Source organism: Pseudomonas sp. FP2309, from assembly GCF_030687575.1.
Classification (GTDB): Bacteria; Pseudomonadota; Gammaproteobacteria; order Pseudomonadales; family Pseudomonadaceae; genus Aquipseudomonas.
The window spans coordinates 4,727,501-5,183,588 of record NZ_CP117439.1 but is presented as its reverse complement, the minus strand read 5'-3'; the positions used below and the strand labels follow the sequence as shown (position 1 = coordinate 5,183,588).

Below are 456,088 nucleotides of genomic sequence, written 5' to 3'. Positions count from 1 at the left end.
CTGGCGTCGGCAGTGGAACCACTGCGCATGGCGAACCAGCTGTCCGGCCGCGAGTTGTATCGCTGGACCACCCTGAGCGTGGATGGCAACCAAGTCTGGGCCAGCGACGGTCTGCAAATCACTCCCGATGCTTCCATGCACAAAGCTCCGGCCCTGGACACCGTGATTGTGTGCGGCGGCGTGGGTATCCAGCGCACCGTGACCCGTGAGCACGTGTCATGGCTGCAAAGCCAGGCGCGCCAGTCCCGTCGTCTTGGCGCCGTGTGCACCGGCAGTTGGGCTCTGGCCTGCGCCGGCCTGCTCGATGGCTTCGATTGCAGCGTGCACTGGGAATGCCTGGCCTCGATGCAGGAAGCCTTCCCGCGTGTGGCCATGAGCACACGCCTGTTCACCCTCGACCGCAACCGCTTTACCAGCTCGGGCGGCACCGCGCCGCTGGACATGATGCTGCACCTGATCAGCCGCGATCACGGCCGTGAGCTGTCGGCCGCCATCTCCGAGATGTTTGTGTACGAGCGCATCCGCAACGAACAGGACCACCAGCGCGTGCCGCTCAAACACATGCTCGGCACCAATCAGCCGAAGCTGCAGGAGATCGTGGCGCTGATGGAAGCCAACCTGGAAGAACCGATCGACCTGGATGAATTGGCAGTGTACGTCGCCGTGTCGCGCCGCCAGCTGGAGCGCCTGTTCCAGAAATACCTGCACTGCTCACCATCGCGCTACTACCTCAAGCTGCGCCTGATTCGTGCACGGCAACTGCTCAAGCAAACGCCGATGTCGATCATTGAAGTGGCGTCGGTGTGCGGGTTTGTCTCCACGCCGCACTTCTCCAAGTGCTACCGCGAGTACTTCGGCATCCCGCCACGGGATGAGCGCGTAGGTTCCAACACCACCCAGCAAGTGGCGATGATGCCGATTCCGCAGGCTCTGGTGCTGGCGCCGTTGGCCGGGCCGATGTCGGCGTTGAGCCAGGCGCGCAACGAGTCGACGTTTGCCAGCGTCAGGCTTTAAACCGCATTGACTGCATCGGGGGCAAGCCCCCGATAGCGGTCTATCAGGCGCCCGAGTTCTGCTTGAACTGCATCAGCGCCGGCAACAGCTGCTTGTCGATTGCCTGACGCACCGCCGGCAAAATCGTCGCGCTGCCGCTGTACATTTTTTCCACCATGCCTTTGAGCGCCTTGGCCCGTGCTTCGCTCAAGCCGCGCACGGCGCACTCGCAGGCCTGTTCGGCGCTGGCGCCGCTGGACACTTCAAAACCCAACGAGCGCAGTTGGTCCAACAGGTCATTCTGGTCAATCAAATCCGCATGCATCATGACGTTTATCCTGGTGAGGGGAGCGGGGTCTGACCTGGATTCTGGTAGCCGCTCAGGCACGCGGCAAGGGCAGAATGCACGAATGCCTCAGATGGCTATGAGCGTGTCGTTTTCGGGCCATGCACCGTCCTCGGTTATCGGCACACTGAACTCAGCCACACAGCTTGATGGTTTGGTCACCCTCGGGATGTACAGCTCACACAAGGCACCTCTGCCTCGATCCAGTCACGGCTGGATCGGGGCTTTTTTCGCTTATTTTTTGACCGGCAAACCGATCACGCGGCCAAGCAGGGCGGGTCTGGGCAGGTTCACCTGTGCGGCGCTGATCGCTGCGATTTTTTCCAGCGTAGCCGCAGCGAACGGTGCCGCATGCGGGCCCGCCAGGTCGACATGCAACAGCATCTGCTCATTGCCGGCCAGTTCCTTCTCGTCACCTGCCAGGTGCAGGCTGTGATAAAGGTGCAGGCGCTTGGCGTCGTGGGCGATCAGTTGGGTGTGCACCTCAACCTCGGCGCCCAGCTTCACTTCGTGCAGGTAGTTCAGGTGCAGCTCCAGGGTGAACAGCGAGTGGCCACTGGCTTCGCGGTTGTCGCTGTCCAGGCCCAGGGTGTCCATCAGCGCGTCGGTCGCGTAGCTGAAAATCAGCAAATAGAACGCGTCGCGCAGATGGCCGTTGTAGTCGACCCAGGCGGGCTGGACTTGGGTGGTGTAGGTGGTCAATGCAGGCATGTTGGGTATCCGTTATTCGGCGAAGGTCATGCCGTGTCTGGCCTTGGTGGTTTTCACCGCCTCCAGCACCGCCAACAGGCAATCATCACGGTAGCGCTCCAGCGCCGAAATGCTGTGTGTGCCCAACTGATCACGGGTGCCGTCGACCACATCATCGATCAGTTTGTCGGTCAGTTCCGGTGCCGGCAGGTAGGTCCACGGCAACTGCAGCGCGGGGCCGAACTGTGCCATGAAGTGCCGCATACCCGCATCACCGCCCGCCAGGGTGTAGGTGAGGAAAGTGCCCATGAACGACCAGCGCAACCCGGCGCCAAAGCGAATCGCATCATCGATTTCACCGGTGGTGGCCACGCCGTCATTCACCAGGTGCAGCGCCTCGCGCCATAGCGCTTCGAGCAGGCGATCGGCGATAAACCCAGGGACTTCCTTGCGCACATGCAACGCACGCATGCCGAGGGATTCATACACCTTGATTGCGGCCTGGATCGCCTCGGGCGCGGTTTTCTTACCGCCCACCACTTCCACCAACGGCAGCAGGTACACCGGGTTGAACGGGTGCCCAACCACGCAGCGCTCCGGGTGGGTGGAGCCCTCGTAGAACTCACTCGGCAGCAGGCCCGAAGTGCTCGAACCGATCAATGCATTCGGCTTGGCCGCTGCGCTGATCTTGCTGTGCAGTTCAAGTTTCAGATCCAGGCGTTCCGGGGCGCTTTCCTGGATGAAGTCGGCGTCTTTCACGCAGGCTTCGATGGTGCTGACAAAGCGTAGGCGGTCCTGGGACGCGCCCGGCGCCAGGCCCTGTTTCTCCAGGGCACCCCAGGCGTTGGCGACGCGTTTGCGCAGCGCCGCTTCAGCGCCGGGCGCCGGGTCCCAGGCGACCACATCCAGGCCGTGGGCGAGGGCGCGGGATACCCAGCCGCTGCCGATGACGCCGCTGCCGAGGGCGGCGAAGGTTTTGATTTCGGTGATAAAGCTCATGGGCGACGTTCCTAAGGGGGAGGTGTTTTTTCTGCAGGAGTCAGGTGGTGTTTCAGGCAATCAGCCGCGCTGGGTCAGGCCCATCTTGATTCGCCCTTCGGCGGGGGTCATGACCCGTGCGCCCAGGCGGCTGAGGATTTCGCTGGCGCGTTCCACCAGTTGACCGTTGGTGGCGAGCACGCCTTTGTCCAGCCACAGGTTGTCCTCCAGACCGACCCGCACGTTGCCGCCCAGCAGCACCGCTTGCGCCGCCATCGGCATTTGCATGCGGCCGATGCCAAAACCAGCCCACACTGCGTCGGCAGGCAGATTGTCGACCATGGCTTTCATGGTGGTGGTGTCGGCCGGCGCGCCCCACGGGATGCCCAGGCACAGCTGGAACAGCGGGTTGTCGAGCAGACCTTCCTTGATCATTTGCTTGGCGAACCACAGGTGGCCGGTGTCGAAAATTTCCAGCTCGGCCTTCACGCCCAGTTCCTGGATGCGCCTGGCGCCGGCCCGCAACTGCGCCGGTGTGGACACGTAAATGGTGTCGCCATCGCCGAAGTTCAGAGTGCCGCAGTCCAGGGTGCAGATTTCCGGCAGCAGTTCTTCGACGTGGGCCAGGCGGGTCAACGGGCCGACGAGGTCGGTGTTGGGGCCGAATTCCATGGGGTTCTCGCCGCCGCCGATCTCCAGGTCACCGCCCATGCCGGCGGTGAGGTTGACGATGATGTCGACGTCGGCCTCGCGGATGCGCTCCATCACTTCGCGGTACAGGGCCACGTCGCGGCTGAATTTGCCGGTGTGCGGGTCACGCACGTGGCAGTGCACCACCGTGGCCCCGGCCTTGGCCGCTTCAACGGCCGCCGCCGCGATCTGTTTGGGGGTGACCGGCACGTGCGGGCTTCTGGCGGTGGTGTCGCCAGCACCGGTGAGTGCGCAGGTGATGATGACGTCGTGGTTCATGGGACAGGTTCCTTACAGGCGTAGTGATGCCGTCCGCAGCCGCTGTCGGCTGCGAAGCGGTGAATGAACAGGGGTTATTTGGCGGTGAGTTGCAGGTTGGCGGCCGCGGGTTTGCCGTCGAAGGTAGTCACCCCTTCCAGCCAGCGTGCCTGGTCTTGCGGGTGATCCTTGAGCCACTGTTTGGCCGATTCCAGAGCGTCCTTGTGATCGAGCAGCGGTTGCATCATCCGGCTCTCGTCGGCGGCGGTGAACGTCAGGTTGGTCAGCAGTTTGTGCACGTTGGGGCACTGTTCGGCGTAGTTTGGCGCGGTGACGCTCCACACCGTGGCCATGCCTTCGTTCGGGCCCAGGGCATCGTCGCTGCCGCTGAGGTAGGTCATGGCGATGTTGACGTTCATCGGGTGCGGCGCCCAGCCGAAGAACACCACGGCTTCCTTGCGCCGCACGGCGCGATCGACGGCGGCCAGCATGCCGGCTTCGCTGGACTCCACCAGTTGGAACTTGCCCAGGCCGAACTGGTTCTTGGCGATCATCGCCTTGATTTGCGTATTGGCACCCGAGCCTGGCTCGATGCCATAGATCTTGCCGCCCAGTTCTTTTTCAAACTTGGCGATGTCGGCGAAGGTTTTCAGGCCCTTGTCCGCCAGGTAGGTGGGCACGGCGAGGGTGGCGCGGGCGTCTTCCAGGCTTGGTTTGTCGAGGACCTTGACTTGCCCGGCGTCGACGAACGGCGTGATGGTCTGGGTCATCAGCGGGTTCCAGTAGCCCAGGAACATATCCAGGCGCGCGTCGCGGATGCCGGCGAAGATGATCTGCTGGGAGGCGCTGGTTTGTTTGGTCTTGTAGCCGAGGCCGTCGAGCAACACTTGGGTCATGGCGCTGGTGGCGATGACATCGGTCCAGTTCACCACGCCCATGCGCACGTTCTGGCAGGAGGCCGCGTCGGCCGCCAGGACGTTAGTGCTCAAGATGGCGCTGGCGCTGAGTACGAGCACGCAGCGGTTGATCAGTCGGTTCATGGTGGATCCCTCGGCAGGTCGTTATTGTGGGGTCCGGCGTCTTTGTGCGCCGTGAGGCCAAGTTACGCAAGCCGGCGGGCGACAAAACGCACGGCGGCGACCCGCTCTTGCACTGGCGCGACCTGCCCCCTTGAATCCGCTTCTGAACGGGAGTATCACAGTGCCACGCTGCCCGTGCGACGAGAGCGCCACCATGTCCCAGGATTTCTACTTTTTGCTGATGCCGGGCTTCTCGGCCATCGGCTTTATTTCCGCGCTGGAGCCGCTGCGGGTGGCCAATCGCTTCCGTGGCGAACTGTATCGCTGGCACGTGCTGAGTGCCGATGGCGGGGCGGTACTGGCGAGCAATGGCATGTCGGTCAATGCCGACGCCGCGCTGGAACCCTTGAAAAAGGGCGCGACCTTACTGGTGGTGGCCGGTTTCGAACCGTTGCAGTGCGCCACTCCCGCCCTGGAACACTGGTTGCGTCGCCTCGACCATGAAGGCGTGACGCTCGGCGCCATAGACACCGGCGCCTGCGTGCTGGCGCAAGCCGGGCTGCTCGACGGCCACCGCCTGACCCTGCACTGGGAAGCCATCGACGCCTTCAAAGAGTCCTATCCTCACCTCACCGTGACCCAGGAACTGTTCGAGATCGACCGCCGCCGCATCACCTGCGCCGGTGGCACCGCGTCCATCGACCTGATGCTCGACCTGATCGCCCAGGCCCACGGCCCGGAGCTGGCGATTCAGGTGTCCGAGCAGTTCGTGCTTGGCCGCATTCGCCCGCGCAAAGACCACCAGCGCATGCAGATCGCCACACGCTACGGCATCAACAACAAGAAGCTGGTGCAGGTAATCGGCGAGATGGAACAGCACACCGAACCGCCACTGAGCACGTTGGCCCTGGCCGAGGCGATCAAGGTCACCCGGCGCCAGTTGGAGCGCCTGTTTCGCCTGCACTTGAACGACACACCGAGCAACTTCTACCTCGGCCTGCGCCTGGAAAAAGCCCGGCAACTGCTCAGGCAGAGCGACCTGAGTGTGCTGGAGGTGAGTATTGCCTGCGGGTTTGAATCGCCGTCGTACTTTACCCGCAGCTATCGCACGCGGTTTGCCAAGTGTCCGCGCGAGGATCGGCGACGGGAGGTGGTTTGACGGGCAATTATAGTTAATTATACTCACGACTATAATTTATAGTGCTTTCCATAATTGAGTATAAATCCATGTCCAAGCAGAGCGGCTTCGTATTCCGCCGGCCCATCCTGGCAAAAAGCATTGCCGACGGCCTGGTGGGGGCGGGCATCCAGGATTTTACCTCCGGCCTGTTTCTCGCGGCGCCGAGGCGTACGGGCAAAAGTACGTTTTTGCGTGAAGACCTGATCCCGGAGTGTCAGCTTCGAGGCTGGCTGAGCGTGTATGTCGACCTGTGGGCTGACAAAGAGCAGGACCCAGCCGAGTTGATCGCCAGCGCGATTGCCGCAGCGCTGGTGCCCTATGAAAAGGGCATTCGCAAGCTGGCAAAGAACATCGGGATCGATAAATTAAGCTTCCTGCGGACCCTGTCCTGGGACTTCAGCAAGCCGCAATTGCCGGTGGGCGCGACATTGACCCAGGCCTTGGAGCTGCTGCACCGCGCGGCGGAAAAACCGGTGGTCCTGGTGATTGACGAAGCGCAGCACGCCTTGACCAGCGAGGCCGGCATCAACGCGATGTTCGCCCTGAAGGCCGCCCGCGATCAGCTCAATCAAGGGCGCGACGAGGACGGCAGCGGGTTGCATCTGGTGTTCACCGGCTCCAATCGCGACAAGCTTGCCCACTTGGTCCTGGGCAAAAGCCAGCCGTTCTTTGGCTCCAGCATCACGCCATTTCCACTGTTGGGCCGCGAGTTTACCCAGGCCTACACCGCGCACCTCAATGCGCATTTGGCGCAGACCAACCAATTCAACGCGGCTGATATCGATGAGGCGTTCGAGCTGGTAGGGCGTCGCCCCGAGATGCTGCGCACCATCATTGGTGAAGTGGCGTTGGAGTTGGGGGAGGCCGGCAACCTTGGCCAACTGCTGCACAGTCGCGCCGAGTTGCTGCGTGCCGGTGTGTGGACCGAGTTCGAAAGCGCCTGGAACGCGTTGACCATCCCACAGCGCGCGGTGTTGCAGGTGATGGTGGAGCGTTCGCAACACAACGAACCGTTCGCGCCGTTCACCGACGCTACCCTCACGGCGGTCGGCAAGGCCTTGGAGGACATGGGCAGCGACGTGGTGCCGGGCACCCAGACCATTCAGGCGTGCATCGATGCGCTGCGCGACAAGGAACTGGTGTGGAAGTCGAGCCGGGGCGGGTATGCCCTGGAAGACAAGTCATTTGGGGATTGGCTGCTGCACAAGCGCTGAAGGGCGCCGCAGATCGGCTGTGGCGGTGCTTATTTTTTGAGCAGTGCCGAACAGGCGGCTTTGTAAGCCTCGTGCTGGTATTTGTTCAGGGTCGCGGGCAGATCGAAGGCGTGTTTTTTGTACTGCGCATTGAGGGTCTGCGGCGACAGCAAGGTCACTTCAACGCCATCTAGAAGCTGAAACACCCCTTCAATCTTGAACGTGGTCGGGCCACCGGCGAACTCGCCTTTCTTGCTGCGCTTTTTGATGGCGATGCGGGTGATGGCGTTGGCCTGCACAAAGGCCTTCACCTGGGCGGCGAAGGCTTTGACGTTGGCCGCTTCATCGTCGTCGCCCAGGGCGATTTTCTTGGTGGCCAGGGCGACGTGCGTCAGCGCCTGGTTGTCCAGGGAGGCGACGGCGATGATGGCTTCGCTGCCTTTGATTTCGATGCCGCAGATAGTCATGAATGGCCTTGGTTCAGGTTAAAAGTGACGGGATTGTCGCTTATTCCTGACCAATCGACTCCAAAAACTCCGACCGCTCGTCACTCATCCGCGCCAGGCAATCATTTTGCGCAATCGCGTAGGCCTTGGTGCCGGTGACCGCCGGGAAGGTGTCCACCGCGCAATCGGCGTCACGCAGTTTTTCCCATTTCTGCTGGGCGTCCTTCAGACGAGCGGTAATGTCCGCCAGCTTGGTTTTGTCGTGCCCATAGGTCGAACCCATGCGTTCGAGCAACGCTTGATAGTTATCCTTGAGCAATTGCTCGGCGGTGGTTTTGTTGTAGGTGGCGCATTCCAGGGTTTGTTTGTCGTTTTCGATGCCATCGCACGGGGTGCTGTCGGTGTCTTCAGCCGCGTGGACGCCGGTTGCGATGAGTGCCAAAGCCAGGAAAATCGATTTCATTGCGCCTTCTCATATCAGGTGATGGCCGAATTCTGGCTCAAGCGTAAGACAAAGAACAGTCGCCAGTCAGACCAGTCTTAACACCCTTTGTCGCGGATTGACGCTTTCGGCAATTCCCCTGTCGTTTTTGCACCCGGCTCTGTCGGCCCCTGGGCATATGCTGGCCCCAAAGCGCCGGCAGACGATTCGGCGCATGAATCGCCAATAAGGGGACGCCTGATGAGCCCAGCCGAGTTGCACGCCGACAGCATCGTTATCGACGGGCTGATTATTGCCAAGTGGAATCGCGAGCTGTTCGAGGACATGCGCAAAGGTGGCCTGACTGCCGCCAACTGCACCGTGTCGGTGTGGGAAGGGTTCCAGGCCACGATCAATAACATCGTTGCCAGCCAGACCTTGATCCGTGAAAACAGCGACCTGGTGATCCCGGTCAAAACCACCGCCGACATCCATCGCGCCAAGGCGCAGGGCAAGACCGGCATCATCTTCGGCTTCCAGAACGCCCATGCCTTCGAAGACCAGCTCGGCTACGTCGAGATCTTCAAGCAGCTCGGCGTCGGTGTGGTGCAGATGTGCTACAACACCCAGAACCTGGTCGGCACTGGCTGCTATGAGCGTGACGGCGGCCTGTCGGGCTTTGGCCGCGAGATCGTCGGCGAGATGAACCGCGTCGGCATCATGTGCGACCTGTCCCACGTCGGCTCCAAGACCAGCGAAGAAGTCATCCTCGAATCGAAAAAGCCGGTGTGCTACTCCCATTGCCTGCCGTCCGGCCTGAAAGAACACCCGCGCAACAAGTCCGATGAAGAACTCAAGTTCATTGCCGACCATGGCGGGTTTGTCGGTGTGACCATGTTCGCGCCGTTCCTGGCCAAGGGCATTGACTCGACTATCGACGACTACGCCGAAGCCATCGAATACACCATGAACATCGTCGGCGAAGACGCCATTGGTATCGGCACCGACTTCACTCAGGGTCATGGCCAGGATTTCTTCGAAATGCTGACCCATGACAAGGGCTATGCCCGCCGTCTGACCAGCTTCGGCAAGATCATCAACCCGCTGGGCATCCGCACCGTGGGCGAGTTCCCCAACCTCACCGAGACCCTGCTCAAGCGCGGCCACAGCGAACGCGTGGTGCGCAAGATCATGGGCGAGAACTGGGTCAACGTCCTCAAAGACGTCTGGGGCGAATAAGCCGGCGCAACCGCATCTTTTCCCCCGGCCGTCCGTGCCGGGGCATACCTGAGAATTTTCTGGAGTTAAGTTTCCATGGCCAAGATCGCCCCGCAATTGCCAATCGAAGTCGACAGCGAAACCGGTGTCTGGACCTCCGACGCCCTGCCGATGCTGTACGTGCCGCGCCATTTCTTCGTCAACAACCACATGGGCATCGAAGAAGTACTGGGCGTCGACGCCTATGCCGAGATCCTCTACAAGGCCGGCTACAAATCCGCCTGGCACTGGTGTGAAAAAGAAGCCGAGTGCCACGGCCTGGAAGGCGTCGCGGTGTTCGAACACTACATGAAGCGCCTGTCGCAACGCGGCTGGGGCCTGTTCAAGATCCAGGACATCGACCTCGACAAAGGCACCGCCAGCGTCACGCTTGAGCACTCGGCATTCGTCTATGTGTACGGCAAGGTCGGGCGCAAGGTCGACTACATGTTCACCGGCTGGTTTGCCGGTGCCATGGACCAGATCCTGGAAGCCCGTGGCAGCAAGATCCGCACCGTCGCCGAACAAGTCTACGGAGGCTCCGAAGAGGGCTTTGATTCTGGTTTGTTCACCGTCAAGCCGTTGTAAGCCGAGGACCGTGCCATGGCTTTCGAAGCAATGTTCCAGCCGATTCAGATCGGCAAACTGACTATCCGCAACCGCGTACTCAGTACTGCCCACGCCGAGGTGTATGCCACCGACGGCGGCATGACCACTGACCGCTATGTGAAGTACTACGAAGAGAAAGCCAAGGGCGGCATTGGCCTGGCGATCTGCGGCGGCTCCTCGGTGGTGGCCATCGACAGCCCGCAGGAATGGTGGAGTTCGGTGAACCTGTCCACCGACCGCATCATCCCGCACTTCCAGAACCTGGCCGACGCCATGCACAAGCATGGCGCCAAGATCATGATCCAGATTACCCACATGGGCCGCCGCTCGCGTTGGGACGGCTTCAACTGGCCGACCCTGATGTCGCCCTCCGGCGTGCGTGAGCCGGTGCACCGTGCCACGTGCAAGACCATTGAGCCTGAAGAGATCTGGCGCGTGATCGGCAACTACGCCCAGGCTGCGCGCCGGGCCAAGGCCGGTGGCCTGGACGGCGTGGAACTGTCGGCGGTGCACCAGCACATGATCGACCAGTTCTGGAGCCCGCGGGTCAACAAGCGTACTGACGAATGGGGCGGCAGCTTCGAGGGCCGCATGAAGTTCGGCCTGGAAGTGCTCAAGGCCGTGCGCGCCGAAGTGGGTGATGACTTCTGCGTGGGCATGCGCCTGTGCGGTGACGAGTTCCACCCGGACGGCCTGTCCCACGAGGACATGAAGCAGATCGCCAAGTACTACGACGACACCGGCATGCTCGACTTCATCGGCGTGGTGGGTTCAGGCTGCGACACGCACAACACCCTGGCCAACGTGATCCCGAACATGAGCTACCCGCCGGAGCCGTTCCTGCACCTGGCGGCCGGTATCAAGGAAGTGGTCAAGGTCCCGGTGCTGCACGCGCAGAACATCAAGGACCCGAACCAGGCCACGCGTATTCTGGAAGGCGGCTATGTGGACATGGTCGGCATGACCCGTGCCCACATCGCTGACCCGCACCTGATCGCCAAGATCAAGATGGGCCAGATCGACCAGATCAAGCAATGCGTCGGCGCCAACTACTGCATCGACCGTCAGTACCAGGGGCTGGATGTGCTGTGCATCCAGAACGCGGCCACCTCCCGTGAATACATGGGCGTGCCGCACATCATCGAAAAATCCACCGGGCCCAAACGCAAAGTCGTGGTGGTCGGTGCCGGCCCTGCGGGGATGGAAGCCGCGCGCGTGGCGGCCGAACGCGGCCACGACGTGACCCTGCTGGAGAAAAAAGAATTTATCGGCGGGCAAATCACCACCGCGTCCAAAGCGCCGCAGCGCGACCAGATCGCCGGCATCACCCGCTGGTTCCAACTGGAGCTGGCGCGGTTGAAAGTCGACCTGCGCCTGGGCGTGGCGGCCGATGCCGAAACCATCCTGGACCTGCGTCCTGACGTGGTCGTGCTGGCGGTCGGCGGGCATCCGTTTATCGAGCAGAACGAACACTGGGGCGCCGCTGAAGGCCTGGTGGTCAGTAGTTGGGATGTGCTCGACGGCAAAGTCGCGCCGGGCAAGAACGTGCTGGTCTACGACACCATCTGCGAATTCACCGGCATGTCGGTGGCCGACTTCCTGGCCGACAAAGGCTGCCAGGTGGAAATCGTCACCGATGACATCAAGCCGGGCGTTGCGATCGGCGGTACGTCGTTCCCGACGTACTACCGCAGCATGTACCCCAAAGAAGTGATCATGACCGGCGACATGATGCTGGAGAAGGTCTACCGCGAGGGCGACAAGCTGGTGGCGGTGCTGGAGAACGAATACACCGGCGCCAAGGAAGAGCGTGTGGTGGACCAGGTGGTGGTCGAGAACGGTGTGCGTCCGGACGAGGCCATTTACTACGGGCTCAAGGAAGGTTCGCGCAACAAGGGCCAGATCGACGTCGAAGCGCTGTTCGCGATCAAGCCGCAGCCGTGCTTGAGCGAAGCGGGCGAGGGCTACTTGCTGTTCCGCATCGGTGACTGTGTGGCGCAGCGTAATACCCACGCTGCCATCTATGACGCCCTGCGCCTTTGCAAGGATTTTTAAGAACAGTCGCGAGCGACAAGCTTCAAGCAGCAAGAAAGAGCAATGGGTGACCGGCTTTGACTTGCCGCTTGTAGCTTAAAACTTGCCGCTTGAGGTCGCCTCAATGTTGAACACCTTGCTGCCTATTCTCTTGTTTGCCGCCTTGGGGCTCGCTGTCCTCGGCGCGCTGCGTCGCGTCAACATGTGGCGCCGTGGCCGCGCGTCCAAAGTCGATCTGCTGGGCGGCCTGCTGGCCATGCCCAAGCGCTACATGGTCGATTTGCACCACGTGGTCGCCCGCGACAAATACATTGCCAACACCCATGTCGCCACGGCGCTGGGCTTTGTGCTGTCTGCATTGCTGGCGATTCTGGTGCACGGCTTTGGCCTGCAGAACCGGATCCTCGGCTATGCCTTGCTGCTGGCGTCGGTGCTGATGTTTGTCGGTGCCACCTTTGTCTACCTGCGTCGGCGCAACCCTCCTTCGCGCCTGTCCAAGGGCCCCTGGATGCGCCTGCCGAAAAGCCTGATGGCGTTCTCGGTGAGTTTTTTCCTGGTGACGTTGCCGGTGGCCGGGCTTCTGCCGGCGGACTTCGGCGGCTGGCTGCTGGCCGCGCTGTTGAGCGTAGGCGTGCTGTGGGGCGTGTCCGAAATGTTCTTCGGCATGACCTGGGGCGGCCCGATGAAACACGCCTTCGCCGGCGCCCTGCACCTGGCCTGGCACCGCCGCGCCGAACGCTTCGGCGGTGGCCGTTCCACCGGCTTGAAGCCGCTGGACCTGACCGACAAAAGCGCGCCCCTGGGCGTGGAAAAACCCAAGGATTTCACCTGGAACCAACTGCTCGGCTTCGACGCCTGCGTGCAGTGCGGCAAGTGCGAAGCGGCGTGCCCTGCGTTTGCTGCCGGGCAGCCGTTGAACCCGAAAAAACTGATTCAGGACATGGTCGTCGGCCTGGCGGGCGGCACCGATGCCAAGTTCGCCGGTAGTCCTTACCCTGGCAAAGCCATTGGCGAACACGGCGGCAACCCGCACCAGCCTATCGTTAACGGCCTGGTGGACGCGGAGACCCTGTGGTCGTGCACCACCTGCCGCGCCTGTGTGGAAGAGTGCCCGATGATGATCGAGCACGTGGACGCCATCGTCGACATGCGCCGCCACCTCACCCTGGAAAAAGGTGCCACGCCGAACAAGGGCGCCGAAGTCCTCGAAAACCTGATCGCCACCGACAACCCGGGTGGTTTCGCACCGGGCGGTCGCCTCAACTGGGCGGCGGACCTGAACTTGCCGTTGCTCAGCGACACAGGCAGTACCGACGTGCTGTTCTGGGTTGGCGACGGCGCGTTCGACATGCGCAACCAGCGCACCCTGCGCGCGTTCGTCAAAGTGCTGAAGGCGGCCAAGGTCGACTTCGCCGTACTCGGTCTCGAAGAGCGCGACAGCGGCGACGTGGCGCGGCGCCTGGGCGATGAAGCGACGTTCCAGCTGCTGGCCACGCGCAATATCCAGACCCTGGCCAAGTACAGCTTCAAACGCATCGTCACCTGCGATCCGCACAGTTTCCATGTGTTGAAAAACGAGTACGGCGCCTTCAACGGCAACTACCGTGTGCAGCACCACAGCACCTTCATGGCCGAGCTGATTGGCGACGGCGCCCTGAACCTGGGCCAGCACAAAGGCAACAGCGTGACCTATCACGACCCGTGCTATCTGGGCCGCTACAACGGCGAGTACGAAGCGCCGCGCCAAGTGCTGCGCGCGCTGGGCATCGAGGTCAAGGAGATGCAACGCTCGGGCTTCCGTTCGCGCTGTTGCGGCGGCGGCGGCGGTGCGCCGATCACCGACATCCCCGGCAAACAGCGGATCCCGGACATGCGCATGGATGACATTCGCGAAACCGGCGCCGAGCTGGTGGCCGTGGGCTGCCCCCAATGCACCGCGATGCTTGAAGGTGTGGTCGAGCCCCGGCCGTTGATCAAGGACATTGCCGAGTTGGTGGCCGACGCATTGCTCGAAGAGGCCGCGCCGGTCAAAACCCCGATCACACGCCCTGCCCAACAAACGCCTGCGGAGGTGCACTGATGAGCGACATTATCCGCCGCGACCCCCGTGCCGAATGGATCGCCCGTAACCGCCTGCACCCACTGCATGCGGCCATGCAACCGGTGCAACACAGCTGGATGGGGCCTCACGGCGTTGTCCGCAAAAACGTCCATGGCGTCGGTTTTATCGGCCCCAACGGCATCAAGCGTATCGACCGCAGCGGCGCCCAGCAGGGCGGCGCGGCCAAGCGCAGCGCGGCGGTGCAGGTGCAGTTGCCGCTGCATCAGGTGCCGGCGCCGGCGTTCTATATCAACGTGGTGCCCGACATGGTCGGCGGCCGCTTGAGCAGTCACGACCGTGACCTGCTCGGCCTGGCGCGGCAGCTGGCCGGCGACGACGGTGCGGTGCTGGCGGTGGTGTTCGGCGAACACAAAGAGAGCGCGTTTGCCACCGCCGGTGTCGACCGCTTGCTGGTGCTGGATGGCGCCGAGTTCGAGGGTTATTCACCAGAGCAACGTGTGCACGGCCTGCGGGCTGTGGATAACCAATTCAACCCGCGCCACTGGTTGCTGCCTGACAGCCGCAGTGGCGGTGGTGAGCTGGGGCGGCGTTTTGCCGCCAGCCTTAAGGAGCGTCCGGCCACGCGGGTGTGGCAGATCAAGGGCGATGAATGCATCGGCCGCGCCGGTGCGGGTCAGGAAGATTTGGCGCGGCCGTTGCCGCGCCTGATCCTCGCCGCGGTGGAATGTGCCGAACCGGTCAGCGACACGCGCCATGAAGTCTTGCCCGTGGAGTTATCCACAGGCCTGGCGCGCAGCCTGCCGCGTATCGAAGACCTCGGCGCGGTGGCGGTGGACCCGGCAGCGATTCCGATGGCCGAGGCGGAGTTTATTTTCTCCGGCGGCAACGGCGTGAAGGACTGGGCGCTGTTCCACCAGACCGCCGCCGCACTGGGCGCCACCGAAGGCGCGTCGCGGGTGGCGGTGGACGATGGTTTTATGGCGCGTGATCGCCAGGTCGGTGCCAGCGGCACCTGGGTGACCGCACGGGTGTATGTGGCCGTGGGGATTTCCGGGGCGATCCAGCACCTGCAAGGCATCGGTGCCTGCGACAAGGTGGTGGCGATCAACCTGGATCCGGGTTGCGACATGATCAAGCGTGCCGACCTGTCGGTGATCGGCGAAAGCGCCGCGATACTGCAAGCCTTGATCGATGCGGTCGAGGCCTACCGCAACGGCGCCAAGCGCGATGCGGCTTAAGCAAAGGATATGGCCATGACGACCAATGTAATCAGCCTCGTGTCCATCGGCGCCCACCCCACCTCCGGTCGCCCACGGCGCGCCGAGCAAGATGCGCGCGCGGTGGAACTGGGCCTGCAAATGGCTGGGGATAAGTTGCAGGTGCTGCACGCCGGCAACATCGCCGAGCCCACGTTGCGCAGCTACCTGGGCATGGGGCTGCCGCAACTGCATGTACTCGAACAACCGACCGGCGCCGATGCGCTGCCGGTGCTCAGTGACTACCTGCGCGACGCCGGTGCCCATGTGGTGCTCACCGGCAGTCAGGCGGAAACCGGCGAAGGTTCGGGCATGCTGCCGTTCCTGCTGGCCGAGCAACTGGGTTGGCCGCTGATTGTGGGCCTGGCCCAGGTGGAATCCATCGAGGCGGGCGTGGCCCATGTGCTGCAAGCCTTGCCGCGCGGTCAGCGGCGGCGCCTGAAGGTGCGTCTGCCGTTCGTGGCCACGGTGGATAACGCGGCGCCCAAGCCTCGGCAAAGCGCCTACGGCCCGGCGCAACGCGGTGAACTGGCGGCCCATGAAGTTGAAGTTGAACAAGACGAGTTATTCACAGCTGCGGTGCTGCAACCGGCCAAGCCCCGACCCAAGCGCCTCAAGGTGATCAAGGCCAAGAGCGGCGCCGACCGCATGAAAGCGGCCACGGCCAAAGCCAGTGGCGGCGGCGGGCAAGTGCTCAAGGGCCTCAGCCCGCAGGCGGGTGCCGAGGCGATCCTCAAGCTGCTGGTGGAAGAGGGTGTGGTGCGCTGATTTATCGTCGCCGGCCCCGCTGAGCCGAACGCCTGGAGGGGGCGGTGATGGCGGGGCTTGTTGAGGTGTAGCCGCTCACCGCAACGACCAGATCTCCTCCCCCAAAACCATTTTCAGTAAACAGGCTTCCCTCGAGGGCGCAGCCACAGGCTTACCCACAATCCCTGTTGACCCGTCTGTGGATAACCTGTTCGCGGTTGTCCACAACCCTTGCAGCTAAAGCCCTGCAGCCCTCTGTACGAAAAACAACCAAGCTAAATAACGGTTTTTGCTCGGGTTTTTCCGTTTATCCAGCCCGTCGGCCGCACCGACTTGCCCCCAAAGTCTGTTGGCGCTTCTGTGGATAAGATGTTTGCTGTCGCTTGCAGGCCTTATAAATAAAGGCGCTCAGAGTGTTGGTTAAAGTTTGATCAAATGCCTGCTTTTAACGACTTGATGGTGCGCAAAGCCTCGGTTTATGACGCTTTCAGCAGGTTTTCCACAGTGCCGTTGAAGTTGCCCCCAAAGTCTGTTGGTGCTTCTGTGGATAAGGTGTTCGCGCACAGCTGTAAGCCACGTCAACCGTGGGTTACGTGGGTTTGTTCAATAATTGATCAATCGTGCCGGAAACCGTGCAACTTGAATAAGTCACGGATTTTCTTCAGTTAATTTTGGGGGCGGGAAGCAGTTGCCCACAATTGCTGTGGGTGGCTCTGTGGATAAGTTGTTGGGCAACGGCTGGAGGGCAGGGTGATACAGGGTTGTCCGGGCTCTGGCTGTTTTTTGTACAGCCAAAACCCTGACAGTCGTAGCGTTACTCGTGAGCGGCGACGCCTTTGAGGTAAGGCGCGGGCGCTGCACCCAGGTTGCTGAGCATGCGCTCGCTGTACCAATCCACGAAGTTCACCACGCCGAACTCATACGTCTTGGAGTACGGGCCAGGTTGGTAGGCGGTGGAGTTGATGCCGCGCTGGTTCTCTTCGGCCAGGCGACGGTCCTGGTCGTTGGTGGCATCCCACACCTGGCGCATACGCTCCACGTCGTAGTCCACGCCTTCAACCGCGTCCTTGTGTACCAGCCACTTGGTGGTGACCATGGTTTCCTGGGCGCTGATCGGCCACACGGTGAACACAATGATGTGATCGCCCATGCAGTGGTTCCACGAGTGCGGCAGGTGCAGGATGCGCATCGAGCCCAGGTCCGGGTTCTTGATACGGCCCATGAGCTTGGCGCAACCTTGTTTGCCGTCCAGGGTCATCGACACAGTGCCTTTGAGCAGCGGCATGCGCACGATACGGTTACGCAGGCCGAAGCTGGCGTGGGCGTAAGGGATTTTTTCGGCATCCCAGGCAGCGGCGGAGGCGGCAACGTGGTCCTTGAACGCCTGATCGGCGCGTGGGTCGGTGACGTCGTCCCATTCCAGCAGGGTCTTCAACAGCTCCGGGTGCGACGCGTTGCAGTGGTAGCACTCACGGTTGTTTTCCAGCACCAGCTTCCAGTTGGCTTTTTCCATCAAGGTGGTTTGTACCGCCACCTTGGTGTTCTCCATGTCGTAGGGTTCCATGTAATGGTTCAGCGTCGACAGGAAATCGTCGATGGCCGGCGGGTTCTCGGCCAGGCTGATAAAGATGTAGCCGCCGGCGGTCTTCACGTTCACCGGCTTGAGGCCATACTGCTTCATGTCGAAGTCAGCGCCCATTTCGGTGCCGGCAAACAGCAGACGGCCGTCGAGCTCGTAGGTCCACTGGTGGTAGTGGCACACCAGCTTGGCGACTTTGCCTTTGTCGCTGGTGCACAAGCGCGAGCCACGGTGGCGGCACACGTTATGGAACGCATGCACCACGCCTTCGGCGCCACGGATCACGATGATCGGGTTCTTGCCCACTTGCAGGGTCAGGTAGTTGCCCTTGGTGGGGATCTCGCAGGTCATGCCGGCGATCAACCACTCTTTCTGGAAGATCTCCTGCATGTCGATATCAAACAGCCGTTCATCAGAGTAGAACGGCTGGGGCAGCGAAAAGGTGCGCTCGCGCTCTTGCAGCATTTGCGCGGTGGCCTTGCGTGCGGGTTCCAGCGGATCGCCCAAGCTTAAGGTTGCGGTGACGTCCATCGTATGTGTCCTCATGGCCATTCTGTGTGGCCGGCGAATAGTGGCTACGGTTGGTGCTATGCAAGGCGTAAAGAAAGCGTCTTTGTATGGAGCGAGTGTGGGGCCGACGGTGCGACGAACCTTATCCATGGGCGACATGGCCCAATCTGTTCCCGACGCGCAACCCCCTGTCGTTGGGGGCTGGTCGCGGTAAGTATGTGAATGTCGCAGATAGGTAAGTGGGTGGTTCTCGCGTTACGCAGAATCGCCACCATAAAGCCGAACATCGGCAGTGGAGAATCAGCATGTCCAATAGTTTCCTGAATCCAGTCACGACCCAGACCTGGGCCAATGGTCGGCACATCGTCCGTTGCGTCAAAGTCATCCAGGAAACCTGGGACGTGCGCACCTTTTGCTTCATGGCTGACCAGCCGATCCTGTTCTTTTTCAAGCCCGGGCAATTTGTCACCCTGGAGCTGGAAATCGAAGGCCAGCCGATCATGCGCTCGTACACCATTTCCAGCTCGCCTTCGGTGCCTTACAGCTTTTCTGTGACGATCAAGCGTGTGCCCGGCGGCAAAGTTTCCAACTGGCTGCACGACACTCTGCACGAAGGCCAGGAGTTGGCGGTGCACGGGCCGGTCGGGTTGTTCAACGCCATCGACTTCCCCAGCCCAAAGGTCCTGTACCTCAGCGGCGGCGTCGGCATCACGCCGGTGATGTCCATGGCGCGTTGGTTCTACGACACCAACGCCAATGTCGACATGACGTTTGTCCACAGCGCCCGCTCGCCCAAAGACATCATCTACCACCGCGAACTGGAGCATATGGCGTCGCGGATCGACAACTTCAGCCTGCACCTGATCTGCGAGAAGCATGGTCTGGGCGAGCCGTGGGCGGGGTATCGCGGTTACCTGAATCACAAGATGCTCGAATTGATGGTGCCCGACTTCCTTGAGCGCGAAGTGTTCTGCTGCGGTCCGACGCCGTACATGAGTGCAGTGAAGCGTCTGCTGGAAGCAGCGGGTTTCGATATGGCGCGCTATCACGAGGAGTCCTTCGGCGCCACGCCGCCGGAAGCGCGGGCCGACGCGGTGGAGCAAGCCGAGCAAGCGGCGGATGCGCCGGAAGTCGACCTGGCGGACCTGCATCAGGTGGAGTTCATTGCATCGGGCAAGAGCATTCGCGTGGCACCAGGCGAAACCGTGCATGCGGCGGCGGCCAAGCTGGGGCTGATGATTCCCAAAGCCTGCGGCATGGGCATCTGCGGGACGTGCAAGGTGATGAAGCTGGGCGGGGAGGTGGAAATGGAGCACAACGGCGGGATCACCGAGGAAGACGAAGCCGAGGGCTACATCCTGTCGTGCTGCAGCGTGCCGAAGGGTGATGTGCGTATCGAATTCTGACCACCGCTCGAAGCATCCATGTCCGAGTGCGATGCGACGCAGAGCGTCGCGGGCTGTATTCCCAGGCGGAGCGCGGGAACAATCTGTAGCCCACCGCTCGTTCCCATGCTCCGCGTGGGAATGCCTCCTGGGACGCTCCGCGTCCGGCTATCGGTGGCAATCGGCCATGTCCGAGTGCGGTGCGACGCAGAGCGTCGCTGGCTGTATTCCCACGCGGAGCGCGGGAACAATCTGTAGCCCACCGCTCGTTCCCATGCTCTGCGTGGGAACGCCTCCTGGGACGCTCCGCGTCCGGCGATCTTGGCAAGCATCCATTTCCATGTCCGGTGCAACGCAGAGCGTCGCGGGCTGTATTCCCACGCGGAGCGCGGGAACAATCTGTAGCCCACCGCTCGTTCCCATGCTCCGCGTGGGAATGCCTCCTGGGACGCTCCGCGTCCGGCGATCTTGGCAAGCATCCATTTCCATGTCCGGTGCAACGCAGAGCGTCGCGGGCTGTATTCCCACGCGGAGCATGGGAACAATCTGTAGCCCGCCACTCGTTCCCACGCTCCGCGTGGGAATGCCTCCTGGGACGCTCCGCGTCCGGCGATCTTGGCAAGCGTCCATGTCCGTGTCCGAGTGCGGTGCGACGCAGAGCGTCGCTGGCTGTATTCCCACGCGGAGCGCGGGAACAATCTGTAGCCCACCGCTCGTTCCCATGCTCCGCGTGGGAATGCCTCCTGGGACGCTCCGCGTCCGGCGATCGGTGGCAAGCGTCCATGTCCGTGTACGATGCAACGCAGAGCGTCGCGGGCTGTATTCCCACGCGGAGCATGGGAACAATCTGTAGGTCCGCCGCTCGTTCCCACGCTCCGCGTGGGAATGCCTCTTGGGACGCTCCGCGTCCCGCCTCGGTGCAAGCGCGCATCAGAACCAGGGCTGAATCTCTATAAGCCCCTTCATTCCTGCATAGTTGCGCGCACTTGAGTACCGCCAGTGCTCGGCGAGATCTACATACCCTCGCTTGACCGGGTTGTGATGGATGTAATCAAGCTTTTGCCGCATGACGGCCTCGCTGTAGACCAGTTCGGCATGTGACCCTTCCTGCCAAAGTTGATAGGCACGATCTTTCTTGTGTGCGCGTTTGCTGAAACGCAAACGCTGCAAAACACGCTCTGCGCCCCTGGTCTGTAGGTCGTCAATGATGGTGCGGGCGGTGAAGGATTTGAATTGGCTGACACACTTGCCCAGGTCAGGTGCCTGGGCAACGAAATGCAAGTGGTTTTCGAGGATGACGTAGCCATAAAGGTTTAAGTCTGTGTGGCGTTGTTGATAACGCCAGCACTCCAGGAGATGTCCCACGATGTAATCGCGGGTAAACAGCGGGAGCCATTCCAGAACGGTACAGGTCAGAAAGTGCGGCTTTTCGGGCTCTGTGATGGCGTAGCGGCTTCTGCCCATGGGTAGGTCCCTGAATCGGGGGGAGGCTTGGACGCGGAGCGTCCTGGGAATGATCGGCGTCGGAGGTCATGAGTCTCCGAGGCGAGCGTTAACGGTTACTGGACGTAACTATGCACAACGAAGTGCTGGCCTGGTGCTGTCAGTTCAGAGGCTTTGTCGTAGATTCGCAGCGTCCTCGATGGCTGCGGATAGTGTCGTCGCTTTGCAGGGTGGTGCCGTTGCTTTGATATTCCATGGGTTTGGCTCTCTTCTGGATTTCCGTTTCCAGCCGACTGGTTCGGCAGGCGGTTATCCCGAAAGAAGGCCACTGCAGCGGCCTTTTCCTTTCGGGCTCCAAGAGGCTAGTCAATGAAAACACAGTGCGCTGCTGGCAGAAATATCAAATGACAGACTCGGCAATCCGCCAGTGTTCGCCAGGTTCAAGCGCCCATCACTTCCCGAATATCAGCCGCTAATTCTCTTACCCGCTCTTCCTCGGTATCCCACGCACACATAAACCGTGCCCCACCCTTACCGATGAAGGTGTAGAAGCGCCAGCCTTTGGCCGTCAGCGCCGCGATGGCCGGTTCCGACAGTTGCAGGAATACGCCGTTGGCCTGCACCGGGAACATCAATTCCACGCCGGGAATATCCGCCACCAGGCTGCTCAGCAGCTGTGCGCAGTGGTTGGCGTGGCGGGCGTGCTTGAGCCAGGCGTCGTTTTCCAGCAGGCCCACCCACGGAGCCGACAAAAAGCGCATTTTCGAGGCCAGCTGGCCAGCCTGTTTGCAGCGGTAATCGAAGTCTTCGGCCAGTTTATGGTTGAAGAACAGAATCGCCTCACCCACCGCCATGCCGTTCTTGGTGCCGCCAAAGCACAACACGTCGACACCGGCTTTCCAGGTCAGGTCGGCCGGCGAGCAGCCGAGGAACGCGCAGGCGTTGGAGAAGCGCGCGCCGTCCATGTGCAGGTTCAGGCCCAGTTCTTTGCAGGTGGCGCTGATCGCACGGATTTCTTCCGGGGTGTACACGCTGCCGACTTCAGTGGCCTGGGTCAGGGTCACTACGCGCGGCTTGGGGTAGTGGATGTCCTGGCGCTTGAGCGCGATCTCACGGATTGATTCGGGGGTCAGCTTGCCGTTTTCGGTGCGGGCGGTGAGCAGCTTGGAACCGTTGGAGAAAAACTCCGGCGCGCCGCATTCGTCGGTTTCAACGTGAGCGGTCTCCGAGCAAATCACGCTATGGTAGCTCTGGCACAAAGACGACAGCGCCAGTGAGTTGGCCGCCGTGCCGTTGAAGGCGAAGAACACTTCGCAGTCGGTTTCGAACAGGTTGCGGAAACCGTCGGCGGCGCGGTGGGTCCATTCGTCATCGCCATAGGCGCGCTGGTGGCCCTGGTTGGCTTGTTCCATGGCGGCCCAGGCTTCCGGACAGATGCCCGAATAGTTGTCGCTGGCGAATTGTTGGCTCTTGTCAGTCATGGCCCATTCCTGTGGTCGATGTTGGTGCGCACTTTAACCAAGATTGTGAGGGGCGCGCACGCGCTGTAAATGCAAAGTCAGTGGGGAATTATGCACGGTACTGCAACGATGCCTGTCGGACGCGTCCGTGATGGCGCGCTGGATCTGCTCAAGTGGCTGGCGTTGCTGAGCATGCTGCTGGACCACCTGCGCTATGTCGGCTTGAGCCTGGATGGCCTGTACGTACCGGGGCGCCTGGCGTTCCCATGGTTTTGCCTGGCGATTGCGGCAAACCTGCACCGCGCCAGGCACGCGGCCGTCAGCGGGCACTGGCGTTACCTGGGCTGGCTGCTGCTGTTCAGCGTGATCAGCGAAGTGCCGTATCGGTTGTTTATCGAGGATGCCGATACGTTGAATGTATTGCCAACCTTGGCGCTGGGGCTGCTGGTTGCGCGAGGCTGGCAGCAAAAAGCGTTGATTGATCGGGGATTGGCGTTAATCGCCGTAGTGACGGGCGCCGTATTTTCGGCCCAACTGATGTTCGGATTTTTCGGTGTATTGCTGCCGTTGGCCCTGCTGCTGGTGTTCAGTCGGCCGTGGTATTTCAGTGTGTTGCCTGGAGGGGTCTGTGTGGCCGCCAACCAATGGCAAATCCTGCTCAATAGCGGCACGCCTGTAGCGCTGTTGGGGTTGGGCGCGTGCCTGATCGCGCCATTGGCGGGATTGGTCTTATTGCGACACGCCAAAAATGTCTCGCCACCGCCGATGCGCCGCTGGGCGTATGCCTTATACCCACTGCATTTCATCCTGCTGCTGCTGGTCCGCCGAATCATCGCCTGACCCCGGCCACATTTATTTCGCATCTCTCAACCAATGTCGTAAACGCACCTTTGCGTGGCGTGCGCAGGCATTTGATCTACCAGCGCCAGCCCTACCATCGCATCAAAGGGCCCTGCGACGGGCCTCAACAATACGAAAGGCTGGGAGAGACGCGATGTTCAGCAAGAAAGACCAGATCCAGGGTTATGACGATGCACTGCTGGCGGCGATGAATGCCGAGGAGCAGCGTCAGGAAGATCATATCGAGCTGATCGCGTCAGAGAACTACACCAGCAAACGTGTGATGGAAGCGCAAGGCAGCGGCCTCACCAACAAATACGCCGAAGGTTACCCAGGCAAGCGCTACTACGGCGGTTGCGAGCACGTGGACAAGGTTGAAGCCCTGGCCATCGAACGCGCCAAGCAGCTGTTCGGCGCCGATTACGCCAACGTGCAACCGCACTCCGGTTCGTCCGCCAACAGCGCGGTGTACCTGGCGCTGATCAACGCAGGCGACACCATCCTGGGCATGAGCCTGGCCCACGGCGGTCACCTGACCCACGGCGCCAAAGTGTCGTCCTCGGGCAAGCTGTACAACGCGGTGCAATACGGCATCAACACCGACACCGGCCTGATCGACTACGACGAGGTCGAGCGCCTGGCCGTTGAGCACAAGCCGAAGATGGTTGTGGCCGGTTTTTCCGCCTACTCCAAGACCCTGGATTTTCCGCGTTTTCGCGCAATCGCAGACAAGGTGGGCGCGCTGCTGTTCGTCGACATGGCCCACGTCGCCGGTCTGGTGGCTGCCGGTCTGTACCCGAACCCGCTGCCGTACGCCGATGTGGTCACCACCACCACCCACAAGACCCTGCGCGGTCCACGTGGCGGGCTGATCCTGGCCAAGGCCAACGAAGCCATTGAAAAGAAACTCAACGCCGCCGTATTCCCTGGCGCCCAGGGCGGCCCGCTGATGCACGTCATCGCCGGCAAGGCGGTGTGCTTCAAGGAAGCGCTGGAGCCGGGTTTCAAGGCGTATCAGCAACAGGTGATCGATAACGCCCAGGCGATGGCCAGCGTATTTATCAAACGCGGCTACGATGTAGTGTCCGGCGGCACCGATAACCACCTGTTCCTGGTCAGCCTGATCCGTCAGGGCCTGACCGGCAAAGAGGCGGACGCTGCGCTGGGGCGCGCCCACATCACCGTCAACAAGAACGCCGTGCCGAATGACCCGCAGTCGCCATTCGTGACCTCGGGCCTGCGCATCGGCACCCCAGCGGTGACCACGCGTGGTTTCAAAGTACCGCAGTGCATCGAACTGGCCGGCTGGATCTGCGACATCCTCGACAACCTCGGCGACGCCGATGTGGAGGCCAACGTCGCCAAGCATGTGTCTGCCCTGTGCGCTGATTTCCCGGTTTATCGCTGAGTGCGGTTTTTGGAGTAATGACTATGCAACGCTACTCGGGCTTCGGCCTCTTCAAGCACTCCCTCAGCCATCACGAAAACTGGCAGAAGATGTGGCGCACGCCGACCCCGAAAAAGGTCTACGACGTGGTCATCGTCGGCGGTGGCGGGCATGGTCTGGCGACGGCTTACTACTTGGCCAAAGAACATGGCATCACCAATGTGGCCGTGGTCGAGAAGGGCTGGCTGGGCGGCGGTAACACCGCGCGCAACACCACCATCGTGCGATCCAACTACCTGTGGGATGAGTCGGCGCACCTGTATGAACACGCGATGAAGCTGTGGGAAGGCCTGTCCCAGGACCTCAACTACAACGTGATGTTCTCCCAGCGTGGCGTGTACAACCTGTGCCACACCCTGCAAGACATCCGTGATTCCGAGCGTCGCGTGAGTGCCAACCGCCTCAACGGCGTGGATGGCGAGCTGCTCAACGCCAAGCAAGTGGCCGACGAGATTCCGTACCTGGACTGCTCGAAGAACACCCGCTACCCGGTGCTCGGCGCCACCGTGCAACGTCGCGGCGGCGTGGCCCGTCACGATGCCGTGGCCTGGGGCTTTGCCCGCGCCGCCGACGCCCTCGGTGTGGACTTGATCCAGCAGACCGAAGTGATCGGCTTCCGCAAGGAAAACGGCGTGTGCATCGGCGTGGAAACCAACAAAGGCTTCATCGGCGCCAAACGCGTCGGTGTGGTCACGGCCGGTAACTCCGGGCACATGGCATCGCTGGCGGGCTTCCGCCTGCCGATCGAATCCCACCCGCTGCAAGCGTTGGTCTCTGAACCGATCAAGCCGATTATCGACAGCGTGATCATGTCCAACGCCGTGCACGGTTACATCAGCCAGTCCGACAAGGGCGACTTGGTGATCGGCGCCGGTATCGACGGCTACAACGGCTACGGCCAGCGCGGTTCGTACCCGGTGATCGAGCACACCATCCAGGCCATCGTCGAGATGTTCCCCGTGCTGTCGCGCGTGCGCATGAACCGTCAGTGGGGCGGCATCGTCGACACCACGCCGGACGCGTGCCCGATCATCTCCAAGACCCCGGTGCCGAACATGTTCTTCAACTGCGGTTGGGGTACCGGTGGCTTCAAGGCCACCCCAGGTTCAGGCAACGTATTTGCCGCGAGCCTCGCCAAGGGTGAAATGCACCCATTGGCTGCACCTTTCTCCATCGACCGTTTCCACAACGGTGCGTTGATCGACGAACACGGCGCTGCGGCTGTCGCCCACTAACAGGAGAAATTCCTATGTTGCATATCTTCTGTCCTCACTGTGGCGAACTGCGCTCCGAAGAGGAATTCCACGCGTCCGGCCAAGCGCATATCCCGCGCCCGCTGGACCCGAATGCCTGCACCGACGAGCAGTGGGGCGACTACATGTTTTTCCGCGATAACCCGCGCGGCCTGCATCACGAGCTGTGGATTCATGCCGCCGGTTGCCGTCAGTATTTCAACGCCACCCGCGACACTGTGACCTACGAAATTCTTGAAACCTACAAGATCGGTGAGAAGCCTCAGTTCACCGCCAAGGCCTCTGGAGAGAAGGTATGAGCCAGATCAATCGCCTGTCCAACGGTGGCCGGATCGACCGTAATAAAGTCCTGACCTTCAGCTTCAACGGCCAGAGCTACAAGGGTTTTGAAGGCGACACCCTGGCCGCAGCCCTGCTGGCCAACGGCGTCGACATCATTGGCCGCAGCTTCAAATATTCGCGCCCACGCGGCATCTTCGCCGCCGGTGCCGAAGAGCCGAACGCTGTGCTGCAGATCGGCGCCACCGAAGCCACCCAGATCCCCAACGTGCGCGCCACGCAACAGGCGCTGTACCAAGGCCTGGTCGCCACCAGCACCAATGGCTGGCCGAGCGTCAACAACGACATGATGGGGATTCTCGGCAAGGTCGGCGGCAAGCTTATGCCGCCGGGCTTCTACTACAAAACTTTCATGTACCCGCAATCGTTCTGGATGACGTACGAGAAGTACATCCGTAAGGCCGCAGGCCTGGGCCGCTCGCCGACCGAGAACGACCCGGACACCTATGACAACTTCAACCGTCACTGCGACGTGCTGGTGGTGGGCGCAGGCCCTGCCGGCCTGGCGGCGGCATTGGCGGCTGCGCGCAGCGGAGCCCGTGTGATCATCGCCGATGAGCAGGAAGAGTTCGGCGGTTCGCTGCTCGATTCCCGCGAAAGCCTCGACGGCAAACCGGCGACCGAGTGGGTCGCCAGCGTCATCGCCGAATTGAAAAGCCTGCCGGACGTGGTGCTGCTGCCTCGCGCCACCGTTAACGGCTATCACGACCATAACTTCCTGACCATTCACGAGCGTCTCACCGATCACCTCGGTGACCGTGCGCCGATCGGTGTGGTGCGTCAGCGTATCCACCGTGTGCGCGCCAAGCGTGTGGTGCTGGCCACCGGTGCGTGCGAGCGTCCGCTGGTGTACGGCAACAACGATGTGCCGGGCAACATGCTGGCCGGTGCGGTTTCCACCTACGTGCGCCGTTATGGCGTGGCGCCGGGCAAGAAGCTGGTGCTGTCGACCAACAACGACCACGCCTACCGCGTTGCGCTGGACTGGTTCGATGCCGGTCTGCAGGTGGTGGCCGTGGCCGACGTACGTCACAACCCGCGCGGCGCGCTGGTGGAAGAAGCCCGTGCCAAAGGCATTCGTATCCTCACTGGCAGCGCCGTGGTCGAGGCCCGTGGCAGCAAGCACGTGACGGCCGCCCGCGTGGCCGCGATCGATGTCAAAGCGCACAAAGTCACCAGCCCCGGCGAATGGCTGGACTGCGACCTCGTGGCCAGTTCCGGCGGCTACAGCCCGGTGGTCCACTTGGCCTCGCACTTGGGTGGCAAGCCGATCTGGCGTGAAGACATCCTCGGTTTCGTGCCGGGTGAAGCACCACAGAAACGCGTGTGCGTCGGGGGTATCAACGGTGTCTACGGCCTTGGCGATTCCCTGGCCGATGGTTTCGAAGGCGGCGTGCGCGCAGCCAGCGAAGCCGGTTTTGCCCCCGTGGAAGGCACCTTGCCAAAGGCCTTGAGCCGTCTGGAAGAGCCTACGCTGGCGATCTACCAGGTGCCGCACGACAAGCCGACTGCACGGGCGCCGAAGCAATTCGTCGACCTGCAGAACGACGTCACCGCTGCCGCCATCGAACTGGCGACCCGCGAAGGTTTCGAGTCGGTTGAACACGTCAAACGCTACACCGCGCTGGGTTTTGGTACCGACCAGGGCAAGCTGGGCAACGTCAACGGCCTGGCCATTGCCGCCCGCTCGCTGAACGTGACCATCCCGCAGATGGGCACCACCATGTTCCGTCCCAACTACACGCCGGTGACCTTCGGTGCGGTGGCGGGCCGTCACTGTGGGCACATCTTCGAACCGGTACGCTACACCGCGCTGCACGCCTGGCACGTCAAGAACGGCGCCGAGTTTGAAGACGTCGGCCAGTGGAAACGTCCGTGGTACTTCCCTCGTAACGGTGAAGACCTGCACGCCGCCGTCAAACGCGAGTGCCTGGCGGTGCGTGACAGCGTCGGCCTGCTGGATGCGTCCACCCTCGGCAAGATCGACATTCAAGGCCCGGATGCCCGCGAGTTCCTCAACCGCATCTACACCAACGCCTGGACCAAGCTCGATGTGGGCAAGGCGCGTTACGGCCTGATGTGCAAGGAAGACGGCATGGTCTTCGACGACGGCGTAACCGCCTGTCTGGCCGATAACCACTTCCTGATGACCACCACCACCGGCGGCGCGGCTCGCGTTCTGCAGTGGCTGGAAATCTACCAACAGACCGAATGGCCAGACCTCAAGGTGTACTTCACCTCGGTCACCGACCACTGGGCCACCATGACCCTGTCCGGCCCCAACAGCCGCAAGCTGCTGGCGGAAGTCACCGACATCGACCTGGACAAGGACGGCTTCCCGTTCATGACCTGGAAAGAAGGCCTGGTGGGCGGGGTGCCGGCGCGGGTGTTCCGGATTTCGTTTACCGGTGAGCTGTCGTACGAAGTCAACGTGCAGGCCGATTACGCCATGGGCGTGCTGGAAAAAATCGTCGAGGCCGGCAAGCAGTACAACCTGACCCCGTACGGCACCGAAACCATGCACGTGCTGCGGGCCGAGAAGGGCTTCATCATCGTCGGTCAGGACACCGACGGCTCGATGACCCCGGACGACCTGAACATGGGCTGGTGCGTAGGCCGTACCAAGCCGTTCTCATGGATCGGCTGGCGCGGGATGAACCGTGAAGATTGCGTGCGCGAAGAGCGTAAGCAACTGGTGGGCCTCAAGCCGGTCGATCCAAACGTATGGCTGCCCGAGGGCGCGCAGTTGGTGTTCGATCCGAAGCAAACGATCCCGATGAAGATGGTCGGTCACGTCACCTCAAGTTATGCGCACAACTCCCTGGGCTACTCGTTTGCCATGGGCGTGGTTAAAGGCGGCTTGAAGCGCATCGGCGAGCGGGTGTTCTCACCGCAGGCCGACGGCAGTGTGATCGAGGCCGAGATTGTGTCTTCGGTGTTCTTCGATCCAAAGGGTGATCGCCAGAACATCTGATGGACCGAGTCGCCTGCATCCGGGGCTTGCCCCCGATGCAGGCCAGAACAGTCACCCCAGAATTCAGAACAGGTGCTCCATGACAGCAGCCAACGTATACCAACAACGCCCAACCACAGGGGCCAAGGCCGAGTCGTCGCTGCATCATGCCGACCTCGCCAGCCTGGTCGGCAAGGGTCGCAAGAACGCCGGCGTCACCGTGCGTGAAAAGAAACTCCTCGGCCACCTGACCATTCGTGGCGATGGCCACGATGCAGCGTTCGCCGCCGGCGTGCACAAGGCCCTGGGCATCGAGCTGCCTGGCGCTCTGACCGTCATCGTCAAGGGTGAAACCAGCCTGCAATGGCTCGGCCCGGATGAGTGGCTGTTAATCGTGCCGAGTGGTGAAGAGTTCGCCGCCGAGCAGAACCTGCGTGCCGCTCTGGGTGACTTGCACATCCAGATCGTCAACGTCAGTGGCGGCCAGCAGATCCTCGAACTCAGCGGCCCGAACGTGCGTGACGTGCTGATGAAGTCCACCAGCTACGACGTCCACCCCAACAACTTCCCGGTGGGCAAGGCGGTGGGCACGGTGTTCGCCAAATCGCAACTGGTGATCCGCCACACCGCCGAAGACACGTGGGAGCTGTTGATCCGTCGCAGCTTCTCGGATTACTGGTGGTTGTGGTTGCAGGACGCTTCGGCCGAGTTCGGTCTGAGTGTCGTCGCACAATGATCGTTCCCACGCTCGGCGTGGGAATGCATTCCGGGACGCTCGGCGTCCCAAGAGCGGACGCAGAGCGTCCATGGCGGCATGCCCACGCAGAGCGTGGGAACGATCAGCCTGAGGAGTGACCCATGAGCCGCGCACCTGATACATGGATTTTGACTGCCGACTGCCCCAGCGTGCTCGGCACGGTGGATGCGGTCACCCGCTACCTGTTCGAGCAGGGTTGCTACGTCACCGAACACCATTCGTTCGACGACCGCCTCTCCGGCCGGTTTTTCATTCGGGTGGAATTCCGTCAGCCCGATGGCTTTGACGAACAGGCTTTCCGCGATGGCCTGGCCGCGCGCGGCGAGGCCTTTGGGATGATCTTCGAGCTGACGGCGCCGAACTACCGGCCAAAAGTGGTGATCATGGTCTCCAAGGCCGATCACTGCCTGAATGACCTGCTGTACCGTCAGCGCATCGGCCAGCTATCGATGGACGTGGTCGCGGTGGTGTCCAACCACCCCGATCTGAAACCTTTGGCCGACTGGCACCAGATTCCCTACTACCATTTCCCCCTCGACCCTAACGACAAACCGTCCCAGGAGCGTCAAGTGTGGCAAGTGGTGGAAGACACCGGCGCGGAACTGGTGATCCTTGCGCGTTACATGCAAGTGCTGTCGCCGGAGCTGTGCCGCAAGCTCGACGGCAAGGCCATCAATATTCACCACTCGTTGCTGCCGGGTTTCAAGGGCGCCAAGCCCTATCACCAGGCCTACAACAAGGGGGTGAAACTGGTGGGCGCCACGGCGCACTACATCAACAACGACTTGGATGAAGGCCCGATCATCGCCCAAGGCGTGGAAGTGGTGGATCACAGCCACTATCCCGAGGACTTGATTGCCAAGGGGCGGGATATCGAAGGGCTGACATTGGCGCGTGCGGTTGGGTATCACATTGAGCGGCGGGTGTTTCTGAACGCCAATCGCACCGTCGTTCTTTAGATCGCTATCGCCGGCAATCCAGCCCCCACATGTGCAATGCATGGCTCTGTGGGAACCGGACGGCCCGCGATGAGGCGATCAGCAGCAACACAAGAAACAGCATCTGTACCCGAGCACTTAACGCGCTGCCTGCCTGGGCGACGCGGTTCCATAAAAACAACAGCGAGGTGAAAGCATGTCTGGTAATCGTGGTGTCGTGTATCTCGGCAACGGCAAGGTCGAAGTACAGAAAATCGACTATCCCAAAATGCAGGACCCCCGTGGCAGGAAGATCGAGCACGGCGTCATCCTGCGCGTGGTCTCCACCAACATCTGCGGCTCCGACCAACACATGGTGCGCGGCCGCACCACTGCCCAGACCGGCCTGGTGCTCGGTCACGAGATCACTGGTGAAGTGATCGAGAAGGGCAGCGACGTCGAAAACCTGAAGATCGGCGATCTGGTGTCTGTTCCCTTCAACGTCGCGTGCGGCCGCTGCCGTTCGTGCAAAGAGCAACACACCGGCGTATGTCTCACCGTCAACCCGGCCCGTGCCGGTGGCGCCTACGGCTATGTCGACATGGGCGACTGGACCGGCGGCCAGGCCGAATACGTGCTGGTACCGTACGCCGACTTCAACCTGCTCAAACTGCCGGACCGCGACAAGGCCATGGAGAAAATCCGTGACCTGACCTGCCTCTCCGACATTCTCCCAACCGGTTACCACGGCGCCGTCACCGCCGGCGTTGGCCCTGGCAGCACCGTGTACATCGCAGGTGCCGGCCCAGTCGGCCTGGCCGCTGCCGCGTCAGCACGTTTGCTGGGCGCAGCCGTGGTGATCATCGGCGACGTCAACTCCATCCGCTTGGCCCACGCCAAGGCGCAAGGGTTTGAAATCGTCGACCTTTCCACCGACACTCCGCTGCACGAACAAATCGCCGCACTGCTCGGCGAGCCGGAAGTGGATTGCGCGGTTGACTGCGTAGGGTTTGAAGCACGCGGCCACGGCCACGATGGCGTCAAGGCCGAAGCGCCGGCCACCGTGCTCAACTCGCTGATGGGTGTTGTGCGCGTCGCCGGCAAAATCGGTATCCCCGGCCTGTACGTGACCGAAGACCCAGGTGCCGTCGATGCGGCGGCAAAAATGGGCAGCCTGAGCATCCGTTTCGGCCTGGGCTGGGCCAAATCCCACAGCTTCCACACCGGGCAGACCCCAGTGATGAAGTACAACCGCCAACTGATGCAGGCGATCATGTGGGACCGTATCAACATTGCCGAAATCGTCGGTGTGCAGGTCATCAGCCTGGACGACGCGCCACGTGGCTATGGCGAGTTCGATGCGGGCGTGCCGAAGAAGTTTGTAATTGATCCGCATAAGTTGTTCAGCGCGGCGTAAGCGCCGGGCAAATGAAAAGGGCGACCTGCGGGTCGTCCTTTTATTGGTCGTTTATTAGAAACCAACTGATGATCAAACCTGCAACGGCGAGGACGGTGACGATTGTCGGTATGACCATCCAGTACTTAAGGTGCCGGGGAATTTTTTCAACGTCCTCAACCAGTACCAAATGCCTCCATTGACATATCTTTGGAATCAGAATAATGAGCGCCATGGCAAATACGCGTGCCGGTCTGCCTTCAAAAGGTCCCCGTCGCACAATATTTCTATTCACGGCGATAAAGGTGCTGTACTTCACATAATGTTCTGCTGCGTCGAGCTTTTTGAACATGGCAGAAAATACGATCGGAAAGCTCAGTAGCAAGAGAAGGCTTGAGCCCAACACAAAATATTCCGAGTACATTCAATCCTCCGCCGTCTTGTAGAGAAATTTACCTGCAAATTCCCCTGTAGCGCTTCCAACCTTGCCTAAGGATAGTCTGAAGTAGGCCGCTATTTTTCGACTGCTGAGCCATAGGCGCTTTCAAAAAACGGCAGCCGTTCAAAACCGATCACGTCTGCCGCCTATTCCATCCATTTTTTCCGCTGAACGCTCCTCGCAGCAGCTATTTCCCTCATTACGGACGCACCTCTCCTGCGCTGGAGAGCAAATATCGACGCGCCATCCAAAGGTTCGACAGGGCGAACAGCGTCACCATCTGAGAAGTGTTTTTCACCAAGCCTCGGAAACGCACTTTCGTATAACCAAACTGACGCTTGATCACTCGAAATGGATGCTCAACCTTGGCGCGAACCTGGGCCTTGGCTTTCTCGATCTTGCGCATCGCTTTGTACAGCGCGCTGCGTTTACCGTGTTTTTTGTAGGTACTGCGCCGGGCTGCAATCTGCCAGATGACGTGGCGTCCCGCATGCTCTTCGCGCTTCTCGACACCGGTATAGCCTGCATCGGCGCAGACCACGTTCTCAGCACCGTGTAGCAGTTTGTCGACTTGGGTTATGTCCGCGACGTTGGCCGCAGTGACCACCACGCTGTGCACCAGCCCTGACTCATCGTCGACACCAATGTGAGCTTTGGCACCGAAGTAATACTGGTTACCTTTCTTGGTTTGATGCATCTCAGGGTCGCGTTTGCCGTCCTTGTTCTTGGTCGAACTGGGCGCATGAATCAGCGTGGCATCGACGATGGTGCCTTGTCGCAGCGACAAGCCACGGTCGCCCAGATAGCCATTGATCACGCCGAGAATACCAGCGGCCAACTCGTGCTTTTCCAGCAGGCGACGGAAGTTGAGGATGGTAGTTTCATCTGGGATCCGCTCCAGGCTCAGACCTGAAAACTGGCGCAAGATCGTCGTCTCGTACAGCGCTTCTTCCATCGCAGGATCGCTGTAACCGAACCAGTTCTGCATGAGATGAACCCGCAGCATCGCCATCAAAGGATAGGCCGGACGCCCCCCTTCGCCCGTCGGGTAATGAGGTTCGATCAGGGCAATCAAACCCTTCCAGGGTACGACACGATCCATCTCGATCAGGAACAATTCCTTGCGGGTCTGCTTGCGCTTACCGGCGTACTCGGCATCGGCGAAGGTCATTTGCTTCATTGAAAAGCTCGGCGATTGGTGTCCGGAGATTTTGCCAAATCAGGAAGTCTTTTTCAGGATTTCCCTAAGGCTAATCCACCTGCGGCACCGCCTACGAGTGCACATGCCAATGCGCCAGCGCCCGCTGTCGGGATGCCAAACACAATCATGCAGGCGGAGATACCGATGGGGATCCCAATCGATCCACCCACGGATGCACCACCAGCGCTAAACACCAACTTGGAACCTTCAACGTACTTTGCCTGAGTACATGCTTGCTCGCGTCCGGTAGAGCATGCCTCGGCTATCTCCAGCGTGGTCGCCCCAATATCCAGAGCAATCCCAATATAAGTGCCTTTCTTCAACATTTCTGAAGCCTTGACTACTCGTTTGACTGTCTCTTCATATCCTTGTATCCCCATGTATGGTACCGGGCCGAAGCCCCGGTCACCGTGCTCAACTCGGATGGATGTGGTTCGCGTGGCCGGTGATGTCGCTATTCGTAGTTGGATGAAGGCGACTAAGGGGCGCCCTTGTTTTGTCGCAGGTTAGACTTCTATAAAAAGCCAACTGATAAACATAGTCAGGGCTGATAGATGGGTTATGAGTGATGGCGTGACCATCCAGTATTTGAGGCGCCTTGGAATCTTTTCAACGTCCTTCGTGAATGCCAGATGTCTCCATTGAAATAAACTTGGCATAAGAATGACCATGGCCATGACATATAAGCGCACGTGCCTGCCTTCAAAGGGAAGACTGCACAGAGTCTGTCGAACCCCAACAATGTATGCGCTGTATTGCAGATGGTGTTCGGCTGCGTCGAGTTTATCGAACATGACATAAAAGTTGAGCGGGAGGCTGAGTAGCATGATGGCGCCTGAAAACATGCCGATAGATAACGGATCCATTTATTTTCCCCAACTTTTGTACAGAAATGTGCCCGCTTCTTTACCCAGGTTGCTCCCGGCCGAGCCTATGGCAAGTCCTCCGGCCGCGCCCCCTATGATTGCGCAGGCCAAGACCCCAGCGCCTGCTGTAGGTATGCCAAAAACAAGTGCGCAGGCACCGATCCCGATAGCCGCCCCGATCTTTCCTCCTGCGTATGCACTGCCAACGCCAAACACCAATTTGCCTCCTTCAACATACTTTGCCTGAGTACATGCTTGCTCGCGTCCGGTAGAGCATGCCTCGGCTATCTCCAGCGTGGTCGCCCCAATATCCAGAGCAATCCCAATATAAGTGCCTTTTTTCAACATTTCTGAAGCCTTGGCTACTCGTTTGACTGTCTCTTCGTACCCTCGAATTTCCCCATGTTGCCAATAGCTTTTAGTGAAAATCCCCAGCATCTTTTTAATCGAACCGTCGTTTCTCAGGCCCGTTCCCAACCGTGCCAATCCCGAAAGTTGACCATCCAGTCTCGCGAACAACGCGCTGCGTTTCACCAGAAACTCATCCCTTGCCGCCGTAGTCCCCTTGCGTAAGTACTGCTTATGCAGCTCGTCAATTTCCTTGAGCGTCTGCTCGATCTGCGCCAAGTGCTTGCTCCATGCGCTGCTGGCGCTGCCGATCCCAAGGGAGGCATGGGACATGATGGCTTGCATCTGATCGTAATTTTTGATCAAGAATTGATCAGCCGCGGAATGCGCCAGCAATGCCTGTTTTATGTTCTGTGCCGAGCGCATCAATCGTGCTTCCTCTGCGGTGCACGACGCTGTGTGCGCATCAGGAATGATCACCAACTGCCCCGGCAATACCACGACATTGCGAATGTGCTGGTTGAGGATGTCGAACTTGGTTTGGCGGGTTGGATTGAGCGAAAGGCTCAGTTTGAGCATCGGATAAAGCTGCGGCCGCTCGTTGATAAATGCATAGGCTCCCTGCATCGCGTACACCTCCAGAAACTGTGGCGCACGACTATATGAAGGCGCCGCAGGGGGCGTAAGCAGCGGTCAGGGGTGTTTGGAGTGTTTGGGAAATGGACTACGCAAGTACAGGGCGATGCCTACGCTTGTAGCTGTCGGGGGATCACATCCAGGCAATCACACCCGTCACGCAATGAAGTGGCGCAGAGCAGAGTAAGTCCTGGAGGGCGATGGTTCCGGGCCGAAGCTCTAGTCATGATGCTCAACTCGGGTGTGTGTGGGCGGTAAGATCGGTATTCCCAGTCAGGTGGAGCCTACTAAGGAACGTACTTGTTTTATCGCGGATTAAACTTCTATAAAAAGCCAACTGATAAACATGCCGATAAATGATATGCAGGTAATGAGGGGTGGTATGACCATCCAGTACTTGAGAGGCTTGGGTATTTTTTTAACGTCTTCAATAAGTACCAAACCTCTCCATTGAAGTACTTTTGGGATGAGAATAATAGTTGCCATGGCGAATACGCGTTGGGGCCGTCCTTCAAAGTCTGCATGGCGAAAGATATGTTTGTGCGCGACAAGATAGCTGCTGTATCGCACATAGTGTTCCGCAGCATCGAGCTTTTTGTACATGGCGCAAAAGATCAGTACGAAGCACAGTAGCATTAGAACGACCGAGCCAATGCCCAAATAGACCAAGACCATTTAGTTCCTCACAGTCTTATAGAGAAATTTGCCTGTGTTTTCCGCTAGTCCAATTCCCAGTGCACCGCCAGCAAGTCCGCCTGCTGTACCGCCGGCAATGGCACATGCTAAGGCTCCGGCGCCTGCCGTAGGTATTCCAAAAAAAATCATGCAGGCGCCGATGCCGACGGAAGCACCCAGTTTCCCTCCCAAGTAGGAGCCACCCACGCCAGCCACCAGCTTGCCTCCTTCAACGTACTTTGCCTGGGTACATGCTTGCTTGCGTCCGGTAGAACATGCCTCCTCTATCTCAAGCGCAGTCGCTCCGATATCCAGCGCGACACCGATGTAAGTCCCTTTTTTCAGTATCTGCGAAGCTTTGGCGATACGCTCGACTGTCTCTTCGTACCCTCGAATTTCCCCATGTTGCCAATAGCTTCTAGTGGAAATCCCCAGCATCTTTTTAATCGAACCGTCGGTTCTCAGGCCCGTTCCCAGCCGTGCCAATCCCGAAAGTTGACCATCCAGTCTCGCGAACAACGCGCTGCGTTTCACCAGAAACTCATCCCTTGCCGCCGTAGTCCCCTTGCGTAAGTACTGCTTATGCAGCTCGTCAATTTCCTTGAGCGTCTGCTCGATCTGCGCCAAGTGCTTGCTCCATGCGCTGCTGGCGCTGCCGATCCCAAGGGAGGCATGGGACATGATGGCTTGCATCTGATCGTAATTTTTGATCAAGAATTGATCAGCCGCGGAATGCGCCAGCAATGCCTGTTTTATGTTCTGTGCCGAGCGCATCAATCGTGCTTCCTCTGCGGTGCACGACGCTGTGTGCGCATCAGGAATGATCACCAACTGCCCCGGCAATACCACGACATTGCGGATGTGTTGGTTGAGAATATCGAACTTGGTTTGACTATGAGGGTTGAGCGAAAGGCTTAGTTTGAGCATCGGATAAAGCTGCGGCCGCTCGTTGATAAATGCATAGGCTCCCTGCATCGCGTACACCTCCAGAAACTGTGGCGCACGACTATATGAAGGCGCCGCAGGGGGCGTAAGCAGCGGTCAGGGGGGTTTGGAGTGTTTGGGAAATGGACTACGCAAGTACAGGGCGATGCCTACGCTTGTAGCTGTCGGCGGATCACATCCAGGCAATCACACCGCTCACATATTGGAGTCGCCCTGCGCAGGTCAATCCTGGACGCAGGGGATTAGTGGTGTTTGGGGAACGGGCGTCAGCGCGTGGCCAGCGCGCCTTGGTACACCGTCGGCCCCGTCGGCTGTTTGCTCACCGACCCGCCTTTGGCCTCCGAACTCACCATCAATTCCACCGGTTTGCTGATGGACGCCTGCTGGCGCGGGTTCAAACCGATGATGCCCTGGCCGTCTTCGGGCAAAAGCCCCAACGACACCGGCTTGCCGCCTTCGGGTATGGCCCACAGTTCCAGGCTTTGATCCGGTGCGGGTGTCGCGGTGGCGATGGGTTCAATTTGCAGGTAGTCCTTGTGCGCCATGACTTGCGCAGCCGGTTGCTGGGTCGTGGTCACCAGCGTGGCGGCGGACTCGACGTTGTCCTGGGTGTAGAACGCGCCGCCGAGACCGGCGATCACCGCTACAAAGACGCCGACAAACAGGCGCGGACGATTCCAGAAGGGAGGTTTTTGCTCAATCACTTGGGGGCGTGTGGCGCTCATAAAGCAGTTCCTGACAAGTTTTGGAGTCATTCCATGGACTCTGATCCTGCCATTGGGTTCCTGCGACGATCCGGAACAATGCACGGGATACCCAGTCCAACGCCTGCTCTCGCCCCTATATCCAGAGGTTGTTCCAATGAAGATTTCACGCGGTTTCGCCCTTTCCTGCCTCATGACCCTGGCGGCCGGCCCGGTGTTTGCCGCAGGGTTCAGCCTCGGCGATGCGGCCAATGCCATCTCCGGCATGCAGGGCGGCACCAACAAGGCCGCGGCCGCCGCACCGTCGTCCGAGACGGCCGGGCTGCTGGGCGCGCTGACCTCGCAACTCAACATCACCCCTGAACAGGCCGTTGGCGGTACCGGCGCGATGCTGGGCCTGGCGAAGAACAAACTCAGCGGCAACGACTATTCGCAACTGGGCAACAGCGTGCCGGGCCTCGACCAACTGTCGGGTAACAACGCATTGGGCAGCCTCGGCGCCTTGAGCGGGTTGCTTGGCCAGACCGGCGGCAGCAAGACCAGCGGCCTGGAGGGCCTGCTCGGCAACGTGAAAGACACCAATGACCTGAACACCGCGTTCAGCGCCTTGGGCATGGACAGCGGCATGATCGGTCAATTTGCCCCGGTGATCCTGCAGTACCTGGGCAGCCAGGGTGCCAACAGTTCGGTGTTGGGCAAACTGGCCCAAGCCTGGGGTACCGGCAGCTAAAGCGTCTCTGCGCGCAACTGCTCGATGCGCGCGTCTTTCTCGTTCCAGAGCTGGTTGACCCAGTTCTGGACGGTCTGGCGAAACGCCGGGTCGTTCTCGTAATCTCCTTGCCACAACGCCGGGTCCAGCTCACGGGTCCGGATGTCGATGATCACCTTCGGCACCGCGCCGCTGATCAAGTCCCAGAACCCCGGAATCTTCTGCTGCGGGTAAACCACGGTCACATCCAGAATCGCATCCAACTGCTCGCCCATCGCCGCCAGCACAAACGCCACGCCGCCCGCCTTGGGCTTGAGCAGCCGCCTGAATGGCGATGCTTGCTGCGTGTGCTTGGCTTCGCTGAACCGTGTCCCTTCCAGGTAATTGACCACCGTCACCGGCTGGCGCTTGAACAGCTCGCACGCCTGCTTGGTGATTTTCAGATCCTGCCCCGCCAACTCCGGGTGCCTGGCCAGGAACGCCTTGGTGTAGCGCTTCATGAACGGGTAATCCAGTGCCCACCACGCCAAGCCCAGGAACGGCACCCAGATCAGCTCTTTTTTCAGGAAGAATTTGAAGAACGGCGTGCGTCGGTTGAGGGCCTGGATCAGCGCCGGGATATCCACCCAGGATTGGTGGTTGCTGATGACCAGGTAGGAGGTGTCGCCTCGCAGGTCCTCGCCGCCGCGAATATCCCACTGGGTGGGAATGCACAGGGCGAAGATCAGTTTGTCGATCTCGGCCCAGGTTTCGGCGATCCACATCACCGCCCCTGACATGTAGTCGCGAAAGCGACCCGGCGCCACCAGCTTGAGCAGGGCGAACACCATCAAGGGGCCGATCAGGATCAGCGTATTGAGTAACAGCAGCAGGGTGACCAGACAGCCGGTGAGCAGGCGGCGCATAAGCAACTCTTGGAATCGTGTGGGCGGGCCATGATAAGAGAGCTGGGTCCAGAGGCCAAATCGCAAAGCGCCGGACGAATGTTTCACAATGTGCCGGTTATGCTGGGGCACTAACTTAGTACCGTGGTTGCGGTCTAGAATTCGCCTACTTAATTCAAGGAACCCTCCTACGTGAAATCTATCCTTGCCCTGCTCGCTCTCGCTGCGCTGCCTGTCATGGCCGCCGAACCGACCCTCTACGGTCGCTACGAATACATCCAGTTGCCGGAGATCGGCGAAACCTTCAAGGCCAAGATGGACACCGGCGCGCTGACCGCTTCGCTGTCGGCCCGCGATATCGAAACCTTCACCCGTGATGGCGACGACTGGGTGCGTTTCCGTCTCGGCGGCAAGGACGCCTCCAACAAGGTCTACGAACACAAAGTCTCGCGCATCAGCAAGATCAAGAGCCGCGCCGACGAAGACGACGAAAAAGACGAAGCCACCGTGGCCAAGCGCCCGGTGATCGACCTGGAAATGTGCCTCGGCGACGTCAAACGCACCGTAGAGGTCAACCTCACCGACCGCAGCGGCTTCAACTACCCGCTGCTGATCGGCGCCAAGGCCCTGCGTGAGTTCGGCGCTGCGGTAAACCCGGCCCGTCGGTACACTGCCGACAAACCGGACTGCTGACAGACCCCAAATGCCCCACATCCTGATTGTCGAAGACGAAGCGGCGATAGCCGATACGCTGATATTCGCCCTGCAAGGCGAAGGCTTCAGCACCACCTGGCTGAGTCTGGGCCAGGAGGCCCTGGCCCATCAGCGCCAGAGCCCGGCCGACCTGATCATCCTCGACATCGGCCTGCCCGACATCAGCGGTTTTGAAACCTGCAAGCAATTGCGCCGTTTCAGCGAGGTGCCGGTGATGTTTCTCAGCGCCCGGGATGGCGAGATTGATCGGGTGGTGGGGCTGGAGATCGGTGCCGACGATTATGTGGTCAAGCCGTTCAGCCCCCGGGAAGTGGCGGCGCGGGTCAAGGCCATCCTCAAGCGCGTAGGCCCCGGTGTGGTGACGGCAGTGTTCCAGGTGGACCTGGAACGCATGCAGATCACCTACCGCAGCCAACCGTTGAGCCTCACGCGCCATGAGTTCCGCCTGCTGCAAAGCCTGCTGGAACAACCCGAGCGTGTGTTCAGCCGCGAGCAATTACTGGATGCGGTGGGCGTGCCGGCGGACGCCGGGTACGAGCGCAATATCGACAGCCATATCAAAAGCCTGCGTAGCAAACTGCGCGCTGTGGCGGCGGACGCCGAGCCGATCCAGACCCATCGCGGCCTCGGTTACAGCTACAGCCCGAGCAGCAGCTGATGCGCCTGGGGCTGCGGATTTTCCTGGTGTATGCGCTGTTTATCGGCCTCACCGGTTACTTTGTGCTCAGCACGGTGATGAAGGAAATCCGCCCCGGTGTGCGTCAGTCCACCGAAGAAACCCTGGTGGACACCGCCAACCTGCTGGCCGAGATCCTGCGTGACGACGTAAAGCATCACACCCTGGGCCAAAGCCACTGGCCGCAGGTGCTCAAGGCGTATGGCAATCGCCAGCCGGGCGCGACCATCTGGGGCCTGCCGAAAAACCAGGTCAACCACCGTATCTACGTGACCGACGCCAAAGGCATCGTGTTGCTCGACTCCAGCGGCGAAGCGGTGGGGCAGGACTACTCCAAATGGAACGATGTATACCTGACCCTGCGCGGCGAGTACGGCGCGCGCTCCACCCGCAGCAACGCGCAGGACGCCACCTCGTCGGTGATGCACGTGGGCGCGCCGATCCGCGACAACGGCCAGATCATCGGCGTGGTCACCGTGGCCAAGCCCAACAGCTCGCTGCAGCCTTATGTCGACCGCACCGAGCGGCGCCTGCTGTGGTACGGCGCGGGGTTGGTGGTCCTCGGCTTGCTGCTGGGGGCGTTGTTGTCATGGTGGCTGAGCGTCGCATTAAGGCGGCTGACGGCTTATGCCGAGGCGGTCAGCGAAGGCCGTCGTGCCGAATTGCCCCATTACCGTGGCGGCGAGCTCAAGCAACTGTCCACCGCCGTGGAGCACATGCGCACGCAGCTGGAGGGCAAGGCGTACGTCGAACATTACGTGCACACCCTGACCCATGAATTGAAAAGCCCGCTGGCGGCGATTCGCGGGGCGGCGGAGCTGTTGCAGGGCGACATGACCCGCGAGCAGCAGCAGCGTTTTGTCGGCAATATCGACAGCGAAAGCGCGCGCCTGCAGCAGTTGATTGAACGCCTGCTGAACCTGGCCCAGGTGGAGCAACGCCAGGGCCTGGAAGAACAGACGAGCATCGCGCTGGGCGCGCTGGTCGACGAGGTGCTCAACGCCCAATGTGCACGCATTGAAGGCGCCGGCCTGCATGTCGAGCAGGCCATTGGCACGGATGTGAAGGTGTTCGGCGAGCCGTTCCTGTTGCGCCAGGCCCTGGGTAACCTGCTGGAAAACGCCCTGGACTTCACGCCACCCGGCGGCGTGTTGAGGTTCAGCGCTCACACGCAGCACAACGATGTGCAGGTGAGCCTGTTCAACGAGGCGGCGGCGATTCCCGATTACGCCCTGCCGCGCTTGAGCGAGCGTTTTTATTCACTGCCACGCCCGGCGAGCGGGCGCAAAAGCACCGGCCTTGGCCTCAACTTTGTCGAGGAAGTGATGAAACTGCACGGCGGCGCGTTGCAGATCGGCAACGTACCGGGCGGCGTGCAGGTGGTGCTGCATCTCCACACAGTCTCCACATTCCCCACATAAACCCCCCACATGCGCGGCCCACTCTCTCTGCATCAAAACAGGGAGAGACCCATGAACCGCAGCCTGCTTTTCAAACTTGGCGCGATTGCGCTGCTGATCCTGCTGTTGCTGATTCCGTTGCTGATGATCAACGGCATCATCACCGACCGCCAGCAACTGCGCGACGGTGTGCTGATGGACATCGCGCGCAGCTCCAGTTACGCCCAGCGCCTCACCGGGCCGGTGATGGTGGTGCCGTATCGCAAGACCGTGCGCGAGTGGAAGCTCAATGAAAAGCTCAACAAGCGCTACGAAGAAACCCGTGAAGTGCGCGGCCGTCTGTATTTCCTGCCGGAGCGCTTTGAGCTCGACGGCAAGGTCCAGACCGAACTGCGTGCACGGGGCATTTACCAGGCCCGTCTGTTTCACGCCGACAACCGCATCAGCGGGCGTTTTGTGCTGCCCGAACAATGGGGCATCACCGACAACTACGCCGATTACCGCTTTGAACCGGCCTTTCTGGCGGTGGGCATCAGTGATATCCGCGGCATCGAAAACGCCCTGAAGCTCGAACTGGGCAGCCAGCGTCTGGAGTTCTCGCCGGGCAGCCAGGTGGGCTGGCTGGGCGAGGGTGTACACGTCGAGTTGCCTGCGCAGGACAACAAGAAACCCGCGGCCATGGACTTCGCCTTTGACCTGCGCCTGCAAGGTACCGAGCAACTGCAGGTGGTGCCGGTGGGCAAGACCAGCCAAGTGTCCCTGGCGTCCAACTGGCCGCACCCCAGCTTCGTCGGCAACTTCCTGCCGGCGCAGCGCGAGGTCACCGACACGGGCTTCACCGCCCGCTGGCAGACCTCGTTTTTCTCCACCAACCTGGAAGAAGCCCTGCGCGGCTGCCTGTCCGAAAGCAGCTGTGAAGACTTCAACAGCCGCAGCTTTGGCGTGAACTTCATCGACCCGGTGGACCAGTACCTCAAGAGTGACCGCGCGATCAAATACGCGCTGCTGTTCATCGCCCTGACCTTTGCCGGTTTCTTCCTGTTCGAAGTGCTCAAGAGCCTGGCGGTTCACCCGATTCAATACGCTCTGGTGGGGGTCGCGCTGGCGTTTTTCTACCTGCTGCTGTTGTCGTTGTCCGAGCACCTGGGCTTTGCGTTGGCCTACCTGATATCGGCCAGTGCCTGCGTGCTGTTGATTGGCTTTTACGTGTGCCATGTGCTGCGCAGCGTGGCCCACGGCCTGGGCTTTTCGATAGGGTTGGCGGCGCTGTATGGCTTGTTGTACGGGTTGTTGAGTGCCGAGGATTACGCCCTGCTGATGGGCTCGCTGCTGCTGTTCGGCCTGCTGGGCACGGTGATGGTGCTGACGCGTAAGTTGGATTGGTATGGGGTGGGCAAGCGCAAAGGGACTGAGCCGTTGGTGTTCGATCTGGAGGCGGTGCAATGATTGGGTTGCGTGAGGATCGGCAGGAGCGGGCGCGATTGGTGGGCAATATCAACGCGCTATTTCCGGTGTGGCAAAGGGCTGTTGTGATGAACGGAGCCGGTTATGACGAGCCCGCTCGCCACACAGAGTCCATTCACCACAACAAGTGGGCTCATTACAGGCCAGCTACGCCATCGCTCAGGCCGGTGGCTGGGTCTGCTGCATCGAAGGCCGCTGGCTGACCTCGGCGTACCAGGCGGCAAGCTGGGGGTTGGCCAGGCGCCAGTGCATGTCCGGGTGGCGAAAGTCCAGGTAACCCAGGGCGCAGGCCACGCTGATGGCGGCGATGTCGAAGTGGCTAGTCAGCTCGGCAATTGCGTCCTGCTCCAGCTCGGCAAGGGTGCGGTTGATCTTGTTGCGCTGTTCGTCGAGCCACGGGGCCCAGTGTTTTTCCAACGGGCGCAGGGCGGTTTCGTAACGCACCAGCACGGCGGCATCCAGAATGCCGTCGGCCATCGAGGCCAGGGTCAGGCGCCGCCAGCGCGCCGAGCCGTCGCGCGGGATCAGCGGGTTGCCGACATGCTGGTGGTCGAAGTAATCGAGGATCACCCGGCTGTCGTGCAGCACGCTGCCGTCGGGCAGGCGCAGGGCGGGGATCTTGCCTACGGGGTTGTCTTGCACCAGCTGCGCATCGGGGTTTACCGGGGTCGGCATGCAGCCGTGCAGGGTCACGCGGTCGTGCTGGCCGGTTTCAAGCAACAGCACGCGGACTTTGCGCACAAAGGGCGATGCGGGGTTGTGAAACAGGGTCATGCTGGGAGCAGACATGGGCATTCCTCCAAAGGGGCTGCGCTAATCTATCTCACCGCTTGAGCAAGGCCCAAGCGCCGATGACGGCGGGGATGCCCAAACCGAGCCAACTGAGCGAATCCCACAGCCCGTCCCCCAACAGCGCCGCAAACAATCCGGTGGCACTCAGCAGGCCAATGCCCAGCGGCAGGCCAAACACCTTCCAGAAATTCGATTGACGCGGCCTCATGCCCTGGCCGCCTTACGTCGTACGATCCACAGGTAAACCCCGCTGCCGAGCACGATGATGGTCAGCACATCCAACACGGCCCAGAGGATCTTCATCGGCATGCCGCCGTAGTCACCGAAGTGCAGCGGCTGGGACATGCCCATGGCGTCCATGTACCACGGCCGTTCGGCGATGGCGGTGACGGCCAGGGTGCCGGCGTCGATCAGCACCGGAGTGAGCAGGTGCGAGGTCAGGTGGGTGCTGCCTTTCATGAACACCGCATAGTGGTGTTCGCTGGAAAAGCGTGTTCCGGGGAAGGCGATAAAGTCTGGCTGCATACCGGGCGCAGCCTTGGCCGCGATGTGCAGCAACTCGGTGGCCGGTGCGAGCCGGATCAAGGGCGGGGCGTTTTTGTAGGGTTCGATCAGGGCGCTGAGGCTGTCCTGGCGCCACGCGGCGATGATCAGGTCGGCGCAGGCGCTGATCACGCCTGTCACGCCCACTACCAACGCCCAGGTCAGGGTGACCACACCGATCAGGTTATGCAGGTCGAGCCAGCGCAGGCGGGTGGACTTGTCCTGGCGCACCGTGGCGAACTTCAACCGGCGCATGAACGGCAGGTACAACACCGTGCCGGAGACAATCGCGAGCACAAACAGGATGCCCATGAACGCCAGCAGCAACTTGCCCGGCAACCCGGCAAACATATCCACATGCAGGCGCAGCAGGAACAGGGTGAAACCGCCATTGGCCGACGGCATTTGCACCGCTTCGCCGGTGCGCGCATCGAGCATGAAGGTATGGGACGAATTGGGCTCGGTGCCGGCGGTGGCCGCCATGATTGCGATCACGCCGTTCTTGTCGTCCTCGTCCCAGGCCAGGTACTGCATGGCATCGCCGGGGCGATGGGCCCGGGCTTTGGCGACCAGTTGCTCCAGGTTGAGCTGCGGCGTATCGGCGGGCATCTGCGCCAGCGTCGGCTCGTTACCCAGCAGATGGTCGATCTCGTGGTGAAACACCAGTGGCAGGCCGGTGAGGGCGAGCAGCAGCAGGAACACCGTGCAGATCAGGCTGGTCCAGGTGTGGATAAAGGACCAGCGGCGGATGGTTTTGCTTTTCATGTTCTCGCCTTCAGACACACCAAAGCCGCCCCATCGGGCGGCCTGGTGGTTAACTCAGCCGGTTACCACTGATACGTGGCGCTGGCGACGACGCTGCGTTGGTCACCGAAGTAGCAGTAATTGCCATCGCAGGTGGACAGGTAATCCTTGTTGAACAGGTTCGTGGCGTTCACTTTCACGGATGCACCCTTGAGGCTGTTGTCCAGGCGGCCGAGGTCATAGTGCACGGCACCGTCGAACACGGTGTAGGCGTTGGCCTTGCCCAGCCAGGTGTTGGCCTGGTCGCCGTAGGTGTTGCCGGTATAGCGGGCGCCGAAGCCGATGCCAAAGCCGTCGAGCACGCCGGTGTGCCAGGTGTAGTCGGTCCACAGGGAGGCTTGCTGGTTAGGCATCAGTTGCAGGCGGTTGCCCTTGTAGATGCCTTTTTGTACCTCGGATTTGGCCAGGGTGTAGGCGGCGATGACCTTGAGGTTGTCGGTCACGTCGGATACCGCTTCCAGTTCCAGGCCTTTAACTTTTACTTCGCCGGTCTGGCTGTTGATTTGCTGGCCCCCTGGGCCGAGAGTGGTCACCTGCACGTTCTTCTGGGTCAGGTCGTAGACCGCCGCGCTCAGCAGCGTATTGGATCCGGGTGGCTGGTACTTGACGCCCATTTCCCATTGCTTGCCTTCGGTCGGTTTAAACGTGGTGAGCGCGTTTGTATCGGCATTGCTCGCTGGTTGGAACGACTCGGCATAGGACAAGTAAGGCACGAAGCCCGAGTCGAACACATAGCTGAGCGCCGCGTTGCCGCTGAAGTGTTTGATGCGGTCAGTGTTGGTCGCATCGCTGTCGTTGAAGTAGGTAGTGCCCTGATGCACCCAGTCTTCACGACCACCCAGCGTCAAGCGCCAATTGTCCAGGGCCATCTGGTCTTGGACGTAGAGGCCGGTTTGTACGGTTTTCTGGTTGTAGTCGTAAAAAGGTCGGACATTGGTCGGGCGCAGGGTGGGCTGGGTATTGATCGGGTTGAAGATATTGGTGCCTGAAGCCGTGCCGAATATTGCCCGATAGGACGTATCGGTACGTTGGTGATCCAGGCCGAGCAACAGCGTGTGGATGATGTCGCCGGTGGCAAAGTCAGCCTGGAAGTTGTTGTCCACGGCGAATTGGCTGATGTCCTCGTCAACGTTGGTGGTCGAGCGACTGATGTTGCCCGCCGCGTCCGCTGGTGAGAACGCGTAGGAGCCTACGGTCAACTGCTGGAACGACAGATCCGACTTGGTGTAGCGCAAGTTTTGCTTGAACTGCCACGTATCGTTGAAGCGATGCTCAAAAGCATAGCCCAGCGCGTAGTAGGTACGGTCGTAGTATTCGTAGTCCGGGTCGCCCAGGTTCTTGTGATGGGATACCTCGCCCAGGGGCGATTTGATCTTGGTGCCCTGGATCGGCAGGAACTGGCTGGTGGTACCGGTATCGTCGCGGGTGAACTGCGATAGAAAGGTCAGCTTGGTGTCCGGGTCGATGTTCCAGGTCAGGCTGGGGGCGATGTTGTAGCGCTTGTTGTCGATGTGGTCGACCTGGGTGCCGGCATCGCGCACCACGCCGCTGAGGCCGTAGAGGAACTGGCCTTCATCGTCGATTTTGCCGGTGCTGGCGAAGTTGATCTGGCGGTAGTTGTCACTGCCGTATTGCACCTGGACGGCACTGCTCTGTTCTTCACTGGGACGGCGGCTGACCATGTCCAGCAGGCCGCCCGGTGGTGTCTGACCGTACACCGACGAGGCCGGGCCACGCAGCAGGGCGAGGCGGTCGAGGTTCCAGGTTTCGGCTTTCGGGTTGGCATACACGCCGCGCGGCAGTGGCAGGCCATCGAGGAACTGGGTCGGTTCGAAACCGCGCACGCGCATCCAGTCGTAACGGGTGTCGCTGCCATAGCTGGCGGAGACGATGCCGGGCATGTACTTCACCGCGTCATCCAGGTTCTGCACGTTGCGGTCCTGCATCTGCTCGCGGGTAGCGACGGAAATCGAGCGCGGTGCTTCCACCAGCGCGGTGTCGGTCTTGGTGCCGGCGGCGGTGCGTTTGGCCAGGTAGCCGTCCACCGGACCCCAGGCGCTTTCGGTGTCGCCCTGACCAATGATATTGGTCTGCGGCAGGGCGACGACACCCTCAGGAATCGCCACCAGGGTAAACGTCCCGGCGCTGCTCTGTTCCAGTTGCAACCCGGTGCCACGCAGTGCCTCACGCAAGGCGCCCTGCGCATCGAACTGGCCTTGCACCGGTGCCGAGGTCTTGCCCGACGCCAGCGCCGGGTTGAGGGTCAATGCCAGGCCGGCCTGGCTGGCGATCTGGTTCAGGGTGCTCGCCAGGGGGGCCGCCGGCAGGTTGTAGGCGCGCACGCTGGACGCCTGCTCTGCGGCGAACAGCGAGGTGCTGGCCAACGGGGCGCTGAAGGCAATGGCCACGGCTAACAGGCTGGGGCGCAACAAAGTGTCTAGCGAACGGGACATGGGGCGGCTCCTGAATGGAAATATTTCTCAATTGCCTAGGTGCCGAACGAGAATCGAAAAGTGATAGGGCCAGGTGAAAATATTTTTGTGGTGTGTTTCTGATCGTTCCCACGCTCGCGTGGGAACGCCTCTTGTGACGCTCTGCGTCACGCTTTGGACGCAGAGCGTCCCGTGCTGCATTCCCACGCGGAGCGTTGGAACGATCAAACAAAAGTGATAGGGCGGGGTGAAAATATTTTGTGGTGTGTTTCTGATCGTTCCCACGCTCTGCGCGGGAATGCCTCTTGTGACGCTCTGCGTCACGCTTTGGACGCAGAGCGTCCCGTGCTGCATTCCCACGCGGAGCGTTGGAACGATCAAACAAAAGTGATAGGGCGGGGTGAACATATTGTTGTGGTGTGTTTCTGATCGTTCCCACGCTCTGCGTGGGAATGCCTCTTGTGACGCTCTGCGTCACGCTTTGGACGCAGAGCGTCCCGTGCTGCGTTGCCACGCGGAGCGTTGGAACGATCAAACACCTGGAACCTTAAGGCTTGGCAATCACGGTCACCCACCACGGCGTGTGCTGCTCGATCTGCACCGGCAGGGTCGGCAGCAACGCGTTAAGCGCCAGGCTGGTGTCGTGCAGCGGGAAGCTGCCGGTGATGCGCAGGTCGGCCACGTCTTTATCCACACCCAGGTAACCGGTGCGGTAACGGCCAAGTTCCTTGATGACGTCTCCCAGGCGGGCGTTGTCGACCACCAGCATGCCGCGCGTCCAGGCGTCGGTGGCGGGGGTGACGGCAAGCGCAGGGCCAAGGCCATCGCTGCGCATCAGCACTTGCTGGCCTTGCTTGAAAATCTGTTCCTGATGCACTGCCTGCGGTTGTGCCGCCACCGCCGATTGCAGGACGCTCAAGCGCGTGGCGTCGTCTTCGCGCTTGACGATGAACCGTGTGCCCAGCGCCCGCAGGCTGCCGTCGCGGGTTTGTACATAGAACGGGCGCGCATCGTTGTGGCCGGTTTCGACGAGGATTTCGCCTTCCTGCAACACGATCAGCCGGCGTTTTTCATCGAAACGCACGTCGATGGCGCTGTGGGTGTTGAGGTTGATCTGTGTGCCATCCGCCAGGTTCAGCGTGCGTTGCTCGCCGGTGGCGGTGCGCTGATCGGCCAGCCAATAGTGGATCGGCAGGTAGCGTTCGCCGGCAAACAACGCCAAGCCGCACACCAGCGCGATACTCGCCAGGCCGCTGCCGAGCTTGCGCACGCGCTGGCGAATGCCTTCGCGCGACTGCAACAACGCCACGCGCGCCGGGCCCGAGGCCACGCTGAAGCGCTGGTCGAGCATGCCCAGCTGGCGCCAGGCGCGGGCGTGTTCCTCGTGACTGGCCAGCCATTTGCTGAACTCTTCGCGTTCCACCGCGCTGCCATCTCCCGAATCGAGGGATAACTGCCAGGCAATCGCGGCGTCCAGCACGCGGGCCGAGACCGGCTTGGCACCGATCACGCTCATGAAGGCTCGCCATACAGCGCGATGTAGCACTGGCGAATGCCCTGGGCCAGATACTGGCGCACACGGGGCACCGACACGCCCAGGCGCTCGGCGATTTCGGCGTGGCCCAGGCCGTCGAGGCGGTTGTAGAGGAAGGCGGCGCGGGCCTTGCTCGACAGCTTGCCGAGCAGACGGTCGATGGCCTTGAGGTCTTCGAGGATCAGTTGCTGTTGTTCCGGGGAGGGGTGTTCGCTTTCCGGGATCAGCATCAGCTCAGTGAGGTAGGCCTGTTCCAGGGCCGCGCGGCGGAAGTAGTCGAACAATAATCCCTTGGCGATCGCCACCAGAAACGCCCGTGGCTCACGGGGCGCGCGCAGCTCGTCGCGGCCCAGCAAACGCATGAACGTGTCCTGGCTCAGGTCTTCGGCGCGGCTCGGGCAGGCCACGTTGCGCCGTAGCCAGGCCAACAGCCAGCCGCGATGGTCGCGATACAACGCGCCAACAAGCTCACTGTGTGGGTTCTGGACCGACGACAAGGCATCACCGAATAAACAGGAAGTGTAAACTAACGAGAATTATTCGCGATTGTGTCAGAGGCGTCGGGTGCGCGCAATTGGCGTCTGTCGGGTTGAAGGCTTAATGACATCTGCTTGAACGATCGGCTCTCCCTGATGACGACAGGGTTCTGTCGGTGAGGGGGGAGAAGGGAAGGGGCAAGCCTGCGCACCACAGCAACCGGCCCCCCTCAATAAAGCCAATGGACTGCGCTCCTTAGAAAGACGGCGCCTGTTTGCGCCGTTTCCACTGGCTCAAGCGGGCTTGCAGCGCGTGAGGCGTGTCTATGTGTTGCGAACGCGCGCGGCTGAACAGGATAAGCATCAGCTCTGCCGTCGCCAGGGCATCGGCGCTGGCGTGGTGGCGCTCACCCACTTGCAGGTGGAAGTGATTGATCCAGTCATCCAGCCCGGCTTCGCGAATGTGCGCTTCAGGACAGAGCAGCGGGGCAAGGTCGGCCACGTCCAGGAACGGGTGGGTCAGGCGATAACCCAGGCTGTCCTTGAGTGCGCGGCCCAGCATGTGTTGGTCGAACGGTGCATGAAAGGCCAGCAATGGGCTGTCGCCGACAAACGTCATGAAGTCCAACAGCGCTTCGACCGGGTCGCTGCCGGCCGCAATCGCGCTGGGCCCCAGGCCGTGGATCAGCACGCTGGGGCTGAGCTTGGTGGCGCTGCGTTGCAGGGTGCGTTCGAACAGCTGGGAAAAATCCACCGCGCCGTCTTCGATCACTACCGCGCCGATCGACAGCACCTGATCGCGGTTGAGGTTCAGGCCGCTGGTTTCCAGGTCCACCACCACCCAGCGTTGGCTGCGCAGCGTGTTGTCGCCCAAGGCCGCAGGCTTGATCAGTTGCTCCAGGCGCCGCTGTTGCGCCGCGTCCAGGCCGGGCTTGGATGCACGCAACCAACCGAACAGGCTCACAGTTGGTACCGCAGGGTCAGGCTGCTTTGCAGGCGTTGGGCCTGGCGCAGGGATTCGCGCAGGATGCGTCGGTCCAAATGGTTGAGGCTGTCGGGGTCGACGCGGTTGGAATACGGCTGGTTCTCGCGGGTTTGCAACTGGTGCTGCTGCATGCGCGTCTGCTGGATAAAGTGGTACGCCTCTTCATAGGCCGCGCCGTCCAGCGGTTCGATCACTTCCTTGACCACCAACTGGCGCAGGCGCTCCAGCGTGTTATTGGCGTGGATACCATTGGCCAGGGCCAGCAGGCGTGCGCCGTCGACAAACGGGGTAAGGCCCTGCACTTTAAGGTCCAGGGTGGCTTTTTCACCGCCTTTGCGCGTCAGCACAAATTCGCGGAAACGCCCCACCGGCGGGCGCTGGCGCAAGGCGTTCTCGGCAAGCATGCGCTGGAACAATCGGTTGTCCGCCACTTGATCCAGAATGCCTTGGCGCAATTGCTCGCAGCCCTGCTCGTCACCCCACACCACGCGCAGGTCGAAATAGATGCTCGAACCCAGCAGGTTCTCCGGCGTCGCCTCGCGAATGAACGCCGCAAAGCGCCGCGCCCATTCCGCCCGCGACAGGCACAGCTCGGGGTTGCCGGCCATGATGTTGCCTTTGCACAGGCTGAACCCGCACAAGGCCAGACTCTGGTTGATCTGCTGCGCCAGGGGCAGCAGACGCGCGCGGATCTCGGCGGCTTCAACGGCGTCCCTGGCGTCGAACAGAATGCCGTTGTCCTGATCGGTGTAGAGGGTCTGTTCGCGACGGCCTTCGCTGCCGAAACACAACCAGCTGAACGCCACGCCGGGGTCGCCTTTTTCGGCGAGGCTCAGTTCGATTACCCGGCACACGGTGTGGTCGTTGAGCAGCGTAATAATGTGGGTGATCTGGGTGGACGACGCGCCATGGGCCAGCATGCGTTCGACCAACTGGCCGATCTCGCCGCGAAGCGCCACCAGGTTTTCCACCCGCGGCGCGTTGCGGATGGTGCGGGCCAGGTGCACCAGATCCACACGTTGCAGGGAAAACAAGTCGCGCTCGGACACCACGCCGCACAGGCGCTGGTCCTTGACCAGGCACACGTGGGCGATATGCCGTTCGGTCATGGCGATGGCGGCGTCGAAAGCGCTGTGGTCCGGGGTCAGAAAAAACGGCGCTTGGGTCATGTGCGCGGCGATGCCCTGGCTGAAATCGCTCACGCCATCGGCCACTACATGCCGCAGGTCACGCAGGGTGAAGATCCCCAGGGGCGCCTTGTGGCTGTCGACGATCACAATGCTGCCCACCTGTTGCTCATGCATCAGCGTCACCGCTTCGCGCAATGGCGTATCCGGGCTGCAGGTGACCGGGTGGCGCATGGCCAATTCGCCCAGGCGCGTATTCAACGAATATTGGGTGCCGAGGGTCTCCACGGCTTTTTGCTGCACTTGTTGGTTAACCTGGTCCAGCAGGCTGCTGACGCCGCGCAGGGAAAAGTCGCGAAACGGGCTGGAGAGGGCGAACAGTTTGATAAAGGCCGGTTTGTTCAGTTGCAGGCAGAAGGTATCTTCGGCGGCCTTGTGCTCGGTGCGGGTGGCGCGTTCACCGAGCAGCGCGGCGAGAGGGAAGCACTCTCCGGTGGTGATTTCGAAAGTGGTTTCTGCCGAGTCCGGCCGTTCGCCAACGACGCGCCCTTGCTTGACGATATAAAAGTGCTCCACCGGGCCGCCTGACGGTTTGAGAATGCTCTCGCCGGGGCCGAAGAAGCGTAATTGGCACTGCTCGACCAGAAACGCCAGGTGGGCGTTTTCCATTTGGTTGAACGGCGGGAAGCGTTGCAGGAACTGCAACGTGCCATGGATGTTCTGCAATACCGCAGTTTTCCCCGCCTCGGCGAAGGCATCAGCTTTACTCATAACAGTGACCGCAGTGTTTTTGTCGTTATCGTCCTGCATGGTCGACTCCTACGCGTTGGGTGCCCATTGGACGTAAGTCTAGGTCGATGAAAATGGCCTCAGACTAGGGAAAAACCTTACATGAATATCGTCCAAACCCCGTAGAACGCCCACTAGGCAAACTTTCCGACGAAGTGCACATTGATCGCCGTTTCACAGATGTCTGACGAGTGTGCTGGGAGAGTGATGAGAACCGCCGAGAGCCGTATGTCCGACCACGATATTTTGAGTGACGCCGAGCGCGAGGCGCTGAGCGCTGTGATGCTGGAACCTGATTTACCGCCGCAACGGGTGCTGATCGTCGATGACGATAAAGACGCACGGGAACTGCTGGCGGAGATCCTGGGGCTGGACGGTATTCGCTGCATGACCGCCGACAGTGGGGAGAGGGCTTGGGAGCTGTTGAACTCCAGCAGCTCGATTGGTTTGTTGATCACCGACTTGCGCATGCAGCCGAGCAGCGGTTTGGAGCTGATCCGCAAGGTGCGCGAATCCATCCGTGCAGCGTTGCCGATCATCATCATGTCGGGCGATGCCGAAGCGCCGGATGTGATTGATGCGATGCATTTGAGCGTGGTGGACTTTTTGCTCAAACCGATCGATAGCGTGAAGCTGGCGAAGCTGGTCAAGAAGGAGTTGGGGATGGATTCCTGATCGTTGCGGCGTAGCTACAGGTCACCGATGGAAACAGGACGGGACACCTCAACGAAAAAAGCCCTGATCTCACGATCAGGGCTTTTTCATTTACAGGCCGTTTTTAGCCTTGAACTCGCGACGCCTGCGGTGCAAGACCGGCTCGGTGTAGCCGTTGGGCTGTTTGGTGCCTTCAATCACCAGCTCCACCGCTGCCTGGAACGCGATGTTGCTGTCGAAATCCGGTGCCAATGGGCGGTACAACGCATCCCCGGCATTCTGACGGTCCACCACCGGCGCCATGCGCTTGAGGCTTTCCATCACCTGTTCTTGAGTGACGATGCCGTGGCGCAACCAATTGGCAATGTGCTGGCTGGAGATGCGCAGGGTGGCGCGGTCTTCCATCAGGCCGACGTCGTTGATGTCCGGCACTTTCGAGCACCCCACACCCTGGTCGATCCAGCGGACCACATAGCCGAGGATGCCCTGGGCATTGTTGTCCAGTTCGTTGCGGATCTCTTCTTCGGACCAATCGGTGTTGCTGGCCAGAGGAATGGTCAGGATGTCGTCGACCGAGGCGCGTTCGCGCTTGGCCAGTTCGGCCTGGCGCGCGAACACGTCGACCTTGTGATAGTGCAGCGCATGCAGCGCGGCGGCGGTGGGCGACGGCACCCAGGCGGTGTTGGCGCCGGCCAGTGGGTGGGCGATTTTCTGCTCGAGCATCGCCGCCATCAGGTCGGGCATTGCCCACATGCCTTTACCGATCTGTGCACGGCCTTGCAGGCCGGTGCTCAAACCAATATCGACGTTCCAGTTTTCGTAGGCGCCGATCCATTTTTCCGCCTTCATCGCGGCCTTGCGCACCATCGCGCCGGCTTCCATGGAGGTGTGGATCTCATCGCCGGTGCGGTCGAGGAAGCCGGTGTTGATAAACACCACGCGTTCGCTGGCGGCCTTGATGCAGGCCTTGAGGTTGACCGTGGTGCGGCGTTCCTCGTCCATGATCCCGACTTTGAGGGTGTTGCGCGGCAGATTCAGCACGTCTTCGATGCGGCCGAACAGCTCGTTGGTGAACGCGGCTTCTTCAGGGCCGTGCATCTTCGGCTTCACGATGTACACCGAACCGGTGCGGCTGTTCTTGCGGCTGCTGTTGCCGTTGAGGCTGTGGATCGCCGCCAGGCTGGTGAGCAGGCCGTCAAGGATGCCTTCGGGTACTTCGTTGCCGTCTTTGTCGAGAATCGCATCGATGGTCATCAGGTGACCAACGTTGCGTACGAACAACAGCGAACGACCGTGCAGGGTGACGTCCTGACCATTCACGCCGGTGTAGACGCGGTCCGGGTTCATGGTGCGGGTGAAGGTCTTGCCGCCCTTGGCCACTTCTTCAGCCAGGTCGCCCTTCATCAGGCCGAGCCAATTGCGGTAGATCACCACTTTGTCATCGGCATCGACAGCGGCGACGGAGTCTTCGCAGTCCATGATGGTGGTCAGCGCGGCTTCCATCAGCACATCTTTGACGCCAGCGGCGTCGGTCTGGCCGACCGGGGTGTTGGCGTCGATCTGGATCTCGAAGTGCAGGCCGTTGTGTTTGAGCAGGATCGCGATCGGCTCGGCGGCCGGGCCCTGGAAACCGATCAACTGGGCATCGTCACGCAGGCCGCTGTTGCTGCCGCCTTTGAGGCTGACGATCAGCTTGCCGTCGACGATCTTGTAACCGGTGGACTCGACGTGGCTGCCGGCGCTGAGCGGAGCGGCTTCGTCAAGGAAGGCACGGGCGAAGGCGATGACCTTGTCGCCACGCACTTTGTTGTAGCCGCGGCCCTTTTCGGCGCCGTCGGCTTCGCTGATGGCATCGGTGCCATACAGTGCGTCATACAGCGAGCCCCAACGCGCATTGGAGGCGTTGAGGGCGAAGCGGGCGTTCATCACCGGCACCACCAACTGCGGGCCGGCCATGCGGGCAATCTCGTCATCGACGTTTTGAGTCGAGGCCTGGAAGTCTGCGGCTTCTGGCAGCAGGTATCCGATGTCTTGCAGGAAGGCTTTGTAGGCCACCGGGTCATGGGCCTGGCCCGCGTGGGTCTGGTGCCAGGTATCGATCCGCGCCTGGAAATCGTCGCGTTTGGCGAGCAGGGCTTTGTTCTTCGGGGCCAGGTCGTGGATGACCTTGTCGGCGCCGGCCCAGAACTGGTCGGCAGTGATGCCGGTACCGGGAATGGCTTCGTTGTTCACGAAGTCGAACAGGACTTTGGCGACCTGCAGGCCACCGACTTGAACGTGTTCAGTCATCTCTTGCCTCACTCTGCGGAGCTTATGCGCTGATTCAGATTTTCATTATGTAGTGCACGGTTGGGCATACTACATGATGCCTGGTGGTTGTGAAAATTAGACTAAATACGTCGTTTAGCGACCCACTTTGGTCGTACGGTCACAGCGGAGAACGGGATGTTCTCAAAAAACTATTGGATTGTTCCAGATAAAAATAAAAATGGTACACGATTTGTTTTCGAGGGCCCTCGGGTCCACCTTGTAGATTGAATTCCAGAGGGCTTCGCCATGGACCATCTTGTACTCACAATTATCGCCGCCGACAAACCCGGCCTGGTTGAACGCATCGCGCAGAACATCGCCGCTCACGGCGGTAACTGGCTGGAAAGCCGCATGGCCCATATGGCCGGGCAGTTTGCCGGGATCCTGCGGGTCAGCGTGCCGACGGAGAATCGTCAGGCATTGGTAGGGGCGCTGGAAGACTTATCCACACACGGCATTCGGGTGCTGGTGGGTGAGGGCAGCAGCGGGCAGGCGTCGACCTCCAAATCCATCGTAATGACGCTGGTGGGCAATGACCGCGCGGGCATCGTGCGGGAAATCACCGCGCTGTTGAGCAAGCAGGGGGTCAACCTGGAGCGCCTGAGCACCGATGTGCGGCCGGCGCCGATGAGCGGTGATCCGCTGTTCAATGCCGAGGCCTTATTGCAGGTGCCGGCAACCTTGTCCCTGGATAAGTTGCAGGAAGCCCTGGAAACCCTGGCCGACGATTTGATGGTGGAGCTGCGCAACGAGGAGTGATTTGCCCACAGGGTTATGCATGGAAATCTTGCATGGGCCTGTGGATAACCTGTAGAGACCCGGCGCAGGGCCACGCCAGCCGTGGCTTTGCACGAACTGAGCAAAAAACGAGCAGTTTCAAAGGCTTGTGCACAAATGGCGGGGATCAGGTTGTGGATAACCTTGGGGTGAATGTCTGCAAGCCACGCGCGCCGTGGCTTGCAGAGGTTTGTGCGTTATTTGATCAGCGTTTTCGCACGGTCAGCCAGGCGTCCACGCTGTAGACCGCCAGCCCGACCCAGATAAACGCGAAGGCCAGCAACGTGCTCGGCGCCAGGTGTTCACCGAACAGCAGCACGGCTTCGAGCAACACCAGGGTCGGCGCCACGTACTGCAAAAAGCCCAGGGCTGTGTAGGGCAAATGCCGCGCGGCGGCGTTGAAGCATACCAACGGGATCAGCGTGACCGGGCCTGCGGCCACCAACCACCAGGCTTCGGTGGTGCTCCAGAATTCAAGCTGGGCACTGTGGGCGCTTGGGTTGAACAGCAACCACGCCACGGCAATCGGCACCAGCATCCAGGTTTCCACCACCAGCCCGGGCAGTGCCTTGACCGGCGCCTGCTTGCGAATCAAACCGTAGAAACCAAAGGTCAGCGCCAACACCAGCGACACCCACGGCAAGCTGCCCACCTGCCACACCTGTTGCGCCACGCCCACCGCAGCCAGCCCGACGGCGACCCATTGCAGGCGGCGCAGGCGTTCGCCGAGCAGCAGCATGCCCAGCAGTACGTTTACCAGCGGGTTGATGTAATAACCCAGGCTCGCTTCGAGCATGCGCCCGCTGTTCACCGACCACACATAGGTCAGCCAGTTACCCGCAATCAATGAGCCACTCAAGGCCAGAATCGCCAGGCGCCTGGGGTTGTCACGCAGCTCACGGAACCAGCCGGGGTGTTTCCATACCATCAACAGCAGCGCGCCGAACAACGCCGACCACAGCACGCGGTGCACGATGATTTCGGCGGCGGGTACGCTGGCGATGGCTTTGAAGTAGAGCGGGAACAGACCCCAGATGACGTAGGCGCTCAGGCCCATGATGTACCCCTTGCGGGGGTTGGCGGCGTGCATTGCAGAATCCTTGCTTAGGCAGCTAACAAAGCGCGATTGTAAGGATATTTGTCACGCAATGGGACCTGCTTTATGGGGACGGCAGCGAGCCTGCTCCCCATAAAACCAATGCGGTCAGAAGAGTTTCAGCGGTTCTTCGTTGAGCGCCGACAGTTGCTCGCGCAACGCCAACACCTGGTCGCCCCAATAGCGCTCGCTGCCGAACCACGGGAAGCTGTGGGGGAACGCCGGGTCGTCCCAGCGCCGGGCCAGCCAGGCGCTGTAGTGCATCAGGCGCAGGGCGCGCAGCGGTTCGATCAAGGCCAGTTCGCGCGGGTCAAAGTCGTGGAACTCTTGATAGCCGTCCATCAATTCCGACAGCTGGCCCAGGCATTCCTGACGGTCGCCGGCGAGCATCATCCACAGGTCCTGTACGGCGGGGCCCATGCGGCAGTCATCCAGGTCGACGATATGAAACATCTCGTCGCGGCACATCATGTTGCCAGGGTGGCAATCGCCATGCATGCGGATGTTCTTGTGCGGTGTGGCCTTGTACACCTCTTCGACGCGCTTGAGCAGGTCGCGGGCCACCGACTCGTAGGCCGGCAGCAGGCTCTTGGGAATAAAGTTGCCTTCGAGCAGGGTGTTCAGGGAGTCGTGACCGAAGTTCTTCACGCCCAAGGCTTCGCGGTGTTCGAACGCACGGGTGGAACCCACCGCATGCAAGCGGCCGAGCAATTGCCCGAGGCGATACAGTTGGTCGAGATTGCCCGGCTCCGGCGCGCGGCCGCCACGACGGGGAAACAGGGTGAAGCGAAAGCCTGCGTGTTCGAACAGGCTTTCGCCGTTGTGGATAAGGGGTGCGACTACCGGCACGTCGCATTCGGCCAGTTCGAAGGTGAAGCGGTGTTCTTCAAGAATCGCTTCGTTGGTCCAGCGCTGGGGACGATAGAACTTGGCGATCAGCGGTTCACCGTCTTCGATGCCCACCTGATACACGCGGTTTTCGTAGCTGTTGAGCGCCAGCACGCGAGCATCGCTGAGGAACCCGATGCTTTCGACGGCGTCGAGTACCAGATCAGGGGTAAGTGTTTCAAACGGATGGGCCATGCGAACTCCTGCGCGCAGCAGGGCGCCGCGTCCGGCCGGGTATGGTAACGCACACGGCTTGCGATAGGGGGGCGACTTGAGTATCACCATCGGGGTAAGCCCCTCCCACATGGGTGGGCGGGTCTTGCCCCGATGGCGGTCAGTCAGGCGCCCACAATCCCGCCATCATCGCGCCGAATCGCCATCACCGAGGAGCGCGGTTTGCCATTGGGCAGGTGCTCCGGCCAGGTCGAACCACCGGTTTCGCCGGGGTGTTGAATCCCCACAAACAGCGTTTTTTGATCCGGCGAGAAGCTGATCCCTGTCACCTCACAGGCCACTGGTCCCACCATGAATCGACGAATTTCCCCGGTGACCGGGTCGGCGCACAGCATCTGGTTATTGCCCATGCCGGCGAAGTCGCCTGCGTTGCTGTAGTCGCCGTCAGTGAGAATCCACAGGCGCCCGGCCTTGTCGAAACCCAGGCCGTCGGGGCTGTTGAACATGTTCTGCGGGTTGATGTTGGACGAGCCGCCCTTGGGCTTGCCGGCGTGAATGCCGGGGTTGCCGGCCACCACAAACAGGTCCCAACTGAAGTCGGCGGCGCCGTGGTCATCGGCATTGGCCTTCCAGCGCAGGATCTGGCCGTAGACGTTCTTCTCCCGTGGGTTGGGGCCGCCCACCGGTTGGCCGTCTTCGCCGCGTTTGGCGTTGTTGGTCAGGGTGCAGTAGACCTGGCCGTCGGTGGGGCTGACCACGATCCATTCCGGGCGGTCCATGCGTGTGGCCTTGACCACGCTGGCGGCCAGGCGCGCGTGGATCAACACTTCGGCCTGGCTGGCGAAACCGCTGGCGGCATCGATGCCGTTTTTGCCATGGGTCAACTCCACCCACTGGCCTTTGCCCTTCGGATGATCGGCGTCGCCGTCGCCCGCGTCGAAGATCGCCACATATAAGGTGCCGTGGTCGAGCAGGTCTTTGTTGGCCTTGGGGTTTTTGTGGTTGATCTTGTCGCGGCTGACGAACTTGTAGATGAACTCGCCGCGTTCGTCATCGCCCATGTACACCACGGCGCGGCCATCACGGGTTTCGGCAAGCGCCGCGTTCTCGTGTTTGAAACGGCCCAGGGCGGTGCGTTTGACCGGGGTGGATTGCGGGTCGAACGGGTCGATTTCCACTACCCAGCCATGTCGATTGAGTTCGTTCGGGTTCTTGGCCATGTCGAAACGCGGGTCGTGCAGGTGCCAGTTGATGTCCTTGCTGGCCGCCACCACGCCGTAGCGTTTTTGCCCGGCATCGAAGGTTTGCTGTGGGTTGCTGCTGCCGAAGCAGTCGGTGAAGTTCTCTTCACATGTCAGATAAGTGCCCCACGGCGTCTTGCCATTGGCGCAGTTCTGGAACGTGCCGAGGGCTTTTTTGCCGGACGTGTCGGCGCTGGTTTTCAGCCAGTCGTGACCGGCGGCGGGGCCGCTCAGGCGGATCGGCGAGTTGCCGTGAATGCGCCGGTTGTAGCGCGAGTCCTGGACGAACTGCCAGGTGTCGCCCTTGCGCCGGATTTCGATCACCGACACGCCTTCGCTGGCCTGGGCCTTGCGCACATCTTCGGCTGATTGCGGTGCGCCGCCGTGGGCGTAGAGGTAGCGGTAGTTGGTGTATTCGTTGTTGATCGCCATCAGCGCGCGGTTGTCGTCACCGGGGAAGGCAAACAGGCTCATGCCGTCGTTGTTGTCGCCGAACTGCTGCTCCTGGGCCTTGGCCGTGCCGTTGCCGGACGGGTCGAAGGCCGGCGCGTTCTTGTGCAGTGGCTGGCCCCAACTGATCAGCACCGAGGCGCTGTAGCCTGGCGGCAGGGTGATGGTGTCGCTGGTGGCGGCGGCGATGCTGGTGAAACCCAGCAGCGGGCTGGCGGACGCGGCATTTACGGCCAGGGCGCTGCGGCTGAGCAGGTTGCCGCCCAGGAACATCGCCGCGCCGCACAGTGCACCGGCGCCGATAAAGCGACGGCGGGTCAGGCCGACCATTTGTTCGAGGTCGGTGGCTTGGTTCTCTTCTAATAGGTTCATCTCAGGCTCCTTGAGTGCTTTTTGCCAACACCTTAAGCAGCCGTTGTGACGAAACTGTTGCAGTTTGAAGGCTCAGGCGCCGAGGCAGCCAATCAGACGGGCGTGCCGAGCAGCACATGGCTGGGTGCGAATTGCACCCGGATTGCCTGGCCCTCGGCGGTACCCAGGGCCGTGAGCGCCTCGGGCTGCGCCAGCGCGTATAGAACCAGACCGTTGGGCAGGTTGATGCGCACTTCGCTGGGACCATCGTCCGCATCGAAAATCGCCGCGACGGTGCCGCTCAAGCAATTGTGTCCAAGTGTTGCAGTTGCCAGCGGCGCGAGCAGTTCCAGCCAGCCGGCCTTGATCAAGGCGACCACTTCCACGCCCGGCTCCAGCTCCAGCCGTTGCGTGCTGTCGTGGGTGATTTGCGCGGTGAGCACCAGCCCGTCCGCCAGTTGCAGATGGATCAAGTCGTTGCGGCCATGGCGTTCAATCGCGCTGACCTGGCCATGCAACTGGTTGCGTGCGCTGGTACGCAGCATCAAGCGGCCGAGCAGGTGGAAGTCACTGGTGGCGTCGTCCGAGCCCAGCACTTGTGCTTGCAGCACTTGCAGGCGTTGGTAAAGGCGCAGCACTCGTTCACCTTCGGCGGTGAGCCTGGCACCGCCACCGCCTTTGCCGCCGACACTGCGTTCCACCAGGGGTTTTTGCGCGAGGTTGTTCAGCTCATCGATGGCGTCCCAGGCGGCCTTGTAACTCAGGCCGGCGCTTTTGGCGGCGCGCGTGATGGAGCCCTGCTCGCAGATATGGGCGAGCAAGGCGATGCGCTGGGGGCGGCGCACTATATGTTGGCTCAGAGAGGTCGGGAGTGACATGGGCATACGCTGTGTGGGAATGAGCGGACGTTGCGGCTGCGAGGCACCGGAGTCAAGTGCCGGGCTTGGGCGTGCGGGCCACGCAGTACACGTCCACTTGCCGCGCGCCGGCGTTGATCAACAGCCGCGCCAGGCTGTGGGCGGTGGCCCCGGTGGTGAGTACGTCGTCCACCAAGGCCACGTGACGCCCTTGCACTTGCGCGTCGGCGGTCAGGGCAAACGCGCCGAGCAAGTTGTGCTTGCGGGTCTTGGCGTCGAGGGCTTGTTGCGCCAGGGTTTCGCGGGGACGTAACAGCACGTGCTCATCACAGGGGATGTTCAGGTCGGTGCTGAGCCAGCGTGCCAGCATCAGCGCCTGGTTGTAGCCGCGTTCGCGCAGACGCTTGGCGGCCATGGGCACCGGCAGCAGGGCGTCCGGGCGGGTAAGTGCCGTGTTATCAAAACGATGTTGCAGGTGGTGCCCCAGTAGGCGCCCCAGCATGCGTCCCAGGGGCCAGCGTGCCTGGTGCTTGAAGCGGCTGATCAGGCTGTCGACGGGAAAACTGTAGGTCCAGGGCGCGATCACCTGGGTAAACGCCGGCGGCTGCCGCTGGCACTGGCCGCAGATCAGGCCGTCCAGCGGTAAGGGCAGGGCGCAGACTTCGCAGTGTTCCATCAGCCAGGGCAATTCGGTTTCGCAGGCATTGCACACCGAATCGTCGGTTTCCGTGGGTTCATCGCAGATCAAGCAGGTCTGAGTGTTTTTTGACCAGATGTAAACTTCGTGTTTGTGCCTTGGTTGACAGTGCATGAATCTTCCTTAAATATGCCGAGCATCCGTGTCGCGCCTGTGGGTATTGCCCTTCCCGCAGCGCATGTCAAAGCATAATCAAGGAATCGCCCATGAGCGCCAGCACCACTGCCACCCTGCGTCACGATTGGTCCCTGGCCGAAGTCAAAGCACTGTTCGTGCAGCCGTTCAATGACCTGTTGTTCCAGGCGCAGACCGTGCACCGCGCGCATTTCGATGCCAACCGCGTGCAGGTGTCGACCCTGCTGTCGATCAAGACCGGCGCCTGCCCGGAAGATTGCAAATATTGTCCGCAGTCGGGCCACTACAACACGGGCCTGGAAAAAGAAAAACTGATGGAAGTGCAGAAGGTCCTCGAAGAGGCCGCTCGCGCCAAAGCCATTGGCTCCACGCGCTTCTGCATGGGCGCGGCGTGGAAGCACCCGTCGGCCAAAGACATGCCCTACGTGCTGGAGATGGTCAAAGGCGTGAAGGCCATGGGTCTGGAAACCTGCATGACCCTGGGGCGTCTCGACCAGGATCAGACCGACGCCCTGGCCCAGGCCGGCCTCGACTACTACAACCACAACCTCGACACCTCGCCGGAGTTCTACGGCAGCATCATCACCACCCGTACCTACAGCGAGCGCCTGCAAACCCTGGCCTATGTGCGTGATTCGGGGATGAAGATCTGCTCCGGCGGCATCCTCGGCATGGGCGAATCCCTCGATGACCGCGCCAACCTGCTGATCCAACTGGCCAACCTGCCGGAGCACCCCGAGTCGGTGCCGATCAACATGCTGGTGAAGGTGGCCGGTACGCCGCTGGAAAACGCCGAAGACATCGACCCGTTTGACTTTATCCGCATGCTGGCGGTGGCGCGCATCCTGATGCCGCAGTCCCACGTGCGCCTGTCGGCCGGTCGTGAAGCGATGAATGAGCAGATGCAGGCCCTGGCGTTTTTTGCCGGCGCCAACTCGATCTTCTACGGCGACAAACTGCTGACTACCGCCAACCCGCAGGCCGACAAGGACATGCAGCTGTTTTCGCGCCTGGGCATCCTGCCGGAAGCCCGTGAAGAGCACGCCGATGAAGTGCATCAGGCGGCGATCGAGCAGGCGCTGGTGGAGCACAAGAGCAGCGAGCAGTTCTATAACGCGGCGGTGTGACTGAAATGAGCTCCAGCTGTGGGAGGGGCGTGTTCGCGAGATAAGGTATATCGGCATCCGATGTGCTGACTGATCCACCGCATTCGCGAGCGCGCCGCACCTGCATTTTTGACCGCGTCCAACTTGAGCTACCGAGGCCTGCATGTCTTTTGATCTCGCCGCGCGCCTCGCTGCCCGCCGTGCCGAACACCTTTACCGCAAGCGCCCGCTGCTCCAGAGCCCCCAAGGCCCGGAAGTGGTGGTCGACGGCCAACCGCTGTTGGCGTTCTGCAATAACGATTACCTGGGCCTGGCCAACCACCCGCAGGTGATCGAAGCCTGGCGCGCCGGTGCGGCCCGCTGGGGCGTGGGCGGCGGCGCATCGCACCTGGTGGTCGGCCACGCCACGCCGCACCATGAGCTGGAAGAAGCCCTGGCCGACCTGACCGGTCGCCCGCGTGCCTTGTTGTTTACCACCGGCTACATGGCCAACCTCGGCGCGGTCACAGCGTTGGTGGGGCAGGGGGACACGGTGCTGGAAGACCGTCTTAACCATGCCTCCTTGCTGGACGCGGGCTTGCTGTCCGGGGCGCGGTTCAATCGCTACCTGCATAACGACGCGGCCAGCCTGGCCAAGCGCCTGGAAAAAGCCATGGGCAACACGTTGGTGGTCACCGATGGCGTGTTCAGCATGGACGGCGACCTCGCCGACCTGCCCGCGCTGGCCCGTGAAACCAAGGCCAAAGGCGCCTGGTTGATGGTCGATGACGCCCATGGTTTTGGTCCGTTGGGCGCCAGCGGGGGCGGGATCGTCGAGCATTTCGGTTTGAGCCAGGAGGACGTGCCGGTATTGGTCGGCACCCTGGGCAAAGCGTTTGGTACTGCCGGCGCGTTTGTGGCGGGCAGTGAAGACCTGATCGAAAGCCTGATCCAGTTCGCCCGCCCGTATATCTACACCACCAGTCAGCCGCCGGCCCTGGCTTGCGCCACGCTCAAAAGCCTGGCGCTGCTGCGCACCGAGCATTGGCGGCGTGAACATCTCAGTGGGCTGATCCGCCAGTTCCGGCGGGGGGCCGAGCAGTTGGGGCTGGACTTGATGGACAGCTTTACGCCGATCCAGCCGATCCTGATCGGCGACAGCGCCAAGGCGGTGCGTTTGTCCCAGCGACTGCGGGAGCGCGGTGTGATGGTGACAGCGATCCGCCCGCCCACCGTGCCCGCCGGCAGCGCACGTTTGCGCGTGACGTTGACGGCCGCCCACAGCGCGGCGCAGGTGCAGCTACTGTTAAACGCGCTGGAAGCCTGTTTTCGCCTGGAGCCCGACCATGCGTGACCGACTGATATTGCTGCCCGGCTGGGGCCTGGGTGTATCGCCGCTGGAACCACTGTCGGCGGCGTTGCGGGGCTTGGATGAGCGCTTGCAGGTGCAGATCGAGCCGTTGCCCGTACTGGATTCCAGCGACCTGAATGAGTGGCTCGACGAGCTTGACGCCACGCTGCCGGACAACGCCTGGCTGGGTGGCTGGTCCCTGGGCGGGATGCTGGCCTCGGAGTTGGCCGCGCGGCGCGGGGAGCGTTGCTGTGGCCTGCTGACCCTGGCGAGCAACCCGTGTTTCGTGGCCCATGACGCCTGGCCGAGCGCGATGCCCGCCGACACCTTTGATGCGTTTCTCGCCGGTTGCAATGCCGACTCCCACGTCACTCTCAAGCGCTTTGGGCTGTTGTGCGCCAAGGGCGGCGCAGACCCGCGCGGGCTCTCGCGGTTGTTGGTCAGCGGCGCGCCCCATACCGCGCCCGGCCTATTGATGAGCGGCCTTGAACTGCTCGCGCAATTGGACACCCGCGACGCCTTGCTGGCTTATCGCGGCCCGCAGTTGCACCTGTTCGCGGGGATGGACGGGTTGGTGCCCGCCGAAGCCGCCGCTGACCTGCTGGCACTGTTGCCTGATGTTGAAATCGGCCTGATCGAACAGGCCGGTCACGCGTTTCTTCTGGAAGACCCCCACGGTGTGGCGGGGGCCATCCAGGCTTTTTTGCATGAGTGTGCCGATGACTGATTTATCCCATCCCGCCTTGCCGGGCGGCTTGCCGGACAAGCGCCACGTGGCTGCGTCCTTCTCGCGCGCGGCGGCCAGTTACGACAGCGTGGCCCAATTGCAGCGGGCAGTGGGGCACGAACTGTTGTCGCGCCTGCCATCTGCCTGCGCGCCACACCGCTGGCTGGATATGGGCTGCGGCACGGGGTATTTCAGCCGTGCGTTGGCTGCACGCTGGCCGGCGAGCCAAGGCGTGGCACTGGATATTGCCGAGGGCATGCTCAACCACGCGCGACCTTCAGGCGGTGCGCGGCACTTCATTGCCGGCGATGCGGAACGTTTGCCGCTGAAAGCGGATGGCTTTGAGCTGCTCTTCTCCAGCCTGGCGGTGCAATGGTGTTCGAACTTCGAGGCCGTGCTCAGCGAGGCTTATCGAGTGCTGCAACCAGGCGGCGTATTGGCTTTCGCCAGTTTGTGCGTGGGCACCCTGGATGAGCTGCGTGAGAGCTGGCGCGCCGTGGACGGCCTGGTGCACGTCAACCGCTTTCGCACCTTCGAGGCTTACCAGCAACTGTGCGCGGCCAGCGGTTTGCGTGTGGTCAGCCTGGAACGCCGGCCCCATGTGTTGCATTACCCGGATGTGCGCAGCCTGACCCATGAATTGAAAGCCCTGGGTGCGCACAATCTCAATCCTGGACGCCCCGGTGGGTTGACCGGCCGTGCGCGAGTTGCCGCCTTGCTGCAAGCCTATGAGCAGTTCCGCCAGGTCCAAGGCCTGCCGGCGACTTACCAGGTGGTGTACGCCGTACTGGAGAAACCGCTATGAGCGCCGCTTATTTCATCACCGGCACTGACACCGATGTCGGCAAAACCACAGTCGCTGCGGGCCTGTTGCATGCGGCGCGCCAGGCCGGCAAAAGCACGGCGGCCGGCAAACCGGTGGCGTCCGGTTGCACGGTCACGCCCAAGGGGTTGCGCAACGCCGATGCCCTGGCGCTGCTGGCGCAGTGCTCATTGCCGTTGAGTTACGCCGAGGTCAACCCGGTGGCGTTCGAGCCGGCCATCGCCCCGCATTTGGCGGCGCGGGAGGCGGGCGTGTCGCTGACGGTGCAGTCGTTGCTTAAACCCATGCAACAGATTCTGGCGCGCCGGGCGGATTTCACCCTGATTGAGGGCGCGGGCGGTTGGCGCGTGCCCTTGGCCGATCAGGCCAACCTGTCGGATCTGGCCATGGCGCTCAAATTGCCGGTGATCCTGGTGGTCGGCGTGCGCCTGGGGTGTATCAGTCATGCGTTGCTCACCGCTGAAGCCATCGCACGGGACGGTTTGCAGTTGGCGGGATGGGTGGCCAATATCATCGACCCCAAGACCTCCCGTCTGGAGGAAAACCTGGCAACCCTCGCCGAACGGTTGCCCGCACCCTGTCTGGGACGTGTTCCCAAACTCAAGCACGCCGGGGCTGAAGCCGTGGCGCCGTACTTGCTGCTGGACCTGCTTGACTGATTTTGGCTATCGCCAAGGCATTGTGCCATTAGTGTTTTTGACGGGCCTTTTGCCACGATCTCTGTTTCAATCACAGCTCACGATTCTCTAAAGGCAGGCTTAGCCATGGAAATCTCTGGAAGCAGCGCGTTTTATTCGGGCCTGAATACCATTCAGTCCGGGCAAAGCCGTGTCGACCAGGCCGCCGGCAAGATCGCCAGTGCCGCCACCAGCCAACCTTCGGATGCGCAGAATGATCGCCTGCAGGCGGTCAATCGCGGTCAGCCGACCAACTCCGCCAGCAATATGGTGGAACTGGCCGAAGGCAAATTTCAGGTCGAACTGGGCGTTAAAGTCGCCAAGGCGTCGGATGAAATGCTGGGCACCCTGATCGATACCTACGCTTAACCCTTTCTGCTGATTCCCGGCTTCGTCCTGAAGCCGGTCGCGCCTGCGCAAACCTACATTTTCTGTTTACCCCTTGTGGCTCCACGCCGCAGGCCTCGTCGCGCCTGCCATTGACGCGCGTCATGACAAACGGCATCCGGACGACGCTTGACATCCCCAGGTCGTAAACGTATGTTTCAAACACCTGTTTGACCGCCACAATAAATTCCACGCGGTTGTTCATCCCAGCTACATCAGCAGAGGTTTATCGCTATGCCTGACTACAAGGCCCCCTTGCGTGATATTCGCTTCGTTCGTGACGAACTGCTCGGTTATGACGCGCACTATCAGAGCCTGCCTGCTTGCCAGGACGCCACCCCGGATATGGTTGACGCCATCCTCGAGGAGGGCGCCAAGTTTTGTGAGCAAGTGCTGGCACCGTTGAACCGTGTGGGCGACATCGAAGGGTGCACCTGGAGTGAGTCAGGCGTTAAGACCCCGACGGGTTTCAAAGAGGCCTACAAGCAATTCGTCGAAGGCGGCTGGCCGAGCCTGGCCCACGACGTGGAGCACGGTGGCCAAGGCCTGCCGGAATCCCTGGGCCTGGCCGTGAGCGAAATGGTCGGCGAAGCCAACTGGTCTTGGGGCATGTACCCAGGCCTGTCCCACGGCGCGATGAACACCATCTCCGAGCACGGCACCCCGGAGCAGCAGGCCGCTTACCTGACCAAGCTGGTGTCGGGCGAGTGGACCGGCACCATGTGCCTGACCGAGCCGCACTGTGGCACCGACCTGGGCATGCTGCGCACCAAGGCCGAGCCTCAGGCCGATGGTTCCTACAAAGTATCCGGCACCAAAATCTTTATCTCGGCCGGTGAGCACGACATGGCTGACAACATCGTCCACATCGTGCTGGCCCGCCTGCCGGACGCGCCGGCCGGCACCAAAGGTATCTCGCTGTTTATCGTGCCCAAGTTCATCCCGAACGCAGACGGTTCGATCGGTGCGCGCAACGCGGTGAACTGCGGTTCCCTGGAACACAAGATGGGGATCCACGGCAACGCCACCTGCGTGATGAACTTCGACGCGGCCACCGGTTACCTGATCGGCCCGGCGAACAAAGGCCTGAACTGCATGTTCACCTTTATGAACACCGCTCGCCTGGGCACCGCATTGCAAGGCCTGGCCCACGCCGAGATCGGCTTCCAGGGCGGTTTGAAATACGCTCGCGATCGCCTGCAAATGCGCTCCCTGACTGGCCCGAAAGCGCCGGAAAAAGCGGCTGACCCAATCATCGTGCACCCTGACGTGCGCCGTATGCTGCTGACCATGAAAGCCTTCGCCGAAGGCAACCGTGCGATGGTGTACTTCACCGCCAAGCAAGTGGACATCGTCAAGTACGGCACCGACGACGAGGCCAAGAAGCAAGCAGACGGTCTGCTGGCATTCATGACCCCGATCGCCAAGGCGTTCATGACCGAAGTCGGTTTTGAGTCCGCCAACCATGGCGTGCAGATCTACGGCGGCCACGGTTTCATCGCCGAGTGGGGCATGGAGCAAAACGTTCGCGACAGCCGCATTTCGATGCTGTACGAAGGCACCACCGGCATCCAGGCGCTGGACCTGCTCGGCCGTAAAGTGCTGATGACCCAGGGCGAAGCGCTCAAGGGCTTCACCAAGATCGTGCACAAGTTCTGCCAGGCCAACGAAGGCAACGAAGCCGTCAAGGAATTCGTCGCACCGTTGGCGGCACTGAACAAAGAATGGGGCGAGTTGACCATGAAGGTCGGCATGGCCGCGATGAAGGACCGCGAAGAAGTCGGTGCCGCCTCGGTGGATTACCTGATGTACTCCGGTTACGCGTGCCTGGCTTACTTCTGGGCCGACATGGCACGCCTGGCAGCCGAAAAACTGGCAGCCGGCACAGGCGAAGAAGCGTTCTACACCGCCAAGCTGCAGACCGCGCGCTTCTACTTCCAGCGCATCCTGCCGCGTACCCGTACCCACGTGGCAACCATGCTGTCGGGCGCCAATAACCTGATGGACATGAAAGAAGAAGACTTCGGCCTGGCTTACTAAGCCTTACCGGGTTCTCACTGAAACCGCCGCTCTCTTTCGGGAGCGGCGGTTTTTTGTGGGCGTCAGCCTGGCACTCAAGGTGTCGGCGTATAGGGCGTGCCGTCGCAATACACGTTGCCCGGCAATACGCCCCTGACCGCTATGGCCACCGTTGAAGATCGAAGCAGTTGACCGGTGTTATTTGGCATCCAATAGCTGAAATACATCACGCCCCTGCCGATCACTCCCATGCTGGTCGAATAGGGCACATTCACGGTAAGACCCAGGGTTGGCGCGTCGGCTGACAATACGACAGCGACCGTCACAGGTGGAACGATGAGGTTTGAACCATCGTCCTGCCGGCTCAATGCGCAGCTCAGCGTCAGCGTTTTACCGGCAATCAGAAGCACCGAAGGGGGGATAAACACCGTAATGAAACGATTTGTATAGGCCGTGTCCAAGGGTTGCGGCGAGCTGCAGTTGAGGTTGCCCTCCGCGTTCAGGTTCTGCACCCGCGGCGGCGGGAGCGTCATCAGGGCCGTCAGGTTGAAGATCAGGGCTCTGACAGGACCGTTGAAGACTACCCCGCCGCTGGTGATTCTGAACCCCACCTGAGCTGGCGTATCCGTGGTGGGGGCAGTCGGAAGTACAGCCTGTATTTGCGCCGTGTTGACGATAAACCTTAACGGTAGCGGTTGCCCCGCATAAGTCAGCGGTGCCGTTACGGCTGCGCCCGAGAGGGTCACGGTCACCGTGTCGCCGATTTGCAAATTGTCGACGTTGTCCAGCCACACCTCCATCCCTCCCAATCCGCTTTTTAGGATATCGGCCTGGGTCACGGTATTGTCCGGCGCGATCGCCTGTGTCACCCGTGGGATAGAGATGTTCGCCGGGGTGATCCGTACGGCCACTTTGACCTCAAGAATCAACGAGTCCCGGTCGCGGCAGCCCGCCTGGTCGATGATGCGGTAAGTCAATTGCCGCAAACCATTGCCTCGTGCACGGATAATGGCCGCCGACACAGGGATCAGGCGCTCGGCCGGTACATCAGGCAACGTAATGGGTGGGGTGTAGGGCACTTGCATGTGACTGTCGGTGTGGCCGTAGTAGAACACGCCGCGCAATTTGGTCCGGTTATTGATCTGTACATGTTCCGGAATTCTGAACAGCACCGGGTCATTGTTGGCCAGGTACTCATCGGTGATCAGCGGTGTCGCCAGATTCGCCGGCAGCAGGGGGCGCGGTGGTGTGATGGACAGATAGCCAAAAGGCGATCTTTTCTGGACGCGCAAGGACGTGCTGGTGGTTGCACGCGACACGTTGTCACCGTCTTCCAGAATGTAGGTGAGCCGATAGTCGCCCTCACTCCCCACCAGGCGGCGTGGCACGAGGACCTCGAACTCCCCGACGGGATAGGCCGGCAGTTGGTGGTAGGACAGCACTTGGTATTCCGCCGGTGGGGGCAGCTCCGCGTACACCCTGATGATGGGGCGGGAGCCGGGAGGGCCGGGCTGCGGCTGGGGCGGAATTCGAATGCGCAAGTCACCGGCTGCGGCTGTCAACGGGACAAGGCCGTCTGTATCGGGGATGGCGTCCACCACGATCAGTGGTGGCAACCGGGGGATGGCGTTACGGATCAAGAACAGTGAACTTGCACGCACCAGATCGTTGATTGAGGCGTCCATGGAAAACGCTCCCGGATGGTTGAAGGAAATTTCCTCGTCCCGACGGCTCACTGGGCGTTGTTTGGATTAAACACAGCAAACCTTGTGACGGATACTGTCAGAACTGACAGTGCGCTGGGGCTGCCTGATGCTTGGCTTTTCTCGGGACCTGTTGTGCGAGGTAAAAAACCAGAGCGTGGCACTCAGGGATTGGCCCAACCGGCCGTTAAAGTAGTGGCATAGTGATACATGTCAGACAGCTTGTGGTTAACTGTTGGCATGAAGGCATAGTGCTACTACCTTTCTGCGGGTCGGAGTTTTACCCTTGTCACGCGTGTCCGCTGTACGTTTCAGTCATTTCCTTCCTTCGTTACTGCTGTTGCTGGCGGGGCTCTCGGCTGCGTACGTCAAAGACCTCAGCGTGTTCTTCACCTCGTTGTTCAATGTGTTGCCGACTCTGGTGTTGCTGCTCGGCGGTTCTTACTGCGCTGTGTACCGGCGCCAGCGTGAGCTGTTCTTGATGATCACGGTGTACATCGCCTATTTCCTGCTGGATACCCAGACCGATTTCTACCGCGACAATGGCCGCGTACGCGAAGACGCGGCGGTGGTGTTTCATTTGTGCTGCCTGTTATTGCCCCTGCTGTTCAGCATCTATGCACTGTGGCAGGAGAAGACCCACCTGTTCCGCGACTTCGTGGCCCGCTGCGCCGTGTTGCTGGCCATCGGCAGCGTTGCGTTGGCCCTGGAGCAGAGTTACCCGGAGGCCGTGCTGAACTGGTTGGCGGAGATCCGCTGGCCGGCGTTGCATGGCAGGTGGATGAGCCTGATCCAGTTGTCGTACCCGATGTTTTTGATCGGCTTCCTCACCCTGGCGGCGCAGTATTGGTACCAGCCGCGCCCGTTGCATGCGGCGCAACTGGTGGGACTGCTGGGGGTGTTTTGGATGTTGCCGCAGACGTTCATCCTGCCGTTCACCCTCAACATCATGTGCAGCCAGGTGATGCTGATGATCGCCGCCGGCGTGGCCCATGAGGCCTATCAAATGGCGTTCCGCGATGAGCTGACCGGCCTGCCTGGGCGTCGTGCACTCAATGAGCGCATGCAGCGCCTGGGGCGCAATTACGTACTGGCGATGAGCGACGTTGATCACTTCAAACGCTTCAACGATACCCATGGCCACGACGTCGGCGACCAGGTATTGCGGCTGGTGGCGAGCAAACTGTCCAAGGTCAACGGCGGCGGGCGCGCCTATCGCTACGGTGGTGAAGAGTTCGCCGTGGTGTTTGCCGGCAAGACCCTGGATGAGTGCATGCCGCACTTGGAAGAAATCCGCGAGATCATTGCCAACTACGACATCAAGCTGCGCAACGCCGATCGGCCCCAGGATGATCAACAAGGCCGTCAGCGCCGGGCCGCCAGCGGCGCGTCGAGTGTGTCGGTGACGGTCAGCATCGGCGTGGCCGAGCGTCAGGTCGACCAGCGTACGCCCGAAGAGGTGCTCAAATCCGCCGACCAGGCGCTGTATGCCGCCAAGGGCGCGGGCCGCAACTGTGTGGTCGCCGCCGGGCAAACACGCCGTGGCGCGGTGCGCATGCAGAGCGCTGCCGGTTGAGTGATGGCGCTGTATTCAGCGCTTCTACAGTGATTGTTCGGGGCGCTGGCCGGCAGTAGGTTGAGGTATCTGCCGCCGGAGACATGACCATGCCTGAGTACAAAGCTCCCTTGCGCGACATGCGCTTTCTGATCGACAACGTGTTTGATTTTCACGGCCACTACGCCTCGCTTGGCGCCACCGACGCCAGCCCGGACATGGTCAGCGCGATCCTTGAAGAAGGCGCGAAATTTTGCGAAAACGTGCTCTCCCCGCTTAACCGCAGCGGCGACGAAGAAGGCTGCCATTTCGACAATGGCGTCGTCACCACGCCTAAAGGGTTCAAGGCGGCGTTCGCCCACTACGTCGAAGGCGGCTGGCACGGCGTCGCGGCGGACCCGGCCTACGGTGGCCAGGGCTTGCCGCAATCGTTGGGGCTGGTGCTCAGTGAAATGATCGGCTCCAGCAACACGTCCTGGGGCATGTACCCCGGCCTGACTCACGGCGCCATGTCGGCGATCCACGCCCACGGCACCGCTGAACAAAAAGACACGTACCTGGGCAAACTCACCGCTGGTGAATGGACCGGCACCATGTGCCTGACCGAAGCCCACTGCGGCACCGACCTGGGCCTGATCAAAACCCGCGCCGTGCCCCAGGCTGACGGCAGTTATGCGGTCACCGGCAGCAAGATCTTCATCTCGGCCGGCGAGCACGACCTGAGTGCGAATATCATCCATCTGGTGCTGGCCAAGCTGCCGGATGCACCGGCTGGGACCAAGGGCATTTCCCTGTTTATCGTGCCCAAGTTCCATGCCGACTCCGGTGAGCGCAACGCGGTGCAGTGCGGCTCGATCGAACACAAAATGGGCATCAAGGCCTCGGCCACCTGCGTGCTGAACTTTGACGGCGCCAAGGGCTTCTTGATTGGCGAGGTCAACAAAGGCCTCAACTGCATGTTCACCATGATGAATCACGCGCGTCTGGGCACCGGCATGCAGGGCCTGTGCAATGGCGAAGCGAGCTTTCAGGGCGCAGTCAAATACGCCAGCGACCGCCTGCAAATGCGCTCGCTGACCGGCGCCAAGGCCCCGGACAAAGCCGCCGACCCGATCATCGTGCACGCCGACGTGCGTCGCATGCTGCTGACCATGAAAGCCTTCAACGAAGGCAATCGCGCGTTGGCCTACTTCACTGCGCAACTGCTCGACACGGCGCACTTGAGCAGCGACCCCGCGCAACGCCAGGAGGCCGAGGACCTGTTGGCGTTTCTCACGCCGATCTGCAAAGCCTTTATGACCGACACCGGGCTGGAGGTGACCAACCACGGCATGCAGGTGTTCGGCGGCCATGGCTATATTCGCGAATGGGGCATGGAGCAATTGGTGCGTGATGCGCGGATTGCACCGATCTATGAGGGCACCAATGGCATCCAGGCCCTCGACCTGCTGGGGCGCAAGGTGCTGGGCAGCCAGGGCAAGCTGCTGCGCGGGTTCACTAAAATCGTGCATAAGTTCTGTGCGGCCAATACCGAGCATCCACAGCTCAATGCCTACGTGGCACAGCTCAATCAACTGAATCAGGAATGGGGCGCGCTGACCACCCAAGTCGGTATGGCCGCGATGAAAAACCCTGACGAAGTGGGCGCGGCGGCGGTGGATTACTTGATGTACAGCGGTTATGTGATCCTCGCCTACCTGTGGTTGCGCATGGCGATGGCCGCGCAGGAGCATGACGATGTCGAGTTTGCCAAGGCCAAACTGGCCACCTGCGAGTTCTACTTCAAGCGCCTGTTACCGCGTACTGCCAGCCATCGCGCGGCCGTGGAGGCGGGCAGCGAATGCCTGATGAGTCTGCCTGCGGAGGCCTTTGGACTCTGATGACTTAAAAATACCGATCAGTCACAAGTGGACCCTATGTGTCGGAAAAGTTGTTCGGGTACACTCGGGGCCTGTAAAACCGATCCTATCGAATCACTTTTCACGTTCTCACGAGGTTTGCCATGGCTGATTACAAAGCGCCGTTGCGTGATATGCGCTTCGTCCTCAACGAAGTATTTGAGGTTGCCAACACTTGGGCCCAATTGCCTTCGTTGGCAGACACGGTTGACGCCGAAACCGTTGAAGCGATCCTCGAAGAGGCCGGTAAAGTCACCGCCAAGTCCATTGCTCCCCTCAGCCGAGGCGGCGATGAGCAGGGTTGCCGTTGGGACAACACGGCGGTGTTTACCCCCGACGGTTATCCACAGGCCTACAAAACCTACGCCGAAGGCGGCTGGGTCGGCGTAGGCGGCGACCCGGTGTTCGGCGGCATGGGCATGCCCAAGGCAGTGTCGGCGCAGGTTGAAGAGATGATCAACTCCTCCAGCCTGGCGTTCGGTCTGTACCCGATGCTGACCTCCGGTGCCTGTGTGTCGATCGCGACCCACGCCAGCGACGCACTCAAGGCGGCCTACCTGCCGAAGATGTATTCCGGTGAGTGGGCCGGCTCCATGTGCCTGACCGAGGCCCATGCCGGCACCGACCTGGGGATGATCCGCACCAAGGCCGAGCCTCAGGCGGATGGCACCTACACGATCAGCGGGACCAAAATCTTTATCACCGGTGGCGAGCACGATCTCACCGAGAACATCATCCACCTGGTATTGGCCAAGCTGCCGGATGCGCCGGCCGGTCCCAAGGGCATCTCGCTGTTCCTGGTGCCCAAGTTCATGGTCAACGCCGATGGCAGCCTGGGCGCGCGTAACCCGGTGAGCTGCGGCTCTATCGAACACAAGATGGGCATCCAGGCCTCCGCGACCTGCGTGATGAACTTCGACGCCGCCGTGGGTTACCTGGTGGGTGAGCCCAACCGTGGGTTGGCGGCGATGTTCACCATGATGAATTACGAGCGCCTGGGAGTGGGTATTCAGGGCTTGGCGTCGGGCGAGCGTTCTTACCAGAACGCCATCGAGTATGCGCGTGACCGCCTGCAAAGCCGTGCGCCGACCGGTGCCCAGGCCAAGGACAAGGCCGCCGACCCGATCATCGTCCACCCGGACGTGCGCCGCATGCTGCTGACCATGAAAGCTTCGAACGAGGGCGGTCGGGCGTTTTCCACGTATGTGGCGACCCAACTGGACATCGCCAAGTTCAGCGAAGACGCGGCAGCCCGTGAGCGTGCCGACAACCTGGTGGCATTGCTGACGCCGGTGGCCAAGGCGTTCCTCAGCGACCTGGGCCTGGAAACCACGGTGCTCGGCCAGCAGATATTTGGCGGCCACGGCTATATTCGCGAATGGGGCCAGGAGCAACTGGTGCGCGATGTGCGCATCACCCAGATCTACGAAGGCACCAACGGCATTCAGGCCCTGGATTTGATGGGGCGCAAGATCGTCGGCAGCGGCGGTGCTTTCTATACCTTGTTTGCCGACGAAATCCGCCAGTTCATCGCTGACGCGGGTCCTGAGTCAGCCGAGTTCACCCAGCCGCTGAGCGTTGCGGTGGATAACCTGGATGAACTGACTGCCTGGGTACTCGATCGTGCCAAGACCAATCCAAATGAGATCGGTGCGGCCTCGGTGGAGTATTTGCACGCGTTTGGTTACATGGCCTACGCCTACATGTGGGCACGCATGGCCAAGGCGGCGTTGGGCAAGGAGGCCGAGGAAGATTTCTACGCCAGCAAGCTGGGCACTGCACGCTTCTACTTTGCACGGTTGCTGCCACGTATTCACTCCCTGAGTGCTTCGGTAAAAGCCGGTAGCGAATCGCTGTTTTTGCTGGATGAGGCCCTGTTTTAAAGGCTTGGAGGGCTTGTAAGCAATCTCTTACATGACGTGCTGCTAATCGTCCTCTATCGCCACATTGGATCCACGGATAATCTACTTCACATGGACGTCGCGCAGGAAGCGCAAAGCAACAACACGGACACGTAGGATTCTGCCAGGAAGGCGGAGTGAAATGGATGTCAGGGAAACAGTCTGCAAAGCCCCGCTTCGGCGGGGTTTTCTTTTGCCTGCGAAAAAGTCAGGCGGGCGCCTGAGGCGCATTCATCACGTCTTCCAACAAGGCGCGCAGCAACGCCAGTGTCGCCTGTTGGCGCTGCACATCGCGGCAGACCAGGCCGACCTTCAGCGGCACCCTTGGCTCACTCAGGGGTTTCCACAGCAGCAACTGGCTATTGTGTTCATCCTGGGACCGCCCCGGCAGCACGGTCGCCAATTTGCTATTGGGCAGGCTGTCGAGAATCCCCACCATGGTATTGAGCTCCGCCTGCACCTGGGGACGCCGGCCAAGGTTGGCGAGTTGGCCCTGCCAGATCTGTCGGATCTGAAACTCTTCTCCCAGCAGCAACATCGGCAATTCAGCGGCCTGTTTCAGCGAGACTTTCTTGAACTCGCGCAGCGGGTGATCCTCGGGGATGACCACCTTCAGCTCATCCTCATACAGCAACACCCCGTGTAACCCTGGCTGACGGGGCGGCAGATAGCTGATGCCAATGTCCAGCGAGCCGTTGAGCAACCGCCTTTCGATTTCCAGCCCGGTCAATTCGTAGATCTGCACCACCAGGTGTGGCTGGGCCTTGCGCACGCGTTCGAGCATCTGCGGGACCAGGCTGGTGTGGACGGTTTGCAGCACGCCGATGGCCAAGGTGCGCAATGCCTGGCCCTTGAAGTTGCGCAACGCCTCGACTGCCTGCTGCATGCCATCAATCAAGGGCAACGCGTGGTTGTACAGCGTGTGGGCTGCCAAGGTCGGCAACAGGCGTTTGCTGCTGCGTTCGAAAAGGCTCACATCCAGGTTTTGCTCCAGATGGCGGATCTGTTGCGACAAGGCCGGTTGGGAGATCGACAGACGTTCAGCGGCACGGCCCACGTGGCCCTCTTCATACACAGCGACGAAATAACGCAGTTGCTTGAAATCCATAAGTCTTTCTTATCGAAAAAGCTGGAAAATCGAAATGGCCCGTGGCCCCCGAGACGCCTAGTCTAGCGCCTATTCGCAGGGCTTACAGGGCCAGATCGGTCAATGAACAGTGTTTGTGTTGATAGCGTTTACATAGGAAATTCAAACAATGCACAGGCGGTGTTCGCACCAGGCTCATTTGCTATCGGGGGCGATCTGTGAACCTGTTCAGCAAACGTCGGCCCGCGCCAAGCCTGGATGATCTGCTTATGGACACCACCGTCGAGCGGTCCAGCGAGTGCCTGATGCCCACGGTGGCCCGACCACCCCACGTGTTCGTACGCGGTCAGGGTTCCTGGCTGTGGGACAGCGACGACCGTGCCTATTTGGACTTCAGCCAAGGCAACGGCGCCAATAGCCTCGGGCACAGCCCGCAGGTATTGATCAAGGCGCTGAGCGAGCAGACCCTGGCACTGATCAACCCCGGCATGGGCTTGTATAACCGTACTCAACTTAACCTCGTCGACCGCCTGTGCCACCGCACCGGCAGCGATCAGGCCTACTTGCTCAACAGTGGCGCGGAGGCCTGTGAAGCGGCGATCAAGCTGGCGCGCAAGTGGGGCCAGCTGCATCGTGGCGGCGCTTATCGCATCATCAGTGCCGGTAACGGCTGCCATGGCCGCAGTTTCGCCGCGCTGGCCGCGTCGGCGAGCACCCTGGAAAACCGTTTCGAGCCGCAACTGCCTGGTTTCAGCCACGTGCCCTTCAACGACCTGCCGGCCCTGCACGCAGCGGTTGACGCGCAAACCGTCGCGATCATGCTTGAGCCGATCCAGGGCGCCGGCGTGTTTCCTGCGACCGAGCACTACCTCAAGGGCGTCGAGCATTTGTGCCGGGAGCTGGGCATTCTGTTGATCCTCGACGAAGTAAAAACCGGCCTCGGTCGTTGCGGCACGCTGCTCGCCGAGCAACAGTACGGTGTGCATGCCGACATCATCGCGCTGGGTAAAGGCCTGGGCGGCGGTGTACCGCTGGCGGCATTGCTGGCGCGGGGCAAGGCATGCTGTTTTGACCTCGGTGAGCTGGAAGGCACCCACCATGGCAACGCGCTGATGGCTTCGGCCGGTGCGGCGGTGGTGGACTCGGTGCTGGAGCACGGTTTTCTGGAGCATGTGCGCGAGTCTGGCGCTCACCTCGGCGAAGGCCTGGCTCGCCTGGCCTACCGCTATGGTCACGGTGAATTACGCGGCCAGGGCCTGATGTGGGGGCTGACGTTGTCGGATGATTCTGCCGACGCGGTAGTAAAAGCCGCGCTGCATGAAGGCCTGATCCTGACAGCCGCGCAACCCGACTGCCTGCGCTTCACCCCGGCGCTCACCGTGAGCCAAAGCAACATCGACGAAATGCTGCTGCGCCTGGCCCGCGCCTTCTCCCGCGTGCGCACTGCGCAATTGCAGTGCCGCAAGGGCATCGCCGTTTAACCCCTATTCCTGAACCGTCTCGCGGTATACGCGGCGCCTCCAGCCTGACTCTTTTGGCTGGGGGCGTTTTTTTGTCTGCCGCAGAAGGATGGCGCAATGCCAGAATCCACTGAACCCTCACGAAGCCCAAAGGTCGATTAGCTACACGGCTCAAACGAGCCGATTTTTCGGAGCTGACCCATGGATATCATTCGTATCATTATCGCCATCCTGCTGCCGCCACTGGGTGTGTTCCTGCAAGTAGGCTTCGGCGGCGCGTTCTGGCTGAATATTCTGCTGACCTTGTGCGGTTACTTCCCGGGCATCATCCACGCGGTATACATCATCGCCAAGCGCTGAGGCCCTAGCTTTTTGCGATGAGCCGTGAGTTGCGCTCATTGCGAAAGGCCAGTTGCTCGATGGTCTGGGTGGCGTGTTCGGCGTCTTCCCGCGCTTGCAGAATAATGCCGTGCTGCTCGGACTTGCTGCACACGGGGTCGGCATTGCTGGCGTCGCCGGTGAGCATGAAGGCTTGGCAGCGGCAGCCGCCGAAGTCCTTTTCCTTTTCATCGCATGAGCGGCACGGCTCGGGCATCCAGTCGTAGCCGCGAAAGCGGTTAAAGCCAAACGAGTCGTACCAGATGTGCTGCATGCTGTGGTCGCGCACATTGGGAAACTGCACCGGCATCTGTCGGGCGCCGTGGCAGGGCAGGGCGGTGCCGTCCGGTGTGACGGTCAGAAAAATGCTGCCCCAGCCGTTCATGCAGGCTTTTGGGCGCTCCTCGTAGTAGTCCGGTGTCACGAAGATCAGCTTGCACGGATGCCCCTCGGCTTCGAGCCTGGCGCGGTATTCGTTGGTGATCCGTTCGGCGCGTACCAGTTGCTCCCTGGTGGGCAGCAACCCCACGCGGTTGAGTTGCGCCCAACCGTAGAACTGGCACGTGGCAAGCTCGACAAAATCCGCTTCCAGGGCGATGCACAGCTCGATGATGCGGTCGATTTTGTCGATATTGTGCCGATGGGTGACGAAGTTCAGCACCATCGGATAGCCGTGGGCCTTGACTGCACGGGCCATCTCCAGCTTCTGCGCAAAGGCTTTTTTCGAGCCGGCCAGCAGGTTGTTCACCTGTTCGTCGCTGGCCTGAAAGCTGATCTGGATATGGTCCAGCCCGGCTTTCTTGAAATCGCTGATTTTCTGCTCGGTCAGGCCGATACCGGAGGTGATCAGGTTGGTGTAGAACCCCAGTTTGCGCGCCTCGGCGATCAACTCCGCGAGGTCCTGGCGCACCAGCGGTTCACCGCCGGAAAACCCCAACTGCGCGGCACCCATTTCTCGGGCCTCGCGAAAGACCTTGATCCACTGCTCGGTGCTCAGCTCCTTGCCCTGCTCGGCGAAATCCAGCGGGTTGGAGCAATACGGGCACTGCAGCGGACAGCGGTAGGTCAACTCCGCCAACAGCCACAGCGGCAGGCCGACGGCCGGTTTTTCAGGCAAGGGTGATCCAGTGCTCAGCACGGGCGACCTCCATGAATTGCTCGATGTCGTCAGCGAGCTCAGGTACACCGGGGAATTGTTGATCCAGCTCGGCGATGATCGCGGCCACGTCGCGCTCGCCATCGATCAAGCCACCGATCAACGCAGCGCTGTCATTGAGCTTGATCATGCCTTCGGGGTAGAGCAGCACGTGGCCTTTTTGCGCCGGCTCGTATTGGTAGCGATAGCCCTGGCGCCAGGTCGGTGTTCTGCTGCGATCAAAGCTCATAGGGTGATCCCTTTATGCCAGACCCGCTGCTCGGTCACGCTGTGATAGGGCGGGCGTTTGAGTTCGTAGGCCATGCTCATGGCGTCCAGCATGCTCCACAGGATGTCCAGTTTGAACTGCAGGATCTCCAGCATGCGTTCCTGACCGGCACGGGTGGTGTAGTGCTGCAGTGTAATGGCCAGCCCGTGCTCTACGTCGCGTCGGGCCTGGCCCAGGCGGGTGCGGAAGTACTCGTAACCGGTGGGGTCGATCCACGGGTAATGCTGGGGCCAGCTGTCGAGGCGCGATTGGTGGATCTGCGGCGCGAACAATTCGGTCAGTGAGCTGCTGGCGGCTTCCTGCCAACTGGCGCGACGGGCGAAGTTGACATAGGCATCCACCGCAAACCGTACGCCGGGCAGTACCAGTTCCTGGGAGCGCAGTTGGTCCGGGTCGAGGCCGACCGCTTGGCCCAGGCGCAGCCAGGCTTCGATGCCGCCGTCTTCACCGGGCGCGCCATCGTGGTCGAGCAAGCGCTGGATCCACTCGCGTCGGATCTCGCGGTCCGGGCAGTTGGCCAGGATCGCGGCGTCCTTCAGCGGGATGTTCACCTGATAGTAGAAGCGGTTGGCGACCCAGCCCTGGATCTGCTCGCGGCTGGCGCGGCCTTCATACATCGCCACGTGGTAAGGGTGATGGATATGGTAGAAGGCGCCCTTGGCCCGCAAGGCGGCTTCGAATTCGGCGGGCGTCAATGGTGTGTCAGTCATCGGGGTTGCTCCTACAATTCAAGGCTCATGCCGTCGTAAGCCACTTCGACATTGCGCCGTACCAGTTCCGCCCGCTCGGGGGAATCTTCATCGAGGATCGGGTTGGTATTGTTGATGTGGATAAGCACCTTGCGCTGCCGTGGCAGTTGCTCCAACACTTCGAGCATGCCGCCGGGGCCGTTCTGGGCCAGGTGGCCCATCTCGCGACCGGTGCGGGTGCCGACGCCACGGCGTTGCATTTCATCGTCATCCCACATGGTGCCGTCCACCAGCAGGCAGTCGCTGCCGGCCATGATTTCCAGCAGCGGCGCATCGACCTTGCCCAGGCCTGGGGCGTAGAACAGTGTGCCGCCGGTGCGCAGGTCTTCGACGATCAAGCCGATGTTGTCGCCTGGGTGCGGGTCGAAGCGGTGCGGTGAATAGGGGGGCGCGGCACTGCGCAGTGGCAATGGGGTGAAGCGCAGGTTCGGGCAGGCCGGGATGGTGAAGCAGGTGTCCAGTTCGATACGGTTCCAGGCCAGGCCGCCGTTCCAGTGGGTGAGCATGGTGAACAGCGGGAAACCGGTGCTCAGGTCTTCATGAACCATGTCGGTGCACCACACCTGGTGCGGGCAGCCTTCGCGCAGGCTCAGCAAACCGGTGGTGTGGTCGATCTGGCTGTCCATCAGGATGATCGCGCTGATGCCGGTGTCGCGCAGGGCGCGGCCGGGTTGCATCGGCGCAAAGCCTTGGAGTTGCGCACGGATATCCGGAGAGGCATTGCACAGCACCCAATGGACGCCATCGTCGGAAATGGCAATGGACGACTGGGTACGCGCTTGCGCACGCAGGCTGCCATCACGAAAACCTGCGCAGTTCACGCAGTTGCAGTTCCACTGTGGGAAGCCACCGCCGGCGGCGGAACCTAGAATCTGGACAAACATGATTGCTCCATCACGCAAAGCTCAAAACAAAAACGCCCCGGGCGAACCGAGGCGTTGTATTACCCAGCGGATTAACGGCTGGCGAAGTACATGGTGACTTCGAAGCCGATGCGCAGATCAGTGTAAGCAGGTTTGGACCAAGTCATATTCTTACTCCTACGAAGGGATGGGACGTTTACTACCAAGTAATACATATAGTCCACCTCCAGTCGGAGATGTTCAGATGTGTGCGTGGGAATGTTACTTAATTCTGAGCAAGTTAGCGCTGTCTCGATGGAAAAAGCCTGTTGCAGCGTTGGCAATGATCCGCCGACAACGGCTATGCGTTCGCAGTGCGCGGGCCATTAGCCAGCCAGTGCCAGCCGCCTTTGGCGTCCTTCAGTTGCTGCGCCGCGAGTTGCATGGCCTCAGGGCGACGGCTCAGGATCAATTGCTGAAGCTGCGCCAGGTAGCCCGACGAATGGCCTGCCACGTGCGCGTGCCACAGCAGTTCGGCGCCTTGAGCGATCGGCAGGGTCTGGGCCGAGAATTGCTGCGCCAGTGCCTCATTGCCTGACGCCCCTCGGCTGCTGATCAACGTCGGCACTTGCGCCACAAAGGCCTGCAGATGCTCAACGAGCCCTTCAAGGGGCGCGCTGGGGGACTGAATGCCAAACAGCAGGCCGGTTTGCCCATTGATCTGTCGGATACCGCTGAATACGGCGTAGCCCAACTGCAACTCGACCCGCAGACGTGTGTAGAACGGGTCCTGGAGCAGATGGCCGAGCAAGCGCCATGTGGCTTCGTCTTCCAGGGATGCACTGGGCGTTGGGCAGAACAACAGCAACGCCGCTTCGGTGGCATCCACGTTTAGCTCATGCCACCGCCGTTGACCGTCAAAGGCGTGAGGCGTGCTTTCGAAGCTCTCAGGTAGGCCCGGCAGGCGGGCGGCGGCCGTCTTGATCAGCGCTTCACACGCGGCGGGCAAACCCAGGCCAAGGCCGTGCCAGCGTGCGGTGGTCCAGGAGGCGGGCTGCGCGCCGGTCTCGACAGTGTCGGCGATGCAGCACGCGGGCAACGCCTTGAGCAGTTCGCGGATGGCGATCATTGGCGTGGCAGCGGGTGACGTCCCCTGGGGCTGATTCAGGTGCTGGGCCAAGGCTTCAAGGACAGCAGGCATTGGCTCATGCAGCCCGATCATCTTCACAAGCATCCCCTTGCCCGCTGTTTCGAAAGACAATTCGACGCCTGCCTGGCGCGCGTTCGCACACAGCGCTTGCAAGGTGCTTTCCAGTCCGACGGGCGCTGCTGAATCAAATTGCCAGTTCAGGTACAGCGCACCTTCGTCGCTGTCGTCCGCCAAGGCCTGGCTGAACTTCAACGCTGATGCGTCTCGGCGTCCCCGCGACCGGTCCTGAGCAAAGGTGCGCAAGCCACGGTGGGCGCTGGTCTGGCCACGAATCAAACCGGCACGTCCTGCCTTGACCGGTGGACGCAGGAACGGGTTGTTCGGCGGCAACTGCCAAGGGTGCCGGGAGGGCGGTAATTGGAGCGAGTCAAGCAGGGCCTTGAGCGCAGCGACGCCTTGTTCCGAAAGGTCTTCGCTGTCGTTTCGGGCCAACGCCAACGCGCCCTGGACCTGTTGTTGGCGTGCGTTCAGCAGGGCGAATTCTTCGCGCAGTGGCGTCCAGTCACTGTGTGCGAAAAAGCTCAGCCAGTCGTGCAACAACGCCTCGATCTGCGTAGCCGATTGGTCTTTTGTACTGAGCGTAAAGTCGATATCCAGCAGCGCTTGCCCCGCAAAGTGGTACAGCACGGACGCCTGCACTGTACGGGCCAGCCCGCGTCTGTTCAGCTCGGCGAGCAGCCCGCCGGCCGCCGGGGCGTTGAGCCAGGTACAGAGGAAGTTCAATGCTTCAGGCGACGCGTCACAGGTGATGACGTGGTGCAGATGGGAGTCGGCGCGGTGTTGATAACGGCGTGCCTGGCCCTGCATCAACGCCGGTGCAGGCGCCTGAGGGTACAGAGGCCCCGAGTCCAGTTGCTCGCTGAACCGCTTTGCCAGCGCTTCGAGTTGTTCCAGCGACTGCGGGCCGGCCAGGCTCAAGGTCATCTGCCCGCTCTGATAGAACCGCGTATGAAAGGCCCGCAGCGCCTGCTGAAAGTCCTCACGCTCCACTGGCAGGCTGTCACGGTTGCCTGCGTGGAAGCCGCGCAGCGGATGATCTGCCGCCAAGCCCTGAAGCACAGCGACCTGCTGCTGAGCCTTGGCATCATGGGACCAGGCGACCCACTCCGCATGCAGTACTTCGCGCTCGCGCAATTGGTCGTCCTCGGCCAGGCGCGGATGGGCCAGCATGTCCGCCAAGCGTTCCAGGCCCTCGGAGAAGGTCGGTACAGACAGTTCAAAAAAGAAGTCGGTGGTGCGTTCGCGGGTGCTGGCATTCACCTGGCCACCGTGACGTCTCACGTAGGCCATCAGCCCATCGTCCGTGGGAAAACGTCGGGTGCCGAGAAACAACAAATGCTCAAGGAAATGCGCCAGCCCCGGCCACGCCAGCGGCACGTCATGGCTGCCGGCAGCCACCCGCAACGCCGCAGCGCAACGCTTCAAGCGGGGGGCGTGGCGCAGGGTGACGCGCAAGCCGTTGGCCAGGGTCAGATGAAGGGGATGAGGGTGGACCGGCGCAGGCATGGGCACTTCCAGAACGTAGGAGGCGGCTATGCTAGCAAACCCTTTGGGTCAGGGCTTGCTCAGCGCGCCGTACAGCTCGGGGCGGCGGTCTTGCAGGTAATGGTTGGCCGCGCGCGCGTTGAGGATCGCTTGGCGATCCAGTGTGCCGACAATCAAGGCCTCATCCAGGCCGGCCTGGGCGATGCGTTGGCCATCCGGTGCGGCAATGCTGCTTTGTCCGCAATAGTGGATGTCGCCTTCGTGCCCGCAATAGTTGGCGTAGGCCACGTAGCACTGGTTCTCAAAGGCCCGCGCCCGCACGGTCACGTCCGCAACAAAGTCGAACGGCACCATATTGGCGGTGGGCACCAGGATCAGTTCGGCACCGGCCAGGGCCAGGCGCCGCGTGTTCTCCGGGAACTCCAGGTCGTAGCAGATCAGGAACCCCAGTTTCCAACCGTTGAGCTCCACCAACGGGAGGTGATCATCGCCGGCGCTGAACATCGAGTGATCCAGGTCGCCAAACAGGTGGCTCTTGCGGTAATTGCACAGGCGCTGGCCTTGGGCGTCGATCAACTGCACCGCGTTGTAGATCTGCCCATCGTCCGCGCGCTCCGGGTAGCCATACACAATCGCCACCCCGGCGGTTCGCGCGATCTCGGCGATGGTGTGTGCAGACTCGCCATCCTGCGCCTCAGCCAGGGCACCGACCGCTTCGGCCCCGATGTTGTAGCCGGTGAGGAACATTTCCGGCAGCACCAGCACGTCGGCATCGGTTGCCTCGTGCGCGAGCTGGTGCAGGCGCTTGAGATTGGCCGCCACATCCAGCGGCAGCGGCGGGCATTGGTACAGGGCGACACGCATGGCGAACTCCTTAATCAGCCAGGGCGATCGGCCCGATTTCGTCGAATACGTCACCGGGTCCTGGGTTCTCGGCGTGGGTGCTGCCGCCGAAGTGAGTCATGATGCCCCATACCGCGTTCAATGAGGTTTGCACCGCGCCTTCGACCCAGGCCGGAGTCCAGGACACGTCGTCGCCGGCGATAAAAATCCCACGTTGTTCGGCGGGCATGTCCTTCTGCATGAAATGCGCATACATGCGCTGGTTGTAGCGATAGTGGCCGGGCAACGCGCCCTTGAAGGCGCCGAGGAAGTGCGGGTCGGCTTCCCAGGAGACGGTGATCGGGTCCCCGATGATGCGCGCCTTGAGGTCAACTTTCGGGTAAATCTTTTTCAGCGCGTCGAGGGCCAGCTTCACGCGTTTATCAATCGGCTGCGGCAGCATTTTCAACGCGTCGCTCATCCACGAGTAGGAGAGGCAGATCACGCCCGGCTTGTCGTCGCCATTGTCGAACAGGTAGGTGCCACGGGTGAGGCGGTCGGTGAGGGTCATGCTCATCAGATCGCGGCCGGTTTCCGGGTCTTTGTCTTTCCAGAACGGACGGTCGACCATCACGAAGGTTTTCGACGATTGCATATAGCGCGTGCGGTCCAGGGCCATCCACATCTTTTGCGAGAACAGGGTTTCGTCGCATTCGATCTGGGTGGTCAGCAGCCAGCTTTGGCAGGTGGTCAGCACGGCGGCATATTCGCGGGTGTCGCCATAGTTGTCGGTGACCGCGAAACGCCCATCCGCGGCGTGGGCAATGCGCTTGACCCCGGCCCGAGGTGCGCCGCTGTGCAGCGAGCTGAGGCTGGTCCCGGCCGGCCAGTGGGCGCAACGCTCAGGAACATGGCGCCAGATCCCCATGGGCACTTGCGCCACGCCACCTACCACCAAGTGCTGGTGGTCATCGCAGTTAGTCATCACCACGCGGAAAATTTCCAGCATCGAGTTCGGGAAGTCCGAGTCCCAGCCGCCGGTGCCGAAGCCGACCTGGCCGAACACTTCACGGTGGTGGAACGACAGTTTGGCGAAGGCCTTGGAGGTGGCGACGAAATCGTAAAAGGTGCGGTCGTCCCACAGGGGGACCAGTTTGTTCCACAGGGCTTTGAGGCGGGGTACATCGCGGTCGCGGATGGCTTGCTGGATATCGCCGAACTGGGAGCCCGCTTCCAGGGCGTCGGCCCAGGCGTCAGCCACTTCCTGGAACAGCGCAGGCAAGTCGGCCAGTTTTTGTGCGTAGTGGGTCTGGCCTTCGAGGTCGATCACCGTGCTGCCGGAGGCCGGGGTGAGCGGGTTGGGGAACGGTTTGGTGTCCAGGCCGAGCTTGTCCACATAGTGGTAAAAGGCGGTGGAGGAAACCGGGAAACGCATGCCACCCAGTTCGGCGATGATGCCTTCGGCGCCTTCAAAGGCCTGGGAGCGCAGGCGGCCGCCCATCTTCGAGGCTTCGTACACCACGGGTTTGAGGCCCAGTTTCATCAGCTCGTAGGCGGCCACCAGCCCGGCGATCCCGGCACCGACGATGGCCACTTCGGCGCCATGGTGTTCGGCGGGGATGCTGCCCAGCCCGGCCGGGTGCTCGATCCAGTCATCGAAGGCGAACGGGAAGTCCGGGCCGAAGATGGTGATGGGTTTTTTACCGTCTGCAGGGTGGCGATTGTTTTTGTTGAATGTATTCATGGCTGACCTGGCTGGAAACTCGGCGGGGCACGACCCGCTGAGTATAGGAAAAGATGGCAGCCAGTTTAGGGGGCGTAGCGTCCGTTAATAAGACGCAAAGTGTCGTCGAAATGAATTGTTTTTAGTCACAGTGACGAGCTTGACGGTCAGATTGGCTGGCCACGGTCCAGTTTGTTACTGAGGATGATCGACGTGGTGGTCTTCTCCACGCCGTCGACACTGCCGATCTGGTCCAGCAACTGGTCCAGTTGCTCCGGCGAATCGGTGCGCAGCCAGGCCACGTAATCGAATTCGCCGCTGACCGCGCACAGTTGCTGCACCTGGGCCATGGCGCTGAGCCTGCGCAGCACTTCTTTGCCCGAGCGCGGTTGCACGGTGATGCCCACATAGGCCTGCAAACCGCCGTCCGCCACGCGCTGGCCAAGGCGCACGCCATAACCGGTGATCACCTGGGTTTTTTCCAGGCGCGCCAGGCGCGACGTCACGGTGGTGCGCGCAATGCCCAACTGTCGAGCGAGCATGGCCACGCTCTCGCGGGCATTGATCTGTAGCGCGGCGATCAACTGACGATCGATTTCATCGAGTACAGGCAAGTGAGACTCCGTGACGGGCGGCAATGGCCACGCATGTTACAGGCTTGCATCGGCCAGCAGGCAACGGGCAAACAGCTGCGGGACCGGCAGGTGACGTTGGCTGTAGCGGCTCAGCAGGATGATCTCGCGGTAAAACGTCAGACTGCCGAGCGGGATTATCCTGACCTCCGGCGAGCGCTCCAGCCACAGACCGGCCTGGGGAATCAGCGACACACCCAGGCCACATTCCACCATTTTGACGATGGCCTCCAACTCGTCCAGCTCCAGTGCCACCTGCACATCCAGCTTCTGTTCCCGCAGAAAACGGCTCACCAGCCGACCGCCAAACGACGCGCGGTCATAGCGCACGTGAGGCTGGGTGCTGAGCAGCCGCACAGGATCGTCGCCCTTCAAGGCGTGCGGCACGATCAGCACGAACGGCTCCTTGCGCAGCACCTGCACCCGCAGATCCTTGGGCAGGTCGAAGGGCGGGCGAATGATGATCGCCGAATCCAACTCGCCAGCATCGACCTGGCTCAGCAGCTCCAGAGACACGCCGGGCACCAGTTTGCATTCGACCGTTGGCGCCGCCTGGCGTAAACGCACCAGGGCCTGGGGCAACAACCCGGTCTGCGCCGTGGAGATAGCGCCCACTTTCAACTCGCCCCGGTATTCATTGGCGTCCACCGGCATCGCCATGCGATTGAAGGTTTCGAGGATTTCCTTGGCCAAGGGCAGCGCGCGTACACCCGCCGCATTCAACGTGGCCTGACGCCCGGTCCGGTCAAACAACTGCACACCCAGCGCCTGCTCCAACTGCCGGATTTGCGCACTGACCGCCGACTGCGTCAGCCCGATATGCATGCCCGCGGCTGCAAACGTGCCATGGCGGGTTACCGCGATAAAGGTCTTTAATTCGCGCAGCATGGGCGCCTCGATTCATCGAAATTATTTGTGCTCGGCGCAAAAACTATCGTCTTTTCATCAGCCTGAGCAAGGCTAAACTCCTAGTACCTGATGAACCTTGAGGTTGACCTGATGACACTTGCGCCTTTCCACCTGGCAATCCCGGTATTCGACCTCGCGGCTGCGCGGCACTTCTATGGTGAGGTCTTCGGACTGGAGGAGGGACGTTCCAGTGAACACTGGGTCGATTTCAACTTCTTCGGCCACCAACTGGTGATCCACGCACACCCGAAAACCGCCTCCCAGCAAGCCGCCCACACCAACGCCGTCGACGGCCACGACGTGCCCGTGCCGCATTTTGGCGTGGTGCTGGGCTGGGACGACTGGCACGCCCTGGCGGAGCGTTTGCAGGCGCGAGAGACGAAATTCGTGCTGGAGCCGCATATCCGCTTCAAGGGAGAGGTGGGAGAGCAGGCGACGTTGTTCTTGTTTGATCCCTGTGGGAACGCGCTGGAGTTCAAGGCGTTCAGGGATATCGGGCAGTTGTTTGCCAAGTGAGGGGGCGTCAGGTGGCCGGTGAGTCGATGGACTTGCCAACTCAAATGCGGCCAATCGAGCGGTTTATGGGGCAGACATACAAAAGCCGCGCAATGCGCGGCTTTGGAGTTGGTGGGCCCACACGGACTTGAACCGTGGACCAAAGGATTATGAGTCCTCTGCTCTGACCAACTGAGCTATAGGCCCTTAACAGGCCGCGGATTATAACGATGGTTTGATCGCTGTGCTATCCGAAAAATCCTCAATGCGCCTGCGAAGAAACGTAGCGGCAAAAAGTTCGGGCGGTAGCGGCAGGCTGACGATGTAGCCTTGCATCTGTTCGCAGCCTTCAGCGGCCAGGAAGGCTTGTTGTGCCGGGTTTTCCACGCCTTCGGCAATGATGGTGAATTGCATGCTGTGACCGAGGGCGATGATGGCGCGCACGATAGCGGCGTCGTGGGGGTCGTCGGGCAGGCCGCGGACGAAGGATTGGTCGATCTTGAGGAAGTCCAGCGGCAGGCGCTTGAGGTAGCTGAGGGACGAATACCCGGTGCCGAAGTCGTCGATCGCCAGTTGTACGCCCAGGCGTTTGAGTTGGTGCAGTACCTCCAATGCTTCCTCTGCCTGGCTCATGATGAAGTTTTCGGTGATCTCCAGTTGCAGACAGCCAGGTTCGAGTTGGTAGTCGCGCAGCAGTTGTTCTATGCGGTTCAGCAGGCCGGGTTGGCGCAGTTGTGCGCCGGCCAGGTTGACCGACAGCGGGCCGAAGTCAGCAAAGGTGCTTTGCCAGGCGTGCAGTTGTCGACAGGCCTGTTCGAGTACCCAGTCGCCAATCTGCAGGATCATGCCGTTCTCTTCGGCCAGGGCGATGAAGTGTTCGGGCGGCACTTCGCCGAAGGTCGGGTGGTGCCAGCGGATCAACGCTTCGGCGCCGATCAGGGCCTGGGTTTGCAGGCTCAATTTTGGCTGGTAATAAAGGCTCAGCTCCTCGCGCTCAAGGGCGCGACGCAGTTCATGCTCCAGTGCCACGCGCTCTTTGGCCTGGGTCGTGAGGTCGCGGGTATAGCATTCGACCCGGTTACGGCCCTTGGCTTTGGAGCGGTACATCGCGGCGTCGGCGTTTTTCACCAGGGTGGCCACGTCAGTGCCGTCCTGGGGGTACAGGCTGGTGCCGATGCTCGCGCTGATGAAGAACTCGTGCTCGCCCGCCTGGAAGGGCGGCGTGAAGCAGGTCAGCAGTTTATTGGCCAACTGCTCGGCGTCGCTGGCGTGTTGCAGGCCGGGCAGCAGAATGATGAACTCATCACCGCCCAGGCGCGCGACGGTGTCGATGTCCCGCAGTTGCTCCTTGAGGCGTACGGCGATGTCTTTGAGCAGCAGGTCGCCGATGGGGTGGCCAAGGCTGTCGTTGATGTGTTTGAAGCGGTCAAGGTCGAGAAACAGCACCGCGCCTTGTTTGCCGGTTTCTTGATGACCATTGAGGGCGGCCTGCAACCGGCTTTCAAACAGGGTGCGGTTGGGCAGGCCAGTCAATGGATCGTGGTGGGCCTGGTAGTCCAGGCGTGCCTGGGCCAGCTTGAGGCTTGAAATATCGGCGAACACCGCCACGAAATGCGTGATCAGTTGCTCGCGGTTGCGCACGACACTGATAGTCAGCCAACTGGGGTAAAGCTCGCCGTTTTTACGCCGGTTGGAGATCTCGCCTTGCCAATGGCCCAGGGCCGTCAATTGGTGCCACATCGCTGCGTAGAAGGCGCTGTCATGCAGGCCGGAGGCAAGCAGACGCGGCGTTTGCCCAAGGGCTTCGGCTTCGCTGTAGCCAGTGATCTCGCTGAAGGCGCGGTTGACGGCGCTGATGTTCTGCCGAGTGTCGGTGATCAGTACGCCTTCGGCGGTGCTCTCGAAGACGGTCGCGGCCTGCTGCAGCTTCTCCTGCATCAATTGGCGTTCGGTAATGTCGCGGGCGATGGTGAGCATGCAGTCATCGTCGCCGATGGGCAGCGGGCGGCTGGATAACTCGCAGAGCCGTATCTGTCCGTCGGCGCGTCGGATATGGCAGATGAAGTCGCGGACGAAGCCGTCGCGGTGCATCAAATCCAGCATATGCCTGCGTTCATTGAGGTCGACCCAAATGCCCAGGTCCAGGGATGACTGATCTAAAGAGGTGGTGCCGGGATAGCCGGTGATGCGACTGAAGCCGTCATTCACCTCAATCAGCAGGCCATCGCGCTGGCGGCTCAGCAGAAGGCCATCGGGAGAGGCGTGGAACGCTTTGGCGAATTTTTCTTCCGAGGTTTGCAGCAGTTGCTGGGTTTCCTTGAGCTGGGTGATATCACGCACCACGACTACGACGGCTTCGACGGCGTCGAGTTGGAATGGCTCGGTGGAGACCAGCCCGGTAAAGGCTTGGCCGTTGCTGCGCCGAAAGGGCATTTCCAGGTTGCGAATGCTGGTGGTCTGCAACCGTTGCAGCAGGTCGGGGCCTATATCGTCGATGCCCCAGATATTGAGCTCGGTCGCGGTTTTGCCGATCACCTCTTCGGCGGTCAGGCCGATCTGGTCCTCGAATGCTTTGTTCACCTCCAGCAGGCAGCCGTCGCAGAGGCGCGCGATCGCCAGAATGTCCGGGCATTGCTGGAACACCGAGGCAAATTTCTGCTCGGACAGTTGCAGTGCCTCTTCGGTGCGCTTGGCTTCGCTGATATCAATCATCAAGCCGCGCAATACGGGCTCATGGCCGTGTTCGATCAGGCTGACGATGTCGCGCACCCACAGGCAGCGGCCGTCGGCGGTTATCACTCGATAATCAATGCTGTGGTCGCGGTTGGCGCGGGTTTCACGGTAGCAATAGGCTTCGGTACGGATCAGGTCGGCGGGGTGAATGATGTTGCGCCAGAACCCTGGAATCAGCCAATGGGCGCGCGGGTAACCGAGCAGGTCCTCAGCGTGGGGTGACACATAGCTGTAGGTGAAATCGGTGATGCTGGCTTCCCAGGCAATAGCCGACAGGCTCTCCACCAGGCCGCGGTAGTGGTATTCACTGCTGCGGAGTTCTTGCTCAAGGGCGACGCGGCGGGAAATTTCGGAGCTGAGCCGGCGATTGATCCGAATTACGATGGCCAATACGGTGCTCAACAGCAGCACGGCGGGCAGGCCGTAGAGCAACAGGTCGCTCCAGAAGGTACGGTGATCGGTGGCGCTGCCTACCCAGTGTTGCTGGATCGCATTGATTTCGGTCGGGCTGAGGTCGGCCAGGACTTTGTCCAGGATACCCACCAGCATCTTGTCGTCCCGGGGGACACCCATCGCCAATTGATAGCGGTAAGGTGTTTCACCACTGACGTAAAGGCCGTCGAGCTTGAGTTCACGCAGGCTCCAGACGCTGGATGCCAGGTCGCTGACCACGGCGTCCACTTCGCCGGTTGCCAGGGCTTGCAGTGTGGAGCTGATATTAGGCAAGGCCACCAGGTTGAGGTCTGGGTGGTGGCTGCGCAGCAACTCGTGGGGTGCATAGTTTTCCACCACGGCAATCTTCAGCCCATAAAGGCCTTTGAGGTTGCGCGGCCGAGCACCGCCTTCGTGGGCAAGGATCACCATCGGGAAGTCGATATAAGGCCGGGTGAAGGCCAGGTAGTTCTGGCGTTCGGGGGTCGACATGACACTGGGGATGAGGTCGAGCTGATTGTCGCGTGCCATTTCCAGGACGGCGCCCCAGCTTGGCGGCTCAATCAGCTTGATCCGCACGCCCAGCCGGTCCTGGATCAGGCGCACATAGTCCGCCGATAAACCTTGGTAACGGCCACTTTCATCGCGGTATTCAAAGGGGGGCCACGAGGCATCCACCCCAAGGCTCAGCTCCTGATGGTCCGCCAGCCAGCTACGCTCATCATCGGAAAGAGTCAACGCGCCAGCCGTTGCGGTCCAGGTCAGCAGCGACAGCAGTATCACGGTCGGCAATCTGGGCATAACGGTCTCGTTATGGCACGGGGAATGTCACGAGTGTAGACGGGCATTTCGGGGGAGGGGTGTTGCGCGGTGGTTAATCTGTAGAAAGCAATCTGCACATAGCAAAACCCCCGGCCTGGGCCGGGGGTTCTGGGATCACTCGTCGAGGAAGGAGCGCAGATGCTCGCTTCGCGTCGGGTGGCGCAACTTGCGCAACGCCTTGGCTTCGATCTGACGGATCCGCTCACGGGTCACGTCAAACTGTTTACCAACCTCCTCAAGGGTGTGGTCGGTATTCATGTCGATGCCGAAACGCATGCGCAGTACCTTGGCTTCACGGGCAGTGAGGCCGGAGAGTACGTCGCGAGTCGCTTCTTTAAGGCTCTCAACGGTGGCGACATCGATCGGCGACTGCATGGTCGAGTCTTCGATGAAGTCACCCAGGTGGGAGTCTTCGTCATCACCGATCGGGGTTTCCATGGAGATCGGCTCTTTAGCGATCTTCAATACCTTGCGGATTTTATCCTCAGGCATTTCCATGCGTTCGCCCAGCTCTTCCGGGGTCGGCTCGCGACCCATTTCCTGCAACATCTGCCGGGAAATACGGTTGAGTTTGTTGATGGTCTCGATCATGTGCACCGGAATACGGATGGTGCGGGCCTGGTCGGCGATCGAGCGAGTGATCGCCTGACGGATCCACCAGGTGGCATAAGTCGAGAACTTGTAGCCGCGACGGTATTCGAACTTGTCCACAGCCTTCATCAAGCCGATGTTGCCTTCCTGGATCAGGTCGAGGAATTGCAGGCCACGGTTGGTGTACTTCTTGGCGATGGAGATCACCAGACGCAAGTTCGCTTCAACCATCTCTTTCTTCGCGCGGCGGGCTTTGGCCTCACCGATCGACATGCGACGGTTGATGTCCTTGATCTCGGCAATCGTCAGACCGGTCTCGGTCTCAAGTGCAGTCAGCTTCTGCTGGCAACGGATGATGTCCGGCTGCAGGCGACCAATAGCTTCGGCGTATTTCGCCTTGCCCTTGGCCAGAGCGTCGCTCCAGCTTTCGTCAACTTCATTGCCCGGGAACTGGCGCAGGAAGTCGGTACGCGGCATGCGCGCATCACGGACGCAGAGCTGCATGATTGCACGCTCTTGTGCACGCAAACGCTCAAGGGCGCTACGAACACGTTCAACCAGGCCTTCGAATTGCTTCGGTACAAGCTTGATCGGCATGAACAGCTCAGCCAGCGCCAGCAGTTCGGCGATTGCCTGCTTGTTGGCGCGACCGTGCTTTTTCAGAGCCTTGCGGGTGATTTCCATTTGATCGGAAACCGCACCGAAACGCTGGGCAGCGATGACCGGATCCGGACCGCTTTCGACTTCTTCTTCGTCGTCGGTGCTGGCTTCAGCATCGTCGTCATCGGTATCGTCGTCCGCTTTCGCGGCTTTCGGATCGACAGGCGGCGGCACTTCGGCGGCAGGTGGCGCAATGCCGTCGTCCGGGTCGATATAACCGCTCAAGACGTCGGACAGGCGGCCACCTTCGGTGGTGACGCGAGTGTACTCGGAGAGAATGTGGTCAACCGTGCCAGGGAAGTGCGCAATTGCGCCCATCACTTCACGGATACCCTCTTCAATACGCTTGGCGATTTCGATCTCGCCTTCGCGTGTCAGCAACTCGACGGTACCCATTTCACGCATATACATGCGCACAGGGTCAGTCGTGCGACCGATGTCGGTCTCCACCGCGGCCAACGCAGCAGCGGCTTCTTCAGCGGCTGCCTCGTCGGTATCGGCGTCGGCCAACATAAGGGCGTCCGCATCCGGAGCACTCTCGTGTACGGGGATCCCCATGTCGTTAATCATGCGGATGATGTCTTCCACCTGCTCTGGATCTGAAATATCCTCGGGCAGGTGATCGTTGACCTCTGCGTAAGTCAGATACTTCTGCTCACGACCGAGGGTGATCAACTCTTTGATACGAGACTGCTGTTGCGCTTTTCCGGACATAACACCCTATCCACTGAAGGTCTTGGCGGGCAAAAAACAAGCCGAGGATTATACCCGAGCTATGACCTCACACGCCAGCTGAGGTCGGGTTTGATGCGGAAACATTCTGTTTTAAGAGGTCGCGCATCTGTTTTGCTATCTGAATTTGCTCTTCAGCCGACAATCCCGGCTGTCTTGCTCTCTTGATGAGTTCATCGAGGGTCTGTGTGTGCTGACCCGCGGACAACCTAGTAATGGTGTCTAAAAACTGTTGTTCAAGGTTGTCGCCGTCAATTAGCCATTCCTTTTCCGCGAGTGCTTTCAACAAGCGTCCTTGTTCGGTGCCGTGCCAGCGAGCCATCAGCTGAATAGAGTTTAGCTTAGGATTTTTCTGCACCGCCTCGATCAGCGCGATGAGCACTTGAGCGTAGGTGTTGCTCTCGTTGGCAAAATGATCGGCACTTTCAACCTTTCCCGCCAATTGCGGGTGGTGAATGAGCGTGCGCAGGGCAATCAGCGTCGGGGCTTCGACCGCAACCGGTGTACGAGGTGCGTACGCGTCATCGCGATCACCGCGCTTGCCGTTCTTGTTCCAGGGTTTTTTATCCCACTTCTTGCCGCCTGCTCCGGGTTTTTTCGGTGTCCATTCCTGCTGGGGCGCATAGGCCTCCTGCGGTTGATGGAAGTCGGCGTAGTCCGGCATGGCGTCGTAATCCATGCCCGGATCGTAGGCCGGGGGCGCATTCTGGGGGGCGCTGTGTACCAGCTGGCTGACGGCTTCGCCGCTCAATCCGGTGATTTCCAGCAGGCGTTGACGCATAAGCGTGCGCAGGTTTGCGCCGGGCACCTTGTCGATCAGCGGCGCGGCGAGGGTGGCCATGTGGGCCTTGCCTTCGAGGGAGCGTGGGTCGGCTTCTTCGGTCAGTTGCTGGAAGAAATAGTCCGCCAGCGGCTGCGCGTGTTGATTGATCCGCGCGCGAAATGCGTCAGTACCCTCGGAGCGCACCAAGGTGTCCGGGTCTTCGCCTTCGGGCAGGAACAGAAAGCGCGCGCGGCGCCCATCCTGCAGGCTCGACAGCGTGGCTTCGAGGGCGCGCCAGGCGGCATTGCGGCCGGCCTGGTCGCCGTCGAAGCAGAACAAAACGCTGGGCACTACGCGAAACAGGCGCTTCAAATGTTCTTCGCTGGTGGCGGTGCCGAGGGTCGCTACCGCGTTGCGCAAGCCCTGCTGGGCGAGGGCGATCACGTCCATGTAGCCCTCAACCACGATTATTTCATCAAGGTTGCGGTTGTTCTTGCGTGCTTCGAACAGGCCGTAGAGTTCCTGGCCCTTATGGAATACCGGGGTTTCCGGCGAGTTGAGGTACTTGGGCTTGTCGTCCCCCAATACCCGGCCGCCGAAAGCGATGATGCGGCCACGGCTGTCGCGGATCGGGAACATCACGCGGTCGCGGAAGCGGTCGTAGCGCTTGCCGGTCTCGGCGTTCTCTACCAGGAGGCCTGCGTCGATCATGGCTTTTTGCTGGAGTGTGTCGCTGCTCAGGTGTTTGTACAGGTTGTCCCAGCCGGGCGGGGCGAAGCCCAGGCCGAAGTCGCGCGCGATTTCACCGGTGAGGCCGCGGCCCTTCAGGTAGTCGACGGCGGCCTTGCGCTGTGGATGGCTTTTAAGTGCCTGACGATAAAACTCAGCAGCGGCGGTCAGCAGTGGGTACAGCGGCGAATCGGTGGGTTGCCGGGGTTTGTGTGGTCGGCCACTTTCTTCGCGAGGGATTTCCATGCCGGCGGCTTTCGCCAGTTCCTCGACGGCCTGGGGAAAGTCCAGGTTGTCGTGGTCCATGATAAAGCCGAGGGCATTGCCGCCCGCGCCACAACCGAAGCAATAGTAGAACTGCTTGTCGGGGCTGACGCTGAACGATGGGGTTTTTTCCTTGTGGAACGGGCAGCAGGCGGTGTAGTTCTTGCCGGCTTTCTTCATTTGCAGGCGCGAGCTGACAACATCGACGATGTCGGTGCGGTTCAGAAGGTCGTCAATAAAGCTCTGGGGAATTAGCCCGGCCATGGCGTTCTCGTCATCACTGCGTGTAAATGAGGGCCCGTAAAAAGCTCAGGCGCACGTATCGAATGGCTCGACCATCAATCGTCTGCTTGAGCTGTCTGGAAGTGTATCTGCCGAACATTCGCTGACGTTAGTTTCTATCAGTGTTCGACGAAGAAAAGTTGCCCTGGTCTCCGGTCTTGGCCTGTGGGCGGCCTCGGAAGCTCATTGGTGGGCACAGCCGACACCGTGGGTCGTCTGCTTGAAGAATAGGCGTGCTCGTCAGTAGCCTTGTTAGGCTCGTCAGAAGAGACGTGCACCGCTGGCAGAAAGCCAGTCCTGACGTGTGGAGCAGGTTGTCTCGGTCGCGTGTGCGGCTTCGACGTTGAAACATCAAGCGATATACGCAAATGCCAATAGCCCGGCTGAGGGCCGGGCTTGGCAGAAGCTTGCTACGAACGTCTGTGTATTAGTACAGACGAACGGCGCGGCGCTGTTCGCGCTGAACTTTCTTAGCGTGACGCTTAACAGCGGCTGCTGCCTTACGCTTACGCTCAGAAGTTGGCTTCTCGTAAAATTCGCGGCTACGAACTTCAGCCAGTACACCGGCTTTTTCGCAGGAGCGCTTGAAACGACGCAGAGCTACGTCGAAGGGTTCGTTCTCTTTAACTTTGACGGCTGGCATCCAGAGCTACCTTCTTTCATTACCGGGATCAACGTTCTCGTCGCAAAAAATTCGCGGCTGAGGTCGTCGGTTTTTAAGGGTTGCGGATGTTAACCCCTCATTGGCCGGAATGCAAAGCCTCTGATCGAAAACCGCTAGTCGGGAGGGGGAGTGGCGACTATTATGCGCGCCTTCGAATTTAGCCTCTACAAGGCGCAAACCCATGCTAGTACTGGGACTTGAAACCTCCTGCGACGAAACCGGTGTCGCACTTTACGACAGTGAACGCGGGCTTTTGGCCGATGCGCTGTTCAGTCAGATCGACCTGCATCGCGCCTATGGCGGCGTGGTGCCGGAGCTGGCCAGCCGCGATCACGTCAAGCGCATGCTGCCGTTGATCCGCCAGGTGCTGGATGAGGCCGGCTGCGTGCCGACCGAGATCGATGCCATCGCCTATACCGCCGGCCCCGGATTGGTCGGAGCCCTTCTGGTTGGGGCCTCTTGCGCCCAGGCACTGGCTTTTGCCTGGGGCATTCCGGCCCTGGGCGTGCACCACATGGAAGGCCATTTATTGGCGCCCATGCTGGAAAAAACGCCGCCTCAGTTCCCGTTCGTCGCTTTGTTGGTATCGGGCGGTCATACGCAGCTGGTTCAGGTCGATGGGATCGGTCAATACACGCTGTTGGGCGAGTCCCTAGACGACGCCGCCGGCGAGGCATTCGACAAGACGGCGAAGATGATGGGCCTCAATTATCCCGGTGGCCCGGAAATCGCGCGCCTCGCCGAAAAAGGCGTTGCCGGCCGCTTCACCTTCCCGCGTCCGATGTGCGATCGGCCTGGCCTGATGTTCAGCTTCAGCGGTTTGAAAACCTCCGCGCTCAATGCCTGGCAGCAAAGCGTCAGCGCCGGGGACGACAGTGATCAAGCCCGTTGCGACATCGCGCTGGCGTTCCAGCAGGCGGTGGTGGAGACTTTGACCATCAAGTGCAAGCGCGCCCTGAAACAGGCGGGCATGCAGCGTCTGGTGATCGCTGGCGGCGTCAGTGCGAACAAAGCCTTGCGTGCCTCCCTGGAGACAATGCTCGGCGACATGAAAGGCGATGTGTTTTATGCGCGCCCTGAGTTCTGCACCGACAATGGCGCGATGATCGCCTATGCCGGCTGTCAGCGTCTGCAGGCCGGCCAGCACGAAAGCCTGGCGATCAGCGTGCAGGCGCGCTGGCCGATGGAGCAGTTGTCACCGTTGTAGGGTGTGACGTGAGCCGCGCTCATCGAGGGTATTTAAAAATGCCGTTCGCGCCCGGCAAACAGGTCGCGTAGATTGCCGCGGTGACGCCAGACGATCAGCAGTGTCAGCACGCTCATCGGCAGCAGCGCGGCCGGTTCCTGCCAGGCCAGCAGCGGCAGGGTCAGCGGTGTGGCGATCAGCGCCGCCAGCGAGCTGGTGCGGGTCAGGTAGAACGTCAGCAGCCACGTAAAAACGGCCAGTAACGCCGCCGGTGGGTAGATCCCCAGCAGCATGCCGGCCGCCGTCGCGACGCCTTTACCGCCGCGAAAGCGGAAGTACAACGGAAACAGATGGCCCAGGACGGCGCATACGCCTACCCAGGCCTGCTGTTGCAGGGGAAGACCGGCGAGGCTGGCGATCAGCACGGGCAGCAGGCCCTTGCAGACATCACCCAGCAACGTCAGTACGGCCAGTTTCTTGCCGGCCAGACGCAACATATTGGTAGCGCCGGCATTGCCGGAGCCACTCATTCGCGGGTCGGGGTTTCCCGTCAGGCGGCTGAGCAAAATGGCGAAGGACAGCGAGCCGAGCAGGTAGGCGAGAATCGCCAGTGACCAAAACATGCTAACTATTCCGGGCGAGGACGCCCTGATTCTAACGGGGCATCGCGCCCTTGTCGTGCTGCGGAGAAGAGCTTGGACAGAGTGTTTATCGAAGGCCTGGAAGTCGACACCGTGATCGGGGCCTACGACTGGGAGCGCGGAATCCGTCAATGTCTGCGCCTGGACCTGAGCTTCGCCTGGGACAACCGTCCGGCTGCGGCCGGCGACGACCTCACCCTGGCCCTGGATTACGCCAGCGTGTCCGCGCGTATCCAGGCCTTTGCCGAGCAATCCCAATATCAACTTGTGGAAACCTTCGCTGAGCGTCTTGCCCAGGTGCTCATGAATGAATTCCAGATTCCCTGGTTGCACCTTAAGCTGACCAAGCCCGGCGCCGTGCCGGCTGCCAAGGGCGTGGGCGTGGAGATCGAGCGCGGATGTCGCTGACTCAGGTTTATCTTGGCCTCGGTAGCAATATCGAGCGCGAGCACCATTTGCAGGCCGGCCTCGACGCACTGGCGAGTTTCCTGACGGATGTGCGTTGCTCTGCGGTGTTTGAAAGCCAGCCGGTGGGCATCAAAAGCGGGCCGTTTTTCAATTTGGTGGTGTCGGCGTATACCGAGCTGCCGTTGATGGAGCTGGACCGGCGTCTCAAGTTTATTGAGGCCGACAATGGCCGTTATGCGCCAGACCGCAAGGGCCTGCCGTTGGATATCGACGTGCTGTTGTACGGCGATTGGGTGGGTAACTTCGATGGCTTGATTCTGCCGCGCGCAGAGATTCTGAAAAACGCCTTTGTGTTGTGGCCGTTGTCGATGATGGCGCCGGACCGTGTGCATCCCGAGGCAGGCAAGACAATGGCCGAGTTGTGGCGCGATGCACAGATCGATCAAGTGCTGGCGCCTGTTGCCTTTGAGTGGCAGGGCCAGCAACTGACGCCCGACGCGCTCCTATAGGGTGCGTTGTTCTTTGTAGGCTTTCAGTGCCTTGAGCCGCTCACGCTTGAGCGCCTCGCCCAGTTCAGGCCCCTTGAAGCCCTTCTCCAGCAAGGGCGCCACGGTCACTGCACGGGCTGCTTGCGCCGCGCCGCGTAAGTAATCGGCCTGTGGATAACTTCTTTGTTCCAGGCCTTTGCGGCCTCGAGCGTCCATTTCGCAGCTCACCACAAACTCTTCAAAACGCTGGGGCCTGCGGTACACATCAAAACTCTGCAGTAATTCCAGCAATGTCGATGCTCTGAGCTCCAGGGCACGATGCCCGTGAGTGTGATACTGGCCGACCAGCAGAGCCAGTTCCTGGCAGTCCCTTGGCACTTTGAAGCGCTCATTGACGGCCTTGATCAGCTTCAAACCGGCATGTTCGTGGGCAATATGCTGCGGCAACTTATCCACAGGCGTCAGGCCTTTGCCGAGGTCGTGCAGCAGGCAGGCCCAGCGAACGGTCAACGGCTGTTTATGCAGGGCCGCTTGTTCGAGCACGCTCAGGGTGTGCACGCCGGTGTCGATCTCCGGGTGGTGGGCCTCAGGCTGCGGTACGCCGAACAGCGCATCGACTTCCGGCATCAATGTGTTCAGTGCGTCGCAGTCCCGAAGTACCCTGATAAACACCTGAGGCTGATCTTCCATCAGGGCGCGGGAAATTTCCTTCCAGCTTCGCTCTGGCGTCAGTGCTTCCAGTTCGCCGGAGTGGCTGAGCTGGCGCATCAAGTCGAGGGTTTCCGGTGCCACCGCAAAACCCAGATGGGCATAGCGCGCGGCAAAGCGTGCAACACGCAGCACTCGCAGGGGATCTTCGGCGAACGCGGGAGAAACGTGGCGCAGAATGCGTGTTTCAAGATCACGTTGGCCGTGATAAGGATCGGTCAGGTTGCCCTCATCGTCTTCGGCCATCGCGTTGATGGTCAGGTCGCGACGAATCAGGTCTTCTTCCAGCGTGACCTCGGGACTGGCATGAAACACAAAGCCGCCGTAGCCTCGCCCACTCTTGCGTTCTGTGCGGGCCAGGGCGTATTCGTCGCCGTTTTTAGGGTCCAGGAAAACCGGGAAGTCCGCGCCTACAGGCTTGTAGCCCTTGGCGAGCATCTCTTCGGCGCTTGCGCCGACAACCACGCGGTCGATATCGGTGACCTTGATGCCCAGCAGGCGGTCACGCACGGCACCGCCGACTTTGTAGATTTTCATGAAAAAGCCTCCGTTAGCGGCACAGGATACCGCCTGTGCCCGACCAATGGAGGCTTCTGTTTTTCAGAGGTGAACGACGGCGAGGTCCAAGCGCCCGTAGTCGTTGTCGTTGTGATCGCTGCGCGGCGGTACGTGGTGGGTTTTCATCACTTGGTCGCCCTGCAGGGTTTCCAGGTGGATATCGAAACCCCACAGCCGATGCAGGTGCTTGAGCACTTCCTCGGTGGAGTCGCCCAGAGGTTTGCGGTCGTGCTGCTGATGACGCAGGGTCAGCGAGCGGTCGCCTCGCACATCGATGCTGTAGATCTGCACGTTGGGTTCGCGGTTACCCAGGTTGTATTGCGCCGCGAGGGTTTCGCGGATGGTGCGGTAGCCGGGTTCGTCGTGGATGGCCGGCACGACCAGATCGTCCTTAAGGTCGTCATCCAGGATGCTGAACAGCTTGAGATCGCGAATTACCTTGGGTGACAGGTACTGCAGGATGAAACTCTCGTCCTTGAAGCTGCTCATGGCGAATTTGATGGTGGAAAGCCAATCGCTGCCGGCGATTTCCGGGAACCAGCGACGGTCTTCCTCGGTGGGGTGTTCGCACATGCGCCGAATGTCGCGGTACATGGCAAAGCCCAGTGCGTAAGGGTTGATACCGCTGTAATAGGGGCTGTCGAAGCCGGGCTGGAACACCACGCTCGTATGTGAGGTAAGAAATTCCATCATGAAGCCATCGGTGACCAAGCCTTCGTCATACAGGTCGTTCATCAGGGTGTAATGCCAGAACGTCGCCCAGCCTTCGTTCATCACCTGGGTCTGGCGCTGTGGATAAAAGTACTGGGCAATCTTACGCACGATGCGCACGATTTCGCGCTGCCATGGCTCCAGCAACGGCGCGTGTTTTTCCAGAAAATACAGGATGTTTTCCTGGGGTTCGGCGGGGAAGCGTGCATTGTCCTTGTCGCTGTTCTTGTCGGCCCGCTTGGGGATGGTGCGCCAGAGATCGTTGATCTGTTTCTGCAGGTGCTCTTCGCGTTCCTTCTGACGCAGGCGTTCTTCCTCGGCCGAAATGGGGTAGGGGCGTTTGTAGCGGTCGACCCCGTAGTTCATCAGGGCATGGCAGGAGTCGAGCAAGTCCTCCACCGCGTCGATACCGTGGCGCTCTTCGCACTGCATGATGTACTGCTTGGCGAATACCAGGTAGTCGATGATCGAACTGGCATCGGTCCAGGTGCGGAACAGGTAGTTGCCCTTGAAAAAACTGTTATGCCCATAGCAGGCATGGGCCACCACCAGCGCCTGCATGCAGATGGTGTTTTCCTCCATCAGGTAGGCGATGCACGGGTCGGAGTTGATCACGATCTCGTAGGCCAGGCCCATCTGGCCGCGGCTATAGGACTTTTCGGTGCTGAGGAAGTGTTTGCCATAGGACCAGTGGTGGTAACCCAGCGGCATGCCGACTGAGGCATATGCATCCATCATTTGCTCGGCCGTGATCACTTCAATCTGGTTGGGGTAGGTATCCAGGGCATAACCGGCCGCGATGCGGCTGATTTCCCGGTCATAGGCCTGGATCAGTTCAAAGGTCCATTCGGAACCGGTGGAGATGGGTTGGCGCTTAGTCTCTTTTTTGGCGGTCATGTCACTAACCTGCGCTGGAAGAGTTCACGGAAGACCGGATAGATATCGCCGGCCGAGACCAGTTGCTGTTGGGCGAACGTATCGGCAAAGGCTTCGCCGATGCGCTCGTATTCAAACCACAGGGCCTGGTGCTCACGAGGGGTAATTTCAACGTAGGTGTAGTACTGCACAAATGGCATGATCTGGTTGATCAGGATGTCGCGGCAGATCGGCGAGTCGTCGTTCCAGTTGTCGCCGTCGGAGGCCTGGGCGGCGTAGATGTTCCACTCGTTGGCCGGGTAGCGTTCGGCCATGATCTCCTGCATCAGCTTCAGTGCGCTGGATACGATGGTGCCGCCGGTTTCCCGTGAATAAAAGAACTCCTCTTCATCTACCTCTCGGGCACTGGTGTGATGGCGGATGAACACGACATCGATCTTGTCGTAGTTCCGCTTCAGAAACAGGTACAGCAGGATAAAGAAGCGCTTGGCGATATCCTTGGTGGCCTGGGTCATGGAGCCGGACACATCCATCAGGCAGAACATTACCGCCTTGGAGCTGGGGTTGGGCTGTTTGACCAGCAGATTGTATTTAAGGTCGAAGGTATCGAGGAAAGGCACGCGACGAATACGCGCGCTGAGTTTCTCGATTTCCGCCTCGATTTCCTGAATATCACCGAAGTTATCCGGCTCTTCGCGCTTTAAACGCTCCAACTCCTCCTTGGCCGCCTTGAGCTTTGCGCGACTGCTGCCCGAGAGGGCGATACGCCGTGCATGGGCCGAGCGCAGGGTGCGGATGATATTGATACGCGAGGGGTTGCCCTCGTTGCTGATCCCGGCGCGAACGGTCTTGAAGGTGTCGGTTCCAGTCAGGTTGCGTTTGACCAAGTTGGGCAGTTCCAGGTCCTCGAACATGAATTCGAGGAATTCTTCCTGGGTGATCTGGAACACGAACTCGTCCATGCCTTCGCCGGAGTTACCCGCCTTGCCCGGGCCTTTGCCACCGCCGCCGCCTTGGGGACGCTGGATATGTTCGCCGGTCGTGAACTCCTTGTTGCCGGGGTGTACGACGGTCTGCTTGCCGCCTCTGCCGTGGTGCAGGACCGGTTCATCGATATCCCGTCCGGGAATGCTGATTTGCTCGCCATGCTCCATGTCGGTGATGGAGCGGCGGCTGACGGCCTCTTCTACGGCCTTTTTGATGTGGTCACGGTAACGCCGCAGGAAACGCTGGCGGTTTACCGTGCTCTTGTTCTTGCCATTGAGGCGTCGGTCGATCACATAGCTCATAGGCCCCTCCGGGGAGCTTCAAGTCGTAAGCGTCAAGCTGCAAGAGAGGGCCCGCTGATTTTTGAATCAGTGGCTTTACCCTTGCAGCTTGTCGCTAGAAGCTTGCAGCTGCTTTTCTCACTGCGATTTCCGGACCCGTAGGTACCATTCCGACAGAAGCCGTACCTGTTTGTCGGTGTAGCCACGCTCGACCATTCGTGTGACGAAGTCGTTGTGTTTTTGCTGATCCTCCTTGCTGGCCTTGGCGTTGAAGCTGATGACGGGCAGCAGGTCTTCGGTGTTGGAGAACATTTTCTTCTCGATGACCACCCGCAGCTTCTCGTAGCTGAGCCAGGTCGGGTTTTTACCGTTGTTGTTGGCACGGGCGCGCAGCACGAAGTTGACGATCTCGTTGCGGAAATCCTTCGGATTACTGATGCCAGCCGGTTTTTCGATCTTCTCCAGTTCTTCGTTAAGAGCCACGCGGTTGAGAATTTCGCCGGTTTCCGGGTCGCGGTATTCCTGGTCCTGGATCCAGAAGTCGGCGTACAGCACGTAGCGATCGAAGATGTTTTGGCCGTATTCGCTGTAGGACTCCAGGTACGCAGTCTGGATTTCCTTGCCGATGAACTCGATATAGCGCGGTGCCAGGTATTCCTTGAGGAAGCGCAGGTAGCGCTCGCGGGTTTCGGCCTGGAACTGCTCCTGTTCGATCTGCTGCTCCAGCACATAGAGCAGGTGCACCGGGTTGGCGGCGATCTCGTGGGGGTCGAAGTTAAAGACTTTGGACAGGATCTTGAATGCGAACCGAGTGGACAACCCGTTCATGCCCTCGTCCACGCCTGCGGTGTCGCGGTACTCCTGGATCGACTTGGCCTTGGGGTCGGTGTCCTTGAGGTTTTCGCCGTCATACACACGCATCTTGGAATAGATGTTCGAGTTTTCGGGCTCCTTGAGGCGCGACAGGACCGTGAACTGGGCGAGCATCTTCAGGGTGTCGGGCGCGCAATGGGCCTTGGCCAGAGAGCTGTTGAACAGCAGCTTGTCGTAGATCTTGATCTCATCGCTGACCCGCAGGCAGTACGGCACCTTGACGATGTAGATCCGGTCGATAAACGCTTCGTTGTTCTTGTTGTTGCGGAAGGTGTGCCACTCCGACTCGTTGGAGTGGGCCAGCAGAATCCCGGTGAATGGGATCGCGCCCAGGCCCTCGGTGCTGTTGTAGTTGCCTTCCTGAGTGGCAGTGAGCAGCGGGTGCAGCACCTTGATCGGTGCCTTGAACATCTCGACGAACTCCATCAGGCCCTGGTTGGCCCGGCACAGTGCGCCCGAGTAGCTGTAGGCGTCGGCGTCGTTCTGTGGGAATTCTTCGAGCTTGCGGATATCGACCTTGCCCACCAGCGCCGAAATATCCTGGTTGTTCTCATCCCCCGGTTCGGTCTTGGCCACGCCGATCTGGTTGAGGATGGAGGGATAGAGTTTCACCACGCGGAATTGGCTGATATCGCCGCCGAACTCGGCCAGTCGCTTGGTAGCCCAGGGCGACATGATGGTATTGAGGTAGCGCCGCGGGATGCCGAAGTCTTCTTCGAGGATTGCGCCATCTTCCGTGGCGTTGAACAGGCCCAGGGGCGACTCGAAGACCGGTGAGCCCTTAATGGCATAGAAGGGTACTTTCTCGATCAGTTGTTTCAGCTTTTCAGCCAGGGACGACTTGCCGCCGCCGACGGGGCCGAGCAGGTAGAGGATCTGTTTCTTCTCTTCCAGGCCTTGGGCGGCATGGCGGAAGTAGGAAACGATCTGGTCGATGCATTCTTCCATGCCGTGGAAGTCTTCAAAGGCCGGATAGCGGCGGATCACCTTGTTGGAAAAGATTCGCGACAGGCGCGAGTTATTCGAGGTGTCCACCAGCTGTGGCTCGCCAATCGCCAGTAGCAGGCGTTCGGCGGCAGATGCGTAGGTGCTGCGGTCCTTTTTGCACAGCTCGAGATACTCTTGAAGTGTGAGTTCCTCCTGCTGCGTGGACTCGAAGCGTTGTTGGAAGTGGCTAAAGATACTCATGACGTCGTCACCTCGCTCGATACGTGGAGCCGACGCCGGATCTATCAGTCGATGCTGGCAACCATTGACGAACGCCAATGGCTGTTTCCCCCCAGAACACCCTAAACGCTACCGATGACCCGCACGCCGGTGTACCGGCTCTCCCCTGATTCGGATGGCCTGCGCTTAAGGATAGTTCGGAATCGGGGAGGTCAAGGCGCGATACGTAATAAGTTTGGCCGCGCCGTTCGTCAGAAACGGCGCGAGCCCAAGCATCACGTGGGGTAGCGGGGTGTGAAAAAAATTATTGCGAATCGCCAGTGGAAATTTCTGCAGGATAGGTCGCACGCCACAGTTCAAAACCACCGTCCAGGCTATAGACGTCGGAGAAGCCCTGGCTGACCAGATAGGCCGCTGCACTTTGGCTGGAGTTACCGTGGTAGCACGCCACAATCACTGGCGCGTCGAGGTCGGCGGCGCTGATGAAGTCAGCGATGTTGACGTTGTCCAGATGCCGGGCGCCGGTGATGTGGGCCGCCGAGTACGTCGGCTGGTCACGGATATCAACCACCACGGCACCTTGCTCGCGCAGGGCCAGGGCTTGTTCGGGAGGGATACGTTTGAATTCGCTCATGGCGGGCTCCTTGGCGTGGTGGCAAGCGGCATCTAGCGCTTGGCGGCAGCCGGCAGTGTAACGGGAAGTGTGGGTTCGCACCGACAGCTATGGCGCTCGCCGGAGTCGATGTTCATCAGGGTCATGGCGCCGCCCCATACGCAGCCGGTGTCGAGTGCAAACACGCCAGGCTCCTCGCAGCGACCTTCCAGAGCCGCCCAGTGGCCGAAGATGATCTTCGTGTCACGGGTCTTGCGCTCTTTGTGGGCGAACCACGGTTTGTAGCCTGGCAGGGCGGTGTCTGCGCCTTCCTTGCTCTTGAGGTCCAGCTTGCCTTCGGCGGTGCAGAAGCGCATGCGCGTGAAGTAGTTGGTGATCACCCGCAGCCGGGCAACGCCGATGAGGTCGTTGTCCCACTTCACTGGTTCGTTGCCGTACATGCCATCGAGGTAAGCGGTGTACAGGCTGTCGTCGGCCAGCGCGTGTTCGACCTCGGCGGCGCACTTGAGGGCTTTCTTCAAAGTCCACTGCGGCGGGATCCCCGCATGCACCAGCGCCATGTTGCGGCCTTCGTCGTAATGCATGATCTTTTGCCGGCGCAGCCAATCGAGCAGGTCTGCGCGATCAGGCGCTTCGAGGATCTCGCGCAGGGTGTCGCCTTTTTTAAGGCGTTCGATGTTATTCCCCGCCGCCAGCAGGTGCAGGTCGTGGTTGCCCAGTACGCAGACCAGGGAATCGCGCAGGTTATATAAGTAGCGCAGGGTTTCCAGCGACTCGGGGCCACGATTGACCAGGTCGCCGACCAACCACAGTCGATCGTTCGCCGGGTCGAAGGCCACGCGTTCAAGCAGGCACTTGAGGGGTTCCAGGCAGCCTTGCAGGTCGCCGACTGCATACGTCGCCATCAGTGCAGGGACCCCGGAACGGCGAGGCGGAACGGCGCGATGATCGCGTCGAACAGTTGGCCATCGGTGGCTTTCATCTGATACGACCCTTGCATGGTGCCGACCTTGGAGGTCATGACCGTACCGCTGCTGTAGGTGTGGCTGGCGCCAATGTCGATCAACGGTTGTTGGCCAACAACGCCTGCGCCGCGCACTTCTTCGACCTGACCATCACCGTCGGTGATGACCCAGTGGCGTGACAACAGCTTGGCGGGTACCAGCCCGTTGTTTTTCACCGTGACGGTGTAGGCAAAGGCGAAGCGATTGTGTTCGGGTTGCGATTGGTCCGCCAGGAAGCGGGTGACGACGCTGACGTCGATCTGGTAGCGAGGATCGGACATGCAAGAGGCCTTAAAAGCAAAAGCGGAGGACAGCAGATGCGGATCAGTCTAGGCCAAGAGGTGGGCACTAGGCCAGACATGTGTCCGGCCTGTACACGAGGTGATCAGTCGGCCGCGGGCGCAGGCTGAATGGCAAGCTGGTCGGCGAGGCGCACGAACGCGGCCAGGTCCAGTTGCTCGGGGCGCAGGCTGCCGTCGACACCGGCTGCTTCGATTTCAGCATTGCTCAACAGGGCCTTGAGCGTGTTGCGCAGGGTCTTGCGGCGTTGGTTGAACGCTTCGCGCACCACACGCTCCAGCAGTTTGTGGTCCTTGGCGGGGTGCGGCAACACGGCATGCGGCACCAGGCGCACGATGGCCGAGTCGACCTTCGGTGGCGGGTTGAATGCACCTGGACCAACGTTGAACAGGTGTTCGACGCGGCAGTGGTACTGAACCATGATCGACAAACGGCCCCAATCACCGCCCCCAGGGCCCGCGGCCAGACGTTCGACCACTTCTTTTTGCAGCATGAAGTGCATGTCGCGGATGATCCCTGCGTTGTTCAACAGGTGAAAAATCAGCGGTGTGGAGATGTTGTACGGCAGGTTGCCCACCACGCGCAGGCTGTTGGGCGCGGCGTTGAGGGTGTTGAAGTCGAACTTCAGTGCATCGCCCTGGTGCAGGTTGAAGTTGGATTTGCCGGCGAACTGCTGATTGAGGATTGGGATCAGGTCCTTGTCCAGTTCAACCACGTCCAACTGTCCACCGCTGGCCAGCAGGCCCTGGGTCAGTGCGCCCTGGCCCGGGCCGATTTCCAGCAGGCGGTCTTCGGGCTTGGCATGGATGGAGCGCAGGATCCGGTCGATCACGCCAGCGTCGTGCAGGAAGTTTTGCCCGAAACGCTTGCGCGCCCGGTGTTGGTAATGCTCGGTCATATACGGGTCTCGGCCATCTGATAGGCGGTTTCCAGGGCCACGTGCAGGCTGCCGGTATCGATCTTGCCGCTGCCTGCCAGGTCCAGGGCGGTGCCATGGTCGACGGAGGTACGGATGATCGGCAGGCCCAGTGTCACGTTGACGGCGGCGCCGAAGCCTTTGTATTTCAGCACCGGCAGCCCCTGGTCGTGGTACATCGCCAGCACTGCGTCGCAGTGCTCCAGATATTTGGGGGTAAACAGAGTGTCGGCAGGCAATGGGCCACGCAGGTCCATGCCTTCTTGGCGCAGACGCTCCAGGGTTGGTTCGATGATGTCGATTTCTTCATGGCCCAAATGACCGCCCTCACCGGCGTGGGGGTTAAGCCCACAGACCAGGATGCGCGGTTGGGCGATGCCGAATTTGTGTTGCAGGTCGGCATGCAGGATGCGCGTCACGCGCTCCAGGCGTTCGACGGTAATGGCGTCGGCAATCTCACGCAGTGGCAGATGCGTGGTCACCAGGGCGACTCGCAGGCCGCGCGTGGCCAGCATCATGACGACTTGAGCGGTATGGGTCAGTTCGGCGAGAAACTCGGTGTGGCCGGAAAAAGCGATGCCGGATTCGTTGATCACGCCTTTGTGTACCGGGGCGGTGATCATGCCGGCGAAGACGCCATCAATGCAGCCTTGGCCTGCGCGGGTCAGGGTTTCGAGCACGAACGCCGCGTTGGCCTTGTCCAGTTGCCCGGCAACCACCTTGGCCTGCAGCGGGGTGTCCCACACGTACAGGCTGCCGGCCGGTGCGGGCAGGTCGGGCCAATTTCCGGGCGCAGCGTCCAGCAAATTGACAGCCACGCCCAGCTGCGCGGCCCGCTCAAGGAGCAGGTCGCGGCTGGTAATGGCAATCAGGGGGTGTGGCTGGGCGTGCGAGGCGAGCAGCAGGCACAGGTCTGGGCCAATGCCGGCCGGCTCGCCGGGTGTTACCGCGAAACGCTGGGGTTTCACTGTACTGCCTGGTCGGTGCCTGTTTGCCCGGCGCCTGGCAGCTTGTTCTCGACGTAGGCTTCGTCACGGATCTGGCGCAACCACGTTTGCAGCTCTTCGTCGTATTTGCGGTTACGCAATACGTTGAGTGCCTGTTGCTCGCGGGCCTGGCTGGTGTTGTCGGTGGCGCGACGGCCAAGAACTTCCAGCACGTGCCAGCCATATTGAGTCTTGAACGGCTTGGACAGCACGCCTTGCGGCGTATCGGCCATCACTTGCTGGAACTCGGGAACCAGTGCTTTCGGGTCGATCCAGTTCAAGTCGCCGCCGTTGAGGGCTGAACCTGGGTCTTCGGAGAAGCTTTTGGCCAGGGTGGCGAAGTCTTCACCGCTTTCAATGCGGTCATAGATCTTCTGTGCCAGTTCCTTGGTTTGCGCTTCGGTACGGATTTCGCTCGGTTTGACCAGGATATGACGAACATGCACTTCGTCTTTCAGCGAGGTCTCGCCGCCGCGGCGCTCCAGCAGCTTCAGGATGATGAAACCACCTGGAGTGCGTGCCGGCTGGGTGATACCACCGACTTCCATGGCGCTCAGTTCGCGGTCGAACGGAGGTGGCAGTTGAGCGGCTTTACGCCAGCCCATGTCACCGCCTTCAAGGGCGTTGTCGCTGCCGGACTGGGCGATGGCCATTTGCGCGAAATCAGCACCGGCCTTCAGACGATCATAGATTGCCTTGGTTTTGGCAGCGGCGGCATTGAGCTGCTCGGAGTTGGCGCTGTCCGGGGTCGGAATCAGGATATTGGCCAGGTGCAGTTCTTCGGAAAGCTGCATCTTGCCAAGGTCCGACGCCAGGAAGTTCTTCACCTCCTGCTCGGACACCTGAACCCGCTCGGCCACACGGCGCTGACGCACACGGCTGATGATCATTTCGCGACGGATCTGGTCACGGGCGTCTTCATACGACAGGCCATCGCGAGCCAGGGCCGCGCGGAACTGATCGATGCTCATGTTGTTGCGCTGGGCAATAGTGCCGACGGCCTGGTTCAGTTCCTCGTCCGAAATACGGATGCCGGAACGATCACCGATCTGCAATTGCAGGTTTTCGACGATCAGACGTTCCAGCACCTGTTGGTCCAGGACGCTGGTCGGCGGCACGCCGCCGCCACGCTTGGCGATGGTCTGCTGAACTTCCTTGACCCGTTGGTCCAGTTGGCTCTGCATGATCACGTCGTTATCGACGATGGCCACCACTTTATCCAGCTGTTGAACCGCAGCGTGTGCCGATGCGGTCCCCAGGAACAGCGCGCCCAGTACGAGCGGGCGCAGACAATCAGAAAGCTTGGTCTTCACGTTCACGATAACCTTCAATGCCTTTGTCGAGGAAGCTCTCTACCTTGGCGCCGGTCAGGCCGCCGAGTCCTTTGAGGACGATTTGCAGGAAGAGCCCGTGGTCACCCTTTTCGTTAAGCGGGGCGATCTGGCTGTATTCGTCGTTGGAAACCCAGTAACGGTTGATGACGCGCAGTTTCCAGCAGCAGTTGTCGTACTCGAAACCACCAAAGGCTTCCAAGGTACGGTTGCGAGCGTAGTCATACTGCCAGCGGGTGATCAGATTCCACTGGGGAATGATCGGCCACATCATCGAGAAGTCGTGTTGCTGGATTTTGTAGTAATCCTTCACGAAGTTCGGATCACCCGGCTGACCATAGTCACCACCGAACTGCCATTTGCCGGTCAGCTGGTTGTAGACGACCTGGTCGTTACGATAGCGATAACCGACGTTGATGATCTTGTTCGGGTTGTCTTCCGGCTGGTAGTGAAGCATTGCGCTGCCGGAACGAGGGCTGTGCTCCTCGGTGTCCCAGTTGTAGTCGGCCGTGGCACGCCAGTCGCGGTTGAAACGGAACTCGTAGTCCAGGGCAACCGGCGATACATCGGACTGCGCGTCGGCGCGGTCGGCGGCCAGAACACCCGGCAATTGAACTTCACGATCCTTGAAGTACAGCGCCTGGCCCACGGCTACGCGTTGACGCTCGAAGCCGTTGTCTTCGATCCAGCGGCTGGTCACGCCCAGCGACAGCTTGTTCTCGTCGCCGATGCGGTCGGAACCGCTGAAGCGGTTGTCGCGGAACAGCGAGGCGTAGCTGAACGAGTATTCACTGCTGTCGAAGACCGGGATATCCGCCTGGTCCTTGTTCGGCACGTACAGGTAGAACGCACGCGGCTCAAGGGTCTGGCGATAGTCCTTGCCGAACCAGTTGGTGTTGCGATCGAAGTACAGACCGCTGTCGACACTGGCCACCGGAACCGCACGGTCCTGGGAGCTCTTGAAGGTGCCGCCCGCATACGGGGTGCCTGCCGCCACGGACGCAGCCTGGTCAGCAATGATCTGGTTCTTGCCGATGCTGTCCAGGTCCAAATCGTACTTGGTATAGACGTACTTGAGCTTCGGCGTTACGAAACCGTAGGTCGAGTTCATCGGGTATTCGACGGCTGGTGCTACGTTCAGGCGTGTGCCGTTGGCGCGGGTGAGGCCGCGGACAAAGGTGTCCAGTCGAGCCGATGCCACGCCGTCCTGGTCTTTAAACGTGCCGTTTTCCAGGTCGCGATTGAAGCGCACGGCTTCGGTCTCGTAGCTGAAATTCAGGCCGCCCGGATGGTAGGGCAGGGTGCCGTTGAAGGTGATCTGCGGCAGACGATCGTACGGCGTGACTTGGGAAATGGTCGCCAGTTGGTAAGCCTGAAGGTTCAGGCGTGCCCGGAAGGTGTCACCGCGATACGTCACGGAGCCCTGCTGGTTGACGTAATCGCGACTCTCGACGCCTTCCTGGTTGGACTTCAGGTCCTGGAAGAAGTAAGGGTCGCTGATCGTGGTGTAGTCGACCTGCGTCATTACACGCGAATCCAACCCGCCTTTGTGCTGCCAGTTGAGCATGTAGCGGGTTTTTTCGTAATCGGTCTGCAGCTTGCGTTCGTCGTTGTCGTCGTTCAGGTACGCGCCGCCGAACTGACCTTCGCTGGACTTGGTGAGGTAGCGGAATTCGCCTTCCATCATCATGCCGCGCTTGGTCATGTATTGCGGGTACAACGTAGCGTCGTAGTTCGGCGCCAGGTTGAAGTAGTACGGCGTGAGCAAGGTAAAGCCGGTTTCGCTGCCGGTGCTGAAGCTTGGCGGCAGGAAGCCGGACTGACGACGATCGTCGATCGGGAAATAGATGTAAGGGGTGTACAGGATCGGGATGTTCTTGATCCGCAACGTCGCGTTGGTCGCCGTACCGAAACCGGTGGCCGGGTTCAACGTAATGTTGTTGCCCTTGAGCTGCCAGGCGTTGCTGTCCGGCTCGCAGGTGGTGTACGTACCGTCCTTGAGACGGATGATCGCGTTTTCGGCGCGCTTGGCGTACAGCGCGTTACCGCGGATGCGCGACTTGTGCAGCACGTATTCGGCGTTGTCGATCTGCGCCGCACCGGTATCCAGCTGAACTTCGGCGTGGTCGCCGACGATCAGGGCGCCGTTATCGCGCAAGCGAACATTACCGTTCAGCTCGCCGCGGCTTTCGGCCTGATACAGGCTGGCTTCTTCAGATTCCAGCTGCATGCTGCCCTGGCGCATGACGACGTCACCGGCCAGGGTCGCGACTTGCTGTTCCTGCTCGTAACGAGAGGCTTTGGCGCCGATGAAGGTGGGCGCATCGCTCTTGTTCGTCTTGTCGTTCATGCCAGGACGAGTCGGCTCGATGTACGCACCGCCGCAATAAGGACCGGTTTCGGCCAGTTGGGCCGCGGTCAACTTATCACGAGGTACCCAGTCCAAGTGGCTGTAGTCGGCACTGCGCGAGCGCAGGCCACGGCCCTTGGATTCGGTGACCAGTGCGGTCTTGGGCTCGGCCGCGGCCGTGCCACCAGCGTCGGCCTGCGCCGTGCTGTTGGCCGAGCTGACGGCAGCGCCGTCATGCACCGGGCGCGGTGGCAACGGGGCTGCGGCGGTTTTCGGCGCGCAATCCCAGGCACCCGAAGCAGAGACTGTGCAGTCATACTGTTCCGCGGCGACCACGAATGAGGTGGCGAAGGGTTGCAAGGCCAGCAGACTGCCGGTTACCAGCAACGGAAATTTTCTACGAAACGCGGGGGATTTCAATGCCATCTTATTAGTCCGGGCTTCCTGCGTGCCATCTGCCCGCGGTTTGGGCCGCACGCCTCTCGATGGTCTGAAAAAGATGCGTGATAATAAAGCATGCCCCGCTTGACGGCTAGCGCCGTCGGAGACCCTTGTAATGCCCGAGCAAGATCTACGTTTACAACAGCTGGAAGTCTGGCTGGATGAGCAGTTGCCGATCCTTTTCAACGCTCAAGACTGGGGCCTCGTACCCCCGGCCACATTGACCGCGGCCAGCAGCGACGCGAGTTTCAGGCGTTACTTCCGCTGGGAAGGTGGCGGCCGGACTTTCGTGGTGATGGACGCTCCACCGCCCCAGGAAAACTGCAAACCCTTCGTCGATATCGCTCATTTATTGGCAAAGTCAGGCATAAATGTTCCAAAAATTTATGCAGAAGATTTGCCGCGCGGCTTTCTTTTGCTCAATGACCTGGGCACAAAAACCTACTTGGACGTGATCGACGAGCAAAATGCCGATCAATTGTTTGCCGATGCGATCGACGCGCTGCTGGCATTCCAGCAGTTGCCGATGGACGCACCGCTGCCCAGCTATGACGTCGCCTTGCTGCGCCGTGAGCTGGAGCTCTTCCCAGAGTGGTACGTGCGCAGGCATTTGGGTGTCGAGCTGGACGCACAGCAACAGGCATGCTGGCAGCGGGTCAGCGATCGCCTGATCGACAGCGCGCTGGCGCAGCCCAAAGTGCTGGTGCACCGCGACTACATGCCGCGCAACCTGATGATCAGCGAGCCGAACCCCGGCGTGCTGGATTTCCAGGACGCGGTCTATGGCCCGGTCACCTACGACATCACTTGCCTGTTCAAGGATGCCTTCCTCAGTTGGTCCCAGGCCCGTGTGCGCGAATGGCAGCGCGGTTATTGGGAGCGCGCTGCGGAACTGGGCATCCCGGTACAGCGCGACTTCGAAGACTTCCTGCGTGCCAGCGACCTGATGGGCGTGCAGCGTCACCTCAAGGTCATCGGCATTTTTGCGCGTATTTGCCACCGCGACGGTAAGCCACGCTACCTGGCAGACGTGCCGCGCTTCTTTGCTTATATAGAAGCGGTGCTGGCTGACCGCCCGGAGCTGAGTGACTTGGCTGAGTTGTTGAGCAGCCTGCGCCAATCCGCCGAGGCCACGGTATGAAGGCCATGATCCTGGCTGCCGGCAAAGGCGAGCGGATGCGTCCGCTCACCTTGCACACGCCCAAGCCGCTGGTGCAGGCCGGCGGTAAGCGCCTGATCGAGTATCACCTGGAGGCGCTGGCCAAGGCCGGCTTCAGCGATATTGTGATCAACCATGCCTGGCTCGGCCAGCAGATCGAAAACTACCTGGGCGACGGCGCGCAGTTTGGCCTGCGTATCCGGTATTCCCCTGAGGGCGAGCCGCTGGAAACCGGCGGCGGGATTTTCCAGGCCTTGCCGTTGCTGGGGGGCGAGCCGTTTCTGGTGGTCAATGGTGATATCTGGACCGACTACGACTTCGCTCGGCTCAAGCAACCGCTCAACGGCCTGGCGCACCTGGTGATGGTCGACAACCCCGCACATCACCCTTCGGGTGGAGATTTCCACCTCGATCAGGGTTTGCTTCATGATGCGGCGCCCGGTGCCGATAACCTGACCTTCAGTGGCATTTCAGTGCTCGACCCCAGGTTGTTCGAGGGGTGCAGCGCAGGTGCCTTCAAGCTGGCGCCGCTTTTACGGGCGGCGATGGCCAAAGGTCTGGTAACGGGGGAACACATGGCGGGACGCTGGATAGATGTCGGCACGCTGGAGCGCCTGGCGCAAGTCGAAACCCTGCTGACAGCGGGGCAGTAGCATGTTGTGGCCAGGGACGCTGATCGGCGCCGGGGCTGGCTTCGCCATTGCCAGTATTCCGGGGGCCTTGTTGGGTGCGCTGTTGGGGCAGGCGCTGGATCGTCGCCTGCAACTGCACAGCTGGGCGCAACTGCGTGAACGTCTGGGTGGGCGCCCGGCGTTGCGCAATGACGAATTGCTGTTTGTACTGCTGGGGCGCCTGGCCAAAAGCAACGGGCGGGTAGTGGATGGGCATATCCAGCAGGCGCGCCAGGAGATGCGTGCGCTGGACATGACCGAATCGGCTCAGCGCCGCGCGATCACGGCCTTCAACCGTGGCAAATCCGGCTCCGACCGCGTCCGCCGTTACCTGCGTGTGCTCAAGGCGCAGCCCCATGCCGCCGAAGGCGTGCTGCGCGCGTGCTGGCGGATGGTCTGGGCGGACGGCAGGGCCGATAACGCCGAGCGCGATCTGATCGAGCAATGGGGTAAATGGTTGGGCTGGACGCCGCAACAGCTCCAGGCTCTGGCGGCGGACTACACCCCGGAACGCAAGCCGCTGGTCAGCCGTGGTGCCAGTTATCAGGAGGCGATGCGCTTGCTCGGCGTAACGGCCACCACTGAGCCTTCGGTGATCAAACGCGCCTATCGCCGCCTGCTCAGTCGCCACCATCCGGACAAAGTGGCCGGCAGCGGCGCGAGCCCCGCGCAAGTGCTTGACGCCACTGAGCGCACCCGCGACCTGCACAACGCCTATGCGTTGATTCGCGAGCGCCGGGACTTTCGCTGATCAACGCAGGTTGATCGGTTTATCCGTTCAGTCTGTGCCGGCCTGCGGGCTCAACCAACCACGGACCCGCCGATACAACTGCTCCTGCTCGGCAGCACTGTTGCCGGGCAGTGACTTCAATGAAACCTGCTGATAGCCATCATTTTTCAAGCGTTTGGCCGCCTGGGCCCGTGCCAGGGCGTTTTTGCGTGCCAGGGCGTTGTCTTGATAGTAGATGTCGGCGGTCGGCAGTTTCAGGGCCGGGGCGAGTTGCTGCACGTCCGGGTGGCGTCCGTTGGGCGTCTGCGCCGCGACCATCACCAATTTTTGCACCTGAGACGGTTGTTTCTCGCTCAGATAACGCGCGGCCCACCAGGCTCCGGTGCCATGACCGACCAGCACCACGCTGCGTGCACTTTGAGTCTGGGCAAAGGCCACGGCGGCGTCGATACGATCGAAGATGCGTGACGCGTCGGTCTTGTCCTGCTCGTCTGCGCCCGGCACCACCGACGGGTCGGTGCCCTCGGCCTCTGCGCTGGCCGCTTGTTCGATCGGTTTGTCGGCGGTGCTTGCTTCTTTGCTGCTGGTGTCGACGGTGGCATTGGGTGCTTCCATCACCCGCGGCGGCAGTGTATCCACGCTCACGTCCGGCAGCGACAGGCTGAGGCTGCCCCAATGGGCGTCCGGCAATTTGCGCCGCAATGGGCCGATTGCTTGAGGCCAGTCAGCATTTTCACCGCGCCCAGGGACGATAATCACCACACCTTCGGGTTCGGCGCTGTTGGCCGGTTTCCACAGGGCGAGGAAGGAATCACTGCCAGCCTGCAGTTGTTGCTGTTCCTGCTGGGGAAGGGTGCGCTCCAGGGCGCTGGCCTCTTCTTGGCTGCGTTCGGGTAAAGGCTGGCGTTCGACGGGTTTTTCGGCGGCCGGCTCAGGGGCATCAGCGGCCTGTACAGAAAAGGCACTGGTAAACAGCAGCGACAGGCACAATGCTGGCAGTGCCGAACGGTTTCGAAGTGGCATCGTTAGTTTCCGGCCAGAAAAGATTCCAGCAGCCTAATGGGTTGGTCAGTATTTGTCAGTGATGTGAGACGTGGATCATGGGTTTTCGCTGTCTGCTGGTTATCGGCTGTTTGTGCCTTGCCTTGATGGCAAACGCCGCCCCCACGCCTGCCTCGCCGCAGGCACAGCTCAATGCGCAGCAGCGCGACTGGCTGGCCCAGCACCCGGAACTGCGGGTGGGCGTGGTGTTGCAGGCGCCTTACGCGCAATACGACCGGCGCTTGCAACGCTTGTCCGGGGCCAATGTGGAATTGATGCAGTGGCTGGCCAAGGCGCTGAACATTGACCTGGTGTGGCGCAATTTTCCAAGCCAGGAGCAATTGGAAGCCGCCGTGCGCGACGACGAAGTGGACATCGCCCCAGGCCTGCAGCAAACCCCGGCCGGTTTACGCCTGTGGTTGTTCAGCGACCCGTATATGCGCGTGCCCCAGCGCATCGTTGGTATCCGTGAAGGCGCTGGTGCCGTGGAGCTGGAAAAGCTCGATGACCTATCTCGCGTTGCCGTGCGCATGCCCAGCGGCGTCGCCGATTATCTGCGCAGTACTTACCCCGGACTCAACCTGCAAGGCGTGCCCATGGAGCGCCAAGCGTTGCAATTGCTGGTGAGCCAGCAGGCGCGTTATGCCGTGGTGGATGAAGCGCAGTTAAGTCGATTATCCGGTGAGGCGGAGTTCGCCGGGCTGGCGGTGGTGGGGGATATCGGCCTGCCGCAATTGCTGCGCGTGGCTACGCGGCGGGACTGGCCGGAACTGGCCGGCATTATGGAAAGCGCCTTGCGCGCCATTCCCGCCCGTGACCTCGACCAACTGCACAACCGCTGGCTGCAACCCAAATACCCGCGGCTGACCGAATCCCCTGGTTTGTGGCAGAACCTCAGTCTGCTGCTGGGCCTGCTGCTGCTTGCCAGCCTGGCGATAGTGTTCTGGCAGCGCCGTCAGCAGCATGCGCTGGAACACAGCCTGTTGGCCGCCCGGGAAGAAAGTGCGGCCCGTGCGGCGGGTGCCGAGGCGTTGCGCCTGACCCAATTTTCCATCGATCAAAGCACCGTGGGCATCCTGTGGGTGAACTGGGACAGCCATGTGCGCTACGCCAACCTTGCCGCCGAAAACATGCTGGGTTACGGCCCCGGCGCACTGATCGAGCGGCCGCTGGTTGACCTCGACCCGACGCTGGACATGGACCGCTGGCTCAACCTGTGGAAGCGCGCGCGGGCCAGCGAAGAGGGTCCGCAGAATTTCGCCACCAATTGCCTGCGCGCCGATGGCAGCATCCTGCCGGCCAACGTGTCCTTGAGCTTTTTACGCTTTGCCGAGGCCGAGTACCTGGTGGTCTACCTGAATGACGTCACCGAACTGCGTCGCACCCTGGCCGCCTTGTTGCAAAGTGAAGCGCAACTGCGCGAGCTGTCCGCGCATCTGGAGACCGTGCGCGAAGAAGAAAAGGCGCGCATCGCCCGCGAGGTGCACGACGAGCTTGGGCAGATGCTCACCGTGCTCAAGCTGGAAACCTCCATGTGCGAACTGGCCTATGCGCAGTTGGACCCCGGCCTGCACGAGCGCTTGAACAGCATGAAGCGCCTGATCGCCCAATTGTTTCAATTGGTCCGGGATGTCGCCACCGCGCTGCGTCCACCGATTCTGGACGCCGGTATCGCCTCGGCCATCGAATGGCAGGCCCGCCGCTTCGAGGCCCGCACGCAAATCCCCTGCCTGGTGCAAGTGCCGGATAACCTGCCAACCCTGAGTGACGCCAAGGCTATCGGCCTGTTTCGTATCCTGCAGGAGGCGCTGACCAATGTGATGCGCCATGCCCAGGCGCATACTGTGGAACTGACCCTGGCCATCGAAGGCACGGATCTGCGGCTGACGATCAGTGACGACGGTGTGGGGTTCGTCCAGCCTGAAGGTCGCGCGGTCTCGTTCGGCCTGGTCGGCATGCGCGAGCGGGTGTTGATTATGGGCGGGCAGTTGAGCGTGCACAGTGAGTTGGGGGAGGGCACCACCCTGAGTGTGACGGTGCCGTTGGATGCATAACGATAAGAGGAAACCCCTGTGATCCGCGTACTGGTAGCCGAAGACCACACCATCGTTCGTGAAGGGATCAAGCAGTTGATCGGCCTGGCCAAAGACCTGCTCGTGGTGGGCGAGGCGAGTAATGGCGAGCAGTTGCTGGAGACCTTGCGTCACGTGCCGTGCGAGGTGGTATTGCTGGACATCTCGATGCCTGGCGTCAACGGCCTGGAAGCGATTGCGCGGATTCGCACGCTGAGCAACCCGCCGGCGATTCTGGTGCTGTCGATGCACGATGAGGCGCAAATGGCCGCCCGTGCCTTGAAGGTGGGCGCCGCGGGTTATGCGACCAAGGACAGTGACCCGGCGCTGCTGCTCACGGCGATTCGCAAGGTCGCGGCCGGCGGGCGGTATATCGACCCGGACCTGGCCGACCGCATGGTCTTCGAGGTCGGCCTCACCGATACCCGGCCCTTGCATTCGTTGCTCTCGGAGCGTGAGTTCTCGGTGTTCGAGCGCTTGGCCCAGGGCGCCAACGTCAACGACATCGCCCAGCAACTGGCGCTGAGCAGCAAGACCATCAGCACCCACAAGGCGCGCTTGATGCAAAAGCTCAACATCACCTCCCTGGCCGAACTGGTGAAGTACGCGATGGAGCACAAGCTTCTGTAGCGACATATCTATTAACGACACCCCACAAAACAGCGCTGCGCCCGTTCTTGAGGCTTGCAGCTCGCCGCTTGCGGTTGCCCTGTCCAGTGCCCGCCATTCGTGTAGGGCGATCCCTACACCAAACCTTCCATCCGGCTGATGCAATTCTCTCTTGGCTCCCGATTTCCGGGGCCTCGCCCCTGGACTACGCTTGTGCCACAGCAGTCCAAAACACAAAGGTGCGGGTATGAGCGAGGTGGATTCAAATGATGTACTGGTCAGCTTTCGTGGCGTGCAGAAGAGCTACGACGGCGAGAACCTGATCGTCAAAGACCTCAACCTGGAGATTCGCAAGGGCGAGTTCCTCACCCTGCTCGGGCCTTCCGGTTCGGGCAAGACCACCAGCCTGATGATGCTGGCCGGCTTTGAAACGCCGACCGCCGGGGAAATCCAGCTGGCCGGGCGCTCGATCAACAACGTGCCGCCGCACAAGCGCGACATCGGCATGGTGTTCCAGAACTATGCGTTGTTCCCGCACATGACCGTGGCCGAGAACCTGGCGTTCCCGCTGTCGGTACGCGGGTTGAGCAAGACCGACATCAGCGAGCGCGTCAAACGCGTGCTGAGCATGGTCCAGCTCGACGCGTTCGCCCAGCGCTACCCGGCGCAGTTGTCCGGCGGCCAGCAACAGCGCGTGGCGTTGGCCCGGGCGCTGGTGTTCGAACCGCAACTGGTGCTGATGGACGAACCTCTCGGCGCCCTCGACAAGCAACTGCGCGAACACATGCAGATGGAGATCAAGCACCTGCACCAGCGCCTGGGCGTGACGGTGGTGTACGTGACCCACGACCAGGGCGAAGCCTTGACCATGTCTGACCGGGTGGCGGTGTTTCACCAGGGCGAGATCCAGCAGATCGCCGCGCCACGGACCTTGTACGAAGAGCCGAAGAACACCTTTGTCGCCAATTTTATTGGCGAGAACAACCGCCTCAACGGTCGCCTGCACAGCCACACCGGCGACCGCTGCGTGGTGGAATTGGCGCGCGGAGAGAAAGTCGAGGCGCTGGCGGTGAATGTGGGGCAGCTCGGTGGCCCGGTGACGCTGTCGGTGCGCCCGGAGCGCGTCAGCCTCAATGGTTCCAGCGAAGCATGCGTCAATCGCTTTTCCGGGCGGGTGGCCGAATTTATCTACCTGGGCGACCACGTGCGTGTGCGCCTGGAAGTCTGCGGCAAGGCCGATTTTTTTGTGAAACAACCAATTGCTGAGCTGGATCCAGCCCTGGCCGTTGGCGACGTGGTACCGATTGGCTGGCAAGTCGAGCACGTTCGCGCACTCGACCCACTTCTAGAGGCGAATTAATCGCCCCCATGGCTTCACCAACCCTGCACGTGGAGAGAACAACAATGTTGAGTTCCTTGAAGTATTCCGTCCTGGCATTGAGCTTGATGGGCGCGACACAGGCCATGGCCGGCCCGGACCTGACCGTCGTGTCCTTTGGTGGCGCGAATAAGGCCGCCCAGGTCAAGGCCTTCTACGCACCGTGGGAAAGCGCGGGCAACGGCAAGATCGTCGCCGGCGAGTACAACGGCGAAATGGCCAAGGTCAAAGCCATGGTCGACACCAAGAGCGTGTCCTGGGACCTGGTGGAAGTTGAATCGCCGGAGCTGTCCCGTGGTTGCGACGAAGACATGTTCGAGCCGCTGGACCCGAAACTGTTCGGTGACAGCGCCAACTACGTGAAGGGCGCGATCCAGCCATGCGGCGTGGGTTTCTTCGTATGGTCGACGGTGCTGGCGTACAACGCCGATAAATTGGCTTCCGCCCCGACAAGCTGGGTGGATTTCTGGGACACCAAGAAATTCCCGGGCAAGCGCGGCCTGCGTAAAGGCGCCAAGTACACCCTGGAATTCGCACTGATGGCCGATGGCGTTGCGCCGAAGGACGTTTACAAAGTGCTGGCCGGCAAAGATGGCCAGGACCGTGCCTTCAAGAAACTTGACGAACTCAAACCGTCGATTCAATGGTGGGAAGCCGGCGCACAGCCGCCGCAATACCTCGCCTCGGGTGACGTTGTGATGAGCTCGGCCTACAACGGCCGCATCGCTGCCGTGCAAAAAGAAAGCAATCTCAAAGTGGTGTGGAACGGCGGCATCTATGACTTCGACGCCTGGGCCATTCCAAAAGGCCTGGCCAAAGACCGCGCCGAAGCCGCGAAGAAATTCATCGCCTTCTCGGTCGCGCCGCAGCAGCAGAAGACCTACTCGGAAAACATCGCTTACGGCCCGGCCAACACCCAAGCCGTACCGTTGCTGGCCAAGGACATCCTCAAGGACATGCCGACCACCCCGGAAAACATCGCCAACCAGGTGCAGATCGATGTGAGCTTCTGGGCGGATAACGGTGAGCAACTCGAGCAGCGCTTTAACTCGTGGGCCGCTAAATAACCCGCCTGCCGTGCTCGATGGGCGCTCCTTGTGAGCGGGTTTCTGTGGTGACCTGGCTTCTGTGCTGAGCAGGCTTGCATGGTGACCGGCTCCCGTGGTGAGCGGATTTATGTGGTGAGTAGATGTCTGTGGTGAGCGGGCTTGCCCCGCGCGGGACTGCGAAGCAGTGCCAAAAACCGCAGGCCTCTCCTGCTCACCACAGCCTCAGAGCCCAGGCACAGGTTTATCGTCATTTTTTTGTATTTCGGAGTTAGCCATGGCCATCGCCGTTCCCTCGAACGAGGTCAACAGCCCCACCCTCAAGCAGCGCCTGGCGCGTGCCGAGCGGCTCAATCGCTGGAAGGCCCAGGCCTTGATTGCGCCGCTGGTGCTGTTTTTGCTGCTGGTGTTCCTGGTGCCGATTGTCGCGTTATTGTTCAAGAGCGTCGGCAACGAGGAGGTGGTGGGCGGTTTGCCGCGTACCGTGGTGGCGGTGAAGGCCTGGGATGGCCGTGGCTTGCCGGGCGAACCGGTGTATCAGGCCCTCAGTGAGGACCTGGGCGAGGCTCGCAAAAAACAGACCTTGGGCGATCTGTCCAAACGCTTGAACATGGAACTGGCCGGCTATCGCAGCCTGCTGACCAAAACCGCGCGGGCGCTGCCGTTTACCGAAGCGCCGGCCTCTTATAAAGAAGCGCTGGAAAACCTCGACGAACGCTGGGGCGACCCGGCGTACTGGCAGGCGATCCGGCGCAATACCAGCAGCCTGACGCCGTACTATCTGCTGGCGGCCGTCGATCACCGTATCGACGACCTGGGCGAAATCGCCCCAGCCACCCCGGACCAGGCGATCTACCTGGATATTTTCGCCCGCACGTTCTGGATGGGCCTGGTAATCACCGCCATCTGCCTGCTGCTGGCGTACCCCCTGGCTTACCTGCTGGCTAACCTGCCGGCGCGTAAGAGCAATTTGCTGATGATTCTGGTGTTGTTGCCGTTCTGGACCTCGATCCTGGTGCGGGTCGCTGCGTGGATCGTGCTGCTGCAATCGGGCGGCTTGATCAACAGCGCGTTGATGGGCATGGGCCTGATCGACAAACCCATGGAGCTGGTGTTCAACCGCACCGGTGTCTACATCTCCATGGTGCATATCCTGCTGCCGTTCATGATCCTGCCGATCTACAGCGTGATGAAAGGCATCTCACCCACCTACATGCGTGCGGCGATTTCCCTGGGCTGCCACCCGTTCACCAGCTTCTGGCGCGTGTACTTCCCGCAGACCTACGCCGGCGTTGGCGCCGGTTGCCTGTTGGTGTTCATCCTGGCGATTGGTTACTACATCACCCCGGCCTTGCTGGGCAGCCCGAACGACCAGATGGTCAGCTACTTCGTGGCCTTCTACACCAACACCAGTATCAACTGGGGCATGGCGACAGCGCTGGGTGGCTTGCTGCTGCTGGCGACCGTGGTGCTGTACCTGATCTACAACCGACTGGTCGGCGCCAGCCGCCTGCGCCTGAGCTGAGGAGACCTTGCGATGCTGAGCCCTTATATGTCCCCCGTGGAACGGGTGTGGTTCTACAGCTTGCGGATCCTCTGCGGTCTGATCCTGTTGTTCCTGATCCTGCCCGTGCTGGTGATCATCCCGCTGTCGTTCAACAGCGGCAGCTTCCTGGTGTACCCGCTGCAAGGCTTCTCACTGCACTGGTATCAGGACTTCTTCGCCTCGGCCGAATGGATGCGTGCCCTGAAAAACAGCATCATCGTGGCCCCCGCGGCCACGGTGCTGGCCATGGTCTTCGGGACCCTGGCGGCGATCGGCCTGACCCGTGGCAATTTCCCCGGCAAGGCGCTGGTCATGGCCCTGGTAATTTCGCCCATGGTGGTGCCGGTGGTGATCATCGGTGTGGCCAGTTATCTGTTCTTTGCGCCGCTGGGCCTGGGTAACAGCTTCTTCTCGCTGATTGTGGTGCATGCCGTGCTCGGCGTGCCCTTCGTGATCATCACCGTGTCGGCGACGTTGCAAGGGTTCAACCATAACCTGGTGCGAGCCGCGGCCAGTCTGGGGGCTTCGCCATTGACCGCGTTTCGTCGAGTGACGTTGCCGCTGATTGCGCCCGGGGTGATTTCCGGGGCGCTGTTCGCCTTTGCCACCTCGTTCGATGAGGTGGTGGTGACGCTGTTCCTCGCCGGCCCCGAGCAAGCAACCCTGCCACGGCAGATGTTCAGCGGTATCCGCGAAAACCTCAGCCCGACGATCGCGGCAGCCGCGACCTTGCTGATTGCCTTCTCGGTGTTGCTGTTGCTGACCCTGGAATGGCTGCGTGGACGTAGCGAAAAACTGCGTACGGCCCAGGTCTAAAACCTGGAAGCGATCAAAATGTGGGAGGGCTAAGCCCCTTCCACAGTGGTTGTGTGGTGGGCCAGCAAGACCATTCAGCTTCTGAATGCTAGGCAACCTCAAATACCAAGCTACTCTTGTGCCAGCCCATTTCAGAATAAGAGGCCGCGCACATGAGTACTTCCTCATTCAAGATCGCCCACAAGCTGTTGACCGGCGCTGGCGCCATCGAGCAACTGGCCGCCGAACTCACCCGACTGGACGTAGATAACCCGCTGATTGTCACTGACGCGGTGCTGGTCAAATCCGGCACCGTGGCGCTGGCGCTTGAGCACCTGGGCGAGCGCAGTTACGAAATCTTCGACCGCGTGCTGCCCGACCCGGAAATCGCCATCGTCGAAGACTGCATGCAGGCCTACCGCGACGGCGGGCACGACGGCCTGATCGGTCTGGGCGGCGGCAGTGCCATCGACATCGCCAAGAGCGTGGCCGCCTATGCCGGGTACCACGGCGCGCTGGCGGACTTGTTCGGTGTCGACCAGGTGCCGCGCAAAGGCCCGCCGCTGATCGCCATTCCCACCACGGCCGGCACCGGCTCGGAGGTGACCAATGTGGCGATCCTCTCGGACAAGGTTGCGCAGTTGAAAAAGGGTATCGTCAGTGACTACCTGCTGCCGGACGTGGCGCTGATCAGCCCGCAAATGACCCTCACCTGCCCGCGCAGCGTCACCGCCGCCAGTGGCGTGGATGCGCTGGTGCATGCGATTGAAGCCTACCTGTCGCTGAATGCTTCGCCGATCACCGATGCCTTGGCCATTGGCGCGATCAAGCTCATTGCCAAGGCGCTTCCCAAGGCTTACGCCAACCCGGCCAACCTGCAGGCCCGCGACGATATGGCCACCGCCAGCCTGATGGCCGGCATGGCCTTCGGCAACGCCGGGGTGGGCGCGGTACATGCCTTGGCCTATCCGTTGGGCGGGCGTTTCAATATCGCCCATGGCGTCAGCAACGCGTTGTTGCTGCCCTATGTGATGCACTGGAACAAGCTGGCCTGTGTGGAACGCATGCAGGACATCGCCCAGGCCATGGGCGTCAACGTTGCCGGGCTGAGTGTCAATGAGGCGGCGGACCAGGCCGTCGAGGCCATGACGCGACTGTGTGCCGCAGTAGAGATCCCGGCAGGATTGCGCAGTTTCGGGATTGCCGAAGACGCGATCCCGGCCATGGCTGCCGAAGCTGCGGGGATCGAACGGCTGATGCGCAACAACCCGCGCAAGCTCAGCGTGGCGGATATCGAAAAAATCTACCGGGCCGCTTACTAGCCATTGAGACAGGTCACGGTGCGCAGGGCAAAGCATGAGGTATACAATGCGCGCCATCGTGATTTAGCTCAGAAAAGGTGCGTCATGCAGCCCTTCGTTATTGCCCCATCGATTCTCTCCGCCGATTTCGCCCGTCTGGGTGAGGAAGTGGATAACGTGTTGGCCGCCGGTGCCGACTTCGTGCACTTCGATGTCATGGACAACCACTACGTGCCCAACCTGACCATCGGTCCGATGGTCTGCGCGGCGCTGCGCAAATATGGCGTCACCGCGCCCATCGATGCGCATTTGATGGTCAGCCCGGTGGACCGCATCATCGGTGATTTCATCGACGCCGGCGCCACCTACATCACCTTCCACCCGGAAGCCTCGCTGCACGTCGACCGCACCCTGCAATTGATCCGCGAAGGCGGCTGCAAGGCGGGCCTGGTGTTCAACCCGGCCACCCCGCTGGACGTGCTCAAGTACGTGATGGACAAGGTCGACATGGTGCTGCTGATGAGCGTCAACCCAGGCTTCGGCGGGCAGAAATTCATTCCCGGTACCCTCGATAAACTACGAGAAGCCCGCGCGTTGATTGATGCATCGGGTCGTGATATCCGCCTGGAAATCGACGGTGGGGTCAACGTCAACAATATCCGTGAAATCGCCGCTGCCGGCGCCGACACGTTCGTCGCCGGTTCGGCGATCTTCAATGCACCGAACTATCAGGAGGTCATCGACAAGATGCGTGCCGAACTGGCCCTGGCGCGTCCATGAGCGGCTTTGAGCAGTTGTTCCCCGGCAAACTGCCACGGCTGGTGATGTTCGATCTGGACGGTACGTTGATCGACTCGGTGCCTGACCTGGCGGCAGCGGTGGATGAGATGCTGCTCAAACTGGGGCGCAAGCCTGCGGGGCTCGAGTCGGTACGCGACTGGGTCGGCAATGGCGCCCAGATGCTGGTGCGCCGGGCCCTGGCCAACCATATCGATGCTGACGGGGTCGATGAGCGTGAGGCCGAGCACGCCCTTGAGTTGTTCAACGCCGCGTACGAAGGCGGCCACGAACTGACCGTGGTTTACCCCGGCGTACGCGACACGCTCAAGTGGCTGAGCAAACAGGGCGTGGAAATGGCCCTGATCACCAACAAGCCGGAGCGTTTCGTCGCGCCGCTGTTGGATCAGATGAAAATCGGCCGGTATTTTCGCTGGATCATCGGTGGCGATACCCTGCCGCAGAAGAAACCTGATCCGGCGGCGCTGTTTTTTGTGATGAAAATGGCCAATATCCCGGCGTCTCAGTCGTTGTTCGTCGGCGATTCACGCAGCGATGTGCAGGCGGCCAAAGCCGCGGGCGTGCAGTGCGTAGCCTTGAGCTATGGCTACAACCACGGTCGGCCGATTGCCGAAGAGTCGCCGGCACTGGTGATTGATGACCTGCGACTGCTAATCCCCGGTTGCTTGGGAGCGGGCGCTGAGATAACGTTGCCCGATACCGATCCGTCCCCTTCTGGAAATCCCATCGTGGTGGTCACTCGCAAACTCTGGATGAAAGTCATCAAGGCCCTGGCCCGCTGGCGTTGGCGCGCCTGACTGATCCCGGCCGCGCTCCGCGGCACGTTTGCCTACCTGACTGTTAGACCCTCACACCACGAGGCACCTCATGATCCGCGAAGAATTCCTGCGTTTGGCCGCTGCCGGCTATAACCGTATTCCCCTGGCCTGCGAAACCCTGGCCGACTTCGACACACCGCTGTCGATCTACCTCAAACTGGCCGACGAGCCTAACTCCTATCTGTTGGAGTCGGTGCAGGGCGGCGAGAAGTGGGGGCGTTATTCGATCATCGGCCTGCCATGCCGCACTGTGATGCGGGTGCATGACCATCATGTGAGCATCACCCATGACGGCATCGAGATCGAAAGCCACGAGGTTGAAGACCCGCTGGCCTTTGTCGAAACCTTCAAGGCGCGCTACAACGTACCGACCATCCCCGGTCTGCCACGCTTCAATGGCGGCCTGGTGGGTTATTTCGGCTACGACTGCGTGCGTTATGTGGAAAAGCGCCTGGGCAAATGCCCGAACCCGGACCCGCTGGGGGTGCCGGACATTCTGCTGATGGTCTCCGATGCGGTGGTGGTGTTCGATAACCTTGCCGGCAAAATGCACGCGATTGTGCTGGCCGACCCGGCCCGGGCGGATGCCTTCGAGCAAGGCCAGGCGAGCCTTGAAGCGCTGCTGGAAAAACTGCGTCAGCCGATCACCCCGCGTCGTGGCCTGGACCTCAGCCGTCCACCGGCGGCCGACCCGATCTTTCGTTCAAGCTTTACCCAGGCTGACTACGAGCGCGCCGTGGACACCATCAAGGAATACATCCTCGCCGGCGACTGCATGCAGGTGGTGCCATCGCAACGGATGTCCATCGACTTCAAGGCCGCGCCTATCGATCTGTACCGGGCGCTGCGCTGCTTCAACCCGACGCCGTACATGTACTTCTTCAACTTTGGTGACTTTCACGTGGTGGGCAGTTCGCCGGAAGTGCTGGTGCGCGTCGAAGACAACCTGATCACCGTGCGCCCGATCGCCGGCACCCGCCCACGTGGCGCGACCGAAGAGGCCGACCTGGCGCTGGAAGAAGACCTGCTCAGCGACGACAAGGAAATCGCCGAGCACTTGATGCTGATCGACCTGGGCCGCAACGACACCGGCCGCGTCTCGGAAATCGGCTCGGTGAAATTGACCGAAAAGATGGTCATCGAGCGTTATTCCAACGTGATGCACATCGTGTCCAACGTCACCGGCGAACTGAAAGCCGGGTTGACCGCGATGGACGCGTTGCGCGCGATTCTGCCGGCCGGCACCTTGTCGGGTGCGCCGAAGATCCGTGCGATGGAAATCATCGACGAGCTGGAACCGGTCAAGCGCGGCGTCTACGGCGGCGCCGTGGGGTATTTCGCCTGGAACGGCAACATGGACACCGCCATTGCGATCCGCACGGCCGTGATCAAGGACGGGGAGCTGCACGTGCAGGCCGGTGGCGGGATTGTCGCCGACTCGGTGCCGGCCCTCGAATGGGAAGAAACCCTGAACAAGCGCCGCGCGATGTTCCGCGCCGTTGCGCTGGCTGAACAGACCCCCAATTCCTGAGGTTTCCCCCATGTTGCTGATGATCGATAACTACGACTCCTTTACCTACAACGTTGTGCAGTACCTGGGCGAACTGGGTGCCGAGGTCAAGGTGGTGCGCAACGACGAACTGAGCGTGGCCGAAATCGCTGCGCTGAACCCCGAGCGCATCGTGGTCTCGCCGGGCCCGTGCACGCCGACCGAGGCCGGTATTTCCCTTGAAGCCATCCGGTATTTCGCTGGCAAGCTGCCGATCCTGGGCGTTTGCCTGGGCCACCAGTCCATCGGCCAGGCGTTTGGCGGCGACGTGGTGCGCGCGCGTCAGGTGATGCACGGCAAGACCAGCCCGGTGTTCCATAAAGACCTGGGTGTGTTTCAGGCACTGAATAACCCGGTGACGGTGACGCGCTACCACTCGCTTGTGGTCAAGCGCGAAACCCTGCCGGACTGCCTGGAACTGACCGCGTGGACCCAGCTGGAAGATGGCTCGGTCGACGAAATCATGGGCCTGCGTCACAAGACACTGAATATCGAAGGGGTGCAATTTCACCCGGAGTCAATCCTCACCGAGCAGGGCTACGAGCTGTTCGCTAATTTTCTCAAGCAGAGCGGCGGCACGCGCTAAGGACTTTCCATGGATATCAAGACTGCCCTGAGCCGTATCGTCGGCCATCTGGACCTGACCACCGCTGAAATGAGCGACGTGATGCGCGAAATCATGACCGGTCAATGCACTGACGCGCAGATCGGCGCGTTCATGATGGCCATGCGCATGAAGAGCGAAAGCATCGATGAAATCGTCGGCGCCGTTTCGGTGATGCGCGAATTGGCGGACAAAGTTGAGCTCAAGACCCTCGACGGTGTGGTCGACGTGGTTGGCACCGGCGGTGACGGTGCGAATATCTTCAACGTGTCGACGGCGTCGTCGTTTGTGGTTGCGGCGGCGGGTTGCACCGTGGCCAAACACGGTAACCGTGCGGTGTCGGGCAAGAGCGGCAGCGCCGACCTGTTGGAAGCGGCGGGTATCTACCTGAACCTCACGCCGGTGCAGGTGGCGCGTTGCATCGATAACGTCGGCATCGGCTTCATGTTCGCCCAGTCGCACCACGGTGCAATGAAACACGCCGCCGGCCCGCGTAAAGACCTGGGTCTGCGTACCCTGTTCAACATGCTCGGCCCGCTTACGAATCCGGCCGGTGTGAAGCACCAGATCGTCGGAGTGTTCAGCCAGGCGCTGTGCCGGCCATTGGCCGAGGTGCTGCAACGCATGGGCAGCAAGCATGTGCTGGTGGTGCACTCCAAAGACGGCCTGGACGAGTTCAGTCTGGCCGCGCCGACCTTCGTGGCGGAGCTGAAGAATGACCAGATCACCGAGTACTGGGTCGAACCCGAAGACCTGGGCATGAAAAGCCAGAGCCTGCACGGTCTGGCGGTGGAAAGCCCGGCGGCGTCCCTGGAACTGATTCGTGATGCCTTGGGTCGACGCAAGACCGAGAACGGTCAAAAGGCAGCGGAGATGATTGTTCTGAATGCTGGCGCGGCACTTTACGCAGCCGACCATGCCTATAGTCTTAAAGAAGGTGTCGCATTGGCCCACGATGCACTGCACACCGGTCTGGCTCGCGAGAAGCTCGAAGAACTCGGAGCATTCACCGCCGTATTCAAGATGGAGAATGAAGGATGAGCGTGCCGACCGTTCTGGAAAAAATCCTTGCCCGCAAAGCCGAAGAGGTCGCCGAGCGCCGCGCGCGCGTGAGCCTCTCGGAGCTTGAAGCCCAAGCGAAAGCGGCCGATGCGCCGCGCGGTTTTGCCAATGCCCTGATCGCTCAGGCGAAAAAGAAGCAGCCGGCGGTGATTGCCGAGATTAAAAAGGCCTCGCCAAGCAAAGGCGTGATCCGCGAGAACTTTGTACCGGCTGAAATCGCGGCCAGCTATGAAAAGGGCGGCGCGACGTGCCTGTCGGTACTGACCGATATCGATTTCTTCCAGGGCTCCGACCTGTTCCTGCAACAGGCCCGCGCCGCGTGCAAGTTGCCGGTGATCCGCAAGGATTTCATGGTCGATCCGTACCAGATCGTCGAAGCCCGTGCGTTGGGTGCCGATTGCGTGTTGTTGATCGTCTCTGCCCTGGATGACGTGAAGATGGCCGAATTGGCCGCCGTGGCCAAAAGCGTCGGCCTGGATGTGTTGGTGGAAGTACACGACGGCGATGAGCTGGAGCGTGCGCTGAAAACCCTCGACACGCCGCTGGTGGGGGTCAACAACCGTAATTTGCATACTTTCGAAGTCAGCCTGGAAAACACCCTCGACCTGCTGCCGCGCATTCCACGCGACCGCCTGGTGATCACCGAGAGTGGCATCGTCAATCGCGCCGACGTGGAGTTGATGGAAATCAGCGACGTGTATTCGTTCCTGGTGGGCGAGACGTTCATGCGTGCCGAAAACCCGGGCGCCGAACTGCAACGTCTGTTCTTCCCGGAGCGTGGTGTGTCGGTCAGCGGTTCGACTCTGGACTGACCCGAATGTGGGAGAGGGCTTGCCCACGATTGCAGGGTTCCAGTCACTGCGTCTGTTGACTGATCCTCCGCTATCGGGCGCAAAGCCCCCTCCCACATTGTTCCCCGGATAGGTAGGCGTTCGATGACTCAGCCCGTAAAGATGACTGTCGAAGCAGGGCTCGCCGCCGAGCAGGCTTTGCTGGCGGCAGTGTGCGCAGGTGATCAGGCGTTCGGTCTGTTGTTCTGGCAGCCCAGCGATCAAGCCTTGGTCATGCCGCGTCGCCTCAGTCGCCTTCCCCATTTTGATAAGGCCAGCCAGCTCTCGGCTGACGCCGGTTGGCCGGTGCTGCTGCGCGAGACCGGTGGCGAGCCAGTGCCGCAGTCGGCCGCCACGGTGAATATCGCCCTGGTCTACGCACCGCCGCGCAGTGAAGGCGACCAGGGGCGTATCGAAACCGGTTACCAACGTTTATGTCAGCCGATCTGCGACTTGCTGATCGAGTTAGGCGGCGATGCCTCTGTGGGTGAAATCGATGGGGCGTTTTGCGACGGTCGCTATAACGTCAATCTCGATGGCCGCAAAATGGTCGGCACCGCCCAGCGCTGGCGGCAAAGCGGTGGGCGCCCGGTGGGGTTGGTGCACGGAGCGTTGTTGCTGGATAACGATCGCGAAGCGCTGATTGCCGCGGTCAACCGTTTTAATGAAGCGTGTGGTCTCGACCAGCGTGTGCGGGCCGACAGTCATATTGCCCTGCACGAAGTCTTCCCGGCGCCGGACGCCATTGGCCGGCTGGATACCTTGTACCGTCAGATGCTGGCCAGTTTCCTGCCGGTTTAACGGGTACCGAACACCACCATCGTCTTGCCTTTGACGTTCACCAGGTTGCGCTCTTCCAAGTCCTTGAGTACGCGGCCGACCATCTCCCTTGAGCAGCCAACAATGCGCCCGATTTCCTGGCGCGTGACTTTGATCTGCATGCCGTCGGGGTGAGTCATGGCGTCGGGTTGCTTGCACAATTCCAGCAGGCAGCGGGCTACGCGGCCGGTGACGTCGAAGAACGCCAGGTCGCCGACCTTGCGTGTGGTGTCGCGCAGACGCTGGGCGATCTGGCCGCTGAGGGCGTAGAGAATGTCGGGGTCATGTTGGGCCAGTTCGCGAAATTTGGTGTAGCTGATCTCGGCCACGTCGCATTCGACCTTGGCGCGCACCCAGGCGCTGCGTTCTTGTTCCTTGCCTGCTTGTTCAAACAACCCCAGCTCGCCAAAGAAGTCCCCGGTATTGAGGTAGGCGATGATCATTTCGCGACCGTCTTCGTCTTCGATCAGGATAGTGACCGACCCCTTGATAATGAAGAACAGCGTTTCGGAACGCTCGCCGGCACAGATGATGTTGTGCTTGGCCGGATAGCGCCGGCGCTGGCAATGCATCAGCAGCTTGTCGAGATTCTTAATCTTGGGTATGGGCGTAAAAGCAACCATGGTTGTATCCCGAAAAGGCGCGCGATGGGGTTGGAATTGTTGTACTCAGCGGTATCGGCATTGATACACGCTGTATGAAGGGTGGCAATGCGCCACTCATTTGGCGCCAGCTTACCAGACACATCCTGACTCGATTAGCGAATTTACCTGGCAAGCCTGGGTTATTGATCGCTTTGCCGGGAAATGCTGCCGCCAGTGGGCCCTGTGCTAAGCTGGCGACCCTTTTTTAGCAGTGGAGTCTGGGCGATGAAGGCACGCATCCAATGGGCGGGCGAAGCCATGTTCCTCGGTGAGTCGGGCAGTGGCCATGTTGTGGTCATGGATGGTCCGCCGGAAGCCGGTGGCCGCAACCTGGGCGTACGTCCGATGGAAATGCTCCTGCTTGGCGTAGGCGGTTGCAGCAATTTCGACGTGGTCAGCATCCTGAAAAAATCCCGCCAGGCCGTAGAAAGCTGCGAAGCCTTCCTGGAAGCCGAGCGCGCCACTGAAGATCCGAAGGTGTTCACCAAGATCCACATGCACTTCGTGGTGAAAGGGCGTGCGTTGAAGGAAGCGCAAGTCAAGCGCGCCATCGAACTGTCGGCCGAGAAGTACTGTTCGGCATCGATCATGCTCGGCGCGGCCGGCGTGGTGATCACCCATGATTACGAGATTATCGAACTGGGTTGATTGCCAATCCGCAGCTACAAAAAAGGGCGCTTGATAGCGCCCTTTTTTGTAGCTGCGGATTGGGTCAGATGCGGTAGGTACTTTTGGTCATGACCTTGGCCATCAGACTCATGCCGAATCTAACCGGCGCCGGAAAGCGAAAGCCGCCGGCATCCAATGCGCTTTCTGCGTGATGTTCTTCATCGATGCGCATTTGCTCGAGAATCGCCCGGGACTTTTCGTCTTCGACGGGCAATTGCTCAAGGTGCTCATCCAGGTGCTTGCACACTTGGTGTTCTGTCGCGGCGACGAAACCGAGGCTGACCTTGTCGCTGATCAGCCCCGCCGCCGCGCCAATGCCGAACGACAAACCATAAAACAGTGGGTTGAGTACGCTGGGATGGCTGCCCAGTTGGCGAATACGCTGTTCGCACCAGGCCAGGTGGTCGATTTCTTCCTCGGCGGCATGCTCCATAGCGGCGCGTACCTGCGGCAGCTTGGCGGTCAGGGCCTGGCCCTGGTAAAGCGCCTGGGCACACACTTCGCCGGTATGGTTGATGCGCATAAGGCCGGCGACATGACGGGTCTCTGTCTCGCTCATTTGTGCGTCAGGTTGCACGATGGCGGGCGACGGACGGTAGGGCTGGCCGCTGAAAGGCAACAATGTGCGCATGGCCGTGTCGGCTTGCAGCAACAGACGATCAATCGGCGAGTAGTGACGTTGGGTAGTCATGCTGACCTCCGGGAAGAATCTCGGCGGCCAGTTTACCGCAAGAGAGGGGGGAGCGTTTGCGCTGAGTCAAAGGCAGGGTGGGGCGCAGCCTGCGGCGCGCCGCACCCAAAGACCGGTCAGCCTGGTGGCCAGTTCATCTGGCGCTGACCCAGCACGTGCATATGGATGTGATAGACGGTTTGCCCGCCCAGTTCATTACAGTTCATGACGACTCGGAATCCTTCCTCGCAGCCGAGTTCAAGCGCCAGGCGCTGGGCCGTGAACAGGATATGCCCGGCCAGTGCCTTGTCTTCTTCCTTGAGGTCATTGAGGGTGCGGATTGGTTTCTTCGGGATCACCAGAAAATGTACCGGTGCCTGAGGGGCGATATCGTGGAAGGCCAGGACTTGGTCATCTTCGTAGATAATCTTGGCGGGTATTTCTCTGTTGATGATCTTGGTGAACAGAGTATCCACAGCTGTTTCTCCATTATGTACGTGCAGGGGGAGTGTACTCAGGCTATCAGCGCGGGCAATAGGCCTTGTTGATCGCGCCGGCGATCTTGCGGGTCAGCCAGCGTGGGCTCAAGCGCGGGCTGAAGGCCAGCCAACGGTTGCGGCGGCCGGGAATGATGATGGCTTTGTTTCGTTGCAGCGCTCGCACGGTATACAGCGCGACCTCTTCCGGGCTCATGAGCAGTTCGCTGCGGTCGAGCTTGGCGGTGTCCATTTGCGCGGTGCCAAAGAACGCGGTGCGGGTTGGGCCCGGGCACAGCACCGAGACCTTGATGCCGCAGCTTTTGAGCTCTTCGCGCAACCCTTCGGAGAAGTGCAGCACATACGCTTTGCTGGCGTAGTAGCTACTCATCCATGGGCCGGGTTGGAACGCCGCAATCGAGGCGACATTGAGGATCTGCCCGCCGCCGTGCAGCGCCATGGTGTTGCCCACTGCGTGGCACATACGGGTGAGAGCGAGGATATTGACTTCGATAAGGTCTTGCTCGGTCATCCAGTCCTGGGCCAGGAAAGGCCCGCTGGTACCGATGCCGGCGCAGTTGACCAGCAAGTCGATCTGTCGCTCGCCTTCCTCAAGCTCCAGCAGAAACCCGGACAAGCGCAGCGGCTCTCCCAGGTCGCAGGCGCGCAGTAGCACCTCGACGCCGAAGCGTTGAGTCAATTCGAGTGCAATGCTTTCCAACTGATCACGCTGGCGGGCTACCAAAATCAAGCTGCGGCCGCGACGGGCCAAGGCTTCGGCCAAGGCCAGGCCGATGCCGCTGGAGGCACCGGTGATCAGAGCGTAACGGGTCATGCCTTTCTCCATCGCAACGCCCCCATCAATGATAGAGGCATCACGGAGGGGGGCGTTTCTTTACTGTTCTTCCGGGGAGTCTACAGGTTCGGCCGCTTCGTCAGCACTTTGCGCGTCTTCTTCCTCAACGATCACGCTTTGGTCGGCGTCTTCGTCGGAGGTGATCGAGCTGCTTTCGTAGCTGCTGTCCACATTGGCTTCGAGTTGGTCCAGGTAGCCGTTCATACCCAGCGACACCACGACAATGAGTATCAGCGGGATGAACGCCAGCCACAGCCAGGCGAGGACCTTGACCGCAGTGCTGTTGCGCGGTGGTGGTGCGCCGTATTGGTTGGCGCCCGTATTACCCGGCAGCACCAGCAGCAGCAGTGGGAAAATGCTGTTCACCAGCGGAACCAGGTTCAGCAGGTACAACCAGCCTGACCAGCCCAGGTCGTGCAAACGTTGCACACCGATTTGAACGCTGACCACAACCAGCGCAACGAACAGCGCCAAACCCAGCAGAGAACCGAGAATGATGGCGATCGTCGGCGACGCTGTCGCGATGGCGAAGCCCACGGTGCTGATAATGCCCGCAGCCACGAGCATTGCGACAGTCAGTACCAGCGTCCATGCCAGGTACCGCAGGCGACCGATACGCCCGTTGATGGTGAATACCTTGAGCTCGGCGTACTCCGGGAGATTTTCACCTACGGTTGCACGCGGCGGTGCGTAGGGTGAGGCGGCAGGGCTGGAGAAGTCCGGTGCGCTGGAGCTCGTCTCATGGGTTTCGGCGAGGCTGAACGCGACTGGCTGTTCGGCTTCGATACGCGCGTCCACGCCGGCGTTCTTCAGTGCAGTAAGGTAGGTTTCGGCATCGGGGCGCGACAGGTCGCGCTTCAGTGCAACCGGGCGACCGGTGAAGAGTTTTTCGATTTCCTCGACGGTGCTCTTGAACAGTTCGGCCAGGTTCAGCTTGGCCGTAGTGCTCTCAACACCCGGAAGCAAGCCTCCATCAAACACAATCTTGAAACGGTTGTCGCTCATGCGGGCATCCTTGTCATCCAACAATTAGGGGGCGCGCGGTCCACTCAAGCAGCAGACCTTGCGGTAGGTTCAGCGTGGCCAGCGTAACTGTGCTGCCTGCTCGCGAGCCTTGCGGTATTCGGCATCCAGGCGGGCAACGAGTTCATCGACGCCCGGCAAATCGTTAATCCCTCCGACGCCCTGGCCGGCGGACCATACGGTCTTCCAAGCCTTGGCTTCGTCGCTCAACGGCTTGAGCTTGGAACCGAAGTTGACTTCGCCCTTACCTTGCAGGGCCGCGAGGTCGAAGCCGGCATTTTCCAGACTTTGGCGCATAAAGCTAGCCGGCACACCGGAGACTGCGGGAGTGTGCACGATGTCGGCGGCGCGCGATGTGAGCAGCATCTCTTTATACGCATCTGGCGCGTGGCTTTCAGTGGTACCGATAAAGCGAGTGCCGAAATAAGCCAGGTCTGCGCCCAGCAACTGGGCGGCCAGGACCTCATGCCCATGGTTGAGGCAGCCAGCCAGCAGCAGGGTTTTGTCGAAGAACTGACGAATCTCGGCTATCAGCGAGAACGGGCTCCAGGTGCCAGCATGCCCACCCGCGCCGGCAGCGACGGCGATCAGGCCATCGACACCGGCTTCAGCGGCTTTTTCGGCGTGGCGTCGTGTAGTGACATCATGGAATACCAGCCCGCCGTAGCTGTGTACTGCATCCACCAGTTCTTTGACTGCGCCCAGGCTGGTGATCACGATCGGCACTTTGTGCTCGACGCAGATCGCCAGATCCGCCTCCAGACGTGGGTTGCTGTTATGCACGATGAGGTTGACGGCGTAGGGCGCGGGGTTGTCCAACAGGGCCAGGCCCGCTTCGATTTCCTCCAGCCAGGCCTTGAAACCACTGCTCTCGCGTTGGTTGAGGGCCGGGAAACTGCCGACTACGCCATTGCGGCAACACGCGAGGACCAGTTGCGGATTGGAAATCAGGAACATCGGCGCCACCACGACGGGCAGGCGCAAACGTTGTTCAAGCAGAGCGGGCAGCGACATGTGAGGTACCCCGAGTCATTGAAGTTAGAACGGTTTGACCACGACCAAAATTACGATAGCCAGCAATAACAGAACTGGGACTTCATTGAACCAGCGATAAAAGACATGGCTGCGGGTGTTTTCGCCACGGGCAAAGCGTTTTACCTGGGCGCCACACATATGGTGGTAGCCGATCAGCAACACCACCAGGGTGAGTTTGGCGTGAATCCACCCGCCCATGCTGAAGATGCCGGGGTTAAGAGCGATCAGCCAGATGCCGAACGCCAGGCTGGCAAGCATCGCCGGGCCCATGATGCCACGGTACAGCTTGCGCTCCATGACGCTGAAGCGTTCCTTGCTGACCGTGTCCTCGCTTTGAGCGTGGTAGACGAACAGGCGCGGCAGGTAGAACAGCCCGGCAAACCAGCAGACGATGCTGACGATGTGGAAGGCTTTGACCCATAGATAGAGCATTTTAGTTATTCCCAGGTTCACGGTAGCGAAGATAGTAGTGGCTCATGCGTCCTTACGTCACGTTGGCGGTTGTCGCAGGACGATACGGCCCCTATTATCGACGGCTTTCCAGTGGTTCGTTGAGGGCAGGTTTATGGTCAAGGTCGGTATCGTCGGCGGCACGGGGTATACGGGTGTCGAATTGCTGCGTCTGTTGGCTCAGCATCCGCAAGCTGAGGTGGTGGTCATCACCTCTCGATCCGAGGCTGGCCTGGCCGTGGCCGACATGTATCCGAACCTGCGAGGTCACTACGATGGCCTGGCGTTCAGTGTTCCGGATATCAAGACCCTTGGTGCATGTGACGTGGTGTTCTTCGCCACGCCCCACGGTGTGGCCCACGCTCTGGCCGGTGAGTTGCTGGCGGCCGGCACCAAGGTGATCGACCTGTCGGCGGACTTCCGTCTGCAAGACGCCGATGAGTGGGCCAAATGGTACGGCCAACCGCACGGCGCGCCGCAACTGCTGGAAGAGGCGGTGTACGGCTTGCCGGAAGTCAATCGTGAGCAGATCAAGCAGGCGCGCCTTATTGCGGTGCCAGGTTGCTATCCGACCGCGACGCAGCTGGGTTTTCTGCCGTTGCTTGAAGCCGGGCTCGCTGATGCTTCGCGTCTGATCGCAGACTGCAAATCGGGCGTCAGCGGTGCCGGTCGCGGCGCGGCCGTGGGGTCGTTGTACTCCGAGACGTCGGAAAGCATGAAGGCCTACGCGGTAAAAGGTCATCGCCATCTGCCGGAAATTCGCCAGGGGCTGCGCCGTGCCGCCGGTAAGGATGTGGGCCTGACCTTTGTGCCGCACCTGACGCCGATGATCCGTGGTATTCACTCTACGTTGTACGCGACGGTTACCGATCGTTCGGTAGACCTGCAGGCCTTGTTCGAAAAGCGTTATGCGAATGAGCCGTTCGTCGACGTAATGCCGGCCGGCAGCCACCCGGAAACCCGCAGTGTGCGCGGTGCCAATGTCTGCCGTATTGCCGTGCACCGTCCGCAGGATGGTGACCTGGTGGTGGTGTTGTCGGTGATCGATAACTTGGTCAAGGGCGCGTCAGGGCAGGCCGTGCAGAACATGAACATCCTGTTCGGTCTGGACGAAAAGCTTGGCCTGTCCCATGCGGGCATGCTGCCTTAATCCGTATTGATGCTCATGCAAAAGGCCCGTTGATCGGGCCTTTTGTGTTTCTGATAGCGGCGATGCGGATTGATATACCGTAACAATAGTTGACCGCTTTTCTAGGAGAAGCGGATAATGCCCGCCATTACGCATATGGCGGCGCTACGCCGGGAGATTATCAGCATGAGCGTTGAATCCTTCACCCCCACGGCTTTGCAATTCACCCACGGTGCTGCGCACAAGGTGAAGAGCCTGGTCGATGAAGAGGGTAATGATCGCTTGAAGCTGCGCGTGTTCGTTACGGGCGGCGGTTGTTCAGGGTTTCAGTACGGTTTTACCTTCGATGAAGATGTAGCCGACGACGACACCATCGTTGAGCGCGAGGGCGTAAGCCTGGTCGTTGACCCGATGAGTTTCCAGTACTTGGCTGGTGCCGAGGTTGACTATCAGGAAGGTCTGGAGGGGTCGCGTTTTGTGATCAAGAATCCTAATGCCACCACCACTTGTGGTTGCGGGTCTTCGTTCTCGATCTGATCGAAAGGCTGATTCACCCGTAATCAAGAACGCCGCTTGGCTTTGATAGGCCAGGCGGCGTTTTTTTGTGTGGGCTTAGACCGGGTAGATCGCGCCCAGCACCCGTAACCCGCGCGCGCCGGTGACGCTGGGGCGGTTGGCAGCTATGCCGTTGAGGCAACAATGGGCGAGCCAGGCGAACGCCATGGCTTCGACCCAGTCCGGGTCGACGCCATATGCAGCGGTGCTGCTGACTTGGGTGGACGGTAGCAGGGTCGCCAGACGATTCATCAAGGTGCCGTTATGGGCGCCGCCGCCACAGACCAGAAGGGTCTCGGTCGTGGGTTGTGCCGTTTGCAGTGACTCGACGATGGTCTGTGCGGTGAGTTCCAGCAGTGTCGCCTGGACGTCCTGGGCTTGGAACGCTGGCAATTGCCCAAGGTGCTGTCGAAGCCATTGCAGGTTGAACACTTCGCGACCGGTGCTTTTCGGGCCTTTGGTCAGGAAGAACGGATCACTTAGCAACGCATTGAGCAGTTGGGGCTCGACCTTGCCGCTGGCAGCCCATTGGCCATCACGGTCAAAGTGCTCGCCACGTTGCAGATGAATCCAGGCGTCCAGCAGGACATTGCCAGGGCCGCAGTCGAAGCCGGCTACGGGCTTGCCGGTTTCGATAAGGCTGAGGTTGCTGAATCCGCCGACATTCAATACCGCACGATTGCCGGTGCTCTCACCAAACAACGCCTCGTGAAAGGCTGGCACCAGCGGCGCACCCTGGCCGCCTGCTGCGACGTCGCGACTGCGGAAGTCACTGACTACGGTGATGTCCGTCAGCTCGGTGAGCATGGCAGGGTTGCCGATCTGGACGGTAAAGCCGCGGGCCGGTTCGTGGCGGATTGTCTGGCCATGGCTGCCAATCGCACGGATGTCCAGGGGCTTGAGATTGTGCTGTTTCAGCAGTGCTTGAATACCCTGGGCTGCGAGGCTGACCCAGCGCTGCTGGGCCATCGCTGAGCGGGCAATCTCATCCGGGCCGCTGGCGCACAGGCTAAGCAGCTCTGCGCGCAGGGTGTCCGGCATGGGGACGTAATGGGTAGCGATCAGTCTGATCGCCGGGCCTTGTTCGATCAGGGCAATATCCAGCCCATCGAGGCTGGTGCCCGACATCACGCCTATGTAGAGCGACATGGCTTAACGCTTTGCCGAAGCCAGCAGGGTGGAGCGCTCTTGGTCCATGCGAGCCATCAGTGGTTGGCTTTGTTGCATGAAGCGCGCGCGCTCTGCCTTGGCGATTGGGTCGGCCATCGGCAGCTTCTGGCCCAATGGGTCGACGTGCACGCCATTGACCTGGAATTCATAGTGCAAGTGCGGTCCGGTGGACAAGCCAGTTGTGCCGATATAACCAATCACTTGTCCCTGCTTCACATTGCCCCCAGTCTTCACGCCTTTGGCAAAACCTTGCATATGGCCGTACAGGGTGCGGTAGGTATTGCCATGCTGGATGATCACGGTATTACCGTACCCACCGCGGCGTCCGGCCAACAGCACCTTGCCATCACCGGCCGCTTTGATAGGCGTGCCGCGGGGGGCCGCATAATCGACGCCCTTGTGCGCGCGGATTTTGTTCAGAATTGGATGTTTGCGCCCCATTGAGAAGCGCGAGCTAATACGAGCGAAGTCTACCGGGGTGCGGATGAAGGCCTTGCGCATGCTATTGCCATCAGCCGTGTAGTAGCTGCTGTTGCCCTGCTTGTTGGTGTAGCGCACGGCGGTATAGGTCTTGCCACGGTTGGTAAAGCGCGCGGAGAGAATCGCGCCCGTGCCGACCACTTTGCCGTTGGCGACTTTCTGCTCGTAGATTACGTCGAATTCGTCACCCTGACGGATGTCCTGAGCAAAGTCGATGTCGTAGCCAAATACGCTGGCCATGTCCATGGTCATGCTATGGGACAGGCCGGCACGGGCGGCGGATTGGGAAAGCGAGCTGTTGATCACGCCGTGAACGTAGGCGGAGCGTGTAACGGGTTTGGTTGTGACGCGGTTGAAGGCAAAACCTTTGGCACCTTTGGTCAGGGAGATGCTTTCGAGGTCACTGACGCTGCTATGCAGGGTGCTCAACTGACCGTCTGGTGTCAGTTCGAACTCAAGCTTCTGGCCGTGCTTGAGCTGGGTGAATTGCTTGGCTTGTTTGTCACTGGCCAGTACTTCATTAACCGTAGCGGGGGGCAGGCCGACCTTTTCGAACAGGGTCGAGAGCGTGTCGCCCTTGGCCACTATCACTTCGCGGTGCTGAGGGTTCCTGGCCACATCTACTGTAGGTTTTGGCTGGTCCTGAACGGCTTGCTGGGTGTCTTCGGGCGAGCTGTCTATCTGAGCAAACGGTGATTCAGCTGGTGCAGTTGTGGCTTGTTGTGCGTCGGAAGCGTCTTGGTCTTGTGTCAGTTGTTCAACTGGACTTTCCAGGTCAAGGCTCAAAGATGTTCGTTTGGCTTCTACGTCACTGGAAGGGAATACCAGGAGTGCCAGGCTAAGAAGGGCGGCGATACCACTTGCGGCGAGCAGGTGGGTCTTCGGGTAAAGCGGCGGCGCTTTAGACGGTTCAGTGGTCATAGGTAATTTGACTTTGAAGATGAAATGGAAAAGATGAATGACATGATGAAGATGAAATAACTGTATAAAATATAACCAAATCATCTGTGGCGCAAGCTCGCGAACGCTGGGCTTGCTGAACGGTGTCCGTGCGCAGGGCAAAACTTGTAATTAGTCCCTGATCTTGTATGGTTGGTTCCCTTTTGAATCTGAGCCTTGCGGGTCTGTTATGAAGTCGGTTGAAGAGCAGCTAGCGCTGATAAAACGTGGTGCGGAAGAACTGTTGGTCGAGGCCGAGCTGATCGAAAAGCTCAAGCGTGGCCAGCCCCTGCGTATTAAGGCTGGCTTTGATCCGACGGCGCCGGATCTGCACCTGGGTCATACCGTGCTTATTAATAAGCTGCGCCAGTTTCAGGAGCTGGGGCATCAGGTCATCTTCCTTATAGGTGACTTTACCGGGATGATCGGCGACCCGAGCGGCAAAAGCGCGACGCGTCCGCCATTGACGCGTGAGGAGGTGCTCGATAACGCGGAGACTTACAAGACCCAGGTGTTCAAGATTCTTGATCCCGCCAAGACTGAGGTGGCGTTCAACTCTACCTGGATGGATCAGATGGGGCCGGCTGATTTCATTCGCCTGACATCCCAGTACACGGTGGCGCGTATGCTTGAGCGTGATGATTTCGACAAGCGCTACTCCACCAACCAGCCGATCGCTATTCACGAGTTCCTTTATCCATTGGTTCAAGGGTATGACTCGGTGGCGCTGCGGGCGGACGTTGAGTTGGGTGGTACTGATCAGAAATTTAACCTGTTGATGGGGCGGGAGTTGCAGCGTGCGTATGGTCAGGAAGCGCAGTGCATTCTGACCATGCCATTGCTGGAGGGCTTGGATGGAGTCAAGAAAATGTCCAAGTCCCTGGGCAACTATGTGGGCATCCAGGAGGCGCCGGGTGTTATGTACGGCAAGCTCGTCTCCATTCCTGATGCTTTGATGTGGCGGTACTTCGAACTGCTGAGCTTCCGCTCGATGGACGAAATCAATGCTTTGCGCGCAGATGTTGAGGCGGGCGTCAATCCGCGTGATGTGAAGATCAAGCTGGCGGAAGAGATCGTTGCGCGCTTCCATGGTGACGAGGCGGCAGCCAATGCGCATCGCGCTGCAGGCAATCGCATGAAGGATGGTGAGTTGCCGGACGATCTGCCGGAAATTGAGCTGAGTGCTGCCGAGGCGATGCCAATCGCTGCTGTCCTTAATAAGGCGGGCCTGGTTAAGAATTCGGCGGTTGCGCGCGACCTTCTTGGTTCTGGCGGTGTGCGTATAGATGGTGAGGTTGTTGATCGCACTTTTATATACGAGCTGGGCGCGACTCACGTTTGTCAGGCGGGTAAGAAGGCATTTGCGCGTATTACGCTCAAATCTGAATAAGTGCTCAAATAGAGGTTGACGGCGAATTATATCTGTCTATAATTCGCCCCACTTCCGGCGCAGTCGAAACGGAAAACTCTTTGGTAAACAATGAGTTAAGCGATTTTCGGCAGTAGGTTGCTTCAGTTCATCGAAGCCAAAAGGAAGTTGAGAAAGGGGTGTTGACAGCAGCGTGTAACGCTGTAGAATTCGCCTCCCGCTGAAGAGAGATCTGAAGCGCAAGTGGTTGAAGTTGTTGAAGAAATCTTCGAAAGCTTCTGAAAATAATCACTTGACAGCAAATGAGGCTGCTGTAGAATGCGCGCCTCGGTTGAGACGAAAGCTCTTAACCAACCGCTCTTTAACAACTGAATCAAGCAATTCGTGTGGGTGCTTGTGGAGTCAGACTGATAGTCAACAAGATTATCAGCATCACAAGTTACTCCGCGAGAAATCAAAGATGTAACCAACGATTGCTGAGCCAAGTTTAGGGTTTCTTAAAAACCCAAAGATGTTTGAACTGAAGAGTTTGATCATGGCTCAGATTGAACGCTGGCGGCAGGCCTAACACATGCAAGTCGAGCGGTAGAGAGAAGCTTGCTTCTCTTGAGAGCGGCGGACGGGTGAGTAATGCCTAGGAATCTGCCTGGTAGTGGGGGATAACGTTCGGAAACGGACGCTAATACCGCATACGTCCTACGGGAGAAAGCAGGGGACCTTCGGGCCTTGCGCTATCAGATGAGCCTAGGTCGGATTAGCTAGTTGGTGAGGTAATGGCTCACCAAGGCGACGATCCGTAACTGGTCTGAGAGGATGATCAGTCACACTGGAACTGAGACACGGTCCAGACTCCTACGGGAGGCAGCAGTGGGGAATATTGGACAATGGGCGAAAGCCTGATCCAGCCATGCCGCGTGTGTGAAGAAGGTCTTCGGATTGTAAAGCACTTTAAGTTGGGAGGAAGGGCAGTTACCTAATACGTGATTGTTTTGACGTTACCGACAGAATAAGCACCGGCTAACTCTGTGCCAGCAGCCGCGGTAATACAGAGGGTGCAAGCGTTAATCGGAATTACTGGGCGTAAAGCGCGCGTAGGTGGTTTGTTAAGTTGGATGTGAAATCCCCGGGCTCAACCTGGGAACTGCATTCAAAACTGACTGACTAGAGTGTGGTAGAGGGTGGTGGAATTTCCTGTGTAGCGGTGAAATGCGTAGATATAGGAAGGAACACCAGTGGCGAAGGCGACCACCTGGACCAACACTGACACTGAGGTGCGAAAGCGTGGGGAGCAAACAGGATTAGATACCCTGGTAGTCCACGCCGTAAACGATGTCAACTAGCCGTTGGGAGCCTTGAGCTCTTAGTGGCGCAGCTAACGCATTAAGTTGACCGCCTGGGGAGTACGGCCGCAAGGTTAAAACTCAAATGAATTGACGGGGGCCCGCACAAGCGGTGGAGCATGTGGTTTAATTCGAAGCAACGCGAAGAACCTTACCAGGCCTTGACATCCAATGAACTTTCTAGAGATAGATTGGTGCCTTCGGGAACATTGAGACAGGTGCTGCATGGCTGTCGTCAGCTCGTGTCGTGAGATGTTGGGTTAAGTCCCGTAACGAGCGCAACCCTTGTCCTTAGTTACCAGCACGTAATGGTGGGCACTCTAAGGAGACTGCCGGTGACAAACCGGAGGAAGGTGGGGATGACGTCAAGTCATCATGGCCCTTACGGCCTGGGCTACACACGTGCTACAATGGTCGGTACAGAGGGTTGCCAAGCCGCGAGGTGGAGCTAATCCCACAAAACCGATCGTAGTCCGGATCGCAGTCTGCAACTCGACTGCGTGAAGTCGGAATCGCTAGTAATCGCGAATCAGAATGTCGCGGTGAATACGTTCCCGGGCCTTGTACACACCGCCCGTCACACCATGGGAGTGGGTTGCACCAGAAGTAGCTAGTCTAACCTTCGGGAGGACGGTTACCACGGTGTGATTCATGACTGGGGTGAAGTCGTAACAAGGTAGCCGTAGGGGAACCTGCGGCTGGATCACCTCCTTAATCGACGACATCAGCTGCTCCATAAGTTCCCACACGAATTGCTTGATTCATTGAAGAAGACGATAAGAAGCAGCCCGAAATTGGGTCTGTAGCTCAGTTGGTTAGAGCGCACCCCTGATAAGGGTGAGGTCGGCAGTTCGAATCTGCCCAGACCCACCAATTTTGTGTGGGAAACGCCTGTAGAAATATGGGGCCATAGCTCAGCTGGGAGAGCGCCTGCCTTGCACGCAGGAGGTCAACGGTTCGATCCCGTTTGGCTCCACCACTACTGCTTCTGACGTACGAAAGCTTAGAAATGAGCATTCCATTGTGATGATGGTGAATGTTGATTTCTAGTCTTTGACTAGATCGTTCTTTAAAAATTTGGGTATGTGATAGAAAGATAGACTGAACGTTACTTTCACTGGTAACGGATCAGGCTAAGGTAAAATTTGTGATTCATTACAAATTTTCGGCGAATGTTGTCTTCACAGTATAACCAGATTGCTTGGGGTTATATGGTCAAGTGAAGAAGCGCATACGGTGGATGCCTTGGCAGTCAGAGGCGATGAAAGACGTGGTAGCCTGCGAAAAGCTTCGGGGAGTCGGCAAACAGACTTTGATCCGGAGATGTCTGAATGGGGGAACCCAGCCATCATAAGATGGTTATCTTGTACTGAATACATAGGTGCAAGAGGCGAACCAGGGGAACTGAAACATCTAAGTACCCTGAGGAAAAGAAATCAACCGAGATTCCCTTAGTAGTGGCGAGCGAACGGGGACTAGCCCTTAAGTGGCTTTGAGATTAGCGGAACGCTCTGGAAAGTGCGGCCATAGTGGGTGATAGCCCTGTACGCGAAAATCTCTTAGTCATGAAATCGAGTAGGACGGAGCACGAGAAACTTTGTCTGAATATGGGGGGACCATCCTCCAAGGCTAAATACTACTGACTGACCGATAGTGAACTAGTACCGTGAGGGAAAGGCGAAAAGAACCCCGGAGAGGGGAGTGAAATAGATCCTGAAACCGTATGCGTACAAGCAGTGGGAGCCCACTTTGTTGGGTGACTGCGTACCTTTTGTATAATGGGTCAGCGACTTATTTTCAGTGGCGAGCTTAACCGAATAGGGGAGGCGTAGCGAAAGCGAGTCTTAATAGGGCGTCTAGTCGCTGGGAATAGACCCGAAACCGGGCGATCTATCCATGGGCAGGTTGAAGGTTGGGTAACACTAACTGGAGGACCGAACCGACTACCGTTGAAAAGTTAGCGGATGACCTGTGGATCGGAGTGAAAGGCTAATCAAGCTCGGAGATAGCTGGTTCTCCTCGAAAGCTATTTAGGTAGCGCCTCATGTATCACTGTAGGGGGTAGAGCACTGTTTCGGCTAGGGGGTCATCCCGACTTACCAAACCGATGCAAACTCCGAATACCTACAAGTGCCGAGCATGGGAGACACACGGCGGGTGCTAACGTCCGTCGTGAAAAGGGAAACAACCCAGACCGTCAGCTAAGGTCCCAAAGTTATGGTTAAGTGGGAAACGATGTGGGAAGGCTTAGACAGCTAGGAGGTTGGCTTAGAAGCAGCCACCCTTTAAAGAAAGCGTAATAGCTCACTAGTCGAGTCGGCCTGCGCGGAAGATGTAACGGGGCTCAAACCATACACCGAAGCTACGGGTATCACGTAAGTGATGCGGTAGAGGAGCGTTCTGTAAGCCTGTGAAGGTGAGTTGAGAAGCTTGCTGGAGGTATCAGAAGTGCGAATGCTGACATGAGTAACGACAATGGGTGTGAAAAACACCCACGCCGAAAGACCAAGGTTTCCTGCGCAACGTTAATCGACGCAGGGTTAGTCGGTCCCTAAGGCGAGGCTGAAAAGCGTAGTCGATGGAAAACAGGTTAATATTCCTGTACTTCTGGTTATTGCGATGGAGGGACGGAGAAGGCTAGGCCAGCTTGGCGTTGGTTGTCCAAGTTTAAGGTGGTAGGCTGGAATCTTAGGTAAATCCGGGATTCTAAGGCCGAGAGCTGATGACGAGTTAACTTTTAGTTAACGAAGTGGTTGATGCCATGCTTCCAAGAAAAGCTTCTAAGCTTCAGGTAACCAGGAACCGTACCCCAAACCGACACAGGTGGTTGGGTAGAGAATACCAAGGCGCTTGAGAGAACTCGGGTGAAGGAACTAGGCAAAATGGCACCGTAACTTCGGGAGAAGGTGCGCCGGTGAGGGTGAAGGACTTGCTCCGTAAGCTCATGCCGGTCGAAGATACCAGGCCGCTGCGACTGTTTATTAAAAACACAGCACTCTGCAAACACGAAAGTGGACGTATAGGGTGTGACGCCTGCCCGGTGCCGGAAGGTTAATTGATGGGGTTAGCTAACGCGAAGCTCTTGATCGAAGCCCCGGTAAACGGCGGCCGTAACTATAACGGTCCTAAGGTAGCGAAATTCCTTGTCGGGTAAGTTCCGACCTGCACGAATGGCGTAACGATGGCGGCGCTGTCTCCACCCGAGACTCAGTGAAATTGAAATCGCTGTGAAGATGCAGTGTATCCGCGGCTAGACGGAAAGACCCCGTGAACCTTTACTATAGCTTTGCACTGGACTTTGAATTTGCTTGTGTAGGATAGGTGGGAGGCTTTGAAGCGTGGACGCCAGTTCGCGTGGAGCCAACCTTGAAATACCACCCTGGCAACTTTGAGGTTCTAACTCAGGTCCGTTATCCGGATCGAGGACAGTGTATGGTGGGTAGTTTGACTGGGGCGGTCTCCTCCTAAAGAGTAACGGAGGAGTACGAAGGTGCGCTCAGACCGGTCGGAAATCGGTCGTAGAGTATAAAGGCAAAAGCGCGCTTGACTGCGAGACAGACACGTCGAGCAGGTACGAAAGTAGGTCTTAGTGATCCGGTGGTTCTGTATGGAAGGGCCATCGCTCAACGGATAAAAGGTACTCCGGGGATAACAGGCTGATACCGCCCAAGAGTTCATATCGACGGCGGTGTTTGGCACCTCGATGTCGGCTCATCACATCCTGGGGCTGAAGCCGGTCCCAAGGGTATGGCTGTTCGCCATTTAAAGTGGTACGCGAGCTGGGTTTAGAACGTCGTGAGACAGTTCGGTCCTATCTGCCGTGGACGTTTGAGATTTGAGAGGGGCTGCTCCTAGTACGAGAGGACCGGAGTGGACGAACCTCTGGTGTTCCGGTTGTCACGCCAGTGGCATTGCCGGGTAGCTATGTTCGGAATAGATAACCGCTGAAAGCATCTAAGCGGGAAACTAGCCTCAAGATGAGATCTCACTGGAACCTTGAGTTCCCTGAAGGGCCGTCGAAGACTACGACGTTGATAGGTTGGGTGTGTAAGCGCTGTGAGGCGTTGAGCTAACCAATACTAATTGCCCGTGAGGCTTGACCATATAACACCCAAGCAATTTGAGAACCTGAAAGGGCATCAGATTGCGGTGTGTGAAGACGAGACGAACCGAAAGTTTGTAGATCGCAAAACACCGAAGGCTGTCACATACCCGATTTGCTGAAGCGAGGCCGTTTGGTCACGAGTCAGTACCCGAATTTCTTGACGACCATAGAGCATTGGAACCACCTGATCCCATCCCGAACTCAGTAGTGAAACGATGCATCGCCGATGGTAGTGTGGGGTTTCCCCATGTGAGAGTAGGTCATCGTCAAGATTAAATTCCAGAACCCCTGTTTGCTCACGCAGACAGGGGTTTTGTTTTGGGCGCTCGGAAAGTACGGGGAGGCTTATTGATGGGCTGAAGTGTACCCTTTCTATGCAATGGCCCTGCGCATGGCTATCATGCGTGCCTCATTGTGAGGCGATACCTGCATGCTGAAGCTGTTAAAACTTCTAAAAGATGGACGATTTCATTCCGGTGAGGCCCTAGGTGCTGCCTTGGGGGTGAGTCGTAGTGCTGTATGGAAGCAGCTCCAGCATCTTGAGGGGGAATTAAATCTACCTATTCATAAAGTTCGGGGTAAAGGATATCAGCTCGCTGCGCCTCTGTTTTTGCTGGATGCTGAAGAGATAGGCGCAAATGCGCCGTCGTTGGCATGGCCTATTCATATATTCGACTCTATCGACTCTACAAATGCTGAGGCTCTAAGGCTGATAGGCGGTGCGTGCAATACGCCGTTTTTGGTGCTCGCTGAGCAGCAGAGTGCGGGGCGTGGCAGGCGCGGCCGCAAGTGGGTAAGCCCATTTGCTCAGAATATCTATTACAGCCTTGTGTTGCGCATTGAGGGTGGTTTACGGCAGTTGGAGGGGCTCAGCCTGGTTGTCGGATTGGCAGTCATGCAGACCTTGCAAAATGCAGGTGTACAGAATGCTGGCTTGAAATGGCCAAACGACGTCCTGGTGGGTCCGAAAAAAATCGCAGGCATCCTGCTGGAATTAGTCGGAGATCCTGCGGATATTTGTCACGTAGTACTCGGTATCGGCATAAACGTAAATATGCAAAGTGCAGCAGATGTCGACCAGCAATGGACTTCGGTGCATCTTGAGACTGGAGCGTCTATCAATCGTAATTGCTTGGTGGCACAGCTAGGGATGCAGTTGCAGCATTACCTGGAAAGGCATCGAGCATTTGGCTTTTCCGCCCTCCAGCAGGAGTGGGAGTCGAGTCACCTTTGGCGGGGGCGAGCAGTTTCTCTTATTGCTGGAGTCAATCAGGTTGATGGCGTAGTGCTGGGTATAGACAGTCAGGGCGCGTTACGTTTGGGTGTGAGCGGAGTGGAGAAAATATACAGCGGTGGTGAGCTAAGCCTGAGGTTGCGTGATGATTCTTGAGCTCGACTGTGGGAATAGCTTTATAAAATGGCGAGTACTGGATTCCGTCACAGTAATAACTTTTGCGGAAGGTGTCGCGAGCTCGGATGAGGTCTTGATTCAAAGCCTTGTAGCGCTTCCAGGCTTGTCGCTGGTGCACTGCAGGCTCGTGAGTGTTCGCGCATCAGAGGAGACTGAGGCGCTGGTGTCGGCTCTTGTAAGGGCGTTCGGTGTTGCGGTCTCCTGCGCTGCGCCTGCTAAGGAACTGGCAGGGGTACGCAATGGTTATGAGGATTTCGAGCGACTGGGTCTTGATCGCTGGCTGGCGGTGTTGGGTGGGTACAAGTTAGCGGCCCGCGCGTGCCTCGTTCTGGATTTCGGCACTGCCGCGACTGCTGATTTCGTTGCCGCCGACGGTGAGCACCTGGGTGGTTTCATTTGCCCAGGTATGCCTCTTATGCGCAGTCAGCTACGAACACATACGCGTAAGATTCGTTATGACGATGCGGCTGCAGAGCGCGCTCTGGAAGGTTTCTCGCCGGGGCGTACAACGGTAGAGGCGGTTGAGCGTGGGTGTATGCTTATGCTTAGAGGGTTTGTGTTCACTCAGTTGGAGCTGGCTCGTAGCTATTGGGGGAGTGAATTTACAGTCTTCCTGACCGGGGGGGATGCAGATTTGATCTCGGATGCTGTGCCGCAGGCTCTGCTCGTTCCCGATCTGGTGTTTGTTGGTCTTGCGATAGCGTGCCCTTTGTCTTGAGGTATTTATGCGTTGGTTGTTTTTGTTATTGCTCGTCCTCAACGCCTTTTACTACGTTTGGCATCAGCAAGAGGCGCCATTGCGCGCCAAGGACGTAACGCCTCTTAGTCTATATCGAGGCGCTCAGCAAGATATTCGCCTCCTGAGCGAATCTTCTGACGCCGCTGTGCGAAGAGATCGGCTGAAAGTCACGGATGCACAAAGTACGTGTTTGTACATAGGTGGCTTTGCTGATCTGCATCAGGCTCAAATGGTCGAGCAGCGCCTCACTAGCTTGGATATAAAGGTCAAGGTCCAGTTACTGAGCGTCGCTGACGTGTCGGGTTACTGGCTTCGAGTGGCCCCAGAAAGCCGGCGTCTGGCCGAAGATCTGTCCTTTGAAAACCTTGCTAAGGAATTCAATGAGTTAAAACATAAAATAATGCTGTGTGAAGGCATTGCAACTGTCGAATAGTTTGCATAGAATGGCGCCCGCTTCGCAGTGAAGACCTTTAAGGTTAACGCAGCGGAGCAACCGTCAATGCAGCTAACCTCATAATTTAAATGAGAAAATGCTTGACAGAAGGCTGGCATGATATAGAATGCCGGCTCGCTTAGGAGGGGTTCCCGAGCGGCCAAAGGGATCAGACTGTAAATCTGACGTCTACGACTTCGAAGGTTCGAATCCTTCCCCCTCCACCATTTTAGCGTGAGCTGCAAGCTCCGCGGGTATAGTTTAGTGGTAGAACCTCAGCCTTCCAAGCTGATGATGCGGGTTCGATTCCCGCTACCCGCTCCAAGTTTGCAGGTTGTGCACGGTGTTTTGCTCTTGTAGCTCAGTTGGTAGAGCACACCCTTGGTAAGGGTGAGGTCAGCGGTTCAAATCCGCTCAAGAGCTCCATATGACAAGGCAGATATGAAAATATCTGCCTTTGTTTTAACAGCTGCCTCGGCTTGAAGGTTGTTGATTGATTTCAGGTCTTGTGGGGTTGGTTGTTGTAAAGTCTTTTTCAGGCCTGCATAATGGTCGGCCTGATTTTGTTTTAGGTCAGTAGCTCAATTGGCAGAGCGACGGTCTCCAAAACCGTAGGTTGGGGGTTCGATTCCCTCCTGACCTGCCAGATTCACGTGGTGTATCTGGCTTTCTTTTCACAGGATCTTCATAGATGACTCCTAAGGCTGAAGCTCAAAGCTCTCGTTTCGATCTGTTTAAGTGGCTCGCTGTGGTCGCCTTGGTGGTCGTAGGCGTTGTTGGCAATCAGTACTATTCTGCTTCGCCGATCCTGTACCGTGTTCTTGCTTTGCTGGCTCTTGCTGCTGTGGCTGCTTTTGTGGGTCTGCAGACTGCCAAGGGCAAGTCTTTCGCGGTCTTGGTAAAGGAAGCTCGCACCGAAATCCGTAAAGTCGTTTGGCCGACTCGCCAAGAAACCACTCAGACCACATTGATCGTAGTGGCTGTTGTTTTGGTTATGGCGTTGCTGTTGTGGGGGCTTGACTCCCTGCTCGGCTGGCTTGTTTCCTTGATTGTTGGCTAAGGGTGTCCCGTGGCTAAGCGTTGGTACGTTGTGCATGCTTACTCGGGTTACGAGAAGCATGTTATGCGCTCTTTGCTGGAGCGCGTAAAGCTGGCAGGCATGGAAGATGGCTTCGGCGAAATTCTGGTTCCCACTGAAGAAGTGGTTGAAATGCGGAATGGGCAGAAGCGTAAAAGCGAACGCAAGTTCTTCCCTGGCTACGTGCTGGTACAGATGGATATGAACGAAGGTACTTGGCACTTAGTCAAGGATACCCCTCGTGTCATGGGCTTCATTGGTGGTACTGCTGATAAGCCTGCTCCGATCACTGACAAAGAGGCGGAAGCAATTCTGCGTCGTGTTGCTGATGGCAGCGATAAGCCTAAGCCGAAGACGTTGTTCGAGCCGGGTGAGGTTGTTCGTGTCACTGACGGTCCGTTTGCTGATTTTAACGGCACTGTCGAAGAAGTTAACTACGAAAAGAGTCGGATCCAAGTGGCAGTGCTCATTTTCGGTCGCTCTACCCCGGTAGAGTTAGAGTTCAGTCAGGTCGAAAAGGTCTAGCTGGGCAAGCATCCCAACCCCGCAGCCCTAGGCTGTGGGGTTTTGTCGTCACTGGGATAAACGCGCAAGTAACCGGGGAGCCTTTCGAGGCGTTTGAACCCGTAATTGGAGTGCCTCATGGCCAAGAAGATTACCGCTTACATCAAGCTGCAAGTGAAGGCCGCTCAGGCCAACCCAAGTCCACCTGTTGGTCCCGCTCTGGGTCAGCATGGCGTGAATATCATGGAATTCTGCAAGGCATTCAACGCCCGTACTCAGGGTCTTGAGCCAGGTCTGCCGACTCCAGTGATCATCACTGTATACAGCGACCGTAGCTTCACTTTCGAAACCAAGTCGACTCCGGCCTCGGTTTTGCTGAAGAAAGCTGCTGGTCTGACTAGCGGTTCCGCTCGTCCTAACACCGTTAAGGTTGGTACCGTGACTCGTGCTCAGCTGGAAGAAATCGCGAAAACCAAAAACGCGGATCTGACTGCAGCTGATATGGATGCAGCCGTGCGTACCATCGCCGGTTCTGCTCGTAGCATGGGCCTTAACGTGGAGGGTGTGTAATGGCTAAGCTGACTAAGCGTCAAAAGGCTATCGCCGGCAAAATCGAAGCGGGCAAGTCCTACAACTTTGTAGACGCTGCTGCTCTGCTGACCGAGCTGTCGACTGTCAAGTTCAGCGAGTCCGTTGACGTTGCTGTGAACCTGGGTGTTGATCCACGTAAATCCGACCAAGTCGTTCGTAGCGCTACTGTGCTGCCACACGGTACTGGCAAGACTGTACGTGTTGCTGTCTTCACCCAAGGCCCGGCAGCTGAAGCTGCTCTGGCCGCTGGCGCTGATCGCGTTGGTATGGATGACCTGGCTGCCGAAATGAAAGGCGGCGACCTGAACTATGACGTGGTTATTGCTTCCCCGGATGCAATGCGCGTTGTTGGTCAGCTGGGTCAGATCCTGGGTCCACGTGGCCTGATGCCTAACCCGAAAGTCGGTACCGTAACCCCAGACGTGGCTACCGCGGTTAAAAACGCCAAGGCCGGTCAGGTTCGTTATCGCACCGACAAAAACGGCATCATTCACACCTCCGTTGGCAAAGTCGGCTTTGATGCTGTCAAGCTGAAGGAAAACGTTGAAGCCCTGATCGCTGATCTGAAGCGCATCAAGCCAGCTTCCTCGAAAGGTATCTACGTCAAGCGCGTTACCCTGAGCACCACTATGGGCCCAGGCCTGGTGATCGACCAAGGTTCGCTGGACGTATAAAACACAGATTGGCGCAAGCGATTGCGCCAATTGGAAAAAATTGGGGTCCCTGCCTGGCGGGGGCTATCCAAGACCGTAGGCGACGCAAGTCTTAAACCAAAAGCCTACGCAGATGGTGCTCCCGGTTCCTTACCGAATCAGACACCAAAACGACATCCGGCTCCGGCCAGATGAAACGGTAACAAGCAGGAGTTAAACCCGTGGCAATTAATCTCGAAGACAAGAAGGCCATCGTCGCTGAAGTCAACGAGGCTGCCAAAGCTGCTCTGTCCGCTGTCGTGGCTGATGCCCGTGGTGTGACAGTAGGCGCTATGACCGGACTCCGTAAAGAGGCTCGTGAAGCTGGTGTATACGTACGTGTTGTACGTAACACCCTGCTCAAGCGCGCTGTTGCTGACACTGAATACAGTGTCCTCAACGACGTGTTCACCGGCCCGACTCTGATTGCGTTCTCCAAAGATCATCCAGGCGCTGCTGCCCGTTTGTTCAAAGAATTCGCTAAGAGTCAGGATAAGTTCGAGATCAAGGCAGCTGCGTTCGAGGGCAAGTTCCTCGCAGCTAACCAAATCGACGTACTGGCAACACTGCCGACCCGCGACGAAGCCATTTCGCAGCTGATGAGCGTGATTCAAGGCGCTACCAGCAAGCTGGCTCGTACTCTGGCTGCAGTTCGCGAGCAAAAAGAAGCTGCCGCAGCCTAAGGCTGAGCAGACTCTCTCGCGTATTTTTGTTTATTTCGATGGCCGCGTAGGCCGTCCCCCAATTCAGGAAATACAGCAATGTCTATCTCCCAAGACGATATCCTCAACGCCGTAGCTGAAATGTCGGTTCTGCAGGTTGTTGAGCTGATCAAAGCTTTCGAAGAAAAATTCGGCGTTTCCGCTGCCGCTGCTTCCGCTGGCCCAGCTGTTGCTGCTGTCGCTGCTGAAGAGCAAACCGAATTCAACGTCATGCTGCTGGAAGCTGGCGAGAAGAAAGTAAACGTGATCAAGGCAGTACGTGAACTGACCGGTCTGGGCCTGAAAGAAGCCAAGGCTGTAGTTGACGGCGCTCCTGCCCAGGTTCTGGAAGCTGTGTCGAAAGACGCTGCTGACAAAGCCAAAGCTACTCTGGAAGAAGCGGGCGCTAAAGTCGAGCTGAAGTAAGCATCGACCTTGCGTCTCCAGCCCAAGCTTTAAGCTGAAGGCTGATGGCTGGTGGCTCTTGCCACCGGCCTTTTTCCGTTCTTGGCTGTCGACTCGGTCGCCGCCATTAACGCGCTGTAGCCACCCGATGCGGTGGTGCAAACCATGGGGTTTGCAAGATTTTCTGGCTGCTCCCGTCGGAGGGGCCAAACAAGCAGGTGACCAAGCTGGGGAACGCTGATGGCTTACTCATATACTGAGAAAAAACGTATCCGCAAGGACTTTAGCAAGTTGCCGGACGTCATGGATGTCCCGTACCTTCTGGCTATCCAGCTGGATTCGTATCGTGAATTCTTGCAGGCGGGAGCGACCAAAGATCAGTTCCGCGACGTGGGCCTGCATGCGGCCTTCAAATCCGTTTTCCCGATCATCAGCTACTCCGGCAATGCTGCGCTGGAGTACGTCGGTTATCGCCTGGGCGAACCGGCATTTGATGTCAAAGAATGCGTGTTGCGTGGCGTTACGTACGCCGTACCTTTGCGGGTAAAAGTCCGTCTGATCATTTTCGATAAAGAATCGTCGAATAAAGCGATCAAGGACATCAAAGAGCAAGAAGTCTACATGGGCGAGATCCCATTGATGACTGAAAACGGTACCTTCGTTATCAACGGTACCGAGCGTGTAATTGTTTCCCAGCTGCACCGTTCCCCGGGCGTGTTCTTCGACCACGACCGTGGCAAGACGCACAGCTCCGGTAAGCTGCTGTACTCCGCGCGGATCATTCCGTACCGCGGTTCGTGGTTGGACTTCGAGTTCGACCCGAAGGACTGCGTGTTCGTGCGTATCGACCGTCGTCGTAAGCTGCCGGCCTCGGTACTGCTGCGCGCGCTCGGCTACACCACTGAGCAGGTGCTGGACGCTTTCTACACCACCAACGTATTCAGCCTGAAGGATGAAACCCTCAGCCTGGAATTGGTGCCTTCGCGCCTGCGTGGTGAGATTGCTGTTCTGGACATCCAGGACGAGAAGGGCAAAGTCATTGTTGAGGCGGGCCGTCGTATTACTGCGCGCCACATCAACCAGATCGAAAAAGCCGGTATCAAGTCGCTGGACGTGCCTCTGGACTACGTCCTGGGTCGCACGACCGCCAAGGTCATCGTTCACCCGGCCACAGGTGAAATCCTGGCTGAGTGCAACACCGAGCTGAACACCGAAATCCTGGCAAAAATCGCCAAGGCCCAGGTTGTTCGCATCGAGACCCTGTACACCAACGATATCGACTGCGGTCCGTTCGTCTCCGACACGCTGAAGATCGACTCCACCAGCAACCAATTGGAAGCGCTGGTCGAGATCTATCGCATGATGCGTCCAGGCGAGCCGCCAACCAAAGACGCTGCCGAAACTCTGTTCAACAACCTGTTCTTCAGCCCTGAGCGCTACGACCTGTCTGCGGTCGGCCGGATGAAGTTCAACCGTCGTATCGGTCGCACCGAGATCGAAGGTTCGGGCGTGTTGTGCAAGGAAGACATCGTTGCGGTACTGAAGACTCTGGTCGACATCCGTAACGGTAAAGGCATCGTCGATGACATCGACCACCTGGGTAACCGTCGTGTTCGCTGCGTAGGCGAAATGGCTGAAAACCAGTTCCGCGTTGGCTTGGTGCGTGTTGAGCGTGCGGTCAAAGAGCGCCTGTCGATGGCTGAAAGCGAAGGCCTGATGCCGCAAGACCTGATCAACGCCAAGCCCGTAGCTGCGGCGGTGAAAGAGTTCTTCGGTTCCAGCCAGCTCTCGCAGTTCATGGACCAGAACAACCCGCTCTCCGAAATCACCCACAAGCGCCGTGTTTCCGCACTGGGCCCGGGCGGTCTGACTCGTGAGCGTGCTGGCTTTGAAGTTCGTGACGTACACCCGACGCACTATGGTCGTGTTTGCCCGATCGAAACGCCGGAAGGTCCGAACATCGGCCTGATCAACTCCCTGGCTGCCTATGCGCGCACAAACCAGTACGGTTTCCTCGAGAGCCCTTACCGTGTGGTGAAAGACGCTCTGGTCACCGACGAGATCGTTTTCCTGTCCGCCATCGAAGAAGCTGATCACGTGATCGCTCAGGCTTCGGCCACGATGAACGATAAGAAAGTTCTGATCGACGAGTTGGTAGCTGTTCGTCACTTGAATGAGTTCACCGTTAAGGCGCCGGAAGACGTCACCTTGATGGACGTTTCGCCGAAGCAGGTAGTTTCGGTTGCAGCGTCGTTGATCCCGTTCCTGGAGCACGATGACGCCAACCGTGCGTTGATGGGTTCCAACATGCAGCGTCAAGCTGTACCGACCCTGCGTGCTGACAAGCCGCTGGTAGGTACCGGCATGGAGCGTAACGTAGCCCGTGACTCCGGCGTTTGCGTCGTGGCTCGTCGTGGCGGCGTAATCGACTCCGTCGATGCAAGCCGTATCGTGGTTCGTGTTGCAGATGACGAAGTTGAAACTGGCGAAGCCGGTGTCGACATTTACAACCTGACCAAATACACCCGCTCGAACCAGAACACCTGCATCAACCAGCGTCCGCTGGTGAGCAAGGGTGATCGCGTTCAGCGTAGTGACATCATGGCCGACGGCCCGTCCACCGACATGGGTGAACTGGCACTGGGTCAGAACATGCGCATCGCGTTCATGGCATGGAACGGCTTCAACTTCGAAGACTCCATCTGCCTGTCCGAGCGTGTTGTTCAAGAAGATCGCTTCACCACGATCCACATCCAGGAACTGACCTGTGTGGCACGTGACACCAAGCTTGGGCCTGAGGAAATCACTGCAGACATCCCGAACGTGGGTGAAGCTGCACTGAACAAGCTGGACGAAGCAGGTATCGTTTACGTAGGTGCTGAAGTTGGCGCTGGCGACATCCTGGTTGGTAAGGTCACTCCGAAAGGCGAGACCCAACTGACTCCGGAAGAGAAGCTGTTGCGTGCCATCTTCGGTGAAAAAGCCAGCGACGTTAAAGACACCTCTCTGCGTGTGCCTACCGGCACCAAGGGTACTGTCATCGACGTACAGGTTTTCACCCGTGACGGCGTTGAGCGTGATGCTCGTGCACTGTCCATCGAGAAAACTCAGCTCGACGAGATCCGCAAGGATTTGAACGAAGAGTTCCGTATCGTTGAAGGCGCGACCTTCGAGCGTCTGCGTTCCGCTCTGGTAGGCCACAAGGCCGAAGGCGGGGCAGGTCTGAAAAAAGGTCAGGACATCACCGACGAAATCCTCGACGGTCTTGAGCACGGCCAGTGGTTCAAACTGCGCATGGCTGAAGATGCTCTGAACGAGCAGCTCGAGAAGGCTCAGGCCTACATCGTTGATCGCCGCCGTCTGCTGGACGACAAGTTCGAAGACAAGAAGCGCAAACTGCAGCAGGGCGATGACCTGGCTCCAGGTGTGCTGAAAATCGTCAAGGTTTACCTGGCAATCCGTCGTCGCATTCAGCCTGGCGACAAGATGGCCGGTCGTCACGGTAACAAAGGTGTGGTCTCCGTGATCATGCCGGTTGAAGACATGCCGCACGATGCCAATGGCACCCCGGTCGACGTCGTCCTCAACCCGCTGGGCGTACCTTCGCGTATGAACGTTGGTCAGATCCTTGAAACCCACTTGGGCCTCGCGGCCAAAGGTCTGGGCGAAAAGATCAACCGTATGATCGAAGAGCAGCGCAAGGTCGCTGACCTGCGTAAGTTCCTGCACGAGATCTACAACGAAATCGGCGGTCGCAACGAAGAGCTGGACACCTTCTCCGACCAGGAAATCCTGGATCTGGCGAAGAACCTGCGCGGCGGCGTTCCAATGGCTACCCCGGTGTTCGACGGTGCCAAGGAAAGCGAGATCAAGGCCATGCTGAAACTGGCAGATCTGCCGGAAAGCGGCCAGATGCAGCTGTTCGACGGCCGTACCGGCAACAAGTTCGAGCGCCCGGTTACTGTTGGCTACATGTACATGCTGAAGCTGAACCACTTGGTAGACGACAAGATGCACGCTCGTTCTACCGGTTCGTACAGCCTGGTTACCCAGCAGCCGCTGGGTGGTAAGGCTCAGTTCGGTGGTCAGCGTTTCGGGGAGATGGAGGTCTGGGCACTGGAAGCATACGGTGCTGCATACACTCTGCAAGAAATGCTCACAGTGAAGTCGGACGATGTGAACGGTCGTACCAAGATGTACAAAAACATCGTGGACGGCGATCACCGTATGGAGCCGGGCATGCCCGAGTCCTTTAACGTGTTGATCAAAGAAATTCGTTCCCTCGGCATCGATATCGATCTGGAAACCGAATAACACGTGACGCGAATCGAGAGCGGGGCTGTTTAGCCCGTTCTCTGCTCCGCCAGGAGGAAAGGCCTTGAAAGACCTACTGAATTTGCTGAAAAACCAGGGTCAAGTCGAAGAGTTCGACGCCATCCGCATTGGATTGGCATCGCCTGAGATGATCCGTTCGTGGTCGTTCGGTGAAGTTAAAAAGCCGGAAACCATCAATTACCGTACGTTCAAACCTGAGCGTGACGGCCTGTTCTGCGCCAAGATCTTTGGCCCGGTTAAGGATTACGAGTGCCTGTGCGGTAAGTACAAGCGCTTGAAGCACCGCGGTGTGATCTGCGAGAAGTGCGGCGTTGAAGTTGCACTGGCTAAAGTTCGTCGTGAGCGCATGGCGCACATCGAACTGGCTTCGCCGGTTGCCCACATCTGGTTCCTGAAATCGCTGCCGTCCCGTATCGGCTTGCTGATGGACATGACCCTGCGTGATATCGAACGCGTTCTCTACTTCGAGAGCTATGTCGTTATCGATCCAGGCATGACCACCCTTGAGAAAGGTCAGCTGCTGAACGACGAGCAGTACTTCGAAGCGCTGGAAGAGTTCGGCGACGATTTCGATGCCCGCATGGGTGCCGAAGCTGTCCGTGAACTGCTGCACGCTATCGACCTGGAACACGAGATTGGCCGTCTGCGCGAAGAAATTCCGCAAACCAACTCCGAAACCAAGATCAAGAAGCTGTCTAAACGTCTGAAGTTGATGGAAGCCTTTCAGGGTTCCGGCAACTTGCCAGAGTGGATGGTGCTGACCGTTCTGCCGGTTCTGCCGCCAGATCTGCGTCCGCTGGTACCGTTGGACGGCGGTCGTTTCGCGACATCCGACCTCAACGACCTGTACCGCCGTGTGATCAACCGTAACAACCGCTTGAAGCGCCTGCTTGATCTGTCCGCTCCGGACATCATCGTGCGCAACGAAAAGCGTATGTTGCAAGAAGCTGTCGACGCCTTGCTCGACAACGGTCGTCGTGGTCGTGCTATCACCGGTTCGAACAAGCGTCCTCTGAAATCCTTGGCTGACATGATCAAGGGTAAGCAAGGCCGTTTCCGTCAGAACTTGCTCGGGAAGCGTGTTGACTACTCCGGTCGTTCGGTAATTACCGTAGGTCCGACCCTGCGTCTGCACCAGTGCGGTCTGCCTAAGAAGATGGCGCTCGAGCTGTTCAAGCCATTCATCTTCGGCAAGCTGGAAATGCGCGGTCTCGCGACCACCATCAAAGCGGCCAAGAAAATGGTCGAGCGCGAACTGCCAGAGGTTTGGGACGTTCTCGCTGAAGTGATTCGCGAACACCCGGTCCTCCTCAACCGCGCACCGACCCTTCACCGTCTGGGTATCCAGGCGTTTGAACCGGTACTGATCGAAGGTAAGGCTATCCAGCTGCACCCTCTGGTCTGTGCTGCGTACAACGCCGACTTCGACGGCGACCAAATGGCCGTGCACGTACCGCTGACACTGGAAGCCCAGTTGGAAGCGCGCGCGTTGATGATGTCGACCAACAACATTCTGTCGCCAGCCAACGGTGAGCCGATCATCGTTCCTTCGCAGGACGTTGTATTGGGTCTGTACTACATGACCCGTGAAGCGATCAACGCCAAAGGCGAAGGTCGTGTGTTCGCTGACCTGCAGGAAGTTGACCGTGTGTTCCGTGCCGGCGAAGCCGCGCTGCACGCCAAGGTCAAAGTGCGGATCAACGAAACCGTCAATGACCGTGATGGCGGCAGCGTGAGCGGCACCCGTATTGTCGACACCACTGTCGGCCGTGCCTTGCTGTATCAAGTTGTGCCAAAAGGCCTGTCGTACGACGTCGTCAACCTGCCGATGAAGAAAAAGGCGATCTCCAAGCTGATCAACCAGTGCTACCGCGTGGTTGGTTTGAAAGAGACCGTGATCTTCGCTGACCAGTTGATGTACACCGGCTTTGCTTATTCGACCATTTCCGGCGTTTCCATCGGTGTTAACGACTTCGTTATCCCGGATGAAAAAGCCCAGATCATCAATGCTGCAACTGATGAAGTGAAAGAGATCGAAAGCCAGTACGCCTCCGGCCTGGTAACCCAGGGCGAGAAGTACAACAAAGTGATCGACCTTTGGTCCAAGGCCAACGACGAAGTGTCGAAAGCGATGATGGCTAACCTCTCGAAAGAGAAGGTTATCGACCGTCATGGCGTAGAAGTCGATCAAGAGTCGTTCAACTCGATGTACATGATGGCCGACTCGGGCGCACGGGGTTCTGCTGCGCAGATCCGTCAGCTCGCCGGTATGCGTGGCCTGATGGCCAAGCCGGACGGCTCCATCATCGAAACGCCGATTACTGCGAATTTCCGTGAAGGTTTGAGCGTACTTCAGTACTTCATCTCCACTCACGGTGCTCGTAAGGGTCTTGCGGATACCGCGTTGAAAACGGCTAACTCCGGTTACCTGACTCGTCGTCTGGTGGACGTTGCGCAAGACTTGGTTGTAACTGAAGTTGACTGCGGCACCGAACACGGTCTGCTGATGACTCCGCACATCGAAGGCGGCGACGTTGTAGAGCCGTTGGGTGAGCGCGTACTGGGTCGAGTCATCGCCCGTGACGTATTCAAGCCAGGCACCGAGGACATTATTGTTCCTGCCGGCACCCTGGTAGACGAGAAGTGGGTCGAGTTCATCGAACTCAACAGCATCGACGAAGTGATTGTTCGCTCGCCGATCAGCTGCGAAACCCGCTACGGCATTTGCGCCAAGTGCTACGGCCGTGACTTGGCTCGTGGTCACCAGGTGAACATCGGTGAGGCGGTTGGCGTAATTGCTGCCCAGTCCATCGGTGAACCGGGTACCCAGCTGACCATGCGTACGTTCCACATCGGTGGTGCGGCAAGCCGGACCTCTGCAGCTGACAGCGTTCAGGTGAAGAATGGCGGTACCGTCCGTCTGCATAACCTGAAGCACGTTGAGCGAGTGGATGGTTGCCTGGTTGCTGTGTCTCGTTCCGGTGAGCTGGCAATCGCTGATGACTACGGTCGTGAGCGTGAGCGTTACAAGCTGCCGTACGGTGCTGTGATTTCGGTTAAAGAGGGTGACAAGGTCGACGCTGGCGCAATAGTGGCCAAGTGGGATCCGCACACTCACCCAATTGTTACCGAAATGAAAGGTACCGTGACCTACGTGGGCATGGAAGAAGGCATCACGATCAAGCGTCAGACTGACGAATTGACCGGTATGACCAACATTGAGGTACTCGACGCGAAAGATCGTCCAGCTGCCGGTAAAGACATCCGTCCTGCCGTGAAGATGGTCGATGACAACGGCAAGGACTTGTTGCTGCCAGGCACTGACGTAATCGCTCAGTACTTCCTGCCAGCCAACGCCCTGGTCGGTGTAGCGGATGGTGCGAAGATTGCGATCGGTGATGTTATCGCTCGTATCCCGCAAGAAACTTCGAAGACCCGCGACATCACCGGTGGTCTGCCGCGTGTTGCCGACTTGTTCGAAGCTCGTCGTCCGAAAGAAGCGTCGATTCTGGCTGAAGTCAGCGGCACCATCGCGTTCGGTAAAGAAACCAAAGGCAAGCGCCGTCTGGTCATTACCCCGAACGACGGTAGCGATCCGTACGAAGAGCTGATTCCGAAGTGGCGCCACCTGAACGTCTTCGAAGGCGAACAGGTAAATCGCGGCGAAGTTATCTCTGACGGTCCGAGCGATCCACACGACATCCTGCGTCTGCTGGGTGTGAGTGCGCTGGCCAAGTACATCGTTAACGAGATCCAGGACGTTTACCGTCTGCAAGGCGTGAAGATCAACGATAAGCACATCGAGACCATCCTGCGTCAGATGTTGCGTAAAGTTGAAATCGCTGAATCCGGCGATTCCAGTTTCATCAAGGGCGACCAGATGGAACTGACTCACGTACTGGTAGAGAACGAGCGTCTGAGCGCGGAAGACAAGTTTGTTTCCAAGTTCACTCGCGTGTTGCTGGGTATCACCAAGGCGTCGTTGTCCACTGAGTCGTTCATCTCGGCGGCCTCCTTCCAGGAGACCACTCGCGTACTGACCGAAGCAGCGGTAACCGGCAAGCGCGATTACCTGCGCGGCCTGAAAGAAAACGTGGTTGTGGGTCGTCTGATCCCAGCCGGTACCGGTTTGGCTTACCACAGCGAGCGTAAGCGTCGCCGTGATGCTGACAAGCCGTTGCGTGTAAGCGCCAGTGAAGTGGAAGCTGCACTGACCGAAGCGCTGAACTCAAGCGGTAACTGAGTTCTGCGATAGATGAGTCCGGGCCCTGGCAGCTCCGTTCGTCGGATCGAGGCATTTATGCACCGGTTCGACGAGAGGAGAGGTCGGGGCCTTGCCTTGACTGGGGACAAGATCCTCTTTAGACTCTTGTACCCCTAAATTTGGCGGGAATTCGTTCCTGCCATTTTGCTTTTCTTGCAAGACAATAGCGTCGCAAGACAACAGTGGAGCTAGTAGATGGCAACTATCAACCAGCTGGTACGTCAGCCGCGTAAGCGTATCGTCGAGAAATCCGACGTGCCTGCGCTGCAGAACTGCCCGCAACGTCGTGGCGTATGCACTCGTGTGTATACCACCACGCCGAAAAAACCTAACTCGGCACTGCGTAAAGTATGCCGTGTGCGTCTGACCAACGGTTTCGAGGTTTCCTCGTACATCGGCGGTGAAGGCCACAACCTGCAAGAGCACAGCGTGGTACTGATCCGCGGCGGTCGTGTAAAAGACTTGCCAGGTGTTCGTTACCACACCGTACGCGGCTCCTTGGATACTTCCGGCGTTAAAGGTCGTAACCAGGGTCGTTCGAAGTACGGTACCAAGAAGCCTAAGTAGTAGCGGCTTTTTGTAAAACTGAATCATCTTATTTTCTGAGTCGATAAGAGTAAGGTCGGAGCCGTCCCGAAAGGGCGCTAATTCCGAGCGAACCTGAAGACCGTTTGAGGGCTTATCCATGCCAAGAAGACGCGTAGCAGCCAAGCGCGAAGTGCTTGACGATCCAAAATACGGAAGCCAAATTCTGGCCAAGTTCATGAACCACGTAATGGAAAGCGGCAAGAAAGCCGTTGCCGAGCGTATCGTTTATGGCGCGCTGGAAAAGGTTAAAGAACGCAAGAACAGCGACCCCCTGGAAATCTTCGAGAAAGCTCTCGACGCCATCGCTCCGCTGGTCGAAGTGAAGTCGCGCCGTGTAGGTGGTGCTACTTACCAGGTTCCGGTTGAAGTTCGTCCGTCCCGTCGTAACGCTCTGGCAATGCGCTGGTTGGTAGACTTCGCCCGTAAGCGCGGCGAGAAGTCTATGGCCCTGCGTTTGGCTGGCGAACTGTTGGACGCTGCTGAAGGTAAAGGTGCTGCTGTTAAGAAGCGTGAAGACGTGCACCGTATGGCTGAAGCTAACAAAGCTTTCTCGCACTACCGCTTCTAATCTTAGCTTCACTAATTTTGCGAGGGCTTTATGGCTCGTACTACTCCGATTAGCCGCTACCGTAACATCGGTATCGTTGCTCACGTGGATGCTGGTAAAACCACCACCACCGAGCGCGTACTGTTTTACACCGGCAAAAGTCACAAGATGGGCGAGGTGCATGACGGCGCCGCGACCACAGACTGGATGGTTCAGGAGCAGGAGCGTGGTATTACCATTACTTCTGCTGCTATTACCGCCTTCTGGAAAGGTTCCGAGAAGCAGTACAAAGATGAGCACCGCTTCAACGTAATCGATACCCCGGGCCACGTAGACTTCACCATTGAAGTTGAACGTTCCCTGCGCGTACTCGACGGCGCTGTCGTTGTGTTCTGCGGTACCTCGGGCGTTGAGCCTCAGTCGGAAACCGTATGGCGTCAAGCCAACAAATACGGCGTTCCACGTCTTGTTTACGTAAACAAGATGGACCGTGCTGGTGCGAACTTCCTGCGCGTGATCGGTCAGATCAAGCAGCGTCTGGGTCACACCCCGGTGCCAATCCAGTTGGCCATCGGTTCCGAAGACAATTTCCAAGGCCAGATCGATCTGCTGACCATGGAAGCTGTTTACTGGAACGACGCTGACAAAGGTATGGTTCCTGTTCGCAAGCCTATCCCTGCTGAACTGCAGGAACTGGCTGACGAATGGCGCAACAACATGGTTGAAGCTGCGGCCGAAGCCAACGAAGAGCTGATGAACAAGTACCTCGAAGGTGAAGAACTCACCAACGTGGAAATCAAAGCCGCTCTGCGTCAGCGTACTATCGCTGGTGAGATCGTCTTGGCTGTTTGCGGTTCCTCGTTCAAGAACAAGGGTGTTCCCCTGGTTCTCGATGCTGTGATCGACTACCTGCCGGCACCAGTTGATATTCCTGCCATCAAGGGTACTGACCCGGATGACGAGACTATCGAGCTGGAGCGTCATGCAGACGACGCAGAACCGTTCTCCGCTCTGGCATTTAAAATTGCCACTGACCCATTCGTGGGTACCTTGACCTTCGTCCGCGTTTACTCGGGTGTGTTGAACTCCGGCGACGGCGTGATCAACTCGGTTAAAGGCAAGAAAGAGCGCGTGGGTCGTATGGTGCAAATGCACGCAAACGCCCGCGAAGAGATCAAGGAAGTACGCGCTGGTGACATCGCGGCCTTGATCGGCATGAAGGACGTCACCACCGGTGAGACCTTGTGCAACGCTGACAAGCCAATCATCCTGGTTCGCATGGACTTCCCGGAGCCGGTTATTTCGGTAGCCGTAGAGCCTAAGACCAAGGATGACCAGGAAAAAATGGGTATCGCTCTGGGCAAGCTTGCTCAGGAAGATCCATCTTTCCGCGTCAAGACTGATGAAGAGACTGGTCAAACGATCATCTCCGGCATGGGCGAGCTTCACCTGGACATCCTGGTTGACCGGATGCGCCGTGAGTTCAACGTCGAAGCCAACATCGGTAAGCCTCAGGTTTCCTATCGTGAGCGCATCACGAAGAACTGTGAAATCGAAGGCAAGTTCGTTCGTCAGTCCGGCGGTCGTGGTCAGTTCGGTCACTGCTGGATCCGTTTTGCTCCTGCTGACGAAGGTCAGGAAGGTCTGCAATTCGTGAACGAAGTAGTAGGTGGTGTTGTTCCTAAGGAATACATCCCTGCTATCCAGAAGGGTATCGAAGAGCAGATGAAGAACGGTGTTGTTGCCGGCTATCCGCTGATCGGCCTGAAAGCAACCGTTTTTGACGGTTCTTACCACGACGTCGACTCCAACGAGATGGCGTTTAAGGTGGCTGCTTCCATGGCAACCAAGCAACTGGCCCAGAAGGGCGGTGGTGAGTTGCTTGAGCCAATCATGGCGGTAGAAGTTGTTACACCTGAAGACTATATGGGTGATGTCATGGGCGACCTTAACCGTCGTCGCGGCATGATCTTGGGTATGGAAGACACGGTTTCCGGCAAAGTGATTCGCGCCGAGGTTCCGTTGGGTGAGATGTTCGGTTATGCGACCGACGTTCGCTCCATGTCTCAGGGTCGCGCAAGCTACTCTATGGAATTCAAAAAATACAACACAGCTCCGGCGCACATCGCTGAAACTGTATCCAAAAAACAAGGCTGATTCAGTCCTTTAGGCAAGGAGTTAATTGTCGTGGCTAAAGAAAAATTTGATCGTTCCCTACCGCACGTCAACGTTGGCACCATCGGTCACGTTGACCACGGTAAAACCACTCTGACTGCTGCTCTGACTCGCGTTTGCTCCGAAGTTTTCGGTTCTGCAATCGTTGATTTCGATAAAATCGACAGCGCACCAGAAGAGAAAGCTCGTGGTATCACCATCAACACCGCGCACGTTGAATACAACTCGCTGATCCGTCACTACGCTCACGTTGACTGCCCAGGTCACGCTGACTATGTGAAGAACATGATCACCGGTGCTGCTCAAATGGACGGCGCTATCCTGGTTTGCTCGGCCGCTGATGGTCCGATGCCACAGACCCGTGAGCACATCCTGCTGTCCCGCCAGGTAGGCGTTCCGTACATCGTGGTTTACCTGAACAAGGCTGACCTGGTAGACGACGCTGAGCTGCTGGAACTGGTTGAGATGGAAGTGCGCGACCTGCTGAGCACTTACGACTTCCCAGGTGACGACACTCCGATCATCATCGGTTCTGCTCGTATGGCTCTGGAAGGCAAAGATGACAACGAAATGGGCACCACGTCCGTTCGTAAACTGGTTGAGACTCTGGACAGCTACATCCCAGATCCGGTCCGTGTTATCGACAAGCCGTTCCTGATGCCAATCGAAGACGTATTCTCGATCTCCGGTCGTGGTACTGTTGTGACTGGTCGTATCGAGCGCGGTATCGTTAAGGTTCAAGATCCACTGGAAATCGTTGGTCTGCGTGACACTACCGTCACCACCTGCACCGGTGTTGAAATGTTCCGTAAACTGCTCGACGAAGGTCGTGCTGGCGAGAACTGCGGCGTTCTGCTGCGTGGTACCAAGCGTGACGACGTTGAGCGTGGCCAGGTTCTGGTTAAGCCAGGTTCGGTTAAGCCGCACACCAAGTTCGAAGCTGAAGTGTACGTGCTGAGCAAAGAAGAAGGCGGTCGTCACACTCCGTTCTTCAAAGGCTACCGTCCACAGTTCTACTTCCGTACTACTGACGTGACTGGTAACTGCGAACTGCCGGAAGGCGTTGAGATGGTAATGCCGGGCGACAACATCAAAATGGTTGTTACCCTGATCAAAACCATCGCAATGGAAGACGGTCTGCGTTTCGCTATTCGCGAAGGCGGCCGTACCGTTGGTGCTGGCGTTGTAGCTAAAATCATCGAGTAATTATCTCTTCTGAGATAGCTTCGATGTTTTGAGAAGGCCCCCGCTTAGCGGGGGCCTTTTTTATTGGGTTGACACCCATCTGGGGCGTCTATAGAATTGCGCCTCCTTTTAACGGGCGTATTGCGCTCGCTGGGAATAGCAGCCGGAGTCTGAAATCCAATGCAAAATCAGCAAATCCGTATCAGGTTGAAGGCTTTTGACCATCGCCTGATCGACCAATCCACCCAGGAAATCGTGGAAACCGCGAAACGTACTGGTGCTCAAGTGCGTGGTCCAATTCCACTGCCTACCCGTAAAGAGCGGTTCACCGTTCTGGTCTCCCCGCACGTCAACAAAGACGCGCGTGACCAGTACGAGATCCGTACTCATAAGCGCGTACTGGACATCGTCCAGCCAACGGATAAAACCGTTGATGCACTTATGAAGCTCGATCTGGCGGCCGGTGTGGAAGTACAGATCAGCCTCGGCTAAGACTTGGGTCTTAGTCGTGTAACGCTCTGAAATGGGCGGCCATAGCGGGTGAAAGCCCCGTACACTCATGAGGTTTACAACATGACTATTGGTGTAGTCGGTCGTAAATGCGGTATGACCCGTATTTTCACCGAAGAAGGTGTCTCCATTCCGGTTACGGTCATTGAGATCGAGCCGAATCGCGTCACCCAGTTCAAAACTGAAGAGACCGATGGCTATCGTGCAGTGCAAGTCACTGTCGGCGAGCGTCGTGCTTCGCGTGTGACTGCTGCTCAAGCAGGTCACTTCGCTAAAGCAAACGTTGCAGCTGGTCGCACTGTTATGGAGTTCCGTCTTGAAGACGGTGACTACCAGGCTGGCGATCTGATCAACGCTGAAATCTTCGCCGCTGGTCAACTGGTTGATGTAACCGGTCAGTCCAAAGGTAAAGGCTTCCAGGGTACGATCAAGCGTTGGAATTTCCGTGGCCAAGACAACACTCACGGTAACTCCGTCTCCCACCGCGTCCCGGGCTCTATTGGCCAGTGCCAGACTCCTGGTCGTGTATTCAAGGGCAAAAAAATGTCCGGTCATATGGGCGCTGAGCGCGTGACCGTGCAGTCCCTCGAAGTAGTGCGCGTCGACGCTGAACGCAATCTGTTGTTGGTCAAGGGTGCTGTTCCTGGCGCTACTGGCGGCAACCTGGTTGTACGTCCAGCGGCCAAGGCTCGCGGTTAAGGGGAAGCTGACATGCAATTAAATGTAAATGACGCTCAAGCGATCGAAGTTTCCGAACTGACATTTGGCGGCGAATTCAACGAGACGCTCGTTCACCAAGCAGTCGTGGCCTACATGGCTGGCGGCCGTCAAGGTAGCAAGCAGCAAAAGACCCGTTCCGACGTTCGTGGTGGCGGTAAGCGCCCTTGGCGTCAGAAAGGTACTGGCCGTGCTCGTGCCGGTACTATCCGTAGCCCAATCTGGCGTGGCGGTGGTACCACTTTCGCAGCTCGTCCACAGGATCACTCGCAGAAGCTCAACAAGAAGATGTATCGCGCAGCACTGCGCTCCATCCTTGCTGAACTCGTGCGTACCGATCGTCTGGTTGTGGTTCAGGACTTCGCTGTTGAAAGTCCAAAAACTAAAGACCTACTGGGCAAACTGAACGACATGAGCCTGACCGACGTTTTGATCGTGTCTGAAGCTGTTGATCAGAACCTGTACCTGGCTGCTCGTAACCTGCCACACGTTGATGTACGTGACGTGCAAGGTTCCGATCCAGTTAGTCTGATCGCATACGACAAGGTGTTGATCACCGTGTCGGCCGTGAAGAAATTCGAGGAGCTGCTGGGATGAACCAGGAACGCGTATTTAAAGTTCTGCTTGGCCCGCACGTTTCCGAAAAGGCTACGGTTCTGGCTGACAAGAAAGGCCAGTTCGTTTTCAAGGTTGCAACTGACGCAACCAAGCTGGAAATCAAGAAGGCCGTCGAAAGCCTGTTCAGCGTGAAAGTAGAGCGTGTTACTACCCTGAATGTTCTGGGTAAGAGCAAGCGCACTGCTCGCGGTCTGGGCAAGCGTAATGACTGGAAGAAGGCAGTTATCTCCCTTCAGCCAGGCCAAGATCTCGATTTCAGCAGCAGTGCTGAGTAAGGAAGGGGTGCATCATGGCAATCGTTAAATGCAAACCGACTTCCCCTGGCCGCCGTTTTGTGGTCAAGGTGGTCAACCAGGAGCTGCATAAAGGCGCTCCTCACGCACCGCTGCTCGAGAAAAAATCGAAGACTGGTGGTCGTAACAACAATGGTCGTATTACCACTCGTCACATCGGTGGTGGCCATAAGCAGCATTATCGTCTGGTCGACTTCCGTCGCAACGACAAAGATGGCATCGCTGCCACTGTCGAGCGTATCGAATACGATCCAAACCGTACTGCTCACATCGCTCTGCTGCTGTACGCAGATGGCGAGCGTCGCTACATCATTGCCCCTAAGGGCGTGAGTGCTGGTGACCAGCTGATCGCAGGTGCTTTGGCGCCGATCAAGCCGGGCAACGCTCTGCAACTGCGTAACATTCCAGTTGGTAGCACCGTACACGGCATCGAATTGAAGCCAGGTAAAGGCGCGCAAATCGCTCGTTCCGCTGGTGCTTCGGCTCAGCTGATCGCTCGTGAAGGTGTCTACGTGACCCTGCGTCTGCGTTCTGGTGAGATGCGTAAAGTGCTGGCTGAATGCCGCGCGACCCTGGGTGAAGTCTCGAACTCCGAGCACAGCCTGCGTTCGCTGGGTAAAGCTGGTGCCAAACGCTGGCGTGGCGTTCGCCCAACCGTTCGTGGTGTTGCCATGAACCCGGTTGACCACCCACATGGTGGTGGTGAAGGTCGTACCTCTGGTGGTCGTCATCCGGTATCGCCATGGGGCTTCCCGACTAAGGGCGCGAAGACTCGTGGTAATAAGCGTACCGACAAAATGATCGTCCGTCGTCGCAAGTAAATAGAGGGATACGACAGTGCCACGTTCTCTGAAAAAAGGTCCTTTTATCGATCTTCACCTACTGAAGAAGATCGAAGTGGCGGCGGAAAAGAATGATCGCAAGCCGGTTAAAACCTGGTCGCGTCGTTCGATGATCCTGCCACAAATGGTCGGTCTGACCATCGCTGTACACAACGGTCGTCTGCACGTCCCAGTTCTTGTGAACGAAGACATGGTTGGCCACAAACTGGGCGAGTTTGCCGGTACCCGCACTTATCGTGGGCACGTGGCAGACAAGAAAGCCAAGCGTTAAGGGGTTAGGAAATGGAAGTAGCCGCTAAGTTGTCGGGCGCTCGAATCTCCGCCCAAAAAGCCCGCTTGGTCGCCGACCAGATTCGCGGGAAGAAGGTGGGCGAAGCGCTCAACTTGTTGGCTTTCAGCAGTAAGAAAGCCGCCGAGATCATGAAAAAAGTGCTGGAGTCGGCCGTAGCCAACGCCGAGCATAACGAAGGCGCAGACGTTGATGACCTGAAGGTCAGCACCGTTTTCGTCAACGAAGGGCGTTCGCTGAAGCGCATCATGCCACGTGCCAAAGGCCGTGCTGATCGCATCGTCAAGCGGTCTTGCCATATCACTGTCAAGGTTGCTGACAAGTAACGGAGTCGAAGAGATGGGTCAGAAAGTACATCCCATTGGCATTCGCCTGGGAATCGTCAAGGAGCACACCTCCGTCTGGTACGCAGACGGTCGGACTTATGCGGACTATTTGTTCGCTGATCTGAAGGTGCGTGAGTATCTCCAAGACAAACTAAAAAGCGCGTCCGTAAGCCGTATCGATATCCATCGTCCGGCACAAACTGCACGTATCACCATCCACACCGCTCGTCCAGGTATCGTTATCGGGAAGAAAGGTGAAGATGTTGAGAAACTGCGTCAGGACCTGACCAAGCAAATGGGTGTGCCTGTGCACATCAATATCGAAGAGATCCGCAAGCCGGAGCTCGACGGTATGCTGGTTGCGCAGAGCGTAGCTCAGCAGCTGGAGCGTCGCGTAATGTTCCGTCGCGCTATGAAGCGCGCCGTACAGAACGCCATGCGCATTGGTGCCAAAGGCATCAAAATCCAAGTGAGCGGTCGTCTCGGCGGTGCTGAAATCGCACGTACTGAATGGTATCGCGAAGGTCGTGTGCCACTGCACACCCTGCGTGCCGACATCGACTATGCCAACTACGAAGCTCACACCACTTACGGTGTGATCGGTGTAAAGGTTTGGATCTTCAAGGGCGAAGTAATTGGTGGTCGCCAAGAAGAACTGAAACCACAAGCACCAGCGCCTCGTAAAAAAGCTGCTAAGTAAGGGGTACGCCAAATGTTGCAACCTAAGCGTACGAAGTTCCGCAAGCAGATGACAGGCCACAACCGTGGTCTGGCTCAGCGCGGTAGCAAAGTCAGCTTCGGCGAGTTCGCGCTGAAGTCTGTAGCTCGTGGTCGTCTCACCGCTCGTCAGATTGAGTCAGCGCGTCGTGCACTGACCCGTCACGTTAAACGTGGCGGCAAGATCTGGATCCGTGTATTCCCGGACAAGCCGATCTCCAAAAAACCTCTTGAGGTTCGGATGGGTAAAGGTAAGGGTAGCGTGGAATACTGGGTAGCCCAGATTCAGCCAGGCAAAGTCCTGTATGAAATCGAGGGTGTAACTGAAGAGCTGGCGCGTGAGGCTTTTGCCTTGGCTGCTGCAAAGCTGCCGCTCGCCACCGCCTTTGTTAAACGGACGGTGATGTGATGAAAGCGAATGAACTTCGTGAAAAATCCGCACAGCAGTTGAACGAGCAACTGCTCGGCCTGCTGCGCGACCAGTTCAATCTGCGTATGCAGAAAGCAACTGGCCAGTTGGGGCAGTCTCATCTGCTCTCGCAAGTTAAGCGTGACATTGCTCGCGTGAAAACTGTGCTCAACCAGCAGGCAGGTAAGTGATCATGGCTGAAGCCGAAAAGACTGTCCGTACGCTGACTGGCCGTGTTGTCAGCGACAAGATGGACAAAACCATCACCGTTTTGATCGAGCGTCGCGTTAAGCACCCGATCTACGGTAAATATGTTAAGCGTTCGACTAAGCTGCACGCGCACGACGAAACCAATCAGTGCCATATCGGCGACAAAGTCACTATTCGTGAAACTCGTCCGCTGGCCAAGACCAAGTCTTGGGCACTGGTTGATGTTCTCGAACGCGCTGTGGAAGTCTAAGGACTAGGGGTCGGAGAAATTATATGATTCAGACTCAATCCATGCTCGATGTGGCCGATAACAGCGGCGCTCGCCGTGTTATGTGCATCAAGGTGCTGGGTGGCTCCCATCGTCGTTACGCTGGTATCGGTGACATCATCAAAGTTACCGTGAAGGAAGCAATTCCTCGCGGTAAAGTGAAAAAAGGCCAAGTGATGACTGCTGTTGTAGTCCGCACTCGTCACGGCGTACGTCGTGCTGATGGCTCCATTATCCGCTTTGATGGCAACGCTGCTGTTCTTCTGAACAACAAGCAAGAGCCGATCGGCACCCGTATCTTTGGGCCAGTGACCCGTGAACTTCGTACTGAGAAGTTCATGAAGATCGTCTCGCTCGCCCCAGAAGTGCTGTAAGGAGATCCGACATGCAAAAGATTCGTCGTGACGACGAGATCATCGTGATCGCCGGCAAAGACAAAGGTAAGCGCGGTAAGGTGCTTAAGGTTCTCGCTAATAACCGTCTGGTTATCGGTGGTCTGAACCTGGTTAAGCGTCATACCAAGCCTAACCCGATGTCGGGCGTACAAGGCGGTATCGTCGAAAAAGAAGCTCCACTGGACGCTTCTAACGTCGCCATTTTCAACGGCGAAACCAACAAGGCTGACCGCGTTGGTTTCAAAGTAGAAGACGGCAAGAAAATTCGTGTCTTCAAGTCGACCCAAAAAGCGGTTGATGCTTGAACACTGCTAGGTAGAAGACCATGGCACGACTAAAAGAGATTTACTGGAAAGAAATCGCACCGAAGCTTAAGGAAGAACTTAAGCTTTCGAACGTGATGGAAGTTCCACGCGTTACCAAAATCACCCTGAACATGGGTCTGGGCGAGGCGGTCGGTGACAAAAAAGTCATCGAGCACGCTGTTGCTGACCTGGAAAAGATCACCGGTCAAAAAGTCGTTGTGACTTACGCTCGGAAATCCATCGCTGGCTTTAAAGTCCGTGAAGGTTGGCCTATCGGCGTCAAAGTGACTCTGCGCCGTGAGCGTATGTATGAATTCCTGGATCGTCTGCTGTCGATCTCCCTGCCTCGGGTTCGCGACTTCCGCGGCCTGAATGCCAAGTCCTTCGATGGTCGTGGTAACTACAGCATGGGCGTGAAAGAGCAGATCATCTTCCCGGAAATCGACTACGACAAGATCGATGCTCTCCGCGGTCTGGACATCACCCTGACCACCACTGCCAAGAACGATGATGAAGGTCGCGCCCTGTTGCGTGCTTTCAAATTCCCGTTCCGCAACTGATTGGAGTAGGACCATGGCCAAGATGAGCATGAAAAACCGCGAGCTGAAGCGTCAGCTCACGGTTGCCAAGTACGCCAAGAAGCGTGCAGCACTGAAAGCGATCATCGTTGATCTGAACGCAAGTCCAGAAGCGCGTTGGGAAGCGACAGTTGCTCTGCAGAAGCAGCCACGTGACGCAAGCGCTTCGCGCATGCGTAACCGCTGCCGCCTGACCGGTCGTCCACACGGCGTTTACCGCAAGTTCGGCCTTGGCCGTAACAAACTGCGTGAAGCGGCAATGCGTGGTGACGTACCAGGTCTGGTTAAAGCAAGCTGGTAAGTACTTTCAGCGTCCAGGTGGGCAGAATCGCAAGATACTGACCGCCGGTGACCTTGAATCTGGAACAAGCCCCTTTTGGGGCTTGTTTCATTTCCGGAGTATGTCTAAAATACGCGGCTCGCCTGAGCCCGTGTTTTTTATGCCCGGAGATTCTCGGCGACATATGTAGCCGCAAGGCTAATTTTTTTGTATTAGGAGCGTCTAGCCCATGAGTATGCAGGACCCGTTAGCGGACATGCTAACTCGTATCCGTAATGCCCAGATGGCTGAAAAGTCCGTCGTAAGCATGCCATCTTCCAAGTTGAAGGTAGCTGTTGCCAAAGTCCTGAAAGACGAAGGCTACATTGCGGGTTATCAGATCAGCAGCGAAACCAAGCCACTGCTGTCCATCGAGCTGAAGTACTTCGAAGGCCGTTCGGTCATTGAAGAAGTGAAGCGCGTTAGCCGTCCAGGCCTGCGTCAGTACAAGTCCGCTGAAGATCTGCCGAAAGTTCGTGGCGGTCTGGGCGTGTCTATCGTCTCCACCAACAAAGGTGTGATGACGGATCGTGCTGCGCGCGCTGCCGGTGTCGGCGGCGAAGTTCTTTGCACTGTGTTCTAAGGGGGGATAAGCATGTCTCGCGTCGCTAAGAACCCCGTTAAGCTGCCAGCCGGTGTCGAAGTAAAATTCGCAGGCCAACAGCTTTCGGTGAAGGGTGCCAAGGGCACTCTTGAACTGAACATCCATTCGTCCGTTGAGATCGTTGAAGAAGCTGGTGAGCTGCGTTTCGCTGCTCGCAATGGCGATCAACAAACTCGCGCAATGGCCGGTACCACGCGTGCGTTGGTAAACAACATGGTCCAAGGCGTAAGCCAAGGCTTCGAGCGTAAGCTCCAGCTGGTCGGTGTTGGTTACAAAGCGCAAGCAAAAGGCACGGTTTTGAACCTGGCCCTTGGCTTCTCGCACCCAGTGGATTACGAACTGCCGGAAGGCATCACCGCTGAGACCCCTAGCCAAACCGATATCCTGATCAAGGGTATTGATAAGCAGCTGGTAGGTCAGGTGGCCGCTGAGATCCGCGACTTCCGTCCACCAGAGCCTTACAAAGGCAAAGGTGTGCGCTACGCGGACGAAGTCGTCCGTCGTAAAGAAGCCAAGAAGAAGTAGGGCATAGCAAATGACCGACAAAAAAGTTACTCGACTGCGTCGCGCTCGCAAAGCACGCCTGAAAATGCACGAACTCGAAGTCGTGCGTCTCTGCGTGTACCGCTCGTCGCAGCACATCTACGCCCAGGTCATCTCGGCCGACGGCAACAAAGTCCTGGCAAGCGCCTCGACTTTGGATAAAGAACTGCGTGATGGTGCCACCGGCAACATCGACGCGGCCACAAAGGTTGGCCAGCTGGTCGCTACACGTGCTAAGGCCGTGGGCGTCTCGCAAGTGGCTTTCGACCGCTCTGGCTTCAAGTACCACGGTCGCGTGAAAGCGCTGGCTGATGCTGCTCGTGAAGCTGGGCTGGAGTTCTAAGTTATGTCAAATAACGACCAAAAGCGCGACGAAGGCTACATTGAGAAGCTGGTTCAAGTTAACCGCGTAGCCAAAACCGTTAAAGGCGGCCGTATTTTCACTTTCACCGCGTTGACCGTGGTGGGTGATGGTAAAGGGCGTGTTGGCTTCGGCCGTGGCAAGTCACGTGAAGTGCCGGCTGCGATCCAGAAGGCAATGGAAGCTGCTCGTCGCAACATGATCCAAGTTGATCTGAACGGCACCACGCTGCAGTACGCAATGAAGTCCGCTCACGGTGCTTCCAAGGTGTACATGCAGCCTGCTTCTGAAGGTACCGGTATCATCGCTGGCGGCGCTATGCGTGCTGTCCTCGAAGTTGCTGGCGTTCAGAACGTTCTGGCCAAGTGCTATGGCTCGACTAACCCAGTAAACGTGGTTCACGCCACTTTCAAGGGTTTGAAAGCTATGCAATCTCCTGAATCCATTGCCGCCAAGCGTGGCAAAAGCGTCAAGGAGATCTTCTGATCATGGCTACCGTTAAAGTAACGCTGATCAAAAGCATGACCGGCCGCATCCCTAACCACAAATTGTGCGTTAAGGGTTTGGGTCTGCGTCGCATCGGTCACACTGTAGAAGTCCAGGATACTCCCGAGAATCGCGGGATGATCAACAAGGCTTACTACATGCTGCGTGTCGAGGGTTAATCGATGAAACTCAATGATCTGAGTCCGGCGCCGGGTTCCCGTCGCGAAAAGCATCGTCCGGGCCGTGGTATCGGTAGCGGTTTGGGTAAGACTGGTGGCCGTGGCCACAAAGGTCAAACCTCCCGTTCCGGTGGCACCATCGCTCCAGGCTTTGAAGGCGGTCAACAGCCGCTGCATCGTCGCCTGCCTAAGTTCGGTTTCGTATCCCTGAAAGCCATGGACCGCGCAGAAGTGCGTCTGTCCGAGCTGGCTAAAGTGGAAGGCGACATCGTTACTGTGCAGACCCTGAAAGATGCCAACGTGATTAACGTCAACGTACAGCGTGTGAAAATCATGCTGTCCGGTGAAGTGACTCGCGCTGTCACTATCGGCAAGGGAATCGGCGCCACCAAAGGTGCGCGTTCGGCTATCGAAGCAGCTGGCGGCAAGTTCGAGGAATAAATGGCTAAGCAAGGTGCTCTCTCAGCGCTCGGCAAAGGCGGTATGTCTGAACTTTGGGCTCGTCTGCGTTTTCTGTTCCTGGCGATTATCGTCTACCGAATAGGCGCACACATCCCGGTTCCAGGTATCAACCCGGACCGACTCGCAGACCTGTTTCGACAGAATGAGGGGACCATTCTTAGCTTGTTCAACATGTTTTCCGGCGGTGCGCTGGAGCGGATGAGCATCTTTGCCCTGGGGATCATGCCGTACATTTCGGCATCGATCATCATGCAACTGATGACAGCCGTCAGCCCGCAGTTGGAGCAGTTGAAGAAGGAAGGTGAAGCTGGCCGTCGCAAGATTAGCCAGTACACCCGCTACGGCACTGTCGTTCTCGCCTTGGTTCAAGCTATCGGCATGTCCGTTGGCTTGGCGGGGCAGGGCGTTGCGTTCACTGGTGACTTTGGCTTCCATTTCGTCGCGGTATCCACGTTTGTGGCTGGTGCGATGTTCATGATGTGGCTGGGTGAGCAGATTACTGAGCGTGGTGTTGGCAACGGTATCTCGATGTTGATTTTCGCAGGTATCGTCGCCGGTCTTCCGAGAGCGATTGGGCAGTCTTTCGAGTCTGCACGTCAGGGTGATATCAACATTTTCGCCTTGGTTGCCATCGGTTTGCTGGCAGTAGCGATTATCGGTTTTGTGGTGTTCATTGAGCGTGGCCAGCGTCGCATTGCTGTTCACTACGCCAAGCGTCAGCAGGGCCGTAAGGTTTTTGCTGCGCAGACCAGCCACTTGCCGCTGAAAGTGAATATGGCCGGTGTTATTCCGGCAATTTTCGCGAGCAGCATTTTGCTGTTTCCGGCTTCGTTGGGTACCTGGTTTGGTCAGTCTGAAAATATGGGCTGGCTGCAGGACCTCTCTCAGTCGATCGCTCCTGGTCAGCCGTTGAATATTCTGCTGTTTAGTGCAGGGATTATTTTCTTCTGCTTCTTCTATACGGCGTTGATGTTCAATCCGAAAGACGTAGCGGAAAACCTGAAGAAGTCCGGTGCCTTTATTCCGGGCATCCGTCCAGGTGAGCAGTCTGCACGCTACATTGATGGTGTTCTGACTCGTTTGACCCTGTTCGGTGCTCTATATATGACGGCCGTGTGCTTGCTTCCCCAGTTCCTGGTGGTTGCAGCAAACGTTCCGTTCTACCTTGGCGGGACCTCGTTGCTGATCGTGGTCGTGGTTGTGATGGACTTCATGTCCCAAGTACAATCGCACCTCGTTTCGCACCAGTACGAATCCCTGATGAAGAAAGCCAACCTGAAGGGCTACGGCAGCGGCATGTTGCGCTGAGTACCCCATAAGGTTCGAGGAGTTGGTGATGAAAGTTCGTGCATCGGTGAAAAAGCTGTGCCGTAACTGCAAGATTATTCGCCGCGAAGGTGTTGTTCGAGTAATTTGCAGCGCGGAACCGCGTCACAAACAGCGCCAAGGCTGAGTGTGATCCGCTTGAAGCCCGGCAGCTAGTGCGCTGCCGGGTTGATTATTTGTTATTACAGCGATATTATCTCGCGCCCTATTTCTTGGCTTCCGGGGCGTAGGTAGCTGTCAATTGGAGTCCCACTGAATGGCCCGTATTGCAGGCGTTAACATTCCAGATAACAAGCACACTGTTATCTCGCTGACCTACATCTATGGTGTTGGTCGCACTACTGCGCAGAAAATTTGCGCAGACACTGGGGTAAACCCAGCCGCAAAGATCAAAGATCTGAGCGACGAGCAGATTGAGCTGTTGCGTGGCGAAGTGGCGAAGTTCACCACTGAAGGTGACCTGCGTCGCGAAATCAACATGAAAATCAAGCGTTTGATGGACCTCGGTTGCTACCGTGGTCTGCGTCATCGTCGTGGTCTTCCAGTACGCGGTCAGCGTACCAAGACTAACGCGCGTACCCGTAAAGGTCCGCGTAAGCCGATCCGCAAGTAATCGCCCACGCGAATCGACAGGAAAATTATCATGGCAAAACCTGCTGCTCGTCCTCGTAAAAAAGTTAAAAAGACAGTGGTTGATGGCATCGCCCACATCCATGCGTCTTTTAACAACACAATCGTGACCATCACCGACCGTCAAGGTAACGCGCTGTCTTGGGCTACCTCCGGTGGTTCGGGTTTCCGCGGTTCCCGCAAGTCCACCCCGTTTGCTGCTCAAGTAGCTGCTGAACGTGCTGGTCAAGCTGCGCTGGAATACGGCCTGAAAAACCTCGACGTTAACGTCAAAGGTCCAGGTCCAGGTCGTGAGTCTGCTGTCCGTGCTTTGAACGGCTGTGGCTATAAGATCGCCAGCATCACCGACGTGACGCCAATCCCGCACAACGGGTGCCGTCCGCCGAAGAAGCGCCGCGTGTAATCCAGGAGATTGTAAAGAATGGCTCGTTACATTGGTCCAAAATGCAAACTCGCTCGTCGCGAAGGCACCGATCTCTTCCTGAAGAGCGGCGTGCGCGCGATCGAATCGAAGTGCAACATTGAAGCAGCACCTGGTATCCACGGCCAACGCCGTGGTCGCCAGTCCGATTACGGCACCCAACTGCGTGAAAAGCAGAAGGTCCGTCGTATCTACGGCGTTCTCGAGCGTCAGTTCAGCGGCTACTACAAAGAAGCTGCTGGCAAGAAAGGTGCAACCGGTGAAAACCTGCTGCAACTGCTCGAATGCCGTCTGGACAACGTTGTATACCGTATGGGCTTCGGTTCTACTCGTGCCGAATCCCGTCAGCTGGTATCGCACAAGTCGATCAGCGTTAACGGTCAGACCGTAAACGTTCCGTCTTACCAGGTTCGTGCTGGTGACGTGGTCGCAGTTCGCGAGAAAGCAAAAAACCAACTTCGCATTGTCCAAGCTCTCGATCTGTGTGCCCAACGTGGCCGCGTAGAATGGGTAGAAGTAGACACTGAGAAGAAGTCGGGCGTTTTCAAGAACGTTCCAGCTCGCAGTGATCTGTCCGCCGACATCAACGAAAGCCTGATTGTCGAGCTCTACTCCAAGTAAGGGCTAGAAAATAGGTGCATCCATGCAGATTTCGGTAAATGAGTTCCTGACACCCCGCCACATTGATGTGCAGGTTGTCAGTCCAACCCGCGCCAAGATCACTCTCGAGCCTCTCGAGCGTGGTTTTGGCCACACCCTGGGCAACGCGCTGCGCCGCATCCTGTTGTCCTCAATGCCCGGCTGTGCAGTAGTCGAGGCCGAGATTGACGGTGTGCTCCACGAGTACAGCGCCATCGAAGGTGTACAGGAAGACGTAATTGAAATCCTGTTGAACCTTAAAGGTCTGGCTATCAAGCTGCACGGCCGTGACGAAGTTACGCTGACCTTGTCGAAGAAGGGTTCGGGGGTGGTTACCGCTGCCGATATTCAGCTGGATCATGATGTCGAGATCGTTAACCCCGATCACGTAATCGCTAACCTGGCGTCTAACGGCGCCTTGAACATGAAGCTCACTGTAGCTCGTGGTCGTGGTTATGAACCGGCCGACTCGCGTCAGAGCGATGAAGACGAAAGTCGCAGCATTGGTCGCTTGCAGCTTGACTCTTCGTTCAGCCCGGTTCGCCGTATCGCATACGTGGTGGAAAACGCCCGTGTCGAGCAGCGTACTAACCTGGACAAGCTGGTTATTGATCTGGAAACCAACGGTACTCTGGATCCTGAAGAGGCTATTCGTCGTGCTGCAACCATCCTGCAACAGCAGTTGGCTGCATTCGTCGACCTCAAAGGTGACAGCGAACCAGTGGTAATCGAGCAGGAAGACGAGATCGATCCGATCCTGCTTCGCCCGGTTGACGATCTGGAACTGACTGTACGTTCGGCTAACTGCCTTAAGGCGGAAAACATTTACTACATCGGCGACCTGATTCAGCGTACCGAAGTAGAACTGTTGAAGACTCCGAACCTGGGCAAGAAATCCTTGACTGAAATCAAGGACGTTCTGGCCTCCCGCGGTCTGTCCCTCGGCATGCGCCTCGACAACTGGCCGCCTGCAAGTCTTAAGAAGGACGACAAGGCGACTGCCTGATCGTCGTAATCACCGAACGTGAGTTTGGTAAGGAATGAACCATGCGTCATCGTAAAAGTGGTCGTCACCTGAGCCGTACCAGCTCGCACCGCAAGGCCATGTTTCAAAACATGGCGGTGTCGCTGTTCGAGCACGAGCTGATCAAAACTACACTGCCGAAAGCTAAAGAACTGCGTCGCGTTGCTGAGCCGCTGATCACTTTGGCTAAGACAGACAGCCTGGCTAACCGCCGTCTGGCCTTCGACCGTACTCGTTCGAAAGCTATCGTTGGTAAGCTCTTCAACGACCTGGGCAAGCGTTACGCTACCCGTGAGGGTGGCTACCTGCGCATCCTCAAGTGCGGTTTCCGCGCTGGTGACAACGCGCCTATGGCGTACGTTGAGTTGGTTGATCGTGCTACTGCCGGCGAAGCTGTAAGCGCCGAGTAAGACGACAAGCTATAACGAAGAACCGGGCCTAGTGCCCGGTTTTTTGTGCGCGTAATAAAAGCGCGATTCGTACAAGTCTCCGCGGGTAATGCTCTGCACTATGGCTGTTGGTTTATTGGTAGTTATTTTCTATCGATGCGTACAATTTAATGAATTTGTACGTGTCATGTTGATGGTTAATACTCCCTCCAAGCCGATTAGCCGGCCGTTCCGAGCCCGACCTGAGGTAAATTGAGCATGAGCCAGAATAAAGTCCTTACCACCGCCAGCGGTGCACCCGTTGCGGATAACCAGAATTCCCGTTCCGCCGGCCCGCGCGGTCCGCTGCTGCTCGACGATTTTCACTTGATCGAGAAGCTCGCTCACTTCAACCGTGAAAACATCCCTGAGCGTCGTGTGCACGCCAAAGGTTCGGGGGCTTACGGTACATTTACCGTTACCCAGGACATCACTCGGTACACCTGCGCCAAGTTGTTCGAGTCTGTGGGTAAGCAAACTCCAACATTCCTTCGCTTCTCCACAGTGGGCGGTGAGCGTGGCTCGGCGGATACCGAACGTGACCCACGTGGGTTCGCCTTGAAGTTCTATACCGAAGAAGGTAACTGGGACATCGTGGGTAACAATACGCCGGTGTTCTTCATCCGCGATCCGCTGAAGTTTCCAGACTTTATCCACACCCAAAAGCGCCTGCCGCAAAGTAACCTGAAAAGTGCGCAGATGATGTGGGACTTCTGGTCGCACTCTCCGGAGGCGCTGCACCAAGTCACTATCCTGTTTTCGGATCGTGGCATTCCGGACGGATACCGCCATATGCACGGCTTCGGTAGCCACACTTACAGTCTGATCAACGCCAAGGGCGAGCGTCACTGGGTGAAGTGGCACTACAAGACCAAACAGGGCATCAAGAACCTGGCGCCTGCCGATGCAGCACGGTTGGCAGGCACCGATCCGGATTACGCACAGCGCGATCTGTTCGGCGCAATTGAGCGTGGTGATTTCCCGAAATGGCGCGTGTGCATCCAGATCATGACCGAGGCCCAGGCCAACGCTCACTATGAGAATCCCTTTGATGTGACCAAAACCTGGTCGCAGAAAGAGTTCCCGCTGATCGAAGTCGGTGAGTTGGAACTCAATCGCAACCCGCAAAACTACTTCGCTGAAGTCGAGCAGGCTGCATTTGGTCCGAGCAATATGGTTCCTGGTGTTGGCCTGTCGCCAGACCGCATGCTGCAAGGGCGCGTTTTCGCGTATGCCGATGCGCACCGTTACCGTGTCGGAACCAACCACCAGCAACTGCCGGTGAACGCCCCACGCAGCCCGGTAAATTGCTACCAGCGCGACGGCTCCATGGCTTTTGGCAGCAATGGGGGGGCAGCGCCTAACTACGAGCCAAACAGTTACGCTGATGCACCTAAGCAGGCGCCGCAATACGCCGAGCCGGCGTTGGCTCTGAGCGGTGCCGCGGATCGTTATGATCACCGCGAAGACACTGACTACTACAGCCATGCAGGTGCCTTGTTCCGTTTGATGAACGATGAGCAGAAAGCGCTGCTCACCGACAACATCGCCGGTGCAATGGCCGGGGTATCCAGTGACGTGGTTCAGCGTCAACTGGCGCACTTCCACAAGGCGGACCCTGCGTACGGAGAAGCAATCGCAAAGGCGCTGGGTGTATCGCTTAACTGAGTCTAAACGATAAGCAGAACCGCCCTCATTTGGGCGGTTTTTGCGTTATTTCGGCTACTTTTCTCCGGAAATCTTCACTTTTATGCCGTTAGTCCCGTGACCTCCGAGTCAGCATGGTTCAAACTACAGACTTTCAAGTAGGGAGATGTAGGGCGATGCAAGGTCACCCCGACGTAATCGATTACCTCAACACGTTGCTGACGGGCGAACTGGCAGCTCGTGACCAATATTTCATCCACTCGCGCATGTACGAGGATTGGGGCTTTACCGAGCTCTACGAACGTATCAATCACGAAATGGAAGAAGAGGCACAGCACGCCGACGCATTGATGCGCCGTATCCTGATGCTCGAAGGCACGCCACGTATGCGTCCCGACGATCTGGATGTGGGCACCAGTGTGCCTGACATGCTCGCAGCCGATCTTCGCCTTGAATACAAGGTGCGTGCCGCGCTGTGCAAAGGCATCGAGCTCTGCGAGCAGCACAACGACTATGTCACCCGCGAAATTCTGCGTGTGCAGTTGAATGACACCGAAGAAGATCACACCTACTGGCTGGAAAAGCAGTTGGGTCTGATCAAGCTGATTGGTCTGGAAAACTACCTGCAATCGCAGTTCTGATTTCCGCGTACAAGAAAGCCCCTGTCACCGCAAAGTGACAGGGGCTTTTTGTTGGGCCCGATAAATCAGGCCCGGTCGCGCGCCAACAGCGGTTTCAAGTAATAACCGGTGTGCGACTGCGGCATCTCGGAGACCTGCTCCGGTGTGCCCACTGCGATGATCTGGCCACCTTTGGAGCCGCCCTCCGGTCCCAAATCCACCAACCAATCGGCCGTCTTGATTACATCAAGGTTGTGCTCGATCACCACCACTGTGTTGCCGTGATCGCGCAATCGGTGCAGAACGTCCAGCAATTGCTGGATATCGGCGAAGTGCAAACCCGTGGTGGGCTCATCGAGGATGTACAAGGTTTTGCCGGTATCGCGCTTGGACAGCTCACGAGACAGCTTGACCCGCTGCGCCTCACCACCGGACAGCGTGGTCGCCGATTGCCCCAGCTTGATATACGACAGGCCCACATCCATCAGGGTCTGCAGCTTGCGCGCCAACGCCGGAACCGCATCGAAAAACACCCGAGCTTCCTCGATGGTCATCTCCAGGGTTTCGTGGATGTTTTTGCCCTTGTACTTGATCTCCAGGGTTTCGCGGTTATAACGCTTGCTCTTGCACACATCGCACGGCACGTAGATGTCCGGCAGGAAGTGCATCTCCACCTTGATCAGGCCATCGCCCTGGCAGGCCTCGCAGCGGCCACCCTTGACGTTGAACGAAAAACGTCCAGGACCGTAGCCGCGTGAACGTGACTCGGGCACGCCGGCGAACAATTCCCGAATCGGCGTAAATAGCCCGGTATACGTCGCCGGGTTTGAACGCGGTGTCCGCCCAATCGGGCTCTGGTCGATATCGACCACCTTGTCCAGGTGCTCCAGGCCCTTGATGCTGTCATGGGCAGCGGCTTCCAGAGTGGTCGCACCGTTCAGGGCGGTGGCGCTCAAGGGGAACAGCGTGTTGTTGATCAGGGTCGACTTGCCAGAGCCCGAGACCCCGGTTACGCAGGTCAGCAGGCCCAGCGGAATCTCAAGATCGACATTACGCAGGTTATTCCCGCGTGCGCCCTTGAGGTGCAGTGCCATCTTCTTATTGCGCGGCGTACGTTTGGCCGGCACTTCAATTTTTACGCGGCCAGACAGGTACTTGCCGGTTAACGAGTCCGGATGAGCCATGACTTCGGCGGGTGTGCCTTCGGCAACGATATGACCACCATGCACCCCGGCGCCAGGGCCGATGTCCACCACATAATCCGCCAGGCGAATCGCGTCTTCGTCGTGCTCGACCACGATCACGGTGTTGCCGATATCCCGCAGATGTTTGAGCGTCCCCAACAGGCGGTCGTTATCGCGTTGGTGCAAACCGATCGACGGCTCATCGAGGATGTAAAGCACGCCTACCAGGCCGGCGCCGATCTGGCTGGCCAGACGAATGCGCTGCGCTTCGCCGCCGGACAGGGTGTCGGCGCTGCGATCCAGGGACAAGTAATCCAGGCCGACGTTAACCAGGAACTGCAAACGCTCACGAATTTCCTTGAGGATCTTGTCGGCAATTTCGCCGCGGCGTCCGGTCAGCTTCAGCACGCCGAAGTACTCACAGGCATCGCCGATCGGCAGGTTGGTGACGGCGGGCAAGGTTTTTTCGCCAACCCACACGTGCCGTGCCTCGCGACGCAGGCGAGTGCCACGGCAATCCGGACACGGTTGGGTGCTGAGGAATTTCGCCAGCTCTTCGCGCACGCTGGCCGATTCGGTTTCGCGGTAGCGACGCTCCAGGTTCGGCACGATGCCCTCGAACGGGTGCGAGCGTTTAACGATATCGCCGCGGTCGTTCAAATACTTGAAGTCGACGTTCTGCGAGCCACTGCCATGGAGGATCACTTTCTGCTGGTCCGCCGGGAGCTGGTTGAACGGCACTTCGAGGCTGAACTTATAGTGGGACGCCAACGACCCCAGCATCTGGAAGTAGTAGACGTTACGCCTGTCCCAGCCACGTATGGCGCCCTCCGCCAGTGTCAGCTCGCCATTGACCAGGCGCTTGATGTCGAAGAACTGCTTCACGCCCAAACCGTCGCACGTCGGGCATGCGCCAGCCGGGTTGTTGAAGGAAAACAGCTTGGGTTCCAGCTCGCTGATGGCATGGCCGCAGATCGGGCAGGCAAAGCGCGCAGAGAAGATGATCTCTTCGCCCGGCTCGTCATCCATCGGCGCCACCAGGGCAATGCCGTCTGCCAGCTTCAGCGCAGTCTCAAACGATTCGGCCAGACGCTGCTGCAGATCGGCGCGCACTTTAAAGCGGTCGACTACCACATCAATGGAATGCTTCTTCTGTTTGTCGAGCTTCGGCGCCTCGTCCAGTTCATACAGCTTGCCGTTGATGCGTGCACGAACAAAACCCTGGGCGCGCAGCTCTTCGAATACCGAGAGGTGTTCGCCCTTGCGCTCGCGAATCACCGGCGCCAGCAGCATCAGTTTGGCGCCTTCCGGTTGGGCCAGCACCAGGTCGACCATCTGGCTGACGGTCTGGGCTTCCAGGGGAATGTCGTGGTCCGGGCAGCGCGGGATGCCTACCCGCGCGTACAACAGGCGCAGGTAGTCGTAGATCTCGGTGATGGTACCCACGGTGGAGCGTGGGTTATGGGAGGTCGACTTCTGTTCGATGGAAATCGCGGGCGACAGGCCTTCGATGGTGTCGACGTCGGGTTTTTCCATCATCGACAGGAACTGGCGGGCGTAGGCCGACAGCGATTCCACATAGCGACGTTGACCCTCGGCATACAGCGTGTCGAACGCCAGGGATGATTTGCCGGAGCCGGACAAGCCGGTGATGACGATCAGCTTGTCCCGGGGCAGGGTCAGGTCGATGTTCTTCAGGTTGTGGGTTCTAGCCCCACGAATCAGGATCTTGTCCAAGATGGCCTCGCACGGCGGGCGTAAATAATGCGGGAGTATACGACGGAAGACTGGATGAATATACACTGTCAAATTGCCGGGTGCAGCCTTACATGAAAGCTGCGCGGCAAAGCGCCGCATATACCCTCTCAATCGATGGGACTGGTAGAATCGCCGCCGGTTCACACGAGGTTTTTCCATGCACGATCCCCACAGCGAACGCATGAGTAGCGGCGAGACCCGAGCAGCAAGCGGTCTGGCCCTGGTGTTCGCCTTCCGTATGCTGGGCATGTTTATGGTGTTGCCGGTGCTGGCGACCTATGGCATGGACCTCGCAGGCGCGACCCCGGCGTTGATCGGTCTGGCGATTGGCGCCTATGGCCTGACCCAGGCGATTTTTCAGATTCCATTCGGGATCATCTCCGACCGTATCGGTCGTCGCCCGGTGATCTACCTGGGGCTGATCGTCTTCGCCCTTGGCAGCGTGCTCGCCGCGCAGTCCGATTCGATCTGGGGCGTGATCGCCGGCCGCATCCTGCAAGGCGCCGGCGCGATATCCGCAGCCGTCATGGCGCTGCTCTCCGACCTGACCCGCGAACAACACCGTACCAAAGCCATGGCCATGATCGGCATGACCATCGGTCTGTCGTTTGCGGTGGCCATGGTGGTGGGCCCGTTGCTGACGCGCGCGTTCGGTTTGCACGGGTTGTTCCTGGCCACGGGCGGCATGGCGCTGTTCGGTATCGTGATCGTGGCCTTTATGGTGCCGCGCTCCACCGGCACGCTGCAGCATCGTGAATCCGGCGTTGCGCGCAAAGCGTTATTGCCGACGCTCAAGCACCCGGACCTGCTGCGCCTCGATTTAGGTATCTTCGTATTACACGCCATGCTGATGTGCAGCTTCGTCGCGCTGCCCCTGGCACTGGTGGAAAAAGCCGGCCTGCCCAAGGAACAGCACTGGTGGGTGTACCTCACGGCACTGTTGATTTCGTTCTTCGCCATGATCCCGTTCATCATCTACGGCGAGAAGAAACGCAAAATGAAACGAGTTTTGCTCGGCGCCGTCGCGACTTTAATGCTCACTGAACTATTCTTCTGGCAGTTCGGCGACAGCCTGCGGGCGCTGGTGATCGGCACGGTGGTGTTCTTCACCGCGTTCAATTTGCTGGAGGCTTCGCTGCCGTCGCTGATCAGTAAAGTTTCACCGGCAGGTGGCAAGGGCACGGCGATGGGGGTGTATTCCACCAGCCAGTTCCTGGGTTCCGCGCTGGGTGGCATCATGGGCGGCTGGATGTTCCAGCATGGCGGTTTGTCGGTTGTCTTCCTTGGATGCGCCGGGCTGGCTGCACTTTGGCTGGCCTTTGCTGTTACCATGCGCGAACCTCCCTATGTCACCAGTCTGCGTTTGCCGCTGTCGCCCGAGGCGATCCGCGAAGCGGGTCTGGTAGAGCGCCTGAAGGCCGTCGTAGGGGTAACGGATGCAGTCGTGGTCGATGAAGAAGCGGCCATTTACATCAAATTGGACACCGAATTATTGGATCGCGCGACGCTCGAGCAACTGGTCAACCCAGTGCCGACAGCGCGCCCAGCCTAGGAGAACGTTATGGCCCGTGGGGTTAACAAAGTCATATTGGTCGGTACATGCGGCCAGGATCCCGAAGTTCGCTACTTGCCTAACGGTAACGCCGTGACCAACCTGAGTCTGGCGACCAGCGAACAGTGGACCGACAAGCAGACCGGTCAGAAGGTCGAGAAGACCGAATGGCACCGTGTGTCGATGTTCGGCAAGGTGGCAGAAATCGCGGGTGAATACCTGCGCAAAGGTTCGCAGGTGTACATCGAAGGCAAACTGCAAACCCGCGAGTGGGAAAAAGACGGCATCAAGCGTTACACCACCGAAATCGTGGTCGACATGCAAGGCACCATGCAACTGCTGGGCGGCCGTCCACAGGGCGACCAACAGGGCCAGGGCGGCATGTCCAACTCGGCGCCACGTCCACAGCAGTCGCGTCCGCAGCCAAGCCAGCAGCCCCAGCGTGAGTCGCGTCCAGCGCCACAGCAGGCCGCGCCGCAACCGGCTCCGGATTTCGACAGTTTTGATGACGATATCCCGTTCTAGGTTATCGCTCAGGCCCGCCTGAAAAGTTACTCCCCAAAGCCCCGAGAGTCCCGCTCTCGGGGCTTTTTGTTTGCGGTTTTGTACTCCCGGCGATTAACCCGCACCCTCCTGGATAAACATCGCGTGAGCCTCCTGATGCTCGCTCCCCCAGGGTTTGTTCTTCTCGGTGCCACTGATTTAGTCTGTAACCCCCCTGACAAACAAGGAGCGCCGCGATGACCTGGTCTGCCAAGCAGTACACGCTGTTCGAACAACAGCGCACTCGTCCCGTCCGTGATTTGGTGGCGGCTATTGCGACCACTGACGTGCGCACCGCCGTCGACCTCGGGTGCGGGCCGGGCAATTCCACTGAAGTGCTGGCCGCGCGCTTCCCTCTGGCGCATGTCACCGGCCTGGACAGTTCCGACGATATGCTGGTCGACGCCCGCAGACGCCTGCCGCAGCTCAATTTCGAACTGGCGGATATCGGCGCCTGGCACCCTGCGCACGCGTTCGACGTGATCCTCGCCAACGCCTCCCTGCAATGGCTGCCGCACCACGCGACGCTGTATCCACAGTTGGTCAGGCAACTGACGCCCGGCGGTACGCTGGCGGTGCAGACCCCGGACAATCTCGACGAGCCTGCGCACCGTCTGGCGCGCGACGTCGCGGCTGATGGGCCCTGGGCTGCAAAGATCGGTGCGGTCAAACACAATGAGCGCCACGCGGCCAGTTATTACTACGAACTGCTGAGCCAGCACTGCAGCACCGTCGATGTGTGGCGCACCATCTACCTGCATCCGCTGGCGGATCACGCAGCGGTGGTGGAGTGGTTCAAAGCGTCGGCGCTGCGGCCCTTTCTGGCACCCTTGACCGAGGGCGAAAAAGCCGCGTTCCTGCAGGAGTACCAGGCGCGCATCGTCCAGGCCTATCCTGCGCTGGCCGATGGCACAGTATTGCTGCCCTTTCCGCGCCTGTTCATCATCGCGACCCGATGACTGCATGTGGCTCCGCAGCGGTCATGCTGCCGCTGTTTGCGCCTGCACATACTCATCCGCAGACATCACGCCCGCATAGCCGAACGCCAGCGATGCCATGTACGCGGCATGCACCTGCGCTGCCGGAATCACCTGCCCATTGAACTCCAGGTCGCGGGTGGCGCAGGCGTCATGGATCACCGTGACCGTGTAACCCAGGTCTGCCGCCGCGCGTACCACCGCGTCGATGCACATATGGCTCATGCTGCCGACCACCACCAGTTCGGTGATGCTGCGCTGCTCCAGCAGGGCACGCAGGTTCGTTTCGCGAAACGCGTTCACAAAGTGTTTAAGCACCACCGGTTCGTTGTCTTCGTTCAGCACTTTGCGGTGCAAATGCGCGCCCTGCGAGGCGGGCGTGAAGAAGGGCGCGTCTTCGGACGTGAACTCATGCCGCACGTGAATCACCGCATCCTCCGCAGTACGAAACGCTTTGAGCACCTGGGCCGCCTTGTCTGCCGCGGCCTCCACGCCGTCAAGCGGCCACTTGCCTTGGGGGAAGTAGTCGTTCTGGATATCGATTAGGATGAGCGCTTGCTTGGCCATGGGTGTTGCCTCGTGATGGGTGGATGGGCCCAGTATCTTAGCTGGCGCCGGCGCCGGGCATTGGCTGCACCGACAATAACAGGGGGAAAACTGACAATGGCTGTGGTTGAGCTGGGCGTGTTGATCTACAAAGGTGCGCAGTTGGCCGCCGTGCATGGCTTGACGGACCTGTTTGGGGTGGCGAACCGGATCGCCGCCGAGCACCAGTCTGCGCAATTGCCGCTGCTACGTATCAGCCATTGGCACGTCGATGACGGGGGCAGCCCCACCAGGACGTTCGACAGCCACCCCGGCCCCGACCAGCCGATGATGGCGGTGCTGGTGCCGCCGTCGATTGGCGAGCTCACCGAAGAACAGGCGCCGCCCGCGTTGCTCGACTGGCTTCGCCGACAGCATGCCGCGGGTACTGTGCTCGGCGGCGTGTGCATCGGCTCGATCATGCTCGCGCGCAGTGGCCTGCTGGACGGGCGTAGCGCCACCACCCATTGGTCCTCTGCCGAGTCCTTCGCCGCCTGCTACCCGGCCGTGCGCCTGGAAGCCGATAAACCCATCGTCGATGACGGCGACTTGATCACCACCGCCGGGCTGATGGCCTGGTCTGAACTGGGCCTGCGCCTGGTCGACCGCTTGATGGGGCCCAGCATTGCCGCCGACACCGCACGGTTTCTGGTGATCGAGCACAGCGACAGCGCCAGCCTGTGCGGCAGTAACTTCGCGCCGATTCTCAGCCATGGCGACGCGGCTATCCTCAAGGTTCAACATGGGTTGCAGGCCAGCGGCGCGGTGGATGTGTCCATCGCCGCCATGGCGCAAGAGGCGGGACTGGAAGAGCGCACTTTCCTGCGGCGGTTTCGCAGCGCCACCGGTTTGAAACCCACCGAATACTGCCAGCACCTGCGCGTCGGCAAGGCGCGGCAGATGCTCGAATTCACCAACGGCACCATTGACCATATCGCCTGGGCCGTGGGCTATCAGGACCCCAGCGCTTTTCGCGCCACGTTCAAGAAAATCACCGGCCTGGCACCGAGTGATTACCGCAGCCGATTTGGGGTGTGAATCGTGCAGAACACCGCGCCTGCGCGGCAGCGTCGTGCAGAATAAAACAGGCCAACTGCCATCGGCCCTGCAGCAACCGATTGATTTCAAAAGCATCCCGTGCCAACGCGCCTTGGCCTGATCCCTGCAACGTTTCCGTTACACACATGGCGGGATGGCCAAGGGGGACGCATGACCCCGATTCAACGCAACAAATGGGTAGTTGCTCACTCCACAAGGGAGGGTGCGCCCCAGCACGAAGTGGATACTAACCGCGAGCTGGCCCGTTGGCTGGCGCAAATCCTCGGACTCACATTCGACGGCAGCTACGACCCGCACAAACACGCCAACCGTGAGCTTTATCTGTTGCCGACCCAAACCCTGGTAGGTCCGGCGCAAGCACGGGCGCTCAATGTCAAAGGCCCGGAAGATCTATGGGGCGGCTATGTTGACTACGATTTTATTTGCACTAAAGCCATCAGCCACGGCCTGTTAAGCCCGGACGCCACGGCACCCGAGGGGTGGTCGGCATTATTCTGCGAGCGTGTGCGGGACGTCGTATTGGACGGCTTCAGCGTATTCGCGCTGGAAGATGCACTACCTGCCGCTACGCGCCTGCTCAACGACGGTCCGCTGCGCGTGAAACCGGTGCACGCCTGTGCCGGACGTGGCCAAGAAGTTATCCACAGCCTCGACGAATTCGATGCGCTTCTGGCGCGGCCCGACGCCGCAAAAAGCTTCAGCGAGGGGGTGGTGTTGGAACAAGACCTCAAGGATGTGGTCACCCACAGTGTGGGCCAGAGTGTTATCGGCGATCACGTGTTCAGCTACTGCGGCGAGCAATATCTGACGCGGGACGGGCAGGGCGAAGAGGTCTATGGCGGCTCGAACCTGCTGGTGGTGCCAGGCTATTACGAAGCCTTGCTCACGCTGGACCTGCCCGACGACGTGCGCCTGGCCGTCGAACAAGCGCAGGTCTTTGACGCCGCCGCCGATGAGGCCTACCCCGGCTTCTATGCGTCGCGGCGCAATTACGACATCGCCCAGGGCCGCGACAGCAAGGGCCGGCAGCGCAGTGGCGTGCTTGAGCAGTCCTGGCGCATGGGTGGGGCCAGCAGCGCGGAAGTCGCGGCGCTGCAAAGCTTTATCCAGGATCCAGGCCTCAAGGCCATCCGCGTGTCTTCAGTGGAAACCTACGAGGACCAGGCCCTGCCGGCGGATGCGATCGAGGTGTACCGCGGCCCGGCCGAGAACAGCGACTTTCTTTTGAAATACGTGACGGTTAAAGCTTATGACGGCTAGAAGCGAAAGCATTGCGATCGATATCGACGACGAACAAATGAGCGGCACGTTCCTCAGCCCAAAATCCAAAGTGCCGGGGGTGTTGTTCGTGCATGGATGGGGCGGCAGCCAGGAGCGCGACCTCGAGCGGGCTAAAGGCATTGCCGGCCTCGGGTGTGTATGCCTGACCTTCGACCTGCGCGGCCACGCCGGCGCTGGTATCCCGCTCAACCGCGTGACGCGCGAAGATAACCTGCGAGATCTGTTGGCGGCCTACGACCGGCTGCTCTCCCACCCGGCCATCGACACCTCGGCAGTGGCGGTGGTGGGCACCAGTTATGGCGGTTACCTGGCGGCGATTCTCACCTCGCTGCGCCCGGTGCGCTGGCTGGCGTTGCGGGTGCCGGCGCTGTACCGCGACCAGGAGTGGACCAAGCCCAAGCGTGATCTGGACAAGATGGACTTGATGGATTACCGCAGTACGCTGGTGCAGGCCGACACCAATCGTGCACTGCATGCGTGCTCGGCATTCACCGGGGATGTGCTGATCGTCGAATCGGAAACCGACGACCACGTGCCCCACGCCACCATCATGAGCTACCGCGCGGCGTGCCAGCAGACCCATTCCCTGACCCACCGCATCATCGATGGCGCGGACCATTCGTTGAGCGACCCAGTGTCTCAACAGGCCTACACGTCCATTTTGGTCGACTGGATTACCGAGATGGTGGTGGGTGAGCGCTTGAGCATCATCCAGTCCCGATGATTCGTCACTGCCCTTAGAGCGCCATCAGGCGGTCTTCTTCACCCGCAACGACTTGGCCTTGGCCTCCACGCCCAGGTACATCACCAGGGTGATCAACAGCGGGCAAATAAAATAAATCGCCCGATACGCAATCAACCCGGCCAGCAGGCTGCCGCGTGATGCCTCATGCTGCAACAACCCGATAAACACGGCCTCCAGAACCCCGAGTCCGGCGGGGATATGCGTCACCACGCCGGCAATCGCGCTGATCAGCAACACGCCGAGCACCAGCGGATAATCCAGCTTGGCCGGCAGCAGGGTAAAAATCACCGCCGCCATCAGCGACCAGTTCAACGCGCCAAGGGCCAATTGCAGGCACGCCATGCGCAACGACGGCAGGTTGATCTCAATGCCACGGACCGACCAGGCACGCTTCGTCGAAAACCGACACGCCGCCAGATACCCCAGGCTCGCCAGCACCAACAACACACCGACGCCTTGCAGCGCGCCGCTGCTGAGCTTCCAGCCCGGTGGCATGGTCACCAGCCCGCTGCTGAATACCGCACCGGCCAGCGCCATATAGCCGAACCAATTGGTGGCCAGGCTCAGCCCCAGAATTTTCGCGATGTTGCTGGTGCTCACCCCCAGCCGCGAATACAACCGGTAGCGCATCGCGATCCCGCCCACCCACGCGCTGAGGTTGAGGTTGAACGCGTAGCTGATGACCCCCACCGGCAGGATCTGTTTCCAGCGCAGATTCTGGCCGATGTAAGTGCGACCGATCAGGTCGAAGCAGGCGTAGACGAGGAAGCTGCACAGGGTCAGCGCGCTGGCGATCAGCAACGTGCGCAGCTTGAAGTCGCCGAGGGTCTGGAACACCTCGCTCCAGTCGATGCGCCGCGCGAGCAGGGTGAACAGTACGATCAGCAGCAGGAAAAAAACGATGGTCAACGGTTTCTTCCAGCGCTTGAAACGCGAACCGCCGGTATCAGACGTCATGGGCGTGGCTCTCAAAAGGTTTCAGACGCGGTTTATGCGCCGGCAGCCAGCCGGTCAGCGCTGGGAAGTGACGCATCACATGAAACACCAGAAAACCCACGGTCAAGCGCCATAGCCACAGGCGCGGCTTGCGGTTTTCCGGCATGGTCTGGCAATGCTCTTCGGCGAGTGCTTGCAAGCGTTCGTACAAACACTGATTGAACGCGCGGTCGCGGATCAGCACGTTGGCTTCCAGGTTCAGCGACAGGCTCAACGGGTCCAGGTTGCTGGAGCCCACGGTCGCCCATTCGTCATCTACCAACGCCACCTTGCCGTGCAGTGGTCGTTGGCAATATTCGTGGATCACCACACCGTCCTTGAGCAAATAGTCATAGAGCATGCGTGCCGCGAGCTTGGCCAGCAGCACATCAGGCTGACCTTGCATGATCAACTGCACCTTGACGCCCCGGCGCGCCGCGTTACGAATTTCACGCAACAGGCGATAGCCGGGGAAGAAGTAGGCGTTGGCGATCACCGCGCGTTTGCGGGCTTTGCTCAAAGCATGGATGTAGGCTTCTTCAATGTCGTCGCGGTGTTGCAGGTTGTCGCGGTAGATCAGGCGCACCAGACCGTCGCCGTTATCGGCTGGCCATGCCGAGGGCCGTTGCTGGCGCCGCCGCCAACCGCGCCGCGCGCGCACCTGGCGCCCGCTCTGTGCGAGGGCGAAATGATGCAGGTCGGCCACCGCCGGCCCCGTCACCTGCACGGCGTAATCCTGTTTGGCTTCGGGGCCGAAATCCCCCAGATGATCGGCCGAAAAATTGATCCCGCCGATAAACCCCACGGTGGCATCCACCACGACGATCTTGCGATGCAGGCGGCGGAACCAATTGGTGCGGATACCCAAGGTCTTGGACGCGGGGTCGAACAGTTGCACCATCACGCCGGCGTCCGCCAACTCTTTGAGAAACGACGCACTCAGCTCGCCGCAACCAAAACCGTCGAGGCTCGCGACCACTTTCACGCCACGCCGCGCCGCGTCGATCAGGATGCCTTGCAGCTCATGTCCCACCTTGTCCTCGAAAAGAATGAAGGTCTCCAGCAGGATTTCGCGCTGGGCCTGGCGCATGGCCTCGAACACCTTCGGGAAATACGCCTCGCCATTTTCCAGCAACTCGACCTGGTTGCCGCTCTGCCAGCCGTAGTCCAAATCGCGAGCCTTGGCGTCATCCGGTGGCTGGTCGGTGGAAATGTGCTCGACTGCGATGTTCATAGTTCAATCTCCACCGACAACGGCACGTGGTCTGACAAATGTGACCACGGGCGCGTATTCAGCACCCGTGGCTGGTGCACCTTCACGTTGCGTACGTAGATGCGGTCCAGCGCCAGCAGCGGCAGGCGCGCCGGGAAGGTGCGCGCAGGTTTACCGTTGGCCTGCACGAACACCTCCGTAAGGCCGCTCTGGCTCAGGTCGGCGCGCTGGCGCCAGTCGTTGAAATCGCCGGCAACCACCAGCGGCGCATCGGCGGGAATCTCACGGATACGCTGTTCCAGCAGGCGCAATTGCTGCTGGCGATGCACCTCGCGCAGCCCCAGGTGCATGCAGATCGCGTGCACTTCTTGGCCGGTGCCCGGCAGGCGCAGCACGCAGTGCAGCAGCCCTCGGTTTTCATGGCCGCTCTGGGAAATATCAAGGTTGTCGTAACTCACAATCTGGAACTTGGACAACAGCGCATTGCCGTGGTCGCCATGCGGGTAGACCGCGTTACGCCCGTACGCGAACTGCGGCCAGATGCTGTCGGCGAGGAACTCGTACTGCGGCATGTTCGGCCAATCGCTGTAGCGCTGCGGATGGCGTTCGTGGGTGCCGTGGATTTCCTGCAAAAACACGATGTCGGCGCCCACGCTGCGTACCGCTTCACGCAATTCAGGCAGGATGAAGCGACGATTCAGGGCGGTGAAACCCTTGTGGATATTCACCGTCAGCACCGTGAAATGCGTGATGGCGGCGCTTGGTGTCACGGGGATCAGTTCAGGGTGCGTCATGGCAGGACTCCCGGCTCAGGCAGTTTTCCTGGCGCCGTGGCGAGGTGCTTGTCCAGGTCGAAACGCTCTAGCAAGTGGCGCGCATCGAAGGGGGCCCGGACCTTGATGTCGTTGTCGAAAAAACACAACACATCGCGACTTTTGCGTGCGCGGGGCTTGTGCTGCGGGGCGGCCAGGTGCGCATCCGCCGGCTGTTTGCCGTGGCGCCAGCAGTCAATGCGATCCCCCCAGCGCTGGAGGGCTTCGTCGGTATAGCCGCTGGCGTATAACTGCTTGTCGCCGTGCAGGCGCAGGTACACGAAGTCGGCAGTCACATCTTCGAGATACGGCCACTTGCCGGCCGTGTCTGCGACCACGAGGGCCACGCCGTATTTGTCCAGCAGTTGCACAAACTCCGGGACGGCAAAACTCGTGTGGCGAATCTCCACCGCGTGGCGCACCGGGCGTGTGCCGTGGGGCTTAAGGCTCGCTTTGCCGTTCAGGCGTGGCTCGTGCTGACGGGCGAGGGCGGCGGCCTGTCGCGTGTCGGCTGGCAACTGCTTGAGGAAAGCCTCAAACAGCAGCGGATCGAACTTGAAGCTGGGCGGGAACTGCCACAGGAACGGCCCGAGCTTGTCTTTCAATTCCAAGACGCCGGAGGCGAAGAAATTCGCCAGCGCCCCGTGCACGTCGTTCAAGCGCAGGGTATGCGTGATGTAACGCGGCGCCTTGACGCTGAACATGAAGTCCTCAGGCGTATCGGCATACCACTCGGCATAGCGCGCTGGCGTTTGCAGTGCATAGAACGAACCGTTGATTTCGATGCTGTTGACGGCACGTGAGGCAAACTGTAACTCGCGTTTTTGAGTCAGCCCCTCGGGGTAGAAGTCCCCGCGCCAGGGCTTATAGCGCCAGCCGGAAATGCCGATGTGAATCGCCGCCATGATTGCTCCCATGGGAATAGGGTCGTTGAGGGATGACTGCGAGATTTGCGTGAAAGTTTCGCTGCGCCTACAGACGGCACCCGGGAACGATCGTGGCGCAAACCCGTCAGTTCCTTACAGACCCTTCTGAACGAGGCCGGTGTTTTGCTGAATCTCAAGACTGCATTACTGCTTGGCGCACTGCTGTTTTGCTCCAGCGGCGCGTTGCAGGCCGCGGCGACCGCGCCCGAACCCGAGGCACCGGCCAAGCCGGAATTGCTGGTAGAGGGGGGCCTGCTCGGGGCCATCAGTTCCAGCATCGATGACGTGCAACAGAAACTCGATCTGAACCAGAACGTCATCGATGAATGGCGCCTGCGTGCCGACCGGGCCGCGAATGAAGTCGGACGCCTGGTGGACCAGACCGCCGCGCGCTCGCCGTGGAGCGTGGCCGGGGATTTCCTGTTGCTGTCCGGGGTGTGGATCGGCGCCTTTACGCTGTTGACGCTGCTGGGGCGCTTCATCGTGGGACGGCTGAGCCGGCGCATATTTTTCGAGCGGCGCGGGCGCTTGCTGGCGGTGCTGGGCTACGGGCTGCCCTATACGATTGCGGCGATCGTCTGCCTGCCGTTGACCCTGTACGTCAGCCACTTTCTGGACACCTCCGTCGGCCGCGCGCTGGCGCTGTGTTTTGCCTACGCCACCAGCAGCGGCATATTTTCCACCTCGCTGCTGCTGTGCGTGATCGTGATGTTCAACGTCGGCCACAAGCGAACGGCCGTACGGATTATTCGTGACTACTGTCCCAAACCGCTGTTCCTGATCGGCTTTCTCGCCGCGCTCAGCGACGCCCTGACCAGCCCGCAGATCGCCCGTCAGTTCGGCGGCAATATCACCAGCGGCATCGCGGTGTTTACCGCGTTGTTCGCCACGCTGATTTTCGGTGTGCTGGTGGTGCGGCTGCGCCGTCCCGTGGCGCATCTGATCCGTAATCGGTCGTTGGCCCAACGCCTCAAGCACCCGGCGTTGCAACAGTCGCTGCGGATTTTCTCGGGGCTCTGGTACTGGCCGATTTTGTTGATGGTGCTGGTCTCGGCGATCAACCTGATCGGCGCCGGTGACGATAATCAAAAGGTCTTGCGCTGTGCGCTGTTCACCACGATTTTGCTGATCGGTACGGTGTTTCTCAGTACGGTGCTGCAGCACCTGTTCAAGTCCCGCAGCCAGGTGGCGATCCAGCGCAGCAGTGCCTATAAAGAGCGCTTCCTCAGCTTGCTGCACGCGGTGCTGCGCATCGTCATGGCGGTGGCGTTTATCGAGGTGCTGGGGCGGATCTGGGGCGTGTCGTTGTTTGAGTTTGCCGAACGCAACTCCATAGGCCGTGCCATCAGCAACTCGCTCAGCAGCATCGGCCTGATCCTGCTGATGACCTGGCTGTTCTGGGTGGTGCTCGACACCGCGATCCAGGAGGCGCTCAAACCACCGGTCAACAAACGCTCCAGCCGCCAGCCGAGCACGCGGGTCAAAACCATCCTGCCGTTGCTGCGCAATGCGGTGAAGATCATCCTGGTGGTGATCTGCGCGATCACCACCATGGCCAACCTGGGCATCAACGTCGCGCCGCTGCTGGCGGGCGCCGGGGTGGTCGGGCTGGCCATTGGTTTCGGCTCCCAGCAACTGGTGCAGGATGTGATCACCGGGCTGTTCATCATCATCGAAGACACCCTGTCGATCGGCGATTGGGTGGTGCTCGACTCGGGCCACGCCGGCACCGTCGAAGGCCTGACCATCCGCACCCTGCGCCTGCGCGACGGCAAGGGCTTTGTGCACTCGGTGCCGTTCGGGCAGATCAAGGCTGTCACCAATCAGTCGCGGCAATTCGCCTATGCGTTCTTCTCGGTGCAGTTCACCTACGACACCGACGTGGACAAGGCCGTGGAGCTGATCCGCGAAGCCGGGCAGTCGATTCGCGACGACGTATTCCTCAAGTACAACCTGCAAGGTCCGTTGGAGGTGTTCGGCGTCGACAGGATGGACCTAAACGGCGTGGTGCTGACCGCGCAGTTCCGTACCGTGTCGGGCGGGCAATATGCCGTCAGCCGCGCGTTTAACCAGCGCTTGAAAAAGCTTGTGGATAACTGCGCAGAGGTGCACTTCGCGCAAACTTATCCACAGCAGGTTCTGTTGCCCAAGCGTGCGTTGCAGGTGGACGAAGGGGGGGAGGCGGTGCCTGCTCCGGGGGCATCCACCGGGCAGTCCTGACAGCTTTACCTGGGTTCGTCCCGACAGGCGGCGGTGATCTTGTTGGAGCTGTTGCGCACCCCGGCGCAGGGCAAGCTCGCTCAGGTTTCAGTGCCTGATCAACTTTTCCTGCACCGCCAACGGGTCCACGTCCAGCAACATCTGCTGCTTGCCGGCCACCGTCACCGCCGCCGGCACCCCGTCCCGGTACACAATCCGATTGCCACTCACCGCTGGCACCTTGGTGCCCGGCAGCAAGGTGCCCACCAGGTTCAACGGGTCTGCGCCGCAGACCGCAATCAAGCTGCCGTCATGGGGCCTGCGGCGCACTTCGCGCAGCAGCGGGATCGCCTCCGGCAATGCAAACTGCTCCCCCGCCAGGCCGCTGACAAAGCGTCCGCCGCGAATGTCGCCGCGTGCCTCCAGCCGATGGAACGTGCGCAGCAATTCGCGCCAGCTCGGCAACCAGTCCGCCTCACGCTCCAGCAGCCGCCAGAACACCACGCCATAACGACGCAGCAAGGTCATGGCGATATGTTCCAGCGTCTCGGCCGAGTGCGGGCCGGCAGCGGTGGGTGAGCGTCGCACCAAGGCCCAGCGCCCGGCATCGTCCATGCCGCCGATAAACGCGCCGCGTCCGCGCCGACTGCTGCGCGCCTGGCGTTTGCTGGCCGGCGTGGTCAGGGCGCGCAGCCCGGCGAAGCTGTCGGCATTCACCAGGCCCGCACCGACCAATTCTTGCAGGGCGCTCTCCAGTTCGCTGCGCAGCAGGTGCGCCTCGTGCACCAGTTCATCGAAAAACAGCGCGCCGTGTTCGCGCAGGGCCAGGTGGACCTTCTGGGCCTTGGGCGACAGGGTGGTGCTGTCGGTGAGTTCGGTCAGCCCGCTCCACAACGCCACCTGACTGCGTGGCAGCAACACCACCGGCGTACTGCGCAATGCCATGGCGCCGCCCTTGTGGCTCAGGCGTATCCATACCAGTTTGCCGCTGCGGCACAGGTCATCGAGCCAGGTGCCGGTGAAATCCTTGACCCGTGCACTGAGCAAGTCGCTGTCCCAGGCCGACGTGGCGGCGGCGTAGCCTTCGAGCTGCGCGACGATCTGCGGCAACACCGCGCTGCCCTGGCCACGGGTGGCCTCGGACAGGTGCTGCCAGTCGAACAGAAAACGCATGAAGTCCTGCAACGCTACCGGTTCGATTTCGCGCCGCAGGCGCTTGACCGTGTAGCGATGAATGCGCGCCAGCAGGTGGCGTTCGCACCATTGCTCCTGCGTGGCATCCGGGCAGAAGCGGCCGCGCAGCACATAACCTTCCTGCTCCAGCCGGGCCAGTGCCTGCGTGATATCGGCCACCGGCAACCCCAGGGGCGCGGCGATCTCGATCAGGCTCAGCGGGCCGAAACCACTCAGGCGTGCGCGCACCAGTTCCAGCAGCGCCGCATCATAGGTCCACGACTCATCGAAACCCGGTAGCAGCGGCAGGTCGTTGGGATAAATCGCCTGCACACAACTCAAGCGTTCAACCGCCACCCACAGGCCGTTGTGCAAGCGATGCGCGCGCCCGCTCTTGGCCAGGGCCTGCAGCCAGGCGTCCCATTGCGGTGTGGCCTCCTGGTCGGCGATGCACGCCAGGCTCATCAATGCCTCGTGCATCTCATCCGGGCCATGGGGCGCGGGCCAGGCTTCTTCGCGCACGCCGGCGATGGCCTCGGCATCCAGTGCGCCAAGGTCGTCGGTGCTGTGCGGGTCGCTCCAGCGCCAGTTGAGCACGGCTTGGGTGCGGCGCTCTTCCAGCGGTGCGTCGTCGAGGAAGGTGTAGGGCCGCGCACTGAGAATCTCGGCGGCCATGGGCGAAGGGGCGGGCAGATCGCGGCTGATCAGGCGCACCTCGCCACGCTCCATGCGCCGCAGCAGAGCCAGCCAGGCGTGGCTGTCCATGGCTTCGTGCAGGCAATCGTCGAGGGTCTGCTCCACCAGCGGGTGTTCCGGCACTTCGCGCTCGCCGGCGAGGTTTTCCAGGCAGGCGATCTGGTCGGGAAACACACTGGCGATCAGGTCTTCGCTTTTCATCCGCTGAATCTGCGGCGCCACTTTGCGCCCTCCGGTATAGCGCGGCAACGCCAGGGCCACCCCGGCATTCCAGCGCCAGCGCACGCCGAACAGCGGCGCATCGAGCACGGCCTGGATCAGCAGGTGCTCGGCGCTGTTGCTGTGCAGATAGCGCCACACTTCGTCCAGCGCAAAGCTGTGGCTGGTGGACAGCGACAGCACGATCGCATTCTCACTGGCCGCCGCCTGCAATTCGAAGTTGAAGGTGCGGCAAAAACGCTTGCGCAGGGCCAGGCCCCAGGCGCGGTTGAGGCGGCTGCCAAACGGCGTGTGGATAATCAACTGCGTACCGCCGGACGCGTCGAAAAAGCGCTCCATGATCAACGTGTCCTGGGAGGGCAAGGCGCCCAGGGCCAGGCGGGTGCGGGCCAGGTAGTCGAGGATTTGCTCGGCGCTGGCGCGGTCCAGGCCGAGGTCGTCGGTGAGCCAGTCTTGCGCGGGCTGCAGGTCGCCCGGCGTTGCGCTCAGCAGCGCATCCATGTGGCCCAGCAGGCGCGCCACGGCCATCGACAACGCTTGGCTGCGGCCCGGCGCCTCGCCCAGCCAGAACGGAATGGTCGGCGGCTGGCCGTGGGCATCTTCGACCCGCACTTTGCCGGCCTCCACCCGCAGGATGCGGTAGGAGGTATTGCCGAGCTGGAAGACATCCCCGGCGATGCTTTCCACTGCGAAGTCTTCGTTGACGCTGCCGATGTTGAGACCCTGAGGCTCGAGCAGTACGCCGTAGTCGGCGTTGTCGGGGATGGTGCCGCCACTGGTCACGGCCGTCAGCCGGGCGCCGCGCCGGCCGCGCAAGGTGCGGGTGAGGGCGTCGCGGTGCAGGTAGGCGCTGCGGATGCCCTGGCGTCCGTTATAGCCTTCGCTGAGCATCTGCAACAGCGCCTGGTAATGGCGTTCATCCAGCCCGGCATAGGGCGCGGCGCGGCGGATCAATGCGAGCAGGGCCTGTTCCGACCACTCCTGGGCGCTGACTTCGGCAATGATCTGTTGTGCCAGCACGTCCAATGGCGCGACGGGAATGTGCAAGGTGTCGAGTTCGCCCCGGCGCACGCAGTCGAGCAGCGCGGCGCACTCGATCAAGTCGTCGAGGGTGGTGGCGAACAGGCGGCCCTTGGGTGTGCCGCCGACCTGGTGCCCGGAGCGCCCGACCCGTTGCAGAAAACCGTTGATGGAACCCGGCGAGCCGATCTGACACACCAGGTCGACGTCGCCGATATCGATCCCCAACTCAAGCGACGCCGTGGCGATCAGCACTTGCAACTCGCCGGCCTTGAGGCGTTGTTCGGCGTCCAGGCGCAGCTCTTTGGCCAGGCTGCCGTGGTGGGCGGCCACGGCGGTTTTGCCCAGGCGCTCGCTCAAATGCCGCGCCAGGCGTTCGGCCAGGCGTCGGGTGTTGACGAATATCAGCGTGGTGCGGTGTTCGCGGGCCAATGTCGCGAGACGCTCGTAGACCAGCTCCCACACATCGTTAGCCATCACCGCCGAGAGCGGCACGGGCGGCACTTCGATCGCCAGGTCGCGGGGGCGGGCGTGGCCGATGTCGACGATGGCGCATTCGCGCTCGGTGCCGACCAGAAACCGCGAGACCGCGGCGATGGGCTTTTGCGTGGCCGACAGCCCGATGCGTGTCAGCGGTTCGGCGCACAGCCCTTGCAGGCGCTCCAGGCTCAGGGCCAGGTGGCTGCCGCGTTTGCTGGCGGCGACGGCGTGGATTTCATCGACAATCACCGTGCGCGTGCTGGCGAGCATGTGTCGACCGGACTCGGAACCCAGCAGCACATACAGCGACTCCGGGGTGGTCACCAGGATATGCGGCGCGCGTTTGCGCATCTGAGCGCGGTCTTTTTGCGGGGTGTCGCCGGTGCGCACCGCGGTGCGGATCTCCACGGCGGGCAGATGCTGCGCCTGCAATTGCTGGCCGATCCCGGCCAACGGGGTTTGCAGGTTGATCTGGATATCGTTGGACAACGCCTTGAGCGGCGACACGTAGACCACCAGCGTCTCGTCCGGCAGGTACCCGCCGCTGGCCAGGCCTTGGTGTACCAACTCATCGAGCACCGCGAGGAAGGCGGTGAGTGTCTTGCCCGACCCGGTGGGCGCGGCGATCAGGGTCGAGCGGCGCTGGCGGATCAACGGCCACGCCTGCGCCTGGGCGTGGGTCACCGAAGGGAACGTGCTGCGAAACCAGGCGCTGACGGCGGGGTGAAAGTCGTCCAGCACCGTCTCGGTCGATTCAGAAAGGCTCATGCAGTGATTGATGCCACCGGCTCCCACAAGTTGCAAGCCCGCAGTTTGTCCGTGACGGTTGCGCTACAAACCCGCAAAATGCAACGATTCTGGCAATTACCTGCGGCACGGCGCACACGCCTGTCGATAATAACCATCGTTCCAAACAGACCGGGCCTGCTCAATCTATGCGAATGCGCCTTATGTTACTGGGCGGCGGGAATGCCCTCGGGCAGGCGCTGATTCGTCTCGGTGCAGAGGAAGACATCGGTTTCCTCGCCCCCAAACCGCCCCAAGACGGCTGGGATGCCGCAAGTCTCACCCAATTGCTCGACGACACCCGTCCCGATGCCTTGATCAACCTCGCCTACTATTTCGACTGGTTCCAGGCCGAAGCGGTCAGCGAGACCCGCCTGGCCGCCCAAGAGTTCGCGATCGAACGCCTGGCCGAACTGTGCCAGCACCACACCATTACCTTGCTGCAACCGTCCAGCTACCGCGTGTTCGATGGCTCCCGCGCCACCGCCTACAGCGAAAAAGACGAGCCGGTGCCCCTGGGCCTGCGCGGCCAGGCGTTGTGGCGCATCGAGCAGAGCGTGCGCGCCACCTGCCCGCAGCATGTGCTGCTGCGCTTCGGTTGGTTGTTGGATGACAGCGTCGATGGGACCCTGGGGCGCTTCCTGGCCCGGGCCGAGCAGCCGGATGAGTTGCTGATGGCGGACGACCGCCGCGGTAACCCGACGCCGGTGGACGACGCGGCACGGGTGATCATCTCGGTGCTCAAACAACTCGATTGCGCAGCGCCCTTGTGGGGCACTTACCACTACGCTGGCCACGAGGCGACCACGCCGTTGGCGCTGGGCCAGGCGATCCTCACCGAAGCGCGCAACTATCATCCGTTGGCCGTCGAGTCCCCCACCGCCCAGGCCCACGCGGCACGCCCGGATGCGGCGGACGAACCGCAGCACGCGGTGCTGGCCTGCAAGAAAATTCTGCACACCTTCGGCATCAAGCCACGGGCTTGGCGGGCGGGCTTGCCGGCGCTATTGGATCGGTTCTACCGGCGCAGCTGAACCCAACGCAACACCAATGCAGGAGGGGGCTTGCCCCCGATAGCAGGGTGTCAATCAACAGAATCATTGATTGATCCACCGCCATCGAGGGCAAGCCCCCTCCCACATTGTTCAGGCCGTGTTGCTTAGAACTTGTAGCCAATGCCCACCATGTAAACCATTGGGTCCACGTCCACATTCACCTTGGCGCGGGTACCGGGGGCCACGGCGTTGTTTTCGACGGTGGCTTTGGTGCTGATGTCGATGTAACGCGCCTGGGCGTTGATCATCCACTTGTCGTTGATCATGTAGTCAGCGCCGATCTGCGCGGCCCAGCCCCACGAGTTCTCGGCCTTGAAGTTGCTGAAACCGGCTTCGGAGGCGCGGCTGCCGACGTGTTCGTCGTAGATCCAGGTGTAGTTGATACCGGCGCCTACGTACGGTTGGAACGCGGACTTGTTGTCCAGTGGGTAGTACACGACGCTCAAGGTTGGCGGCAGGTGTTTCAGCGTGCCGAGCTTGCCATTGGCGGCGCCGAGGGCGGTGCCTTTGATCTTCACATCATGCTCAAACGGCGTGGCCGCCAGCAGTTCGATACCGACGTGGTTGGTCAGCATGTAAGCGAAGTTCAAACCCAACTGGGTGTCGCTGCTCATGGTCGCCTTGCCGCCCAGGTTGGCGCCGGCCAGTGGGCCCTGGTCAACTTTGACGGTGCTGCTGTCGGCCTTCGGGTTCACGGTGATTGCACCGGCGCGAATCAGAATGTCACCCGCTTCGTGAGCGTGGGCAACGGGGGCGACGAGGGCGAGCGCGAAGAGGGACGCGCCGAGCAGGGACTTGTTCATGGGAGCTCCAGAGGACGTTTAAAAGTTGTACGTCCAATGGTAAAGATCGTTCCGTTCTGTCCGTTGACTCAGCTCAATGAAAGGGCAATCAGCGTTATTCCGGCAGTTCGTACATGTAAATCTTCTCGGCCTCCATCTGGTAACCGGCGTCGGCCAATTCGCTGGTGGACGGTTTGACCTGCATCGCCCCTTCGATCCAATACGGCTGGTAGAGCTCGTCGAGCTTCACCCCGACCTCGCTTTTTACATGCACGATCTGGTTCGACGGCGGTGGCGGCACGTGGATGCATGCGCCGAAATACGGCACCAGCAAAAACTCAGTGGTGCGGCCTTCTTCGCTGACTTCCAGCGGCACGATGTAGCCCGGCAGGCGGATGTGCCGGCCATCGAGCTGCTGCACGACGGGCGCATTCGGCAACGATTGCTTGGCCGCGGGCGCCGCTTCGACGGACAAGGCATCGGCCATCTTCGACATATCGTGCAGCGGCCGCATGTCGGGCACTTCCGGTGGCGCATCCGGCGGGATCAGCTCCGACCAGGTCAACTCTTTAGGCTGCGCGGCGGCCCACACAGGCAGGGCCACCAACAGCAACAGCGCAAACAGGGCACGACGCATCGAAGCCTTCCTCATAAACGTATGGACAGGCCATCGGCCAACGATTGTCGATAAGCACGCCACGCGGGCACGGCGCCCATCAACAGCGCAGCGCCCAGGATACCGGCGAGCAACGTCCATTCATATTCGCTCGGCCAGGACATCGGCAGGTCCAGGCCGTAATTGGCCTGCAAGTACCCGCGCGACGCGGCGATGCACACATACAGCAAACCCACGCCCGCGATCACGCCGGACACGGCGAGGACGAAGGCTTCGAAGATCAACAGTGTTGCGATGTGCCAGGGGCGCGCACCCACCGAACGCAGGATTGCCATTTCACGGCGGCGTTCGTTGAGGCTGGTAAGGATCGCCGTGAGCATGCCGATCAGGCCGGTCAGCACCACGAACAGTGAGATCACGAACAGCGCTTTTTCGGCAGTGCCCATCATGCTCCACAGCTCTTGCAGCGCCACGCCGGGCAGGATCGCCAGCATCGGCTCGCCCCGAAACTCATTGATCTCGCGCTGCAGGGCAAAGGTGGAAATCTTGTTGTTCAGGCCGAGCATAAAGGCGGTGATGGCCTGCGGGGTCAGGTCCATGTTGCGCGCCTGGTCGGCGCTGATCCGACCTTTGCCCTGAGCCGGCACGCCGTTGTGCCAGTCGATATGAATCGCCTCCATACCGCCGAGGCTGATATGCAGGGTGCGGTCCACCGGTGTGCCGGTGCGCTTGAGAATGCCGACCACGGTGAACGGTTTGTCATCGTGCTTGACCAGGCTGACGACCGCCACGCCGTGGGCCAGTACCAGTTTGTCGCCGAGCTTGTAATGCAGGGCGTCGGCCACTTCGGCGCCGAGCACCACTTCGAACGGGTCGGTGGCGAACGCGCGGCCGCTGGCCAGTTCCAGGTGCTGCTTGCGCCCGTACTGGTAGTGCTCGAAGTACGATTCGTTGGTGCCCATCACCCGGTAGCCGCGATGGGAATCACCGAGGGAAATCGGGATCGCCCATTTCACCTGGGGGTTGGCGGCGAAGTGCTCGTAGCTGTCCCAGCGGATGTTGTTGGTGGCGTTGCCGATACGAAACACCGAGTAAAGCAGCAGGTTCACCGAACCGGAACGCGCGCCGACGATCAGGTCGGTGCCGCTGATGGTGCTGGCAAAACTGTTGCGCGCTTCGACGCGCACCCGTTCCACCGCCAGCAGCAGGCACACCGACAGGGCGATGGCGAACGCGGTGAGGATCGCGGTAAAGCGGCGGTTAGCCAGGCTGGCCATGGCTAGACGAAACAAATACATCTCAAACCTCTGCGGGCGTTGCGGCGCGATTGAGTTCGGCCAGCGACAGGTTGCGGTCGAACAGCGGCGCGAGGCTCTGGTCGTGGCTGACAAACAACAGGCTGGCGCCGGCGTCGCGGCATTCAGCGAACAGCAGCTGAAGGAAGGCTTCGCGGGCGTCGTAGTCCAGGGCCGAGGTGGGTTCGTCGGCGATCACCAGTTCCGGTTGGCCAATCAACGCACGGGCAGCGGCCACGCGCTGTTGCTGGCCGATGGACAGCGAGTCGGCGCGGCGTTCCAGCAGGCCTGTGTCTTTTAACCCCAGGTGTGCGAGCAAGGCTGCGGCGGCCTGGTGGACACTGCCGTGACGCTGCCTGGCACGTTGTGCACGCAGTTTGGAAAAGTGGCAAGGCAACTCGACGTTTTCGCGCACCGACAGAAAGGGCAGCAGGTTGAACTGCTGGAAAATATAGCCGGTGTGGTCGACGCGAAAGCGGTCGCGGGCGCCGGCCGAGAGTTCGGTCAGCTCCTGCCCGAGCAGGCGAATGCTGCCCCGGCTCGGCTTCTGCACACCGCCAAGCAGCCCCAGCAGCGTGGTCTTGCCGCTGCCGCTGGGGCCCTTCAGAAACAGGGTTTGCCCCGCTTCCAGGCGGAACGCGGGGATGTCCAGCAACTGGGGGTGACCGGGCCAGTTAAAGCCCAGGTCAGCCAGTTCGATCAATGCGTGGGTCATGGGTACTCAGAACTTCAGGGTGGCTGCGGTGGCCGTCGCGTCAACGCCTTGCTGGCCGCTTGGGCCGATCAGTTGTACCTGAATTTTCTGGGTGGCGGGGAAGGTCTTGAACACTTGGCTCAGGTCCAGGTTGCTCAGGGCTGTCGGCGTGGCGCAGGTGAATTGGTAGTGGGCGTGGATTTCGCTGTGATCGTGATGATGCTCGTGGGCGCCGTCTTTGGCGTCGTGGTCGTGATCATCATCTTCGTCGTGATCGGCTTCGGGTTTGTCACCGAACAACGGGCTGTTGAGTTCCTGGGTGCTGACCACGCAGCCGGCAGCCTTGGGCAGATTGAACAGCGCCGCAGGGTTCTCCAGCAGTTTGCGCGTGGCAGCGACCTTGGCCTTGTCGGCAGCGCTGGTGGCCGCGTGTTCGAAGCCCACCAGATTCATCGCCGGGCTGTCCAGCTCAAGCTCCAGGGCCTGGCCGTCGAGCACCGCGTTGAGACGGCCGACCCCGTGTTCGTGGGCACCGAGGCTGCCGTGCTCATGGTCATGATCGTGGTCATGTTCGTCCGCCGCATGGGCAATGGCCAGTGGCAGCAGGGCAAACGGCAAGGCGAGCAACAGACGACGCATGGGAAGGCTCCGGAACATGAAAGTTATGTTATGTGATCTTATAACAATAGTGCGCAGAGTTTGACCGTCCGCTTGGCGTTGCGCAAGCCGCATGGGAGCATGCCCGTCAGAAAAAGTGCAGGAGTAAGGACGATGTTGCGAATTCGTGGAACCATCGGCGACCTGCCGGTGGACTTGACGCTGGAGCTGGATGACGGCGATTGGGCCCGGCTGGGCTCGCAGCTACAGCCCGCGCCCATGGCGGACGCGCCTGCCGCGGCGGTTGCCCCGGTCAAGCAGCGTGATGACCTGTGGCAGAGCGCCCAGGACCTGTTGCGCAATGCCGGGCAGCTCAGCGGACTGGAACTGCTCGATCAACTGGAAGGTTTGGCGGGCGACGCCTCGGCGGCCAAGCGCCTGTTGGTGCGCTTGCGCCATAGCCCCAAGGTCAACGTGGCCAGCGGCGGGGATACGCCGCTGTACAGCTGGATCAGCGATTAGTACAGCGCGGCAAACAACTTGCGGCGGTACACGGTGACCAACGGGTGATCGTTGCCCAGCAGCTCGAATACCTGCAGCAAGGTCTTGTGCGGCAAGCCTTCGCTGTAGCTGCGGTTGCGGATAAACAACTTGAGCAGGCCTTCCAGTGCTGCGTCGTACTGCTGGCGCGCCAGTTGTTGAATGGCCAGTTGGTAGGCAGCCTCATCATCCTGCGGGTTTTGCGCCAGGCGGCTTTTCAGCTCGGCGGCGTCCGGCAGGTCGGCGGCCTGGCGCAGAAAGGTGATCTGCGCCTTGGCCCCGGCGAGCGCGGCTTTATGCTCATCGCTCTTCACCGCATCGAGCACGGCCTGGGCTTCACCCAGCTCACCGCGTTCAGCCAGGCAACGCGCGTACAGAATCAGCGCGGCGGCGTTGGTGTTGTCCTCGCCCAGCAGCGTAACCAACAGGGCTTCGGCGTCACTGATGCGGCCTTCGGCGAACAACGCCTGAGCCTGCACCAAGGGATCAGCCGCTTTCGGTGCCGGCATTTGCACATGTGGCGCGAGCAGCGCACGCACCGCCGACTCCGGCTGTGCCCCGGCGAACCCGTCCACCGGCTGGCCATCCTTGAACAGCACCACGGTCGGCAGGCTTTGGATGCCAAAACGCGCAACGATGTCCTGCTCGGCCTCGCAATCGACCTTGGCCAACAGCAACTCGCCCTGATAACTCTCGGCAATCTGCGCGAGCATCGGCATCAACGCCTTGCACGGCGCGCACCACTCGGCCCAGAAATCCACCAGGACGGGCTTTTCGAAAGAGTTCTGGATCACGGCCTGGTCGAAATTGGCGGTGGTGACGTCGAAGATATACGGCGTGGGCTCACTCATGGGGCGTCTCGAATAAAGCGGGAATGGGGCAACTATAAGGGCTGGCGCCGCGAATGGTACAGGCTCACCTTGCGAAACTCCCAGGGCTCGGCCAGGTCCGGCAACGTCAGGGCGTCCAGGATCTCCAGGCGCTGATAGGCCGGGTGTTGAAAGTCGCGCACCCGTGAGTCGGCTACCAGTGCTTCACGGCCTCGGCTGAGGAACTGGTCCAGCAGTGGCAGGTTGGCGCGGTCGTACAGCACATCGGCCACCAGGATCAGGTCGAAGCGGTCGGCTTCGCCAAAGAAGTCCGCCGAATACGCCAGCGCCACGTTATTGAGTTCGGCATTCGCGCGGCACGCCGCCAGAGCCAACGGGTCCAGATCGCAGGCCACCACTTCCAGCGCGCCGGCTTTAACCGCGGCAATCGCGGCAACACCGGAGCCGGTGCCAAAGTCCAGCACGCGCTTGCCGGCGACCCATTCGGGGTTGGCCGCCAGGTAACGCGCCAGCGCCAGGCCGCTGGCCCAGCAAAAGCTCCAGTAGGGCGGTTCATGCAGGATGCGCCGGGTTTCTTCCTGGCTGAACGCACGGTCCATGTTGTCCGCATCCAGCAGCCACAAAGACAGCTCAGTGCCCGGCAGCGGGCTGGGCACCAAGTGCGCGTCGCCGATCAGTTCGCTCAGGGCGCGCTGCAAGTCCAACGGTGGCGTCATGGGGCTTTGACAAGCTCCAGGGGGCCGGTGGTCTGGGTGATCGCCTGGGTGATGCGCACGGCGGGCAGGTGCAGGATCAACTGGCCAGACTGGCTCGCGCGGCCACGCACTTCAACGCGCGCGCCGGCCGGGAAGGCGTCCGGGTTGAAGCGCAGGCGGAAGGCCAGGGGCTTGCCGTTACCGGTGAGCACGCTGCTGGCGAGCAGTTGTTGAGGGCGCGAACGGTCGTCGATCACCAGCAAGGCCATCTCGACTTCGGCACCGGCGGGCACATTGGTCAGGCTGCCGTTGATTTCACGCTGGTAGGCGGGCAGAGGGCCGAGGTCTTCGATACCGGGCACTTTTTTCTCTTGCGCAGGCAGCGGTTGAGGCGTTGACGGCTTGGGGGCTTCGCTGCTGCAGGCGACCAGGACACTGAACAACGCGAGTAAAACAAAGGGTCGTAACTGCATGTACGGCTCCAGAAAGGGCAAAATCCGTGACGTGAAAGATTAGAAACATAATAGCCCGCCTGTATACCGCAAAGGCTATGGCTTGTCTTGCCACGGGGATGCGCTACCATGGCCCTCCCTTTTTTTGTTGCCTGCCACCATGCACTGTCCCTTCTGCGGTGCCAACGACACCAAGGTCATTGACTCGCGTCTGGTCGCCGAGGGCGATCAAGTGCGTCGCCGGCGCGAATGCCTGGCCTCTGGCTGCGGTGAACGTTTCACCACCTTCGAAACCGCCGAACTGGTATTGCCGCGTCTGATCAAGTCCGACGGCAGCCGCCAGCCCTTCGACGAAGAAAAACTGCGCGCCGGTATGCAGCGCGCCCTGGAAAAACGCCCGGTGAGTGTCGAGCGCCTGGAAGCGGCGCTGGCGCATATCAAGCACAAGCTGCGGGCGACCGGCGAGCGCGAGGTCAAGAGCCTGGTGGTTGGAGAACTGGTGATGGGCGAGCTGCAAAAGCTCGACGAAGTCGCCTATATCCGTTTCGCTTCGGTGTATCGACGCTTCCAGGACCTCAACGAGTTCCGCGAAGAGATCGACCGCCTGGCCCGTGAGCCGGTAAAAAAATGACCCCACCGTCTGCTGAACAGGCCGTCCTCGATGCCCATTACATGGCCCGCGCCCTCGAATTGGCGCGCAAGGGCGTGTACACCACCCACCCCAACCCGCGTGTCGGCTGCGTGATTGTGCGTGACGGCCAGGTTGTCGGCGAAGGCTGGCACGAACGCACCGGCGAACCCCATGCCGAGCCCAACGCGCTACGCGCCGCCGGTGACAAGGCCCGTGGCGCCACGGTGTACGTGACGCTCGAGCCCTGCAGCCATCACGGTCATACACCGCCCTGCGCCGATGCGCTGGTGAGTGCCGGCGTGGCGCGCGTCGTGGCCGGCATGCAGGACCCGAACCCGGAAGTGGCGGGGCGCGGTATGCAGCGCTTGGCCCAGGCCGGTATCGAGGTGCGCAGTGGCGTGCTGGAAAGTGAAGCGCGGGCATTGAACCCGGGTTTCCTCAAACGCATGGAACAGGGCCTGCCGTTTGTGCGGGTCAAGCTGGCGATGAGCCTGGACGGGCGCACCGCGATGGCCAGCGGCGAAAGCCAGTGGATCACCGGCCCCGCCGCCCGTGCCGCCGTGCAGCGCCTGCGCGCCGAGGCCAGCGTGGTATTGACCGGCGCCGACACGGTCCTGGCCGATGGCGCGCGCCTGACCGTCCGCGCCGCCGAATTGGGCCTGGATGAAGCCACCACAGCCCTGGCCATGTCGCGCCCGCCGTTGCGGGTGCTGATCGACGGCCGCCTGCGGGTGCCGCTCAACGCCCCGTTTTTCAAGGCCGGCCCGGCGCTGGTCATCACCTGCGTCACGCCGGAAAACCAGTTCCCGCGCGGCCCTGAATGCCTGGTGGTGCCGGGTGTGGAAGGCCAGGTCGACCTGCGTTCGGCGCTGGTGGCGCTGGCCGCCCGTGGCGTTAACGAGGTATTGGTGGAGGCCGGTCCAAGCCTGGCGGGGGCATTTGCCCAGCAAGGGCTGGTCGACGAATACGTGATATTCGTCGCCGGCAAGTTCCTCGGCTCCGCCGCCCGGCCTTTGCTGGACTGGCCGCTTGAGAAACTGGCCGATGCCCCCCAACTCAAGATCACTGACATGCGTGCTGTAGGCGATGACTGGCGAGTCACTGCCATCCCTGTGCCAGCAGCGAGCGTATAATTCTGACCGGGCGCTCAAGCGCCCGTACCGTTCTCCAGGAGAAGCCCATGTTCACCGGCATCATCGAATCCATCGGCAGCATCCGCGCCATGACCCCAAAAGGTGGCGACGTGCGCCTGCTGGTTGAAACCGGCAAGCTGGACCTCGGCGACGTCAAGCTCGGTGACAGCATCGCCGTCAGCGGCGTGTGCCTGACCGTCGTCGAGTTGGCAGGCAACGGTTTTGCCGCCGATGTGAGCCGGGAAACCCTGGACTGCACCGCGATGAGCGACCTCAAGGCCGGCAGCCCGGTCAACCTGGAAAAAGCCCTGACCCCCACCACCCGCCTGGGCGGTCACCTGGTCAGCGGCCACGTCGACGGCGTCGGCGAAGTGATCTCGCGCAGCGAAAATGCGCGCGCCGTGGAGTTCCGCATTCGCGCGCCCAAAGCGCTGGCCAAGTACATCGCCCACAAAGGCTCGATCACCGTCGATGGCACCAGCCTGACCGTGAACGCCGTCAATGGCGCAGAATTTGAACTGACCATCATTCCCCACACCCTGAGCGAAACCATCATGGCCTCGTACCAGCCGGGTCGTCGGGTGAACCTGGAAGTCGACTTGCTTGCCCGTTACCTGGAGCGCCTGTTGCTGGGCGATAAGGCCGCAGAGCCCGCCGCCGGTAACATCACTGAAAGTTTTTTGGCCGCTAACGGCTACCTGAAATCCTGACCAAGGGGGTGCCACGTGGCGCTCAATAGCATCGAAGAACTGGTTGAAGACATCCGCCAAGGCAAGATGGTCATCCTGATGGATGACGAAGACCGCGAGAACGAAGGCGACATCATCATGGCCGCCGAGGCCTGCAAGCCTGAGCACATCAACTTCATGGCCAAGCACGCTCGTGGCCTGATCTGCATGCCCATGAGCCGCGAGCGCTGCGAACTGCTCAAGCTGCCATTGATGGCGCCACGCAACGGTTCGGGGTTTGGCACCAAGTTCACCGTATCGATTGAAGCGACCACCGGCGTGACCACCGGCATTTCCGCCGCTGACCGCGCCCGTACCGTGCAAGCGGCCGCCGCCAAAGATGCCAAGGCTGAAGACATCGTCAGCCCCGGCCATATCTTCCCGCTGATGGCCCAGCCCGGCGGCACCCTGGCCCGTGCCGGCCACACCGAAGCGGCCTGCGACCTGGCGCGCATGGCCGGGTTCGAGCCGAGCGGGGTGATCTGCGAAGTGATGAACGACGACGGCACCATGGCCCGTCGCGCCGAACTCGAGACCTTTGCGGCAGAACACGGCCTCAAGATCGGCACCATCGCCGACCTGATTCACTACCGGATGATCCACGAACGTACCGTTCAGCGGATTGCCGAGCAGCCGCTGGACAGCGAACTGGGCCAATTCAATTTGGTGACCTACCGTGATTCGGTGGAAGGCGACGTGCACATGGCGCTGACCCTGGGCACCATCAGCGCTGACGAGGCCACCCTCGTGCGCGTGCACAACATGGACCCGCTGCGCGACCTGCTGATGGTCAAACAACCGGGCCGTTGGAGCCTGCGCGCCGCCATGGCAGCAGTGTCCGCGGCCGGCAGCGGTGTGGTGCTGCTGCTCGGCAACCCGGTGGACGGCGATGTGCTGCTGGCGCATATCCGCGAAACCGCCGAGCAGACTCCAGCGAAATCACCGACCACCTACAGCATCGTCGGTGCCGGTTCGCAGATCCTGCGCGACCTCGGTGTGCGCAAAATGCGCCTGATGAGCGCACCGATGAAATTTAATGCGATATCCGGATTCGATCTGGAAGTTGTAGAATACGTGCCCTCCGAATAAAGGCCGGCGCTGTTTGCCCCTTGTTCGCAGTTAAATCATCACTGAGGGACGCACTTTTCGCGTCCCGGCTCTTTAAGAGATTTGTCGAATGACCCTGAAGACCATCGAAGGTACCTTCATCGCCCCCAAAGGCCGCTACGCCCTGGTGGTTGGCCGCTTCAACAGCTTCGTGGTTGAAAGCCTGGTAAGCGGTGCCGTGGATGCCCTGGTTCGCCACGGCGTGAGCGAGAGCGATATCACCCTCATCCGTGCCCCTGGCGCCTTCGAAATTCCACTGGTTGCGCAAAAAGTTGCTCAACAGGGTGAATACGCGGCAATCATCGCCCTCGGCGCGGTCATTCGTGGCGGTACTCCGCACTTCGAATACGTGGCCGGCGAATGCACCAAGGGCCTGGCCCAGGTGTCCATGGAGTTCGGCGTGCCGGTCGCGTTCGGCGTACTGACCGTTGATTCCATCGAACAAGCCATCGAGCGTTCCGGTACCAAAGCCGGCAACAAAGGCGCTGAAGCGGCCTTGTCCGCCCTGGAAATGGTCAGCCTGCTGTCGCAGTTGGAGGCCAAGTGATTTCCGACGAAAGCGATCGCTTCAACCCACGCGACGAGCGCCCGGCAGATGCCGGCAAGCCATCGAAAAGCGAAAAGCGCCGTGCTGCACGCCAGCTCGCGACCCAGGCGCTGTACCAGCGCCATATGGCCGGCACTTCGCTGAACGAAATCGAAGCGCAATTTCGTGTCGATAACGACTTCACCTTTGCCGATCAGAGCTACTTCCACGACATCCTGCACGGTGTGCCGGCCAACCTGGACGAGATCGACAAGGCGCTGGCGCCGTGCCTGGACCTGACCCTTGAAGAGCTGGACCCGGTTGAACTGGCCGTGTTGCGCCTGTCTACCTGGGAACTGCTCAAGCGCGTCGACGTGCCGTACCGCGTGGTGATCAACGAAGGTATCGAGCTGGCGAAAGTCTACGGTTCGACCGACGGTCACAAGTTCGTCAACGGTGTGCTCGACAAGCTGGCCCCGCGCCTGCGTGAAGCCGAAGTGAAGGAACACAAGCGCTGAGTTGCGCTTGAGTTCCCATGGGTGAGTTTGAGCTGATCCGCAATTACTTCGCCGCCGCGCCCTGTGCGCAGGGCGGCGAAGGTATCGCGTTGGGGATCGGCGATGACTGTGCCTTGCTGGCGCTCCCGCCTGGGGAGCAACTGGCAATCTCCACCGATACCCTGGTGGCCGGCGTGCACTTTGCCGACCCCTGTGATCCGTTCCTGCTCGGCCAGCGCTCGCTGGCCGTGGCGGTGAGCGACCTGGCCGCCATGGGCGCCAACCCTCTCGCGTTTACCCTTGCCCTGACCACACCGACGGTCGATGCCGATTGGCTGCAACGCTATGCCCAGGGTTTGAACGCCATGGCGCAAAGCTGCGGTGTGGGCCTGGTGGGCGGCGACACCACGCGCGGGCCCCTGAGTTTGACCCTCACCGTGTTTGGCCGCGTGCCGGCAGGGCAAGCGCTGACGCGCAGCGGTGCGCAACCGGGCGACCTGCTCTGCGTGGGGGGCGACCTGGGTAACGCCGCAGGCGCTTTGCCGCTGGTGCTGGGCCAACGCAGCGCCGCTGCCGCCATCGCCGACCCGCTGCTGGCGCACTACTGGTCGCCGCAACCGCAGTTGGCGTTGGGCCTGGCCATCAGGGGCAAGGCGACGGCGGCGATGGATATCTCCGACGGGCTGTTGGCCGATTGCGGGCACATTGCCAAGGCGTCGGCCGTCAGCCTGTCTGTTGAGCAGCACCGGTTGCCGTTGTCCAAGGCATTGCTGGCCTTTGTCGGTGAGGAGCAGGCACAGGTGGCGGCATTGAGCGGCGGCGACGATTACGTGCTGGTGTTCACGCTACCGCCCGTCGAGTTGGCACCGTTGCTGGCCGAAGGTTGGCCGGTGCACGTTATCGGCCGAGTCGAGGCAGGGCAGGGCGTAACCCTGCTCGACGCCCGCGGGCAGGACATCACCCCAGCCATCCGTGGCTATCAACATTTTCGCGAGACGCCCTGAATCGGCGTGCTGTACCCGCACTGGCATTTCGATTTCGACCCGATCTACGCCCTGGGGCTGGCCATTTCGCCCACCCCCAGCGCGGCGATGCTGGGTGATTACCGCCTGGCCTGGGTGCGGGGTTACAAGTACGAGGCGTACTTGCCGAATGTGCGTCGCTTCAATCAGATCCAGCGACGCGATGGCATTTTGCCGATGCTCCAGCATGGACGGGCCGATTTCTACATCGATGCCCTCAACGAAGCCCGATACGTGCTCAGTCAGGCCGCCGACCCCTCCACGTTTCGCCTCACCCACATCCTCGACCTGCCGCTCTACGTAGGTTTTGCCGACACCGAGCGTGGACGCGCACTGCGCACGGTGTTCGACCAGCACATGGCTGTCCAGGTGAAAAGCGGCGAACTGAAGCCGATTTTTCAGCACTGGAAGGCGCCGTATCCGTTCTGACCTGCATAGAACCGGGACGAAGGCCAATCGAACCGATTGATCTTTATCAGCGATCATTCAGCTTAAGCGTCTGTAGGAACCTGCTGTTACAATGCCCGCCTCTGTGAAATCTGAAATCAGGAGCACACGGTGCCCGTCGTTTTCGTCGCTGCTTCCAAGCTGCCTACCCCTTTTGCCACGTTCACCATGAATGGCTTTCTCGAAGAAGCCACCGGTCGCGAGCACGTCGTGCTCAGCCTGGGCGATATCGCGGATGGCTTGCCGGTGTTGGGGCGTGTGCACTCCGAGTGCCTGACCGGTGATGCGCTGTTCAGCCAGCGCTGTGACTGCGGCTCGCAGCTGGAAGCCGCCATGCGCGCCATCGCCCATGAAGGCCGTGGCGTGCTGCTGTATTTGCGTCAGGAAGGTCGTGGCATTGGCCTGTTGAACAAGATTCGCGCCTACGAACTGCAAGACGGCGGCGCCGATACGGTCGAGGCCAATGAGCGCCTGGGCTTTGCCGCCGATCAGCGCGACTATGGGATCTGCCTGCCGATGCTGGAGCACCTGGGGGTCAAATCCCTGCGCCTGATGACCAACAACCCGCGCAAGGTCAAAGCCTTGACCGACATGGGCATTACCGTGGCCGAGCGCGTGCCGCTGCACACCGGGCACAACCCCCACAACAAACTCTACCTGGCCACCAAAGCCAGCAAGCTCGACCACATGATGGGCAACGAGCATCAAGGCGAGGTCGACCGCGCGTGACCCGTGGTCAGGTCAAGCGGCGACTGTCGTTCAGCTGGTGGCAGTATCTGGCCCTGGCGCTGCTGCCATTGTTCGTGATCAATCTGGTGTTTGGCCGCGGCGAAGCGCTGCTGCCGGTATTGGCCATGCCGTTCTTTATCGCCGGCGTGGCCTCGATGTTTGTCAGCCTGCGCTACTTCAACGGCTATAAACACGCACTGATCGCCACCTCCAAAGCCCTCGATACCCCCGAAGAACCGGCTGCCTGGATCACCCTGGCAGCACGTCGGCGCACGGCGTTGCTGGTGGCGGCGCTACCGGCCTGGATCGGCGCGCTGGCCGTGTTTGTCGGTCTGGAAGCGGTGCCGTTGTTCTTGCTGGCGCTGTCGACGATGGTGCTGTTTTACCTCTACCGTATCCCGCGTCAGTTGGGATGAGGCGCCACTGGCTGGCGGTTCTGCTGCTGGCAACGAGTGCCCAGGCCTCGGCCGCGGAGCGGGTGGTGAGCCTGGCGCCGTCGCTGTCGGAAATTGTGCTTGAACTGGGGGCCGCCGACCTGCTGGTGGGCGTGCTCGATGGCGGTGAGCGGCCGGCCGCGTTGACGCAGGTGCCGTCGGTGGGCCGATACGGCCAGTTGAACATCGAGCGCCTGCTCAGCCTCAAGCCCGACTTGATCCTGCTGTGGCCCGGCAGCCTCGGCCCGGCCCAGCGTGAGCAGTTGCAACGCCTGAATATCCCCGTCTACGTGGCTGAACCCCATAGCCTTGAACAACTGGCCACTCAGGTCGAAGCCATTGCCCAACAGCTGAATCGGGCCGATGCCGGTCGCCAGTTGGCCGCCCAACTGCGCCAGCGCCTGGCCGAGTTGCGCCGACGTTATCAGCGCGCCGCGCCGTTGCGGGTGTTTTACCAAGTGTGGGACCAGCCGCTCTACACCGTTGGTGGTGGGCAGATCATCAGCGATGCGTTGACGGTCTGCGGTGCGCGCAACGTGTTCGACGACCTCGCGCTGCCTGCGCCGCAGGTCAACCTCGAGTCGGTGTTGCAGCGTGATCCCGAGGTCATCCTGGCCGCAGATCAGCCACAACTGGATGCCTGGAAGGCCTGGCCCCAAGTGAGCGCGGTTGCGACCGGGCGATTACTGCAGGTGCCGGACAAAGGCCTGGAGCGGCCGAGCGCTCAGATGGTGGAGGCAGTGGCGAAGCTGTGCCAATTGATTGCACCACAGCGCTAGCCTGAGTCTGGGCATTTTCCGACGGGTTATTAAGACCTGAACGTCGGCTTCACCGACAGGCGCGCGGACGGCTTCATCACCTGTGCCGAGGCAATCAAAGCGGGTTACCTGAGCGACAACGAACCTATGCGCCAGGTCTATTGAGTCGAGCCGCTACAGGTGGGGCGTCCACGTGAGGCCCAACAGCCAGGTGCGCCCCTCTTCGCGGTAGTCGTGGTTGTTGGAAAAGTCCGCTGCGTCATAGCTGTAGCGGGCCCGCGCATAGCGGCGGTCCAGCAGGTTGTCGACTTTCAACGACACACTGACGTCATGATTGATTGCCCAGCTGCTGCGCAGACCGAGCAGCGCATAGCCGCCCAGACGGTTGCGGTTGTCTTCGTCGTCATAGCTGCGGCTGATTGCCTGCCAGCTGGCGCCCACCCCGAATCTGTCGAATTGCCGGTCCAGGTCCAGGCTCAACGTGCGCCGTGCGCGGCGGGCCAGGGTATGGCCGCTGTCGCGGTCACGCGGGTCGATGATCGAAAGCCCGAGGTTGCCCTGCCAGCCGAATAACGTTTGCTTGAGCGCCGCTTCAAAGCCATTGATGCGCGCCGACGCCACGTTCTGCGGCTTGCCGCTGCTGTCGAGGATGATCGCGTCGCTCAGGTCGGTGCGGTACAGCGAGGCTTCCAGGTGCGTGCTGTCGGTCAGCTGACTGCGCCATTGCAGCTCGTAGCTTTTTGAGGTTTCGGGCTGCAGGTTGGGGTTGCTGTACTTCGTGTCCGGGTAATACAGGTCGTTGAAGGTCGGCGCGCGAAAGCTTTCGCTGTAGGTCAGCAGCAGGTCATTGTCGGGGTTGACCGGCACGGTCAGGGTGCCACTCCAGCTATTCTGGCCGCCGAACTGTTGGTTCTGGTCGCGGCGCAGGCCCAGCTCGGTGGAGAACCACTCGCTGTGGAAGCGGTGCTGCACAAAGGCGGCGCGGTTCCAGCGGCTGTTCTCACTGAAAGTGGTGGAGCCGTGAAAGCGGTCTTCGTACCAGTCGCCGCCCAGGATCAAGCTGTTCTGCTCATTCAGCGTCAGATCGTTCTGCCAATTGACCGAGTCGCGGTAGGTGTTGAAGACGCTGAAATCATCGCTGAGGGTATCGCGCTTGGTGTCGCGGTTCTCGCTGTGGCCCAGCTCGAGGCGCGACTGCCAGCGTTCAGTGAGTGTGGCGTCGACATAACCGCTGGCGCTGCTCACGGCGTAGTCGGTATAGGGTTTTTGCCCCACTGTTTGCCCGCTGGCGGCGTCGTAGCGGCCGAAGCTGTTGTCGTATTCCGACTTGCCTCGGCTATCCAACAGGTTGAAACCCGCTGCCAGCGCATCATTGAACGCATGGCTGAGGTTCAGGCTCAGCGACTGGTTACGGTAGGCGTCATGGTCGCCGTCGCTGGGGAAGGATTGGCGGGTTGAGTTGATTCCGGCGGTGTCATCCAGGCTTGCACCCAGGTTGAAGCGCGTGTCTTCATCGCCGCCCGACAGCCCCACGCTGCGCTCCCAGGTCTGGCGGCTGCCAGCCCCCAGCTTCAGCCGCGGCTGCAGGCCCTGTTCGGCGTTGCGCCGGGTGAACACCTGGATCACCCCGCCGATCGCATCGCTGCCGTAGATCACCGAGCGTGACCCGCGCAGCACTTCCACGCGTTCGATCTGGTCGACGTTCAGGTACTGCAGGCCGCTGTCGCCGGACGTGGTATTGGCGATGCGTTGGCCGTCCACCAGCACCAGGCTTTGCGCGGACTTGGTGCCGCGCAGGTAAATCCCCGGCAAGCTGCCACGCCCGCCGGTGGGCGCTACTTGTACGCCGGGTACGCGGCCGAGCAGGTCGGTGAGGCTGGTCGGTTGCAGGCGGTCGATGTCTTCGCGGGTAAACACACTATTGGCGGCGCTGCTGTCGTTGCGCGCCTGTACCTGGCGGTTGGCGCTGATGACCACATCGGGGAGTTTAAGGGCGTCGTCGCGGGTGTCGGCGAGCAATTCAGGGGCGGGCAGCAGCAACAGCAGGGGAAGGGCGAGGCGCAGATGTTTCATGGGCGGTCCATGGCGGTTGAGGGTGACACAAAATCCACCGTGAGAAGGGCTTGCCCCTCCCCACAGGTTGATTCGGTTTCTATAGACCCAGCAGCGCCATGCGCTCGCGCACCGAAGCCTCGATTCCGGCTTCATCCAGTCCACACTCCGCCAGCATCTGCGCCGGCTTGGCGTGTTCCACGTAGACATCCGGCAAGCCCAGGTGCAGCACCGACTTGAGGATGTTCTCCCGCGCCAGGAACTCACTGACCGCCGCACCGGCACCGCCCATGATGGCGTTTTCTTCGACGGTCACCAGCAGCTCATGGCCGCCGGCGATCTCGCGGACCAAGGCCTCATCCAATGGTTTGACGAAGCGCATGTCGATCACGGTGGCGTCGATCTTCTCGGCCACTTGCAGTGCTTCGGCCAGTTGCACGCCGAACACCAGAAAGGCGACCTTGCTGCCCTGGCGTCGCACGATGCCCTTGCCGATCTCGATCGGCTCCAGGTCTTTTTCGATCTGCGCATTCGGGCCATTGCCGCGTGGGTAACGCACTGCAGCCGGGCCGTTGTACAGGTGGCCGGTGCTGAGCATCTTGCGCAGTTCGTTCTCGTCGCTCGGTGTCATCACCAGCATGCCGGGGATGCAACGCAGGTAAGACAGGTCGAAACTGCCGGCGTGGGTCGGGCCGTCTTCGCCCACCAGGCCAGCGCGGTCGATGGCGAACAGCACGTCGAGGTTCTGTACCGCCACATCGTGTACGAGCTGGTCGTAACCGCGTTGCAGGAAGGTAGAGTAGATCGCCACCACCGGTTTTGCGCCTTCACAGGCCATACCGGCCGCGAAGGTCACCGCGTGTTGCTCGGCAATCGCCACGTCGAAGTAGCGCAGTGGGAAACGCTCGCTGAAGGCCACCAGATCGGAGCCTTCCTTCATCGCCGGGGTGATGCCTACCAGGCGCGGGTCGGCAGCGGCCATGTCACACAGCCATTCGCCGAACACGCCGGAGTACTTCGGCCCGCTGGGCTTTTTCGGCGCAGCGGCGGGGGCGTCGAGCGGTTCCAGCTTGGTGATCGCGTGGTAACCGATCGGGTCGACTTCCGCCGGGGCGAAGCCTTTGCCCTTTTTGGTGACGATATGCAGGAACTGCGGGCCCTTGAGGTCACGCATATTGCGCAACGTAGCGATCAGCGTCGGCAGGTCATGACCGTCGATCGGGCCGATGTAGTTCCAGCCCAGCTCTTCGAACAGGGTGCCGGGCACCAGCATGCCCTTGGCATATTCTTCAGTGCGACGGGCAATTTCCCACGCGCCGGGCAGGCGCGAGAGCACTTTCTTGCTGCCTTCGCGCATGCTGGCGTAGGTACGGCTGGAGAGAATTTTTGCCAGGTAATTGGACAGGCCGCCGACATTGCGCGAAATCGACATGTCGTTGTCGTTGAGGATCACCAGCATATTGGCGTCCACTTCCTGCGCATGGTTCAGCGCTTCGAAGGCCATGCCGGCGGTCAGCGCGCCATCACCGATCACGGCAATCGCCTTGCGGTCGCTGTTTTGCAGACGGGCGGCAATCGCCATGCCCAGCGCTGCGCTGATCGAGGTGCTGGAGTGGCCGACGCCAAAGGTGTCGTACTCGCTCTCGGAGCGACGCGGGAAGGCGGCGACGCCGTCCTTCTGGCGCAGGGTGCTCATGCGCTCGCGGCGGCCGGTGAGGATTTTATGCGGATACGCCTGATGACCCACGTCCCATACCAGCCGGTCGTCCGGGGTGTCGAACACGTAATGCAAGGCGATCGTCAGCTCGATGACGCCCAGGCCCGCGCCGAAATGCCCACCGGTCTGGCCGACCGTGTAGAGCAATTCCAGGCGCAGTTCATCGGCCAGGGTTTCCAGCTCGGCTTCACCCAGTCGACGCAGGCCGTCCGGCGTGGCAGCACGGTCGAGCAGGGGCGTGGACGGGCGCTTGCGGGGAATCTCTTGAAACGTCGTGGGCATCAGGCGAATCGTTATAGGTATAAGAAGAGGCGGCAGTTTACCTCAAGCATCGCAAACTGCCCACGCAGAGCACCGAAGTTGGCCGATATGCGGCCTTTATCAGTGGCGGCGTTCGACGATATACCGCGCCAGGTCACGCAATGGCTCGGCTGCCGCGTCGAATGGTCGCAGGGCGTCCAGCGCCTGATCGCGCAGCTCCAGGGCGTAGGCCTTGGCGGCTTGCAGGCCGAGCAGTGCCGGATACGTCGGTTTATCCCGTGCGATATCGGCACCCTGACGTTTGCCCAGGGTAGCGGTGTCACTTTCTACGTCGAGAATGTCGTCCTGCACCTGGAAGGCCAGGCCGATGGCTCGGGAATAGGTCTGCAACGCCGCCAATTGGGCCGCGTCGGCGCGACCACTGGCCAGGGCGCCCAACTGCACGGCGGCTTCGATCAGCGCGCCGGTCTTGTGGCGGTGCATGTGTTCGAGGGCGGTTTGATCCAACTTGAGGCTGACCGAGCCCATGTCGATAGCCTGCCCCCCTACCATGCCGGCCGGACCGGCGGCCAGGGCCAGGTCGGTGACCATGCGCAGACGGATCTCGGCGTTGACACTGCTCAGGCGCGGGTCCAGCAAGGCACTGAACGCCAGGCTTTGCAGGCCATCGCCGGCCAGAATCGCATAGGCTTCGTCAAAGGCTTTGTGGGTGGTCGGCTGGCCGCGACGCAGATCGTCATCGTCCATCGCCGGCAGATCGTCGTGCACCAGAGAATAGGCGTGGATCAACTCCACCGCACACGCCGCACCATTGGCCTGCTCGGCGGGCGCGCCCAGTGCTTCGCAGGCCGCATACGCCAGCAACGGGCGTACACGCTTGCCGCCATTCATCACGCTGTAGCGCATGGCCTCGTATAAACGCTTCATTTCCGGGCTTGGCGCAACAAACAAGGGCTCCAGCGCCGCATTCACCCGGGCTTGGCTACTGGCCTGGTACGCGTCGATCATTCCGGCTGTTCCGCATCGAAAGGTTCCTCGGCCAACTCGCCGTCACGCTCGAGCAACACCTGCACCTTCTGCTCGGCCTGCGCCAACGCGCTCTGGCAGTCACGGGTCAGGCCGATGCCTTGCTCAAACGCTGTCAGCGAGTCCTCCAGCGACAACTCGCCGTTCTCCAGACGCTCGACCAGGGTTTGCAGGTCGGCGAGGGATTGTTCGAAATCGAGTGCAACTTTTTTGCGGGCCATGGCGGCTATTCCGGTAGACGGTAAACCGGCGCGACACTAGCAGACATGGGGGATGGGGGCAAATGAGTGGGGTGTCAGCGGTCCGCTGTATTGACCTGATAACGCGTGCTGCGGCCGCCTCCCAGGAGACGGATCAGGCAGTTTTTTCCAGCAGGTCGGCCAGGTGTCGTGTGGCTCTTGCGTTGGAGTAATTTTGAAACAGGTATCAAAATCAGCACGGTTTTTTTGCGGTGGTGGCCTATTAAAAATAGAAAAAATACCCGTTTTATTAGCTATTGCTGATTCGTTTATGTGAATTAACTTCTGTAGAAGTTCGGGGCGTTCAGGTAAGAAAAAGCTTTTTAGTATTTTAAGTGTTTGGTCGAGCTCTTTGAGGTCGGTGATGTATTCATCTTCAGCGGATCCACCCACCCCGTAGGATTGGGCGCGTACTGGTAGGCGTTGATCCCGCCCGCCAGCTTCACCGGGTCTGGCGTCAGGTAACGACCAATATCCGGATTGTAGTAGCGATGGCGGTTGTAGTGCAGTCCGCTTTCCTGATCGAAGTATTGGCCTTGGAAGCGCAGCGGGTGTTCGACTTTTCCGACGTCGAGTCGGCTGATCTGGCCGTAGGCGCGATAGTGCGCGGACCAGACGATCTCGCCGTCTGGAGCGGTGAGTTCCTGAGGCGTGCCGAGGTGGTCGAGTTGGTAGTGGTAGGGCTTGGTTTCGTTGGGGCCGAAGTGGGAAGCGTGGGTCATCCGTGACGTCTCGGCAGAGGGCAAGGCGTGGGAGTCTGCCGCAGCAAAAAGCGGCTGGATGAACGGGTGGGAAAATCAGAATAGGCTGACGAACAGGGTGTAAAAATCGGCGTCAACTGATGGGCAAGGGCTACTTAAAATAGCGACATTGCGCATTGGAAACGGGGCTTTCCAAGGCAGGAGGAAGGGAGCATTGTTCGGCCTGCGTTCAGATCTGTGCAAGTCCTTGCATAGATGCGCAAAAGCCTGCTTTTCAGGGCAGGCTTGTCGTGCAACGTGGATCACTTATTTCTGATGAGCTGTCAGCGCCGCATACCCGTTCATCAAGTTCCGATAGTTGGGAATGCGCTGGGACAACAGGTTGCCCAGGCCTTCGATATCGTTGCGCCAGTCGCGGTGCAACTCGCACGCCACCGAGAACCAGTTCATCAACTGCGCACCGGCCTGCGTCATCCGGCTCCACGCCGCCTGTTGCACCGTGGTATTGAACGTGCCGGATGCATCCGTCACCACAAACACCTCAAACCCTTCCGCCAGCGCCGACAAGGTCGGGAACGCCACGCACACATCCGTGACTACGCCAGCAATGATGATTTGCTTGCGGCCGGTGGCTTTGATCGCCTTGACGAAGTCTTCGTTGTCCCACGCGTTGATCTGGCCTGGGCGAGCGATGTAGGGCGCGTCCGGGAACATCTCTTTCAACTCCGGTACCAGCGGGCCATTGGGGCCTTGTTCGAAGCTGGTGGTGAGGATCGTCGGCAGGTTGAAAAACTTGGCAAGGTCGGCCAGGGCCAGCACGTTGTTCTTGAACTCGTTGGGCGAGAAGTCCTGCACCAGGGAGATCAGGCCGGTCTGGTGGTCGACCAGCAGAACGATGGCGTCGTCTTTGTTCAAGCGGCTGTAGGTTGGCGTGCTCATGGTTGAATCCTTTTTTGTTTAGGTTGGTTGGGCGTTGCGTTCAACATGGGCACAGATTAAAGGGCGGCTGGCGGCGGATAAATCGGCTGGAATGGGTAATACCGTCAACTCAGAAGAGACAATCATTGATTGAGTACCAAAACCATCGTTCTTTTGCGGCCAAAAAGTAATACAAAAAATCTCACGCGTGAGCTATTGAGTGCAGCAAACATTGCCTGTAGATTTTCTCACGCGTGAGTTTTTCACAGCGAGGTCAGAACCATGAACAGCAGCGCTCCATCGAGCCCCTCCACCGGGCCCGGTACCCATTCAGCAAGCCTTCAGGGAGAGCGCTCGAAGCCGTCCGCGAAAAAGCCATCGAGCTTTTACATGAAGCAGATGCGCGCGGGCCTGGCGGCCGCTGGCTACGTGAAACACGAAACTTGGGTGCTTCCCGAAAACCGAAGCCTGCTCAAGCAGATGGAGAAACAGCTTCGCCAGCCGATTCTGGCTGGCTCATTCATGTCGGAGAATTTCATGAGCGCAGGTACCAACTGGAATATCGATCGCCTCTTCACGGCGCTTCAGGCCCTGGATGAAGTGGTGTCGAAGGACATTTCGCTTTCTCTCGTCCAAGGCTCCGAGTCCAGCATCAAGTTGGAAATGAACGACTTCGGAGGTTTGCCGATTTACATCGCGGTGGTGGGCGAGCAAATCATCGTGGACACCGTTCTGGTCGACGTCGAGTCCATCAACGACGTACCGGCCTTCAATGACGCCGTGCTGCGCAGCCGGGAAATGTTCCCGCTGTCGTCGATAGGGATCGAGTCGATGCCGAACGGGCAAGTTGTTTACAACATGTTTGGCGCGTTGAGCTCCGACTCCAGCCTGACCAACATCGTGACCGAGGTGAAAACCCTGGTCGATAACGTGCAACGCGCCAGCGAAGCCTTCGAACGTTTCTTCAATTAAGTATTCGGGAGTACCCAATGACTCAGTCCATCTGGAGCAAACTGTTCACCGCGCTGCGTGGCGGTGCCAGCGAAGTCGGCGAATCGATCGTCGACCAACAGGCCCTGCGCATCCTCGATCAGGAAATTCGCGACGCCGACAGCGCGCTGGCCAACGCCAAGCGTGAGCTGGTCAGCATCATGGCCAAGCACAAACTGGCCAATGATCGCGTCAGCGAGTATGACGCCAAGATCAAGGACCTCGAGTCCAAGGCGATGGCAGCCCTGCAGGCCAACCGTGAAGACCTCGCCATGGAAGTGGCCGAAGCTATTTCGACCCTGACCAACGAGCGCGACGTCGAGCAAAAGCAGGCTGCCGAGTTCGGTGGGTATGCCGACAGCATGCGCAAGGACATCACCAAGGCCGAGAGCCGCATCAAAAGCCTGCGCCAGCAAGTGGATATGGCCAAGGCGCGCGATAGCGTACAAAAGGCTCAGGTCAGCGCCTCCATCGCCAGCGGTGGCGCCAACGGCAAGCTGGAAACCGCGGTCGGTACGCTCAATCGTCTGCAGGCCAAGCAGCAGCAACGCGCCGCTGAGTTGCAGGCCCAGGATGAACTGGTCGAAGCGTCGACGGGCACCGACCTGGAGCGCAAGCTGCGTGACGCCGGCATTACGCCGAACGAAGGCAGCGCCAATGCGATTCTGGAGCGACTGAAGCAGAAGTCGGCCGAGTAAGCTGCGTGGCGGCAGGGAAGGGCAGGGTCTGCCCTTCTTTTTTAACGTCGAGTGCGGGATGAATGCCTTGAAGGGTTTCAAGACAATCGCAGGCGTGGCGCTGGTGATGATCGCGCTGCAGCTGTTCAATGTGGCGACGGGTTACAGCCTCATGGCGTTCGGCCTGGTCCCAAGAACGCTGCCGGGACTGCTTGGCATCATCACCTCACCGTTTTTGCACGCCTCGTTTGCCCATCTCAGCGCGAACCTGATTGCCTTTTTAATACTGGGCACGCTGGTCACTATCGAAGGGGTCCATCGGTTCGTGACCGTCAGCGCGATTATTATCCTGCTGGGTGGCTCGCTGGTGTGGCTGTTCGGTTTTACCGGCATACACGTGGGCGCCAGCGGTTGGGTGTTCGGCTTATGGGCCTACCTGTTGTCACGCGCCTGGTTCCACAGGAGCTGGGGCAACCTGATAACCGCCGGTGTTGTCGCGCTGCTTTATGGTGGCCTGATCCTGGGCTTTCTGCCGCGTCAGGGTGTTTCGTTCGAGGGGCATCTTTTTGGAGCACTGGCCGGATTTATTGCGGCCAAGGTACTTCTCTCCACGCCGCGCAGCAGGTTTAATGCCGGCTGAACGCACTTGAGCATCCCGACGTCGAGGCGATGGCGTCACCAGGAATCAAGTACCCACGGAGTCAGGGACTGAATGTCGATTTTTCTTTTGCTGCGCATGTACGCCTCCTCCCTCTTTCATCGCTTCGGCTGGGCAGGTCTGGTCATTGCCTTGGGGGTGCACCTGAGCACGGCGTATCTGGGCCTGGTGTTTCTGGGCGAGCAACACCTCACCGCGCCCGCCACGTTCGTTTACTTCTATCTCACCACCACGCTGACCGTCGGCTACGGCGACCTTGCGCCACAGACCTCGGCGGGGCGCATATTCGTGGCCACCTGGGTCATGCTCGGGGGCATTGCGCTGCTGACGGCAGCCATCGGCAAAACCACCAGCAGTGTTATCGATGCATGGAGAAAAGGCATGAAGGGCAAAGGCGATTTCACCGGCAAGGTCGGTCATACCGTGCTCATTGGCTGGGAGGGCGCGTCCAGTGAGCGAGTGATTGAGTTGTTGCTTCAGGACGAGACCTCGAATGACAACCTGATCGTCATTTGCGATTGCACCCTGGAAGAAAACCCGATGCCGGGCAAAGCGGCGTTCATCCGCGGTGAAAGCCTGTCCTCCACCGCGTTATTGCAGCGCGCAGGGGTGCCCGGTGCCGAGCGCGTGCTGGTGCGCACGCCCTCTGATGATCTGACCCTGGCCACTGTGCTGGCGGTGAATCAACTGAGTCCGATCGGGCATGTTGTTGCCCACTTCAATGAAAGTGAAATTGCCGCATTGGCCAGTTCCTACGCGCCGAGCCTGGAATGCACCTCGAGCATGGCCATCGAGATGCTGGTGCGCGCCTCGCAGGATCCGGGCTCGTCGGTCGTCATCAATGAGCTGCTGTGCGTGGGTCAAGGTGCCACCCAATACCTGATGAAATTGCCCGAGGCCTTTGAAGCCACCTTCGGCGAGCTCTACACCCAGATGAAAGAACGCCACAACGCCACCCTGATCGGCTATCGCGCCAAAGGTGCCCAGCAGCCATCGATCAATCCACCCAGCGCCACGCGTGTTGAAGGGGGCGAACTCTTTTACATCGCCTCCACCCGCCTCAAGGAAATCTCCAATGGGATGGCTTAAACAGCTGATGGGGCTTGAGGCCCCGAAAACGAATACGCAATCGAAACAACCTATGGGCGAACCGCTGCCGAGCACCGGGCCGCTGGGCCTGGCGCCGGGCAAAGGCGTGATGTTCGACACGAGACTCAAATTGTTGCTCGATGGGCAGACCACCGTGGTGATCCCCGGCTCCCAGGAAATCTGGAGCAATGGCACCGTTGATCTCGGGCAGTCGACCTGGCTGTCACGCTATTACATGAACGACGAAGATTACTGGCTGCAGGTGCACACCACCGGCGACATCGCCGGGCAGGTCGAGTCAGTGATCCTGTTCAACTACCTGAGTTACGTCACCCTCAGCAGCGAAGCTGAAGTACGTCGGCTGGCCGGGCCACAGAGCCTGATCGGGCTGCCGACGTACACCCACAACGGCGTCGAATACGCACGCGTGTGGGGGAGCGAGGACGGCCAGACAGAGTTGGTGGCCATGAGCGAGCGTGTGATAAATCCCGAGAATGCTTACAGCGTCGAGCACCGCTCGATGCTATACGCCCGTGACACAGGCCTGACCGATCGCCGGGAGTTCCTGTTGTTCTCCGTCGAAGAAGACGCCGAGGGCACCGTCAGCCTGAGCACGTCGCTGGGCATTTCGCTGTACACAACCGACTTGAATGCGCTCTAAAAAAGGAAGACATCCATGCTAGAAGCTCTCTCCATCTCCCTGAACAAAGCTGCGGTGTTCGGGTTTGTCACGTACCTGCTGGGGGCGGTCGTGCTGTTTGCGCTATTCCAGTTCATTTACACCCGCGTCACCCCGCACAAGGAATTCGAGCTGATCCGTGCCGGCAACACCTCGGCCGCGGTCGCCCTGGGTGGCGCGATCATCGGTTTCGCCATCCCGGCCAGCAATGTGATCGCCTATTCGATCAGCATCCTCGACTTCGTGGTCTGGGCGGTGATCGCGGCCGTTGTGCAACTGTTGGCGTTTCTGCTGACCAGTCTGGTGCTCAAAGGTACTTCCGAGCGCATCAAGAAAGGCGAACTTGCAGCAGGCATCTATGTGGCCGCCGTGGCCATCAGCGTCGGCATGTTGAATGCCGCGTGCATGACGCCTACCCAGAACTGATTGCGCACGGAGCTCCCGATGAAACGAAGCAAGTACGTCCAGCTGTCGCTGGCTGCGTCGGTCGCCATGGCGATATCCGGCTGCGGCCCGACGGAAAAAACCTACGATTTGCAGAAGAAGTACAACTTCCAATCTGTTCAACAGTGCGCCGATGAAAAACTCCCGGTGGACGTCTGTTCGGACGCTTACATGACGGCCCTGGCCGAGCATCGCCGCATCGCCCCGGTATACGCCAGCCAGGCCGATTGCGATGCCGACTTTGTCGCCGGCTGGTGTCAGTTGGACTCCAATGGCCAGTTCATCCCCAAGCTGGGCGGTTTTGAACTGACTGCCGAAGGCCAGGTGACCCAGTCCCAGGTCGACGCTGCCAATGCTCAAGCGGGCGGCGCCCAGGCGAACAGCGGCGGCTCAGGTTTCTCCACCAGCAGCCTGCTGACCGGGTTGCTGATCGGCAACATGCTGAGCAGTAATCGCAACAGCTTCCGCTCGGAGCCGGTGTATCGCTATCGCGATGATCGCGGCAACTACGGCAACTCGACGCTTAATCAGCGCGTCTCCAATGGCGCGACTTTCGGTGGCTCCAATCAGGCCCGCTACGGCAGCAGCAATTACTCCAACACTCTGCGTTCCTCCAGCCAGTCGAGCTCCGTTGCGTCGGCCACCTCCCGTGGCGGCTTCGGCAGCAAGGCCAGCGCACGCAGCGGCTGGGGCGGCGGCGGATCGAGCAGTTAAGGACGGCGGGCCATGAAGAAGATCCACTGTGCAGAGCGTCATGACTGGAAACAGACGGCCGACAGCCTCGGTTTCCTGTTCCACACCATCGACGGCGAACCCTATTGGGACGAGCGCGCGTACTACCAGTTCACGCTCAAGCAAATCGAGCACGACCTCGAAGACCCGACCACCGAGATTCATGACATGTGCATGGACCTCGTCGCCCGCGTGGTCCAGAGCCAAGAGCTGCTTGAGCGCCTGAGCATTCCTGCGCCCTTCTTCGACATGATCCGCACCTCATGGCTCGAAGGCCATCCGCATCTGTACGGGCGCATGGACTTCTCCTACAACGGCACCGGCCCCGCCAAGTTGCTCGAACTCAACTACGACACCCCGACCAGCCTCTACGAGGCCGCGGCGTTTCAATGGGGCTGGCTGGAACAATGCATCGAGCGGGGGTTGCTGCCCAAGCATGCCGACCAGTTCAACAGCATCGACACCAAACTGCACCAGGCCTTTGCCCAATTGCAGGTCAACCAGCCGTTCTACTTCGCCTCGATGAAAGGCTCGACCGAAGACAAAGGCACCACCGACTACCTGCGCCTGGTCGCGGAAAAAGTCGGCATCGAGTCGCGCCACATCGACATCGAAGACATCGGCCTGACCGACGAAGGCCGATTCGTTGATCTGGAGGATCGCTGGATCCCGCACCTGTTCAAACTGCACGCCTGGGAATTCATCTTCCACGAACCCTTTGGCAGCGCCATTGCCGAAAGCGACACCCAGTTTTTCGAGCCGGCCTGGAAATCCGTCCTCTCCAACAAAGGCATCCTGCCGCTGCTGTGGGAATTCAATAAAGGCCATCCCAACCTGCTCGCCGCCCACCTGGACACCGAACCGGACAAAGCGGTGCCCAAGGGCTGGGTGCGCAAGCCATTCTTCTCAAGGGAAGGCGCCAACATCGAGCTGCAAACCGCCGACGGCCTGGTGGTGAAAGAGGACGGGCCCTACACGGATGCGCCGTTTATCCTTCAGGAGTTCGCACCGCTGCCGCGCTTTGGAGACAGTTACACGTTGATCGGCTCTTGGGTGATTGGCGATCAGGCGGCGGGGATTGGCGTGCGCGAGGACAATAGTTTGATTACCAAAGACTCGAGCCGGTTTTTGCCGCATTTGATATTGGATTGAGACCCCAGCTCAAAGGGCCAGCAGGGCTGATCTCTTTCATTTGCAGGACGTTTCCGAGAGAATCCCAACCGCATTGCGCCAGCGGGAATGGGTGACTAGGCTGCGGATCGTCACTGGTTATTCAGTGATCGGGTTTAGTCGCCCGGACCTCGCTAGGCGCACGCGCCATCTCAAAGACAGGTGTCTTCTCACCTGCACTTTATGGTGGCTGTGCGCAGGGCACCCTCGGGTGCGCCGGTGCCTAGCGGCCGGTCGACTAACCTGCGTACAGCCGCCACCTCTGATTGTTTAGTCGCGAAAGGACGGTGGTAATCACTTACTGCTAGGAGTTTTGCTATGGATAACGTTGTTTCGAATTCGCCCGCATCGCCTGCAACCCACCCCTTTACTGTCAATGAAGAACTGAGCTTTGAAGATGCCTGGGTGCGTGTGGCTGAGTTGCTGCAGTGTGCGGTAGCGACGTCTCAGGTGATTGGGGAGCCGCTGGCTGCGCCGCAGAGAGCGGTGATGCATTTGGTGGAGATGGCGAAGATGGTGGCGGACCGGGCTGTGGAGTGTATGCAGCCCGCGTAACGCGGCTGGGAGAAGAGCAGGGTCTCGCAGACCTGCTTTTGATTGCTCAATAGTCCAACAGGTGTTGGACTATTGAGTCACGGTATTTATCAGGCATTAAAAAGCCGGCTTGTGGCCGGCTTCTCGGGGACTGCCTCAGCTTGTTTTTGACAAACCTCACCAGCCTTCAAATCGCTCAGCCCACATTGCGTCGGGCTGAATAGTAAGGGCATCCGCGGGAACTCCTCCGCATCGCCGAGCAGGGTGGATAGCGCAAAGCCACCCCCTGCCAAATGTGCGGCGCATGATACCCACATTCACCTCAGTTGCCCACCTCCGGATCCGATTTAGAGCCTTCCCAGCCCAAAAGGTGGTCATCCAGTGGCACCGGTGGCCGACGGTTGTTGAGGGTGGACCACCAGAACACCCAGCCGACGATTGTGAAGTTTTGTTCGAAGCGTTCCTCGTGGTTCAGGTATTCATCGGGATGCTCGCCGGCGTTGTGACTGCGCATGCGCAGGCCGCCGCCAGGGCGGTTGTAGAGGTATTTGATGCGCAGCATGCCGTCGTGTTCGACGGCGTAGATTTCGCCGTCGATGATTTGGGTGCGGCCTTTGTCGATGGCGAGAGTGGCGCCTTGTTGGATGATGTCGATCATGCTGTTGTCGACCATGTACGCGCCCAGCGCGCGGTCGGGGTCGACGTTGAGGGCGTCGAGGGTGTGCAGGGAGACGCGGATGCGTTCGGTTGAGGTGAAGGTGGGGTGGAGGGGGATCTCCACGTCGAGTGGTTCCGGAGGGCAGGCGGGGCCTGTGATGTATTTTCCGATTGATTCGCGGGCGATGGGCAGTCCTTTGCGTGTGTCCGGGCCTTCCAGCAGAAAGTTGGCCGGTGGGTGTTTGGGGCCTTCGCCGGTGCGCAGCCAACGGCTGGAGACGCAGAGCAGTTCTGCGAACTCGTTGAGTCGGCCCATGGGCACGCCGCGTTTGAACCAGTTGTTCACGTGTTGAGGCGTGACACCACGGTTTTTGGCGAAGTCGGAGGCGGAAAGATGCACTTCCCGTAGTAGCGCTTTTAAACGATCACCTGATGTATTCATAAACGCAGAGTTTACTGGCCAAGAAAACCAATCAAATAAACCATGCGTTGAATTGCGCGTGTAGGCTTTTGCTTAGTTGTGGCCTGATCTTTCAGTTGTAACTCTTAGTTCAACGATGTGTATCAAGCGTTGAACTTGGTGTTTACGTTCTTCCATAAAAAAGCCCCGAATACTCGGGGCTTTTTCAAGTGCCGGGGCAATGGGGAGCAGGTATCAGCCTTTGTAGGCAGCGACCGACTTCATGATCTCGGCGCGGGCGGCGTCTGCGTTGCCCCAACCGTCGATCTTCACCCATTTGCCTTTTTCGAGGTCTTTGTAGTTCTCGAAGAAGTGTTTGATCTGTTCCAGCAGCAGTGGCGGCAGGTCGGTGTATTCCTTCACGTCCACGTACAACTGGGACAGCTTGTCGTGTGGCACCGCGATCACTTTGGCGTCGCCGCCGCCGTCGTCGGTCATGTTCAGGATGCCGACCGGGCGCGCGCGGATGACCGAGCCTGGGGTAACCGGGTAAGGGGTTACAACCAGCACGTCGAGGGGGTCACCGTCGTCAGCCAGGGTGTTAGGGATGAAGCCGTAGTTGGCCGGGTAAAACATCGGGGTGGCCATGAAACGGTCAACGAACAGGCAGTCGCTGTCTTTGTCGATTTCGTATTTGATCGGCGCGTGGTTGGCCGGAATCTCGATGGCGACGTAGATGTCGTTCGGCAGGTCTTTGCCAGCCGGAATCTTGCTGTAGCTCATTGGGCGTTGCCCCCGTAGTTGGCCATATGACATGGCCGGATTGGCCTAAAAGTGGCGGCGATTATAGGCATATTCTGACGACGATGCCATGCGCCAGACGTCGTACAGTCATTCGTCCTGTGGCTGATAGCGCAGGTCGTGCGCTTGCAGTTGGGTCAGGCGGGCCAGGGGATCCTGGCGATAAAAGCGGCTGAGCTGGGCGTACACCTGTGGATAATGCGTGATCAGCAAATCCGGGGCACTGAAAAAATATTCGCTGGTGACGGCGAAGAATTCCGCGGGGTTTTCCGCCGCGTAGGGGTCTATTTCAGTCTCGGCATCCGGGTCGGTGTCCAGTTGACGGTTGAGGTCATCGAACGCGCTTTGCATCACGCTGGCCCATTCCTGCACGCGCATGTCGTTGTGCAGCGGCGGCAGGCCGTTGGCGTCGCCGTTGAGCATGTCGAGCTTGTGCGCCAGTTCGTGGATCACCAAGTTGTAGCCGTCCCACTGGCCGCTGGCGAGCACGCCGGGCCAAGCCAGAATGATCGGGCCTTGCTGCCAGGCTTCGCCGCTGTGTTCGCCGTCCCACTCGTGCTCCACGCCGCTGGCATCGCGATGACGCTGGGGGCTGAGGAAGTCGTCGGGGTACAGCACGATTTCGTGGAAGCCCTGGTACCAGTCAAGGTCGCCCAGGTTCATCAGCGGCAGCTGTGCCTGGGTCGCGAGCAGCAAGCGTTGTTCCTGATGCAGGTCGACGCCGGGCAGGGCGGTGAGGTGTTTTTCGGCGAGGAATATCGCGCAGGCTTCGCGCAGCCACTGGTCTTGCTCGGCGCTGATGCCGTCGAGGAAGGTCAGGTGGTGGCGCACCCGTCGCCAGGTGTCATCGGCAATCGGGTGCTTGGCCAGCAGGCGCCGGCGACGCCAGGCGCTGAGGGACCACATCGTCGGTTACTGCGACTTGGCTTCGGAGGTGGAGCGGCCAAATCGGCTGCGGAATACACCAATAATCATCGGCACCAGGGACAGCAGGATGATGAACACCACCAGCAGCGACAGGTTTTTCTTGATAAACGGTACGTTGCCGAAGAAGTAGCCGAGGGTCACCAGGCCACCGACCCAGAGGATGGTGCCCAGCACGCTGAACCCGAAGAAGCGCGGGTAGGGCATCTTCGCGATGCCGGCGACGAACGGCGCAAAGGTGCGCAGGATCGGCAGGAAGCGCGCCAGGGTCACGGTTTTGCCGCCGTGCTTGTCGTAGAAATCGTGGGTTTTTTGCAGGTAGTCGCGACGGAAGATTTTCGAGTTCGGGTTGCTGAACAGGCGTTCTCCGGCGGTTCGTCCGATCACGTAGTTGGTGCTGTCGCCAAGGATGGCCGCCAACATCAACAGGCCTGCCAGCAGCACCGGGTCCATGCCACCGCCCGCCGCCACCGCGCCGGCGATAAACAGCAAGGAATCACCCGGCAGGAACGGCATGACCACAAGGCCGGTTTCGCAAAAGATGACGAGGAACAGAATGGCGTAGATCCACGGACCGTAGTTGGTTACCAGCAGGTCGAGGTAAACGTCGAGATGCAGGATAAGGTCGAGCGGGTTGAAATCCATGGATGACACCTGTGTGAACGGCCCGGCTCAGCAGGCCTGTGCGGAAGCTCGGGTAATAAGGCTACAAGTTGTACGCCGCATTTCTTACAACCCCGAAAGGTGCGCATTATACGGATTGAGAGGTGAAAAGCGTGTCGGTTTTGTAGCGAAGGATGTCGTGGCGACTTACCCAAAAATGAGTGAATGCGAGGTGGTGAGCGAGGGCGCTCGCTCACCAGTGCACGCCCGCGCGTTACGAAACGTCAGTCTTCATTGATCGGCAGCGTGTAGTTCTTGAACTCTTTGTCCTCACGAAACCCCATCGATTCATACGTCTTCTGCGCCACTTCGTTGTCACTGCTGGTGGACACGCGCAGGCGCACGGCGTTGGTTTCTTTGGCCATTTTTTTCGCGGTGCGCATCAGGTTATCCGCCACCAGTTGCCGGCGCGCGTCTTCAGCGACGTAGATGTCGTTGAGGATCCACACCCGCTTGAGCGACAGCGACGAAAAGCTGGGGTACAGCTGGCAAAAGCCAAGCAATTTCTTGTCATCATCATCGGCCAGGGCCAGGTAGATCACCGACTCCTTGCGACGCAGGCGCTTTTCCAGAAAGGCCCGCGATGAGTCGGGAAACGGCAGTGCGCCGTAGAACTCGCGGTATTTGACGAACAACGGGGTCAACAGGTCCAGGTGTTCCAGGGTCGCTTGAGTAATCCGCATGCCAGGCCTCGACTTCCAAGGGGGGGGTGACCACACGCGCGGCCGTGACTTGATGCTGCCAAAACACGCCAAAAAGCGCAATCGTGCCGGGATCAGTCCTCGGGAGGGCTGAGCAGAAAGTTGCCCTTCATCAGGTCTGGATCGTCGGACTCGATCGTCTGTACCTGCGCCTCATCCTTGAGGTTGACCCCCGACAACTGCCGGCGACACGCCTCTCGCATCAAGTACAGCAAGCGATGGGCCGCCATGCCATAACTCAAGCCTTCCAGGCGTACATTGGAGATGCAGTTGCGGTAGGCATCGGTCAGGCCGACCTTGGGGTTGTAGGTGAAATACAGCCCCAGGCTGTCCGGCGAACTGAGCCCCGGCCGCTCGCCGATGAGGATCACCACCATTTTGGCGCCGAGCAAATGCCCGATCTCGTCCGCCACGGCGACACGGCCCTGCTCCACCAGAATCACCGGTGACAGCGACCAGCCTTCGGCGTGGGTCTGTTCCTCCATGCGCGCCAGAAACGGCAACGTATGTTTATGCACTGCCAGCGCCGACAGGCCATCGGCCACCACCACCGCGAGGTCCACGCCGCCGGGGTTGGCGGCTGCGTGGTCGCGCAGGGTCTGGGCTGATTCGTCACTCAGGCGCCGCCCCAGGTCCGGGCGTTGCAGGTAGCTGTGTCGGTCGGCGGCGGCGCTGTGCAGCAACAGGCTGTCACGCCCGCGCTCGGCCAATTGGCTGGTCAGCCCGGCATGGTCAAACGGCAGGTGCACCGCATCTCGCGCTTGGGCGTGGGCGAACTGGAAGTCCAATTGCGCGCTGGTGGGGATGCTGGTGCCGGTTCGGCCCAGGGCGATCCGCGCCGGGGTCAGGCGGCGCAGTTCCAGCCACGGGTTATCAGGCAGTTCTGGTTGCACGATCGGCTCCTTCATCCCAATTGCGCCAAGGCTTGGCGAAACGCCGGTGGCAGGCTGTTGCCGAAGCGCACTTTGCCGTCGGCTTGCGTGAAGATGCCCATTTTCGCCAGCCACTGTTCGAACTCCGGCGCCGGTTTCAGGCCCAGGGTCTGGCGGGCGTACAGGGCATCGTGGAACGAAGTGGTCTGGTAGTTGAGCATGATGTCGTCGGAGCCGGGGATGCCCATGATGAAATTGATCCCGGCCACGCCCAGCAGGGTCAGCAGGGTGTCCATGTCGTCCTGGTCGGCTTCGGCGTGGTTGGTGTAGCAGATGTCGCACCCCATCGGCACGCCCAGCAGTTTGCCGCAGAAGTGGTCTTCCAGCCCTGCGCGGATGATCTGCTTGCCGTTGTACAGGTATTCGGGGCCGATAAAGCCGACCACGGTGTTCACCAGAAACGGCTTGAAGTGCCGGGCCACGGCATAGGCGCGGGTTTCGCAGGTTTGCTGGTCGACCCCAAAGTGCGCATTGGCCGACAGCGCGCTGCCCTGGCCGGTTTCGAAATACATAAGGTTCTGGCCCAGGGTGCCGCGATTGAGGCTCAAGCCCGCGTCGTAGCCTTCCTGCAGCACGCTCAAGCTGATGCCGAAACTGGCGTTGGCCGCCTCGGTGCCCGCGATCGACTGAAACACCAGGTCCAGCGGCACGCCACGGTTGATCGCCTCGATGGAAGTGGTGACGTGGGTCAGCACGCAGGCCTGGGTGGGGATGTCATAGCGCTGGATGATCGCGTCGAGCATCTCCAGCATGGCGCAGATCGAGGCAATGCTGTCGGTGGCGGGGTTGATGCCGATCATGGCGTCGCCGTTGCCGTACAGCAGGCCGTCGAGAATGCTCGCGGCGATGCCGGCCGGTTCATCGGTGGGGTGGTTGGGTTGCAGACGTGTGGACAGCCGTCCGCGCAGGCCCATGGTGCCGCGAAACTGGGTGACCACGCGGATCTTCTGCGCCACCAGCACCAAATCCTGCACGCGCATGATCTTGGAGACGGCCGCGGCCATTTCCGGCGTCAGCCCCGGCGCCAACGCGCGTAGGGCCTGTTCGTCAGCCGCATCGCTGAGCAGCCAGTCGCGCAGGCCGCCCACGGTGAGGTGGCTGACAGCCGTAAACGCCTGTTTATCGTGGGTGTCGATGATCAGTCGGGTGACTTCGTCGCTTTCATAGGGGATCAGCACTTCTTCCAGGAAGTGCTTGAGCGGGATATTCGCCAGCGCCATTTGCGCCGCCACCCGTTCGCCGTCGTTCTGTGCGGCCACGCCGGCCAGGAAGTCCCCGGAGCGCGCGGGGCTGGCTTTGGCCATCACGTCCTTGAGGCTGTCGAAACGGTAGGTGAGTGCGCCCACCGCGTGAGAAAAGCTTGCCATACAGTGTCTCCTTGACGACGCGGACGAGGTGCCCGCGTCGAGGTTTACGGCAGTCAGTGCAAGGCGGCCTCTGCGGCCTGGATCGCCGCGAATTCTTCTTCGGGCGTGCCTGCTACCAAGTGATGCCGGCTGTAGAAAGCAAAGTAAGCAATTAATACTCCATAGATGATCGCGGCGCCAATCACCACCCGTGGATCTACCAGAAACCCCGCCACTACGGCCACGCAGGCCAGTACCAGCGCAACCCCGGACGTGAAGATGCCCCCCGGGGTGCGGTAAGGACGTTCCATTTTGGGGCGACGGATGCGCAGGGTGATGTGCGCAGCCATCATCAACACATAGGAAATGGTCGCGCCGAACACCGCCACCAGGATCAGCAAATCGCCCTGGCCGGTCAGCGACAGGCCAAAACCGATGATGCCGGGGATGACCAGCGCCAGTACCGGGGCCTTGCTCTTATTGGTTTCGGACAGCTTGCGCGGCAGGTAGCCAGCGCGGGATAACGCGAAGATCTGCCGCGAATAGGCATAGATAATCGAGAAAAAGCTGGCGATCAGTCCCGCAAGGCCCACCAGGTTGACGAAGCTGCCCATCCAGGTTGAGCCGCCGTAGGACAACGCCAGCGCTTCAACCAGCGGGTTGCCGGATTTGATCAGCGCATAGGTGCCCGCGCCGCCCGGCGCAATCACCAGAATCAACAGGGCAAAGCTGGTCAGCACCACAATGGCGCCGATTAAGCCGCGAGGCAGGTCGCGCTTGGGGTTTTTGGTTTCTTCGGCGGCCAGTGGCACGCCTTCGACCGCCAGGAAGAACCAGATGGCGTAGGGAATCGCCGCCCACACGCCGACGTAGCCGAAGGGCAGGAAGGTGCTGGCGCCCTTGGCCTCGGTGACGGGAATGTCCAGCAGGTTGGCGACGTTGAAATGCGGCACCATGGCCACCAGGAACACGCCCAGCGCAATCGCGGCGATGGCGGTGATCACAAACATCAGCTTCAGGGCTTCACCGACGCCAAAGATGTGAATGCCGATAAAGATGATGTAGAACGCCAGATAAATCATCCAGCCGCCGATGCCGAACAACGACTCGCAATAGGCGCCGATAAACACCGCGATGGCGGCGGGGGCGATGGCGTATTCGATGAGGATGGCAGTGCCGGTGAGGAACCCGCCCCAAGGCCCGAAGGCGCTGCGGGCAAAACCGTAGCCGCCACCGGCGGTAGGAATCATGGAAGACAGTTCGGCCAGGGAAAAACACATGCACAGGTACATGGTGGCCATCAGCAGCGTGGCGAGGAACATGCCACCCCAGCCGCCTTGGGCCAGGCCGAAGTTCCATCCGGCGTAGTCGCCGGAGATGACGTAGGCAACACCGAGGCCGACTAACAGCACCCAGCCGGCGGCGCCTTTTTTCAGTTCGCGTTGTTGGAAGTAGTCGGTGCCGACTTTTTCGAAGTCGACAGAGGACCCATTGGGTTCGCTAGGCATAAGAAAGTACCTTTCATTGTTATTGTTTTTAACTCGGCCTCTGTGTGCCGGGTGCACGGTGCAAGTACTTATGAAGATCCAGGGGAAACAAGCCCCCCTCCCACCTTGTTAGTTAGCCTTCAATTGTGGGAGGGGGTGTCTGTTAGAAGAAGCCCAGCGGATTAATGTCGTAGCTCACCAGCAAGTTCTTGGTCTGCTGGTAGTGGTCCAACATCATTTTGTGGGTCTCACGGCCCACGCCGGACTTCTTGTAACCACCAAACGCGGCATGCGCCGGGTACAGGTGGTAGCAGTTGGTCCATACGCGGCCCGCTTTGATCGCCCGGCCCATGCGGTAGGCGCGGTTGATGTCGCGGGTCCACACGCCGGCGCCCAGGCCGAACTCGGTGTCGTTGGCAATCGCCAGGGCTTCGGCTTCGTCCTTGAACGTGGTGATGCTCACCACCGGGCCGAAGATCTCTTCCTGGAACACGCGCATTTCGTTGGTGCCCTTGAGCAGGGTTGGCTGGATGTAATAACCGCCCGCCATGTCGCCGGTGAGTTTTTCCACTTTGCCGCCGGTGAGCAGTTGCGCGCCTTCGCCCTTGGCGATTTCCAGGTAGGACAGGATCTTGTCGAACTGTTGCTCGGAGGCTTGGGCGCCGACCATGGTGTCAGTGTCCAGCGGGTCGCCGCGTTTGATCTGCTCGACCTTTTTCATCACCACTTTCATGAACTCGTCGTAGATCGACTCTTCCACCAGCGCGCGGGATGGGCAGGTGCACACCTCGCCCTGGTTGAAGAACGCCAGCACCAGGCCTTCGGCGGCTTTCTCGATGAACGACGGTTCGGCTTTCATGATGTCGGCGAAGAAGATGTTCGGCGATTTGCCGCCCAACTCAACGGTGGACGGAATAATGTTCTCGGCCGCCGCGTGCATGATGTGCGAACCCACCGGCGTGGAGCCAGTGAACGCGATCTTGGCGATACGTTTGCTGGTGGCCAGGGCTTCGCCGGCTTCGCGGCCGAAACCGTGCACCACGTTCAGCACGCCTGGCGGCAGGAGGTCGCCGATCACTTCCATCAGCACGTTGATGCCCAGCGGCGTCTGCTCGGCCGGTTTGAGCACGATGCAGTTACCGGCGGCCAGGGCCGGGGCGAGTTTCCACGCGGCCATCAGCAGCGGGAAGTTCCACGGGATGATCTGGCCAACCACGCCCAGCGGCTCGTGGAAGTGGTAGGACGCAGTGTGTTCGTTGATCTCGGCGCTGGTGCCTTCCTGGGCGCGGATGCAGCCGGCGAAGTAGCGGAAGTGGTCGGCGGCCAGCGGGATGTCGGCGTTGAGGGTTTCACGCACGGCTTTGCCGTTGTCCCAGGTTTCGGTGATGGCCAGCAGTTCGAGGTTCTGTTCGATGCGGTCGGCGATTTTCAGCAGCACCAGCGAGCGGTCCTGCGCCGAGGTCTTGCCCCAGGCGTCAGCGGCGGCGTGGGCGGCGTCCAGCGCCTTGTCGATGTCTTTGGCAGTGGAGCGCGGGAATTCAGCGATAGGCTTGCCGTTGACCGGCGAGGTGTTGGTGAAATAGTTGCCATCGACGGGCGCAACGAATTCGCCACCAATGTAGTTGCCGTACTTGGCCTTGAACGAAACGATCGCGCCTTCAGTACCGGGGTGTGCGTAACGCATGGTGGGTATCTCCTGGCTTTTATGTTTATTGGAGTGCAGCGCTCAAGCGCTTGATAAAGCGTAGAGCAAAGGTCGGGCCAGTGCTTCGGGGCCAGGTAAAACAAGGGGTTGGGGTTTGCTGCGCGGCGTTGCTGTCACCCATGCGATACACGGCGGGTGACAGTTTGTGCCATAAACGGTACAGCTTGTGACTGGCGGGTCGGCGCGGGATTGCATCTGTTGCAGGGCTGGGGGATGCTGGACGTTCTCACGCAGGGAGAATAATAAGAACATGCACAACGATCATTTCAGTCGCCATGCCCAGCAGGTATTGACTGTCGCCCGTGGGCAAGACCTGCCCCAAGGCCCCGGCAGCGACCCGTCCATCGCCCGTTCCTGGCTTCGCTGCCTTGAGGACTACCACCTCGACCCTGCACAGACCCTGGCGCCCACCGTGCTCGAGCACGGTCGCCTGCTCGAAAGCCGCGAGCGTCTGCAGCAAGTGCTGCACATCGCCGGCAGCGAAATGAACAGCTTGCACCAACAACTCTCCGGCGCCGGCCACGCGGTGCTGCTGACCGATGCGCGCGGAGTGATCCTCAACTGTGTCACCGCGCCGTCCGAGCGCAAGATTTTCGAGCGCGCCGGGCTGTGGCTCGGTGCCGATTGGAGCGAAGCCTGCGAAGGCACCAATGGCATCGGCACCTGCCTTGTGGAGCGCCAGTCCCTGACGATTCATCGCGACGAACACTTCCGTGGCCGGCACACCGGGTTGACCTGCTCGGCCAGCCCGGTGTTCGACCCCCATGGCGACCTGCTGGCGGTGCTGGATGTGTCTTCGGCGCGCGAAGCGGTGTCGCGCCAGAGCCAGTTCCACACTATGGCGCTGGTGAATCTGTCGGCGAAGATGATCGAGAGCTGTTACTTCCTGCGCCATTTTGAAAACCACTGGCTGCTGCGTTTCCATTTGCAGGCTGAGTCGGTGGGGCTGTTCAGCGAAGGGTTGCTGGCATTTGACGGTGAAGGGCGCATCTGTGCGCTCAACCAGAGTGCGCTGAATCTGCTCGGGCAGATGCGCGGCGGTCTGCTGGGCCAGCCGGTGGAGGCCTTGTTCGAGTGTTCCCTGGACCAATTGCTCGGTCGCGCCAGCGCCAATGCCACCGCCAGTTGGCCGTTGCGCACGCGCGATGGCCGGCATCTGTTCGCGGCATTGCGCGCTCAGGCGCGCAGCGTGCCGGCAGCGCTGACCAAAACGCCGGAAGCGCCTCGCCTGCCTGGAATCTGCCTGGGCGATCCCGCCTTGCAAAGTGATTTTCGCAAGGCGCTGCGGGTGTTTGAGCGTGATGTGCCGCTGTTGATCAACGGCGAAACGGGCACCGGTAAAGAGGCGTTTGCCAAGGCGGTCCACCAGGCGAGCCCGCGCGCCAACAAAGCGTTTATCGCACTCAACTGCGCCGCCATCCCCGAAAGCCTGATCGAAAGCGAACTGTTCGGCTATCGCGGCGGCAGCTTCACCGGCGCACGCAAGGAAGGCATGCAGGGCAAGTTGCAGCAGGCCGACGGTGGCACGCTGTTCCTGGACGAGATCGGTGATATGCCGTTGGCTCTGCAAACCCGGCTGTTGAGGGTCCTGGAGGATCGTCTGGTGGTGCCCATCGGCGGCGAGCCCCAGGCGGTGAATGTCAGGATTATCAGCGCGACCCATCGGAATCTGCTTGATCGGGTGCACAGCGGCAGCTTCCGAGAAGATTTGTACTATCGGCTTAATGGCCTGGAGATCGCGTTGCCGGCGCTGCGGTTGCGCAGTGACAAGTCGCAACTGCTGGATTTTCTGTTGTCCCAAGAGGCGGGCGGGCAAGCCGTCACTATGGAGCCTGCGGCGCGTGAGGCCTTACTGGGGTATGCATGGCCGGGCAATATCCGCCAATTGCGCACGGTATTGCGCACGTTGGTCGCGCTGACGGATGACCTGCTTATCCGGTTGCAGGACCTGCCGGCAATGTTATCCCCTGTCTCGGCTGAAAGAAGCGCAGAACTGCCGCTTGAAGAGGCCGAATCCAAGGCACTGCTCGCGATGCTGGAGTCACGCCACTGGCAGATGACACACACCGCACAGGCGCTGGGTATCAGCCGAAATACGCTTTATCGGAAGCTGCGCAAGTACGGAATTAATCGTCGAGCACGGTAAGTCGTAGGGGCGTTGATCAATGTAATAGGTTTGTCGTAAGGAACTGTTTTGTTTTTGCTACCACATAATGGATAGAGGCCTTATAGCTTCTTAATAACGTTTATATCTATTGTTTGTGGGTGACTAAAAATGCCAAGTTTTCCGAAAATTATTCCGAGCTTTGTTATCCGTAAAAAGCCTCCGGTTATTGTCTCAGGGGGTAATAAGCTTCCGCCGAATGCGCCGGCTGGAAGTTACATTAAAAATGGCCAAGCGTTTAATAAGCAAGGTCAACGTCTCAATGATAAGGGGCAGGCCGTCGATAAGCATGGCCATTTGATCAATGCCAAAAACCAACGCATCAACAGCCTGGGGCAGCGGGTCAATAGTAGCGGTCAAGCGATAGATGACAAAGAGCGTTTGATCAATGAAAAAGGACATTTGATCAATACCCAAGGCAAACTAATTAATGATAAAGGACACCTCGTCGATGTGCAGGGCCGTTTGGTGAATGCCTCGGGGCGCTTGGTAAATACTGAAGGTCATTTAATCGACCGAGATGGAAAGCTGGTCAATCGGGAAGGTTTTCTGGTTGATAAAGCCGGAAGGCCTCTCGATAAGGACGGTAAAATTGCACGGGATAAGGCCAGTATGGTGAAAGGTAACAATGAAGCTCATGAACAGTTACTTCCCCCTAAAATCACCCAGCAAGTAATCGATTGGAAAAACAAGGCGCCGAAGCCTGTCAGCCTCCCGAAAATGACCATCGCGGACGCGACAGCCCGCATGATGGATGCGGAAAAAATGGTCAAGGCAGGGGTTATTCCTTCTTCGCCATCCGCCGCCCGTGTTGCGCGCGATTCGGCGATCAGCGCCGGGATAACCGGGGTGGTTTCCGCACCTATCAATATCGCCGCGTATGCCGGCTCCACCGCGGCCAGTGAGCAGATCAAGGCTTCCTATCTGCCTCAACCCATGGTTCCACCCACCCCTAGCGCGAATTCCTTGGTAGGGCGGCCGGAGGCGCCCAAGGAGCCTGATGTGACACCGCTTTATCCTCGAATGGATGACGCTCAGGTCACCGCTTTCACCGTGACCAATCAAACAATGGCACTCAGATATGGTGATACCAAGGCGGGTTTCTTGCCTAGCCAGAACTGGTCGAAGGACCCGCTTGAGCGGATGACCCAACTTGAGGACCTATTGGATTTTGCCGAAGAGCACACCAAGGAATTGGCTGACCTGCATGAGGTCTTCTTCAAGCCTCATCTGGCGGACAAGGCACCTGCCACAGGGATGGACGGCCTGGCGGCGCGTCTCGGCACGATCGAGAATAGAATAAGCAAATTGAATCAGGCACAGGCGAAGGTCGTGAAGAGCCTAAGCGCGAGGATCGCTTCGGAATAATCGAGTGGGTTATTTATAGTTCGCCAGGGAATATGTGTTTTTCATGTTGGCATTCTTTTTTGTCGTTGGTTTCGTGTCTCACGTTATCTTTGATCAGGAATGTCGGGCCTGGCACCGAGTGGCGTACCGGTGGCGGGCTGTCTTTATGTCTTTACCTGTCATGTGTAATGAGCTCGGGAACTAAGAATATGATTTCAAAAAGTTCGACCTCAGCGACAGTCGCCGGTCAAATGCTACTTCCCCAGTACGGCAAACCGTCGAACACGAATGATACCGGCGATGAGCGCGTTATGGGTATCTCCAGCGTCCCCGTCCCTTCGCGTTACCGACGTCATGCCGAGGACTCTTCACTTACTTCCCGTGTTGATTATGGCGGACTGTTAACTAAAGACGCGCCACTTGGCGATGACGCCAAGGCTGTATTAAAACAAGTCATCCGCGCTTGGAAAGCGCGCCAGCAACCCCCGGCTTCCGATGGCGTCCAGGGTACGCCAAGTCTTGTTGAACTCCTGCTTCGCACCCTTCCCGATCAGCAACGTCCGAACAGGGATGATCCCGAGAAAGTCCTCAATGCAATCCTCCGCTCCTCAGCGGCTCAAGCCTTGGGCAAATTGCTCCAGGATAGTGTCGATGCGTATCCGACCGAAACCAGCATCAGGGACGTTCTGCTCAGTGCTTTAGTCCTGGATGTGGACCCTGCCGACGGCTTGAATCGCAAAGAGCTGGCTGGGTATGCATTGCGTCAGAAGGATAACTGGGGCTACTCACCCGATGAAATCGTCAAACGTTTTGAAGCCCACTTGGCGACCCGCTTCGGCGAGGCGTCTGCCAAGGTGATTGCCTTTCAACTGCTATCGGTCTCAGCCCCTGAGTTCCTGGTCAAGGGGCTGCCTTTGACGATGCTCTACGGCTCTCATCAATGGGCCTCCTTCAGTGCTGCCGTAGCTCGAATAGAGGCGAGGCAGCCCGGTGGCTGCGCTAACAAAACGTATCAGGAGATCATGGCGCTCGATGACAGCGAACCTGTCTCGGAGGATGAAAAACGAGAGCAACAACTGGCGCAGATGACGGCCGTGATCGACTGGGCCATTGCAAATGGTGTCATTGGTGAACAAAAAGAGGATGCCTACCCCCCCGAGGATATCGAGCGCGCCTTGAATGCCCTGCAGGCGCACCACAAGACCCTGGCAGACTCCGTGACCGCGCTGACCTCGCCGATGCCGACCCGACGCGAACTGGCACTCGAGGAGTTGCGACGTGTATATGGTCCCGAAAATGAAAGGTTTTTTGAGCGGCGGCTTCTGGCCGACACCTTTCCAGGCTCGCCTGGGCGTAAAGCTTACTCATTGCTGGATATCTACATGTCAGGCGACTTGGGTAAGCGTTTTTGGATATCCAGTGATCCGGACTTCAACACCGTTAAAGTTAACTTGGGGTTTTCGAAGCTTCCAAATATTAAAAAACTCTTTGATGAAAAGTTTGACGCTTATCCCCTGAGCCTGAAAGACGCGTTCAGTGCACAGTTCAAGTATCAGCTTTCGTTGTTGCCGCTCGAAGATCGCCGGTTGATCGAGTACGGCAAGGTGACGACCTTCAATCTGGTGGTGCCTGCGTCCCACCGAGGGCCGGTCAGCGGCGATCATAAAATTCAACCGTATATAAAGAACGGCGCCATCCTTTTCCGTGCCGAGTTGGAGGGCAAAACGTGCCATTACCTTTACTCGCCCGCCCAGGGACGAATCATCAGGGACGCCGAGCCGACGGGATCGGGCCTGCAGTTCCCAGGCTCACGTCTGTACTTCTCCATGTCACGGCCAGGTTCGTCGGGGGGTAAAGAGCCACCAGTGGCGATCTTGTGGCAGACACTTGGCCGTTCGTCACCCAAAAAAAATCCGGTAAATTTCCTGGCTTTTTCTATTTACCCCAACAAATCGTTGGAGGTCGAAAGGCGGGGCGAGCATCCGGACCCGCCCGCGACCCTTTCATCGCAGAAAACCGAAATGTTGGCCGGCTCTGTCGCCGCTTATTACACGCGGGGTCTGAATGAGGCAAAAGCCGCCGCCTATGGCAGTACGGCGCAAGAGCGGGAAGCGAAACTCAAAGCGTCGGTCCGCGCATTCTTTCTGGGGTTGATCCCCTTCTACAATGCGGTCGAGAGCTTTGTGAATGGCAAGCCCGCCGAAGCTTTTTTCCATCTGGTACTGGACCTGTTCGGTTTTGTCATTCCCGGATTACGAGGTGGCATTCAAGGCGCAAAACTAGGGGTCAAAGCCGGCATGGGCGCAACGCTCGGCTTCATCAAGGGGTTTGGGGCCGTCGGATTGAAGGCGATAAATCCGCTTTCGGCGGTATTTGATGCAAGCCGTGGTGTGTTTAAGCTTGGCAAGGCTGGCTTCAAGAAACTACGTGGGTTAGACGGGCGCAGTGGCCGTTTCGATATTCCCCACATGGGTAACCAAGACGGTGTCGCTGATGGCATCTACCGGCCTTTCGGGTTCAAGGGTGATGGGGTTCCTGTCAGCGCTGTACAGCGTAACGGCAAGTGGTATGCCTTTGACCGCGCGACTGGTACGCCATATGGCGCCCCGTTGCGAGGGTTTGTAAGTCAGCCTCGTTCCGCGGTTGGCGGTATCGCCATCGATATTGCGACCAATGCCGTAACCTCGCTTGTCACCAGCCTGCTACAGACAAAGATCAACGCAATATCTCAACGCCCTGATGTCCGTGTGCCAGGTATGAGCCCAGGCGATGTGCAGGTGTCTGATACCGATGCCAAGAAAGAATTTGTCGACCCGGCTGTTCAGTCCCGGCTGCAGGCCTGCGCAGATGAAGTGCCGGCTCTCTGGAAGGTGTTGCAGGAATGGTGGCCAGCGGTAAAGGGCGCCGATCTCAAGGGGGCCGGCCAGCCTCATGAAATGCTCGACCGGTTGGAGACTGAATTGACGAGGCTGGAGGACTACACCAGCGAGATCGCCCAAAGCTTGGAAATATTCTTCAAACCTTATCAGTCGCCTCAAGCGCAGGGGGAGGCCTACCCAGGTCTAGCGCAGCGAGTGGAGAGCATTGAAAAAAAGATGGCGGCCATCGGTAAAGCGCTCAGGCAAGCGCAGGCGCAACTGGAGGAAGCCACAGGGCGGCTCACCTAAAGAGTGCGATTTGCCCCTCCCTGCGCTAACCTGCCTCGATGTTTACGAGGTCAACCATGCATATTCATATTCTCGGTATCTGCGGCACATTCATGGGCTCGATGGCCGTTCTGGCCAAGGAACTGGGCCATCACGTAACGGGCTCCGATGCCAATGTTTACCCGCCCATGAGCACACAACTGGAGGCTCAGGGCATTGAGCTGACCCAGGGTTACGACCCGGCGCAATTTGACCCGGTCCCGGACCTGGTGGTGATCGGCAACGCCATGTCCCGTGGCAACCCCGCCGTCGAGTACGTCCTTAACAAAGGTCTGCCTTATGTGTCCGGCCCGCAATGGCTGGCCGACCACGTATTGCAAGGTCGCTGGGTACTGGCCGTTGCCGGCACCCATGGCAAAACCACCACCAGCAGCATGCTGGCCTGGGTGCTGGAGCACGCGGGCATGAGCCCGGGTTTCCTGATCGGTGGTGTGCCACAGAATTTTTCGGTCTCCGCGCGCCTGGGGCAGACCCCGTTTTTCGTGATCGAAGCGGATGAATATGACAGCGCCTTCTTCGACAAGCGCTCCAAGTTCGTTCACTACCGCCCGCGTACCGCCATCCTTAATAATCTGGAATTCGATCACGCTGACATCTTTCCCGATCTGCCGGCCATCGAGCGGCAGTTCCACCACTTGGTTCGCACCATCCCGAGTGAAGGCCTGGTGATCCACCCCACCACCGAGCCGGCCTTGCAGCGCGTGATCGAGATGAGCTGCTGGACCCCGGTGCAGACCACCGGTGCCGGCGGGCAGTGGCAGGTCAACTTGCTCAGCCAGGACGGTTCCAGGTTTGAAGTGCTGTTCGAAGGCGAGGCCCAAGGCATTGTCGAATGGGACATGACGGGCCAGCACAACGTCGCCAACGCCTTGGTCACCCTGGCCGCCGCGCGACATGTGGGTGTGGTGCCGTCCATGGGCATCGCCGCGCTGAGTGCGTTCAAAAGCGTGAAGCGGCGTATGGAAAAGGTCGCCGATGTGAATGGGATTACCATCTACGACGACTTTGCCCACCACCCCACCGCCATTGCCACCACGCTGGACGGCCTGCGCAAGCGCGTCGGTGATGCCCAGGTGATCGCGATTGTTGAGCCGCGCTCCAACTCCATGAAACTCGGTGCGCACCGTGATGGTTTGCCCGAAAGCGTCAATGATGCCGATCAGGTGGTGTGGTATGCCCCAGCCAACCTGGGCTGGGACCTGCCGGGCGTTGCCGCGTTGTGCACCGTGCCATCGGTCGTGTGTGACTCCCTTGACGGCATCATCGAGCAGGTCAAGCGTCAGGCCAAGCCGGGGACCCACGTGGTGATCATGAGCAACGGCGGCTTCGGCGGCCTGCACGGCAAACTGGCCGAGGCGCTCAAATGAGCGGCCCGGAACGCGTCACCCTGGCGATGACCGGCGCCTCGGGCGCGCCCTACGGTCTGCGTCTGCTTGATTGCCTGGTGCGTGAAGACCGCGAAGTGCACTTTTTGATCTCCAAGGCTGCGCAATTGGTGCTGGCCACCGAGACTGATGTGGCGTTGCCGGCCAAGGTGCAGATGATGCAGGCGTTCCTCACCGAGTACACCGGTGCGGCGGCGGGGCAGATCAAGGTCTATGGCAAAGAGGACTGGATGTCGCCGGTGGCCTCGGGCTCCGGTGCGCCGGCGGCGATGGTGGTGGTGCCGTGCTCGACCGGCACCTTGTCGGCGATTGCCACCGGCGCCTGCAATAACCTGATCGAACGCGCAGCGGACGTGACCTTGAAGGAGCGCCGCCAGTTGATCCTGGTGCCGCGCGAGGCGCCGTATTCGAGTATCCATCTGGAGCACATGCTCAAGCTGTCGAACATGGGCGTTACCATCTTGCCTGCGTCGCCAGGCTTCTATCACCAGCCGCAAACCATCGATGACCTGGTGGACTTTGTGGTGGCGCGGATTCTCAACCTGCTGAACATTCCCCAGGACATGCTGCCGCGTTGGGGCGAACACCATTTGAGCAGCGATGAATAAGGTTCTGTTGATGGTATTGGCGTTGCACCTGGCAGGCTGCGCCACCGCCCGCACGTTGGACGCTGCGCAGCCGGGTGCGCCAGTGGTGTATGCCGGCACGCGGCTGGATTTGTATGCGATCAATGGCGGCTGCTGCGCCAGGGACCGTTTCGGTGCCGAGGCGCCCAGTTATCCTCGCGTTGACCTGCCTGCCAGTGCGTTGCTCGACACGTTGTTGTTGCCGTTGTCAGTGTTGACGGTGCTGGGAGTGGGGTTTAACGCCACCGGCGGGCTGTAAGTCGGCGCTGTCAGTGGGCGCCCGTCACTTGCCGAGCTTGCGCAACTCATCCGACTCGACGACTCGCACCCCATCCTGCTCTTCCAGCGCCAGGCGCCACATGGCCCTGGCCAGTTCGCATACTTCAATGCCGTGGTACTTGCCCGGAATCAAGCGTGACAACGGCCCGGCCAACTGCTCGGCCAGACGTGGTTCCAGGCGTTCCCCCAGCAACAACGAAGGGCGCACGATGGTCAGTTGCGGCCAGTCCTGCGCCTTCAACGCCTGTTCCATTTCCCCTTTGACCCGGTTGTAGAACACCGAGGATTTCGGGTCGGCGCCAATCGCGCTGATCACGATCAGGTGCCGCGCACCCAGTTCCCGCGCGCGCTTGGCGAAGGCCACTACCATGTCCAGGTCGACGGCACGGAAGGCGGCTTCGGAACCGGCTTTCTTGATCGTGGTGCCCAGGCAGCAGAAGGCGATATCCACAGGGCCGCTCAACTGCGGCAAAAACACCGCTGGGTCACCCACCGGGTTTTCCAGGTGCGGGTGTTCGGCCAAAGGTTTACGGCTGGGTGCGAGGACGCGGGTGACGGTGGGTTCGTTGAGCAGGCGATCGAGCAAGTGTTCGCCGGTGAGGCCAGAGGCTCCGGCAAGCAAAATATGCTGAGGCGTCAGATACATAGTGTTTCCCCCTTATTACACGTTACAGCTTAGTTGCCTTTGGCTTCCTTGCTATTCATTGAGACGCTTTCGAGCGCCTTTCGTGCCTGCTGCTTGCGTAATAATTGCCAATGGGTGATCACGCCTTTTGGCGCCCAGATCTGCGGCTCGGAGGCTTCGAAGTTGTCTGCCTGTTCGCGCTCGCTCACATGCAACTGCGCCAGTTTGAAGGCTTGCTGCAAGTCGTCGGTCTGGTTGAGGGCTTGGGCGAAGAGGGCGTCGCCGAAGTAGGTGAAGTCGGCTTCCTCGGAGCAACCGAAGGACACGCGGTCGGCGCGCGAGGCGGTCATGATCAGGGTGTGTTCATCTTTGAGCGCCGGGATGAAACCGCCGGAGTAGCAGGCGGAAATCACCACGATCTTGTCACGGTTCTTTAATGGGCTGAGCACCGCCGCCAGTTCATCGGCGGGCAAGTCGGCCAGTTCCATGCGCGGTTGGTCCAGCACCAGCTCGTGTTCGTGGGTGCCGTGGCTGGTCAGGTAGATAAACACCAAGTCTTCCGGCCCGGTGCGCTCGGACAGGGTTTGCACGGCGCGGCGCAGGCTTTCACGGGTAGCCAGGGGGCGGTCGGCGATATGGTCGCGGTGGTTGACCAGGCGGATCTGCCCCCGAGCACCGAAGCGCGAGGCGAGCATATTGCTGACGTAATCGGCCTCGCGCAGGAACACGCTTTGTTTGCCGTCGCCAGCCAGCACCAGGGTGTACAGCTCGACGGCGGAGGTGGACGGGGGCACGGCGGCGAGTGCGGCATCGAGCAAGCGACCCTGGGCCAGCACGCCGATTTCCAGTGGGTCGGGCAGCAGCTTGCCGTCGGCGTCACGCACGCGCATGCCGTTGACCCACGTGCCGGCCTGCACGGTGCCGTCGGTGAGTACCAGGGTGCCCCGGCCTTGATAGTTGTCGCTGTCGAAGCCACCGATGTAGAAGCTGCCGTCCGTGAGGTTCAGGCGGCCTTCGCCGGTGAAGCGCCAGTCGCTGAACTGGCCGACGTAGTGGCTGCCATCCACGCCGATCAACTCGCCCTTGCCGCTGAGCGAGCCTTCCTTGAACTGACCGATCCACACGTCGCCGTCGGCGTTTTCATAACGGCCCTTGCCGTTGAGCTGGTTCTGTTTGAACTGGCCGACATAGATGTCGCCGTCGGCGCTGTTGAAGGTACCGTTGCCCTCCAGTTGGCCATTGACGAAGTGCCCGCTGAACTGGTTGCCGCTGTCGTCGTTGCGCTGGCCTTCGCCGTTGGGTTTGCCGTGGGCGAACTGGCCCTGGTATTGGCTGCCGTCGGCCAGCTCCAGGCGCCCCAGGCCCGAGTACTGGTCGTCCTTGAATTCGCCGCGATAGGTCATTTGCCCCTCTTTGAGGGTGCCTTCGCCGTTGCGCCGGCCGTTCCTGAAACCGCCGACATAGTGGCTGCCCGCCGTGGTCAGGCTGCCCTGGCCGTCAAACAGGCCCTGCTTGAACTGGCCTTTATAGACTTCGCCATTGCTGCCATGCCATTCGCCCTGGCCATGCCATTGGCCCTTGTCGAACTCGCCGGCGTACCAGCTGCCGTTGGGGTAGTCGACGCGGCCCTGGCCTTGCAGCAAACCATTGACCACATCGCCCCGGTAACGGCCGCCATCGGGCAGGCGCGCATCGGGCGGCAACAGCGATTCGCCGTCTCCGCAAGCGGTGAGCAACAGGGCAAGGGCAAGGGGGGCGAGTGGGCGCATAGCGGGATCCGGATAATTGAGCGCCGAGTATGCCGCAGCTGCAGGTTTCATACATAAATTTACATACCCTGTGGTGAGTTTTGCTGCCTCACCACAGGGAAAGCCTTACACGAAGCAGAGTGACAGCGACTCGGCGATGTAGGCCGGTTTTTCCTGGCCTTCGATCTCCAGGGTGGCGGTGGCCTTGAACAGCCATTGCCCGGGTTTTTTCTCGGTGACATCGGTGAGGGTCACGGCCAGACGCACCTTGGAGTCGACCTTCACCGGTTGGATAAAGCGCACGCTGTCCAGGCCGTAGTTGACCGCCATTTTCAGGCCTTCGGGCATGATCAGGATGTCTTCCATCAATTTGGGCATCAAAGACAGCGACAGGAAACCGTGGGCGATGGTGCTGCCGAACGGGGTTTGCGCGGCCTTGACCGGGTCAACGTGGATGAACTGATGATCGCCGGTGGCTTCTGCGAACAGGTTGATACGGGCCTGGTCGATGGTGAGCCATTCGGAACGTCCCAGTTCCTTGCCGACATAGTCGTTGAGCTGCGCTACAGGTACATACGGCATTGCGTCTCTCCTTGGTTCATCGAAGCTGTTTTATGGGTGACAGGGAACCAATGTAGATCATCATGGGCAATCAACCCGGTCAACCCACCATGCTTTCGGCGAATGCCGATGCATAGAGCGGGCGTGCTTATAATGCGGGCGGTCTTGAAGGGGGAAGAACGGATGTTGTTACGCGGTCTGACGTGGCTGGTGCTGTTTCAATTGATCGGCACGGCGATCAATCATTTGCTGGTACCGGTGCTGCCGGGGCCGATTATCGGCCTGCTGCTGATGCTGGGCTATCTGGTGTGGCGTGGCGAAGTCGGCGAGCCCCTGAGCCTTGCAGCCAGCAGCCTGTTGCGTTATCTGCCGTTGCTGCTGGTGCCACCGGCAGTGGGGGTGATGGTGTACGCCAAGGATATCGCCGCTGATTTCTGGGCGATTGTTGGCGCACTGGTGCTGTCGCTGGTGGTGGCCATGGCCTTCGTTGGCGTGCTGATGCAGCAGATGGTCAAGCGCAAGGAGAAAGATCAATGATCTTCGACTGGCACGGCGCCTGGACGGCCGTCATTCATCACCCGTTGTTCGGTATAGGCATCACCCTCGGCGCTTACCAACTGGTGCTGGCAGGTTACGAGAAGACCCGCTGGATTTTCCTGCAACCGGTACTGGTGTCCATGTTGCTGGTGATCGGCGTATTGCTTACCTGTGGTCTGAGCTACACCGAATACCGCAAGAGCACCGAGATCATGGGCATCCTGCTGGGACCCGCGACGGTGGCCCTGGCGGTACCGCTCTACCTAAATCTGCGGCGCATTCGCCAGTTGTTCTGGCCGATTTTTACTACGCTGGTGATAGGTGGGGTGCTGGCCACCGGCCTGTGCGTGCTGCTGGGTTGGTGGTTTGGCGCCGAACACATGATGTTGATGACCATGGCGCCCAAGTCGGTGACCTCGCCGATTGCCATGCTGGTGGCCGAACAGATTGGCGGTGTTGCGGCGTTGGCGGCGGTGTTCGTGCTGATCACCGGAGTGGTGGGCGCCATGGTGGGTCCGGCTCTGCTCTCTGGGCTTGGGGTGTACAGCCCGGAGGCGCGCGGCATGGCGTTGGGCATGACCGCTCACGCTGTCGGCACCTCGGTGGCCCTGCAGGAAAGCGAAGAGTGCGGTGCCTTTGCGGCGCTGGCGATGAGCTTGATGGGCGTGGCCACGGCGGTGTTCCTGCCGTTGGCTGTGTCGGTCATTGTTTAACCGGGTTTAAGGAAACCTTTATGAGTCTGGCGTTGTTTCCGCTCAATACCGTGCTGTTCCCAGGCTGCACCCTCGACCTGCAACTGTTCGAGGCGCGCTACTTGGACATGATCAGCCGCTGCATGAAAAAGGGTGAAGGCTTCGGCGTGGTGTGCATCCTCGACGGCAAGGAAGTCGGCACGGCGCCGGAGGGCTACGCGCGGATCGGCTGTGAAGCACTGATTCGCGACTTCAAGCAGCAGGACAACGGCCTGCTTGGCATTCGTGTCGAAGGCGGTCGCCGTTTTCGGGTGGTCAGCGCCGAGGCGCAGAAGGACCAGTTGCTGGTGGCGCAGGTGCAGTGGCTCGAGGAGCTGCCGGACCAGCCGCTGGAAGAGGAGGACGCCGATCTGTTGGCGTTGCTTCAGGCCCTGGCCGAACATCCGATGGTCGCCTCGCTGGACATGGACGCCCACGCCGATGGCCAGCAAGCCTTGGGCAATCAGTTGGCGTACCTGTTGCCCTTCACCGAGGCCGACAAGGTCGACCTGTTGCAACTCAATGACCCGCAGCAGCGGCTGGATGCGATCCAGATGCTGCTCGACGAACTGCAGGGCGAACTCTTTACTCAGTAGGCGTAACGCAGCAGTGCGTGGGATGTGCCGGTGAGTGCTATAAAACTCAACACTGCCACGATAGCCGGCAGCAGCAGCCACCAGGTTTGCTTGCGCATCGGTGGCAGTGGGCAGCGGTGCTGGATGGCGGTCAGGCTGAACGCACACACCGTCATTGCCAGCAGCGTTCCGGCCAGGATGTCACTGGGCCAGTGAACGCCCAGGTATACGCGGGACAAGGCGATAAAGGCCGCTGGAATGCAGCCCAGCAATATCCAGATCAGGCGCAGCCGTATTGGTTGACCGCGCCCCGCGAGCACAGCCAGTGCGAGGAAAAACGCGAAGGCGCCGGACGCGTGACCGCTGGGCATGCTGAAGCTGGTCAGTGGGTCAGTGAGGATCTCCGGGCGGCCACGGGCGAAAAACAGCTTGGTGCCGGTGTTGATTAAAGCGGTGCCGGCCAGTGTGGCGCCGACGAAGACAGCGTGACGCCATTGCCGCGCCAGTAGCAGCAGAGCGGTGAATATGGCGCTGGCGATGAACATTTTCTTGAACTCGCCCAGTTGGGTGACGCTGACCATGGTCTCGTCCAGCCAGGCGCTGCGGTGCTCCTGGACCAAGGCGCTGAGGCCTTGGTCGAAATCGTTCAAATGCGGGTAGCCGATAAACAGTGCGATCAACAGCGTCAGGCTGGCACAACCGACCCACAGTGTTGCGCGCCGATGGCCACGCAGGCTGCTGTTGAGGCTCAGCCCCAGCAGCACCGCCAAACACGCGGTGACAACCCCGGCCTCAGGCCAGAAGCCTTGCGGCAGCGGCAGGCGGAACGCGGCGCCGGTGGCCCAACCCGGCAGCAAGTAGGCCACCGACCAGCCGGCTGCGGCGAGCAGGCTGACCAGCGCGAAGCGCGGGAACGGCATGTCGCACATGCCCGCCACCATCGGCAGCATGGGCCGCAAAGGGCCGATGAAACGTCCGACCAGCAGGCTGGCGATGCCGTACTTGTGGAAGTAGCTTTCCGCGCCATTCATCCATTCGGGATGGTGACGCAAGCCAGGCAGGCGCCGGATATTCTGGTGGAAGTGCCGGCCCAGGAAGTACGAAACCCCGTCGCCCAACAAGCCGCCGAGAAAGCCCAGCAGCAGGGTCTCACTCAGCGACAGCGCACCGCTGCCGGCCAGTGCGGCGATCGCAAACAGCAACACCGTACCGGGCACGATCAATCCGGCAATAGCCAGGCATTCCACGCACGCGACGATAAACACCGCGGCCGCCAGCCATTGGGGGTTCAGGGTCAGCCAGCCGGTCATGCTATCGAGCCATGGGCCCATAAATCGTTACTCCATCACCACAGATTCAAATCAAAAAGTAGTCGCGGCCTTCGACCTGGCCCCGACGCAGCGGGTTCCGCGTGCAATAGGGCGCGTAGCCGGCATCGACAAAGCGGTACATCAAGTGTTCGTCCCGCCCTCTGGGGATGCCCAGGCGCGTGGTCTGAATGATGCGTGTCGGGACCTGGCCCACGTCTTCCACATACAACTGCTCCTGGTCGAAGCGCTTGGCGTCCCACATCGGCACTTTCAGGCCCAGCGCCTTGCACAGCAGCGTCTGGCCGGCACACAGCTTTTGCGAGGAGCGCGGGCTGCCATCGGCCATGGGATTGTTGAGCAGCATCTGCGCCAGGCTGGCGGGTCCGGAAAGGTCATCGACCCACGGATACGCCGATTTGATCAGTACTGCATTGCCTGGGCCGTGGGCGCTGAAGTTCAGTGAGTCGCCGCCACGGGCGTAGTACATATAGATATGTCCGCCGTCCAGAAACAAAGCCTTACGCTTTTCTGTGTAGCCGAGTGAGGCGTGACTGCCTTTTTCGGCCACGTAATAGGCTTCGGTTTCAATAATTCGTGCCGAAAGCCAGATTTCGCCGATGCGATGGCGTATGACTTTTCCGAGCAGTTCGCGCGCGAGCATTTGCGCATCGCGGTCGAAGAAGCTGTCGGGCAGGGCGTTCGCGGGGCGTTGGGGGGCGGAGCTGAGCATGGCGGTCAGGGGGAATACGGCTAAATGTGACGGAATCATAACCAGTCCCACCTTAATTACCCCTGAACCTTGGGTTTTTACAGTTCATTTCGACCATCCGCCCCTCACCGCTGTCAGTCAGGCGGCGTCACAGCTATAATCTGCCGCTTTCCTCTTTGCCAAGACTCCCTGACCATGACTGAGTCCGTTCTTGACTACATGACCCGCCTGGGTCGCGCTGCCCGTCAGGCCTCGCGGTTGATCGCCCGTGCGAGCACCGCGCAGAAGAACCGTGCCTTGCTGGCCGCCGCCGATGCTCTGGATGCTTCGCGCTCCGAGCTCACCGCCGCCAACGAACTGGACCTGGCCAACGGCCGCGCCAATGGCCTGGAGCCGGCCCTGCTGGACCGCCTGGCGCTGAGCCCGGCGCGTATTGACGACATGATCGAAGGCCTGCGTCAGGTGGCGAAGCTGCCTGACCCCATCGGTGAAATCCGCGATATGCGTTACCTGCCGTCCGGCATTCAGGTCGGCAAGATGCGCGTGCCCCTGGGCGTGATCGGCATCATTTATGAGTCGCGTCCAAACGTGACCATCGACGCCGCGAGCCTGTGCCTCAAGTCCGGCAACGCCACCATCCTGCGTGGCGGTTCCGAGGCGATCAATTCCAATCGCGCCATTGCTGCCTGCATCCAGCAGGGCCTGGCCGTGGCCGAGTTGCCGGCCGAAGTGGTGCAGGTGGTGGAAACCACCGACCGCGCCGCCGTTGGCGCGCTGATCACCATGCCGGAATTCGTCGACGTGATCGTGCCGCGGGGCGGCAAGAGCCTGATCGAACGTGTCAGCCGTGATGCCAAGGTGCCGGTGATCAAGCACCTGGACGGCGTGTGCCACGTGTACATCGACATCGCCGCCGATATCGACAAGGCGATCCGCATCGCCGACAACGCCAAGACCCACCGCTACGCGCCGTGCAACACCATGGAAACCCTGTTGGTGCACGCCGGCATTGCCGAGCGCGTGCTGCCGCCGCTGGCTGCCATCTACCGCGACAAGGGTGTGGAGTTACGTGGTTGTGAGCGCACCCGCGCGCTGTTGGGCGCGGACGTGATCGAGGCGAACGAGCAAGACTGGTACACCGAGTACACGGCGCCGATCCTGTCGATCCGGATCGTCGACGACCTGGATCAGGCCATCGAACACATCAACAAATACGGTTCCAAGCACACCGACGCCATTGTTTCCGAGCACTTCAGCGATGCCCGGCGTTTCCTCACCGAAGTGGATTCCGCGTCGGTCATGATCAACGCCTCGACGCGCTTTGCCGATGGCTTCGAGTATGGCCTGGGGGCGGAGATCGGTATCTCCACCGACAAGCTCCATGCCCGTGGCCCGGTTGGTCTGGAAGGTCTGACCAGCGAGAAATACGTGGTGTTCGGTGATGGTCACGTGCGCACTTGATGGCTAAACGCATAGGGCTGCTCGGCGGTACCTTCGACCCCGTGCACATCGGCCATTTGCGCAGTGCCCTGGAAGTCGCGGATGCCTTGGCATTGGATGAGTTGCGCCTGATCCCCAATTTCCGGCCGCCGCATCGCGACACCCCTCAGGTGTCACCGCAACAACGCCTGGAAATGGTGCGCCTGGCGGTAGAAGGCATCGCGCCGCTGGTGGTGGACGACCGCGAACTCAAACGCGATAAACCGTCCTACACTGTCGACACCCTGGAGCTGATGCGCGCCGAGTTGGCCGTCGATGACCAGTTGTTTCTGCTTTTGGGCTGGGACGCATTTTGCGGCCTGCCCTCTTGGCATCGCTGGGAGGAACTCCTCCAGCATTGCCACATCCTGGTGCTGCAACGCCCGGATGCCGACAGCGAACCGCCGGATGCCTTGCGCAACCTGCTGGCCGCGCGGTCGGTAAGTGACCCCTTGGCCCTGACCGGGCCGAACGGGAATATTGCATTCGTCTGGCAGACCCCGCTTGCGGTGTCCGCCACCCAGATCCGTCAACTGCTGGCCAGCGGTAAGTCGGTACGTTTCCTGGTGCCTGACGCGGTCCTGGCCTACATCGATGCGCACGGGCTTTACCGTGCGTCGAACTGAAAAGGCGCGCTTGAACGCACGAACACTCGTGCAGCGGGCGCCCGAACATACGAGCAAAACGAGTTTTATATGACGAACAAAGACGTAAGCAAAGTTAAGCGCAAAGGCACCTTCAAAAGCGCCCCGCTGCCAGTCGAAGCCCACGTTGGCCCGGAACTGGCTGGCGAAGAGCTGGTGAAAGTTGCGGTTGCCGCCCTTGAAGACGTGAAAGCCCAGGACATCCAGGTGCTGGACGTACGCGACAAGCAGAGCATCACCGACTTCATGATCATCGCCACCGGTACTTCCAACCGCCAGATCGGCGCGATGCTGGACAAGGTTCGCGAAGCCGTCAAAGCCCAAGGCGTCAAGCCACTGGGTGAAGAAGGCAAGGGCGACAGCGATTGGGTGCTGCTGGACATGGACGACGTGATCGTTCACATGATGACGTCCAACGCTCGCCAGTTCTACGACCTGGAGCGTCTGTGGAAAGGCGCCGAGCAGAGCCGTGCCGCTGATGGCAAGCACCACAGTCCGGAAGTGGGCCATGCGCACTTCGACAAGCTCAACAAAGACCAGGAATAAGGAACGGCTGTGCGCCTGCGTCTGATCGCTGTCGGTTCACGCATGCCCAAGTGGGTGGAAGAGGGCTGGCACGAGTATGCCAAGCGTCTGCCCGCTGAGCTGTCCCTTGAACTGGTGGAAATACCGCTCAACACCCGGGGCAAGAATGCCGACGTGGCGCGCTTTATCCGTCAGGAAGGCGAAGCCATGCTGGCAAAGGTCGGCCCCAACGAGCGCATCGTCACCCTCGAAGTGCACGGCAAACCCTGGAGCACCGAGCAGCTGGCGGTGGAACTGGACCGCTGGCGCCTGGACTCGCGTACCGTCAACTTCATGGTGGGTGGCCCGGAAGGGCTGGCGCCGGAAGTCTGCGCGCGGGCCGACCAGCGCTGGTCGCTGTCGGCGCTGACGTTGCCGCACCCGTTGGTGAGGATTTTGATCGGTGAACAGCTGTATCGCGCCTGGACAGTTCTGTCCGGGCACCCTTATCACAAATAATCTGCGCCCCTCCCGATGACCCAGCCGATCCGCATCAAGGACCACGAGAAAGACGCACGTCTTGTACGCGCGCGCGTGGTGTTTGGCGCAGTCATGGTGGTGGTGTTGATCGGGGTGCTGATCGCCCGCCTGTATTTCCTGCAGGTCATCCAGTACGACTATCACTCCACGCTGTCGGAAAACAACCGGGTGCATGTGCAACCGATTCCACCGACCCGTGGGTTGATCTTCGATCGCAATGGCGTGGTCGTCGCCGATAACCGGCCCAGCTTCAGCCTGAGCATGACCCGCGAGCGTTCCGGCGATTGGCAGCAGGTCCTCGATGTGATCGTCGAGGTGCTGCAGTTGACCCCGGAAGACCGGGTGATCTTCGAAAAACGCATGAGGCAGGGGCGCCGGCCTTTCGAGCCGGTGCCGATCCTGTTCGAACTCACCGAAGAGCAGATCGCCCGTATCGCGGTGAACCAGTTCCGCCTGCCGGGGGTGGAGGTGGTGGCGCAGTTGGTGCGTCATTACCCCCAGGGGCCGCACTTTGCCCACTCCGTCGGCTATATGGGGCGGATCAACGAGAAAGAGCTCAAAAGCCTCGATCCCGTCAATTACAGCGGCACCCACCATATTGGCAAGACTGGCATCGAGCGTTTCTATGAGCCCGAGCTGCACGGTCAGGTGGGTTACGAAGAAGTCGAGACCAACGCCCGTGGCCGCGTATTGCGCGTACTCAAGCGTACCGACCCGGTGCCGGGCAAGGACATTGTGCTGAGCCTGGACATCAAGTTGCAGGAAGCGGCGGAGATGGCCCTGGGTGGGCGACGTGGCGCCGTGGTGGCACTGGACCCGAAGACGGGCGAAGTGCTGGCGATGGTCAGCCAGCCAAGTTTTGACCCCAACCTGTTTGTTACCGGCATCAGCTTCAAGGCGTATGCCGAGTTGCGTGACTCCATCGACCGGCCGCTGTTCAACCGCGTACTGCGCGGCCTGTACCCGCCCGGCTCGACGATCAAACCGGCGGTGGCGATTGCCGGCCTGGATGCGGGCGTGGTCACGGCCTCCAGCCGGGTGTACGACCCCGGCTACTACATGCTGCCCAACTACGATCACAAATACCGTAACTGGAACCGCACCGGTGACGGCTATGTCGACCTGGATACCGCGATCATGCGCTCCAACGACACCTATTTTTACGACCTGGCCCACAAGCTGGGGATCGACCGCCTGTCCGCCTATATGGGCAAGTTCGGCCTCGGTCAGAAAGTCTCCCTGGACATGTTCGAAGAATCCCCGGGCCTGATGCCCTCGCGCGAGTGGAAGCGTGCGACCCGACGCCAGGCGTGGTTCCCGGGTGAGACGTTGATCCTCGGGATTGGCCAGGGTTATATGCAGGCCACGCCGTTGCAACTGGCCCAGGCCACCGCGCTGGTGGCCAACAAAGGCATCTGGAACCGTCCACACCTGGCCAAGACCATCGAGGGCGAAAAACCGGTGGATGACAATCCGATTCCGGACATCGTACTGCGCGACCCGTCCGACTGGACCAAGGTCAACCATGGTATGCAACAGGTGATGCACGGCGCCCGTGGCACCGCGCGCAAAGCGGCCATCGGCGCGCAATACCGCATTGCCGGCAAAAGCGGCACCGCCCAGGTGGTCGCGATCAAGCAGGGCGAGAAATACGACCGCTCCAAGGTTCAGGAGCGTCACCGCGACCACGCCTTGTTCGTCGGTTTCGCGCCGGCGGACGACCCGAAAATCGTTGTTGCCGTGATGGTGGAGAACGGCGAGTCCGGCTCCGGGGTCGCCGCGCCCGTGGTGCGCCAGGTGATGGATGCCTGGCTGCTGGCCCCCGACGGCAGGCTCAAGCCCGAATATGGCGGCCCCCCTTCAATCCCCGAGGTTACGGCCAGTGAAGAGTAATTTTGACCGCATCCTCTCCAGTGAGGATGTGATGCGTCGCCGTGCGACGTTGCTGCAGCGCATGCACATCGATGGCCCGTTGCTGATCCTGTTGCTGACCCTGGCCGCCGGCAGCCTGTTCGTGCTGTATTCGGCCAGTGGCAAGAACTGGGACCTGCTGATCAAGCAAGCGTCGTCGTTTGGCCTGGGCCTGTTGTCGATGGTGGTGATCGCGCAGCTCGAACCGCGGTTCATGGCGCGTTGGGTGCCCTTGGGGTATGTCGCCGGCGTATTGCTGCTGGTGGTGGTGGACGTGATGGGGCACAACGCCATGGGTGCGACCCGCTGGATCAACATCCCAGGGGTGATTCGCTTCCAGCCGTCGGAATTCATGAAGATCCTGATGCCGGCCACCATCGCCTGGTATCTGTCCAAGCGCACCTTGCCGCCGCAGCTTAAACACGTGGGGATCAGTCTGCTGCTGATCGGTATCCCCTTTGTGCTGATTGTGCGCCAGCCGGATCTGGGCACCTCGCTGCTGATCCTTGCCGGGGGCGCGTTCGTACTGTTCATGGGGGGGCTGCGCTGGCGCTGGATCCTCAGCGTGTTGGCCGCTGCGGTACCCGTGGCGGTGGCCATGTGGTTCTTCTTCATGCACGACTACCAGAAACAACGGATTCTCACCTTCCTCGACCCGGAGAGCGACCCGCTCGGCACCGGCTGGAACATCATCCAGTCGAAAGCGGCCATCGGCTCCGGCGGCGTATTTGGTAAGGGTTGGTTACTGGGCACCCAGTCTCATTTGGACTTTCTGCCCGAGAGCCACACCGACTTCATTATTGCGGTGATGGGCGAAGAGTTCGGCCTGGTGGGCATTTGCGCGCTGTTGCTGATCTATTTGCTGCTGATCGGGCGTGGCCTGGTGATCACCGCGCAGGCGCAGACGCTGTTCGGCAAATTGCTCGCCGGTGCCCTGACCATGACTTTTTTTGTTTACGTTTTCGTCAACATCGGTATGGTCAGTGGCCTGTTGCCGGTGGTTGGGGTGCCGTTGCCATTCATTAGCTACGGCGGAACTTCGCTGGTGACATTGCTGTCAGCGTTTGGGGTTTTGATGTCGATTCATACGCATCGCAAGTGGATCGCACAGGTTTGAATAAGGTGAAGATGTCAATGCAAGTAATGCGCGGCTGGGCGACTCGGCATGCGTCCTGGATGGGCCTGATTGGGCTGCTGGGCGCAACGCAGGAGGCGCTGGCCGGTGACTACGATGGTTCACCCCAGGTCGCCGAATTTGTCGGTGAAATGACCCGCGACTATGGTTTCGCCGGTGAACAGCTGATGGGCGTGTTCCGCGAAGCCCAGAAAAAGCAGGCGATCCTCGACGCGATTTCCCGCCCCGCCGAGCGCGTGAAACAGTGGAAGGAATACCGTCCGATGTTCCTCACCGACGCCCGCGTGGCGAGGGGTGTGGACTTCTGGCGCCAGCACGAAGCCGTGTTGGCCCGCGCCGAGCAGGAATACGGCGTGCCGGCCCAGGTGATTGTCGCGATCATCGGCATCGAAACCTTCTACGGGCGCAATACCGGCAGTTACCGGGTGATCGACGCCTTGTCGACCCTGGGCTTCGATTACCCGCCGCGCGCCGACTTCTTCCGTAAGGAGCTGCGCGAATTCCTGCTGCTGGCCCGCGAAGAGCAGGTCGACCCGCTGACTCTCAAAGGCTCCTACGCCGGGGCGATGGGCTTGCCGCAGTTCATGCCGAGCAGCTTTCGCGCCTACGCGGTGGACTTTGACGGCGACGGCCACATCAATATCTGGAGCAACCCGGACGACGCCATTGGCAGTGTGGCCAGCTACTTCAAGCGCCACGGCTGGGTCGGCGGCGAGCCTGTTGTGGTTCGCGCCGAGGTCACCGGGGAGCGCGCCGATGAGGGCCTGACCCAGGGCATTGAGCCGGTCAAGACGGTCGGGGAGTTGCGGGCGCTGGGCTGGTCGAGTCAGAATGCGCCACGCGATGAAATGCCGGTCACGGCGTTCCGCCTGGAAGGCGAAAATGGCCCTGAATACTGGATGGGCCTGAAGAATTTTTACGCAATCACGCGTTATAACCGCAGTGTGATGTACGCCATGGCCGTGCATCAGCTGTCAGACATGCTGGTCCAAGCACGGGGCAACAAGTAATGCGGGCATCGCCGTTCAATCAACCGCTCAAGCTGGTGGCGTTCGCCGCGTTGTCCCTGCTGGTCGTCAGTTGCTCCACCAGCCGTGGCCCGGCGCCGAAGTCCGGTGGCGCCGTGGTGCGTTCCCAGCCGGGCCTGGACATCAACCGCGCGCACAAGGACGGCGCGCCGTGGTGGGACGTCGACGTGTCGAAGATCCCCGACGCCACCCCGACCCTGCACACCGGCCCCTACAAGGCCAACCCGTATACCGTGCTGGGCAAGTCGTACTTCCCGTTGCAAGACTCCAAGACCTACGTGCAATCGGGCACGGCGTCCTGGTACGGCACCAAATTCCATGGTCAGAACACCGCCAATGGCGAGGTCTATGACCTGTATGGCATGAGCGCGGCCCATAAAACCCTGCCGCTGCCCAGCTATGTGCGGGTGACCAACCTGGACAACAACCGCACGGTGATCCTGCGGGTCAATGACCGTGGGCCGTTCTATTCGGACCGCATCATCGACTTGTCCTACGCCGCTGCGAAAAAACTCGGTTACGCCGAAACCGGCACCGCGCGGGTCAAGGTCGAAGGCATCGACCCGGCGCAGTACTGGGCCCAGCGTGGCAAGCCGGCGCCGTTGATGCTCAATGAACCGCAAACCCGGCAGCCGCAAGTGACCGCATCGACCGGCAAGATCGAACAGTGGACGCCGCCGCCGCAGCAACATGCTCCGGACACGGTGGTTGTGCCCCATGCGGCGCCTGGCGCCTCGGCGGCGGGCGGGCAATACCTGCAGGTGGGCGCTTTCGCCAACCCGGATGCGGCAGAGCTGTTAAGGTCCAAACTCAGCGGCATGGTCAACGCGCCGGTGTTTATCAGCTCCATTGTGCGTAACCAGCAAACCCTGCACCGCGTACGGATGGGCCCGATCGGCTCTCCCAGCGAAGTCGCGCAAGTACAGAACAGCGTGCGCATGGCCAATCTGGGGCAGCCCAGTGTGGTCACCGCCGAATAAAAGATTGATGGTGCAGGCCCGTGCGCGGGCTTGAACCCTGGTTGTTGGCTCGTTGAAGAATAAAAACCCAGGGGCGAGGGGTGAGTGGGCAACCGAACACGTGACAGTCTGGTAGCGGGCTGTCTGAATAAAAGTTTTGCCCGAGAGGGCAAGTTTCCATAAGCAATTTCGAGAGACGGATGAACATCACCACCTTAGCCAAACGCACGTGCCTGCTTATCTCGCTGATCATCACCCCGGCCGCTTGGGCGGTTGAAATGGTGCCGGCTTCACCGCAACTGGCCGCCAAGGCCTGGGTGCTCATGGATGCCGCCAGCGGCAACGTGCTGGTCGAGAACAACGGTGACCAGCGCCTGCCACCGGCCAGCCTGACCAAACTGATGACGGCCTACATCGCGACCCTGGAAATTCGTCGCGGCCAGATCGGCGAAAACGACCCTGTGACCGTCAGCGAAAACGCCTGGCGCACCGGCGGTTCGCGGATGTTCATCAAGGTGGGCTCGCAAGTCACCGTGAGCGACCTGCTGCACGGCATCATCATCCAGTCCGGTAACGACGCCAGCGTCGCCCTGGCCGAGCACATCGCCGGCAGCGAAGACGCGTTCGCCGACATGATGAACAAAACCGTGGCCGACCTGGGCATGACCAACAGCCACTTCATGAACCCGACCGGCCTGCCGAACCCGGAGCACTACTCGTCGGCTCATGACATGGCGATCCTGGCCCGCGCGATCATTCGTGTTGACCCGGTGCACTACGCGATCTACTCCCAGAAAGAGTTCTTCTGGAACAACATCAAGCAGCCTAACCGTAACCTTCTGCTGTGGCGCGACAAGACCGTCGATGGTCTGAAAACCGGCCACACCGAAGAAGCCGGCTACTGCATGGTGTCGTCCGCCGTCCGTGATGGCCAGCGCTTGATCGCCGTGGTCTTCGGCACCAACAGCGAGCAGGCCCGTGCCGCCGAGACGCAAAAGTTGCTGACCTACGGTTTCCGTTTCTTCGAAACCCAGACCTTCTATCAGAAGGGTGCCGAACTGGCGACCGCACCGGTTTGGAAGGGCGCAACCTCCCAGGTCAAAGCCGGCCTGGCCGAAGACCTGACTCTGACCATGCCTAAAGGCCAACTGAAAAAGCTCGCCGCCAGCATGACCATGAACCCGCAATTGGTTGCGCCAATCGCCAAGGGCGACGTGATCGGTAAAGTCGAAGTGAAACTGGACGACAAGGTGGTGCACAGCGCCGATCTGATCGCACTGGACGCCGTCGACGAAGGTGGTATCTTCCGCCGCGTGTGGGATAGCATCCGTCTATTCTTCTACGGCTTGTTCAACTGATTGTGTGCACCTGCAAAGCCCCGCGTTGATCCGACGCGGGGCTTTGCCCGTCGCCACGGCTTACCGCTTACGAGGCTGTTCTGCCATGACCGATAACGAAGTAAAGGCGCCAAAGATCGAGTTCCCGGTGACGGACTATCCCGTCAAGGTGATCAGCGATACCGGTGTAGGCAACAAAGACAAGATCATCGACATCGTGCGTAAACACGCCACGATCAACGATAACCGTGTGGACGAGCGTTCCAGTACCAACGGTAAATACACCACGATCCAGTTGCACATCGTTGCGATCGGTCAAGACCAGCTCTACGACATCAACAGCGAACTGCGGGCCACGGGCTTCGTGCACATGGTGCTGTGATGTCACAGGTCCTGGGCTTTCGCGAGCTCGGCCAGATGGCTTACGAGCCGGTCTGGCACGCCATGCAGCGGTTCACCAATGAACGCGGCAGCTCGGCGTCCGACGAAATCTGGTTGGTGGAGCACCCGGCGGTGTTCACCCAGGGCCAGGCCGGCAAGGCTGAGCATTTGCTGCTACCGGGTGATATTCCGGTGGTGCAGGTCGACCGAGGTGGCCAGGTGACTTACCATGGGCCCGGTCAACTGGTCGCGTATTTGCTGCTGGATGTGCGCAAGCTGGGGTTTGGCGTGCGCGACCTGGTGAGCCGCATGGAGGCTTGCCTGATCGAGCTGCTGGCCAGTTACGGCGTGACCGCCGTGGCCAAGCCGGATGCACCGGGCGTGTACGTCGACGGTGCGAAGATCGCCTCCCTGGGGCTGCGGATCCGTCACGGTTGTTCATTTCACGGTCTGGCCCTGAATGTGGACATGGACCTGGCACCGTTCCGGCGGATCAACCCGTGCGGTTACGCCGGGTTGGCGATGACACAACTGAGCGATCACGCGACACCGATTAAATTTGCCGAGGTAAGTGCCCGGCTGCGCGCGCAGCTCGTCAAACACCTCGACTATGCTGAGCAGACGACCCTAACGGGCGGAATCGACTGATTATGACTACTGATGCAGTGCAAACCATGATCCCGACGCTGGACGTCACCGAACGTCCGGCCCCGGCCCCGCGTGCCAAGGTGGAAGCCGGTGTCAAGCTGCGCGGCGCCGAGAAGGTTGCACGCATCCCGGTGAAGATCATTCCGACCACCGAACTGCCGAAAAAGCCTGACTGGATTCGCGTACGTATCCCGGTCTCGCCGGAAGTCGACCGTATCAAGGCCCTGCTGCGCAAACACAAGCTGCACAGCGTGTGCGAAGAAGCCTCCTGCCCGAACCTGGGCGAGTGCTTCTCCGGTGGTACCGCCACCTTCATGATCATGGGTGACATTTGCACCCGTCGTTGCCCGTTCTGCGACGTGGGCCATGGCCGTCCGAAGCCCCTGGACGTCAACGAGCCGGAAAGTCTGGCCATTGCCATCGCCGACCTGAAACTCAAGTACGTGGTGATCACCTCGGTTGACCGTGATGACCTGCGCGACGGCGGTGCCCAGCACTTTGCCGACTGTATCCGCGAAATCCGCAAGCTGTCGCCGAACGTTATGCTCGAGACCCTGGTGCCCGACTACCGTGGCCGTATGGACGTGGCGCTGGAAATCACCGCCGCCGAGCCACCTGATGTGTTCAACCACAACCTGGAAACCGTGCCACGCCTGTACAAGGCTGCGCGCCCGGGTTCTGACTACCAGTGGTCGCTGACCCTGCTGCAGAAATTCAAGCAGATGATGCCGCACATCCCGACCAAATCCGGCTTGATGCTGGGCCTGGGCGAGACCGACGAAGAAGTCATCGAAGTCATGAAGCGCATGCGCGAACACGACATCGACATGCTGACCCTGGGCCAGTACCTGCAACCGTCGCGCAGCCACTTGCCGGTGCAGCGTTTCGTGCACCCGGACACCTTCGCCTGGTTCGCCGAGGAAGGCTACAAAATGGGCTTCAAGAACGTCGCTTCGGGCCCGCTGGTACGGTCCTCGTACCACGCCGACGAACAGGCCAAGCTGGTCAAGGCAAGCCTGATCTCGTAACTGCAATTTGCGCTGCGCCGCTGATCCAATGTGGGAGCGGGCTTGCTCGCGAAGCGGTGTTTCAGTCACTGATGAATCGGCTGATGCTCCGCGTTCGCGAGCAAGTCCGCTCCCACATTTCGTTCTGCGTTGATTAGGGAGAGCCGTGGATGACTGTTGCCGTACCTGCCCTTCGTGCTGAAGGCACCATAGGTCTGATCGCTCCCGCCGGTCCTGCCGCGCTGGATGTCGACAAAGCCGGGCAATGGATGCGTGCCCGCGGCTACGATCTGCATATCTTCCCCGGCGTGTATGAGCGCGACGGCTATCTCGCCGGCAGCGACAAAGTACGGCTGCACGACCTGCATGCCGCTTTCGCCAACCCCGACATCGACGCGATCTTCTGCCTGCGCGGCGGTTACGGAACGCCCCGTTTACTGGACGCGCTGGATTTTCAACTGATCCGGGCCAACCCCAAGCCGTTCGTGGGTTACAGCGACATCACCGCGCTGCACCTGGCGATCAACCGTTACGCCGGTTTCGTGACCTTCCACGGACCGATGCTCAACGCTGACCTGCTCGGCGGTAAACAGCCTCCCACCGAGTCATCCTTGTTCAGCCTGTTGCGCGGCCAGCTCGGCGCCGGCGATACGCTTGCGCACCCGGTGGCCTTCCCGTTGACTACGATTGAGCCAGGTGTCGCCTGTGGGCGCTTGCTGGGGGGCAACCTGTCGATGATCGCGGCGGTCATGGGCACGCCGTACGAAATCGATGCCGAGGGCATCATCCTGTTCATCGAGGACGTCAACGAGCCGATTTACCGCATCGACCGCCTGCTGACGCATCTGCGTCTGGCAGGCAAGCTGGGTCAGGTTGCGGGTGTGCTGGTCGGGGATGTGGCGGGCGTCGACGGCGTTGTGCTGGCGCGGTTGCTGAAGCAGACCTTTGAACCGTTGCGCATTCCGGTGTTGTGCGGCTGGCGCAGCGGGCATTGTGATCCGAACGTGACGTTGCCAATGGGCGCTTGGGTGCGCCTGGACGCCGGGGAGCAGCGGGTGGTGCTGGAGCAGGATGTGGTGTTCAGGGGCTGACTCTGCTGGTGTTTGCCCGTTGGCTATCGGGGGGCTTGCCCCCCGATAGCAGCAGCCGCCTTCAGCAGCACTAGCGGTTCTGCAGCGACTCCAGCAGCTTCACTGTCGGATACCCATCCGCCGGCCAGCCCAGCGCCTGCTGCGCCGCACGAATCGCCTTGCGCGTGTTGGCGCCGATAATCCCGTCCGGGTTGCCCGCGTCATAACCGTTGGCGCTCAACGCCGCCTGCAAGTCGATGCGCTGGGAACGACTCAGCGGCAACTCATCCTTCGGCCACGTGCCGCGAATCACGCCACCGCCACCAAATCGTTCCGACAGCAGGCCGACCGCCAGCGCGTAGGACGACGAGTTGTTGTACTTGAGGATCGCGCGGAAGTTATCCAACACCAGGAATGCTGGGCCACGGTAACCAGCAGGCAGCAGCAGGGCCGCAGACAGTTGGTCGACGTTGGGCGGCATGCTTGCGCCCGGCGGCAGCTGGATTCCCAGGCTCATCCACTCGGCAACGCTTTTGCGTATGCCGCCGTCGGCCAGGGCGTAATCGAAGTTGGCCGGCAGTTGATTCACCTCGAAGCCCCACGGCTGGCCTTTCTGCCAGCCGGAGCTTTGCAGGTAGTGCGCGGTGGAGGCCAGGGCGTCGGCGGGGCTGTTCCAGATATCGCGGCGGCCGTCGCCGTCGAAATCCACGGCGTGGGTGTTGTAGGTGGTGGGGATAAATTGGGTCTGGCCCATCGCGCCGGCCCAGGAGCCTTTCATCTGGTCGGCCTGGATGTCGCCGTGTTGGATGATCTGCAGCGCGGCCAGCAGTTGCGCCTGGGCAAACGCCGGACGGCGACCTTCGTAGGCCAGGGTCGCCAGGGAGCGGATCACCGAGTTATTGCCCTGGAACTGGCCGAAGTTGCTCTCCATGCCCCACACCGACACCAGCGCCTGGCGGTCGACGCCATAACGTTGCTCGATGCGTTGCAGAATGTCGGCGTACTTGACCAGCAGCGCCTGGCCGTTACGCACGCGCAGCGGCGACAGCGCGCCGTCGAGGTACTCCCACACCGGACGGGAAAATTCCGGTTGGCTGCGGTCAGCACGTATCACCGCCATATCGGGGGTGACGTTGGCAAAGGCGTTGTCGAAGACCGCTGGGGTGATCCCGGCTTTCAGCGCGTCTACACGGAAACCGGCCTGCCATTCAGCGAAGGTCTGGGTCGGTTGGATATCGAGGTTGTCCACGGCCAGGGGCGCTACGACAGCAGGTGCTGCCACGGGGGCTGTCTGGAGTTTTGGCAGGGGTTGGGCGTCGGCGGCGGTGGGCTTTTCCGCGCAGGCGACCAGCAGAATAAGGCTGGAGGCAGCGATCAATTGGCGAAGGTGCCAACGACGAGAAAGACTAGAGGGCATGCACAGGTCCAGGGATTACAAATCAGAAGCAGACCTTATCATGCCGGAGGGGCGCTTGCCTTCACGCAGCCAGAAAGTAAGAAGCCTCCCAGCTATTAGACTGGAAGGCTTCGCGGCGGTAGCTGCCTTTGCCCTTGCCGGCACGTTCTTGACGGCTGCGGAACAGTGGCTGGGCGATGATGGATTTGGCCTTGTTGGGGCCATGCTTGGATGGCTTTTTGCTCATGCTCATGACTCTTGATGGGTGGTTACAGCGGTGCAAATCATCTGCCGAAGTGGCATCGCTGTAAAGCCCGTCGAGCGGTAGGATTATTCCGCTGGTAAAGCCAGGCGCTGCCCAGACATCAACAGCGACAAACGGCTGAGGCTCATCCATGGCGAACCTGCCGCCTGGCCCTTGATTTGCGCATCGATGCGCTGCGCTTCCAGCAACAGGTTTGCCCAGCGTTGCGCCGAGTGCCGTTGCAGGGCTTTGCTCATCAGGGGCTTGCGCTTGTCCCATACGGGCGGGCGGGCCTGGCTGAAGCACTTGTCCAGCGGGGTGCCCTGGCTGTATTGCAGCGCAATATTGGCCAGCACCCGCAGCTCACGGGCAAGGGCCCAGAGAATCACTGGCGGCTCCACCCCTTCGCCGCGCAGGCCTTCGAGCATGCGCAGGGCGTGGGCGGGTTCGCCGTTGAGGATCGCATCCACCAAGCCAAATACGTCAAAGCGGGCGCTGTCTGCCACCGCGCCCTGGACGGTCTCGACGGTAATCTGCCCGTCCTCGGCCATCAGCTTGAGCTTTTCGATTTCCTGGGCGGCAGCAAGCAAGTTGCCTTCGACCCGAGCGGCGATCAGTTCCACGGCGTCCTGGGTGGCGGACAATCCCGACTGCGACAGGCGCTGACGAATCCACTGCGGCAGTTGGTTGCTGTCCACCGGCCAGATCTGTATGAACTGGGTCTGCGTGCCTTCGACCAGGGCCTTGCCCCACTTGGTTTTCTGCGCACTGCCATCGAGCTTGGGCAGGCTGACCAGCAGCACCGTGTCTTCCGCGGGGCGCGAACAGTATTCCATCAAGGCTGCCGCGCCCTTGTCTCCGGGCTTGCCCGACGGCAGGCGCAGTTCCAGCAGGCGTTTTTCGGCAAACAACGACATGCTCGCGCCGGCCTGCAGCAGCGTCCCCCAGTCGAAACTGGCGTCGGCACTGAATACCTGGCGTTCATCGAAGCCTTGTTGGCGGGCGGCGGTGCGGATGGCGTCTGCGGCTTCCTGGCACAGCAGCGGGTCATCGCCGCTGACAATGTAGACCGGCGCGAGGCCACCTTGCAGGTGCTTGGCGAGTTGGGCGGGGGCGAGTTTCATAGGCGGGGCGAACGGGGCGCCTGGGGCGCCCCGTCTGGCTTACTCGGCAGGTACTTCAACAGGCGATTGTTTCGGCGTGTTGTCTTCGTACTCTTTCGCGGCTTTCAATGCGTCGGCATCCGCCTTGGCTTTGTTGTCGGCAGCTTGCTGCAGGGTTTCGAGCTGTTCCGGGGTCAGCATAGACAGGCGCAGGACTATGCGTTGCACCAGTTCGCGGCGCATTTCCTTGCGGACCTGGATGATTTCGGAATCCGAACCGACCAGGTTGTTGCCGTCGTGGCTGACGATTTTCTGAATCTGGATCTTGTCACCCATCAACGGCAGATGGTCACGACCCTGGATTTCGAAGTTAAGCACAGTGCTCAACTCGACATCGGAGGCGCGCCCGGCGCTGGCATAGCTCAGGTTGCGCTGGGTTTCCTGCTCGTTAGCCAGGAACAGCTTGTAGGTCGCGCCGGTGTAGACGTGAACACCGCTGTTTTGCAGGACCTGGCGCAGTTGAGTGACGGTTTCGCTGTAGGCGTCGCGGGCGCTGACGTCCAGTTCCTTGATTGTCAGGTCAGTGGTGCCGGTACCGCGCAGCTGGAAGCCGCAGGCGCTCAGCAGTACGGCAAGGCCCATAACCAGCAGGTTGCGTTTGATCATTTTGTTGCTCCCCTTGAAACCATGTGGGCCTTGTCGAGGCCCTGAAGGCTTTATTCGGCGCAGGGCTCAAGCCCCGCGCCCGATCCGATTAGCTAGCGACGATGTTGACCAGTTTGCCAGGCACCACGATCACTTTGCGGATCGTCAGGCCTTCGGTGAAGCGCAGCACGTTTTCATTGATGCGGGCGGCGGCTTCGACTTCTTCACGGCTGGCGCTGGCGGGCATGTCGATCTGGCCGCGCAGTTTACCGTTGACCTGGATGACCAGTTGCAGCGTGTCCTGTACCAGGGCGCTGTCATCCTGTACCGGCCAGCGCGCATCGATGACCGCGTCGCTGTGGCCAAGGCGGCTCCACAGTTCGTGGCTGATGTGCGGCGTGATCGGGGCCAGCAGCAGAGTGACCGTTTCCAGGCCTTCCTGTACCAGCGCACGGTCCTGTTCGGTGACCTGCGGGGCTTTTTCCAGCACGTTCATCAGCGTCATGACCTGAGCGATGGCGGTGTTGAACTTGTGGTTCTGGCCCACGTCCTGGCTGGCTTGCTTGATGGCCAGGTGGGTGCTGCGGCGAATGGCTTTCTGTTCGTCGTTCAGGCTGGCCACGTCCAGCTTGCCCGGCAAGCCCTGGCTGACATGGGCATGGGCCAGGCGCCAGACGCGCTTGAGGAAGCGGTGCGAGCCTTCGACGCCGGAGTCGGACCATTCGGCGCTCATATCAGGCGGCGAGGCGAACATCATGAACAGGCGGCAGGTGTCGGCGCCAAACTGATCGATCATCGACTGCGGGTCGACACCATTGTTCTTGGACTTGGCCATCTTCTCGGTGCCGCCGATCTCAACCGGCAGGCCGTCGGCGATCAGCTTGGCGCTGATGACCTTGGCTTTGCTGTCGCGCTCGAGTTCGACATCCGCCGGGTTGAACCAGGTGTAGGCGCCATTGGCTTCGCGGCGATAGTAGGTCTCGGCGATCACCATGCCCTGGGTCAGCAGGTTCTTGAACGGTTCGTCGGAGCTCACCAGGCCTTCGTCGCGCATCAGCTTGTGGAAGAAACGCGCGTACAGCAGGTGAAGAATGGCGTGTTCGATGCCGCCGATGTACTGATCCACCGGCAACCAGTGGTCGGCCGCGGATTTCTCGACCAGGCCACCCTCGTAGTGCGGCGAGGCGTAGCGCGCGTAGTACCACGAGGACTCGACGAAGGTGTCCATGGTGTCGGTTTCACGCTTGGCCGGCGCGCCGCATTTCGGGCAACTGCACTCGTAGAACTCAGGCATGCGCGCCAGCGGCGAACCGGCGCCGTCCGGCACCACGTCTTCCGGCAGCACGACCGGCAATTGGTCTTCGGGGACCGGCACGTCACCGCAGGTGGCGCAGTGAATGATCGGGATCGGGCAGCCCCAGTAGCGCTGACGGCTGATGCCCCAGTCGCGCAGGCGGAACTGGGTGCGCGAAGCGCCGAGGTTCTTTTTGATCAGTGCCACTTCGATGGCGTCGAAGGCACCGACGAAGTCCAGGCCGTCGAATTCGCCGGAGTTGATCAGCGTGCCGTGCTCACCGTAGGCGTCTTGCCACGGGGCCGGGTGGGTGTCGCCCGAGCTGGTGCGCACCACCGATTTGATCGGCAGGTCGTATTTGGTGGCGAATTCGAAATCGCGCTCGTCGTGGGCCGGCACGGCCATTACCGCGCCATCGCCGTAGTGCATCAACACGTAGTTTGCGACCCATACCGGCAGTTTTTCACCGGTCAGCGGGTGCTCGACGAACAGCCCGGTTGGCAGGCCTTTTTTCTCCTGGGTGGCGACGTCGGCTTCGGCCACGCTGCCGCCTTTGCATTCAGCGATGAACGCCTGCAGCTCAGGGTTGTTCTGTGCGGCCTGGGTGGCCAGTGGGTGCTCGGCAGCCACGGCGACGTAGGTCGCGCCCATCAGGGTGTCCGGACGGGTGGTGAAGACTTTGAGTGCGCCTGCAACGCCGATGGAGTCGACGTTGTACGGGAACTGCACTTCCATGCCCTTGGATTTGCCGATCCAGTTGCGCTGCATGGTCTTGACCTGTTCAGGCCAGCCCGGCAGATCATCGAGGCTCGACAGGAGCTCATCGGCATACGCGGTGATCTTGAAGTAATACATCGGGATTTCGCGCTTTTCGATCAGCGCGCCGGAACGCCAGCCGCGACCGTCGATCACCTGCTCGTTGGCCAGTACGGTCTGGTCGACCGGGTCCCAGTTCACGGTGCCGCTCTTTTTGTAGATCACACCTTTTTCGAACAGGCGAGTGAACAGCCATTGTTCCCAACGGTAGTAATCCGGCTTGCAGGTGGTCACTTCGCGGGACCAGTCCACCGCCAGGCCCAGGCTGCGCAGCTGGGTCTTCATGTAGGCGATGTTTTCGTAGGTCCACTTGGCGGGGGCCACGTTGTTTTTCATCGCGGCGTTTTCCGCCGGCATGCCGAAGGCGTCCCAACCCATGGGTTGCAGGACGTTCTTGCCTTGCATGCGCTGGTAGCGGGAAATCACGTCACCGATGGTGTAGTTGCGCACGTGCCCCATGTGTAGCTTGCCGCTGGGGTAAGGGAACATCGACAGGCAGTAGAATGTCTCCTTGCCTGGCTGTTCACTGACTTCAAAGGACTTTTGCTCGTCCCAGAAGGTTTGGGCGGCATTTTCTATTTCACGGGGCTGATATTGTTCGTGCATGGCTACTTTTGAACTGAATAGGGGTGGCCTAATCCTCTTCGGAGCACTGTCCGGGCAAATCGACACCAAAAAGCGGCGCGTCCGTGCCCAAACCCTGCGGGAAGTGGAGTTACAGGAAGCGCCGTAGCATACATGACCCCACTCTATCGAGGGAAACCCTGATTGCGCGGTCGAGGCCGTCTGTCGCGGCGCCGGGCAGGCGTAGCCACGGGGGCTACGCTGTTTATTGGGGAGCAAGTCTTTCTTCAATGAGGTGAGGGGATGGTTGAATCGCAGCGAACCGCAACGAAACCGGAAATCTACGAAGGACTGATCGACCGATTGGGTCGTGCATTGGATGCAGCGAGGACAGCGGACCGATTGCGTGATGAACGGTCCGTTGAGTTGGAATTGCGTGGGTTGAGCCGCGCAGAACTGGAGTTGATCAAGGCTTACCTGGAACGCAACACGCGCAGTGCGCCTCCCGTGGCGGCAGCCCCGCCAGCCAGGGAGACTACGCACTCGGCCAAGGTGGTATGGCTCAAGGACTGGCCGGTCGGTCGGGGCGCGGAAACACGCCGGTCTGCCCGCGGCAAGTAGTTCGCTCCCCGCGCAGCGAAACCCGTGCGTTGAATCACCGTAAAGATTGTCGTTAAACCCCGTTACACCTTAGGCTTCGGGCATCTGTGGAGATGCCCGATGCCTATTCGTTATTTCATTAAACAACTGCTCCTGCCCCCCGGCATCTTCTTGCTGTTGCTGGCGCTTGCCTGGTGGTTTCGTCGCAGCCGTCCTCGTCTGGCCGCTTGCTGCTTCGCCGTAGGGTTGGGCGGCATGTGGCTGATCAGCCTGCCGGTGATGGTGGAATGGGGCGCGCGTGCCCTGGAGACTGAGCCGCCACTGGCCCGTGAAGATTGGTCCACCCTGGCCCAGCACGCTGATGCCATTGTGGTGTTGGGCTCTGGGCGGGAGCGCGGTGACCCGGCCTGGGGCAGCGACCAGCCCACCGGTATCGGCCTGGAGCGCCAGCGTTACGCCGCGAGGCTGGCCAAGGCCTCCGGCCTGCCGGTGCTCACCACGGGAGGATTGCACTACGGCACGCCGCCCAGCGAGGCGCAGTTGATGGCGGTGTCGATGCAGGATGACTTTGGCGTGACGGTGCGCTGGAAGGAAGAGCGCAGCCGCACCACCTGGGAAAACGCCCGAATGAGTGCCGAGATTTTGTTGCCCGAGGGTGTCACGCGCGTGGTGGTGGTCACTCAGGCCTGGCACATGCCGCGTTCGGTATGGAGCTTTGAAAAGGCGGGCTTCACGGTGGTGCCGGCGCCGGTGGGCTTTCTGGGCGTGGACAACGCCCGGCCTTTGGGCGGCTGGATGCCGGAGTTCAAGTCGGTATGGCAGAGCGGGCAATTGATCAACGAGGCGGTTGGGCAGGTGGGGTATCGGTTGTTCTACCGGTAACACCGCCTGCCACAGCCGCCGCCTGATGTTGATCAGACGGTTTTGGCCATCCGGCCAGCCAGCAGTGCCCAGCCGAACAACCCCAGGCAGACGATGATCAACGGCCACGAGCGCCATTGCAGGTAGGGCGTGAGGTTGTGCATCGGCACGACTTCGCCGTACAAAATGCCACGTTCGAATTGCGGGATCTGTACGCTGATCTGCCCGAACGGGTTGATCAGCGCGGTCACGCCGTTGTTGGTGGCTCGGATCATCCAGCGGCCGGCCTCCAGCGCACGCATCTGCGCCATCTGCAAGTGCTGCAAGGGACCGATGGAGCGACCGAACCAGGTGTCGTTGCTGATGGTCAGCAGCAGGTCGCTCTGGGCCGAGAGGCCGGCGGCGAATTCCGGGTACACCACTTCGTAGCAAATGAACGGCGCGATCTGATAGCCCTTGGCCTGTAGCATCGGCTGATCGGCGGGGCCACGGGCGAAGTCGGACATCGGCAGGTCGAAGAAGGCAATCAATCCGCGCAGCATGTCTTGCAGCGGCACGTACTCACCAAATGGCACCAGTTTCTGCTTGAGGTACGTACCGTCGCCTTCGCCCACCACGGTGATGCCGTTGAAGTAGCGTTTCTGGTGATGCACTTCCTGGCGGATCGGCACGCCGGTGATCAGTGCCGTGTGCCGGTCGGCGGCGAACTTGCCCATCATGCCCAGGTAGCCTTCCACCGACTCCTTGAGCACCGGCACCGCGGTTTCCGGCCAGACCAGCAGGTCGACAGGCTTGGAGCTGAAGCTCATGTCGCGGTACAGCGCCAGTTGCGCATTGAGCTGCTGCGGGTCCCACTTCATGCTTTGTTCAACGTTGCCCTGAATGGCGGCCACGCTGAGCGGCGCGCCGGCGGGCGTGGTCCAGGCGTGGTGCTTGAGTGCCAGGCCGACGGCCCACGGCGCAACCAGCAGCACCAGGCCCGCACCGATAAATGCGTTGCGCTTGCCGGCCAGCAGGCGCGGCAGGTTGCACAGCAGAGCGGCCGTGAGTGCCAGGGCAAACGAAATCAGCCACATGCCGCCGACGGGCGCCAGGCCGGTCAGGGGGCCGTCGAGTTGGCTGTAACCGGAGTACAGCCAGGGGAAACCAGTGAGGAACCAGCCGCGAAAGGCTTCCTGGCCGACCCACAATGCGGCAAATGTCAGCGCATCGGCCAACGGCGCTTCATTGCGGCGCAGCCAGCGCGCCCACAGCCAGGCAGGCAAGGCGAAGAACCAGGCGATGGCGGCGGTGAACAGCAGCATCAAAAAGCCCGCCAGCAGCACCGAAGCGCCGCCAAAGTGGTGGATGCTGTAATAGATCCAGCTGGTACCGGCGCCAAACAGGCCGAACCCGAAACACCAGCCACGGCCCAGGGCCTGACGCGGGCTCAGGTGCCGCAGTCCCAGGTAAAACAGGCCGACGGCCACCAGTGCAAACGGCCACAGATCGAATGGCGCCAGCGCCAGGGTGGTGATGGCGCCGGCCGCCACGGCCAGCAGATTACCGGGCCAGCCGGGTGCGATCAAACGGCGCATGTCAGTCCTTAGCGGGCAATAGGTGTCAGGCGAATCAGATGGATCCTGCGGCTGTCCGCATTGAGGATGCGGAAGCGATAAGGGCCGATCTCGGTGGTTTCGTTACGTTTAGGCAAGTGACCAAACGCGTTCATCACCAGGCCGCCGACGGTGTCGAACTCGTCGTCGGAGAATTCGCTGTCGAAGAACTCGTTGAAGTTCTCGATCGGCGTCAGCGCCTTGATCAGAAAGTCTCCGCTTGGCAGCGGCTTGATGTAGCTGTCTTCTTCGACGTCGTGCTCGTCTTCGATGTCGCCGACGATCTGTTCCAGTACGTCTTCGATGGTCACCAGACCCGCCACGCCGCCATATTCGTCGATCACGATGGCCATGTGGTTGTGGTTGGCGCGGAATTCGCGCAGCAGTACATTCAGGCGCTTGGATTCGGGCACGAAGGTGGCCGGACGCAGCAGGTCCTTTATGTTGAAGCTGTCACCGTTCTCTTTGAGGATCAGCGGCAGCAGGTCCTTGGCCAACAGGACACCCATGACGTCGTCATGGCTTTCACCGATCACCGGGTAGCGCGAGTGCGCCGAGTCGATCACGGCCGGGAGGAATTCCCGTGGGGTCTGGGTCGCCTTGATGCTGATCATTTGCGAGCGTGGGACCATGATGTCCCGTACCTGCAGGTCAGCCACCTGGATGGCGCCCTCGACGATGGCCAGCGCTTCGCTGTCCAGCAACTTGTTCTGATGAGCCTCACGCAGCAGCTCAAGCAGCTCCTGGCGGTTTTTCGGCTCGTGGGCAAAAGCCTGGGTCAGTTTACCCAGCCATGACTTTTGCCCGTTGCTCGATCGGTCTTCGCTCATAGCGATTACTCTAAATCCTTTGTTGTTTCAGTTAGGTGTAGGGTCGGTTTGGTCGTCTGCATAAGGATCAGGGTGACCCAGTTCGGCAAGCAACGTTTGTTCCAGTGTTTCCATTTCCTCGGCTTCGTCATCGTCTATATGGTCGTAACCCAAGAGATGCAAGCAGCCGTGGATAACCAGATGGGCCCAGTGAGCCTCAAGCGCCTTGCCCTGTTCCTTGGCTTCACGCTCGACCACTTGGACGCAGATCACCAGATCCCCCAGCAACGGGATATCAAGCAATTCATCGGGGACGTCGGCGGGAAACGACAGTACATTGGTCGCGTAGTCTTTCTGGCGCCAGGTGTGGTTCAGTTCGCGGCCTTCGGGTTCGTCCACCAGACGAATGGTCAGTTCCGAGTCGGCGCTGCGCTGGCGCAGGGCCAGGGCGCACCATTGACGGAACTGCTCTTCGCTGGGGGCGGGGGCTTCGGTGGCCAGTTGCAGGTCTAGCTCAAGCATCGCGGCGAACGTCCTTGGCCGGCGCGTCATCGCGGTGGTCGAAGCGCTCGTAGGCTTCGACGATACGCTGCACCAGCGGGTGGCGGACCACGTCCTTGGGCATGAAGTGCGTAAAGCTGATACCCGGCACGTCCTTGAGCACCTCGATCACCTGGGCCAGGCCGGACTTGGTGCCCTTGGGCAAGTCGACCTGGGTGACGTCACCGGTGATCACGGCGGTGGAGCCGAAACCGATACGGGTCAGGAACATTTTCATCTGCTCGACGGTGGTGTTCTGGCTTTCGTCGAGGATGATGAAACTGTTGTTCAGCGTTCGGCCGCGCATATAGGCCAGCGGAGCGATCTCGATCACCTGGCGCTCGATCAGTTTGGCCACGTACTCAAAACCGAGCATCTCGTAGAGCGCGTCGTAGAGCGGGCGCAGGTACGGGTCGATCTTCTGTGCCAGGTCGCCGGGCAGGAAACCGAGTTTTTCACCGGCTTCAACCGCCGGGCGCACCAGCAGGATGCGCCGCACTTGCTCGCGCTCCAGCGCGTCCACCGCACAGGCCACGGCCAGGTAGGTCTTGCCGGTACCGGCCGGGCCGATGCCGAAGTTGATGTCGTTGCCGAGGATTTCTTTGACGTAGCGCTGCTGATTCAAGCCGCGCGGGCGAATCATGCCTTTTTTGGTGCGCAGGGCCACGCTGGCTTCGGCCACAGGGTTGTTGGCCAGGTCTTCCACCGCGGACTCCTGCAGGTACAGGTGCACCGTTTCGGGCGACAGTTCACTGCCCTTGGTCTCGCGATAAAGGCGGCGCAGCAGGTTTTCTGCCGACGTGGTGTGTTGGGGTTCACCAATGAGCTCGAACTGATTGCCGCGATTGCGGATCTCGATGCTCAGGCGTTGTTCGATCAGGCGCAGGTGCTCGTCGAACTGTCCGCACAGGTTGGCGAAACGGCGAGCCTCAAACGGCTCGAGGATGAAACGATGGGGTTCTACTATGGGTGCGTTCAAGGTCGCTTTTAGCCGCCCTTTGGCAGTTGAGGTGAAAGAGAGAATAACGCCAGTGGCGCGGGTACGAAAGCACTTACGTCACCGGAATGCTGCACCGCTCCGATGTGGGCGCGAGCAAGTCCGCTCCCACACTTTGATCTTCATCGGGACCGAACGATCAATTTATCAACGACCCGCGCAACGAGTGCGGTTGCGCCGCATCGATATGCACATCGGCGAACTGGCCGATCAGCGTTGGATTGTCGCAGCGAAAGTTGACGATCCGGTTGTTCTCGGTACGACCCTGCAATTCGCCGGGGTCTTTTTTCGAGTAATCGGTCACCAGGATGCGCTGAATCGAACCGACCATTTGTCGGCTGATCTCAAAGCCTTGTTGGTTCAGCCGATGCTGTAGCGCGTTGAGGCGCTCTTTTTTCAGCGCTTCGGGTGTTTCGTCCAGCAGGTCGGCGGCCGGTGTGCCTGGGCGCTGGCTGTAGACGAACGAATAGGAGAAGTCGAAACCGACGTCTTCAATCAGCTTCATGGTCTGCTGGAAGTCTTTCTCGGTTTCGCCGGGAAAGCCCACGATAAAGTCCGAACTGATGCAAATCCCCGGCACCGCTGCGCGCAATTTGCGCAGTTTGGATTTGTATTCCAGGGCGGTGTGGTTGCGTTTCATCGCAGACAGGATGCGGTCCGAGCCCGATTGCACCGGCAAGTGCAGGTGTTTGACCAGCTCCGGCACCTCGGCGTGGGCCTGGATCAGGCTGTCGGAGAACTCCAGCGGGTGCGAGGTGGTGTAGCGAATGCGCTCGATACCGTCCACGGCCGCCACCACGCGGATCAACTCCGCCAGGTCGGCCAGGCGCCCGTCGTGGGTCTGGCCGCGATAGCCGTTGACGTTCTGCCCGAGCAGAGTGACTTCACGTACGCCGTTTTCCGCCAGGTGGATGATTTCCGACATAACGTCGTCAAATGGCCGACTGACCTCTTCGCCACGGGTGTAGGGCACCACGCAAAAGGTGCAGTACTTGCTGCAGCCTTCCATCACCGAGACGTAGGCGCTTGGCCCATCGATACGGGGCTCGGGCAAATGGTCGAATTTTTCGATTTCGGGGAACGACACGTCCACCTGCGGCAGTTTGGTGATGCGCGCGGCGTCGATCATTTCCGGCAGGCGGTGCAGGGTTTGCGGGCCGAAGACCACGTCGACATACGGTGCCCGGTCGCGGATGGCCGCGCCTTCCTGGCTGGCCACGCAACCGCCGACAGCGATCACCATGTCCGGGTTGGCCAGTTTCAATTCACGCCAGCGCCCCAGTTGCGAGTACACACGGTCCTGGGCCCGTTCGCGGATCGAGCAGGTATTGAGCAGGATCACGTCGGCATCTTCGGCACGGGCGGTGACTTCCAGGGCCTGGTGTTCGCCCAGCAGATCGACCATGCGCGAGCTGTCGTACTCGTTCATCTGGCAACCGTGGGTTTCGATATAAAGCTTCTTGGCCATGGGAATCGTCAACTGGTGGTAAAGAACCGCGCATTATAGGGGGCATGCCCATTGGTTCCTAGCGCTGTGCATCGGGTGCCATGCTATAGTTCGCGCCCTCTTTTATATCCGCGATGTGTTGCTCGCCCACCATGACCAAACGTGAAGCTCCAATCTACAAGGTGATTTTCCTCAACCAGGGCCAGGTGTTCGAAATGTACGCCAAGCAGATCTATCAAAGTGATCTGTGGGGCTTCCTGGAGGTGGAAGAGTTCGTCTTTGGCGAGCGCACCCAGTTGGTCGTCGACCCGGGCGAGGAAAAGCTCAAGGCTCAATTCGAAGGCGTTGTGCGCAGTTTTGTGCCGATGCATTCGATTGTGCGCATCGACGAAGTGGAGCGTCTGGGCACGCCCAAGATCAGCGAAGCGCGGGGCGTGAGCAATGTCATGCCGTTTCCGATGCCGATGCCTGAGAAGTAAGGCGTTAAACCGCGTCGCGCCGAATAGGCTTCAAAAGCACTGAAGAATCAGGGCAGGGGTGAGAAGGGCGAACGCCCATCGGCGCTCTGCAATTCCTGCAGGTAGTTGCGGAAGATCTGGCCCAGGACCTGAGTCGCCACTTCCAACTCATCGCGCTGCATGTGCTCGGCGACTTCGTCGGCGGTGTCCAGCGCGTCTTCGGCGCCGTTGACCGCGGCCATTTTCAGCACGATGTACGCCTGAACGTTATTGGCCGGAACGCCTTCACCTTTGAAAAACATGGTGCCGAGCTGGAATTGCGCCTGGGCGTGCCCCTGCAACGAGGCTTTCTCGAAGAAACTCAGGGCCTTGTTGAGGTCGCGGTCAGGGTTTTTGCTGTCGTGGTAGTACTCGCCCAACTCGTATTGCGCCTGCGCATCCCCAGCTTCAGCCTGTTTCTGGCACGCGCTCAGGGCTTCGGCCTGGCTGTCTGGCTGGGTATTGAGGGTGCAACGACCCATCGCTGGGATTAACAACGAGTTGCCGCCTGCTTGTGCATGTGCCAGCAGCGGCTGAAGGAGCAACAGGCAGCCCAGTACCAGGGTGCGGCCGGTGCGTTTCATGGGAATCGACTTACCTCTGACGGGGCACGCGGATCCTCGTGGGATCCAATAAGCGCGCATTATGAAATAAGCAGGCCCCTGCTTACAAAGTCTTTACTCGTTTTTCTGCTGCGTAGGCAAGTTATCTGCTGGATTGCAGGTTATTTCTCTAGAAAAGTAGGAAATATCTGTAAGCAAAGTAGCAAATCTGACGCCGCCAGGGGCGACGTCAGATTTTTTATGCCCGTTACTTCAAGGCCGCGAAGGCGCGTTCGGCAGCGTCCAGGGTCAGTTTCAGCTCTGCATCGCCATGGGCGATCGAGGTAAAACCGGCTTCGAAGGCGCTCGGCGCCAGATAAACACCCCCTTCGAGCATCAGGTGGAAGAAGCGTTTGAACAGGTCGGCGTTACTGCCCATCACGTCATCGAAGGTAACGATGTCGTCGGCACCGCTGAAGTACAGGCCGAACATGCCGCCCGCCTGGGTGGTGACGAACGGGATACCGGCGGCATCCGCGCGCTGTTGCAGGCCGTCGAGCAGGCGCGTGGTGTAGTCGGTCAGCTCGGCGTGGAAGCCGGGGCGGCTGATCAGGCGCAGGGTGGTCAAGCCGGCGGCCATGGCCAGCGGGTTACCGGACAACGTGCCGGCCTGGTACACCGGGCCCAGCGGCGCGATGTGTTGCATGATCTCGCGCTTGCCGCCGAAGCAGCCCACCGGCATGCCGCCGCCGATGATCTTGCCGAAGGTGCTCAGGTCGGGTGTGACGCCGTAATGCGCCTGGGCGCCGCCGAGGGCTACGCGGAAACCGGTCATCACTTCGTCGAAAATCAGCACCACGCCATGTTTGTCGCACTGCTCGCGCAGGCCTTCGAGGAAGCCCGGCGCCGGCGGTACGCAGTTCATGTTACCGGCCACCGGCTCAACGATGATGCACGCCACGTCCTGGCCGACTTCGTTGAGCATCTGCTCGACGGCGGCGATGTCGTTGAACGGCAGGGTGAGGGTGTGTTTGGCAAACGCCGCCGGTACACCGGCCGAGCTCGGCACGCCCTGGGTCAGCAGGCCGGAGCCGGCTTTGACCAACAGGCTGTCGGAGTGGCCGTGGTAGCAGCCTTCGAACTTAATGATGCTGTCGCGACCGGTAAAGCCACGGGCCAGGCGGATCGCACTCATGGTGGCTTCGGTGCCGGAGCTGACCATGCGCACCATCTCCATGGACGGCACGATCGCGCACACGAGGTCCGCCATCTCGGTTTCCATGGCGGTCGGTGCGCCGTAGGACAAGCCGTGTTCCAGTTGTTTGCGCACGGCGTCCAGTACGTCCGGGTGGCTGTGGCCGAGGATCATCGGGCCCCAGGAGCCCACGTAGTCGACGTAGCGCTTGTCATCTTCATCGGTGACGTAGGCGCCTTCGGCGTGCTTGAAAAACAACGGCGTGCCGCCGACGCTTTTGAACGCACGCACGGGGGAGTTCACACCGCCGGGGATGTGCTTCTGGGCATCGGCAAACAGGGTTTCGGAACGAGACATGATCGGGCTCTCTAAACTGAATTTTTAAGAAGGTCGTTGAAGGCACGGGCGCGGCGTGTCACTTCCTGGGTGGTGTCTGCACCGAATAGGCCGTGTACGACCGCGAGCAGGTCGGCGCCGTGGGCCACCAGTGGGGCGGCGTTTTCCAGGGTGACACCGCCGATCACGCAGATCGGTACGTGCAGGCGCGTGCGGGCCTCGGCCAGCATTTCGACGGTGGCGGCCGGGGCGCCGGGCTTGGTGGTGGAGTTGAAGAAGCGCCCGAATGCCACGTAGCTGGCGCCTTCGCGCGCGGCCTGCTCGGCCAGCTCGATCTGGCTGTGGCAGGTGGCGCCGATGATCGCTTTTCGGCCGAGCAAGGCGCGGACCGGCGCCAGCGGGCCGTCGGTCTGGCCCAGGTGCACGCCGACGCCCAGGCGCGCGGCCAATTCGGCGTCGTCGTTGATGATCAGTTGGGTTTTATAGCGCGAGCACAGTTCGTGCAGTTTTTCCGCTTCACGCAGACGGCGGGCTTCGTCGCTGCTTTTGTCACGGTATTGCAGCAGGGTCACGCCACCCTCCAGCGCCGCTTCGACGTAGGCGAGGAATTTGCCGGCCAACAGTTGGCTGTCGGTAATGGCGTAAAGGCCACGTAGTTTCATCGTGCAGGCCCCTTGGTATTAAGCGCAGAAATCCAGCGGCAGCCGGCGAGGCACGAATTGGCCCTGGCCGAGTTGTTCGGCGTCACGCAGGGTGCGCCAAGTGTAGTTGAGCGCCGATTGCACCGCGCTGACCAGGCCTTCGCCCTGAGCGATCCGCCCGGCCAGTGCGCTGGCCAGCGTGCAGCCCGAACCGTGATAGCTGCCTGGCAGGCGCTGGCAGGTAAAGGTCTGGCGCGTGCCGTCGCGGCTATACAGGCGGTTGTGCACTTGATGCTCGTCGCCATGGCCGCCGGTGATCAACAGGTGCTTGATAAACGGCAGCAGTTTCTCGGCACATTCGTCCGCCGTGCCCTCGGGCAGTTCGGCGAGGATGCGGGCTTCGGGCAGGTTGGGGGTGGCGATCAGCGACAGCGGCAACAACCGCTCGCGCATCGCGTAGCCCACCTCGTCCTTGCCCAGGCTGCCGCCGCCGCCGGCCCGCAGCACCGGGTCGCACACCACGGGCAGGTGCGGGTGCGCCTGCAGCAGTTCGACCACGGTGTCGACCATCGCGGTGGAGCCGAGCATGCCCAGCTTGACCGCCGCCACTTCGGAGTCGCCAAGCACGGCATTGGCCTGGGCCAATACCCATTCGCGGTCGAGCACACGGAAATCGCTGACGTTGACGGTGTTCTGCACCGTCAGCGCAGTGACGGCAGGCGCCGCATGGCAACCCTGGGCGAGCAGGGCTTCGATATCTGCCTGCAAGCCGGCGCCACCACTGGGATCATGGCCGGAGAGACAGAGGACAACGGGGCGAGAGCTGTAGATATTCATGGTGCGCGAGCTTACCACCAAACGCTTTTTGCGTGGCCGTCGGGCGAGAGGTGAATTTTAAGCGGAACGCAGCGTTTTTTGAGCAGGGATTAATCGGTAAAGCAGGCTGAAAGCGTTGCCCTAGAGCTGTCCTGGAAATTCTTCAATGGTGTCTAATGGCCTTTACCGGCTATGCTAAAGTGGATCCAAACAACTTAACTGTATCGCCGGTGTACGTCTTCTCAAAAGGAATGGGGGGCTTTTGACATAACCGGACAGGCCACGCTGGGGCTCTATGCGCTATTTGCTGATTTTATTGTTGTGCGGGCTGCCGCTGCTCGCCAGCGCCATCGAGTTCAACCAGGACACACGCAGCCTGCCGCTGGGCCGAGCCATGCAAGTGCTCGAAGACCCGACCGACGCGCTCACCATCGCCGATGTCAGCACGCCGTCCGCCGCCCGCCAGTTCAAACCCCACGATAAAGACACCCTCAACGCTGGTTACTCACGCTCGGTGTTCTGGCTCAAGGTCAACCTGCAATACCTGCCGCACGCGCCTGACGCTCAGCGCACCTGGTTGCTGGAGCTGGCTTACCCGCCGCTGGATCACCTCGACCTGTACCTGCCCGACAGCGCCGGCACCTATCGCCTGGCTGGGCACACGGGGGATGCGTTGCCGTTTTCGGCCCGAGAGATCCGCCAGAACAATTACCTGTTCAAGCTCGACTTCGCCCCCGGCGAGGCGAAAACCGTCTACCTGCGCCTGCAAAGCGAAGGCTCGATCCAGGCCCCGCTGACCCTCTGGTCCAGCACCGCCTACCTCGAACAACAGCCGCTGCGCCTCTATGTTCTGGGTCTGATCTACGGCGTGTTGCTGGGGATGCTGGTGTACAACCTGTTCATCTACCTCAGCGTGCGCGACACCAGCTACCTCTATTACATCTTCTATATTGCCTCGTTCGGTATGTACCAGTTGTCGGTCAATGGCGCGGCAGTGGAGTACTTCTGGCCGAACAACCCCTGGTGGGCGAATGCCGCGACGCCGTTCCTGATTGGTGCCTCGGCGTTGTTTGGCAGCTTGTTTGCGCGCAGTTTTCTGCACACCGCGCAGCACAGCCGGTGGATCAATCGTTTATTGCTGGGGTTGGTGGCCTGCGGCGCGGTGGTGATGTTGCTGTCGTTGATGACCAGCTACGCCCTGGCGCTGCGCCTGGCTACCGGGCTGGCGCTGGTGTTCACCGTGACCATCTTTATTGCGGCCATCAAGGCCTGGTATTGCGGCCAGCGGGTGGCACGCTATTTCATTATTGCCTGGTCGGCGTTCCTCTTGGGTGGGGTGGTCAACACGCTGATGGTGCTGGGCTACCTGCCCAATGTATTCCTCACGATGTACGCCAGCCAGATCGGTTCAGCGATCGAAGTGGCGCTGCTGTCCCTGGCCCTGGCCGACCGCATCAACGCGATGCGCGAGCAACAGGCGCAGATCCTGTTCGACGCGAGCCAGAAGCTTGAAGTGCTCAACCAGCAGTTGGCCCGCAGTAACCGGCTCAAGGATGAATTCCTCGCCACCCTGACCCACGAACTGCGCACCCCGATGAACGGCGTGATCGGCTCCCTGGAACTGATGCAAACCATGCCCCTGGACACGGACCTGGCGCAGTACCAGCAAACCGCCGCCGGTTCGGCGCGGGACATGATGCGCATGGTCAACGGCATCCTCACCCTCACCGAATTGCAGGCCGGCCGCCTGAGTGCGCAACCCAAGGTGTTCAGCCTGCGGGGCGTGCTCGACACGTTGCGCCAGCAATTCAATGCCGGTGCCCACAGCAAAGGCGTGGCGTTTTCCATCGATGTGGCCGAGGAACTGCCGGACCGTGTGAGTGGCGACGCCGACAAACTGCTGCAGTGCCTGGATTGCCTGTTGGACAACGCGTTGAAGTTTACCCACGAAGGCGCGGTGCGCCTGCGGGTCGTGGGTGTGCCGCAGAGTGATGGGGGCGTGCGCCTGAGTTTTATTGTGACCGACACCGGTATCGGCTTTGCCTCCCTCGACGAGGCCACCTTGTACCAGCGTTTTTTCCAGCTTGATGGCTCCACTACCCGCGAATACGGCGGCCTGGGTATCGGCCTGGCCATCTGCCGGCAGTTGATCGAGTTGCTGGGCGGGCGGCTGACCCATCACTCCGAGCCGGGCAAGGGCAGTCGCTTCCAGTTGGAGGTGCTCGTGCGAACAGTGCCATCCGAGCCCAAAGCGGCGCCGGCTGACAGACGTGCGCCTCAGGACTGCGCGGTGCTGCTGGTGGACGACAACAGCGTCGGCCAACTGGTGGTGCGCGGTATGTTGCTAAGGCTCGGTTACCGGGTCAAAACCGTCGACAGCGCTGCGAATGCCCTGGCAGCGCTGCAGGGGGGCACCTTCGACGCCGTACTGTTGGACATGCCCGAAGGTGGTTTCTCGTTGTGCTGTCAGATTCGCGCGTTGCCTGGCTGCGGTGAGCTGCCGGTGATCGCTGTGAGCGCCTCGCTGAAGGTGCCGGAGCGCGAACACTGCCTTGGCATCGGCGTCTCCGACCGCCTTGCCAGGCCCGTCCGTTTTGAAGCATTGCAGGCGGTATTGCAGCGCCGGGTGTTGGGTCTCGCTGAGGGCGAAAGCGCCGGGCATTCGGCGGGTATGCCACTTTTTTAAGCAAGGTGACGGTGCTTAACTGAAATTCAGGCCTCGACCAAACGGGCCTTTTTTCCAGGAGGCCCGTCATGAACCTGCATCAGTTTGCCGAAACCCACGACGTCACCAATCAGCCCCCGTCCCTGGACGGTACCAACCTCTACCGCATCGACCTGCCCCTGCAAGAGTGGTCACGCCGCTTTGGTGGCGGCTGGGCAGAAGCGCGGATCGATGCCTACGGCGCCCTGGCCGGCGGGCCCTTGATGGCGGCGGGTTTTTTGGCGAACCAGAACAAACCGGTGTTCAACAGCCATGACCGCTACGGCCATCGCATCGACCTGGTGGAATTCCATCCCGCTTACCACGAGTTGATGCGCACCGCCGTCGAACACGGTCTGCCGTCGCTGCCCTGGGCCCACCCGCAATCCGGCGCCCATGTGGCCCGCGCCGCGCTGACGTATCTGCACAGCCAGGCCGAAGCCGGCAGCGGTTGTCCGTTGACCATGACCTTCGCCTGCGTCCCGGCCTTGCGCCTGCAACTGGACCTGGCAAAGACCTGGTTGCCGAAGATACTCAGCACCGACTACGACCCGCGCAATGTCGGCATCGCCCACAAGGCCGGTGCCACTATCGGCATGGCCATGACCGAGAAACAAGGCGGCACCGATGTGCGCGCCAACACCACCCGCGCCTACCCGGTGGGGGCGGGCGGCCCTGGTCAGGCGTATGAACTGGTGGGTCACAAGTGGTTCTGTTCGGCACCGATGTGCGATGCGTTCCTGACCCTGGCGCAGACCGACAAAGGCCTGAGCTGTTTCCTGCTGCCCCGGCACCGCCCGGATGACACACGCAACGCGTTCTACATCCAGCGCCTGAAGAACAAGCTCGGCAACTGCTCCAACGCCTCCAGCGAAGTGGAGTTTCGCGGCGCTGTGGCCTGGATGATCGGTGAAGAAGGCCGTGGCGTGCCAACCATCATCGAGATGGTCGCCATGACCCGTTTCGATTGCATGGTCGGCTCCAGCGCCTTGATGCGTCAGGCGCTGACCCAGGCCAGCCATCATTGTGCCCATCGTTCGGTCGGCGGCCGCGTCCTCAGCGAACAGCCGTTGATGCAGAACGTGCTGGCCGACCTGGCGCTGGAAAGCGAAGCGTCCCTGGCCTTGAGCATGCGCATGGGGCTTGCCCTGGATCACCTGGGTGATGAGCAGCAGGCCAAGTTCGCCCGGCTGGTCACCGCGGTGGGCAAGTATTGGATCTGCAAGCGCGCGCCGGCGATGATCAACGAAGCCGCCGAGTGCATGGGGGGGGCCGGCTACGTGGAGGACAGCATCCTGCCGCGCCTGTACCGTGAGGCACCGGTGAATTCAACGTGGGAAGGTTCGGGCAATGTGCAGTGCCTGGACGTGCTGCGCGCCCTGTCCAAGGAGCCGGGCGTGCTGGAGGCGTTGTTTGTCGAGCTCGGCACTGGCCATGGCGACAGACAGTTGGCGCAGCATATCGAGCAGCTTAAAACGGCGTTTATGGACACTCAGGATATTCAGTACCGTGCGCGGCAACTGACCGAAGATATTGCGGTGGCACTCCAGGCCAAATTGCTGCTGGAAGCAGGGAATGCGGCGGTCAGTGATGGGTTTATTGCCAGCCGGTTGGGAGCGTCCTCCGGGCGCGTGTATGGCACCTTGCCGCGTGGTGTTGACGTGGAAGCCATCGTCGCGCGCTCCACCCCTCATTCATCCCTGTAGACGCTGTTCAGATGTGAGAGGAGGCTCGGTAAGTCATCGAACGCGTGGCCGGCGGACGCGCTGCAATCGGTGGCGAGCGCCGTCCCACATTATCGAGCGCAATCCAACGCCGCTGTTTCAGTGAGGCGGGGATACAGGCAAGATAAAGGCCTGCACGTCAGAACACAGGATGCTTACCGTGACCGAAGCTTTTGTTGTCGTTCAAACCGCCGAAGAAGCCGTGGATCGGCTGGCGGCTCTGCATGAGCGCGCTACCGGCGCACTCAATCAGGCCCTCAAGCAATACCTCAAGGACCGCGTCGAACCCGACGCCGCACAACGCGCCTTGTTTCGCTACCCGGAACTGCGCCTGACCTACCACTGCCACGGCGAAGTCCCACAGACCACCCGGGCCTATGCCAAGGTGCAATTGCCGGGGACCTACAGCGTTACCGTCACCCATCCGGCAGCGTTCCGTAAGTATCTGCTTGAGCAACTGGTGCCCTTGATGCACGACTTCACCGTGACGGTGGAAGTGGGCGTCAGCCAGCAGAACATTCCGTACCCGTACGTAGTGGAGCAGGGCGATGAATTGGCCGGTTCCGGCGTGACCGCTGCGACCCTGGCACGTGTGTTTCCCAGTACCGACCTGTCGGCCGCCACCGACGGCATCGCCGATGGCCTCTACGACTGGGAAAACACCGACCCGCTGCCCCTGGCGCTGTTCGATGCGGCCCGCGTGGACTTTTCCCTGCGCCGCCTGGTGCACTACACCGGCAGCGACTGGCGCCATGTGCAGCCGTGGATTCTGCTGACCAACTACCACCGCTACGTTGACCAGTTCATCGTGCATGGCCTGGAGCAATTGCGCAGCGACCCGCGGTTTATCCGCATGGTGCTGCCGGGCAACGTGGTCATCGACAAGAGCATGGACCACGGCGAAGCGTCGGCCATCGCGGCGGGCGTGGTCTGGCATCGCTACCAGATGCCGGCCTACCACCTGCAGGCCAGCGACGGCCATGGCGTGACCCTGGTGAACATCGGCGTGGGCCCGTCCAACGCCAAGAACATCACCGACCACCTCGCCGTGCTGCGCCCGCATTGCTGGCTGATGATCGGCCACTGTGGCGGCCTGCGCCAATCGCAAACCATCGGCGACTACGTACTGGCCCACGCCTATATGCGTCGCGACGGGATCCTCGACCGTGTGGTGCCGCCGAACATTCCGATCCCGGCCTTGGCCGAAGTGCAGATGGCCTTGCAGCAGGCCGCGGCGAACGTCACCGGCGAAAAAGGCGAAGAGCTGAAAAAACGCCTGCGCACCGGCACTGTGCTGACCTACGACGACCGCAACTGGGAACTGCGCTGGGCTCAGGAACGGCCGCTGATCAACCTGTCTCGCGCCGTCGCCGTGGACATGGAAAGCGGCACCATCGCAGCCCAGGGCTACCGTTTGCGTGTGCCCTACGGCACCTTGCTGTGTGTCTCGGATAAACCGCTGCACAGTGAGATCAAGTTGCCGGGTTCGGCCAACGCGTTCTATGAGCGCGCGGTCAGCCAGCACTTGAAAATCGGCATCGAGGCGGTGGACCTGCTGCGCACCGAACTCAACTCGCTGCACTCGCGCAAACTGCGCAGCTTCGACGAACCGCCGTTCCGCTAAGCGGTTGGGATGGTTATTTAACGGTCAGGCCACTAGCATTGTCGGTCCTGACCGTTAGATGTTCCTTTGCCATGTCCCGTCCTACTCGCCCTGATTCGCGCCGCCCCGGTGTGAAACCTCCGCATTCCGCTGCGCGTCGTGTCGCCAAGGCGCCACCGGCCGAGCCCAAGCTGATCCTGTTCAACAAGCCTTTTGACGTGCTGACCCAATTCAGCGACGAAGGCGGGCGCGCTACCCTCAAGGATTTTATCGACATCCCCGGCATCTACCCCGCCGGCCGCCTGGACCGTGACAGTGAAGGCCTGTTGTTGCTGACCAACGACGGCCAGTTGCAGGCGCGCATTGCCGACCCCAAGCACAAACTGGCGAAAACCTACTGGGTGCAAGTGGAAGGCGAGCCGACGGAAGAGCAGTTGCAGCGCTTGCGCGACGGCGTCGAACTTAACGACGGCAAGACCTTGCCCGCCCAAGCGCGGCAGTTGGAAGAGCCCGCGTTATGGCCGCGCAACCCGCCGGTGCGCTTTCGCAAGAGCGTGCCGACACACTGGCTGGAACTGGTGATTCGGGAGGGGCGTAACCGCCAGGTGCGGCGCATGACCGCGGCGGTGGGTTTGCCGACGTTGCGCCTGGTGCGCGTGCGCATTGGGGACTGGTCGATCGAAGGCCTCGATCAAGGCCAATGGAAGGCCGTGCCGGCGCGCTTATAAAGCGCCGGACTCGATCAGGCCGATCACCACGCTCTTGATGATGAACGCGGCCACGCCCAGGCCCAGCACGAAAAACAGAATGAACGAGCCAAAGCGCCCGGCCTTGGATTTTTTCGCCAGGTCCCAGACGATAAAGCCCATGAAAATGATCAGGATCGTAACCAGGCCGGTCATCATCCATTCTTCGAACAGGACGGGGTCGATGTTATTCATGGAACTCTTCCGGTGGGCAGGCGGCAAGTATACGGCAGCGTCGCGACTGCAACATTGACCTGGATCGACGTGCAAGCCAGGTGTGGGAGTGGGCTCACCCCTTCCCACATCTGACCCTCGCCGATGTTAAGTACGCAGGTGAGTCAGCGGCAGCTCGGTGCTGTTCAGTACCTGGTTGAGCACAAAACTCGAGCGCACGCTGGTCACACCTTCGATTCGGGTGAGGTGGCCCAGCAGCAGTTTCTGATAGTGATCCATGTCCGGCACCACCACTTTCAACTGATAGTCCGCATCCATACCGGTGACCAGGCTGCATTCGAGCACTTGGGGCAGGGTACGGATGGCAGCTTCGAAGTTCTCGAAACGCTCGGGGGTGTGGCGGTCCATGCCGATCAGTACATAGGCAGTGAGGCTCAGGCCGAGCATCTTGCGGTCGAGCAGCGCGACCTGGCGGGAGATGTAGCCGTCGTCTTCCAGTTGCTTGACCCGGCGCGAGCAGGGCGACGGCGACAGGCCAATACGTTCGGCCAACTCCTGGTTGGAGATCCTCGCGTCGCGCTGCAATTCCGCCAGAATACTCAGGTCGTATCGGTCAAGCTTGCTCATTGGGTTGGCCTTTGTCGTAACTATTGCGGCGAATTATCCATGAAGGGTTAAAAATTGCGCAAGCACTGTTTATTGACGCAATCTTCGCAATCATCTGTCGGGCGCGGGACTGTATCTTTATCAACAGAATCACCGCCTGGACAACAGTCCACAGCAGCCCGCCCAATCAGGCCCGCTGCGGCCGCCACCCCAGCAGGGTTGAGCCGGCCTCCAGGCTGCACACGGCCCAGAAGGCTGCGTGAGGTGAGCCAGCGCCAAAAGCGTTGAGCACGGACGAAGTTCTCAAGGGGTGGCCGACGGGTCACCCCTTTTCTTTTGCCTGCGAACAATCTTCTCGTGACTGATAACCTGTGCGAGAACCGGGCCGCGCTTTTCCAGTCTCATGGACAGGCCCTAATCCGCAGTGAGGAATAGCATGAAGCGCATCTGGCGTTTGGCAGGTGTAGGTTTGCTGATGGTCACCGTGGGCAGCCACGTAGCGGCCGACGAGCGTGATAACGCACCGCGCCCAGAAGGCGGTGGTCAGCATGAACGAGGGCCGGAGGGCGGGCGGCAGGGCAATGAGGCGCCACGGCCGCAAAATAACGCGCCACGCCCTGAGAACAATCAGCCACGCCAGCAGAATCAGCCGGGCGAACGTGGCGCTCACAATGGCGGCGGGCAGTGGCAAGCTCGTCCACAAGGCAATGAACAGAGCCGGCCGGCGCCGCAGCCGCAGCCATCGAACAACCTGCCGATCCAGGGGCGACCCGACACCGTGCGCCAGACCCAGGAACCGCGCCAGGGCTACTACCGCGATATCCCTCGGCGCAACGACGACAACCGGCATTGGGACGCCGGCGGCCCAGGCTCGCGCCCCGGTCCACGTCCGGATGATCATCGCTGGCCGGGACGTCCGGACGGCCATGGCAACGGTTGGGGCCCCGGCCCGCAGTATCGTCCGGGCTATGTCGTCGACCGCTTCCCTGACCGCAATTACCGCGTGCCCTATCGCGGCCAGGACTATTTTTTCTCGGGCGGCTACTGGTACCGCCCTCAAGGCCCGCGCTACGTGGTAGTGGCGCCGCCCTATGGCATCCGCGTGCATTACTTACCGGACTATGCGCGCGAAGTGTGGGTGGGCGGCTCGCTGTTGTTCCTCGCCGCCGGCGCCTACTACGCCTACGAACAAAGCACCCAACAGTACGTGGTGGTGCAACCGCCGGCGCAAGTGCCATCGCCGCCGCCCGCGCCGCAAGGCAATGGCTATGACGTGGTGGCGTATCCCGCCAACGGACAGTCACCGGCCCAAGTGCAGCAGGACGGCTATGACTGTTATCGCTGGGCTGTGCAGCAAAGCGGCTTCGACCCGCAGGCCGTCACCTACGCCCCCGACCCGGCAGTGGTGCAAACCTACCGACAGGCCCAGGGCAACTGCCTGGGCAGTCGCGGCTATCAAGTGCAATGGTAGCCGTAAGCTTCAAGCGGCAGGTTTCAAACGTGCGGCTTGAGGCCTGCGGCTTGAAGCTGATCCGCAGGATCGGCATGCACCAGCACTTCGGCCTTAGGGTAGGCCGCGTGGATGGCATCGGCGGCTTTGTCGCTGATGCCGTGGGCCACCGACAGGGTCAGTTCGCCCGGTAACTCCAGGTGCAACTGCACGAACCAATGGTTGCCCGAGACCCGCGTACGCAGGTCATGGGCGCCCAGGACACCCGGCACGCCGCGCGCCAGGTCGAGCATGTGCTGGCTCACCTCCGGCGGCAGTTCCTCATCCATCAGCACCGCAAAGCTCTCCCGGGCGATGTGGATCGCGCTCCACAAAATGTAGGCGGCGATGCCCAGGCCGAACCAGGCATCCACCTGATGCAGGCCGATGGCGGCCAGCACCAATGCCACCAGGATGCTGCCGTTGAGCAGCAGGTCGGAGCGATAGTGCAGCGAGTCCGCGCGCACGGCGTTGGAGCCGGTTTCGCGCACGACCCGGTGTTGCAGCATCAGCAGCGCCACGGTCAGCACCAGCGAAAAGACGATCACCCCAATGCTCAGCCACGGCGCACCCACCGGTTGCGGATGCTGCAAACGTTCGTAGGCCTGCAGCGCGATCAATACCGCACTGCCGCCAATGAACATGGCCTGGGCCATGCCCGCCAATGACTCGGCCTTGCCATGCCCGTAACGGTGGTCGTCATCGGCCGGGCGCAGTGCGTAATGCACCGCCAGCAGGTTCAACAGCGAGGTCACGCCATCGAGCAGTGAGTCGGTCAGCCCGGCGAGCATGCTCACCGAGCCGCTGAACCACCAGGCAATGGCTTTGGTGATGATCAACGCACAGGCCACGCCGACAGAGGCGCGGGTGGCCAGGCGCAGGAGCCTTGCGTGTTCGGGGCTGCTGGTCATAAGCAGTCCTTACGCGGCGGGTTGCAGGCCGAGGGCGGCCAGTTGCTGCACGCTGCCCTTGAACTGAATCATGCGCGGGTCGTCCAGGGGCAGGGTGCGGCCGGTTTCCGTCTGGATGATGGTCTGCAGCTTGGCGTTGTCGACCTTGCCATCGGCGCCGATGGCTTGCTGGAGTTTTTCCGGCGCGACTTGGGCGGTCTTGCCTGGCTCGAAATAAATCGCACCGGTGGCGAAGTCGACGCCAAATGCGATCAGGCCAGGGATCACGTAGAACAGCAGGCCCACAGCGTCGAGCGCGGCAATCGCCGGGTCGATCTTGCCGTCGATCTGGCCACGGCGGTCAGGGTAGAAAATCGAACCGCAGGCGGTGAGCTGGCTCAACAGGGTGACGGCCAGAACACCGCCGATAACACGGGAAGCGATACGCATAGGGACTCTCCTGAATTCGGTTGATACGCGACTATATAACACTGACCTTGAGACCAGCGTCGGCAGGCGGCAGTTCGCCGTTATACTCGCCGCTCTGCTTTGGAGCCAGTATGAATTCGTTGCCGATCGATGATGTTTTACCCGCCCTGCGTGACGCCTTGGCGAATCGCCATGAAGCCGTGCTGGAAGCGCCCCCCGGCGCCGGTAAAACCACCCGCGTGCCATTGGCCTTGCTCAACGAGCCCTGGCTGGCCGGGCAAACCATCCTGATGCTCGAACCGCGGCGCCTGGCCGCCCGTGCGGCTGCCGAACGCCTGGCCAGTGAGCTGGGAGAAAAGGTCGGTCAGACCGTGGGCTACCGCATCCGCCTCGACAGCAAAGTCGGGCCCACGACGCGCATCGAAGTGGTCACCGAAGGCATCCTTACCCGCCGCTTGCAGGATGACCCGGCGCTGGAAGGCGTGGGTTTGCTGATTTTTGACGAATTCCACGAGCGCAGCCTCGACGCCGACCTGGCGCTGGCCCTGAGCCTCAACGGCCGTGAGCTGTTCCGTGACGAGCAACCGCTGAAAATCCTGCTCATGTCCGCCACCCTCGAAGGCGAACGCCTGGCCAGCTTGCTCGACGACGCGCCGATCCTGCGCAGCGAAGGGCGCATGTTCCCGGTGCAGATGCGCTGGGGGCGGCCTTACCAACCGGGCGAATTTATCGAGCCACGCGTGGTGCAGACCGTCCTTGAAGCCGTGCATGACGAAACCGGCAGCGTGCTGGTGTTTCTGCCGGGGCAGGCCGAGATACGCCGTGTGCATCAGCAATTGGCTGACGCGCTGGGTGAACGCGCCGACGTCCTGCTATGCCCCTTGCATGGTGAGCTGGACCTCAACGCCCAACGCGCCGCCATTGACCCGGCGCCCGCCGGCAAGCGCAAAGTGGTGCTGGCCACCAACATTGCCGAAACCAGCCTGACCATCAACGGTGTGCGCGTGGTGATCGACGCCGGGCTGGCACGGGTGCCGCGCTTCGACCCCGGCAGCGGCATGACTCGCCTCGACACCCAGCGTATTTCCCGCGCCAGCGCCACCCAGCGTGCTGGCCGGGCAGGGCGTTTGGAGCCGGGGGTGTGTTATCGGTTGTGGTCCGAGGACCAGCATGAAGGCCTGGCCGCGTACGGCAGTGCGGAAATCCTCGCCGCCGACCTGGCCGGCTTGGCCTTGCAACTGGCGCGCTGGGGCGTCACGCCGACGCAACTGGTGTGGTTGGATGTGCCGCCGAGCGCCGCCTACGCCCAGGCCCAGGACCTGTTGGTGCGTCTTGGCGCATTAAACGAAGACACGCTCACCGCTCATGGCCAGAACATGGCCGAGTTGCCGGCCCACCCGCGTATTGCCCATTTGCTGTTGCGTGGGCAGGACCTGGGGCTGGCGGCGATGGCCTGTGACGTCGCCGCGCTGTTGGGCGAGCGCGATATCTTGCGCGGTGCTGGCGCGGACTTGCACAGTCGCCTGGCGCTGTTGTCCGGCGAAGAGCGTGCACGCGGCACCCAAGGTGGTGTGCAGCGGGCCAAGCAACTGGCGCGGCAATATCGCAGTTATCTAAGAGGCCAGCCGACGCAACCGGTGGCCGATCCCGATCACCCGCGCTGGCTGGGGGCTTTGCTGGCGCTGGCCTACCCCGACCGCGTCGCCCAGCAACGTCGCCCAGGCGGCGCCGAATACCGCCTGGCCAATGGCCGCGCGGCGCTGTTCGCAGAAGCCGACAGCCTGATGAAACAAGCCTGGCTGGTGATTGCAGACCTGGGTAGCCGCCAGGGCCAGCGCGAAGAGCGCATCTACCTGGCGGCGGACTTTGATCCGGCCCTGTTCGACACGGTACTCGCCGAGCAAGTGCGCAACGTCGATCAACTGGACTGGGACGAGCGCGAAGGTGTATTGCGCGCCGAACGCCAACGCAAAGTCGGCGAACTGGTGCTCAGCCGCGAGCCGCTCACGGGCCTGGATGAATCCGCGCGCAGCCAGGCGCTGGTCAACCTGGTGCGCCGTAAAGGCCTGGAACTGCTGCCCTGGACCCCCGAGCTGCGTCAATGGCAGGCCAGGGTGATGCTGCTGCGCCAACTGGACGCCGGCAAAACCAGCGAGTGGCCAGATGTCAGCGACAAGGCCTTGCTCGCCGGGTTGGAACACTGGTTGATGCCCTACCTGGGCAAAGTCTCGCGCCTGAGCCATTTCGCCAGCCTGGATATTTCCAGCTACCTGCACAACCTGTTGCCCTGGCCGCTGCCCCAGCGCCTGGACGAACTGGCGCCGCAGCATGTGAAAGTGCCGTCGGGCTCATCGGTGCGTCTGGACTACAGCGAACAGCCACCGATTCTGGCGGTGCGCTTGCAGGAATTGTTCGGGTTGGCGGACACCCCGCGCATCGCCGGCGGGCGTCAGGTGGTCAAGTTGCACCTGCTGTCCCCGGCGCGGCGGCCGGTGCAGGTGACGCAGGACCTGGCGAACTTCTGGCGCAGCACGTACGCCGAGGTGAAGAAGGATTTGAAGGGGCGGTATCCGAAGCATTACTGGCCGGATGATCCACTGGTTGCCGAGGCGACGGCCCGTGCGAAGCCGAGAGGGACATAGAGGGCGCTCGTCTGGCACTGAAATAGAACCCCATCCCGCAAGAAGGGTCTGCTCTTTATCAGATCTGGGAATGCATCGAATGTCCGCGCAACATAGCCTGGTAATACTCGCTCGAGGAGGCTACGCCGCTCGAGGATTGCTTTATTTGATCATCGGTATCTTCGCGCTCCTGGCAGCACAAGATTCGACGAAGCCCAAAGACAGCCACAAAAGCCTGGAAGCATTGCTAAGCCAACCGTTTGGCTATTTTTTAGTTGGGCTTGTTGTGGCAGGTCTTCTTGCGTTTGCGGCTTGGCGCGTTCTGCAAGCTACGCGTGATGTCGATCATCATGGGAAAAAACTCAAAGGCTTGGTGATTCGCGCAGGTCTGCTTGCCGGAGGTGTGGTCAATGGTGCTCTAGCGGTTTTTGCGCTGGGTCTACTCATTAGCGGCGTTAGAAGCTCGGGTCATTCCGGTGGGCAGACCAAAGACTGGCTGGCGCATTTTTTGTCTTGGGATCACTCGAATTTGGTGGTGTACCTGATCGCACTCGTCCCGCTTGGTGTGGGTGTTGCTCACCTCATCAAGGGATGGAAGGCCTCGTTCGAGAAATATTTTGAGGCCGACGAAGACGTCATGCGCTACGTTCGCCCGGTCTCGCGGTTCGGCCTAATCGCGCGCGGGGTTGTTTTTATAGAGATTGCGTTACTGCTCGCAATCAGCGGTTCCGCTTATCAAGCCATGGATCCGCCTGGTATGAAGGAGTCACTGGATGCGCTCCAAAACCTACCTGCCGGTTGGTTGCTTTTGATGGTGATGGCCTCAGGGCTGATTGCTTTCTCGGTTTACAGTTTCTCTGAAGCCTTCTGGCGCAAGATCAACATGGATGTGCCCGGAGTACAGAACAGGGATTGATGATAAACGGAAGTCTCACGGCCATGAGGAGCCACCGCGCGGATCAAACCGCGCAAATAAGCAAAAGCCCGCGTTGAACGCGGGCTTTTTTGCATCCTGGCCGCCTGTTGGCTTGGCAGTGAATGTACGGCCGAATCGAGTGAGCGACAATTGGGCAGAAATGAAATTAATTGTCCCCTTTGCGGGGATAATTTGCGGCTACTGCGCGGCGGGCAGTAGGAACCGTGCAATCACCGGCAAATGGTTGGAGATACGCAAGGTATCGTCCTGCCGCACTTTCGCCTCCAGCCGCTTGATCCGCGAGCTGTAGAACAGGTAGTCCACCGTGCGATCCGGGCCGTCCAGGCTGGGGTCGTTGGGGAAATAGGTCAGCCATTTTTCGCGGTCGATGCCGCTGGATTCGCTGTTGCTCGGGATCATCGGGTATTTGTCCCACAGCAGGTGCAGCTCGCTGTCCGGTGAATACTGGCCGCGCTTGCCCGCGTCCAGGCGCAGGAATTGCCCCAGGGGCAGCAGGTTGAAGTCACCGCCGATCAGCCATGGCGTGCCACGGCCTTCGAATTTATCCAGCAACTTCACGGCAGCTTGCACCTGCTCTTGCACCGCGCTGCGGCCCGGCGCGTCGTCGTCCAGGCGCGTGTTGAGCACCGCCAGTTGGCCACCGTCGCTCAGGGGCAGGTAGGTCAGCAGCAAGGCAGGCTTGGGCTGGAACTGGCGACTGATGAAGTTGGTGTCCGGCGCTGGCAGTTGCAGGCGTTCGGCGTGTTCGATCTGGTAGCGGCTCAGGGTCGCGAGTTTGCGGCCGACGCTGCCGAAGATATGCCGGTCGGGCACAAAGTCGGCTTTCCAGTCGAACGCCTGGGTGCTGCAGGGGTAGAGGTCGACCAGGCGCTCTTGCAACAGCGCCAGTTGGTCCTGGTAGTGGGAGGGCTTGGCGTTTTCGTCGAGTTCCTGCAACAGCAGGATGTCGGGCTGCTCGTCGCGAATCACCCGCGCCACCTCGTCCAGGCTCACGGCCATGTCTTCCACGGTAGGGCGATCGTCCGGGCCGCTGCCGTCGGGCGTGTCGTACCAGAACACGTAGTTCTTGCCGGCCAGGTATTGCACGTTCCAGGTCATCACCTTGAGCGCCTGCCCCGGCAGCAGGGTCGGCGCACGAGGCGCGACGCAGCTCACCGGCAGGGTCTCCTTGGCGGCGGGGCGCCAGGTCAGGCTGTAGATCAGGGCGGTGAGCAGGCCTGCGATGATCAACAGGCCCAACAGGGTGATGCGCAATAAACGGGTCATCGGCTCGGCTTATGGCGTTTCAGGAATGGCACGGAGCATATCACCGTGCGTCGGCATCGCCACCGATCAGCATGAATAAACGGAACAGCACCACGCTGGTGAACAGTTGCAGGAAGCTGTGGACGCTGTCCATCAACAGCCCAAGCAGCGGCGCCGGGTCGGGATAGGCCGCGACGCTGGCGCCCTTGAGCAGCCAAAGGGGTGTCATCACACACAGCAGGCACACCAGGATTCGCCAGAAATGCCCACGGGTCAGGCGAAAGCTTTCCTTAATCGCTTCCAGCGCCGGCATGCCGCGCAGTACCAGCAGGTACTCGGCAAACGCCAGCACCACCATCAGCCACAGGCCCGGCAGGAAATACAGCGACAAGCCCAAAAGGATCAGCAACGTACTCATGGCCGTGAGCACGGCGAAGCGCGGCCACAGGGTCAAGGCCATGGCCCAGACGTCCCTGGTGCGCGGTGATTCGCCGCGGGTGCGCGCGTCCAGGAACAGGATCAGCGCGCCGGTGTACAGCGGGTACACCAACAACCCCACGATGACGCTGTAACCGGGGAACGCGTCCGGCCCGAGCGTGTGGTCGAGCACCTGTTGCAGCAAGGCTTCGAGCATCACCAGCGGCAGGCACAACTGAATGATGGCCCCCAGGTTGTGCCGGGTAAAACGGAAGGAGTCGCGCAATACGTCTAACGGATTCATCAGCTTCATCGCAGGCCAAAAAGCAAGGGCGCCACTTTAACCGATCAGGGTCTCTGGCGCGCAAACGTAAACCTTGAGTAAAGACCATTGAAACAATTGGTAACAGCCCCATAACTAGCACGCACCTGGCCTGATGACAGGCAGGACCACGATTTCCAACGGCAATCTAACGAGGTCGCCATGAACAGCGAAGAGCAAACCCTGATCGATGGACTGTTTTCACGGTTGCAACAAGCCGAAACGGACTCAGCCCCCCGCGACGCCCAGGCCGAAGCGCGGATCAAGGAGCACATGACTCGCCAACCGGCCGCCGGCTACTACATGACCCAGTCGATTCTGGTGCAGGAGCACGCACTCAAAAGTCTCGACGCGCAGAACAAGCAACAGGCGCAACAGATCGAGCAATTGCAGGATGAGCTGCAACAGGCCAAATCCGCACAGCCGGCCCCGGCGAGCAGCGGTGGCTTCCTGTCGAGCATCTTTGGCGGCGGTTCGCGCGATGCGCAGCCTGCGCCGGCACCGACCAACTCGGGCGGCGGCTGGCGTGAGCCGGCGCGACCTGGGTTCAGCCAGCCCGCACCGCAGCAGAACTACCAACAGCCGCCACAACCTGCCGCCGCCGCACCCATGGGCAGCGGTTTCCTCGGGGGCGCCATGAAAACCGCCGCCGGTGTGGCCGGTGGCGTGTTGCTGGCCGAGGGCATCAGCAGCCTGTTCCATCACAACCAGCAGCCGCAGATGGTGGAAGAAATCATCGAGCAACCCGCACCGGCCAGCGATCAAGGCAACTGGGGCAACGATGATCAGAAGTTTGCCGGCAATGACAGCTGGGGCGGCAGCAACGCGGACAGCTACGCCGACAGCGACTATTCCGACGACTCGTCTTCCTTTGGCGACGACGATTCCTTCGTCTGACACAGCCAACGCCCGGCGCGCTTCGTCGCGCCGGGCTGATTTTTCCCGGAAACCTTCCTGTGGCTGGCATACTGGCGCCTTTGCGGACCGGTGTGTCCGGCGTCCAAGTGGCTGTCATGGGAAAGTGCGGTGAAGAAAATTGCAGTGTTCGCCGATGTACAAAACCTCTATTACACCGTGCGCCAGGCGTACGGCTGCCACTTCAATTACGCCGCCTTGTGGGCTGACATCAGCTCGCGCGGGCAGATCGTCGAGGCGTACGCCTATGCCATCGACCGGGGCGACAGCAAGCAGCAGCAGTTCCAGCAGATCCTGCGCAACCTGGGCTTTACGGTAAAACTCAAACCCTACATCCAGCGCAGCGACGGCTCGGCCAAAGGCGACTGGGACGTGGGCATCACCCTCGACATCATGGACGCCGCCGACCACGTCGACGAAGTGGTGCTGGCCTCCGGCGACGGTGATTTTGACATGTTGCTCGAGCGCATCATCCACAAGCACGGCGTGCAAGCCGTGGCCTACGGCGTGCCGGGGCTGACGGCCAACTCACTGATCCGCGCCGCCAGCCGCTATGTGCCGATCGAAGGCGCGCTGCTGCTCAAATAGATTGTATAAACGGAGTTGAAACAGGTTTGGAACGTATAGCGGTCATCGACTTTGAAACCACCGGTATCACCCCGAGCAGCCATTGCCGGGCCACGGAAATTGCCGTGGTCATCCTTGAGCGTGGGCACATCGTCGACCGCTACCAGAGCCTGATGAACGCCGGCGTGCGCGTGCCGGGGTTTATCGAACAGCTCACCGGCATCAGCAACGCCATGCTGCGCAGTGCACCGCCGGCCGAGCGGGTGATGAACGAGGTCAATGAATTCGTCGGCACCACGCCGCTGATGGCGCACAACGCCGCGTTCGACCAGAAGTTCTGGGACTTCGAACTGGGCCTGATCCGCCGCACCCGCCTGCAAAAATTTGCCTGCTCTCTGCTGCTGGCACGCCGCCTGATGCCGTCGGCGCCCAACCACAAGCTCGGCACCCTCAACAGCTATGCGCAACTGCCCCACACCGGCCAGGCTCACCGGGCCATGGCCGATGCGGAAATGGCCGCCAACCTGACCGCGCATCTGGCCCGGGAACTGCGCCAGACCCATGGCTTGCGCGAGCTGTCCCATGATTTGCTGTGCAGCTTGCAGAAAGTGCCGGCGGCGAAGATCAATGAGCATTTGAAGAAGCATCGCGGGTTTTAAGGCCTGGCGCTGAGAGAGCGGACGCAGAGCGGCCATTGCTGATCGTTCCCGCGCAGAGCGTGGGAACGATCAGCAATGGCCGCCAACCTGACCGCGCATCTGGCCCGGGAACTGCGCCAGACCCACGGCTTGCGCGAGCTGTCCCATGATTTGCTGTGCAGCTTGCAGAAAGTGCCGGCGGCGAAGATCAATGAGCATTTGAAGAAGCATCGCGGGTTTTAAGGCCTGGCGCTGAGAGAGCGGACGCAGAGCGTCCAGGGCGGCATTCCCACGCAGAGCGTGGGAACGATCAGCAATGGCCGCCAACCTGACCGCGCATCTGGCCCGGGAACTGCGCCAGACCCATGGCTTGCGCGAGCTGTCCCATGATTTGCTGTGCAGCTTGCAGAAAGTGCCGGCGGCGAAGATCAATGAACATTTGAAGAAGCATCGCGGGTTTTAAGGCCTGGCGCTGAGAGAGCGGACGCAGAGCGGCCATTGCTGATCGTTCCCACGCAGAGCATGGGAACGATCAGCAATGGCCGCCAACCTGACCGCGCATCTGGCCCGGGAACTGCGCCAGACCCATGGCTTGCGCGAGCTGTCCCATGATTTACTGTGCAGCTTGCAGAAAGTGCCGGCGGCGAAGATCAATGAACATTTGAAGAAGCATCGCGGGTTTTAAGGCCTGGCGCTGATCGTTCCCACGCTCCGCGTGGGAATGCATCTGGTGGCGCTCCGCGTCACGACTTTAAGAGCGGACGCAGAGCATCCAGGGCGGCATTCCCACGCAGAGCGTGGGAACGATCAGCACATGGGTTGTTTATCGAGGCTGTGCGCACTCCAACGCCTGGTCCACCACCCCCTTCGCCATCTCCACCAAATGCATCACTGCCCGCTGCTGTGCCTTCATCACCTCACCCGACCCATGCGCCGTTTCTACCGCGCAATGCAGCAAATCCGCTGCATGGGCGAGGGCGTCTTCGAGGCTCAGGTTGTCATTCAGGATAAAGATAGGCGCGTCCGGGGCGGATGCTTTGAGGTAGTAGTCGATGGCGCGACGGTGGAGCAGGGCGTCTTCGCTGGGGAAGTCGGTTTTGGACTGGGGCGGGGCTGGGGTGATTTTTTTGACCATGGTGAAACTCCTTGCTGGAAGAAGTCGACACCGTTCGCTTGCACGCGAATTAGGGTGGCAACTGTGCGTAGGTGTGCAAGACCGGGGCAAGGATCCAAACCCAGCAGGCCCGAAGGCCTCCCACGCACAGCCGCCATAACAGGGCATATTGGCTGTAGGTTTATTTATGATCTTGCTTGCCATCGGACTTGCACGTCCGGCCACCGAACATTCGATGACAGAGCGAGACTAGCTACCTGATCTGACGGAAACAAGGCCGTGGAATTCTCTAGGAAACGTCCCGCAAATGAAAGGGATCGGTCCTGCTGGCCACCAAAACATCAGCTGTTTTTAGGTCCTTTTTCATTCTTTCTGAATGGTAAGTAGGGGAAGCCCTATTGCGTTGTCGGACCTTTCTGGTTTTTCCGTTCACCCGCCTATCGCGCCTTTTTGCGACTTAACATCTCGCCTGCTATTTACTTAAAGGGACTACGTCATGCAGGAAAGCGACCTCCACACGGCAATCATGCGAAGCCAGTCTGAACTCCAGCGCAATGGCGTCGATTTCGGCTCGACGTCCAGCATGACGTTTCATTTGGGAAACACGATGACAAGCTGCCCGGCAGTCATGGTTTTACCTAACTCGCCAGGATGGACTCATGGTGCCAGTTACACGTTGCTTAGGCCCATTCAGGCGGACTCCACGGCGCCTGACACCACTGTTGATGACCTCTGGAAATGCACGCAGCAACACTACGGCCTGACGGCGGCAACGGTTCTCACTGGTGCGGCGGGCATACCGATCAGCAAAATCGCCTTGGGAACTTGGGTCCACGTCGGCTCAAGCAAAACGACAAATTTGGCTAGCTTTATTGGAATGCGCTTTTTCCCTCGAACACTAATCCGGCAACCGACAGCGGCCAAGATGGCAAAAGCAACGTTCGGCACCGTTCGAGTATTTGGCATTATTGGGCGGGGCATTCCCTTCGTTGCTGCGGGGTTGGCTATTTTTGACCTGATCAGTATTGGTAAGTGTGCCTATGAGGCGAGAAATGGAAGGTAGTCTGACCCGAGCCGAGATCAGCGAAAAAGTGATTCAGCTGTTCGTCGATATCATCGGCTTTATCGACCGAAGCCAGGTGACGGAACAAACGGATTTCATCCATGACTTCAAGATCATTGATGAGGATTTGACGTGCTTCGTTATGCAGATTAAGTGGCAGTTTAACCTGCGGGCGACTCAGAAGGATTGGGATCGCATTACCACCATCAAGCAGATAGTCGATTTAATTGTTCAGCGCTTGCCGTTGCGGTGAGGCGAGTGACGTAAGTGCGGGCAAGTCAGGGGCCGCATCTAGTCCAAGCAACTCGGTCGTATATAGGATCTGGGCACGCTTGTGACGGTGCCCGCAGGAGCGATAGTGCGACGCGGATGAGAGAACCATCGTTGAAGAAGGTGGGCGCGGTCTACTTTTAGGACAAATAGGCTAATCAAAAAGGTATGTCATCATCGAATGGGTCATATGTCGGAAGTGCTGGAACGAACAAGTTTATAGCATCTTCAAGATCTTTACTTTGTATGTCCCAAAAATCACCAATGAGTATGGAGTCATAAAAGCGCTCGTCCCCCTCCTTTATTTTTCTAGTGAATAGTTCGTCGAACCCGAAGGGGGTGAGTTCGGATAGCTTGGTCAGGCTTGTCGAGATGAATTTAAATATATAATTTTCGCGCTCAATATTTTTTGAGTTTAAGTTCCCATAAATTGCTAGTATGGCCTCCCTTTTTAAGATCATTTTGCTAAAAATATTTATCGCCCACGTGCCAAGTGCGTCATCTAAAGTTCGTGCTTGTTTAGAGTTATACCTTCCTTCTTTTATGGATTTTATTAGTCGGTTTTCTATTCTTAGTCGGGCTGTCTCATGTAGCTTTTCCCAGTGGGAGGTCCCTAATGATCCAATTACATATCGGATGGTTGTTTCGTCATCTGTCATCTTAAGTTCGTCTGAGATGATTTCACAGGCCTGCTTGAGTTGATCTGTGTTTAGTTTTGGGAGTAAAGAGTTAAAAAAGTATCGTAAGCTTTCAATTTTTCCTAAGGTTTTTGCTCTGTATGTATCTAGAAAACCTCAAGCAATTGGCCTGTAGGAATCTCCGAGACTAGAAGGTCTGAATATCTACTGTTAGGAACAAAGATCGGGATCTAGTACTCTTTTCAAAAAGTCTTCACGTGAAAATTGCGATTTTGCAGTATCTATCTGGCGAACTATGTATCCGATAAATACAATTATTACCTGTGCATCTTCTTCTGTGTCGGAAAACTTTTCATGGCTTCTTGGGTTTCTGAACGTTTGGTAAATTCCACGCAGAGTTGTTTCCATACCCCGCTGTATATTCTGTTCGGATTCTGATTGAAACTTATTAAGTTTTATTTTTGGCGTTGCACCACCTAGCGCACTACCTATAAGTGCTGCCCCGTCACCTTCTGCTCCTGATTTTTTTCGAATAGATCGCTCAAAAAATGGAACGCATCTAAGATTGCTCCAGTGAAATCGCGCTTCTCGTAGTTTGTCCTTATGGAGGACCAAAGTTCGGTTGTTATTTTGGTTTCTAGATTCAATTTTGTATTCCTTAGCATTTTTTGGGGTGGATCTGAATTCTGTTTGAATATGGATTTGGTGTATTTTATGACTATCTGCTGCGTGCCTACACTAGCTGTCGCTTTTGTTGACGTCTATATCGTAGTGGATAAGTGCGTAAAAATATTCTCTTTGATACCTAACCAAGGAGCACCGTTTTCACTGTGATTTGATCGAGAGAGGGTGTTGTGTAAGTGCGAGCCTCGCTATATTTTGCCCGTACATCAATCACTGGTGCAGGACGTACCAGGTCTTGCTTTTGAGAGCCATCAATCCCGATCCCATCGGCATAAAAGCTTTTTGGCGCATTTATAGGAGTGGTGCTGTGATCGCCCATGTTGAAACTGCGTGGGATATATCCTTTTTTCTCCATGGACGCAACATCTTCAAACTTATCCTAGAATCCCTAAACACAACGGAATGCGCGGAGTGATCGGTTGGCTGAGGCCGAAGACCTTGCTGTATTTAGCCACCACTTTTCCCATTCCCCTCCAACTGCCCCAACGGCACCCGCCGCTCTATCGCGCTCGACAAAATGATCGAAGTCTTGCTGAAGCCGAACTTGGCTATTCGATTGATCAAATTCTCAAGCTCCGGCATGGAGCCCACCGCCGCCTGCATGATCACGCACGGATCGCCGGTCACCCGGTGGCATTCGGTCAGTTCGGGGATTTCAGCCAGTGCGTCGTAGGTCTTCTGGCTGCCATGGTTGGTCAGCCGCAGTTCGATCACGCATTGGATCGGCAAGCCCACCTTCGATAAGTCCACCTTGGCCTGATACCCGGTAATCACTCCGCTGGCTTCGAGCTTGGCCACGCGTTCGGCGACGGCGGGGGCGGAGAGGTTTACCGTGCGGGCCAATTGCGCGTAGGACGCGCGGCCGTCTTCGAGCAGGGCGCTGAGGAGCATGCGGTCGTATTTGTCCATGATAAGGCTCTCGTGGCGCGTGGCTTTCGAAAGCAAGGGTTATAGCCTTCATAACCATGCTTTGAAAAGTGTATGGGCGGTTTAAACAGGTTTTGTAACTTATCTTTATCGACCTGTCTTTCTAGAATAAGCCTCCCATGTCCTGCCATAGAGCCGCCCCATGCCTGGCCCACGTCGCTTTCCCTTACCGTTGATCGCCGCCTTTTTTGCGTTGTATGTGATCTGGGGGTCTACCTACCTGGTGATTCGCATCGGCGTGGAGTACTGGCCGCCGTTGCTGCTGGCGGGGATTCGGTTCTGCACGGCGGGGGCGTTGATGTATGGCTATCTCAGATGGCGCGGGGTGCCGGCGCCGACCTGGCCACAATGGAAGGCCGCGGGGATGATCGGTATTTTGCTGCTCACCTTTGGCAATGGCGGCGTCACCCTGGCTGAGCATGCCGGCGTGTCCTCTGGCGTGGCTGCGCTGGCGGTGGCGACGGTGCCGCTGTTTACCTTGTTGTGCGGGTACTTCTGGGGTGCGCGTAATACGCGGCTGGAATGGGCCGGGGTGATCCTGGGCATCATCGGCATCGCCATGCTCAACATGGGCAGCACCCTGCAATCGAGCCCGTTGGGCGCCGCTTTGTTGTTGTTCGCCGCTGCTTCCTGGGCGTTCGGTTCCGTGTGGAGCCGGCAGTTGTCGCTGCCCCAGGGCGCCATGGCCAGTGCCGCGGAAATGCTCGTCGCCGGCGTGGCGCTGTTGCTCGGCAGCGCGCTGTCCGGTGAGCATCTGCAGGCCATGCCGCCGCTGGAAGGCTGGCTGGCGCTGGCCTACTTGACCGTATTCGGCTCGATCATTGCCTTCAACGCCTACATGTACCTGCTCAAGCACGTGCGCCCGGCGGCGGCGACCAGCTATGCCTATGTGAACCCGGCGGTCGCGGTGTTGCTGGGGATTGTGTTCGTGGGCGAGACCATTGGCCTGGAAGAAGCCCTGGCGATGCTGGTGATCATCAGCGCGGTGCTGCTGATCAGCCTGCCCCAATGGCGCAAGCCCAAACCGGAAATAAGGTAAACTGCCGCGCATATCGCCCTTGCGCTGAATTTTTCCTACGGTAAACACATGACTTTCGCCACCCTTGGCCTGATCGAACCCTTGCTGCGCGCCCTTGAGACGCTTGGCTACCAGACCCCGACGCCGGTGCAGGCGCAAGCCATTCCGGCGGTGCTGGCCGGTCGCGACCTGATGGCCGCGGCCCAGACCGGCACCGGCAAGACCGCCGGTTTTGCCTTGCCGCTGCTGCAGCTGCTGACCATGGAAGGGCCGAAAGTCGCCGCCAACTCAGCGCGCGCGTTGATCCTGTGCCCCACCCGCGAACTGGCCGAGCAGGTTCACGCCAGCGTTGCCGAATACGCCCAACACCTGCCGCTGACCACGTACGCGGTGTACGGCGGCGTGAGCATCAACCCGCAGATGATGAAGCTGCGCAAGGGGGTCGACATTCTCGTCGCCACCCCTGGCCGCCTGATCGACCTGTTCCGCCAGAACGCGCTGAAGCTTAATCAGCTGCAAACCCTGGTGCTGGATGAAGCCGACCGCATGCTCGACCTAGGCTTTTCCGAAGAACTGGCGAACATCTACCGCATGCTGCCGAAAAAGCGCCAGACCCTGCTGTTCTCTGCGACCTTCTCCGATGACATCCGCCTGCTGGCCGGGCAGATGCTTAACGACCCGCTGAGCATCGAAGTCAGCCCGCGCAACGTTGCCGCCAACACCGTCAAGCAGTGGGTGGTGCCGGTCGACAAGAAGCGCAAGGCGGAGCTGTTTGTGCACCTGATGCGCAAAGGCCGCTGGAAACAGGTGCTGGTGTTCGCCAAAACCCGTAACGGTGTGGATGCGCTGGTGGATAAGTTGCAGGGTCTGGGCATCAATGCCGACGGCATCCACGGCGACAAACCCCAGGCAACCCGCCAACGGGCGCTGGACCGCTTCAAGGCCAGCGAAGTGCAGATCCTGGTGGCCACCGACGTTGCCGCCCGTGGCCTGGATATCGAAGACCTGCCGCTGGTGGTCAACTTCGACCTGCCGATCGTCGCCGAGGACTACATCCACCGTATCGGCCGTACCGGTCGCGCGGGCAATACCGGTGAGGCGATTTCCCTGGTGTGCGCCGATGAAGTGAACATGCTGTCGGCCATCGAGATGCTCACCCGTCAGACCCTGACCCGCAAAATGGAACAGGACTTCGAACCGGAGCACCGCGTGCCGGAAACTGACGCCAGCGGGCAAGTGGTGAAGAAACCGAAAAAGCCGAAGAAGCCCAAAACCTCCGGCGGTGGCGGTAAGCGCAACCTCGGCAAGTGGGTAGACAGCGGCGACGCCGCGCCGGCGGAACCGTCGATCAAGCCGGTGCGCAAGGTGCCCGTGTTCAATACCGGGCCTTGCAAAAAGAAGTGATTGTGTGGTGTGGCTGATGGCCGCTTCGGGTGTACCGCCGATCAGCGATTAAGCCACTCCAACATCCCCCGTCCGGCGGCCTGCCCGCTGGCGAAGCAGCCGGTCAGCAAATACCCGCCGGTCGGCGCTTCCCAATCGAGCATCTCCCCTGCACAAAACACCCCCGGCAGTTGCTTGAGCATCAGTCGCTCATCCAACGCCTCAAAGGGCACGCCTCCGGCGGTGCTGATCGCTTCGTCGATCGGCCGCGTCCTCACCAGCCTCAACGGCAATGCTTTGATATCCACCGCCAATTGCGCGGGATCGCTGAAGTGCTCAGCCGGCGTCAGTTCACGTAACAAGGCGGCCTTGACCCCCTCCAACCCCAGTTGACTGTGCAAGTGTTTGCTCATCGAGCGCGAGCCACGCGGCTTGGCCAGGGCGGCCTGCACCTTGTCCAGCGGCTTGCTTGGCAGCAGATCGATATGCACCGTGGCCGAGCCGTCGCGGTTGATCGCTTCGCGAATCGGCGCCGATAGCGCGTAGATCAGACTGCCTTCGATCCCGGTGGCAGTGATGACGCATTCGCCGAGCCGGGGTTTATCGTCCCCCAAACCAATCGCGACATTCTTCAACGGCGCGCCGGCGAATTTGCTGATCATCAAGTCGCTCCAGGCCGACACCTCGAAGCCGCAGTTGCTCGGTTGCAGCGCGGCATAGGGCACGCCTCGGTCTTCCAGCAGCTTGAGCCAGGCACCGTCGGAGCCCAGGCGCGACCAACTGCCCCCGCCCAGGGCCAACAGCACGGCAGCGCTGTGGACAACTTTTTCGCCGTCGGGGCTGTGGATAAGTAAATCACCCCGGGCGTTCCAACCGGTCCAACGGTGCCGGGTGTGGATAACCACGCCTTGATCGCGCAGGCGCTTGAGCCAGGCCCGTAACAGCGGGGCGGCTTTCATATCGGTAGGAAACACGCGGCCGGAGGTGCCGACAAAGGTTTGGATGCCCAGTCCATGGATCCATTCGCACAGCGCATCGGCCCCAAAGCCACGCAACAACGGCGCCATGTGCGGCGCGCGTTCGGCATAGCGCGACACAAACGCCGGGTAAGGCTCGGAGTGGGTGATGTTCATCCCGCCAACGCCTGCCAGCAGGAATTTACGCCCCACCGAGGGCATGCCGTCGTACACGTCCACACGCACCCCGGCCTGGCTCAAGACTTCGGCAGCCATCAGCCCGGCGGGGCCGCCGCCGATGACAGTGACGTGGTGCGATGCGGTGTGAGGCATGGGCAGGGCTACGGTGGTGTGAAATAGGCCGAGCATTCTACCCGACACCGGCGCTTATGCCTGATCAAAAAACGTACAGTTTCCTACGCGCCTTATGGCTACTCGCTCTCAGACGTTTACGCTCAAGTTATCCACAGGCCGTTCCACAGCCATTGTGGGTAACGCCCACAATTCAATGACAACCTGATGACGTCCATACTCGTTGCGCGCTGTGGTGCAGGATGCCGTGGCGGCGAGCCAGGGCCGGACGGTCCTTGCTATACCCGCCGCCGATCACGCCCATCACCGGGATGTCTCGGCCCAGGCAGTGACGCATCACGCTTTCGTCGCGGGCGGCGAGGCCTGCGTCTGTCAGCTTGAGGTAACCGAGGGCGTCATCTTTATGCACATCCACCCCGGCGTCGTAGAGCACCAGGTCGGGTTGGTAAAGCGGCAGCAGGTAGTTGAGGGCATCGTCGACCACTTTGAGGTAATCGGCATCGCCCATGCCCATGGGCAGCGGGATGTCCCAGTCGCTTTGGGCCTTGCGTGCCGGGAAGTTCTTTTCGCAGTGCAGCGACACGGTGATCGCTTCCGGCGTGTCATGCAGGATCCGCGCGGTGCCATCGCCCTGGTGCACATCGCAATCGAATATCAGCACGCGGCTGACCCGGTCGCTGGCCAGCAGGTAATGGCTGATCACCGCCAGGTCATTGAAGATGCAAAAGCCCGCCGGGTAATCGTAGTGGGCATGGTGGGTGCCGCCCGCCAGGTGGCAGGCCAGGCCGTGTTCGAGGGCCTGTTCGGCGGCCAGGATCGAACCGCCTACCGCGCGCACGGTGCGCCGGGCGAGGTCTTCGCTCCAGGGCAGGCCGAGGCGGCGTTGGTCTTCACGCGACAGCTCGCCGCTCATGTAGCGCGCGATGTACCCCGGTTCGTGGGCCAGGGCCAGGATGTCGGCAGGGCACAATGGCGGGCGCAGCAATTGGCTGTCCTGGGTCAGGCCGCTGTCCACCAGGTGATCGCGTAGCAGGCGGAATTTGTCCATGGGGAACCGATGGTCCGCCGGGAACGCAGGGCTGTAGTCGTCGTGGTAGATCAATGGCAAAGGCATGGGATTTTCTGACGGGAAACTGCGAAGGATCTTACCAGCGCTGTACACTCACGCACATGGCAAGGGAGGGGACCCATGGAGCCGATACTTGAATTGGAAAGTGCACGCCTGGTGCTGCGCCAATGGCGCGACACCGACCTGCCGGAGTTTGCGCGCATGTGCGCCGACCCGCAGGTAATGCGCTATTTCCCGGCCACATTGAGCCACCTGGAAAGCGCCGCGTTGATCGGCCGGATTCGCGGGCATTTTGCTGAATACGGCTTTGGCTTCTGGGCCTTGCAACGCAAAGACACCGGCGCCTTTATCGGCCTCACCGGGTTGCAGAATGTCAGCTTTGAAGCCGGCTTTACCCCCGCGGTGGAAACCGGCTGGCGCCTGGCCCGCGAACACTGGGGCCTGGGCTACGCCAGTGAGGCGGCGTGGACCGCGCTGCGCTGTGGTTTCGACCGCCTGCAGTTGGATGAAATCGTCGCCTTCACCACCCAAACGAATCTGCCCTCACAAAAAGTCATGCAGGCCATCGGGATGCATTACGATCCCGGGGCTGATTTTGAACACCCCAAGGTCGCAGCCGGTGAACCGCTGCGACCGCATGTTTTGTACCGCATCACCCGCGCCCAATGGTTGGACACGCTGCACGGATAAGCAGCCCGGAATGCCCCATAGATTGTAGGAGTTGCTCTATGAGCCAAGTATTGGAAGATCTGGTGGACTTGCTGACCCTGGAGCCGATCGAGGAAAACCTCTTTCGCGGCCGCAGCCAGGACCTGGGTTTTCGCCAACTGTTCGGTGGCCAGGTGCTCGGCCAGTCGCTGTCGGCCGCCAGCCAGACCGTAGAAGAAGCGCGGCACGTGCATTCGCTGCACGGTTATTTCCTGCGCCCCGGCGACGCGGCATTGCCGGTGGTGTACTCGGTGGACCGTGTGCGTGACGGCGGCAGTTTCAGCACGCGCCGCGTGACGGCGATCCAGAAAGGTCACCCGATCTTCACCTGCAGCGCGTCGTTTCAGTACGACGAAAAAGGCTTTGAGCACCAAACCACCATGCCCGTGGTGGTCGGCCCGGAAAATCTGCCGTCGGAGCTGGAGCTGACCCAACAGCGTGCGCACCTGATCCCCGAGCACATGCGCGAGAAGCTGCTGTGCCCCAAGCCCATCGAAGTGCGCCCGGTCACCGAAAAAGACCCGTTCAACCCGCAACCGTCCGACCCGGTCAAATACGTGTGGTTTCGTGCCGACGGCGCGCTGGCCGACACGCCGGCGCTGCACAAATACCTGCTGGCCTACGCTTCGGATTTCGGTCTGCTGACCACCTCGCTGCTGCCCCATGGCAAGACGGTGTGGCACAAAGACATGCAAGTGGCCAGCCTCGACCACGCGCTGTGGTTCCACGCCGACCTGCGTGCCGATGATTGGTTGCTGTATGCCATGGACAGCCCGTGGGCCGGCAATTCCCGTGGGTTTTCCCGTGGCAGCGTGTACAACCGCGCCGGGCAACTGGTGGCCTCAGTGACCCAGGAAGGTTTGATTCGCCATCGCAAGGACTGGGCATGAGCCTCAGTGAGGTGAAGCACTGGGTGTTCGACATGGACGGCACCCTCACAGTGGCCGTGCATGACTTTGCGGCCATTCGCGTGGCCCTGGACATTCCCCCCGAGGACGACATTCTCACGCACCTGGCGGCGCTGCCAGCGGAGGAGGCGGCGGCCAAGCATGCCTGGTTGCTGGAGCATGAGCGGGAATTGGCGCTGGGTTCCGTCGCCGCTTCAGGCGCGGTGGAACTGGTGCGTGAGTTGGCCGGCCGTGGCTGTCGCTTGGGCATCCTGACGCGTAATGCGCAGGAGTTGGCGCATGTGACGCTGGAGGCCATTGGCCTGGCGGACTGCTTTGCCGTCGGAGACGTGCTGGGTCGTGAAGATGCACCGCCCAAGCCCGACCCGGGTGGGGTGTTGAAGCTGGCAGCCGCCTGGGACGTTGCGCCGAGCGAAATGGTGATGGTCGGTGATTACCGCTTTGACCTCGATTGCGGCCGGGCGGCGGGGGCGCGCACGGTGCTGGTTAACTTGCGTGAAAACCCTTGGCCGGGGTTGGCGGATTGGCACGCCGAGGATTGTGTGGCGCTGCGCCGGATGATCTAAACCAGGCGACGCACATCCATTGTGGCTTTGGTTGGTTATTGGGTGAACAACACGTTTTGCCCCTCTGGCGACGTAAACATTGCGTCCCCGTCATGTCCAACACCCGGCACTTCCACCAGCGTTTGGCGCAACTGCGGATGGCGCCGCTTGAGGTAGTCAAAATAGTTGTGCCCGCGAATCAGCCGATAGGCGCCCTGGGCCTCGGCTTCGCAGCGTTTATCCAGCGCCGGGTGGTTGGGGTCGATGTCCTGCTGGCCCAGCAGGTAAGTGATGTCGCGTAACACGTAAGCCTGCTCCAGTTGCTCGGCACGCTGGCCCTTGGCGTAGGCCGGCAGGTGTTGCAGGCCGTACTTCCAGTCGTTGAAGCCAGGGCAGCGTGCGGCGTCGAACGGCACCGGCCGCTGCGGGCTGAAGTAGGCGTAGGACGACGGGTTGGCCACCACGTAACGCAGGCGTATGCCTTCAGTTTGCAGGCTTGGGTGGGCGTGGCCGAGGAGCGCAAAGCGCTGTACGACCTGGGCGCCACCGGAATGCCCGGCCACCACGATTTCCTTCAGCGCCGGGAACAATGTGCGGTTGCCCAGGTGTTTGATGATCTGGTCCAGCGCGCCGTACGAACTGACGTGGACAGGCCCGGTGGAAGGCTCGCCGGCCATCCAGTCGTTGCCCTTCCAGCGCAGTAACCGGTCATCCAGCTGGTTGCGTTTTACATCCGACTCATTGAGAAACTGCGGCGCGATCACCAGCGTGCCGGCACCCACGGCGGCGCGCTGCGCGGCCTCGACACCGCTGTGCAGGTAGGTCTGCGCATTGCGCAGGCGCCCGTGCACGATGATCAGCGCGCGGGTGACGCCGGGCAGCGGCTGGCGCCAGTCCTGGCTCAGGCCCAGGCTCAGATCGCCGCCCTCCAACTGAAAACGCTCGGGACTGATCACCTTGACGCCGTGCTCGGCAGCCAGGGGTGAGCAAGACACCAATAGTCCCAACAGCCAGCCCCAACGTTTATTCATTTAAAGGCTCTTGGCGGCGAAGGTATCGCATTGAGTGATCTGGCCTTGGGCGAAGCCGGTCTTGAACCAGCGCACGCGCTGCGCCGAGGTGCCGTGGGTGAACGAGTCCGGCACCACGCGGCCTTGGCCTTGTTGCTGCAAACGGTCATCACCGATGGCGTTGGCCGCGTTCAAGGCTTCTTCGATGTCGCCGGGTTCGAGCCAGTTCAGGCGTTTTTGCGCACGGTTGGCCCACACGCCGGCGAAGCAGTCGGCTTGCAGTTCCTGACGTACCAGCAGGCCACCGTCGCCTTGCATTGGCCGGCCCTGTTCGCGTGCGGCCTGGATTTTCGAGGAGATGCCCAGCAGCGTCTGCACATGGTGCCCGACTTCGTGGGCAATCACGTAGGCCTGGGCAAAGTCGCCGGCGGCCTGGAAGCGTTGTGACATTTCCCGGAAGAAATCCAGGTCCAGGTACACCTGTTGATCCGCCGGGCAATAGAACGGGCCGCTGGCCGAGGTGGCGCCACCGCAGGCGGAATTGACCCGTCCGCGGAACAGGATCAGTTTCGGGTTCTTGTAGGTCAGGCCGTTTTCCTTGAACACCTGGCCCCAGGTGTCTTCGGTGTCACCGAGTACGGCGCGGACGAAATCGGCCTGCTCATCGTTGGCGGGCGGGGCCTGGCGCGATTGCGTGCTGACTGACGGCGCCTGCTCCATCTGGCCGGTCAACTGGCCGAGGATCTGCAGCGGGTCCTGGCCGGTCAGCCAGCCGATGCCGACGATCAGCACAATCGCCGTGAGACTCAGGCCCTTGCCGCCGCCAAAACGCATGCCGCCACCGCCGCCGCCACTGTCATTACGGGCATCCACCACGTTGTCGCTGCGTCGGCCTTTTTTCCATAGCATGGGGCAATCCTCTTGATGAACGGTCCTACAAAGATGTGGGTTGAGTATGGCCGGTATTAGCGGCAGTACCCTTCACCGGTATTCACGACCAGGCAGTCTTTTTTATCCGCCAGCCATTTAAGCCCCGTGGCTTCGCCGTCGCCTGCGCGCAGCAATTGCGGGCCGTCCGGACGGGTGAAGGCGATGCCGTCCTCAAACGCTGCGCCCTTGAAGGTGCCGGAGTCTTCGGCGTCGAGGCCGTATTGCATGGTGAGGATGTAGTGGCCGCGGCCGACCACGTCGTCCTTGGCGATGGTCAGGTGCAGGCCTTCGACGCCCACCCATTTGCCGAGCCACTGATCGGTGGGCGGGGTTTGCGGCACCAGGGTCGCCTGGACTGAAGCGGGCGCCGGTTTTGGCGCATCCTTGGCCTCCTGCTGGCAAGCGGTAAGCAGGGCAAGGGCAGACAACGCAAAGAAGGTTTTTTTCATAACAACTAGGCCTTGGTTAAAAAGTGTGCAACGCCGGGGCGAGCGTGCAGGGTTGGACTCGATTCGGGTGATTTAGTGCGCTGATCGCCCGGTGTTTGGTTATGCTCTTGGGGCACATTCCAACCCGGCTGCTAGATTACCGGGTTGAGCGCCACCGCGTTCAGCGTTCCACCCGCCACGCAAGAGACTTCCATGACTGTCAGTACCCCGCTTTCCGGCGTCAACCATCCCTTCAAAGGCATCCTGCTGATTGTGCTGGCGACGTTTCTGTTTTCCAGCCACGACGCCTTGTCCAAATACCTGGCCGGTTTCTACCCGATCGTGATGGTGGTGTGGGTGCGTTACGTGGTGCATACGTTGTTGATGGCTGGCATCTTTCTGCCGCAATCGGGCCTGCGCGTGCTGCGCAGCAAGCGACCCGGCATGCAGGTGGTGCGGGCGTTGTGCCTGCTCGGTACGAGCCTGTTCTTCACGACAGCGTTGCATTACATCCCGTTGGCAGAGGCCACGGCGGTGAACTTTCTCGCGCCGATCCTGGTGACCGCGCTGTCGGTGCCGCTGTTGGGTGAGCACGTGACGCGTGGCCAATGGCTGGCGGTGATCTGCGGGTTCGTCGGGGTGCTGGTGATCATCCATCCCGGCGGCGAGCTGTTCACCCCGGCGGTGCTGTTGCCGTTGTGTTCGGCGCTGTTCTTCTGCTTTTACCAACTGCTGACGCGCATCCTCAGCCAATACGACACGCCGACCACCAGCAACTTCTTCGCCGGGCTGTGCAACACCCTGGTGATGAGCGCGATGGTGCCGTTCTTCTGGCAGGTCCCTACGCTGTGGCATGGGGTGTTGATGCTGGCGCTGGGCACCTGTGGGATGACGGCGCACTTGATGCTGACCCAGGCGTTCCGCTTTGCCGCGCCGGCCTTGCTGGCGCCGTTCGGCTATTGCCAGATCGTGTTTGCGGGGTTGCTGGGCTGGCTGGTGTTCAACCATACCCCCGATGGGACCACGGTGATCGGCATCGGGGTGATCTGCATGAGCGGGTTGGCCGCTGCCTGGCAGCAGCGGCGGCGTTGATCAAGCGTCGACGGTGGGAATCTTGCGCGGCGCCATGAAGTACATCCAGGTCAGCGCAATGAAATACATCGCCGGGATCAACGTGAACAACACGGTGTAGTTGTTGTTGGTCACGGTGAGGATATGACCGACGATCTGGGTCATGAACATGCCGCCGATGGCCGCGCACATCCCGCCGAAACCGAACACCGTGCTCATCATGTGCTTGGGCGTGTAGTCCATCACCAGGCTCCAGATGTTGGCGGTCCAGGCCTGGTGCGCACCGATGGCCAGGGAGATCGCGAACACCGCCACCCACAGCTGGCTGGAACCGGCCGCCATGATTACGCCCACGATGCAGCAGGCGAACAGCAGCATCGACAGCAGCCGCGCCTTGATCGGGTTCATCCCGCGGCCGATCAGGAACGAAGACAGGATGCCCCCACCCACACTGCCGAAGTCGGCGGTCAGGTAGATGATGATCAGCGGGATGCCCATCTGGGTCACGTTGATGCCCAGGTTGTATTGCTGGTTCAGAAACGGCGGCAGCCAGTACAGGTAGAACCAGAACACCGGAGCGGTCAGCGCGTAGGCGATGGCGAAGGCCCAGGTGCCGCGCATGCGCAGGATGCGGCTGAACGGTACGCCCGGTTGTTCCGGTTCGACTTCCCGTTGCACGTAATCCAGTTCCGATTGTTTAACGCTCGGATGATCTTCGGGGTTGTAGTACTTCAACCCCCAGAACACCAGCCAGATCGCGCCCAGCGACGCCATGCACAGAAACGCTGCTTGCCAGCCCCATACGTGCAGGATCAACGGCAGCAGCATCGGCGTCATCATCGCGCCGACGTTGGTACCGGCGTTGAAGATCCCGGTGGCGACCGCACGCTCACCGGCGGGGAACCACAAGCGCGTGGTCTTGACGCAGGCCGGGTAGTTGGCGGCTTCGGTCAGCCCGAGGATAAAGCGGCAGACCATAAAGCCGACGGCCGACGTGGCAAGGCCGTGGGCGCCGGTCGCCAGGCTCCACAGCAGCACGGCGCAGAAGAACACGCGTTTCACACCCACGCGGTCGATCAAGCGGCCTTGCAGCACAAAGCCGATGGCATAACCGACCTGGAACCAAAAGTTGATGTTGGCGTAGTCCATCGCCGTCCAGCTCATTTCCTTGGCCAGGATCGGTTGCATCACGCCCAGTGCGGCGCGGTCGATGTAGTTGAGGGTGGTGGCGAAAAACACCAGGGCCAGCATGCCCCAGCGAGTTTTACCCACGGCCATGGCGCCGCGGATCTTGTCGCCGATGCCGGCGTGCGGGGTGCCGGGGCGCGAGGCCAGGGCGGAGTTTTGCAGAGGCATGTGGTTGTACCCGTTTTTTGAAATTTTTATGGTGTGTTCTGGGTCTTTTGTTACACGGTGATGCGGGATTGATGGTGCGCAGTGGCTAAAACATCGTCAATTCGCCAAAGGGGCTTAGTGTTCGATAATCGCACCAAAAACTAACCGGTTCGTACATTTTAATTGCTGCGTGTAGGCTGGGGGCGAATAATTTGCCACAAACAACAATTGCCGGGAGTCACCCATGCAACGTTCCATCGCCACCGTGTCCTTGAGCGGCACCCTGCCGGAAAAGCTCGAAGCCATTGCCGCCGCCGGGTTCGATGGGGTTGAGATCTTCGAGAACGACTTGTTGTATTACGACGGCAGCCCCCGTGAAGTCAGGCAGATGTGCGCCGACCTCGGCATTGCCATCACCTTGTTCCAGCCATTCCGCGACTTTGAAGGCTGCCGCCGCGACCGCCTGGCGCGCAACCTGGAGCGCGCCGAACGCAAGTTTGACCTGATGCAGGAGCTGGGCACCGACCTGGTGCTGGTATGCAGCAACGCCGCGGCGGACTCGCTGGGCGATGAACGTATTTTGCTCGATGACCTCAGCCTGCTCGCCGAACACGCCGGCCGTCGCGGCTTGCGCATTGGTTATGAAGCACTGGCCTGGGGCCGGCACGTGAACACCTGGGAACAGGTGTGGAACCTGGTACGCCAGGTCGACCACCCGAGCCTTGGTGTGTTGCTCGACAGTTTCCACACCCTGTCGCTCAAGGGCGACCCGAGCGCCATCGCGCAGATCCCCGGCGACAAGATCTTCTTTGTGCAAATGGCCGACGCGCCGATCCTGGCCATGGACGTCCTGGAGTGGAGCCGGCATTTCCGTTGCTTCCCCGGCCAGGGCGAATTCGACTTGGCGGGCTTTCTCGCGCCGATCATCAAGAGCGGTTACACCGGGCCGCTGTCTCTGGAGATTTTCAACGACGGTTTCCGCGCCGCGCCGACCCGCGCGAATGCCGCCGATGGCCTGCGCTCGCTGTTGTATCTGGAGGAAAAGACCCGCCAGCGCCTGGCCGAGGAGGCGCCTGCCGCCCCGGTGGATATCCTCTTCCAGACCCCGGCCGCCAGCGAATACGACGGCATCGAGTTCCTTGAGTTTGCGGTGGATGAAAACCTCGGCGCCAAGCTGACCAACTGGCTGGAGCGCCTGGGCTTCGTCAAGGCCGGGCAGCACCGTTCCAAGAGTGTGAGTCTGCTGCGCCAGGGGGATATCAACCTGATCCTCAACTGTGAACCCTATTCCTTCGCCCACAACTTTTTCGAAGCCCATGGGCCGTCGTTGTGCGCCACCGCGATTCGGGTCAAGGACAGCGCCAAGGCCCTGGAGCGGGCGGTGGCCTACAAGGGCCAGCCGTATCGCGGCCTGGTCGGGCCCAACGAACTGGAACTGGCGGCGGTGCGCGCGCCGGATGGCAGTCTGATTTACCTGGTGGATCAAAGCGAGGGTGGCCTGTACGACACCGACTTCAACCTGCAGGCGGCAACGGCCACCAGTGGCGGCCTGCTGCGCATCGACCATATGGCCATGGCGCTGCCGGCCGACAGCCTCGACAGTTGGGTGCTGTTCTACAAGAGCCTGCTGGATTTCGAAGCCGATGACGAAGTGGTGCTGCCCGACCCTTACGGTCTGGTGAAGAGCCGCGCACTGCGCAGCCGCTGCAGTTCGATTCGCCTGCCGCTGAATATCTCCGAGAACCGCAACACCGCGATTTCCCACGCGCTGTCGAGCTATCGCGGCTCGGGCGTGCACCACATTGCCTTCGACTGTGCGGATATTTTCGCCGAAGTGCGCCGCGCCAAAGAGGCCGGTGTGCCGCTGCTGGATATCCCGCTCAACTACTACGATGACCTGGCGGCACGCTTCGACTTTGACGATGAGTTCCTCAGCGAGCTGGCGTACTACAACGTGTTGTACGACCGTGATGCCCAGGGCGGTGAGTTGTTTCACGTGTACACCGAGCCCTTCGAAGGGCGGTTTTTCTTCGAGATCATCCAGCGCAGGAACGGTTACGCCGGCTACGGTGCGGCCAACGTGGCGGTGCGGTTGGCGGCCATGGCCAAGTCCCGCAGCGGAGCGGTGCGCCAGGCACGTTTATAACGGCGGGGCGGGTGCTTCCTTCGGCGAGCGCCGCAGCCCATAATCGCGGCCTGCACAATAAAAATGGCCGTGAACGCACCATGACCTCAAGTCCCGAACTCCCCGCGGTGCCAGACGCGCCGCGCAAGAGTCGCAAGAACAACCCGGAAAAGACCCGCGAAAACATCCTCCAGGAAGCCATCGTGGAATTTGTCCAGCAGGGCCTTGCCGGCGCCCGCGTGGACGCGATTGCCGAACGCATCCACACCTCCAAACGCATGATCTATTACTACTTCGGCAGCAAGGAGCAGTTGTACGTCGAGGTGCTGGAAAAGCTCTACGGCGATATCCGCAACACCGAAACGCGCATGAACCTGACGGCGCTGGAGCCGCGTGAAGCGATTCGGCGGCTGGTGGAGTTCACCTTTGATCACCACGATCAGAACGTGGACTTCGTGCGCATCGTCAGCATCGAAAATATCCACAACGGCGAGTACGTCAAACGCACCGACACCATCAAGGCGATGAACAGCAAAATCCTTGAAGGGCTGGGTGTGACGTTGCGCCGGGGTGCCGAGATGGGGTTGTTCCGTGAAGGCCTGGAACCGTTGGACGTACACCTGTTGATCAACTCATTCAGCTTTTACCGCGTGTCAAACCGCCATACGTTCAGTGAGATCTTTCAGATCGAGCTGTCGGACGAGGCGGTTAAACAGCGGCATCGCGAGATGATCTGCGAGTCGGTACTGCGGTACTTGCAGGCCTGAGGCAGGCGCGGACCGAATGAGGGAGGGGCAAGCGCCCCCCGTTTTGTCGGTCAGGTGTTCATGCTTTGGAAATGCGCCAACATCCTGTGCGCATCGGCCACTTCGCCGCTGAATAACTCAAACGCCTTCACCGCCTGAAACACCGCCATATTGCCGCCATCCAAGGTGCGGCACCCCAGGGCGCGTGCGTTGCGCAGCAGCTCGGTTTCCAGCGGGAAATACACGATCTCCGCGACCCACAATTGCGCGCGCAGCAGGCCGGCAGGCACTGGCATGCCAGGCAGCTTGGCCATGCCCATCGGCGTGGTGTTGACCAGGCCATCGGCCTCGGCCATGGCGTTCTCGAGGTTCTGGCCCACTTGCGCCCGACCGCTGCCGAAACGCTGGGCCAGGTTATCCACAAGGTCTTTGGCGCGGGTGACGTCGACGTCGAAAATACTCAAGTGCTCCACGCCCTCGGCCAGCAGCGCATGGGCCACCGCCGCCCCCGCACCGCCGGCCCCCATCTGCACCACGCGCTGGCGCGGCACATCCTGCAAGTTACGTCGGAAACCTTCGGCGAACCCCAGGCAATCGGTGTTGTGGCCGATGCGTTTGCCGTCCTTGAACACCACCGTGTTCACCGCGCCGATACCACGGGCCTCGTCGGACAGTTCATCAAGCAACGGCAGGATTGCCTGTTTGCACGGGTAGGTAATGTTCAGCCCGGTGAAGTTCATCTGCTCGGCGGCGCGCAGCAGATCGGGCAGGGCATTGATGTCCAGGTGCAGGGGCTCAAGGTCGATCAAGCGATACAGGTAACGCAAACCCTGGGCATCGCCTTCCTGTTCATGCAGGGCAGGGGTACGGGAGGCCTGGATACCGGCGCCGATCAGGCCGGCGAGAATACGCGGTTTCATTGAGCCGATCCCTTGAGCAACTGGCTGAAATGTTCCAGGGCCAGATGGTAGCCGTGGCTGCCGAACCCGGCGAGCACCGCCTTGGCGATGGGCGATACAAACGAGTGATGACGAAACGCTTCACGGGCATGCACGTTGGAGAGATGCACTTCGATCACCGGCACCTCGCTGGCCACCAGCGCGTCGCGAATCGCCACCGAGGTGTGGGTCCAGGCCGCCGGGTTGATCACGATCCCGGCGCAACGTTGGCGGGCGCCCTGGATCCAGTCCAGCAACTCGCCTTCGTGGTTGGTCTGGCGAAATTCGATTTTCAACCCCAACTTTTCGGCACTGCGGCCGCACAGGGCGGCGACGTCAGCCAGGGTTTCATGGCCATAGGTGGCCGGCTCGCGGGTGCCGAGCAGGTTAAGGTTGGGGCCGTTGAGCACCAGCACGATGGGCGGCATAAGAGGTCTCTCCACAGTTCTTGTTCGTTGTGGAGATAAAATGTACTGGTTAGTTAATTTGGTCAATTGAAGGTGGCGGATGTGTTCGATTATCGAACTGTTAATCAAGCGCCCGCTGCGGGCGAATCACATCAGAGATCAATAGCGGGGTGTCCATCAGCAACCCCTTGACTGACCCGCCGCCATCGGGGGCAAGCCCCCACCTTTGCGCAGCGAGGGGGCCTGGAATTATCGGCGGGTCAGCAACACTCCGGATTCCATATGGTGCGTCCATGGAAACTGGTCAAACATTGCACACCGGGTGATCCGGTGGGTGTCGTGCAGTTGCGCGATGTTCGCCGCCAACGTTTCCGGGTTGCAGGAGATGTACAGGATGTTGTCGAAGCGCCGGGTCAGCTCGCAGGTGTCCGGGTCCATGCCGGCGCGGGGCGGGTCGACGAATACGCTGCCGAATTCGTAGCTTTTCAGGTCGATGCCGTGCAGGCGACGGAACGGGCGCACTTCGTTGAGGGCTTCGGTGAGTTCCTCGGCGGAGAGGCGCACCAGGGTGACGTTATCCACCGCGTTTTCAGCGAGGTTGCTCAGGGCGGCGTTCACCGATGTCTTGCTGATCTCGGTGGCCAGTACCTTGCGTACGCGGGTCGCCAACGGCAGGGTGAAGTTACCGTTGCCGCAGTACAGCTCCAGCAGATCGTCCGGGCGATCGCCCAGCGCTTCGTAGGCCCAATTGAGCATCTTCTGGTTCACGGTGCCATTGGGCTGCGTGAAGGCGCCTTCGGGCTGGCGGTAGCTGAAGGTGCGGCCGCCCACGTCGAGCTTTTCCACCACGTAGTCGTGGCCGATCACATCACGTTTGCCTTTGGAGCGCCCGATGACGCTCACGTTCAGGTCCGCGGCCAGCTTGTTGGCGGCGGTGTGCCAGTGCTCGTCCAGCGGGCGGTGATAACACAGGGTGATCATTGCGTCGCCGGCCAGGGTGGTGAGGAACTCCACCTGGAACAGCTTGTGGCTCAGGGCTGCGCTGGCTTGCCAGGCGGCTTTGAGTTGCGGCATCAACTGGTTGATGCGCTGGCTGGCAATGGGGAACGCGTCGATCAGGATCGGCGTGCGCTTGTCATCCTGGGAGAACATTGCGTAGTGACGATCACCGCCTTCGCGCCACAGGCGAAACTCCGCCCGCAGGCGGAAGTTCTGCAGAGGCGAGTCGAATACTTGGGGCTCGGGCGCGTCGAACGGTGCCAACAGGTCACGCAAGCGCGTGACCTTGTCTTGCAGTTGAACGGTGTAGCTTGCGGCGTCAAAAGTCATGCGTTGAACCAGCCCAGCTTGATCACAAACAGAATCGACAGAATCACCAGCGCCGGGTTCAGCTCACGGTAACGGCCCGAAAGCAGCTTGATGGCGGTCCAGGCGATGAAACCGAAGGCGATGCCGTTGGCGATGGAGTAAGTGAAGGGCATCGCCAGGGCGGTGATCACCACCGGCGCTGCCACCGTAATGTCGTCCCAATCGATTTCGGCCAGGCCTTGGCTCATCAGCACCGCCACAAACAGCAAGGCTGGCGCGGTGGCATAGGCCGGCACGCTGGCGGCCAGTGGCGAGAAGAACAACGCCAGCAAAAACAGGATCGCGACCACGATAGCGGTCAAGCCGGTACGGCCACCGGCGCTCACGCCTGCGGCCGATTCGATGTAGCTGGTAGTGGTCGAGGTGCCCAGCAGGGAACCGGCCATGGCAGCGGTACTGTCGGCGATCAGTGCACGGCCCATTTTCGGCATGTGGCCATCTTTGCCCATCAGACCGGCGCGCTTGGCGACGCCGATCAGGGTGCCGGAGTTGTCGAACAGGTCCACGAACAGGAAGGCGAAGATCACGCTGACCAGGCCGATGTCCAGCGCGCCCTTGATATCCAACTGCAGGAAGGTCGGCGCCAGGGACGGCGGTACCGAGGTCACGCCGAGGAACGGCGTGAAGCCCAGGACGATGGAGGCGACGGTCACCGCCAGGATGCCGATCAGCACCGCGCCGCGTACGGCCAGGGCTTCCAGCGCGACGATCAGCACGAAACCCAGGGTGGCCAGGATCGGCGCCGGTTGTTTCAGGTCGCCCAGGCCGACCATGGTGGCCGGGTTGCTCACCACGATACCGGCGTTATGCAGGGCGATCAGCGCCAGGAACAGGCCGATGCCGGCGGCAATCGCCGAGCGCAGCGGCAGGGGGATGGCGTTGATGATCCACTCACGAATGCGGAAGATCGACAGCAGGAAAAACAGCACCGCCGAAATGAACACCGCGCCCAGCGCCACCTGCCAGGTGTGGCCCATGTGCAGCACGACGGTGTAGGTAAAGAAGGCGTTGAGGCCCATGCCCGGTGCAAGCGCGATCGGGTAGTTGGCGATCAGGCCCATCACGGTGGAACCGATGGCCGCCGCCAGGCACGTGGCGACGAACACCGCGCCCTTGTCCATGCCGGTCTCGCCGAGGATGCTCGGGTTCACGAACAGAATGTAGGCCATGGCCAGGAATGTCGTGATGCCCGCGAGGATCTCGGTGCGCACGTTGGTGTTGTGTGCTTTGAGTTGAAACAGCTTTTCCAGCATGCCTGCTCCCTGTGACGCTATTTTGCGTCGTGATTTGTTGACCTCTAAGTCAAAGCACAAATTGCGCCAAGCGCCTGTGGTTCCAGAGAGGATCGGAAAAAGCGGCGCATCATACCAGCAGCCGAGGCTGTGTGGCGCATGGCCTTGAGGCATACTGCGCCGACGTTCAATAACGGGTCATCGACAGCATGAAAAAAGCCAACGCGTGGAGTCTAGCGCTGATCCCTTGTCTCGGCCTGTGGCTGGGCGCGGCACCGGCGTGGGGCGCGACTGCACCGGCCTTGAGCGAGGTGCGGGTGTTCAAGGTCGAGTCGGCGGGATGCTCCGAAACCATCCCGGAGCGTGCGCAGAGCACCCAGATGTGCGCCCACCGTGGGCCCACCAAGGTCTCGGTGATGGAAGTCGGCCTGGGCAACAATCCCGTGGGCCGCTTCAATGGAGCCGAGTTGAGCGGGACGCGTACCCCGGTGTGCCAGGTCGGCAACGTCAGCCAGGCCTGCACTGGCACGGGCACCTTGATGGGCTACATCTATGTGTTTGACCTGGACGTCAAAGCCCAGGGCTGGTTCGAATACAGCAACTCGTCGATCAACCCTCCGCGAAATACCCTCAAGACCCTGCTCAATATCCACTGATCAATCATCTTGAACGCTCAAAACCTCGCAAAGTCGTACCCCTGAGACGGCGATTTTCCTGAACGCCGCGGATGTACACAGACCCGTGAGGTGTTTATGAGCGCGACCCCCAATGGCGCGGCGGCCCAACCGTTCGTCGCCCGCACAATACGCTTGACCCTGAACGGCCAGTCCCGCGAGCTGGACGTCTTGCCCTGGACCACCCTGCTGGACCTGCTGCGTGAACAACTCGACCTGATTGGCAGCAAAAAAGGCTGCGACCACGGCCAATGTGGTGCCTGCACCGTGTTGCGCGACGGCAAACGCATCAACGCCTGCCTGACCCTGGCGGTAATGTGCGATGGCGCCACGTTGACCACCATCGAAGGCCTGGCCAGCGGCGACCAGTTGCACCCCATGCAGCAAGCCTTTATCAAACACGACGCCTTCCAGTGCGGTTACTGCACGCCTGGCCAGATCTGCTCCGCCGTTGGCCTGGCCAATGAGGGGCGTGCCCACGACAGCGCACAGGTCAAGGAGCTGATGAGCGGCAACCTATGCCGCTGCGGTGCCTACACCAACATTCGCGACGCCATTGAGGATGTGCTGGGAGGTGAGCGATGAACCCCTTCCACTACAGCAAGCCGAAAGACGTCCATGAAGCCGTGCACCTGAGCAGCGCGGTCTCACGTTTTATCGCGGGCGGCACCAACCTGCTGGACCTGATGAAAGAAAACATCAGCCGCCCCGAGCACCTGATCGACATCACCGGCCTGCCGTTGCATGACATTAAACAGACCGCCAGTGGCGGGCTGCTGATCGGCGCATTGGTGAGCAACGCCGACCTGGCCTGGCACCCGCTTATCGAACAGCGTTACCCATTGCTGTCCCAGGCCATTCTTGCCGGTGCCTCGCCGCAACTGCGCAACATGGCCAGTACCGGCGGAAACCTGCTGCAGCGCACCCGCTGCTATTACTTCTATGACGCCACCGTGCCGTGCAATAAGCGCGAGCCCGGCAGCGGTTGCCCGGCGCGCAACGGCCTGAACCGTATCCACGCAATTCTTGGCGCCAGCGAGCAGTGCGTAGCGACTCATCCGTCGGACATGTGCGTGGCGCTGGCGGCACTCGACGCGCGGGTGCATGTCGAAGGGCGCGGCGGCGCGCGGGTGATCGAGTTTGCCGACTTCCATCGCTTGCCCGGTGATGCACCGCAACGTGACAACCAACTGGCCGACGATGAGCTGATCACCGCGATTGAGCTGCCCGCCGATCAACTGGCGCGTCACAGTCATTACTTGAAGGTGCGTGATCGTGCGTCCTATGCCTTTGCCTTGGTCTCCGTCGCTGCCGCGCTTGAGCTGGACGGTGATGTGATCATTGATGCGCGACTGGCCCTGGGCGGCGTGGCCCACAAGCCTTGGCGCGACCGTGCGGTAGAAGCGTGCTTGATCGGCCAGTCCGTCAGTCGCGAAACCTTCAGCAACGCCGCCGACGCCGTGCTTCAAGACGCCGAGCCGCTGCAACACAACGGCTTCAAGATCAAACTGGCGCGCCGTGCAATTGTGCGCGCCTTGAGCGACGCCGCTGTCGCAGGAGAACAGCCATGACAGCTATCGGCAAACCCCTGGACCGTGTCGACGGTCTGCTCAAGGTCACCGGGCAAGCGCGCTATGCCGGTGAATTCCCCGAGGCTGGCCTGCTGCACGGCAGTGTGGTGTCCAGCACCATTGCCAAAGGCCGCGTGCTCAGCATCGACGCCTCCAAGGCCCTGGCGCTGCCAGGGGTGGTGGACGTCATCCATCACCTCAACCGGCCGAAAATCGCCAGCTACGATGACGCCTTTGCCGACGCCGATGCCGCCGATGGCTCGCCGTTCCGTCCGCTCTACAACGACCGTGTGCTCTACAGCGGCCAGCCGCTGGCCCTGGTGGTCGCCGACAACCTGGAACTGGCGCGGCACGCAGGCTCGTTGATCGAGATCGAATACGCACGCGAAGACTTCGAGACCGACTTGCTCGCCCAGCAGGAACGGGCCTACCCGTCCCCGCAGACGCCGCCGGCACCGCGCGGCAACTTCCAGGCCGAATGGGCCGGCGCCGCCATCAGCCTTGATGTGCACTACAGCACCCCCATCGAACACCACAACCCCATGGAGCCCCATGCCAGCACCGTGCTGTATCAGCCGGATGGCACGCTGCATATCCATGACAAGACCCAGGGCCCGCAAAACTGTCAGGCCTACGTGCAAAAAGTGTTCGGCCTGGATAAAAGCCAGGTGCGCATTTTTGCCGCTTTTGTCGGCGGTGCTTTTGGTTCGGGGCTGCGCCCGCAGTATCAACTGCCGTTGGCGGTGATGGCGGCACTGGCGCTCCAGCGTTCGGTGCGGGTGACCCTGACGCGCCAGCAGATGTTCACGTTCGGCTACCGCCCGCGCACCCTGCAGCGTCTGCAAATGGGCGCCGCTGCCAACGGACGCCTGCTGGCACTGGGGCATACGGCGATTGGCCAGACGTCGCGTTTCGAGGACTTCAGCGAGCACGTGGTGGAGTGGAGCGGCATGCTCTACCACTGCGATAACGTGCAGTTGACCTACAAACTGGTGCCGCTGGATGTGTTCACCCCGTTGGACATGCGCGCGCCCGGTGCAGCGCTCGGTGTGATCGGCCTGGAATGTGCCATGGACGAACTGGCCTGCGCCCTGGCCATCGACCCGGTGCAACTGCGGCTGATCAACTATGCCGAACGCAATGGGAACGAAGACAAACCCTGGTCGAGCAAAGCCTTGCGTGAGTGCTACAGCGAAGGCGCCGAGCGTTTTGGCTGGAAGCAGCGCAACCCGGAACCGCGCAGCATGCGCGATGGTCGCCAGTTGATCGGCTGGGGCATGGCCGGCGGCGTGTGGGAGGCGATGCAGATGAAGGCCAGCGCCAAGGCGCGGATCGATGCCGAGGGCAAGCTCACCGTCAGCAGTGCAACCACGGACATCGGCACCGGCACCTATACGGTAATGACCCAGATCGCGGCCCAGGCCAGCGGCGTGGCGGTGGAAGACGTGAGCTTCCTGCTCGGCGACTCATCGTTGCCCACCGCGCCGCTGCAGGGCGGCTCGTTCACCGTGTCTTCGGTGGGCACCGCCGTGCAGCAAGCCTGCGAAGCACTGGCGGCCAAACTGCTGACCGTTGCGCGCCAGACATACCCGGTGTTCAACGACGCCGAGTCGGTACGCTTTGAAGACGGCCAGTTGCACACCGGTGATGTGAGTGTGTCATTGGCGCAACTGGTCAAGGACAGTGGCGAGGAGGCCTTGCAGGTGCAGGTCGACAGCGAGCCCGACAAAAAGCGCGAGGGCTATGCCACCGCCACCCATTCGGCGGTGTTTGTGGAAGTGCGGGTCGATGAAGACCTGGGCACCATCAAGGTCAGCCGGGTGGTCAGCGCGATTGCCGCCGGGCGGGTGGTCAATCCCAAGATGGCGCGCAGCCAGATTCTCGGCGGGGTGGTGTGGGGCATCGGCATGGCCCTGCATGAAGAGACGCAGATCGATCATCGGTTGGGCCGCTACATGAACCACAGCCTGGCCGAGTACCACCTGCCGGTGAATGCCGATATCGGTGACATTGACGTGGTGTTTGTCGAAGAACATGACGAAATCGTCAACGCACTCGGTTCCAAGGGCGTCGGCGAAATCGGCATTGTCGGGGTCGCTGCAGCGGTGGCCAATGCGATTTACCACGCCACCGGCAAGCGTGTGCGGGAGTTTCCCATCACTTTGGACAAGGTGATCTAGCGCGACGCGCTTTGATAGGCTCAGGCCTTGGGCTCTTCCACGGGCACGTGCATGCGGTCCCGGTTGGCCAGGGTGGGGAACAGTTTGATCCACACCCCGGTCACCAGCAGCGTACCGATGCCGCCCATGACCACGGCGGGCACGGTGCCGAACCAGTGGGCGGTAATGCCGGACTCGAACTCGCCCAATTGGTTGGACGCGCCGATAAACAGGCCGTTGACCGCACTGACTCGCCCGCGCATTTCATCCGGCGTCTCCAACTGCACGAAGGAGGCGCGGATGACCATGCTGATCATGTCCGCCGCGCCCAGCACCACCAGCACCGCCAGGGAAAACCAGAACGAAGTCGACAGGCCGAAGGCAATGGTCGCCACACCGAACACGCCGACTGCGGTGAACATCACGCGGCCCACGTGGCGGTCGACCGAGAAGCGTGCCAGCCACAGTGACATCAACAGCGCTCCCACTGCCGGCGCCGAACGCAGCAGGCCAAGGCCCCAGGCGCCGGTCAGCAGGATGTCTTTGGCGAACACCGGCAGCAGCGCGGTGGCGCCGCCCAGCAGCACGGCGAACAGGTCGAGGGAAATCGCCCCGAGAATGTCCTGGCGGCTGCGAATAAAGCGGATACCGGCCAGCAGCGAGTCCAGGGTGGCCTTGCCTTTGTTCAGCGGTGTCTGGCGGTTGGGCAGGTTGAGGGTCAGCGTGCAGGCAATGATGTACAGCACCACCGTGGGGCCATACACCCAGACGCTGCCGAACGCATAGAGCAGACCGCCCAGCGCCGGGGCGACGATGGTGGCCAGTTGCTGGGCCGATTGCGATGACGCCACGGCCCGCGGAAATAACGCACTGGGCACGATGCTGGGGAGCAGTGCCTGGGTGGTGGGCATTTCAAAGGAGCGTGCCGCACCCAGCAGGAAAGCGAGGATGAAGATCATCTCGCGGGTCACGCTGTCGGTCAGGCCGCCAATGGCCAGGCACAGGGCGATGCACGCCTGCACGGTCTGACAGATGGCGGCGACTTTGCGCCGTTCGTAACGGTCGGCCACATGCCCGGTGTGCAGCATGAACAGTACGCGCGGCACAAACTCGACCAGGCCGACCAATCCGAGGTCCAACACATTGCCGGTCAGTTGATAGAGGTTCCAGCCGATGGCCACGGTGAGCATCTGGAAGCCGCTGGCGGTGAAGATCCGTGCCAGCCAGAACGCAATGAAAGGACGGTGATGACGCAACAGCAACGCGGGTTCACTAGGCATCGGGAGTTCAGGTCAAGGCCGGAGGGAAGGGCGAGATTAGCATCAAGCTGTAACAAATAGTTGCAAGAACCCCACTGAGGCAAGCTGTCACGCGGCAAAAGACCACACGGCTGGACACACAAATTGGGACTACTCTTTGATCAATGCTTGATCCAGATCAACGCCCGCGTAGCGTTTGATCTGGCGGCCGCAAGGCCCGATTCCCCCGTGTGGCTGGTTAAAAAAAGAAACGAATTGAAATTCGTCACACTCCATATCCGTGGGGGCAGCAGTGGGTGCAGGCTCCCGCCAGCAGCCGGTATTACCTGACAGAGGAAAACTTATGTTCGGTTTGGAGGCGCTCGATCTCGCCCGAATTCAATTTGCGTTCACCATCTCGTTCCACATCCTGTTCCCGGCGATCACCATCGGCCTGGCCAGTTACCTTGCGGTGCTGGAAGGGTTGTGGCTCAAGACCCACAACGACACCTACCGTGACCTCTACCATTTCTGGTCGAAGATCTTTGCCGTCAACTTCGGCATGGGTGTGGTGTCCGGTCTGGTCATGGCCTACCAGTTCGGCACCAACTGGAGTCGCTTCTCGGATTTTGCCGGCGCCGTCACCGGACCGCTTCTGACCTACGAAGTGCTCACGGCCTTCTTCCTCGAGGCCGGTTTCCTTGGCGTGATGCTGTTCGGCTGGAACAAGGTCGGGCGCAAGCTGCACTTTTTCTCCACGGTGATGGTGGCCGTCGGCACCTTGATTTCCACGTTCTGGATCCTCGCGTCCAACAGCTGGATGCAGACGCCCCAGGGTTTTGAAATCATCGACGGCCGGGTGATCCCGACCGATTGGCTGGCAGTCATCTTCAACCCGTCGTTCCCCTACCGCCTGATGCACATGGCCACGGCGGCCTTTGTTGCCACTGCGTTCTTCGTCGGCTCGTCGGCGGCCTGGCATTTGCTGCGGGGCAGGGACAACCCGGCGATCCGCAAAATGCTCTCGATGGCCATGTGGATGGCCTTGATCGTGGCGCCTATCCAGGCGGTGATCGGTGACTTCCACGGCCTCAATACCCTTGAGCACCAGCCGGCGAAAATCGCGGCGATTGAAGGCCACTGGGAGAATAAGGGCGACGAGCCCACGCCGCTGATCCTGTTCGGCTGGCCGGACATGAAGGCCGAAGAAACCAAATACGCGGTCGAAATTCCCTATCTGGGCAGCCTGATCCTGACCCACTCGCTGGATAAACAGGTGCCGGCCCTCAAGGAGTTCCCGCCGGAGGACCGCCCTAATTCGACCATCGTGTTCTGGTCATTCCGGGTCATGGTCGGCCTGGGCTTTCTGATGATCTTCACCGGTCTGTTCAGCCTTTGGCTGCGCCGGGGCGACAAGATGTACACCTCCAAACCGTTCCTGTACCTGGCGTTGTGGATGGGGCTATCGGGCCTGATCGCGATTCTTGCCGGCTGGTTCACCACCGAGATCGGCCGACAGCCGTGGGTGGTCTACGGGCTGATGCGCACGGCGGACGCGTCCTCCGGGCATAGTCTGACGCAGATGACCATCACGCTTGTGCTGTTCGTGGTGGTGTACTTCGCGCTGTTCGGCGCAGGGTTGGGTTACATGATGCGCCTGGTGCGCAAAGGGCCTGTGACCCATGAAGGCAGCGAGCCCACCCATGGTGGTCCTGGCCAAAAACGCACACCGGCCCGTCCGTTGTCGGCTGCCGACGATGGCACCGACCAAGACCACGACCACATCCAGCACAAGGGGCATTGAGATGGGTATTGATCTTCCGCTGATCTGGGCTGTGATCATCATCTTCGGGATCATGATGTACGTGGTCATGGACGGCTTCGACCTGGGCATCGGCATCCTGTTTCCGTTCGTGAAGGGCAAGACCGACCGTGACGTCATGATGAACACCGTGGCGCCCGTGTGGGACGGCAACGAAACCTGGCTGGTCCTCGGCGGCGCGGGATTGTTCGGCGCCTTCCCGCTGGCCTATTCGGTGGTGTTGTCGGCGTTGTATCTGCCACTGATCCTGATGCTGATCGGGCTGATCTTTCGCGGCGTGGCCTTCGAGTTTCGCTTCAAGGCCAAGGACCACAAGCGTCATCTATGGGACAAGGCGTTTATCGGCGGCTCGATTGCCGCCACCTTCTTCCAGGGCGTGGCGCTGGGGGCGTTTATCGACGGCTTTGCAGTGGTCGACCGCCAGTTCGCCGGCGGCTCGCTGGACTGGTTCACCCCGTTCACGATGTTCTGCGGCGCGGCGCTGATCGTGGCCTACGCGTTGCTCGGCTGCACCTGGCTGATCATGAAGACCGAGGGCAAGTTGCAGGAGCAAATGCACAATCTGGCGCGGCCTTTGGCGTTCGTGGTGTTGGCGGTGATTGGCATCGTGAGTATCTGGACACCGCTGTCGCACCCGGAAATCGCGTCGCGCTGGTTCACCCTGCCTAACCTGTTCTGGTTCCTGCCGGTGCCGGTCCTGGTACTGGTGACGATGTACGGGCTGATCCGCGCGGTGGCGCGCAATGCGCATTACACGCCGTTCCTGCTGACCCTGGTGTTGATCTTCCTGGGCTACAGCGGTCTGGGTATCAGCCTGTGGCCGAACATCATTCCGCCGTCAGTGTCGATCTGGGACGCCGCCGCTCCGCCGCAAAGCCAGGGCTTCATGCTGGTGGGCACCTTGTTCATCATCCCGTTCATCCTGGGTTACACCTTCTGGAGCTACTACGTGTTCCGCGGCAAGGTCACCCACGAAGACGGTTATCACTAGGAGGGTCGTTGAATGTCCGGCAAGCCGACGTTGCACGAGATCGAAAAGGCCGAGAAGCAGCCGTTATGGCGGCGTCTGGGGTGGCTGGCGATGATCTGGACCGGCAGTGTGCTGGCCCTGTTTGTCGTGGCCAGCCTGATGCGCATGTTCATGAATGCGGCCGGCCTGACCACCCACTGACATCCCGACCGGGCTTCGCGGCCCGGCTTTGCAACCCTGCCTTTGGCAAGAAAGGCAGGTTTTTTTTATTTGCGTGCCTTAAGGATCACGAACTTGGGCGTGGCGGCCACCTGCTCGACACCCCGGAACAAGCGCGCCAACTTGCTGTGATAACCCAGGTGGCGGTTGCCCACGATATAAAGAGCACCGCCGACCACCAGCGCTTCGCGTGCCTGCTGGAACATGCGCCAGGCGAGGAAGTCGCCCACCACCTGCTGCTGGTGGAACGGCGGGTTGCACAGCACCACATCCAGAGAATCTGGCGCCTGACCGGCCAGGCCATCGCCGGCCTGTACCGTTACTTCGCGATGGCCGAGCGCCGCTTGCCAGTTCTCGGCCGCCGATTGCACGGCCATGTAGGACTCGTCCACCAGCGTGTAGTGGGCATCGGGGTTTTGCAGTGCGCTGGCAATGGCCAGTACGCCGTTGCCGCAACCCAGGTCGGCCACGCGTGCGCTGCCCAAGCCGGTCGGCAGGTGCGGCAGGAACGCGCGCGTGCCGATGTCCAGGCCTTCGCGGCAGAACACGTTGGCGTGGTTGAGCAGTTCGAGGGCGGGGGCGTCCAGCGTGTAGCGCGTGGGGTAGGGGGAAACGGCGGCCGGGCGGTCGGCCGGGGTTGCGATCAGCAGCCGGGCTTTCTTCACGGCCAACGAGGCGTGCATTGGGCCGATATAGCGCTCCAGCAACTCCCCGGCCGCCCGTGGCAAATGCTTGATCATCGCCCCGGCAATCACTTCGGCGCCCGGTGCCAGTTGACCTTGCAAGCGAATCAACTGTTCTTCCAGCAGCGCCAGGGTCTTGGGCACGCGGATCAGTACGCGGTCAAAAGGGCCGCTCGGGATTTGGCTGGCCGGTATGAAAGTCACGGCATCAAATGCCTTGCCGTTGCGCACCAGGTTTTTCTCCAGCCCTTGCGCGGCGAGGAATGAGTCGCCACTGGACGTCACCTGCACCCGGCCTTCAAGGCTGGCGGCCAGCGCGCCGAAGCTGTCGTTGAGTACCAGCACGCGTGTCGTCGCCGCTGGCTGCTGTTCTGCCAGGTGATTGAGCAGGTACTCGTCGGCGGCATCGAAGGCTTGCAGCGGATCGTTGTGCTGCTCTGGCTGGCGGATCAGATCGAGCTGGGCGAAGGGGCTTTCGAGCAGGGGCATGGCGGGAGAAAACTCTGGGTAATCGAACCATCCAGGTGAACCGCGACGCTAAGCTGCACGCTGCGCCATCACCCGGAACTGGTCGCGAATGTTACGTTTTTTCCGCAAGGATTACATAGGGTCTTTACAGAAACCCGGCTTTCGCTGCCACCATCACGGCGGCAATCTTATTATTGACGCCCAATTTGCGCATCGAACTGCAGTTGTGAAAACCGACGGTACGTTCAGACAGGCACAGGATCTTGGCGATCTCGCCTGCAGTCTTTCCCATCGCTGACCAGCGCAGCACTTCGATCTCACGTGGCGTTAAATTGCTGCTGGTTTTTGCCACCGGCTCATTCGCATATTTATGCGCGACCACCGTGTGCATGGCGTGGCAGAGCCACAAGGCATTACCGGCTTTTTCGTAAAGCTCCTCCGGGCTGATCTCATCGGTGCTTCGGCCCAGCGTCAGCATGCTGAATGTGCCTTTGGGGCCATGCAACGGTTGCGGCCATCCCACGTGTACACCGTGGGATTTGGCCAGCGCCCATAAATGCGGCGCGTCGCTAAACGCCGTTTCCTGCCAGACGAAAGGCAGTACCGAACGCTGACAGTGGGCAATTACGGGGTCGACCTCTGAAAAACGTGCTTGTTTGTACAGATGGTTCCATTGAGCGGGATAGTTGTTTCTTTCAAACAGTGGAGCGGGGTTTAGGGGTTGTTGAGTACTCATCGTGAATGAACAGAATTGGAAGCCGAGCGCATGTGTCTCGTTGATAACCATTTCAAAAACTTCTGTGACTTGGTCCTGGTCTTCCAGTTTCGGGAGTCTCGTGTTGCGCCAGTTGACCATCGGTAACTCTCCATGGGTATTTTGCGTGCCTTGGGTACGTCCTGAATCCCAACGCGGCACGAAAAATAGTGTAGGACAGCGGATGTTTTTTGTAGGAAAAAAATCGTAATAACGATGAAGTATTTGAATTTTCCTAACTTGTACAAGGGGGCGTGCATTTGTATAAAAAATATTGATACCAAGTTGAAAAATTATCTATTTTAAAAGCTTGGGGGTGATATCAAATTACCAGCATTGGCCGTGAGTTCGCATTTTTAAATTGGATTTGTCCAAGTCTAATAGCGAAATAATTAGTTCAGTTGAAGCCGTAAGTTTTAGCGGAATAACCTCAGCAACTTAGTGGTTTTTTCGGGAGGTAGTGTGCTGGCGAGTTGTGGAGCGGCAATGCCGGTACAAATCATCGGTGTTAGCGCGTGCTGCTTTGAGGGACACTAGGGCCCTGTGCAAAACGGAGTTCCCCATGACGGCCAGTGCTGAAAAATTCACCCGCCAGACATTGCTTGATGTGCAATCGCTGACCCCCAGCCTGTTTACCCTGCGTACTACCCGTGATCCGGGTTTCCGGTTTACCGCCGGCCAGTTCGTGCGCCTGGGTGTGACCAAGGCCGACGGCAGTACCGTATGGCGTGCCTATTCGGTGGTGTCGTCACCCTTTGACGAACACTTGGATTTCTTCTCGATCGTCGTTCCAGGTGGCGAGTTCACCAGTGAGCTGAGTCGCCTGCGGGTCGGCGACACGTTGATGGTAGAGCGCCAGGCCACAGGCTTTTTGACCCTGAATCGATTTGTCGACGGCCGCGATTTGTGGATGCTGGGTACCGGCACCGGAGTCGCGCCGTTTCTATCGATCCTGCAGGACTTTGAGGTCTGGGAAAAATTCGAGCGCATTGTCCTGGTGTACAGCGCCCGCGAGGCCCGGGAGTTGGCGTACCAGTCGCTGATCAACGAGCTGGGGGCGCGTGAGTATTTGGCCGAATACGCACATAAACTCACTTACATCCCCATCGTCACCCGCGAGACACACCCCGGTGCATTGAACGGACGTATCACCACGTTGATTGAAAATGGCGAGCTGGAGCGCGCGGCTGGCATCGAGCTGACCCCGGAACATTCCCGCGTACTGATTTGCGGCAACCCGCAAATGGTCGATGACACCCGCCAATTGCTCAAGCAGCGTGACATGCAACTGAGCCTGAGCCGACGTCCGGGGCAGGTCGCGGTGGAAAACTACTGGTAATAAAGAAGGCGCCTCAACCACAGGCGCCTTCTTTTCAAACCGATTCCGCTTAGAGCGGTTTGTCGTTCTGTGCCTTGAGCAGATCGCGGATCTCGCCCAGTAACACTTCTTCCTTGCTCGGCGTTGGCGGCAGGCTTGGGGCCGCGGCTTCTTGGCGCTTGAGACGGTTGATGGCCTTCACACCCATGAAGATCGCAAATGCGACGATCACAAAATCAATCACGCTCTGGATGAACTTGCCGTAGGCCAAGACCACGGCAGGCACATCGCCTTGCGCCGCCTTGAGCGTTATGGCCAGGTCAGCGAAGTCGACCCCACCGATCAACAGCCCAATGGGCGGCATCACCACGTCGCCTACGAACGAGGAAACAATCTTGCCGAAGGCTGCGCCGATGATGATACCGACGGCCATATCGACCACATTACCTTTGACCGCGAAGGCCTTGAACTCACTGATCACGCTCATAGGTTATTCCTTGTTACAGATGAGAAGGGTGGGACTCAGTGTAAGTCAGTCATAGCGGGCCTGCCGGACACAACCATTAACACTGTTAGTTTTAATCGACACATTAAAACGCAAATAGTTTGCAAAGTGCCACCAATCGCGCGCGAAATACGCGCCATTTCAGTGGTTTACCACATCAATTTCCTAATCGCCCCGGTGGGCTTTTTCTATTTATCTTCTGACCCGTGGGTCACTAGCCTCTGGCAAGCACAACTGAATGTGCACTAAAAAAACCAGAGGACACCTTGATGAAGACTCCAATGAACGGCCGCCCGGTGCTGGCGCGATATGCGCTGGTCATGGCGACGGCCAGCCTCCTGTCCGTTTCGGTGCAGGCCGCCAACCTGACTCGCGATAACGGCGCTGCGGTAGGTGACAACCAGAACTCGCAGACCGCCGGCGCCAACGGCCCGGTGTTGCTGCAAGACGTGCAGTTGATCCAGAAACTGCAACGCTTTGACCGCGAACGCATCCCGGAGCGCGTGGTACACGCCCGTGGCACCGGCGCCCACGGTACCTTCACGGTCACCGATAACCTCAGCGACCTGACCAAGGCCAAAGTGTTTGCCGCGGGTGAAACCACGCCGGTCTTCGTGCGCTTCTCGGCCGTGGTCCACGGCAACCATTCCCCGGAAACACTGCGCGACCCGCGGGGCTTCGCCACCAAGTTCTACACCGCTGATGGCAACTGGGACTTGGTCGGGAATAACTTCCCGACATTCTTCATTCGTGACGCCATCAAGTTCCCGGACATGGTCCACGCCTTCAAGCCGGACCCACGCACTAACCTGGATGACGACTCGCGTCGGTTTGACTTCTTCTCCCATGTTCCCGAGTCCACGCGTACGCTCACCGAGTTGTACTCCGACGCCGGTACCCCGGCCAGTTACCGGGAAATGGACGGCAACGGCGTACATGCCTACAAGTTGATTAACGCCAAGGGCGAAGTGCACTACGTCAAGTTCCATTGGAAGAGTCTGCAAGGCATCAAAAACCTCGACCCCAAGCAAGTCACCCAAGTGCAGGGGCGTGACTACAGCCACATGACCAACGACTTGGTCACCCATATCAACAAGGGCGACTTCCCCAAGTGGGACTTGTATGTACAGGTGCTCAAGCCGGAAGACCTGGCCAAGTTTGATTTCGACCCATTGGACGCGACCAAGATCTGGCCAAACGTACCCGAGCGCAAAGTCGGGCAGATGGTGCTCAACCGCAACCCGGCGAATGTCTTCCAGGAAACCGAGCAAGTAGCGATGGCCCCGGCCAACCTGGTGCCGGGCATCGAACCGTCGGAAGACCGTCTGCTGCAAGGCCGTGTGTTCTCCTACGCCGATACCCAGATGTACCGCCTGGGCGCCAATGCGCTGCAATTGCCGATCAACGCCCCGCGAGTCATCGTCAATAACGGTAACCAGGATGGCGCGATGAACAGCGGTAAAACCAGCACCGGTGTGAACTACCAGCCAAGCCGGCTGATGCCGCGCGAAGAGCCGCAAACCGCGCGCTACAGCCAGTCGGCGCTGGTGGGCAGTACCCAGCAGGCGAAGATCCAGCGTGAGCAGAACTTCAAGCAGGCCGGTGATCTGTACCGTTCCTACAGCCCCAAGGAACGCCAGGACCTGATCGAAAACTTTGGCGGCTCCCTGGCCACCACGGATGACGAGAGCAAGCACATCATCCTGTCGTTCCTCTACAAAGCCGATCCGGAGTACGGCACCGGCGTGGCCAAGGTTGCCAAGGGTGATCTGGCGCGCGTGAAGGCGCTGGCGGAAAAACTGACGGACTGAACCGTTGGTCCCGGTCGACGCTCTGTGGGGCGTCGACCTCTGACAGGAGACCCCTATGCGAATTTTCATCGGTTGGCTGATGGCCATGCTGGCCTTTGTCGCCCACGCCGAGGCCGCGGAGCCAGCGGCACTCAAGGCGCAGTTGCAGGACTATTACTTCGATGCCGCCCGCCGTGGCGACCTCGACATGCTCAATACCTTTATCGAGTCCGGTTACAGCCTCAATACCCAGGACGACAAGGGCTACACCGCATTGATCCTTGCCGCTTACCACGGCCAGGGGCCGTTCGTGGAGCGCCTGCTCAGCGCAGGGGCCGACGCCTGTGTACAGGACAAACGCGGTAACACAGCGCTGATGGGCGCGATCTTCAAGGGCGAGCTGAAAATCGCCCAGCGCCTGCTGGCCACCGACTGTAACCCCGACCAGCGCAACGGTGCCGGACAGACGGCCGCCATGTACGCCGGGCTGTTCAAGCGCATCGAGTTGCTTGACGCCTTGAAAGCCAAGGGCGCCGACCTGAACGCCGAAGACCCGATCGGCAACAGTGCTTCACGCCTGGCCAGCGGTGAAATCCGGACCCCGGCGCCGCGCTGAGCTATCATCGCGGTTTTTCGGTTGGAGGTTCTCAAATGGCAAAGGCCAAGCGCATGTACGGCTGCACCGAGTGCGGCGCGACCTTTCCCAAGTGGGCCGGCCAGTGCGGCGAATGCGGGGCGTGGAACACGCTGACCGAAACCATGATCGAGAGCGGCGGCGCGGCAGCCCCCACCGGTCGCGCCGGCTGGACCGGGCAGCAGGCACAGATCAAGACCCTGGCCGAAGTCAGTGTCGAGGAGGTCCCGCGTTTCTCCACCGCCTCCGGAGAATTGGACCGGGTACTCGGCGGCGGCCTGGTGGACGGCTCGGTGGTGCTGATCGGCGGCGACCCGGGTATTGGCAAATCGACCATCCTGCTGCAAACCCTGTGCAGCATCGCCAGCCGCATGCCGGCGCTGTACGTCACGGGGGAAGAATCCCAGCAGCAGGTGGCCATGCGCGCCCGTCGCCTGGGCTTGCCCCAGGATCAATTGCGGGTCATGACCGAAACCTGCATCGAAAGCATCATCGCCACGGCCCGTATCGAAAAGCCCAAGGTCATGGTGATCGACTCGATCCAGACGATTTTCACCGAACAACTGCAATCGGCGCCGGGGGGCGTGTCTCAGGTCCGCGAGAGTGCGGCGCTGCTGGTGCGCTACGCCAAGCAGAGCGGCACGGCGATTTTCCTGGTCGGCCACGTGACCAAAGAGGGCGCGCTGGCGGGGCCGCGGGTGTTGGAGCATATGGTCGACACCGTTTTGTACTTCGAGGGCGAATCCGACGGCCGCCTGCGGTTGCTGCGGGCGGTGAAGAACCGTTTCGGCGCCGTGAACGAATTGGGCGTGTTCGCCATGACCGACCGCGGGCTGAAGGAAGTCTCCAACCCCTCGGCGATCTTTCTGACCCGCGCCCAGGAAGAAGTCCCAGGCAGTGTGGTGATGGCGACGTGGGAAGGCACCCGGCCAATGCTGGTCGAGGTGCAGGCACTGGTGGACGATAGCCACCTGGCCAACCCGCGTCGGGTGACCCTCGGCCTGGATCAGAACCGCCTGGCGATGTTGCTGGCGGTGCTGCACCGTCACGGTGGCATCCCCACCCATGACCAAGACGTGTTCCTTAACGTGGTGGGCGGGGTCAAAGTGCTGGAAACCGCATCAGACCTGGCGTTGATGGCTGCGGTGATGTCCAGCCTGCGCAATCGGCCGTTGCCCCACGACCTGCTGGTGTTTGGCGAGGTGGGCCTGTCCGGCGAGGTGCGCCCGGTGCCCAGCGGCCAGGAGCGCCTTAAGGAGGCGGCCAAGCATGGCTTCAAGCGCGCGATCGTGCCCAAGGGCAATGCGCCGAAAGAGTCGCCGCCGGGCTTGCAGATTATTGCGGTAACGCGCCTTGAACAGGCGCTGGATGCGCTGTTTGAATAATTTTTCAGGGATGGGCGCTATGCAACGAATGAATGTCTGGGGGCTGGTCGCCCTGTTTGTCGCCTTTGTCGGATTTCCCGCCGTGGCATCGGCTGGGCTGCCTGCCGGTTACCGCTTGGCGCAAAAGCTGGTCACCGACGATGGCAGCGTGTTGCAGGTGCTTGAAGACCAGCGCATCAGCGCCCAGTTGCACGAGGACAGTTGGGGCAGTGGGTTGGATGAGGATTCGTTCGACGACCCTACGGACTTCATCGAAAACCCGCTGCTCAACGCCCAGGTGCGTTTGCTGTCGGCCTCGGGCGAGGTGGTTGCCCGGCAAGCCCTCGGTTATCCCCTGGCCAAGCTCAGCAAATCGGGGCTCAAGGGGCTACCCGCGCCGGTATATTTTTTGAGCATCGACCAGACTGCGCCGATGGGCAGCTACAGCGGGCCCGCCACGCAACTGTTACAACCGGCCAGGCAGCAGCTCACGCCGTTGAGTTACACCCGCGCCGACGGCAAACTCGAGCCGCTGACCCTGGCGCACACCGGCAAGGCCGACTGGACCGTTGCCACACCAGACGCTGGCGGGGTGGATGAGCTGTTGCAGGTATCGTGCTTCATGGACGGTGACGGCGAGGATGATTTTGCTATCCGCTACGAGACTTATCGGTTTGTCGATGGGCAGTGGCAGGGCGCCTCGCGCCAGAAAAAAGGCTTTTGGGACATGGAAAACGAATTCCCGGCGCGCACCGAGTTTCCCTGAACGCTCACACGTCCAGCAGCGCACCGAGTTCCCGCTCGAGTTCTTCCTGATCACCGAGGTTCAGCTCGATCAGCCGCCGCAGGTGACTGATCGAGTCCAGGTCGATTTCCTTGCATACAAAGCCTAATTGGCCGTGGTCATCGTGGGTCAGCTTGACCTGCATCTTTATGTGCGCCTTTGGGTCCAGGCGGATGTCGACCTCGAATGGCAATGCTTTATTGCCTTTCCAGGGCTCGGGCCGTTTGACTGCCAGGCCCTTGAGCGACAAATCCACCAATTGCACCGGCCATTCGTGGCCGTTTTGCCGAAGTTCGGTGGTGGCATCCAGGGCAATGCGGCGGAAACAGCGGCGGTCGGACGGGTGGTCGGTCATGGTGAAACCCTCTGTGAATAGAAGCAGTGTAGCCCTGCGCCATCACTGGGCCTTTTTTTCTGCTTTTTTTGCCGTTGCAAGGCTCTAGACCAACGTAGGGGGGTGGTCTTTAAGGCCAACAGCGCTAAACTCCGGGTGGCTGTCCTTTCTGTCCACCCTGGCTGGAATATAAAAATGAAAAATAATAATAGCCTGCTACGCCACCTACCCTGGCTGGTGCTGGCAATCGTAGGAGCGTGCGCCCTTGGCGTAGTGGCCTTGCGCCGCGGCGAGGCGATCAACGCCTTGTGGATTGTGGTCGCTGCGGTGGCCATTTACCTGGTCGCTTATCGCTACTACAGCCTGTTCATCGCGAATAACGTGATGCAACTCGATCCACGGCGGGCCACCCCCGCAGTCGTCAACAATGACGGTCTGGACTATGTGCCGACCAACAAACACATCCTTTTCGGTCACCACTTTGCGGCGATTGCCGGTGCAGGCCCGCTGGTCGGTCCGGTACTGGCGGCGCAAATGGGCTACCTGCCCGGCACACTCTGGCTGATTGCTGGCGTGGTGCTTGCCGGTGCGGTGCAGGACTTCATGATCCTGTTCCTGTCCACCCGTCGTAACGGCCGTTCCCTGGGGGACATGGTGCGTGAAGAGATGGGCCGCATTCCGGGGACCATCGCGCTGTTCGGCTGCTTCCTGATCATGATCATCATCCTCGCGGTGCTGGCGCTGATCGTGGTCAAGGCCCTGGCCGAGAGCCCATGGGGCATCTTCACGGTGATGGCGACCATCCCGATCGCGATGTTCATGGGCATCTACATGCGCTACATCCGCCCGGGCCGCATTGGCGAAATCTCGATCATCGGCGTGGCCTTGCTGCTGGGCTCGATCTGGCTGGGCGGGCAGATCGCTGCTGACCCGGTCTGGGCCAAGGCCTTTACCTTCACCGGCATTCAAATTACCTGGATGCTGATCGGCTACGGTTTCGTGGCGGCGGTGTTGCCGGTGTGGCTGATCCTGGCACCGCGTGACTACCTGTCGACCTTCCTCAAAATCGGCACCATCATCGCCCTGGCAATCGGCATCCTGGTCACCATGCCAGACCTGAAAATGCCGGCGCTGACCCAGTTCATCGACGGCACCGGCCCGGTGTGGAAGGGCGGCCTGTTCCCGTTCCTGTTCATCACCATCGCGTGCGGCGCGGTGTCGGGCTTCCATGCGCTGATCTCCTCGGGCACCACGCCCAAGTTGCTGGCCAACGAAAGCCACGCCCGTTACATCGGTTACGGCGGCATGCTGATGGAGTCGTTCGTGGCCATCATGGCGATGGTCGCCGCTTCGGTGATCGAGCCTGGCGTGTACTTCGCCATGAACAGCCCGGCGGCGATTGTCGGCAGCGACGTGGTCACCGTGGCGCAGACCGTCAGCAGCTGGGGCTTTGCAATTACCCCTGAAGCGTTGTCGGCCGTGGCCCACGACATCGGTGAAACCACCATCCTGGCCCGTGCCGGCGGTGCACCGACCCTGGCGGTCGGTATCGCGCAGATCCTGCACAGTGTGCTGCCGGGTGAAAACACCATGGCGTTCTGGTACCACTTTGCGATCCTGTTCGAAGCGCTGTTTATCCTGACCGCTGTCGACGCCGGCACCCGCGCCGGTCGCTTCATGCTGCAAGACCTGCTGGGGTCCTTCGTGCCGGCGCTCAAACGCACCGAATCCTGGACCGCCAACCTGATCGCCACCGCCGGTTGTGTGGCCATGTGGGGTTACCTGCTGTACCAAGGCGTGATCGACCCGCTGGGCGGCATCAACACCTTGTGGCCGTTGTTCGGTATCTCCAACCAGATGCTGGCGGGTATCGCGCTGATGCTGGCGACGGTCGTGCTGATCAAAATGAAACGCCAACGCTACATCTGGGTGACCATGCTGCCGGCGGTCTGGCTGCTGATCTGCACCACCACGGCGGGCTTCATCAAGCTGTTCGACGCCAACCCGGCGATCGGCTTCCTGTCGCTGGCCAAGAAGTACAGCGATGCCCTGGCCAACGGCCAGATCCTGGCGCCGGCCAAGAGCATCGACCAGATGCAGCACGTGATCTACAACGCCTACACCAACGCAACGCTGACGGCGCTGTTCCTGTTCGTGGTATTCAGCATCCTGTTCTATGCGCTCAAGGTCGGTGTCGCCGCCTGGGGCAACAAAGAACGCACGGATAAAGAAGCCCCGTTCCAGGCCGTACCGGACGCTTGATCGAGGATTGCAGCCATGTTCAATGACATCAGTCGCCTCGGTAAATACCTCGGTCAGGCCGCGCGCCTGATGGTCGGCATGCCCGACTACGACACGTACGTCGAGCATATGCAAACCAAGCACCCGGACAAGCCGATGATGGACTACAAGGCGTTCTTCCGGGAGCGCCAGGAAGCCCGTTACGGCGGCAAGGGTGGGCCCAAGTGCTGTTGACCCGATTGTTCGGGCTGGCGGTGATCTAACTGTGGGAGGGGGCTTACCCCCTCCCACATTCGTTTCTGCGTTCCTTCAAGGAGAATGCTGTGTCCTCTCCCATTCCCGTCACCGTCCTCAGCGGTTTCCTCGGCGCCGGCAAAACCACGTTGCTGCGTCACCTGCTTAAAGCCGAGCACGGCCTGAAAATCGCCGTGATCGAAAACGAATTCAGTGACGCCGGTATCGACACCCAACTGCTGGGCGAAGAGCCGGTGCAAGTCATGACCCTGTCCAACGGCTGCGTGTGCTGCACCATCCACACCGACCTGACCAAGGCCCTTTATCTGTTGCTTGAGCGCCTGGACAGCGCAGAGATCGCGTTCGACCGCCTGGTGATCGAATGCACCGGCCTCGCCGATCCGGCCCCGGTAGCCCAGACCTTTTTCATCGATGAAGAGCTGCGCGAGCGGTATATCCTCGACGGCATTATTACTTTGGTGGACGCGGCCCACGCCGAGCATCATCTGACCCAGACCATTGCCCAGGCCCAAATCGGCTTCGCCGACCGCCTGCTGGTGAGCAAACGTGATCTGGTGGACGACGCGACCTTCGATGCACTCAGCGAACGTCTGACGCGTATCAACCGTCGCGCGCCGATCCGTGTGGTGGACCACGGCAACATTGACCTTGCCGAGTTGCTCGATGTGCGGGGCTTCAACCTCAACGCCGGCATGAGCCTGCGCCCGGTGAGCAAGGCGCCGTCCATCGACCGTATCTCCAGCGTGGTGCTGCGCACCGACCAGCCGCTGGATATCGACCGTCTCAGCGCCTTCATGAACGAGCTGTTGGAAGACCACGGCAAGCAACTGCTGCGCTACAAGGGCGTGCTGAATATTGCCGGGGAGGATCGACGCATGGTGTTCCAGGGGGTGTTGAAGCTTTATGGCTTCGACTGGGATACCGAATGGGCCGAAGGCGAAACGCGGGAAAGTGTGATGGTGTTTATTGCCGATGAATTGCCGGAAGACAAGATTCGGGAAGGGTTTGCCAAGGTCTACCAACCGTGAATTGCATTTCAAACTGAAATAAAAAGCCCGGCTCAAAAGCCGGGCTTCTTATTCACGAAACTGCAATCAAGCGCCGTATACCGGCAGCTTTTTGCAGATGGCCTTGACCTTCTCACGGACCGCGTCGATCACGGCTTCGTTGTTCAGGTCCGCCAGGATGTCGCAGATCCAGCCGGCCAGTTCCTTGCACTCTGCTTCCTTGAAGCCACGAGTGGTCACAGCCGGGGTGCCGAAGCGCAGGCCCGAGGTGACGAACGGCGAACGTGGGTCGTTCGGCACGGAGTTTTTGTTCACGGTGATGAAGGCTTTGCCCAGGGCAGCGTCAGCATCTTTACCGGAAATGTCCTGCTTGATCAGCGACAGCAGGAACAGGTGGTTTTCAGTACCGCCGGACACTACATCAAAGCCGCGCTCGATAAAGACGCCGGCCATGGCCTTGGCGTTCTTCACCACTTGCTGCTGGTAGGTCTTGAACTCAGGCTGCAGTGCTTCCTTGAAGCAGATCGCCTTAGCGGCGATCACGTGCTCCAGTGGGCCACCCTGGGCGCCAGGGAATACGGCGGAGTTCAGCTTCTTCTCGATGTCGGCGTTGGCGCGAGCCAGGATCAGGCCGCCACGTGGACCGCGCAGGGTCTTGTGGGTAGTGGTGGTAACCACGTCAGCGAATGGAACCGGGTTCGGGTAGACGCCTGCGGCGACGAGGCCGGCCACGTGGGCCATGTCGACGAACAGGTACGCGCCGACTTTGTCGGCGATGGCGCGGAAACGCGGGAAGTCCAGGATCTGCGAGTAGGCAGAGAAACCGGCCACGATCATTTTTGGCTTGTGCTCAACCGCCAGGCGCTCGACTTCGTCGTAATCGATCAGGCCGTTGGCGTCGATGCCGTATTGAACGGCGTTGTACAGCTTGCCAGAGGAGGAGACGCTGGCGCCGTGGGTCAAGTGACCGCCGTGGGCCAGGCTCATGCCCAGGATGGTGTCGCCACCTTGCAGCAGGGCCAGGTAGACGGCGCTGTTGGCTTGGGAGCCGGCGTGCGGCTGGACGTTGGCGTAATCGGCACCGAACAGCTCTTTGGCGCGATCGATGGCCAGTTGCTCAACCACGTCGACGTATTCGCAACCGCCATAGTAGCGCTTGCCTGGGTAGCCTTCGGCGTACTTGTTGGTCAGCACCGAACCTTGAGCCTCCATGACCGCGGGGCTGGTGTAGTTTTCCGAAGCGATCAGCTCAATGTGCTCTTCCTGGCGCACGGCTTCTTGCTCCATGGCGGCGAAGAGATCGGCGTCGTACTTGGCAATGGTCAAATCACGGCTGAACATGGCGGTCCTCAAGGATCGGGGGCAGAAAAGGAGGGCATTCTAACCCAATGGGTTTTAGATGGCATATGAAAGGACGTCATGTCGCGGACAAGCGGGGCTCATCTGGGGATGTGGCGGCCATAAGCCCCCACCCAGTCTTTCAGTCGAACATGAACAGCGCGTCATTGCTGAACTGCGCTTCGAAGCGATTGGCCGGCATCGGCCGCCCGAACAGATACCCTTGCACCTCATCGCAGCCATGCTCACGCAGGAAGTCCAGTTGCTCATGGGTTTCCACGCCTTCGGCGATCACCGCCAGGTTCAGGCTGTGGGCCATGGCGATGATGGCGCGGGCGATTTGTGCATCCTGCTCGCCGGACGGCAGGCCGTCGACGAAGGTGCGGTCGATCTTCAGCACGTCGATCGGGAACTGCTTGAGGTAGTTGAGCGATGAGTAACCGGTACCGAAGTCGTCCACCGCAATGCTCAGGCCGAGGTTTTTCAGGCTGTCGAGGATGTGCATGGCCTCGTTGACTTCGCGCATCAGGATACTTTCGGTCAGCTCCAGCTCCAGGCATGCCGGCGCCAGGCCAGTGTCCTTGAGGATGGTGGCGATACGGGTGCCCAGCTGGCCATCGGAGAACTGCCGCGCCGAGATATTCACCGAGACTTTTGGCACGCGCACCTTGTTCTGGTGCCAGGTCTTGAGCTGACGGCAGGCTTCGGCGATGACCCAATCGCCCACTTCCACCACCAGGCCCAACTCTTCGAGCACTGGAATGAAATCCCCCGGCGGCACCAGCCCGCGGCGCGGATGGCGCCAGCGCAGCAGGGCTTCGGCGCCGGTCAGGCGTTTGCCGTCGCCGCTGAACTGCGGCTGGTAATAGAGCACGAATTCGTTTTGGTCCAGGGCGTGGCGCAGGTCGCTTTCCAGTTCCAGGCGCTCCAGGGCGCTGGCGTTCATGTCGGCCTGGTAGAACTGGAAGTTGTTCTTGCCGCGCTCCTTGGCGTGATACATCGCCGTGTCGGCGTTCTTCATCAGTTGGCTCAGCTCGTTGCCGTCCTGGGGGCTGAGGGCGATGCCGATACTGGCGGTCACAAAGAACTCGCGGCCTTCGAGCACGAACGGCTTGACCAGGCTGGCGAGGATCTGTTCGGCGACGTGAATCGCCCGGTTCAGTGCCAGCTCGCGGTTGACCCGCGGCTGCAGCAACAGGGTGAACTCGTCACCGCCCATGCGCGCCACGGTGTCGTCTTCGGCCACGCAGCCGAGCAGGCGAGTGGCCATTTCCTTGAGCATACGGTCGCCGGCGGCGTGGCCCAGGGAGTCGTTGATCGGCTTGAAACGGTCGAGATCGAGGAACATCAGCACCACCCACGACTTCTGCCGCTCGGCAGACTGCAGCGCGGTGTGCAGGCGGTCCTGGAACAGTGTGCGGTTAGGCAGGTGGGTCAGGGCGTCGTAGTAAGCCAGGCGGTGGATGCGCTGCTCACTGGCCTTGCGCTCGCTGATATCACTGAAGAAACACACGTAGCTGGCCAGGTCGCCTTCATCGTCGAACACCGCAGTAATGCCGACCCAGGCCGGGTAATGCTCGCCATTGCGACGCTTGAGCCACACTTCGCCTTCCCAGGTACTGTGCTGGTGCAGTTGTTTGAGCACGTAGCGCAGGTGGGCTTCCTGTTGTTCGTCGACCGTGAGCATGTTCGGCAGTTGGTCGAGTACGTCACTCACTTCGTACCCGCTGACGCGGCTGAACGCCTCGTTGGCCTGCACGATATAACCGGCGGGGTCGGTGATCAGAATCGCCGAGGTTGAGTGCTCGAATACCGTGGCGGCCATGCGCAGGTCTTTCTCGGCGCGGCGTTGCTGGCTGATGTCACGGCCGACACCCAGGATGCCCTCGAAAGCACCATGCTCGTCCCAGACCAGTACCAGGCGCAATTCGATCGGCACTTTGCGACCGTCTGCGCGCAGGCAGTCGAATAGAAACAGCTGTGTCTGGACTTCATCGCGCAGCCTGTTCAGCGCCTCGATGTCGCCCAGCGCGCGGCTGATCTGTTCCATCAGGCTATAAACGCCGGCCAGTTGCTGCGGGTTGGCGATGATCGACTGCCAGCCGTTCTTGAACACCCAGTCCACGTCATAGCCCAGCACCGCGTTGACCGAGGGGCTGACGTAGTTCAGGGCCAATTGGCTGTCGGTGGAGCAGATCACGTCGCTGATGCTTTCGGCCAGCATGCGGTAGCGTTTTTCGCTGTCGCGCAGGGATTCGCTGGCTTCGATCTGGTCGGTAATGTCTTTGGCCACGCCGATGATGCGTGTGACGTGGTGGGTATTGTCCCGGGCCAGGGCCTGCTCACGAATATCGAAGCGGCGCCATTCATTGTTGCGATGGCGAAAGCGCAGTTGGCATTGCAGTTGGGTCAAATAGCCAGCCTGGCGTTGCTGTTGGCGCAAATCGTGGTAGTGCTCAGCGTCTTCGGGGTGCAGCAGGATTTCCCAGAAGTACTCGCCCATTTGCTGCAGTTCGGCCTGGGTATAGCCGAGCGTATGCCCCAGGTGGTGGTTGCTGAAAATCATGCGCTGGCTGATCACATCCTGCACATACAGGTGATCGGGCACCGTGCGCACAACGTCCGACCAGAAACTCTCACGCTCCACCAACGACAGCTCGATCAGCTTGCGGCTCGTGATATCGCTGATGCTGAGGATCACGGCCTTGAAATCGTCCTGCTGCTCGGGCAGACGCATGACCAACCACAGGTACTGTTCGTTACCGGCTACATCCTTGAGCTGGATCTCCAGTTCAAGCTGTTGCTGTTGGGTCAGCAAGGCTTCGAGTATCCGGTGGCCGATGGAGGTGGGGTTGCTTGGGCCGTCGTTGATCAGCCGCTCCCAGGCGTCCTCGCACGAGCCCACGTTCAACAGGCGCACCGCCACCTGGTTGACTTCGGTGACGCGCAGTTCCTTGAGTAGCCGTCGGCATTCTTCGGGACTGCCTTGCAGCCAGGCGAGCAGTTGCTCGCGGCTTTTCAAGTGCGCCTTGTCAAAGAACGTATTCACGCCCGACAGGTCCAGCACGCACAGAGCGACGCCGGTGCCTTCAAAAATATCCTGGTAACGCCGCCGGCCTTCATGCACCTGGCGCTGGCGGCGGCGCATGTTCAACAGCACGATCACCGGGACCAACGAAAATGCCAGGCCCAGCAGGCACTTGCCGATAAATGCCGGCAATAATTGCTCCAGCACGGCCGAGCGGTCGAACAGCCCGCGCAGTTGCCAATCGCTTTTGCTTAAGGGGGTGACCAGCACACTTTTGTTCAGCTCGCCCGGGGTCAGGGTGCCGGCCCATTGCGCCGGCATGCCGCTGTCACGGCTGACCACGCGTTGGTTCAAGCGATTTTCGATGGCCCACATCGGCCGTTGGCCCTGGCTGTCCTGGCGAGTCAGGTTGACCAGGTAGTCGGGCGCCAGGCGCAGTGCCCAGTACATCCGCGAGCCGCCACTGGGTTGATGCAGCAGCAGATAAACGATCGTGCCGTCGTCGTTGTTGCTCAGGTAATAGGACTGGCCGTGGCTGCGCTGTACCAATTCTTCGAGCCAGGCGCGGTCCCGGCTGTCAGTGGCGCTGTCGCTGATCATCGCGCCGCTGGGCGCCAACAGGGCAATGCTGCGCAGTTCCGGCAGCGAGCGTTGCAAGGTACGCATCAGCGCCTGTTGTTGTTCACTGTCGCGTGGCGGCTCGACCATCGGTAGCAGGTTTAGGGCGATTTTTGCGCTCAGGGCCATGTTCAGGCTGATCTGTTCCGCCAGATCGGCGCTGTAGTCGATGGTGTATTGCTGCTGGTTTTTCTGGTTTTGCTGCAGTTGGTCCAGCAGTTGCCAGAACAATAAGGCGAGCAGCATGAGGACAAGCGTCGCCAATGCGCCTTTAAGGGTGCCGTGCAGGGGCGCTCCCGGCGCTATATGAGCGGCGCGCAAGGGAGTTGGCGGCGTGACTTTGGACAAGCTGTGATCCTGCGGTTTGGCTGGACTGGCGCGCGACGTGCACTATAAGCCGGACGCCCGAAGGGCGGCTAGCATGCCTTGACTTGTGGCAAAGTGCCAGTCCCGCTCGGCTGGACTGACCAAGCGCATTCAGGTAGCTTTGCCGGTTACGCGGGGGCGTTCCAGCCCCAGACATTCAGGTTTTTTCCGCCCGCAGGCATTGATGATAATCAACGGCCCGCGCCGCGCATGGCCTGACACGGGCTTCGCCCGCTTAATTCATCAGTCACTGACGCTAGGTTCACCATGGCTCAATACGTCTTCACCATGCATCGGCTGGGAAAAGTTGTTCCGCCGAAGCGGGAAATCCTGAAAAACATTTCGCTGTCTTTCTTTCCTGGCGCCAAGATCGGCGTGCTCGGCCTCAACGGTTCGGGTAAGTCCACGCTGCTGAAAATCATGGCCGGCGTCGACACCGAGTTCGAAGGCGAAGCCCGCCCGATGCCCGAACTGAACATCGGTTACCTGCCGCAAGAGCCGCAACTGGATCCGTCCAAGACCGTGCGTGAAGTGGTCGAAGAGGCCGTCAGCGTGATCAAGGACGCCCAGGCGCGCCTGGACGAGGTCTACGCGGCCTACGCCGAGCCGGACGCCGACTTTGACAAGCTGGCCGCCGAACAGGCCAAGCTCGAAGCCATCCTGCAGGCCGGCGACGGTCATAACCTGGAGCGTCAGCTGGAAGTGGCCGCCGATGCGCTGCGCCTGCCGGCCTGGGACGCCAAGATTGAACACCTGTCCGGTGGCGAGAAGCGTCGTGTGGCGCTTTGCCGTCTGCTGCTGTCGGCTCCCGACATGCTGCTGCTCGACGAACCGACCAACCACTTGGACGCCGATTCCGTCGCCTGGCTGGAACATTTCCTTCACGACTTCCCAGGCACCGTGGTCGCGATCACGCACGACCGTTACTTCCTGGACAACGTTGCCGGCTGGATCCTCGAACTCGACCGTGGCGCCGGTATCCCTTACGAGGGCAACTACTCCGGTTGGCTGGAAGCCAAGTCCGACCGTCTGGCCGCCGAATCCAAGCAGCAATCGGCTCACGAAAAAGCCATGAAGGAAGAACTGGAGTGGGTGCGCAAAGGCGCCAAGGCCCGCCAGTCCAAATCCAAGGCACGTCTGCAACGCTTCGAAGAGATGCAGTCGCAGGAATTCCAGAAGCGCAGCGAAACCAACGAGATCTACATCCCGGCTGGCCCGCGCCTGGGTGACAAGGTCATCGAGTTCAAGAACGTGTGCAAAGGCTATGGCGATCGCGTGTTGATCGACAACCTGTCGTTCTCCATGCCAAAAGGCGCGATCGTCGGCGTTATCGGTGGTAACGGTGCGGGTAAATCCACCCTGTTCCGCATGCTGATGGGCAAGGAAACCCCGGACTCCGGCACCATCGAGATCGGCGAAACCGTGCAACTGGCCTGTGTGGACCAGAGCCGCGACGACCTCGACGGCAGCAAGACCGTGTTCCAGCAGATTTCCGACGGCTCCGACCAGATCCGCATCGGCAACTATGAAATCCCGTCGCGCACTTACGTGGGACGCTTCAACTTCAAGGGTGGCGACCAGCAGAAGTTCGTCAAGGACCTGTCCGGTGGTGAGCGCGGTCGCTTGCACCTGGCCCTGACCCTGAAAGAGGGCGGCAACGTGCTGCTGCTCGACGAACCGTCCAACGACCTCGACGTTGAAACCCTGCGTTCCCTGGAAGAAGCCCTGCTGGACTTCCCGGGCGCCGCCATTGTGATCTCTCACGATCGGTGGTTCCTTGACCGCGTCGCGACCCACATCCTGGCGTACGAAGATGACTCCCAAGCGGTGTTCTTCGAAGGTAACTACACCGAGTACGAAGCCGATCGTAAGAAACGCTTGGGCGAAGCTGCTGCCCAGCCGCACCGTGTGCGTCACAAAAAGCTGGCCTGATTCAGGTCTGCGGCGTGAATGAGCGGAGCCTTCGGGCTCCGCTTTTTTTTGCTCGGGATTTATAGGGGATTGTATTGGTGCGCAACGGCCAGGCTTTCTCCCTTAAATGGTGCGTAAGCTGCCTTAAAAGTGGATACATTTATATCAAATGCACCTTTTAAATTCACAAAAGCGACATTTTGCCCTGTCGCGGTGCGACATGAATTGATAAAGTCCGGCTCAATCTCCCTTAAAAACAATCAATTTGCCGAGACTGTTCATGACCGAATCCGTCGAATCCTTCCTTGCCCGCCTCAAGAAACGCGACCCGGACCAGCCGGAATTCCACCAGGCCGTAGAAGAAGTCCTACGCAGTCTGTGGCCGTTTCTTGAGGCCAATCCCCATTACCTGACGTCAGGCATTCTGGAGCGCATCTGCGAGCCTGAACGCGCGATTACCTTCCGGGTTTCGTGGGTGGACGATCATGGCAAGGTTCAGGTCAATCGCGGTTTCCGCATCCAGATGAACAGCGCCATCGGCCCGTACAAGGGCGGCCTGCGGTTTCACCCGTCGGTGAACCTGGGCGTGTTGAAATTCCTCGCCTTCGAGCAAACCTTCAAAAACTCCCTGACATCGCTGCCCATGGGCGGCGGCAAAGGCGGCTCGGACTTTGACCCAAAAGGTAAGAGCGATGCCGAAGTCATGCGCTTCTGCCAGGCGTTCATGAGCGAGTTGTACCGCCACATCGGTGCGGACGTGGACGTTCCGGCCGGCGATATCGGTGTGGGGGCCCGTGAGATCGGCTTCCTGTTCGGTCAGTACAAACGCCTGAGCAACCAGTTCACATCGGTGCTTACCGGCAAAGGCATGACTTACGGCGGCAGCCTGATCCGTCCGGAAGCCACCGGGTTTGGCTGCGTTTACTTTGCTGAAGAAATGCTCAAGCGCAACGGCCTGCGAGTCGAGGGCAAGCGTGTAGCGGTGTCCGGCTCCGGCAACGTGGCGCAATACGCGGCGCGCAAGGTGATGGACCTGGGCGGCAAGGTGATTTCCCTGTCTGACTCTGAAGGGACGCTGTACGCCGAAAGTGGTTTGACCGAAGAACAGTGGTCGGCCCTGCTGGCGCTGAAAAACGTGCAGCGCGGTCGCATCAGCGAACTGGCTGAGCGCTTTGGTCTGGAGTTTCGCAAAGGCGAGACGCCGTGGGCGTTGGCGTGCGATATCGCGCTGCCTTGCGCCACCCAGAACGAACTGGATGCCGACGCCGCCCGCGCGCTGCTGCGCAATGGCTGCCTCTGCGTGGCCGAAGGCGCCAACATGCCGACGACGTTGGAAGCGGTGGACATCTTTATCGAGGCGGGCATTTTGTTCGCACCGGGCAAGGCATCCAATGCCGGTGGCGTGGCCGTCAGCGGTCTGGAAATGTCGCAGAACGCCATGCGCCTGCTGTGGACGGCCGGGGAGGTCGACAGCAAGCTGCATAACATCATGCAATCGATCCATCACGCCTGCGTGCACTACGGCGAAGAAAACGGCCGGATCAATTATGTGAAGGGCGCAAACATCGCAGGCTTCGTGAAGGTTGCCGACGCGATGCTGGCCCAAGGCATCGTCTAGACGTCAGCGTCGATGCGCAGCACCTCGATCAACTGATCGCCGACGGGGCGCTTCCACAGCACCTCGTCACCCACCCGGGCGCCCAGCAAGGCGCGCCCGAGGGGCGAGCCCCAGTTGATCAGGCCGGCACCGGCGTCCGCCTGGTCCTCACCGACCAACTGGATGCGCTGCTGTTCATTCTGCTCGTTGGCAAAGGTCACCCAACTGCCGATCTGAACCTTGTCGGTGGCGGTGGCCGGCGCCACTACTTGAGCGCTCTGCACCCGCTGGTTGAAGTAGCGCAGGTCCCGTTCAAGGTCGGCCTGGCGCTGTTTGTCGGCCTGCTCGCCCCTGGCGGACTCGGTGCTGTATTCGGACTGCAGTTGCGCAACCTTGGCCTGCAACTGCGCCAAACCCAGCGCCGTCAGGCGATTGGGTTGCTCGCTGACCTGGCGCTCCACCGGCTGATCGGCCTGGGCGGCGGCGCTGTCTTCATTCACAAAAGCTCGGCTCATGGTGTTCTCCCTCTATGGAGCTTGGGCCATGGTCGCCGCGCTTTAGTTTCGATGGATGTCTGAAAACGACCTAGGGCGAGCGATAGGCCCGTGCGGCATCGCGGTCTTTCTCCTGCTGCCAGGCGCGTTCACGGTCATTCCAGTGGTTGTCCTCGTAGTCGCGTAGTTCTTCGTTCTCGCGCATGGCCTTGCACTGGCGGAAACCATCCTCCCAGCCTTCGGCGTAGGTGCGGTCTTTCAAGTAACGCGGCACGTTCTTGCGAAACTCCCCGCTGATCACCCCGGCCGCCTGGCGACCGCTGCTGCAGCCGTCGTCAAAGCCATCGGCAAACGCCGGTGGATACCCTTTGGCCAGCAACTCCTGGCGAGTCGATTGACAAGCCGCCAGCCACATCACCGCACACAGCACCACTGCATACCGCCACATCGCTTGCTCCCTGGCCGTTTCACGGCTGATGGGGGAAGTCTAGAAGGGGATTCGTTGGGGGGATGTGAAAGGGGTGTGAGAAATGTGTAGACCGGGACGCAAGAGGTTAGGTGTTCAGCGCCGCGTGGTCAGCCAATTCCTGCCTGATAAACGCCGCAATCATGGCGCGATACACCTGCTCGGTGACGTCCGGGTTGGCACCCAGCGCGTGCGACAAGTCCCGCACTTTTGCGATGACCTGTTCAACCCGCTGGGGGGCCTTGACGCCGTCGGCGTCTTTTTTGAAGCGTGCCGCCTGGGACACATACTGGCCGCGTTCGGCCAGCAAGGCGACGATGTGTTGGTCGAGTCGGTCGATGTGGTGTCGAACCTCGTCCAGGCTGGTGCAGGTCACTTCCATGTTGTTGATCCTCCTAATAGTGATACCACTTCACCTCAAGCATCACTTCATTCACCGGTGTCGACAAGTGGCTGTACTCGCGCTGTGCACTCAGGCGCAGGCCGAGGTTGCGGGACAGTTCCCATTGCTGGTTGAGGCTGATGCTGCGTCGCACCTCGCCATTGGTGAAGAAGTCGCCTTTGGCTTCCAGGCTCAAGTTGCCCAGCGGGTTTTTCCACAGCACGCCGGTATTGAAGCCGGCGGCGGGGGAGATGGCTTCGCTGAAGTCGTTGTTGTGTTCCACGCGCACGGTGCCGAGGGCGAAACCGAGCATGTCGTCGTTCAGCTGCCAGGTGCCGCCGGCACCGCCGTTGACGTGGGCCACCAGGGTCTCGTCGTCGTGTTTGCCCGGTACGCGTTCCAGGCCGCCGGTGACTTGCCATGACCAGGGTTGCAGCAGGGCGTTGCGCGGGGTCAGGGAGCGGATGGTGGCCAGGTCCAGTTGCTGCAGTTGCCAGTGGTTGCCTTCGTACTGGCGCAGTTTCATTTGCAGGATTTCGATCTGCGCGCCGAGGGGGAAGCCTTCGGCGTTGTCGTTGAGGTCGTGGTAGGCCATGCGCAGGCCGTATTCGCCGAAGGCTTTGTCGCCACGGGTGCCGATGCCGGCTTGCCAGGTGCGCGACTCATGGCCGTTTTCCGGCAGACCAGGGGGCGTGATCTTCAGGTCCGGTGCAGGGTTCTGATTGATCGCGCGCAGCAGTTCGAAACTGCGCTGGGAGCGGGCAGTGTCGCGCTCCAGGCCGTTGGCGCGGTAGCGGCCCAGGCGATAGGCCGCGTCGATGATCAGTGCCTGACGGTCGCGGGGTAACGCTTTGAAGGCCGGCTCCTGCAATTGTTTCTGGTCATCGCTGACCTTGAGCACCCATTGCTGCTCATCGCTGTCCAGCGGCTTGGCGCGTTCCAACAGTTCGCGCTCGCGGGACGGCCGGTAGTCGATTTTTTCGACCAGGCCCGCGTCTTTCACAGCCTTGACCGTATCGGTGGGAATGGCGGTGAGGGGAAACTGTTCGGTCAGGCGCAGGCCGGGGCGCGCCACTTGCAGCAGTTCGAGCAGGCGATAGGAGCAGTTTTCGTCAAAGAAGAAATAGTCGAACTTGATCTGCTTGAGCTCCCACACGTGCTCGACCATGCGCTCGGTCTCGACCTGGGTGAGGTTGAGGCGGTATTCCCACAGGTCGCGGTTTTCCAGGCTGCGGTATTCGGAAAGTTTTTCCTGGTACGGCACCAGCGCGAACAGGCCGGGGTAGCCGCCCATCAGGCCTTTCCAGGCATACAGGATGCTGTTGTCCGAGCCTTCGATGTAGGCGCCGAAGTTGATCGCATAGCTGAGCAGCGCCGTGTTGTTGCTCTGCACGTCAGCCTGGTCGATACGCAGCAGGGTGTGGCCGAACATCGACGACGGGCTATTGAGGTAGGCCGCCGGAAAAATCATCACCGCGCTGTGGGGGGCGACGTCCTTGAACCATTGTTTGAATTCGGTGCAGTCCACGGCCGGCAGGTCGGTCAGGTGCAACTGATCCTTGAGCCAGCGGGTACGTGCGGGGTAAACGCATTGGGCGTGTTTTTCACCCAGGCTGGCCGGCGCATAGAGGGCGTCAACGGTGGCCTTGAGTTCCGCATCCGGGTGGTGGGCGCCATCGGCTGCGAGGAAGAATTTCTGGTCGCTGACATAACTGCGCCAGCCTTTTAGCTTGCCGGCTTCGTAATGGCCTAACGACAGCCAGAACGGATCATTGGCCAGTTGCTGCAAACGTTGATCATCAAGATGCGGTGCCGCGTACAGCGGGGCGCAGGCGAAGAGTGCCATCCAGGCAAAGCGTTTGAGCATAGGGGCAACTTAAGTCGGATATTGGACAGACCCAAAGGGAGGTGGGCCCAAAAAATAAAACCCGCGCCTGGGGAGGCGCGGGCAGGTCGAGCTTAAGCCTGGGTAGCGTATTTCGCCAGACGGGCATCGCCTTTGAGTACAGCCAGGGTGTTGTTGTGCACATCATCAGCGGTGACGTCAGCCTTGCTGAAGATTTGCTGGAAGTGTTCGTGAGTCACGGCCGCGAAGTGCTCGCGATCTTCCGGAGCCACGCCCAGTACCACGGCGTAGGTGGTCAGTGCTTCGCCATTGCCCTTGGCCATGTCTTCGGACAGCTCGTTCATCATGCCATTCATGGCAATCCAGGACTTGCCGCCGTAGGTCAGCGCGCTGTTGGTGCTGCAACCGTTGGTGCCCGAGGTCATGCCGAAGGTGGCGTTGCCCGAAGTGCCGTTGGTGGTGGAAGCCAGGAAGTGAGCCGGAGTACCGCGCTGGCCTTCGAACAACATGTTGCCCCAACCGCAGTTCGGGCCACCTGGTGCTTCTGCCATTGCATTGAGGGAGACGACGGTGAAGAGAGTACCGAGAAGGATCCGTTTCATAGCTTTGTTCTCTTTGTGTGCAAACCAATGGACAAGGGTTCAGGCGCTTCGTAGCGCCCTAGGGGCCAGTTATTAGTCCAACCCGCGCAGTTTGGAGTTTAGGCACGTTCCAAGGGTTCCGTGTGTTTTTATAAAACAATCAGCATTGTCGCGATTTTTTTGTAGGACGCATCCCGTGCCTGCGCTTTCCCAACGCCGCGCCTTGCCAGAGCGCGCAAGGGGGAGCCAGAATGCCGTCATCTGCCCCGCCTGATGTAAGGAAGTCCGATGCCTGATCCTGTTGCTGCCAGCTTGCGTCTAGCGCCTGAAGCGCTGACTCGCCCTTTCTCCGCTGAACAGTTCAGCTTCTCGACCACCCATGAATTGGAGCCCTTTCGCGGTGTGCTTGGCCAGGAACGCGCAGTTGAAGCGTTGCAGTTCGGTGTGGCGATGCCACGCCCCGGTTACAACGTGTTTGTCATGGGCGAGCCGGGCACCGGCCGCTTTTCGTTCGTCAAACGTTACCTGAAGGCCGAAGGCAAGCGCCTGCAGACCCCGGCGGACTGGGTCTATGTGAATAATTTCGATGAGCCGCGCGAACCCCGCGCTCTGGAATTGCCCGGCGGCGCAGCGGCGGCGTTCATTGCCGATATCAATGGCCTGGTCGATAACCTGGTGGCCACCTTCCCGGCCGTCTTCGAGCACCCGACGTATCAACAGCGTAAAAGCGCCATCGACCGCGCCTTCAACCAGCGTTACGACAAGGCCCTGGACGTGATCGAGCGTCTGGCCCTGGAAAAAGACGTGGCGTTGTACCGCGACAGTTCCAACATCGCCTTCACACCGATGCTCGACGGCAAGGCGCTGGACGAAGCCGAGTTTTCGCAGTTGCCCGAAGTGGATCGCGAGCGCTTTCACACGGACATTTCGGAGCTGGAAGAGCGTCTCAACGAAGAATTGGCCAGCCTGCCGCAGTGGAAGCGCGAGTCCAACAACCAGCTACGCCAGTTCAACGAAGAAACCATCACCCTGGCGCTGCAACCTTTGCTGGCGCCGTTGTCGGAGAAGTACGCAGAAAACGCCGCCGTCTGTGGTTACCTGCAAGCCATGCAGGTGTACCTGCTCAAAACCGTGGTCGAGCAATTGGTCGACGACGCCAAGACCGACGCCCAGGCGCGCAAGCTGCTCGAGGAGCAATACTGCCCGAGCCTGGTGGTGGGCCATTCGGTCAACGGCGGCGCACCGGTGGTGTTCGAGCCGCACCCGACCTACGACAACCTGTTCGGCCGCATTGAATACAGCACCGACCAGGGCGCGCTCTACACCACCTATCGTCAGTTGCGTCCGGGGGCTTTGCACCGGGCCAATGGCGGTTTCCTGATCCTTGAAGCCGAAAAAATGCTCAGCGAACCGTTTGTGTGGGACGCCCTCAAGCGTTCCCTGCAGTCGCGCAAGCTGAAGATGGAATCGCCTTTGGGCGAGCTGGGCCGCCTGGCCACGGTGACCCTCAACCCGCAGATGATCCCGTTGCAGGTCAAGGTGATCATCATCGGCTCGCGCCAGCTGTATTACGCGCTGCAGGATGCCGATCCGGACTTCCAGGAGATGTTCCGGGTGCTGGTGGACTTCGACGAAGACATCCCGATGGTGGACGAGAGCCTGGAGCAGTTTGCCCAGTTGCTCAAAACCCGCACCTCGGAAGAGGGCATGGCGCCGCTCACCTCGGACGCGGTGGCGCGGCTCGCCACCTACAGCGCGCGGCTGGCGGAGCACCAGGGGCGGTTGTCGGCGCGCATTGGCGATTTGTTCCAGTTGGTCAGTGAGGCGGATTTTATCCGCCACCTGGCGGGCGACGAGATGACCGACGCCGGCCACATCGAGCGCGCGCTCAAGGCCAAGGCCACGCGCACCGGGCGGGTGTCGGCACGGATTCTGGACGACATGCTCGCCGGGGTGATTCTGATCGACACCGCCGGTGCGGCCGTCGGCAAATGCAACGGGCTGACGGTGCTGGAGGTGGGGGACTCGGCGTTCGGCGTGCCGGCGCGGATTTCCGCCACGGTGTACCCCGGTGGCAGCGGAATCGTCGACATTGAGCGCGAGGTCAATCTCGGCCAGCCGATTCACTCCAAGGGCGTGATGATCCTCACCGGGTACCTGGGCAGCCGTTACGCCCAGGAATTCCCGCTGGCGATCTCGGCGAGTATCGCGCTGGAGCAGTCCTACGGTTATGTGGACGGTGACAGTGCGTCCCTGGGCGAGGCGTGCACCTTGATCTCGGCGTTGTCGAAAACCCCGCTCAAGCAGTGTTTTGCCATTACCGGCTCGATCAACCAGTTTGGTGAAGTGCAGGCGGTGGGCGGAGTCAACGAGAAGATCGAGGGCTTCTTCCGGCTCTGCGAAGCGCGCGGACTGACCGGGGAGCAAGGAGCGATCATTCCCCAGGCCAACGTCGCCACCCTGATGCTCGATGAGAAGGTGCTGCAGGCCGTACGCGCCGGGCAGTTCCATATCTACGCGGTGCGGCAGGCGGATGAGGCGCTGAGCCTGTTGGTGGGCGAGGATGCCGGGGAGCCGGATGCCGAGGGGCAGTTCCCCGAAGGCACCGTCAACGCGCGCGTGGTAGAACGCTTGCGCGCGATTGCCGAGATGATCAGCGAGGAAGACTTGAAGGAGGCGGAGAAAGAACTGGCGCAGCAGGCGCTCGCCGAGGCCAAGCCCGCCGGTTGAAATGGCCCGGCCCGTTCTCTTTTGTGGTGAGCGGGCTTGCTCCGCGCCGGGCTGCGAAGCAGCCCTGAAGCCAGACCAATCAAATCATCTGACACGTCGCAGCGGTCGTTTGGGGCCGCTGCGCGGGGTGGGCTGTCTCGCCAATAATTTGACTGGAATGTGGGCAGGACCACCGTTGGTCCTTAGCGCCTTGGTTTGGTGAGTTTTTCTTCTATTCTTTGCGTCAGGGATATCCACAGGAGTCGCTGGATAGAAACAGCCTCGCCATGGGCTGAGGTTGAACACCGATCTACCGAGGGTCGCCGCCATGCCGCGCAACCTTTGCCTTATTCGCCAGTGCTTCGGCCTGGTCACCCGTATCGAATGCTCCATTCGCCCTCTCGCGGGGGATGCCGGGATGTGGACGTTATTGTTTGCCGCCGGCATGTCCGGCGAGCAGCCGTCCACCATCAAGTCGCAAGGCCCGTTTCATGGGCCGTTTGCGGCGCAAACCATGCTGGAATCCATCGTCGACAGCTTGACGATGCACGGCTATGAGCTGGCGGGCGACCCGCAGATCTGGTGCCTGCATATGCAGGCCCATTTGCGACAGCTCAACGGCAATCGTGAACAGCTTGCGCTGTAGCCTGGCTATTTGCCCTCGGGTTTGTCCAGCTTGACCTCGAAGCCGTATTGCACGGTGCTCAGGTCGGTGCGCTGGTAGCTTTCCAGGGTGGTCGGCTTACCGTAGAAATAATGCACGTCAAACACCGGCGTGCCGTATTCCTCTGCGCGGTGGCTGACGCCGAGGATTTCCTTGAGGTACTGACCGCTGGCGTCCTTGGCGTAGAAACGCCAGCTGTCGGCGGGGAATTCTTTCTGGTCGACGATCAGTGCGTTGTCCTTGAGTGACAAGCCCTTGGGTAGCTTGGCCGCTTCCAGTTCGCCCTTTTCGATGGTCGCCAGGAACAGCGGAATGGAGCCCACCACAAAGGCCGGGTTTTCCGGGAACAGGGTCAGGTCGTAGGTGAGCGTGCCGCGCGCCGGGTTCATTTCGTAAGCCTCGGTGGGCAACTCAATGGGTTCGCCGCGTTCACCCTTGTCGTCGGCGGTAAAGAACGTCACCGGCGATTCGCTGCTGTTGCGCTCGGCACCTACCAGTTCGTCATTGAAGGTGTAGGGGTGATCGAACGTGATATGGGCGGCGCTGGCGTCTTCGACGGACTGGCTGATGGTCACGCTGCTTTTGAGCTGGTCCTCGGTCAGCGCAGCGCTCTTGAGCCAGTTGGCGGCGCTGTCGTCGTACACGGTGACCGGCATCGGCAAGGGTTGCACGGTTTTTTCCAGGCTGTTCTTGTCGAAGCGCATCACCGGCAGATCGAGGTCCTTACGCGTGACGGACGCCTCTGAAAAGTCCAGCACGTTGACCTGCACGCTGTCGATCAGGCCGTTGAAATACACCTTGGCGTAATGGCTGCTCTGTTTGTGTTCGAAGGCCTTTTGTTGCTCGGTGAGCTGTTTTTCGAAGGCGTCGGACCAGACCGTCTGTTTTTGCATCTCGGCCAGTTGTTTCTCATAGAACGCGACCTGCGCGGCGCTTTCGTTGATCGACCCCGAACGCGTGAGGAATTGTCCGGTGGCATCGCGCGCCTGCACCAGCAATGGGTTCGGTGACACATCGCCCACCTGCGGTGCCAGCGGCTCGTTGTTGGTCAGTTCGATCTCGGCGTAGTTTTTTTCCAGGAGCAGCAGGTTGACGGTGACAGCGCCCTCGGTGCGCTTGTGGCCGACGTCCTTTTTAGACAGGTCGAACGTCAACACCGCTCTCGGCGCGATCACCTCCACTGCGGCCTTGAGGCTGACGGGCTGCGGCTGGCTCTTGTTTTCCGTTTCGATGCCATCGATGAACGGGTAGGTCACCGTCAAGTCATCCGGGTTGGTCAGGTTGGAGCTGCTGGGGCTCAACTGGATGCCTGGGTCGGTTTCCGACCACTCCGGCTGGAACGGTATGACTTTGTTGTTGCTCAGCGTCACCGATTGCCACTCCACGCCATGGGGGAACGGGAATGCGTCGGGCAGGTTGAAGCTGAACGGGAACACCGGCTGCAAATCCGTCAGGTAGTCGGAGTGCGAGGTTTTGCGCAGCACGAACAGGCCGTTGATATAGGTGTCTACCAGCGCCTGAGGCGTGGGGTAGTGCTTGAGCAGGGCCAGCGCGTCTTCGCCGTATTCGGCTTCGATGGGTTTGGCGGCGAGCTTGACCCGTGCGCGTTCGAGCAACAGCAACGAACCGCCGAGATCGGCGATGGCGTCGCGCAGTTTGGGGTCTTGGATGCGGTCGAGGGACTGTTCGAAGGTGGCGGTCTTTTCTTCGAGGGTGGCCTGCTTCTGTTCATCGCTGGGGGAGCAGCCGCTGCCGAGCAGCAATGCCGCACACAGGCTGACAGTGGCCAAAGGTGATCGCACATCCATCATTTACATTCTTCCTGTCCGACGTCATCGAGCCGAGTTATTCGGCTCGACACTAGCAGAAAAATTCTCTTACAGAAGCCGCCTGGGTCAGTTTTCTCGCGGTTACAGGTGTCTTGTGGCGGCTGGTATACTCGCCGCCATTTATAGCCACGCTGTGTGAGACCCCATGGAACGCTTTATTGAAAACACTATGTACGCTTCACGCTGGCTGCTGGCGCCGATCTATCTCGGATTGTCCCTGGGCCTGCTGATCCTGGCGCTGAAGTTCTTCCAGGAAATCATCCACGTTCTGCCCAACGTATTTTCCATGCTCGAGGCTGACGTCATCCTGCTGCTGCTGTCGTTGATCGACATGGCGCTGGTCGGCGGTTTGCTGGTGATGGTGATGATTTCCGGCTACGAGAACTTCGTCTCGCAGCTGGATATCGATGACAACAAAGAAAAACTCAACTGGCTGGGCACCATGGACTCTTCGTCGCTGAAGATGAAAGTGGCGGCCTCCATCGTGGCGATTTCTTCGATCCACTTGCTGCGCATCTTCATGGACGCCAAGAACGTCGATCCCGAGCACCTGATGTGGTACGTGATCATCCACATGACCTTCGTGGTCTCGGCGTTTGCCATGGGTTACCTGGACAAGGTCACCAAGCACTGATCCCTTCGCGCCCGCCTTACTGTTCGATGAAATAGTAAGGCTGGCGGCCAATCTTCATCTCTTTGATCACGCTGACCTTCTCGTTCAGTTGGCTGGGGTTGTCCAGCAGCGCAACGTTGCCGGGCTTGGCCGTGAGAAAACTGCGCAGTTCTGCCTCGGTTTGCAGGATTGGCAAGTACCCCTGCAGATAGAACACGCTCGCCCCGGCGATACGCTCGTTGGGTCGGAACATCACCACGTCTTTGCCTTGGTTTTGAAAGGCCCTGGCCTGGCTGATCACCGGCACGAAGGACTCGCGCCTGTCTGCCTTTGGCGCGAACCAGAACGCGGCCGTCAGATAACTGGCAATCGCCAGGCTGAACGCACCGATGATGATGCCGCGGTGGTAGCGATACAGCGCCGGTTTGCGCGTCTTGAGCCACGCCAACACGACCCCTGCATATTCTGCCGCGAGCACCGCTGCGGCTGGCGTGAGTGCCATCAGGTAAACGGTGCGCTTGCTGGAGGCCAGGGTCAGCAGGGTGAACTGCGCCACCAGCCACACGCTGAAAAACAGGTAGTAGCGGTTGCGCACCAAGCTTTTACGAAAGTGCCACAAGCCCAGGTACACCAGGATGTTCCACGGCAAAAAGGCCTCGGGCAGCTTTGCGATGTAGTAGTAGAGGGGCTCGTAATGCCCGGCCTCCACAAACGAGCCGCTGAAGCGTCCGACGCTGTTGGTCCACAGCACCTCGGCCACGGCCTGCAGGCCGCCGCGCTGGTAGAGAAACCCCAGCCAGATCAGCAGCGGCACCAAGGCCAGCAGTGTGAATACCGCCGGTTTGATCCAGTCGCCGATGCGCACGCGTTTATCCATCACGCTGGTGCTGAGCAGGTACACGAAAATCACGATGCCCGGCATGGCCAGGCCCAGTACGCCCTTACTCAGGGTGGCGATCACCATCCCCACGGTAAACAGCGCCCACGCGCCGCTACTGGACCCCTCACGTTCGGGGCGTACGGCCTGGTAGAACGCCAGCAATGCGGTGGTCACGCCGAGGCTGAGCAACGAATCCTCACCCACACCGCGCACATTGCCCCAGTAACTGGCCATGGTCGCCAGAATCAACGCCGCACAGAACGCCAGGGTTTTGGGGCGCCCGAAGCGGCGCAACATGCCGTAGAACAGCATCACGCTGAACAGTCCGGCAAACGCCGAAGCCAGGCGCACAGCCCAGGTGGTGGCGCCAAACAAACGAATCGCGCCGGCATCCAGCCAGAGGCTCAGGGGCGGTTTTTCCAGGAAGGGCTCGCGAAACAGGCGTGGGATCACCCAGTCATTGTCCAGGTGCATGGCCATGGCGATGCCGGCGACGCGTGCCTCTGTGGAGCCTTGCAGCTCATGGCTGCCCAGGGCGAAGAAGAACAACAGACCAGCGAGAAGGAGCAGCAGAGGAGCGGGGCGCGTCATGAAGTCTGGCTACCAGGGCAGGAGGGCATTCGGGGGGAACGACTCGGGCAAGGGGCGAGTATAGGGAGGCGATTCTTAATATTTCGTGAACGGACAGAGGGTTTATCACGCGATGCCAGGGGGCCGCGCCCCCGGCTGCGTTAGACGTACCGCTAGGCTTTGACTTTGAAGCGACTCAAGCCTTGCTGCATGGCACTGGCGCGCTCCGACAGGTTCCTGGCCGCTGCTGCGCATTGCTGCGAGTTGAGCTGGTTCTGCTGGGTCACTTCGTCGATTTGCTCCAGCCCGATACTGGCCTGTTGCAAGCCGGACGCCTGTTCGCTGGACGCCTGGTAGATCATCGACACCAGGCTGGAGACGGTGCTGGTGCCGGTAACGATGTTGCGCAGCGAGTCAGCGGTGCGCCCGGCGATGACCATGCCGCGTTGCGTCTTGGTCGAAGAGTCGGCAATCAGCGCCGCCGTTTGCTGCGCCGCCTCGGCACTGCGGGCGGCGAGGCTGCGCACCTCATCGGCGACCACGGCAAAGCCACGGCCCAACTCACCGGCACGTGCCGCCTCGATCGCCGCGTTCAACGCCAGCAGGTTGGTCTGCGCGGCAATGTTGTCGATGGTGGTGATGATGGCGGTAATGTCTTTGCCCGAATTGTCGATTTCGGCCATGGCCGCGATCAGTTCACTCATCAGCTTGTCACTTTCGCCTGCGTCGGCGCGTGCTGCCTGGGACTGCTCATCGGCCTTTTTCGCGTTGGCAGAGTTATCGGTGGTCTGCGCCGCCATTTGCGTCATCACCGCACTGATTTCCGTGATCGAAGACGCCGAGTTCGATGCGCCATCGGACAATGACTGGCTCAACTCGGTGACCTGCGCAGAGCTCCCGGTGATTTGTGTGGCGCTGGCCTGGACCTGGGAAATCAGGGCGTTCAAGTTGCCGACCATTTTTTCCAGTGACTTGCCCAGTGTGTCGTTGGGCGACGACAGACGCACTTCCAGGTCCAGGTCCCCTTCGGAAATACGTTCGGCCACCCGAACCTGGCGTTGCAGGCTTTCCGACATATCGTTCAAGGCAAAGGACAGTTGACCGACTTCATCTTCAGACTTTTGCTCCAGCCGCCGAGAGAAATCGCCCAGGCTGATGTTGGCGGCCAAGGCGGCGGCTTCACGAATCGGGCCGACGATCTTCGCGGTGGCGAACCACAGGGCGAGCAGTGCCAGCAGGGAAATGGCAACACCGACCGAGACCTGCCAGGTGCTGCTCTTGACGCCGCGTGACTGCAATTCCTGCTCAAGTGCGAGGGCCTGGCTCATGACAACCGCTTTGGGCAGATGGATCACGATAGCCCAAGGCTTGCCGGTACGGCCGAGGTTGATGGGCATCTGCACCTCGATTTCCTGGGTGTCCTGGTTCAGGCGGCTGTCGCCCTGGCCTTTCTGCACATTGGCCAGCACCTTGTCCCAAGTGCCTGGCAGCAAGGCTTTGAGTGGCTGACCGATCAGCTCCGGCCGCTTGCTGTCGGCCACCACCAGGCCTTGATGGCTGAGGATCGACACGGAGCCTTTGCCGCCATACAGGTCGGCGGACATCTGCTCGCTGAGCTTCTGGATAAACGAGATATCGAAGTCGGCACCGACCACGCCGTAGAACTTGCCATTGGCGGTGATCGGCACCGACAGGGTGGTCAGCCACACATTCTTGCCTTGCACCACGTAGGGGAGGGGGTCGAGTACGCTTTCTTTCAGGGTGTCCCGGGGGCCGGAGTACCAGCCGCCTTTCAACACGCCATTGGGGTGGCGGGCATCGGAGTCATATTCAACCAGCGGCTGCACCGCGATGTGGCCGTCTGCGCTTCGCGTCCAATAGGGAGTGAAGCGGCCCGTCAACGGGTTGTTACCGCCCTCGTTGTTGCGAAAGGCTTGATCCTGGCCATCCAACGCATCCGGCTCCCAGCAGGAGTAGGTGCCGTTGAAGTCCGGGTTGTCCTTGAGCACGCTGAGCAGCATCGTATTAATGGCGTCCCGGCTCAAGGCCAGCGGGCTCTGTGCGGCCTTGCCCGCGCCCAGCGTATTGGCCAGTGTGCGTGCCGAGTCCAGGGCATTTTGCAGCTTCGCCTGAATGGCATTGGCACGCGACTCCGCCAGGTTTTGCACTTCGCGGATGGTGGCGCTTTCTATCAATGTCGAAACTTCGGTACCGACGTAGGCTTCATTGGCCTTTGAGGAGTACAACCCATATAACACCAGGCTTGCGCACGAAATAAACAGGCAGAGTCCGGCCGTAAAGCAAATTCGAGTCTGCAATGAGTTGAATTTCATGATGTTTCCCGCCCGCGCTTATAGTTACCAACATCATGGGATGTCGGCATTTCAGTGTTTTTGGTGTACGCAAGGCTTAATGAATCACCGGCTGTTTAGGCATGGATATGCTGTACAGCGCTGTAGATTGTTAGTGCGTCTGTGATGTTTCAGCGTCGAGCCACAAGCGCTCGGTGTTTTTGAAACCGTAACGTTGTGACGGGACGCGCGCAATAATACGATCGGGTTGGTTAGGCTCGCTCAGGTCTATTATTTGGTGGGGGATATAGATGTTCAGTACGGGTAGAAAGAACACTTTTATTTTGGGTGCCAACAACGAGTCGGCGTGTTGTTCGATGACCACGCCGATGCCGCCACTTTTCAATTGAACAATCGAACCGACTGGGTAAATGCCCACGGACTTTAAAAACGCGCGGAACACTTCATCGTCAAAATGCCCCTTCCACGATGACATTTGCTGGATCGCAACAGCGGGGTCCCAACCCTGGTTGTAGGACCGGTCCGAGGTGATTGCGTCGTAGACATCGCAGACCGCGGCCATCCGCGCAACCAGGCTGATTTGGTCGCCCACCAACTGATGGGGGTAGCCGGTACCGTCGACTTTTTCGTGGTGATGCAGGCATACGTCCACGACCATTTCGCACATCTGCGCGGTGGCCAGCAGGGTTTTTTCACCCTCCAGCGGGTGGGTGCGCACCAGTTGCAATTCATCATCGCTGAGCTTGCCGGGCTTGTTGAGGATTGCGCCAGGTATGGCCATTTTGCCGATGTCATGCAGCAGCCCGGCCATCCCGACCCTGCGGATCATTGCGTTGGAGAGGCCCAACTGGTTGCCCACGGCAATCATCAATGCGCACACGGCAACCGAGTGCATGTAGGTGTAGTCGTCGATGCTCTTCAAGCGTGCCAGGCTGATAAAAGCATCGGGATGGCGTGCGATCGAATTGGAAATATCTTCGACCAGTGCACTGACGCTTTCCAGTTCCAAGGCCCTGCCCATGCGGGCATGACCGAACATTTCGACCACGGCGGTCTTGGCGCGGCCACAGATGGCTTGCGCGGCGACCAGTTCATCCTGCATGGACGTGGGGGGATTTGGCGTTGCGACGGCCGGAGCAGACGAGGACCCCGCATCGCCGGGTTGGGCACCGCACCCCATGGCGCACGGGGCGTCAGGCTGGGCGCTTGGCACCCGGTCCCGCCAAAATGGCTTGGTTTCGCCATCAGGCGTCTGATCATTGAGCTCATTACATTTCAACATGGCATGCCCTCTGTTGATGTTCTTTTTATTACTGTTCTCGGCAGCCTCCTTGGCTTGAGGTGTGTTGTTTTAAGCGTCAGCCCGGGATCGTTGCCTTGATGCGCGCGACCACGCGGCCGGCGAGATCGTCCGGTTGAAACTTCGCCAGGAAGTCATCGGCCCCGACTTTCTTGACCATGGCCTGGTTGAACCCACCCGACAGCGAGGTGTGGAGCACAATGTGCAAGGCAGCCATGCGTGGGTCGCTGCGGATTTCGGCGGTCAAGGTATAGCCGTCCATTTCCGGCATTTCGATGTCGGAAATCATCATCAAAAACTCCTTCTCCGGCTTGCGCCCCTCGTCGAGCATGGTGCGAAGGTAGTCCAACGCCTGGCGACCATCGTTCAAGGCGACCACTTCGACACCGACCGTCTCCAGGCAGCGGGTGACCTGTTTACGCGCCACCATCGAATCGTCCACGGTCAACACACGCAGATGACGAGCCCGCTGGGTGACGTCGTCGTCCAGCACGCCTGAGGAAATTTCTTCGCTGGACGGCGAGATCTCCGTCAGCACCTTTTCGACATCAATGATCTCTACCAGGCGGTCATCGCTTCGAGTCACCGCCGTCAGATAATTGTTATCGCCGCTGCCCTTGGGCGGCGGATGAATGTCTTCCCAGTTCAAATTGACGATGTGCTCGACGGCGTACACCAAGAAGCCTTGAACGCGGTTGTTGTACTCCGTAAGGATGATAAAAGCGCTTTCCTTATCCGTGATACCCGGCAGCCCAGTCGCCATCGCCAGGTCTAGAATCGGAATACACGTGCCCCGAATATTGGCCACGCCACAAATGTTGTTATTAGACTTTGGTAGTAGAGACAACTTGGGGCAGCGAATAACTTCCCTGACTTTAAAGACATTGATGCCATACAACTGATGGTCGTTGAATCTAAATAGCAATAGTTCCAGTCTGTTCTGGCCGACCAGTTGCGTGCGGCTGTTTACGGATGCCATTACACCTGCCATACACGCCCCCTTGGTCTTGGCTTAAACAGTGGTGATGTCTTAATGACATTAGCATATGTGTGGGAATGTAAAATATATGTGAAGAGAAATAATGGGTGGGTTTATCGTTAAAGCAATAGGGGGGCGGGGAAGGGCTATTCGATTGATGGGTTGAAAATAGATAGTTGGCTAAGTTACTAGTTTTAGTTGAGACTTATTAAGATTGAATGAGGCGGTGTAATAAAGTTGCGAACTTCGGTGTTTTTGGTGTTCGTGATTGGTTGCAGAGTTGAGTGAGGCGGCGCGATGGCTAGCGCGAGGGGAACGAGGAAATGGGCAAATACACCGTCGAACCCGGCGGTGACGTTGGGAGCGGTAAGCCGCATGGACCGCAGAAGAAACGGTTGTCAGAATTCATCCAAACGTTAAATGATATCTTCGGTGCCGAAGTGAGCGACGACGATCAGTTGCAGTACCTTACCGGCATCGCCGAGCGCATCAGTCGTCACTGTCACTGGAAGTCTTGGATAACGAAACGAAGAGCCGCGCGGACGGGATCTAAATCGGCCGCCAGAATTAGGGAGTAACCGTGGCAATTCCGGATTTTCAAAGTGTGATGCGCCCGGTGTTAAGCACCGTGCAGAACGGTGCGCCGCTGCCGCTCAATGAGCTGCGCGAACGGATGGCTGACCAATTTCAATTGACCGAGGACGAACGCAAGGAGCGCCTGCCGTCTGGTCAGCAGACGGTAATCAACAACCGAGTGGGCTGGGCTCGTACCTATTTGAATAAGGCCGGGCTGCTGTGCATTCCGGTTAAAGGCATGGTGCAAATTACCCCGCGTGGTCTTGATGCGTTGACCAACGGCCCGCAGCGCATCACGGTGAGCTGGTTAAAGCAGTTTCCCGAGTTTGCGGACTTCCATACGGCCAAACCGCAATCAGTCGACGCGCCATCCCTGCTGAGCGTTGGTATTGCCGAAACCACGCCAGACGAGCAGTTGGCTGAGGCGCATCAAGCACTGATGCAGTCCCTGGCAGATGAGCTGCTGACGCAAGTCCGGCTGGCCACCCCCCGCTTCTTTGAACGGTTAGTGGTCGATCTCATGATTGCTATGGGGTACGGCGGCTCGCGTAAAGAGGCTGGCAAAGCGACCCAAGCGACCAACGATGATGGTATCGACGGCATCATCAAAGAAGACAAGCTAGGTCTCGATGTGATCTATCTGCAGGCCAAACGCTGGGCCAATACGGTGCATCGTCCGGAAATCGACAAGTTTATCGGCGCATTGACTCGCCAGCGTGCGCGTAAGGGCGTGTTCATCACCACCTCGGAGTTTTCCGAAGGCGCCCGCACTGCGGCGCTGGGGCTGGATATCAAAGTGGTATTGATCGACGGTATTGAGCTGGCGCGGTTGATGGTGGAAAACAACTTGGGTGTGAGCGTTAAGCAGGTCTATGAAGTGAAGCAGCTGGACAGTGATTACTTCGCTGAAGAGTGAGTCGCAATGCTGGTGGCCGGCTTAGTCGCGCAGCTAGGCGATGGGCCTGAGCGGGCATGAGAGCTGCCTGTGACCCGTTTTGGTATTTCAAAAATTGGCACGAGAAAGCCTGGGATACCATTTGAAATACCCAAACGGCTGGGGCTCAGAAAACTCCACGGAGCCCCAGTAGCGCTTAAACCCGTTATTTCACTGAATTTCAGGCACAAAAAAAGACGTCCGTGGACGTCTTTAGATGATCAAGTGGTGGAGCCGGGGGGATTTGAACCCCCGTCCGCCAGTACTCCGCTGTCGGTACTACATGCTTAGCCGTTTCTATTAAGTTAACCCTCAGCGACCCGAAGGGCAGGGTGCTTTGGGCGAGTTGTGTAAGTTTTAGCCGCTTCGTCCACAACGTACTGCACGGCGATTCTGTTCTATATGACAATCACTTTGGGTTTACAGACATCCCCTGGTGATTGCTGGACCCGAAGGTACCAGAAGCTCAGGTCTAAGGCTGCTTACGCAGCGATAGCGAATTCCTGGCCGTAGTTTTCGTCATTGGCAACTATAAGTAGTTGCAACAGTGGATTTACGAGTTCTGTTACCAACTCGGCATGCACCTAAAGTTTCGCGACCGGCGTCGAATCCTAAACGGCCCCGTGCTTGTAACTCGTTGTTTCATAGTGAGTGACAAGCCTGTGCAGTGTACGCCAAATGGTCACGGAAGGCCAACCCGAAGGTTGGCCTCGCGCCTATTCGCCGCCTTTGTCCATGTTCTGCAGGTCCTGCAGCGCCTTGGAGGTGATCTCGATGCATTTTTTGTCATCACCGGCGGCGTGGGCGGCCTTCGCCTGGGAGACGGCCGTGTCGACCTCGCCACTTTTGCCACTGGTGTCGGTGGCGAGCAGTGCTTTGCCGTTGTTGATTTTATCCAGGTTGATCTTGCACAGGTCGGCCTCACCCGCCGCAAAGGCAGGGGAGGTCAACATCGCAGCAGTAATGAACAAGCCAGCAAGAGCGGAACGCTTCATGGGGTGTCTCCTTGCGTAAAAGGGCTCGACGCTGCTGGCGTTCAGGGGCTGCCAGCGACATCACTGAAGGGCCTCGTTCGTCGAGGCCTATGCAGATGACTGCGCCGGCGCGCAGGGGTTCTGTTTTTTTGCAGGGTCAGTGCGCGCGTGCCTGTGTTACGCGGTCCACGAGATACACCAACCCGTGGTAATCGATGCCGCCATGCTGGCTCAGGCCGATCTCGCAGGTGCGGCTGGTTGAGATGCCTTCGCTGCAATGCTGCACCGCGTCTTTGAGGCTGCGCAGCGAGTGGGCGTTGAGTTGCGGTGTGGTGAAGCCTTTGTCGCCCGCGAATCCGCAGCAATGGATGCCTTCCGGAATGACCACGGTTTTGGCGCAGCGCCGGGCCAGGTCGATCAGCGCCTGGCTTTCGCCCAGGTGCTGGGTGCTGCAGGTGACGTGCACGGCGATCGGCGCTTCCTGAGGGGTGAAGTCGAGCCGATCCATCAGGTGCGTGCGGATAAAGCGTACGGGGTCATAGAGGTCCAGACGCGTTTCGCTGATGTCTTGTACCAGGCGCAGGGTGCAGGGGCTGGTGTCGCAATAGATAGGGTCCAGACCGCCACGGCTTGCATGCAGTAGCGCGCCGATCAACTCCTGGCGCTTATGCTCTGCCTGTTCGGCGTACCCTTTGGAGGCGAAAGGTTGGCCGCAGCACAGGCTGTCCAGGTTGTCGGGAAAGACAACCTGGTAACCGGCTTTTTCCAGCAGGCCACGGGTTTTGTCGTGCAGCGACATCTGCTCTTTATCGTCGGCGGCTGGGCCCATTGCCCGCGATACGCATGCCGCCAGGTAGACCACCCGTGGTCGTTCGTCTGTCACAGGTGGGCTGAAGCGAATGGCCTTCTCCGGTTGTGGCATGGCGTCAGACCACTGCGGGATCTGCCCTTTGGACAGGGTAGTCACCGCCGCCGACCACTTCGCCAGGCGCGGTGCGCCCAGCAGCATGCGCGCGCCGTTGGCCACGTGCAGGGTAAAACGCGCGCCTTGCAAGGCGGTGGCGAAATGGGTGGCGAGCCATTCGGCGGTTTTCGTACGGTCAGCGTCATGGCTACGCAGCTTTTTCACCAGGTCGCCGGTATTAATGCCTACGGGGCAGCGTTGGGCACACAGCCCGGTGGCGGCGCAGGTCTCGATGCCTTGGTAGTGATAGGCCTCTTCCAAGTCGGTGGTATCGACGCCGGCGCGTTTTTTTGCCTGGATGTCACGCCAGATCACGATGCGCTGGCGCGGGCTTAAGGTCAGCCCTTTGGACGGGCACACCGGCTCACAGAAGCCACACTCGATGCACTTGTCCACCAGTTCATCGGCCGCCGGCAGCGGCTTGAGGTGCTTGAGGTGAATCTGCGGGTCCTCGCTGAGCACCACATCCGGGTTGAGTATGCCGTTGGGGTCGAGCAGACGCTTGAGTTGCCACATCAACTGGTAGGCATCGCTGCCCCATTCCAATTCCACGAAAGGCGCCATATTGCGGCCGGTGCCGTGCTCGGCTTTCAGTGAGCCACCGAACTCCACCGCCACCAGGTGTGCAACGTCGTCCATGAACGCTTGGTAGCGTGTGACTTCTTCGGCGCTGTTGAAGCCTTGGGTGAACACGAAGTGCAGATTGCCTTCCAGCGCATGTCCGAACAGGATGGCTTCGTCGTAGCGGTGTTTGTCGAACAGGGCAATCAGGCGGTTCACGCCGATGGCCAATTGTTCGACCGGGAAGGTGACGTCTTCGATGATCACCGTGGTGCCGGTTTTGCGCACGGCGCCGACGGCGGGGAAGGTGTCTTTACGGATGGCCCACAGCCGAGCGTTTTCTACAGGGTCTTCGGTAAAGTCGACCTGCTTTTCCACTGGGAAAGAGGCCAGGGACGCCATGATCAGCGCCAGTTGTTCATGCAGTAACGAGGAGGACGCGGCGCGGGATTCGATGAGCAGCGCGCAGGCGTTTTCCGACAGGTGTTGTACGAAAGCCGGCATGCCCGGCTTGTTCTGCACCGAGCGCATGCTGCGTCGGTCCAGCAGCTCCACGGCCGAAACCGGTTGGGTTTTCAGCACGGTTACCGCGTTGCAGCAGGTCTCGACGTCTGGGAACACGATCAACGCCGAGGCTTTGTTGGGGTGATCGACCACAGTGTCGTAAGTGACGGCACTGATAAACCCCAACGTGCCTTCGGAACCTACCAGCAGGTGGCTGAGAATATCCAGTGGCTCATCGAAATCCACCAGGGCGTTGAGTGACAGGCCGGTGGTGTTTTTCAGACGATATTTGTGGCGAATTTTTGCAGCCAATTCGGCGTTTGCCCGCGTCTCACGGCCCAATGTCGCCAGGCGCTCAAGCAGTGCGCCGTGCTGCTTGCGAAAGGCGCTGACACTGGCGGCATCTTCAGTGTCCAGGCGGCTGCCGTCGGCGAGCACCAGGCGAATGCCCGCCAGGGTGTGATAGGTATTTTGTGCGGTGCCGCAGCACATACCGCTGGCGTTGTTGGCGACGATACCGCCGATCTTGCAGGCATTGATCGACGCAGGGTCTGGCCCGATCTTGCGCCCGTAGGGGGCCAGCCAAGCATTGGCCTGGGCGCCGATGACGCCGGGTTGCAGGCGGATCTGCGTACCTTGCCCGCGAATTTCGCGGCCGTTCCAGTTGTCGCCCAAGACGATCAGCACCGAGTCGCTTATCGCTTGGCCCGACAGGCTGGTGCCTGCCGCGCGAAAGGTCACCGGTACGCGGTCACGCTGTGCCCATTGCAGCAGCGCGACGACTTCGTCTTCCGACTCCACGCGGATTACCAGTCGTGGGATCAATCGGTAAAAACTGGCGTCGGTGCCGAAAGCCAAGGTGGAAAGCGGGTCGTCGAAGCGTCGATCCTTGGGGATCAACTGTGCGACGTCAGTAAGGAAAGCGGCGGGCAGACTCATGGGGCCTCCAGGCTCAGCACCCCCAGGGCGCCGTATTAACACGATTGCGCAAAACCGACGCCGGGATGACTGCCCGGCGTCGTTTCTTACCCTATTGCTTGTGGCTTTAATGCACCAGCATGCCGGTAAGCCAGTAGGCCTGAGCCAGGGTAATCAGGCCGACGATGGTGGCGAAAAACAGGCTGTGTTTGAGGGTGAAGCGGAACAAGTCCGACTCTTTGCCCACCAGGCCTGTCGCGGCGCAGGCCACGGCAATCGACTGTGGCGAGATCATCTTGCCGGTCACGCCGCCACTGGTGTTTGCGGCGACCAGCAGGGTGTCATTGACGCCGATCTGGTGCGCAGTAGTGGCTTGCAGCGAGCTGAACAGGGCGTTGGACGACGTGTCGGAGCCTGTCAGAAAAACCCCCAGCCAGCCAAGGAATGGCGAGAAGAACGGGAAGGCTGCCCCGGTGCCGGCCAATACCAGCGCCATGGTCGAAGACATGCCGGAGTAGTTGGTGACGAAAGCGAAGGCCAGCACCATGCCGATGGACAGGATCGGCCAGCGCAACTCGTAGAAGGTCTCTTTTAAAGTGGTAAGACCAATTTTTGGATTGATTTTCAGTACCAGCATCGAAATCAATGCGGAGAAGAAGATCGCGGTGCCGGTCGCTGAAATCGGGTCCAACTTGAACACCGCTGGAATCGCGGTTGGATTGGTGACGATGGGCGCGACCTTGACCACCATCTGATCCAGGTGCGGGATCGCGAAGTTGAAGACCCAGCTGTACATCGAGCCACCGGCGGCGAACATCGCCTTGAACGGTTTGAGCGTCCAGATGGTGACGAGCACGGTGAGAATCAGGAACGGCGACCAGGCTTTGACAATCTGTCCCAGGCTGTAGGGCGAGGCGATGGTGCTGCGTGGCAAGCCGAAGCCGCCGGCGCTGGCGGTGACCGCCACGCCAGAGGTGGCGCCGGCGATCTGCGCGCCTGCGGTGCGCTTGGGTTGCCAGATTTTAAGGAACAGCGTCAGGGAAATCAGGCTGGCCAGGGCCGAGGTGATGTCCGGCAGTTCCGGGCCGATGAAGTTGGACGTGAAGTATTGGGTGATGGCAAAACTCAGGCCTGCTACGAGCGCTGCCGGCCAGGTCTCGCGAACGCCGCGCAAGCCGTCCATCATGAACACTAGCCAGAACGGCACGAACAGCGACAGCAGCGGCAGTTGGCGGCCGGTCATAGCGCCGATTTTGAATGCATCGATGCCGGTCACTTGGCCTGCAACGATGATCGGGATGCCCAGTGCGCCAAAGGCGACAGGGGCCGTGTTGGCAATCAGGCACAGGCCTGCTGCATACAGCGGATTGAAGCCCAGGCCCACCAGCAGCGCGGCGGTGATCGCCACGGGTGCGCCGAAACCTGCAGCCCCTTCGAGGAAGGCCCCGAAGCAGAAGCCGATCAGCAACACTTGCAGGCGTTGGTCGTCAGTGATCGAGAGCACCGAGCTGCGAATAATCTCGAACTGGCCGCTCTTGACGGTGAGTTTGTAGAGGAACACCGCCGCGACGATGATCCACGCGATGGGCCACAGGCCATAGGCAAATCCATAGCCGGCGGCGGCAAGTGCCATGTCCACGGGCATCTGGAAGGCGAAGATCGCGACCAGGATCGACAGAGCCAGCGTGATGCTGCCGGCCACATGACCTTTGAGGCGAAACACGGCCAGGGCCAGGAAGAAGAATACGATCGGGATGACGGCGGCCAATGCGGACAGGCCGAGGCTGCCGAGTGGGCTGTAAAGCTGTTGCCAGGTTTGCATATGGGGTGGCCCCTGATTGTTGTTGTTTGGTCAGCTTGGATAATTGGTAATACCAATTTACAATCGCTGTGGGCTAGGTTAAAAGCCTTCGGGGGGATGTGTCAATTTGCCGCCTGAGAAACTTTGGTCGTAGGTGAGCGGTTGGCCCATCTGATCGGGTAAAGCGAAGGCGTTCTGATAGGTGCTGGAAATGCGGTGATAGGCCAGAATAGAGGCCCCGGCGAGTGGTCGGGATGGTGGAGAGCGAGTTATGGGGTTTGATCTGGTGCGTCAGCGCCGTTTGTCTGACGATATTGTCGAGCAGCTCGAGGGCATGATCCTTGAGGGCACGCTGAAGTCTGGCGAGCGCTTGCCGGCTGAGCGCGCGTTGGCCGAACGGTTCGGTGTGTCGCGCCCTTCGCTGCGCGAGGCGATTCAGAAGCTGGCGGCCAAGGGGCTCTTGGTGAGTCGTCAGGGGGGCGGCAATTATGTTGCAGAGTCCCTGGGGTCCACCTTCAGCGATCCACTGCTTCACCTGCTGGAAAACAACCCCGAGGCGCAGCGCGACCTGTTGGAGTTTCGTCAAACCCTTGAAGCGTCGTGTGCTTATTACGCGGCGTTACGCGCGACCGAAGTCGACCGTGAGCGGCTGACGGCGGCGTTCGATGCGCTGCAGGATTGTTATGCGCGCGTCGACGAAGTGAGTCGGGCGGAGGAGGGCGCGGCGGATGCGAGGTTTCATTTGGCCATTGCCGAGGCCAGTCATAACGCGGTGTTGCTGCACACTATTCGCGGGTTGTTCGACCTGCTTAAGCGCAACGTGGTGACTAACATTGGCGGGATGTACCAGCAGCGCACGGAAACCCGCGACATGCTGATCAGTCAGCATCGGGATCTGTACCTGGCGATTATCGAGGGGCGCGCGGAGCAGGCACGAGAAGTGTCGACGCGTCACTTGGAGTATGTGCAGGAGGTGTTGGAGGAAGTGCGTCAGGAGGTTCAGCGCGTCGCGCGTGCGGAGCGGCGCAAGGGGATGTAGCCAGGGGGGATTCCCAAGGCCACATCGTTACAAGGATTAGTCTTCCTTGCCCTTGTTGCGCACGGCGCGATGCAGCTCACGATTGGAATCACGCTCGCGCTCGGTATCGCGCTTGTCGTATTCCTTCTTGCCCTTGCCCAGTGCGATCTCACACTTGACCAGGTGCTTGCTCCAATACCAAGACAGGCAGATGCAGGCATAGCCCTTCTGCTGTACGGCGGCGGCGAGCTTTTCCAGTTCGCGGGCATTGAGCAACAGCTTGCGTGTACGCACCGGGTCGGCAATCACGTGGGTGCTCGCGGTGGTCAGTGGCGTGATATGACTGCCGAGCAGCCATGCCTCACCGTCCTTGAGCAATACGTAGCTGTCGACCAGTTGCAGCTTGCTGGCGCGCAGACTTTTTACTTCCCAGCCGGCCAGGACCAGACCAGCCTCGAAACGATGTTCGATGAAGTAATCGTGTCGCGCCTTTTTATTTTGCGCGATGGTCCCTGTAGGGTGTTTCTTTTGTTTAGCCATAGGGGCGGCATTATAGGGAGTTGCGAGCGTGTCGGCTACGGTCAACCTGCGTGCTTGAGCGTGTTGGACGAATCCCGGACAATGCGGGCAGTTCTTTGGTTTTTTTCTCTCGCGAATCGGGCTGTTCTTTCGCGATGTTTGCTGCTCAGCTGTGGAAATGACGCACACATGACGACGCATATTCAACGTTCGGCCCTGCTGCCTTATCCGGCGCAGGCGCTTTATGACCTGGTCAACGACGTGGCGCGTTACCCGGAATTCCTGCCTTGGTGCTCCACCGCCGAAGTGCTGGAAAACAGTGATGAGCACATGGTCGCCAGTGTGGGGGTGGCCAAGGGCGGGCTCAGCCAGCATTTTGTGACGCGCAATGTGTTGGTGCCTGGCAAGTCTATTGAAATGAACCTGCAGGAGGGGCCGTTTACCCAGTTGCACGGCGTCTGGGTGTTCAAGGCGCTGACTGACAAGGCGTGCAAAATCAGCCTGGACCTATCGTTCGATTACGCGGGGCCGATTGTGCGCGCGACGCTGGGTCCGTTGTTCAATCAGGCGGCCAATACCCTGGTGGATGCGTTCTGCCAGCGGGCCAAGCAACTGCATGGTTGAGATTGAGGTTGTGTATGCCGCTGTCGATCATCAGGTCTTGCTGATGGTGGCGGTGGCGGCGGGCACCAGTGTGCGGGCGGCGGTGCGCACGTCAGGCATTGGTGAGCGGTTTCCTGAACTGGATCTGGCTGATTGCCCTTTGGGGATATTCGGCAAGGTGGTCGCAGATCCTGAGGTGCGCGCTGTGCAAGCGGGCGACCGTATCGAGATCTACCGTCCTCTGCTGGCCGATCCGAAGGAAGTGCGCAGGTTGCGTGCAGCCAAGGCGGCACTGGCTAAACAGCGAGGTCTGTAGAGTCGCCAAACCACAGGCAACAAAAAGCCCAGCATGCCGGGCTTTTTTGTGAGCGCCGCGAAGTTACTGCGGGCTGGTGTCCAGAGGCTGTGGCGTCGGGACTGGAACGGTTTCCACCCCGTCGACGTCTTTCTGGATCTTGTCGAGCAAGGAGCCGGGCTTGGCCGGGACTTCGGACTTCGGCTTCTCGCCTTCCTGCGCGGGCGCAGTCACGTTAGTGCCGTTATCTTTGCCGAGCAGGGCTTCATCGCGGCTCACGCCAGGCATGAAGTCCCCGGACAGGCTGACGAGCTGGTCATTGCCATTGAAAATGACGCTGACGCGTTCCTGCTGGCGTTCACCGCCACCAGGCTGCAGGCTGTAGAGATAATCCCAGCGATCGGCGTGAAAAGTGTCGGTCAGCAGGGGGTTGCCCATAATAAACCGTACTTGCCGTCGGGTCATTCCCGGGCGTAACTGGTCTATCATGTCCTGCGTGACGACATTGCCCTGCTGGATGTCGATTTTGTAAACCCCGGGGAATGAACAACCGGCGAGTGCGAGCAGTCCCACAAAGGTGAAACTGGTTAGCAAGAGCTTGGTGTTTTGCATCGGTGGGCGACTTCCACTATCTTGGCTGGGACAACGTAAACGCCGATCATACCCGTATTAAGAGAAGCTGCGAAGCAGCATCCGCGAGAAAGCTAACCATGGTTGAAAATAGCGAACTACGCAAAGCCGGTCTTAAAGTGACTCTGCCACGAGTCAAGATTCTACAAATGCTCGATTCTGCTGAGCAACGTCACATGAGTGCCGAAGACGTTTACAAGGCGCTGATGGAGTCTAACGAAGACGTCGGTCTGGCCACGGTTTACCGTGTACTGACCCAGTTTGAAGCCGCAGGGCTGGTGGTTCGTCATAATTTCGACGGCGGTCATGCAGTATTCGAATTGGCTGACGGTGGTCATCATGACCACATGGTTGACCTGGATACCAACGAGGTAATCGAGTTCACCAGTCCGGAAATCGAGAAGCTCCAGCATCAGATTGCTGAGGAGCATGGGTTCGATTTGGTGGACCATAATCTGGTGCTGTACATCCGTAAGAAAAAGTAAAAACGACGCAAAATTGCTTTGCGAAACGATCGAAGGCGACCCCAGGGTCGCCTTCGTGCTTTATATATGAGGCGAAAAAGTCTTCAGGCCTTGGTCGCAACGACCATTTTTTTTGCGTGCGCCAAAGACTCTTTCGTCAAATCGATGCCTCCTAGCATCCGCGCCACTTCCTCTACGCGTTCGGACTTGTTCAGCTTGGACACGGCTGTATGCGTTGCATCACTGCCTCTGACCTTATGCACAAACAAGTGCTGGTGCCCTTGTGCTGCCACTTGCGGCAAGTGGGTAACCGTAAGCACCTGGCCTCGATCTCCAAGGCGGCGCAGCAGTTGGCCAACAATTTCCGCAGTCGGGCCACCGATACCCACATCCACCTCGTCGAACACCAGCGTCGGTACACGTGAGGTCTGTGCGGTAATCACCTGAATCGCCAGGCTGATTCGCGAGAGCTCACCGCCAGACGCAACTTTTGCCAGCGCCTTGAGCGGTTGCCCTGGGTTGGCGCTGACCAGCAGTTCCACCTGTTCCAGGCCATGGGGCTGCAATTCAGTGTTGGTATTGGCGCGTAGCTCAATGGTAAATCGTCCGCCCGGCATGCCCAGGCGTTGAATTTCCTGCTCAACGGCGCCGGCAAGGCTTTTGGCGGCTTGCTGGCGAAGGTTGCTCAGTTCGCGGGCTTTCTCTTGATAATGACGGGCGAACGAGGCGAGCTCTTCTCCCAGTCGCTCAATGGATTCGTCATTGGCGTTCAGGGTTTCGATTTCATCCAGCAGCTTTTGCTGCATCGCTGCCACTTCTGTGGGTTGGATACGATGTTTGCGCGCCAGCGTATAGATGGTGTCCAGGCGTTCTTCAATCTCCTGCAGGCGCGCCGGGTCAGCGTCGAAGTGATCGAGAAAGCGATTCAGCTCGCCCACGGCCTCTTCGACTTGGATTTGCGCACTGGTCAGCAAAGTAGTCGCTTCGCTCAGCGAGCCTGAGGCGCTGTTAACGCTGGATAAGCGGTTGAGACTGGCCGTAAGCGCATTGAGCACATTGCCGGAATCGCTTTCGCTGCATTGCTCCACGACTTGTCGACAGATTCCCAGCAACGTTTCGGCATTGGTGAGGTTTTTGTGTTCCTGCTCAAGCTGTTCCAGCTCCGTTTCGCCAAGGTTCAGGCTTTCCAGTTCTTCAAGCTGGTAGCTGAGGAGTTGGTGCCGTGCACGTTGCTCATCGCCCGAGTTGGAGAGGCGGTCCAGCTCCTGGCGTGTCTGGCGCCAGCGTTGCGCGGCCAATTGAACTTGGCGGGCAAGGTCAGTGGCGCCTGCGTATTCGTCGAGCAGGCGGCGATGGGTATCGGTTTTGAGCAGGGATTGATGTTCGTGCTGGCTATGGATATCGATCAGCAACTCACCCAGGGCTTTCAGGTCACCCAGGGGGCAGGGTGTCCCATTGATATAGCCGCGGGAGCGCCCTTCGGCCGTGATGACCCGTCGCAGAATGCAGGGGCCTTCATTATTCAGGTCGCGTTCGGTCAGCCAGGTTTCGGCTTCGGGAATGTCTGACAGGTCGAACGTGGCCAGGATGTCGGCCTTGTCGGCGCCGGGGCGCACTACGCCACTGTCGGCGCGGTCGCCCAGGGTCAGGCCCAGGGCGTCAAGCATGATCGACTTGCCGGCGCCCGTTTCGCCTGTGATTACGCTCATCCCGCGATCCAGCTCGAGATCCAGATGTTCAACGATGGCGTAGTTATGTACAGACAGGTGAACGAGCATGACGGCGCTCCCAGGTGTTAGGTATGGTTATTTATACAGTGTTTTGTCTTGGGCTGACAATCCGGGTGCTTAGCTCGATTTGCTTGATTAGTGCTTTTTCTTAGTGCCAGAAAGAATTTAAGTGGAGGAATTGACTCAGGGCACAGGAAAGTCTTTTGGTAACGCCCCCGCCCTTGAACCTGGAAATTGTGGCCCCATATACCGGAACAGAAGCGTGAGTTGAGATCGCGCATGATTTTGAAAGGAGAGAACTATGGCTGACGAACAGACGCAGGATACGCAAACTCCAGACGCCAATTCGGCCGTCGGTGATGAACTGGCAACTCGTGTGCAAGTGCTCGAAGAGCAGTTGGTCGCTGCGCAGGATCAGTCTTTGCGTGTTGCCGCTGATCTGCAGAACGTCCGCCGCCGTGCCGAGCAGGATGTAGAAAAAGCTCACAAGTTCGCATTGGAAAAGTTCGCCAGTGACTTGCTGCCGATCATCGACAGCCTGGAGCGTGGCCTTGAGTTATCCAACCCGGACGACGAAAACATCCGTCCGATGCGCGAAGGGATCGAGCTGACCCTGAAAATGTTCCAGGACACCCTGAAGCGTTATCAGCTGGAAGCCATCGACCCGCAAGGCGGCGAGCCGTTTAACGCTGAGCATCACCAGGCAATGGCCATGCAGGAAAGTCATGACCTTGAGCCCAACAGCGTGTTGAAGGTTTTCCAGAAAGGTTATCTGCTCAATGGTCGCTTGCTGCGCCCGGCGATGGTTGTTGTCAGCAAGGCGCCGGCGCCGGTTTCGCCTTCTATTGATGAGCAGGCTTGAAATACGTCGCAAGGCCCCCATTTATAAGTCAAGCGTTTAAGTGCTACCGCAGTTAGCCACAACTGCTGCGGCAACCAAATTCAAGTTTCGGGAGAGTAAATCATGGGCAAAATTATCGGTATCGACCTGGGGACCACCAACTCGTGCGTCTCGGTCATGGAAAACGGCAAAGCTAAAGTTATCGAAAACGCTGAAGGCGCGCGTACTACGCCGTCGATCATCGCTTATGCCAACGATGGCGAGATCCTCGTTGGTCAGTCGGCGAAGCGCCAGGCTGTGACCAACCCGCATAACACCCTGTACGCGGTAAAGCGTCTGATCGGTCGTAAGTTCGACGAAGAAGTCGTACAGAAAGACATCAAGATGGTGCCGTACAAAATCGCCAAGGCTGACAACGGTGACGCCTGGGTCGAAGTGAATGGCAACAAAATGTCTGCGCCACAGATCTCGGCTGAAGTCTTGAAAAAGATGAAGAAAACTGCCGAAGACTATTTGGGCGAAGCAGTGACCGAGGCGGTGATCACCGTTCCTGCCTACTTCAACGACAGTCAGCGTCAGGCGACTAAAGACGCGGGCCGCATCGCTGGTCTGGATGTAAAACGTATCATCAACGAACCGACCGCAGCCGCACTGGCTTACGGTATGGACAAGGCCAAAGGCGACCACACTGTCATCGTTTATGACCTGGGTGGCGGTACCTTCGACGTATCCGTGATCGAGATCGCAGAAGTCGACGGCGAGCACCAGTTTGAAGTGTTGGCCACCAACGGTGACACCTTCCTGGGTGGTGAGGACTTTGACATCCGTCTGATCGACTACCTCGTTGACGAGTTCAAGAAAGAAAGCGGCATGAACCTCAAGGGTGATCCGCTGGCGATGCAGCGTCTGAAGGAAGCTGCCGAGAAAGCCAAGATCGAACTGTCCTCGAGCATGTCGACCGACGTTAACCTTCCGTACATCACTGCGGATGCCACCGGTCCTAAGCACTTGAACGTGAAGATTTCTCGCGCCAAGTTGGAAGCACTGGTTGAAGACTTGGTTCAGCGCACCATCGAACCTTGCCGCATTGCGTTGAAAGACGCGGGCATCGACGTTGGCTCCATCAACGACGTGATTCTGGTCGGTGGCCAGACTCGTATGCCGCTGGTGCAGCAGAAAGTAACTGAGTTCTTCGGTAAAGAAGCGCGTAAAGACGTGAACCCGGATGAAGCGGTTGCCATGGGTGCTGCCATCCAGGGCGCCGTTCTGGCCGGCGACGTGAAAGACGTGCTGCTGCTGGACGTGAGCCCACTGACCTTGGGTATCGAAACCATGGGTGGCGTGATGACTGCGCTGATCGAGAAAAACACCACGATTCCTACCAAGAAATCGCAAGTGTTCTCGACTGCCGATGACAATCAGGGCGCGGTGACTATTCACGTGCTGCAAGGTGAGCGTAAGCAAGCCGCTCAGAACAAGTCTCTGGGCAAGTTCGACCTGGCTGAGATTCCACCAGCACCACGTGGTGTGCCACAAATCGAAGTGACCTTCGACATCGACGCCAACGGCATCCTGCACGTCGGCGCGAAAGACAAGGCAACGGGCAAAGAGCAGAAGATCACCATCAAGGCCAACTCCGGTCTTTCTGATGAAGAAATTCAACAGATGATCCGTGATGCTGAAACCAATGCCGAAGCTGACAAGAAGTTCGAAGAGCTGGCCGGTGCCCGTAACCAGGGTGATGCTCTGGTTCACTCGACGCGCAAAATGGTCGCTGATGCAGGCGACAAAGTAACCGCTGAAGAGAAGACCGCGATCGAAGCTGCCGTGGTTGCCCTGGAAGCCGCTGTTAAAGGCGACGACAAGGCTGCCATCGAAGCCAAGGTTGAGGAGTTGTCGAAAGTCTCCGCTCCGGTTGCTCAAAAAATGTACGCCGAACAAGGCCAGCCGGCTGATGGCGCTGCGCAACAAGCAGAGCCTGAAGCCAAGCATGACGACGTTGTCGATGCTGAGTTCGAAGAAGTCAAAGAGCAGAAGTAATCTGTTCGCCCGGTTGACCGCTGACAAGCGGTGACTGGTAGGATGTCGCCGCGCGGGAGCTTGCTCCCGCGTTGGCGTGTCTGGGGTACGCGAATTTTTACAGCATGCGACAGCGTTCGCATGTTGGCGGTGTGATCGGGGATGCTCCTGCTTCCCGAACAATAAACGCCGCATTTTTGGCCGGGTCCCTGGCTAAAAAGCAGTAATGACCAGGATCGTTGAATTGACGTGAGTTGGGTCCGGGCCTGTATTGGGGCTCAACGAGTTTGGCAAGGCTCAGGAGGGTCTGGCTGAACGTCCTTAAGAGTGCAAAGACTTATGGCAAAGCGTGACTATTACGAAGTGTTGGGTGTGGAGCGTGGTTCCAGTGAGGCGGACCTGAAGAAGGCTTACCGTCGCCTGGCGATGAAGCACCACCCGGACCGTAATCCGGATAGCAAAGAATCCGAAGAAATGTTCAAAGAGGCCAATGAGGCCTACGAATGTCTGTCTGATCCCAATAAGCGTGCGGCCTATGATCAGTACGGTCATGCTGGCGTCGATCCGAGCATGGGCGGCGGCGGTGCCGGCTTTGGTGGTCAGAATTTCTCCGATATTTTCGGCGATGTGTTCAGTGACTTCTTCGGTGGTGGTCGAGGTGGTCAGCGTGGTGGCGCCCAGCGTGGCAGCGACCTGCGCTACACCTTGGAATTGAACCTGGAAGAAGCCGTGCGCGGCACCAGCGTCAATATCCGTGTACCGACGCTGGTCAACTGCAAGCCGTGTGACGGTTCAGGTGCCAAGAAAGGTTCCTCGCCCATTACTTGCCCTACCTGTGGCGGTATCGGCCAAGTCCGTATGCAGCAGGGCTTCTTCTCGGTGCAGCAGACCTGTCCGCGTTGCCATGGTCAGGGCAAGATCATTTCTGATCCGTGTGATGCCTGCCACGGCGAAGGTCGTGTCGAAGAGTACAAGACGCTGTCGGTTAAAGTGCCGGCCGGTGTCGACACCGGTGATCGAATCCGTCTGTCGGGTGAAGGAGAGGCGGGTACTCAAGGTGGTCCAACGGGCGATCTGTACGTGGTAATCAATGTGCGCGAGCACTCGATTTTCCAGCGCGACGGCAAGCACCTGTTCTGCGAAGTGCCGATCAGCTTTGTCGATGCAGCCTTGGGTGGTGAGTTGGAGATTCCGACGCTTGATGGTCGTGTGAAGCTCAAGATCCCTGAGGGCACGCAGACCGGCAAACAGTTCCGTATCCGTGGCAAAGGGGTTGCGCCGGTGCGGGGTGGCGGTGCGGGTGACTTGATGTGCCGTGTGGCGGTGGAAACGCCGGTCAACCTCAATCGCCGTCAGCGCGAGCTGCTTGAAGAGTTCCGCAGTTCGTTGGAGGGTGATGACACCCATTCACCGAAAACCACTGGCTTCTTCGAAGGCGTGAAGCGCTTCTTCGGCGACCTGTAAGGAATTGAGTATGCGACGTATAGCCGTAATGGGCGCTGCCGGGCGCATGGGTAAAACGCTCGTCGAGGCGGTGCAGCAGCGCTCGCCGGCCTCTGGGCTGACGGCGGCGATCGTTCGTCCGGGCAGTACGTTGATCGGTGCGGATGCCGGTGAGTTGGCTTCGCTGGGGCGTATCGGCGTGTCGTTGTCCGGCAATCTTGAGCAGGTGGCTGACGAATTCGATGTGCTGATCGACTTCACCCTGCCGGAAGTGATGCTGAAAAACCTCGCATTCTGTCGTAAGGCCCGCAAGGCCATGGTCATCGGGACTACGGGTTTGACGGCTGAGCAGAAGCAACTGCTGGTGGAGGCGGGCAAGGATATTCCTATCGTCTTTGCTGCGAACTTCAGTGTTGGTGTGAACCTGTCGCTCAAGTTGCTGGATATGGCTGCTCGTGTGCTGGGGGATGAGGCTGATATTGAGATCATCGAGACCCATCATCGTCACAAGATCGATGCGCCGTCGGGTACGGCGCTGCGCATGGGTGAGGCGATTGCTGATGCGCTGGGTCGTGACCTGTCAAAGGTGGCGGTATACGGCCGCGAAGGCCATACCGGTGCCCGTGCGCGCGACACCATCGGTTTTGCAACCGTTCGCGGTGGTGACGTGGTCGGTGACCATACCGTGTTGTTTGCCGCCGAGGGCGAGCGACTGGAAATCACGCACAAAGCCTCCAGCCGGATGACCTTCGCCAAAGGCGCTGTGCGTGCTGCGCTCTGGCTGGACGGTCGCGAGCCTGGTCTTTATGACATGCGCGATGTGCTGGATTTGCACTAATCAGTAGCTAAAAAGGGGCCTCAGGATTATCCTGAGGCCCCTTTTTTAACCGCTAAGCGACGTACTGTCGCATTCTCCTGCCTTTAGGGCTCATTAGCGGTGGACCCAAAAAGCCTTTTTCTGTAAGCTACAGCTTTAGTGTGTCCACTAAAAGCGCGCAGAATAATTCAGTGAAGAAGCGGGGTGACGTGTCCATACGTCACTCCGCTTTTTTACAACCTGCGATCGCCCTTTCAGGCTTTATTTACGGGAGGTCTTCTTGACTAAGCCAGCCATACTCGCCCTTGCTGATGGCAGCATTTTTCGCGGCGAAGCCATTGGAGCCGACGGTCAAACCGTTGGAGAGGTGGTGTTTAACACCGCCATGACCGGCTATCAGGAAATCCTTACCGATCCTTCCTACGCCCAACAGATCGTTACCCTCACCTATCCGCACATCGGCAACACCGGTACAACGCCGGAAGATGTCGAGTCTGACCGCGTGTGGTCCGCCGGCCTGGTCATTCGCGATCTGCCGCTGGTTGCGAGCAACTGGCGTAACACGATGTCGCTGTCGGATTACCTGAAAGCCAACAACGTTGTGGCGATCGCCGGTATCGATACGCGCCGCCTCACACGCATCCTGCGTGAAAAAGGCTCGCAGAACGGCTGCATCATGGTCGGTGACGCTATCTCCGAAGAAGCGGCGATCGCCGCAGCGCAAGGCTTCCCTGGCCTGAAAGGCATGGACCTGGCGAAAGTCGTCAGCACCAAGGAACAGTACGAGTGGCGCTCCACCGTCTGGGACTTGAAGACTGACAGTCACGCGACTATCGAGTCCGCGGACCTGCCCTATCACGTAGTCGCTTATGACTACGGCGTGAAGTACAACATCCTGCGCATGCTGGTCGAGCGCGGTTGCCGCGTTACCGTGGTGCCTGCACAAACCCCGGCCAGCGATGTGTTGGCCCTGCAGCCGGACGGTGTCTTCCTGTCCAACGGCCCGGGCGACCCTGAACCTTGCGACTACGCCATTCAGGCCATCAAGGACGTGCTGGAGACCGAGATCCCGGTATTCGGTATCTGCCTCGGTCACCAACTGCTGGCCCTGGCCTCCGGCGCCAAGACCCTGAAAATGGGGCACGGCCACCACGGTGCTAACCACCCGGTGCAGGATCTGGACACTGGCGTCGTAATGATCACCAGCCAAAACCACGGTTTTGCGGTGGATGAAGCGACTTTGCCGAGCAATGTCCGCGCTATTCACAAGTCGCTGTTCGATGGTTCCCTGCAAGGCATCGAACGTACCGACAAGAGCGCGTTCAGCTTCCAGGGCCACCCTGAAGCCAGCCCGGGCCCGAACGACGTAGCGCCGCTGTTCGACCGTTTCATCAATGAGATGGCCAAGCGACGCTGACTGAGCGGCGTGCGGGCGGCCCCGAAGTTCGGAGGCCCCCGCAGGCTCTTCAAAGATTGTTCAAGACGGCTTGCCGACTGACCTGCGGATTTGAGTGACAAACCCATGCCAAAACGTACAGACATAAAAAGCATCCTGATTCTCGGCGCTGGCCCGATCGTTATCGGCCAGGCCTGCGAATTCGACTACTCCGGCGCACAGGCCTGTAAGGCCCTGCGTGAAGAGGGTTACCGCGTCATCCTGGTGAACTCCAACCCGGCCACCATCATGACCGACCCGGCCATGGCCGACGCGACCTACATCGAGCCGATCAAATGGCAGACCGTTGCCAAGATCATCGAAAAAGAGCGTCCGGACGCGCTGTTGCCGACCATGGGCGGCCAGACCGCGCTGAACTGCGCCCTGGACCTGGAGCGCGAAGGCGTTCTGGAGAAATTCGGTGTAGAGATGATCGGCGCAAACGCCGACACCATCGACAAGGCTGAAGACCGTTCGCGTTTCGACAAGGCCATGAAGTCCATCGGCCTGGCGTGCCCGCGTTCCGGCATCGCCCACAGCATGGAAGAAGCCAACGCGGTCCTCGAGACCCTGGGTTTCCCATGCATCATCCGCCCGTCCTTCACCATGGGCGGCACCGGCGGCGGTATCGCGTACAACCGTGAAGAGTTCGAGGAAATCTGCGCCCGTGGTCTGGATCTGTCGCCGACCAAAGAGCTGCTGATCGACGAATCCCTGATCGGCTGGAAAGAATATGAAATGGAAGTTGTCCGCGACAAAAAGGACAACTGCATCATTGTCTGCTCCATCGAAAACTTTGACCCGATGGGCGTGCACACTGGTGACTCGATCACCGTGGCGCCAGCACAGACCCTGACCGACAAGGAATACCAGATCCTGCGTAACGCCTCCCTGGCGGTATTGCGCGAGATCGGCGTGGAGACCGGTGGCTCCAACGTACAGTTCGGCATCTGCCCGGACACCGGCCGCATGGTCGTTATCGAGATGAACCCGCGTGTGTCGCGTTCGTCGGCCCTGGCTTCGAAAGCCACCGGCTTCCCGATCGCCAAGGTCGCGGCCAAGCTGGCCGTGGGTTACACGTTGGACGAACTGTCGAACGACATCACCGGCGGCAAGACTCCGGCGTCCTTCGAGCCGTCCATCGACTACGTAGTGACCAAGCTGCCACGCTTCGCCTTCGAGAAATTCGCCAAGGCTGACGCGCGCCTGACCACCCAGATGAAGTCGGTGGGTGAAGTGATGGCCATCGGCCGTACCTTCCAGGAATCCCTGCAGAAAGCCCTGCGCGGCCTGGAAGTCGGTGTGTGTGGTCTGGACGAGAAGCTCGACCTGAGCAACCCGGAAAGTATGAGCATCCTCAAGCGCGAGCTGACTGTGCCGGGTGCCGAACGTATCTGGTACGTCGCTGATGCCTTCCGCGCCGGCATGACCGTCGAAGACATCTTCGGCATGAACATGATCGATCCTTGGTTCCTCGTGCAGATCGAAGACCTGATCAAGGAAGAAGAGAAGGTCAAGACCCTGGGTCTGGCCAGCATCGACCGTGACATGATGTTCCGCCTCAAGCGCAAAGGTTTCTCCGATCAGCGCCTGGCCAAGCTGTTGGGTGTAACCGAGAAGAACCTGCGCACGCACCGTCACAAGCTGGACATCTTCCCGGTCTATAAGCGTGTTGATACCTGCGCGGCTGAGTTCTCCACCGACACCGCCTACCTGTATTCCACCTACGAGGAGGAATGCGAGGCCGCACCGTCGGGTCGCGACAAGATCATGATTCTGGGCGGCGGTCCAAACCGTATCGGCCAGGGTATCGAGTTCGACTATTGCTGCGTACACGCCGCGCTCGCTCTGCGCGAAGACGGGTACGAGACCATCATGGTCAACTGCAACCCGGAAACTGTTTCGACCGACTACGACACCTCCGATCGCTTGTACTTCGAACCTGTGACCCTGGAAGACGTGCTGGAAATCGTGCGTGTCGAGAAGCCAAAAGGCGTGATCGTACAGTACGGAGGCCAAACGCCGCTGAAACTGGCGCGAGCCCTCGAAGCGGCCGGCGTGCCGATCATTGGCACCAGCCCGGATGCCATCGACCGTGCAGAAGACCGCGAGCGCTTCCAGCAAATGGTTGAGCGCCTGAACCTGCGCCAGCCGCCAAATGCTACTGTGCGCAGCGAAGACGAAGCCATCCGCGCAGCCAGCAAAATTGGCTACCCGCTGGTGGTGCGTCCGTCCTACGTGCTGGGCGGACGGGCGATGGAAATCGTCTACGAAGAAGAAGAACTCAAACGTTACCTGCGTGATGCGGTGAAAGTGTCCAACGACAGCCCGGTGCTGCTGGACCACTTCCTCAACTGCGCGATCGAAATGGACGTTGACGCTGTTTGCGACGGTACCGATGTGGTGATTGGCGCGATCATGCAGCACATCGAACAGGCAGGTGTTCACTCCGGTGACTCAGCGTGCTCGCTGCCGCCGTACTCGCTGCCACTGCACATCCAGGACGAGATGCGCGAACAGGTCAAGAAAATGGCCCTGGAGCTGGGCGTTGTCGGCCTGATGAACGTCCAGTTGGCGCTGCAAGGCGAAGACATCTACGTCATTGAAGTCAACCCGCGTGCGTCGCGTACGGTGCCATTCGTTTCCAAGTGCATCGGCGTGTCCCTGGCTATGATCGCCGCGCGCGTGATGGCCGGTAAGACCCTGAAGGAAATCGGCTTCACCAAAGAAATCATCCCTAACTTCTACAGTGTGAAAGAGGCGGTGTTCCCATTCGCCAAATTCCCTGGTGTGGACCCGATCCTGGGCCCAGAGATGAAGTCCACCGGTGAAGTGATGGGTGTGGGCGATACCTTCGGTGAGGCGTTCGCCAAGGCCCAGATGGGTGCCAGTGAAGTGTTGCCGACCGGTGGTACTGCGTTCATCAGCGTGCGTGATGATGACAAGCCGCTGGTTGCAGGCGTTGCCCGTGATCTGATCAACTTGGGCTTCGAAATCGTGGCCACTGCCGGAACTGCCAAGCTGATCGAAGCGGCTGGTCTGAAAGTGCGTCGCGTGAACAAGGTGACGGAAGGCCGTCCGCACGTGGTCGATATGATCAAGAATGACGAAGTCACCTTGATCATCAACACCACTGAAGGTCGCCAGTCGATCGCGGACTCCTATTCCATTCGTCGTAATGCCTTGCAGCACAAGATCTACTGCACCACCACCATTGCTGCAGGCGAAGCTATCTGTGAAGCGCTCAAGTTCGGTCCGGAAAAGACCGTGCGTCGCTTGCAGGATCTACACGCAGGATTGAAGGCATGACCAAATACCCAATGACCGTCCAGGGCTTTAAAGCCCTGGAAGAGGAGCACGCCCATCTGACCAAGGTCGTACGTCCAAAGCTTAGCCAGGACATCGGTACGGCCCGCGAGCTGGGTGACCTCAAGGAAAACGCCGAATACCACGCTGCTCGTGAGCAGCAGGGCATGGTCGAAGCGCGGATCCGTGATATCGAAGGCCGCCTGCAGAATTCGGTGGTGATCGATGTGACGACCATTGCGAAGACCGGCAAAGTAATTTTCGGTACGACTGTGGAGATCGCCAACGTTGAAACTGACGAAAGCGTGGTCTACCACATCGTTGGTGAAGACGAGGCTGACTTCAAACTCGGCAAGATCTCTGTCGGCTCACCGCTCGCTCGCGCCTTGATTGCCAAGGAAGAGGGTGATGTGGTGGCTGTGAAAACCCCCGGCGGCGTGATTGAGTACGAGATTGTTGAAGTTCGCCACGTCTGAAAGGCGGCGCCCGCTTCGTGCGGGCGCCATGCTTTGGCAGCTCTCCCAGATGCTGTGGGTGGGTGGCTTGTGGTTGCTGCATATTGGTGTTCTGCCGGCGCTCGGCCTGATTGGCCTGGCGCCGTTACTGATCGATGAGATTGATGGATTACTGAGTGCGTTGCTGGTGGGGTTTGCGGCGGCGTGCGTGACGATCCAGGCATTGGTGCTGGTCAAGGCTGAGGGCTTGGGGAGTTTGTGGCGGGATATTCGCGGCCAACTGCTGTTGATGGCGCTTTATGCATGCACAATGTTTTGCGTGGTGCATGTCTGGCTGCCGGAAGCGTTGCGCTGGCAGTTATTCAGCTATCTTGTTCTGGGGTTTTCCGGCCTGGTGCTGGTTATACAGCCGGCGCCTGGATGGAGTGGCGGGGCGCGCGAAGCACGCCCGTAACCCTTGTATTACTTGAAGCGATGTACGTTCGACAGTTGCTTGTTGACGCTGAAGTTCTTGCGATACAGCAGCGCCATCTTGCCGATGACCTGAACCAGGTCCGCTTTGCCGACCTTGCACAGTTCTGCGATGGCGGCCAAACGCGCTTCGCGGTCAAGGATGTTGACCTTGATCTTGATCAGTTCGTGATCGCCCAGTGCGCGTTCAAGTTCGGCTAACACACCTTCAGTCAAACCGTTGTCTGCCACAATCAGAACTGGTTTCAGATGGTGGCCAATGGATTTGTACTGTTTCTTCTGCTCTTGAGTGAGCGGCATAATCTGACCCCTGCGTCTGATCTTGTAAAAAGCGGCGGCCAGTTTACCCGAGCGAGTCCGGGACCGCCCAGTTAATCACGACCCGTTTTATTTTCGAGGTGGCCCGTGGCCCGTTCCAAAACTAGCCTTAAGTGGCTGCAAGAGCATTTCAACGACCCTTACGTCAAAAAGGCGCAAAAGGATGGGTACCGTTCCCGGGCCAGCTACAAGCTGCTGGAGATCCAGGACAAGGACAAGTTGATTCGCCCTGGCATGAGCGTTATTGATCTTGGCGCGGCCCCCGGTGGCTGGTCCCAGGTGACCAGTCGTCTGATTGGTGGGCAAGGTCGGTTGATCGCATCCGACATCCTTGAGATGGACAGCATCCCCGATGTGACCTTTGTGCACGGCGATTTCACTCAGGACTCCGTATTGGCCGAGATCCTGGAGGCCGTGGGAAATTCGCAGGTAGACCTTGTGATTTCCGACATGGCCCCCAATATGAGTGGATTACCGGCTGTTGATATGCCGCGAGCCATGTTCCTTTGTGAGTTGGCGCTGGATCTGGCGGGGCGTGTATTGCGTCCGGGTGGTGATTTTCTGGTCAAGGTCTTCCAAGGGGAAGGTTTTGACGAGTATCACAAGAACATCCGCAAGCTGTTCGACAAGGTACAGACACGCAAGCCGGACTCTTCGCGCGACAGGTCGCGCGAGCAATACCTGCTCTGTCGGGGCTTCCGCGGCGTTGAAGGTGCGGCGAGCGAAGAGCGGTTTTGAGGGATTCGAGGAAGGCGATAGGTTTTTTTATATCGCTTTCGTCATGAAGCTTTACGAATATTGTGTAGTCAAAGTTTCACAAAGGGTTACAGACGGCGCCTGCCAGAGTTGTAGGAATGTAGTAAGTTAGGCCGGTGAATATCATGCGAAGCGCGCGCCAGTAGCGGAGCTTGCTTCAGAGGGTAGTTAATTGAACGATATGGCAAAGAATCTGATCCTGTGGTTGATCATCGCGGCTGTCCTGGTGACGGTGATGAACAACTTCTCCAGCCCTAACGAGCCGCAGACCCTCAACTATTCCGACTTTATCCAACAAGTTAAGGATGGCAAGGTTGAGCGCGTGACGGTCGATGGTGCTGTCATCACTGGCAAGCGCAGCGATGGCGATGGTTTCAAGACCATCCGCCCGAATATTCCGGACAATGGCCTGATCGGCGACCTGGTGGACAACCATGTGGTCATCGAGGGTAAGCAGCCTGAGCAGCAGAGCATCTGGACTCAGTTGCTGGTTGCCAGCTTCCCGATCCTGGTGATTATCGCCGTGTTCATGTTCTTCATGCGCCAGATGCAAGGTGGGGCGGGAGGCAAGGGCGGTCCGATGAGCTTCGGCAAGAGCAAGGCACGCCTGCTCTCGGAAGATCAGGTGAAGACGACCCTGGCTGATGTTGCCGGTTGCGATGAAGCCAAGGAAGAAGTCGGGGAGCTGGTTGAGTTCCTGCGCGATCCAGGCAAGTTCCAGCGTCTGGGTGGCCGGATTCCTCGTGGTGTTCTGATGGTTGGCCCTCCAGGTACGGGTAAAACCCTGCTGGCCAAGGCGATTGCTGGCGAAGCCAAGGTACCTTTCTTCACCATTTCCGGTTCCGACTTCGTCGAAATGTTCGTCGGCGTAGGCGCCAGCCGTGTTCGCGACATGTTCGAACAGGCCAAAAAGCACGCTCCCTGCATTATCTTTATCGATGAAATCGACGCCGTTGGTCGCCATCGTGGTGCTGGCATGGGCGGTGGTCATGATGAGCGTGAGCAGACCCTCAACCAGTTGCTGGTGGAGATGGACGGTTTCGAGATGAACGATGGCATCATCGTGATCGCAGCGACCAACCGTCCAGACGTGTTGGATCCTGCACTGTTGCGTCCAGGCCGTTTCGACCGTCAGGTTGTGGTTGGTTTGCCGGACATTCGTGGTCGTGAGCAGATCCTCAAAGTGCACATGCGTAAAGTACCAATGGGAGACGACGTGGCCCCGGCGGTGATTGCCCGCGGTACGCCAGGGTTCTCCGGTGCCGATTTGGCCAACCTGGTGAACGAGGCGTCGTTGTTCGCGGCCCGTACCGGCAAGCGCATCGTTGAAATGAAAGAATTCGAGCTGGCCAAAGACAAGATCATGATGGGCGCAGAGCGCAAATCCATGGTCATGTCTGAAAAAGAGAAGCAGAACACGGCTTATCACGAAGCGGGCCATGCCATTGTTGGTCGCGTTGTCCCCGAGCACGACCCGGTCTACAAAGTCTCGATTATTCCTCGTGGTCGGGCGTTGGGTGTCACGATGTTCCTGCCTGAAGAAGACCGTTACAGTCTTTCCAAGCGTGCCCTCATCAGTCAGATCTGCTCGCTGTATGGCGGCCGGATCGCTGAAGAGATGACCTTGGGCTTCGATGGAGTGACCACGGGTGCCTCCAACGACATCATGCGTGCCAGTCAGATTGCACGGAATATGGTGACCAAGTGGGGCTTGTCGGAAAAGCTCGGTCCGCTGATGTATGCCGAGGAAGAAGGCGAAGTGTTCCTGGGGCGTGGTGGTGGCGGTCAAAGCGCCAGCTTCTCCGGTGAGACGGCCAAGTTGATCGATTCTGAGGTACGTAGCATCATTGACCAGTGCTACGGCACGGCCAAGCAGATCCTCACCGATAATCGCGACAAGCTGGATGCGATGGCTGATGCGCTGATGAAGTACGAGACCATTGATGCCGATCAGATTGACGACATCATGGCGGGCCGCGAACCTCGTGAGCCTCGCGATTGGGAAGGCGGTTCGGGCACTTCTGGCACCCCGCCAGTCGTTCATAACGAGCGCCCTGAAACCCCGATCGGCGGCCCGGCTGCTGACCACTAAGGTTTGAAATGACTTCTGCGTTGTCCTCCACCCGGTTGCCTTGCGGCAATCGGGTTCTTGATTTGGCCCATACGCATGTCATGGGCATTCTTAACGTCACCCCTGACTCTTTTTCCGATGGCGGCCGCTTCAGTCAGCTTGATGCAGCATTGCGTCATGCCGAAGCCATGGTTGTGGCCGGCGCGACGTTGATTGACGTCGGTGGCGAGTCCACTCGGCCTGGGGCTCGCGTGGTTTCTCCTTTGGAGGAGCTTGAACGTGTCGCGCCTATCGTCGAGCGTATCGCGCGTGAGCTGGATGTGATCATTTCGGTGGATACATCCACACCAGCCGTCATGCGCGAAACAGCGCGTCTAGGGGCGGGGCTGATCAATGATGTGCGCTCCCTTCGCCGCGATGGCGCGCTTGATGCTGCGGCGGCAACCGGTTTGCCGGTGTGTTTGATGCATATGCTGGGAGAGCCCGGCAATATGCAGGACAATCCGCATTACGATGATCTCGTGGGTGAAGTGAGCGGCTTTCTTTCAGAGCGAGTCGCGCAATGTGCTGGCGTCGGCATCGCGTCCGAGAAGATCATCCTCGATCCCGGGTTTGGTTTCGCCAAGACCTTGCAGCACAATTTAAGCCTGTTCAAGCATATGGAGGTATTGCATGCCCTCGGTCGGCCTCTCTTGGTCGGCGTTTCGCGCAAGAGCATGATAGGTCTGGCATTGAATCGTCCGGTGGGTGAGCGGCTTTACGGCGGTCTTGCGCTGGCCGCGCTTGCGGTCACCAAGGGAGCGCGTATCTTGCGTGTGCATGATGTTGCCGAGACCGTGGATGTGGTGCGTATGCTTGCCGCAGTAGAATCAGCCGAATAAGAATGATGGAGCACTTATGACTAAAAAATACTTTGGTACCGATGGTATTCGTGGTCGGGTCGGCGAATTTCCGATTACTCCAGATTTCATGCTCAAACTGGGGTGGGCGGCAGGCATGGCGTTCCGCAGTATGGGCGCTTGCCGCATCCTGGTGGGCAAGGACACCCGAATCTCTGGGTACATGTTTGAGTCCGCACTTGAGGCCGGGCTGTCCGCTGCGGGTGCGGATGTGATGTTGCTGGGGCCAATGCCTACGCCTGCGATCGCTTATCTGACGCGTACTTTCCACGCTGAAGCCGGTATCGTGATCAGTGCTTCGCACAACCCCCATGATGACAATGGCATCAAATTCTTCTCGGGTCAGGGCACCAAGCTCCCGGACGAAATCGAGCTGATGATTGAAGAGCTGTTGGATGCGCCGATGACGGTGGTTGAGTCCAGCAAGCTGGGCAAGGTATCGCGGATTAATGACGCGTCCGGCCGCTATATCGAATTTTGCAAAAGCAGCGTACCCACCAGCACTAATTTCGCCGGCCTGAAGATCGTTGTCGACTGCGCCCATGGCGCGACCTACAAGGTTGCTCCGAGCGTCTTCAAGGAGTTGGGTGCGGACGTGACGGTGCTTTCGGCTCAGCCTAATGGGCTGAACATTAACGACAACTGCGGTTCCACTCATATGGAGCAATTGCAGGCAGCTGTGCTCGCTGAGCATGCCGACCTGGGCATTGCGTTTGATGGAGATGGTGACCGTGTATTGATGGTGGATCACACGGGTGCGGTGGTGGATGGTGATGACCTGTTGTTTATCATTGCTCGCGACCTGCACGAGCGTAACAAGCTGCAGGGCGGTGTCGTCGGTACATTGATGAGCAATCTGGGGCTTGAGTTGGCGCTGGCGGATCTGGGCATTCCGTTTGTCCGTGCCAATGTCGGTGACCGTTATGTCATTGCCGAGCTCCTGGAGCGTAACTGGCAGATAGGTGGTGAGAACTCGGGGCATGTTGTGTGCTTCCAGCACACCACCACGGGGGATGCGATCATTGCTGCGTTGCAGGTGCTGCTTGCGTTGCGCCGTCGTGAGGAGAGTTTGGCCCAGGCGCGTCAGGCGCTGCGCAAATGCCCGCAAGTCTTGCTTAACGTGCGCTTCTCCGGCGCAGAGAACCCTATTGAGCACCCAGCTATCAAAGAGGCGTGCGAGCGTGTAACCCTGGCAATGGCGGGGCGTGGACGCGTACTGCTGCGCAAGTCCGGCACAGAGCCTCTGGTGCGCGTTATGGTCGAAGGGGACGACGAAATGCAGGTTCGCGGCCACGCCGAAGACCTGGCAAAACTAGTAACTGAAGTTTGCGCCTGAATTCGGCTTGCCAGTGATGATGTGGTTGGGTAACATCTGCGCCCACTTTGACCGACGAGGTACAGCATGCGTCGCACTATGGTAGCTGGTAACTGGAAGATGCACGGTACCCGCGCCAGTGTCGCTGAGCTGATCAATGGCCTTCGTCACCTGGCCTTGCCTGGCGGTGTTGATATCGCGGTTTTCCCGCCTTGCTTGCATATCACCCAAGTGGTTGATGGCTTGAAAGGTAAGTCGATCCAGGTCGGCGCGCAGAATTCTGCGGTGGAAGCCATGCAAGGTGCGCTGACCGGTGAGATTGCTCCCAGTCAGTTGGTTGATGCGGGTTGTTCCTATGTGCTTGTCGGGCACTCCGAGCGTCGTCAGATGATGGGCGAGCGTGATGGGACACTCAATCGCAAGTTCGCGGCAGCGCAGGCTTGTGGTTTGACTCCGGTGTTGTGCATAGGGGAGACCCTTGAGCAGCGTGAGTCTGGCAAAACTCTTGAAGTTGTCTCGCGTCAGCTGGGCAGCATCATCGAGGAGCTGGGTGTTGGTGCGTTTGCAAAGGCAGTAATTGCTTACGAGCCGGTCTGGGCCATTGGTACCGGGCTGACTGCTACACCGCAACAGGCGCAGGATGTGCACGCAGCCATCCGGGCGCAGTTGGCGGCAGAGAATTCTGAGGTTGCACAAGGTGTGCGGCTTCTATACGGCGGCAGCGTGAAGGCGGCCAATGCGGTCGAACTGTTCGGCATGCCGGATATCGATGGGGGGCTCATTGGTGGAGCTTCCCTGAATGCAGATGAGTTCGGTGCGATTTGTCGCGCCGCGGGAAACTGAAAAAATGCTGGAAACAGTCGTAGTCGTTTTTCATCTGTTGGCTGCCTTGGGCGTAGTTGCCCTGGTTTTGTTGCAACAGGGTAAAGGTGCGGATGCTGGTGCGTCTTTCGGTGCAGGTGCTTCAAATACTGTGTTCGGAAGCCAAGGTTCCTCTACCTTTCTTAGTAAGTTTACTGCTATACTTGCCGCCGGTTTCTTCATAACCAGCTTGGGGTTAGGTTACTTTGCTAAAGGGAAAGCTCATGCGCTGACTCAAGTAGGTTTGCCAAACCCAGCAGTGTTGGAAGTGCCAAAAGCAAAGCCGGCTTCTGATGATGTCCCGGTGCTTCAAGAGCAAAAGTCGGCTACTCCAGCGACTGACGTACCTCCAGCTCAAGAGCAGAAGTAAGAAGGGTTTTAAACGCTGTATTGCCGAGGTGGTGGAATTGGTAGACACGCAACCTTGAGGTGGTTGTGCCCATAGGGTGTAGGGGTTCGAGTCCCCTTCTCGGTACCAATTATCAGGAGAGCCCGCTGTTGCGGGCTTTCTTGTAGGTGGAAGGTTACATTGACCCTGTAAGGGATCGGTCGTATACTTCCGCCCCAGCTTTGTCGCGGGGTGGAGCAGTCTGGTAGCTCGTCGGGCTCATAACCCGAAGGTCGTCGGTTCAAATCCGGCCCCCGCAACCAGTTTTAGCGGAGCCCCTTTTAAGGGGCTTTTTGTTAGCTGGACACTTTCAACGCCGCTGTTCGACGGCGTTTCAAGGATGGGCGTTTCGCCCATTTTTTTATTTTGCACAGCATGCACATACATGCACGAGGGGGTTCAGGTGTCGAGCAAGCTAGAAGAGTTGCAGGCCTTGCTGGCCCCGGTGGTCGTGGCCCTAGGCTATGAATGCTGGGGTATTGAGTTTTCGGCTCAAGGTCGCCACTCAATGTTGCGCGTTTATATCGATAAAGAGGGCGGCGTGCTGGTGGACGATTGTGCCATTGTCAGCCGTCAGATCAGCGGTGTGTTGGATGTTGAAGATCCGATTTCCGTTGAATACACCCTCGAAGTTTCCTCGCCAGGCATGGAACGCCCACTGTTCACTATTGATCAGTTTGCAAAATTTGCCGGTGAACAAGTGAAGATCAAGCTGCGATCGCCTTTTGAAGGGCGACGCAACTTTCAGGGCCTTCTGCGCGGTGTAGAAGAGCAGGATGTCGTGGTGCAGGTAGAAGACCATGAATTTCTGTTGCCGATCGATATGATCGACAAGGCCAACATTATTCCCAGTTTTGACTGAGACGCGGATCCCGCGGATCCAATGGCTTGCGAAAGGCGAGGCGTACGATGAGCAAAGAAGTACTGCTGGTTGTTGAGTCGGTATCCAATGAAAAGGGCGTACCGGCAAACGTGATTTTTGAAGCGCTGGAGCTGGCCCTGGCCACCGCTACCAAAAAGCGTTTTGAAGACGAAGTTGATCTGCGTGTGGAAATCAACCGCCACACGGGTGCCTATGAGACTTTCCGTCGCTGGACGGTCGTCGAAGAAGCCGATCTTGATGATCCGGCCATCGAAACCTGGCCAAGCAAGGTTGCCGAAACGCACCCTGGCGCCAAGGTCGGTGATGTTGTCGAAGAAAAGATCGAGTCGATCGAATTCGGCCGTATTGCTGCACAGACCGCTAAACAGGTGATCGTGCAGAAGGTTCGCGAAGCTGAGCGCGCTCAAGTCGTTGACGCCTATCGCGAACGCCTGGGTGAAATCATCTCCGGCACCGTGAAAAAAGTGACGCGCGACAACGTGATCGTGGACCTGGGTAACAACGCCGAGGCGTTGCTGGCCCGCGAAGACATCATCTCTCGCGAAACCTTCCGTGTCGGCGTGCGTCTGCGTGCGCTGCTCAAGGAAATCCGCACCGAGAACCGTGGCCCTCAGTTGATCCTGTCGCGTACTGCGCCGGAAATGCTGATCGAACTGTTCCGTATTGAAGTGCCGGAAATTGCTGAAGGCCTGATCGAAGTGATGGCTGCGTCCCGTGACCCGGGTTCGCGTGCCAAGATCGCGGTTCGCTCCAAAGATAAACGCATCGACCCGCAAGGCGCGTGCATTGGTATGCGCGGTTCGCGTGTCCAGGCAGTTTCGGGCGAGTTGGGCGGTGAGCGTGTGGACATCGTCCTGTGGGACGATAACCCGGCGCAGTTCGTGATCAACGCCATGTCGCCAGCTGAAGTGGCGGCAATTATCGTTGACGAAGATGCCCATGCAATGGACATCGCCGTTGGCGCAGACAATCTGGCTCAGGCCATCGGTCGTGGTGGTCAGAACGTGCGTCTGGCCAGCCAACTGACCGGTTGGACCCTGAACGTGATGACCGAATCGGACATCCAGGCTAAGCAGCAAGCTGAAACCGGTGACATCCTGCGCAACTTCATCGAAGAGTTGGAAGTCGATGAAGACCTGGCACAGGTACTGGTAGATGAAGGCTTCACCAGCCTGGAAGAGATTGCCTACGTACCGTTGGAAGAAATGCTCAACATCGACGGCTTTGACGAAGACACCGTCAACGAGCTTCGCGCTCGGGCCAAGGATCGTTTGTTGACTAAAGCCATCGCTACTGAGGAAAAGCTGGCAGACGCCCATCCGGCCGAAGACCTGCTCTCGCTTGAGGGTATGGACAAGGATTTGGCGATGGAACTGGCGGTGCGCGGCGTAATTACCCGCGAAGACCTGGCCGAGCAGTCTATTGACGATCTGCTCGACATCGACGGCATTGACGATGATCGTGCCGGCAAGTTGATCATGGCCGCCCGAGCCCATTGGTTCGAGTAATTAGGCGCGGCCTGAGGAGAGAAATGCATGACGCAAGTCACGGTGAAACAACTGGCCGATGAGGTCAAAACACCGGTAGAGCGCCTGTTGCAGCAGATGCGTGAGGCAGGTCTGCCGCACACCGCCGCCGATGAAGGTGTGAGCGATAGTGAGAAGCAGTCTTTGCTGACTCACTTGAAAAGCAGCCACAAGGCGAAAGTGGAAGAACCGCGCAAGATTACATTGCAGCGCAAAACCACCAGCACCCTGCGTGTTGCTGGTAGCAAAAGCATCAGCGTTGAAGTGCGCAAGAAGAAAGTCTTCGTGCAGCGCAGCCCGGAAGAAATCGAAGCCGAGCGCAAACGCGATCTGGAAGAGCGTCGCGCAGTAGAAAATGCTGCTCGTCAGAAGGCTGAAGAAGAAGCCAAGCGTCGCGCCGAAGAAGAAGCGCGTAGCCAGCCTGCTGCTGCGCAACCTGCTTCCACCGAAGCAGTCGCCACGCCTAGCGCTCCTGTAGAAGCTGTGCGTGAGGCCGCTCCGGTTGCCGCGGCACCTGCTGCCGATGCCCGCAAGCGCGAAGAGCCGCGTCGTCCGGATAAGCCACGCGCCGACGATAACAATCGTCGTGGCGGCGGCGGCGATGGCGAGCGCAAAAACGCTCCACATCGTGCTTCGGTCAAAGAGAAGGCGCCTGCGCCGCGCGTTGCTCCACGTACTACCGACGAAGAAAGCGATGGTTTCCGTCGTGGTGGTCGCGGCAAGGCCAAGCTGAAGAAGCGCAACGCTCACGGTTTCCAGAGCCCAACCGGCCCTGTCGTGCGTGATGTCCAGATCGGCGAGACCATCACTGTTGGCGACCTCGCCAATCAGATGTCGGTCAAGGCTGCTGAAATCATCAAGTTCATGTTCAAACTGGGTACTCCAGCGACCATCAACCAAGTGCTTGATCAGGAAACTGCTCAGCTCGTGGCTGAAGAGTTGGGCCACAAAGTGACCCTGGTCAGCGACACGGCCCTGGAAGACTCCCTGGCCGAGTCCCTGAAGTTTGAAGGTGAGACGTTCTCCCGTGCGCCAGTTGTGACCGTAATGGGACACGTTGACCATGGTAAGACATCGCTGCTCGACTACATCCGTCGTGCCAAGGTAGCTGCTGGCGAAGCCGGTGGTATCACCCAGCACATCGGTGCTTACCACGTTGAAACCGAGCGCGGCATGGTCACCTTCCTCGACACCCCGGGTCACGCCGCGTTTACCGCAATGCGTGCCCGTGGCGCCAAGGCGACTGACATTGTGATCCTGGTAGTGGCAGCGGACGACGGCGTAATGCCGCAGACCATTGAAGCTGTCCAGCATGCCAAGGCTGCGGGTGTTCCACTGGTGGTTGCAGTGAACAAGATCGACAAGCCGGGCGCCGATCTGGATCGCATTCGTAGCGAGCTGTCGGTTCACGGCGTGACTTCCGAAGAGTGGGGCGGTGATACGCCGTTCGTTTCGGTTTCGGCGAAAGTCGGTACTGGTGTAGACGAACTGCTCGAAGCGGTCCTGCTGCAAGCTGAAGTACTTGAGCTCAAGGCAACCCCATCGGCGCCAGGTCGTGGTGTGGTGGTTGAATCGCGCCTCGACAAGGGTCGTGGTCCGGTTGCAACCGTACTGGTTCAAGACGGTACCCTGCGCCAAGGCGACATGGTGCTGGTCGGTTCGAACTATGGCCGCGTACGTGCCATGCTCGACGAAAACGGCAAGCCGATCAAGGAAGCCGGTCCTTCCATCCCTGTCGAGATTCTCGGCCTGGATGGTACCCCTGACGCTGGCGACGAGATGAGCGTAGTTGCAGACGAGAAGAAAGCCCGTGAAGTGGCTCTCTTCCGTCAAGGCAAGTTCCGCGAAGTCAAACTGGCTCGCGCTCACGCCGGCAAGCTGGAAAACATCTTTGAGAACATGGGTCAGGCAGAGAAGAAGACGCTCAACATCGTCCTCAAATCTGACGTCCGTGGTTCTCTCGAAGCGTTGAACGGCGCCTTGAACGGCCTGGGTAACGACGAAGTGCAAGTGCGTGTCGTGGGTGGCGGTGTCGGTGGTATCACCGAGTCCGACGCCAACCTGGCACTGGCTTCCAACGCTGTACTGTTCGGTTTCAACGTGCGTGCCGATGCTGGCGCTCGCAAGATCGTCGAGCAGGAAGGCCTGGACATGCGTTACTACAACGTCATCTACGACATCATCGAAGACGTCAAGAAAGCCCTCACCGGCATGCTTGGCAGCGACGTTCGGGAGAATATCCTGGGTGTTGCCGAGGTGCGTGACGTGTTCCGTTCGCCGAAATTCGGCGCGATCGCCGGTTGCATGGTTATCGAAGGTGTTGTGCACCGTAACCGTCCAATCCGTGTGCTGCGTGAAGACATCGTTATCTTTGAAGGCGAGCTGGAATCCCTGCGCCGCTTCAAGGATGACGCTTCCGAAGTGCGTGCCGGCATGGAATGCGGTATCGGCGTCAAGAGCTACAACGACGTCAAAGCTGGCGACAAGATCGAAGTCTACGAGAAGGTCCAGGTTGCTCGCAGCCTCTGACTCGCGCACTTCAGGAGCCGCGCAGCGCGCGGGCATGCACATGCCCCGCGCCGTGTCAGGACTCTAAACGCAACGCCCGGTCTGGCTTTTGTCAGGCCGGGCGTTTGCCGCTTTCAGACCCCACGGGTTTCACCGTGTGGCAGTAACAGGTAACAAGACATGGCAAAAGAATACAGCCGTACCCAGCGTATCGGCGATCAGATGCAGCGTGAGCTGGCCCAACTGATCCGTCGCGAAGTCAAAGACCCACGCGTTGGCCTGGTCACCATCACCGCCGTTGAAGTAAGTCGTGACGTGGGTCACGCCAAGATCTTCATCACCGTGATGGGCCAGGACAGCAGCGAAGAAATCGCGCAAAGCATCAAGGTGCTCAACTCGGCCGCAGGTTTTCTGCGCATGCAGTTGGCCCGTGAAATGAAACTGCGCAGCGTTCCGCAGTTGCACTTCCATTACGACGAAAGCGTTGTTCGTGGTGCGCACCTGTCGGCACTGATCGAGCGCGCCGTGGCTGAAGACAGCCAGCACCCTTCCACACCTGAAGACGCCAAGGAGTAAGCGGTGGCTCAGGTCAAACGTATCCGTCGCAACGTCAGCGGCATCATTCTGCTCGACAAACCCATTGGTTTTACCTCCAATGCCGCGTTGCAGAAGGTTCGCTGGCTGCTCAATGCCGAGAAAGCCGGGCACACCGGCAGCCTCGACCCCCTGGCCACTGGTGTACTGCCATTGTGCTTTGGCGAGGCCACCAAGTTCTCGCAATACCTGCTCGATTCCGACAAGGGTTACGAAACCCTGATGCAACTGGGCAAAACCACCACCACGGCGGACGCCGAAGGTGATGTTTTGCAGGTTCGCGACGTGACCGTTGGTCGCGCTGATATCGAAGCGGCTTTACCCGCTTTTCGTGGGCAAATCAGTCAGATACCGCCGATGTACTCGGCGCTCAAGCGTGATGGACAGCCTCTTTACAAGCTGGCTCGTGCGGGCGAAGTGGTGGAGCGTGAACCGCGTTCTGTTACTATTGCCCGGCTCGAATTGCTCGCCTGTGAAGGCGACACTGCCCGATTGGCAGTGGACTGCAGCAAAGGCACCTATATCCGGACCCTGGTGGAAGATATCGGTGAGCAACTGGGCTGTGGCGCATACGTCGCTGAATTGCGACGTACCCAGGCCGGACCTTTCACCTTGGCCCAAACGGTCACGCTGGAAGAGTTGGAGGCGGTACATGCCGAAGGCGGCAACGAAGCGGTTGATCGCTTCCTGATGCCTTCGGACAGCGGTTTGCTGGATTGGCCATTGCTGCACTTCTCGGAGCACAGCGCGTTCTACTGGCTCAACGGCCAGCCGGTACGTGCCCCGGATGCCCCGAAGTTCGGCATGGTGCGAGTACAAGATCACAACGGTCGCTTTATCGGTATCGGTGAAGTGAGCGAAGACGGGCGCATCGCGCCACGTCGACTGATTCGGTCAGAATGACCGAACGAGTGTGGCTGTTAACAGGCATGGTCAACACTCATTTTTAGATACAGGGATTTGTCCCTGGCCTGTTGAGACCGCCCCTTGGGTGGTCTCCTGAAAGAAGGATTGCCTCATGGCTCTCGACGTTCAAGAAAAAGCACAAATCGTAGCTGACTATCAGCAAGCTGTTGGTGACACTGGTTCGCCAGAAGTGCAAGTTGCACTGCTGACCCACAACATCAACAAGCTGCAAGGTCACTTCAAGGCCAACGGTAAAGACCACCACTCCCGTCGTGGTCTGATCCGCATGGTAAACCAGCGTCGTAAGCTGCTGGACTACCTGAAAGGCAAGGATCTGGGTCGTTATCAGGCTCTGATCGGTCGCCTGGGTCTGCGTCGCTAATAAGCGATTGCGCTAGAGGTTGGTTGTCTGCCGTGTGTCATCGGGATTCCCGCTGGCGCATGGTAGGCTCCCAGCCTCAAGTTTTATCTGGCTATACGTTTTACCCTGGACGAAGGTCGGGCCGACTCCCGACATTGCCCAAGAATTTCGCAAGAAGACAAGTTCCCCAAGAGCCACAAAGAAGGTAGGACACCGTGAACCCGGTTATCAAAAAATTCCAGTTCGGTCAGTCGACCGTTACCCTCGAGACAGGCCGTATTGCCCGTCAAGCCTCCGGCGCAGTGCTGGTTACCGTTGATGATGACGTCACCGTACTGGTGACCGTTGTTGGCGCCAAGACCGCTGATCCAAGCAAAGGCTTCTTCCCTCTTTCCGTTCACTACCAGGAAAAGACTTACGCTGCCGGTAAGATCCCTGGCGGTTTCTTCAAGCGCGAAGGCCGTCCTTCCGAGAAAGAAACCCTGACTTCCCGACTGATCGACCGTCCGATCCGTCCGCTGTTCCCAGAAGGCTTCATGAACGAAGTGCAGGTTGTCTGCACCGTCGTTTCCACCAGCAAGAAGACCGATCCGGACATCGCTGCGATGATCGGTACCTCGGCTGCCCTGGCGATCTCCGGCATTCCTTTCGATGGTCCGATCGGCGCTGCCCGCGTTGCATTCCACGAAAGCACCGGCTACCTGCTGAACCCGACTTACGAGCAACAGAAAGCCTCGAGCCTGGACATGGTCGTTGCCGGTACGTCCGAAGCCGTATTGATGGTTGAGTCGGAAGCCAAAGAGCTGACCGAAGACCAGATGCTGGGCGCTGTGCTGTTTGCTCACGACGAGTTCCAGGTTGTGATCAACGCGGTCAAAGAACTGGCTGCCGAAGCCGCCAAACCTACCTGGACCTGGGCTGCTGCCCCGGAAGCCACCGAACTGTTGGGCGCTATCCGCTCCGAGTTCGGCGCTGCCATCTCCGACGCTTACACCATCACCGTCAAGGCCGACCGTTACGCTCGCCTGGGTGAGTTGAAGGACCAGGTCGTGGCCAAGTTGTCCGGCGAAGAAGGCCAGCCTTCCGCCAGCGACGTTAAGGCGGCCTTTGGTGAAATCGAATACCGCACCGTTCGCGAAAACATCGTTAACGGCAAGCCACGTATCGACGGTCGCGACACGCGCACCGTGCGCCCGCTGAACATCGAAGTTGGTGTTCTGCCCAAGACTCACGGTTCGGCGCTGTTCACCCGTGGTGAAACTCAGGCTCTGGTAGTCGCGACCCTGGGTACTGCCCGTGACGCGCAACTGCTGGACACCCTGGAAGGCGAGAAAAAAGACCCGTTCATGCTGCACTACAACTTCCCTCCGTTCTCGGTGGGCGAATGTGGTCGTATGGGGGGCGCGGGTCGTCGCGAAATCGGTCACGGCCGTCTGGCGCGTCGTTCGGTTCAGGCCATGCTGCCTGCTGCTGACGTGTTCCCGTACACTATCCGTGTGGTATCGGAAATCACCGAATCCAACGGCTCCAGCTCCATGGCCTCCGTGTGTGGCGCTTCCCTGGCGCTGATGGACGCCGGTGTGCCGATGAAGGCACCGGTTGCCGGTATCGCCATGGGCCTGGTTAAAGAAGGCGAGAAGTTCGCGATCCTGACTGACATCCTGGGTGACGAAGACCACCTGGGCGACATGGACTTCAAAGTAGCCGGTACCGCCAAAGGTGTGACCGCGCTGCAGATGGACATCAAGATCAAGGGCATCACCGAAGAGATCATGGAAATCGCTCTGGGCCAAGCCCTGGAAGCGCGCCTGAACATCCTCGGCCAGATGAACCAGATCATTGGTCAGTCCCGCACCGAACTGTCGGAAAATGCTCCGACCATGATCGCGATGAAAATCGACACCGACAAAATCCGTGATGTTATCGGTAAAGGCGGCGCGACCATCCGTGCGATCTGTGAAGAAACCAAGGCTTCGATCGACATCGAAGACGACGGTTCGATCAAGATCTTCGGCGAAACCAAGGAAGCGGCTGAAGCAGCACGCCAGCGCGTCCTGGGTATCACCGCTGAGGCCGAGATCGGCAAGATCTACGTCGGTAAGGTTGAGCGCATCGTCGACTTCGGCGCGTTCGTCAACATCCTCCCAGGCAAAGACGGTCTGGTGCACATCTCCATGCTGAGCGATGCTCGCGTTGAGAAGGTGACCGACATTCTGAAAGAAGGTCAGGAAGTTGAAGTGCTGGTACTGGACGTGGACAACCGCGGCCGTATCAAGCTGTCCATCAAGGACGTAGCAGCAGCCAAGGCTTCGGGCGTTTAATTACCCCCAGGCTTTACGCTGAAAAAAGGACTCTTCGGAGTCCTTTTTTTATGTGCGCGGGAAAATCTCGAGAAATCAGGCGCTTAGTAAAACGCAAAAGCCGCAAGTTGCATGCAGATCCACGTGTCTTCGTGCAACTTGCACGATTCCGAGGATTTGGCTAATTCATAACTCATTGTTTTATAAGGATTTAATACGTAACAATGACTTGGCACACTGCCTGCAATACCCCTGTTAACGCTGCAGCATCAAGGTTCACACACTGCAGACTTTTAATAAAACAGGAGTTACTCGTATGAAGAAGTTCGCTCTCGCTACTGCAACCGCTACCGCTCTGACCCTGGCCATGGCTAACGCAGCCTTCGCTCAGACCTCCCAGGCACCTATGACGCTGGCAGCCGGCGAAGTGACCAAGGCCAAGGAATCCACTTCGGATACCTGGATCACCACCAAAGTGAAAGCTGATCTGCTGACCGAAAAAGGCATTCCAGGTTCGGACATCAAGGTTGAGACCAACAAAGGTGTGGTTTCCCTGTCGTCGACAGTCGCTATCTCCGACGCGCAAAAAGAAACTGCCGTAGCGATCACCAAGCGTATCAAAGGCGTGACTGCGGTATCGGCTGACGGCTTGATGGCTGGCGGTGCTACCAAAGCTGACGGCATCGACAAAACCAAAGGCGCAGCTCATGACGCTAAAGAAACCACCAGCGACACTTGGATCACTACCAAAGTAAAAGCTGACTTGGTGACTGAGAAAGGCATTCCTGGTACCGACATCAAAGTTGAAACCAACAAGGGTGTTGTCTCCCTGTCGTCTTCGACTGCTGTAACCGAATCGCAAAAAGCCACGGCTGTAGCGATCACCAAGAAGATCAAAGGCGTTAAAGCTGTATCGGCCGATGGCCTGAAAGCAGAGTAACGTTTGATAATTCGTCTGAACTAGACGGCGGCGGCGCGTGAGTTAGATATCCACTCAATGCACCTCTAAGGTTCATGCGACCGACCACACGGATGTGGTCATTACAGGCCCCGGCACTTGTGTCGGGGCCTGTTCTATTCTGGGTCGCTTATTCGGCGTCCAAGTGCATCGGCGTGACCACTCGGCCATCCTTCTCAGCCTGGCCCAGGTTCGCATCGATGAAGTACACCCGGTCATCTTCCAGCTGGCCCTTGTCCACCAGATAATCCTTGATGGTGCTGGCACGGTCCTGGCCGAGTTGGCGCAGCAGCACGTCGCTATTGCTCCAGAAATTGATCACACCTTCACGCAGCTTGGCGCTGCGCTCATCACGACTCAGGTCCTTCCATTCTGCCGGTGGCTGTTGTTTCACGCGGATACGGTAGATGCCTTCGAGCAGGGGGGCTTTTTCGCTCTCGGGAACTGCCAGCAAGGACGCCTGGGCCGGAACCTTGTCCCCACGCCGCTGCAGGATCTTGTAGTAGTTGTACTGGTATTCCCGCTCCAGGCGTTGGGCCGCCAGGAGTGGGCCGTCGCTGCTGGCGGCCGCGGTGCCCTCAATCTCCAGGCGCAGGGCAGGGCGTTCTTTCAACGCCTTGGCCAGCGTGTTCAGCGCGCCCTCGGCGTCTTTATTCAGTTCACTGGAGCCGGCGGCGAAAGACACATTGCCCAGGTCTTCCGCGCCGCCCCCGGTGACCAGCCCACCAATAAACTTGAAGGGCGCGCTGGCTGCACGCACCACCAGGTTACGCAGGGTTTGCCAAACAATCGGCATCACGCTGAATTGCGGGTTGTTGAGGTCGCCGGTTACCGGCAGCTCAATGGAGATCTTTCCGTCGGTGTCCTTGAGCAGGGCGATTGCCAGGCGAATCGGCAGATCCACGGCGTCGGCGCTGTCGACCTTGTCACCCAGCTGCAACTGCTCGACGACGACTTTGTTTTCGGCCTTTAGCTGGCCCTTTGTGATCACGTAGTGCAGGTCCAGGTTGAGGCGCCCCTTGCGGATACGGAAGCCGGCGAACTTCCCTGAGTAAGGCGTCAGGGTGGTCAGTTCGACACGTTTGAAGCTGGTGGCGATATCCAATGCCGCCATTGGGTCAAACGGATTCACGCTGCCCTTGATCGTCACCGGTGCGTAACGATCCACCTTGCCCTTGATATCGACGCTGGCCGGTTTAGCCTGGCGGCTGTCAATGGTGCCGATCTGGCCATTGAGCTGTTGGATCGCGGTGGCAAAGTTGGGCGTCAGGCTGAAGTCGGCAAAGTTGGCCGAGCCATCGTTGATAGCGACCTGCCCAATGCGAATGCCCAGCGGTTTGTCTTTGCTTGTGGTGGTTTTGGCTGGCGATTTGGCGCCACCGTCGGCCGGTTGCGGGATCAGCAGGTCGTCCACGTTGGTGGTGCGGTCATCGTTGATCATGAAGCGCGCATAGGGTTGCAACAGGTTGACCTTGTCGATCGACAGGCTGTCCCCATGCTGATAATTCAGGCCTTCGATGACCAGGCGTTGCCACTTAAGGAAGTCGCGGGTCTTGAGCGTGTCGAGGGTGTGCAACTGGTCAACCTGCGCGCGGCCGGTGATCTGCAATGCCAAGGGCTCGGTGCTTTTCAGGTTTACGTCCAGATCGCTGCCCAGCATGCCGCTGCGCAGTTCCAGGCGGATAAACGGGCTGATATAGGACTGGGCCACGCGCAGGTCGATGTCTTTGGTAGTGACCTTCAACTTGGCGCTGACCGGGTTGAGGTTGACCACGCCGGCGGCCTGGAGCTTGCCTTGCTTACCCAGGCCGCTGTCGACCTTGAGGGTAAAGGGGCTGCCGTTAAGGCTGTCGAAGTTTTGCACATCGACGTTCAATGGTCCCAGTTCCAGGGCGACCGCCGGTTTGGCCTGGCGGTCTGCCAGGTGTACTTGGTAGTTACGCAGTTGCACATCTTTGAGCAGCACCTGCCAAGGCTTGCTTGGGGCCGCCGGTGCAGGCTTGGGCGAGTCGGCCGTGGCCGGGGCGTTTGCCGGCTCGGGTGCCTTGGCCGGTTTGCTCGGTTGGCTGGCGAACAATTTCTGCCAGTCCAATTGGCCATCGGTTTCGCGTGCGGCCCAGGTTTCGAGCTTGTTGCTGCGGATCTTGCCGACGACCACCTGCTGCTTGGCCAGGTCCACGGTGGTCTCGCTGACGTCCAGGCGTTCAAGACGTACCAGCGGCCTGCCATCCGGTGCCTTGAGCGCAAAGGGCGCGATGCTTGCGGCCGTGTTGGTGAGCTTCAGTTCGGTCTCTTTGGCCAGGCTGAAGGTGTACTCGGTGTTGAAGTTGAGCACACCGTCTTCGAGTACCAAGGGCAATGCGTCGCGCACGTAGGGCCACCAGGCCTTCATCTTGCCGCCAGTGACTTTCAGCGTGCCTTGGGACGTGATCGGCACCAGGCTGAAGTTACCTTTCCAGTCGATTTGCCCGCCGTCGGGGCCGGCCGCGACGAGGGTCATGTCGGCATTGTCTTCAGGCAGGGTGCTGAGGTTTTTCAGCTCGAAATCGAGCTTGTCGTAGAGAAATTCGATTGGTTCGCTGGGGCGCAGGTCTTCGAAGTGCACATAGCCGCCCGCCAACTTGATGCTGTCGATACGCAAAGGGAACGGCTTGGCGTCGGGGTCGGCAGGGGTGGGTTCGCTGGGTGGCAATTTGAACAGCTGCGCCAGGTTCAATTTGCCGGACTTGTCGAACAGCAGTTCGGTCTTGGGCTTGTCGAGTTGCACATCGGCCAGGTGCAGTGCGCGGGTCCACAGGCTATCGAGCTGCAGGTTGGCATATAGCCGCTCGAACGCCACCTGTTCTTTGCCGGGCTCGCCGATTTTCAGCCCCCACAGTGTCAGTTCCAGGCTGAACGGGTTGAGCTCGATACGCTCGATGCGTGCAGGCGTTGTGGCGTAATTGGCCAACTGTTGGTTGGCAACGCGAAGGGCGATGCCGGGCAGAATCAAAAAGCCCAGCAAGCTGTACAGAGCAACGGCAGTCAACAAGGCGCCAGTGGCGCGAATCAATCCTTTGGGCATGGGGCGGCGCCATCTATGTCAAACAGGAGTGCCTTGGAGTATGGCACGGGTTTTCGGTTCCGAAGAACCGGGCCTATGGGACGTGTCCTACAACTGGAGTATCAGAGTTTTAAGCGGCGGCTGCTGATCCCGGGAAGGAAAGTCCGCGCCCGGCGTCATGATTTGCCAGTCACGCACCGGTCGTCCGGCCTTTTCCGCGCAGCGCAGCACCTGTTCGCGCCAATCATCCATGCTGACCTTTGCCAGGTTGTTGCAGCAGATCAGCACGCCATTGTCGGCAGTGGCGAGCAGGGCCGGCTTGAGCAGGCTCTGGTAGTCGCGCAGCAGGTCCACGGTGCCGAATGCGCTCTTGGCCCAGGCGGGAGGGTCGAGCAGCACCAGGTCATATTGGCGCTGTTCCAGGCGGGGATAGCTCGGCAGTTTCTGCCCGCGGCGCTGGGTGATCGGCAGGCCGGCCAATTGGCGGATCGCCGGAAAGTAATCCGATTGCACGAATTCCATAGTGGGCAAGTGCGGGTTGAGCTGGCCGTTCTCGCGCCCGACTGCCAGGTTGCCCTCGGCGAAGTCCAGGTTGCATACCTCGCGCGCGCCACCGGCGGCGGCGCTCAGGCCGACGCCGCAGGTGTAGGCGAACAGGTTCAGTACGCTCTTGCCGGCGCTGTGTGCCTTGACCCAGCCGCGGGTGTTGCGCAGATCGAGAAACAGCAACGGATCCTGCCCTGCATGGCGGCCGCGCACGCGGTAATTGAGCCCCCATTCGTGGCCGATCAGGTCTGCCAGCGCTGCCGCTTCGGCGTGGTACACCGTGTCATCACGATCGATGCGCGAGTTGCCCCGGGAGCGATCGTTGTACACCAACAGCAATTCCAGCCCCATGTACTGGTTGATCAGTTGATGCAGCTCCAGCAGCTCCGCAGTTTCCAAGCATTGATGGAAGCTTTGCACCAGCAGTTGCGGGCCGTAGCGGTCGATGGTCAAGCCACCGGCACCTTCCTGGCTGCCGTGGAACAGACGATAGCAATCGGTACCTTGGGCGTGCAGCTCGTTGATCAGGTCTTGGCGATGATCGAGGGCGGCGCGCAGCGCCTGATTCAAGGGAGACATGGAGCGCGCCTGGCTGTAAATGAGGGCGCGAAGTTTAACAGCTATGGCGCCGTGGCTACATCAACCCCATACGCCGGTGCGCGCGTTGTACCGAACCATTGCGCATTGCCCAGCGTAACAGCGGCGCGCTGCGCCTGACCCCGGCTCGGATCATCTGGCGCTGCAACGGGCTTTGGTGCTGATCGAGCATGGTGCTGGCCCAATCCGGCAGCAGGTCGATACCGGCCTGCATCATCAAGGCGCCGAACGGCTTGGCCAGGGTGCTGGGGGCGGGCGCATCGAGCAGCAGGCGCAGGACTTCGCGGCTGCGCTCGTCGCACAAGAGTTGTGGGCGGATGCGCGTCAGATAGTCAGAGATTTCCTGCCGTGAGCGCGGCACATTCCGCGCACCCAGGCGCTCCGCCACCAAGGCGATTTCGCTGTAGTAGCGGTCCTGGTCGAGACCCGAGAGGCTCGGGTTGCGATAGCGCAGGTGAGCGGCGAGAAAGTTGCTCACCTCGGCCACATGCACCCAGGTCAGCAGGTCCGGGTCGCTCGCTGCATAAGGCCGTCCATCCGGCGCATGGCCTACCACCTGCAGGTGAATGGTGCGCACTTTTTCGATCAGCCAGTCGGCGTCTTTGCGTGAGCCGAAGGTGGTGCCGGAAATGAACTGCGAAGTACGTCGCAAGCGCCCGAGCATGTCCTGGCGAAAGTTCGAATGGTCCCATACGCCGGCCAGGGCCAGCGGGTGCAAGGCTTGCAGCATCAGCGCGCTGATACCGCCGATGAGCATGCTGCTGAAGTCGCCATGGACTTGCCAACTGACCGAGTCCGGCCCGAACAGGCCGGGGTCGCCCTTGGGGTTTTCCAGGTCCAGTTGGCCCAGTGACAAGCCGGTGAGGCTCATCAACTGGGTTTCGATACGGCTGCGGATAAATTCCATGGCGACTCGGCGTTCCTAGCGGTTCAGGCGTTTGTCGATAAGGCCGTCCACCACGCTGGGGTCGGCGAGGGTGGAGGTGTCACCGAGGCTGTCCAGCTCGTTGCAGGCGATCTTGCGCAATATCCGTCGCATGATCTTGCCTGAGCGGGTTTTCGGCAAAGCGGGGGCCCATTGGATCAGTTCCGGCTTGGCAAAGCTGCCGATTTCCTTGCTGACCAATTCCAGCAGGTGTTTTTTCAGCGCATCACTGGGCTCCACGCCATTCATCGGCGTGATGAAGGCGTAGATGCCCTGGCCTTTGAGGTCATGGGGGTAACCCACCACGGCGGCTTCGGCCACTTGGTCATGCAGCACCAAAGCGCTTTCTACCTCGGCGGTGCCGATGCGGTGGCCGGACACGTTGATCACATCGTCGATACGCCCGGTGATCCAGTAGTCGCCGTCCTCGTCACGGCGCGCGCCGTCGCCGGTGAAGTAATAGCCGGGGTAGGGCTTGAAATAGGTGTCGATCATGCGCTGCGGGTCGCCATACACACTGCGGATCTGCCCCGGCCAGCTGGCTTTGATCGCCAGTACGCCGCTGCCGGCACCGGTGATGACCTTGCCTTGCTCATCCAGCAACACCGGTTGTACGCCAAACATCGGCTGCGTGGCGCAACCGGGTTTGATTCGTTGCGCGCTGACCAGTGGGCTGAGCATGATGCCGCCGGTCTCGGTCTGCCACCAGGTATCCACAATCGGGCAACGCTGCTCGCCCACGGCGTTGAAATACCAGTCCCACGCCTCCGGGTTGATCGGTTCGCCCACGCTGCCGAGCAGGCGCAGGCTGGCGCGCGAGGTGCTCTCCAGTGGGCCATGACCTTCACGCATCAACGCGCGCAAGGCGGTGGGTGCGGTGTAGAAGATATTCACCTGATGTTTGTCGATCACCTGCCAGAAGCGCGAGCTGTCGGGGTAGCTCGGCACCCCCTCGAACATCAGCGAGGTGGCGCCATTGGCCAGTGGCCCATACACGATATAGCTATGGCCGGTGACCCAGCCCACATCGGCAGTGCACCAGAACACCTCGCCGTCGCGGTAGTCGAGCACGTACTTGAACGTCATGGCGGCTTGCAGCAGGTAGCCGCCGGTGGTATGCAGCACGCCCTTGGGTTTGCCGGTGCTGCCGGAGGTATACAGGATAAACAGTGGGTCTTCGGCGTCCATCGGTTCAGGCGGGCAGTCGTCGCTCGCTGAATCCATGGCCTCCTGATACTTGAGGTCGCGGCCTTCGCGCCAATTGACCTTTGCACCGGTTCGCTGCACGACCAATACGGTGCTGACATTCGGGCAACTAGCCAGCGCTTTATCCACATTCTGTTTCAGCGCCACCGGCTTACCGCCACGCACCCCTTCATCGGCGGTGATCACGGTGCGGCAGTCGGCATCGAGAATGCGGTCGCGCAGGGCGTCCGGTGAAAAACCGCCAAACACCACCGAGTGCACCGCGCCGATCCGCGTGCAGGCCAACATGGCGTAGGCCGCTTCCGGGATCATTGGCATGTAGATACACACGCGATCGCCTTTATTTACGCCACGGCTTTTAAGCACGTTGGCCAGGCGGCTGACGTTTTGGTGAAGTTGGCGGTAGGTGATTTTGGAGGATTTTGTCGGATCATCGCCCTCCCAGATGAAGGCCGTTTGATCGGCGCGTTGCGCCAGGTGACGGTCGATGCAGTTGTAGCTGACGTTCAGTTGGCCACCGGCAAACCATTGGGCGGCGCCGCTGTGGATATCTGACTGCTGTACGGTATGCCACGGTGTGATCCAGTCCAGAAAGTCCTTGGCCTGCTCAGCCCAAAAGGTATCCGGCTGTTCGATGGATTGGCGATAGAGGCGCTGGTAGTCCTCCTGGCTGAGTTGCGCTGCCCGGCGGACGGCATCGGCGGTGGGAAACGTGCTGATATCGAACATGAGCGATCCTTATTCTTGTTTTGGCGACAAGTTGTAAAGATGCACCCTGTGTGGAGAGGGTTCAAGGCCAACGTCCAAACGAACGTTGGCCTTGGAAGTACCTGTATCAGCCGCGGTGACGACCGCGGAAGTAGTTGATCAGGCCCTGTGTGGAAGCGTCTTCGGCCAAGGTTTCTTCGGCGCCGGTCAGGCGGTTGTAGACGCCTTTGCCGAGCTCTTTGCCCAGTTCAACACCCCATTGGTCGAAGGCGTTGATGCCCCAGATCACGCTCTGTACGAACACCTTGTGTTCATACATCGCCACCAGTGCGCCCAAACGACGTGGGCTGATGCGCTCTACCACCAGGGTGTTGCTCGGACGGTTGCCCGGGATCACTTTGTGCGGGGCGAGTTTCTGTACCTCGTCCTCCGAAATGCCCTTGTCGCGCAGTTCGGCTTCGGCTTCGCTGCGGGTCTTGCCGAGCATCAGTGCCTGGCTCTGGGACAGGCAGTTGGCGTACAGCCACTGATGGTGGTCGGACACGGGGTTGAAGCTGACGATCGGCACAATGAAGTCGGCCGGAATCAGCTGGGTCCCCTGGTGCAGCAACTGGTGGTAGGCATGTTGACCGTTGCAACCGACGCCGCCCCAGATCACGGGACCGGTGTCGGTGGACACCGGTTTTCCGTCCTGACGCACGCTCTTGCCGTTGGACTCCATGTCCAACTGTTGCAAGTGCTTGGTGATGTTACGCAGGTAGTGGTCGTACGGCAGAATCGCATGGCTCTGCGCACCCCAGAAGTTGCCGTACCACACGCCCAGCAGGCCCAGCAGCACAGGCATGTTTTGCTCGAACGGCGCGTTCTGGAAATGCTGGTCCATGGTGTACGCGCCCGACAGCAGTTCCTTGAAGTTGGACATGCCGATGGCCAGGGCGATTGGCAAGCCGATTGCCGACCACAGCGAGTAACGACCGCCCACCCAGTCCCACATCGGGAAGATGTTCTCTTCGCGGATGCCGAAGGCCACAGCTGCCGCGTTGTTGCTCGATACGGCGATAAAGTGGCGGTACAGCTCGGCTTCCGAGCCCCCCTGGGCCAGGTACCAGGCGCGGGCTGCCTGGGCGTTTTTCAGGGTTTCCAGAGTGTTGAAGGATTTCGACGAGACGATAAACAGCGTGGTTTCGGCGCGCAGCTTCATGGTCAGCTCATGGAACTCGCTGCCGTCGATGTTCGCCAGGTAGTGGCAGCGCACGCCTTTATGGGCGTAGGACAACAGAGCCTCGGACACCAGCTCCGGGCCGAGGAAGGAGCCACCGATACCAATGTTCACCACGTCGGTGATCGGTTTTTCGGTGTAGCCACGCCACAGGCCGTCGTGGATGCGGCCGACCAGATCGGTGATCTGGTTCAGCACCTTGTGCACGTCCGGCATGATATTCACGCCGTTGACCGACAGCTTGTCGCCCACCGGGCGGCGCAGGGCGGTGTGCAGCGCAGGGCGGCCTTCGGACGAGTTGACCGGTTCGCCGGCGTACAGCGAATTGATCGCGTCTTTGAGGCCGACTTCCTCTGCCAGCGCCACCAGCAAGTCACGGGTTTCGCCGGTGATCAGGTTTTTTGAGTAATCGAGGAAAAGTCCGCAGCTGCTCAAGGTGAATTGGGAAAAACGCTGAGGATCGGCATTGAACGCTTCGCGCATGCTGAAATCCTGCATGGCTTGGCGGTGTTGGTTGAGCGCTTGCCAGGCAGGCAGAGCGGTAACGTCATGAGGAGTGCGGTAGTACGCCATCGCTGCGGGTTTCCTTTTTATTACTGGGACTGCCTTTAGGACACTTCAAAGCCCGGAACATCCAGTCTTATTGCAAGGATCGGGTTCCAGACAGCGCTAACCATAGCGCCGGGCGATTACATTAAACCTAGCGTGTCGATATGTCTTGGCTTTGTCTGCGCTGTGGCCGGTACTTTTTTATACCGGCACAGCGATCAGGGCAACAGACGGGGTGTTTGGAGGGGGTCAGTCGAGGGTCAGGTGCAGGTTGTCGATGAGGCGAGTGGTGCCTAGAAACGCGGCCACCAGAATCACAATGTCCTGATCCTCAGGCATAGCGGGGCGCAGGTGCACGCCCTGGCGCACTTCCAGGTAGTCCAGGCGCAAACCGGCGGCTTCGATCTGCTGTACCTGCTCGGCGCGCAGTGCGGCGAAGTCGTGGTTGCCGCTTTTGATGGCGGCGGCAATCTGGCTGAGGCTACGGAACAGCACCGGCGCGATCGCACGCTGTTCTTCGTTGAGGAAACCGTTGCGCGAAGACAGCGCCAGGCCGTCTTCTGCGCGCACGGTAGGCTCGCCGATGATCTGGATCGGCATGTTCAAGTCACGGACCATGGCACGGATCACAGCCAGTTGCTGGTAGTCCTTCTGGCCGAACACCGCGATGTCGGGCTGGACCATGTTGAACAGCTTGCTCACCACCGTGGCTACACCTTCGAAGTGCCCCGGACGGCTTGCGCCGCACAGGCCTTCGGATAATTGCGGAACGCTGACGCGAGTCTGGCCGGTCATACCGCCGGGGTACATCTCCTCCACGGTCGGTGCGAACAGTAAGTTGCAGCCGGCCTGCAGGAGCTTTTCCTGATCGGCAGCGAGGGTGCGCGGATATTTGTCCAAGTCTTCGCCAGCGCCAAATTGCAACGGGTTGACGAAGATGCTCGCGACCACAAAATCGGCCTGCTGCACCGCCTTGCTCACCAGCGTGGCATGGCCGCTGTGCAGGTTGCCCATGGTGGGCACGAAGCCGATGCGTTTGCCGGCCTTGCGGGCGTGGGCCACGGCTGCGCGCAGTTCGCGTACGGTTTTTACGGTGTTCATGCAGAAAACCCGTGTTCGGCGCCCGGGAAGGTCACCGCTTTGACTTCGGCGACGTAGGCGCTCAGTGCGGCGTGGATGCTGTCCTGGCCAGTCATGAAGTTTTTCACGAACTTGGGCACGCGGCCGGTGATCGACAGACCGAGCATGTCGTGCAGCACCAGTACCTGGCCGTCGGTGGCCGAGCCGGCGCCAATGCCGATCACTGGCACTTTAACGGCCTGGGTGATCTCGGCAGCCAGCTCGCTGGGCACGCATTCGAGCAGGATCATCGCCACGCCTGCTTGCTCCAGAGCGATGGCATCGGCACGCATCTGGCGCGCCTGGGCTTCGTTGCGGCCTTGTACCTTATAGCCGCCGAGGATGTTCACCGACTGTGGCGTCAGGCCCATGTGTGCACATACGGGCACGCCGCGCTCCGCCAGCAGGCGAATCGATTCGGCAAGCCAGACGGCGCCTTCGACTTTGATCATGTGTGCGCCGGCGCGCATCAGCTTGCCGGCGTTCTGGAAGGTCTGCTCGACAGTGGCGTAATCCATGAACGGCAGGTCGGCGATGATGAACGCGCCGTCATTACCGCGCTTGACGCTGGCGGTGTGGTAGGCGAGCTCATCGGTGGTCACGGGCAGGGTGCTGTCATTCCCTTGAAGAACCATGCCCAGGGAGTCGCCTACCAGCAACACTTCAACCCCGGCCTGGCAACTGGCGTGGGCGAAGGTGGCGTCATAGCAGGTCAGCATGGTGATTTTTTCACCTTTGAGCTTGAGGCTCTGCAAGGTGGTCAGGGTAATGTCTGGCATCAAAAGGGTCCTCGTTCAGGCGCTTGGAAACAGCGAGTAACGCGCGTGAGTCTTCGTTTATACAGGCGCACTGTCTTGAGAGCAGTGCTTATAAGGCCTGGATTGCGCCCTTTAGCGCCGGGTTGGCGGCAGCGGGACGCCTATAGTCGTGAGGAGGACACGGGAAGTCAATTGGATGTGTTACCGCATTGTTACGAGGCCGGTGTTACCGCTGTTACTGATGCGATTCAGCAGGGGAGAGGCGTTCCAGGCCGACAAACGGGCGGGCCTCGAGCAGGGCGTTCAGCCGTTGCCCGTCAGGCAGTTGCAGGGTGGCGGGAGCGAGTTCGGCCAGGGGATACAGTACAAACGCCCGCAGGTGCATCTGGTAGTGCGGCACCTTGAGGCGCGGCTCGTCGATCAGGCGATCGCCAAACAGCAGAATGTCCAGGTCGAGCGTGCGTGGGCCCCAGCGTTCAAGGCGTTCGCGGCCCTGGTCGTTTTCGATGGCTTGCAGCGCATCGAGTAACTCGAGTGGCGCCAGGTTGCTGTCCAGCGCGGCAACCGCATTGGTGTAGCGCGGTTGGCCTGGGAGCAGGGAGTCACTTTGATAGAACGCCGACACGCCGGCGACGCGGGTGTCAGGTAACTGCGCCATTGCCTGGACGGCGTTGCGCAGTTGTTGGTCCGGGGCAGCCAGGTTGCTGCCCATGCCGATGTAGATACGTTCCACGTTTATTCGCCTGCGGCGCCCGAGGCATCGGCGGCGCTGCGTTTGCGCTTGCTGCCGCTGCTGCGACGACGCTTCTTCGGCCCACTACCTTCGCCATCACCTTTGCTGCCCAGCTCGCGAATCATCTCGCGGCGTTCGCTGTCATTGGCGTCCTGATAGTCGGTCCACCATTCGCCCAAGCCGTCGGTCTGCTCGCCAGCGCTTTCACGCAGGAGCAGGAAGTCATAGCCGGCGCGGAAACGCGGGTTGTCCAGCAGCAGGTCAGCGCGTTTGCCGCTGCGGCGTGGCAGGCGCTCCTGCATGTCCCAGATTTCGCGGATCGGCATGGTAAAGCGCTTTGGAATCGCGATGCGCTGGCACTGTTCGGCGATCAGTTCGTGCGCTGCTTCCTGCATGGCCGGGATCGGCGGCATGCCGCGGTCTTGCAGGCGCAGTACGCGTTTTGGCAGGGCCGGCCACAACAAGGCGGCAAACAGGAACGCCGGGGTGACCGGTTTGTTCTGCTTGATGCGCAAGTCGGTATTGATCAACGCTTCGCTGATCAACGTGTGGGTATAGGTGGGGTTGTGCTCCAGGGCTTCGGCGCTGGCCGGGAACAGCGGGTCGAACAACTGCAGGTCGACGAGCATCTCGAAGGTGTCGGCGGCATAGCCCGACAGGAACAGCTTGAGCACTTCTTCGAAGAGGCGCGCCGAAGGAATTTCCCGCAGCATGGGCGCCAGTTCGCGGATCGGCGCAGCAGTGTGCTTTTCGATGCCGAAGTTGAGCTTGGCGGCAAAGCGCACGGCCCGCAGCATACGTACCGGGTCTTCCTGGTAGCGCTGGGTTGGGTCGCCGATCAGGCGGATCAGGTTGTTGCGGATGTCGTGCACGCCGTTGGCGTAATCGAGGATGCGCTCGCTGACCGGGTCGTAATACAAGGCGTTGATGGTGAAGTCGCGGCGTTGCGCGTCTTCTTCCAGGGTGCCATAGACGTTGTCACGCAGAATGCGCCCGCTCTCGTTGCGGGAAGACTGATTAGTGTCTTCCTCTTCATCGTTTTGCGGGTGGCCGGCACGGAACGTTGCCACTTCGATGATTTCGCGACCAAAGTGGATATGCACCAGCTTGAAGCGACGGCCGATGATGCGCGCATTGCGGAACTCGGCACGCACCTGCTCTGGCGTGGCACTGGTGGCGACGTCGAAATCCTTGGGCGTGATATTGAGCAGCATGTCGCGTACGCACCCGCCCACCAGATAAGCCTGGTAGCCGGCGTTCTGCAAACGTTCGACGATATTCACCGCATAACGGCTGAATTGAGCGCGTTGCAGCGAATGTTGGCTGCTGTTGAGCACTTCAGGCGTGCTGCGTTTGTGTTGCGTACGACGCAAGGGAGAACGGAATGACTGGAACAACTTCTTCAGCATGGGATGCACTGTTTGAAGGAATGTTCGGCCATAACGAAGAATGACCGGATGATGGGCGGGGATTCTAGCATTTAGTCAGGGGATGGTGTAGGAACAAGCTTCGGCCTTGCGCCATAAGCCTTAAAACGCCAAATCACAGAAACTACAAGGGGAGCCGAAGCTCCCCCAGAAGTAGTTGCGTGCTCTATTTTTATTATTGGTTTCGGGCTTCTTGTTTTTGTCGATCGCCCTCGTCATGGAGTTTTACCTTCATGACACTCCCAATCGGGAGTAAAGAGCAAACGGATTGCTTTGGTCGCTGTGTTGCTGATCTACGATCCAACCAGTTCAGGCTCTGCCTTAGGGCAGTTTTTGTTGTTCTCGGCCTGGTTGCGGGGCAAGCCCCAAATGCAACGCCTCTCCAAAAGAATCAGTTAGCTGCGCCTCCGCCGTGTTGTTTTTGTTATGCGTGAGTCGATTCGTCTTATTTTTATTGTTTGTACAAAGCTTGTTATTGTTTTTGTACTAAGCATATAGCAGGGTGCGTGCCAACTTTTGCGCCGTCCAGCAAAACCGGGGGTTTGAGGTGGTTTCGGGTTTTTGACGGAGCAAAAAAAGCCGGGGCTTCGTTACCGTAAGCCCCGGCTTTTGTTACGCAAAAAATCAGCGGTAACAGTTTTTTCACATCAATGGGTGTTACCTGTGGGGGCGCCCCCTCAGCTTTCGCTGGCCACGCCGGTCTTGCGACGCGGGATGCCCAGGCGCTGGCGACGCTCCCACAGGCATTTGCGGCTCACGCCGAGTTTGCGTGCCAGCTCGGTCTCGGTCATATGGTCCTGATGCTCAAGGACGAAATGCTGGAAGTAGTCTTCCAGTGACAAATCTTCCGTTGGCTCATGGCTGGTATTGCTGGCACCGCCCTGCTGCGGGGACAGGCCGATGAAATCGTCATCCTCCAGATCACTGAGTTCGATATCGATGCCCAGCAGTTCGGCGGAAATTTCCGGGCTCTCCGACAGAATCACCGCACGCTCGACCGCATTTTCCAGCTCCCGCACGTTACCCGGCCACGAGTAATGCCGGATGGCCTGTTCGGCGTCCGGGGCAAACTTCAGGTCGGTACGGTTGATGCGCGCACTCTGGCGCAGCAGGAATGCGCTGGCGATCTCGTTGACGTCGGCGCCACGTTCGCGCAAGGCCGGCAGTTTGAGGGCGATCACGTGCAGGCGGTAATACAAGTCTTCACGGAACTGGCCGATCTTGGCCAGGCTCTTGAGGTCACGGTGAGTCGCCGCGATCAGGCGCACATCGACCTTCTGCGATTGCACTGAGCCCACACGGCGAATTTCACCTTCCTGCAGGACCCGCAGCAAGCGCGCTTGTGCTTCCAGTGGCAACTCGCCGATTTCATCGAGGAACAGCGTGCCGCCGTCCGCCGCCTCCACCAGGCCCGCCCGTCCGGCGCTGGCGCCGGTAAATGCACCTTTCTCGTGCCCGAACAGTTCGGACTCGATCAGCGATTCGGGGATTGCCGCGCAGTTCACCGAGATCATCGGCGCCTTGGCACGTTTTGACAGGTTGTGCAGCGCACGTGCCACCAATTCTTTACCGGTGCCCGACTCGCCTTGGATCAGTACGTTGGAGTCGGTAGGCGCCACTTTGCGGATCTTGCTGTACAGGTCCTGCATCGGCGGGCAGGACCCGATGATGCCGATCTCGCCGTTGCTGTTGTCGGTGCCCGGTTTGTCCGCACCGGTGGCTGCTTTTCCGGCCGGGCGCTGTTCGGCCGGTGCGCTGCTGGCCGACTGACGGTCGCGCAGGATGCGGGCCACGGCCTGAAGCATTTCATCGTGGTCGAAAGGCTTGGCAATGTAGTCCACCGCGCCCATCTTCATTGAATCCACCGCCGAACGCAGGCTGGCGTAGCTGGTCATGATCAGCACGGGCGTGCCCTGGCCAAGCTTGATCAACTCGGTGCCGGGCGCGCCGGGCAGGCGCAGGTCACTGACAATCAGGTCGAACGTGGGAATGCTGAAACGCTCTTGTGCTTCCTGCACCGAGCCGGCTTCGCTGACTTGGTACTGATTACGTTCAAGCAGGCGACGCAAGGCAGAGCGGATAATGGTTTCGTCTTCGACGATCAAAATGTGCGGCATTGATTCAATTCTCTCGACGGTCTCAGTTCACAGCGGACGTCGCTTCGACATGACGCGGCAAGGTCACCCGAATACGGGTGCCGCGTTGGCTTTCAATGTCAGCCGGGCTGTCGATGGTGATTTGTCCATAATGCTCTTCAACGATGGAATAGACCAGTGCAAGGCCCAGACCGGTACCTTCACCTGGGTCCTTGGTGGTGAAGAAGGGTTCGAACAATCGGTCCATGATGTTCTGTGGAATGCCGCTGCCTTCGTCTTCCACGATCAGATCGACCGTGTGCTCGAAAGCCTCGCTCTTGACCCTTACTGCGCCACCGGCCGGTGTTGCATCGCGGGCGTTGGACAGCAAGTTGATCAACACCTGGGCCAGGCGTTGTGAGTCGCCGTCGACCCAATGGTCCGGGTCGCACAAATTAAAGAACTGTACTTCGAAATTGCGCCGGTTCAAGGCCAGCAGCCCAATGGCATCCTGGGCCACTTCGGCCAGGCACACCGCCTCGTCCTGATTCTGATGGGCGCCGGCATGGGCAAAGCTCATCAGCGACTGCACGATGCGCGACACCCGTTTGGTCTGCTCGAGGATTTGCCCGCTGATTTCGATGATTTCGCTATCTTCTTCGCGCTCTTCGCGCAGGTTTTGCGCCAGGCAGGCGATGCCGGTGATCGGGTTGCCGATCTCGTGGGCCACCCCTGCCGCCAGTCGACCAATGCTGGCCAGGCGTTCGGAGTGCACCAGCTTGTCTTCGAGCATCTGGGTTTCGGTGAGGTCTTCGACCAGCAACACCAGGCCGCTGTTACCCGGCGCCAGGGGCTCGTCGATCGCGGCTTTGTGCAGGTTGAGCCAGCGGGTTTGGCCATCGAGGGCCAGGTGCTGCTTGTGCAAATGCTCGTCGGGCACATTGATAAAGCCTTGCAGCAATTCCTTCCACGGCTCGCCCAGTGTGTTCAAGCGCGAACCCACGACCCGCTGCGCGGCGATGCCGGTGAGTTCTTCCATGGCCTTGTTCCACATCAGGATCTCTTGATCCTTGGCCAATGAGCACACGCCCATCGGCAGTTCCTGCAGGGTCTGGCGATGGTAGCGGCGCAGTGCATCGAGTTCGGCGGCAAGTCCGGTGAGGCGTGAGTGGTAATCCTCCAGCCGGCTCTCGATAAAGTGGATGTCTTCGGTGACGTAGTTTTCACCGCCGGCTTTGTAGGGCAGGAAGGTTTCCACCATGTCCTGGGACACGCTGGGGCCCATCAGGCCGGACAAGTTGGCTTCGATGCGGTCCCGCAAACGGCGCAGTGCATAGGGGCGGCGCTCGTCAAACGGCAGGTACAGATCGCGCAACGCCTGTTCGACCTCCTTTTGCGCCGCCTTGGCGCCCAGCGGCTTGGCCAATTGCGTGGCGAACTCCTGGGGCGACGCCGCGTGCAATTCGCGGCGCTGCGGGCGGCGTACGTTATCCACAGCGCAGGCCTCGGCGGCGCTGGTTTCTTCAGGGCTGGCGTTGGTAAACAGCGAGATCAGGGTGAACATCAGCACGTTGGCGGCCAACGACGCAATCGCCGCCATGTGCCAACTGGTGTCGTCCAGCACGTAGATCATATTCAGCAGTGGGATGTAAAAGCCCTGCAGGTTGCCGACCAGCGGCAACAGCATGGTCACGACCCAGACCAGAATCCCTGCGAGCAGACCGGCGATAAACCCACGACGATTGGCGGTCGGCCAGTACAGCACCGACAACACACCCGGCAAGAACTGCAAGGTGGCGACGAACGCAACGATGCCGAGGTTGGCCAGGTCCTGGCCCGCGCCCAGCAGCAGGTAGAAGCCGTAGCCAGCCATGATGATCGCAACGATCAGCGCACGGCGTGTCCACTTCAGCCAGCGGTAGATATTGCCTTCGGCGGGCGGCTGGTACAGCGGCAGCACCAAGTGATTGAGCGCCATGCCCGACAGCGCCAGCGTTGTGACGATAATCAGTCCACTGGCCGCCGATAAACCGCCGACGTAGGCGAGCAGCGCCAGGGCCGGGCTATTGGCGGCAATGCCGATGCCGAGGGTGAAATATTCGGGGTTGGTGGTGGCGCCCAGCTTAAGGCCGGCCCACAGGATCAGCGGCACCGCCAGGCTCATCAGCAGCAGGAACAGCGGCAGGCCCCAGCTGGCGCTGACCAATGAGCGAGGGTTGAGGTTTTCGGTAAAGGTCATGTGATACATGTGCGGCATCACGATCGCCGAGGCGAAGAACACCAGCAGCAACGTACGCCAAGGGCCTTCCTGTAACGGTGTGTGCAGGGCGGCGAGGGCGGTCTGATTCTGCAACAGCCACAGTTCCAACTGTTGCGGGCCATCGAAGACGCCGTAGAGCGCATAGAGACCGACGCCACCAATGGCGATCAGCTTGATCACCGACTCAAAGGCAATCGCAAACACCAGGCCTTCGTGTTTCTCGCGGGTGGCGATATGGCGTGAACCGAAGAAAATTGTAAACAGGCTGATCAACGCGCAGAAGGCCAGGGCCACCACATGTTGCACGGGTTCACGGGTGAGGATGCTGATGGAGTCCGCTACCGCCTGGATTTGCAGGGCCAGCAACGGCAATACGCCAATCAGCATGAACACCGTTGTCAGCGCGCCGGCCCAGGTGCTGCGAAAACGGAAAGCAAACAGGTCTGCCAGGGACGACAGCTGGTAGGTACGGGTGATCTTCAGGATCGGGTACAGCAACACCGGCGCCAGCAAAAACGCGCCGGATACGCCGAGGTAGCTGGAGAGAAAGCCATAACCGTACTGATAGGCCAGGCCCACCGTGCCATAAAATGCCCAGGCGCTGGCGTAGACGCCGAGGGACAGCGTGTAGGTCAATGGATGGCGAATGATCGCCCGCGGAATCATTCCGCGCTCACTGATCCAGGCCACACCGAACAACGCGGCCAGGTAGGCGGCGCTGATCAGCAGCATCTGGGTGAGGCTAAAGCTCATCGGCATCTTTTTGGCTCTGCAGGATGAAAGTCACGACGATCAGGATCAGCCACAGCAGATAGGGCCGATACCAGGCGCCCGTGGCGTCGATCCACCAATCCATGATGGCGGGAGAAAACAGGTAGATCCCGACGACCAGCAGCAGGACCAATCGATAGATGTACATGTTGGCCTCTGATTAAAAAACTGCGGCGATGGTAACGGATGCTTGGCAAGCTGCAAGCGCCTTCAGCTCAATTGCGCTTCGGCCAGTGTCAGTGTGCGTGGGATCAGGGTGGCATCCCAGTGCTGGATGCCCCAATCGAGCAGTTCCCGTGGGCTGGCGTGAAGCAGCTCAACACCAGGTTTCTGGCCAAGGGCGCGCAGGGCTCTGACGAGCAACGGTGTGGCCTGGTCTGTCGCCAGTGGCGGCGAACGGTAGGACTTGCCCAGTTTGTTGCCGTCCGGCTGGACGATCAGCGGTACATGCAGGTAGCGCGGTTGGCGCAAGCCCAGCAGCTCCTGCAAGTACAGTTGGCGCGGGGTTGAATCCAGCAGATCGGCGCCGCGCACGATATCGGTCACACCTTGCCAGGCATCGTCGAGTACCACCGCCAATTGATAGGCATAAAGGCCGTCACGGCGACGGATGACGAAATCGCCGACGTCGCGGCCAAGGTGTTGCCGGAATTCACCCTGTACGCGGTCGCTGAAGTGGTATTCCAGTTCCGGCACTCGCAAACGGATGGCGGCGTCCTGCTGGTCGTGACCGGCATTTCGGCACAGGCCGGGGTAAATCCCGTTGTAGAGTTCCAGTTGTTTGCGTGAGCAGGTGCAGGCGTACGCCAGGCCGTGGTTGAACAGGTCATTGAGTACTTTGGCGTAGGCATCATGCCGCTCGCTTTGTCGGACCAGTTCACCGTCCCATTCAAAACCGTAGCTTTCCAGGGCGTGGAGGATCGCAGCCTGGGCGCCGGGCTCTTCGCGGGGAGGGTCGAGGTCTTCCATGCGCATCAGCCAGCGACCGTGGTGGGCGCGGGCGTCAAGGTAGGAGGCGAGGGCGGCGACCAGCGAGCCGAAGTGCAAATGGCCGCTGGGCGTAGGGGCGAAACGCCCGATATAGGTAGAGGCTGTCATGGGCCGGATACTACTGGAAAACCGCCGAATGCCAGAAACAAAAATGGGGCGTTCGCACGCCCCATTCGTTCAGCTCGGCAGGATTATTTGCCGACCTGCTTTTCCTTGATTTCTGCCAGGTTCTTGCAGTCCACACACATATCGGCGGTAGGACGAGCTTCCAGGCGGCGAATGCCAATTTCAATGCCGCAGGACTCGCACCAGCCGTATTCTTCGTCCTTGATCAGTTGCAGTGTCTTGTCGATTTTCTTGATCAGCTTGCGCTCGCGATCACGGGCGCGCAGTTCGAGGGCGAACTCTTCTTCCTGGCTGGCACGGTCGGCCGGGTCCGGGAAGTTGGCGGCTTCGTCCTTCATATGGTCAACGGTACGGTCAACCTCTTGCATCAAGTCCTGTTTCCACTTGTTCAGGATCTTGGTGAAGTGCTCGCGCATGGGCTCGCCCATGTACTCCTCGCCCTTTTTTTCCACGTAGGGTTCGAAGCCGCCGAGGCCTTGAGTCTGCTGTTGCTTTGCTTGGGTGGACATGAATAGACCGCCTCTCACTCTTCTAATCCATTGCGCAGGATTGCAACGTCACCGACACCTGCCGGCCCTGCGGCTGCAAGCGGGCGAACTTACCAGATAGATTCGGGGTGCGCCACTCCCGGTTGTCGAGCCTGTCGCGCCGGGGTTGCAAACTGCCGCAGCCCGTCGTGACTGGGTATGTCGCGGCCCGAATGTCAATTTTAGTCGTTTTGCGCGTGCTTGCCCGGACCGCAAAGGCCGCCGGGCAGGCAATAGAACATGTTTTACCGCCAGGGTTCGGTAGAATCCGGATTTTGTCCTCACCGTTAAGGAAGGCTAATGGCCCAGCCCTACAGTGCGCGCAGTCGCGCCATCGAACCTTTTCATGTCATGGCGTTGCTGGCGCGAGCCAATGAGCTGCAGGCGGCCGGCCATGATGTCATTCATCTGGAGATCGGCGAGCCGGACTTCACCACCGCCGAGCCGATTATCCAAGCCGGCCAGGCGGCCCTTGCCAATGGCAAAACGCGTTACACCGCGGCCCGTGGGCTGCCCGAGTTGCGTGAGGCGATCAGTGGCTTCTACCAGCAGCGCTACGGGCTGAGCGTTGATCCTGAGCGCATTTTGGTCACGCCCGGTGGCTCCGGCGCTCTGTTGCTGGCCAGTAGCCTGTTGGTCGATCCGGGAAAACACTGGTTGTTGGCGGACCCCGGCTACCCATGCAACCGACATTTCCTGCGTTTGGTAGAGGGCGCCGCACAACTGGTGCCGGTCGGCCCGGATGTGCGCTATCAACTGACCGCTGATCTGGTGGCCAAGCACTGGAATCAGGACAGTGTGGGGGCATTGGTTGCCTCGCCCGCCAACCCTACCGGCACGATTCTTACGCGGAACGAATTGGCCCAGCTCAGCGCTGCAATCCAGGCGCGTAACGGCCACTTGGTGGTGGATGAGATCTACCACGGCCTCACCTACGGCACCGATGCGGCCAGCGTGCTGGAAGTCGACGACGACGCGTTTGTCCTAAATAGTTTTTCGAAGTATTTCGGCATGACCGGTTGGCGCCTTGGCTGGCTGGTAGCACCGCCGGCGGCAGTCGGTGAGCTGGAAAAATTGGCACAAAACCTCTACATCAGTGCCCCCAGCATGGCCCAATATGCGGCGCTGGCCTGTTTCAGCCCGCAAACCCTAAGCATCCTGGAAGAGCGCCGCGCCGAATTTGGCCGCCGTCGCGACTTCCTGCTGCCGGCCTTGCGCGAGCTGGGCTTTGGCATTGCCGTAGAGCCGGAAGGTGCCTTTTATCTGTATGCCAACATCAGCTCGTTCGGCGGCGATGCCTTCGCGTTCTGTCGTCATTTCCTCGAGACGGAACACGTCGCCTTCACGCCTGGCCTGGATTTTGGTCGCCATCAAGCCGGCCACCATGTGCGTTTCGCCTACACGCAGAATCTTGATCGGCTACAGGAAGCGGTAGAACGTATCGCCCGTGGCTTGCGGAGTTGGCAAGGCTGATGCGTTTTTATCCTCCCCTTGAAGAAGGTCGGCTCATTCGCCGTTATAAGCGCTTTCTCACTGATATCGAGTCCGTTACCGGCGAGTTGCTGACTATTCACTGCCCCAATACTGGCTCGATGCTCAATTGCATGGTCGAAGGCGGGCAAGTCTGGTTCAGTCGTTCCAACGACCCCAAACGCAAGCTGCCCGGCACCTGGGAAATTGCCGAGACGCCTCAGGGGCGTTTGGCGTGCGTGAATACGGCGCGCGCCAATCAGTTGGTTGAAGAGGCGTTGCGCGCGGGTGTGATAACCGAGCTAAACGGTTTCACTGCGTTAAAGCGCGAAGTGGCTTACGGTCAGGAAAAAAGCCGCATCGACTTTCGGCTGGAGTACCCCGCCGGCGCGGCGTATGTGGAAGTCAAAAGTGTCACCCTCGGTTTTGACGACAGCAGGGTTGCCGCTTTCCCTGATGCGGTGACGCAGCGTGGCGCCAAGCATCTGCGGGAGCTGGCGCATCTGGCGCGTGACGGTGTGCGCGCAGTGCAGTTGTATTGCGTCAACCTGTCGGGCATTGATGCGGTGCGTCCGGCAGTGGAAATCGATGCGGCCTACGCTGCCGCACTGGGCGAGGCCAAGGCGGCCGGTGTGGAGGTGTTGGCGTACGGCGTGCGTGTGACGCCTGAGGAAGTGTGTGTGGATCGCCGCCTCGACGTGTTGCTCGATTAGATGTCCACCCACAAGCCTTGTTCGTCTTCGCGACCGCGTAGGGCTTTGAGGCTTTTGCCTGCGCACGGCCCGGCGATGCATTCGCCATTTTCGATCAGAAACAGGGCACCGTGCGTGGCGCATTGGATCAGGCTGGCGCTGTCATCAAGGAACTGGTCAGGTTGCCATTCCAGCGGGATGCCGCGATGGGGGCAGCGGTTGATATAGAAGTAGGCAATGCCGTCCCGTCGCACTGCCAGGAGCCGGGAGCCGTTGATATCAAAGCCAACGCTGCTGTTGGGGGCGAGGGCGTGAGAGGCGCAGAGAAACTTCATTTCAATCCTTAAGTACCTTGACGTTCAAATGCAAACAATTATCAAATGCCGGCTTCGCCCGCTAGCTGGCTGCGTGCTCGTTTCGATGCCTGATAGGGGGTTCCTGTCACGTCCGTGAGCACCCGAAGGCCCCGCCTCTGGAAGGAAACCCTGTTATGCGCCTGAGTACCAGCGCTATTGCGCTTGTTGTCGGACTACTGGTCAACCACGGGGCGCTGGCCTCTGAACTGCCGCAACGCTGGGTCAGTGCCGGCGGGGCGCTCTCGGAATGGGTTGCGGCGTTGGGCGGCGAACCGAAGTTGGTCGGCGTGGATACCACCAGTCAGCATCCTGAATCGCTCAAGGCGTTGCCCAGCATTGGTTATCAGCGCCAATTATCGGCTGAAGGCATTCTCAGCCTGCGCCCACAGGTGCTGGTGGGGACCGAAGAGATGGGGCCACCGCCGGTGCTGGCGCAGATCCGCAGTGCGGGGGTGCAGGTTGAGATGTTTTCGGCGCAGCCGGATTTAGCGACGTTGAAGGGCAATCTTCAGCACTTGGGCAAATTGTTGGGTGATGAGACCAAAGCCAGCCAATTGTTTGCCGGATATGAACAGGCGCTTGACCAGCAGAAAAACCTGGTAACCAGGGCTCAGGTCACGCAAACGGCCCCTGGCGTATTGCTCCTGATCGGCCATGCTGGCGGCAAACCGCTGATCGCCGGTAAAGACACTGCAGGCGATTGGGTGTTGCAGCAGGCTGGCGGGAAAAACCTTGCCACCCATAGTGGTTACAAGCCGTTTTCCGTGGAGTCGCTGGCAGGGTTGCGCCCGGATGTTTTAGTGTTTGCCGACCGTGCCCTTACGGGGGACGCGGCGCGCGCGGCGTTGTTCAGAGAGAACCCTATCCTGGCATCCACACCCGCTGCGAAAAATGGGCGCGTGTTTGAATTGGACCCAACCCTGCTGGTGGGCGGGCTTGGACCACGGCTGCCGCAAGGCCTGGCCAGGCTGTCCGCTGGCTTTTACCCCTCCCAGACTAAAGCCGCCCCATGACTACTCTGGTTAAACCGAAAACGCTGTTTATAGGGTTGGCACTGCTGTGTGTCCTGGCAGTCTGGCTCTCGTTGGCACTGGGGCCGGTGAGCTTGCCGTTGCTAGACACGCTTAAGGCGGCCTTGCGTCTGGTTGGCGTGCCGATTGAGGCGCAGGGGCTGGAACAGGCTGAGCTGATTCTGGGGCAGATTCGTTTGCCACGGACCTTGTTGGGGCTGGCGGTGGGCGGCGTGTTGGCATTGTCTGGGGTGGCGATGCAGGGGCTGTTTCGCAACCCGCTGGCCGATCCGGGGTTGGTGGGGGTTTCCAGTGGTGCCGCGCTGGGGGCGGCCATCGCAATTGTTGGTGGTTCGTTTTTTGGCGGCCTGCCGGATGCGCTCGGGCCGTACTTGCTGTCGCTGTGTGCGTTCCTCGGCGGGTTGGGGGTGACGGCGCTGGTCTATCGCCTGGGACGGCGTAACGGCCAGACTAATGTGGCGACGATGCTGCTCGCCGGTATTGCCCTTACGGCGTTGGCCAGTTCGACGGTGGGCCTGTTTACCTACCTGGCCGATGACGCCACGTTGCGTACCCTCACGTTCTGGAACCTGGGCAGTCTCAACGGCGCCAGTTATTCGCGGCTGTGGCCGTTGTTGTTGGTCAGTGCGGCTGTCGCGCTGTGGTTGCCGCGACGGGCCAAGGCGTTGAATGCGCTATTGCTCGGTGAGTCCGAGGCCAGTCATCTTGGGATTGACGTCGAGGGGCTCAAGCGCGAATTGGTGTTCTGCACGGCCCTGGGGGTAGGTGCCGCGGTGGCGGCGGCAGGCATGATTGGCTTTGTCGGGTTGGTCGTGCCGCATTTGGTGCGATTGCTGGCGGGGCCTGATCACCGTGTCTTGTTGCCGGCTTCGGTATTGGCTGGCGCGAGCTTGCTGCTGTTAGCCGATTTGGTCGCTCGCCTGGCCTTGGCGCCGGCGGAATTGCCGATCGGCATAGTCACTGCGTTTATTGGCGCGCCATTTTTCCTCTATCTATTGCTGCGAGGGCGCGCCTGATGCTGCGAGTGGAAGCGTTGCAGATCCGTCGTGCAGGCAAAACCGTATTGACGGATGTGACCCTGGACCTGCTGCCGGGCGAAGTGCTGGGCGTATTGGGGCCCAATGGCGCGGGCAAAAGTACCTTGCTCAGTGCGCTGTGCGGGGAGTTGTCGCCTGACCAGGGCAAGGTCTGGCTGGGCCAGCAGGAATTGAAGACTTTGAGCGGCGCGCAACGCGCCCAGCGCCTGGCAGTCTTACCCCAGAGCTCAACCCTGGATTTCGCTTTCCGGGTCGAGGAGGTTGTAGGCATGGGGCGTTTGCCCCATCAGACCGGTCGAGTACGTGATGAGGATATTATCCGCGCGGCACTGCATGCGGCAGATGTGGGGCACCTGAGCAGTCGCAGTTACCTGGCGTTGTCGGGCGGGGAGCGTCAACGGGTGCACCTGGCTCGTGTATTGGCGCAATTATGGCCGGGCGAGGCGGGGCAGACGTTGCTGCTGGATGAGCCGACATCGATGCTTGATCCGTTGCATCAGCATACGACCCTGCAGGCGATCCGCAGTTTTGCCGATCGTGGCGCTGCGGTGCTGGTAATCCTGCATGACCTGAACCTGGCCGCGCGTTACTGTGATCGTATCCTTTTGCTGGACGGCGGACGCCCGCATGCCCTGGACACACCGGCACAGGTGCTGCGACCCGAGCCGCTCAAGGCGGTGTTTGGTCTGGATGTGTTAGTGCAGCCGCATCCGGAGCGTGGTCATCCGTTGATCATCGCGCGCTGAGCCGAGCTTTTTACAGGCAAAAAAAGACCCGGCAAAAGCCGGGTCAAATAACCGTGATTAGCCTGATGAGGAGATAATCTGAGAGTCCGAACCAATGGTCTTTCAGTTATCGGCTGATCTCGCGACCAGTTGTGATAATCATAACGATTCTCATTTGAGGGTCAACATCTGTTTTGGCCTGCTTTTCTTTTTTTCTCAAACGAGCGTTCGAAACTTCTGTAAACGCTGGGTCTCGTGGCCGCACTAATTCTTTTGACGCGCGCCAATCGCGTCCAGTTGCCGGTTCAAAGCCTCCTTGCGTTCGGCAGGGATGTCGTTCCAATGCACATCCATCAGCGCGCCTTCGATGGCATACAGCAAAACTTTCGAGGCCCGGAAGCCGCGAGTCCTTACGGCTCGATAGGCGTCGACCGCTCCCAGGCGACGCAAGTCCGACGCACTGTGGATGCCCACCGCATGCAGCCATTGCGCCGACGTCTTCCCGAGGTTCTTAAGGTTTTGCAGCTCATCGTTCATCAAGCCTCCTTGCGATGGCCAAATGGTGCGGTGGGTATCGTGACCAGGTAAGCCTGAACAAGAGTGTAGCGCTCAGTAGGAAAAGCGTGATTCTTTGGTCTGAAACGGCCAAAAGCTTCTAAGAGTGGCGCGGGCGTTTGCCGGCTGGCAGGCGTGAAGCGCCCGCTACGCGTTGCGCGTAGGGGGCCTGGGTAGAAGTTTTACTTGGTGCGGTAGCGCAGGCGGGTGCCGAAATTAACCGACATGAGAATCTCATCGGCGGTCAATTCAGGTGAGAAGTAGGTGCCCGAGATCTGTGCATGTGCCAGGCTGGCACCCTCCAGCGAACAGCCACGCAAATCCAGGCCACGCAAATCGGCGGAGCGGAAGTATGCATCGGTGAAATCCACGCCGGTTGCGTTAAGGTCGCGCAAGTCCAACCCACGGAAGTCGCCACCGCGCATGTCGATGACGCCGTCTTTCGGGCGTTCCTGATTGAAGCCTCGAATATCATCGTTGTGCAGGAGCGCGTAGAGCGGTGTATCAAGAAGCTTGGGCTGACTCATGAAGGCAACTCCTGTTGGATTTATGGCGCCATTATAATGCCACTATTTCTGGGTCGTGTGCCCAAGTAGACTACACGACCAAGAAATATTTCTTACAGACCGGGCAGGCGTTGGCGAATTTGTGCGACCAGGGCATCAAGTGTGCCGCTTTGATTGGTCTCGACACGCTTGCTCAGCAACAACTCTTCAGCCGTCAGTGGGTCACGATTGGCCTGCTGTTCTTCGATAACCGTCAGCGTCGCGTCGGACGGATCGTTTTTATCCGCCTGACGTTGCGCCAGCCAACTGCTGATGACCGCTTGTGGCGCATTGCAATCCAGAATCAGGAACGGTGCACCGGTGGCCTCGGCAATCCTGGCGGCAGCGTCGCGCTGCTCACGTTTAAGGAAGGTAGCATCCAGCACCACCGGAAAACCGGCGCGTAATACGGTATCGGCGATTTCATTTAGGCGGTCGTAGGTAGTGGCGCTCGCATCTGCAGCGTAAATACCGGCTTGCGGGGTATTTTCCACCTGTTGCTCGCCGAACAGGCGCTTGCGTTCCACGTCCGAACGCAGGCGTACGGCGCCCAGCGCCTCGACCAAACGCATTGCGACGTGGCTTTTGCCCACGGCTGACACACCGTGGGTAATCGCCAGGAAGCGCGACGGAATGGTGCTGTAGCTCTCTGCCAGGTTGGCGTAGTTGCGGTACTGGCGCAGGGTCGTGGCGCGTTGCACCGGGCTTGCTTCGCTTGGCATGCTGAACAGCGACACCTTGGCGCGTACCAGTGCGCGATAGGCTTTATAGAAATTCAGTACTTCAAGGCCTTGATAGTCACCCGTCAGTTCCAGGTACTGGCTGATAAAGCGGCGGGCCAGGGACTTGAGGCCGCGGTCTTCCAGGTCCATGGCGAGGAAAGCGGTGTCTGCGTACACATCGGTGAAGCGAAACGGTTCGTTGAATTCGATGCAGTCGAAGATCACCACATGGCCATCGATCAGGGTGGCGTTACCCAAGTGGATGTCACCGTGGCATTCGCGGGTGAAGCCGTCGACCTTACGCTGCGCCAGCAACGGTTTGAGACGTTCGAAGCTGCTTTCGGCCCAGGCTTGCAGGGCTTCGAGCTGGGCCAGGTCGGCTTTATCGCTGAGGAATGGGCGGATCTGATCGAAGTTCTGCCGTACCGGCGCCATCACCTCGTCGGGGGTACCGGCCGGGTGGTCTTGCGGGACCTTGGGGGCGGCAAGGTGGAAGTGTGCAATCTGCTTGGCCATCTCGTCGATGTGCGCACTGGTCAGTTCGCCGTTGGCTTGCAAGGTGCTGAGCAGTTGGCTTTGCGGGAACTGCCGCATCTTCAATGCGTATTCGATCACCGGGCCTTCGCCGCCCAGTTGCGGTGCTTCAGCGGTGCCGGTGATCGGCAACACTTCCAGATACAAGTCGCTGGTCAGACGCTGGTTCAGGCGCAGTTCTTCGTTGCAGAAATGGCCACGCTTTTCCAGGTCGGTGAAGTCCAAAAAGCCGAAGTTAATCGGTTTTTTCAGTTTGTAGGCATAGGGACCGGTCAGGACGACCCATGAAATATGGGTCTCAATGACCTGGAACGCCTCGACTGGATGCGGGTACAAGGCCGGGTTTTGCAGGGCTGCGATCAGTGACTGGCTCACGGGCGATCCTTCAGAGTCTGGGGAAAATCATGGCGGGCATTATGGCCGCTAAGGGCGGTCGTGCAAACCGCTGTCCGGCTCATGTTGATCAGCAATAAAGTGCGTATAATCCGCCGCCATGACTCGAACCCGATCTCCCCGTTCCCGTAAAAAACCTCCTTCCCGCGGCCTGCGCCCATGGCTTGGCTGGGCGCTCAAACTCGGCCTTGTGGGCCTTGTGGTGCTCGCCGGCTTCGCGGTGTACCTCGACGCTGTGGTCCAGGAGAAATTCTCCGGCAAGCGCTGGACCATTCCAGCGAAGGTGTATGCACGCCCGCTGGAGCTGTTCACCGGCCAGAAGCTGAGCAAGGATGACTTCCTCACCGAGCTCGATGCCCTGGGCTACCGCCGCGAACCCGTGAGCAACGGGCCGGGGGCGGCCGCGGTCAGCGGTAATACCGTCGACTTGAACACACGCGGCTTCCAGTTCTACGAAGGCCTGGAAAAGGCCCAGCCTGTGCGCGTGCGCTTCTCTGGCGACTATGTGGCCGAGTTGTCCTCGCTCAACGGTTCGAAGCTGCCGGTGGTGCGTCTTGAGCCTCTGATGATCGGCGGGATTTACCCGAAAAACCTGGAAGATCGCATCCTGATCAAGCTCGATCAGGTGCCGCCATACCTGCTGGAAACGCTGGTTGCCGTTGAAGACCGCGATTTTTACCATCATTGGGGCGTCTCGCCGAAGTCGATCGCCCGCGCGGTATGGGTGAATACTTCCGGCGGCAAGATGACCCAGGGCGGCAGTACGCTGACCCAGCAGTTGGTCAAGAACTTCTACCTGACCAACGAGCGCAGCCTGACCCGTAAGCTCACCGAAGCGATGATGGCGATGCTGCTTGAGCTGCATTACAGCAAGCAGGAAATCCTCGAGGCGTACCTCAACGAGGTATTCGTCGGCCAGGATGGCCAGCGCGCGGTGCACGGTTTCGGTCTGGCCAGCCAGTTCTTCTTCGGTCAGCCGCTGTCCGAATTGAAGTTGCACCAGGTGGCCTTGTTGGTGGGCATGGTCAAGGGACCGTCCTATTACAACCCGCGTCGTAATCCTGAGCGTGCGCTCGAGCGCCGTAACCTGGTACTCGACGTGCTTGAGCAGCAGGGCGTGGCCACGGCCGAACAAGTCGAAGCTGCGAAGAAGATGCCACTGGGTGTGACCACGCGCGGCAAGCTGGCGGACAGTTCCTTCCCAGGCTTTATCGACCTAGTAAAACGCCAGTTGCGTGAAGACTATCGCGACGAAGACTTGACCGAGGAAGGCCTGCGGATCTTCACCAGTTTTGACCCGATTCTGCAGATGAAAGCAGAAGCGTCTGTCAATGACACCTTCAAGCGTCTGGCCGGCCGTAAGGGCTCGGACGAAGTAGAAGCTGCAATGGTGGTGACCAACCCGGAAACCGGTGAAGTCCAGGCCATGATCGGCAGTCGCCAGGCCAGTTTTGCCGGCTTCAACCGCGCGTTGGATGCCGTGCGGCCGATTGGCTCGCTGGTTAAGCCAGCGGTGTACCTGACGGCATTGGAAAAACCGAGTAAATACACCCTGACCAGTTGGCTGTCGGATGACCCGCTATCGGTCAAGGGCGGCGACGGCCAGGTGTGGACACCGCAGAACTTCGATCGACGCTCCCACGGTACGGTGTTCCTGTACCAAGGGCTGGCGCACTCCTACAACATCTCCACCTCGCGGCTCGGCCTCGAAGTGGGCGTGCCGAATGTGCTCAAGACGCTGGCGCGACTGGGCATTACTCGCGAGTTCCCGGCGTTTCCGTCGATCCTGCTGGGCGCCGGCGCGATGACGCCAATGGAAGTGGCGACCATGTACCAGACACTCGCCAACGGTGGCTTCAATACACCTATGCGTGGGATTCGCAGCGTACTGACCGCCGAAGGTGAACCGCTCAAGCGTTACCCGTTCCAGATTCAGCAGCGTTTCGATGCGGGCTCCATCTACCTCATCCAGAACGCCATGCAGCGCGTGATGCGTGAGGGCACCGGTAGCTCTGTCTATAAAGTGCTGCCTTCCAACCTGACGTTGGCGGGTAAGACCGGTACGAGTAATGACTCGCGTGACAGTTGGTTCGCGGGTTTCGGTCAGGATGTGTTGGCGGTGGTCTGGCTGGGCCGTGACGACAATGGCAAGACGCCCTTTACCGGCGCCACCGGTGCGTTGCAGGTCTGGACCAGTTTCATGCGCAAGGCCGACCCGCTGCCGCTGAACATGCCGCAGCCGGATAACATCGTGCAGGCCTGGATTGATCCTCACACCGGGCAGGGCTCCGATGCCAACTGTCCGGGGGCGGTACAGATGCCGTATATTCGCGGCAGCGAACCACCACCCGGTGCGGCGTGCAGTGGCGGTGCCCCTGCTGACGCGGAATCGGTGATGGACTGGGTCAAGGGCTGGATGAATTAAGCAAAGAGGGTTTCAAGTGAACAAGTGGTGTATTCCAGCGATTACCGTTCTGGCTTTGCTCAGCGGTTGCTCCAGTGTGCAACGCGGCTCGATTCCGGTTGTGGATTCGAGCACTGCCGTTTCCAATAATGACCGGATCTCGGCGAATGGCGGTTTCCGTCAAACCGTGACCAACCGTCCGGCGCAGGCCAAACCTCAGGCCATGCCACAGGATTCGGGTGTGGTGGTGATGGTGCCGGGCGGCGGTGCTGCCACGTCCGCGCCGATCAGTGCCGAGCCTTGGACGCCAGGGCCGAGCACCTCGGGTCCGATCGACGCTGCACCGATTCAGACCGCGCCGGTCACCCAGAGCACCTACAACATGCCGTCGACGCCGAGCGGCATCCCTTCGTCCGCCAATACCGGTGGCCTGTCGGCTGATGAGCAGTTGGATGGCCCGGTGCTGGCGTTGTTGACCACTGCCCAGCAGCAACAGGCGGGTGGCGACTTGAATGGCGCGTCTTCCAGTCTCGAGCGCGCACAACGCGTTGCGCCTCGCGAGCCGCAAGTGCTCTACCGTCTGGCGCAGGTACGCATGGCCCAGGGCGATGCGCCGCAAGCCGAGCAGTTCGCCCGTCGTGGTCTCTCGCTGGCTGGCGGTCGTCCGGACTTGCAGGCCAGCCTGTGGGCATTGATCGGTGACGCGCGTGCGGCACAAGGTGATGCCGCCGGCGCTGCCCAGGCTCGTCAGAAAGCCAAGGTTAACCTCTGATGGATGCACGCTTTCCGGCGATTGCCGAACAGTTGTTGCTGATTGAACGTGAATTACGCGTGCAGGGCTGGTGGGACGAGGTGCCTCCCAGTATTGAAGCGCTCAGCAGTGTTGAACCGTTTTCGGTGGATACCCTGGATTTTCATCAGTGGCTGCAGTGGATCTTCCTGGCGCGAATGAAGCAGATCCTCGAACAGGATCTGCCGTTGCCCAATGCGTCGGGGATTCTGGAGATGGCCGAGATGGTCTACGCCGACCGGCCGCGTGAGAGCCTCGGCTTGCGCAATGCGCTGAAAAAGTTCGACCAATTGATCGTCGACGCTCGTTAATTGCCTGACTGTCGGGTTTTCCGGCAGTCTTGCGCATATTTCTACCGCTTGACGACATTCAGGCGAGTTTTATCCCTCCTCAAAGCCCTTTCTTCTACGTTCTCATGCGCTTAGTTGGAAAAAAGCGCAATTATTGCTTGACTTGAACGGCGTGAAACAGAAGAATCCAAAGTCCGCTGTATCGGGACTGCCAGAAGCAGGCCCGCTCAGCAGATCATGAGGCGCACATCCGCGCCGACCTGTTACACCCGCAACGCGTTACCTCGCGCTGGGTGGGAAAAGCCCGCAACACTTGGGACGATCCCAATACTTGCTCAGTCAGTGCTGACGTAGTCGGCGACCACCGTCGCTCATGCTCTGTTGGGAAGTAAACCTATTAAGACCCGTCGGTTTTCAACGGACGGTATTCTGGCGTTTTAGAGGTGAACAACGTGGAGCTTTTATCTGGTGGTGAGATGCTCGTCCGCTTTTTGCGTGACGAAGGCGTCGACTATATCTACGGGTACCCAGGTGGTGCTCTGCTGCATGTTTACGACGCACTGTTCAAGGAACCGGCTGTTACCCACATCCTGGTTCGCCACGAACAGGCCGCAACCCATATGGCTGACGGTTACGCCCGTGCCACCGGTAAAGCCGGTGTGGTACTGGTGACGTCCGGCCCGGGCGCAACCAATGCCATTACCGGCATCGCGACTGCCTATATGGACTCCATCCCGATGGTGATCATTTCTGGCCAGGTGCCCAGCACCATGGTCGGTACCGATGCGTTTCAGGAAACCGATATGATCGGTATTTCCCGGCCGATCGTGAAACACAGCTTCATGATCAAGCACGCGTCGGAAATCCCGGAAGTCATGAAAAAGGCGTTCTACCTCGCTCAGTCCGGTCGTCCGGGCCCTGTCGTGGTCGATATCCCGAAAGACATGACCAACCCGGCAGAGAAATTCGAGTACGTCTTCCCCAAGAAAGCCAAGCTGCGTTCCTACAGCCCGGCTGTTCGCGGTCACTCGGGGCAAATCCGCAAGGCGGCAGAAATGCTTCTGGCGGCCAAGCGTCCAGTGCTGTACTCCGGCGGCGGCGTGATTTTGGGTGGCGGCTCCGCACCGCTGACCGAACTGGCCAAGATGCTTAACCTGCCGGTTACCAATACCTTGATGGGGCTGGGCGCGTTCCCGGGTTCGGACCGTCAGTTCGTCGGCATGCTCGGAATGCACGGCAGCTACACCGCCAACCTGACCATGCACCACGCTGACGTGATCCTGGCCGTAGGCGCGCGGTTCGACGACCGTGTGATCAACGGTGCGAGCAAATTTTGCCCGAATGCCAAGATCATCCACATCGACATCGACCCGGCCTCCATCTCCAAGACCATCAAGGCCGACGTGCCGATTGTCGGGCCTGTCGAGAGCGTATTGACCGAAATGGTCGCTGCGCTCAAGGACATCGGCGAGACGCCAAACAAAGAAGCGGTTGCCAGTTGGTGGAAGCAGATCGACGAATGGCGCGGTGACCGCGGCCTGTTCCCGTACGACAAGGGCGACGGCAGCATTATCAAGCCACAAACCGTGATCGAGACCCTGTGCGAAGTGACCAAGGGCGATGCCTTTGTCACATCCGATGTGGGGCAGCACCAGATGTTCGCCGCGCAGTACTACAAGTTCGACAAGCCTAACCGCTGGATCAACTCCGGTGGCCTGGGCACGATGGGCTTTGGTTTTCCTGCGGCAATGGGGGTGAAGCTGAGCTTCCCGGATAACGACGTTGCGTGCGTCACCGGTGAGGGCAGTATCCAGATGAACATCCAGGAACTGTCGACGTGCCTGCAGTACGGTCTGCCAGTAAAGATCGTCTGCTTGAACAACGGCGTGCTGGGCATGGTCCGCCAGTGGCAGGACATGAGCTACGGTAGCCGTCACTCCCACTCTTACATGGAGTCATTGCCGGATTTCATCAAGTTGGTTGAAGCCTATGGCCACGTTGGCATGCGCATCACCGATCTGAAAGATCTCAAGCCGAAGATGGAAGAAGCGTTTGCCATGAAGGACCGCCTGGTGTTCATCGATATTCAGGTGGATACCAGCGAGCACGTTTACCCGATGCAGATCAAAGACGGCTCTATGCGTGACATGTGGTTGAACAAGACGGAGCGTACTTAATCATGCGGCATATTATCTCCCTGCTTCTGGAGAACGAACCCGGCGCTCTGTCTCGTGTTGTCGGCCTGTTTTCGCAACGCAACTACAACATCGAAAGCCTGACCGTGGCTCCGACCGAGGACCCGACCCTGTCGCGCCTGACGTTGACCACCGTTGGTCACGATGAGGTGATCGAGCAGATCACCAAGAACCTCAACAAGCTGATCGAAGTGGTCAAGCTGGTCGATCTGTCGGAAAGTGCCCACATTGAGCGTGAGCTGATGCTGGTTAAAGTCAAGGCCACGGGTGCCCAACGTGCCGAGATCAAGCGGACTACCGACATCTATCGCGGGCAGATCGTCGATGTGAGCGCCAGCGTTTATACCGTGCAATTGACCGGTACAAGCGACAAGCTGGACAGCTTTATCCAATCGATCGGGACGGCCTCGATTCTGGAAACCGTCCGCAGTGGTGTCACCGGGATTGCCCGTGGCGACAAAGTACTCAGCATCTAACCCAAATTAGTGAATGGCCTTACGGCCTGGATATATAGAGGAACCTCATGAAAGTTTATTACGAAAAAGACTGTGACCTGTCGATCATCCAGGGCAAGAAAGTCGCCATCATCGGTTACGGTTCCCAAGGTCACGCGCAAGCCTGCAACCTGAAAGATTCCGGCGTTGACGTGACTGTCGGCCTGCGTAAAGGCTCGGCCACTGTTGCCAAGGCTGAGGCCCACGGCCTGAAAGTGACTGACGTTGCTTCCGCTGTGGCTGCTGCCGACCTGGTCATGATCCTGACCCCGGACGAGTTCCAGTCCGCGCTGTACAAGAACGAAATCGAGCCGAACATCAAGAAGGGTGCCACCCTGGCCTTCTCCCACGGCTTCGCGATTCACTACAACCAGGTTGTGCCGCGCGCTGACCTGGACGTGATCATGATCGCGCCAAAAGCGCCGGGTCACACCGTACGTTCCGAGTTCGTCAAAGGCGGCGGTATCCCTGACCTGATCGCGATCTACCAGGACGCATCCGGCAACGCCAAAAACGTTGCACTGTCCTACGCTGCCGGCGTGGGCGGCGGTCGTACCGGCATCATCGAAACCACCTTCAAGGACGAGACTGAAACCGACCTGTTCGGCGAGCAGGCTGTTCTGTGTGGCGGTACCGTTGAGCTGGTAAAAGCCGGTTTCGAAACCTTGGTTGAAGCTGGCTACGCGCCGGAAATGGCCTACTTCGAATGCCTGCACGAACTGAAGCTGATCGTTGACCTCATGTACGAAGGCGGTATCGCCAACATGAACTACTCGATCTCCAACAACGCCGAATACGGCGAGTACGTGACTGGCCCGGAAGTGATCAACGCCGAGTCCCGTCAGGCCATGCGCAACGCCCTGAAACGTATTCAGGACGGCGAATACGCCAAAATGTTCATCAGCGAAGGTGCCACCGGCTACCCTTCGATGACCGCCAAGCGTCGTAACAACGCCGCTCACGGTATCGAAATCATCGGCGAGCAACTGCGCTCGATGATGCCGTGGATCGGTGCCAACAAGATCGTCGACAAAGCCAAAAACTAAGTCGTACGTATCGAGAGAAAACGCGGCTTAGGCCGCGTTTTTTCGTTTGGGAAGCGGGTTCTGGTATAAAGCTGCATCGTTTGCGGGCGAACACTCGCCGCACGTATTTGTCGAATTTTTTCACACCGTTGCAAGGTAAAGTCCATGAGCGAACGTCCCGAAGAGCCAAACAAGGCTTTTGACGCCGAAAGCCTGCTACCGATCGATGAGCATGTCGAAGAAGGGCATGATGCTGAAGGCCGCAAGGTCCGGCATCGTGGTATCTATCTTCTGCCCAACCTGTTCACCACCGCGAACCTGTTTGCCGGCTTCTACTCCATCATCAATTCCATGAGTGCCCAGAGCGCGCTGGCGGCTGGTGATGCGGCGAGTGCCAGCAAGTATTTCGGTTTTGCGGCTATCGCCATTTTTGTGGCTATGGTGCTGGACGGCCTGGATGGTCGCGTGGCACGCATGACCAACACCCAAAGTGCGTTCGGTGCTGAGTACGACTCTTTGTCGGACATGGTTGCCTTCGGTGTCGCCCCGGCATTGCTGGCATTTGCCTGGGCGCTGGGGGACATGGGCAAGGTGGGGTGGATGGTTGCCTTCATCTATGTTGCCGGTGCCGCGTTGCGCCTGGCACGCTTTAATACCCAGGTAGGCACTGCTGATAAACGTTATTTTATCGGGTTGGCCAGTCCGGCGGCTGCCGGTGTAGTCGCGGGTATCGTCTGGGCGTTCAGTGATTACGGGATCCAGGGGTCGAAGATGTCGTTCCTGGTCGCCTTGATGGTTGCTGCAGCCGGGATGTTGATGGTCAGTAATATTAAGTACAACAGCTTCAAGGAGCTGGACCTCAAGGGGCGCGTACCTTTTGTTGCCATCCTTGTGGTGGTGTTGGTATTCGCGGTGGTCTTCAGCGATCCGCCGCGTATTCTGCTTTTGGCGTTCCTGGTCTATGCCGCATCGGGGCCGATTCAATACCTCTTGCATCTGCGCCGGGACAAAACGTTGCCTTAATGTAATTTCCCCCATACTCCGCAGTCTATTGGTGCATCAGTCCTCCAATGCTGCGGAGTTGCCATGTTAATCAAATCTCCTAAGGCGTCCGATTGCCATGAATCGGATGTCACCCCTGAATCTTTTTACCTTTCTCGCCGCAGCTTGCTCGGCGGTGCGCTTGCCGGTTTTGCAGCCGGTAGCCTGCCGCGTTGGGCCAGTGCTGACGAGGCGTCACGTTATGCTGATGTCGAGCCAGGCAAGGCACCCAATTGGTTTGCCGAGAAACTGCCGGCAACGAAATGGCAGGCGGTGACGGTCAAGGACGAAGCGATCACTCCGTTCAAGGATGCAACCCACTACAACAACTTCTACGAGTTCGGTACGGATAAGGGCGATCCCGCGAAAAATGCAGGATCACTCCAGACCGAGCCCTGGAGTGTGGTGATTGATGGTGAGGTTGCAAAGCCGGGGCGTTATGCCTTGGAAGACTTCATGAAACCCTACCAATTGGAAGAGCGGATCTATCGTTTGCGCTGTGTAGAAGCGTGGTCGATGGTTATCCCATGGATAGGCTTTCCGATCTCTGCCTTGCTCAAGCAGGTTGAGCCAACCTCCAAGGCCAAATACATCCGGTTTGAAACCCTTCAGGATCCCAAGAGCATGCCAGGGCAGCGCTCGAGTTTTGGCTTGATTGACTGGCCGTATGTAGAAGGGTTGCGCCTGGATGAAGCGATGAACCCGTTGGCGATTCTTGCGGTGGGTATGTATGGGCGGGAGCTGCCGAATCAGAACGGGGCGCCATTACGTCTGGTTGTGCCGTGGAAGTATGGTTTCAAGAGCGTGAAGTCGATCGTGCGCATCAGTCTTGTGAGTGAACAGCCGAAAACCACCTGGCAGAGCATTGCGGCCGATGAGTATGGGTTCTATGCAAATGTGAATCCCACGGTCGATCACCCCCGTTGGACTCAAGCACGTGAGCGGCGTCTGCCCAGTGGTCTGTTCAGTCCCAATGTCCGTGAGACACAGATGTTCAATGGCTACTCGGATGAGGTTGCTTCTTTATATGCCGGGCTTGATCTGCGGAAGAACTACTGATGCGTTATCCCATCTGGCGCATTGGCGTATTTATCGCCGCGGCGGTGTGGCCGTTGTTATGGCTATATGAGGCGTGGAGTTTTGCCCTGGGGCCGGATCCGGGCAAGGTGCTGGTTGATCGGCTCGGCTTGGGGACGCTGATTCTCTTGCTGATAACGCTGGGAATGACGCCGTTGCAAAAGCTGAGCGGGTGGGCCGGCTGGATCGCTGTGCGCCGGCAGCTCGGGCTATGGTGCTTCGCTTATGTGGTGCTGCATCTGGCGGCGTACTGCGTGTTTGTCCTGGGGCTGGATTGGTCGCAGTTGGGCGTTGAGTTGCGCAAGCGGCCTTACATTATCGTGGGGGCGTTGGGGTTTGTGCAGTTACTGGTGTTGGCGGTGACGTCCAATCGCTATAGCCAGCGTCGGTTGGGAGCTCGCTGGAAGAAATTGCATCGCTTGGTGTATGTGATTCTTGGGCTTGGTCTGCTGCATATGTTGTGGAT

The 456,088-nt window shown here is 60.0% G+C and carries 421 protein-coding genes, 9 tRNA genes, 3 rRNA genes, 1 other RNA gene and 8 pseudogenes (2 of these 442 cut by a window edge); 257 read left to right on the top strand and 185 right to left on the bottom strand.

Annotated features, from left to right (window positions below; translation table 11 throughout):
* Positions 1–1,014 carry the 3' portion of a GlxA family transcriptional regulator gene (locus PSH59_RS23940; RefSeq protein WP_099585767.1) on the top strand. The gene continues 90 nt to the left of window position 1, outside the view, so the window shows 1,014 of its 1,104 coding nt (coding positions 91–1,104); its start codon lies off the left edge, out of view; its stop codon occupies positions 1,012–1,014.
* Between the two features lie 43 nt (positions 1,015–1,057).
* Here PSH59_RS23940 and PSH59_RS23935 read toward each other — a convergent pair whose 3' ends face one another.
* The 5 genes from PSH59_RS23935 to PSH59_RS23915 all read right to left on the bottom strand — a co-directional run bounded on the left by PSH59_RS23935 (position 1,058) and on the right by PSH59_RS23915 (position 4,995).
* Positions 1,058–1,321 (bottom strand): hypothetical protein, encoded by a 264-nt coding sequence (locus PSH59_RS23935; RefSeq protein WP_248080417.1) that lies wholly within the window; start codon positions 1,319–1,321, stop codon positions 1,058–1,060.
* A gap of 252 nt (positions 1,322–1,573) precedes the next feature.
* Positions 1,574–2,050 carry a thioesterase family protein gene (locus tag PSH59_RS23930; RefSeq protein ID WP_248080416.1) on the bottom strand — a complete coding sequence of 159 codons (477 nt, stop codon included), beginning with the start codon at positions 2,048–2,050 and terminating at the stop codon, positions 1,574–1,576.
* Positions 2,051–2,062: 12 nt separating this feature from the next.
* Positions 2,063–3,028, bottom strand: a complete 966-nt coding sequence (locus PSH59_RS23925) for an L-carnitine dehydrogenase (RefSeq protein ID WP_248080413.1) — start codon at positions 3,026–3,028, stop codon at positions 2,063–2,065.
* A 60-nt stretch (positions 3,029–3,088) separates the two neighbouring features.
* Entirely contained in the window at positions 3,089–3,976 is an 888-nt protein-coding gene (locus tag PSH59_RS23920; RefSeq protein ID WP_248080411.1) for a 3-keto-5-aminohexanoate cleavage protein, read from the bottom strand.
* Between the two features lie 74 nt (positions 3,977–4,050).
* Positions 4,051–4,995 carry a choline ABC transporter substrate-binding protein gene (locus tag PSH59_RS23915; protein ID WP_248080408.1) on the bottom strand — a complete coding sequence of 315 codons (945 nt, stop codon included), beginning with the start codon at positions 4,993–4,995 and terminating at the stop codon, positions 4,051–4,053.
* A 193-nt stretch (positions 4,996–5,188) separates the two neighbouring features.
* Here PSH59_RS23915 and PSH59_RS23910 point away from each other — a divergent pair, with 193 nt between their 5' ends.
* Together PSH59_RS23910 and PSH59_RS23905 are read left to right on the top strand one after the other, a co-directional pair.
* A complete protein-coding gene (locus PSH59_RS23910; RefSeq protein ID WP_305393809.1) occupies positions 5,189–6,133 on the top strand; it encodes a GlxA family transcriptional regulator in 945 nt (314 codons plus the stop codon).
* A 68-nt stretch (positions 6,134–6,201) separates the two neighbouring features.
* Complete coding sequence (locus PSH59_RS23905) at positions 6,202–7,368, top strand: AAA family ATPase (RefSeq protein ID WP_305393808.1); 1,167 nt, start codon at positions 6,202–6,204, stop codon at positions 7,366–7,368.
* 29 nt (positions 7,369–7,397) lie between these two features.
* Here PSH59_RS23905 and PSH59_RS23900 read toward each other — a convergent pair whose 3' ends face one another.
* Positions 7,398–7,814 carry a DUF3010 family protein gene (locus PSH59_RS23900; protein ID WP_248080403.1) on the bottom strand — a complete coding sequence of 139 codons (417 nt, stop codon included), beginning with the start codon at positions 7,812–7,814 and terminating at the stop codon, positions 7,398–7,400.
* Between the two features lie 40 nt (positions 7,815–7,854).
* The gene (locus tag PSH59_RS23895; protein ID WP_248080402.1) at positions 7,855–8,256 is read right to left on the bottom strand and encodes a lysozyme inhibitor LprI family protein; all 402 of its coding nucleotides are present in this window, start codon (positions 8,254–8,256) and stop codon (positions 7,855–7,857) included.
* 219 nt (positions 8,257–8,475) lie between these two features.
* Here PSH59_RS23895 and PSH59_RS23890 point away from each other — a divergent pair, with 219 nt between their 5' ends.
* The 6 genes from PSH59_RS23890 to PSH59_RS23865 all read left to right on the top strand — a co-directional run bounded on the left by PSH59_RS23890 (position 8,476) and on the right by PSH59_RS23865 (position 16,200).
* Positions 8,476–9,453, top strand: a complete 978-nt coding sequence (locus tag PSH59_RS23890; RefSeq protein ID WP_248080401.1) for a dipeptidase — start codon at positions 8,476–8,478, stop codon at positions 9,451–9,453.
* A gap of 75 nt (positions 9,454–9,528) precedes the next feature.
* Positions 9,529–10,059, top strand: coding sequence for a DUF5943 domain-containing protein (locus PSH59_RS23885; RefSeq protein WP_305393807.1), 531 nt, complete (start codon positions 9,529–9,531; stop codon positions 10,057–10,059).
* A gap of 15 nt (positions 10,060–10,074) precedes the next feature.
* Positions 10,075–12,135, top strand: coding sequence for an NADH:flavin oxidoreductase (gene dgcA, locus PSH59_RS23880; protein WP_248080400.1), 2,061 nt, complete (start codon positions 10,075–10,077; stop codon positions 12,133–12,135).
* 103 nt (positions 12,136–12,238) lie between these two features.
* Positions 12,239–14,194, top strand: coding sequence for a (Fe-S)-binding protein (gene dgcB / locus PSH59_RS23875; protein WP_248080399.1), 1,956 nt, complete (start codon positions 12,239–12,241; stop codon positions 14,192–14,194).
* Entirely contained in the window at positions 14,194–15,414 is a 1,221-nt protein-coding gene (locus tag PSH59_RS23870; RefSeq protein WP_305393806.1) for an electron transfer flavoprotein subunit alpha/FixB family protein, read from the top strand. Before dgcB ends, PSH59_RS23870 begins: the two co-directional genes overlap by 1 nt.
* 15 nt (positions 15,415–15,429) lie before the next feature.
* Positions 15,430–16,200, top strand: coding sequence for an electron transfer flavoprotein subunit beta (locus PSH59_RS23865; RefSeq protein ID WP_248080397.1), 771 nt, complete (start codon positions 15,430–15,432; stop codon positions 16,198–16,200).
* Positions 16,201–16,993: 793 nt separating this feature from the next.
* Here PSH59_RS23865 and gbcA read toward each other — a convergent pair.
* A complete protein-coding gene (gene gbcA, locus PSH59_RS23860; protein ID WP_248080396.1) occupies positions 16,994–18,289 on the bottom strand; it encodes an SRPBCC family protein in 1,296 nt (431 codons plus the stop codon).
* A 284-nt stretch (positions 18,290–18,573) separates the two neighbouring features.
* On the opposite strand from gbcA, the gene gbcB reads away from it, so the two are divergent.
* Positions 18,574–19,674, top strand: a complete 1,101-nt coding sequence (gene gbcB, locus PSH59_RS23855) for a hybrid-cluster NAD(P)-dependent oxidoreductase (protein WP_248080394.1) — start codon at positions 18,574–18,576, stop codon at positions 19,672–19,674.
* A gap of 909 nt (positions 19,675–20,583) precedes the next feature.
* On the opposite strand, the gene PSH59_RS23850 is transcribed toward gbcB, so the two are convergent.
* Positions 20,584–21,117 carry a transposase gene (locus PSH59_RS23850; RefSeq protein ID WP_305393805.1) on the bottom strand — a complete coding sequence of 178 codons (534 nt, stop codon included), beginning with the start codon at positions 21,115–21,117 and terminating at the stop codon, positions 20,584–20,586.
* 419 nt (positions 21,118–21,536) lie between these two features.
* Positions 21,537–22,577: a low specificity L-threonine aldolase gene (locus tag PSH59_RS23845; RefSeq protein ID WP_017738442.1), complete on the bottom strand. Its 1,041-nt coding sequence runs from the start codon at positions 22,575–22,577 to the stop codon at positions 21,537–21,539.
* Positions 22,578–22,667: 90 nt separating this feature from the next.
* Between PSH59_RS23845 and PSH59_RS23840 the strand changes: the two genes are divergently transcribed.
* The 8 genes from PSH59_RS23840 to fdhA all read left to right on the top strand — a co-directional run bounded on the left by PSH59_RS23840 (position 22,668) and on the right by fdhA (position 32,479).
* Positions 22,668–23,396, top strand: a complete 729-nt coding sequence (locus tag PSH59_RS23840; RefSeq protein WP_305393804.1) for a TraX family protein — start codon at positions 22,668–22,670, stop codon at positions 23,394–23,396.
* A 154-nt stretch (positions 23,397–23,550) separates the two neighbouring features.
* Positions 23,551–24,804, top strand: a complete 1,254-nt coding sequence (gene glyA, locus PSH59_RS23835) for a serine hydroxymethyltransferase (protein WP_248080390.1) — start codon at positions 23,551–23,553, stop codon at positions 24,802–24,804.
* Between the two features lie 23 nt (positions 24,805–24,827).
* Positions 24,828–26,078 carry a sarcosine oxidase subunit beta gene (locus PSH59_RS23830; protein ID WP_010207084.1) on the top strand — a complete coding sequence of 417 codons (1,251 nt, stop codon included), beginning with the start codon at positions 24,828–24,830 and terminating at the stop codon, positions 26,076–26,078.
* A 14-nt stretch (positions 26,079–26,092) separates the two neighbouring features.
* Positions 26,093–26,395, top strand: coding sequence for a sarcosine oxidase subunit delta (locus tag PSH59_RS23825; RefSeq protein ID WP_003194855.1), 303 nt, complete (start codon positions 26,093–26,095; stop codon positions 26,393–26,395).
* Complete coding sequence (locus tag PSH59_RS23820; RefSeq protein WP_305393803.1) at positions 26,392–29,409, top strand: sarcosine oxidase subunit alpha; 3,018 nt, start codon at positions 26,392–26,394, stop codon at positions 29,407–29,409. The genes PSH59_RS23825 and PSH59_RS23820 overlap by 4 nt, the downstream gene beginning before the upstream one ends.
* A gap of 79 nt (positions 29,410–29,488) precedes the next feature.
* On the top strand, positions 29,489–30,124 hold the full coding sequence (locus tag PSH59_RS23815; RefSeq protein WP_305393802.1) for a sarcosine oxidase subunit gamma: 636 nt from the start codon (positions 29,489–29,491) through the stop codon (positions 30,122–30,124).
* Between the two features lie 122 nt (positions 30,125–30,246).
* Positions 30,247–31,104: a formyltetrahydrofolate deformylase gene (gene purU / locus PSH59_RS23810; RefSeq protein ID WP_034101145.1), complete on the top strand. Its 858-nt coding sequence runs from the start codon at positions 30,247–30,249 to the stop codon at positions 31,102–31,104.
* Between the two features lie 175 nt (positions 31,105–31,279).
* The gene (fdhA, locus tag PSH59_RS23805) at positions 31,280–32,479 is read left to right on the top strand and encodes a formaldehyde dehydrogenase, glutathione-independent (protein ID WP_005792122.1); all 1,200 of its coding nucleotides are present in this window, start codon (positions 31,280–31,282) and stop codon (positions 32,477–32,479) included.
* Positions 32,480–32,519: 40 nt separating this feature from the next.
* On the opposite strand, the gene PSH59_RS23800 is transcribed toward fdhA, so the two are convergent.
* The 6 genes from PSH59_RS23800 to PSH59_RS23775 form a co-directional block, all read right to left on the bottom strand.
* Positions 32,520–32,882: a hypothetical protein gene (locus PSH59_RS23800; RefSeq protein ID WP_248080387.1), complete on the bottom strand. Its 363-nt coding sequence runs from the start codon at positions 32,880–32,882 to the stop codon at positions 32,520–32,522.
* Positions 32,883–33,096: 214 nt separating this feature from the next.
* The gene (locus PSH59_RS23795; RefSeq protein WP_305393801.1) at positions 33,097–34,077 is read right to left on the bottom strand and encodes an IS5 family transposase; all 981 of its coding nucleotides are present in this window, start codon (positions 34,075–34,077) and stop codon (positions 33,097–33,099) included.
* Between the two features lie 527 nt (positions 34,078–34,604).
* Positions 34,605–34,964: a hypothetical protein gene (locus PSH59_RS23790; protein WP_305393800.1), complete on the bottom strand. Its 360-nt coding sequence runs from the start codon at positions 34,962–34,964 to the stop codon at positions 34,605–34,607.
* Positions 34,965–35,939 (bottom strand): hypothetical protein, encoded by a 975-nt coding sequence (locus tag PSH59_RS23785; RefSeq protein WP_305393799.1) that lies wholly within the window; start codon positions 35,937–35,939, stop codon positions 34,965–34,967.
* A gap of 684 nt (positions 35,940–36,623) precedes the next feature.
* Positions 36,624–37,598, bottom strand: a complete 975-nt coding sequence (locus PSH59_RS23780; RefSeq protein ID WP_305393798.1) for a hypothetical protein — start codon at positions 37,596–37,598, stop codon at positions 36,624–36,626.
* Positions 37,599–37,834: 236 nt separating this feature from the next.
* Complete coding sequence (locus PSH59_RS23775; RefSeq protein ID WP_348983808.1) at positions 37,835–38,293, bottom strand: anti-sigma factor domain-containing protein; 459 nt, start codon at positions 38,291–38,293, stop codon at positions 37,835–37,837.
* 136 nt (positions 38,294–38,429) lie between these two features.
* On the opposite strand from PSH59_RS23775, the gene PSH59_RS23770 reads away from it, so the two are divergent.
* Positions 38,430–39,002, top strand: a complete 573-nt coding sequence (locus tag PSH59_RS23770; protein ID WP_248080376.1) for a DUF2780 domain-containing protein — start codon at positions 38,430–38,432, stop codon at positions 39,000–39,002.
* Here PSH59_RS23770 and PSH59_RS23765 read toward each other — a convergent pair.
* The gene (locus tag PSH59_RS23765) at positions 38,999–39,886 is read right to left on the bottom strand and encodes an acyltransferase (protein WP_305393797.1); all 888 of its coding nucleotides are present in this window, start codon (positions 39,884–39,886) and stop codon (positions 38,999–39,001) included. The genes PSH59_RS23770 and PSH59_RS23765 overlap by 4 nt on opposite strands.
* A gap of 171 nt (positions 39,887–40,057) precedes the next feature.
* On the opposite strand from PSH59_RS23765, the gene PSH59_RS23760 reads away from it, so the two are divergent.
* The 4 genes from PSH59_RS23760 to creD are packed head-to-tail and all read left to right on the top strand — an operon-like array spanning position 40,058 to position 44,101.
* Positions 40,058–40,558, top strand: coding sequence for an ATP-dependent zinc protease (locus tag PSH59_RS23760; RefSeq protein ID WP_248080371.1), 501 nt, complete (start codon positions 40,058–40,060; stop codon positions 40,556–40,558).
* Positions 40,559–40,568: 10 nt separating this feature from the next.
* The gene (creB, locus tag PSH59_RS23755; protein ID WP_248080369.1) at positions 40,569–41,237 is read left to right on the top strand and encodes a two-component system response regulator CreB; all 669 of its coding nucleotides are present in this window, start codon (positions 40,569–40,571) and stop codon (positions 41,235–41,237) included.
* On the top strand, positions 41,237–42,676 hold the full coding sequence (creC, locus tag PSH59_RS23750) for a two-component system sensor histidine kinase CreC (protein WP_248080367.1): 1,440 nt from the start codon (positions 41,237–41,239) through the stop codon (positions 42,674–42,676). Before creB ends, creC begins: the two co-directional genes overlap by 1 nt.
* Positions 42,677–42,727: 51 nt before the next feature.
* A complete protein-coding gene (gene creD / locus PSH59_RS23745; RefSeq protein WP_248080365.1) occupies positions 42,728–44,101 on the top strand; it encodes a cell envelope integrity protein CreD in 1,374 nt (457 codons plus the stop codon).
* Positions 44,102–44,278: 177 nt separating this feature from the next.
* Here creD and PSH59_RS23740 read toward each other — a convergent pair whose 3' ends face one another.
* From PSH59_RS23740 to PSH59_RS23705, 8 genes are all read right to left on the bottom strand, one after another.
* Entirely contained in the window at positions 44,279–44,908 is a 630-nt protein-coding gene (locus PSH59_RS23740; RefSeq protein ID WP_305393796.1) for a glutathione S-transferase, read from the bottom strand.
* 34 nt (positions 44,909–44,942) lie between these two features.
* A complete protein-coding gene (locus tag PSH59_RS23735) occupies positions 44,943–45,119 on the bottom strand; it encodes a hypothetical protein (RefSeq protein WP_248080362.1) in 177 nt (58 codons plus the stop codon).
* Positions 45,116–46,219: a PepSY domain-containing protein gene (locus PSH59_RS23730; RefSeq protein WP_305393795.1), complete on the bottom strand. Its 1,104-nt coding sequence runs from the start codon at positions 46,217–46,219 to the stop codon at positions 45,116–45,118. The genes PSH59_RS23735 and PSH59_RS23730 overlap by 4 nt, the downstream gene beginning before the upstream one ends.
* Positions 46,220–46,281: 62 nt before the next feature.
* A complete protein-coding gene (locus tag PSH59_RS23725) occupies positions 46,282–48,711 on the bottom strand; it encodes a TonB-dependent siderophore receptor (RefSeq protein WP_305393794.1) in 2,430 nt (809 codons plus the stop codon).
* Positions 48,712–49,237: 526 nt separating this feature from the next.
* Positions 49,238–50,206, bottom strand: a complete 969-nt coding sequence (locus PSH59_RS23720; protein WP_305393793.1) for a FecR domain-containing protein — start codon at positions 50,204–50,206, stop codon at positions 49,238–49,240.
* Positions 50,203–50,721 (bottom strand): RNA polymerase sigma factor, encoded by a 519-nt coding sequence (locus PSH59_RS23715; protein ID WP_248080354.1) that lies wholly within the window; start codon positions 50,719–50,721, stop codon positions 50,203–50,205. Before PSH59_RS23715 ends, PSH59_RS23720 begins: the two co-directional genes overlap by 4 nt.
* Before the next feature lie 235 nt (positions 50,722–50,956).
* Positions 50,957–51,664, bottom strand: a complete 708-nt coding sequence (locus PSH59_RS23710) for a PolC-type DNA polymerase III (protein WP_305393792.1) — start codon at positions 51,662–51,664, stop codon at positions 50,957–50,959.
* Complete coding sequence (locus tag PSH59_RS23705) at positions 51,661–53,583, bottom strand: putative nucleotidyltransferase substrate binding domain-containing protein (RefSeq protein ID WP_305395327.1); 1,923 nt, start codon at positions 53,581–53,583, stop codon at positions 51,661–51,663. The genes PSH59_RS23710 and PSH59_RS23705 overlap by 4 nt, the downstream gene beginning before the upstream one ends.
* 246 nt (positions 53,584–53,829) lie before the next feature.
* Between PSH59_RS23705 and PSH59_RS23700 the strand changes: the two genes are divergently transcribed.
* Positions 53,830–54,276: a response regulator gene (locus PSH59_RS23700; protein ID WP_248080348.1), complete on the top strand. Its 447-nt coding sequence runs from the start codon at positions 53,830–53,832 to the stop codon at positions 54,274–54,276.
* A 90-nt stretch (positions 54,277–54,366) separates the two neighbouring features.
* Here the strand turns inward: PSH59_RS23700 and PSH59_RS23695 are convergent, their stop codons facing one another.
* Positions 54,367–56,544, bottom strand: coding sequence for a malate synthase G (locus tag PSH59_RS23695; RefSeq protein WP_305393791.1), 2,178 nt, complete (start codon positions 56,542–56,544; stop codon positions 54,367–54,369).
* A gap of 267 nt (positions 56,545–56,811) precedes the next feature.
* On the opposite strand from PSH59_RS23695, the gene PSH59_RS23690 reads away from it, so the two are divergent.
* Positions 56,812–57,324, top strand: coding sequence for a glycine cleavage system protein R (locus tag PSH59_RS23690; protein ID WP_248080344.1), 513 nt, complete (start codon positions 56,812–56,814; stop codon positions 57,322–57,324).
* 223 nt (positions 57,325–57,547) lie between these two features.
* On the opposite strand, the gene rarD is transcribed toward PSH59_RS23690, so the two are convergent.
* From rarD to PSH59_RS23665, 5 genes are all read right to left on the bottom strand, one after another.
* Positions 57,548–58,432: an EamA family transporter RarD gene (gene rarD, locus PSH59_RS23685; RefSeq protein ID WP_305393790.1), complete on the bottom strand. Its 885-nt coding sequence runs from the start codon at positions 58,430–58,432 to the stop codon at positions 57,548–57,550.
* A 114-nt stretch (positions 58,433–58,546) separates the two neighbouring features.
* The gene (locus PSH59_RS23680) at positions 58,547–59,521 is read right to left on the bottom strand and encodes a serine/threonine protein kinase (protein WP_248080340.1); all 975 of its coding nucleotides are present in this window, start codon (positions 59,519–59,521) and stop codon (positions 58,547–58,549) included.
* Positions 59,522–59,664: 143 nt separating this feature from the next.
* Complete coding sequence (locus tag PSH59_RS23675) at positions 59,665–61,563, bottom strand: PhoX family phosphatase (RefSeq protein ID WP_248080338.1); 1,899 nt, start codon at positions 61,561–61,563, stop codon at positions 59,665–59,667.
* Between the two features lie 92 nt (positions 61,564–61,655).
* Positions 61,656–62,420, bottom strand: coding sequence for a TOBE domain-containing protein (locus PSH59_RS23670; RefSeq protein ID WP_305393789.1), 765 nt, complete (start codon positions 62,418–62,420; stop codon positions 61,656–61,658).
* Between the two features lie 52 nt (positions 62,421–62,472).
* The gene (locus PSH59_RS23665; RefSeq protein WP_305393788.1) at positions 62,473–63,210 is read right to left on the bottom strand and encodes a ComF family protein; all 738 of its coding nucleotides are present in this window, start codon (positions 63,208–63,210) and stop codon (positions 62,473–62,475) included.
* 92 nt (positions 63,211–63,302) lie between these two features.
* Here PSH59_RS23665 and bioB point away from each other — a divergent pair, with 92 nt between their 5' ends.
* The 7 genes from bioB (at position 63,303) to PSH59_RS23630 (ending at position 70,321) form a co-directional block, all read left to right on the top strand.
* Positions 63,303–64,358 carry a biotin synthase BioB gene (gene bioB, locus PSH59_RS23660; protein WP_248080332.1) on the top strand — a complete coding sequence of 352 codons (1,056 nt, stop codon included), beginning with the start codon at positions 63,303–63,305 and terminating at the stop codon, positions 64,356–64,358.
* Between the two features lie 142 nt (positions 64,359–64,500).
* On the top strand, positions 64,501–65,670 hold the full coding sequence (bioF, locus tag PSH59_RS23655; protein WP_305393787.1) for an 8-amino-7-oxononanoate synthase: 1,170 nt from the start codon (positions 64,501–64,503) through the stop codon (positions 65,668–65,670).
* Positions 65,663–66,394 carry an alpha/beta fold hydrolase gene (locus PSH59_RS23650; protein WP_305393786.1) on the top strand — a complete coding sequence of 244 codons (732 nt, stop codon included), beginning with the start codon at positions 65,663–65,665 and terminating at the stop codon, positions 66,392–66,394. The genes bioF and PSH59_RS23650 overlap by 8 nt, the downstream gene beginning before the upstream one ends.
* A complete protein-coding gene (gene bioC, locus PSH59_RS23645; RefSeq protein ID WP_305393785.1) occupies positions 66,387–67,199 on the top strand; it encodes a malonyl-ACP O-methyltransferase BioC in 813 nt (270 codons plus the stop codon). Before PSH59_RS23650 ends, bioC begins: the two co-directional genes overlap by 8 nt.
* A complete protein-coding gene (gene bioD, locus PSH59_RS23640) occupies positions 67,196–67,876 on the top strand; it encodes a dethiobiotin synthase (protein WP_248080324.1) in 681 nt (226 codons plus the stop codon). The genes bioC and bioD overlap by 4 nt, the downstream gene beginning before the upstream one ends.
* A gap of 105 nt (positions 67,877–67,981) precedes the next feature.
* Positions 67,982–68,263 carry a pyrroloquinoline quinone biosynthesis protein PqqE gene (locus PSH59_RS23635; protein ID WP_099585700.1) on the top strand — a complete coding sequence of 94 codons (282 nt, stop codon included), beginning with the start codon at positions 67,982–67,984 and terminating at the stop codon, positions 68,261–68,263.
* 252 nt (positions 68,264–68,515) lie between these two features.
* Complete coding sequence (locus tag PSH59_RS23630; protein ID WP_248080322.1) at positions 68,516–70,321, top strand: acyl-CoA dehydrogenase C-terminal domain-containing protein; 1,806 nt, start codon at positions 68,516–68,518, stop codon at positions 70,319–70,321.
* Between the two features lie 74 nt (positions 70,322–70,395).
* Here PSH59_RS23630 and PSH59_RS23625 read toward each other — a convergent pair whose 3' ends face one another.
* Positions 70,396–71,985, bottom strand: a complete 1,590-nt coding sequence (locus PSH59_RS23625) for a hypothetical protein (RefSeq protein ID WP_305393784.1) — start codon at positions 71,983–71,985, stop codon at positions 70,396–70,398.
* Positions 71,986–72,289: 304 nt separating this feature from the next.
* Here PSH59_RS23625 and PSH59_RS23620 point away from each other — a divergent pair, with 304 nt between their 5' ends.
* From PSH59_RS23620 to PSH59_RS23610, 3 genes are all read left to right on the top strand, one after another.
* Positions 72,290–73,579, top strand: a complete 1,290-nt coding sequence (locus PSH59_RS23620) for a diguanylate cyclase (protein ID WP_248080318.1) — start codon at positions 72,290–72,292, stop codon at positions 73,577–73,579.
* 89 nt (positions 73,580–73,668) lie between these two features.
* Complete coding sequence (locus PSH59_RS23615; protein ID WP_305393783.1) at positions 73,669–75,438, top strand: acyl-CoA dehydrogenase C-terminal domain-containing protein; 1,770 nt, start codon at positions 73,669–73,671, stop codon at positions 75,436–75,438.
* 122 nt (positions 75,439–75,560) lie between these two features.
* Positions 75,561–77,339, top strand: a complete 1,779-nt coding sequence (locus PSH59_RS23610; protein ID WP_305393782.1) for an acyl-CoA dehydrogenase C-terminal domain-containing protein — start codon at positions 75,561–75,563, stop codon at positions 77,337–77,339.
* 226 nt (positions 77,340–77,565) lie between these two features.
* Here PSH59_RS23610 and PSH59_RS23605 read toward each other — a convergent pair whose 3' ends face one another.
* The gene (locus tag PSH59_RS23605) at positions 77,566–78,465 is read right to left on the bottom strand and encodes a LysR family transcriptional regulator (protein WP_305393781.1); all 900 of its coding nucleotides are present in this window, start codon (positions 78,463–78,465) and stop codon (positions 77,566–77,568) included.
* 197 nt (positions 78,466–78,662) lie between these two features.
* Here PSH59_RS23605 and PSH59_RS23600 point away from each other — a divergent pair, with 197 nt between their 5' ends.
* Entirely contained in the window at positions 78,663–79,925 is a 1,263-nt protein-coding gene (locus tag PSH59_RS23600) for an aspartate aminotransferase family protein (protein ID WP_305393780.1), read from the top strand.
* A 180-nt stretch (positions 79,926–80,105) separates the two neighbouring features.
* The gene (locus tag PSH59_RS23595; protein ID WP_003194776.1) at positions 80,106–80,264 is read left to right on the top strand and encodes a YqaE/Pmp3 family membrane protein; all 159 of its coding nucleotides are present in this window, start codon (positions 80,106–80,108) and stop codon (positions 80,262–80,264) included.
* A gap of 4 nt (positions 80,265–80,268) precedes the next feature.
* Here the strand turns inward: PSH59_RS23595 and pqqE are convergent, their stop codons facing one another.
* The 10 genes from pqqE to PSH59_RS23545 form a co-directional block, all read right to left on the bottom strand.
* Positions 80,269–81,399 (bottom strand): pyrroloquinoline quinone biosynthesis protein PqqE, encoded by a 1,131-nt coding sequence (pqqE, locus tag PSH59_RS23590; protein WP_370694439.1) that lies wholly within the window; start codon positions 81,397–81,399, stop codon positions 80,269–80,271.
* Entirely contained in the window at positions 81,392–81,667 is a 276-nt protein-coding gene (gene pqqD, locus PSH59_RS23585) for a pyrroloquinoline quinone biosynthesis peptide chaperone PqqD (RefSeq protein ID WP_248080306.1), read from the bottom strand. The genes pqqE and pqqD overlap by 8 nt, the downstream gene beginning before the upstream one ends.
* The gene (gene pqqC, locus PSH59_RS23580) at positions 81,664–82,416 is read right to left on the bottom strand and encodes a pyrroloquinoline-quinone synthase PqqC (protein WP_248080305.1); all 753 of its coding nucleotides are present in this window, start codon (positions 82,414–82,416) and stop codon (positions 81,664–81,666) included. Before pqqC ends, pqqD begins: the two co-directional genes overlap by 4 nt.
* 11 nt (positions 82,417–82,427) lie before the next feature.
* Positions 82,428–83,339: a pyrroloquinoline quinone biosynthesis protein PqqB gene (gene pqqB, locus PSH59_RS23575; protein WP_248080303.1), complete on the bottom strand. Its 912-nt coding sequence runs from the start codon at positions 83,337–83,339 to the stop codon at positions 82,428–82,430.
* A gap of 71 nt (positions 83,340–83,410) precedes the next feature.
* The gene (gene pqqA, locus PSH59_RS23570) at positions 83,411–83,485 is read right to left on the bottom strand and encodes a pyrroloquinoline quinone precursor peptide PqqA (protein WP_003194766.1); all 75 of its coding nucleotides are present in this window, start codon (positions 83,483–83,485) and stop codon (positions 83,411–83,413) included.
* A gap of 173 nt (positions 83,486–83,658) precedes the next feature.
* Positions 83,659–86,013, bottom strand: a complete 2,355-nt coding sequence (pqqF, locus tag PSH59_RS23565) for a pyrroloquinoline quinone biosynthesis protein PqqF (RefSeq protein WP_305393778.1) — start codon at positions 86,011–86,013, stop codon at positions 83,659–83,661.
* Positions 86,014–86,061: 48 nt separating this feature from the next.
* On the bottom strand, positions 86,062–86,856 hold the full coding sequence (locus PSH59_RS23560) for a carbon-nitrogen hydrolase family protein (RefSeq protein WP_305393777.1): 795 nt from the start codon (positions 86,854–86,856) through the stop codon (positions 86,062–86,064).
* A 10-nt stretch (positions 86,857–86,866) separates the two neighbouring features.
* Positions 86,867–88,558: an NAD(P)/FAD-dependent oxidoreductase gene (locus tag PSH59_RS23555; RefSeq protein ID WP_305393776.1), complete on the bottom strand. Its 1,692-nt coding sequence runs from the start codon at positions 88,556–88,558 to the stop codon at positions 86,867–86,869.
* 146 nt (positions 88,559–88,704) lie between these two features.
* A complete protein-coding gene (locus PSH59_RS23550) occupies positions 88,705–89,151 on the bottom strand; it encodes an Lrp/AsnC family transcriptional regulator (RefSeq protein WP_032883895.1) in 447 nt (148 codons plus the stop codon).
* A 36-nt stretch (positions 89,152–89,187) separates the two neighbouring features.
* The gene (locus tag PSH59_RS23545; protein WP_305393775.1) at positions 89,188–90,057 is read right to left on the bottom strand and encodes a LysR family transcriptional regulator; all 870 of its coding nucleotides are present in this window, start codon (positions 90,055–90,057) and stop codon (positions 89,188–89,190) included.
* 111 nt (positions 90,058–90,168) lie between these two features.
* On the opposite strand from PSH59_RS23545, the gene PSH59_RS23540 reads away from it, so the two are divergent.
* On the top strand, positions 90,169–90,594 hold the full coding sequence (locus tag PSH59_RS23540) for a VOC family protein (RefSeq protein WP_305393774.1): 426 nt from the start codon (positions 90,169–90,171) through the stop codon (positions 90,592–90,594).
* A 109-nt stretch (positions 90,595–90,703) separates the two neighbouring features.
* Here PSH59_RS23540 and PSH59_RS23535 read toward each other — a convergent pair.
* The 5 genes from PSH59_RS23535 to rpsU form a co-directional block, all read right to left on the bottom strand.
* Positions 90,704–90,780, bottom strand: a tRNA-Ile gene (locus PSH59_RS23535).
* 15 nt (positions 90,781–90,795) lie between these two features.
* On the bottom strand, positions 90,796–94,539 hold the full coding sequence (locus tag PSH59_RS23530) for a bifunctional diguanylate cyclase/phosphodiesterase (protein ID WP_305393773.1): 3,744 nt from the start codon (positions 94,537–94,539) through the stop codon (positions 90,796–90,798).
* A gap of 135 nt (positions 94,540–94,674) precedes the next feature.
* Entirely contained in the window at positions 94,675–96,525 is a 1,851-nt protein-coding gene (rpoD, locus tag PSH59_RS23525; RefSeq protein ID WP_248080289.1) for an RNA polymerase sigma factor RpoD, read from the bottom strand.
* Between the two features lie 67 nt (positions 96,526–96,592).
* Positions 96,593–98,563, bottom strand: a complete 1,971-nt coding sequence (gene dnaG, locus PSH59_RS23520; protein ID WP_305393772.1) for a DNA primase — start codon at positions 98,561–98,563, stop codon at positions 96,593–96,595.
* 445 nt (positions 98,564–99,008) lie between these two features.
* Positions 99,009–99,224: a 30S ribosomal protein S21 gene (rpsU, locus tag PSH59_RS23515; protein ID WP_002551877.1), complete on the bottom strand. Its 216-nt coding sequence runs from the start codon at positions 99,222–99,224 to the stop codon at positions 99,009–99,011.
* A 202-nt stretch (positions 99,225–99,426) separates the two neighbouring features.
* Here rpsU and tsaD point away from each other — a divergent pair, with 202 nt between their 5' ends.
* Complete coding sequence (gene tsaD, locus PSH59_RS23510; protein ID WP_305393771.1) at positions 99,427–100,452, top strand: tRNA (adenosine(37)-N6)-threonylcarbamoyltransferase complex transferase subunit TsaD; 1,026 nt, start codon at positions 99,427–99,429, stop codon at positions 100,450–100,452.
* A 32-nt stretch (positions 100,453–100,484) separates the two neighbouring features.
* On the opposite strand, the gene plsY is transcribed toward tsaD, so the two are convergent.
* A complete protein-coding gene (gene plsY, locus PSH59_RS23505; RefSeq protein WP_305393770.1) occupies positions 100,485–101,054 on the bottom strand; it encodes a glycerol-3-phosphate 1-O-acyltransferase PlsY in 570 nt (189 codons plus the stop codon).
* Positions 101,055–101,126: 72 nt separating this feature from the next.
* On the opposite strand from plsY, the gene folB reads away from it, so the two are divergent.
* Both folB and folK (PSH59_RS23495) read left to right on the top strand, forming a co-directional pair.
* Positions 101,127–101,480: a dihydroneopterin aldolase gene (folB, locus tag PSH59_RS23500; protein ID WP_071490243.1), complete on the top strand. Its 354-nt coding sequence runs from the start codon at positions 101,127–101,129 to the stop codon at positions 101,478–101,480.
* Positions 101,471–101,989 carry a 2-amino-4-hydroxy-6-hydroxymethyldihydropteridine diphosphokinase gene (gene folK / locus PSH59_RS23495; RefSeq protein ID WP_248080281.1) on the top strand — a complete coding sequence of 173 codons (519 nt, stop codon included), beginning with the start codon at positions 101,471–101,473 and terminating at the stop codon, positions 101,987–101,989. The genes folB and folK (PSH59_RS23495) overlap by 10 nt, the downstream gene beginning before the upstream one ends.
* Here folK (PSH59_RS23495) and PSH59_RS23490 read toward each other — a convergent pair.
* The 11 genes from PSH59_RS23490 to PSH59_RS23440 all read right to left on the bottom strand — a co-directional run bounded on the left by PSH59_RS23490 (position 101,984) and on the right by PSH59_RS23440 (position 116,055).
* On the bottom strand, positions 101,984–103,213 hold the full coding sequence (locus tag PSH59_RS23490) for a multifunctional CCA addition/repair protein (RefSeq protein WP_305393769.1): 1,230 nt from the start codon (positions 103,211–103,213) through the stop codon (positions 101,984–101,986). The genes folK (PSH59_RS23495) and PSH59_RS23490 overlap by 6 nt on opposite strands.
* Positions 103,214–103,276: 63 nt before the next feature.
* Complete coding sequence (locus PSH59_RS23485) at positions 103,277–104,842, bottom strand: SpoVR family protein (protein WP_248080277.1); 1,566 nt, start codon at positions 104,840–104,842, stop codon at positions 103,277–103,279.
* Positions 104,839–106,110, bottom strand: coding sequence for a YeaH/YhbH family protein (locus PSH59_RS23480; protein ID WP_305393768.1), 1,272 nt, complete (start codon positions 106,108–106,110; stop codon positions 104,839–104,841). The genes PSH59_RS23485 and PSH59_RS23480 overlap by 4 nt, the downstream gene beginning before the upstream one ends.
* A 117-nt stretch (positions 106,111–106,227) precedes the next feature.
* The gene (locus tag PSH59_RS23475) at positions 106,228–108,150 is read right to left on the bottom strand and encodes a PrkA family serine protein kinase (protein WP_248080273.1); all 1,923 of its coding nucleotides are present in this window, start codon (positions 108,148–108,150) and stop codon (positions 106,228–106,230) included.
* A gap of 283 nt (positions 108,151–108,433) precedes the next feature.
* Entirely contained in the window at positions 108,434–108,763 is a 330-nt protein-coding gene (glpE, locus tag PSH59_RS23470) for a thiosulfate sulfurtransferase GlpE (RefSeq protein ID WP_305393767.1), read from the bottom strand.
* Positions 108,764–108,795: 32 nt separating this feature from the next.
* Positions 108,796–109,647, bottom strand: coding sequence for a symmetrical bis(5'-nucleosyl)-tetraphosphatase (locus PSH59_RS23465; protein ID WP_305393766.1), 852 nt, complete (start codon positions 109,645–109,647; stop codon positions 108,796–108,798).
* On the bottom strand, positions 109,647–110,027 hold the full coding sequence (gene apaG / locus PSH59_RS23460) for a Co2+/Mg2+ efflux protein ApaG (protein WP_248080267.1): 381 nt from the start codon (positions 110,025–110,027) through the stop codon (positions 109,647–109,649). Before apaG ends, PSH59_RS23465 begins: the two co-directional genes overlap by 1 nt.
* 104 nt (positions 110,028–110,131) lie before the next feature.
* Positions 110,132–110,944: a 16S rRNA (adenine(1518)-N(6)/adenine(1519)-N(6))-dimethyltransferase RsmA gene (rsmA, locus tag PSH59_RS23455; RefSeq protein WP_248080265.1), complete on the bottom strand. Its 813-nt coding sequence runs from the start codon at positions 110,942–110,944 to the stop codon at positions 110,132–110,134.
* Positions 110,941–111,930, bottom strand: a complete 990-nt coding sequence (gene pdxA / locus PSH59_RS23450) for a 4-hydroxythreonine-4-phosphate dehydrogenase PdxA (protein ID WP_305393765.1) — start codon at positions 111,928–111,930, stop codon at positions 110,941–110,943. The genes rsmA and pdxA overlap by 4 nt, the downstream gene beginning before the upstream one ends.
* Entirely contained in the window at positions 111,927–113,267 is a 1,341-nt protein-coding gene (locus tag PSH59_RS23445) for a peptidylprolyl isomerase (RefSeq protein ID WP_248080263.1), read from the bottom strand. The genes pdxA and PSH59_RS23445 overlap by 4 nt, the downstream gene beginning before the upstream one ends.
* Complete coding sequence (locus tag PSH59_RS23440; protein ID WP_305393764.1) at positions 113,242–116,055, bottom strand: LPS-assembly protein LptD; 2,814 nt, start codon at positions 116,053–116,055, stop codon at positions 113,242–113,244. Before PSH59_RS23440 ends, PSH59_RS23445 begins: the two co-directional genes overlap by 26 nt.
* A 130-nt stretch (positions 116,056–116,185) precedes the next feature.
* On the opposite strand from PSH59_RS23440, the gene PSH59_RS23435 reads away from it, so the two are divergent.
* Genes PSH59_RS23435 through PSH59_RS23425 form a run of 3 tightly spaced genes read left to right on the top strand, consistent with a single transcriptional unit; the run spans position 116,186 to position 118,651 of the window.
* Positions 116,186–117,211, top strand: a complete 1,026-nt coding sequence (locus PSH59_RS23435) for an aminoglycoside phosphotransferase family protein (protein ID WP_305393763.1) — start codon at positions 116,186–116,188, stop codon at positions 117,209–117,211.
* Positions 117,208–117,882 (top strand): N-acetylmuramate alpha-1-phosphate uridylyltransferase MurU, encoded by a 675-nt coding sequence (gene murU, locus PSH59_RS23430; protein WP_248080260.1) that lies wholly within the window; start codon positions 117,208–117,210, stop codon positions 117,880–117,882. Before PSH59_RS23435 ends, murU begins: the two co-directional genes overlap by 4 nt.
* Position 117,883: 1 nt before the next feature.
* On the top strand, positions 117,884–118,651 hold the full coding sequence (locus PSH59_RS23425; protein ID WP_305393762.1) for a TerB family tellurite resistance protein: 768 nt from the start codon (positions 117,884–117,886) through the stop codon (positions 118,649–118,651).
* Positions 118,652–118,678: 27 nt separating this feature from the next.
* On the opposite strand, the gene PSH59_RS23420 is transcribed toward PSH59_RS23425, so the two are convergent.
* Positions 118,679–119,653 (bottom strand): alpha/beta hydrolase family protein, encoded by a 975-nt coding sequence (locus PSH59_RS23420; RefSeq protein WP_248080257.1) that lies wholly within the window; start codon positions 119,651–119,653, stop codon positions 118,679–118,681.
* A gap of 77 nt (positions 119,654–119,730) precedes the next feature.
* On the opposite strand from PSH59_RS23420, the gene PSH59_RS23415 reads away from it, so the two are divergent.
* The 14 genes from PSH59_RS23415 to PSH59_RS23350 all read left to right on the top strand — a co-directional run bounded on the left by PSH59_RS23415 (position 119,731) and on the right by PSH59_RS23350 (position 134,880).
* Positions 119,731–121,725 carry a transporter substrate-binding domain-containing protein gene (locus tag PSH59_RS23415; protein WP_305393761.1) on the top strand — a complete coding sequence of 665 codons (1,995 nt, stop codon included), beginning with the start codon at positions 119,731–119,733 and terminating at the stop codon, positions 121,723–121,725.
* Positions 121,726–121,743: 18 nt separating this feature from the next.
* Positions 121,744–122,373, top strand: a complete 630-nt coding sequence (locus PSH59_RS23410; RefSeq protein ID WP_248080253.1) for a response regulator transcription factor — start codon at positions 121,744–121,746, stop codon at positions 122,371–122,373.
* Between the two features lie 226 nt (positions 122,374–122,599).
* Positions 122,600–123,712: an ABC transporter ATP-binding protein gene (locus PSH59_RS23405; protein WP_248080251.1), complete on the top strand. Its 1,113-nt coding sequence runs from the start codon at positions 122,600–122,602 to the stop codon at positions 123,710–123,712.
* A 44-nt stretch (positions 123,713–123,756) separates the two neighbouring features.
* Positions 123,757–124,797, top strand: coding sequence for an ABC transporter substrate-binding protein (locus PSH59_RS23400; RefSeq protein ID WP_248080249.1), 1,041 nt, complete (start codon positions 123,757–123,759; stop codon positions 124,795–124,797).
* Positions 124,798–125,053: 256 nt separating this feature from the next.
* Entirely contained in the window at positions 125,054–126,301 is a 1,248-nt protein-coding gene (locus tag PSH59_RS23395) for an ABC transporter permease (protein WP_248080248.1), read from the top strand.
* 12 nt (positions 126,302–126,313) lie between these two features.
* Entirely contained in the window at positions 126,314–127,138 is an 825-nt protein-coding gene (locus PSH59_RS23390) for an ABC transporter permease (protein ID WP_017739612.1), read from the top strand.
* 152 nt (positions 127,139–127,290) lie between these two features.
* Entirely contained in the window at positions 127,291–128,439 is a 1,149-nt protein-coding gene (locus PSH59_RS23385; protein WP_248080247.1) for an iron-containing alcohol dehydrogenase, read from the top strand.
* A gap of 84 nt (positions 128,440–128,523) precedes the next feature.
* On the top strand, positions 128,524–129,198 hold the full coding sequence (gene rpe, locus PSH59_RS23380; RefSeq protein ID WP_248080246.1) for a ribulose-phosphate 3-epimerase: 675 nt from the start codon (positions 128,524–128,526) through the stop codon (positions 129,196–129,198).
* Positions 129,195–130,013 carry a phosphoglycolate phosphatase gene (locus tag PSH59_RS23375; RefSeq protein WP_248080245.1) on the top strand — a complete coding sequence of 273 codons (819 nt, stop codon included), beginning with the start codon at positions 129,195–129,197 and terminating at the stop codon, positions 130,011–130,013. Before rpe ends, PSH59_RS23375 begins: the two co-directional genes overlap by 4 nt.
* Positions 130,014–130,083: 70 nt before the next feature.
* Positions 130,084–131,565: an anthranilate synthase component I gene (gene trpE / locus PSH59_RS23370; protein WP_305393760.1), complete on the top strand. Its 1,482-nt coding sequence runs from the start codon at positions 130,084–130,086 to the stop codon at positions 131,563–131,565.
* Positions 131,566–131,575: 10 nt separating this feature from the next.
* On the top strand, positions 131,576–132,169 hold the full coding sequence (locus PSH59_RS23365) for an aminodeoxychorismate/anthranilate synthase component II (protein ID WP_248080243.1): 594 nt from the start codon (positions 131,576–131,578) through the stop codon (positions 132,167–132,169).
* Positions 132,170–132,178: 9 nt separating this feature from the next.
* Positions 132,179–133,228, top strand: coding sequence for an anthranilate phosphoribosyltransferase (gene trpD / locus PSH59_RS23360; RefSeq protein ID WP_305393759.1), 1,050 nt, complete (start codon positions 132,179–132,181; stop codon positions 133,226–133,228).
* Positions 133,225–134,061 carry an indole-3-glycerol phosphate synthase TrpC gene (gene trpC / locus PSH59_RS23355; protein WP_248080239.1) on the top strand — a complete coding sequence of 279 codons (837 nt, stop codon included), beginning with the start codon at positions 133,225–133,227 and terminating at the stop codon, positions 134,059–134,061. Before trpD ends, trpC begins: the two co-directional genes overlap by 4 nt.
* A gap of 123 nt (positions 134,062–134,184) precedes the next feature.
* Entirely contained in the window at positions 134,185–134,880 is a 696-nt protein-coding gene (locus tag PSH59_RS23350) for a lipoate--protein ligase family protein (RefSeq protein ID WP_305393758.1), read from the top strand.
* On the opposite strand, the gene crp is transcribed toward PSH59_RS23350, so the two are convergent.
* Positions 134,877–135,521, bottom strand: coding sequence for a cAMP-activated global transcriptional regulator CRP (gene crp, locus PSH59_RS23345; protein WP_248080235.1), 645 nt, complete (start codon positions 135,519–135,521; stop codon positions 134,877–134,879). The genes PSH59_RS23350 and crp overlap by 4 nt on opposite strands.
* 246 nt (positions 135,522–135,767) lie before the next feature.
* On the opposite strand from crp, the gene PSH59_RS23340 reads away from it, so the two are divergent.
* Positions 135,768–136,190, top strand: coding sequence for an OsmC family protein (locus tag PSH59_RS23340; protein ID WP_003194686.1), 423 nt, complete (start codon positions 135,768–135,770; stop codon positions 136,188–136,190).
* Between the two features lie 64 nt (positions 136,191–136,254).
* Here PSH59_RS23340 and coq7 read toward each other — a convergent pair whose 3' ends face one another.
* The 6 genes from coq7 to hemJ all read right to left on the bottom strand — a co-directional run bounded on the left by coq7 (position 136,255) and on the right by hemJ (position 140,703).
* Positions 136,255–136,902, bottom strand: coding sequence for a 2-polyprenyl-3-methyl-6-methoxy-1,4-benzoquinone monooxygenase (gene coq7, locus PSH59_RS23335; protein WP_248080233.1), 648 nt, complete (start codon positions 136,900–136,902; stop codon positions 136,255–136,257).
* A gap of 116 nt (positions 136,903–137,018) precedes the next feature.
* Entirely contained in the window at positions 137,019–137,357 is a 339-nt protein-coding gene (locus PSH59_RS23330; RefSeq protein WP_248080231.1) for a histidine triad nucleotide-binding protein, read from the bottom strand.
* A 46-nt stretch (positions 137,358–137,403) separates the two neighbouring features.
* Positions 137,404–138,192, bottom strand: a complete 789-nt coding sequence (locus tag PSH59_RS23325; RefSeq protein WP_248080229.1) for an SDR family oxidoreductase — start codon at positions 138,190–138,192, stop codon at positions 137,404–137,406.
* Positions 138,193–138,252: 60 nt separating this feature from the next.
* Positions 138,253–139,218 carry a DUF805 domain-containing protein gene (locus tag PSH59_RS23320; RefSeq protein ID WP_248080227.1) on the bottom strand — a complete coding sequence of 322 codons (966 nt, stop codon included), beginning with the start codon at positions 139,216–139,218 and terminating at the stop codon, positions 138,253–138,255.
* A 69-nt stretch (positions 139,219–139,287) separates the two neighbouring features.
* Entirely contained in the window at positions 139,288–140,250 is a 963-nt protein-coding gene (locus PSH59_RS23315; RefSeq protein WP_248080225.1) for a nitronate monooxygenase family protein, read from the bottom strand.
* Between the two features lie 24 nt (positions 140,251–140,274).
* Positions 140,275–140,703, bottom strand: a complete 429-nt coding sequence (hemJ, locus tag PSH59_RS23310) for a protoporphyrinogen oxidase HemJ (RefSeq protein WP_248080223.1) — start codon at positions 140,701–140,703, stop codon at positions 140,275–140,277.
* Between the two features lie 133 nt (positions 140,704–140,836).
* Here hemJ and argC point away from each other — a divergent pair, with 133 nt between their 5' ends.
* Both argC and erpA read left to right on the top strand, forming a co-directional pair.
* Complete coding sequence (argC, locus tag PSH59_RS23305) at positions 140,837–141,871, top strand: N-acetyl-gamma-glutamyl-phosphate reductase (protein ID WP_057013901.1); 1,035 nt, start codon at positions 140,837–140,839, stop codon at positions 141,869–141,871.
* A gap of 165 nt (positions 141,872–142,036) precedes the next feature.
* On the top strand, positions 142,037–142,387 hold the full coding sequence (gene erpA / locus PSH59_RS23300) for an iron-sulfur cluster insertion protein ErpA (protein WP_003176443.1): 351 nt from the start codon (positions 142,037–142,039) through the stop codon (positions 142,385–142,387).
* 75 nt (positions 142,388–142,462) lie between these two features.
* Here erpA and PSH59_RS23295 read toward each other — a convergent pair whose 3' ends face one another.
* Both PSH59_RS23295 and PSH59_RS23290 read right to left on the bottom strand, forming a co-directional pair.
* Complete coding sequence (locus PSH59_RS23295) at positions 142,463–143,554, bottom strand: anhydro-N-acetylmuramic acid kinase (RefSeq protein WP_305393757.1); 1,092 nt, start codon at positions 143,552–143,554, stop codon at positions 142,463–142,465.
* 3 nt (positions 143,555–143,557) lie between these two features.
* A complete protein-coding gene (locus PSH59_RS23290; RefSeq protein WP_305395326.1) occupies positions 143,558–144,976 on the bottom strand; it encodes a peptidoglycan DD-metalloendopeptidase family protein in 1,419 nt (472 codons plus the stop codon).
* Between the two features lie 208 nt (positions 144,977–145,184).
* On the opposite strand from PSH59_RS23290, the gene tyrS reads away from it, so the two are divergent.
* The 55 genes from tyrS to bfr all read left to right on the top strand — a co-directional run bounded on the left by tyrS (position 145,185) and on the right by bfr (position 187,643).
* Entirely contained in the window at positions 145,185–146,384 is a 1,200-nt protein-coding gene (gene tyrS / locus PSH59_RS23285) for a tyrosine--tRNA ligase (protein ID WP_305393756.1), read from the top strand.
* A 496-nt stretch (positions 146,385–146,880) separates the two neighbouring features.
* Positions 146,881–148,417 (top strand): 16S ribosomal RNA (locus PSH59_RS23280).
* Positions 148,418–148,499: 82 nt separating this feature from the next.
* Positions 148,500–148,576, top strand: a tRNA-Ile gene (locus PSH59_RS23275).
* A 30-nt stretch (positions 148,577–148,606) separates the two neighbouring features.
* Positions 148,607–148,682: transfer RNA gene (locus PSH59_RS23270), tRNA-Ala, on the top strand.
* Between the two features lie 234 nt (positions 148,683–148,916).
* A 23S ribosomal RNA gene (locus PSH59_RS23265) occupies positions 148,917–151,807 on the top strand.
* 157 nt (positions 151,808–151,964) lie between these two features.
* Positions 151,965–152,080: ribosomal RNA gene (gene rrf / locus PSH59_RS23260) — 5S ribosomal RNA — on the top strand.
* Together the 16S, 23S and 5S rRNA genes with 2 tRNA genes alongside form the textbook arrangement of a ribosomal RNA operon.
* A gap of 158 nt (positions 152,081–152,238) precedes the next feature.
* Positions 152,239–153,198: a bifunctional biotin--[acetyl-CoA-carboxylase] ligase/biotin operon repressor BirA gene (gene birA, locus PSH59_RS23255; RefSeq protein WP_305393755.1), complete on the top strand. Its 960-nt coding sequence runs from the start codon at positions 152,239–152,241 to the stop codon at positions 153,196–153,198.
* Positions 153,188–153,937, top strand: a complete 750-nt coding sequence (locus tag PSH59_RS23250) for a pantothenate kinase (protein ID WP_305393754.1) — start codon at positions 153,188–153,190, stop codon at positions 153,935–153,937. Before birA ends, PSH59_RS23250 begins: the two co-directional genes overlap by 11 nt.
* Positions 153,938–153,944: 7 nt before the next feature.
* Positions 153,945–154,391, top strand: a complete 447-nt coding sequence (locus PSH59_RS23245; protein ID WP_305393753.1) for a hypothetical protein — start codon at positions 153,945–153,947, stop codon at positions 154,389–154,391.
* Between the two features lie 142 nt (positions 154,392–154,533).
* Positions 154,534–154,618, top strand: a tRNA-Tyr gene (locus PSH59_RS23240).
* A 23-nt stretch (positions 154,619–154,641) separates the two neighbouring features.
* Positions 154,642–154,715, top strand: a tRNA-Gly gene (locus PSH59_RS23235).
* A gap of 26 nt (positions 154,716–154,741) precedes the next feature.
* Positions 154,742–154,817: transfer RNA gene (locus tag PSH59_RS23230), tRNA-Thr, on the top strand.
* A 144-nt stretch (positions 154,818–154,961) separates the two neighbouring features.
* A tRNA-Trp gene (locus PSH59_RS23225) sits at positions 154,962–155,037 on the top strand.
* Positions 155,038–155,082: 45 nt separating this feature from the next.
* A complete protein-coding gene (secE, locus tag PSH59_RS23220) occupies positions 155,083–155,451 on the top strand; it encodes a preprotein translocase subunit SecE (protein ID WP_005791990.1) in 369 nt (122 codons plus the stop codon).
* A gap of 9 nt (positions 155,452–155,460) precedes the next feature.
* A complete protein-coding gene (gene nusG / locus PSH59_RS23215) occupies positions 155,461–155,994 on the top strand; it encodes a transcription termination/antitermination protein NusG (RefSeq protein ID WP_003176436.1) in 534 nt (177 codons plus the stop codon).
* 117 nt (positions 155,995–156,111) lie between these two features.
* The gene (rplK, locus tag PSH59_RS23210; protein ID WP_003176435.1) at positions 156,112–156,543 is read left to right on the top strand and encodes a 50S ribosomal protein L11; all 432 of its coding nucleotides are present in this window, start codon (positions 156,112–156,114) and stop codon (positions 156,541–156,543) included.
* Complete coding sequence (rplA, locus tag PSH59_RS23205) at positions 156,543–157,238, top strand: 50S ribosomal protein L1 (protein ID WP_003176434.1); 696 nt, start codon at positions 156,543–156,545, stop codon at positions 157,236–157,238. The genes rplK and rplA overlap by 1 nt, the downstream gene beginning before the upstream one ends.
* A 200-nt stretch (positions 157,239–157,438) precedes the next feature.
* Positions 157,439–157,939, top strand: coding sequence for a 50S ribosomal protein L10 (gene rplJ, locus PSH59_RS23200; RefSeq protein ID WP_003232405.1), 501 nt, complete (start codon positions 157,439–157,441; stop codon positions 157,937–157,939).
* A 78-nt stretch (positions 157,940–158,017) separates the two neighbouring features.
* The gene (rplL, locus tag PSH59_RS23195) at positions 158,018–158,383 is read left to right on the top strand and encodes a 50S ribosomal protein L7/L12 (RefSeq protein WP_003176432.1); all 366 of its coding nucleotides are present in this window, start codon (positions 158,018–158,020) and stop codon (positions 158,381–158,383) included.
* 219 nt (positions 158,384–158,602) lie between these two features.
* On the top strand, positions 158,603–162,676 hold the full coding sequence (rpoB, locus tag PSH59_RS23190; RefSeq protein WP_248078738.1) for a DNA-directed RNA polymerase subunit beta: 4,074 nt from the start codon (positions 158,603–158,605) through the stop codon (positions 162,674–162,676).
* A 64-nt stretch (positions 162,677–162,740) separates the two neighbouring features.
* Entirely contained in the window at positions 162,741–166,940 is a 4,200-nt protein-coding gene (gene rpoC / locus PSH59_RS23185) for a DNA-directed RNA polymerase subunit beta' (RefSeq protein WP_248078735.1), read from the top strand.
* 216 nt (positions 166,941–167,156) lie between these two features.
* Positions 167,157–167,528: a 30S ribosomal protein S12 gene (gene rpsL / locus PSH59_RS23180; RefSeq protein ID WP_002555494.1), complete on the top strand. Its 372-nt coding sequence runs from the start codon at positions 167,157–167,159 to the stop codon at positions 167,526–167,528.
* 118 nt (positions 167,529–167,646) lie between these two features.
* Positions 167,647–168,117, top strand: a complete 471-nt coding sequence (gene rpsG / locus PSH59_RS23175; protein ID WP_002555493.1) for a 30S ribosomal protein S7 — start codon at positions 167,647–167,649, stop codon at positions 168,115–168,117.
* Positions 168,118–168,147: 30 nt separating this feature from the next.
* Positions 168,148–170,253, top strand: a complete 2,106-nt coding sequence (gene fusA, locus PSH59_RS23170) for an elongation factor G (RefSeq protein ID WP_015886136.1) — start codon at positions 168,148–168,150, stop codon at positions 170,251–170,253.
* Between the two features lie 30 nt (positions 170,254–170,283).
* On the top strand, positions 170,284–171,477 hold the full coding sequence (tuf, locus tag PSH59_RS23165; RefSeq protein WP_003176426.1) for an elongation factor Tu: 1,194 nt from the start codon (positions 170,284–170,286) through the stop codon (positions 171,475–171,477).
* A gap of 159 nt (positions 171,478–171,636) precedes the next feature.
* Positions 171,637–171,948, top strand: coding sequence for a 30S ribosomal protein S10 (gene rpsJ, locus PSH59_RS23160; RefSeq protein WP_003186070.1), 312 nt, complete (start codon positions 171,637–171,639; stop codon positions 171,946–171,948).
* A gap of 81 nt (positions 171,949–172,029) precedes the next feature.
* Positions 172,030–172,665: a 50S ribosomal protein L3 gene (gene rplC / locus PSH59_RS23155; RefSeq protein WP_003194649.1), complete on the top strand. Its 636-nt coding sequence runs from the start codon at positions 172,030–172,032 to the stop codon at positions 172,663–172,665.
* Between the two features lie 12 nt (positions 172,666–172,677).
* On the top strand, positions 172,678–173,280 hold the full coding sequence (rplD, locus tag PSH59_RS23150; protein WP_049711296.1) for a 50S ribosomal protein L4: 603 nt from the start codon (positions 172,678–172,680) through the stop codon (positions 173,278–173,280).
* A complete protein-coding gene (gene rplW, locus PSH59_RS23145) occupies positions 173,277–173,576 on the top strand; it encodes a 50S ribosomal protein L23 (protein WP_002555488.1) in 300 nt (99 codons plus the stop codon). The genes rplD and rplW overlap by 4 nt, the downstream gene beginning before the upstream one ends.
* Before the next feature lie 14 nt (positions 173,577–173,590).
* The gene (gene rplB / locus PSH59_RS23140; protein WP_003210080.1) at positions 173,591–174,415 is read left to right on the top strand and encodes a 50S ribosomal protein L2; all 825 of its coding nucleotides are present in this window, start codon (positions 173,591–173,593) and stop codon (positions 174,413–174,415) included.
* 16 nt (positions 174,416–174,431) lie between these two features.
* A complete protein-coding gene (gene rpsS / locus PSH59_RS23135; protein WP_003232420.1) occupies positions 174,432–174,707 on the top strand; it encodes a 30S ribosomal protein S19 in 276 nt (91 codons plus the stop codon).
* A gap of 11 nt (positions 174,708–174,718) precedes the next feature.
* Positions 174,719–175,051: a 50S ribosomal protein L22 gene (rplV, locus tag PSH59_RS23130; protein WP_003103908.1), complete on the top strand. Its 333-nt coding sequence runs from the start codon at positions 174,719–174,721 to the stop codon at positions 175,049–175,051.
* A 13-nt stretch (positions 175,052–175,064) separates the two neighbouring features.
* On the top strand, positions 175,065–175,751 hold the full coding sequence (gene rpsC, locus PSH59_RS23125; protein WP_003176422.1) for a 30S ribosomal protein S3: 687 nt from the start codon (positions 175,065–175,067) through the stop codon (positions 175,749–175,751).
* 12 nt (positions 175,752–175,763) lie between these two features.
* Positions 175,764–176,177, top strand: coding sequence for a 50S ribosomal protein L16 (gene rplP, locus PSH59_RS23120; protein WP_008145497.1), 414 nt, complete (start codon positions 175,764–175,766; stop codon positions 176,175–176,177).
* Complete coding sequence (rpmC, locus tag PSH59_RS23115) at positions 176,177–176,368, top strand: 50S ribosomal protein L29 (protein WP_002555481.1); 192 nt, start codon at positions 176,177–176,179, stop codon at positions 176,366–176,368. Before rplP ends, rpmC begins: the two co-directional genes overlap by 1 nt.
* Before the next feature lie 2 nt (positions 176,369–176,370).
* Positions 176,371–176,637 carry a 30S ribosomal protein S17 gene (gene rpsQ, locus PSH59_RS23110; RefSeq protein ID WP_003176419.1) on the top strand — a complete coding sequence of 89 codons (267 nt, stop codon included), beginning with the start codon at positions 176,371–176,373 and terminating at the stop codon, positions 176,635–176,637.
* Positions 176,638–176,660: 23 nt separating this feature from the next.
* Entirely contained in the window at positions 176,661–177,029 is a 369-nt protein-coding gene (gene rplN / locus PSH59_RS23105) for a 50S ribosomal protein L14 (RefSeq protein WP_002555479.1), read from the top strand.
* An 11-nt stretch (positions 177,030–177,040) separates the two neighbouring features.
* Positions 177,041–177,355, top strand: coding sequence for a 50S ribosomal protein L24 (gene rplX, locus PSH59_RS23100; protein ID WP_003176416.1), 315 nt, complete (start codon positions 177,041–177,043; stop codon positions 177,353–177,355).
* Between the two features lie 20 nt (positions 177,356–177,375).
* Positions 177,376–177,915 carry a 50S ribosomal protein L5 gene (gene rplE / locus PSH59_RS23095; protein WP_003176415.1) on the top strand — a complete coding sequence of 180 codons (540 nt, stop codon included), beginning with the start codon at positions 177,376–177,378 and terminating at the stop codon, positions 177,913–177,915.
* Between the two features lie 13 nt (positions 177,916–177,928).
* Positions 177,929–178,234, top strand: coding sequence for a 30S ribosomal protein S14 (gene rpsN / locus PSH59_RS23090; RefSeq protein ID WP_003176414.1), 306 nt, complete (start codon positions 177,929–177,931; stop codon positions 178,232–178,234).
* Positions 178,235–178,442: 208 nt separating this feature from the next.
* On the top strand, positions 178,443–178,835 hold the full coding sequence (rpsH, locus tag PSH59_RS23085) for a 30S ribosomal protein S8 (RefSeq protein WP_010566853.1): 393 nt from the start codon (positions 178,443–178,445) through the stop codon (positions 178,833–178,835).
* Positions 178,836–178,847: 12 nt separating this feature from the next.
* Positions 178,848–179,381: a 50S ribosomal protein L6 gene (rplF, locus tag PSH59_RS23080; protein ID WP_003176412.1), complete on the top strand. Its 534-nt coding sequence runs from the start codon at positions 178,848–178,850 to the stop codon at positions 179,379–179,381.
* 10 nt (positions 179,382–179,391) lie between these two features.
* The gene (gene rplR / locus PSH59_RS23075) at positions 179,392–179,742 is read left to right on the top strand and encodes a 50S ribosomal protein L18 (RefSeq protein ID WP_017135964.1); all 351 of its coding nucleotides are present in this window, start codon (positions 179,392–179,394) and stop codon (positions 179,740–179,742) included.
* Positions 179,743–179,745: 3 nt separating this feature from the next.
* Positions 179,746–180,246, top strand: a complete 501-nt coding sequence (rpsE, locus tag PSH59_RS23070) for a 30S ribosomal protein S5 (protein ID WP_003186035.1) — start codon at positions 179,746–179,748, stop codon at positions 180,244–180,246.
* 2 nt (positions 180,247–180,248) lie between these two features.
* A complete protein-coding gene (rpmD, locus tag PSH59_RS23065) occupies positions 180,249–180,425 on the top strand; it encodes a 50S ribosomal protein L30 (RefSeq protein ID WP_003176408.1) in 177 nt (58 codons plus the stop codon).
* Between the two features lie 3 nt (positions 180,426–180,428).
* Positions 180,429–180,866 (top strand): 50S ribosomal protein L15, encoded by a 438-nt coding sequence (rplO, locus tag PSH59_RS23060; protein ID WP_003176407.1) that lies wholly within the window; start codon positions 180,429–180,431, stop codon positions 180,864–180,866.
* Complete coding sequence (secY, locus tag PSH59_RS23055; RefSeq protein WP_003194637.1) at positions 180,867–182,195, top strand: preprotein translocase subunit SecY; 1,329 nt, start codon at positions 180,867–180,869, stop codon at positions 182,193–182,195.
* A 28-nt stretch (positions 182,196–182,223) separates the two neighbouring features.
* On the top strand, positions 182,224–182,340 hold the full coding sequence (gene rpmJ, locus PSH59_RS23050) for a 50S ribosomal protein L36 (RefSeq protein ID WP_002555468.1): 117 nt from the start codon (positions 182,224–182,226) through the stop codon (positions 182,338–182,340).
* A gap of 129 nt (positions 182,341–182,469) precedes the next feature.
* A complete protein-coding gene (gene rpsM / locus PSH59_RS23045) occupies positions 182,470–182,826 on the top strand; it encodes a 30S ribosomal protein S13 (protein WP_003210063.1) in 357 nt (118 codons plus the stop codon).
* Positions 182,827–182,856: 30 nt separating this feature from the next.
* Entirely contained in the window at positions 182,857–183,246 is a 390-nt protein-coding gene (gene rpsK, locus PSH59_RS23040) for a 30S ribosomal protein S11 (RefSeq protein ID WP_002555466.1), read from the top strand.
* A gap of 18 nt (positions 183,247–183,264) precedes the next feature.
* Positions 183,265–183,885 carry a 30S ribosomal protein S4 gene (gene rpsD / locus PSH59_RS23035; protein ID WP_003176404.1) on the top strand — a complete coding sequence of 207 codons (621 nt, stop codon included), beginning with the start codon at positions 183,265–183,267 and terminating at the stop codon, positions 183,883–183,885.
* Between the two features lie 22 nt (positions 183,886–183,907).
* Positions 183,908–184,909, top strand: a complete 1,002-nt coding sequence (gene rpoA, locus PSH59_RS23030; RefSeq protein WP_003176403.1) for a DNA-directed RNA polymerase subunit alpha — start codon at positions 183,908–183,910, stop codon at positions 184,907–184,909.
* A 41-nt stretch (positions 184,910–184,950) separates the two neighbouring features.
* Entirely contained in the window at positions 184,951–185,337 is a 387-nt protein-coding gene (rplQ, locus tag PSH59_RS23025; RefSeq protein WP_003176402.1) for a 50S ribosomal protein L17, read from the top strand.
* A 237-nt stretch (positions 185,338–185,574) separates the two neighbouring features.
* Positions 185,575–187,023 (top strand): catalase, encoded by a 1,449-nt coding sequence (locus PSH59_RS23020; protein ID WP_305393752.1) that lies wholly within the window; start codon positions 185,575–185,577, stop codon positions 187,021–187,023.
* A 155-nt stretch (positions 187,024–187,178) separates the two neighbouring features.
* On the top strand, positions 187,179–187,643 hold the full coding sequence (bfr, locus tag PSH59_RS23015) for a bacterioferritin (RefSeq protein WP_248078726.1): 465 nt from the start codon (positions 187,179–187,181) through the stop codon (positions 187,641–187,643).
* 65 nt (positions 187,644–187,708) lie between these two features.
* On the opposite strand, the gene uvrA is transcribed toward bfr, so the two are convergent.
* Positions 187,709–190,543: an excinuclease ABC subunit UvrA gene (gene uvrA, locus PSH59_RS23010; RefSeq protein ID WP_248078723.1), complete on the bottom strand. Its 2,835-nt coding sequence runs from the start codon at positions 190,541–190,543 to the stop codon at positions 187,709–187,711.
* 178 nt (positions 190,544–190,721) lie between these two features.
* Here uvrA and PSH59_RS23005 point away from each other — a divergent pair, with 178 nt between their 5' ends.
* From PSH59_RS23005 to tam, 3 genes are all read left to right on the top strand, one after another.
* On the top strand, positions 190,722–192,116 hold the full coding sequence (locus PSH59_RS23005) for an MFS transporter (protein WP_248078721.1): 1,395 nt from the start codon (positions 190,722–190,724) through the stop codon (positions 192,114–192,116).
* A 9-nt stretch (positions 192,117–192,125) separates the two neighbouring features.
* On the top strand, positions 192,126–192,641 hold the full coding sequence (locus PSH59_RS23000; RefSeq protein ID WP_003232445.1) for a single-stranded DNA-binding protein: 516 nt from the start codon (positions 192,126–192,128) through the stop codon (positions 192,639–192,641).
* Between the two features lie 215 nt (positions 192,642–192,856).
* Positions 192,857–193,618, top strand: a complete 762-nt coding sequence (tam, locus tag PSH59_RS22995) for a trans-aconitate 2-methyltransferase (RefSeq protein ID WP_305393751.1) — start codon at positions 192,857–192,859, stop codon at positions 193,616–193,618.
* A gap of 21 nt (positions 193,619–193,639) precedes the next feature.
* Here the strand turns inward: tam and PSH59_RS22990 are convergent, their stop codons facing one another.
* A complete protein-coding gene (locus PSH59_RS22990; protein ID WP_305393750.1) occupies positions 193,640–194,203 on the bottom strand; it encodes a cysteine hydrolase family protein in 564 nt (187 codons plus the stop codon).
* 96 nt (positions 194,204–194,299) lie between these two features.
* Between PSH59_RS22990 and PSH59_RS22985 the strand changes: the two genes are divergently transcribed.
* From PSH59_RS22985 to PSH59_RS22975, 3 genes are all read left to right on the top strand, one after another.
* Positions 194,300–195,259 (top strand): GlxA family transcriptional regulator, encoded by a 960-nt coding sequence (locus tag PSH59_RS22985; RefSeq protein ID WP_305393749.1) that lies wholly within the window; start codon positions 194,300–194,302, stop codon positions 195,257–195,259.
* Between the two features lie 171 nt (positions 195,260–195,430).
* Positions 195,431–196,540 (top strand): DUF3182 family protein, encoded by a 1,110-nt coding sequence (locus tag PSH59_RS22980; RefSeq protein ID WP_305393748.1) that lies wholly within the window; start codon positions 195,431–195,433, stop codon positions 196,538–196,540.
* A complete protein-coding gene (locus PSH59_RS22975) occupies positions 196,530–197,285 on the top strand; it encodes a S9 family peptidase (RefSeq protein ID WP_248078714.1) in 756 nt (251 codons plus the stop codon). Before PSH59_RS22980 ends, PSH59_RS22975 begins: the two co-directional genes overlap by 11 nt.
* Before the next feature lie 24 nt (positions 197,286–197,309).
* Here the strand turns inward: PSH59_RS22975 and PSH59_RS22970 are convergent, their stop codons facing one another.
* From PSH59_RS22970 to PSH59_RS22955, 4 genes are read right to left on the bottom strand one after another with little or no spacing between them, the layout of a single operon-like run.
* Positions 197,310–198,263, bottom strand: coding sequence for a lysylphosphatidylglycerol synthase domain-containing protein (locus PSH59_RS22970; RefSeq protein WP_248078712.1), 954 nt, complete (start codon positions 198,261–198,263; stop codon positions 197,310–197,312).
* The gene (clsB, locus tag PSH59_RS22965) at positions 198,253–199,515 is read right to left on the bottom strand and encodes a cardiolipin synthase ClsB (RefSeq protein ID WP_305393747.1); all 1,263 of its coding nucleotides are present in this window, start codon (positions 199,513–199,515) and stop codon (positions 198,253–198,255) included. Before clsB ends, PSH59_RS22970 begins: the two co-directional genes overlap by 11 nt.
* A complete protein-coding gene (locus PSH59_RS22960; RefSeq protein WP_305393746.1) occupies positions 199,512–200,288 on the bottom strand; it encodes an endonuclease/exonuclease/phosphatase family protein in 777 nt (258 codons plus the stop codon). The genes clsB and PSH59_RS22960 overlap by 4 nt, the downstream gene beginning before the upstream one ends.
* Positions 200,285–201,211, bottom strand: a complete 927-nt coding sequence (locus PSH59_RS22955) for a DUF72 domain-containing protein (protein ID WP_305393745.1) — start codon at positions 201,209–201,211, stop codon at positions 200,285–200,287. Before PSH59_RS22955 ends, PSH59_RS22960 begins: the two co-directional genes overlap by 4 nt.
* A 144-nt stretch (positions 201,212–201,355) precedes the next feature.
* Between PSH59_RS22955 and PSH59_RS22950 the strand changes: the two genes are divergently transcribed.
* Positions 201,356–203,452: a mechanosensitive ion channel family protein gene (locus PSH59_RS22950; RefSeq protein WP_305393744.1), complete on the top strand. Its 2,097-nt coding sequence runs from the start codon at positions 201,356–201,358 to the stop codon at positions 203,450–203,452.
* An 87-nt stretch (positions 203,453–203,539) separates the two neighbouring features.
* On the opposite strand, the gene PSH59_RS22945 is transcribed toward PSH59_RS22950, so the two are convergent.
* Entirely contained in the window at positions 203,540–207,787 is a 4,248-nt protein-coding gene (locus tag PSH59_RS22945) for a DEAD/DEAH box helicase (RefSeq protein WP_305393743.1), read from the bottom strand.
* A gap of 167 nt (positions 207,788–207,954) precedes the next feature.
* On the opposite strand from PSH59_RS22945, the gene PSH59_RS22940 reads away from it, so the two are divergent.
* Positions 207,955–208,839: a sugar nucleotide-binding protein gene (locus PSH59_RS22940; RefSeq protein ID WP_248078695.1), complete on the top strand. Its 885-nt coding sequence runs from the start codon at positions 207,955–207,957 to the stop codon at positions 208,837–208,839.
* 125 nt (positions 208,840–208,964) lie between these two features.
* Here PSH59_RS22940 and PSH59_RS22935 read toward each other — a convergent pair whose 3' ends face one another.
* The 5 genes from PSH59_RS22935 to PSH59_RS22915 form a co-directional block, all read right to left on the bottom strand.
* Positions 208,965–209,663, bottom strand: coding sequence for an OmpW family protein (locus PSH59_RS22935; RefSeq protein ID WP_017525975.1), 699 nt, complete (start codon positions 209,661–209,663; stop codon positions 208,965–208,967).
* Positions 209,664–209,757: 94 nt separating this feature from the next.
* The gene (locus tag PSH59_RS22930) at positions 209,758–210,279 is read right to left on the bottom strand and encodes a DUF3299 domain-containing protein (RefSeq protein ID WP_305393742.1); all 522 of its coding nucleotides are present in this window, start codon (positions 210,277–210,279) and stop codon (positions 209,758–209,760) included.
* A gap of 11 nt (positions 210,280–210,290) precedes the next feature.
* Positions 210,291–211,556, bottom strand: coding sequence for an ABC transporter permease (locus tag PSH59_RS22925; RefSeq protein ID WP_305393741.1), 1,266 nt, complete (start codon positions 211,554–211,556; stop codon positions 210,291–210,293).
* 1 nt (position 211,557) lies between these two features.
* On the bottom strand, positions 211,558–212,268 hold the full coding sequence (locus PSH59_RS22920; protein ID WP_248078687.1) for an ABC transporter ATP-binding protein: 711 nt from the start codon (positions 212,266–212,268) through the stop codon (positions 211,558–211,560).
* A gap of 6 nt (positions 212,269–212,274) precedes the next feature.
* Positions 212,275–212,886 carry a DUF2796 domain-containing protein gene (locus PSH59_RS22915; protein WP_305393740.1) on the bottom strand — a complete coding sequence of 204 codons (612 nt, stop codon included), beginning with the start codon at positions 212,884–212,886 and terminating at the stop codon, positions 212,275–212,277.
* A gap of 132 nt (positions 212,887–213,018) precedes the next feature.
* Between PSH59_RS22915 and PSH59_RS22910 the strand changes: the two genes are divergently transcribed.
* Positions 213,019–213,366 carry a hypothetical protein gene (locus PSH59_RS22910; protein ID WP_305393739.1) on the top strand — a complete coding sequence of 116 codons (348 nt, stop codon included), beginning with the start codon at positions 213,019–213,021 and terminating at the stop codon, positions 213,364–213,366.
* On the opposite strand, the gene trxA is transcribed toward PSH59_RS22910, so the two are convergent.
* Genes trxA through PSH59_RS22895 form a run of 3 tightly spaced genes read right to left on the bottom strand, consistent with a single transcriptional unit; the run spans position 213,363 to position 215,382 of the window.
* Positions 213,363–214,235: a thioredoxin gene (trxA, locus tag PSH59_RS22905; protein ID WP_305393738.1), complete on the bottom strand. Its 873-nt coding sequence runs from the start codon at positions 214,233–214,235 to the stop codon at positions 213,363–213,365. The two genes, PSH59_RS22910 and trxA, sit on opposite strands and share 4 nt — an antisense overlap.
* Before the next feature lie 32 nt (positions 214,236–214,267).
* Positions 214,268–214,930: a methyltransferase gene (locus tag PSH59_RS22900; protein WP_248078676.1), complete on the bottom strand. Its 663-nt coding sequence runs from the start codon at positions 214,928–214,930 to the stop codon at positions 214,268–214,270.
* Positions 214,927–215,382 carry a YbaY family lipoprotein gene (locus tag PSH59_RS22895; protein ID WP_248078673.1) on the bottom strand — a complete coding sequence of 152 codons (456 nt, stop codon included), beginning with the start codon at positions 215,380–215,382 and terminating at the stop codon, positions 214,927–214,929. The genes PSH59_RS22900 and PSH59_RS22895 overlap by 4 nt, the downstream gene beginning before the upstream one ends.
* A 139-nt stretch (positions 215,383–215,521) precedes the next feature.
* Between PSH59_RS22895 and nrdR the strand changes: the two genes are divergently transcribed.
* From nrdR to PSH59_RS22840, 11 genes and pseudogenes are all read left to right on the top strand, one after another.
* Complete coding sequence (gene nrdR / locus PSH59_RS22890; RefSeq protein ID WP_053258286.1) at positions 215,522–215,992, top strand: transcriptional regulator NrdR; 471 nt, start codon at positions 215,522–215,524, stop codon at positions 215,990–215,992.
* Entirely contained in the window at positions 215,989–217,125 is a 1,137-nt protein-coding gene (ribD, locus tag PSH59_RS22885; RefSeq protein ID WP_248078671.1) for a bifunctional diaminohydroxyphosphoribosylaminopyrimidine deaminase/5-amino-6-(5-phosphoribosylamino)uracil reductase RibD, read from the top strand. Before nrdR ends, ribD begins: the two co-directional genes overlap by 4 nt.
* Before the next feature lie 47 nt (positions 217,126–217,172).
* Positions 217,173–217,835 (top strand): riboflavin synthase, encoded by a 663-nt coding sequence (locus PSH59_RS22880; RefSeq protein WP_305393737.1) that lies wholly within the window; start codon positions 217,173–217,175, stop codon positions 217,833–217,835.
* A 15-nt stretch (positions 217,836–217,850) separates the two neighbouring features.
* On the top strand, positions 217,851–218,942 hold the full coding sequence (gene ribBA / locus PSH59_RS22875; RefSeq protein ID WP_248078666.1) for a bifunctional 3,4-dihydroxy-2-butanone-4-phosphate synthase/GTP cyclohydrolase II: 1,092 nt from the start codon (positions 217,851–217,853) through the stop codon (positions 218,940–218,942).
* A gap of 88 nt (positions 218,943–219,030) precedes the next feature.
* On the top strand, positions 219,031–219,507 hold the full coding sequence (gene ribE, locus PSH59_RS22870) for a 6,7-dimethyl-8-ribityllumazine synthase (RefSeq protein ID WP_003194576.1): 477 nt from the start codon (positions 219,031–219,033) through the stop codon (positions 219,505–219,507).
* Positions 219,504–220,004 (top strand): transcription antitermination factor NusB, encoded by a 501-nt coding sequence (gene nusB / locus PSH59_RS22865; RefSeq protein ID WP_064454328.1) that lies wholly within the window; start codon positions 219,504–219,506, stop codon positions 220,002–220,004. Before ribE ends, nusB begins: the two co-directional genes overlap by 4 nt.
* A 17-nt stretch (positions 220,005–220,021) precedes the next feature.
* Positions 220,022–220,987: a thiamine-phosphate kinase gene (thiL, locus tag PSH59_RS22860; protein ID WP_248078663.1), complete on the top strand. Its 966-nt coding sequence runs from the start codon at positions 220,022–220,024 to the stop codon at positions 220,985–220,987.
* Positions 220,988–220,990: 3 nt separating this feature from the next.
* Positions 220,991–221,434: pseudogene (locus tag PSH59_RS22855) on the top strand (transporter substrate-binding domain-containing protein); the annotation flags it as partial.
* Positions 221,435–221,563: 129 nt separating this feature from the next.
* Positions 221,564–222,181, top strand: a complete 618-nt coding sequence (gene ribA, locus PSH59_RS22850; protein ID WP_305393736.1) for a GTP cyclohydrolase II — start codon at positions 221,564–221,566, stop codon at positions 222,179–222,181.
* Entirely contained in the window at positions 222,178–222,597 is a 420-nt protein-coding gene (locus PSH59_RS22845) for an MFS transporter (protein ID WP_305393735.1), read from the top strand. The genes ribA and PSH59_RS22845 overlap by 4 nt, the downstream gene beginning before the upstream one ends.
* Positions 222,594–223,394 (top strand): cobalamin-binding protein, encoded by an 801-nt coding sequence (locus PSH59_RS22840; RefSeq protein ID WP_248078651.1) that lies wholly within the window; start codon positions 222,594–222,596, stop codon positions 223,392–223,394. The genes PSH59_RS22845 and PSH59_RS22840 overlap by 4 nt, the downstream gene beginning before the upstream one ends.
* A gap of 153 nt (positions 223,395–223,547) precedes the next feature.
* Here PSH59_RS22840 and PSH59_RS22835 read toward each other — a convergent pair whose 3' ends face one another.
* From PSH59_RS22835 to ycaC, 7 genes and pseudogenes are all read right to left on the bottom strand, one after another.
* Positions 223,548–225,446 (bottom strand): TonB-dependent receptor domain-containing protein, encoded by a 1,899-nt coding sequence (locus PSH59_RS22835; protein ID WP_305393734.1) that lies wholly within the window; start codon positions 225,444–225,446, stop codon positions 223,548–223,550.
* Positions 225,447–225,525: 79 nt separating this feature from the next.
* Positions 225,526–227,424: a 1-deoxy-D-xylulose-5-phosphate synthase gene (gene dxs / locus PSH59_RS22830; RefSeq protein ID WP_305393733.1), complete on the bottom strand. Its 1,899-nt coding sequence runs from the start codon at positions 227,422–227,424 to the stop codon at positions 225,526–225,528.
* A 99-nt stretch (positions 227,425–227,523) separates the two neighbouring features.
* A complete protein-coding gene (ispA, locus tag PSH59_RS22825; RefSeq protein ID WP_017525996.1) occupies positions 227,524–228,411 on the bottom strand; it encodes a (2E,6E)-farnesyl diphosphate synthase in 888 nt (295 codons plus the stop codon).
* Positions 228,408–228,650 carry an exodeoxyribonuclease VII small subunit gene (locus tag PSH59_RS22820; RefSeq protein ID WP_003176346.1) on the bottom strand — a complete coding sequence of 81 codons (243 nt, stop codon included), beginning with the start codon at positions 228,648–228,650 and terminating at the stop codon, positions 228,408–228,410. Before PSH59_RS22820 ends, ispA begins: the two co-directional genes overlap by 4 nt.
* A gap of 74 nt (positions 228,651–228,724) precedes the next feature.
* Positions 228,725–228,837 (bottom strand): annotated as a pseudogene (locus PSH59_RS22815) (Fic family protein); the annotation flags it as partial.
* A 190-nt stretch (positions 228,838–229,027) separates the two neighbouring features.
* A pseudogene (locus PSH59_RS22810) lies at positions 229,028–229,372 on the bottom strand (RHS repeat-associated core domain-containing protein); the annotation flags it as partial.
* Between the two features lie 303 nt (positions 229,373–229,675).
* The gene (gene ycaC / locus PSH59_RS22805; RefSeq protein ID WP_099584642.1) at positions 229,676–230,308 is read right to left on the bottom strand and encodes an isochorismate family cysteine hydrolase YcaC; all 633 of its coding nucleotides are present in this window, start codon (positions 230,306–230,308) and stop codon (positions 229,676–229,678) included.
* Between the two features lie 369 nt (positions 230,309–230,677).
* Here ycaC and PSH59_RS22800 point away from each other — a divergent pair, with 369 nt between their 5' ends.
* From PSH59_RS22800 to PSH59_RS22760, 9 genes are all read left to right on the top strand, one after another.
* The gene (locus PSH59_RS22800; protein ID WP_248078642.1) at positions 230,678–231,259 is read left to right on the top strand and encodes a YjfI family protein; all 582 of its coding nucleotides are present in this window, start codon (positions 230,678–230,680) and stop codon (positions 231,257–231,259) included.
* A 17-nt stretch (positions 231,260–231,276) separates the two neighbouring features.
* On the top strand, positions 231,277–231,975 hold the full coding sequence (locus tag PSH59_RS22795) for a PspA/IM30 family protein (RefSeq protein WP_248078638.1): 699 nt from the start codon (positions 231,277–231,279) through the stop codon (positions 231,973–231,975).
* A 58-nt stretch (positions 231,976–232,033) separates the two neighbouring features.
* Complete coding sequence (locus PSH59_RS22790; RefSeq protein WP_305393732.1) at positions 232,034–232,594, top strand: rhomboid family intramembrane serine protease; 561 nt, start codon at positions 232,034–232,036, stop codon at positions 232,592–232,594.
* A 72-nt stretch (positions 232,595–232,666) separates the two neighbouring features.
* Positions 232,667–233,701: an ion channel gene (locus tag PSH59_RS22785; RefSeq protein ID WP_248078634.1), complete on the top strand. Its 1,035-nt coding sequence runs from the start codon at positions 232,667–232,669 to the stop codon at positions 233,699–233,701.
* The gene (locus PSH59_RS22780; protein ID WP_305393731.1) at positions 233,688–234,362 is read left to right on the top strand and encodes a DUF2491 family protein; all 675 of its coding nucleotides are present in this window, start codon (positions 233,688–233,690) and stop codon (positions 234,360–234,362) included. Before PSH59_RS22785 ends, PSH59_RS22780 begins: the two co-directional genes overlap by 14 nt.
* Positions 234,363–234,377: 15 nt before the next feature.
* Positions 234,378–234,806, top strand: coding sequence for a DUF350 domain-containing protein (locus tag PSH59_RS22775; RefSeq protein ID WP_248078630.1), 429 nt, complete (start codon positions 234,378–234,380; stop codon positions 234,804–234,806).
* Between the two features lie 18 nt (positions 234,807–234,824).
* On the top strand, positions 234,825–235,538 hold the full coding sequence (locus PSH59_RS22770; RefSeq protein WP_305393730.1) for a DUF1190 domain-containing protein: 714 nt from the start codon (positions 234,825–234,827) through the stop codon (positions 235,536–235,538).
* A gap of 12 nt (positions 235,539–235,550) precedes the next feature.
* On the top strand, positions 235,551–236,708 hold the full coding sequence (locus tag PSH59_RS22765; RefSeq protein WP_305393729.1) for a glutathionylspermidine synthase family protein: 1,158 nt from the start codon (positions 235,551–235,553) through the stop codon (positions 236,706–236,708).
* 336 nt (positions 236,709–237,044) lie between these two features.
* A complete protein-coding gene (locus PSH59_RS22760) occupies positions 237,045–237,281 on the top strand; it encodes a hypothetical protein (RefSeq protein WP_305393728.1) in 237 nt (78 codons plus the stop codon).
* A gap of 301 nt (positions 237,282–237,582) precedes the next feature.
* On the opposite strand, the gene PSH59_RS22755 is transcribed toward PSH59_RS22760, so the two are convergent.
* The 9 genes from PSH59_RS22755 to PSH59_RS22715 all read right to left on the bottom strand — a co-directional run bounded on the left by PSH59_RS22755 (position 237,583) and on the right by PSH59_RS22715 (position 246,855).
* Entirely contained in the window at positions 237,583–238,359 is a 777-nt protein-coding gene (locus PSH59_RS22755; protein WP_305393727.1) for a S24 family peptidase, read from the bottom strand.
* A 213-nt stretch (positions 238,360–238,572) separates the two neighbouring features.
* Positions 238,573–239,100: an inorganic diphosphatase gene (gene ppa, locus PSH59_RS22750; RefSeq protein WP_003176323.1), complete on the bottom strand. Its 528-nt coding sequence runs from the start codon at positions 239,098–239,100 to the stop codon at positions 238,573–238,575.
* Between the two features lie 108 nt (positions 239,101–239,208).
* Positions 239,209–240,024 (bottom strand): zinc-dependent peptidase, encoded by an 816-nt coding sequence (locus tag PSH59_RS22745; RefSeq protein WP_305393726.1) that lies wholly within the window; start codon positions 240,022–240,024, stop codon positions 239,209–239,211.
* Between the two features lie 6 nt (positions 240,025–240,030).
* Positions 240,031–240,687: a DedA family protein gene (locus PSH59_RS22740; RefSeq protein WP_248078618.1), complete on the bottom strand. Its 657-nt coding sequence runs from the start codon at positions 240,685–240,687 to the stop codon at positions 240,031–240,033.
* A gap of 242 nt (positions 240,688–240,929) precedes the next feature.
* The gene (locus tag PSH59_RS22735; protein ID WP_248078615.1) at positions 240,930–241,388 is read right to left on the bottom strand and encodes an N-acetyltransferase; all 459 of its coding nucleotides are present in this window, start codon (positions 241,386–241,388) and stop codon (positions 240,930–240,932) included.
* A 92-nt stretch (positions 241,389–241,480) separates the two neighbouring features.
* Positions 241,481–242,314, bottom strand: a complete 834-nt coding sequence (gene eutC / locus PSH59_RS22730) for an ethanolamine ammonia-lyase subunit EutC (protein ID WP_305393725.1) — start codon at positions 242,312–242,314, stop codon at positions 241,481–241,483.
* The gene (locus PSH59_RS22725) at positions 242,311–243,705 is read right to left on the bottom strand and encodes an ethanolamine ammonia-lyase subunit EutB (RefSeq protein ID WP_248078610.1); all 1,395 of its coding nucleotides are present in this window, start codon (positions 243,703–243,705) and stop codon (positions 242,311–242,313) included. Before PSH59_RS22725 ends, eutC begins: the two co-directional genes overlap by 4 nt.
* A 53-nt stretch (positions 243,706–243,758) precedes the next feature.
* Positions 243,759–245,192, bottom strand: coding sequence for an ethanolamine permease (gene eat, locus PSH59_RS22720; RefSeq protein ID WP_248078607.1), 1,434 nt, complete (start codon positions 245,190–245,192; stop codon positions 243,759–243,761).
* A gap of 142 nt (positions 245,193–245,334) precedes the next feature.
* Complete coding sequence (locus PSH59_RS22715; RefSeq protein WP_248078604.1) at positions 245,335–246,855, bottom strand: aldehyde dehydrogenase family protein; 1,521 nt, start codon at positions 246,853–246,855, stop codon at positions 245,335–245,337.
* A gap of 271 nt (positions 246,856–247,126) precedes the next feature.
* On the opposite strand from PSH59_RS22715, the gene PSH59_RS22710 reads away from it, so the two are divergent.
* From PSH59_RS22710 to PSH59_RS22685, 6 genes are all read left to right on the top strand, one after another.
* On the top strand, positions 247,127–249,022 hold the full coding sequence (locus PSH59_RS22710; protein WP_305393724.1) for a sigma-54-dependent Fis family transcriptional regulator: 1,896 nt from the start codon (positions 247,127–247,129) through the stop codon (positions 249,020–249,022).
* 129 nt (positions 249,023–249,151) lie between these two features.
* Positions 249,152–250,408 carry a hypothetical protein gene (locus PSH59_RS22705; RefSeq protein WP_305393723.1) on the top strand — a complete coding sequence of 419 codons (1,257 nt, stop codon included), beginning with the start codon at positions 249,152–249,154 and terminating at the stop codon, positions 250,406–250,408.
* 290 nt (positions 250,409–250,698) lie between these two features.
* Positions 250,699–253,554, top strand: coding sequence for a hypothetical protein (locus tag PSH59_RS22700; protein ID WP_305393722.1), 2,856 nt, complete (start codon positions 250,699–250,701; stop codon positions 253,552–253,554).
* Positions 253,555–253,610: 56 nt separating this feature from the next.
* Entirely contained in the window at positions 253,611–254,960 is a 1,350-nt protein-coding gene (mpl, locus tag PSH59_RS22695) for a UDP-N-acetylmuramate:L-alanyl-gamma-D-glutamyl-meso-diaminopimelate ligase (protein WP_305393721.1), read from the top strand.
* Positions 254,957–255,586, top strand: coding sequence for a flavin prenyltransferase UbiX (gene ubiX, locus PSH59_RS22690; RefSeq protein ID WP_065910043.1), 630 nt, complete (start codon positions 254,957–254,959; stop codon positions 255,584–255,586). Before mpl ends, ubiX begins: the two co-directional genes overlap by 4 nt.
* Entirely contained in the window at positions 255,579–255,863 is a 285-nt protein-coding gene (locus PSH59_RS22685) for a YceK/YidQ family lipoprotein (protein WP_305393720.1), read from the top strand. The genes ubiX and PSH59_RS22685 overlap by 8 nt, the downstream gene beginning before the upstream one ends.
* 24 nt (positions 255,864–255,887) lie before the next feature.
* Here PSH59_RS22685 and PSH59_RS22680 read toward each other — a convergent pair whose 3' ends face one another.
* From PSH59_RS22680 to PSH59_RS22670, 3 genes are all read right to left on the bottom strand, one after another.
* Positions 255,888–256,529: an oxidoreductase gene (locus tag PSH59_RS22680; protein WP_305393719.1), complete on the bottom strand. Its 642-nt coding sequence runs from the start codon at positions 256,527–256,529 to the stop codon at positions 255,888–255,890.
* Between the two features lie 29 nt (positions 256,530–256,558).
* Entirely contained in the window at positions 256,559–258,277 is a 1,719-nt protein-coding gene (locus tag PSH59_RS22675) for a C13 family peptidase (RefSeq protein ID WP_248078586.1), read from the bottom strand.
* A 105-nt stretch (positions 258,278–258,382) separates the two neighbouring features.
* Positions 258,383–258,838 carry a MaoC family dehydratase gene (locus PSH59_RS22670; protein ID WP_248078584.1) on the bottom strand — a complete coding sequence of 152 codons (456 nt, stop codon included), beginning with the start codon at positions 258,836–258,838 and terminating at the stop codon, positions 258,383–258,385.
* Positions 258,839–259,000: 162 nt separating this feature from the next.
* On the opposite strand from PSH59_RS22670, the gene PSH59_RS22665 reads away from it, so the two are divergent.
* Genes PSH59_RS22665 through PSH59_RS22655 form a run of 3 tightly spaced genes read left to right on the top strand, consistent with a single transcriptional unit; the run spans position 259,001 to position 260,681 of the window.
* Positions 259,001–259,354, top strand: a complete 354-nt coding sequence (locus PSH59_RS22665) for a CidA/LrgA family protein (protein ID WP_248078581.1) — start codon at positions 259,001–259,003, stop codon at positions 259,352–259,354.
* A complete protein-coding gene (locus PSH59_RS22660) occupies positions 259,351–260,067 on the top strand; it encodes an LrgB family protein (protein ID WP_248078578.1) in 717 nt (238 codons plus the stop codon). The genes PSH59_RS22665 and PSH59_RS22660 overlap by 4 nt, the downstream gene beginning before the upstream one ends.
* Positions 260,068–260,087: 20 nt before the next feature.
* Positions 260,088–260,681: an LON peptidase substrate-binding domain-containing protein gene (locus PSH59_RS22655; RefSeq protein WP_248078575.1), complete on the top strand. Its 594-nt coding sequence runs from the start codon at positions 260,088–260,090 to the stop codon at positions 260,679–260,681.
* On the opposite strand, the gene PSH59_RS22650 is transcribed toward PSH59_RS22655, so the two are convergent.
* Positions 260,675–261,991 (bottom strand): bifunctional DedA family/phosphatase PAP2 family protein, encoded by a 1,317-nt coding sequence (locus tag PSH59_RS22650; RefSeq protein ID WP_305393718.1) that lies wholly within the window; start codon positions 261,989–261,991, stop codon positions 260,675–260,677. The genes PSH59_RS22655 and PSH59_RS22650 overlap by 7 nt on opposite strands.
* Before the next feature lie 25 nt (positions 261,992–262,016).
* Positions 262,017–262,700 (bottom strand): DNA-3-methyladenine glycosylase, encoded by a 684-nt coding sequence (locus PSH59_RS22645; RefSeq protein WP_305395325.1) that lies wholly within the window; start codon positions 262,698–262,700, stop codon positions 262,017–262,019.
* Between the two features lie 174 nt (positions 262,701–262,874).
* Here PSH59_RS22645 and PSH59_RS22640 point away from each other — a divergent pair, with 174 nt between their 5' ends.
* From PSH59_RS22640 to PSH59_RS22580, 13 genes are all read left to right on the top strand, one after another.
* On the top strand, positions 262,875–264,140 hold the full coding sequence (locus PSH59_RS22640; RefSeq protein WP_305393717.1) for a glutamate-5-semialdehyde dehydrogenase: 1,266 nt from the start codon (positions 262,875–262,877) through the stop codon (positions 264,138–264,140).
* Positions 264,140–264,784, top strand: a complete 645-nt coding sequence (nadD, locus tag PSH59_RS22635) for a nicotinate-nucleotide adenylyltransferase (protein ID WP_305393716.1) — start codon at positions 264,140–264,142, stop codon at positions 264,782–264,784. The genes PSH59_RS22640 and nadD overlap by 1 nt, the downstream gene beginning before the upstream one ends.
* Before the next feature lie 69 nt (positions 264,785–264,853).
* A complete protein-coding gene (rsfS, locus tag PSH59_RS22630; protein WP_003176298.1) occupies positions 264,854–265,348 on the top strand; it encodes a ribosome silencing factor in 495 nt (164 codons plus the stop codon).
* Between the two features lie 9 nt (positions 265,349–265,357).
* The gene (gene rlmH, locus PSH59_RS22625) at positions 265,358–265,825 is read left to right on the top strand and encodes a 23S rRNA (pseudouridine(1915)-N(3))-methyltransferase RlmH (protein WP_003176297.1); all 468 of its coding nucleotides are present in this window, start codon (positions 265,358–265,360) and stop codon (positions 265,823–265,825) included.
* 15 nt (positions 265,826–265,840) lie between these two features.
* The gene (gene mrdA / locus PSH59_RS22620) at positions 265,841–267,739 is read left to right on the top strand and encodes a penicillin-binding protein 2 (RefSeq protein ID WP_305393715.1); all 1,899 of its coding nucleotides are present in this window, start codon (positions 265,841–265,843) and stop codon (positions 267,737–267,739) included.
* A gap of 31 nt (positions 267,740–267,770) precedes the next feature.
* The gene (rodA, locus tag PSH59_RS22615; protein WP_248078755.1) at positions 267,771–268,874 is read left to right on the top strand and encodes a rod shape-determining protein RodA; all 1,104 of its coding nucleotides are present in this window, start codon (positions 267,771–267,773) and stop codon (positions 268,872–268,874) included.
* Positions 268,875–268,891: 17 nt separating this feature from the next.
* Complete coding sequence (mltB, locus tag PSH59_RS22610) at positions 268,892–269,902, top strand: lytic murein transglycosylase B (RefSeq protein ID WP_248078563.1); 1,011 nt, start codon at positions 268,892–268,894, stop codon at positions 269,900–269,902.
* Positions 269,902–270,900, top strand: a complete 999-nt coding sequence (locus tag PSH59_RS22605) for a septal ring lytic transglycosylase RlpA family protein (RefSeq protein ID WP_248078560.1) — start codon at positions 269,902–269,904, stop codon at positions 270,898–270,900. Before mltB ends, PSH59_RS22605 begins: the two co-directional genes overlap by 1 nt.
* Positions 270,901–271,079: 179 nt before the next feature.
* Positions 271,080–272,237: a D-alanyl-D-alanine carboxypeptidase family protein gene (locus PSH59_RS22600; protein ID WP_181079840.1), complete on the top strand. Its 1,158-nt coding sequence runs from the start codon at positions 271,080–271,082 to the stop codon at positions 272,235–272,237.
* Between the two features lie 85 nt (positions 272,238–272,322).
* Positions 272,323–272,598: a DUF493 domain-containing protein gene (locus tag PSH59_RS22595; RefSeq protein WP_248078557.1), complete on the top strand. Its 276-nt coding sequence runs from the start codon at positions 272,323–272,325 to the stop codon at positions 272,596–272,598.
* Entirely contained in the window at positions 272,598–273,245 is a 648-nt protein-coding gene (lipB, locus tag PSH59_RS22590) for a lipoyl(octanoyl) transferase LipB (protein ID WP_305393714.1), read from the top strand. Before PSH59_RS22595 ends, lipB begins: the two co-directional genes overlap by 1 nt.
* A gap of 26 nt (positions 273,246–273,271) precedes the next feature.
* Entirely contained in the window at positions 273,272–274,273 is a 1,002-nt protein-coding gene (lipA, locus tag PSH59_RS22585; RefSeq protein ID WP_169875998.1) for a lipoyl synthase, read from the top strand.
* A gap of 149 nt (positions 274,274–274,422) precedes the next feature.
* Entirely contained in the window at positions 274,423–275,343 is a 921-nt protein-coding gene (locus PSH59_RS22580) for an LD-carboxypeptidase (protein WP_248078551.1), read from the top strand.
* A 70-nt stretch (positions 275,344–275,413) separates the two neighbouring features.
* Here the strand turns inward: PSH59_RS22580 and PSH59_RS22575 are convergent, their stop codons facing one another.
* The 5 genes from PSH59_RS22575 to leuS all read right to left on the bottom strand — a co-directional run bounded on the left by PSH59_RS22575 (position 275,414) and on the right by leuS (position 281,426).
* A complete protein-coding gene (locus PSH59_RS22575) occupies positions 275,414–276,739 on the bottom strand; it encodes a lytic murein transglycosylase (protein ID WP_305393713.1) in 1,326 nt (441 codons plus the stop codon).
* Positions 276,740–276,800: 61 nt separating this feature from the next.
* Positions 276,801–276,965 (bottom strand): alternative ribosome rescue factor ArfA, encoded by a 165-nt coding sequence (gene arfA / locus PSH59_RS22570; protein WP_003176285.1) that lies wholly within the window; start codon positions 276,963–276,965, stop codon positions 276,801–276,803.
* A gap of 83 nt (positions 276,966–277,048) precedes the next feature.
* On the bottom strand, positions 277,049–278,086 hold the full coding sequence (holA, locus tag PSH59_RS22565) for a DNA polymerase III subunit delta (RefSeq protein WP_248078545.1): 1,038 nt from the start codon (positions 278,084–278,086) through the stop codon (positions 277,049–277,051).
* 39 nt (positions 278,087–278,125) lie between these two features.
* Entirely contained in the window at positions 278,126–278,731 is a 606-nt protein-coding gene (gene lptE / locus PSH59_RS22560; protein WP_248078542.1) for an LPS assembly lipoprotein LptE, read from the bottom strand.
* An 88-nt stretch (positions 278,732–278,819) separates the two neighbouring features.
* The gene (gene leuS / locus PSH59_RS22555) at positions 278,820–281,426 is read right to left on the bottom strand and encodes a leucine--tRNA ligase (protein ID WP_305393712.1); all 2,607 of its coding nucleotides are present in this window, start codon (positions 281,424–281,426) and stop codon (positions 278,820–278,822) included.
* 261 nt (positions 281,427–281,687) lie between these two features.
* Here leuS and PSH59_RS22550 point away from each other — a divergent pair, with 261 nt between their 5' ends.
* Together PSH59_RS22550 and PSH59_RS22545 are read left to right on the top strand one after the other, a co-directional pair.
* Positions 281,688–282,005: a hypothetical protein gene (locus tag PSH59_RS22550; RefSeq protein WP_305393711.1), complete on the top strand. Its 318-nt coding sequence runs from the start codon at positions 281,688–281,690 to the stop codon at positions 282,003–282,005.
* Positions 282,006–282,104: 99 nt separating this feature from the next.
* A complete protein-coding gene (locus tag PSH59_RS22545; RefSeq protein WP_305393710.1) occupies positions 282,105–282,866 on the top strand; it encodes a YdcF family protein in 762 nt (253 codons plus the stop codon).
* Between the two features lie 32 nt (positions 282,867–282,898).
* On the opposite strand, the gene lnt is transcribed toward PSH59_RS22545, so the two are convergent.
* The 5 genes from lnt to miaB all read right to left on the bottom strand — a co-directional run bounded on the left by lnt (position 282,899) and on the right by miaB (position 288,254).
* A complete protein-coding gene (lnt, locus tag PSH59_RS22540; protein WP_248078531.1) occupies positions 282,899–284,422 on the bottom strand; it encodes an apolipoprotein N-acyltransferase in 1,524 nt (507 codons plus the stop codon).
* Between the two features lie 8 nt (positions 284,423–284,430).
* Complete coding sequence (locus PSH59_RS22535) at positions 284,431–285,270, bottom strand: HlyC/CorC family transporter (protein ID WP_248078528.1); 840 nt, start codon at positions 285,268–285,270, stop codon at positions 284,431–284,433.
* A gap of 27 nt (positions 285,271–285,297) precedes the next feature.
* Positions 285,298–285,771 carry an rRNA maturation RNase YbeY gene (gene ybeY / locus PSH59_RS22530; RefSeq protein WP_305393709.1) on the bottom strand — a complete coding sequence of 158 codons (474 nt, stop codon included), beginning with the start codon at positions 285,769–285,771 and terminating at the stop codon, positions 285,298–285,300.
* Positions 285,764–286,768 (bottom strand): PhoH family protein, encoded by a 1,005-nt coding sequence (locus PSH59_RS22525; protein ID WP_248078522.1) that lies wholly within the window; start codon positions 286,766–286,768, stop codon positions 285,764–285,766. Before PSH59_RS22525 ends, ybeY begins: the two co-directional genes overlap by 8 nt.
* 157 nt (positions 286,769–286,925) lie before the next feature.
* Positions 286,926–288,254: a tRNA (N6-isopentenyl adenosine(37)-C2)-methylthiotransferase MiaB gene (gene miaB, locus PSH59_RS22520; RefSeq protein ID WP_305393708.1), complete on the bottom strand. Its 1,329-nt coding sequence runs from the start codon at positions 288,252–288,254 to the stop codon at positions 286,926–286,928.
* A 131-nt stretch (positions 288,255–288,385) separates the two neighbouring features.
* Here miaB and PSH59_RS22515 point away from each other — a divergent pair, with 131 nt between their 5' ends.
* On the top strand, positions 288,386–288,712 hold the full coding sequence (locus PSH59_RS22515) for a DUF1820 family protein (RefSeq protein ID WP_003236992.1): 327 nt from the start codon (positions 288,386–288,388) through the stop codon (positions 288,710–288,712).
* A gap of 47 nt (positions 288,713–288,759) precedes the next feature.
* On the opposite strand, the gene PSH59_RS22510 is transcribed toward PSH59_RS22515, so the two are convergent.
* The 4 genes from PSH59_RS22510 to PSH59_RS22495 all read right to left on the bottom strand — a co-directional run bounded on the left by PSH59_RS22510 (position 288,760) and on the right by PSH59_RS22495 (position 292,281).
* Positions 288,760–289,314 carry a tetratricopeptide repeat protein gene (locus PSH59_RS22510; RefSeq protein ID WP_248078501.1) on the bottom strand — a complete coding sequence of 185 codons (555 nt, stop codon included), beginning with the start codon at positions 289,312–289,314 and terminating at the stop codon, positions 288,760–288,762.
* 226 nt (positions 289,315–289,540) lie between these two features.
* Complete coding sequence (hemL, locus tag PSH59_RS22505; RefSeq protein WP_248078498.1) at positions 289,541–290,824, bottom strand: glutamate-1-semialdehyde 2,1-aminomutase; 1,284 nt, start codon at positions 290,822–290,824, stop codon at positions 289,541–289,543.
* An 11-nt stretch (positions 290,825–290,835) separates the two neighbouring features.
* The gene (gene thiE, locus PSH59_RS22500; protein WP_248078496.1) at positions 290,836–291,465 is read right to left on the bottom strand and encodes a thiamine phosphate synthase; all 630 of its coding nucleotides are present in this window, start codon (positions 291,463–291,465) and stop codon (positions 290,836–290,838) included.
* Positions 291,466–291,483: 18 nt separating this feature from the next.
* The gene (locus tag PSH59_RS22495; RefSeq protein WP_248078494.1) at positions 291,484–292,281 is read right to left on the bottom strand and encodes a hydroxymethylpyrimidine/phosphomethylpyrimidine kinase; all 798 of its coding nucleotides are present in this window, start codon (positions 292,279–292,281) and stop codon (positions 291,484–291,486) included.
* Between the two features lie 274 nt (positions 292,282–292,555).
* Between PSH59_RS22495 and PSH59_RS22490 the strand changes: the two genes are divergently transcribed.
* The 4 genes from PSH59_RS22490 to PSH59_RS22475 all read left to right on the top strand — a co-directional run bounded on the left by PSH59_RS22490 (position 292,556) and on the right by PSH59_RS22475 (position 299,019).
* The gene (locus PSH59_RS22490; RefSeq protein WP_305393707.1) at positions 292,556–294,946 is read left to right on the top strand and encodes a hybrid sensor histidine kinase/response regulator; all 2,391 of its coding nucleotides are present in this window, start codon (positions 292,556–292,558) and stop codon (positions 294,944–294,946) included.
* A gap of 68 nt (positions 294,947–295,014) precedes the next feature.
* Positions 295,015–296,670 (top strand): acyl-CoA dehydrogenase family protein, encoded by a 1,656-nt coding sequence (locus PSH59_RS22485; RefSeq protein WP_305393706.1) that lies wholly within the window; start codon positions 295,015–295,017, stop codon positions 296,668–296,670.
* A 169-nt stretch (positions 296,671–296,839) separates the two neighbouring features.
* The gene (gene amn, locus PSH59_RS22480; protein WP_248078489.1) at positions 296,840–298,312 is read left to right on the top strand and encodes an AMP nucleosidase; all 1,473 of its coding nucleotides are present in this window, start codon (positions 296,840–296,842) and stop codon (positions 298,310–298,312) included.
* Positions 298,313–298,383: 71 nt separating this feature from the next.
* Positions 298,384–299,019, top strand: coding sequence for a pseudouridine synthase (locus tag PSH59_RS22475; protein ID WP_248078486.1), 636 nt, complete (start codon positions 298,384–298,386; stop codon positions 299,017–299,019).
* Here PSH59_RS22475 and PSH59_RS22470 read toward each other — a convergent pair.
* Together PSH59_RS22470 and PSH59_RS22465 are read right to left on the bottom strand one after the other, a co-directional pair.
* Entirely contained in the window at positions 299,014–299,223 is a 210-nt protein-coding gene (locus PSH59_RS22470; protein ID WP_049713471.1) for a DUF2788 domain-containing protein, read from the bottom strand. The genes PSH59_RS22475 and PSH59_RS22470 overlap by 6 nt on opposite strands.
* A 135-nt stretch (positions 299,224–299,358) precedes the next feature.
* Positions 299,359–299,838: an Lrp/AsnC family transcriptional regulator gene (locus PSH59_RS22465; protein ID WP_003176264.1), complete on the bottom strand. Its 480-nt coding sequence runs from the start codon at positions 299,836–299,838 to the stop codon at positions 299,359–299,361.
* A gap of 415 nt (positions 299,839–300,253) precedes the next feature.
* On the opposite strand from PSH59_RS22465, the gene PSH59_RS22460 reads away from it, so the two are divergent.
* Entirely contained in the window at positions 300,254–301,288 is a 1,035-nt protein-coding gene (locus tag PSH59_RS22460) for a DUF6515 family protein (RefSeq protein WP_305393705.1), read from the top strand.
* A 23-nt stretch (positions 301,289–301,311) separates the two neighbouring features.
* Here PSH59_RS22460 and PSH59_RS22455 read toward each other — a convergent pair whose 3' ends face one another.
* The gene (locus tag PSH59_RS22455; protein WP_305393704.1) at positions 301,312–302,217 is read right to left on the bottom strand and encodes a cation diffusion facilitator family transporter; all 906 of its coding nucleotides are present in this window, start codon (positions 302,215–302,217) and stop codon (positions 301,312–301,314) included.
* A gap of 9 nt (positions 302,218–302,226) precedes the next feature.
* Positions 302,227–302,646 (bottom strand): polyribonucleotide nucleotidyltransferase, encoded by a 420-nt coding sequence (locus PSH59_RS22450; protein WP_248078478.1) that lies wholly within the window; start codon positions 302,644–302,646, stop codon positions 302,227–302,229.
* A 110-nt stretch (positions 302,647–302,756) separates the two neighbouring features.
* Here PSH59_RS22450 and hrpB point away from each other — a divergent pair, with 110 nt between their 5' ends.
* Both hrpB and PSH59_RS22440 read left to right on the top strand, forming a co-directional pair.
* The gene (gene hrpB, locus PSH59_RS22445; RefSeq protein ID WP_305393703.1) at positions 302,757–305,267 is read left to right on the top strand and encodes an ATP-dependent helicase HrpB; all 2,511 of its coding nucleotides are present in this window, start codon (positions 302,757–302,759) and stop codon (positions 305,265–305,267) included.
* Between the two features lie 79 nt (positions 305,268–305,346).
* Positions 305,347–306,162: a DUF1206 domain-containing protein gene (locus tag PSH59_RS22440; RefSeq protein WP_305393702.1), complete on the top strand. Its 816-nt coding sequence runs from the start codon at positions 305,347–305,349 to the stop codon at positions 306,160–306,162.
* Positions 306,163–306,360: 198 nt separating this feature from the next.
* On the opposite strand, the gene PSH59_RS22435 is transcribed toward PSH59_RS22440, so the two are convergent.
* Positions 306,361–307,449, bottom strand: a complete 1,089-nt coding sequence (locus PSH59_RS22435; RefSeq protein WP_305393701.1) for an endonuclease/exonuclease/phosphatase family protein — start codon at positions 307,447–307,449, stop codon at positions 306,361–306,363.
* Positions 307,450–307,489: 40 nt separating this feature from the next.
* Entirely contained in the window at positions 307,490–308,149 is a 660-nt protein-coding gene (locus PSH59_RS22430; protein WP_305393700.1) for a YciC family protein, read from the bottom strand.
* 180 nt (positions 308,150–308,329) lie between these two features.
* Here PSH59_RS22430 and PSH59_RS22425 point away from each other — a divergent pair, with 180 nt between their 5' ends.
* From PSH59_RS22425 to PSH59_RS22400, 6 genes and pseudogenes are all read left to right on the top strand, one after another.
* The gene (locus PSH59_RS22425) at positions 308,330–309,064 is read left to right on the top strand and encodes a DUF2076 domain-containing protein (RefSeq protein WP_305393699.1); all 735 of its coding nucleotides are present in this window, start codon (positions 308,330–308,332) and stop codon (positions 309,062–309,064) included.
* Between the two features lie 129 nt (positions 309,065–309,193).
* Complete coding sequence (locus PSH59_RS22420; RefSeq protein ID WP_248078457.1) at positions 309,194–309,670, top strand: NYN domain-containing protein; 477 nt, start codon at positions 309,194–309,196, stop codon at positions 309,668–309,670.
* A gap of 26 nt (positions 309,671–309,696) precedes the next feature.
* On the top strand, positions 309,697–310,308 hold the full coding sequence (locus PSH59_RS22415) for a PolC-type DNA polymerase III (RefSeq protein WP_305393698.1): 612 nt from the start codon (positions 309,697–309,699) through the stop codon (positions 310,306–310,308).
* Positions 310,309–310,383: 75 nt separating this feature from the next.
* Positions 310,384–310,530 (top strand): annotated as a pseudogene (locus PSH59_RS22410) (3'-5' exonuclease); the annotation flags it as partial.
* Positions 310,531–310,600: 70 nt separating this feature from the next.
* A pseudogene (locus PSH59_RS22405) lies at positions 310,601–310,750 on the top strand (3'-5' exonuclease); the annotation flags it as partial.
* 72 nt (positions 310,751–310,822) lie between these two features.
* A pseudogene (locus PSH59_RS22400) lies at positions 310,823–310,972 on the top strand (3'-5' exonuclease); the annotation flags it as partial.
* Between the two features lie 138 nt (positions 310,973–311,110).
* Here the strand turns inward: PSH59_RS22400 and PSH59_RS22395 are convergent.
* A complete protein-coding gene (locus PSH59_RS22395; RefSeq protein WP_305393697.1) occupies positions 311,111–311,422 on the bottom strand; it encodes a DUF3077 domain-containing protein in 312 nt (103 codons plus the stop codon).
* Between the two features lie 475 nt (positions 311,423–311,897).
* On the opposite strand from PSH59_RS22395, the gene PSH59_RS22390 reads away from it, so the two are divergent.
* Together PSH59_RS22390 and PSH59_RS22385 are read left to right on the top strand one after the other, a co-directional pair.
* Positions 311,898–312,464: a hypothetical protein gene (locus tag PSH59_RS22390; RefSeq protein WP_305393696.1), complete on the top strand. Its 567-nt coding sequence runs from the start codon at positions 311,898–311,900 to the stop codon at positions 312,462–312,464.
* On the top strand, positions 312,454–312,717 hold the full coding sequence (locus tag PSH59_RS22385) for an acyl carrier protein (RefSeq protein WP_305393695.1): 264 nt from the start codon (positions 312,454–312,456) through the stop codon (positions 312,715–312,717). The genes PSH59_RS22390 and PSH59_RS22385 overlap by 11 nt, the downstream gene beginning before the upstream one ends.
* Positions 312,718–312,892: 175 nt before the next feature.
* Here the strand turns inward: PSH59_RS22385 and PSH59_RS22380 are convergent, their stop codons facing one another.
* The 4 genes from PSH59_RS22380 to PSH59_RS22370 form a co-directional block, all read right to left on the bottom strand.
* A complete protein-coding gene (locus PSH59_RS22380) occupies positions 312,893–313,393 on the bottom strand; it encodes a hypothetical protein (protein WP_305393694.1) in 501 nt (166 codons plus the stop codon).
* Positions 313,394–313,582: 189 nt separating this feature from the next.
* The gene (locus tag PSH59_RS26470) at positions 313,583–313,987 is read right to left on the bottom strand and encodes a TIGR02391 family protein (RefSeq protein WP_370694387.1); all 405 of its coding nucleotides are present in this window, start codon (positions 313,985–313,987) and stop codon (positions 313,583–313,585) included.
* Positions 313,988–314,177: 190 nt separating this feature from the next.
* Positions 314,178–314,411, bottom strand: coding sequence for a cyclase family protein (locus tag PSH59_RS22375; RefSeq protein ID WP_305393693.1), 234 nt, complete (start codon positions 314,409–314,411; stop codon positions 314,178–314,180).
* 92 nt (positions 314,412–314,503) lie between these two features.
* The gene (locus PSH59_RS22370; RefSeq protein WP_248078447.1) at positions 314,504–314,965 is read right to left on the bottom strand and encodes an Lrp/AsnC family transcriptional regulator; all 462 of its coding nucleotides are present in this window, start codon (positions 314,963–314,965) and stop codon (positions 314,504–314,506) included.
* Between the two features lie 160 nt (positions 314,966–315,125).
* Here PSH59_RS22370 and yedA point away from each other — a divergent pair, with 160 nt between their 5' ends.
* Positions 315,126–316,022: a drug/metabolite exporter YedA gene (gene yedA, locus PSH59_RS22365; protein ID WP_248078445.1), complete on the top strand. Its 897-nt coding sequence runs from the start codon at positions 315,126–315,128 to the stop codon at positions 316,020–316,022.
* Between the two features lie 48 nt (positions 316,023–316,070).
* Positions 316,071–317,405: a DEAD/DEAH box helicase gene (locus tag PSH59_RS22360; protein WP_305393692.1), complete on the top strand. Its 1,335-nt coding sequence runs from the start codon at positions 316,071–316,073 to the stop codon at positions 317,403–317,405.
* A gap of 41 nt (positions 317,406–317,446) precedes the next feature.
* On the opposite strand, the gene PSH59_RS22355 is transcribed toward PSH59_RS22360, so the two are convergent.
* On the bottom strand, positions 317,447–318,673 hold the full coding sequence (locus tag PSH59_RS22355) for a TIGR03862 family flavoprotein (RefSeq protein WP_248078752.1): 1,227 nt from the start codon (positions 318,671–318,673) through the stop codon (positions 317,447–317,449).
* 172 nt (positions 318,674–318,845) lie between these two features.
* A complete protein-coding gene (locus PSH59_RS22350) occupies positions 318,846–319,766 on the bottom strand; it encodes a histone deacetylase (protein WP_248078443.1) in 921 nt (306 codons plus the stop codon).
* Positions 319,767–319,841: 75 nt separating this feature from the next.
* On the opposite strand from PSH59_RS22350, the gene PSH59_RS22345 reads away from it, so the two are divergent.
* Genes PSH59_RS22345 through PSH59_RS22335 form a run of 3 tightly spaced genes read left to right on the top strand, consistent with a single transcriptional unit; the run spans position 319,842 to position 321,903 of the window.
* Positions 319,842–320,411, top strand: coding sequence for a GNAT family N-acetyltransferase (locus PSH59_RS22345; RefSeq protein ID WP_248078442.1), 570 nt, complete (start codon positions 319,842–319,844; stop codon positions 320,409–320,411).
* A 38-nt stretch (positions 320,412–320,449) separates the two neighbouring features.
* Positions 320,450–321,319 carry an acyl-CoA thioesterase II gene (tesB, locus tag PSH59_RS22340; protein WP_305393691.1) on the top strand — a complete coding sequence of 290 codons (870 nt, stop codon included), beginning with the start codon at positions 320,450–320,452 and terminating at the stop codon, positions 321,317–321,319.
* The gene (locus PSH59_RS22335) at positions 321,316–321,903 is read left to right on the top strand and encodes an HAD family hydrolase (protein ID WP_305393690.1); all 588 of its coding nucleotides are present in this window, start codon (positions 321,316–321,318) and stop codon (positions 321,901–321,903) included. Before tesB ends, PSH59_RS22335 begins: the two co-directional genes overlap by 4 nt.
* Positions 321,904–321,938: 35 nt before the next feature.
* Here the strand turns inward: PSH59_RS22335 and PSH59_RS22330 are convergent, their stop codons facing one another.
* Genes PSH59_RS22330 through PSH59_RS22320 form a run of 3 tightly spaced genes read right to left on the bottom strand, consistent with a single transcriptional unit; the run spans position 321,939 to position 324,271 of the window.
* Positions 321,939–322,913 (bottom strand): alpha/beta hydrolase, encoded by a 975-nt coding sequence (locus tag PSH59_RS22330; protein WP_305393689.1) that lies wholly within the window; start codon positions 322,911–322,913, stop codon positions 321,939–321,941.
* Positions 322,914–323,801 carry a neutral zinc metallopeptidase gene (locus PSH59_RS22325; RefSeq protein ID WP_248078435.1) on the bottom strand — a complete coding sequence of 296 codons (888 nt, stop codon included), beginning with the start codon at positions 323,799–323,801 and terminating at the stop codon, positions 322,914–322,916.
* A gap of 56 nt (positions 323,802–323,857) precedes the next feature.
* Positions 323,858–324,271: a lipoprotein gene (locus PSH59_RS22320; RefSeq protein WP_248078433.1), complete on the bottom strand. Its 414-nt coding sequence runs from the start codon at positions 324,269–324,271 to the stop codon at positions 323,858–323,860.
* Positions 324,272–324,463: 192 nt separating this feature from the next.
* Here PSH59_RS22320 and PSH59_RS22315 point away from each other — a divergent pair, with 192 nt between their 5' ends.
* Complete coding sequence (locus tag PSH59_RS22315) at positions 324,464–325,342, top strand: DMT family transporter (RefSeq protein ID WP_248078431.1); 879 nt, start codon at positions 324,464–324,466, stop codon at positions 325,340–325,342.
* Here the strand turns inward: PSH59_RS22315 and PSH59_RS22310 are convergent, their stop codons facing one another.
* Positions 325,343–326,677 carry an MFS transporter gene (locus PSH59_RS22310; RefSeq protein ID WP_248078429.1) on the bottom strand — a complete coding sequence of 445 codons (1,335 nt, stop codon included), beginning with the start codon at positions 326,675–326,677 and terminating at the stop codon, positions 325,343–325,345.
* Positions 326,678–326,900: 223 nt separating this feature from the next.
* On the opposite strand from PSH59_RS22310, the gene quiC reads away from it, so the two are divergent.
* Together quiC and PSH59_RS22300 are read left to right on the top strand one after the other, a co-directional pair.
* Entirely contained in the window at positions 326,901–328,802 is a 1,902-nt protein-coding gene (quiC, locus tag PSH59_RS22305) for a 3-dehydroshikimate dehydratase QuiC (RefSeq protein WP_305393688.1), read from the top strand.
* Between the two features lie 80 nt (positions 328,803–328,882).
* A complete protein-coding gene (locus tag PSH59_RS22300) occupies positions 328,883–329,548 on the top strand; it encodes a TetR/AcrR family transcriptional regulator (protein WP_248078425.1) in 666 nt (221 codons plus the stop codon).
* 50 nt (positions 329,549–329,598) lie between these two features.
* On the opposite strand, the gene PSH59_RS22295 is transcribed toward PSH59_RS22300, so the two are convergent.
* From PSH59_RS22295 to PSH59_RS22280, 4 genes are all read right to left on the bottom strand, one after another.
* Positions 329,599–330,447, bottom strand: coding sequence for a shikimate dehydrogenase (locus tag PSH59_RS22295; protein ID WP_248078423.1), 849 nt, complete (start codon positions 330,445–330,447; stop codon positions 329,599–329,601).
* A complete protein-coding gene (gene aroQ / locus PSH59_RS22290; protein WP_248078421.1) occupies positions 330,444–330,893 on the bottom strand; it encodes a type II 3-dehydroquinate dehydratase in 450 nt (149 codons plus the stop codon). The genes PSH59_RS22295 and aroQ overlap by 4 nt, the downstream gene beginning before the upstream one ends.
* A 228-nt stretch (positions 330,894–331,121) precedes the next feature.
* A complete protein-coding gene (trmA, locus tag PSH59_RS22285) occupies positions 331,122–332,201 on the bottom strand; it encodes a tRNA (uridine(54)-C5)-methyltransferase TrmA (protein ID WP_305393687.1) in 1,080 nt (359 codons plus the stop codon).
* Positions 332,198–333,493: an NCS2 family permease gene (locus PSH59_RS22280; protein ID WP_248078417.1), complete on the bottom strand. Its 1,296-nt coding sequence runs from the start codon at positions 333,491–333,493 to the stop codon at positions 332,198–332,200. The genes trmA and PSH59_RS22280 overlap by 4 nt, the downstream gene beginning before the upstream one ends.
* A gap of 188 nt (positions 333,494–333,681) precedes the next feature.
* On the opposite strand from PSH59_RS22280, the gene PSH59_RS22275 reads away from it, so the two are divergent.
* The 4 genes from PSH59_RS22275 (at position 333,682) to PSH59_RS22260 (ending at position 337,897) form a co-directional block, all read left to right on the top strand.
* On the top strand, positions 333,682–334,128 hold the full coding sequence (locus PSH59_RS22275) for a DUF4879 domain-containing protein (RefSeq protein WP_305393686.1): 447 nt from the start codon (positions 333,682–333,684) through the stop codon (positions 334,126–334,128).
* A gap of 96 nt (positions 334,129–334,224) precedes the next feature.
* Positions 334,225–334,731, top strand: coding sequence for a (2Fe-2S)-binding protein (locus PSH59_RS22270; protein WP_248078413.1), 507 nt, complete (start codon positions 334,225–334,227; stop codon positions 334,729–334,731).
* Positions 334,728–335,717, top strand: coding sequence for a xanthine dehydrogenase family protein subunit M (locus PSH59_RS22265; protein ID WP_305393685.1), 990 nt, complete (start codon positions 334,728–334,730; stop codon positions 335,715–335,717). Before PSH59_RS22270 ends, PSH59_RS22265 begins: the two co-directional genes overlap by 4 nt.
* Complete coding sequence (locus PSH59_RS22260; protein ID WP_305393684.1) at positions 335,714–337,897, top strand: xanthine dehydrogenase family protein molybdopterin-binding subunit; 2,184 nt, start codon at positions 335,714–335,716, stop codon at positions 337,895–337,897. The genes PSH59_RS22265 and PSH59_RS22260 overlap by 4 nt, the downstream gene beginning before the upstream one ends.
* Positions 337,898–337,917: 20 nt before the next feature.
* Here the strand turns inward: PSH59_RS22260 and PSH59_RS22255 are convergent, their stop codons facing one another.
* A complete protein-coding gene (locus tag PSH59_RS22255) occupies positions 337,918–339,156 on the bottom strand; it encodes an MFS transporter (RefSeq protein WP_305393683.1) in 1,239 nt (412 codons plus the stop codon).
* A gap of 322 nt (positions 339,157–339,478) precedes the next feature.
* Here PSH59_RS22255 and PSH59_RS22250 point away from each other — a divergent pair, with 322 nt between their 5' ends.
* The 3 genes from PSH59_RS22250 to PSH59_RS22240 are packed head-to-tail and all read left to right on the top strand — an operon-like array spanning position 339,479 to position 342,107.
* Positions 339,479–340,918 carry a cytochrome ubiquinol oxidase subunit I gene (locus tag PSH59_RS22250; protein ID WP_305393682.1) on the top strand — a complete coding sequence of 480 codons (1,440 nt, stop codon included), beginning with the start codon at positions 339,479–339,481 and terminating at the stop codon, positions 340,916–340,918.
* Position 340,919: 1 nt separating this feature from the next.
* The gene (cydB, locus tag PSH59_RS22245; RefSeq protein WP_305393681.1) at positions 340,920–341,927 is read left to right on the top strand and encodes a cytochrome d ubiquinol oxidase subunit II; all 1,008 of its coding nucleotides are present in this window, start codon (positions 340,920–340,922) and stop codon (positions 341,925–341,927) included.
* A gap of 12 nt (positions 341,928–341,939) precedes the next feature.
* Positions 341,940–342,107 carry a DUF2474 domain-containing protein gene (locus PSH59_RS22240; RefSeq protein WP_248078401.1) on the top strand — a complete coding sequence of 56 codons (168 nt, stop codon included), beginning with the start codon at positions 341,940–341,942 and terminating at the stop codon, positions 342,105–342,107.
* A gap of 65 nt (positions 342,108–342,172) precedes the next feature.
* Here PSH59_RS22240 and PSH59_RS22235 read toward each other — a convergent pair whose 3' ends face one another.
* On the bottom strand, positions 342,173–343,297 hold the full coding sequence (locus PSH59_RS22235; RefSeq protein WP_248078399.1) for a class I SAM-dependent methyltransferase: 1,125 nt from the start codon (positions 343,295–343,297) through the stop codon (positions 342,173–342,175).
* 124 nt (positions 343,298–343,421) lie between these two features.
* Positions 343,422–344,132, bottom strand: coding sequence for a LuxR family transcriptional regulator (locus tag PSH59_RS22230; protein ID WP_305393680.1), 711 nt, complete (start codon positions 344,130–344,132; stop codon positions 343,422–343,424).
* A 460-nt stretch (positions 344,133–344,592) separates the two neighbouring features.
* On the opposite strand from PSH59_RS22230, the gene PSH59_RS22225 reads away from it, so the two are divergent.
* On the top strand, positions 344,593–345,369 hold the full coding sequence (locus tag PSH59_RS22225; protein ID WP_305393679.1) for a ferredoxin--NADP reductase: 777 nt from the start codon (positions 344,593–344,595) through the stop codon (positions 345,367–345,369).
* Between the two features lie 49 nt (positions 345,370–345,418).
* Here the strand turns inward: PSH59_RS22225 and mscL are convergent, their stop codons facing one another.
* A complete protein-coding gene (mscL, locus tag PSH59_RS22220) occupies positions 345,419–345,835 on the bottom strand; it encodes a large-conductance mechanosensitive channel protein MscL (RefSeq protein ID WP_305393678.1) in 417 nt (138 codons plus the stop codon).
* A 287-nt stretch (positions 345,836–346,122) separates the two neighbouring features.
* Between mscL and katB the strand changes: the two genes are divergently transcribed.
* From katB to PSH59_RS22200, 4 genes are read left to right on the top strand one after another with little or no spacing between them, the layout of a single operon-like run.
* The gene (katB, locus tag PSH59_RS22215) at positions 346,123–347,664 is read left to right on the top strand and encodes a catalase KatB (protein ID WP_305393677.1); all 1,542 of its coding nucleotides are present in this window, start codon (positions 346,123–346,125) and stop codon (positions 347,662–347,664) included.
* Between the two features lie 55 nt (positions 347,665–347,719).
* Entirely contained in the window at positions 347,720–348,259 is a 540-nt protein-coding gene (locus PSH59_RS22210; RefSeq protein ID WP_305393676.1) for an ankyrin repeat domain-containing protein, read from the top strand.
* Between the two features lie 35 nt (positions 348,260–348,294).
* The gene (radA, locus tag PSH59_RS22205; RefSeq protein WP_305393675.1) at positions 348,295–349,662 is read left to right on the top strand and encodes a DNA repair protein RadA; all 1,368 of its coding nucleotides are present in this window, start codon (positions 348,295–348,297) and stop codon (positions 349,660–349,662) included.
* Positions 349,663–349,681: 19 nt separating this feature from the next.
* On the top strand, positions 349,682–350,407 hold the full coding sequence (locus PSH59_RS22200; protein ID WP_305393674.1) for a hypothetical protein: 726 nt from the start codon (positions 349,682–349,684) through the stop codon (positions 350,405–350,407).
* Between the two features lie 4 nt (positions 350,408–350,411).
* On the opposite strand, the gene PSH59_RS22195 is transcribed toward PSH59_RS22200, so the two are convergent.
* Positions 350,412–350,780: a PilZ domain-containing protein gene (locus PSH59_RS22195; protein ID WP_248078383.1), complete on the bottom strand. Its 369-nt coding sequence runs from the start codon at positions 350,778–350,780 to the stop codon at positions 350,412–350,414.
* A 174-nt stretch (positions 350,781–350,954) separates the two neighbouring features.
* Here PSH59_RS22195 and PSH59_RS22190 point away from each other — a divergent pair, with 174 nt between their 5' ends.
* From PSH59_RS22190 to yjiA, 3 genes are all read left to right on the top strand, one after another.
* A complete protein-coding gene (locus PSH59_RS22190) occupies positions 350,955–353,021 on the top strand; it encodes a carbon starvation CstA family protein (protein WP_305393673.1) in 2,067 nt (688 codons plus the stop codon).
* A 15-nt stretch (positions 353,022–353,036) separates the two neighbouring features.
* Complete coding sequence (locus tag PSH59_RS22185; protein ID WP_003176208.1) at positions 353,037–353,234, top strand: YbdD/YjiX family protein; 198 nt, start codon at positions 353,037–353,039, stop codon at positions 353,232–353,234.
* An 89-nt stretch (positions 353,235–353,323) separates the two neighbouring features.
* Positions 353,324–354,283 carry a GTPase gene (gene yjiA, locus PSH59_RS22180; protein WP_305393672.1) on the top strand — a complete coding sequence of 320 codons (960 nt, stop codon included), beginning with the start codon at positions 353,324–353,326 and terminating at the stop codon, positions 354,281–354,283.
* Positions 354,284–354,349: 66 nt separating this feature from the next.
* Here yjiA and glyA (PSH59_RS22175) read toward each other — a convergent pair whose 3' ends face one another.
* Together glyA (PSH59_RS22175) and PSH59_RS22170 are read right to left on the bottom strand one after the other, a co-directional pair.
* Entirely contained in the window at positions 354,350–355,603 is a 1,254-nt protein-coding gene (glyA, locus tag PSH59_RS22175) for a serine hydroxymethyltransferase (RefSeq protein ID WP_248078377.1), read from the bottom strand.
* Positions 355,604–355,742: 139 nt separating this feature from the next.
* Complete coding sequence (locus tag PSH59_RS22170; protein ID WP_305393671.1) at positions 355,743–359,594, bottom strand: bifunctional diguanylate cyclase/phosphodiesterase; 3,852 nt, start codon at positions 359,592–359,594, stop codon at positions 355,743–355,745.
* Positions 359,595–359,879: 285 nt separating this feature from the next.
* On the opposite strand from PSH59_RS22170, the gene ettA reads away from it, so the two are divergent.
* Positions 359,880–361,544 (top strand): energy-dependent translational throttle protein EttA, encoded by a 1,665-nt coding sequence (gene ettA / locus PSH59_RS22165; RefSeq protein WP_248078373.1) that lies wholly within the window; start codon positions 359,880–359,882, stop codon positions 361,542–361,544.
* Between the two features lie 259 nt (positions 361,545–361,803).
* Positions 361,804–363,141, top strand: a complete 1,338-nt coding sequence (gdhA, locus tag PSH59_RS22160) for an NADP-specific glutamate dehydrogenase (RefSeq protein WP_305393670.1) — start codon at positions 361,804–361,806, stop codon at positions 363,139–363,141.
* Here gdhA and PSH59_RS22155 read toward each other — a convergent pair.
* From PSH59_RS22155 to PSH59_RS22135, 5 genes are all read right to left on the bottom strand, one after another.
* A complete protein-coding gene (locus PSH59_RS22155; protein ID WP_305393669.1) occupies positions 363,138–363,635 on the bottom strand; it encodes a GreA/GreB family elongation factor in 498 nt (165 codons plus the stop codon). The two genes, gdhA and PSH59_RS22155, sit on opposite strands and share 4 nt — an antisense overlap.
* Positions 363,636–363,705: 70 nt before the next feature.
* Positions 363,706–364,062 carry a hypothetical protein gene (locus PSH59_RS22150; protein ID WP_305393668.1) on the bottom strand — a complete coding sequence of 119 codons (357 nt, stop codon included), beginning with the start codon at positions 364,060–364,062 and terminating at the stop codon, positions 363,706–363,708.
* Positions 364,063–364,168: 106 nt separating this feature from the next.
* Complete coding sequence (locus PSH59_RS22145; RefSeq protein WP_305393667.1) at positions 364,169–364,462, bottom strand: chorismate mutase; 294 nt, start codon at positions 364,460–364,462, stop codon at positions 364,169–364,171.
* 13 nt (positions 364,463–364,475) lie between these two features.
* A complete protein-coding gene (locus PSH59_RS22140) occupies positions 364,476–366,329 on the bottom strand; it encodes a DUF4105 domain-containing protein (protein WP_305393666.1) in 1,854 nt (617 codons plus the stop codon).
* A 92-nt stretch (positions 366,330–366,421) separates the two neighbouring features.
* The gene (locus PSH59_RS22135) at positions 366,422–366,910 is read right to left on the bottom strand and encodes a DUF3015 domain-containing protein (RefSeq protein WP_248078360.1); all 489 of its coding nucleotides are present in this window, start codon (positions 366,908–366,910) and stop codon (positions 366,422–366,424) included.
* A gap of 267 nt (positions 366,911–367,177) precedes the next feature.
* Between PSH59_RS22135 and PSH59_RS22130 the strand changes: the two genes are divergently transcribed.
* Together PSH59_RS22130 and PSH59_RS22125 are read left to right on the top strand one after the other, a co-directional pair.
* Positions 367,178–369,619, top strand: coding sequence for a Lon protease family protein (locus PSH59_RS22130; protein ID WP_248078358.1), 2,442 nt, complete (start codon positions 367,178–367,180; stop codon positions 369,617–369,619).
* 307 nt (positions 369,620–369,926) lie between these two features.
* Complete coding sequence (locus PSH59_RS22125; protein WP_248078356.1) at positions 369,927–370,244, top strand: hypothetical protein; 318 nt, start codon at positions 369,927–369,929, stop codon at positions 370,242–370,244.
* A gap of 5 nt (positions 370,245–370,249) precedes the next feature.
* On the opposite strand, the gene PSH59_RS22120 is transcribed toward PSH59_RS22125, so the two are convergent.
* Positions 370,250–372,073, bottom strand: a complete 1,824-nt coding sequence (locus tag PSH59_RS22120; protein WP_305393665.1) for a hypothetical protein — start codon at positions 372,071–372,073, stop codon at positions 370,250–370,252.
* Between the two features lie 163 nt (positions 372,074–372,236).
* On the opposite strand from PSH59_RS22120, the gene PSH59_RS22115 reads away from it, so the two are divergent.
* Positions 372,237–372,725, top strand: coding sequence for a TIGR00645 family protein (locus PSH59_RS22115; protein WP_248078352.1), 489 nt, complete (start codon positions 372,237–372,239; stop codon positions 372,723–372,725).
* Between the two features lie 16 nt (positions 372,726–372,741).
* Here PSH59_RS22115 and PSH59_RS22110 read toward each other — a convergent pair whose 3' ends face one another.
* The 5 genes and pseudogenes from PSH59_RS22110 to PSH59_RS22095 form a co-directional block, all read right to left on the bottom strand.
* Positions 372,742–374,175: a glycosyltransferase family 39 protein gene (locus PSH59_RS22110; protein ID WP_305393664.1), complete on the bottom strand. Its 1,434-nt coding sequence runs from the start codon at positions 374,173–374,175 to the stop codon at positions 372,742–372,744.
* Between the two features lie 152 nt (positions 374,176–374,327).
* Entirely contained in the window at positions 374,328–375,113 is a 786-nt protein-coding gene (locus PSH59_RS26465; protein WP_370694438.1) for a methyl-accepting chemotaxis protein, read from the bottom strand.
* Positions 375,114–375,272: 159 nt separating this feature from the next.
* A pseudogene (locus tag PSH59_RS26460) lies at positions 375,273–375,482 on the bottom strand (chemotaxis protein); the annotation flags it as partial.
* Between the two features lie 1,135 nt (positions 375,483–376,617).
* A complete protein-coding gene (locus PSH59_RS22100) occupies positions 376,618–377,568 on the bottom strand; it encodes an HD-GYP domain-containing protein (RefSeq protein ID WP_305393662.1) in 951 nt (316 codons plus the stop codon).
* Between the two features lie 256 nt (positions 377,569–377,824).
* Positions 377,825–378,757, bottom strand: coding sequence for a chemotaxis protein CheV (locus PSH59_RS22095; protein WP_305393661.1), 933 nt, complete (start codon positions 378,755–378,757; stop codon positions 377,825–377,827).
* A gap of 302 nt (positions 378,758–379,059) precedes the next feature.
* Here PSH59_RS22095 and PSH59_RS22090 point away from each other — a divergent pair.
* Positions 379,060–379,242, top strand: a pseudogene (locus tag PSH59_RS22090) (hypothetical protein); the annotation flags it as partial.
* An 83-nt stretch (positions 379,243–379,325) separates the two neighbouring features.
* On the top strand, positions 379,326–380,237 hold the full coding sequence (locus PSH59_RS22085) for a restriction endonuclease (RefSeq protein WP_305393660.1): 912 nt from the start codon (positions 379,326–379,328) through the stop codon (positions 380,235–380,237).
* A 244-nt stretch (positions 380,238–380,481) separates the two neighbouring features.
* Here PSH59_RS22085 and ssrA read toward each other — a convergent pair.
* The 4 genes from ssrA to PSH59_RS22065 all read right to left on the bottom strand — a co-directional run bounded on the left by ssrA (position 380,482) and on the right by PSH59_RS22065 (position 385,998).
* Positions 380,482–380,878, bottom strand: a transfer-messenger RNA (tmRNA) gene (ssrA, locus tag PSH59_RS22080).
* Between the two features lie 93 nt (positions 380,879–380,971).
* Positions 380,972–381,250: a hypothetical protein gene (locus PSH59_RS22075; RefSeq protein WP_248078296.1), complete on the bottom strand. Its 279-nt coding sequence runs from the start codon at positions 381,248–381,250 to the stop codon at positions 380,972–380,974.
* Positions 381,251–381,386: 136 nt separating this feature from the next.
* Positions 381,387–384,197, bottom strand: a complete 2,811-nt coding sequence (locus PSH59_RS22070) for an FAD-binding and (Fe-S)-binding domain-containing protein (protein WP_305393659.1) — start codon at positions 384,195–384,197, stop codon at positions 381,387–381,389.
* Positions 384,198–384,303: 106 nt separating this feature from the next.
* Positions 384,304–385,998, bottom strand: a complete 1,695-nt coding sequence (locus tag PSH59_RS22065; RefSeq protein ID WP_248078291.1) for a lactate permease LctP family transporter — start codon at positions 385,996–385,998, stop codon at positions 384,304–384,306.
* 250 nt (positions 385,999–386,248) lie between these two features.
* On the opposite strand from PSH59_RS22065, the gene PSH59_RS22060 reads away from it, so the two are divergent.
* A complete protein-coding gene (locus PSH59_RS22060) occupies positions 386,249–387,016 on the top strand; it encodes an FCD domain-containing protein (protein WP_248078288.1) in 768 nt (255 codons plus the stop codon).
* Positions 387,017–387,052: 36 nt separating this feature from the next.
* On the opposite strand, the gene smpB is transcribed toward PSH59_RS22060, so the two are convergent.
* On the bottom strand, positions 387,053–387,535 hold the full coding sequence (gene smpB, locus PSH59_RS22055) for an SsrA-binding protein SmpB (protein ID WP_003235073.1): 483 nt from the start codon (positions 387,533–387,535) through the stop codon (positions 387,053–387,055).
* A 168-nt stretch (positions 387,536–387,703) separates the two neighbouring features.
* Here smpB and PSH59_RS22050 point away from each other — a divergent pair, with 168 nt between their 5' ends.
* Complete coding sequence (locus PSH59_RS22050) at positions 387,704–388,138, top strand: type II toxin-antitoxin system RatA family toxin (protein WP_010206630.1); 435 nt, start codon at positions 387,704–387,706, stop codon at positions 388,136–388,138.
* The gene (locus PSH59_RS22045; RefSeq protein ID WP_305393658.1) at positions 388,131–388,433 is read left to right on the top strand and encodes an RnfH family protein; all 303 of its coding nucleotides are present in this window, start codon (positions 388,131–388,133) and stop codon (positions 388,431–388,433) included. Before PSH59_RS22050 ends, PSH59_RS22045 begins: the two co-directional genes overlap by 8 nt.
* Positions 388,434–388,496: 63 nt before the next feature.
* On the opposite strand, the gene PSH59_RS22040 is transcribed toward PSH59_RS22045, so the two are convergent.
* Complete coding sequence (locus PSH59_RS22040; RefSeq protein WP_016976810.1) at positions 388,497–389,024, bottom strand: outer membrane protein assembly factor BamE; 528 nt, start codon at positions 389,022–389,024, stop codon at positions 388,497–388,499.
* A 98-nt stretch (positions 389,025–389,122) separates the two neighbouring features.
* Here PSH59_RS22040 and fur point away from each other — a divergent pair, with 98 nt between their 5' ends.
* Complete coding sequence (gene fur, locus PSH59_RS22035) at positions 389,123–389,527, top strand: ferric iron uptake transcriptional regulator (protein WP_083360362.1); 405 nt, start codon at positions 389,123–389,125, stop codon at positions 389,525–389,527.
* Positions 389,528–389,610: 83 nt separating this feature from the next.
* Here fur and recN read toward each other — a convergent pair whose 3' ends face one another.
* Entirely contained in the window at positions 389,611–391,284 is a 1,674-nt protein-coding gene (gene recN, locus PSH59_RS22030) for a DNA repair protein RecN (RefSeq protein ID WP_305393657.1), read from the bottom strand.
* A gap of 253 nt (positions 391,285–391,537) precedes the next feature.
* Between recN and grpE the strand changes: the two genes are divergently transcribed.
* From grpE to PSH59_RS21990, 8 genes are all read left to right on the top strand, one after another.
* Positions 391,538–392,098, top strand: a complete 561-nt coding sequence (gene grpE, locus PSH59_RS22025; RefSeq protein WP_248078282.1) for a nucleotide exchange factor GrpE — start codon at positions 391,538–391,540, stop codon at positions 392,096–392,098.
* Positions 392,099–392,200: 102 nt separating this feature from the next.
* Entirely contained in the window at positions 392,201–394,117 is a 1,917-nt protein-coding gene (dnaK, locus tag PSH59_RS22020) for a molecular chaperone DnaK (protein WP_248078281.1), read from the top strand.
* 318 nt (positions 394,118–394,435) lie between these two features.
* Positions 394,436–395,560 carry a molecular chaperone DnaJ gene (dnaJ, locus tag PSH59_RS22015; RefSeq protein ID WP_248078280.1) on the top strand — a complete coding sequence of 375 codons (1,125 nt, stop codon included), beginning with the start codon at positions 394,436–394,438 and terminating at the stop codon, positions 395,558–395,560.
* Positions 395,561–395,570: 10 nt separating this feature from the next.
* Positions 395,571–396,377, top strand: a complete 807-nt coding sequence (dapB, locus tag PSH59_RS22010) for a 4-hydroxy-tetrahydrodipicolinate reductase (protein ID WP_248078279.1) — start codon at positions 395,571–395,573, stop codon at positions 396,375–396,377.
* A gap of 259 nt (positions 396,378–396,636) precedes the next feature.
* Positions 396,637–397,773, top strand: coding sequence for a glutamine-hydrolyzing carbamoyl-phosphate synthase small subunit (gene carA, locus PSH59_RS22005; RefSeq protein WP_248078278.1), 1,137 nt, complete (start codon positions 396,637–396,639; stop codon positions 397,771–397,773).
* A 105-nt stretch (positions 397,774–397,878) separates the two neighbouring features.
* Positions 397,879–401,100, top strand: a complete 3,222-nt coding sequence (carB, locus tag PSH59_RS22000) for a carbamoyl-phosphate synthase large subunit (RefSeq protein ID WP_248078276.1) — start codon at positions 397,879–397,881, stop codon at positions 401,098–401,100.
* Entirely contained in the window at positions 401,097–401,573 is a 477-nt protein-coding gene (gene greA / locus PSH59_RS21995) for a transcription elongation factor GreA (RefSeq protein WP_122719987.1), read from the top strand. The genes carB and greA overlap by 4 nt, the downstream gene beginning before the upstream one ends.
* A 28-nt stretch (positions 401,574–401,601) precedes the next feature.
* Positions 401,602–402,006 (top strand): MFS transporter, encoded by a 405-nt coding sequence (locus tag PSH59_RS21990; protein ID WP_305395324.1) that lies wholly within the window; start codon positions 401,602–401,604, stop codon positions 402,004–402,006.
* 8 nt (positions 402,007–402,014) lie between these two features.
* On the opposite strand, the gene PSH59_RS21985 is transcribed toward PSH59_RS21990, so the two are convergent.
* The gene (locus PSH59_RS21985; protein ID WP_017139256.1) at positions 402,015–402,323 is read right to left on the bottom strand and encodes a YhbY family RNA-binding protein; all 309 of its coding nucleotides are present in this window, start codon (positions 402,321–402,323) and stop codon (positions 402,015–402,017) included.
* 105 nt (positions 402,324–402,428) lie between these two features.
* Between PSH59_RS21985 and rlmE the strand changes: the two genes are divergently transcribed.
* The 16 genes from rlmE (at position 402,429) to PSH59_RS21905 (ending at position 418,649) form a co-directional block, all read left to right on the top strand.
* Positions 402,429–403,079 carry a 23S rRNA (uridine(2552)-2'-O)-methyltransferase RlmE gene (gene rlmE / locus PSH59_RS21980; RefSeq protein WP_003235041.1) on the top strand — a complete coding sequence of 217 codons (651 nt, stop codon included), beginning with the start codon at positions 402,429–402,431 and terminating at the stop codon, positions 403,077–403,079.
* Positions 403,080–403,278: 199 nt separating this feature from the next.
* Entirely contained in the window at positions 403,279–405,189 is a 1,911-nt protein-coding gene (ftsH, locus tag PSH59_RS21975; protein ID WP_248078269.1) for an ATP-dependent zinc metalloprotease FtsH, read from the top strand.
* A gap of 8 nt (positions 405,190–405,197) precedes the next feature.
* Positions 405,198–406,049, top strand: a complete 852-nt coding sequence (gene folP / locus PSH59_RS21970) for a dihydropteroate synthase (RefSeq protein WP_305393656.1) — start codon at positions 405,198–405,200, stop codon at positions 406,047–406,049.
* A gap of 16 nt (positions 406,050–406,065) precedes the next feature.
* Positions 406,066–407,403 (top strand): phosphoglucosamine mutase, encoded by a 1,338-nt coding sequence (glmM, locus tag PSH59_RS21965; protein ID WP_248078262.1) that lies wholly within the window; start codon positions 406,066–406,068, stop codon positions 407,401–407,403.
* Between the two features lie 66 nt (positions 407,404–407,469).
* On the top strand, positions 407,470–408,225 hold the full coding sequence (tpiA, locus tag PSH59_RS21960) for a triose-phosphate isomerase (RefSeq protein WP_248078259.1): 756 nt from the start codon (positions 407,470–407,472) through the stop codon (positions 408,223–408,225).
* A 4-nt stretch (positions 408,226–408,229) separates the two neighbouring features.
* Positions 408,230–408,613, top strand: a complete 384-nt coding sequence (gene secG / locus PSH59_RS21955; protein WP_305395323.1) for a preprotein translocase subunit SecG — start codon at positions 408,230–408,232, stop codon at positions 408,611–408,613.
* A 22-nt stretch (positions 408,614–408,635) separates the two neighbouring features.
* A tRNA-Leu gene (locus PSH59_RS21950) sits at positions 408,636–408,721 on the top strand.
* A gap of 96 nt (positions 408,722–408,817) precedes the next feature.
* Positions 408,818–408,894: transfer RNA gene (locus tag PSH59_RS21945), tRNA-Met, on the top strand.
* 140 nt (positions 408,895–409,034) lie between these two features.
* Entirely contained in the window at positions 409,035–409,493 is a 459-nt protein-coding gene (gene rimP / locus PSH59_RS21940; protein ID WP_003235029.1) for a ribosome maturation factor RimP, read from the top strand.
* A 47-nt stretch (positions 409,494–409,540) separates the two neighbouring features.
* On the top strand, positions 409,541–411,022 hold the full coding sequence (nusA, locus tag PSH59_RS21935; RefSeq protein ID WP_025857112.1) for a transcription termination factor NusA: 1,482 nt from the start codon (positions 409,541–409,543) through the stop codon (positions 411,020–411,022).
* Positions 411,023–411,049: 27 nt separating this feature from the next.
* Entirely contained in the window at positions 411,050–413,569 is a 2,520-nt protein-coding gene (gene infB, locus PSH59_RS21930; RefSeq protein WP_248078255.1) for a translation initiation factor IF-2, read from the top strand.
* A 159-nt stretch (positions 413,570–413,728) separates the two neighbouring features.
* Positions 413,729–414,124 carry a 30S ribosome-binding factor RbfA gene (gene rbfA, locus PSH59_RS21925; RefSeq protein ID WP_016973761.1) on the top strand — a complete coding sequence of 132 codons (396 nt, stop codon included), beginning with the start codon at positions 413,729–413,731 and terminating at the stop codon, positions 414,122–414,124.
* A gap of 3 nt (positions 414,125–414,127) precedes the next feature.
* Positions 414,128–415,045, top strand: a complete 918-nt coding sequence (gene truB / locus PSH59_RS21920; RefSeq protein WP_003176136.1) for a tRNA pseudouridine(55) synthase TruB — start codon at positions 414,128–414,130, stop codon at positions 415,043–415,045.
* Positions 415,046–415,160: 115 nt separating this feature from the next.
* Positions 415,161–415,430, top strand: coding sequence for a 30S ribosomal protein S15 (rpsO, locus tag PSH59_RS21915; protein WP_003176135.1), 270 nt, complete (start codon positions 415,161–415,163; stop codon positions 415,428–415,430).
* 194 nt (positions 415,431–415,624) lie between these two features.
* Complete coding sequence (gene pnp, locus PSH59_RS21910) at positions 415,625–417,730, top strand: polyribonucleotide nucleotidyltransferase (protein WP_034117854.1); 2,106 nt, start codon at positions 415,625–415,627, stop codon at positions 417,728–417,730.
* 295 nt (positions 417,731–418,025) lie between these two features.
* Positions 418,026–418,649, top strand: coding sequence for a BON domain-containing protein (locus PSH59_RS21905; protein ID WP_248078254.1), 624 nt, complete (start codon positions 418,026–418,028; stop codon positions 418,647–418,649).
* A gap of 148 nt (positions 418,650–418,797) precedes the next feature.
* Here the strand turns inward: PSH59_RS21905 and PSH59_RS21900 are convergent, their stop codons facing one another.
* From PSH59_RS21900 to dksA, 14 genes are all read right to left on the bottom strand, one after another.
* Entirely contained in the window at positions 418,798–421,731 is a 2,934-nt protein-coding gene (locus PSH59_RS21900; protein WP_305393655.1) for a DUF748 domain-containing protein, read from the bottom strand.
* A gap of 87 nt (positions 421,732–421,818) precedes the next feature.
* Positions 421,819–422,835, bottom strand: a complete 1,017-nt coding sequence (locus PSH59_RS21895) for a class I SAM-dependent rRNA methyltransferase (protein WP_305393654.1) — start codon at positions 422,833–422,835, stop codon at positions 421,819–421,821.
* A gap of 55 nt (positions 422,836–422,890) precedes the next feature.
* On the bottom strand, positions 422,891–423,760 hold the full coding sequence (locus PSH59_RS21890) for an oxygenase MpaB family protein (protein ID WP_248078251.1): 870 nt from the start codon (positions 423,758–423,760) through the stop codon (positions 422,891–422,893).
* A 15-nt stretch (positions 423,761–423,775) separates the two neighbouring features.
* On the bottom strand, positions 423,776–425,713 hold the full coding sequence (gene acs, locus PSH59_RS21885; protein ID WP_305393653.1) for an acetate--CoA ligase: 1,938 nt from the start codon (positions 425,711–425,713) through the stop codon (positions 423,776–423,778).
* 106 nt (positions 425,714–425,819) lie between these two features.
* The gene (pgi, locus tag PSH59_RS21880; protein WP_248078249.1) at positions 425,820–427,484 is read right to left on the bottom strand and encodes a glucose-6-phosphate isomerase; all 1,665 of its coding nucleotides are present in this window, start codon (positions 427,482–427,484) and stop codon (positions 425,820–425,822) included.
* Between the two features lie 225 nt (positions 427,485–427,709).
* Positions 427,710–428,561: a pantoate--beta-alanine ligase gene (gene panC, locus PSH59_RS21875; RefSeq protein ID WP_248078247.1), complete on the bottom strand. Its 852-nt coding sequence runs from the start codon at positions 428,559–428,561 to the stop codon at positions 427,710–427,712.
* On the bottom strand, positions 428,558–429,358 hold the full coding sequence (panB, locus tag PSH59_RS21870) for a 3-methyl-2-oxobutanoate hydroxymethyltransferase (protein ID WP_305393652.1): 801 nt from the start codon (positions 429,356–429,358) through the stop codon (positions 428,558–428,560). Before panB ends, panC begins: the two co-directional genes overlap by 4 nt.
* A 214-nt stretch (positions 429,359–429,572) precedes the next feature.
* Positions 429,573–430,070, bottom strand: a complete 498-nt coding sequence (gene folK, locus PSH59_RS21865; protein WP_305393651.1) for a 2-amino-4-hydroxy-6-hydroxymethyldihydropteridine diphosphokinase — start codon at positions 430,068–430,070, stop codon at positions 429,573–429,575.
* A 2-nt stretch (positions 430,071–430,072) separates the two neighbouring features.
* Complete coding sequence (locus PSH59_RS21860; RefSeq protein WP_248078241.1) at positions 430,073–431,479, bottom strand: polynucleotide adenylyltransferase PcnB; 1,407 nt, start codon at positions 431,477–431,479, stop codon at positions 430,073–430,075.
* A 695-nt stretch (positions 431,480–432,174) separates the two neighbouring features.
* Positions 432,175–433,614, bottom strand: a complete 1,440-nt coding sequence (locus PSH59_RS21855) for a sigma-54 dependent transcriptional regulator (RefSeq protein WP_248078239.1) — start codon at positions 433,612–433,614, stop codon at positions 432,175–432,177.
* Between the two features lie 22 nt (positions 433,615–433,636).
* Positions 433,637–436,591 (bottom strand): sensor histidine kinase, encoded by a 2,955-nt coding sequence (locus tag PSH59_RS21850; RefSeq protein WP_248078237.1) that lies wholly within the window; start codon positions 436,589–436,591, stop codon positions 433,637–433,639.
* Positions 436,575–436,751 carry a hypothetical protein gene (locus tag PSH59_RS21845; protein ID WP_003176118.1) on the bottom strand — a complete coding sequence of 59 codons (177 nt, stop codon included), beginning with the start codon at positions 436,749–436,751 and terminating at the stop codon, positions 436,575–436,577. Before PSH59_RS21845 ends, PSH59_RS21850 begins: the two co-directional genes overlap by 17 nt.
* A gap of 62 nt (positions 436,752–436,813) precedes the next feature.
* Positions 436,814–437,701: a tRNA glutamyl-Q(34) synthetase GluQRS gene (gene gluQRS / locus PSH59_RS21840; RefSeq protein WP_305393650.1), complete on the bottom strand. Its 888-nt coding sequence runs from the start codon at positions 437,699–437,701 to the stop codon at positions 436,814–436,816.
* Positions 437,702–437,784: 83 nt separating this feature from the next.
* A complete protein-coding gene (dksA, locus tag PSH59_RS21835; RefSeq protein ID WP_076965038.1) occupies positions 437,785–438,228 on the bottom strand; it encodes an RNA polymerase-binding protein DksA in 444 nt (147 codons plus the stop codon).
* A gap of 318 nt (positions 438,229–438,546) precedes the next feature.
* Between dksA and PSH59_RS21830 the strand changes: the two genes are divergently transcribed.
* Entirely contained in the window at positions 438,547–439,719 is a 1,173-nt protein-coding gene (locus PSH59_RS21830) for a pyridoxal phosphate-dependent aminotransferase (protein WP_305393649.1), read from the top strand.
* Positions 439,719–440,429, top strand: a complete 711-nt coding sequence (gene sfsA, locus PSH59_RS21825) for a DNA/RNA nuclease SfsA (protein WP_248078230.1) — start codon at positions 439,719–439,721, stop codon at positions 440,427–440,429. The genes PSH59_RS21830 and sfsA overlap by 1 nt, the downstream gene beginning before the upstream one ends.
* On the opposite strand, the gene PSH59_RS21820 is transcribed toward sfsA, so the two are convergent.
* Positions 440,426–440,743, bottom strand: coding sequence for a Rieske (2Fe-2S) protein (locus tag PSH59_RS21820; protein ID WP_305393648.1), 318 nt, complete (start codon positions 440,741–440,743; stop codon positions 440,426–440,428). The two genes, sfsA and PSH59_RS21820, sit on opposite strands and share 4 nt — an antisense overlap.
* 155 nt (positions 440,744–440,898) lie before the next feature.
* On the opposite strand from PSH59_RS21820, the gene PSH59_RS21815 reads away from it, so the two are divergent.
* Genes PSH59_RS21815 through PSH59_RS21805 form a run of 3 tightly spaced genes read left to right on the top strand, consistent with a single transcriptional unit; the run spans position 440,899 to position 443,578 of the window.
* The gene (locus tag PSH59_RS21815) at positions 440,899–441,777 is read left to right on the top strand and encodes a hemin ABC transporter substrate-binding protein (protein ID WP_305393647.1); all 879 of its coding nucleotides are present in this window, start codon (positions 440,899–440,901) and stop codon (positions 441,775–441,777) included.
* Positions 441,774–442,811, top strand: coding sequence for an iron ABC transporter permease (locus tag PSH59_RS21810; RefSeq protein ID WP_305393646.1), 1,038 nt, complete (start codon positions 441,774–441,776; stop codon positions 442,809–442,811). The genes PSH59_RS21815 and PSH59_RS21810 overlap by 4 nt, the downstream gene beginning before the upstream one ends.
* The gene (locus tag PSH59_RS21805) at positions 442,811–443,578 is read left to right on the top strand and encodes a heme ABC transporter ATP-binding protein (RefSeq protein WP_305393645.1); all 768 of its coding nucleotides are present in this window, start codon (positions 442,811–442,813) and stop codon (positions 443,576–443,578) included. Before PSH59_RS21810 ends, PSH59_RS21805 begins: the two co-directional genes overlap by 1 nt.
* Before the next feature lie 243 nt (positions 443,579–443,821).
* Here the strand turns inward: PSH59_RS21805 and PSH59_RS21800 are convergent, their stop codons facing one another.
* The 3 genes from PSH59_RS21800 to PSH59_RS21790 all read right to left on the bottom strand — a co-directional run bounded on the left by PSH59_RS21800 (position 443,822) and on the right by PSH59_RS21790 (position 446,288).
* Positions 443,822–444,094, bottom strand: a complete 273-nt coding sequence (locus PSH59_RS21800; protein WP_248078218.1) for a TfoX/Sxy family protein — start codon at positions 444,092–444,094, stop codon at positions 443,822–443,824.
* 200 nt (positions 444,095–444,294) lie between these two features.
* The gene (locus tag PSH59_RS21795; RefSeq protein ID WP_248078217.1) at positions 444,295–444,639 is read right to left on the bottom strand and encodes a pentapeptide repeat-containing protein; all 345 of its coding nucleotides are present in this window, start codon (positions 444,637–444,639) and stop codon (positions 444,295–444,297) included.
* Positions 444,640–444,731: 92 nt separating this feature from the next.
* On the bottom strand, positions 444,732–446,288 hold the full coding sequence (locus tag PSH59_RS21790) for a bifunctional aminoglycoside phosphotransferase/ATP-binding protein (protein WP_305393644.1): 1,557 nt from the start codon (positions 446,286–446,288) through the stop codon (positions 444,732–444,734).
* Positions 446,289–446,406: 118 nt separating this feature from the next.
* Here PSH59_RS21790 and mrcB point away from each other — a divergent pair, with 118 nt between their 5' ends.
* The 9 genes from mrcB to msrQ all read left to right on the top strand — a co-directional run.
* Positions 446,407–448,731 (top strand): penicillin-binding protein 1B, encoded by a 2,325-nt coding sequence (gene mrcB / locus PSH59_RS21785; RefSeq protein WP_305393643.1) that lies wholly within the window; start codon positions 446,407–446,409, stop codon positions 448,729–448,731.
* A gap of 16 nt (positions 448,732–448,747) precedes the next feature.
* Complete coding sequence (locus tag PSH59_RS21780; protein ID WP_248078214.1) at positions 448,748–449,482, top strand: M48 family metallopeptidase; 735 nt, start codon at positions 448,748–448,750, stop codon at positions 449,480–449,482.
* Positions 449,482–449,811 carry a YqcC family protein gene (locus PSH59_RS21775; protein WP_248078213.1) on the top strand — a complete coding sequence of 110 codons (330 nt, stop codon included), beginning with the start codon at positions 449,482–449,484 and terminating at the stop codon, positions 449,809–449,811. Before PSH59_RS21780 ends, PSH59_RS21775 begins: the two co-directional genes overlap by 1 nt.
* A gap of 431 nt (positions 449,812–450,242) precedes the next feature.
* Positions 450,243–451,967, top strand: coding sequence for an acetolactate synthase 3 large subunit (locus tag PSH59_RS21770; protein WP_248078212.1), 1,725 nt, complete (start codon positions 450,243–450,245; stop codon positions 451,965–451,967).
* Positions 451,968–451,969: 2 nt separating this feature from the next.
* On the top strand, positions 451,970–452,461 hold the full coding sequence (gene ilvN / locus PSH59_RS21765) for an acetolactate synthase small subunit (protein WP_003176102.1): 492 nt from the start codon (positions 451,970–451,972) through the stop codon (positions 452,459–452,461).
* 47 nt (positions 452,462–452,508) lie between these two features.
* Positions 452,509–453,525 (top strand): ketol-acid reductoisomerase, encoded by a 1,017-nt coding sequence (ilvC, locus tag PSH59_RS21760; RefSeq protein WP_007948647.1) that lies wholly within the window; start codon positions 452,509–452,511, stop codon positions 453,523–453,525.
* 144 nt (positions 453,526–453,669) lie between these two features.
* A complete protein-coding gene (pssA, locus tag PSH59_RS21755) occupies positions 453,670–454,527 on the top strand; it encodes a CDP-diacylglycerol--serine O-phosphatidyltransferase (protein ID WP_305393642.1) in 858 nt (285 codons plus the stop codon).
* Between the two features lie 63 nt (positions 454,528–454,590).
* Positions 454,591–455,604: a protein-methionine-sulfoxide reductase catalytic subunit MsrP gene (gene msrP / locus PSH59_RS21750; protein ID WP_248078210.1), complete on the top strand. Its 1,014-nt coding sequence runs from the start codon at positions 454,591–454,593 to the stop codon at positions 455,602–455,604.
* On the top strand, positions 455,604–456,088 hold the 5' portion of the coding sequence (gene msrQ, locus PSH59_RS21745; RefSeq protein ID WP_248078208.1) for a protein-methionine-sulfoxide reductase heme-binding subunit MsrQ. Its footprint extends 136 nt past the window's final position; 485 of the gene's 621 nt are visible here — the first part of the coding sequence; the start codon lies at positions 455,604–455,606; its stop codon lies off the right edge, out of view. Before msrP ends, msrQ begins: the two co-directional genes overlap by 1 nt.

Excerpts from the sequence above, each read along its gene's own strand:
- glmM (WP_248078262.1), top strand. The coding sequence starts at position 406,066 with ATGACTAAAAAATACTTTGGTACCGATGGTATTCGTGGTCGGGTCGGC.
- PSH59_RS23725 (WP_305393794.1), bottom strand. The coding sequence starts at position 48,711 with ATGTCCCGTTCGCTAGACACTTTGTTGCGCCCCAGCCTGTTAGCCGTG.
- PSH59_RS23840 (WP_305393804.1), top strand. The coding sequence starts at position 22,668 with ATGCACGGTACTGCAACGATGCCTGTCGGACGCGTCCGTGATGGCGCG.
- PSH59_RS23405 (WP_248080251.1), top strand. The coding sequence starts at position 122,600 with ATGAGCGAGGTGGATTCAAATGATGTACTGGTCAGCTTTCGTGGCGTG.
- PSH59_RS22150 (WP_305393668.1), bottom strand. The coding sequence starts at position 364,062 with ATGTGGCGGTATGCAGTGGTGCTGTGTGCGGTGATGTGGCTGGCGGCT.
- quiC (WP_305393688.1), top strand. The coding sequence starts at position 326,901 with ATGCAACGTTCCATCGCCACCGTGTCCTTGAGCGGCACCCTGCCGGAA.
- PSH59_RS22600 (WP_181079840.1), top strand. The coding sequence starts at position 271,080 with ATGAACATCACCACCTTAGCCAAACGCACGTGCCTGCTTATCTCGCTG.
- dksA (WP_076965038.1), bottom strand. The coding sequence starts at position 438,228 with ATGTCCACCCAAGCAAAGCAACAGCAGACTCAAGGCCTCGGCGGCTTC.
- PSH59_RS22135 (WP_248078360.1), bottom strand. The coding sequence starts at position 366,910 with ATGAAACGGATCCTTCTCGGTACTCTCTTCACCGTCGTCTCCCTCAAT.
- PSH59_RS22395 (WP_305393697.1), bottom strand. The coding sequence starts at position 311,422 with ATGGTCAAAAAAATCACCCCAGCCCCGCCCCAGTCCAAAACCGACTTC.
- rpoA (WP_003176403.1), top strand. The coding sequence starts at position 183,908 with ATGCAGATTTCGGTAAATGAGTTCCTGACACCCCGCCACATTGATGTG.
- PSH59_RS23350 (WP_305393758.1), top strand. The coding sequence starts at position 134,185 with ATGACTCAGCCCGTAAAGATGACTGTCGAAGCAGGGCTCGCCGCCGAG.
- grpE (WP_248078282.1), top strand. The coding sequence starts at position 391,538 with ATGGCTGACGAACAGACGCAGGATACGCAAACTCCAGACGCCAATTCG.
- lnt (WP_248078531.1), bottom strand. The coding sequence starts at position 284,422 with ATGCGCCGTTTGATCGCACCCGGCTGGCCCGGTAATCTGCTGGCCGTG.
- PSH59_RS22775 (WP_248078630.1), top strand. The coding sequence starts at position 234,378 with ATGCTAGAAGCTCTCTCCATCTCCCTGAACAAAGCTGCGGTGTTCGGG.
- PSH59_RS23770 (WP_248080376.1), top strand. The coding sequence starts at position 38,430 with ATGAAGATTTCACGCGGTTTCGCCCTTTCCTGCCTCATGACCCTGGCG.
- dxs (WP_305393733.1), bottom strand. The coding sequence starts at position 227,424 with ATGCCCACGACGTTTCAAGAGATTCCCCGCAAGCGCCCGTCCACGCCC.
- creB (WP_248080369.1), top strand. The coding sequence starts at position 40,569 with ATGCCCCACATCCTGATTGTCGAAGACGAAGCGGCGATAGCCGATACG.
- PSH59_RS22320 (WP_248078433.1), bottom strand. The coding sequence starts at position 324,271 with ATGAAAAAAACCTTCTTTGCGTTGTCTGCCCTTGCCCTGCTTACCGCT.
- argC (WP_057013901.1), top strand. The coding sequence starts at position 140,837 with ATGGTCAAGGTCGGTATCGTCGGCGGCACGGGGTATACGGGTGTCGAA.
- PSH59_RS21830 (WP_305393649.1), top strand. The coding sequence starts at position 438,547 with ATGGCCCAGCCCTACAGTGCGCGCAGTCGCGCCATCGAACCTTTTCAT.
- lipA (WP_169875998.1), top strand. The coding sequence starts at position 273,272 with ATGATCCCGACGCTGGACGTCACCGAACGTCCGGCCCCGGCCCCGCGT.
- PSH59_RS22535 (WP_248078528.1), bottom strand. The coding sequence starts at position 285,270 with ATGAGCGAAGACCGATCGAGCAACGGGCAAAAGTCATGGCTGGGTAAA.
- PSH59_RS22100 (WP_305393662.1), bottom strand. The coding sequence starts at position 377,568 with ATGCAGGATGAACTGGTCGCCGCGCAAGCCATCTGTGGCCGCGCCAAG.
- folK (WP_248080281.1), top strand. The coding sequence starts at position 101,471 with ATGTCGCTGACTCAGGTTTATCTTGGCCTCGGTAGCAATATCGAGCGC.
- PSH59_RS22680 (WP_305393719.1), bottom strand. The coding sequence starts at position 256,529 with ATGTATCTGACGCCTCAGCATATTTTGCTTGCCGGAGCCTCTGGCCTC.
- PSH59_RS22790 (WP_305393732.1), top strand. The coding sequence starts at position 232,034 with ATGAATGCCTTGAAGGGTTTCAAGACAATCGCAGGCGTGGCGCTGGTG.
- thiL (WP_248078663.1), top strand. The coding sequence starts at position 220,022 with ATGGGTGAGTTTGAGCTGATCCGCAATTACTTCGCCGCCGCGCCCTGT.
- PSH59_RS22440 (WP_305393702.1), top strand. The coding sequence starts at position 305,347 with ATGTCCGCGCAACATAGCCTGGTAATACTCGCTCGAGGAGGCTACGCC.
- PSH59_RS23920 (WP_248080411.1), bottom strand. The coding sequence starts at position 3,976 with ATGAACCACGACGTCATCATCACCTGCGCACTCACCGGTGCTGGCGAC.
- PSH59_RS23400 (WP_248080249.1), top strand. The coding sequence starts at position 123,757 with ATGTTGAGTTCCTTGAAGTATTCCGTCCTGGCATTGAGCTTGATGGGC.
- PSH59_RS23490 (WP_305393769.1), bottom strand. The coding sequence starts at position 103,213 with ATGAAAATCTACAAAGTCGGCGGTGCCGTGCGTGACCGCCTGCTGGGC.
- PSH59_RS23800 (WP_248080387.1), bottom strand. The coding sequence starts at position 32,882 with ATGTACTCGGAATATTTTGTGTTGGGCTCAAGCCTTCTCTTGCTACTG.
- rpoB (WP_248078738.1), top strand. The coding sequence starts at position 158,603 with ATGGCTTACTCATATACTGAGAAAAAACGTATCCGCAAGGACTTTAGC.
- PSH59_RS22955 (WP_305393745.1), bottom strand. The coding sequence starts at position 201,211 with ATGGCGGCGATTCACATCGGCATTTCCGGCTGGCGCTATAAGCCCTGG.
- PSH59_RS23365 (WP_248080243.1), top strand. The coding sequence starts at position 131,576 with ATGTTGCTGATGATCGATAACTACGACTCCTTTACCTACAACGTTGTG.
- PSH59_RS22095 (WP_305393661.1), bottom strand. The coding sequence starts at position 378,757 with ATGGCAGGTGTAATGGCATCCGTAAACAGCCGCACGCAACTGGTCGGC.
- rplV (WP_003103908.1), top strand. The coding sequence starts at position 174,719 with ATGGAAGTAGCCGCTAAGTTGTCGGGCGCTCGAATCTCCGCCCAAAAA.
- PSH59_RS23555 (WP_305393776.1), bottom strand. The coding sequence starts at position 88,558 with ATGAATACATTCAACAAAAACAATCGCCACCCTGCAGACGGTAAAAAA.
- PSH59_RS23795 (WP_305393801.1), bottom strand. The coding sequence starts at position 34,077 with ATGAAGCAAATGACCTTCGCCGATGCCGAGTACGCCGGTAAGCGCAAG.
- PSH59_RS23775 (WP_348983808.1), bottom strand. The coding sequence starts at position 38,293 with ATGAGCGCCACACGCCCCCAAGTGATTGAGCAAAAACCTCCCTTCTGG.
- PSH59_RS22550 (WP_305393711.1), top strand. The coding sequence starts at position 281,688 with ATGGTTGAATCGCAGCGAACCGCAACGAAACCGGAAATCTACGAAGGA.
- PSH59_RS23475 (WP_248080273.1), bottom strand. The coding sequence starts at position 108,150 with ATGAGTATCTTTAGCCACTTCCAACAACGCTTCGAGTCCACGCAGCAG.
- mrcB (WP_305393643.1), top strand. The coding sequence starts at position 446,407 with ATGACTCGAACCCGATCTCCCCGTTCCCGTAAAAAACCTCCTTCCCGC.
- katB (WP_305393677.1), top strand. The coding sequence starts at position 346,123 with ATGAAGACTCCAATGAACGGCCGCCCGGTGCTGGCGCGATATGCGCTG.
- dnaG (WP_305393772.1), bottom strand. The coding sequence starts at position 98,563 with ATGGCCGGGCTAATTCCCCAGAGCTTTATTGACGACCTTCTGAACCGC.
- PSH59_RS23700 (WP_248080348.1), top strand. The coding sequence starts at position 53,830 with ATGTCCGACCACGATATTTTGAGTGACGCCGAGCGCGAGGCGCTGAGC.
- cydB (WP_305393681.1), top strand. The coding sequence starts at position 340,920 with ATGGGTATTGATCTTCCGCTGATCTGGGCTGTGATCATCATCTTCGGG.
- PSH59_RS22425 (WP_305393699.1), top strand. The coding sequence starts at position 308,330 with ATGAACAGCGAAGAGCAAACCCTGATCGATGGACTGTTTTCACGGTTG.
- fur (WP_083360362.1), top strand. The coding sequence starts at position 389,123 with ATGGTTGAAAATAGCGAACTACGCAAAGCCGGTCTTAAAGTGACTCTG.
- eutC (WP_305393725.1), bottom strand. The coding sequence starts at position 242,314 with ATGAAGGAGCCGATCGTGCAACCAGAACTGCCTGATAACCCGTGGCTG.
- PSH59_RS22640 (WP_305393717.1), top strand. The coding sequence starts at position 262,875 with ATGACTGAGTCCGTTCTTGACTACATGACCCGCCTGGGTCGCGCTGCC.
- trxA (WP_305393738.1), bottom strand. The coding sequence starts at position 214,235 with ATGAGTGAGCCCACGCCGTATATCTTCGACGTCACCACCGCCAATTTC.
- PSH59_RS22765 (WP_305393729.1), top strand. The coding sequence starts at position 235,551 with ATGAAGAAGATCCACTGTGCAGAGCGTCATGACTGGAAACAGACGGCC.
- PSH59_RS21805 (WP_305393645.1), top strand. The coding sequence starts at position 442,811 with ATGCTGCGAGTGGAAGCGTTGCAGATCCGTCGTGCAGGCAAAACCGTA.
- PSH59_RS21810 (WP_305393646.1), top strand. The coding sequence starts at position 441,774 with ATGACTACTCTGGTTAAACCGAAAACGCTGTTTATAGGGTTGGCACTG.
- rpsO (WP_003176135.1), top strand. The coding sequence starts at position 415,161 with ATGGCTCTCGACGTTCAAGAAAAAGCACAAATCGTAGCTGACTATCAG.
- PSH59_RS23540 (WP_305393774.1), top strand. The coding sequence starts at position 90,169 with ATGACACTTGCGCCTTTCCACCTGGCAATCCCGGTATTCGACCTCGCG.
- dgcA (WP_248080400.1), top strand. The coding sequence starts at position 10,075 with ATGGCTTTCGAAGCAATGTTCCAGCCGATTCAGATCGGCAAACTGACT.
- PSH59_RS22230 (WP_305393680.1), bottom strand. The coding sequence starts at position 344,132 with ATGGTCAACTGGCGCAACACGAGACTCCCGAAACTGGAAGACCAGGAC.
- PSH59_RS22460 (WP_305393705.1), top strand. The coding sequence starts at position 300,254 with ATGAAGCGCATCTGGCGTTTGGCAGGTGTAGGTTTGCTGATGGTCACC.
- PSH59_RS23385 (WP_248080247.1), top strand. The coding sequence starts at position 127,291 with ATGAGTACTTCCTCATTCAAGATCGCCCACAAGCTGTTGACCGGCGCT.
- msrP (WP_248078210.1), top strand. The coding sequence starts at position 454,591 with ATGTTAATCAAATCTCCTAAGGCGTCCGATTGCCATGAATCGGATGTC.
- PSH59_RS23415 (WP_305393761.1), top strand. The coding sequence starts at position 119,731 with ATGGGTTTTCGCTGTCTGCTGGTTATCGGCTGTTTGTGCCTTGCCTTG.
- PSH59_RS22240 (WP_248078401.1), top strand. The coding sequence starts at position 341,940 with ATGTCCGGCAAGCCGACGTTGCACGAGATCGAAAAGGCCGAGAAGCAG.
- PSH59_RS22195 (WP_248078383.1), bottom strand. The coding sequence starts at position 350,780 with ATGACCGACCACCCGTCCGACCGCCGCTGTTTCCGCCGCATTGCCCTG.
- holA (WP_248078545.1), bottom strand. The coding sequence starts at position 278,086 with ATGAAACTCGCCCCCGCCCAACTCGCCAAGCACCTGCAAGGTGGCCTC.
- PSH59_RS22725 (WP_248078610.1), bottom strand. The coding sequence starts at position 243,705 with ATGGCAAGCTTTTCTCACGCGGTGGGCGCACTCACCTACCGTTTCGAC.
- PSH59_RS22065 (WP_248078291.1), bottom strand. The coding sequence starts at position 385,998 with ATGCAAACCTGGCAACAGCTTTACAGCCCACTCGGCAGCCTCGGCCTG.
- PSH59_RS22710 (WP_305393724.1), top strand. The coding sequence starts at position 247,127 with ATGCACAACGATCATTTCAGTCGCCATGCCCAGCAGGTATTGACTGTC.
- PSH59_RS21990 (WP_305395324.1), top strand. The coding sequence starts at position 401,602 with ATGCTTTGGCAGCTCTCCCAGATGCTGTGGGTGGGTGGCTTGTGGTTG.
- bioF (WP_305393787.1), top strand. The coding sequence starts at position 64,501 with ATGTCTTTTGATCTCGCCGCGCGCCTCGCTGCCCGCCGTGCCGAACAC.
- ribD (WP_248078671.1), top strand. The coding sequence starts at position 215,989 with ATGACCCCACCGTCTGCTGAACAGGCCGTCCTCGATGCCCATTACATG.
- PSH59_RS23375 (WP_248080245.1), top strand. The coding sequence starts at position 129,195 with ATGAGCGGCTTTGAGCAGTTGTTCCCCGGCAAACTGCCACGGCTGGTG.
- PSH59_RS22235 (WP_248078399.1), bottom strand. The coding sequence starts at position 343,297 with ATGCCCCTGCTCGAAAGCCCCTTCGCCCAGCTCGATCTGATCCGCCAG.
- pqqB (WP_248080303.1), bottom strand. The coding sequence starts at position 83,339 with ATGTTTGTCCAGATTCTAGGTTCCGCCGCCGGCGGTGGCTTCCCACAG.
- PSH59_RS22315 (WP_248078431.1), top strand. The coding sequence starts at position 324,464 with ATGACTGTCAGTACCCCGCTTTCCGGCGTCAACCATCCCTTCAAAGGC.
- PSH59_RS22515 (WP_003236992.1), top strand. The coding sequence starts at position 288,386 with ATGACCAAACGTGAAGCTCCAATCTACAAGGTGATTTTCCTCAACCAG.
- PSH59_RS23885 (WP_305393807.1), top strand. The coding sequence starts at position 9,529 with ATGGCCAAGATCGCCCCGCAATTGCCAATCGAAGTCGACAGCGAAACC.
- PSH59_RS23610 (WP_305393782.1), top strand. The coding sequence starts at position 75,561 with ATGGCTGATTACAAAGCGCCGTTGCGTGATATGCGCTTCGTCCTCAAC.
- tyrS (WP_305393756.1), top strand. The coding sequence starts at position 145,185 with ATGAAGTCGGTTGAAGAGCAGCTAGCGCTGATAAAACGTGGTGCGGAA.
- leuS (WP_305393712.1), bottom strand. The coding sequence starts at position 281,426 with ATGCACGAACAATATCAGCCCCGTGAAATAGAAAATGCCGCCCAAACC.
- PSH59_RS22940 (WP_248078695.1), top strand. The coding sequence starts at position 207,955 with ATGCGAATGCGCCTTATGTTACTGGGCGGCGGGAATGCCCTCGGGCAG.
- glyA (WP_248080390.1), top strand. The coding sequence starts at position 23,551 with ATGTTCAGCAAGAAAGACCAGATCCAGGGTTATGACGATGCACTGCTG.
- rsfS (WP_003176298.1), top strand. The coding sequence starts at position 264,854 with ATGACGAACAAAGACGTAAGCAAAGTTAAGCGCAAAGGCACCTTCAAA.
- rpsN (WP_003176414.1), top strand. The coding sequence starts at position 177,929 with ATGGCCAAGATGAGCATGAAAAACCGCGAGCTGAAGCGTCAGCTCACG.
- PSH59_RS22350 (WP_248078443.1), bottom strand. The coding sequence starts at position 319,766 with ATGCCTTTGCCATTGATCTACCACGACGACTACAGCCCTGCGTTCCCG.
- PSH59_RS22745 (WP_305393726.1), bottom strand. The coding sequence starts at position 240,024 with ATGTGGTCCCTCAGCGCCTGGCGTCGCCGGCGCCTGCTGGCCAAGCAC.
- PSH59_RS22345 (WP_248078442.1), top strand. The coding sequence starts at position 319,842 with ATGGAGCCGATACTTGAATTGGAAAGTGCACGCCTGGTGCTGCGCCAA.
- PSH59_RS22045 (WP_305393658.1), top strand. The coding sequence starts at position 388,131 with ATGGTTGAGATTGAGGTTGTGTATGCCGCTGTCGATCATCAGGTCTTG.
- PSH59_RS22960 (WP_305393746.1), bottom strand. The coding sequence starts at position 200,288 with ATGACGCACCCTGAACTGATCCCCGTGACACCAAGCGCCGCCATCACG.
- PSH59_RS21795 (WP_248078217.1), bottom strand. The coding sequence starts at position 444,639 with ATGAGTCAGCCCAAGCTTCTTGATACACCGCTCTACGCGCTCCTGCAC.
- PSH59_RS23485 (WP_248080277.1), bottom strand. The coding sequence starts at position 104,842 with ATGACCGCCAAAAAAGAGACTAAGCGCCAACCCATCTCCACCGGTTCC.
- PSH59_RS22490 (WP_305393707.1), top strand. The coding sequence starts at position 292,556 with ATGCGCTATTTGCTGATTTTATTGTTGTGCGGGCTGCCGCTGCTCGCC.
- PSH59_RS22665 (WP_248078581.1), top strand. The coding sequence starts at position 259,001 with ATGTTGTTACGCGGTCTGACGTGGCTGGTGCTGTTTCAATTGATCGGC.
- PSH59_RS22040 (WP_016976810.1), bottom strand. The coding sequence starts at position 389,024 with ATGCAAAACACCAAGCTCTTGCTAACCAGTTTCACCTTTGTGGGACTG.
- PSH59_RS22670 (WP_248078584.1), bottom strand. The coding sequence starts at position 258,838 with ATGCCGTATGTACCTGTAGCGCAGCTCAACGACTATGTCGGCAAGGAA.
- PSH59_RS23420 (WP_248080257.1), bottom strand. The coding sequence starts at position 119,653 with ATGCCACTTCGAAACCGTTCGGCACTGCCAGCATTGTGCCTGTCGCTG.
- purU (WP_034101145.1), top strand. The coding sequence starts at position 30,247 with ATGAGCCGCGCACCTGATACATGGATTTTGACTGCCGACTGCCCCAGC.
- murU (WP_248080260.1), top strand. The coding sequence starts at position 117,208 with ATGAAGGCCATGATCCTGGCTGCCGGCAAAGGCGAGCGGATGCGTCCG.
- dnaK (WP_248078281.1), top strand. The coding sequence starts at position 392,201 with ATGGGCAAAATTATCGGTATCGACCTGGGGACCACCAACTCGTGCGTC.
- rpsD (WP_003176404.1), top strand. The coding sequence starts at position 183,265 with ATGGCTCGTTACATTGGTCCAAAATGCAAACTCGCTCGTCGCGAAGGC.
- ilvN (WP_003176102.1), top strand. The coding sequence starts at position 451,970 with ATGCGGCATATTATCTCCCTGCTTCTGGAGAACGAACCCGGCGCTCTG.
- mltB (WP_248078563.1), top strand. The coding sequence starts at position 268,892 with ATGCAAGTAATGCGCGGCTGGGCGACTCGGCATGCGTCCTGGATGGGC.
- sfsA (WP_248078230.1), top strand. The coding sequence starts at position 439,719 with ATGCGTTTTTATCCTCCCCTTGAAGAAGGTCGGCTCATTCGCCGTTAT.
- creC (WP_248080367.1), top strand. The coding sequence starts at position 41,237 with ATGCGCCTGGGGCTGCGGATTTTCCTGGTGTATGCGCTGTTTATCGGC.
- PSH59_RS22075 (WP_248078296.1), bottom strand. The coding sequence starts at position 381,250 with ATGAAGCGTTCCGCTCTTGCTGGCTTGTTCATTACTGCTGCGATGTTG.
- clsB (WP_305393747.1), bottom strand. The coding sequence starts at position 199,515 with ATGAACATCGCAGTCGAGCACATTTCCACCGACCAGCCACCGGATGAC.
- folP (WP_305393656.1), top strand. The coding sequence starts at position 405,198 with ATGACTTCTGCGTTGTCCTCCACCCGGTTGCCTTGCGGCAATCGGGTT.
- infB (WP_248078255.1), top strand. The coding sequence starts at position 411,050 with ATGACGCAAGTCACGGTGAAACAACTGGCCGATGAGGTCAAAACACCG.
- rbfA (WP_016973761.1), top strand. The coding sequence starts at position 413,729 with ATGGCAAAAGAATACAGCCGTACCCAGCGTATCGGCGATCAGATGCAG.
- PSH59_RS22380 (WP_305393694.1), bottom strand. The coding sequence starts at position 313,393 with ATGACAGATGACGAAACAACCATCCGATATGTAATTGGATCATTAGGG.
- rpsQ (WP_003176419.1), top strand. The coding sequence starts at position 176,371 with ATGGCTGAAGCCGAAAAGACTGTCCGTACGCTGACTGGCCGTGTTGTC.
- PSH59_RS23000 (WP_003232445.1), top strand. The coding sequence starts at position 192,126 with ATGGCCCGTGGGGTTAACAAAGTCATATTGGTCGGTACATGCGGCCAG.
- PSH59_RS23680 (WP_248080340.1), bottom strand. The coding sequence starts at position 59,521 with ATGGCCCATCCGTTTGAAACACTTACCCCTGATCTGGTACTCGACGCC.
- rpsC (WP_003176422.1), top strand. The coding sequence starts at position 175,065 with ATGGGTCAGAAAGTACATCCCATTGGCATTCGCCTGGGAATCGTCAAG.
- tesB (WP_305393691.1), top strand. The coding sequence starts at position 320,450 with ATGAGCCAAGTATTGGAAGATCTGGTGGACTTGCTGACCCTGGAGCCG.
- PSH59_RS23780 (WP_305393798.1), bottom strand. The coding sequence starts at position 37,598 with ATGCAGGGAGCCTATGCATTTATCAACGAGCGGCCGCAGCTTTATCCG.
- PSH59_RS21800 (WP_248078218.1), bottom strand. The coding sequence starts at position 444,094 with ATGAACGATGAGCTGCAAAACCTTAAGAACCTCGGGAAGACGTCGGCG.
- PSH59_RS23290 (WP_305395326.1), bottom strand. The coding sequence starts at position 144,976 with ATGACCACTGAACCGTCTAAAGCGCCGCCGCTTTACCCGAAGACCCAC.
- PSH59_RS22785 (WP_248078634.1), top strand. The coding sequence starts at position 232,667 with ATGTCGATTTTTCTTTTGCTGCGCATGTACGCCTCCTCCCTCTTTCAT.
- crp (WP_248080235.1), bottom strand. The coding sequence starts at position 135,521 with ATGGTTGCTTTTACGCCCATACCCAAGATTAAGAATCTCGACAAGCTG.
- PSH59_RS23320 (WP_248080227.1), bottom strand. The coding sequence starts at position 139,218 with ATGAGCGACAACCGTTTCAAGATTGTGTTTGATGGAGGCTTGCTTCCG.
- PSH59_RS22545 (WP_305393710.1), top strand. The coding sequence starts at position 282,105 with ATGCCTATTCGTTATTTCATTAAACAACTGCTCCTGCCCCCCGGCATC.
- PSH59_RS22510 (WP_248078501.1), bottom strand. The coding sequence starts at position 289,314 with ATGAAACGCACCGGCCGCACCCTGGTACTGGGCTGCCTGTTGCTCCTT.
- rplP (WP_008145497.1), top strand. The coding sequence starts at position 175,764 with ATGTTGCAACCTAAGCGTACGAAGTTCCGCAAGCAGATGACAGGCCAC.
- panC (WP_248078247.1), bottom strand. The coding sequence starts at position 428,561 with ATGAACACCGTAAAAACCGTACGCGAACTGCGCGCAGCCGTGGCCCAC.
- PSH59_RS22255 (WP_305393683.1), bottom strand. The coding sequence starts at position 339,156 with ATGCCTAGTGAACCCGCGTTGCTGTTGCGTCATCACCGTCCTTTCATT.
- PSH59_RS22300 (WP_248078425.1), top strand. The coding sequence starts at position 328,883 with ATGACCTCAAGTCCCGAACTCCCCGCGGTGCCAGACGCGCCGCGCAAG.
- PSH59_RS23675 (WP_248080338.1), bottom strand. The coding sequence starts at position 61,563 with ATGAACCTATTAGAAGAGAACCAAGCCACCGACCTCGAACAAATGGTC.
- secG (WP_305395323.1), top strand. The coding sequence starts at position 408,230 with ATGCTGGAAACAGTCGTAGTCGTTTTTCATCTGTTGGCTGCCTTGGGC.
- tsaD (WP_305393771.1), top strand. The coding sequence starts at position 99,427 with ATGCTAGTACTGGGACTTGAAACCTCCTGCGACGAAACCGGTGTCGCA.
- PSH59_RS22370 (WP_248078447.1), bottom strand. The coding sequence starts at position 314,965 with ATGGACAAATACGACCGCATGCTCCTCAGCGCCCTGCTCGAAGACGGC.
- PSH59_RS22070 (WP_305393659.1), bottom strand. The coding sequence starts at position 384,197 with ATGAGTCTGCCCGCCGCTTTCCTTACTGACGTCGCACAGTTGATCCCC.
- plsY (WP_305393770.1), bottom strand. The coding sequence starts at position 101,054 with ATGTTTTGGTCACTGGCGATTCTCGCCTACCTGCTCGGCTCGCTGTCC.
- PSH59_RS23605 (WP_305393781.1), bottom strand. The coding sequence starts at position 78,465 with ATGGATTTCAAGCAACTGCGTTATTTCGTCGCTGTGTATGAAGAGGGC.
- glyA (WP_248078377.1), bottom strand. The coding sequence starts at position 355,603 with ATGTTCAGCCGTGATTTGACCATTGCCAAGTACGACGCCGATCTCTTC.
- PSH59_RS21890 (WP_248078251.1), bottom strand. The coding sequence starts at position 423,760 with ATGGAATTTATCCGCAGCCGTATCGAAACCCAGTTGATGAGCCTCACC.
- thiE (WP_248078496.1), bottom strand. The coding sequence starts at position 291,465 with ATGAAACTACGTGGCCTTTACGCCATTACCGACAGCCAACTGTTGGCC.
- PSH59_RS23690 (WP_248080344.1), top strand. The coding sequence starts at position 56,812 with ATGGACCATCTTGTACTCACAATTATCGCCGCCGACAAACCCGGCCTG.
- PSH59_RS22435 (WP_305393701.1), bottom strand. The coding sequence starts at position 307,449 with ATGACCCGTTTATTGCGCATCACCCTGTTGGGCCTGTTGATCATCGCA.
- PSH59_RS23595 (WP_003194776.1), top strand. The coding sequence starts at position 80,106 with ATGGATATCATTCGTATCATTATCGCCATCCTGCTGCCGCCACTGGGT.
- PSH59_RS22110 (WP_305393664.1), bottom strand. The coding sequence starts at position 374,175 with ATGACGCGCCCCGCTCCTCTGCTGCTCCTTCTCGCTGGTCTGTTGTTC.
- PSH59_RS23930 (WP_248080416.1), bottom strand. The coding sequence starts at position 2,050 with ATGCCTGCATTGACCACCTACACCACCCAAGTCCAGCCCGCCTGGGTC.
- rplO (WP_003176407.1), top strand. The coding sequence starts at position 180,429 with ATGAAACTCAATGATCTGAGTCCGGCGCCGGGTTCCCGTCGCGAAAAG.
- ettA (WP_248078373.1), top strand. The coding sequence starts at position 359,880 with ATGGCTCAATACGTCTTCACCATGCATCGGCTGGGAAAAGTTGTTCCG.
- PSH59_RS22310 (WP_248078429.1), bottom strand. The coding sequence starts at position 326,677 with ATGCCTCTGCAAAACTCCGCCCTGGCCTCGCGCCCCGGCACCCCGCAC.
- greA (WP_122719987.1), top strand. The coding sequence starts at position 401,097 with ATGACCAAATACCCAATGACCGTCCAGGGCTTTAAAGCCCTGGAAGAG.
- PSH59_RS22050 (WP_010206630.1), top strand. The coding sequence starts at position 387,704 with ATGACGACGCATATTCAACGTTCGGCCCTGCTGCCTTATCCGGCGCAG.
- PSH59_RS23005 (WP_248078721.1), top strand. The coding sequence starts at position 190,722 with ATGCACGATCCCCACAGCGAACGCATGAGTAGCGGCGAGACCCGAGCA.
- PSH59_RS23250 (WP_305393754.1), top strand. The coding sequence starts at position 153,188 with ATGATTCTTGAGCTCGACTGTGGGAATAGCTTTATAAAATGGCGAGTA.
- PSH59_RS22270 (WP_248078413.1), top strand. The coding sequence starts at position 334,225 with ATGAGCGCGACCCCCAATGGCGCGGCGGCCCAACCGTTCGTCGCCCGC.
- rarD (WP_305393790.1), bottom strand. The coding sequence starts at position 58,432 with ATGCACGCCGCCAACCCCCGCAAGGGGTACATCATGGGCCTGAGCGCC.
- PSH59_RS22595 (WP_248078557.1), top strand. The coding sequence starts at position 272,323 with ATGACCGATAACGAAGTAAAGGCGCCAAAGATCGAGTTCCCGGTGACG.
- rpe (WP_248080246.1), top strand. The coding sequence starts at position 128,524 with ATGCAGCCCTTCGTTATTGCCCCATCGATTCTCTCCGCCGATTTCGCC.
- gbcB (WP_248080394.1), top strand. The coding sequence starts at position 18,574 with ATGTCCAATAGTTTCCTGAATCCAGTCACGACCCAGACCTGGGCCAAT.
- PSH59_RS22975 (WP_248078714.1), top strand. The coding sequence starts at position 196,530 with ATGACGGCTAGAAGCGAAAGCATTGCGATCGATATCGACGACGAACAA.
- PSH59_RS22705 (WP_305393723.1), top strand. The coding sequence starts at position 249,152 with ATGCCAAGTTTTCCGAAAATTATTCCGAGCTTTGTTATCCGTAAAAAG.
- rplQ (WP_003176402.1), top strand. The coding sequence starts at position 184,951 with ATGCGTCATCGTAAAAGTGGTCGTCACCTGAGCCGTACCAGCTCGCAC.
- rsmA (WP_248080265.1), bottom strand. The coding sequence starts at position 110,944 with ATGACCGAGCATTACCAACACCGGGCGCGCAAGCGTTTCGGGCAAAAC.
- PSH59_RS21820 (WP_305393648.1), bottom strand. The coding sequence starts at position 440,743 with ATGAAGTTTCTCTGCGCCTCTCACGCCCTCGCCCCCAACAGCAGCGTT.
- PSH59_RS22120 (WP_305393665.1), bottom strand. The coding sequence starts at position 372,073 with ATGATGGATGTGCGATCACCTTTGGCCACTGTCAGCCTGTGTGCGGCA.
- rpmC (WP_002555481.1), top strand. The coding sequence starts at position 176,177 with ATGAAAGCGAATGAACTTCGTGAAAAATCCGCACAGCAGTTGAACGAG.
- nusA (WP_025857112.1), top strand. The coding sequence starts at position 409,541 with ATGAGCAAAGAAGTACTGCTGGTTGTTGAGTCGGTATCCAATGAAAAG.
- creD (WP_248080365.1), top strand. The coding sequence starts at position 42,728 with ATGAACCGCAGCCTGCTTTTCAAACTTGGCGCGATTGCGCTGCTGATC.
- hemJ (WP_248080223.1), bottom strand. The coding sequence starts at position 140,703 with ATGCTCTATCTATGGGTCAAAGCCTTCCACATCGTCAGCATCGTCTGC.
- PSH59_RS23340 (WP_003194686.1), top strand. The coding sequence starts at position 135,768 with ATGAAGGCACGCATCCAATGGGCGGGCGAAGCCATGTTCCTCGGTGAG.
- ispA (WP_017525996.1), bottom strand. The coding sequence starts at position 228,411 with ATGATCGACGCGTACCAGGCCAGTAGCCAAGCCCGGGTGAATGCGGCG.
- PSH59_RS23865 (WP_248080397.1), top strand. The coding sequence starts at position 15,430 with ATGACGACCAATGTAATCAGCCTCGTGTCCATCGGCGCCCACCCCACC.
- PSH59_RS21985 (WP_017139256.1), bottom strand. The coding sequence starts at position 402,323 with ATGCCGCTCACTCAAGAGCAGAAGAAACAGTACAAATCCATTGGCCAC.
- rplX (WP_003176416.1), top strand. The coding sequence starts at position 177,041 with ATGCAAAAGATTCGTCGTGACGACGAGATCATCGTGATCGCCGGCAAA.
- PSH59_RS22155 (WP_305393669.1), bottom strand. The coding sequence starts at position 363,635 with ATGAGCCGAGCTTTTGTGAATGAAGACAGCGCCGCCGCCCAGGCCGAT.
- PSH59_RS22920 (WP_248078687.1), bottom strand. The coding sequence starts at position 212,268 with ATGACCCACGCATTGATCGAACTGGCTGACCTGGGCTTTAACTGGCCC.
- PSH59_RS22185 (WP_003176208.1), top strand. The coding sequence starts at position 353,037 with ATGTTCAATGACATCAGTCGCCTCGGTAAATACCTCGGTCAGGCCGCG.
- PSH59_RS22645 (WP_305395325.1), bottom strand. The coding sequence starts at position 262,700 with ATGCTCAGCTCCGCCCCCCAACGCCCCGCGAACGCCCTGCCCGACAGC.
- PSH59_RS23630 (WP_248080322.1), top strand. The coding sequence starts at position 68,516 with ATGCCTGACTACAAGGCCCCCTTGCGTGATATTCGCTTCGTTCGTGAC.
- PSH59_RS22820 (WP_003176346.1), bottom strand. The coding sequence starts at position 228,650 with ATGGCCCGCAAAAAAGTTGCACTCGATTTCGAACAATCCCTCGCCGAC.
- nadD (WP_305393716.1), top strand. The coding sequence starts at position 264,140 with ATGGCTAAACGCATAGGGCTGCTCGGCGGTACCTTCGACCCCGTGCAC.
- PSH59_RS22265 (WP_305393685.1), top strand. The coding sequence starts at position 334,728 with ATGAACCCCTTCCACTACAGCAAGCCGAAAGACGTCCATGAAGCCGTG.
- tam (WP_305393751.1), top strand. The coding sequence starts at position 192,857 with ATGACCTGGTCTGCCAAGCAGTACACGCTGTTCGAACAACAGCGCACT.
- PSH59_RS22980 (WP_305393748.1), top strand. The coding sequence starts at position 195,431 with ATGACCCCGATTCAACGCAACAAATGGGTAGTTGCTCACTCCACAAGG.
- rpsK (WP_002555466.1), top strand. The coding sequence starts at position 182,857 with ATGGCAAAACCTGCTGCTCGTCCTCGTAAAAAAGTTAAAAAGACAGTG.
- PSH59_RS21855 (WP_248078239.1), bottom strand. The coding sequence starts at position 433,614 with ATGCCGCACATTTTGATCGTCGAAGACGAAACCATTATCCGCTCTGCC.
- PSH59_RS23915 (WP_248080408.1), bottom strand. The coding sequence starts at position 4,995 with ATGAACCGACTGATCAACCGCTGCGTGCTCGTACTCAGCGCCAGCGCC.
- PSH59_RS23740 (WP_305393796.1), bottom strand. The coding sequence starts at position 44,908 with ATGTCTGCTCCCAGCATGACCCTGTTTCACAACCCCGCATCGCCCTTT.
- gluQRS (WP_305393650.1), bottom strand. The coding sequence starts at position 437,701 with ATGACAGCCTCTACCTATATCGGGCGTTTCGCCCCTACGCCCAGCGGC.
- ftsH (WP_248078269.1), top strand. The coding sequence starts at position 403,279 with ATGGCAAAGAATCTGATCCTGTGGTTGATCATCGCGGCTGTCCTGGTG.
- PSH59_RS22475 (WP_248078486.1), top strand. The coding sequence starts at position 298,384 with ATGTCCCGTCCTACTCGCCCTGATTCGCGCCGCCCCGGTGTGAAACCT.
- PSH59_RS22430 (WP_305393700.1), bottom strand. The coding sequence starts at position 308,149 with ATGAATCCGTTAGACGTATTGCGCGACTCCTTCCGTTTTACCCGGCAC.
- PSH59_RS23720 (WP_305393793.1), bottom strand. The coding sequence starts at position 50,206 with ATGAGCGTGATCGGTGCCAAGCCGGTCTCGGCCCGCGTGCTGGACGCC.
- PSH59_RS22685 (WP_305393720.1), top strand. The coding sequence starts at position 255,579 with ATGAATAAGGTTCTGTTGATGGTATTGGCGTTGCACCTGGCAGGCTGC.
- PSH59_RS22485 (WP_305393706.1), top strand. The coding sequence starts at position 295,015 with ATGAACCTGCATCAGTTTGCCGAAACCCACGACGTCACCAATCAGCCC.
- secY (WP_003194637.1), top strand. The coding sequence starts at position 180,867 with ATGGCTAAGCAAGGTGCTCTCTCAGCGCTCGGCAAAGGCGGTATGTCT.
- ybeY (WP_305393709.1), bottom strand. The coding sequence starts at position 285,771 with ATGCTTGAGCTAGACCTGCAACTGGCCACCGAAGCCCCCGCCCCCAGC.
- rpsG (WP_002555493.1), top strand. The coding sequence starts at position 167,647 with ATGCCAAGAAGACGCGTAGCAGCCAAGCGCGAAGTGCTTGACGATCCA.
- PSH59_RS22455 (WP_305393704.1), bottom strand. The coding sequence starts at position 302,217 with ATGACCAGCAGCCCCGAACACGCAAGGCTCCTGCGCCTGGCCACCCGC.
- rplK (WP_003176435.1), top strand. The coding sequence starts at position 156,112 with ATGGCCAAGAAGATTACCGCTTACATCAAGCTGCAAGTGAAGGCCGCT.
- PSH59_RS22910 (WP_305393739.1), top strand. The coding sequence starts at position 213,019 with ATGTTGCGAATTCGTGGAACCATCGGCGACCTGCCGGTGGACTTGACG.
- rpsU (WP_002551877.1), bottom strand. The coding sequence starts at position 99,224 with ATGCCAGCCGTCAAAGTTAAAGAGAACGAACCCTTCGACGTAGCTCTG.
- PSH59_RS22660 (WP_248078578.1), top strand. The coding sequence starts at position 259,351 with ATGATCTTCGACTGGCACGGCGCCTGGACGGCCGTCATTCATCACCCG.
- PSH59_RS22795 (WP_248078638.1), top strand. The coding sequence starts at position 231,277 with ATGACTCAGTCCATCTGGAGCAAACTGTTCACCGCGCTGCGTGGCGGT.
- rplW (WP_002555488.1), top strand. The coding sequence starts at position 173,277 with ATGAACCAGGAACGCGTATTTAAAGTTCTGCTTGGCCCGCACGTTTCC.
- PSH59_RS23905 (WP_305393808.1), top strand. The coding sequence starts at position 6,202 with ATGTCCAAGCAGAGCGGCTTCGTATTCCGCCGGCCCATCCTGGCAAAA.
- PSH59_RS21845 (WP_003176118.1), bottom strand. The coding sequence starts at position 436,751 with ATGTACATCTATCGATTGGTCCTGCTGCTGGTCGTCGGGATCTACCTG.
- mrdA (WP_305393715.1), top strand. The coding sequence starts at position 265,841 with ATGACCCAGCCGATCCGCATCAAGGACCACGAGAAAGACGCACGTCTT.
- PSH59_RS23425 (WP_305393762.1), top strand. The coding sequence starts at position 117,884 with ATGTTGTGGCCAGGGACGCTGATCGGCGCCGGGGCTGGCTTCGCCATT.
- PSH59_RS22990 (WP_305393750.1), bottom strand. The coding sequence starts at position 194,203 with ATGGCCAAGCAAGCGCTCATCCTAATCGATATCCAGAACGACTACTTC.
- PSH59_RS23900 (WP_248080403.1), bottom strand. The coding sequence starts at position 7,814 with ATGACTATCTGCGGCATCGAAATCAAAGGCAGCGAAGCCATCATCGCC.
- PSH59_RS23895 (WP_248080402.1), bottom strand. The coding sequence starts at position 8,256 with ATGAAATCGATTTTCCTGGCTTTGGCACTCATCGCAACCGGCGTCCAC.
- mpl (WP_305393721.1), top strand. The coding sequence starts at position 253,611 with ATGCATATTCATATTCTCGGTATCTGCGGCACATTCATGGGCTCGATG.
- PSH59_RS21860 (WP_248078241.1), bottom strand. The coding sequence starts at position 431,479 with ATGCTGAAGAAGTTGTTCCAGTCATTCCGTTCTCCCTTGCGTCGTACG.
- rpmD (WP_003176408.1), top strand. The coding sequence starts at position 180,249 with ATGGCTACCGTTAAAGTAACGCTGATCAAAAGCATGACCGGCCGCATC.
- lipB (WP_305393714.1), top strand. The coding sequence starts at position 272,598 with ATGTCACAGGTCCTGGGCTTTCGCGAGCTCGGCCAGATGGCTTACGAG.
- rplN (WP_002555479.1), top strand. The coding sequence starts at position 176,661 with ATGATTCAGACTCAATCCATGCTCGATGTGGCCGATAACAGCGGCGCT.
- rpsH (WP_010566853.1), top strand. The coding sequence starts at position 178,443 with ATGAGTATGCAGGACCCGTTAGCGGACATGCTAACTCGTATCCGTAAT.
- PSH59_RS22140 (WP_305393666.1), bottom strand. The coding sequence starts at position 366,329 with ATGCTCAAACGCTTTGCCTGGATGGCACTCTTCGCCTGCGCCCCGCTG.
- PSH59_RS22260 (WP_305393684.1), top strand. The coding sequence starts at position 335,714 with ATGACAGCTATCGGCAAACCCCTGGACCGTGTCGACGGTCTGCTCAAG.
- PSH59_RS22605 (WP_248078560.1), top strand. The coding sequence starts at position 269,902 with ATGCGGGCATCGCCGTTCAATCAACCGCTCAAGCTGGTGGCGTTCGCC.
- PSH59_RS22330 (WP_305393689.1), bottom strand. The coding sequence starts at position 322,913 with ATGAATAAACGTTGGGGCTGGCTGTTGGGACTATTGGTGTCTTGCTCA.
- dgcB (WP_248080399.1), top strand. The coding sequence starts at position 12,239 with ATGTTGAACACCTTGCTGCCTATTCTCTTGTTTGCCGCCTTGGGGCTC.
- rpsJ (WP_003186070.1), top strand. The coding sequence starts at position 171,637 with ATGCAAAATCAGCAAATCCGTATCAGGTTGAAGGCTTTTGACCATCGC.
- PSH59_RS22355 (WP_248078752.1), bottom strand. The coding sequence starts at position 318,673 with ATGCCTCACACCGCATCGCACCACGTCACTGTCATCGGCGGCGGCCCC.
- PSH59_RS22930 (WP_305393742.1), bottom strand. The coding sequence starts at position 210,279 with ATGCGTCGTGCCCTGTTTGCGCTGTTGCTGTTGGTGGCCCTGCCTGTG.
- smpB (WP_003235073.1), bottom strand. The coding sequence starts at position 387,535 with ATGGCTAAACAAAAGAAACACCCTACAGGGACCATCGCGCAAAATAAA.
- PSH59_RS23815 (WP_305393802.1), top strand. The coding sequence starts at position 29,489 with ATGACAGCAGCCAACGTATACCAACAACGCCCAACCACAGGGGCCAAG.
- PSH59_RS23765 (WP_305393797.1), bottom strand. The coding sequence starts at position 39,886 with ATGCGCCGCCTGCTCACCGGCTGTCTGGTCACCCTGCTGCTGTTACTC.
- PSH59_RS22900 (WP_248078676.1), bottom strand. The coding sequence starts at position 214,930 with ATGACGCCACCGTTGGACTTGCAGCGCGCCCTGAGCGAACTGATCGGC.
- PSH59_RS22360 (WP_305393692.1), top strand. The coding sequence starts at position 316,071 with ATGACTTTCGCCACCCTTGGCCTGATCGAACCCTTGCTGCGCGCCCTT.
- PSH59_RS22375 (WP_305393693.1), bottom strand. The coding sequence starts at position 314,411 with ATGGAGAAAAAAGGATATATCCCACGCAGTTTCAACATGGGCGATCAC.
- glpE (WP_305393767.1), bottom strand. The coding sequence starts at position 108,763 with ATGAGCGAATTCAAACGTATCCCTCCCGAACAAGCCCTGGCCCTGCGC.
- ppa (WP_003176323.1), bottom strand. The coding sequence starts at position 239,100 with ATGAGCTACAGCAAGATTCCGGCTGGCAAAGACCTGCCGAACGACATC.
- pqqF (WP_305393778.1), bottom strand. The coding sequence starts at position 86,013 with ATGCCTGCGCCGGTCCACCCTCATCCCCTTCATCTGACCCTGGCCAAC.
- PSH59_RS22655 (WP_248078575.1), top strand. The coding sequence starts at position 260,088 with ATGAGTCTGGCGTTGTTTCCGCTCAATACCGTGCTGTTCCCAGGCTGC.
- PSH59_RS22675 (WP_248078586.1), bottom strand. The coding sequence starts at position 258,277 with ATGCGCCCACTCGCCCCCCTTGCCCTTGCCCTGTTGCTCACCGCTTGC.
- PSH59_RS22465 (WP_003176264.1), bottom strand. The coding sequence starts at position 299,838 with ATGAGCAAGCTTGACCGATACGACCTGAGTATTCTGGCGGAATTGCAG.
- PSH59_RS21815 (WP_305393647.1), top strand. The coding sequence starts at position 440,899 with ATGCGCCTGAGTACCAGCGCTATTGCGCTTGTTGTCGGACTACTGGTC.
- PSH59_RS23850 (WP_305393805.1), bottom strand. The coding sequence starts at position 21,117 with ATGGGCAGAAGCCGCTACGCCATCACAGAGCCCGAAAAGCCGCACTTT.
- PSH59_RS22945 (WP_305393743.1), bottom strand. The coding sequence starts at position 207,787 with ATGAGCCTTTCTGAATCGACCGAGACGGTGCTGGACGACTTTCACCCC.
- PSH59_RS22580 (WP_248078551.1), top strand. The coding sequence starts at position 274,423 with ATGACTGTTGCCGTACCTGCCCTTCGTGCTGAAGGCACCATAGGTCTG.
- PSH59_RS26465 (WP_370694438.1), bottom strand. The coding sequence starts at position 375,113 with ATGGTCGGCAACTTGAACGCCCTGATTTCCCAGGTCCAGGCCAGCGCC.
- PSH59_RS22145 (WP_305393667.1), bottom strand. The coding sequence starts at position 364,462 with ATGGAAGTGACCTGCACCAGCCTGGACGAGGTTCGACACCACATCGAC.
- PSH59_RS23705 (WP_305395327.1), bottom strand. The coding sequence starts at position 53,583 with ATGAGTAAAGCTGATGCCTTCGCCGAGGCGGGGAAAACTGCGGTATTG.
- rplR (WP_017135964.1), top strand. The coding sequence starts at position 179,392 with ATGACCGACAAAAAAGTTACTCGACTGCGTCGCGCTCGCAAAGCACGC.
- hrpB (WP_305393703.1), top strand. The coding sequence starts at position 302,757 with ATGAATTCGTTGCCGATCGATGATGTTTTACCCGCCCTGCGTGACGCC.
- PSH59_RS23730 (WP_305393795.1), bottom strand. The coding sequence starts at position 46,219 with ATGAAAAGCAAAACCATCCGCCGCTGGTCCTTTATCCACACCTGGACC.
- PSH59_RS23790 (WP_305393800.1), bottom strand. The coding sequence starts at position 34,964 with ATGGATCCGTTATCTATCGGCATGTTTTCAGGCGCCATCATGCTACTC.
- fdhA (WP_005792122.1), top strand. The coding sequence starts at position 31,280 with ATGTCTGGTAATCGTGGTGTCGTGTATCTCGGCAACGGCAAGGTCGAA.
- PSH59_RS22700 (WP_305393722.1), top strand. The coding sequence starts at position 250,699 with ATGGGTATCTCCAGCGTCCCCGTCCCTTCGCGTTACCGACGTCATGCC.
- PSH59_RS23315 (WP_248080225.1), bottom strand. The coding sequence starts at position 140,250 with ATGTCGCTGCCCGCTCTGCTTGAACAACGTTTGCGCCTGCCCGTCGTG.
- PSH59_RS22780 (WP_305393731.1), top strand. The coding sequence starts at position 233,688 with ATGGGATGGCTTAAACAGCTGATGGGGCTTGAGGCCCCGAAAACGAAT.
- PSH59_RS22125 (WP_248078356.1), top strand. The coding sequence starts at position 369,927 with ATGCCGCGCAACCTTTGCCTTATTCGCCAGTGCTTCGGCCTGGTCACC.
- birA (WP_305393755.1), top strand. The coding sequence starts at position 152,239 with ATGCTGAAGCTGTTAAAACTTCTAAAAGATGGACGATTTCATTCCGGT.
- rplF (WP_003176412.1), top strand. The coding sequence starts at position 178,848 with ATGTCTCGCGTCGCTAAGAACCCCGTTAAGCTGCCAGCCGGTGTCGAA.
- yedA (WP_248078445.1), top strand. The coding sequence starts at position 315,126 with ATGCCTGGCCCACGTCGCTTTCCCTTACCGTTGATCGCCGCCTTTTTT.
- amn (WP_248078489.1), top strand. The coding sequence starts at position 296,840 with ATGCTTACCGTGACCGAAGCTTTTGTTGTCGTTCAAACCGCCGAAGAA.
- PSH59_RS23545 (WP_305393775.1), bottom strand. The coding sequence starts at position 90,057 with ATGCTGCGCGAATTAAAGACCTTTATCGCGGTAACCCGCCATGGCACG.
- PSH59_RS23845 (WP_017738442.1), bottom strand. The coding sequence starts at position 22,577 with ATGACTGACAAGAGCCAACAATTCGCCAGCGACAACTATTCGGGCATC.
- PSH59_RS22985 (WP_305393749.1), top strand. The coding sequence starts at position 194,300 with ATGGCTGTGGTTGAGCTGGGCGTGTTGATCTACAAAGGTGCGCAGTTG.
- apaG (WP_248080267.1), bottom strand. The coding sequence starts at position 110,027 with ATGTCCGATCCTCGCTACCAGATCGACGTCAGCGTCGTCACCCGCTTC.
- trpE (WP_305393760.1), top strand. The coding sequence starts at position 130,084 with ATGATCCGCGAAGAATTCCTGCGTTTGGCCGCTGCCGGCTATAACCGT.
- PSH59_RS23295 (WP_305393757.1), bottom strand. The coding sequence starts at position 143,554 with ATGTCGCTCTACATAGGCGTGATGTCGGGCACCAGCCTCGATGGGCTG.
- PSH59_RS23925 (WP_248080413.1), bottom strand. The coding sequence starts at position 3,028 with ATGAGCTTTATCACCGAAATCAAAACCTTCGCCGCCCTCGGCAGCGGC.
- PSH59_RS23325 (WP_248080229.1), bottom strand. The coding sequence starts at position 138,192 with ATGACCCGTTACGCTCTGATCACCGGTGCCTCCAGCGGCATCGGCCTG.
- rplD (WP_049711296.1), top strand. The coding sequence starts at position 172,678 with ATGCAATTAAATGTAAATGACGCTCAAGCGATCGAAGTTTCCGAACTG.
- PSH59_RS22800 (WP_248078642.1), top strand. The coding sequence starts at position 230,678 with ATGAAGCAGATGCGCGCGGGCCTGGCGGCCGCTGGCTACGTGAAACAC.
- PSH59_RS22450 (WP_248078478.1), bottom strand. The coding sequence starts at position 302,646 with ATGCGTATCGCTTCCCGTGTTATCGGCGGTGTTCTGGCCGTCACCCTG.
- PSH59_RS23625 (WP_305393784.1), bottom strand. The coding sequence starts at position 71,985 with ATGGACGCCTCAATCAACGATCTGGTGCGTGCAAGTTCACTGTTCTTG.
- PSH59_RS23665 (WP_305393788.1), bottom strand. The coding sequence starts at position 63,210 with ATGCACTGTCAACCAAGGCACAAACACGAAGTTTACATCTGGTCAAAA.
- ribE (WP_003194576.1), top strand. The coding sequence starts at position 219,031 with ATGACCCTGAAGACCATCGAAGGTACCTTCATCGCCCCCAAAGGCCGC.
- rpsE (WP_003186035.1), top strand. The coding sequence starts at position 179,746 with ATGTCAAATAACGACCAAAAGCGCGACGAAGGCTACATTGAGAAGCTG.
- nrdR (WP_053258286.1), top strand. The coding sequence starts at position 215,522 with ATGCACTGTCCCTTCTGCGGTGCCAACGACACCAAGGTCATTGACTCG.
- miaB (WP_305393708.1), bottom strand. The coding sequence starts at position 288,254 with ATGGCCAAGAAGCTTTATATCGAAACCCACGGTTGCCAGATGAACGAG.
- bfr (WP_248078726.1), top strand. The coding sequence starts at position 187,179 with ATGCAAGGTCACCCCGACGTAATCGATTACCTCAACACGTTGCTGACG.
- PSH59_RS23670 (WP_305393789.1), bottom strand. The coding sequence starts at position 62,420 with ATGTCACTCCCGACCTCTCTGAGCCAACATATAGTGCGCCGCCCCCAG.
- pgi (WP_248078249.1), bottom strand. The coding sequence starts at position 427,484 with ATGGCGTACTACCGCACTCCTCATGACGTTACCGCTCTGCCTGCCTGG.
- PSH59_RS23635 (WP_099585700.1), top strand. The coding sequence starts at position 67,982 with ATGGAAATCTCTGGAAGCAGCGCGTTTTATTCGGGCCTGAATACCATT.
- eat (WP_248078607.1), bottom strand. The coding sequence starts at position 245,192 with ATGCCTAGCGAACCCAATGGGTCCTCTGTCGACTTCGAAAAAGTCGGC.
- panB (WP_305393652.1), bottom strand. The coding sequence starts at position 429,358 with ATGCCAGACATTACCCTGACCACCTTGCAGAGCCTCAAGCTCAAAGGT.
- PSH59_RS22250 (WP_305393682.1), top strand. The coding sequence starts at position 339,479 with ATGTTCGGTTTGGAGGCGCTCGATCTCGCCCGAATTCAATTTGCGTTC.
- bioB (WP_248080332.1), top strand. The coding sequence starts at position 63,303 with ATGAGCGCCAGCACCACTGCCACCCTGCGTCACGATTGGTCCCTGGCC.
- PSH59_RS22280 (WP_248078417.1), bottom strand. The coding sequence starts at position 333,493 with ATGCTGGAAAAGCTGTTTCAACTCAAAGCACACAACACCAACGTGCGC.
- PSH59_RS22495 (WP_248078494.1), bottom strand. The coding sequence starts at position 292,281 with ATGAATATCTACAGCTCTCGCCCCGTTGTCCTCTGTCTCTCCGGCCAT.
- PSH59_RS23870 (WP_305393806.1), top strand. The coding sequence starts at position 14,194 with ATGAGCGACATTATCCGCCGCGACCCCCGTGCCGAATGGATCGCCCGT.
- PSH59_RS23825 (WP_003194855.1), top strand. The coding sequence starts at position 26,093 with ATGTTGCATATCTTCTGTCCTCACTGTGGCGAACTGCGCTCCGAAGAG.
- bioD (WP_248080324.1), top strand. The coding sequence starts at position 67,196 with ATGAGCGCCGCTTATTTCATCACCGGCACTGACACCGATGTCGGCAAA.
- PSH59_RS22715 (WP_248078604.1), bottom strand. The coding sequence starts at position 246,855 with ATGCGTTACGCACACCCCGGTACTGAAGGCGCGATCGTTTCGTTCAAG.
- gdhA (WP_305393670.1), top strand. The coding sequence starts at position 361,804 with ATGACCGAATCCGTCGAATCCTTCCTTGCCCGCCTCAAGAAACGCGAC.
- radA (WP_305393675.1), top strand. The coding sequence starts at position 348,295 with ATGGCAAAGGCCAAGCGCATGTACGGCTGCACCGAGTGCGGCGCGACC.
- PSH59_RS22335 (WP_305393690.1), top strand. The coding sequence starts at position 321,316 with ATGAGCCTCAGTGAGGTGAAGCACTGGGTGTTCGACATGGACGGCACC.
- ubiX (WP_065910043.1), top strand. The coding sequence starts at position 254,957 with ATGAGCGGCCCGGAACGCGTCACCCTGGCGATGACCGGCGCCTCGGGC.
- ilvC (WP_007948647.1), top strand. The coding sequence starts at position 452,509 with ATGAAAGTTTATTACGAAAAAGACTGTGACCTGTCGATCATCCAGGGC.
- PSH59_RS22925 (WP_305393741.1), bottom strand. The coding sequence starts at position 211,556 with ATGTATTTGTTTCGTCTAGCCATGGCCAGCCTGGCTAACCGCCGCTTT.
- pqqC (WP_248080305.1), bottom strand. The coding sequence starts at position 82,416 with ATGACTGACACACCATTGACGCCCGCCGAATTCGAAGCCGCCTTGCGG.
- PSH59_RS23020 (WP_305393752.1), top strand. The coding sequence starts at position 185,575 with ATGAGCCAGAATAAAGTCCTTACCACCGCCAGCGGTGCACCCGTTGCG.
- PSH59_RS23480 (WP_305393768.1), bottom strand. The coding sequence starts at position 106,110 with ATGAGCTATGTGATCGACCGACGCCTCAATGGCAAGAACAAGAGCACG.
- PSH59_RS22060 (WP_248078288.1), top strand. The coding sequence starts at position 386,249 with ATGGGGTTTGATCTGGTGCGTCAGCGCCGTTTGTCTGACGATATTGTC.
- recN (WP_305393657.1), bottom strand. The coding sequence starts at position 391,284 with ATGCTCGTTCACCTGTCTGTACATAACTACGCCATCGTTGAACATCTG.
- dnaJ (WP_248078280.1), top strand. The coding sequence starts at position 394,436 with ATGGCAAAGCGTGACTATTACGAAGTGTTGGGTGTGGAGCGTGGTTCC.
- PSH59_RS23890 (WP_248080401.1), top strand. The coding sequence starts at position 8,476 with ATGAGCCCAGCCGAGTTGCACGCCGACAGCATCGTTATCGACGGGCTG.
- PSH59_RS23465 (WP_305393766.1), bottom strand. The coding sequence starts at position 109,647 with ATGGCGACGTATGCAGTCGGCGACCTGCAAGGCTGCCTGGAACCCCTC.
- PSH59_RS22190 (WP_305393673.1), top strand. The coding sequence starts at position 350,955 with ATGAAAAATAATAATAGCCTGCTACGCCACCTACCCTGGCTGGTGCTG.
- PSH59_RS22385 (WP_305393695.1), top strand. The coding sequence starts at position 312,454 with ATGGAAGGTAGTCTGACCCGAGCCGAGATCAGCGAAAAAGTGATTCAG.
- PSH59_RS22770 (WP_305393730.1), top strand. The coding sequence starts at position 234,825 with ATGAAACGAAGCAAGTACGTCCAGCTGTCGCTGGCTGCGTCGGTCGCC.
- PSH59_RS23530 (WP_305393773.1), bottom strand. The coding sequence starts at position 94,539 with ATGCCCAGATTGCCGACCGTGATACTGCTGTCGCTGCTGACCTGGACC.
- dapB (WP_248078279.1), top strand. The coding sequence starts at position 395,571 with ATGCGACGTATAGCCGTAATGGGCGCTGCCGGGCGCATGGGTAAAACG.
- PSH59_RS22895 (WP_248078673.1), bottom strand. The coding sequence starts at position 215,382 with ATGCAGTTACGACCCTTTGTTTTACTCGCGTTGTTCAGTGTCCTGGTC.
- PSH59_RS23785 (WP_305393799.1), bottom strand. The coding sequence starts at position 35,939 with ATGCAGGGAGCCTATGCATTTATCAACGAGCGGCCGCAGCTTTATCCG.
- PSH59_RS22650 (WP_305393718.1), bottom strand. The coding sequence starts at position 261,991 with ATGGGCCCATGGCTCGATAGCATGACCGGCTGGCTGACCCTGAACCCC.
- PSH59_RS22115 (WP_248078352.1), top strand. The coding sequence starts at position 372,237 with ATGGAACGCTTTATTGAAAACACTATGTACGCTTCACGCTGGCTGCTG.
- PSH59_RS23390 (WP_017739612.1), top strand. The coding sequence starts at position 126,314 with ATGCTGAGCCCTTATATGTCCCCCGTGGAACGGGTGTGGTTCTACAGC.
- PSH59_RS22835 (WP_305393734.1), bottom strand. The coding sequence starts at position 225,446 with ATGAAACATCTGCGCCTCGCCCTTCCCCTGCTGTTGCTGCTGCCCGCC.
- rplE (WP_003176415.1), top strand. The coding sequence starts at position 177,376 with ATGGCACGACTAAAAGAGATTTACTGGAAAGAAATCGCACCGAAGCTT.
- PSH59_RS22295 (WP_248078423.1), bottom strand. The coding sequence starts at position 330,447 with ATGAAACCGCGTATTCTCGCCGGCCTGATCGGCGCCGGTATCCAGGCC.
- coq7 (WP_248080233.1), bottom strand. The coding sequence starts at position 136,902 with ATGACTACCCAACGTCACTACTCGCCGATTGATCGTCTGTTGCTGCAA.
- PSH59_RS21895 (WP_305393654.1), bottom strand. The coding sequence starts at position 422,835 with ATGTCTCCCTTGAATCAGGCGCTGCGCGCCGCCCTCGATCATCGCCAA.
- PSH59_RS23735 (WP_248080362.1), bottom strand. The coding sequence starts at position 45,119 with ATGAGGCCGCGTCAATCGAATTTCTGGAAGGTGTTTGGCCTGCCGCTG.
- trmA (WP_305393687.1), bottom strand. The coding sequence starts at position 332,201 with ATGACTTTTGACGCCGCAAGCTACACCGTTCAACTGCAAGACAAGGTC.
- pssA (WP_305393642.1), top strand. The coding sequence starts at position 453,670 with ATGAGCGAACGTCCCGAAGAGCCAAACAAGGCTTTTGACGCCGAAAGC.
- PSH59_RS22225 (WP_305393679.1), top strand. The coding sequence starts at position 344,593 with ATGACGGCCAGTGCTGAAAAATTCACCCGCCAGACATTGCTTGATGTG.
- gbcA (WP_248080396.1), bottom strand. The coding sequence starts at position 18,289 with ATGGACGTCACCGCAACCTTAAGCTTGGGCGATCCGCTGGAACCCGCA.
- PSH59_RS22325 (WP_248078435.1), bottom strand. The coding sequence starts at position 323,801 with ATGCTATGGAAAAAAGGCCGACGCAGCGACAACGTGGTGGATGCCCGT.
- PSH59_RS23440 (WP_305393764.1), bottom strand. The coding sequence starts at position 116,055 with ATGGCATTGAAATCCCCCGCGTTTCGTAGAAAATTTCCGTTGCTGGTA.
- trpD (WP_305393759.1), top strand. The coding sequence starts at position 132,179 with ATGGATATCAAGACTGCCCTGAGCCGTATCGTCGGCCATCTGGACCTG.
- hemL (WP_248078498.1), bottom strand. The coding sequence starts at position 290,824 with ATGTCTCGTTCCGAAACCCTGTTTGCCGATGCCCAGAAGCACATCCCC.
- rplA (WP_003176434.1), top strand. The coding sequence starts at position 156,543 with ATGGCTAAGCTGACTAAGCGTCAAAAGGCTATCGCCGGCAAAATCGAA.
- bioC (WP_305393785.1), top strand. The coding sequence starts at position 66,387 with ATGACTGATTTATCCCATCCCGCCTTGCCGGGCGGCTTGCCGGACAAG.
- PSH59_RS23245 (WP_305393753.1), top strand. The coding sequence starts at position 153,945 with ATGCGTTGGTTGTTTTTGTTATTGCTCGTCCTCAACGCCTTTTACTAC.
- PSH59_RS22880 (WP_305393737.1), top strand. The coding sequence starts at position 217,173 with ATGTTCACCGGCATCATCGAATCCATCGGCAGCATCCGCGCCATGACC.
- PSH59_RS22915 (WP_305393740.1), bottom strand. The coding sequence starts at position 212,886 with ATGCGTCGTCTGTTGCTCGCCTTGCCGTTTGCCCTGCTGCCACTGGCC.
- trpC (WP_248080239.1), top strand. The coding sequence starts at position 133,225 with ATGAGCGTGCCGACCGTTCTGGAAAAAATCCTTGCCCGCAAAGCCGAA.
- PSH59_RS22760 (WP_305393728.1), top strand. The coding sequence starts at position 237,045 with ATGGATAACGTTGTTTCGAATTCGCCCGCATCGCCTGCAACCCACCCC.
- secE (WP_005791990.1), top strand. The coding sequence starts at position 155,083 with ATGACTCCTAAGGCTGAAGCTCAAAGCTCTCGTTTCGATCTGTTTAAG.
- aroQ (WP_248078421.1), bottom strand. The coding sequence starts at position 330,893 with ATGCCGCCCATCGTGCTGGTGCTCAACGGCCCCAACCTTAACCTGCTC.
- rplC (WP_003194649.1), top strand. The coding sequence starts at position 172,030 with ATGACTATTGGTGTAGTCGGTCGTAAATGCGGTATGACCCGTATTTTC.
- PSH59_RS22130 (WP_248078358.1), top strand. The coding sequence starts at position 367,178 with ATGCCTGATCCTGTTGCTGCCAGCTTGCGTCTAGCGCCTGAAGCGCTG.
- PSH59_RS21850 (WP_248078237.1), bottom strand. The coding sequence starts at position 436,591 with ATGCCGATGAGCTTTAGCCTCACCCAGATGCTGCTGATCAGCGCCGCC.
- PSH59_RS23935 (WP_248080417.1), bottom strand. The coding sequence starts at position 1,321 with ATGATGCATGCGGATTTGATTGACCAGAATGACCTGTTGGACCAACTG.
- carB (WP_248078276.1), top strand. The coding sequence starts at position 397,879 with ATGCCAAAACGTACAGACATAAAAAGCATCCTGATTCTCGGCGCTGGC.
- PSH59_RS22200 (WP_305393674.1), top strand. The coding sequence starts at position 349,682 with ATGCAACGAATGAATGTCTGGGGGCTGGTCGCCCTGTTTGTCGCCTTT.
- PSH59_RS23650 (WP_305393786.1), top strand. The coding sequence starts at position 65,663 with ATGCGTGACCGACTGATATTGCTGCCCGGCTGGGGCCTGGGTGTATCG.
- PSH59_RS21775 (WP_248078213.1), top strand. The coding sequence starts at position 449,482 with ATGGATGCACGCTTTCCGGCGATTGCCGAACAGTTGTTGCTGATTGAA.
- PSH59_RS22935 (WP_017525975.1), bottom strand. The coding sequence starts at position 209,663 with ATGAACAAGTCCCTGCTCGGCGCGTCCCTCTTCGCGCTCGCCCTCGTC.
- PSH59_RS22970 (WP_248078712.1), bottom strand. The coding sequence starts at position 198,263 with ATGACGTCTGATACCGGCGGTTCGCGTTTCAAGCGCTGGAAGAAACCG.
- mscL (WP_305393678.1), bottom strand. The coding sequence starts at position 345,835 with ATGAGCGTGATCAGTGAGTTCAAGGCCTTCGCGGTCAAAGGTAATGTG.
- rpoD (WP_248080289.1), bottom strand. The coding sequence starts at position 96,525 with ATGTCCGGAAAAGCGCAACAGCAGTCTCGTATCAAAGAGTTGATCACC.
- pqqD (WP_248080306.1), bottom strand. The coding sequence starts at position 81,667 with ATGAGCTTTGATCGCAGCAGAACACCGACCTGGCGCCAGGGCTATCGC.
- rpsM (WP_003210063.1), top strand. The coding sequence starts at position 182,470 with ATGGCCCGTATTGCAGGCGTTAACATTCCAGATAACAAGCACACTGTT.
- PSH59_RS23435 (WP_305393763.1), top strand. The coding sequence starts at position 116,186 with ATGCCCGAGCAAGATCTACGTTTACAACAGCTGGAAGTCTGGCTGGAT.
- rpsL (WP_002555494.1), top strand. The coding sequence starts at position 167,157 with ATGGCAACTATCAACCAGCTGGTACGTCAGCCGCGTAAGCGTATCGTC.
- fusA (WP_015886136.1), top strand. The coding sequence starts at position 168,148 with ATGGCTCGTACTACTCCGATTAGCCGCTACCGTAACATCGGTATCGTT.
- PSH59_RS23830 (WP_010207084.1), top strand. The coding sequence starts at position 24,828 with ATGCAACGCTACTCGGGCTTCGGCCTCTTCAAGCACTCCCTCAGCCAT.
- PSH59_RS23820 (WP_305393803.1), top strand. The coding sequence starts at position 26,392 with ATGAGCCAGATCAATCGCCTGTCCAACGGTGGCCGGATCGACCGTAAT.
- rplL (WP_003176432.1), top strand. The coding sequence starts at position 158,018 with ATGTCTATCTCCCAAGACGATATCCTCAACGCCGTAGCTGAAATGTCG.
- PSH59_RS22275 (WP_305393686.1), top strand. The coding sequence starts at position 333,682 with ATGAAAAAAGCCAACGCGTGGAGTCTAGCGCTGATCCCTTGTCTCGGC.
- PSH59_RS22210 (WP_305393676.1), top strand. The coding sequence starts at position 347,720 with ATGCGAATTTTCATCGGTTGGCTGATGGCCATGCTGGCCTTTGTCGCC.
- PSH59_RS21905 (WP_248078254.1), top strand. The coding sequence starts at position 418,026 with ATGAAGAAGTTCGCTCTCGCTACTGCAACCGCTACCGCTCTGACCCTG.
- erpA (WP_003176443.1), top strand. The coding sequence starts at position 142,037 with ATGAGCGTTGAATCCTTCACCCCCACGGCTTTGCAATTCACCCACGGT.
- PSH59_RS22740 (WP_248078618.1), bottom strand. The coding sequence starts at position 240,687 with ATGGATTTCAACCCGCTCGACCTTATCCTGCATCTCGACGTTTACCTC.
- PSH59_RS22840 (WP_248078651.1), top strand. The coding sequence starts at position 222,594 with ATGAGGCGCCACTGGCTGGCGGTTCTGCTGCTGGCAACGAGTGCCCAG.
- PSH59_RS22575 (WP_305393713.1), bottom strand. The coding sequence starts at position 276,739 with ATGCCCTCTAGTCTTTCTCGTCGTTGGCACCTTCGCCAATTGATCGCT.
- rodA (WP_248078755.1), top strand. The coding sequence starts at position 267,771 with ATGCGTCGCCGTGCGACGTTGCTGCAGCGCATGCACATCGATGGCCCG.
- PSH59_RS23695 (WP_305393791.1), bottom strand. The coding sequence starts at position 56,544 with ATGACTGAACACGTTCAAGTCGGTGGCCTGCAGGTCGCCAAAGTCCTG.
- rplB (WP_003210080.1), top strand. The coding sequence starts at position 173,591 with ATGGCAATCGTTAAATGCAAACCGACTTCCCCTGGCCGCCGTTTTGTG.
- ycaC (WP_099584642.1), bottom strand. The coding sequence starts at position 230,308 with ATGAGCACGCCAACCTACAGCCGCTTGAACAAAGACGACGCCATCGTT.
- PSH59_RS22735 (WP_248078615.1), bottom strand. The coding sequence starts at position 241,388 with ATGCGGATTACTCAAGCGACCCTGGAACACCTGGACCTGTTGACCCCG.
- PSH59_RS23910 (WP_305393809.1), top strand. The coding sequence starts at position 5,189 with ATGTCCCAGGATTTCTACTTTTTGCTGATGCCGGGCTTCTCGGCCATC.
- arfA (WP_003176285.1), bottom strand. The coding sequence starts at position 276,965 with ATGAGCAAAAAGCCATCCAAGCATGGCCCCAACAAGGCCAAATCCATC.
- PSH59_RS22755 (WP_305393727.1), bottom strand. The coding sequence starts at position 238,359 with ATGAATACATCAGGTGATCGTTTAAAAGCGCTACTACGGGAAGTGCAT.
- PSH59_RS21900 (WP_305393655.1), bottom strand. The coding sequence starts at position 421,731 with ATGCCCAAAGGATTGATTCGCGCCACTGGCGCCTTGTTGACTGCCGTT.
- rpmJ (WP_002555468.1), top strand. The coding sequence starts at position 182,224 with ATGAAAGTTCGTGCATCGGTGAAAAAGCTGTGCCGTAACTGCAAGATT.
- acs (WP_305393653.1), bottom strand. The coding sequence starts at position 425,713 with ATGTTCGATATCAGCACGTTTCCCACCGCCGATGCCGTCCGCCGGGCA.
- PSH59_RS23615 (WP_305393783.1), top strand. The coding sequence starts at position 73,669 with ATGCCTGAGTACAAAGCTCCCTTGCGCGACATGCGCTTTCTGATCGAC.
- PSH59_RS23395 (WP_248080248.1), top strand. The coding sequence starts at position 125,054 with ATGGCCATCGCCGTTCCCTCGAACGAGGTCAACAGCCCCACCCTCAAG.
- tpiA (WP_248078259.1), top strand. The coding sequence starts at position 407,470 with ATGCGTCGCACTATGGTAGCTGGTAACTGGAAGATGCACGGTACCCGC.
- lptE (WP_248078542.1), bottom strand. The coding sequence starts at position 278,731 with ATGATCAAACGCAACCTGCTGGTTATGGGCCTTGCCGTACTGCTGAGC.
- PSH59_RS23560 (WP_305393777.1), bottom strand. The coding sequence starts at position 86,856 with ATGCGTGTCGCCCTGTACCAATGCCCGCCGCTGCCGCTGGATGTGGCG.
- PSH59_RS22390 (WP_305393696.1), top strand. The coding sequence starts at position 311,898 with ATGCAGGAAAGCGACCTCCACACGGCAATCATGCGAAGCCAGTCTGAA.